The sequence below is a fragment of the Lentilactobacillus sp. SPB1-3 genome (genome assembly GCF_026913205.2).
Lineage (GTDB): Bacteria > Bacillota > Bacilli > Lactobacillales > Lactobacillaceae > Lentilactobacillus > Lentilactobacillus terminaliae.
In genome coordinates, this window is sequence record NZ_CP168151.1 from 115,344 (window position 1) to 576,716 (window position 461,373).

A 461,373-nucleotide genomic window follows, 5' to 3' on the forward strand; every position below is an offset into this window, starting at 1 on the left:
ACGATAGCCGAAAGTATCAATACGTCTCCTAGCTTAATTCGGCGAATGATGAGTAAATTAAAACGGGCAGGACTTTTGAATGCTGTTAAGGGTGCGGCTAGGCCTTCTTTGGCCAAAGTTCCTAAAGAAATTTCTTTGCTAGATATTTATTTAGCAATTTCACCTGATAATAAATTATTGAATGTTGATGAAAAAACGAATGCTAGTTGTCCGGTTGGTTCAGTAATACCGGATGTATTGGATCATTATTATGAAGAAGTTCAAAATACGGCTGAAGCTCGGATGGCCAAGATCAATCTTCAGGAATTATTAGATGATGTTCAAGTAAGCCAGAAAAAGCTTCAAATAGGATGATTATTCAAGCATAAAGATGCTCAGCGAGTAAAATGCTGGCATCTTTTTTTGTATTTTATTGACTTTTTTAGGGAATAGTTATAAATTAAAGATGTGCTAAAAAAAGTAACACCATAAAAATAAATTTTACATAACCTAACTGTTTGTCGGTGACTTTTGAAAGACAAACTCGTGGGGCATATAAAGGAGATAAGCAAAATGACTGTAGTTAATGGATACGAACAAAGTGATCGTGAAGAAAAGTTAAATATCATTGATTTGCCATCTTTGGAAGCAGAAGCAAAGAAGATTATCCCAACTGGTGGTTTTGGTTATATTTCCGGTGGCTCCGAAGATGAATGGACATTAAAGCACAACTCAGAAGCCTTTAACCATGTGCAAATTGTTCCCCGAGCTCTCACGGATATGGAAAAACCATCAACTAAGACCAATGTATTTGGATTAGACTTGAGTACTCCAATTATGATGGCACCTGCTGCAGCACAAGGATTGGCTCATGCTCGTGGTGAAGTTGCCACCGCTGAAGGCGTTGCGGCTGCTGGTGCGTTGATGGCTCAAAGTACTTATTCATCAACTTCTATCGCTGAAACAGCTGCCGCTGCTAATGGCGCTCCGCAATTCTTCCAACTATACATGAGCAAGGATTGGAGCTTTAACGAGAGCCTGTTAGACGAAGCCAAAAAGGCTGGTGCCAAGGCAATTATTCTTACTGTTGATGCAACCGTGGATGGTTATCGTGAAGCTGATATCATTAACAACTTCCAATTCCCAATACCAATGGCTAACCTAATGAAATTCTCTGAGGGTGATGGTCAGGGTAAAGGCATTAAAGAAATTTATGCCTCAGCTGCGCAAAAGATCAGTGCAGATGATGTTAAGAGAATTGCTGACTACACAGATTTACCAGTAATTGTTAAAGGAATCGAATCACCTGAAGATGCTTTGCTTGCGATTGGTGCTGGTGCTAAGGGAATTTATGTATCTAATCACGGTGGTCGTCAATTAAATGGTGGCCCCGCTTCATTCGATGTCTTAGCAGATATTGCCAAAGCCGTTAACCACAAAGTACCAATTATCTTTGATAGTGGTGTTCGTCATGGATCACACGTATTCAAGGCGCTTGCTAGCGGTGCTGACTTGGTGGCTCTCGCTAGACCAGTTATTTATGGTTTGGCTTTGGGTGGCGCTCAAGGTGTTCAATCAGTATTTGAAGAATTGAACCATGAATTAGAGATCGACATGCAATTGGCTGGAACTAAGGATATTGAAGCTGTTAAGCATGCAAAATTAATTAAATTACATTATTAATAATGAAGTTAAAGGGATGGCCAGATTTGGTCGTCCCTTTTAATTTTTATAATTTCACATTTTTTAGTTCTCGCGTTATCGTATTACTAGGAAAGGTGTGATTTTATGGAGAACAAAGTTCCTTTCGTTACTTTAAATGACGGAATTAAAATGCCAGCGATCGGATTAGGTACTTACCAAATTCGCGGAGGTAGCGGGGTTAACCATATCTTGGCTGCAATTAAAGACGGTTATACCGGAATCGATACTGCTACTAACTATGACAATGAAGGAGTAGTTGGTCGGGCAATTCAACGTTCTGGAGTTAATCGGGCTGATTTATTTGTCACTTCAAAGCTCCCAGGTAAATATCATCGTTACGATGATGCAACCAAGGCAATTCAAGAATCGATTTATAGATTAGGATTAGATTATTTAGATTTATTTGTAATCCACTGGCCATTGCCTAAACGAGACCACTATGTGGAAGCTTTCCAAGCAATGATCGATGCTAAAGAACGCGGATTGATTCGCTCAATCGGAGTTTCTAACTTTGAGCCAGAGCATCTTGACCGATTAAAAGCGGAAACTGGCATCGTACCATCAGTTAACCAAGTTGAAATACACCCATATTGGAATAATCAACGAATAATTGATGCAGACAATGAACGCGGTATTGTTACAGAAGCTTGGAGTCCCTTAGGCCGTGGCAGTTCCGCATTACAAGAACCAATTATTCAAGAACTCGCCAAGAAATATGACAAGAATGTTGGCCAAATCATCCTCAGATGGCATGAGCAAAAGGGCATCATTCCAATTCCAAAATCAGTTAATTTGAAACATCAACGGTTGAACTTAGAAACTTTTGATTTTAATTTAACTGATGATGAAATGTCTGCCATTGATAGCTTAACCAAAGACGATGGTCGAATTGATAATCAAGATCCAAATGAATACGAAGAATTCGAATGATTGTTAGTGAAAATACCACTTCTGATTTATACTGAAGTGGTATTTTTTATTTGGAGGAGTTTATATGAATTTCTATTCTTATGAATATCTAATGTCTAATCAAGATAATTCAAGATTAATAAAGATCATTGTCTTTGGTTTTCTGGTTGCTGTTATTGGGGCATTGTTTTTTATGTACCTAAGAAATCGGTTTGAAATCAAGTACAAAGATTTGGGAATTATCTTTGTGACGACGTTATTGTTACTATTGGCGATGCAATACAATGATTATAGTAATCTCTTAACTACCCGGAAACAAACGGGGCAAATAACGGGAACTATAAAGGAAACCGCAAACCGATTAGGAGTTAAACCTAATCAGGTATCGGTTAATTCAACCACGCAAACTGATGGGCTTTTAGTCGACACACCTAAAGGATTTTTCAGAATTGATTTTAACTCTGATGGATCTAGTTTCGTTCTAGAAAAAGTCCAGTTGCAAAATCCCAAAATCAAGATAGTTAGGAGACAGTCTTAATGTTTACTTATTCAGATATTGCCATTAAGTTAGTCGTTGGTTTTATATTTATCTCAGTGTTAATTAACTTGACCGGTAAAGGTAATTTGGCTCCAACATCTGCGATGGACCAACTCCAAAACTATGTACTTGGTGGAATTGTTGGTGGGGTGTTGTACAATCCGGCAATCACTTTAGCTGAGTTTATTACGGTATTGTTGTTGTGGTCATTATTGATTTTAGGAACTAGGTACCTAAAAACCCATATTCATGCTATCGGAAAGTTCCTTGAAGGTGAACCAATCACCATTGTGAAAAATGGGCAGATTTTGGTTGAGAATTGTTTGAAGGCCAACCTTTCAGCTAAAGATGTAGATTTCAAGCTGAGAACTGCAGGAGTTTACGATGTTAAAGATGTGAAGCGAGCAATTTTGGAACAAAATGGTAGTTTGACGGTTCTGAGAAAGGGAGACGGTAGTATTCGTTATCCTGTTGTTGTCGATGGCCAGTTAGATTATGATGTTTTGGACTTAATGGAAGAAGACGAAGAATGGCTATACGACAAGTTGGGTATCAATGGTCCTGAAGAGATAAAGACAATTTTTATGGCAACTTATCGACATGGTGAGATGACGGTAGTTAAGTACCAATAAGTACCTGAAATGAAAACTAATCATGCATAGATTATTATTATCTAAATATTCCTCTAATAAACTTTACTTTAACTGACGTTATGTTAAATTTAAACCAATATTGATAGGAGGAATTGCTATGTTAATTGCAATAATTGTAATCGTAGTGCTACTAGTAATAGCAGTGATTATGATGTACAACGGATTGGTTCGCCAAAGAAATTTAGTTGATGAAGCTGAAAGTCAAATCGACGTCCAATTACAACGAAGGGCTGACTTATTACCTAACTTACTCGAAACTGTTAAGGGCTATGCTGCTCACGAAAAGGAAACTCTCGCCAACGTGACTGCAATGAGAACGCAAATCACTGACCCTAATGCTAGTTTGGGCGATAAGGTTAAAGCTGATAATCAACTAACGGAAACTTTGAATCACTTGTTTGCAGTTTCTGAAAGTTATCCTGATTTAAAAGCTAATCAGAACTTTATGAGTCTTCAAGAAGAATTGGCTAACACTGAAAATAAAATTTCATTTTCTCGGCAAAACTACAATGCTAATGTTATGGAATTAAACAACAAGCTACAATCATTCCCAAGCAATTTAGTCGCTAAAATGGGTAACTTCAAGCAAAAAGAATTCTTACAAGTTCCAGAAGCTGCTAAAGAAGTTCCTCAAATGAAATTTTAATCAAGGAGATTAGCAGATAAATGGAAACGATTAACAAGCAAGTTACACAAAATCGCAGGCGGACATGGTTTGTCTTGGCTGCTTTTCTTGTGATAGTGGCCATTATCGGATTCCTAATTGGTAGTATTTTTGCTTCGCGTGAAGAGACTTTTGATTGGCAAATTGCGATCTATACAATGATCGGTTTCTTAATTGCAGCATTGATATACTCATTTTTCACTTACATGAGTGTTACTAATATTTTAATGCGGGGTAGCAATGCAGTTAAGTTGCAAGAATCAGATGATCCGCAGCTGTTTAATATTGTCACCGATTTATCGATGGCTGCTAATATTCCGGTTCCAGATATCTATTTAAGCAACGAGGAAGCCCCTAACGCATTCGCCACAGGTCGAGATCCAAAGCATGCTGCAGTGGCTGTCACCAAGGGTTTAAGGACAATGATGAATCGTGAAGAATTAGAGGGAGTCATTGCCCACGAACTTTCTCATATTAAAAATTATGATATTCGAGTTTCTTCAATTACTGTTGCTTTAACCACCTTTATTGCTGGTGCTGGTACTGTATTGATCATCGCTGGTGCCGGACTGATGAGGAATGCTAGTTGGTTAAGCTTTGGAGAACGTGACAGTGATGATAATAAGAGTGGATTAGCAATTGCCATGGGAATGATTGCCTTTGGTGCGATTATTTGGATCGGTGGCTGGGTTGTCAGAGTGATTGGAGTGCCAATTGCGCAAATTTTGCAACTCGCTGTTTCTAGAGAACGTGAATCACTGGCAGATGTTTCTGGTGTTAACTTAACCAGAGATCCCCAAGGATTGATCAATGCTTTAGAAGTATTGAAAAATGATTCGACACCGATGAAGAATGCCGATGCTTCAAGCGCAGCGCTCTACATTAATGAGCCTAAACGCAAAGATGGCAAGACACCATTCATCAATAAAATGTTTGATACTCATCCACCGTTGGATGACAGAATCAATCGCCTCAAGCGATTACTTGGTGAACATTAATTATGTATAGTTAGTAAGAGGAATCAATTTATCTAAATTGGTTCTTTTTTTATTTTTGAATGACTTAATTATTCACGATCACTTTTTTACTTTGGCTATGTGTTATATGCTAAAAGTATCACCACTTGGGAGGTGTTTGTTTTCATGTCAACAACTGCAATTAAAATAATTGTCGATACCATATTGGCTACCTTAGCATTCATGGATTTATGGTTCGTTAAGACAGTGTATGTTCAATTCTTGCTACTGATGGTTCTTGTTCTCGCTCAGTGGCTTATATTTAGTAATCTAGATAAAAGAAAGTCTTAGAGTGATTTTTAGTTGATACATAAAGAATGACAGGATGTCTGTCTTGTTAGTTAAAGCAATCTATAATACTTTCGTGGTGGGGTGTGAAATGACTGTAAATGACATATCAATTGCTTTGAAACAAAAAAGAAATGAAGCAGGTCTGACACAAGAAATGGTGGCGGATAAATTACATGTCTCTCGTCAGGCAGTTTCTAACTGGGAAACAGGCAGACATTTACCAGACATAACATTGATTAATCAGCTGGCAAAGTTGTATGACGTTTCTATGGATGAATTAGTGAACCAAAAAAAACATGATAAAGTTAACCAAATAGGACCGCTTCAAAATAAACTCTATTCGATTTTGATATTTGTTATGTTGATCGTTAGCCGATTGGAAATTGCCTCCACATCAAGAGACCTAATAACAATTGATTGTTTAATTCTATTAAGTGTTGGATTATATGTATTCACTTACATTGAAAATGTTCATATTCATCTAGGAATTATTTTTATCAGTTTGGCGGTGTTTATCATCTGTACATTTGATGCTAGCATTTTGAATGCTTTTGAGTTTCAAACAACTACATTTATGGCAGGAATGGTCTTGCTATGGCAATTGGTCAGTACGCACCACTACCAAATAAAGGAGTATTCATAAAAATATGAAGTTACGCGTATGGTGGTTGATCAACGTTTTTTGGTTGATAATATTTAGTGTATTATCCATAATCATTTTTACTAGAAAAGTTGATGGTGCTGGGATGGTCCAGACATTTTCAACAAGAATGATTTCTTTTGTTGTATTGGTAATTATATTCGTTGTGATGGTAGTTATTCAATTAGGGTTACGTTTCTTCGTTAAAAAAATCAAATGACATCTTCTTTTCCTATTTTGAGGCATTAGATACAAAAAATCACAAAAAGGAAACCATAACAAATCGTTATGGTTTCCTTTTTTTAAATCTATTTAGCGGGATTAACAATGTAATCAGGAGCTTGTCCCGAAGCTACTTTAACTGTATTAGATGCGACAATTTCCGCCATGGCATTCCGTGCTTCAGTTGTGGCGTTACCAATGTGAGGTGTAAGGATAACGTTTTTAAGTTCTTTAAAAACATCGTCTACTTCTGGTTCATGTTCATATACATCCAAAGCAGCTCCGGCAATCTCGTGGTCTTTTAATGCTTGCAATAGTGCCTTTTCATTGATGAGTGGGCCACGAGCGGCATTAATAAACATTGCTGAAGATTTCATCTGTTTGAATTGTTCCTCATCAATCATGTGAACTGAGTCTGGAGTGGCTGGTCTATGAATCGAAATTACATCGGCTCGTTTAATCAGTTCATCTTGGGAAACAAATTCTGCTCCCAATTCTTTTTCAGTTGCAGGGTCTAATTGATGACGTTGCGTATAAATAATTTTCATATCAAAAGCGTGCATTCGTTTGGCCACGGCCTGACCAATTTGTCCTAAACCAATGATTCCCAAAGTCTTATCCTTAAGTTCAGTCCCTAGGAAGAATAATGGTGCCCAACCAGTAAATCCAGTGCTTCGCATGAGTTGGTCGCCTTCAACGATTCTGTGAGCTAAACTGATAATCAATCCACAGGTTACTTCCGCGGTTGAGACTGTTGATACTTTGGGTGTATTTGTAACGGGAATCCCTTTCTTTCGGGCGTATTCTATATCAATGTTATTAAATCCAGCACCATAGTTCGCAATTAATTTGAGATTTGGCGCAGCATCAATGACTTCTGCATCTACTTGAGTAGAAAGTGGCGTAATCAAGAAGTCCTTATCAGAGATTAAATCAATTAGGTCTGATTTAGTGATTAGACTTTGTCGATCATCAAAAACAGTTACTGTTAAATTAGCATCTTTCAAAATGTTTAAAGCGGGTTCTGGAATTCTACCGGCAATTAATACTTTTGACATAAAATGCACTTCCCTTATTTTATTTTGTATCCGCTTTAATTATAGCCCCTAAGCGAGTCAAACCGAAATATTAAAAATAAATGTGAATTTAATGTTGACAATTCTTATTAATGCATTTAACATGAATGACAATCATTAAGCAAACGCGATGAGAAAGTTTAGTACGACGAATCAACACTGTAAAGCGAGCTTCGATAGGTGAGAGGAAGCGCAGTGAGTTTGTTGGAATATCTCTTTCGAGCGATGCACCGAAACAAAAAGTAACGTGCATTGGTGGCACCCATTATAGTGCTGGCGTATCGCCCAAAGTGGCCGTACGCGAGAGGTGGCACTAGTGATAGTGTCATGAAGATAAGGTGGTACCGTGCAGGTAAAAGCACCCTTAGTCCAAGTGGATTAAGGGTGCTTTTTTTGTTTCAAATACATATGAAATTGGAGATGGTGATATGGAATCCCAGATCGACATTAGTCAGATTAGAAATGATTGGTCGAAAGTTAGTTTTTATAAAGGAGTATGGAAATGGAAAATACACAGGACTTAAACAATAAACCGCTAACTAAGCAACAATATTTTGTCATCAGTTCAATGTTATTTGGATTATTCTTTGGAGCAGGTAATTTAATCTTCCCAATTCATTTGGGCCAATTAGCAGGTGCTCACTGGATGACTGCTACAGCAGGATTTTTGATCACTGCAGTTTTACTGCCATTATTATCGGTATTAGCAATCAGTGTAACCCGTTCTCAAGGAGTCTATGACATTGGTAAGCCACTTGGACCAGTGTTTGCGTTGACATTCATGATTTTGATTCACGCCACTATTGGACCACTTTTTGGAACACCCAGAACAGCTACAGTTCCATTTAGCGTTGGCATTCAACCACTTTTGCCCCTGTCATTTGATCAAGTAGGTTTGCTTGTCTTTTCAGCACTATTTTTTGGCGCTGCATTTTGGGTGTCATTTAAAGAATCTAACGTGATGGTAAGTGTAGGAAAAATTTTGAATCCAGTATTTTTATTACTATTATTTAGTATTTTCGCACTTGGATTTTTAAGTCCTATGGGCCAAGCAGCCAAACAATCAGTAACAGCAGCTTATCAATATCAGTCATTCTTCAATGGATTTCTTGAAGGTTACAATACGATGGATGCATTGGCTGGATTAGCATTTGGAGTGACCGTCGTCACTGCTGTTAAACAATTAGGGAAAACTAAGCCAAGTGAAAATGCTAAAGTTACTGCGAAAGCTGGCGTTTTCGCAACTGCAGCAATTGGTTTTATTTATGTAGTTTTAGTTTGGTTAGGATCCACTACCTTAGCACACTTCAAAGTTTCGGCTGATGGTGGTGTGGCATTTAATCAAATGGTCTCGTATTATCTTGGTGGATTTGGCCATGCTTTGTTAGCAACCTTACTGACCGTCACATGTTTAACTACAGCGGTTGGATTAGTTGCCGCATTCGCACAAGATTTCCATAAACATTTCCCAAGAGTTAGCTATCGGACTTGGCTAGGAATGATGTGTGCTGCTTCGTTCTTAACTGCCAATTTTGGATTAGACACGATCATTGCCTGGTCAACACCAATGCTAATGTTTTTATACCCATTTGCGATGGTATTGATCTTATTATCGGTCACTTCACCATTATTCGGTAGAGATCCGGTGGTTTATGCACTGGTTGTGGGCTTTACTACCGTTCCTGCGTTATTTGATATGGTGGGTGCCTTTCCGCCAGTAGTTAGTCAGAGTGGTTTCGGCCAAATGCTAACTAATTTCCAACACCATGTGTTACCATTCGCTAATTTGGGGATGGATTGGGTAGTTCCGGCTGTGGTCGGGGCAGTTTTAGGACTAGGTTATCACTGGTTAAGACCCGCATTTGATAAGCAACGAGCAACTTTTACAGAACGCAATTAAATATCCATATAAAAAACCAGAACGCAACTCGCGTTCTGGTTTTGGTTAACTTAAAGATTATTTTTGGTTAGGGTTAACGCCACTGGTTAAGTAGCCTCTCCAAATCCAACCGCCATGAGCATTATCGTTACTTCTTACATGGTAATAAATGGCGTAATTACCAGTGTTCTTCTTGTACAACTTTTCGTGAGCATCAGTGTACCAAGTTACATTTGGCAAGTTCTTGTTGTAATCGTATCGAGTTCCCAGATGTTTTGAATAACGGGCACCTTTTGTAGTATAGAAAGCGTGACGTTTCATAGATGTTCGCCATACTAGTTTAACTGATTGTGATCTAGAACTTGAATATTGATTGGTTGGTTCTGATGGACCAGGAACAATAACAGCTGTGCCATCATTGCCGTTGTTACTGTTACTGTTACTGTTACTGTTACTGTTACTGTTGCTATCGTTATTTGATGAACTAGTTGAGTCACTAACTGATCCAAGATAATAGTCATTAGTTAATTTACTAACATCTAAATCAACTTTTGAGCCTGGAAAGCGATAGTCACTTGCCCATTGCCATGCGTTTGCGTTGGGGTACTTGTTACCAGTTGGACTGTAAGGCCAATTAGCGATCCAACCTTTGTTTTGAGAATTAGTGTCGATCTTAACTCCCAACCAGCTAGACATTGTGTAAAGGTCAGTCTTGCTGTAACCAGCCTGATTCAAAGTTTGGTCAAAAGCAGCTAAATTAGCATCATTTGCTGATTTTGATAATGATCCAAGTTCTGAGGATTCGAAGTCAGCCACCATAACTACGTTTTTACTAGTAGTTACTTTTTGAACCGCATTGATGAAGTTTTGGGCCTCAGCGACCGCTGCCGATTTGGAAGTAAAATGGACAAAGTGGTAGAAGTTGATACTTAATCCCGCTTGTTGGGCATATTTTACTTGTTGACCTAGGTAAGGATTGATGTAGCCAGTTCCTTCAGTAGCTTTAATTGTTACGGCCTTGACACCATTATTGGCCAAATTTTGGTAATCACTGGCAGATAACGCTGATTGATAACTCGAAAGGTCAGCCATGTCAGTAGTTGGTTGAGAGCTTGATGGGGACATTGAAGCTTTAGCTTGGTTTGAGAATAGGGCAAATCCTGCCAATGTGGCAAAGGATACCCCAACTTTAATTAATGATTTATGGTTCACAATTCTGCATCTCCCTATGAAAATAATTTCATCTCACTGAAAGAGTAACATAAACCCCAGTTTAATAGCTAAATGTTGCTGTTAAGTAAATTAGAGATAACGAAATTTTAAAAACTGTAATAGTCTCGTGATTGTTATCAAGATTTGTTTAAGGATTCACAGATTGCTTGATTATTTCGTGGATGATTTTTGAAGGTACAGGTTGGTCAAACTTTATGTTCAACCGTTTTTGTCCTGTTGTATATCCTGCATCGTTGGCTGTATCAATTATTTCATCTGTTAAGTCTAAAGAAGTTTGCAGACTGACATGGTCTTTGTAAGCTGATGTACTGAGCTTTTTGTCAGGTAATATGAAGAATGGTTGGGACCAAGATATCTTTTCTTCTACATTAGTGGTTTCATTAAGAATTTGTTCCCTCAAGGCGACTAGTAAAGGTCGAGCACCTTCTTGGGAGACGGCTAAGTATTCATCAAAATTATCCACTGCTGGTTTGTTAGGCATAGATATTATCTTCTTTCTTATAGTAGAAATTCTCGCTAATAAAAATCGTTAGTTGATTTAATAACTAACGATTTTTTACTAACTATTCAACTTTCTTTCAGCAACAACTTGAGCTCTTCGAACGAAATCTTCAAAGAGGTGCTTTGAATCATCATAGTGTTTATAAATGTTTTCAGGATGCCATTGAACTCCCAATATCTGGTCATTGTTAACTGACTCGATTGCTTCGATCACTTGATCATCTGCCTTAGCAGTTATCTTTAGGTAAGGGGCGACATCTTTAATTGCTTGGTGGTGACGCGAATTAATGTATGGTCGTTCACCAATGATGTCGTGTAATCGAGAATCTTGTTCGACCGTGATGTGGTGAGAAGGCATATTTCCTGGAGCAGCCTGACTATGTTTAAGTGTAGAGTGCAAATCTTGTGATAAATCCTGGAATAGAGTTCCACCAAGACCAACATTGATTAGTTGCATTCCGCGACAAATTCCAAAGATGGCCTTGCCAGCAGTAACAGATTGTTTTAATAGTTCTATTTCAAATAAGTCTCGTTTACGATAGGTCGTTCCCAACTTGTAAAACGGTTCTTCGCCATAAAATGTTGGGTCAACGTCAGATCCACCTAAAAAACACACGCCATCAAATAACGTTAAGTAATCGCGAACGTCTTCAGGATCGACACTTGGAAAAATTACAGGGACGCCACCAGATTTGACGATTGCTTCAATAGCAGGACGGGGTGCAAAGGCGGCGTTTCTCTCATTAATGATGTTAGTAGCTTCAGTAAGAGTATCTGCGGGTAAAGCAATTCTAGGACGCATAGGTAACCTCCGGTAAAAGTAGTGACTTGGATTAATATCTGGTTAAAAAAGTTTAATAATTCTCAGTAATATTAACACCGCCAGATTAAAGATTCAATTAATAAACCGCTTAGTTAGAGCCTACGTTATTACCGTGATTTGAGTTTGAATCAAACTCTTGTGCGTCGACCTGCTTAAGTTCAGTTTTCATTTGTGAAGCTGCTTTTTCTGCGGCAACACGTTGCTGTTGAGCAAGTAATTGTAGCTTTTGTGATTGATCTAAAAGCTTAGTTAGTCTTTCAATTTGTTCTTGCTGACTAGCAATTTCTTCATTTAGTGATTTAAGTACAGATAGGCTGAGTTTCGTGACCTTGCTTTTGTCAGGAGTAATTAAACTTTCAATGGTGGCTTTTGCCGTAGCGTTAAAGCACAACGTTTGGCCTTGTTTGCGGGCGTAGGGGATGTTGTTATTCTTCACAGTCCGATAGACCCGCATTTTGTTAACTCCAAGGCCATCAGCGATTTGTTTCATTGTCCAATATTCCTGCATACTTGAGCTCAAAGTTTCCACCACCTGTTAAATAAATTCGTTGATTAATATTATACAATATTTTGACTAGAAACCTAAGCCGGTTCATTATGATCAGTAATAATCGAATAATAAAAAAGCTTCATAACCGATAGATTGACATCTAAACGATCATGAAGCAGATTGTATTCATCAATATTAAAAAGGTTAATTATAGCAATAATCCAATAGAATAGTGAATAATCATTGTGATGATCCCGACGATTACGTTTCTGATCATGGCGGTCTTTACGAGACCATTACCAAGTTTGGCACTTAAAAATCCGGTAATCGCAACCGACACACAGACTGCTAAGATAGTTGCTGGCCACTGCATAACACCAGGTACCAATGTCATAGCTAAAAGAGGGAATAAACCACCAGCAGCTGCTGAGAATAGTGATGAGAATGCTGCGTCCCAAGGGTTCATGTAATGTCCCAGTTGGATACCGTGCTTGATGTCGACGATGGTTTCAAGAGGCTTTTTTGACATCAAATCTTCGGCGATTTTTTGTGATGTTTCTTGTGAAACACCTTGGCCAACATAATAATCAGTAACGATTTTTAATTCTCCAGCAAAATCTGTCTTGAGTAATTCTGTTTCCATTGCAACCACAGATTTTTCAGTATCTTTTTGAGTACTAACAGAAGCATACTCACCTGAGGCCATTGAAAAGGCACAGGCCAATAAATCTGATAGACCAGCAATAAAAATAGTGAATTGGTTAGTTGTAGCAACCGCCACACTGAATAGGACACCAACGACGGTTAAGATACCATCATTAGAACCCAACACTCCAGCACGTAATGTGTTTAGTCTTTCTTCAAGAGTTTGTTGATGTTCTTTTGGTTTTCTTTTTGAGATTTCCATTTTCTCCTCCTATAAATTACCGATTAATCGTCCAATAGCAAATGTAACGATCATAGTTAAAATTCCTGATACTACATTTCGAATTACACCACGGCTTTTATTAGAATTACCAAGTTTAGCGGCAGAAAATCCGGTGATAGATAAAGCGATGATAACTGAAATACCAGTTGCCAAAATTCTAATATTAGGCGCAAATTGAGTAATTGCAACAAGTGGTAAAATGGAACCTAGAGGAAATGAAATCATAGAAGCTAACGCAGCTGATAAGGGATTAGTAAATTCATTCGCATTAAATCCATATCGTTGGCGAACGGTTGTCTGAAGCGGATCTTTAGCCATCATTTCTTTTGTGGCTTGATTGGCAAGTTCAGGTGCAATACCTGATGACTGAAGTTTATTAGACACGAAATCGAATTCTTCGTTATAATTTTCTTCAATCGCAATCTTTTGATGATTGATGGCATTCTTTTGGGAATCCTTTTGAGTATTAACGGAGACCCATTCTCCCATGGCCATTGATACTGTACCTGCAAGCATTCCTGATATACCAGAAATGAAGATAGCAAAGTTGTTCGTTGTAGCTCCAGCAACACCGATGACGATTCCGGCAACTGATAAAATGCCATCATTGGCGCCCATTACAGCCGCCCGCATGACGTTAATTTTTTGTGCTAAAGTTTTTTTCTGCTTCATAATTACCACCCAGTTTATAATTATTCTTATCTAGTAACTTTTATTATAAACATTTTTCGTGATAATTCAAACAGATTTTTAGCACCGCGATAAAATCCGACTAATAATTATAGCACGAGGTATCTATATGGAAAATTCAATTCTCGACTTAATCAATAATCATAGAAGTATTCGTAACTTTAAGCATCAGTCACTGTCTGACGAAGAAGTGAAGACATTAGTTACGGCGGCAAAAAAGGCTTCCACTTCAACTTTTTCTCAACAGTATTCCATCATTAGTGTGACTGATCAGGAAAAGCTGAAAGAAATTGATAAAATAACGGGTAACACCCACTGGATGTTGAGCAGTGGCCATTATTTTGTCATGGTTGCAGACCAGTATCGTAACCTTAAGATTGCGGAGCGAGCAGGGGCAGACCCTTATATTCTTAAAACTGCCGATAAATTATTAGCTAGTGTTTTTGATGCTGGAATTGCTACTGAGAATTTAGTGTTAGCAGCTGAAAGTATGGGAATGGGTGCCACAATCATGGGGAGTATATTAAATGACTCTAATAAGATGATTGGACTACTTGATCTTCCTAAGTTAACTTTTCCATTATTAGGAATCGCTGTCGGTTATCCAGAGACGATTCCGGAAATTAAGCCACGAATGCCAGAAACTTTACAACACTTTACAAATGGTTACCAACTGGATGATCAAATCGGAAACTGGTTACCGATTTACGACGACCAAATGGCAAAATACTATGCCAGCAGAAGTACTAATAGTCGTCAAGAAAACTTTAGTAATCACATTGTGTCTGAACTTTCAAGGAATCGGAAACTAAGAGCAGATTTGTTAGAAAACATTGTTAGTCAAGGATTCGATGTGGATGGTATTTCAAAATAATTTGATAAAAACATTTGACTTTTTGATTAGTTGCCAGTAAATTAGAAATCAATTGTTAGATAACAATTAGAGTTTTTTGTTGAACGATGAAGAGAAGAGTAAATGAATTTTTGGATATCAGAGACCGTTGCCAGTGAGAATACGGACAAAAATTCATCGAAAGTGCGCTTGGAGTTCGTTAAATTTTAATTTGGTACTTTTTTGAGGCACGCTTTTTGTGCGAAAATGGGTGGAACCGCGATAATATCGTCCCTGCAAACTTTTGCAGGGACTTTTTTATTTGCCATCTAACAAATCTATTTTGAGGGAGATGAACGCTTTATGAGCTGGACAGTTATACAACAGAGTTTGCCAATGTTCGCTAAAGGATTTGAATTAACACTGTGGCTTTCTTTCGTTGGGGTCGTGGGCTCAATCATTGTTGGTGTAGTCGTTAGTTTGATTCAATACTTTAAGGTCCCTGTTTTGCACCAAATCGGTAGTATTTACGTTGAAATTTCAAGAAACACGCCGCTTTTGATTCAACTATTCTTCTTGTACTATGCTTTTCCAGTTATTGGAATCAAATTGGGAGCGGAGTTATCTGGAATTATCGGACTGATTTTTCTAGGAGGAAGTTACATGGCTGAAGGTTTTACCGGGGGATTCGTAGGAGTTCCTAAAAATCAAATTGAATCAGGTAAAGCTATTGGATTAAGTCAGTGGCAACTTGCTAGATTCGTTGTCTTTCCCCAAGGATTTTCATTAAGTGTTCCAGCGATGGCAGCTAACATAATTTTCTTGATTAAAGAAACATCGATTTTTACTGTTATTGCCATCCCGGAATTAACGAATACGGCTTTGGATTTGATTGGAATGTACTATCGTTCAAATGAGTATTTGTTTGTTTTAGTTGTCGCATATGCAATTATTTTAGTTCCTTTATCCTTAGGGTTAACTTATCTGGAAAAGAGGGTGCGTTATGGCTCATTCGGGAATTAATGTGTTATTTGAAGGTGATAACTTCATTAGGTTACTTGGAGGACTTTGGATCACGATTAAAATCGCAGCTGGCGCGTTAGTCGGTGGTGTGATCTTGGGAACGATTCTTGGAGTACTAAGAACCTTAAATAGTAAGATATTACGATTCATATTACGATTATACTTGGAATTTTTCAGAATTATTCCGACAGTGGTATTACTGTTCTTATTCTATTACATCATTCCACGTCAATTTAACCTCAACATGCCGGCTAACGAATTAGCTACGTTAGTGTTTGGTTTGTGGGTTGCAGCTGAAATGAGTGATATCGTTCGTGGCTCTTTGATTTCCGTGCCCAAACACCAACAGGAATCTGGTAAAGCCATTGGGTTAAATCGTTATCAATTGTATAGATACGTATTGATCCCACAGGCTGTTTCATTGGAGATCCCCGCTACTATTAACTTAGCGACACGAGTTATTAAAACGACGTCCTTGTTAATGCTGATTTCAGTAATGGATGTTATCAATGTCGGTCAACAAGTTATCGAAGCGAATAATCAGAGTTATCCAACCGGAGTATTCTGGGTATATGGATTGATTTTCATACTATATTTCCTAATTGATTATCCATTATCTTGGTGGTCAAAACGATTAGAAAAGCAAAGATTGGAGAGAAATAATGGCTGAAACAATTTTAAAAGTTGAAAATTTAAATAAGTCATACGGTAAGAAACACGTTCTCCATGATATTAACTTTCAGGTTGATAAGGGAGAAGTAGTTACTTTGCTGGGGCCATCAGGTTCTGGAAAGAGTACGCTGATCAGAACTATTAACGGTCTAGAAGATTATCAATCAGGGAGTATTTATTTTCAGGGCGAAAAAATTATTCCTAATGAGAAGAACTTACAACAACTTCGTCAAAAAATTGGTATGGTGTTTCAAAGTTATGATTTATTCCCAAACTTAACTGTGCTGGCTAACATAACGTTGGGCCCAGTGAAGGTACAAAAAAGAGATTCTAAAGAAGTGACTGACGAGGCTCATAGACTGTTGAAAGTGGTCGGCCTGGATGAATATGCTGATTCATATCCTAGACAATTATCCGGTGGTCAAAAGCAGCGGGTCGCAATTGTGCGTGCTTTGGCATTACATCCAGAGTTTATGTTGTTTGATGAAGTGACAGCCTCGCTAGATCCAGAGATGGTTCGTGGAGTTCTAGATATCATTGTTGATTTGGCGAAAACTGATCATATGACAATGATTGTGGTTACTCATGAAATGAATTTTGCTAAACAGATTGCTGATCGAGTAGTCTTTTTAGAAAATGGTAAGATTTTGGAACAGACGCCATCTGACCAATTTTTCTCAAATCCAACAACGGATCGGGCAAAACAGTTTCTTGATAGTATGGATTTTTAATTAATAAAGGAGGAGATTTACAATGAAGAATAAGTTATTCAAGCGAATTGCATTACTAGTTGGTTCATTAGCGTTATTAGGTTTGGTGCTAGCAGGTTGCGGTGCAAGTAAAAATTCAAATAGCAATAGTGCTAATCCAAGTTCCGTTCAACAAATTAAGAAAAATGGTACTATTCGAGTCGCTGTCTTTGGTGATTTGCCACCTTATGGTTGGGTCAACAAAAATGGCCAACGCGTTGGATACGACGTTACCTTAGCCCGCAAAGTTGCCAAAGACTTGGGTGTTAAGATTAAATTTGTTCAAGTTAATGCTAACAACCGTGTAGACGCTTTGAATGCCAATAAAGTTGATTTAGTTCTTGCAAACTTTACTGTTACACCAGAACGGAAACAGGTTATCGATTTTGCTAAACCATATATGAAAGTTTCCGTTGGTGTCGTTTCACCAAAGAATAAAAAAATTACTAATGTTAACCAACTTAAGGGTAAGAACTTGATCGTTACTAAGGGAACGACTGCTGAGAACTACTTTACTCAAAGCCAAAAGTCAGTTCAGTTAATGAGATTTGATTCTAAGACTCAACAATTTAATGCTTTGAAGAATAACCGTGCAGCAGCATTAGCTGATGATAATTCATACTTGTATGCTTGGTCAAAAGACAATCCTAAGTACACTGTAGGAATTAAGAGTATTGGTCCTAAGTCATATATTGCTCCTGCAGTTAAGAAGGGTAATAAGTCATTGTTAGATTGGACCAATAAAGAAATCACAAAACTTAACAATGAAAAGTTCTTCTTGAAGGATTACAATTCCCAACTAAAACCATACTTTGGTAAGGAAGTTAAACCTTCAGATGTAATTTTGCCATATAAATAGATAATTAAATCTAAGATAAAAAGACTTGATCCTGGTAAATCCAGGTTCAAGTCTTTTTTTGCGTTTTAGCGAAGATCGTCACTGTGCTTCGGTATTTGGGTTGATTTTATTTAGTATCCAATATAAAAACAAAAGGATTACCAAAAAAATTCCCATGAAACTAATGACGAATGAAATATACCACACGATAATCAGAAAGATATTTAAGTTGATAGGCTCAATTGAGAACATGAGCAATCCGAATCCCAGGATGTCTATAAAAATTGAATTGTTCAGTGAGCGCTGATATGCTCGTGGATTTTTTGAGCGTAATGAATCTTCAATCTGTTTGTGGGAAAAGAAGTAAATTGAAAAGGTTGTGGAAACCATGGCGAATATCCATAACATTACCTTCAAAAACAAGCTGGCCTTTAAAAAGAAAGCAAAATAGGATGAGCTAATAAATCCTAGAATATAAATAATAAGCAATATCTTCAATCCTCCTTCATTAAATTATCATACAAGATAATAATCCTACTTAAGACAGACATAATAAAGAAGCTATTCATTTACATGGTTGAAAGTAAACGCAGAGGCACGTTTGAAAATAGTTGAGCAATGTAATTTTATTATTCAAACGGACTCATTTGATGGAAAATATTTTATTACTTAAAAAATATCGTTATATGTCTCAAAATAACCCACGAAAAAAATTTTCAAAAAAATATAAAAATCGATCAAAAGCCGTCAATGTAAGCGATTTCGAAGAGGGTGGATAAAGCCTTTTAGTAAATCTTTTTAATAAAACGTTTACACATCAAAAAAATCATTGTATACTACTAATTATTTCAAAGATTACTTTACTTACATTAATGAAAAGGATGATATTTTTATGGCTAAGATAGTTACAGTTTTAGGATCAACAAACATTGATAAAGTAGTATCAGTACCACGTTTTGGTGTTAGTGGTGAAACTCTTCACACTCCTAATCACCAAGTTGAAGCAATGGGTGGTAAAGGTTTAAACCAAGGTGTTGCCGTTGCTCGTTCAGCTGTTAAAACAAACATGATCACTAAAGTTGGTAAGGAATTCGATACTGCCAAAAACATGAATGTTGCTAACCTAAGTACTGAACATGTTATGTATTCAGAAACTGAAGAAACAGGTCAAGCATATATCACAGTTTCAGAAGAAACTGGCGATAACATCATTTATATCTATGGTGGAGCTAACGCTGACATGACTGCTGCTGATGTTCGTGAACATACAGATGCAATCAAAGAATCTGATTTTGTAATTGCTCAATTAGAAACATCAGTTGAAACTGTTATTGAAGCATTTAAAATTGCTCATGAAAATGGCGTAAAAACTATTTTAAATCCTGCACCAATGCCAGAAGATGGTGGACTACCTGCAGAATTATTAAACCTAACTGATGTAATTGCTCCTAATGAACATGAAACATTCATCCTTACAGGAATCGAAGTTACAGATGAACACTCAATGATCGATAACGCTTCTTACTACTTTGAACGCGGAATTGACACTGTTATCATCACTGTTGGTTCTGAAGGTGCCTTCTACATGAGAAAAGATGGTTCAGAAGGAATTGTTCCTTCATTCAAAGTTAAAGCTGTTGATACTACTGCTGCTGGTGATACATTTATCGGTGCGATGTCTACACGTTTGAACCCTGAATTAGATAACTTACCAGAAGCAATGCGTTACGGTGCTGCTGCTTCATCACTTACTGTTCAAAGAGCCGGTGCTCAACCAAGTATTCCTGTTGAAGAAGAAGTATTAAAAGTTTTAGAAGACAACAAATAAAAACATCAAAAAAGAGGACTAATCGTTATGCGTAAAACTAATCTATTAAATACAAAATTATCAAATGCAATTTCTGAAATTGGCCATACTCAATGGTTAACTATTGGTGATTCAGGATTACCTATTAAAGACGATGGACGCAAGATTGATTTATCAGTAGTGCGTGGTCTACCGCTATTTATTGATGTATTAAAAGCAACATTGTCAGAAATGAAAGTTCAAAAAGTATACTTGGCTAAAGAAATTCAAACAGAAAACCCAGATCAATTAGCTGCTATCAAGAGCTTATTAGATGATGACGTTGAAATTGTTTGGACTTCACATGATGAGTTAAAAGCAATGAGTCGTGATGACAATAATATTGCAACTGTTCGTACTGGTGAAATCACACCATTCTCAAATATCGTACTTGAATCAAACGTTGATTTTGTTGGCGAAGCAATTAAATAAGAGGGTATTAGTAAATGAATATTGTAGGCTTACTTTTCGCGATGCTAGCCGTGGTTGGCTGGAGTACTTATCCAACATTAGTTTCTAAATTTGGTGGAAAACCTGTTCAAGGAATTTTTGGTGCCACTTGGGGCACATTGATCGTTGCTATTGTACTTGCATTAATTAATCATTATGAACTTTTAACAGGTTCTAATTTCTGGTTGGCATTCTTCTCAGGTGCCGCTTGGGCATTTGGTAATGTTTTGACCATCGTTGCTTTTGGTATGAAAGATGCTGATGGTAATGCATTAGGTTCAGCCAAAGCTATGCCTATCTCAACTGCTTTTCAAATTACATCTAACGTTGTATGGGGAGTAGTAATGTTAGGTAACTGGGGTTCGACCCGTTCTAAAGTTATCGGTTTTGCTGCAGTTATTATTATCTTGATTGGTGCTTACTTAACCACTTACCAAGAAAAGAAGACTGCTGGTAACAGAGAATTATTAATTAAAGCTGTTGGTGTTTTACTAATTGCTCAAATTGGTTATTCTCTTTATGGAATCTTCCCACAATATACTCACAATACTGATGGATTACACATGTTCTTACCACAAGCAATTGGTATGGCAACATTTGGATTACTACTCGGTATTTACGAAGTAATTAAGAATCATAATAATATTTTCGTTCAACCTATCACTTACAAACAAATTTTCTCTGGTTTCTTCTTTGCAATGGCTGCATTAGGATACTTAGTATCAGCTCAACCAGCTATGCTTGGATTAGCTACAGGATTCGTTCTTTCACAGGTATCGATCGTTGGTGCCACAGTTTCCGGTATTATCGTTATGAAAACTCATAAGACCGGTAAAGAATGGTTAGTTATCTCTATTGGTTTAGTAGCAATTGTTGCCGCTGCAGCAGTTACTGCATTTATCTAATCTAATAACCAAGTTAAAAAAGGCCACATCTTTAATAGATGTGGCCTTTTTTGTTTGAAATTTTCAATTTAAAATCTTATAAATTTCGATAATCATTTCTGCCAAAATACTGATAGTTTGAAAGTAATGGTTTTTGCATTAATTGTTCTAGCGTAACAAATTTATAACCACGCTTTTTAAGGACATGAATGATCGATGGAACAGCCGCTACTGATGTTGGATGGATATCATGCATCAATATTACCGAGCCGTTATGAGTTGTGGTTAACACATGTTTTATTGTCTTTGGTGTATTCAAGTAAGACCAATCTAGTGAATCGACATCCCATTGGATCGTTGGACGATCAAAAGATGCACCGATTGATTCATTAATTGCGCCATACGGAGGTCTTACAAAGGCTGGCAGTGTTCCAGTTGCCTTATAAATTGCAGCGTCTGTGGTGGAGATTTGATGCATTGCGCGTGCCTTACCAATCTTAGTGAATTGTGGATGATTCCAAGAATGGTTACCGATTTGATTTCCTGATTGAATGACCATTCTCGAAATTTGCGGATATTTGATGACACTACTACCGACTTCGAAGAAGGTCGCTGGTACATTATTCTTTTTGAGGACCTTCAACAATTTGGGCGTTAATAGGGGATCAGGACCATCATCAAATGTCAAAGCGACTACTTTTTGCTTAGTGGCGGTTGGCTTCTTGTATCGTAAGTTACTAGGCATGTAGCGGTTTAAAATGATTCCAGTTAACTTAGATAAAGGAATTTTTGCTATGCTGACATGTAATTTATTTTTGGTTAAATGCATGGTTAGTGACTGTGAGTCTAAAGTAAAATTCTTAGCAGTCAGCCGATGTGGTAGTGGCAATTGCATAAGATATTGAACTTGCTTACCAGTTAGTTTGTGATCAGTCGCGATTTGGCTTCTGGTCAGTTGTCGAATCGTTCCTAGTCGATGCAGATTATTGCCAGTAATCTGTTTAAACGTTAAAGTCTGTGAGTTGGAATTAGCAATGGTTCTTTTGGCTGCATGTACTTCGGTTGCTGCGGTACCAACTGAAATAGCCACGGTGGCTAACATAATTAATTTAGAAAATTTCATTTTTGCATCTCCCCAGAGTATGTAATAGTTGCATAATGTGTTTCAGTACCAAGAAGTATACAGGGGTTTATGGATAATTTCTAAGTCTTGTTTGATTATTTGTACTATCTTAATTAATTTTCCAATTAAGGGGATACACAATGCGCTTCTAATTGTTACGAAAGAGCTAATTTATAAATTAGCTCTTTTTTATATACCCTAATCTGTTGTACCATTATAATAATACGATTATTTTAAGAAAGAAGTGGCGTTATGACAAAGCGACAAGTTATTATCGTGACTTGTGCCTTGTTGCTGTCAAATGCAATGAGTGGATTGGATAATACGATAATCAATACTGCTTTGCCAGCAATTGTTTCAGATTTACATGGAATTGAATTGATTGGTTGGGTAGTTTCTGTTTTCCTTTTAGGAACGGCAATTAGCACTCCATTATGGAGTAAACTTGGAGAATATATAGGTAATAAGCGTTGTTATCAACTGTCAGTAACGATATTTGCGCTTGGATCTTTTTTCTCTGGTTTTTCAAGTAATATGTGGATGTTGATTATTGCTAGAACTTTCATGGGGATTGGAAATGGTGGGATGGTTTCCGTTCCATACATTATCTATTCCAGATTATATGAGAACCCTAGAAAGAGAATGCAGGTATTAGGATTTGTGTCTGCCAGTTACAGTATGGCGACCATTTTAGGACCACTGGTTGGTGGTTATATTGTTGATGTATTTAACTGGCATTGGATTTTTTATATAAGTGTTCCAATTGCAATTATTTCGATAGTGATTATTCAGTACTATTATCATGCCAGTCAATTAGCTGAGAAAAATACCAAGGTGGATTATCTGGGAGCAGTATTAATGACTGCCGGGTTATTTTGCTTATTACTAGCCATTGAGTTGATCGGTGACGTCAATTATCTAATGATTGGCGGATTGATTGTTCTATCTATTGGGTTGCTGGCAATCATGCTCCGAGTAGAAAACCGAGTTGAAGATCCCATAATCCCAAATCGATTATTTAAGAATCGATCATTAGTAATCGACTTTATAACATTTGCACTAGTTTGGGGTTCATTTATTGGTTTTCTAATTTATAGTCCAATGTGGGCTCAAGGGTTATTAGGAACTTCAGCCCTTATTGGAGGGATGACCCAGATTCCAGGATCGGTAACTGATTTTATTGGATCAGGTGCTGTTGCACCATTGAGAAGGTATATCACTCCTCAACAGGTGGTTGGTCTAGGATTAATCACATTGATCATTTGTTTTATGCTGATGGTCTTTTGTGGCATCCATGCTCCATATTGGTTATTGTTACTGGCTGGTGCTTTTGAAGGATTTGGTAATGGCGCTTGCTTTAACGAACTTCAAGTTAAGGTTCAGCAGGATGCTATTGCTAAAGACGTGCCTGCAGCAACGTCATTTAGTTTCTTAGTCCGAATGTTGAGTCAGTCGTTTACGGCATCAATTTTTGGAATTATCCTAAATAACGCTTTGCGAGCGGGTGTTAAAAATTCAGGTGGAACGATTACTATGAAGATGATGAACCAATTATCTAACGTTTCGACTGCTAAGAAATTGCCTAGGTATTTGATACCTCAAATGCAGACGATTTTACACACTGGTTTGCATAATATTATGTTGGTCGCACTGATTATCATGTTATGTGCAGGAGCTCTTAACATCTGGGCTCAAGGATTAGAACGGACTAAAATTAAACTTAAGGGTTCACTATATGCTGACCCGCAACCAAAATAAAAAACGGAAACCATTTGTTTAATGGTTTCCGTTTTTTATAATACTAACTTATTTTTGTTTGAGCGCAGAATCTTTAAATGTCGTTAAATTAACTTTGGCAGTTGACAATTCATTGCTACCACTGATTGAAGTGGCCTTGAAAGTAACTTTGTCGCCGGTTGAAATAAATGAGAATAATGGGTTAAAGTCACTATCTTTTGGATCAATTTTATAGACTTGTGGGTCGCCCTTTAGGATAAATAAGGTTTGGTTATCATTAGTTCTGATAATGCGATAAATATTTCCTGTGACTGTCTTTGCTGAAGACTTACCTTGCGTTGCAGGGCTAACTTTAGCACCCACTCGTTGGTTAAATAAATCAAGAGTACTTTGAGCGTCATCACCAACTGCGTAAGTTCCAGACTGGTTATTGCCGTCAGCCAGTAGGTAGACGAATTTCATAAATGAATTATTTTCGCGGTCTAACATGGAAACAACCCAAGTTGGTTTGCCACCGATTTTGTATAGCAGTGGTAAAGTACCCTTGTAATTTTGTGGATTGATATCTTGTTCAGCGTATGAAATGGCCCGTTCAGGAGTCATGACGTTACCATGTTCCTTGTAGTAATGCAGGGTATTGGTTCGCGCATCAACGAAAGTATATCCAAGGATAGAACTTTGATGAGAGTTGATACTAGTCATTCCTGTGAAGTAGTATACGCGTCCTTTATATGCATAAGGGGTAAGTGTCTTACCGCCTTCAGTACCAGCTTTAGTTGGTTTCATAACATCACTGTGGCCACCAAAACTAGTTGCGTTCCAGAAACCTTTACGATACTTACCAAACATTGAAACTTCTTTGGCGACCCAATCAGGAGAGACAGAGATGTCGATGAACTTTGGCACCTTGTTTGGTGAGTAAACGTCCACTTTACCAGTAATTGTGTTTAAAACAGCAACTTTAAAGTGTTTGTAATCATAATTGCGGTTAATGTATGAGATTGGTTTTGCTAATGTTCGCACGTAATATGGTGTTCCCTTATCATCAACCTCTAATTGAGAAGTGCTACCAACCATTGAGTATCCTAATGAATGGGCGCTGATTCTGCGATCTGCGTCACTATTGAAGTAGGCACTAGGAGTATACTTCATTGGCTTTTTGACGAACTTTGGATCAGCGTTTTTATCAGTAGCGTTGGTCATGAAATAACCAGGAACTTGTTGGTAGTGGATATAACGCCAGAAACCACCAGAGAATTCAACAGGTGCAACATATACCATCTTGTTGCGATACATTTGTACTCGCATGTGATTTAAATCATATACGTTTGAGTTCTTAAAACTATTTAGTGAGTTATTCATGTCGGTAGAAATGGTTTGCGGTGCGTTAACGACTGGTGTGTCATCACCACCCTTAATTACTGGCATGGGTGCGTTACTGGCATCGTTGTTTAAATCTGTTTTGATGGAGCTTACAGATGGTGAAGGGTTCATTTGAGTGACTAAGCTAGAGATTCCTGTTAGAACAATAAAAATCAGAATGGCACTAGCGATTGCAAGGACGATTCGACCGGCCCATCCAAATGATTCGGTTGTTCGATTAACGATTTGAGCAAAGAATCCGTCACCGTTGCTTTCTCTGCTTGGCTTATCGGAGTAAAACATCCTTTTAAGAACCATTACTAGAATAAGTCCACCAATTAACCAGCTTAACCAACCATCTATTAAGGAAGGATAGGCGAGGTCCGGTAAATTGAAGTAGGTATTAATGAAACTAACGATAAATAGAAGAATCACTAACGTTAAACTAATTGTCCGACCACGACGATCGGCAATAATTAAAAACCAGATTAATGGAATTAATAAACCTGATAATTTAACCAGTGTAATCATTGCAAAGTAACTAAGCATTTATATCTCCCTCATGTAGAAAATAATTAGATTCATGTATGATTATACCTTAATAAAGAAGTGACAAGGGTTAAAGAGAACTTTCGTGTATCCATAATATTCATATCCAACAAAAAAGAACCAATGATTTTACAAAATATCTGTAAACTCATTGGTTCTCGCTATATATAAATCATTAAAAAAACGGAAACTTAATTTAAAATTGCTTTAACCATAGAATAACGAAAGCATCAGAACCAATATGGGTTCCAACTACTGGGCCGATTTGTCCACTTTCAAATGTCGCATTTGGATATTTTGATACCATTTCATCTTTCCATTCATCAATTGCTTCTTGGTTATTGGTACCTGTGAGCAGAACATGTAGCGGAAATTTTGATTGTTCGTAAGCGGTTCTGAACTTATCTTCGATATACGAACGAGCCTTTTTCAACGTCCTGATCTTGTCGATGGCTTCGATACTATACTTGTCATTAAGTGTCAGGACTGGTTTGATTTTTAATAGACTACCAGCGAACGCAGCGGCATTAGTTAACCTACCACCGACTACCAAGTTTTTAAGATCGTTCACGACAAAATATTCATCAAGTGAGTCCCGCATCTTGTTCAAATTATCTAGAATTTCAGACCCAGAAAGACCGTCATTAGCCATTTTTGACGCATATTTAACCATGTATCCTAATGCCTGAACAGTTACGTGGGAGTCGTAGACGTGGATGGTAGCTTTCTGATAATCCTTGGTGATTATTTTTAAGTTGTTAACAAAACCGGTGATACCACTGGTTAGATGAATGCTAAAAATCTCATCATAGCCATCAGCCCCTAATTTGTCATACTGATCGATCATTTCTTGTGGAGTTGGTGGAGCGGTTGTTGGTAGCTTTTTTAAGGTCGCAAGAGTGGAGTAGAATTCGTCGTTAGTAATATCAATACCTTCGCGATAGCTTTGGCCATTAATATTAACGGTAATAGGAACAACAAAAACATTGCCTAAATTTGCAGCTTCTGTTTGGCTAATAGCTGATGTACTATCAGTCACGATTGCAATTTTTCCCATAGGATGATTCCTCTTTATATTAAGTTTATAAGTAGATATGATTATATCATAATACTTAAAAAGTCATTAACAAATGTGAGTTGTTTAGTGATAATGAAAACAAATGAAAGAAAAATGTAAATAGTCATGAAAACGTGTATTAGAAATTTTGAAAGCTTGCTGTTACAAATAGTATCTGTGAAATGTTTTTCATTTCTCACTAAGGTGAAGTTGATTTTGTGAAGACAAGTGTGCCAACAATTACTAATAAGAGTCTGTATGTTAATAATATTTATGATATGATAATAAATTATATACGCATAACAAATTAAGTATATTACATTTGGGGGATTCGTTTTGATTTTAATTTTTTTACTCGCAGCAATAGTTAGTGCACTGGTAGGCAATCTAGTTGCAGTAGGTTATAACTGGAAGGCGCTGAGCTGGAGAAGTTTTTTTAAACGTTTTGTTTTTTCAGGAATTATCTGTGCGATTTTATATATCATATTTCTCTACGAATTATACAATTCATTAAACTACTAAAATATTCATTGTCATTTGCAGAATTAAATAAAAAATAAGCATGGCAGGTATCTATCCTGCCATGCTTATTTTTTATGAAAAGCGTGTGACATATTACTATTCAAAATAGTGATGAACGATGCCAACTGCTTCAATTGGAAGTTGGTGAACCACTGGTGAAATAAAGCCATTTATCAAAGTTTGCTTTGCTTTGTCCCGCGAAACTCCACTGGCAAGTAAGTCAGCAATCTGATCATCATCAAGAGATGACACAGAAGCCGTTTGAGTGGTCGTAGCGTTAGTTTTGTCATTTTTTAATAGTGGGTTAACTGATCCGACCGCATCTTCTCCTACGGTTAATAAACGTCCATCTAACTTGGAGTCTGAGTTGGTGCCAACAGCATCGATTTGACTCACACCTGTGAAGTTAAACTTAGCTTGGTTAAGAAGGACACCGCGCATTGAGATGCTGGAGTTAGTATTGGGAGCGTGGTGATTACCACTGACTTGTAGATTGATTTCGTCGCTTGCATGTGCGATTTGAAGGCCATAAAATTTTGAGATGGCCCTTGGTTCAACTAAGTGGGTGATTAAATCACCTGATACATTGCCTCTGGAAGAAGAGAAGTATGTCCATGTAAGTTTGGCATCCTGACGGACAGTCTGGTCACTGAAAACATTAAGTTTAGTTTCTGATAGTGACGTAAGGATCGTGGATAGGTTAACCGTACTGTTGCGTAAAATTGAACCAGTCAAATCAATGCTAGCTTGCTGAATGTTTCCGGAAATATTGATGCGCTCATTGATCGATACCTGGCTATTATTACCCACATTTAAAATCAATGTTAAGGCTACTGAATCATTAGCGGCGGCATCAATCGTTAAATTTAAAGGTTCATCAATAACCGTATCGTCAGGAACGAATATCATAATTCCGTCGATATTATGCTTAAAATGATTTAATAATATCTGGTTATTATTATTTGTCTCCATTTGAGTGGTCAGTGATTTTAATTCATCAGGGGTGAGAGATTTACTTGAAAATGATTGAATGTTGCCGCCCTTTGAAGTTAATTCAGCAAGTGCATCCTGACTAGCATTCCATTGCCATTCAGAATTATTAACGGCTTGCCAATCAAATAGAGAAGTCGAGTAATCAATTTCCATATTCTTATGCGATTTGTCATTATTCCAAGCGTTATTTGCTTGAGATGAAAGTTCTTGCATTATCAATCACCCGTGTCCTTCCTGTCTGATATTATTATTCGTTTCGTTAATTGTTATAAATTATTCTAGCGGTTTATTTCAAAAAATTCAACAATATCTTGTAGCCAAAAATGGATAATATACAATATATTGTGGCAAAAACGCAGAAGGCAACGGATAGTTATGTTTCAATTTGACCACGAAAAAAGAAGTCATGTGAATCATGACTTCTTTTTAAAATTATTTTTCAATTACTCTGGTTCGATAAACCGAACCAATGTTATTTAATTCATTGACTACTTCATCGACTTGTTTAGCCTGTAAATGATCAGTATCAATAATCGTGTACGCAACTTGATCTCTGGCTGCATTCGACATACTTTCGATATTGATATTTTCATTTGCTAATGCAGTAGTGATTTGGCCAACCATGTTAGGAATGTTTTCATGAATAACTGTGATTCTGTAGGCTGTGTTAAATGGAACCGAGAGGCTTGGTAAGTTCACAGAATTATGAACATTTCCAGTTTCTAAATAATCCATAATTGTCGTGGCACCCTTGGTTGCACCATTCACCTCAGCTTCAGCTGTTGAGCCACCAATGTGGGGAGTGATCACGACATCATCGCGATTTAAAAGGATATCGTCTCCAAAGTCAGTCATATATGAAGTCAATTGACCAGTGTTTAATGCATCAATGGCTGCTTCGTTATCGACGATTCCACCTCGGGCAAAGTTTAGTAGTGTGGCACCGGGCTTCATAGCTGCGATAGCCTGAGTGTTGATCATACCAGTGGTTTCTGAATTCTTTGGCACGTGTATCGAAACGAAATCTGCGTTTTTGATGGCATCATTGAAGGTATCGGCACGATTGATTGCAGTAGATATCTGCCACGCAGCGTCAGCAGATAGATATGGATCATATCCAATGACATTCATACCAAGTGCGTTAGCTGCATTAGCCACCATTGAACCGACGTGACCAACTCCAATCACAACAAGTGTTTTGCCGGTTAATTCTTCACCGTTGAATTTAGTTTTATCTTTTTCGGCTCGCAGTGAAATATCGGCACCACTGTTTTTAGCTGAGTATGCGGCGGCTGCAAATAAATTACGGGAAGCTGCAATTAGCATCGCAATGACCACTTCTTTGACTGCGTTGGCATTGCTTCCGGGAGTGGTGAAGACAGCGATACCGTCTTTGGTAGCTGTTTCAATGGGGATGTTATTAAAACCAGCTCCGGCACGAGCGATTACTTTTAGATTCTTAGGGAACTCATGCTCGTGTAAATCAACAGACCTAATTAAGTAAGCATCGGCATTATCAGTTTTGTTGATTTCATATTGGTTGTTAAATAAGGCTAGTCCTTCTGGTGCAATGGCGTTAAAAGTTTTAATTTGATACATATTAATGTCCCCCTTGATAGTGTTTTTCAAAGTCTTCTAGAAAATCAACCAGAACTTGGGCTCCTTCAATTGGCATAGCGTTGTATAAACTTGCTCTAAGTCCACCAACACTTCGATGTCCTTTTAAGCTCATCAAACCATGTTCTGTTGCGGCATTGATGACCTGATTGTCCAATTGTTCATCACCGGTTGTGAAAGGAATATTAGTTAGTGAGCGGTCACTAGGAGTAATATGGTTAGTGAACAGTTTTGATTGGTCAAGGAAATCATAAAGCATCTGCGATTTTTGCTCGTTAATTTTTTGCATTTCATCAATTCCGCCGATTTCCTTAAGCCATTTAAGCACTAGCCCAGCAGTGTAGATTGGAAATACGGGCGGAGTATTGTAGAGCGAATTTTTCTTAACAAACAGATCGTAATCTAAGATACTAGGAACATTCTCAACCTTATGAACCAAGTCATCACGAACGATGACAACGGTCACTCCGGCTGGCCCGAGGTTTTTTTGAGCGCCTGCAAAAATTAAGCCAAAGTCCGTTACATTGTAAGTTTCTGCGAGAAAATTTGATGACATGTCAGCGACTAACTCTGTGTTGATTGGTCGCACAGGTTGATGGTACGCTGTGCCCTCTATTGTGTTGTTCATAGTGAGGTGCAGGTAGTCATATTGATCAAGATTTTGATTTTCTGGTAAGTGAGGTAGAGATTGATACTGAATATTCTTAGTTGAAGCGAGGGTGTCCATATCAAATCCGAGTCTGGTTGCCTCATCACCGGCACGGACTGCCCAGTGACCACTGTCTAATAAGGCGATCTTTCTGTGATTCGTTGCCAAATTTAGTGGAGCGGCTGCAAACTGGCCAGTTCCACCACCTTGGAAGAAAAGAATATGATAATTGTCTGGTATCTTCATCAAATCTCTAAGGTCTTGTTGAGCATCGGCTAAGATATTTTCAAAAAGGGCGGAACGATGAGAGATTTCTAGGATACTCATTCCGGATCCTTGTACAGAAGGGAGTTCCTCCTGGATTTGGCTAATAACTTGGTCAGGTAATTTTGCTGGTCCTGCAGCATAATTGTAAATCTTCATCATTTCCACTCCTTAAGTAAAATAAAAAGGCCTCACAGATTTTCTGTGAGACCCCACTTGTCATATTAGTGGCCTCACAAAAGTTAATTGATAACCTATGCGAGACCGTTAGTTTTGTGTTTTGCAACCAAAATTAAGCCCACAAAGGTTATTGAGTGGACCAGGAGGATGAGATTAAGTTTTGTAATGGATTGATTAGCATGTGACGTCCTCCTCATTTAGTATACGTAAAACTTACCAAATTTTAATTTAAAAAGCAACTGTTTTAATATTTCTATTTTTGTTAATTGGATAAAAATTAGATAAAATGAATAGACATCAGGTTTTGGAGGAATATTAATTGGAAAGTAACGAAGTAAACTTTAGTCGAAAATCATTTTTAGCAATTGCTGCAATCGCGACATTAACATTTATCGGTGTATTGACCGAAACATCAATGAATGTTACTTTTCCAGCGTTGATGAAGACATATGACGTTGATATGAACACGGTTCAGTGGGTTACGACCGGCTACTTATTAACGGTGGCATTGATCATGATCACGTCTGCATTTCTTAAACGCAGATTTAAAAACTCCCAACTGTTTATCGCAGCAGCATGGTTGTACATAATTGGAGATTTGATGTGTATTTTCGCTCCTAATTTCTGGTTATTATTGTTGGGAAGGATAATTCAGTCAGGTTGTGTAGGAATTTCTGGACCATTAATGACTAACATAATGTTGGAAGTCGTCCCTAGAAAAAAATTAGGAGTCTATCTGGGAACTGGAAGCTTAATTATTTTAATCGCCCCCGCAATTGGACCTTCATTTGGTGGTCTGATGGTTTATCTGTCAGACTGGCGCCTGATTTTTTGGTCAACACTACCAATTGCATTGATTGCTCTTGTATTAGGAAAAAAAGTTATTGAACAGTATTCTGCTGTTAACAGCGAGATAGAATTTGACTGGACTAGATTTGCGGTTCTTGCGGTCGGTATAGTATCACTTATACTCGGGCTTAACCTTGCCACTGGTCCTAATGGGGTCATTAAGTTTGCAATTTTGTTTGCAGTTTCGATTGTGTTGTTTATTGTATTTTATTACCTTTCTAAAAATAGTACGAAAGCGTTGTTCAATTTAAATATTTTCAAGGATTCCATTTTTACACTTAGCTTTTTTCCATATGTATTCTTACAAATGAGTAATATCGGAATTAATTTTTTATTGCCAAATTATGCCCAATTGGTAAATCATTCCAGTTCATTGATTGGTGGTCTGATTTTACTACCAGGTAGTTTACTAAATGGTTTCGGACAACCATTTTACGGATATCTGCTTGATCGATTTGGTGGGAAGTTACCGTTGTACCTTGGAAATGCATTGGTTGCCATTTCGATGTTGGTTATGATGCTTTTGGGCGTGAAAATGAGTATTGTGACTATTGTGATTCTCTACCTGATTTTCAGTATTGGCCGTTCAATGGCATTCGGAAATACCATGACTTATGGACTAAAAATCATGGATTCACATTTAAGAAATGATGCTAATGCGATTTATAATACGGGTCAGCAATTAGCTGGATCGATCGGAACGACTGTGATGGCTGCATTGATGACCGGAATCCATCTACCAACGAATACTTCTGTGGAAAATATCGGCCTAGGAAGTCAGGTTGCGTTTGGTTTGGTTTTAGTTTTGACTTTGGTTAATTTTGTCGTGTACGCCAGATTATTCAAAGTTCCTAGTGAAGTATAAAATTAACAATGCTTGACCAATAGTTAAATATCCAGCAGAATTAAGCTAAAAATTTGGAGGTGCCCAATGACTAATTTTTACTTTGTTCGTCATGGCCAAACTGCTGCTAACAAAGCGGGTTTAAAACAAGGAATCATTAATACTGAGATTACCAATTTAACGGATGTTGGTCGACAGCAAGCAAGCCAACTGCACGAACATTTTGCAATTGATTTCGCAGATTTGATGATTGCTAGCCCGCTCCAACGGACTATGGATACCGCAAACATATTAAATCAAACCGCAAACTTAGATGTGATAACTGATGAACGAATCTTAGAGATTTCTTACGGCGATTGGGATGGTCAAAGTAATGCAACCCTCCAATCTGAATTTCCGGATGTTTTTGAACCTGTTTTGCATGACGTGTTACCTGCGTATGCAGCAATTGCTAATGGTGAGACATTTCAACAAATTATCTATCGTGTAAAACAGTTCATGATGGATTACGCCAAACAATATCCAAACGGTAATTTAATTGTTGTTACTCATGGATTTACTATTAAAGCTGCTGTATTAGCTGCCACGGATAATAACGATGATCTCATGGCAATTGAAGAACCGGATAATTGTAGTGTGACAAAGATCACTTACGACAAGGATCAAGAAAATTATTATGTTAGGTATTTCAACCGCGTCGTGAGGGATGCATTTGTCTAGATCGAGCGGTAATTTATAAAATATAAATTGACATTTAAATTTCTTTTGGTTATTCTTATCTCAAATAAGTAGACGAAAGGAGAAATCACGAATGTGCAAAACTGTTACTAACGCTATCTGTTGTTCAAAGTGTTTGGTATTAGTGCGCGCTGATCGTGGTTTTTCTGAAGATTAATCGGGTAGTTTCCAGCTTTTTTGTGGGGAAGTCTAACTAATTTAATCGATAACAGAAGTGCCTAGTATCAGTGTATCTGATACTAGGCACTTTTTTTCTGCTTAATTTTAAATTGAAAGGATGAATGATCATATGTGTAGTCTGATGCGTATTTCTAGACATTGAAGAATATAAATCGGAGGAATTATGAATGAATAAAAAATTAGTATTTGGAGTCGCTGCTGCTGTTGTCGCAATTGGAATTATTGGTGAGGTTGCTAATCGAAAACCTGCTTCTAATGCTCAAAGTGTTAAATCACAAACACTTAATTTAAGTGCGACCGCTCCATTGGATACCATTGATATCTCTAAATCGACTGGTTATGGCCAAACGGGCAATGTGTTTGAAAGTTTCTTTAGACTTGGGAAAAATGGAAAAGCCACTGCTGGACTGGCTGATAAATATTCAGTATCTAAGAACGGTAAAACTTGGAAGTTTCACATTAGATCAGCAAAGTGGAGTAATGGTGATCCCATAACAGCACAAGATTTTGTTTATTCATGGCGCAGAACGATCAATCCTAAAACTAAATCAGAGTACGCATATCTGTTTGATAATATTAAAAATGCCACTGCAATTAGTAATGGCAAAAAGAATGCTGATCAACTTGGAATTCACTCTAGTGGTAAGCATACTGTTGTGGTTGAGCTAACTAAACCTGTTTCTTATTTTAAGGTTTTAATGGCTTACCCATTATTTGGACCCCAAAACGAAAAATTTATTAAATCAGTTGGTAGTAAATATGCAACTAGATCTAAGTATATGGTTTATTCAGGACCATTTAAGATGGTCGACTGGACAGGAACTGGTAACAAGTGGTCATTTGTTAAAAACAATCAGTATTGGGATAAGAAACAAGTCAAATTACATCGTATCAATTATACGGTTGTCCAGAATCCAGCAACTGGTCTGGATCTCTATCAGCAAGGTAAGCTTGATCTGACGCCACTTTCAACTGAACAGGTAAAAAACTTCAAGAACAATAAGGAATATCGCCAATACCCATATTCGTATAATACATTCTTGAAATATAATTTTGCTGACGAGAATACAAGCCGTCGTAAAGTGATTAATAATCAAAATGCCAGATTAGCAATGTCATTGGCGATTGATCGCAATCAGTTAACCAAGAAGGTCTTAGGTGATGGTTCATCAACTCCAACCGGTTTAGTTCCTGAAAAGGTTGCTTCTGATCCTAAAAACGGAACTGATTTTGCTAAGGAACAAGTGGTGAAAAATACTGTCGATTACAATCCCGAACTGGCTAAGCAGTATTGGCAGAAGGCTTTGAAACAATCAGGCATGAAAAAAGTCAGCTTTGAATTGTTAGCTTCAAATGATGATCCGGAATCCAATGTGGTTACGCAGTACCTTAAAGCTCAATTGCAAAAAGAACTGCCTGGATTAACCATTAATATCCGCTCAATACCTGGAAATGCTGCCAATTCACTAACGCAGAAAGGTGATTTTGACATCAGCCTGTCAGGATGGGGTGCGGACTTTAATGATCCAATTTCTCATTTACAAATTCCGGTAGCTGGCACGCCATATAATTACGGCAAGTATAATAATTCTACTTATAACAAATTAATCTATAAAGCCAATAATCAAGACGCAAATGAGCCAGAAAAACGTTGGGATGATTTAGTTCAAGCAAGTCATGTTCTTAATGAAGATCAGGGACTAACACCACTTTATCAACAAGTTACGGCATATCTACAAAAACCAACGATTCATGGAATAATCCATAATACTGCTGGAACACAGTGGAATTATAAATATGCATATTTGAAATAGGACTATTATTAAAAGTAAATTAGAAAAATTAAAATTTACTGTTGAAAATTAATTATCTAAGTAATAGACTATTAATAAGTTTACGACTTTGAGGTGATTTAATGACAAGAAAAATCGGAGTAATCGGTATGGGTAATGTTGGCTCTACAGTTGCTCATTACTTGGTATCATCGGGATCAACAGATGATTTAGTTTTAATTGATACAAATGACAAGAAGGTTCAAGCTGATGCAATTGATTTTGAAGATGCACTAGCGAACCTGCCTGCCCACACGAATATTACGATAAATGATTATTCCGCATTAAGTGATGCAGATATAGTAATTTCTGCGTTAGGACAAATTAGACTTCAGGATAATGCAGGCGATGATCGTTTTGCTGAACTACCATTCACCAGTGGTCAGGTCAAAGATGTAGCTCAAAAAATTAAAGCATCTGGGTTCCATGGAGTGATTATCGCGATTACTAATCCGGTGGATGTCATTACTTCAATTTACCAAGAAGTTACCGGACTACCAAAGAATCAGGTGATTGGTACGGGGACGTTACTTGATTCTGCTAGAATGAAACGGGCCGTCGCTAAGGGATTAGACATTGATCCACGGTCTGTTACGGGTTATAACCTAGGGGAACATGGAAATTCTCAGTTTACAGCATGGTCAACGGTCCGTGCGTTGGGTAGACCTGTTACTGACATTGCGAACGAACGTGGTTTAGATCTTGATGAAATTGACCATGAAGCTCGCATTGGTGGTTATGTTGTCTTTCGTGGCAAAGGATATACTAATTATGGTGTAGCTACTGCCGCGGTCCGGTTAGCAAACGTAGTTTTGAATGACGCTCATGAGGAATTACCAGTTTCCAATTATCGTGAGGAGTTAGGAACCTATTTATCATATCCGGCAATTGTTGGCCGCAACGGGATTGTGGAACAATTACAGCTTAAGTTAACTGATGAAGAATTAGCGAAGTTGCAAACTTCTGCTGACTTTATCAAAACTAAGTTTGCCGAATCAATGCAGTAAGATGCAGTTAATTTATTCTAAGGAGTTTTGAATTATGAACGAACAAAAACAAACTCAATTGAATAATTATTTATACTTTTGGTTTTTCAGAAATGATCTGTTAGCCAGAAGTATTTCTTGATGGAATCGATGGCCACGCAGATCACGGGATGACTGCGTGGGATATATTTAAGCCAAGATAAAGCTTATCAAGCCCTAGCAGTCAATTAAGATTGCTAGGGCTTTTTTGGAAGGAGAAATTGATATGAGTAAAGAATTAGTAGCAAAAATGAATCGTCAGGTAACGCAACTAAAACCATCTTCAATTCTGGAATTCAACAAACAAATTTCAAAAATTGAAGGTATTATCAAATTAACTTTGGGAGAACCAGACTTTAATACGCCTGAACACATTAAACAAGCAGCGATTAACGCCATAACTGACAATGACAGTCACTACACTGATTCACATGGAATAATTGAGCTCCGAGAGGCGGCCGCAAATTACATGAACGAAAAGTACGACTTGAATTACGATCCTGCCTCTGAGGTATTAATTACCGCTGGGGCTACTGGTTCAATTTACTCATCGCTCACAGCCATTCTAAATCCTGGGGATTCAGTAATTATTCCAACGCCAATATTCCCATTTTACATTCCAATTACCCAGTTAAACGGCGCTAAACCAATATTTATTGATACTTCTGATGATGGCTTCATATTATCTCCTGAAAAATTAGCCGAAACAATTGAAGCTAATCGAGACACCGTTAAAGCGGTGATTTTGAATTACCCAACTAATCCAACCGGAGTAACTTATGAGCGAGAGGATCTCGAGAAAATCGCTGATGTGCTGAAGCGTTACGATATTTTTGTGATTAGTGATGAGATATACAGTGAACTGACATACGAAAAACAGCATGTTTCAATGGGGACAATATTGCCAGAACAGGCTTTGGTAATTAATGGTGTTTCAAAATCTCATGCAATGACCGGTTGGCGGATTGGAGTTGTTTGTGGTCCAGCTGACATCCTTGCAGAAGTTGGTAAAGTAAGTGAATTTACTGTAACTTCTGAAACCACTAACGCTCAACGGGCAGCTGTTGAAGCATTCACGAATGGTATGAATGATGCGATTCCAATGAAAGAAGAATATGCTAAACGTCAACAAATTTTGGTCAAGGGCCTAACTGAAGCTGGTTTTGAATGTCCTAATCCTAAGGGAGCTTTTTACATTTTTGCTAAAATTCCTGCGGGTATGAATCAAAATAGTGTCGATTTTTGCTATGAACTAGCCGAAAATGCCAAAGTTGCTGTAATTCCTGGAGCAACTTTTGGCCCCGGTGGGGAAGGTTACGTTCGAATTAGTTATGCAGCTAGTGAGGCGGACTTGCGCGAAGCGGTCAACCGAATTAAAGCATATGCATTAGTAAAATAGGGAGATTTTCAAAATGAAAATTCTAATGTATAACGTTAGGCAAGATGAAGAACAAGATATTAAAAATTATCAAGCAAAACATGATGTTGAAATCTCAACAAATAATGTTCCTCTCAGCGATAAGACAGTTGCGCTGGCGGCAGGTTACGATGGTATTATCACCCAGCAACATGGCTCGCTCGGATCAGAAAAGGTTTATGAAAAGCTTCATTCATTTGGAATTAAACAGATTGGTTTAAGAATTACAGGATATGAAATTGTTGATTTAGATGCAGCAAGAAAAAATGATCTTGTAGTTACTAATGTTCCTGCATACTCTCCCCGTTCAGTTAGTGAGTTGGTATTGGCCCATACGATGTGGTTGGTTCGGCATATGGGAATCTTGACCGCTCGAGAAAGTCATGGCAACTTTAGTTGGAATGGCATTGAATCTGGTGAAATTCATGATATGACAATTGGCATTATTGGTGCAGGTAAGATTGGCAGTGCGGTTGCCCGAATTTTCAGAGCGCTTGGAGCAACTGTGATTGCTGCTGATCCAGTTAAAAGACCGGAGTTAAATGACACACTCACATATGTTGATCACGAAACGGTCTTTAAGACATCAGATATTATTACGATGCACACGCCATTGACTAGTGAAACCCATCATATGATTGATGAAACTTTTTTTAGACAAATGAAATCAAGTGCATTTTTTATCAATGCATCGAGAGGACCAGTCGTAAAAACTGAAGACTTAGTTTCTGCTTTAGAAAATCGTGAGATTGCCGGTGCGGCCATCGATACTTATGAAGGAGAAAGCGCCACAGTTGGCAAAAATTTAGATAGTAAAGTTCTGGACAAAAATCTTCAAAAATTGTTGGCAATGCCAAATGTGAATGTCAGTCCTCACGTTGGTTTTTATACTGATGTTGCAGTTAAGAATATGATTGAGATAGCGTTGAACGATACAATTGATATTTTAAATGACGCTGGAAGCCTGCATATCGTTAGCTGATTCTAACTGTGTTTTTAAATAATAGAACCACCCTAAATATGTTATATTGGAAGCAATAATAATGTTTAAGGGGTGGTTTTTTATGGTCAAATTTAAGAAGCAGTTGCTTGGACTAGCCACTGCAATTTTTGCTTTCGGTTCGGTGTTTACAGCAGGCATTGGAAATGAATCTCAATCCGCAGAAGCCAATACTAAATCCGCTAAAGTCGTTAAAGTACAGAATTTTAGTACTAGACAGTACCGAGCTACTAAGGGGTATATTTATCGGACAACAACATTAAATAAAAAAATTCATAATGCTAAAAATTATCCTAAGACGGTATTTTACACTAGTCGCCAAGTAACAGTTAAGAAGACCAATGGTAAAAAGGCCGTTTATTTCTATGTCCAAAATAAGACCAAGAAGGTCAAAGGATATATTTGGCGTGGTTACCTAGTTCAAATAAGGAAAATATCTTCTGATAAGACGCCTACCGAGAACAACAATGATCTAAGTTCTACTTCATCAACAGCTGAACCAATTATCTCTGCCAGTGCCCTTGATGAGTTAATTAATAAAGCTCCGGACTTAGATCCCTCAAGTGCAATTTTGAATTTAAATGCTCGGGAATATGGTACGTACAGGAATATCTTGGACAAGGCTTACAATATCATTCAAACATCCCCGGCATCGATGTTTGAAAATAATACTGCAAGTATATACGTCACAAATAATAGATTGGTACCATACGTTCAACAAGCAATCAGCAAGTGGAATAATGTGCTGAACGAAACGGTTTTTACCATGGGAACTAAGGGTAATCACACACTTACTGTTAATTTGGTTTCTGATGATGATTCTGGCTGGGATGGCATGTACGACGGTAAAGCAGTTTATGTTGAGGCAACGCGCTTTTTAAACTCGCATTACCCCAACGCTTATTTAGATCCTCAAGCAGCTTCGCTAGTGAACCCTAATACTTATTGGGTTGGTGTAATTACTCATGAATTGGGTCATACTCTTGGATTGGATCACACCGGTTATCAAAGTGACTTGATGTTTGCAAGCAGTAGTAAAGGTAGTGCGATTGCCAAATATGATTGGCAATCACCAGTTGAATTGTCAAGCACAGGGCTTGATGGTGCTGAGAGCGGCGGTAACTTTACAAGTCGCGACATTGATCGTGCAAAATTAGCTAAAAACCTTGGTTACTGGTAATTTAGTTGAATGGAGAAGTTTATTAAAATGTCTTTGAGTGTATATTTGTATTTTAATGGTAATTGCAAAGAAGCAATTGAGTTTTATAGTGATGTATTTGGAGTCGCTGATGATGACAGACAAATCACAACTTATAAAAACGCATCAGATTTTGGTGGTAATCCAGAGGATGCGGATAGAATCATTCGGTCATCAATCAAGGTTGGCGATATGAAAATATTGATGGCCGATGTTGCTAAGGGAAGCAACTTACGTCAAGGTAATAACTTTGCGTTACAGTTTGAGACGCGGGACGAAAATGAACTTAGAACGGTCTATGATAGATTGTCTGAAGGTGGAAAGGTTCATTTACCATTGCAGGACTCGTTCTTCACATCATTATTTGCCAATTTGACTGATAAATTCGGTATCAGTTGGCAATTAAGATTAGAAAAATAGAAAAATGGTCACTTTTTGATAAAAGTGACCATTTTTAATTTAATCAATAGTTTCTTGCTCGTAATGCCCAGAGAATTGTCACCGTATCAACAACTTCTTGGAATAGAGCACCGATGATAGCAGGGATGACTCCGGTACTAGCAATCAACATTAAAATGATACAGACGATTATTCCGATTAAAACCGCATTTCTTGCGACTTGCATAGTGTGTTCAGCGATTCTTCTGGCAGTTACAACTAATGATAAATCATCTTTCAAAATAACTGCATCGGCTGACTCAGATGCTGCTGTTGCTCCGTGCACACCCATTGCAATTCCAACATCCGCAGTGGCCAATGAAGGTGCGTCATTAACACCATCTCCGACCATGACAACTGGCTTTTTTTCTGAAGGCAATTGTTGAACAATTTGAATCTTTTCTTCGGGGAGTTTTTCAGCATATACGTGATCAATACCGACTTCAGTTGCGATTTGGTTTGCGATTGCAAGCTTGTCACCTGAAATCATCAGCAGGTTGTGAATTCCAGATTGATGAAGACCGTTCATGACCGCTTTTGCTTCTGGTCTAAGAGTATCCTTGAAGGCCACGTAGCCAATATATTCGTTATTAATGGAAACATAGACCGCAGTTTGGTCAATAGTTGAAATTCTGACGTCGGTAACAAAACTAGCTTTACCTGCTTTTATCAAATCGCCGTTTATCTTAGCTTCGATTCCTTGTGCAGTCACTTCTTTAACGTCTTCAACTGGCATAATAACACTGGCAGACTTCACCAATGAACGTGCCAAAATATGACTTGATTGCTGTTCCGCACTTGCAGCTAGTGTCAATACTTTTTCCGTTGTATATCCAGGAACAGCATAGGTTGTTTCAACTGTTAATTGACCTTGAGTGATGGTTCCTGTTTTATCAAATGCCATTGACTTAGCCTTAGCAAGTTGTTCGATAGTCGTTCCACTTTTGACAATAATTCCATTTCGAGAAGAAAGACTCATTCCAGATACTAAAGCAATCGGGGCAGCTAAAATCAGGGGACAAGGGGATGCGACAACTAGTACTTCCGCAAATCTCACTGGGTCTTTAGATAGGTACCAAGCAATTCCAGCAATCAGATAAGCGACGATAGTAAAAGGCACTGCATAACGGTCCGCCATTCTAACAAATGGTGCTGGATGTTCCTCAGCTTCTTTAACTAATTGGATAATATTTTGGTACTGGCTATCTTTGGCCGTTTTACGGGCAATCATTTTGAATGAAGAATCTTGGTTTAGTGATCCTGACATAATTGTATCATTGACTTGTTTATGGACGGGTAGGGATTCACCAGTTAGCGAAGATTCATCTATCGTGACTGATGAAGATAAGACAACGCCATCCACGGGAACGATTTCGCCAGGCTTAACTAGCAATTCATCGTTGACAGCTACCGCATCAACTTCGATGTCTTCAAGCGACTCATCTTTTATCAGGTGTGCGGTTTGCGGTGAGTTATCGAGTAAGGTTTGCAGTTCGGAATTAGCCTTATTAGCCGCATAATCTTCTAATGCATCGCCACCTGTGAGCATAAGAAGAACAATTAAGGCAGCCCAATATTCTGACACAGCTAAAGTTGCAATTACGGCTGTTATGGCTAACAAATCAACGCCGAATTTTCCTGACCGTAATGTCTTGATCATATCGATGAACATGGTCAAAGCAATAATGGTCCCAGCTATTGTGATGATCGATTGGGAAATGTGTGGTAAATGGAATAGAAATTCTACCGTTGCCGCGACAATCGTCACTGTTACAACGCTGATTAGACTGGCGTAGTTTTTGATTTTCATTTATCATCCCACCTTTTCTAAGTAGTGAAGCCCTCACCTAGATTGTAACAATTCTAAAATACCAAATCTAATTTTAAAATCGCAAAAAAGAGTGCCCATATGAGACACTCTTTTTATACAGTTAACATTTTTTGCGTTAACAATTCTAAGTTTCGCTTTCGCACACTACGTGGGAGAAAGGCCCTGATATCTTCCTCGCTGAAGCCGACTTGCATCATATAATCATTCTTTATGATAGGTCGCTTAATTAACTCTTGATGCTTTACCAAGATATTAACTAATTCCGAGAAAGTTAAATCGTTGATCCGTGACTTAATTTCTTGATACTTCTTAGCACGAGTTGATACAAGATCTTCGCTACCATTTTCAGATAGAGAGAAAAGCTGTTTAATTTCATCTCGTGTCAGTGGTTCTCGAATCATGTTTCTAACTTCAAATTGAAGATCATGTTCTTCCAACCATTCTCTAGCTTTTCGACTAGACGAATTGCTTGATGATACGTATAGGGTAATCATGATAAAAACCTCCGTCCTATTAGTGACTTATGGCCTAAACAGCTTACCCCTCTACATAATTATCTTAACATCTGAGGTATTATTAACAACTTTGAAAACTGGAATTTTCAAGCAATTATTTAATGGTAGGTCGTGTCATAGTATAATTATTATTAATACTTTTTAACTGACTGGAAGTGATGATGAAGTGAATCAAGAACTTAGTGCTAGGGCGGGGTTAAAGGACGTTGTTCCGACTTTGGTTGGCTATATTGGCGTGGGATTAGCTTTCGGAATTGTAGCTAAGGCTGCCAATCTTTCAGTATTGGTTGTGTTTATCATGTCGCTGCTTGTGTATGCCGGCGCAGGCCAATTTTTAATCGTGTCAATGTTGACTGCGGGTGCACCAGTAGTTACGATTGCGATTTCCGTACTGCTTATCAATGCCCGTATGAGCTTAATGAGTATGACAGTTGCTCCTTATCTAAAGAAAGAATCGTTGCTTAAATATATCGGTTTAGGAAGTTTACTAACCGATGAAACATTCGCACTGTCGATGAATAAGCTTAATTATACGGATCGGCAATTAAATGGAGCCTGGTTGAATACTGCTAATATAGTTGCGTACTTAGTTTGGGCGCTCTCAACTGTGGTTGGAGCGGTGCTTGGTAGTGCAATATCGGATCCGAAAGTTTTAGGCCTTGATTTTGCGGTGGTTGCCATGTTCATTGGTTTACTTTACTTACAGATGATTGCCGATCACAGTAAACCACTGATCATGCATCTAGAAGTCGCCGGGTTTGTCATGGTGAGTATTTTCGTTCTGATGCGTTTTATGCCCGGAAATACCGCGATTCTTGTTGGTACGATATTAGGTTGCTTATTTGGAATGGCGGTGGAAAAGAAATGAATAATTATATCTATGGTTCAATTATCATCAGTGGCATTGTAACTTGGTTACTGCGAGTGGTGCCATTTGGCATCGTTAAAAATGTAAAGATTTCAAAGGGCGTTATGAGTTTTCTAAGTTTTGTGCCAGTTGCCATCTTGTCCGCAATTTTTATGGAAAGCTTACTAGTTTACAATTCAGGAACTTGGCCCGCAATTAATATTGAGAATTTGATTGCTTCAGTTCCTACTATTATTAGTGGCGTTATTTCAAAAAGTTTGATGGTGGTAGTGATAGTAGGGGTTATTTCAATGGCGTGTGTTAGATTTTTGATGTAGTAGGTTAATAATTACATTATCCAAAACCACGGGAACAACATGAAACGCCAAATAGTTGCTGAGAAGCTATCATCGTATTTGTCATCAGCTGTTCCTAGTCTTTTTTCTAAGTATACTAAGATAAAACCGGTCGCCAAGAATATTAATGGTGATATTTTTAAATAGCCGCCATAATTCCATACTACATAGATGGTCCTAAAGAATGATATAAGATAAATCATTCTAAATATGTACGTAATGATTTTCAGCTTATTCTTTGAATTTATTTTAATGTTTGATCACCTCGGTTAATTCATTGACTCGATAATAGTAAAGATTAAAGCAATTATCAAACTATGATTGGTATTATCATGATAATTTTATTCATTTACACACGTTAAGAAAAAGATGTCCCACCCAATTAGGGGAGACATCTTTTTAAATTAATGTACTTCAGTTGCTTTAAAAACAGACTTTGTTTCATTATAAATTCGCGCAGCTGTATCAGCTTGATTCATGGTATATAAATGGATCCCATCAACCCCGCGAGAAACAAGGTCGATGATTTGATCAACTGCAAAGGCAATCCCAGCATCTCGCATAGCTTCCTTATTGTCAGCATACCGATCAAGAATCGCCTGAAACTTCTTAGGAACAGGAACGCCAGTGATAGAAGTAATTCTTTCAATCTGCCGTTTGTTGGTGCAGGGCATGATGCCAGCTTCAATTGGCACATTGATACCAGCAATGCGGGCTTTTTCGTAAAATTCATAAAAAGCATCATCATCAAAGAATAGTTGCGTGATTAGATGGTCGGCACCACTATCTACTTTTACCTTGAGGTTTGCGATATCGTCAATGAAACTATCAGCGTCGGTATGACAATTAGGATAGCAAGCGCCAAGAATATTGAATTCTGGCCGATTATTTTTGATGAATTCGACTAGTTCATTGGCATGATTGAATTCGCCAACAGGTTTGCGATTGGCAATTCGATCTCCTCTCAGAGCTAAAATGTTATGCACGTTAATTTCATCTAATTTATCTAAGAGTTGTAACACTTCAGACTTTGTTTGATAAAGACCAGGAACGTGGGCCACAGCATCAATACCTAATTGATTTTGAATAATGTCTGCGACTTCGATATTGCCACCAAGCGGATTAGTTCCGCCAGCACCTAAAGTCACTGATATAAAATCTGGGTCAACAGCTTTGAACTGTGAAATGGTATCTAAAATTGCGGAATCAGGAGTCGATTTCTTAGGTGGAAAAACCTCTAGAGAAAATATAGTTTTTTGATTAGATAACGCCGTTAGGTTCATGAATTTCGCTCCTAACCTTTTTGGTTGCGTCAACGATATTTTTCAAGCTTTCAAATGATTCAGTTTCTGATCGTGTTTTCAAACCACAGTCAGGATTAATCCAGATTTTTTCCAGAGGTAATTTAGTGATCAACTGATTAATTAAGTCAGTGATTTCTTGAACTGATGGAATTCTTGGAGAATGAATATCGTATACTCCAGGACCAACTTCAGTTTGGAAATTGGCGTCCACTAATTGGTCAATTAAAGTGAAATCAGCACGGGATGCTTCAAATGAAATAACATCAGCATCTAAAGCATCGATTGCTTCAATGATGTCGCCAAATTCGCTGTAGCACATATGGGTGTGAATTTGCGTTGTTGCAGCAACTTTACTATGAACTAGTCGGAATGCTGGAACGGCCCAGTCTAGATAATCTGAGAACCAGTTAGACTTTCTTAAAGGCAAGTTTTCACGCAATGCAGGTTCATCGATTTGAATAATCTTAATATCATGCTTTTCAAGATCCAGAACTTCTTCTTGAAGAGCTAAAGCTATCTGAGTGACAGATTCTTTAGGCGAGATATCTTCACGTGGAAATGACCAGTTGAAGATGGTCACAGGACCAGTGAGCATACCCTTTACTAACTTGTTGGTGAGGTTATTGGCGAAGACAGTATCCTTAACAGTAATTGGGGCTGTTCGGGAAATATCTCCCCAAATAATTGGTGGTTTAACTCCTCGAGTACCATATGATTGAACCCAACCGTTTTGAGTAAAGACAAAACCGGCGAGTTTTTCACCGAAGTATTCTACCATGTCATTTCGTTCGTATTCCCCATGAACAAGCACGTCTAAACCGATATCTTCTTGGAATTTAATGATGCGTTTGATTTTGTCATTATTAAATTGATCATATTCCTCGCGACTAATTTCGCCCTTGCGGAATTTAGAACGGTTTTGACGAACATCCTTAGTTTGAGGGAATGAGCCAATCGTGGTGGTTGGCAAGATGGGTAACTTAAATTCATCTTTTTGAATTTGTTCTCTTTCATTTCTAACTGGCAATCTTATGTAATCGTCATGAGTTAAAGAAGCGATTTGAGTTCGGACAGTTTCGTTGACTGGATGCTTTACAGAACTGAACAATTCAGTGTTTTTATTCAAAATCGTATTACCATCGGCTTGATGTGAGTAAATCTTATCGAGGTCTGTAATTTCGCCTAATTTTTGAATGGCGAAGGCTAAGTGTTGTTGTACGTCACTTGGCAATTTAGTTTCGTCCTCAGCGGAATATGGAACGTGTAGTAGGGAGCAAGATGTGCTTAGGACAATGTTTGAATCGATATTTAGCCCTTCAAGTTCTGCAATTGTGTTAGCATAGTGGTTTCGCCAGATGTTTTTTCCGTTTAAAATACCAGCGAATAAGGTTTTGTCGGCGGGAAATCCGGTCTTGGCTAATAGTTCGCGGTTGTAGGGTCCTTCTACAAGATCTAGTCCAATACCATCAAAGTCCTTGCTGATCACATCGTTATAGATGTCTCTAATATCACCAAAGTAAGTTTGGAGATTGACTTTAGTTTCAGGTTTATTAGTCAAAATCCCATCGTATAGTTGGTCAAAAATTTGTTTATCACTGACAGTTACATCTAAACATAGTGCGGGTTCATCAATTTGGACCCATTGAACATGTTGTTCTGCCAATTTAGTTAAAACAGATTGATAAGCGCTGATTAAATCAGTGACAAATTCTTTAGGTGTTGCTTCATCAATAAATCGACTTAATTTCAAGAGGGTATAAGGACCAGTAATGACAGCTTTAACTGGAACTTTCAATTCCTGAGCTTCAGCAACTTGATCAAATAATTGGGTACCCACTAATTTAACTTGAGTAGTTTTAGAGAATTCAGGAACAATGTAGTGATAGTTGGTGTTGAACCATTTCTTCATAGACAGGGCTTTAACTGAACCTGATTCATCTTGTCGTCCCCGAGTTTGCGCGAAGTATTCGTCAAGAGGCGACAGATTTAATTGACGATAACGTTCAGGCACGATGTTCAAAAGGTTGGCGGTATCTAATAAACTATCAAAGAAAGAAAAGTCACCAACTGGAATTAAATCAATGCCAGCGTCAACTTGGGCTTGCCAGTGAGCTTGACGAATATTTTTAGCAATGGTGAATAACTCATCTTGAGAAATTTGCTTCTTCCAATAGTGTTCGGTCGCAAACTTTAATTCACGATGGTGACCAATTCTAGGGAATCCAATAATGGTTGTTGTCATAGTGGTGCCTCCTCTAAATTAAATTTCGTGTCTTTCGAATGGTTGATCTGAAATTCCTTCAGCAAGAATTTTCTTGCTCCATTCTTTGGCTGAAAATAGTGAATGGTCACGGTAGTTACCACAACTGGTAATGTCTGTGCCGGGGATGTCTTCCCATTTAGTTACATTGGCGATTTCTTCTAGAGAACTCTTTAAAGCCTTAGCGACTTCGGTAGTGGAATGTTTTCCCCAAGTGATTAAATGAAATCCAGTTCGGCATCCAAATGGAGAACAATCAATTACTCCACTAAGCCGATCACGAAGCAAACCAGCAAGTAAATGTTCGATTGTGTGTAATCCTGCAGTAGGAATAGCATTTTCATTGGGCTGAACTAATCGTAAGTCATAGTTTGAAATAACGTCGCCTTTATCACCGTGTTCCTCAGTAATCAAACGAACGTATGGTGCTTTAACCTTTGTGTGATCTAATGTAAAACTTTCAACTTTTGCCATAATAAAAATCTCCTTTGTTTTTTAATCTGATTAACTAATTTAGTTTTAATGATTGATAAATAAAAAAGCACTCGCCCCCACACCATTTCTGATGAAGGGGCGAGTGCTTTCGCGTTACCACCCTTATTTGTAATGACTTCGCAGCCATCACCTCAAAAAGTACCTGTTGATACTTCGGCAAGGTAACGGTTGCTCCCGATTCCACAGCGTTAACTGTGAAATGGCTATTTCGAGTTCATGTTCGCTACCGTTAATCTCACCCTTTCACACCAACCGGGTTCTCTTTGCAAATCACATAGTAGTTACTCTTCTCGTCAGAGCCTTAAATAAAGAATCATTAAAATTTAATGATAATACTAATCATATTCCAATCACTTGTCAAGAGATTTTAAAAATAAAATTTTATTAGATTATTCGCCCTAGCAATTGCAGTTATCTTAGGCAACTTACAAGATAGATAGCACATTCTGAATTCTTTTATCAATAGGGTGAGCTGAAAAAAATTTACAATATTTTCTGAAAAGGCTTTCATTTATTATTTCATTGTGATATATTTTACATGCAAGATACTTATCGGGGAGGCACATATATGACTGATAGATTAAAGAATAAAGTTGCAATCGTTACTGGAGGAACTTTAGGAATTGGTTATGCAATTGCCCAAAAGTTCGTTGAAGAAGGGGCTAAGGTAGTTATCACTGGTCGCCGGGAAGAAATCGGCGAAAAGGCTGCTAAGGAAATTGGTACTCCAGATCAAATTCGGTTCTTTAAACACGATGCTGCCGATGAACAAGGTTGGAATGACTTGTTTGAACAAACTGAACAAGCTTTTGGCCAAGTAACAACTTTGGTAAACAATGCGGGGATTGCAATTGCCAAAAATATTGAAGAGACCACTGCTGAGGATTGGCGCAAGTTAATGTCAGTTAACTTAGATGGTGTCTTCTACGGAACCAAGCTAGGAATTATCAAGATGAAGAATAAGCATTTGGGTGCATCGATTATTAACATGTCTTCAATCGAAGGATTTGTTGGTGACCCTAATCTTGCTGCTTACAACGCTTCAAAGGGTGGAGTAAGACTATTGACTAAATCAGCTGCCTTACACTGTTCTTTAAATGACTATGATGTTCGTGTTAACACTGTTCATCCAGGTTACATTAAGACACCATTAGTTGACGATATTCCTGGTGCTGAAGAAGCACAATCACAAAGAACTCAAACTCCAATGGGACACATTGGTGAACCAAATGATATTGCATATATCTGTGTTTACTTGGCTTCAGACGAATCTAAGTTTGCTACTGGTTCTGAGTTCACCGTTGATGGTGGTTACTTAGCTCAATAATTTTAGTTGCGTTGTTCCATATTTGTCCGTATACTAATAGAAAAATATCCTTTAATTAGTCCCGTGAGGCTATAAGGAACGACTAAGTAATGAATCAGTTTGTGTGGATTTCCATACTACTGAGAGGTCCCCTTATGCCTTCGGGTATAAGGGGATTTCTTAGTTAGGAGCTAATTATGGAAAACAATCGATTTGGTCAGATAGAAGTTGTTAACAAAGAGCATCGACACCAATCATTTTGGGATATGTTTGCCACGTGGGTGGGGGCAAATGCCAATAACGGAACCTGGTTTGTCGGTGGTGTGATTGCTGCGTGTGGATTCGCTACGGCTTCAGTAACCATGGTAGTTGTCGGAATCATATCGTATATTCTCTTAGCGTTAGCTGCGAAAATGGGTTATGATACCGGAATTTCTTCGATGGCTCTCACAAGAGCGTCTTTTGGATTACGAGGTAGTTTTTTGCCATCGATAATCAATCTGGTTCAGTTCATCGGATGGGCCGCTGTTAATACATTTATCGCGGCCACTTCAATTAGCTATATCTTGCATGATTTATTGGCTTGGCCAGTATATGGTCAACCTGGTGGGATGAAAGGCTTGATTCTCGGTATCGTCATCATGAGTATTTTACATATTTTAAGCACATCTATGGGGGAAGTTTCCGTCAGAATTATTGAACGTGTCGGCATTGTGTTGGTATTTATTCTGGTAATTTGGGAAAGTTACGTGGTGTTTAAGCATGTTTCGTTCAGCGAAATCATTGCCTATCGGCCGGCAGCCAATGTCAAAATGTCTTCTGGTCAAGCCGTCGATGTCTTAGCCGCATTTAACTTAGCTTGGGTAACTGCGGGAAGCGACTTTACTCGTTTTTCAAAGAAGGAAAGTAGCGCCACTTGGGCACCATTTTTAGGGGCCAATTTAGGTTTCTTCTGGTTCACTGCGGTTGGTACCATATCTACGATTGCGACAGCTATTACCTTAGGTCACTTTGATGCTAATAATTCAGATCCATCAACCATTGCTAGTAAATTAGGATTAGGAATTTTAGCCATGCTGGTCATCATTATTACCAGTACGACAGCCAATGCGGTTAATCTAATGGCAGCGGGTTCAGCCTTAACTAATATGACCAAGCGATTGAAGCTAACACCTAGTATTATCCTGGTGACGATCATAGCAACGTTTGTGACGTTTATTCCTGCATTTTACTCGACTTTTCTGGGAGTGTTCACCGCATTTCTTGATGGAATCGGAATGTTTTTAGGACCAGAAATTGCCATTTTCTTAGCTGATTATTATCTGATTGCCAACCAAAATTATGTTGCTGAGGAATTCACAAAAATCAGAGGAAAGTACTGGTATCGTTTTGGCATTAACTGGTTAGCTATCATTGTCTGGATGATTTCGGTAATTAGTTACATTATTTTTAAATCTATTCCGATGATTGCCAATACTATTGGTGCAACGTTTGTTTCCATGATTTTGGCCGTGGTTTTGTATGTCGGATTGGCAAAACTCCGTAAAAAATAATAAAAAACCGTAACGATTTCATTCGTTACGGTTTTTTTATTAATTAAATATTATTAATCTGCAGACAACGCATCGATAGGATTTAATCTTGATGCTCTTCTAGCAGGTAGTAATGCAGCGATAAATGAAATTACGATTGCAATAATGATTGTCGTAACAACATCTGTTGGCGTGATTTGCACCATGTTGAATTTAACGATTCCGTACAGCATCTTGTTCAACCCAACTTGAGCTCCCCAGGCAATAACTAATGAAATTGCAGCTGAGAATAAACCAATTAGAACGGATTCTGCTGTGAATAGGCGACGTATGTCTTTTCTTCTAGCACCTAAGGCTCTAAGAATACCGATTTCCTTAGTTCTTTCAGATACTGACATGTACATCGTTACAATAATCATTAAGGCAGATACGATTAATGAAATACCGGCGATTGCAGACAAAATAATTGTCGCAATTTGAACGTATTGGTTAACCGTATCTAAGATATCACCGACAGTGATAGCCCCGAAGGTGTACTTGCCGTCGGTTTTGATATTCTTAATGTCAGAAGCGGCTTGTTTAACTTGAGTACTCTTTTTGATATTAACTGAAACATAGTTAGCCTTTGTTTCGGCTCCGGACTTTTTAAGAATGGCTTTCATAGTCGAGTAGTTTGTGGCTGCTGCCACAGCTGTTTGACCACTACCTTTGGTAAGACCGACCACCTTAACAGTTCCTTTGACTTGAACTGGGCGGTTATTACCATTGATCCATGGGAAGGAAATAACCACTTTTTTACCAATTATTTTTTTGTAATTTTTGCTATTACTTAGTGATACTGCTTGAGTTTTACCGATGACAATTTCATTTTTACCTGGTTTGTGACCAGTTGCTACAGTATTATCGGTAATGGCCTTTGACCAAGTGTTCATATTAGAACCATTGGCATTCTTGCGACCACGAGACAGAGTGAAGTTAGATAATTGATAACCAGGTTCCACTTTATCAACGTTTTTCACATCATTTAATTTTTTAATTTCTGAATCCTTGAGCATTAATTTTTGCGGTTGGCTAGCCGTTTTGCTCAACGAAGCCTGAAATGCAGCAGAACTTAACTTCTTTCCAGAAGGGTTCTTCATGACTGTAATGGAATTTGGGTTAATCATAGAGTTGATTTGATCTTGGATGAAGGCGTTGACCCCATTTCCCAAACCACTGAACAGAAGTACTGCAAACAATCCAATTGCGGTACCAATCATAATCAGTGAGTTGCGCCAGAAATTATATTTCAAGTGTTTGAAAGCATCATTATAACTTGCACCAGCAGAGAGTGGCTTTGATTCAAGCTTTTCTTCGTTATCTGGTACTGGATAAGCAGGCTTTAATCGAGTATCACCATCTAGTTGACCATCTGCCAAATGAACGATTCTAGTTCCATAGTCTGCCACTGCTTGAGAGTGGGTAACAGTGATTACTAAACGACCTTCGGAGGCAATTTTATCTAAAATTTCCAAAACTTCTTTGGTATTTTGAGAATCCAAGGCTCCAGTTGGTTCATCAGCGATAATAATATCAGGATCACTTGCTAAGGCTCTGGCAATAGCAACTCTTTGCTTTTGTCCACCAGATAGTTGATTAGGATACTTCTTTATTTGATCGCTCAAGCCAACTTGAGAAAGTAGGTCAATGGCTCGTTGACGTTTTTCTGAACTGGATAACTTAGTCATATTCAAAGATACGAGAATATTGTCTACGATATCTAAGTGGCTAATTAAATTATATGATTGGTAGATGTAGCCAACCGTACTTCTTCGGTAATTATCTAATTGTTTTTCTTTACTATGATCAAGTTTTTTACCATTGATAATTACGGAACCAGAGAAATTACGGTCAAGCCCACCAATAATATTCATTAATGTGGATTTTCCACCACCGGATTCACCTAAAATTGAGATGAATTCGCCACGTTCAAGGTTTAAATCGATACCTTTAAGAACAGGGAACTCTTCTTTTCCTAAATAATAGGATTTGTGAATGTCATGCAATTCAAGAAATGCCATAATGGAGCCTCCTAGTATATTTAACACGCCGTAAAATATAAACATTATATGGAACAAAGTCAATCTAAATATTGGTATTTTTTTGTGAGGTTAAACAATGAATTTTTTTGAACGTTTGTAGTTTAGTTTTGCATATTATGAATTTAATTACTAATATTAAGTCGGAAAAATTAAATGGCATGAATTTGTTTGTTATAGTAACCGGTTCCTTTAGTGAAATCACGACAATCAATAGTGAACAAATGCCTATATATGGGCAGTTGTCGCCTGTACATTTTTTTGTTTTATGCTAATATTATGGTTGGTGAGAGTCTAGTTCACCCAGGAGGAGGAAATCCATAATGGATAACAATAAGTCACCAAAGAAGGAAAGATTAATTCATCACGCAGATGGACCTTCGTTGGAAGAGATTAATGGAACAGTTAAAGTTCCAAAAGGAAAAGGATTTGCTAGAACGTTATTGGCATATTCAGGCCCTGGTGCTCTAGTTGCAGTGGGGTACATGGATCCAGGTAACTGGTCAACTTCAATTACCGGTGGTCAGAACTTCCAGTATCTATTAATGTCTGTAATCTTAATGTCGAGTTTAATTGCAATGCTGTTACAATACATGGCGGCTAAACTGGGCATTGTGAAACAGATGGATTTGGCACAAATGATTAGGTCTAGAACTAGCAAGACCTTAGGAATCGTTTTATGGATCATGACCGAATTAGCTATTATGGCAACGGATATCGCGGAAGTATTGGGAGCGGCAATTGCCCTGTATCTATTATTTGATATCCCGTTGATAATTGCTGTGTTCATCACGGTATTAGACGTATTATTACTATTATTGCTTACCAAAGTTGGATTTAGAAAAATTGAAGCAATTGTCGTTTGTTTGATTTTAGTAATTTTATTAGTTTTCATCTACCAAGTAGTTCTATCTGATCCTAACTGGGGTGCTGCCTTAGCTGGATTAGTTCCAACTACTAAGACATTTGCTACCTCGCCAGAAATTGGTGGTATTACACCACTTACTGGTGCTTTGGGTATTATTGGAGCTACTGTTATGCCACATAACTTGTACCTTCATTCAGCAATTTCACAAACTCGTCAGGTCGATCACAATGACGAAGAAGAAGTTGCTCAAACAGTTAGATTTACTGCATGGGATTCAAATATTCAACTAACAGTAGCTTTCTTGGTTAACGCTTTGCTGTTAGTTATGGGAGTGGCTGTGTTTAAGAATGGCGCCGTTAAAGACCCATCATTCTTCGGTTTATACGCTGCCCTGTCTGATCCATCAACTTTGAGTAATGGAATTTTGATTCAAGTTGCCAAGTCAGGTGCCTTATCAACATTATTTGCGGTTGCCTTATTAGCATCTGGACAAAACTCAACTATTACTGGTACGTTAACTGGTCAAGTTATTATGGAAGGTTTCATCCATATGAGAATGCCATTGTGGATGAGAAGATTAGTAACCCGGTTAATTGCGATTGTTCCAGTTGTGATTTGTGTGTTGATGACTAATGGTCAAACTGATATTCAACAACACGAAGCTCTCAACACATTGATGAATAATTCGCAGGTATTCTTGGCGTTCGCATTACCATTTTCAATGTTGCCACTATTAATGTTTACTGATAGTAAATTAGAAATGGGTGATCGCTTTAAGAACACCTTGATTATTAAGATTCTAGGGTGGATTTCAGTTATTTCCTTAACTGGACTTAACTTATACGGATTACCAGATCAAATTAAAGCTTTATTAGGCTCAGCATTTAATTCAGCCACTGTTGATATCGTGACTTACGGAGCAATGATTTTCGTAGTCCTATTATTGATTTGGATGACAGTCGACTTGAGAAGATCAAATGCTAAGTTCAAAGATGGCAAATTCATCGAATAATTAAATATACTGGGGGTATTTTTGTGGCAAACGAAGATTATAACAAAAACTTTAAACGTATTTTAGTAGGAGTTGATGATTCAGAGGATGCGCAACTAGCATTTAGATACGCAATCCGTGAGGCTCGTAGTGAAGACGCAACTTTGATTATTACTTCAATCTTGGAACACGAAGATATGAATGTTTATGAAGCTTTGAATAAGGACTTTATTCACGGCAAGCGTGATGAGTTAAGTGAACATATTGCTAAGTATCGCGATTTAGCATTGAGAGCAGGGGTTAAGAACGTTGAAATGGTAATTGATGAAGGCGAAGCCGGTGAAACTATCGTGAAAAACGTTATTCCAGCGACAGATGCCGATTTGTTGATTATTGGTTCACTTTCTAAGACAGGAATCAGAAAGTATTTTGGTTCTCAAGCTGCTTATATGGCAAAATATTCACCAATTTCAGTGATGGTTGTAAGAGAGTAATAATTGTTTAGAACATGAATTGGAAAATATAAACGGAAAGTAGAAGCAAACCAGGTTTCTAGTTTCCGTTTTATTTTGTAAAGTTATTTTTGGAGGGGATTATTGTGGAGCTTACAGATAAAGCCAGAAAATGGTTCGTTGCCACTTTACTGGTGGGAACATTTACGATGTCAATTAGTCAGTCATCACTATCGACTGCATACCCAACTTTTATGAAGTACTTTAATTTACCTGCTAGTACGATTGCCTGGTTAACAACGGGATTCATGCTAGTTATGTCGGTAGTTATGCCATTATCGCCATGGTTAATGGATAATTTTAAGTTCAAGCCATTATATTTAACATTATTAGGAATTTTTGCTGTTGGTACAATAATCATTATCTTCGCACCCAACTTTCAGATTATGATGGTTGGAAGATTAATGGAAGCAATTAGTGTCGGAATCCTCTTTCCTTCGTACCAGTCCATCATTCTTGAAATCACACCTCAAAAACACCGAGGAGCTATTATGGGAACTGTGGGCTTGGTAATGGGATCTGCTTTGGCAGTTGGTCCGATTATTTCAGGTGTATTGTTACAGATTTTAAACTGGCAAGCAATTTTTGGCTTGTTCCTAGTCGTCTTACTGGTAGTGTTTATCTTGGCCTTACGAACAATCGTGAGCCCTCGAGAGATCAAGTCTAGCAACTTTGATTTTATTTCAGTGATTTATTCTTTGGGAATCATTGGTTTGCTTTACTTCATCAATGAAATTAAGTCGATGACGGTAACTAATTATACTAATTGGATTATTTTGGTGGTTTCAATCGTCTTATTATGGCTCTTTGTTCAACGTCAGCTATCATCAAAAACCCCATTACTTAGATTAGATATTTTGAAAATTACTAACTTTGATTTAGGGGTGGCTTTAACATCACTTTCTTACATGTCATTGATTACCGTGACTATCGTAATGCCACTGTATTATCAACAGGTATTAGGAATGTCACCATTGTGGTCAGGATTGTCATTGGTTCCAGCGGCAGCACTACTTTCATGGCTTAATCGTCGTAGTGGTAAAATGGCTGACCGAGTGGGATTCAAACCAACAATTATGATCGGTTTTGGGTTATTTATCGTTGGATGGTTACTGTTGTTCGCAATTAGTGACATGCACAGTATCTGGTTAGCTATTATTGGCTCAATGGTAGTGGAGGCTGGTAATGCTTTCGCTATGATGCCAGCAACGACCTTAGGAGCTAATTCATTATCCGATGACCTTATTCCTCATGGATCATCAATTATTGCCACCATCAGACAAATTATGGGTTCAACGGCCATCGTGGTTGCCACAGTTATCTTAGGTAATGGTAATTTCAAAGGAGTCTTCTTGACTTTCCTTATTTTGGAAATTATTGCGATGTTATTAGTTTTCGTGATTAAAGATTCAACGAAGAAAAAAGTTTCATAAATATTAGCTTTAAGAACGACGCTTTCGAGATATTTTGAAAACGTCGTTTTTTTATGTTGATGCCATTTTCAAAAGATGGTATAGTTAATTTAAGCCAAAATGTAAACGCTTTAAGTTTATTAATCCAATCTTGCAACCACTAGTTGGTTGCTTTTCTATTTTTTAGTAGTTAATTAACTTTTCACAAACTAGGAGGGATTTTATAGAATGGCATATAAAACAGTTAATCCATACACAAATGAAATCGTTAAGGAATATGAAGATACGACCGACGCTGAGTTAGAAAGCGCGATTGATACAAGTTATCGTTTATTCAAACAGTTTAAGGATCAACCAATTTCTGAACGGGCCAAGATTCTTCATCAAATTGCTGCAAATATTCTCAAGCATTCTGATGAACTTGCTAAAGCAGCTACGGTTGATATGGGTAAGCTTTATAGAGAATCCAAAGGAGAAGTCGAACTGTGTGCAATGATTGCCGATTGGTTCGCTGATCACGCTGAGGATTTGCTGAAACCTGATAAAATCGATACTATCGCTAACGGTGAAGCTGAAGTTCAAAAGCACGCTACTGGAGTTATCATGATGGTAGAACCTTGGAACTTCCCTTATTATCAAATCATGCGGGTCTTTGCACCTAACTTTATGGTTGGAAACACTATGATTTTAAAACATGCTTCCAATACCCCAACTTCTGCAAAAATGTTTGCTGATATCGTTGAATCAGCAGGGGCACCTAAGGGATCATTGACCAATCTGTTTTTAAACTATGGTCAAGTTACTAGAGCAATTGCAGATCCTAGAATTCAAGGTGTGGCCCTCACTGGATCAGAGCGTGGTGGTCGTTCAGTTGCTGAAGCAGCTGGTAAGAATTTGAAGAAGAATACCATGGAACTTGGTGGTATGGATGCATTCATCGTCTTAGCTGATGCGAATGTTGATGATGTTAATAACATCGCTTGGCGGGCAAGATTGTATAACGCTGGTCAAGTATGTACTTCATCCAAGCGATTCATTGTTATGGACAACTTATATGATGAATTCGTTGCCAAATTAAAAGATAACTTCTCCAAAGTAAAACCAGGCGATCCGATGGATGATGACACAACTTTAGCTCCAATGAACTCAGAAAAAGCTAAGAATAAGCTTCAAGAGCAAGTTGATCGGGCAGTTGCTGCCGGAGCTACTGTTGAGTATGGTAATGAACCAATTGATTTACCTGGTCAATTCTTTAAACCAACGATTTTAACTAATATTACTAAGGACAATCCTGCATATAGCGAGGAAATGTTTGGACCAGTCGCTCATGTTTATAAGGTTCACAGTGAAGAAGAAGCGATTGAACTGGCAAATGATTCTATGTTTGGTCTAGGTGGAATTGTCTTCGGCGGTGATAGTGATCATGCTGCTGAGGTAGCTTCTAAGGTTGAGACTGGGATGGTGTTCGTAAATAACTTTATGGCATCCTTGCCCGAATTACCTTTTGGTGGAGTCAAAAATTCTGGCTATGGTCGAGAAATGAGTCAAATTGGTCAAATGGCATTTGTAAATGAACAGTTGATCGTTAAGGCTGATCATCCAGATTTAAGTAATCTAGCTGGTGGTTTGGTAGCTGTAGATAAAGATAATAAATAATAAAATAATCTAAACTTCGTGAAGCTATTGGCCTCACGAAGTTTTTTTGTGCAATACTTTTGGAAGTAGATTGACAAGTTAGCGGGGATTCTGCATACTGTTAAAGAGTATTCATTACTATTTACATAAGGAGATTATTACTGTGCTGAAAAAGAACCGAGGAATTACACTAATCGTAGCGTTGTTTTCATTAATGTTACTAATTGCCGGATGTTCATCTACAAGTGGGAATAATCCGAAGACAGGTAAAATTAACGTTGTTACCACCACCGATTTTTATGGTGAAGTTGCTAAGGCTGTTGCTGGTAATAAGGGAAATGTCACCGAAATCATCAATAAACCTGATGTTGATCCCCATGATTACACTCCAACCACGAATGATGGGAAAGCTGTGGCCACGGCAAATGTCGTGATTGCCAATGGAATTGGCTATGATAACTGGATGGATAATTTAGTAAAAAATAATTCCAATGCGAAATACATCCAAGTTGGCGAAAACTTACTTAATAAGAAAAACGGTGATAATCCACATGTCTGGTACAAGCCTGAAACAATGCCCAAGCTAGCTAACGAGTTGGCCAAACGCTTTGGAAAACTTCAACCTAAGAACAAGGATTATTTCACTAAGAATGCTAAAAAATATATTGAATCGTTAAAACCGATCGATAAAAAAATTGCTAACCTAAACAAATTAGCAGAGAAATCCAAAACTAAACAAGTATATGTCAGTGAACCGGTATTTGATTATGCTTTAGAATCTGCTGGATTTAAGGTGGGAAATAAGACGTTTGAAGACGACACTGAAAATGGTGTGGATCAGTCGCCTAGCACGATTGATGCAATGCAAAAGGGAATCAAGAACCACCGTATCGCCTTTTTCGTATTAAACAAACAAGCTGATTCTAAGACAGTCAATAATATGGTGGCTTTGGCTAAGAAGAGTGATGTTCCAGTATTGTCGATCACTGAAACCCTTCCTGCTGGCAAAGACTATCAGACATGGATGATCAGTCAGTATAATCAATTAGAAAAAATTCTGAAAAAAGAAAATAAATAGTCAAAAAACGGCAACTTACCAAATGGTAGGTTACCGTTTTTCTTAGTTTTTAAATTAATGATGTAATGATGAATTATTTAACTTCTCTAATTGCCCTCGAAATTCTTTGCTATATAAATTGAGGTCGCTTTGGTAGCTATCAATACTTTGAGCCATTTCAATCGTGTAGTCAACTTCTTCGCCATGCTCACCTTGATCAAGTCCGAGCTCTTCTTCCTGTCGGTTGACCCGCATTGGCATTAGCGTTGAAAGACCCTTGATAATGATGGAACAAGCGATAGTTACGAATACGATTGTGGCAATTGTGGCAGCCAGCTGAATTCCAAGCAATCGCCAGCCACCGCCATAGAATAATCCATTAGTAGTCACAACTGGGTTAATAGTTTTAGTAGCAAATAGACCAGTTGAAATACTGCCGACGATGCCGCTAATGCCGTGACAGCCAAAGGCATCTAATGCATCATCAATCCCAATGCGATCTTTTAATTGGGAAACGAAGAAATAACTTGCACAGGTAGCCAGAATACCGATGAAGAAGGCGCCGACGATAGTCACATATCCAGCAGCGGGCGTTATGCCAACCAAACCACAAAGTGTTCCTGTACAGACACCAACTAGCGTAGGTTTACCGGAAATAATCATATCTAAACACATCCAAGTGATCATTGATGCTCCAGTGGCGACTGTGGTGGTAATCACTGCAGAAACTGCAACTGAGTTAACTGCAAGTGCCGAGCCAGCGTTAAAACCATACCAGCCGATCCAAAGAATCGATGTTCCTAGCAGAACCCATGGTAAGTTGTAATGGGTGTGAGGAATATCACCATAGTGAATTCTTTTCCCTAAAAATGCTGACAATACAAAGGCGGTAATGCCTGCATTGATGTGTACGACTGTTCCACCAGCAAAATCTAGAGTTCCCAGCCTAGCAAGTATGCCAGCAGGGCTCCAAATCATATGAGCCATTGGATAATATACCAAGATGGACCAAAAGACTATGAATGCGAGTAGAAAGTTGAATCTAATCCGACCAACAACCGCGCCAACGAATAAGGCCGGAGTGATAATGGCAAACATCATTTGAAAGAGTGAAAATATACTTTCAGGAATTTTGGTTGCTGTGAGGGATGTTGAATTGAATTTGTGCATGAAAAAATTATGTAGGTTGCCAATGATTCCCCAATGATTACCGCTAAATGCTAAGGAATAGCCAAGAATTATCCAGAGCAAAATGGCAACACCAGTCATGATAAAGACCGACAACATTGTGTTAACAACGTTTCTTTTCGACACCAGTCCCCCATAGAAAAATGCTAAACCCGGAGTCATGAATAGAACTAGAATGCTAGCAATGATTACAAATGATGTGTTTGCTAAGCTCATATAATCGCCCTCTTTTACTTAATGTTATGAATTCTAACATTAAAATTTGCTAAGTAAAGTTTAATTTGAGTGATGTTATGTGAGAATATTTGGGTAGAAGTTGAAAATAACCCATGGCACAAAAAAAGACCTCACCAAATTTATTTTTGGTGAGGTCTATCGTTATGTTATAAAAAGTAACATTAAATTGGTTAAAATGTTTATAGCTCGGATACTGCTTCTTCAATCGGAGTGTCACCATTACTCATAGCGATTACTTTCCGGATTGTTCGATCATTTTTAAGAATGGCCACGATAGTTGTCGCAACATCATCGATGGTATTTGAATCGGATGCGTATTGACCAAGAGTGATCTTGCCGGTTGCGGGTTCTTCAGTTAAAGCTGTTGGTTGTAAGATAGTGAAATCTAAATCGGTATTATTCATCAACCACTTATCTGCATAGTGCTTAGCAATCAAATAGTCGGCGATAGGCGAGATATCTGGTTCACTAAAAGCATCTAAGTTTAATGAATTTCGTGAACTCAACATGATAAATCTCTTGATACCTTTATGTTCAGCTGCTCGCATTACCTTAACAGCTCCGTTTAAATCGACTTGTAATAGGTCTTTGCCCCCAGAACCTGCAGTGAAAATAATCGTGTCGCTATCTGGCAATTCTTCAGTCAGTAATTCTGGTGACACGTGAAGATCAATTTTGAATGGGGTAACGTTGACCCCAGTTGGAATTTTTTCGACTTGCCGAGCACCGGCAAATACTTCAACGTCGGGCTTGTTGATCAGTTCTCTAACAACTGATGAACCAACTCTCCCGGTTGCTCCAATAACAGTAACTTTCATGACTTCTCCATCTCCCTACTTCAATGTTAATAGTATAAGATTATCTGAATCAAATTAAAACAAAAAATTAGTAATGACCAAGTAGATTACCAGAGATATTCTACTGGATTTTTAATGTATTTGTTGTAAACATCTTGAACAACTGCCATTTGATCAGGTGTTAATTCATCAAGATCTGAAGCCACTGTATTTCTTTCGATTTGGCTTGGCTTGCTGGCACCAGGAATAACCGTTGAGATGGCGTCGTGCATCAAGATAAATTTCAAGGCAGTTGCTGCTAGATTATCTGTTCCTAAGCGTTGCTTAAGCTCGTTAGCTGCCATAACTCCAGTTTTGTAATCAACTCCGGAGAATGTTTCTCCTTTATCGAACAATTCACCATTTCGGTTGGTTGTCCGGTGATCGTCTGCTGGAAATTTAGTATCTAAATCATATTTACCCGTCAATAATCCACTTGCCAAAGGAACACGGGCTAAAATGCCAACGTTATTCTTCTTAGCTTGATCAAAGAATAAATCGCGTGGACGTAAGCGGAACATGTTGAAAATAATTTCGACAGCCGAAATGTCATAGCTTAAAGCCTTTAGAGCTTCTTCAACTCGTTCAACACTCACACCATAATTTTGAATTTTTCCTGCTTTTTTAAGCTCATCTAGGGCAAAGAATGTTTCGGGCATGTAGTAAACACTCATTGGTGGACAATGAAGAAGAACCATATCTAGTGAGTCAACGCCAAGGTTGCTTAATGATTCATTTACATATTGTTCAAGGTGTTCTTTATTAAAACTAGTAACTGATAATGGATCTTTTCGACCAATTTTAGTTGTGTAGTGAACGTCTGGATGTTGTTTTAAAAATTGACCGACTGTATGCTCACTGGCACCATCTTGGTAAATATCTGCAGTATCAAAGAAGTTAACACCTTTATCGTAAGCTTCAGCTAATGTTTCAGTAGCGTCACTTTCGTTAAATTGTGTGCCCCATTGGCCGCCAAGTTGCCAAGTACCTAGTGAAACTTCACTGACTTTGAATCCGGTTTTTCCTAATGTACGAAATTTCATATTTAATAAACTCCTTTTATAATTACTAAACTAAATTTTACACTTGTTTACGGAATACTTCTAAAAGTAATGGCAAATAATTGAGCATGCAAGTGAAAACTTCAAAATTTTGGTTTGCAAATACTGCAACGATATGCTTTCTGGATCACGTCGCTGATCCCCTATTATATAGGAATGCCACGCTTAAATAGTTTCCGTTACTTGTGTAATGGTTATCAAAAATGGCGGTAAATTAAAATATTTTTCGGGTTGTCATCAATTTTATTTTGTAGTACGCTTGTTTGCGAAAACTGAATAGATTTCTTCGGGGCAGGGTGAAATTCCCGACCGACGGTGACAATTTACGAATTGAAGTCCGTGACCCGCATATATTTGCGGTTGACCCAGTGTGATTCTGGGACCGACAGTACAGTCTGGATGGGAGAAGAAAATGCTAATATTTCGTACCGTCAACAGCTGATTAGCTGTGCTCGGTTGAAGTCTTTTTTAGCTTGATAAAATTCCTGGCCCTGCAATTTTTTGCAGGGCCTTTTTTACGAGGTGAATGGACTTGAATCATATGTTTTACATGCAAATGGCTTTGAAAGAAGCCGTTAAAGATCACCCGCGAACTTGGAAAAATCCCAAGGTCGGGGCAGTAATCGTTAAAGATGATCAAATTCTAGCCAGAGGCCATCATGAGATATTTGGTGGACCACATGCTGAAGTCAATGCGATCAATCATTTAGCTGATGAAGAAAGTGCACAAGGAGCGACAATGTACGTGACGTTGGAACCGTGTTCCCATACTGGCAAAACGCCTCCTTGCGCGAAAATGATCGTCGAAACTGGAATCACAACGGTTGTAATCGGCGAAGTTGATCCGAATCCGCTGGTATCGGGTAAAGGTATCGAGTATTTAGAATCCCACCATGTGAAAGTTATCGTGTTGAATACACCTTTAGCAGCGAACGATGCTTATCGATTTTATTTTCGAAATCATCGGCCATTAATTACGCTTAAATATGCGATGACTGCGGATGGGCGTATCAATTTTTCAAATGGCCAGCGGTCTCGGCTAACTGGCCAGGAGGCTTTTAATGACAACCAAGATCTGCGTCAAAATACTCAAGCAATTTTGGTGGGAATGAATACTTTAAAGATTGATGATCCTGAATTAACAGTTCGGAATGGCGCCATTTTTTCACTAATTCGCATCGTTGTTACTCATAACGTGGACGAAATTAAGTTTAGTAATAAACTATTTCAAACGGCAACGAAGGAAAGCCCAGTATGGGTAATGGCCAACCAGGATCCTCAAAAAACAGTTCCTGAAAATGTCAAAATTATCGTAAAAAGTGGTTGGACGGCAGCAAATATCTCAGAATATTTAGCGGATGTTGGCATTCAATCTTTGCTGGTTGAGGGTGGTAGCCAAGTGCTCAATCAGTTTGTGGCAGAAAAACAATTTAACAGAATAGTTACCTACGTCACGCCGTTATTATTTGGTAATCAAGCCTTGCCAGTGTTAACCGGAATTGGTCTGCAAGAGCCGCTGAAACTTAGTTTAGCTTCAGTCGAAACATTAGCGAATGACGTCAAACTAGTTTTTGAAAGGAGCAATTAATCATGTTTACTGGAATTATTCAGAGCAGAAGTCGGGTATTAGACGTGGCAACTATTGATGAATCATTAAAGTTAACGATTCGCCGTCCGGAAAGCTTCGAAATTCAAGAAGGTAGTAGTTTAGCAATCAATGGCGTTTGTTTGACAGTGACTGATTTAACGAGCGAAAGTCTGATGTTGACTGTTATGCCGGAGACTTATAGAAAGACGACATTGAAATTTTTACGGGTCAATGATGTCGTGAATATTGAACCGGCTCTAACTTTGAGAGAACCACTCGATGGTCATTTTGTGTTAGGTCATGTTGATCAAACAGTTAAATTGGTAAAGAAGACCCAGGATGGTAATTCTGTAAAACTTACTTTTGAATTGCCCGATTCATTAGCAACGTTTGTGGCCTATAAAGGGTCAGTTGCGTTAGACGGAACCAGTTTAACTGTGACACAGGTAACTGATAAGACTTTTACAGTTAATTTGATTCCCTATACCGCGGATAATACTGGCCTCCTCAATGTCCATCAGGATGATCAATATAATTTGGAAGTCGATGTTCTTGCTCGTTATATTCAGCGGGCACAAGTGGAGGCGGACGTATGGTGACTAATAATTCTTTGCAGGCGCGCGCCCAAGCAGATTTACCGACTGAATACGGAAACTTCAAGGTTATCGCCTATGCAGTAGATCAGGAACCACCGACACTTTTGATTTATAAGGGAGATTTAAAGAGTGTTAAGGCACCTATGGTTAGAGTTCATTCTGAGTGCTTTACTGGCGATGTCTTAAGCTCATTAAGATGTGATTGTGGTCCGCAACTTCACGCTGCTCTTCAAAAAATTGAGGCGGCTGGTTGTGGCGCAGTTATTTACTTAAGACAAGAAGGTCGTGGCATTGGACTGGTTAATAAGTTAAAGGCGTACCGCCTTCAAGAACAAGGATTTGATACTGTGGAAGCTAATCAACAATTACATTTGCCAGTAGATAGCCGTAGTTATGAGGTTGCAGCAAACATCCTGCAGGATCAAGGTGTTAGTCATATTGATCTGCTAACTAATAATCCAGACAAAATTAAACAACTCAGTTTAGAAGGAATCACAATAGATCATCGAATTCCTCTTGAAATTCCTGCTAACCAGTTCGATCAAAAATATCTACAAACTAAAAAACGCAAACTTCATCATTTATTATCGGAGGTCGACTAAATGAAAAATATGAATGAATCGAAAAAAATCGCAATCGTTGTTTCCCAATTTAATAATATTGTTACCGACCGATTGCTAAGCGGAGCAGTACAAACCCTAAGCCAGTCTGAAATTGACGATGGCAACATAGTCGTTTACCAAGTTCCCGGAGCTTTTGAAATCCCTAGAATTGTCAATTTGGTTTCTCAAAAGGATGAGTATTCTGGAGTTATCGCTTTAGGTGCCGTTGTGAAGGGACAAACCGATCATTATCAATTTATCAGTGAAGCAGTGACACATCAGTTAGTCGAATTGGCTACCACTGCACCAGTTCCAGTGTTATTCGGCGTTCTAACTACGGATAATTTGGAACAGGCTTTGAATCGAGCAGGAGGAAAAGCTGGTAACAAGGGTAGTGAGTGCGCTAATGCTCTTTTACGACTGCTGGAAGTTGAACTGCAACTAAATTAATCATATAGATGGGTTTAATAAGGAGGATGAGCATGAGTAATATGGAGCAAGCATTAGCCGATTTAAAGGCGGGCAAATTGGTAGTCGTCACAGATGATCCTGACCGAGAAGGTGAAGGAGATCTGTTGGGAATTGCTGAATTTGCGACTCCCGCTACAGTTAATACGATGATTACACTAGCTCGCGGATTGTTGTGTGTACCAATGGCACCGGAATGGGCAGCACAGCAAGGACTTAATGCGATGACTAACACTAGTAATGATGCTTTTAATACAGCATTTTTGGTTAGTGCTGACGCCAGAAGTACAAGCACCGGAATATCTGCTTTTGATCGGGCAACCACTATCAAAAAGATGGCTGACCCACAGGCGACATTTGCAGACTTTTATCACCCAGGGCATGCCTTTCCATTGAGAGCAGTGACTGTTGGCCTGCAAGAACGCCAAGGGCATACCGAAGCTGGAGTTAGTTTGGCTAAATTAACTAGTAAAAGTCCAGTTGCTTATATTTGTGAAATAATTAAACCAGATGGTCATATGGCAAAGGGGCGAGATTTGGTGGAGTTTGCGCACCAACACAATTTTAATCTGATTTCTATCGCCAAAATCAGTGAGTATTTAGCTAATCACTAATTCAAATGTTTGAATAATCTAGTTCGCAAAAACACCGAAAAATCGGAATTTATGATTTTACGGTGTTTTTTATTGGATTTAGATATTTGAATATTGTTTAAAAAACTTTGGGTTCGATTGCTTCTATTAAAGCAGTCATACCTGAATCGATAGTTCTGTCATCAAGTGGTTGATTGAAGAACAGATACCCTAGCACCAAGCCACCCATGATGGACCAAAGAGTCCGAATAATGTCGCTATTAGGCAGTGAATTTAAGATATGATCGGCCTTTAATTCATCAATCAATGTGTTTAATTTTTGCCAATAAATATTGGGGAAAATGTTGATCAAGTTTTGTCTGACTTGATGATCATAAAAAAGCTCGGTAAAAAATATTTTAAATACTTTATCATTGTCTTTAACCATGTCCATTCGATCAATCAATAGGGCGTGGACGAACTCTGTGGTACTAGAATAATTTTGGGAAAGTTTGTCCTGGATGAATGAATCGATAGTGGATGGAAAGACACGATTTAAAACGGGTTCGATGATAGCATTTAGTAATCCCCGTTTGTTTTTAAACTTGGCAAAGATATTTCCTTCAGCTACGCCGGCAGCTTCAGCGATTTCTTTGGTACTAGTATTTTCATAACCTTTTTCAGAAAATATTTGGATCGCAGCCGTTAAGATCTTTAGCTGTTTTTCGGTGAAGTTATCTAATGTACCAGCTTGATAATATAGTTCTAACTCAGGTTTATACACAGTTTGACTCCTCAATTATTTAGTCGATGACATACGATTTGATTATATCGACCAGCTGAGGAATGTCAAATTTTCAAATATTTTCATACTAATGGTTGACACTTTTTCGGCAGGGTCTATAATAAGCTTTGGAAATTAATTGAGTGCTCACTCAAAGTGAAACCTCAAGATAGTTACCCAAATTTCAAGCCAATGGAAAGAGGGCATTCTTCTATGAAAGAAAGTGTTTGGACTGAGTCACCAGAAAACGACTCAAAAGCAGTAGTTGAAAAGGTAGAGAGCAAGAAGAGTCAAAAGAGTTTGGATGAAGTTAATGGAAGCATCAAGGTTCCAGATAATGCTGGATTCTGGCGAACATTAGCAGCTTACACCGGACCCGGAGTTCTAATCGCGGTTGGGTATATGGATCCAGGTAATTGGATTACTTCAATCGCTGGTGGAGCACAGTTTAAGTACAAGTTACTATCAGTGGTAATGATTTCTAGTTTGATCGCCATGTTACTACAATCCATGGCAGCTAAACTAGGTATTGTAACCGGAAAAGATTTAGCTCAGTTAACTCGCGAACACACTTCAAAATGGGGTGGCTTCGCACTCTGGGTTATTACAGAACTTGCAATTGTGGCAACGGATGTTGCTGAAATTATTGGATCAGCGATTGCAATCGAGTTGCTGTTCCACATTCCGTTAATTGTCGGAATTATCATCACAGCGGCTGATGTTTTGATTTTGTTATTATTGATGCGTTTAGGATTCAGAAAGATTGAAGCTATTGTGGCAACTTTAGTAGTTGTTATCTTAGCAGTCTTCCTCTACGAAGTTGCTTTGGCACAACCAAATATGCAGCAAATGTTTGCTGGATACGTTCCTACTAAGGATATTATTACTAACAAGTCCATGCTTTACTTAACACTCGGAATTGTCGGTGCCACAGTTATGCCTCATGATTTGTTCCTTGGATCATCAATTTCACAAACTCGCGAAGTTGATAGAAATAACGAAAAGGCTCTTGCAAAAGCAATCAAGTTCACAACGATCGATTCAAATATTCAATTAACCGTTGCCTTCATCGTTAACAGTTTACTATTAGTATTAGGTGCAGCATTGTTCTTCGGTACTAACAGTACACTTGGTCGATTCGTTGACTTGTTCAACTCATTGAACAATCCGCAAATCGTTGGTGCAATTGCTAGTCCAATGCTAAGTATGTTGTTCGCTGTAGCATTACTGTCATCTGGACAAAGTTCAACGATCACTGGAACATTAGCCGGTCAAATCATCATGGAAGGTTTCATTAACCTGAAGATGCCAATGTGGGCACAAAGATTATTGACTAGATTGATTTCAGTAACACCAGTTCTAGCTTTCGCTATTTACTATCATGGAAACGAAGCTAAGATTGAAGATCTCTTGACATTTTCACAAGTATTCTTGAGTGTGGCATTGCCATTCGCGGTTATCCCACTGGTCATCTTCACTAGTGATAAGAAGTTGATGGGTCGATTCGCTAACCATACTTGGGTCAAGTGGGCTGCTTGGACAGCCAGTGTCGTTCTAATTGCTTTGAATGTTTACTTGATTTGCCAAACAGTTGGAATAATTAAATAGTCGATTAATCAGCAGGGACTCTAATAGGGTTCCTGCTGTTTTTTGTTGTTTAAAATGTGGTTTAATATATAGTAGTTAAACGAAATGGGATGATGAATTATTCGTGTTGATATGTTACAAGCGATAATGATTTTATTTCCAGCAGGTATTGTTGCGGGAATTATGAGTGCAACTACGGGGATGGCTTCACTAGTTTCTTATCCGGCTTTACTCGCCGTGGGAGTGCCACCTGTGTTTGCTAATATGACTAACACAGTTTCGCTAGTATTGGCTGGAGCGGGAGCCACAATCTCTTCAAGAAGAGAACTAAGGCACCACATGAGTGATTTGTGGAAAGTATTACCACTAACACTGGTAGGTAGTGTAATCGGTGCGGTTTTATTGCTCGAACAACCGGCTGACATGTTTGAAAAGGTGGTACCATTTTTCGTTCTAACTGCTGGATTATTACTAGCATTTCCACCATCTGCAAAGACTTTAGAGGTCAGACGGGTCAGCAGAATCCGTTCAATTGGATTTGATGCCATGATTATCGTGGTCGGTGCGTATACTGGATACTTTGGTGCTGCAGGTGGAGTTATGCTGTTAGCCTTATTATCTAGAAGTGGCAAGTATGAATTCACTACATATAACGCTTTAAAGAATGTCTCACTAGGAGCATCCAACTTATTAGCAGCCATTATTTATTCTTTTAGATCACGAATTTATTGGCTATTAGTTATTCCACTGGCGCTAGGATTTTTCATCGGTGGATTGATTGGTCCGCAAATTGTCAGACTGATTCCAGACAGAATAATGAGTGGAATAGTTGTCGTGGGCGCTATTGGCTTATCGATATGGTTGTTTGTGGATGCGTATGGGCTGATATAATTAATGTTTTTAGATAATAATATTTGATAATTAACCTCAAAACAGCTACTAATTTATTTTTAAAATAAATTAGTAGCCTTTTTCGTAATAAGATAGGCACAGAAACACCGTGTTAAAATTAATTTCAAAAAATAAATGGAATTTTTTTCATTAAGGTGCTATACTTATTTTCAATGAAAACGTTTTCTTTGTTTTTTGTAGAATATTTGACTAGAAGGAGTGTTATATATGCAAGCTCAAAAGAAACATGGTTTTGGTTTTATTAAGTTTGAAGGCCAGGAACTTGATAATGGCTATACTAGTAAAATGCCAGTTTTTCAATTCGTATTGGTATCTTTATTGTTCCCTATGTGGGGAGCAGCGGCCAGTTTAAATGATATTTTGATTACTCAATTTAAGTCGATTTTTCAGTTGAGTAATTTGGCATCTGCCTATGTACAAAGTGCTTTTTCTTTAGGATATTTTTTAATGGATATTCCAGCATCTTGGTTAATTAAGCGTACATCTTACAAACTAACTATTATTATTGGTCTGCTATTATATTTGATTGGATGTGTTTTATTCTTCCCTGCTTCTGCTGCAGCAACTTATGGATTCTTTTTAGCTGCCTTGTTTGTTTTAGCCACAGGATTGACTGTTATTGAAACAGCTGCGGATACAGACTCAGCACTTTTAGGACCCGAGAAACAAAGAACACTACGTTTGAATATTTCTCAAACTTTTCTTCCTTTTGGATCTATTGCAGGAATTTTGCTTGGTAAGTATCTCATTTTTTCTGGTGGTACTAACTTAGATACGCAACTTAGCAAATTATCTGGTAGTGCAAGAATTCGATTAGGCGAAGAGGCTTTACAAAAAACATTACAACCATATAAATATATTGTTATAGTGATCGCCGTTATGATTATTTTATTTTTGATAACTGAATTTCCAAGTGGTAAACCAAAACAAAAAGTTGATGTTCCAAAGGAAAATCTTGGTAGAACTGTACTTAATCTGTTAAAAAACCATAATTTTACTTATGGTATGTTCACATTATTCATGTATGTTGGTTTGCAAGTTTCAGTTTGGTCATTTACTATTCGACTGGCTTTAGACTTGGATCATTCTATTAATGAAAGAACATCTTCAAACTTTGTTATTGGTAGTTATGTTGCTTTCTTCATCGGTCGTATATTAGCTGATTATCTTATGAGAAAGATTCCTCATTTGAAAGTATTACTTTGGTATTCAGTTCTTGGATTCATTGCTATTGGTTACATGATGATTGACCGAAGTTTTAATGGTGTGTATGTTGCTATCTTGGTATCAGGTTTGATGGGACCCGGCTACGCAACTATATACACTGAAACCCTTGGGTTTATAAAAGATCCTCATCAAACAGAAACAGCTGGCGCAATGTTAGTTATGATGGTTGTTGGTGGAGGAGTTTGGCCAGCAATTCAAGGATATGTTGCTGATGTTACTGGCTCAATGACCATATCATTTGCTGTTCACTTCTTAACATTTGGGGCAATGATTGTTTATGCTTACCATTACATTAAACATCCGTTTGACGGTCTCAAAGAAGGTGCAAAGAATGACAACATTTAAATTGTACAAAGATTATTTTGAAGATAGTGAACGAATTTTGATTAAAAATGATGAATTTATTGTTTCTAGCTTTAAATATTCATCCGGAGTTGAAGCTATTAAGATAAAGAATTCTCGTGGTTACTTAGTAATATTGCCATTTGAAGGCTTGATGATTTGGGAAGCCATGTTTGATAATTTTGATTTAAAGATGAAAAATACATTTAAGCAACCTTATTCAGGAAAACAAATTACTGATTCATATGGTCCGTTTTTGTTTCATTCGGGATTATTGTCTAGTGGAAATCCTGGACCTGAAGATGATCATTACGCGCATGGTGAATTTCCTTTGACACCAATGGATTCGTCAGTTATCGATATTAAAGATGACGAGATAAAAATAAGTAGTCAAGTTGAATATGTTAAAGGTTTTGGTGATCATTATTTCGCAGAACCATCAGTTACCCTGAAAAAAGGGAGCGCATTATTTGATGTTCGGATGTTCGTTAAAAATCTTTCAGAGTATCAAGACATGCCACTTCAGTATTTAACACACATCAATTACAAGTTTGTTGAAGGCGCCGAAATTATGCAAAATATTCCTGATAGAGCATTTGAATTGCGCACATCTATTCCTGATCATATTCATCCAACTAAAGAATGGCTTGATTTTACAGGTGAGGTATCTAAGTCGGGTAAGCTTATTAATAAGCTAGACGATATTACTCATTTCGATCCTGAAATTGTGTTCTTCGGTGATGAGCTTAATAAATTTGCTGAGCAAGCTGAATTTAGAATGAAAATGGATGATATCCATACGGTTAAAGTTTCATTTGATACTAAGCAATATCCATATGTTACACGTTGGCTTATGTATAATCCTGATTTGCAGGTTGCTGCATTTGCACTTCCTGCAACTAGTCGAACCGAAGGTAGAACAGCGGCAAAAGAAGCTGGGACATTAATTATGTTAAAGCCTCAAGAAAGTAGAGATTTTGAAGTTACTACAGGTTTAGAGGATGAAAGTGTGGAAGGGAAGTAAGTAATTTATGGCAAAGTATATATTAGGAATTGATATAGGAACTTCAGGAACTAAAGCTATTTTGATGACTACTACGGGTGAAATTGTTGCTCAGAAAAAGGACAACTATTCTTTTGCCACTCCACATCCTGGATGGGCTGAAGCGAATGCAGAAGACTGGCTTAATGCAGTAACAGCGGTAATTAGAAAACTATCTTCACATGTTGATGATGAAGATATCGTGGCTATTGGCATTGATGGATTATATGGAGGTTCCGGAATTCCTGTAGATAAGGATGGGAATGTTTTAGGACCAGCTTTAATTTGGATGGACCGTCGTGCAACAAAAGAAACCGATCAAGTTAAGGAGTTAGTTAGTGATGGTGAATTAATGGATACGACTGCTAATTTATCTGATCCATACTATGGTTATACGAAGTTGATGTGGTTAAAAGAAAATAAACCAGATTTGTATAATAAAACTGATAAGTTTTTGCCTCCTGAATCCTATGTAATATTGCAACTTACCGGACAAACTAGTATTAATTATTCTGCTGCCGGCAATTTGGCTGGAATTTTTGATATTAATGAAGATAAGTGGTCTCAAAAAATCGCTGATAAATTAGGTTTGGATACAGAAAAATTGCCTCAGAAGTTTGTTACAAGCACGGAATCAGCAGGATCGATTACTGAGGCATGGGCACAGAGATTAGGAATTAAAGCGGGAACACCGGTATTCAATACGGGTGTTGATGTGGGGCCAGCCACAGTAGGTACCGGTGTTGTTAAACCAGGAGAGGTAACGGTTGCTTTAGGAACATCAATGAATGCAGCACTGGTAACAGAAAAACCATTAAGGGATAATGGCTTGATTATATGGCCATATGCCTACCGTCCTAAAAATTTGTACTACAATTTTGCGGGAGCGAACACCGCAGGAGCAATAATAGCATGGTTCGTTAAAGAATTTGAAAAAGAGTTAGATGAAAATGATGGGCCAAAGGAACTAGATTTTCAAAGTATGGATGTTCCAGCTGGAAGTAACGGCTTACTAGTTCTGCCATATTTCATGGGAGAGAGAAGCCCATTATGGGATTCTACTGTCCGAGGAACTATTTTAGGATTATCATTAAAAACTACAAAGTATGAGTTGTATAATGCATTTCAAGAAGCAATTTCATACTCTGTTCGACAAAGTATTGAGACATTTGGAACCGAAATTGGTGATGAAATAACTCTGGTCGGTGGCGTTAGCAATTCTAAAAAGATGGTGCAAATGATTGCAGACGTTACAGGGAAGACAGTTTTAACAACCAAATCAGGAGGAGAAGCAAACTTAGGTAGTGCAATTTTAGCCGGTATTGGTATCAATGCAGTTAATCCAGAAGATGTATCAAAATGGATTAAAATTGATCAACGAGTCCTACCAAACAAGGAAAAGCACGAAATTTATAATCAATACTTTAAGATGTATAAACATGCGTATAATAGAGTTAAGGATTTTTACAAGGACTTTTCTGCAATAGATAATGATTAATTAAATTGGTCGGAGGTGGATACAATAGGTACCATTGACAAACGTGAACAAATGTTGAGGCTGGCCAGACTTTATTACGTTGAGGGTGTTGGACAAAGTCAGTTAGCGAAACAAGAGGGAATATCAAAAGCTACTGTTTCAAGAATGCTCTCACTTGCCCGTGAAAATGGATTTGTTACTATCACTGTTAACGACAATCTTAGAGATGCAAAGGTACTATCCAGACGACTTCATGAATTTTTTCCAACCGCTGATTTCACTGTCGTTTCCACATCTCAAAATGATCGAAACGAGATTCTTGATAAAGTTGCATCTTCAGTTGCAAAATACTTAGATGGATTAGTCAAGAGCGGGGATATTATTGGTTTTGGTGGTGGAGAATCTTTAAGCAAAGTTGCGGCCTATCTTGACGATAAGAAAGTTAGGGACGTTGTTGTACTATCCTTAATGGGAATGGTTACGTCACCTAAGTATGAAATATTCACTTATGAAACAGGATTTAAACTGGCGAATGCTTATCAGTCAACTGCCAACTTCTTACCATTGCCAGTTATTTTTGACAACTCATCAACGAAGGAATTAGTTGAAAAAGAGTCTTTAGTTAGATATCTTGAGAAATTGGGTAGGCTTGCTAATATTGCGCTGATTTCCCTAGATGCGATTGAAGATAGTCCCATTTTGAACGAAATGAATTACTTTGATGATGAAGAAAAACAAGAAATAAGAGATAATTCAGTTGGAGATATACTGGGACATTTCATTGATGACAAAGGAAACATTGTTAATTCCAAGCTAGAAGAAAGATTGGTTACGACGCCTCTTAGTAATCTTAAACATAAAGAACATTCAATTGTTGCTGTGAATAAAGTGGAAACCGTTCCAGCCTTAATTGCAACTTTGAAAGCACAGTATTGTAATCGAGTTTTTATTGATCAGTATAGTGCACAAGTATTAATTGACTCGCAAAATACAATTGAATAGTAAAATAACAAACCACCCACAGTTCATCGTGGGTGGTTTGTTTTGTCATAGACGAATATATGAACATCATCAACCAATTAGTGAATAAAAACAGGCACGATAGTAGTAAAAAGCAAAACGAGTGCAACAATTAATATCTGTGATTTTAACGGCATAACGTGTAATTTGACTAGTACCTTACATAATATTTAGTATGCGAATTTATGTTTTTATCCCATACCAGTACTGTGTTGATATAATATTTTATAAATGTTATTTTTACCGTTAAAATAATATTTATTGTTAATTGTGAACTTATTATAAGGAGGAATATTACGAATAATTTAGCGTTTCATATTAAAGAAGCACGAATAAATAATGGACTTTCTCAAAATGATGTTGCAACTATTTTACATATTTCTAGACAGGCAGTTTCTAAGTGGGAACGAGGAGTTGTATATCCTGATTTAGACAATTTAATTAAGTTGAGTGATATTTACAAAATTTCAGTTGATGATTTATTACGAGAGAACAACGAGGGATTAAAATCCAGAATTGAAGAAAACAATACAGAAATAAAAGACAGTCTAGAAAAATCAAAAAGGGTGAACACTCAGTTTTATCAAAATAATATTGAGGGATTAATGTTGATTGCTATTTCTATTTTATCAACGCTCATTCCTCCATTGGGATTAGTTATTCCAGCATATGTTATTTGGAGAAATACAAAATATAACAGTTTATATAAAACTATTATGTTCGTTTCGGTCATTGCAATATTAGTAAGTGCCTTAAGTTGTTATGCAATCATAAGTGATAATTGGATTCATCCTGCCAACACAACCGTTTATCGTATTAAATAGGAGTGTCGGTATGGTGTTGCTTCTTAATGTTGGAGCTAAGCGAATATGATATTTCAAACTTTCAATTGTGTGGAAACCTTTGGTTGCATTTGGTCATGAAACCATTGGTTTCTTTTTATTTCATTGATTTAATGAGATTATTATATTGTTCGATAAATCAATAGTAAGCTCAAATTGTGATTGGAGTGATATTAATGAAAGCTAATTACTTAATAATTTTAGGATTTGCGCTACCTTTTCTTATTGCGAATATACTAATGTACATAATAAATAGTAGAATTCATGATGCCGAAAGAAGGAAAACATATTTTAAATACATTTCGTTTACTTGGCCTTTCGTGATAATGGTTTATGCGTTGCTGCTAATTAATATTTTTAATTGAACTAAGATACGTATGAAACCATTCAACGTGCTTGAGTGTAGAAGATACATAGATAATCGGATTAATGATAAGGGGAGACAATTAATTTGAATTTTAAATCGTACGCTATTGGCATGATTACATATCTTTTTGTTGTAATTCTATTGGGTGTCTATTCTGGACATTTTGATATATATCAAAATGTAATAGTCCTATCAGTGTCATTTATTTTATTCATAATTTTAAAATTTACTATCTACAGAAAAAAATAAATTAAAAAGGAAAGAGGCATAGTTGTTTAAGATTACGCTTCTTTCCTTTTTAAGTGTTATAAATAATGCGATTAATAATATTGTGGAAGCACAGAATAACATAAGAATATTCAGTTATTCTGACTGAATTTTGTTTTCTGCAATGATGTGACAAAAACTGATTACTTTAAAAAAAGAGAGTTAAAAAATTCGTTCATGCGACTAGACTATTTTATCAACCAATTAGTGAATAAAAACAGGCACAATAGTAGTAAAAAGCAAAACGAGTGCGACAACTAATATCATGACACGCGTGATGTTAAACCACAGTATTTGTCTCTTCGTAAGTGATAGATTTTTAAGGCTTATAACTAGGCCAATGACACTGAGGTACAACAAAAAATAAGTGAGATTTTTTATTAGTTCTGACATAATGGAATGCCTCCAATTTGATTTTATTTATTAAGATGTTGAGAAAAAATGTGGGATTATTTTGATTAACTTAGGTTTTTTTTCGACATGCAATACCCTATGGTATTATTAGGATGATGATTTTTGTGAACTATATTGGTCTTTCAGGAGGATATATGAACGTTGCTGAAAAATTAAAACTTTGTCGTAAAAATAAGGGGATGACCCAAGAACAATTGGCAAAACAGTTATATGTTTCACGAAAAACAATTTCTAGCTGGGAAAACGGTCGTAATTATCCAGATATTAACAGCTTGATCAAAATGAGCTCTATATTTAATGTTTCGATGGATGACTTACTGCGAGATGACCGTATGCTGGAATATTACGCCGAGCGAGATAAACAGGCTACTAAGAGTCATAGAATTGAGAGATATTCATACTATCTGGGAATTATCTTGTTGTTTTTAAGCTATATTGAGCTTTTTAGAGTCGAAGGTTTTCATACGGTAATCGTGCCAATTTTGTTGGTCGTTAGTATGGTTATTTTGACCATTCATTATTCTGATTGGCAGAGATTCAATGTGAAGAAAACGGCGATGATGATTGCGACTTTTGCAATAGCGATTATCATAAATGGAATAGCAATGGGGCTTAGTCCGACTTTTAGACTGACGATTACACCTGCTAACTTGGCTAAAATGTTGGGTGGATTTGCTGGAGATTTGTTAATGACGATTGTGTTGTCGGTTAGTTTGACGTTGCTAATATTTTTACAACCAAAGCGACATCTGGATTAGTTCGTTGATGGGTTCCTGATGTTCATAAGCATTCCTCCTTTACCTACATAGTAGAAACAGGCAAGATGGCATTCAAGCTATGTCTGGTAGACACGATGGTTTTATATATAAAAAGCGCAAACTTAAAAGGATAAGTTTGCGTTTAAAAAATTAAAAAGAAGGCGAATATGATTAACTCTTTATCAGTAAAGCTTAAAGAAGCACGATTGAACCATGGATATTCACAAAATGAAGTTTCTACTATTTTACATATTTCGCGACAATCTATTTCTAAATGGGAGAATGGCCGCACTTATCCCGACATAGATAATTTATTAATGTTAAGTGATCTTTATGAAATATCGCTGGATGATTTGATGAAAAGTGATGAGAGTATTAAAGCTAATTATGCGAATAACAATCAAGAAATTATTGATAAGCGAAGAACCCAGACTAGAGTTAATGATGAATTGTATCAAAATAGTAATGAGGGCTTGATGTTAGTGGTTTTATCTCTGGTTTCTGCTATCGTCCCGCCAATTGGAGTTATCTTACCAATTTACGTAATGTGGCGTAACACTAAATATAATTCGTTATACAAAATGATTTATTTGATAAGTATCGTAGTTATGCTTGTAAGTCTATGGGGAACATGGATCATTATTTCTGATAATTTGCTACCATCACACACTGAAGTTTATAGAATTAATTGATTAGTTCTAATGACTAAGGTCTCGGTTCAACTTGCAAATTTGTGCGTAAATGTAAAATTACATTTTTTTAATGCGTCATAAGTGGTCATATAAATCTGGGAGATAAATTTAAAGATGTTATTATTAATAGTTGTTTTGTTTTGTATGTTATCTTATAAATTGCTGACTAAGTGGATATGGGTAATTTTGCCGTTTGCCATCATTTATGATCTGGGACTTTGGATAGTTTCACATTTGCTGGTCACTAGTGTAATTATTTTAATTGGTTTGGAATTATATGATCAGTTGGTTTACCGACGACATCATAATCACAGCTTGTTTGGGCCAACAGATCAAAATTGACAGTGGCAAATTACTAATCCATCTTGGTACATTCGAATTAAGCGAGGAATAAGCAAATGGCATTTAATGTTAAGAGTGTTGAGTTTATGAACAGTGATAACAAGATTCCGTTCACTGGATTAAGTGATTCGGAAGTAAGTACGCTTCAAGCTGGTGAAGATGTTTATCCAATTAAATGGACAGCGGTCATTAACCTTGCTTCCAAAGAAAAGTTAAATGAATTTGCTGAAAACTTGAAAAATAGCTATTCGGTCAGAATCACTCTCTATAATAGCGATACTTATGAGATGCTGACAGGTTCGAGCAGTGAGATGTTTACCAAAATTAATATCAATAACCAAAATTCTTCGGTTGTAATTGAGTCCGCTTTGACTAAGAAAACTGAAGATAAATAGTGTATAGGGTCGTCTTCCTTTGGGAGGCGACTTTTTTGTTAAATTTAATTAAACTATTCACTAAAACTTATTTTATAAGACTGCTAATGGTACGCTATTAATAGATAAGGAGGCATTTATGACTACTATTTTGCAAGTTACAGGATTAACTAAGCGCATTCACAAAAAAATAGTTTTAAAAGATATAACTTTCTCGATTGGTAAAGGAGAAATTGTTGGACTGGTCGGCCCTAATGGAGCTGGGAAAACTACAATTATGAAGTCAATTTTAAATTTAACTCCGTCAAATAAAGGAGATATATTTATTGAAGGAGAAAGAACATCATATCATCACCATTCTAACTTTAATGAGATTGGTGCATTAATAGAGAATCCATCACTTTATCCGTATTTAACAGGACTAGATCATTTAAAGATGTATTCCTTTGAGAATAAAATAGACACCAATACTCAAAAAATATTAGACAGTTTAGAAATGAATTCCTTTATCACAAAAAAGGTGAAAAATTATTCCCTAGGTATGAAACAAAAGCTAGGTATATGCATTGCATTGATTAATAATCCTAAGTTAGTCATTTTGGATGAACCTATGAATGGTTTAGATCCTAAATCTAACGTTAATTTAAGAAATTTGATAATAGAACTGTCAAAAACGGGGATATCATTTTTAATTTCAAGCCACATATTAAGTGAATTAGAAAAATTGATTACTCAAGTGATTGTTATAAATCAAGGAGAGATAGTGACCAAGACCTCATTAAAAGAGTTACGGGAAGTTGGAAACAACTATTTAACTTTGAAAACAAGTGATAACTTCTTGTGTAGCAAACTTCTTTCAAATGCTGGATTGAAAAATAATGTTCTAAACAATGGGGAACGGATTCAGGCGTTGATAGATTCCCCTAATTCAATTAATGATATTTGCAAAATTATCTTTAAAAATAATATAGATATTATTGATATGGATAGGTTGAGCAATGATTTAGAAACGTCGCTATTGAGACTTATAGACTAGTATATGGAGGTTAAGATGATAAATTTATTAAGACAAGAAATATATAAAATAATTAAAAAGACTTCGTCCAAAATAGTTCCGATAATTCTATTTATATTGATGTTAGTTGTTGCAATGATGGCTAAGAATCAAGATTCTAAATTTTATATTTCATCAGCGTTCGCAGGATTTCAGTGGAGTGCAATAATCCTAATCATAGTCAGCGCATCTTTGATATCCGAAGAATTTCAGTACGGAACGATAAAAAAACTTATTTACAGTGTAAATAGCAGGTCGATTATTTACATAACTAAGCTAATAATTGTTATAGGATATGACATTTATTTACATATATTATCGGTATTGTTTACGGTCATTTTGAAGATTGTTATTATTGGGAAAAGTCCTAGTTTTTCGAGTGAGTATTTATATAATTTACCCATTTGGCAGAATTTGTTGATTAATACACTTATTGATTTAATGGGCACGTTAATTATTATTACTGCAGTGTTTTTAATCGCTAGTATAACCAATACAGGTTCAGCCGCGATTGCATTTGGAATTGGGCTTTGCTTTTTAGGCTAAGGAATTTCGTCATTTATAAATAGAGTAGCAACTTCTAGTTCTGGTTGGTCTAAATGGAATCCGTTTAACATGCTTAATATTACTAATCAGCTAGCTAATCCGAGCTATAAAGACATAACGCATTTAACAGTTAAACAATTAGTTACAGGTAATTTATTGTACTCATTAATATTTATTTTGTTTGGTATTTTGATATTTTCAAAACGACGTGTATAGGAAATCAAATCTATCTCAATTTATAAGAAATCATCTTTATTATGCGGATGATTTCTTAATTTTTTTACGCAAGTTAATAAATTTGAAGATAAACAGAGGCGTCCGAAGAGCATGTAACAGGATGGTTGCTCGTTGCCACAAATATTTACCAGTAATCTTAAGTTATATGAAACAAGTTGTTGGTAGTAAATATTTCAAATATAATCACAAAGTGTTTGGTCCCAAATCAACTGCCAATTTTTATTAACTACTTAAAGTTAAATGTATCGGGATCTGGACCAACTCTTAAGTTTTGATTCAATTCATTCAATTGAGTCATTTCTTCGTCTGATAGTTCAAAATCGAATACATCAGCGTTACTGTTCAATCTGTCCACGTGAGTTGATTTGACGTTTATCAAGATGTCCTGTTGGATATCCCAGCGTAGAATCACTTGGGCAGTAGACTTGTTATGGTTATTAGCAATTGCTTCAATTGTTGGATCAGACAACAATTTTCCTTGCATAAGTGGTGACCAAGCTTGCACTTTGATACCTTTAGATTCACTATATTGTCTTAATTCGACCTGTGATAATCTGGGGTGCAATTCGATTTGGTTAATTACGGGAATAACCTTAGCAAAAGTGAATAATTGATCCAAGTGATGGATCTCGAAATTGCTGACACCAATAGCTTTGATTTTGCCATCTCTATATAAATCTTCTAAGGCTTTCCATGATTCTTCAAATGCGCTATCGCCAGGCCAATGAATTAGATATAAGTCTAAGTAGTCCAAATTCAAACGGTCCAGACTAGCATTAAACGCATCAATAGTTTCTTGATAAGAAAGATGATCATTCCACACTTTTGAGGTAACAAATATGTCCTCTCGAGATAGATTGGCCGCTTTTAAGCCGGCTTTGATACCTTCACCAGTTCCAGTTTCGTTTTCGTAGATAGCTGCAGTATCGATTAAACGATAACCATTTACAATGGCGTTCTTAACTACTTCAGGAGTATCTTTTTCTGAAATTTGAAATACGCCTAATCCTAATCCAGGAATTCTTGTTCCGTTGTTCAATTCAACTGTGTCTGATAATGAATTAATCATTGCATATCTCCTTATGTATTTTAATTCATCATATCTACAAGCTGATTAGCTGTATAGTACGCACTTTTAAGTGCCTTAAGTACAAAAAAGTAACTTAAAATGGATGGGAACAATAAAAAACGCCTACCAAAAAATTCCTGAGGTGACGTTTAAACTGGCTATTCGCAATGAAATGTTCACTGAATTTATTTTCTATATGATTCACTACTAGTTATGGCCATCAGTAAAGTAATCAGACTAAGCAAGGCAATCAATCCGACACTTATTAGTTTTGTCTTTATGTCAGATGAAGAGACAATTACGAAATATAACCCAATAACCAGGATTAAAACTGGGAGAATTGCCTTGATCCAAGGCAATTTCATTCTAGGAATGAGTATTTTTTGTGCAAATAATATGGCGATAATAATTATGATAATGCTAATGTTAGTACTCACTGTGTGTTCTCCATTCTTGAAAAAGTTTAATCTGCTTACTTTTTTATTACATCATGGTTATATATGTGATGCAACTACTGCGATGATAAAACATAAGATTGCTTGCCTCCTTCAATTATCTTTTGTGTTAACATGTCTGACAAACAGTTGCTGATATTCTCGAACTAATGTGAGCACAGGATGTTTTTGTGCTGGAAAAGCTTGCTGGAAAGACAGAGGTTTTAACTAATTCTATTATGAACAACATATAGGTATAAGTGGAGTACCTATTAGTTGCGTTAACTTATTAATACTAGTGACATAGGTATCAAAATCAAAAAAACGCAAACCATCTTATAGAAGATGGTTTGCGTTCTCAGTTATGCTTTAATCAAATCGTTTATTTTTTCAGTATATTAAGCTTGTTCTTTTTCCAAATCGATTAAGATTTTTGCTTGGGATTTGTCGGAAGTTAATGCCTCAAATCCGTCTTCAACAATATCATCTAAATCAATGTGTTTAGTAATTACAGGTTTAACATTAATTTGACCGCTTGTAACCAAATCAACGGTTTGTTGGAAGGTCTTCATTGAGTAAGCGATGGTAGTGGTGATTTGAACACCAGAATTCATTAGTTGCATTGGGTCGAATTGAATAGGGTGTGCGAAAATCGAAACAATTACCATTTTCCCCCGAGCTTTAGTTGCATCGATTGCTTGTTCAAATGTAGGCTGAACTCCAGCAACTTCGAAGGAAACATCAACACCATTTGGAACGATTTCATGTATCTTTTGGATGGCATCTTCATTTGCGGGATTGATAACATCTGTTGCACCCATTTCTTTTGCTTTATCTAGTCGAACTTCAGATAGATCAATGGAAATGATTTTAGTAGCACCAGCAGCTTTTGCAGCGGCAGCAACTAAAACGCCGATAGGGCCCGCACCGAAGATTGCAACAGTCTCACCGAATTTTAAATTACCTTCTTTAACGGCTTGAACAGCCACGGCAGTTGGTTCAATTGTAGCAGCTAGCTCTAGCGGAAAGTCTTTTGGCAAACTGTATAAGTTTTCTTCTGGGACATTAACGAGGGCGGTAAAACCACCATCATTGCTTAATCCAATAAAGCTGTAGCCATCGTAAACATCGATATCATCAGGTGTATCATGATGCGTAATAGTTGGATTAACAGATACGTGATCGCCAACCTTGAACTTGGTTACATCAGGACCTACTTCTTGAATTACTCCAGAAAATTCATGTCCCATAGTTAGTGGAGCATGTCCTCCGGTCAGTTCATCGGTATGATCAACTGGAATAAAGACCGGACCCTCTAAGTATTCGTGCAGATCACTTCCACAAATTCCTGCCCAAGCGACTTTAATAACAACCTCATTGTCTTTGTGAGGCTTTAATTCAACATCTTCAACGCGAATATCTTTAACACCGTGCCATACAGCTGCCTTCATAATTAATCGTCTCCTTAAAAGAGTAGTTTTGAAAATGACCGACGAATGTGGTGTAACCGTTTTCATCTACCTAAGATTTTACGCTTGTTTAGCCATTTAAGCTATCTATTTTTTGAAAATGGATGAATAATAATGTGGCTTCTGCCATTTTATAATTAATAATATGCTGCGCCTCTATTATTATATTTAGACTCTATGAATAATCGAGGAAATCTTTAATTTATAGTATAATTGCCACGATTTGGGATGATGCCAATTTAGAAATGCTAGAGCCAGTAATATGTATAATCCCGAATGGATGATGGCGCCAACAATCGATCCATGTATTGAAGAATCTGATATTCCTTCTCGAACTGTAACCCAATAATCAAGAGAAAAGTGGGCAATGATTGGAATTAACAAACCACCTTTACGTACATATAAAACTCCTAATAGAATGCCCAGACCGAAAACCTCAATCATCTGTTCGATAGTGGCCATTAGTGATTGATTAGTTATGTTTCCAAAGTGATACAAGCTAAACAACAATGCTGATATGATAATTGATTTAATAAGATTATTTCTAGCTGAACTGCCCGAATTTGCCTTTAATAGTGCGCCTAAAATTACTCCTCGAAATAGATATTCTTCTGGAAAAGCAGCGATTATCCCAACTGTCAGACTTGTTAGAATATGATTTGGAGAGTGTATCGAATTTATAATTAATATGAATAAAAGTAGACCAGTAAGTATAACTGTATTTTTAGTTATCTTGAACTTCCAAAACACGGGTTGCTTTAGCAAACAGTAGTTTAGTAAAATACCCAAACTTATCTCTAAAAGTTTGAATATAACATCCATTATTAAACTAGAACTTTTGCTAGGCGATAGGTAATTTAATAGCGGATTGAATACAAATGAATCAAAAAAATTAATTAAGATCCAAAAGACAAAGATTTTTATTATTAGACTATTCTTTGATAACGAAGTAATTTTTCTCACGCTCCTTTGGGTGTTAATGATTCATTCCATTGATAAAACCAGAAACAAAATCGGTGATTTGTGGAATAGCCAATGATGCAAACCAAATGATTGCGTTAATGATTCCTTTTGTTGATAAACTATCGTTAATTTTTCGCCAGTTGACATTCAATGCCATATAGAGAAAGGCAATAGCCTGAATTAAACTCATGACATTGATAAGATTTTCTTCTTTAAAGCCGATGATGGCTGATAAGATTATCGCGATAACTGCGATTAAAATTCCAAAACCAATGATTTTAGCTATGTTGGTGTTTACTTTTCTGTGTTCTAAACTTTCCATAAATTGTTCATCTCCTCTTATCATTTCATCTAACGAAACATCGAATTTATCACTTATCGCGACTACGTTTGCAAAACTTGGCCAGACAAGATTCTTTTCCCATTTTGAGATTGATTGCCTGGATATGTGTAGACTGTCTGCTAGTTCTTGCTGAGTTATACCGTTTATAGTTCTTAATTCTTTAATACGTTCTCCGATAGTCATAATTGCAGGACTCCTTTACGAATTCTATTATGAGCAATTGAGTATGATTTATGAAGCACCTGTTGGTTGCAAGGATTAAATTATTAAAATGTTTTGAATATATAAAACCAAAAAAACGCAAACCACCTACAAAAATGGTTTGCGTTTTTTAAATTTTATTTACTTAGTTTGAGTGCTCAACTTTTTAATTCCTGGTAAAGTCATCATGGTGATAAAGCTAATGATATAGAGCACTGATAGGAATGTCATCACAACCGTTAGAGAGTAGTGATCCATTAAAATCCCGATAACGACTGATGAAAATCCACCGATGGCTCGACCAACGTTGACGATAATATTATTAGCGGTCGAACGAATTTCAGTTGGATAGAGGCGTGAAATCACAGCTCCGTAACCGCCGAACATACCGTTTGAAAAGAATCCGACAATCGCGCCGATAATTAGTAATGTTACTGTACTATGCGCCAGAGTAATGGTATAAACCATCATTGCTGAAGCAATTAGGAAAATTCCGAAGGCTCGGCGTGGCCCGAAGAAGTCTAGGATTGAACCAAATGTCATCATGCCTAAGCTCATCCCCACAATTGTCGCAATCATCCAAAGAGATGATCCTGAGACATTTAAGCCAAGTTGTTTTTGAACAATAATTGGCAACCAGTTCATTAATCCAAAGTAGCCGGCAATTTGTACTGTAGTCATAATCATTAGAGCGACACTTTGATAAGCCAATTTTGGTGAGCTGAACATATATTTAAAAACAGCAGTACTTGTTGAAAGACGACTACTTTGTTTGGCAGTGACAAACTCATTGGTTTCCGTTAAATGCCGACGAACAAAGTAAGTCAGGATAACTGGTATGATTCCTAAGAGAAATAATCCGTGCCAACCCAGAGTTGGAATGATGAATGCGGCGGCAATCGCAGCTAAGATGGCACCAATTTGACCGCCAATTGCTGCTATGGAAGTCATTTTACCGATTTGATTTTTTGCAAACGATTCTGCAATAATTGCGATGCCGACGCCATATTCTCCTCCAGCTCCAATTCCTGCTAGGAACCTTAGGATGTATATCAAAGTGATGTTGTTTGCTAATGCCATCATTGCAGTTGCAAATGCAAAAATAAAAATTGTATAAGTGAAGGTTTTGACACGGCCAAACTTATCGCCAACTAAGCCAAACAAGATTCCCCCGAATAGCATTCCTAAATTGGTAATTGATCCAATCATACCAGCTGCTCCACCACTTAGGTTGAGGTCAGTAATCATAGAACTCATCGCAAACGATAAAAAAAGCACATCCATGTTTTCCAAAGCAAATCCTGAACTGGTCGAAGCAATCGTCCATTTTTGCCTAGTAGTTAAGCCATGAGTGTGCGAGTTTACAGTAGTATTTTCCATGTGTTGTTCCTCCAAATGAATGCTCACAGGCATTCGTTATTTTTGTTGTGATTGATTATTCCACGAACAAAAAGATAATGCAAGAGGAAATTGGTCAGATAATTTTGACTTGACATAAATTTTCGTAATGATAAAGTTATTAGAAATAACAAGCTTTAATTTGGTTCAGAGAAGCCAAAAGCGGACGAATAGATAATGTCCGTGAACTTGCGGGACAAATGGATAGAATTCAGGGTGAATACTATCTTCCGCAGTTATCTCGGGCTTTTTTTGTGCCAAAAATTTGGAGGTAGCTTATGCGAAAAGATGGTCCATTAATCATTTCTTTAGATGTTTCTTCTAAAGAAGAATTGGTTTCTTTTATTCAGCGGTTCAATCCTGATGAGAAGCTAACTATCAAAATTGGCATGGAATTATTCTATGGTGAAGGCCCTAGTATTGTTCGGAATTTGCTGAACTTGGGATATGATGTTTTTTTGGATTTGAAGCTTCATGATATTCCGAATACGGTGAGAAAAGGTATGAAACAGATTGGTAAAATGGGAGTTTCGTTCACTACGGTTCATGCCTTAGGCGGTTCAGAAATGATCAAACAAGCTAAGCAGGGGTTGCTTGAAGGCGCCAGTGAAGCAGGAGTTCAGCCGCCTAAGTTATTGGCGGTCACCGAATTGACTTCGATTACACCCAAAGGATTAGCTGAAGAGCAAAACAGTAGGCTACCAATGGTAGATCAGGTTGTTGCACTTGCAAAACTGGCACGAAATTCTGGTGCTGATGGAGTTATCACTTCGCCACTTGAACTTTCTGCCTTAAAAAAAGAGGTTGGTGATGACTTCTGGTACGTTACACCAGGTATTCGACCGAATGATTTTCCAAAGGATGATCAATCACGAACATCCACTCCAACAGAGGCTGCTAACGCGGGAAGTAGTGCGTTGGTAGTCGGTAGACCAATTATCAACGCTACGGATCCAGTAACTGCATATCAAAACATGATGGAGGAATGGTTAAATGCAAACCGATAAGATTGTTCAGCAACTGATTGATGATAATATTGTTAGTATTTCACTAGATAAGCCGTTTAGATATGCAAGTGGCATGTTAGCGCCTATCTATACTGATTTTAGATTAACCATAGCAATTCCAGAGTTACGGGAGTTGATCGTGGATGGGTTGGCAAAAATTATTAAAGACCAATATCCTGAAGTCACTGTCATTGGTGGTGTGGCAACTGCAGGAATTCCACACGCAGCTTGGGTAGCTCAGAAACTAGGTTTGCCGATGATTTATGTTAGGTCAAAGCCTAAGGACCACGGTGCCAATAAACAAATTGAAGGAAGAATTTCAAAGAACGATAAAGTTGTCTTGATTGATGACCTAATTTCCACAGGAGGCAGTGTTTTAAAAGCCGTTGAAGCTGTCAGAAAGGCAGGATATATCGTCAGCGGAGTTGCTGCAATTTATACTTATGAATTTCCAGATGCAGATAATAACTTTGCCCATGCGAATACGCAACTTGCACCATTGATCACGTATTCTGATGTGATTAAACAGGGGTTTGAAGAGGGCCGATTCACTGAAAAACAGTTCAAGTTCTTATCTTCTTGGCACCAAGCACCATGGAAGTGGACAGAGCAGGAGGAAGCCCATGCAAACTAAAGTGTCGATGCAAGCTGAAATTGCAGGGATTTCATTTGATAATTTACTGCTAAATGCCGCGGGAATTCGGTGCTCAACAGTCCAAGATTTGAATAGCATCTTAACTTCAGAGGCCGGCGGGGTAGTTACTAAAAGTGCAACAGTCGAGGAGCGAGCAGGAAATGAAAGTCCTCGCATGCGGGCGTTGCCATTAGGAAGTATTAATTCCATGGGATTACCCAATCACGGATTTGATTACTATATGGCCTATGTGCTGAAAGCTCAATCTGCTGGCTACAATAACGTGATATTGTCAGTTGCTGGATTGTCACCGGCTGATGACTTGCTAATGTTAAGAGAAATTCAGCAGAGCGGTTTTGACGGTTTGGTAGAACTTAATCTATCTTGTCCAAATGTTAAGGGAAAACCTCAAGTTGGCTATGATTTTGCCGCCGTTGAGCAACTTTTGGGAGAGATATTTAAGTTTTTTGATAAACGTTTAGGATTGAAATTGCCACCATACTTTGATTTAACACAGTTTGATGAGATGGCCGCTATCATTAATCAATATCCAGTAACGTATGTTAATTCAATTAATTCCATTGGTAACGGATTGGTGATTGATCCGGTCACAGAAACTGCCGTGATCAAGCCTAAGGGTGGCTTTGGTGGACTCGGAGGGGAATATGCTAAACCAACGGCGTTGGCTAACGTTAGGGGATTTAGACAGCGTTTGAAACCAGAAATTCAGATGATTGGTACTGGTGGTATTAAATCGGGGATGGATGTTTTTGAACACGTACTTTGCGGGGCGGACCTAGTTCAGATTGGTACGGCATTTGGTTCTGAGGGGACCCCAATTTTTGATAGAATTTCCCAAGAACTTCAAGATATCATGATTGAAAAAGGCTATCGCAGGTTAGCTGACTTTAGGGGAAAGCTAAAAACATTATGATTGTTATTTCTGAAGATTAATTTTAGGCTGTTATTATAGATGTTTTATAATAGCAGTTTTTATTTGCATAAAATTAATGGGAGGATACTTAATGAAATCAACTGAACAAATCGAAGTTATTGGCGGTAACGTCAATAACTTAAAGAATATTGACATTAACATCCCGTTACATAAATTTGTGGCCATTTCAGGACTCTCAGGTTCTGGAAAATCTTCTCTAGCTATGGGCATTTTATATTCAGAAGGTGCTCGGCGATACTTGGATGCGTTAGCAACATATACTCGTCGGCGAATCAGCCAGGTCGGTCGTAGTGACGTTAGATCCGTCAAACATATTCCATCTGCGCTAGCTTTAAGGCAGCGGCCAACCGTTCCAGGAGCACGTTCAACTGTTGGTACGATGACAGAGATCTTTAACGTGATTCGACTGATTTATTCACGGCTAGGATCACCTAAATGTCCGAATGGTCATCAAGTTCCACCAACCATTAAGATTGCGGAAGCGATGGATAAAGTCGGCGATGGTATGGGTGTGATAACTTGTCCTACTTGTGGCGTAAAATTCAATGCCTTTAGTGCCGAAGATTTCGCGTTTAATTCAGTTGGCGCTTGTCCTCAATGTGAGGGGTAAGGAGTCACCAAACAAATTGATCCAGATACATTGATCGGTGACCGAACCAAAACGATTCGTGAGGGTGCAGTTAACGCTTGGCACATTCCAGGACGAAACTTCATGCCCATCGTTGCAGAAGCGGCTGGAGTGCGAATCGATGTCCCATTTAATGAACTAACTGATGAAGAAGTGGAGACAGTTCTTCATGGTGAACAAAGAAAATTCAGTATTAATATTCCGTCCAAAAATGGTCGGGTGTTTCATATGGACAATGCGCTTTATGAAAATGCATATAATGCCATTGCTGATAGTATGCAGACCACCAAGAGTGAGATTGCACTGAAACGGCTGAACAAATTTTATAAATTCACTACTTGTCCAGTTTGTCATGGTAGTCGAATCAATCCTGATCGATTAACTCAACTGATCGATGGTAAGAACATTGCTGAGGCCAGTGAATTGGCTTTAGGTCAATTACCAGAATTTATTGATAATTTGAAGCAATGGTTGCCAGACGATATGCAAAAAATCGCTAATAATCTATCAAGTGAATTATTAAATCAGCTGCAACCATTACTTGATCTCGGATTAGATTATTTAACTATGGCGCGAGCTGGTGCGACACTTTCTACCGGTGAGTTGCAACGAATCCAGTTGGGTAGAACATTGAGAACTCAGACAACTGGAGTACTTTACGTATTGGATGAACCTTCTGTTGGGCTTCATCCGGATAATGTTGCAGGGATGATCAATATCTTCAAACAAATTGTCGAGCAAGGTAATTCATTAGTTGTGGTTGATCACGAAACATCGATTATTGACGCGGCTGATTGGATTGTTGAAATTGGACCGGGTTCTGGAGAAAAAGGTGGTCAAGTGATTACCCAAGGAACCCCTACTGAAATCAAGCAAAATCCGCATTCATTGATTGGTCCATTTTTAACTGGAAAAGAACAGTTAGTGACCCGAGAAGTTGCTCAAGAACCGTTTGAAAATGGTTCTATTGATCTGACGATTAATCAAAGATTTAATTTAAATAATGTGACTGCTGAATTACCTATCAATCGGCTGACTGCGGTTACTGGATTTTCCGGTGCCGGTAAAACTACCTTGATTCTAGATGGATTACTCAAGGCCTTTGATACTCAACGACAACATCAACAGTTACCAGACTACATCGCAAACTTTGATTCCGCGCATGTGAAGCATGTGGTGAGTGTCGATGCTGCTCCAGTTGGTAAAAATGCGCGGTCTACAGTGGCAACTTATACCAATATCATGGACAACTTGCGGAAGCTATTTGCTGGTCAACCACAAGCAAAAGAGAAGAAGTTTTCAGCAAGTCACTTCTCATATAACAACAAGCAAGGAGCTTGTCCAACTTGTGGCGGTACCGGTGAAATTTCACTTGATATCCAGTATTTGCCAGACATGGTGGAGGTCTGTCCTATTTGTCATGGAAAACGTTTCAGACCTGAAGTCTTGGATGTTAAGTGGAATGGGATGTCGATCGCCGAGGTGTTGGATTTAGATGTGACTGAGGCACTTGAGGTCTTTAAGGACAACGAAACAATCACACAGACTTTGACTACGTTAAAAGAAATGGGATTGGAGTATCTCCACTTGGGAGAAAGCACCCCGAGTCTTTCAGGTGGTGAAGCACAACGGTTGAAATTAACATCGCATATGAAACGTTCGCAAAAAAATACGCTGTTTATTTTTGATGAACCATCTGTTGGACTACATCCTATTGATGTTCACGTATTATTAAAGGTGTTTGACGGACTGATCAGACAAGGTGCAACAGTTATCATGATTACGCATGACCTTGATTTGATGGCCAATGCTTATTATATGATTGATATGGGTCCAAAGGGCGGTAGCCTAGGTGGTAAGATTGTTGCTGCCGGTAAACCTCAGGATTTAATTAAGGATAATGATAGTTTAACGGTCAAATATTTAAGAGAACAATTCGCTAAGAATCAAAATTAATAGTAATCAAAAAACGCCATTCATTATTATGAATGGCGTTTTAATTTGAAAAATTACCAAGCTTATATGTGTTGATTACTAAATGGTAAATAACCTATATAAACCCATTAATTAAAGACGATTTCGAACTGCTGAGGCCCATCGATTGACCGAACATTGAAGACTTCGTGATTGGTCAATAATGAGTCAGTTCGAAACTCTGGATGGAGATGACCTGGGAATGCAAACCTGATTTGATTGTTGACCTTGCTAACATACCCGTTGCTACCATCAGATAACTTTACTGTTTGATCAGTCTTGTGGGGATTAACGTGAATCTTAACCATAATTAGCTCGCCTCCTAATTCAAGTTTACCACCATGGATGGCAATAACAACTAAATGAAAGGTTGTTATTGCTCTGCATTTATTCTTTATTTAGAAGGCTAAAACTGTATCTGGAATATTTTCTATTTCAATCTCAACGGGACTATCTTTAGATATAAGAATTTGATTTTGTGTAGGATCATCAATATAAGATAAAGAATATTTCACACCGATATTTCCAATTATACTTACGATATCTAACGTTGCCTTGAGACTATAGATGAAAAAATGCATCCGTTGATCATTTTTGTTAGTCGTGGTATATAAATTAGATTCATTTGGGATACTAAGAGATATGATTCTTAATAATGATTCATTATGGGATTCCATCACTAATTCGCCTTATCTTTATAATTGATTTGATAGTTAAATTTACTAAAATTAAACTTTGGAATTTCTATTTTGTGCGAGCTTTCTTTTTTCTAGCATTAAGCCAAATCATGGATACATAACCAATATTAGTTAAACCGAATATTATTCCTGCAAAAACACTCAACCAAAATGAGTGAAAAAGAAAATAGCAAGCAGCAAAACTAATTCAATGGCATCAGCAAATGTGAATGCTCGATTCCAAGAATCATATGGTTTGATGAATACTCTTGATGACTTCATTTACACACCTCATTAATTTTTGAATTTTGATTTACTATTCCTTCATCAATATATTAAATACGTTACCATATTTCTGAAGTGTTTTAAAAATTACTCAATATTGATGGTGATTTAAGAGTACTAATTTATGTTAAAAATAAAAAGAACGTACATATTTACATGCACGATGTAAACATATTCGTTCTGAAGAAAATTTTATGTTGTACCTATTTAACTCTATATATTTTAGTACTTGTTGGTTCAAAAAAATTATCATTAAGTAACACGAACGTGTTGAACAAATTTATTAACATTACCGTTAAAGATACCAAAATAATGGTTTTATATAAGCTATTGAATTTATTGTTTCTCCACAGAATATATAACGGTAATAAGATACCAACTATAGGAATCAACACTGATACAATACAAAGAATGAGTAATATCAAACCTTCATCTTTATTTTGATACAGGTCTTTGTTTGGAGTAGCCAAGTTAGCTTTTCTATCTAAAATTGTTTTTTTGTCCTCAGCAATTGTTTTAGGAAAATCATGGTTTTCTTTGACTAATTCATCGATGGAAACTTGATATATGTCGCTGAGATAAATAAGATTATCCAAATCTGGGTATCCTCTTCCATTTTCCCATTTAGAAATTGATTGCCTAGAAATATGTAAGATTGTAGCTACCTCATTTTGTGTTAGATTCGATTCTATTCTTGCTTGTTTTAATGTATTTGATAGTTTTCTAATGAGTATCATCCTTTTATTTTTAAATTTGAATGGTAACTTTGAAGCGATTATTTTCTTTCTGAAGTCGCACTTTTGTAACGTCGATATGTACTAAATATGTTAACACACTTCGAAAGTGATTAAAAAAGGTGCAATATTGATAGTTATTTAATAATACTAATTGATGCTAAAAATAAAAAAAGCATATGGGTTACATCAATCAAGTAAACCTATACGTTCTTCACAATTTATATTTAATGAATTACGCTAAATATACAATTAATAATATATAAAGGATGATGTTTTTATGATCGATAGAGTGACGCGACAATCCTTTAGTGGGGTATTAATATGATGAAAAAAGATATGCTTGCCGCATTAACAGGATGTATATTTGGCGTTTTCTTATTTCCAATTTATGACCTTCTAGAACAATTTGTTAGAAAATATCCACATTGGCCTGCCGCAACGTTAGCTATAGCCATGATTCTGATAATATTTTTTGCCTTTTTATTCATACTATACGTTGTTTTAGGAAAGAATAAGCGCTCGAACGAAGTGAATCACGTATGGGGAATATTGTTAATCTTCTTTCTGATATCTGGTTTGGCATCCTATTACTTATCAAATGGTTTTTAGGATTCAGTGTCTTCAAATAATACTCTAAATTTCTGATTTTAATGTGTGTTTCTCCCGTTACATAGAAATAAAGAGTAATGATATAGTACATATAAAAAAGGACTACTTACCTTAGCAAGTAGTCCTTTTTCACATGCTTAAGATAGCCACGAGTCTGACGCTCCCGTTGATGCATCTTTAGCAGGTTCTCGATTTGAAGTTTGCGTTTTTTTATCTTGTTCAGGCCCTTTGTCATACTTTGGTGCGACAAATTTATCTGGATCGTACGTGGATTGTGATGTGCTAGTTGATACATCCGTTCCTAGAATACCATCGAAGGTTGGATTCTCATCAATCAAATTAGTGAAGTAATCAAGCTGACCAGTAAAGACTAAAATCCCTAAATAAGTACCATCATCATCTCGTACAGCGAAGTAACCGTTATACGTGTGATGTTTTCCCGAAATGATTTCGAATTTATCTCTAGAACCGGACTTTAAAGCATCCACCATTTGATATACGCGCGGCAAGACGTTGGCGGGGTGAAGTGCCTCCATGCTTTCATTAAGTTGATCGGCAGTTCGTGGGTTAATTCGCGATTCTTGATTAGAGAAGTAAATAAAATTATCATTTTCGTCGATAAAGTCAATTTCAAACGGCATGACGCTAAAAATGGCCTCAATTTGTTTGAGATCTAATTTACCAGTCTTAAATTGTACTACTGCATCTTTAATATAAGGATTAATGTCAGTCATAAGATTACCTTCTCATCATAAAATTTGATAATCAGAATCAGTTAAAATAAATTTATCTTTGATATCATCGGACACTTCAATGGTGTGATCACTGTAAATAACTATAAAACTAACTTGATATCCCAGTTCAGAAGCCATTTTACTTGCTCTGTCGATGCCATTGAAAAAACCAATGCTGGTCCAAATTTCTGCTTCAGTGGAAGTTGGGGTAATCGCGGTAATACCAGTAATGTTGGTTTCAAATGGGTATCCGGTTAATGAATCAATAATGTGGTGATACATATGATGATTAGTTTTTAAAAACCGTTCATAGACTCCAGAAGTAACTATGGATGATTCAGGAATAGTTACCACAGCTAAATCATTTCCGCGGGACAATTCGGGATTTTGAATGCCAATATTCCACATCCCGTTTTCATGATTGCTTCTGCCAACTAATAAAATATTGCCACCTAAGTTAATAATACCGTTAGTAACGCCTTTACTTAACCAGAACTCTTTAATTTTATCCGCAATGTATCCCTTGGCAATCCCACCTAAATCAAGTTCCATGTCTGGATTGGTCAGAAATACAGTTTGCTTCACATCGTCTAAAATGATGTTATCAGAATTGGTTAGATGTAAGGCGTTGTTTATTTGTGGCTTAGATGGAACGTTTGCACCATCAAAGCCTATTTTCCATAATTTAACAAGTGGCCCAATTGCGACGTTGAATCCAGCGTGCCAATTGCTAACGATCACGGCTTGTTTAACGATGTCATAAGCTTCAGTGGAAATTTGAATTGGTTTGATACCAGCATTATGGTTGATATCCATAATTTCTGATTGCTCACGATTGACAGTCAAAATATCTTCGTATTTTTGAATCAGTTCATTTGTTTGGGGTAGAATTTCTGGATCCGATTGCTCATCAATTGATAAGGTGATTTTGGTTCCTAAACCCGAGTAGATTTTTTGAATAATAATTCGAACCTCCTTCAAATGTCTAGTACATTGCTAGTGGCTTTGCTTTGATTGCTCTAATAAGTAATAGGACGATGACTAAGCTTATCAAAGCGTAGACTGCACCACTTAGACTGATATTGCTAACGCCAACCTTAGCAACCATGATTGAGGCGGTGGCGGACCCTAATGAAATTCCAAAGTTGAAGAAAATGGAGTTTAGGGATGATGCCAAAACTAGGGACTGTGGATATTCAGATTCTGCAAGATTCAAGAAGTGAATTTGAATTGGAGCATTTAATATCGTTACGATTAAAGTTAAGGCCAAAATTACTATTAAAGCAAGGTACTTGAATGGTATAAGTAACGGTAATGCAATTAATAAGATGATGTCACAAATATAGAAGATAGGCATTTTATTCAGACTATTAGGTAATTCTGCAAGTTTACCAGACATCCGGTTGCTGATAATACTGAAAATTCCGATGATAAACAGTAACCAATTTAGACTGCCAAGACTGAAGTGCATGCTAGTCGTTAGTAGTGGTCGAATGTAAGTATAGTAAGAATACATAGTAGCTGCGGTGAACAGAACTAAGCCGATACCGTAATAGATTCGTGGATCTAGTAGTAATGTTAACTGGCTTTTAATAGTGCTGGTAGTTTGACTAACGTTTTTCGGTAACAGAATTCCTAATGGGATGATGGTCAAAATGCTGACGATTGAAATCATCCAGAACGCATATCGCCAGCCAATACTGGTACTAATAGCTACACCGATCGGAACTCCGAACACTGAAGCAATACTGAATCCAGCAAAGATCCATGATACTAAGGCAGCACGTTTGTCTTGTGGTGCGATTTGGCTGGCAAATGCCATGATCAGAGAAATAATTGAGCCAGCAGTGAGGGCAGTTAGTACTCGAGAAATCAGCATAAACCAAAAGCTGGTTGCCAATGCACTTAGTGAGTTACCAATTAAAAAGATAACCATTAATGTCATTAGCGTATTATAGCGACGATACTTACTAGTTAAAATAGTAATGAATGGGGTGCTGATGGCATAAACTGTCGCAAAGATGGTCACTAAGTAACCGACTAATGAGATAGGGACACCAAAGGTTTTTGATAGGTCGGATAGCACACCAACCACCATGAACTCGTTACATCCAAGCATAAATGCTACTAGAACGAAAACGAGTGATTGTAGTCTGAATTTGTTCAAGACGGATTCCTTCTTTCAAAATTATTGTTAAGTTAAGAGTACAGTATTTTAGGACAATTCAGAAGGCTTTACTAAATAGAATCATAAATGGGTACCCCTAAGATTATTAGGGGTACCCATGGCTTGTTAAATGTTAACTTAAAATAATACGTAATGTGTTATAAATTTTTTAGCTTTCGCGGCTTCTTAGTTCTTCTTCAATGTCTTCCAAAGAACGGTTTCTAGTTTCAAATACTTTACTGTGAACGAACCAGATAGATGCGAAACAAAGAACACCATAACCGATGAATAAACTACCAGTACCGAAGAAATCAAGTAATGGTGGGAAAGTTAACGAAACAATCATGTTAGCTGTCCAGTTGATAACACTTGAGAAAGAGTTACCTAATCCACGGATATTCAATGGGAAAACTTCACCAATCATAACCCACATAACAGGGCCCCAGGTTGCAGAGAAGAATGCAATGTAAATGGTTAATGCGATTACACAGATAATTGCTGCTAAATGACTTTGACCAGAGAATTTCATTGCAAAACTCATAATAAATAATGAAATACCCATTCCAATGGCACCGCCGATAAGCATCTTTCTACGATCGATTTTATCCATGATCATAACGGCAATGGCAGTAACGATAACATTAAAAATACCAATTCCGATATGAGCAATCAAAGCAGCTGAAACACCGAAACCAACATCAGTAAAAATTGTTGGTGCGTAGTATAAAACAGTGTTACATCCCATAACTTGTTGGAAAATTGCTAAACCAACACCAATAACTAATGCTGGGCGAACTAACTTACCGAATAACTCTGACCAACCACCACTCTTGATGGCAGCTTGCTCTTTAATATCGCTTAGTTCTTTATTAACAACTGTTTCGTCATGCTTATTCATGATACTTAAAATCTGTTTAGCTTCTTCGACCTTCTGTTCCTTAACTAAGAAACGCGGACTTTCAGGCAAGAATAAGGCTCCGAAGAATAATAGGGCAGCAGGAATAGCAGCGAAACCTAACATCCAACGCCATCCAGTGTAAAATCCTGAAAGACCATAGTTAGTTACATAAGCAAGGAAGATTCCAGTCATGACCATTAATTGGAATAAACTAGACATAGCTCCACGCTTATCAGCTGGTGATAATTCAGCAAGGTAAGTTGGGATTAACGCTGAAGCGGCACCAACGGCCATACCTAAAATAATTCTGGAAATAATGAGTGTCCAGAATTCAGGAGAAAAAGCTGATCCTAATGCACCAATAAAGAAGATGACACCTGATAGTAATACTAATTTTCGACGACCATATTTATCAGACATTGGTCCAATAATTGCAGAACCTAAAATTGCACCTAATAGAACGGCGCTAACGACCCATCCTTGTTGCCAAGAATCTAGATGTAATTGCTTTTCAATAAATAAAATAGCTCCAGAAATAACACCAGTGTCATATCCGAACAGTAAACCACCAAGAGCTCCGAAAAAATAAACGAAGCCGGCCGAAATATGATGAACTTTAACATTATTTTGTTGCATGATAAGCACCCCAATCGTATTTTATTTGTAAGTTAGTTGGTTTAGTAAACTTATCAACATGTATACTATCATTTGTGTTTTACGTTTGCAAGCGCTTTCTAAACTAAAAAGTTCGAACTTTTTTATCCACAAAATAAAAACCACGTTAAATGCATACAATTAGCACTTAGCGTGGTCTTTTACTTAAAGATCGATAGTTGTTTCTGAAGAATCAGCAGTTACAGTTTTAACTTTACCGTCATGGTGGACAATAATGTTTGAGTTGCCACTAATTCCATTTGTTTTGACAGTTAGTTGATCGTTTTTCCGAGTTACTGATACTGAGCCGACTGAATCGCCTTTTTGATTGACAACTCTAGTAGTTACAGAAGCACCTTCTAAAATTTCGTAACAGTTAATATCTGGACTGTCTGAGTAATCGTACTCAGCATGAACAGCACCTGGTTTTCTTAGAATGATGCTATTTTCTGGTGCTAGAACGGGGAGGTTCAAGTTATCATATTGTTCGTTTAACCATTCTCCACCTTTAGAAATCGAGTAGCTTTGCTCATTCAGGATATTGGTCCATTTTCCTTCAGGTAAGTAATATTTAACGTTACCCTCATCATTGAAGATAGGTGCAACTAATAATTTACTACCCAGCATATACTCATGTTCTAGGTAATAAGTATTGCGATCATTTGTGTACTCTAAGAACAAAGGTCTCATCAATGGAGTACCGGTTTCATGGGTATTTACAGCTTCATCAAACAGATAAGGCATTAATGACAATTTTAAATCAACGAATTTCTTTGTATTGGCAACGGCTTCTTCATCAAACAACCATGGAACCTTGTATTGAACACTACCGTGGTATCTAGAATGAGATGAGAGAAGGCCAAATTGAGACCAACGCTTGTATAACGATGGAGAAGCTTGTTCTTCAAATCCACTAATATCGTGACTCCAGAATCCGAAACCAGACAATAGGAATGATAAACCACCTCTAAGTGAATCAGCCATTGATTTGAAACGAGAAAGGTTATCGCCACCCCAGTGAACTGGGAATTTTTGTGATCCAACAGTTGCAGAACGAGCGAAGACAACGGCTTGGTCTTCTCCTTTTTCTTGTTTAACTAAATCATAAACTGCTTCATTGTACTGATAAGTGTAGTAATTATGCTCACGATTTGGATTTGAACCATCATAAAATACTGCATCTTCAACAGGAATTCGTTCACCAAAATCAGTTTTGAAACAGTCGACACCCATATCCAACAGAGCTTTTAACTTGCTTGTGTACCAAGCGACAGCTTCGGGATTGGTGAAGTCCACAAATCCATTTCCGGCTTGCCAGAGGTCCCATTGCCAAACATTTCCATCCTTGCGTTTGATAAAGTAACCATTCTTTTTACCTTCTTCGAATAATGGAGATTTTTGGGCAATATATGGATTGATCCAAACACAAACTTTAATTCCGCGATCATGAATTCGTTTGATTAATCCTTCAGGATCAGGGAATTGTTCAGTGTCCCATAGTAGGTTGCACCATTCAAAGCCTTTTTGCCAGAAACAATCAAAGTGAAAAACATCTAGAGGAATTTTACGGTCTTTCATACCGTCGATAAATTTCATAACCGTTTCTTCGCGGTAATCTGTGGTAAATGAGGTCGAAAGCCATAGGCCAAATGACCATGCAGGCGGAAGAGCAACTTGACCTGTAAGACGAGTATATTTATTTAAAACTTCCTTAGGGGTTGGTCCATCAATGACGAAGTACTGTAATGATTCACCTTCGACACTAAATTGAGTTCTGTCTACGTTTTCAGAAGCGATTTCAAATGATACTTTTTCAGGTTGGTTAACAAACACACCATATCCATTACTGCTGAGGTAGAATGGAATGTTTTTATATGCTTGTTCACTACCAGTACCACCATCACGATTCCAAATATCAACAGATTGGCCATTCTTCACAAATGAAGTGAAACGTTCTCCAAGACCGTAAATCAGTTCATCAATATCCATTGATAGTTGTTCTCTCATATAATGTTTGTTAGTGTTTTTATCTAAAATTACACCTTGGGCTTTGTCCATTGATTTTGTGATCACTTTATCGTCATGAAGAAAATCAATTTCAAAATCTGATTTGTAAGGCATTTTCGCTGTTAATGAACCAGATTTGAATGAAAGTTCATCCTCACTGGTGTTGATAGTAACATTAGGATGTTCGTCAGCGAGTTCAAATGATGGACCAACTTGATTTTGATCAAAATGAATCAACTGAACACCAATAACTCCTTCAATAGGTGATGTTAACTTAATTGTTGTCATTCCTAAGTTTAATTCATCACCGCGATCGGCGATTTGTTTAAATGGCGCATACAAAGTTAATTCATTGTCACTTTTGTTGAAATCAAAAATTTCTCTTGGAGATTGAATCTCGTATTGTGGGCGAGTTAACCAATAACCGTCTGTAAATTTCATAATCTGTCACCTCAAAAGTTGTATTAGAAAGTTGAACTTACTAAATGCTGACCAAAGTGTAAAACGTCACGCGATAAATGTCAACGCTTACATTTTAGAATAAATATTTATATACCTGTAATCACCGGCAATGCTGGGTTTGCTGATAAAACAAAAAATCAATGCGTTGACTTAATAATTCTGGTTAAATATAATCTGTTTTGAAAGTTGAGTTTACTAATATGCTAAATCTAATTAAAGAGGTGCGTATTATGAGTCAAAATGTTAATGCTAGTAGCGGTCAACAACCTGAAAACAAACCAGTTGAACCACATGCAAAGAATATGGTGCCGTGGGGAGAAAGATTTTCATATGGTTTAAGTGATTTTGCATGTAACTTATCCTTCCAAATGGTTGGAACATATTTAATGATTTTTTATACTGATACTTTCGGAATTAGCGCTGCAGCCGTTGGAACATTATTTTTAGTCGCCAGAATCGTTGACGCATTTGATGGTCCTTTCTGGGGAATTATGATTGATCATACCCATACCAAATGGGGAAAGAGTCGGCCATATTGGTTATGGTTCACAATTCCATTTGCTGTTTTTTGTGTGCTAGTTTTTACTACTCCAAATCTCAGTTTACCTGGTAAATTGGCGTGGGCCTATGTGACTTATCTAGGAGTTGATATTTTATATTCTGCTGTAAACATTCCAATTACATCTATTTTGCCATCATTAACTAGTAGCCCTCAAGAACGGGTCACATTGTCAACTATTCGTCAATTTATGGGAACAGCTGGAGCTGCAATCGTTACTGGAATTACATTGACAATGGTTGCTTACTTTGGTGGCGGATCAACTACAAGTGCTCGAGGATGGTTTATTTGGGCATTGATAGTCGGCGTTATCGTAGTAGGCATCTTTGCAATTGTATTTAAGAATACTAAGGAAAGAGTCCAGACAAAGAGCTCACGCGAATCTATTCCAATTAAGCAATCATTGAAAGCTTTAAAGAATAACTGGCCGTGGGCAATTATTATTTTCATCAACTTTATTTATTGGATGGGAATGCAAACTAGATCTCAAGTAACTGTATATTTCTTTAAGTACAATATGAACAATGCTGGATTAGCTTCATTCGTATTAAGTTTGCAATTTGTTTCATTGTTAGCAGTTGTTTTGACCCCACTAACATCGAGATTGATTGGTAAAAGGAATACAATGTTAGTAGGAATGATCATGGCAGTAGCCGGTCAGCTATTATTAAGTGTTGGTGCAACTCATTTAAGTGTATCTATCATCATTGTAGCTACAATTATCGGTTATCTAGGTACTGGATATGTTTCAGGTTTGATCGCCGTTATGTTAGCTGACGCGGTTGATTATGGAGAATGGAAAAACGGTGTTCGTGCTGAAGGTATCGTTACTTCATTCTCAAGCTTCAGTGCTAAATTAGGAATGGGTATTGGTGGTGTGATTACTGGATGGATTCTATCTATGACAGGTTATGCTGCAAACCAAGCTCAAAATGCTGGTGCATTGCACGGTATTGAACTTAACTATATCTGGGTACCATTAATTGGATTTGCTCTTTCAGGAATTGCACTGATGTTCTATCATGTTGATGGAATAGAAAAGAAGATGCAGTCCGATTTGGCTATTAAGCATGCCAAGGAGAATGCCGAACAATAAAGAAGAAAAGTGAGAATTTGAAAATTGATTATCAATAAAGATGTTATGCGCAGCCGAAATGAACAGTCGGTGCTTCAAACAATTATAAATAATGGGCCGATTTCCAGAAATGAAATTTCTAAGTTGTTAGGTCTTAATAAAATGTCTGTTTCTGAAATTGTTGGAGCATTTATTGATAAGAAAATTGTTACTAGTTTGGGAGAGGACCAAACAACTTCTACTAGCGGTCGTAAGCCGGAAATCGTTGCGTTTAATTCTTCATATGGATATGTAATTAACTTTAGTATTTCAGGCAATAGTTTAGAGATGTTAGTTACTAAGCTGGATGGTAGAACGCTAGAACATAGTCTTCAAAAAATAACCGGGTTTTCTATCTCAGACATTGTTGAACTGATGAAAAATCAAATAGATCAATTACCAAAGTTAAACACTGAGAATGGTTTACTAGCAATTTCAATTGCAATTTTTGGTGTGGTATACAACGAAAAAATAATTTCATCACCGTTTATTAATTTTGAAGGATTTGATATTGCAGGATACTTTAAAAATGAGTATGATGTTCCGGTTATTTTGGAAAATGAAGCCAATCTATCCGCGATTTTTGAGCAGGATTTTAGTAAGCAAGAGTTACAAAATATTATTTCCATCAGTATTCATGAGGGTATTGGTGCTGGAATCATTTTGAATACTCAGCTATACACTGGTAATTATGGTCAGGCTGGAGAAATTGGCCGAATAATCGTTAGAAATTCGGACAAGAATGATTCTAATTTATCTTCTTTACCAACGTTTGATCAGGAATGGTCTCACGATGCCATTATTTCTAAGGCACAGCAATTAAAGAATGATTTCAATTATGATTTAGATGACCTAGTTACTGATTTTAATAATCATGATTCACAAATTTCTAAATTAATTGATGATTTTTGTTATCAATTAACGATTGTCACGATTGATTTAATTGCCTCTTTTGATCCACAAATGATATTTTTTAATTCTCAACTAGTTGAAAGAATTCCAGAAATTTTAAAAATTGTGCAAATGAAGTTGTCATTTGTTCCATTGGTTCCACCGCTGGTTATGTCAAAAAATGTTAGTTTAGCTACTCTTTTAGGTGGAGCCTCAATGGCAATTCATCGAGCATTGGATATGGAAAAAGTCAGATTGATTTTTCATCATTAATGTTTGAAGTGAGGAGCTTTGTATGGAATTAGATAATAGTTTGATTGATAAATTAACGCTTAAAGAGAAAGCTGCGTTGGTTTCGGGAAAAGATTTTTGGTACACTGCAAAAATTGACCATTCGGATTTACCAGTGATCATGATGACTGACGGACCGTCAGGACTACGGAAACAAGTTGATAATCCTGAAGGGCTGAGTCTAAATGACAGTGTTCAAGCGGTTTGTTTTCCAGCTTCAGCTTTAACGGCTTGCTCATTTAACCGTCAAAAGTTGAACATGCTTGGTCATCAACTCGGATTAGCCGCCAAAGCAGAGGGGATATCGGTACTTTTAGGGCCGGGTATTAACCTAAAGCGCAGTCCATTGGCAGGACGTAATTTTGAATATTTTTCAGAGGATCCATATCTTGCCGGCGAGTTAGCCGCAGCCTACGTTAAAGGAGTTCAAAAAGAACATGTTGGGGTAAGTGTGAAGCATTTCGCTGCTAATAATCGAGAGAATCAAAGATTTACTGTATCTTCCAACATTGATGAACGAACTTTAAGAGAAATATACCTTTCAGCATTTGAAAAGGTTGTTAAGAAAGCGGAACCCGCTACGCTTATGTCTTCGTATAACTCAATCAACGGCACTCCGAGTTCGCAAAACAAATGGCTTTTGACAGACATTTTACGTAATGAATGGAATTTTAAAGGTTTGGTAATGTCTGATTGGGGTGCGGTCTCTGATCATGCAACTGCTATCAAAGCTGGCTTAGATTTAGAGATGCCTGGTAAAGGCGAAGAGTCTGTGCAAGAAATTATTGATGCAGTTCAGAATGGCAACTTGTCAGAACAAGACTTGAATAAGTCAGTTAGTCGTGTCATAAAAATGGTTGAAGATTGGCACCTTAGTGGTAATGAAACAAAGTTTTATGACATGGATAAGCAGCATGAATTTGCTAGAGAATTAGCAGCTGACAGTTTTGTTCTATTGAAAAATAATCAGTCAGTTTTGCCAATTAAACCAAATGATAAGATTGCAATTGTCGGGCAATTAGCCGCTAACCCTAGATATCAAGGTAGTGGCAGTTCACATGTAAATCCATATCATTTGGTTACTCCATTGGATAGAATCAATCAGGTCAGGACTGATGCTGTTTTTGAACCAGGATATTCTTTGGATGATGATAATATTGATTCTGAAGAGATTGGTAAAGCCGTTGGAATTAGTAAAAATGTTGATAAAGTGATTGTGTTTGCTGGGTATCCAGAAAGAATGGAATCTGAGGGATTTGATAAAGATAACATTGATTTACCAGCCAATCAGAACAAATTGATTCAAGAAATTAGTAAAGTTAACAAGAATGTCATCGTCGTTCTGCAGAATGGTTCTGTAGTTAACATGCCATGGGCAGATAACGTCGCCGCCATTTTGGAAACATATTTGGCTGGAGAAGCTGTTGGAGAAGCTACGTGGGATGTGCTTAGTGGTTCAGTTAATCCATCGGGTCGATTAGCTGAAACATTTCCTGTTAAGCTGGAAGATAATCCAAGCTTCTTATCCTTTGGAAGTGATTTGGAGAACGAAAATTACCGAGAAGGATTATTTATTGGATATCGGTACTACGACAAAAAGAAAATGCCCGTACGATTCCCATTTGGTTTTGGGTTAAGCTATACTACATTCGATTATGAACAATTACGAACTGGTGTTAGAGAAGATGATGTTCAAGTTGAATTGTTAGTGAAAAATACGGGTAAGTATGCAGGAAGTCAAAGTATACAAGTATATGTTGGCAATTTGACCAGTATGGTTGAAAAGCCAGTAAAAACCTTAGCTGGTTTTGACAAAATACATCTCGAACCTGGAGAAGAAAAGTCAGTCACCATTACACTTGATAAGCGAGCTTTTAGTTGGTACGACACCAGTCATAAAAGATGGCAAAGTGACAATGGCCACTATAAAATTTTTATTGGTGAAAGTTCCCTAGATATTAAACAACAAACTACAGTAAATATTCGTTGGAACGATGAAGACTTTGAACCAGTTAATAGTGGTACGTACATTAGTGAACTGATGAAGAGACCTAATTTTGATTCATCGATGAATAGTCTGGGACTACAAAAAATTCTTGCAGGAATTTCAGACGATGGTCCAACAGCAAAGATGTTTAAAAATATGCCACTTAGAGCTGCTACTACAATGGGAGTAACTCCAGAGCAAATTAAAGAATTGATCAATAAGCTAAATGAATAGGGTTGTTGATTGTATCAAAAAGAGAGAATTTCAAATGATAGTTTTGATTAATTATCAATTGAATACTCTCTTTTTTTATCCCTAAGGGCGTGTACTATGGTAAATTGTTATTATCGTTTAAGTATAATTATTACTTTATTCATTAAATAATAAGGTGTTATATTTATTAAAATCTTTAACGCAGCGAGGAAAAGGAAAATGATCGATTTAAAAGAGTTAGACGTGTTGAATCGTGACACACCCAAACGAATTTTACGACAATTAATTAATGATAAGGTGACTACAAGAGCGCAAATTGCCAGAGATTTAAAACTAAATAAGTCAACGGTTTCAAGCGTCTATGATGATTTAAAAGATCTTGGAATCATTACCGAAGTTGGTGAAGGTGAGGCTTCAAAAGTAGGGGGTCGAAAGCCCACTAACATCAAATTGAACAGTCAATTTGGCTATACAATTAGTATCGATTTGGCATACCATCGAGTTCATTTTATGGTGAACTATTTGGATACATCGATAATTGCACAAGAGGATTTGGATGTTAAAGATCCAAAAATTGAAGGAATTATTGATATGGTATCCGAACGAATTGAACACTACCAACGTGTTACTTCGTCAATTAATGGTCTTTTAGGAATTGGTATTTCCATCCACGGAATCGTCAGAGACAATTCCGTAAATTATTCGCCATTCCTAGATATGGATAATGTGAATATTCAACAAGTATTTGCACAGAAGTATAACGTGCCAGTTTATTTAGAAAATGAATCTAACTTGACTGGTCTATATGTTAGGGACTTTTTAAACTCAGATAGAGCAAAAAATATGATTGCTATTAGTATTCATAAAGGAATTGGTTCTGGCATTATCATCGATAACAAGTTGTTTCGAGGATATAACGGTGAGGCTGGTGAAATCGGACGTACTCTGACAAAATTACCAACAGGTGGATACACCACGATTGAAAAAATTTGTTCAGAAGATGCAATTATTAATTATGCGCGGGAGAGAATCGGACAAGATGAGGTTAATAATCGACAACAATTGCTTGCTTTATTGGACAAAGAAAATCCAATCGTAATGGAAGCAATCGACCAATTTATTAGTGAAATTTCAATGCTAATTTATAATGCCTCCATGAATTTCGATACCAAGTTTATCTACATTGGATCGCCCCTAATGGAAGAACGACCACAGATATTCCAGTTGATTGTGGAGAAAATTAAGAGTCTTGGAAAAGCTGACATCAAATTGATCCTATTGGATGATGCGGACAAGGCTTGTCTTTTAGGAAGCTGTTCAATGATTACCCATCAAGTGTTAGGATTGGAATCAGCAGACTTAACGTTCAAGAATAAATAGTTTAATTGCAACCGGTAGTTATCTCATGATGAACTTGGGAGGGAGATTACTTTGACACAATTTATTTCTATTCCAGTAATTGAATCTAATATATACATGTTTGGTGGGCATCAACACACTGTTCAAGGCGGGTGGAGTTTCTTTGAACAGAAGCACCAAGCTTTTGAACTAATGTGTGTTATAAGCGGCCATCAAACCACTGAATTTAAGAATGCCAACTCCATAACTTATGGACCTGGGGACGTGGTAATTATTTCTCCTGGCACAGTTCATCTTAATCGTAACGCCAGTGCAACGGATGAAATGACCTATATTTGTTTCCACTTTGATTTCGATAGTCTTAGATTAAAATCCAGATTGATCGGTTATCTAGCTAACCGTGTTCTTACAAGTGACACACTAACTGCTCAAAAGTCGGAACAAGTTGCGAAAAAAATTGTTAGTCTAAGTGTTTCTGAAACATTGAGTGCAGAAGCAATTAAATTAGAGATTCAAATTGCTGTTTTACAATTTATGGCGTATTTAGAAGAAAGCCTAGATAATGACAATGGACATATAGAATCTCATTTTACTGATCAAGAAGCGAAAACTAGTCAGGAAATTGCGACCATCATTCAAAAAATGGTTGAGCAGATTGGTGATAGAACCTTTACTTTTCACGATGTTTGTAATGAAATCGGAATCAGTAAGGGATATGGTTATCGAACATTTAAAAAAGTATACGGTGTTACGCCACTGCACTATATTGAAGATCAAAAGTATCAGAAGGCTAAAATGCTATTGGGTTATTATAATTATTCAATTGAAGATGTGGCAGATAAGTTAGGGGCAGCTGACCTATCTGTTTTTAGCAAGCAATTTAAAAAATGGGCAGGAATTACACCGTCACAATATCGTAAGCAAATCACTAAGAAAAGAACGGTTAAGTCCAGTAAAGAAACTGGTTATTTCGAGTAGAAAATTAATCAAAAATTTCACTAAGGTCACAAATTGACAAAAAATGGGTACAAAGGTGTATATTAATGCCAATTGAAAGCGTATACAATAATTAATCGTAGGAACCCTTTGGAAGCCAATAGGGAATCTTATCATCTTTCTGCAGGAGATGTTTTACTTTTGTTAGTTGGTTAAATTCACCAACTAAATTGTCGGAAGCTATAGGATTATTGGAAAGGGGTCATCAGTATGGATGACAAAGTAAATGCTACTACGGATAACCATGTAGCGAAAAATGAATTTGCTAAATTATCAATGAAAGAAAAAATCAGTTATGGAGCAGGGGATTTAGCCCAAAACTTGATTTTCGGTACCGTTGGTTCGATGCTGTTGTTTTATTTAACTACAGTGTTTGGAATCTCGGCAGCTGTTGGAGCAACGATTTTCTTAGTTGTTAGATGGATTAATGTCTTCTGGGATCCATGGGTTGGTGCAGTGGTTGATCGTAGCCATTTCAAGAGAGGTAAATATCGCCCATTTATTTTATACTTCGGAATACCTCTGACAGTTTGTGCCGCATTACTATTCTTCCCAATCGGTGCAGTTCGGGGAAGCGTGGTTTATGCATTTATTTCATATTTGGCAACTGCTCTTATCTACTCATTCGTTAACATTCCTTATGGGGCACTTAACGCTTCACTTACGCGGGACAACGATGAGGTTTCAAAACTAACCACAATCAGAATGACTGAAGCAAACATTGGTAACTTAATGGTATATACCTTCTTACCATTATTTGTTCAACTTGCTTCACCTGACAAACAGTTAAAAGACATCGGTTTGTTTGGAGTTAAGTTAAATCTAGGCAATTATGCTTCACCACACGCTGGCGGCGCATATTTCTTAGTAATGTCAATTTACATGTTGATTGGTTTCTTATTACTTTTGGTTACTTACTTTGGAGTAAAGGAACGAGTTTTGCCAACTAAAGAAGAAACTGAGTCAGTTAAGTATTCAGATTTATTTGGTGAAATTAAACGTAACAAGGCTTTACAAGTATTAGGAATGTTTTTCTTGATTGGCTTTACCTTTATGTTCTTTGGTAACACTGTTTGGCCTTTCTATATGCAATACAATGTTGGTCACCCAGAATGGATGGCATCAATTAACTTGATTGGATCAATTCCAGGAATTTTCTTAGTATTCTTATGGCCAATCGTTCGTAAAAAAATTGGTAAAAAACAATTCTTCTATTTATTCTTAGCACTATTTATTGTTGGTCAAATTATTCTATGGGTTTGGCAAATGACAGCATTTAAGAATTCACCATTCCTAGGATACGTTGGTAGATTCTTGCAACAATGGGGAATTACCGCAGCTACTGGATACATGTGGTCACTAGTACCAGAAGTTGTCTCATACGGTGAATACAAATCTAAGAAGCGGGTTGCAGGAATTATTAACGCTATCATGGGTTTGTTCTTTAAGATTGGACTTGCTCTTGGTGGAATTATTCCAGGATACATCAACGCATTCTTTAAATTCGATGGAACTAAAGCAACACAAAGTGGTTCTGCAATGATGGGAATTCAATGGTCCATGATTTGGATTCCAATTGTTTTAGCACTAGTTGCAATGTGGATCATGAGTCGTTATCCATTGAGCGATAAAGATGTTACTGAAATTAACTTAGAAATTGATCAACGTAAGGCCGAAGGCAAAATATAAAATTTAAAAGTGAGGAATATAAAATGAAAATTGTAAATCCCGTTCTTCCAGGATTCAATGCTGATCCAAGCATAATTCGAGTTGATGATACCTACTATATTGCGAATTCAACTTTTGAATGGTTCCCAGGTGTGCGTCTTCATGAATCAAAAGACTTAGTTCATTGGAATCTATTACCATCACCACTGTCAACGACTGAGCTATTAGATATGAAGGGAAACCCTGCTTCAGGTGGTATCTGGGCACCAGACTTGTCATATGCTGACGGTAAATTTTGGTTAGTCTACACAGACGTTAAGGTAACTGAAGGCGCATTTAAGGATATGACCAACTATTTAACCACTGCTGAAAACATTAAGGGACCTTGGAGTAAACCAATCAAGCTAAATGGTGTCGGTTTTGATGCTTCATTATTCCATGACCAAAATGATAAGAAATACTTGATTCAACAAACATGGGATCATCGAGAATATCACCACCCATTTGATGGAATTACTTTAACTGAGTTGAATACAGATACGATGAAGCTAATGCCAGAGACTGCAAGAACAATCTATACTGGGACTAAAGTCAAATTGGTTGAAGGCCCACATCTATATCAAAAAGATGGTCATTACTTCTTGTTCGCCGCACAGGGTGGAACAGTATTCACCCACCAAGAAGTCGTTGCTAGATCAGAGAGCTTAGATGCCAATTCATTTGTTACCGAGCCTGGCGATGTGTTCTTAACTAATTTTGATACTCCAGATCTAGGAATTCAGAAACAAGGACATGGTGCACTGGTAAGCACACCTGGTGGTGAATGGTATTATGCATCATTAAGTGCTCGTCCATGGAATCATGAAAACGAATCTGCATATGATCCACGGGGCTGGAGTACTCTTGGAAGAGAGACATCCATTCAAAAAGTTGAATGGGATGAAGAAGACTGGCCAAGAATTGTTGGTGGCCATGGTGGTCGAGTTGAAGTTGAGGCACCTAAAGATGCCATTGAGACTAAAGCACCAGCAGACCACTCACGTCATGATGAGTTTGACAATGCCGATTTGGATTTAGATTGGAACACCTTGAGAGTTCCATTCTCTGAAAGCATGGGTTCATATGGTGATGGAAAATTAAAATTAATTGGTAAAGGATCACTCGCAAGCAACTTTGACGTATCGATGATTGCAAGTAGATGGCAAGCATTTAACTTTGATGCCGAGACTAAAGTTAAATTCAATCCATTCTCATATCAACAAATGGCCGGATTGACTAACTTTTATAATGATAAGCATTGGTCATGGGTATTCATTACATTTGATGAAAACAAGGGACGAGTTATTGAAGTGGGCGAGAATAATCGGGGAAATTACACATCATACTTAAAAGATGATGCGATTAAGATTCCGGATGGTACTGAGTATGTTTACTTCAGAACGAAAGTTAGAAAGCAGTCATATAGTTATGAATATTCATTTGATGGCAACAACTGGACTGAAATTCCTGTTACGTTAGATGCCGTTGTGTTGTCAGATGATTATGTATTACAAACTTACGGTGGCTTCTTTACTGGCGCATTTGTAGGCTTGGCAGCTGTTGATTACTCCGGATATGAAGAACCAGCAGAATTTGATTATTTCGATTACAAAGAATTAGATTAGTATTTTTAAAAGTCCATGGATGTGGGCTTTTAATTAATTCAAAAAAAGATTATGAAAAGGCTTGCAAAAAATATTGAAAGACATTATAATTTATTTTGTAAGTTGGTTGGATGAACAAACTAATTAAAGCTAAAACAATTTGGAGGCATTTCTTATGAGTTTATGGGATATTAATAAGATTAAATATGAAGGCACAAAAGATTTGAAGTCAGGTGACTTTTTCCAATACTACAACCCTGATGAAATGATTGGTGGTAAAAAAATGCGTGACTGGCTACGTTTCTCTGTAGCATACTGGCACACATTTGACCAAAGATTAGTTGACCCATTCGGTGACGGAACAGCAATTCGTCCTTATGACAAGTACTCTGATCCTATGGATCAAGCCTTAGCTAAGGTAGATTACGCCTTTGAATTTTACGACAAATTAGGTGTTGATTACTTAGCATTCCATGATCGTGACCTTGCTCCTGAAGGCGACACATTACGTGAAACTAACAAAAACTTGGATAAAGTTGTGGATAAGATTGTTGAAAACCAAAAGACAAGTGGTATGAAAGTACTTTGGAACACATCAAACATGTTTACCAATCCTCGATTTGTTGCTGGTGCCGGTACTTCACCATACGCTGACATCTTTGCTTACTCAGCAGCCCAATTAAAGCACAGTCTTGAAATTGGTAAGCGAGTAGGTTCTGAAAACTATGTATTCTGGGGTGGTCGTGAAGGATACGAATCACTATGGAACACTGACATGAAGCTTGAACAAGAACATGCTGCTAAATTATTCCACATGGCTAAAGATTACGCTGATGAAATTGGCTTCGATGCTCAAATGCTTCTTGAACCAAAGCCAAAGGAACCAATGACTCATCAATACGACTTTGATGCAGCTACTACCATTGCCTTCATGAAGGAATATGGCTTGGACAAAGACTTCAAGTTAAACCTTGAAGGTAACCATGCTAACCTTGCTGGACACACTTACCAACACGAAATTCGCGTTGCAAGAGATGCTGGCATGCTAGGATCATTGGATGCTAACCAAGGTGACAAGTTAATTGGTTGGGATATCGATGAATTCCCTTCAGACTTGTATGAAGCCGTTGGTGCAATGTACGAGGTCGTTGAAGCCGGTGGAATTGGACCTCATGGTGGATTGAACTTTGATTCAAAACCACGTCGTTCATCATTCGATGCAAACGATTTGTTCTACAGCCACATTGTTGGTATGGATACTTTCGCTGCCGGATTGAGAGTTGCTAACAAGATGAAAGAAGACGGCGTCTTAGAAAATCTTGTTGCCGACCGTTACAGCTCATACAAGAGTGGTATTGGTGCCGATATCGAAAGTGGTAAAGCTGATATCAAGACACTTGAAGATTACTCATTAGATAAGACTCAAAAGGACTTGCGTGATGCAACTTCTTCTGATCACCTTGAAAGAGTTAAGGACACAATTAACCATTACATCATTGATACACTTTAATTTTAAGTGATTGAAGTAAGTTATAATTTAAAGGGATGGAATTAACCTTCCATTCCTTTTTTTGATAAAGGGAGGCAATCATTATGACACAATGTGTTCTTGGAGTGGACCTGGGTACCAGTTCCGTTAAAGTTTCTGCAGTAACGGCTGATGGTACGATTATCGCTCAAGAAGGGATGGATTTTCCATTACAACAACCAAAACCAGGCTATGCTGAACAAGACCCTGAAGATTGGGTTAGCGCCACAACCGTTTCAATTGTTAAATTAATTCTTGATGATCAAATTAAAGCGGCTGATATTGCTGGAATCAGTTACTCAGGCCAAATGCATGGGTTAGTGCTACTGGACGAAAACAACGAAGTACTTAGACCAGCAATGCTATGGAATGATACTCGATCAACGAAACAATGTGAGGAAATCATGGCTAAGATGGGTGATAGATTCATTGACATTACTCATAACAAACCTCTGGAAGGATTTACTTTGCCTAAATTATTGTGGGTCAAGGAAAACCAGCCAGATATTTTTGCCAAGGCTAAGACAATGTTGTTGCCAAAAGACTATTTACGATTCAGAATGACTGGCAACTTAGCGATGGATTATTCCGATGCTACTGGAACGGTTATGTTGGACGTTGATACACAGAAATGGAGTCAAGAAATTCTTGATGCGTTTGAAATTCCGGCGACACTTTGTCCACCACTAGTTCGCTCGATTGATGAAACAGGGGATATTATGCCGGCTTACGCCGAATATTCTGGCCTCTCAACGGACACGAAAACATTTGGTGGTGGTGCTGATAATGCCTGTGGCGCTGTTGGTGCAGGTATTGACTCACCAGCGAAGGTCCTTTCAAGTATTGGAACTTCTGGTGTGATTTTGAAATACGAACCACAAAAAGAAACTAATTATCGTGGAGTGCTTCAATACGAAGATCATGCCATTCCTGATGCTTTTTATTCAATGGGAGTAACCCTAGCTGCTGGTTTTTCACTAAGTTGGTTCAAGAAAACCTTTGCTAAGGACGAAGCTTTCAATGATGTTGTAGAAAGTGCAGGCGATTCTACCGTTGGTGCTAATGGATTATTATTTGCACCATATATCGTTGGTGAACGTGCACCTTATGCTGATGCGTATATTCGGGGCAGCTTTATCGGGATTGATGGAATTCATCAACGCCACGATTTTGTTCGGGCAGTTCTTGAAGGGATCATTTTCTCATTCAGAGATATTTTAGATATTTACGAAGAGAATGGTGCGAAGTTTGATACTGTTGTTTCAATTGGTGGTGGCGCCAAGAGTCCACTTTGGCAACAGATTCAGGCAGATATTTTTAACGTTAAAGTGGTCTCGTTGAAAAATGAACAGGGACCTGGATTAGGGGCTGCTATGTTAGCTGCTGTTGGTTTAGGATGGTTTGATAATATTCAAGAATGTACTAAAGTGTTTGTTTCATTCAAGGATGTCTTTTTACCCAAACCAGAAAATGTTAGAAAATATCGTCGACTTCATGATATTTATAAGCAAATGTATCCAAGTACCAAACAAATTACGAGTGACTTAATTAAGTATCGAGAAGAAGAATTATAAGCATATATAAAAACCGCAAACCATAACAGTTTGCGGTTTTTGCTTACTTTAGGCTAAATGTCTTTCTAATACTGTTTGGGCAATGGTCAATAACCAACAGAAGAACCAATAGATAACAGCAATCGTGAGATAAATTGTCATGTAGTCTTGATGGGCACCAGCAATGATTTGAGCATCCATGAACATTTCACTGACAGTAATCATCGCTGCCAGAGACGTGCCTTTGAATAGATCAAGTAAAATATTGCCTAATGCGGGAATCGCAATTTTAAAAGCTTGCGGAAAGACGATTTTCGCGATAACTACTCGGTAAGGAAGTCCCAGAGAATAAGCAGCTTCCCATTGACCAGGATCGATTGCCATAAAAGATGATCGAAAAACTTCGGATACAAAGGCACTACTAACGATGCTAAATGAAATAATAGCAGCAGGTAAAGCCGCTGTGTTAAAACCGAAGTAAATCACGAATAGGACAACGATCATTGGCACCCCTCGCATAAAGGAAATGAATCCACGAGCAAGTTGATGTAACAATTTATGCTTACTTAGTTGAGCCAGTGTTAGCATTAAACCTAGCGCCAACGCGAGTGCGAAACTAATGACGGTTAAAACCAATGATATTGGAAGACCAGCTAATATTTTGGGAATCGAATTAAACGCAAGTGGTGCATCAAAAAAATTAGGAATTGAAAAGTACTTTAACATTATGAAGTCACCCGACTATTTGATTACAAAATGTTTGGAAATTTTTGCAGTTGGTTTCTTAGTTACGTCAGCTTTGTAGTACTTCATAGCGATCTTTTTGAGGGTCCCATCTTTTTTCAATTCTTTGAGTGCCTTGTTAACCTGTTTTGCTAATTTGGTGTCACTTTTTTTCATGACGATTCCTGTTCCGGCACCGTCATCACTGGTCGTAAAGAACATGTTGGTCATAATCTTAAGACCATTGTTTGGAACTGCCGAGAGGGCTAATTTTTGAAGATAGTAGTCATTCATAATAAAGTCAGTCCGGCCATTTTTGACGTCCTTTAAGTAAACTGAATTGGCAACGTTGTTGTAATTCACAGTTTTGGCGCCAAGTTGTTTAGCAAGTTTTTGGTAACCAGTTCCGGCTTCGCCAGCGGCTCGCTTACCTTTGATATCCGCCCATGAATGAATTCCTGAATTATCTTTTTTACGAACAACGATACTGTTCCATGAGTGTTTATATGGTGTAGATAGGATAAATTGTTTTTTTCTGGCAGGAGATACTGAAAAGTCATTAGCCGCCATATCGACTTTACCAGTCTTAACTGCAGTTAATTGACCAGCAACGTTCATTTCCTTGAATTCAACCTTACGATTGAGTTTCTTGGCAACGGCTCTGACTATTTCAACATCGAAACCAGTTAGTTTGTTTGTTTTTTCATCGTGAAATGAAGTTGGATACAAAGTTCCAGATGTGGCAACTGTAATTGGTCCCTGACTGGAATTTGATTTTCCACACCCAGTTATCAGAACTAAAAGAATTGCTAATGCGCCGAATAAACCAATAAATGATAATGTGTGTTTGCGTTTCATGAATGGAGCCTCCTTTATTTATTGATTTTAGTATATGCTGATGAAAGCGTTTTAACAAGCGGAGCCTTTATTTTTTAAAAACGCTGATTTGCTGGGCTTCAGAAAACGTCAGAGTTTGTGAAATTTTTAAAGATTACAGTTTGGTTAATTCAGCGCTCTTTCGCCAAATTTAGTTTCCTTTAGCTAGTGATTTTGCTATTATATTATCTTGTGAGCAAAAAGAAGTTTGTAGGAGATTTTAATAAATCATGAAAATCAAGATGATTAGTCGGTGGTTAGTAGTTTTAGCAGTTTCATTAATAGGAGTTATCTATCCAACTGCCAATCTTTCTCAAGGATTCAAAGACCAATATCATAGTGCCGAGGCTGAGAGTAGCCAAGGAAGAAGTAGTAAAGTTCAAACACCTCAGCCACGAAATTTAAAAAAGCATACTTTCGTAAATAAGCATTTTCAAGTCACGAGTAAAATCGATGGAGTAATGTTTAGACAAGTTAACGCGATTCCCGTATATGTGAATGATCAAAAGATTATGAAGTCATATCCAAATACGATTTGGTATAAAGTTGGTGAATCAATTGACGGTAGCTTAAGCCAAGTTAAGGGTTCTAATCGGAATAACGTAATTGTAGTTCCTCAAGGGGCAATTAAAAATATTGCGACCCAACGTTATAACGTTGCTTTACCGAATACAAATAAATTACGAAAGAAAACAGTATTGTTTTTAGGAGATTCAATTACTAAAGGATATAACGGTAGCTATACATATAAACATGCTAGTTTTCCATTGTGGGTGCATAAATATCTTCAAGTTAGAGTGCATAAAGAAGGACATATTCGATCTTCCATCACAGGGGATTCTTTTAATGATTTATTTACGATTTTGCCACACGTTAATTTCAAAAATACCGATGATGTCGTGATTGAATATGGCACAAATGATTATCGACACAGTAATAAGTCACTTGACCAAGTTACAAATGGGCTTGCGACAGCGATTAAATATATAAGAAAACAAAATCCGAATGTCAAAATTTATGGAATCATACCCTTACCAAGATTCGATTTCTATAATATGTCTACGGCATTAGGCTCGGGCGGTTATACTTTCCCAGATCTTCAAAAAGGCTTGGCACAAACCTACCATGATCTCGGAGTTAATACGTATAACGTTGCTAAAGTTCATCCTGATTTTGTTAATACCAGTAATTTCTATCAAAAATATTATGACCATCGTGTTCATCCAACTTGTCAGACTTACCAACAATTCGGTTTATATCTGAGCCAGTGGTTGCAACAACAATTAAATAAATAAACGCTTGTTAAGCAAACGCTCTGATGCTATTAGATTAAATAGTACCAGGGCGTTATTTTAATTTGCGGTGGGACATTTGGATCTAACCAAAAGGTAGAAGGGTAGAATTGCCAGAGATTTCGTATATACTTAATAGTTGATGATTTTCATTTTTGTACAATAGAAAGGTTTAATTATTATGAGTAACATTAATACGCCACAGTGGCAGAAAAACATGCGGGCCCTGTGGTTGGGTAATTTTGCAACTGGTGCTGGTGCCAGTATGTCATTGCCCTTCTTACCATTATTTATTTCTCAGATGGGTAATTTTCCAAAGTGGCAATTGACCTTGTATGCTGGAGCTGCGTTTGCTATTACTTTTTTGTCTCAAGCAATTGTTTCACCAATGTGGGGAAACTTAGCTGATCGAACTGGTCGGAAGCCCATGCTGTTAAGAGCTGCTTTTGGGATGACAATTAGTGCGACTTTGACTGGCTTTTCACCAAACGTGTGGGTCCTGATTTTAATCAGAGGGGTTCAAGGAACGTTTTCTGGCTATATCAATAATGCTTATGCGTTAGTGGCTAGCGAAGTTCCCACAGATAAAAGTGGATCAGCTATGGGGAAAATGACTACTGGAACCGTTGGCGGTCAATTGATTGGTCCAATTATCGGTGGATATTTAGCCGGCATATTTGGATATCGAATTCCTTTTTTCATTTTTGGAGCTATGATGCTCTGTGCGTCGTTAATTACCTTATTCTTTGTTAAGGAAGACTTCACACCAATAGTTAAAAAAGCCAAAAGTGGTATTAAGGACGCTTTTCGTGGCATTGCTCATAAAAGAGTTGTGTGGGCAATGTTTGCATCGTCATTGTTGATTCAAGCGGCAACTAATTCGATTAACCCGATCATTAGTTTGTTTGTAAAACAGTTGATGCACAATCACGGCAATGTTGCTTTAATTAGTGGAATTATTGCGGCTTTACCAGGAATTGCCACATTGTTCGCTGCACCTAAACTTGGTGCGTTAGGGGATCGGGTTGGCCCGCAAAAATTGTTGTTGTGGGGATTAGCATTTTCAGGAATCGTGTTCTTCCCAATGTTCTTTGTTACGTCTGTTGGCTTCTTAGGGGTACTGCGTTTCTTAATTGGTATCGCGGATGCTGCCTTGCTGCCCGTCGTTCAAACAGTATTGACGTTGGAGTCACCAACTGACTCTGTTAGTCGAATCTTTAGTTATTATCAATCTGCTCAAGCGTTTGGATGTGTGGTTGGTCCAATGCTTGCCGCAGGAGTTGCCGGAATTTTTGATTATCGGCACGTGTTCTTGATGACCACAATATTAGTTATTATTAACCTTATTATGGTAAGTCTTGCTTATAAAAAAGATTATCGAAAAGTATAGAAAAAGTTGGGAATTTCTTCCCAACTTTTTTTAATTTGTATAGATTGGTTGTCCCAATCGTAAGAGTAATCCGTTGATTTCATCTTGCAGATAAAATTGAATTTGTTTGGCTTCTAATACTAAATTACTTGAATCGTCCTTTAAAAATCTTTTTAATCTCATGACTAACGATGTACTTAGCATTTCTTGGACAAATTGAAAATAATCATCATCAACATTGATATGTTTTTGGCGAGCCATGTCTGCTAAAATACTACCAATCATATTCTGAATGTGTTCTTGAATAATCTCTTCTGGAGCATTTTGATCATCGATTTGAATAACGCGTTGGTAGAATTGACGATTATCATTGAAGTAGGTTAGCAGCTTGACCATGGTCTCTGGCCACGTTTTGTATTCAGTACAACGGGAAACAGCTTCTTTAACCTCTGATTGATAAACCCATTGTAGGACATCGTACTTGTCATGGAAGAAGTCATAGAATGTCTGCCGACGTAAGTTTGCGGTTTGCATTATGTTGGTTACTGATATTTGGTTAAATGGTTTAGTTAGTACTAGTTGCTTTGTCGCATTAGCAATCCGTTGTTTAGTCAACATATCTATGTCACTCCTCTTTTATCATCTAATTTCATTTTAAGTAAAATCTTGCTGGCTGTCGATGATTGCGACGTAAAACATTTCGGACAAATGCTGAGGATTGTCCGTTAAATTCATTAGCCATCGACCCTATAATGAACTTGTAAACTAGAAAGGGGAATGATTATTTATGGCAAAAGTATTAATCTTAGGCGCTAACGGTAAAATTGCTCGTCTAGCTGAAGAAGAATTATTATCTGATACAGATATTTCAATGAAATTATTTTTAAGAAATGCTAGTCGTCTGACGGCGACTGACAGTGCCCGTCAAGAAGTCATTGAAGGAGATTCCACTGATAAAGAATCTCTCAAGAGCGCAATTAACGGGGTGGACGTTGTTTACGCTAACTTATCAGGATCTAACATTGAAGATCAGGCTAAAAACGTTGTCGCAGCAATGGATGAAAGTGGTGTTAAACGTCTAGTCTGGATTTCAACTCTTGGAATTTATGATGAAGTTCCCGGTAACTTCGGTAAGTGGAATCATGAAATGTTGGATGGTGGCTATTTAGAGACCTATGCCGCAGCAGCTAAAGTCATTGAAGGTTCAGATTTGGACTACACAATTATTCGTCCAGCTTGGTTATCAAATAAAGATATTGTCAGTTATGAATTTACTGAAAAAGGTGAACCATTCAAGGGCACCGAAGTATCTCGAAAGAGTATCGCTGACGTCGTTGTTAAGTTAATCCAAGACCCAAGCAAGGAAGTTCGTCATTCTATTGGTGTTAACCAACCTAATACTGATGGTGACAAGCCTAGCTTTTACTGATAAATGACAATATATTAAAAAAACCGACCTCGTTGAGGTCGGCTTTTTATATTCTACGAGTACTTTCGCCCTCATTTATGTTGAAAGTGAGTAATTGTGACTGGTGAGGACGTTCATCTGTGTTTAGTAACTGTTGCATTCCGCGTTTGCCGATTTCTTTGAAAGGTTGAATTGCAGAAGTGATGATTGGTCTATAAATGTTAGTAATATTTGTACCATCTAAACTCATTACAGAAACATCTTCAGGTACGGAAAAGCCTAATTCTTTGGCTTGGTTGATTATCCCAATTGCCACCATATCGCTACCACCAATTAGTCCAGTGACTCTTAGTTTAGGCTGGAAAAGTTTCTTCGCCGCGGTTATTCCATCCTCGTAGCTAAAATCACCCATTAAAGCTAAACCTGGGTTGAATGAAATGTGGTTATTTTTTAGAGCGTCTTTATAACCTCGAAGACGCTCAGTTCCAGTGTCAGACAAGTCGTTTCCAACTAAAGAGATTTTTCGATGGCCACGTTCAATTAAAAATTCGGTGGCACGATAGCCCAATTGATAATTATCAGTAGTTATGAATGCTGAACCTTTAGGGCCATGAGCTGTTGATAAGAGAATATAAGGTATTCGCGATTGCTGTAAATAATCTAAATTAGAACCATTCAGCTCTACTGCCACCATTATAATTCCCATCACGGATCTTTCAATCGCAGTTACTAATGATTTATATTGAATTTCCTCATCATTTTCTCCAGCGTAGAGAAAAATAACGTTTAAATTATTTTCGAAGGCAACTTCCTGAATACCATCAATGATCTGGTCAGCAAAGTTAGTTTTTGTTGATGAAATAATCACTGCAACAACTTTACTGGTTTGAGTTACTAATTCAACTGCGGTTGTGTTTTTTTGATATCCTAATTCTTCGGCAGCCTTGTGCACTTTAGTTGCCGACTTTTCAGAAAAGTACCCGGTTTTATTATTAAGGATACGAGAAACTGTGGCGACCGATAAATTAGTTTTTTTGGCAATATCTTTGATTGTAGCTTTCATGATAAATACCTCGAATTCTTTAATAACCTTATTCTATCACACTTAAAACGGTTTGATACATTGTAAACGTTTGTGGTGTTGTCAAATAACTATTGTAAACGTTTACAAAAGATGTTAAATTATGTGTGTAAACAAAAAGAGGTTATCCTTAGGAGGGAAGATCATGATTAACAATAAGGTGTCAGATGGTAAAGTCGGTAGTTCTACGGTTCAAGTTGAACCGGCTGCTCATAAATTACCTCAGTTGAGATTATCGACTATTTTTGCATTAACATTTGGATTTTTTGGCGTTAACATGGCGTTTTCATTACAGTCATCACAAATGGGACGAATTTTTCAAACGTTGGGTGCTAATCCTAATAATTTAGGCTGGTTTTTTATTATGCCGCCATTGGCAGGAATGATTATTCAGCCATTGATTGGTAAGTATTCGGATAAAACTTGGACAAAGTTTGGACGACGAATGCCTTACTTATTAATATCTGGGCCAATTGGAGCCATCGTATTGATTCTACTTCCAAATGCAGGTTCATTTGGATTTGGATACGGTTCATTAGCCGCGTTGATGTTTGGAGCTGTTGCCACATTATTTATGGATTTGACATCTAATGCATGTATGCAACCATATAAAATGATAATCGGTGACATGGTCAATGAGGACCAAAAAGATATGGCTTGGTCTTGGCAACAGTCTTTCTCAAACCTTGGTGGTGTTGTGGCAACGATTGCGCCATTCTTGTTAACATTATTTGGTGTTGCTAACACCGCTCCTAAAGGTGAAGTACCTTTGACAGTTAAGATTTCTTACTATGCAGCTGCAATTATTTTATTATTGTCATCTATGTATACAGTATTCTCAGTTCATGAATACGATCCCGTTAAGTATGCAGAATATCATGGACTGGACCCAGAAGAAGAAAAAACAAAAACTCCTGGATTTATTGAGTTATTAAAGACCGCTCCTAAATCATTTTGGGAAATCGCTGTGGTACAATTTTTCGAATGGTTCGCAATTATGTACTTATGGACATACTCAACTGGTGCAATTGCTAAAAACGTTTGGAATACTGTCGATGCATCATCAGCTGGTTATCAAGCAGCCGGAAACTGGTACGGAGTTCTGTTCTGTATCCAATCAGTTTCATCAGTATTCTTTGGTATCTTACTGGCTAAATCTCGTCCTGATCAACGAAAACTTTGGTACAAAGTTGGTGCGCTGGTTGGTGCCGTGGGATTTATTTCAATATTCTTTATCCATAGCCAATGGTTACTAATCATTTCGTTCATCTTGATTGGAGTTAACAATTTGACCATGAATACTCAGCCTTTCTCATTACTTACTGAATCACTTGACGGTAAAAATGAGGGAGCATACCTGGGATTATTTAACTGCAGTATTTGTCTACCACAAATCGTTGCATCTCTCGCAAGTTTTGCGATTTTCCCACTAGTTGGTCACAATATGCCTGCAATGCTATTAGTTGCTGGAATTTCATTGATATTTGCAGCATTGTCAGTTAATTTAATTCATTCATCATTCGATAAAAAATCTGTGGAGGAAGACTAATATGAAATCAACATGGTTTAAAGATTCTGTAATTTATCAAATTTATCCAATGAGCTTTCAAGACAGTAATCATGACGGAATCGGTGATTTAAATGGAATCCGCCAAAGGTTACCATATCTAAAGGATTTAGGAGTTGATGTTTTATGGTTGAATCCAATTTATAAATCACCAAACATTGATAATGGTTATGACATCGCTGATTATGAAAGTATCAATCCAGATTATGGAACGATGGAAGACTTCGATAATTTATTAGCAGATGTTCACGAGCATGGAATGAAATTATTGATGGACTTGGTGGTTAACCATACATCTGATCAACATGAGTGGTTCCAAGAAAGTAAAAAATCAAAAGATAATCCATATTCTGATTACTATATTTGGCGTGATCCTGTTGACGGTCACGAACCAAATAACTGGGGTTCATATTTCAGTGGATCAGCTTGGACATTTGTGCCTGAAAGAGGACAGTACTACTTACACTTGTTCGCTAAGGAACAACCTGACTTGAACTGGGAGAATCCTGAAGTTCGTCAACAAGTATATAAGTTAATGAAATTTTGGCTCGACAAGGGTGTTAATGGATTTAGAATGGATGTTATTAATTTAATTTCTAAGCCAGCAGGATTGCCAGATGCTGAAGTACCAGTTGGTGGTATCTATGGAAATGTAGAGCCATTAGTGGCTGATGGACCACGGTTGAATGAATTTCTTAAAGAGATGAATCAAGAAGTTTTATCTAATTACGACATGATGACGGTGGGTGAAATGCCAGGATCCACTCCAGAGGATGCCATGCAGTACACAAATCTTGAGGGTACTGAGTTGAATATGGTTTTCCAATTTCAACACGTTAACTTGTCACCAAATAAAGACTCACGTTTTGGTAAATTTAGCGATGACAAAATCAAGCTACCAGAGTTAAAACAAGCTTTATCAGTATGGCAAGAAGAATTAGATGGCAAAGGTTGGAACAGTCTTTACTGGAATAACCATGACCAACCACGAGCAGTTTCGAGATTCGCCACTGATGACCCAGAATATCGAGTCAGAGCAGCTAAAATGCTTGGAACTACGCTTCACTTTATGCAAGGGACACCATTTGTGTATGAAGGTGAAGAAATTGGGATGACGAATAATCATTTCAATAAGCTTGAAGAGTACGAAGATCTGGAAGTTTTGAACATGTATCACGATGTGGTTGATACACAGCACATTGTCGTTCCGGAACAGTTGATGAGATGGATAGCCGATCGTTCAAGAGATAATGCCAGAACGCCGATGCAATGGGATGACAGCCAAAATGCTGGATTTACAGATGCTACCCCTTGGTATCGATTGAACCCTAATTATCATGACATCAATGTCAAAAATGCACTTGAAGATAAAGACTCGGTTTACTATTATTATCAAAAATTAATTCAACTTCGCCATGACAGTGAACTGATTCGGTATGGAACATATGAATCACTTGATCCTGATGACGATGAAGTCTTTGCATATAAACGACAATATAATGGCCAAACTTTATTGGTCATTAGTAACTTTACTAATAAGAAAGTTAGTCGCGATTATGGTCAAGAAAATGCTGATGAGTTGCTGATCAGTAATTACGCAGATCAAAGTAACGATTTTAGGCCTTATGAAACAAAAGCATATTTGTTTAAATAAGTTATGAAGATTACCTCAATATCTGAAATCAGTCGGATGTTGGGGTTTTTATTGACTATAAATGTAAAAGATGTTTTACTTTATATGTAAAACGATTTTTACATTTGTGGAGGAGACATAATGCGAAATACAATTAAAATTCGACGAAAAGCCGTCAAAATGTCTCAAGCAGATCTTGCTGAATTAACGTCAGTCACAAGACAGACAATTATTGCAATTGAAAACGATAAGTATGATCCTTCGTTGCAATTGGCGTTTAAACTTGCTGAGGCATTAGAGACTAATGTAGACGAATTATTTATTTTTAGGGAGGATAAGAATGAATAAATCAGAAAGAATTGTTAAGTTTACTTTTTGGACTAATAACTTGATGTCCATATTAATTGGTATGATTATGTTCTTAACGTTCACAATGAACGGTTGGTTTCCAATTAGACAAATAACTATTGATGCTTTAGCTATTATTGCTGTCTTTGTTTTAGTAGTACAGATTTATTATTTAAGAGTAAAAATGAATATTCCATTTTCTAAGTGGAATAATATATATTATTTCACAGAAGATGAGCGTGATGAGAATAATGCGAATAGGGTGAATTCAATTTTGGCGGGCCAAGACTATCAATTTTGGATGTACATTATTGGAATAATTCCAGTATTAATGTATGGGTTTTATGGGTCTGCTCTGCTGATGATGCGATCGCTCATCATATTGTTTTCTGTTGGAACAATTAGTATTAACATTAGATATAAATCCTTATGGAACAAAATGAATAGTTGATTTTATTGGTAATCATCGTTTGATGGTTGCTTTTTATTTATTTTTTTCAAGCATCGTAAACGTTTCCATTGTTTATATTTGAATAACCAAAAGTGTATCATTAGTCAGAAATGCCCGTCCACGGGCATTTTGGGGGTTATATTATAACTCGAAGGATGATATCCTAGTTAAGGATGTTCAGGCGGACCATTTCGTCCAACGAAGGAGGACTCCATTTATGGATAAACAAACTACTCCGAAGAAACATCATTTAATTAAATACGCAAATGGTCGCTCTTTGGAAGAAATTAACGGTACAGTTGAGGTACCAAAGGGAAAAGGATTCTGGAAAACATTATTTATGTATTCTGGGCCGGGTGCATTAGTAGCTGTTGGATACATGGATCCAGGTAATTGGTCAACTTCAATTACCGGGGGACAAAATTTTCAATACTTACTGATGTCTGTGATCTTAATGTCGAGTTTAATTGCAATGCTGTTACAATACATGGCGGCTAAACTGGGCATTGTGACTCAAATGGATCTAGCACAGGCAATTCGTGCTAGAACAAGTAAGGCTTTAGGAATCGTGTTATGGATCTTGACCGAGTTAGCTATTATGGCAACAGATATCGCTGAAGTTATTGGTGCAGCGATTGCTTTATATCTTTTATTCCACATTCCATTAGTTTACGCAGTTTTTATTACCGTACTTGATGTATTGTTATTGCTATTATTGACTAAAATTGGATTTAGAAAAATCGAAGCAATCGTCGTATGTTTGATCTTAGTGATTTTGTTTGTGTTCGTTTACCAAGTGGCACTTTCCAACCCAGACTGGTTAGGCGTGTTCACTGGTTTAGCTCCTACCAGCCAAACATTTGCAGGTAGTCCTGACATTGGCGGTATGAACCCATTAAGTGGAGCTTTAGGAATTATTGGGGCCACGGTTATGCCTCATAATCTATACCTGCACTCTGCCATTTCACAAACTAGAAAAGTTGACCATTCTGATGAAGAAGACGTCGCTCGTACAGTTCGTTTTACAACTTGGGATTCTAACATTCAGTTATCATTTGCGTTTGTTGTTAATTCACTACTCTTAATCATGGGAGTGGCTGTATTTAAGAGTGGGGCAGTTAAAGACCCGTCATTCTTTGGCTTGTTTGAAGCTTTATCAGATACTTCAGTCTTGAGTAACGGAATTTTGATTCAAGTTGCTAAATCTGGAATTTTATCAGTCTTATTTGCGGTTGCATTATTGGCTTCTGGTCAAAACTCAACCATTACTGGAACCTTAACTGGTCAAGTAATCATGGAAGGGTTCATTCACATGAAGATGCCATTGTGGTTACGTAGATTGATCACTCGATTGATCTCAGTTATCCCTGTGTTGATTTGTGTCATGATGACCGGTGGTAGAACACCAATTCAACAACATGAGGCGATTAATAATTTGATGAATAACTCACAAGTCTTTCTAGCATTTGCGTTACCATTTTCTATGTTGCCATTGTTGATGATGACTAATTCAGCAGAGGAAATGGGAGAACGCTTCAAGAATTCAAGATTGATTAATATTTTAGGATGGTTCTCAGTTATCGCATTAACTGCGTTGAACATGAAGGGACTTCCTGATGCAATTAAGGCATTCTTCGGTGCAAATCCAACTGCTGCTGAAGTTAGCATGGCCAATATTATTGCTTATGTATTAATCGCTTTGATTCTTGCATTATTAGCATGGACTATTTATGACATGCATAAGAGTAACAAGAAATTCAATCTTGAATTTGAAGCTCAAGGTTCTGAATTTTAAGTAGTACAAGTAGTTATTGTCGTTCATTTCGCTATGAACAGAGTTTAAAAAAATATATGTCCGCCTGACATAGAAAAAAAGCCGTCTCGAATCGAATGTGATTTGGGGCGGTTTTTTTGTTTATCATGAGAAATTTCCTAAGAGAATGTTAGCGCAAAAAATTCAGGCGGTCTATATTTTCATGAGGGATTTAAATATTGTGAACGCACGTTAATGACTGACGATTCATACATGACAGTGAATAATTTTAATTTATTTTGAAATAGTCTATTGACATATCAAATGATTAGCAGTTTAATATTAGAAAATGATTAGATAAGCGAAGATTGAATGAGTAGATTCTAATTGTGTGCTAAAGAGAGTCAGGTTAGGTGAGAGCTGATCACAACAATTACGTCGAATATGGTTCATGAGCTTTTCTTTGTGAATGTAAAGTGAGCAAAGACGGTAGCCCCGTTACTGGCAAAGCAGTTCGTATTCTGGACTGTGGAGATACTGGCTCAATGTTTGTCAGTAAAGACAGGTGGTACCGCGCAAAAGCGCCCTCGATTTTTTCGAGGGCGCTTTTTTTGTTTATCTAATACAAAATGGAGGAATGAATATGATTGTAAAGGAAAATCGTGAATCAGTATTTAGCAAATTAGTTGGAAAGTGGAGTACTCAATCCGTAGTTACAGTTGCTGTTGGAGCCGCCTTATTTGGAGTGTTGTTAGACTTTGTTGGTATTCCAATCTACACAAACACTAAGTTATCTGTGGCGTATCTATTGCCAGTTTTCATTGGCGCAACATATGGTCCACTTCCAGCAGGCTTGATTGGATTATTTGGAAACTTTTTTGCGGACCTAATTGCTGGATCAGGGTTTTGGCCAGAATGGTGGATCGGTAATTTTATCGCAGCATTCATCATTGGGTTATTGCCACTTTATGGTGCTCGGATTGAGGATGGTATCTTTACTAAGAAACATGCCGTCATCTTTACTGTTGCTTCGTTACTAGGATTGTTGGTTGCTTTTGGATTTGTTGCACCATTCCTAAACACATTGTTTTATGGTGGTGAAAAATTAATTAACTTTGCTCAAGGATATATCGCTGTTGTTTCCGACGGTGTAGTTACGATCCTGGCGGGTATTCCGCTACTATTTTCTCTTGCTAAACGAAATCGGAAAAATTCACATCTAACTAAGGAATAAATTGGAGGCTCATTATGGCAGAAGTACAACCAATTATCAGTTTTGAAGACTTCACTTTTAGATATAAAAGCCAGGATGAACCGACTTTAAAGCATATCAACTTAGATGTTTTTCCTGGTGAAAAGGTTCTGATTCTTGGCCCTAGCGGTAGCGGTAAATCAACTTTGGCTAAAGCTATTAATGGATTGATTCTAGATAAAGACAATGGTGGATTCACTGGTGACGTTGTGGTTAACGGGGAATCATTAAATGATGCAACAGTTTTCTCTAGGTCATCAACCATCGGTACAGTGCTTCAAGATTCTAATTCACAATTTGTTGGTCTTAGTGTGGGTGAGGATATTGCGTTTTATCTGGAAAATCTAAACACACCTTTACCTGAGATGAAAGAAAAAGTGGCAAGTTCAGCAAAGATAATCGGGATGCATAATCTCTTGAAACGGCTGCCTTTTTCTTTGTCAGGTGGCCAAAAACAACGAGTGACCGTGGGCGGTGTTTTAAATGGAGATGCTCCAGTGATCTTATTGGATGAACCATTAGCGGCATTAAATCCTAAGATGAGCAACCAGATGATTGAGCTGTTGGATAATCTAAACAAAAAGAATAATAAAACGATTGTGATTGTAGAGCATCGTCTTGAAGAAGTACTGCATCGCAATATTGATAAGATTGTGCTTGTTGCTGATGGCGAAATAGTGACCGTAGCCACTTCAGATGAGCTATTAAAAACTGATTTATTAGAAAAATATGGAATTCGCAGACCACTATATTTAGAATGCCTCGAACGATTGGGTAAAGTTGAAACTAATAGTAGAAATATTTGGAATGTCGATCGAATTGATTTAACGGGTTATCAAGATAAGCTTAGGCAGTTAGTTGCCAAGCCATCCACAGAACAATCGAATGCTGATTATTCAAATAAGGAAAATTTGATTGAAATCAATAACTTGAGATTTAGCTATGATAACCAACCGTTTGTTCATATTGATAATCTTCAGATTAACAGAGGTGAAAAGATAAGTTTAATTGGCAAAAATGGTGCGGGAAAGTCAACATTTGCTCAATTGCTTTGTGGTGTTTTAAAGCCACAACTGGGAACTATCAATGAACTTGGAAATGACATTGAAAAGCAATCCATTCAAGAAGTGGGTCAGCAAGTTGGATACATTATTCAGGATCCCGACAAGATGATTGTGGAAGATACAGTGATAGATGAAGTTGCTTTAGCATTAAAACTTCACGGATTTGCAAGCGAGGAAATTAAACTTCGAGTCGATAAAGCATTGAAAGTTACTGACTTATATTCTATGAGAAATTGGCCAGTTGATGCACTGAGTTTTGGCCAGAAAAAACGGCTGACGATTGCATCAATGTTAGTTATTAAACCTGCCGTTCTGATTTTGGATGAACCAACTGCGGGTCAAGACTTTAGACACTATAAACAAATGATGGACTTTGTAAATCAGCTTGTTAGTCAGAATGATATGGCAATGATCGTCATCACCCATGATATGCAGTTAGCACTTGATTATACAGACCGAACTATCGTGATTGATAATGGTGGCGTAATTTCCGATAAAGATCCATATGCCACATTAGCAGATAAAGAATTATTAACACGTACAGGATTAGTACAAACGTCAATTTATAAGTTAGCTGATCGGGTTGGAGTATCTGGTGAGAAATTAGCAAGAACAGTTTCGATTTAGGAGGATAGCTATGGAAGATACATTTATAATCAATTATTTGCCCGGAGAACATGCAATTCAAAAATTAAATGGAACAACCAAAATAGTGTTGTTAATCGCAAACTTATTGCTAATTATGCTTACCTTCGATGTTCGAATTCTGACCACTGCATTCTTGATAAATTTTTGTCTATTACTTTCCGAAAAGCCAAAATGGCAGACAGTCAAAGCAGTTACTTGGTTTGTTATCTGGATGAATGTGGTGAATGTTGCGATGATGTTTTTAGTCTCACCAAATATAGGAAGTACTACTATTGGGCAATCTACAGTTCTATTTAGTTTGACTAATAATTTTCCTGTTACAGCTGAAACGGTATTTTATCTAAGTGTTCGTTTGTTAAAGGTTTTCAGTATGTTCGTAGCAAGTTTGTGGTTTATTCTAGCAATTACTCCAAGTCAATTGGCTGAAGGGTTATATCGATTGCATGTTCCGTACAAGGTATGCACAGTGATGTCTCTTGGATTAAGATCTATTCCGGACATTATGCGAGACTACAAGACAATTAAGAATTCTCTACAAATGCGTGGATTAGAGTTAGACAAGAAAAAATCTAGCATGATTCAAAGAGTCAGACTTTCAGTAAAGATTTTAATGCCATTATTAATGGCGACATTTAATAAGGTCGGCACGATTTCAACAGCGATGGAGTTACGCTTGTATGGCATAAAGAAGCAACGCTCTTACTATACTTACCAAAAGCCACTTAAGCTTGATTGGACTTTTCGGGTCTTAGCTATTATCGAAATTGTTTTTGCAATCACATATTTATTTATTGAAGTGTTTGTTATTCGAGGAGGATTATCATACGTTTGGTATCCTGGAAAATAGGCGAGGTGAAACTCATGGTAAAAAGTAAATTAAAGAAACGATTAGATGAATCACCACGTAATGCTTTGGTGCTAGATGGTGCAATGGGCACCTTGCTTGAAACAGAGGGGTTGATTGACAGCCAGAGATTATGGTCGAGTCAACCACTCGTTAATAATCCAGATGCGATTTATGATGCTCACTTGAAGTATCTTGAGGCAGGGGCAGATGTGCTCATTACGTCAACATATCAAGCAAATCCAAGGGTATTTACTGCTAATGGTTTTAATGAGAATCAGGCCAATATGTACATTGCTGAGTCAGTGAAGTTAGCGCAACGAGCGCGCGACTCATATGCATCTGAGAATCATTCGAAACCCGCAATCATTGCAGGAAGTATCGCTCCTTATGGTGCTTTTCTCAGTGATGGTAGTGAATACACTGGAGAATATCAGCTCTCTAAAGATGAATTTCAAGCGTTTCATCGACCTCTTTTGAAGCAGCTGAATAAATCCGGAGTTGATTTGTTGGCGCTAGAAACATTTCCAAGATTTGATGAAATCAAGGCCTTAGTCGAATTGATTCAAAATGAATTTGATGATCAAAAAGCTTGGGTAGCTTTAAGCACAATGGATGAAGCTACGATATGTGACGGCACTTCAATCGCTGAGGTCGTTAAATATCTAGATGAACAACCTAATGTTGAATTTATTGGAGCAAATTGCACCTCTATCTTCCGAATAGATGGAATTATTAAACACATTCGTCGATATACTAATAAACCAATCATTGTTTATCCAAACAATGGGGATGAATATGACGGGACTATTGGTGAGTGGATCACTCAAGATTTATCAGCTGACTTTGGAAAGTTTGCGCAAACTTGGTTGGCAAGCGGTGCCAACATAATTGGTGGCTGTTGCCGATCAACTCCTGAAGACATCAGTAAAGTTGCAGAAGTAATTCATGGCTTGAAGGTTGAATAATAAAAAATATAAATTGAAACAAGTGCACTCTCGTCAAAATTTGACGAGAGTGTTTTCATGATGTACGTAATTTCCTGAAATTCTCTTTTTTCATCTTCCAATTCATGTATAATTAATTGTTACGAACTTTCGATGGTTCTAATAAATACATAACTTGGGAGATGGAATTATGCACCACTTGAATAGAGTGATGTTGGTAATTGCATTGGTTTTTGGATTAACTATTAGTTCAGAAGCTGCGATGACACCAACTAATGTTAGTGCTACCACAGCCGTTTACATAACGAGAACAGGGAAGCACTACTTTTATCACCGACATAACCGCGGCTTGAATAGAGCTAAAAAGGTATATCGAGTCAGTTTGGTCACGGCACGAAGAAAAGGACTTACGTTAGCTAAAACTGACTATAGTACTGGACGGACTACAGTCCGACGTGCTCCAAGGCGAACTGTAAGAAGAGCAGTTAAACGGAATCCAACTGTTTCAAAGACGAGCTACCACGATAAATTAATTACGGTCGTTAATGGCAATCGACCAACATTTACTCACAACGAATTGTCATTAGCTAGAGGGCCTTGGCAATATTACGGCCGTTTGGATGACTTTAATCGACCAACAATTGCTAAAGCAATGTTGAATGAGAGATTGATGCCATTGGCCCAACGCGAATCGTTATATGTTGATCCGACTGGTTGGCACAATAAGCGAACTAATTCAGGTTGGTTATACAATCGTTGTCATTTGATTGGCTACCAACTTACAGGACAGAATAATAATCCTAGAAACTTAATCACGGGAACCCGTGAACTTAATGATCCTGGGATGCTGAAGTATGAAAATCAAATAGCAAGTTATCTGAGACTCAGCTCTCACCACTATGTTCGTTATTCAGTGGCTCCGAACTTTAAAGGCAATAATTTATTGGCATCTGGGGTACACATGCAGGCTAAATCTGTTGGTAGTGACGCGGTTAGCTTCAATATCTACGTTCATAACATTGAACCTGGGTATGCGTTGAATTATGCAACAGGTACGAGTGTGAAAAATTAATAAGTCTATTTAAATATAAAAAAAGATTAAGAGGTCTATAAAAATGAACAAATTCAAAAAAGCAGCAATTATCACAGGATTAGTATTTACAGTACAAACAGCTGGTAGTGCAGTTGTATTACCACCGGTTGTTAGTAATGCAAGGACTACTTATGTTTGGATTGCTCCTTATCAAGGAAGAAAGTATCATTATAGTAGAGGTTGTCGTGGATTGAACAGAGCACGTTCTACGCGACACGTAACATTGCATTGGGCTAAATCACATCGATACAAGTTATGTGGATGGGAATAGTAATCTTAACCCGGATTAGTTTATAAGGAGTCATTACCGTGAAAAATATTATATCTCCAGTAATCAAAAAGGTTGATTATAGCAGTGAGTCTTTTGAGGAACTAACTAATAGCATTGCTGGTGACGAACGAGAATTTAGACTACTAGTTAAATTTCCGACCGTTTATATCGTGTTTTCAAAGATTAAGAACAGAGAATATGAAGTATATGTCGGGGAAACCAACAATATTGAGCGGAGAACCTTTCAGCACTTACATGAGTCAAGAGAAGATTGGCAAGAATTATCCAAAATTGATAGTGCCAAGATGTTTGTTATAGGTCATGATCATTTCAATAAGTCTTTAACATTAGACATAGAAAATAAGATGATGCTGTACATGACAAGCGTCCCTCAAGTTAAGAAAATTAATAATCGTCGCGAAAATCAACAAGATGATTATTACACAGCTGATGAAATGGATGATATTTTTTCAAAGGTGTGGTTGCAATTACAGGAATATGATAAAGACTTATTTCCAGTACAATCAATTATCGAAGACTCCGCGATATTTAAGGCCTCACCGTTTCATCAATTAACTAGTCAACAAGAGTCTGCTAGAGAGGATATAATTGATCACGTTATTGATGCTTTAAATGAGAACAAAACAGGTCAACTGATTTTGGTAGAAGGTGAAGCAGGTTCTGGGAAAACGGTATTACTTAGCACACTCTTTTACCAGTTAAATCAATTGAAATCTAATATTGTTAGTCCTAATATTGACAATTTAAATAGCTATTTAATCATTAATCATGATGAACAGCTTAAGGTCTATGAAGATATTGCAAAAAAGCTTGGCATTATGCAAAAAAATAATGAAACAGTTTTAAAACCAACTCGATTTATTAATAAGCACGGTGTTGATAAAAAGGCTGATGTAGTACTGATTGATGAGGCACATTTATTATGGACGCAAGGTAAACAATCGTATCGAGGTAAAAATCAACTTGAGGATATAATGGATAGGGCAAAAATCGTTATTGCTGTTTTTGATCCCAAGCAAATCCTTAAGACTGAAGGATATATGAATACTAGCTCAATTCAGCGGTTAAGAAACAAAGCTTCTAATCAAGGGAACCTAATTGAACTGACTAATCAAATGCGAATAAATGCCAGTGATGAAACCATTCAATGGATTAGAGACATTATTGATAATCGAATGGTTAACAAAATTCCGAAGGATCCTAAGTATGATTTAAAGATATTTGATGATGCTAGGAAAATGTATGATCAGATTAAACTTAAGTCTAAAGATAGCTCAAACGGATTATCTAGAATGGTTGCCACTTTTGATTGGAAATATAACGGGAACCGAGGGCCAGAAGATGGTGGCTATTGGATGGTTAGCACGGGGAATATTACCTTGCCATGGAATTTACAACTTCCGGTACCAAAATTAACTGGTAGGAAGAATTCAGAGTTGCCGTGGGCCGAACAACCACAAACTATTAATGAAATTGGCTCTACTTACACTATCCAAGGATTTGACTTGAATTATTGTGGCTTAATCATTGGTCCGTCAGTTAAGTACAGAAATGGTAAAATTATTTTTGATCCAGAGGAAAGTTGCAATGAACATGCAACTCGCAATCGAACTATGGACGACGGTACGAAGACGACGGTTTACGATAAATTACTTCCCAATGAATTAAATGTTTTGATGACTCGTGGAGTTAATGGACTTTATATTTATGCGGTTGATGACCAATTGAGAGAAGCACTAAAGAATGCCGACAGATAATAGATAAACAAAAAACCGACCTTAACGCTTATACGCGATTAGGTCGATTTTATATTTATTATTCCGTCGCACTCTTCGCCAACTCATCAATTTTATCAAAGAATTCATCTGCATGAACGCTTATGACAAAGGTCACTTCTCTGCCATTTTCGGTAATGTAAGTTTTACCAGCCGAAGGACCGTCAACAATGACGTCAGTAGTGATTTGCTTGGATTCAACTAATTCTGGGTACTTGCTAACTAGGGTGGTTAAGACATCCCACAGATAGTAAGTTGAGTTAGCCTCAAATGAATGAACCAGTGAGTAACCCATGCCAATCAAATCAATTGCTGGGTATTGACGTTGTTTAGCCCACCGGCTTCGAAGTTCTGGAGTTAGTGGTACCTGATTGGTGCTATCTAGACTAACCACGGTAATCTTAATATCAGAATCCCAGACGGTTTTCACCGCTTCTGGATCCCAAAAGGCATTCCATTCAGCTGAACCGTCATGGCCAGGTTCAGATACGTTACCATCAGTTGTCATTGAGCCACCCATCCAGTAAAGTTCGGCAATGTTATCGGTGACAGTTGCGTCAACTTCGATTGCGCGAGCTAAGTCTGTTAGCGGACCAGTCATCACAACCGTGACCTTTTCATCACTGGCCTTAATTTTCTCAAGCATATCTAAATGGGCTGGCTTATCAGCTTGTGGAGTGATAACTTTGCCAGATTCATTGAGAATTGGGAAATCATCGAATGAGAATGTGCTTAACCGCCACTCTTTTGGGAACTGATTAACAGGCCGCGAGTTAGACATTGCCACTTCAAGATTGTCCTGATGGCCGAATAGGTCAATGATCTTGCGGGATGCTGATACGGATGGCTCAACATAGGAGTCTGCCCCCACTGCACTAACTCCAATGATGTTAGTGTCTGGGAATTGAAGTAGGAGTAGTAATGAAACTAGGTCGTCAACGTTACCGTCGTGGTTAAAGTAGATAGTTTGCAAAATGATACCTCCAGTTCTTTTGTTAGAAGAATTATATCGCTTTTTATCTTTAAAAGCGAACTATTTTTGATAAAGCGTTTAAATCGTACGCTTTAGCTCTCCGACATTCATCCATGTAACAAAACTCACAAGCGCTTCCAAAAGCTCGACTAAAAATAGTCGAGTTTTTTTAATAATTTCTCAACTCATCATGTAATGCATCAGGGAAGTGGAACATGTTCCGCTAAATGAAACAAAATACCACGTGCATTCCAAAACGTCAAAACCGTTGATATAACTGGAGTTTAGCGCTTACATGATTTATATTTAAGCCATAAAGAAATACTCGAGAATTTCTGATGAGACAAAAATATAAATCACAGGAGAGTGCAATTATGAAACGCGATTACATTGATACTAACGAATATACTAAAGAAGAAATCCAATACATCATCAAATTAGGTATCCAAATCAAGAAGGATATCAAGGATGGCAATTACCCAGACTTACTATCACACAGAACTCTAGGAATGATCTTCGAAGAATCATCAACTAGAACCCGTGTATCATTTGAAACTGCAATGACTCAATTAGGTGGACATGCACAATACTTAGCACCAGGTCAAATCCACTTAGGTAGTGCCGAAAGTGAATCACTAGGTGACACTGCAATCGTTCTCTCACGTTTAACTGATATTTTAATGGCTCGTGTTGCTAAGCATGAAACTGTTGAAAAGCTTGCTCAAACATCAACTGTTCCAGTTCTTAATGGTATGAGTGACTACAATCACCCAACTCAAGAAATGGGTGATATTATCACCATGGCAGAACACTTACCTTCGGGTAAACGCTTGAGTGATTGTAAAGTTGTTTTCGTTGGTGACGCTACTCAAGTTTGTGTCTCAATGATGTTCATGGCAACTAAGATGGGAATGGACTTCGTTCAATTTGGGCCTAAGGGTTACCAAGTACCAGAAGCTCAATTAGCAGTTGCTAAGAAGAACGCTGAAAAATCAGGTTCAAAGATTCTTATCACTGAAGATGCTGACGAAGCAATGAAAGATGCTGACTTTGTTTACACCGACGTATGGTATGGATTATATGAATCACCACTTTCATACGATGAAAGAATGAAGATCTTCTTCCCTAAGTACCAAGTTAATGATGAATTAATGGCAAAGGCTGCTCCACACGCAATGTTCATGCACTGTCTTCCAGCTAACCGTGGTGAAGAAGTTACTGATAGTGTTATTGACTCACCAGCATCAATCGCTTGGGACGAAGCTGAAAACCGTTTGACTTCAATCAGAGCCCTACTAGTTTACTTGATGATTCCAAGCATGAACTATACTGAAGCTCAATTAGATAGCTTCAACGATCCAACATTGAAACAAATGATTTTGGATAGAGTAGATAACTCCACATTCTAATGTGAGGCGAATCGATTTCTCAACTAGGGGTGGAAAATAATGGAAAAGAAAAAATTTAGACTGTTTGACGCAGTCTTAATGGCTGTCGTAGTCGTACTGGTTGTTGAATCGGTCGCCCCTGCAGCAGCGATTGGGCCATCACAATTCTTCTGGTGGATATTACTATTGTTACTATTCTTCTTGCCATACGGACTTATTTCTGCGGAGTTAGGAACTACGTATGATGGCGATGGAGGAATATATGATTGGGTAAGAAAAGCGTTTGGTAAAAAGTGGGGCGGGCGTGCAGCCTGGCTTTACTGGATCAACTTCCCAATTTGGATGGCCAGTTTAGCTGTCTTATTCACGGGAGTGATTGAACAAGCGTTTCAGATTAAAATTGGAACGTGGACCAGCGTTATAATTCAATTAATCTTTATTGTGGTAATCTCTATAATTTGTTGTTACCCAGTTGCTGATAGTAAGTGGATTTTGAACTTAGCAGCCATTGCTAAGATCGTCATCATCATGAGTTTAGGAATTCTGGGAATTTACGTAGCTGTGACCAAAGGTGTTGCAAGTAAATTTACAGTTTCAACTATGCTACCTAGTTTCAATTTAAAGAGTTTAAGCTACATTTCAGTTATTTTGTTCAACTTCCTTGGATTTGAAGTTGTTACCACTATGGCTAGTGATATGCCAAATCCTAAGAAACAAATTCCTCAAGCAATTATTTGGGGTGGTATCTTGATTGCCTTCTTCTATGTCTTTGCAGCATTTGGTATGGGAGTGGCTATTCCAGCAAGTAAATTATCCGCTTCAGGTGGATTGATGGATTCAATTCTACTTCTTGTTGGTCAACACAATTGGTTTGTGATTTTGATTGCAGTGCTATTCATGTACACCTTGGCTGCTAACTTGATTTCTTGGTCAGCCGGAGTTAACTATGTTGCTTCATACGCTGCTAAGAACCATGATTTACCAGCAGTTTTCGCTAAGGAAAATGCTAAGACGGGAATGCCTACGGGTGCCACTGTCTTAAACGGAATCATTGCTGCAGTGCTCGTGATAGCTGCACCATTAATTCCAAATCCAGATTTGTTCTGGGCATTCTTCTCACTTAACGTGGTAGCATTGTTAGGATCATACATCTTGATGTTCCCATCATTTTGGAAGCTTAGAAAAGACGATCCTAGTACAGAACGTCCATTTAAAGTTCCTGGTAACAAGTTAATGATTAACTTAATGACATGGATTCCAGTAACTCTATTGGTAATCGCCTTGATCTTTACAGCAGTTCCTTTAAATGGTTCTGCAGCTGAAGTAGGTGGTAAGACACCTATCTTAGTTGGAACGATCATTACAATTTTAATTGGTGAGGTATGTATTCACTACGCTGAACGCCATGATACTAGAACAGAAGAACAAAAGAAGAATACTAAATACTAATTCATAGAAATTAAAAAGGAGTGTCTGAATATGAAAACTTTACAATCATCTCCTAAAAAAGATGGCTTTAGAATGCCTGGTGAATTCGAACCTCATAAGGGTGTTTACATCCTTTGGCCAGAACGTCCAGATAACTGGCGTAACGGTGGAAAACCAGCTCAACACACTTTCGTAAATGTTGCTAAAGCAATTTCTAAATTTGAACATGTTACTGTCGGTGTTTCAGATGATCAGTATGAAAATGCTCGTCATTTACTACCTGACGAAGTTGAAGTTGTTGAAATTTCTAACGATGATTCTTGGGTTCGTGATTGTGGTCCATCGTTTGTTGTGAACGATGCTGGCGATATTCGCGGAGTCGATTGGACATTTAATGCCTGGGGTGGATTAGTCGATGGACTTTACTTCCCATGGGATAAAGATGATCGTGTTGCTCAAAAGATTACTGAATTGGAACATGCAGATCGTTACCGTTTGGATGACTTCATTCTTGAAGGTGGATCAATTCACGTTGATGGTGAAGGTACATTAATCACCACCGAAGAATGTCTATTATCAAAGGGTCGTAACTCACAACTTTCTAAAGACCAAATCGAAAGCGTTCTTAAAGAATACTTGAACCTTGATAAGGTAATTTGGTTGAAGAACGGAATTTACAATGATGAGACCAACGGCCACGTTGACAACATTGCTAACTTCGTACGTCCAGGTGTAGTTGCACTTGCTTGGACCGATGATGAAAATGATCCACAATACGCAATTTCAAAAGAAAATTACGATATCTTGTCAAACGCAACTGATGCCAAGGGTCGTAAGATTCAAGTAGAAAAGATCTACGTTCCAAAGCCTGTTAAGATTACTAAAGAAGAAAGTGAAGGCGTTGACGCTGTTGACGGAACTTTACCACGTCAAGAAGGCGACCGTTTAGCAGCTAGTTATGTTAATTACTACACTGCCAACAATGCCATCATCTTCCCAATGTTCAATGATCCAATGGATGAGAAAGCTAAAGAAACATTGCAAAGATTATACCCTGATCGTGAAATTGTTGGGGTTTATGCAAGAGAAATCTTACTTGGTGGTGGAAATATCCACTGCATTACTCAACAAGTACCATTAGGTAAATAGGGGTGTAGTAGATATGGCAAAGATAGTTGTTGCTTTAGGTGGAAATGCTATCCTTTCTAAGGATGCTTCCGCTGAGGCTCAAAGAAAAGCGGTCGAATCAACTGTTGAACAATTAGTTAGTTTCATTGAGAACGGTGATCAACTGATCATCACCCATGGTAATGGACCTCAGGTTGGTAACTTATTATTGCAGCAAATTGCTGCTGATACGCCAGCCAATCCGGCAATGCCTTTAGATACTTGTGGTGCAATGACTCAAGGAAGCATTGGCTATTGGTTCCAAAACGCGATGAAGGAAGAGCTATCAAAGCGCGGAATTAATAAGGATGTTATGACGATTATTACTCAAACAATTGTTGATGGTAATGATCCAGCATTTTCAAATCCTTCTAAACCAATTGGACCATTCTATGATGAAGCTGAGGTTGTTGATATCAAAGCTGATCATCCTGACTGGATTATGATGGAAGACGCCGGTCGTGGTTACCGCCGGGTAGTTCCTTCACCAAAGCCAGTTGAAATTAATGAATACTCAGCAATCAAGACCGTGGTTGATGCTGGAATTGTTCCGATTGTATCAGGGGGCGGTGGCATACCCGTCGTTCGCGAAAATGGTAAATTAGTTGGTAAAGAAGCAGTTATTGATAAAGATTTTAGTGCTGCTAAAATTGCTGAGTTAATTGGAGCAGACAAGTTGATTATCTTAACATCTGCTGGTGGAGTATTTTATAACTTTGGTAAGCCTGATGCAGTTCAACTTCATGATGTTGCTGCTAGTGAACTTGAAGAGCATATCGCTCAAAATGAGTTTGCAAAGGGTAGTATGTTACCAAAAGTTCAGGCTGCTGTTAACTTCGTTAACCAAACTGGTAATCCAGCAGTTATTGGGGACCTTAAGGATGTCAAAGAGATCATTAAGGGAACTGAAGGAACAGTAATTAGAGCAAAATAACAAAACCAAAAGAACCTTTTGACAAAGAATCGGATTTTTTAATAAATTCGGTTCTTTTTGTATAAATATTCGTTTAATGTGCATTATTGATGTTACTATATTAATGATAATGAGGTGGATAATGTGAAGATTGAAGAGACAATTCCAAGCCAAGATAATTACAAGTTGTTACCTGAATGGTCTGCACACCATGAATCATATATGTTATGGCCAATGCGGCCAGATAATTGGCGCGAAGGTGGCAAGCCTGCTCAAAAAACATATGCAGAAATTGCAAAACAAATCAGTCGATTTGAACCAGTCACGATGTTGGTCAATCAATCCCAATATCTACATACAAAAAATGTCTTCGAGAATACGGATGTTAGAGTATTAGAAATGAGCTACAATGACGCCTTTTATAGAGATATTGCCCCAACTTTTTTGAAAAATGGTGATAGTGTTCGAGCTGTTGATTGGGAATTCAATGCCTGGGGTGGATTATTTGATGGACTTTATTTTCCTTGGGATCAAGACAATTTGGTTGCTAGAAAGATTTGTGATCTTAATCGCATCGATTATTATCACAACGACTTTGTTCTTGAGGGATGTGGCTTTGTCACGGATGGTCAAGGAACATTGATTTTGACTGAAGAGTCTGCTTTATCTGAAGGAAGAAATGGAATCGTTGATAAAAGTTCTGTTGAAAAATTATTGATGGACTACCTTGGAGTTAAAAAAATAATTTGGGTAGAACAGGGATATTACATGGATGAAACTAATGGGGACATCGATAACATGGTCCGGTTTATCAAACCAGGAGAGGTTGTATTGACCTGGACTGATGACCAAAAAGATCCACAATATTATATTTCTCATCGTGCCCTAGAGACTTTGGAAAAAGAAACAGATGCTAATGGAAACAAATTCGTGATTCATAAAATTCAGATTCCTGCGCCAATGTACGCTACTGACGAAGAAAGCAATGGTGTTGATCCGGTTAATGGATTGCTTCCTAGATATGCTGGTGATCGTTTAGTTGCTTCGTACGTCAATTTCTATTTGGTTAATGGAGCGGTCATTCTGCCGATTTTTAATGATGCGCAGGACGACATTGCCATCAAGAAATTTGGCGAATTATTTCCAGATCGAAAAATCATTCCGATTTATTGTCGAGAATTATTGCTTGGTGGAGGTAACATTCACTCGATTGTTGCTAGCATTCCAAGATAAGGGGATCAGTATGAACTTTTTTGAAATAATTAATCCAAATATCGAAAAATTAACTAAAAACGAATATGAAATTTTAGATTATGTGATTAAGCATATGAATGAAATTCATAACCAAAATATTCGTGAAGTGGCTGCAGCATGCTTTGTATCAACTACCACATTCTTACGTTTTGTTCGGAAAGTTGGTTTTTCTGGGTACAGTGAATTTACTACAGTTATTAAATATACTGTGTTAAATGACCAGTCAAAACCCACTGAAACTGCTACATTTGATATGCAACAATCAGATTATCGTTCAGAATACTTAAAAAATATTGATGAAACAGTTCGAGTTTTAGATGATCATAAGCTAGATTCGTTGTGCCAATTGATGCTGAATAAGCCCAAAATATACATTTACGCCAAAGGTTTTAGTAAATACGCCGCAGAATACGTGGAATATCTGTATACTCTAGAAGGATTTTTGGTTATATTCCCCAAAAATTCTGATCAAAGAAAGCTTGCTTATCGGAATATTTCTAAGAATGACATTGTGTTTGTATTTAATTATTCCGGTAATGATCAAGAGTTAATTGGAATTATCCAAGTGATCAAGAGCCAATGTGATTTTGCATCTCTAGTATCAGTAACCGGCGCTAATAATAACAGTATTCAGAATCTGAGTGATTATAATTTGTATGTATTTTCCGATGAAATCAGTGATCGGAATGTCGATATTACTTCTCACGTCTCAATGATCGTCATTATGGAATTGTTATTATATCAATTTAGGGATTATCGAAAGAAGCAGGTATAGCTTAGTGAAGCATATTATTCTAAATTAGATGAATATGCTTTTTTATTTTCGAGATTTTCTATGAACGCAGATAGTGTTAATGCTATAGTTAAAGCAATTATTTGATTGTTTTTACATAATATTGATTGGAGGTTTCCACATGACAACGAAACCAATTAAAATTAAAAACATCATTTTAGGCGAAGGTAGGCCTAAGATAGCAGTGCCAATTACTGGCAAAACGGAAACTGATATCATAAATCAAGCGCAAACCATAGTTACTAAGAAACCCGATATGGTTGAATGGCGCATTGATTTTTTTGAGGAAGTGACTAATGCTAGCAGGCTTCACGACGTTGGCGAGAAGTTAGCCCAGTACTTAAATGGGATTGCACTATTGGTTACTTTTAGAACGCAAACCGAGGGTGGCGAAATGTCGCTATCTGATGAACGGTACTTTGATGTCTGCCTAGAGTTGGCTAAGAGTAGGTTTGCGGATGCAGTTGATGTGGAAATGTTTCATGACCCAGAGCCTGTGATGGCAGTGGTGGAAGAGGTACATCAAAATAATAAGGTGGTTGTGATGAGTAACCATAATTTTGATCAGACTCCAAGCGAAGCGGAAATTATTACTCGTTTGTCGGAAATGCAGGATTTAGGCGCAGATGTGTTAAAAATGGCGGTGATGCCTAGCAACGTTGATGATGTACTAACGTTATTATCGGCGACGACTCATGCGCAAGCAGCACTTGTTCAACCAATCGTTACTATGGCAATGGGAGAATTGGGTAAGTTAACCAGAATCAGTGGTGAATTATTCGGTTCTGCACTTAGCTTTGCGACTGTTGATGAGGCTTCTGCTCCAGGTCAGATGAAGTTGGAGCGGGTGAAAAATGCATTAGATGATCTAAAGATAGAGTAGTCGCTTGAGGAGATTCATGACTTTTTTACGGCATTATAGTGATTAATCAACCCTAAATTGCAGATTGTGCCATCATTCTGTATGATGGAATATGGAAAACTTCAAGTCGTGGATTTAAAAGCTAGCCAAATATTTGGTGCGTAAGGAATGTTAATATGATTAAAAACAAAGAGAATTTTGCCTTAGCCTTTTCAACTTTAATACTTGGCGGGGTAGTTGGAATAGGTTCAGTTATTTTGGGCTTATTTTATGAACTGGTTGAAGGGATTTTTTTGCATTTTCACGAGACAACCTGGCAGCCAGTTTCTTGGTCATCAGGGCCAGTAACTAGAGCTACCTCATTGATAGTTGGCAGTATCATTGCCGCAGTCGTTTGGTGGATTGTCAGAACTAAGATGAAGCCTACTGTGTCGATCGGTAAAGAAATTGCCGGTGAAGAAATGCCATTCACGACAACATTGGTTCATGTTTTTACTCAAATTTTCTTCGTCGCAACTGGTGGCTCAGTTGGTCGTGAATTAGCACCTCGTGAACTGGGTGCTTTAGTTTCTCAGACATGGCAAAAGGGATTTGGTCGTTTGACTAATATCAAATTATCTGATGATGATCGCAGATTGCTTATCGCTGCGGCAGCCGGAGCTGGGTTCGCAGGAGTCTACATAGCACCAATTACAGGAACGATGTTTAGTTTGGAATTGTTGTTGAAACGAGTTGATCAACGGGCCATCATTGTCAGTCTGACTATGTCGGTTGAAGCAATGTTAGTCGGCTCGCTTCTTAAGGGGTTCCATCCATATTACGGCGTTGGCCATAATAATTTTTCTTTGATCAGTACTGTAGTTGTGATTGTATTAGGCCCTGTGTGTGGAATACTTGGGTCATTGTTTAGAAAAATGTTCCAATATGCTAATGCTCATCAAGTTAAAGATAGTCGGATACTTTGGCAATTACCTTTGGTTGGCCTTTTGACCGGATTAATTGCGATTTATTTCCCCGAAGTTATGGGAAACGGTCGTCCGTTAGCTCAAACTGCTTTTGCAGCGACTAATACCACGTTCATTCTACAGGTATTGCTGATTGGCGCTGTTATTAAGGCGGTTATGACTGTCCTATCACTAAGAGCCGGTGCATCTGGTGGAACTTTGACACCTTCGATTGCAATTGGTGCCGTGGTAGGAGTTGCTTTTGGAATCTTAGTTCATTATTTTGTACCAGGTATTCCAATCTGGGAAATCGGCTTGTTAGGGGCAGCATCCTTGCTTGCAGCCTCACAGCAAGCACCATTGATGGCGATGTTTATGATATTCGAAGTTAGTCATTTGAATTATTCAGCGATTCTTCCGTTGGCTCTAGGTGTTTGTCTGTCAGTATATACGTCCAGATTCATTTTAAAAAAATAGCAGTATACGAAGAGAACTCCAATCAATCTTTGATTGGAGTTCTTTTTTTTTCATGGTAAATTTCAAAGTGATTTATGTGAATACATGATCAAAAAATATTTGTTATTATCCCGTGCTGATTGAGTATATTTCATGAATGTGAGTCAAGTATATCAGTGTACCAAGAAGCACTATAATATTTATTTATAGATTGGCAAAAAATTGACTATAACGATTTGTGAAATGTATCATTTGTCCATAATAAAGAAATCGCTCGAAAATGGAGGAGTCATCATGACAGAATATCGTACTGAAGAAGATACATTAGGTCCAGTTCAAATCCCCGTAGACGCACTTTGGGGTGCCCAAACAGAACGTAGCCGCAACAACTTTCAAGCTGGTTCAAAGATGCCACTTGAATTAATCAAAGCGTTGTTACAAATCAAAAAGGCTGCTGCTCAAGCCAATAAAGAAGAAAATACAATCGCTCCTGAAAAGGCTGACTTAATTATTGAAGCTATCGATAAGTTATTAGCTCTTGATGATGAAGATATCCGCAAAGATTTTCCATTGGTAATTTACCAAACTGGTTCAGGAACTCAAACTAATATGAATACTAACGAAGTGGTTGCTCATATGGCTGCTAAGATCAATCCTGAGATCGAAATTTTGCCTAATGATGACGTTAACCATGGTCAAAGTTCTAATGATATCTTCCCAACGGCTATGAATATTACTGCAGCTGTTGCGGTTGAAAAATTAAAGGATGCAACCCAACATTTAATTGATGAATTAGATAAAAAACAAAAAGCATACTGGGACGTTGTTAAAATTGGCCGTACCCATCTTCAAGATGCTGTTCCATTGACATTCGGCCAAGAAGTTAGTGGTTGGAAGAGTGCCTTAGAACATGATTTAGAATACTTGAATGAATTAGCTCCAACCCTTCGTGAACTTGCAATGGGTGGAACTGCCGTTGGTACTGGTTTGAATGCTGCTCCTCATTTCTCAAAAATCATTGCTGAAAAGATGAGCGCTATTTACGGAATTGAATTCACTTCTGATTCAAACAAGTTCTACGGCCTTTCACATCACTCAGGTCTTAACGTTGTTCACGGTGCCTTTAAGACATTGGCCAGTGATTTGATGAAAATCGCTAACGATGTCCGTTTCTTAGGTAGTGGTCCTCGTGCCGGTTATGGTGAATTAAACTTGCCTGCAAACGAACCTGGTTCATCAATCATGCCTGGTAAAGTTAACCCAACTCAAGCCGAAGCAATTACTATGGCTGCCGCTCGAGTAATGGGTAACGATGTGACAGTTGATGTTGCATCAAGCCAAGGTAACTTTGAAATGAACGTTTATAAACCAGTATTGATCAGTGCCTTCTTAGAATCAGCTGAATTACTAGCTGGCACAGAAATCGGCTTTGCTGATCGGATGATCGCTGGGATGACTGTTAATGCAGAAAGAATGGCAGAATTAGTTGATAACTCATTGATGACTGTTACTGCATTGTCACCACACATTGGTTACCACGAAAGTGCTGTAATTGCTCAACAAGCCCAAAAAGATGGTACTACTTTGAAAGAAGCAGCATTGAAGTCAGGCAAACTTACTGAAGAACAATTTGATGAGTGGGTTGTGCCAATCAACATGACTAATTACGATAAGTAATCTTTAGGTTTATTAATTAGGAGACAAAATATGGCTGAAAAATTTAGATTTAAACTAACTGATGTTAGTGAATTGCAAGAAAGCTATGATCTAGTAGTGATTGGTTCCGGTGCTGCTGGAATGACTAGTGCGATTCAAGCAAAAGAATTGGGATTAAACCCAATCATCTTAGAAAAGATGGACAAGCTGGGTGGAAATTCTACCAGAGCTTCTTCAGGAATGAACGCTGCTGAAACGTTGGTTCAACTAAAACACCATGTCGTTGATAGTTTCCAAGAATTTTATGATGAAACATTCATCGGTGGCGGTAAGATGAACAACACTGAGTTGTTACGCTACTTTGCTGACCACGCAGCATTATCGATTGATTGGTTAGCTGATCATGATATTCATTTAGATGATATTACGATTACTGGTGGGATGAGTAAAATGAGAACTCATCGTCCAGCCACATTGGCCCCAATCGGTGCATTCTTAGTTACCGAATTGTTAAAGCAAGTCCAAAAGCTAGGTATTCCACTATTTGCCGGTACTAAAGTTACTGAGTTAGAAAAAGACGCTGATGGCAAAGTTTCTGGAATGAAGGTTATGGCAAACGGTGAACCTAAACACATTGCTACTAAAGCGATTGTATTGGCCGCTGGAGGATTCGGTGCAAATCAAGAAATGTTAGCTCAATATCGTCCAGACCTTAAGGGTTACAAGACTACTAACCAAGATGGTGCTACTGGTGATGGTATTCGTTTGGCTGAAAAGCTGGGAGCTAAAGTTGTGGACATGGATCAAATTCAAGTTCACCCAACTGTCCAACAAGATAATCCACACACTTACTTAATTGGTGAGGCTGTTCGTGGTGAAGGTGCAATTCTGGTCAACAAAGCTGGTAAGCGATTCGTTAATGAGTTAAACACACGAAAGGTAGTATCTAATGCCATCGATGATCTTAATGAAGGCGGAGCTTACCTGGTGTTTGGCCAAGAAGTTCGTGATCGTGCAAAAGCGATTGATTTTTATGATTCAGTTGGATTAGTTAAAAGTGGTAACACAATTGAAGAAGTGGCAAAAACAACTGGTTTGGATGCCGCACAATTAGTTAAGACAGTTGCTAGCTGGAACAAGGCAGTCGCCGACCATAACGATACTGAATTTGGCAGAACAACAGGAATGGACCGACCAATGGAACAAGGACCATTCTCTACTATTCATATCGCACCAGCCGTTCATTACACAATGGGTGGTGTGGGGATTAATAAAGAAACTGAAGTATTAACTGATGATGATCAAATCATCCCAGGTTTGTATGCCTGTGGCGAAATCGTCGGTGGACTTCATGGTAATAACCGAATTGGTGGTAACTCGATTGCTGAAACAGTTATCTTTGGCCGCCAAGCAGGACAACAAGTATTTAATTACTTGAAGTAATAAGAAGGAAGTAAAACATGAAAAAAATCGTTGCGATTGTGGGGTCAAATGCTGACCGGTCAACGAATCGACAATTACTTGAATATATTAAAAATCGCTATGCTAGTCAGGCAAACATTGAATTAATGGAAGTCAGGGGACTACCAATTTTTCAAAAGACTCGGGATATGGTTATTCCTGATCAAGCAAAAGAGATGGCAAAGAAAATCAAAGAAGCAGATGGGGTAATCATTGCCACACCTGAATGGGATCATAGTATTCCCGCAATTCTGTCTAGTGCATTAGCTTGGTTGTCATATGGGGTTCATCCATTTATGGATAAACCTGTAATGATCACTGGTGCATCTTTTGGAGCTCTTGGTACATCCAGAGCTCAAGCACAGTTACGACAAATACTTGATTCACCTGAACTTCAAGCTCGTATCATGCCAAGTTCAGAATTCTTATTAAGTCACTCACTTAACGCCTTTGATAAGGAAGGCCAATTATTAGATGATGACCAAAACAAACGATTAGATTCAATTTTTAATGACTTTTTGATCTTCATTGATGCTGAAGCCAAGCTCAGTCATACTTATGCTGATGACTTAAGAAGACGTAATGAGATTGATGTTGACTACGGTACTGCTGAAGTCGGAAAGTAGGTGGGTGGAATTATGATTAAACTAGTAGCGATTGCCGGATCGATCGGCGAACAATCTTATAACAGAGAATTGTTGCAATTCATTTCTAAACATTATAGTAATTTGGTAAATATTGAATTGGTCAGCATTAATGACTTACCCGTATTTAATCCAGATAAAGATGTTAGTGACAGTGAAGCAGTTCAAAGTGTGTACCAAAAACTCAAGGGTGCTCAAGGAGTTATCTTAGCAACCCCCGAGCATAATCATTCGGTTCCAGCCGCATTGAAGAACTTGGTGGAATGGATGTCATTTAATTTACATCCGCTAGAGGGGAAACCAGTTTGGATAGTTGGTGCTTCATACCATAACCAAGGATCTTCAAGAGCTCAACTTCATTTGAAGCAAATCTTGGAAGCTCCAGGTGTCGACGCATTAGTCATGCCTGGTGATGAATTCTTGTTATCAAATGCCAAGGAAGCATTTGATGATGAAGGTAATTTAAAGGATGCCAGAACAATTGGTTTCTTAGATAAACTAATTCATAAATTTTTGAAATACGTTAAGGTGATTGATTTGTTTGATGCTCCAGATCCACTAACAGTTGATGATGAAGATTTAGACGCAACTGGTAGAGTTAACACCACGATTGATGGTGTTGATATGAATGATGACCAGTGGGTTGAAAAGGCTGCTGCCAAAGTACACGCCGTTGATGGTAGTACTTACGTTAAATTAGATCGCGGAATTTTAACAGTCGATCAATTAAACTACTTTTTGAAGACTATGCCAGCTGAGCTCACGTTTGCTGATGATAATAATCAATTTATCTATTACAACCAAAGCTTACCAACTCGTAAAATGTTAGCTCCTCGTCGTCCTGAACAGGTTGGTGATCCATTGTCATCTGTTCACCCTGACAGAGCAGTTGAACATGTTAAACAAGTGATTCATGCACTAAGAACTGGAGAATCAGATTTGGTTGGTATGCCAGTTCCTGGTAATGGACCAGACAAGCACATCATGCATTACTATAAAGCCATGCGTGATGAAAACGGTAGATATCGTGGAATTAATGAATGGGTTCTAGATATCATGCCAATTGTTAAATATTACCTTGAAACTACCGGTCAAAAGTTGGTTGTCGATGAGAATCAACAACCTGTACCGCCTATCTTTGGATTAGATTTAGATGCATCGACAGGCGCCTCTGTTCATGAAACAGTGGCAACACCTAAGGCTGATGCCTCAACAGGTGCTTCTGAAGATGCAGCGCCTGCAGCATCAACTGAGAATGAAACTCCAGTTGATGACGAAGTTGGAATTGAAATTAGTGCATTGTTAAACTCTGGTAGTAATGTTGCTACTGAAGGTGTGCAACCAAAAGAAGTGACTGTAAATGTTGCAAAAGATGCTAAACCAAATGAATCAAACAATAACCCTTTTACTGATGCATCAACAGGAGCATCAGAAAGTTAGTTAAGTAAAAACCGATTAGAGATAATTTCTAATCGGTTTTTTGTAACTAAAAAATCCTCAAACCGTTAAGTAAGGTTTGAGGATAGAGAGGGATATATGTTGTACGCAGTGCACGATAAATCAATAAAATTACTATGAGTAGCTGATACCACCGTCGACAATGATCGATTGACCAGTGATGTAGCTAGATTTTTCATCAGATAGGAATGAAACTAAGTTGGCAACATCGGCAGGGGTTTCACCGCGACCTAATGCGATTGAGTCGATGTTCTTTTGAAGACTTGCGCCAATTGGCACATTGTAGATTTTAGCCATTTCAGCATCGATTTGATCCCACATTGGAGTCAAAACGATTCCTGGACAATAAGCATTCACAGTAATTTTATCTTTGGCAAGTTCTTTGGCAGCAACTTGAGTTAATCCACGAACCGCAAACTTGGTTGCAGAGTATGCCCCGAGGAGTTCAAAGCCTTCATGTCCGGCGATTGAACAGGCATTAACAATCTTACCACCATGTCCTTGCTTCTTCATTTGTTCAGCAGCAGCTTGGATTCCAAAGAATGCACCTTTGATATTAACATCTAAGATTTGGGAAAGGTCAGCTTCACTAGTTTCAGTAATTTGACCAATCTTAGCAATACCGGCGTTATTGATCATAACGTCTAAGTCACCTAAATCACTTACTACTTGAGATACAAGATCGATTAGGCCTTGCTTCTTTGAGACATCTACGAAGTAACCCTTTGAACCGTTGCCAACACTTTCAGCAACTTTCTTAGCATTGTCTTCGTTTAAATCAGCAACACCGACAGTGAAACCATCTTTAACTAATTGACGGACGATACCTTCGCCAATTCCTTGACCACCACCGGTGACGATTGCAACTTTTGCCATTAAATTTGCCCCCTTAGTTAATATTGAATCCTTGAAACACCTTAAGTATATCGGGGTGGTATGTTGATGTAAACTAAATGCTCTTTTGAATTAAGCGTTTTCATAATCGACCATAAAAGTTGATTTAAAGCCATTACTTGAAATTCAAACAACTACTTAGTTTCTTAAGTAAAGAGTTATAATGTAAGTAACATTTAAGAAATAAATTTATGGGGATGATTAATATTGGATAAGTCACGAGTTGCTGCATTTACTGATGCAGTGGTAGCAATTATTATGACAATAATGGTACTGGAATTTAAGACACCAGAAACTTACAATTGGTCTGGAATTTTAGATGAAGGCACGTATTTTTTTGCATACGCGATAAGTTTTCTATTCATTTTGGTCGCTTGGTATAATCACCATTACATGTTTGCGTTGGCGCCGCGCATTACGAAGCGCATATTTTGGATTAACAATGCTTGGCTCTTTTCGATGTCAATAATACCAGTCTCTACCGCTTGGGTTGGAAAGTTTATGATGAATAAGGCTCCTGAATATTTTTATCTGATTATTTTCCTGTTTTGGAGTCTTGCTTACGAATCACTGACCAAGGAGATTATCAAAGCATCTAAGGCCAGTGGTCATAAAGAAATAGCCAAAAAAATAGCATCTATGCCACCATATCGGCTACTAAACAGTTGGCGATCATTGATTTTGTACGCGGTAGTATTGGTGATGATCCAGTATTTTCCACCAATGGGTCTATTAGTAACATTAGCTGAATTACTGTACATGGCTTTTCATACTACGGATGATAGTGATCAAATTGCGTAAACTAAAACCCAGAAATCCTACTGGTTTCTGGGTTTTAGACTCTAAAGTGGTCGTTTAAATACACTTTTACTAGTTAAAATAAATGTGAGATAATTAGAGATGCTTTTTTGTACAGTTTGTAAATTTGGAGGATATAAAATTGTTACGAATGATAAAAGGATTATTGGGATGGATAATTCCAATTGCTGTTGGAGTTTTAATTGCGTTGGCACTAAAGACATATCTAGTATCATTCGCAAAGGTTGATGGTTCATCAATGTATCCTAATTTACATAATAATGAGAGATTGGTTCTATTGAAGAACAAACCGATTAAGAGACTTTCTGTGGTAGTTTTTGATGCCCATAATGTGGCTCCAGGAGCCAAAGCAAAGACTTATTATGTTAAGCGTGTGATTGCATTGCCTGGAGATAAACTAGTTTACACAAAAACTGGTAAGCTTTACGTAAATGGTAAGTATGTTAAACAATCATTTATTAGCAAACAGCAACAAAAGTCAGGGACACTAAGTAACGTGAGTCAGAATGGTTTTACTCTGAATTCAATTTCTAAAAAATGGCCCAGATATAAAAGCCAAAAAATTGTCAAAGTACCAAAGGGTGATTACTTTGTGATGGGTGATAACCGAGCTATTTCTTATGACAGCCGCTATTGGGGATTTGTACCTAAAAGCAAAATGGCTGGCGTAGTGTACGTACCATGGGGAAATCATAAGGCAGAAGTTAATAAAGCAAGCTAGATAAAGCTAATTGAAAAAATCATTTTACAACCACCACAATCCTAGATTGATGGTGGTTTTTATATATAAATCGTAAAGCAAGTAGAACTAGCTTTGTTTTTGCCGCTGTTAATAATATGATTATTTCTAAACTTGAAGGGGAGAAATAGATGAAATTTAGTGAGCAAATTACCCAGATACGTAAGCGAAATCATTTAACTCAGCAGGAATTCGCTGATAAGTTAAATGTAACTAGGCAGGCTGTGTCTAATTGGGAGAATGATCGCAATTTACCAGATTTAGAGATTCTGATTGCAATAACTCACCTGTTCAATGTTTCTCTTGATTACCTTGTTTTGGAAGAGGGAACTAAGACCAAGATGGCTACAAAATTAATTAAGAACACTAGCGATAATCGCAAGGCTAAGCTGAATTTGTATACGATACTGATTGGAACATTCATAGTGATTCTAGGTTTAACTTGCATATTCATTAAGGCAAATTCAGTTGAATATATTGATCACGCAGGCTTTTTGCACGAAAACTTTTATTTATTACCTGTTGGCTTTTTACTGATATTTGTTGGTGTGATCGTGATCATAGTGGCTGGACTTGTATATCTATGGACGATTCGGCACGATAAGCGTAAATAAATTAGAAAGAAACGGAAACCATGAATGTGGTTTCCGTTTCTTTTTGAATGGTTTGTGAGTTCTGATAACAATAACGAATAGTTTGGGTAATGCGTTTCCTTAAATCATGTTGTCCATAAAACACTTTATAATCAAGGATATATGGCGATGCATGTTTTTATTGACAACTATCAGGAAAACGTTTACCATAAAAATTGTAAAAATGATCAAATACTTAATAGTTTTATTTAGCTAAGGGGGATTCTTAACTTTACAGAATTTATCAGTTGAATACTTCAGAGGAATATTTTTTTACGCCGTCTATGTAAGCGCTCACATGAATTTATTTTAATTTGAATAGGGGAATGATCATGACATTAATTTTAAATACTTGGATTTTCGAAAAAGACGTTAAAAACGGTGCACTACAAACTGATTTGATTGATAGAGTTGCAAAGCTTGGAGCAGATGGTATTGAAGTTCGCCGGGAATATTTTAAAAATATCGGTGATGAATCGGTTGTTATTGGTAATAAAGCTAAAGAAAATAATTTAATAGTTAACTACAGTGTTCCGGATGTTGTCTTTCTTGAAGATGGTAAGTTGAATCCTAAGTTGCCTCAATATTTCGAAGAGGGAAAAACAATGGGAATCAGTAAAATCAAGTTTAATACTGGTAATTTTGATGAATTTAAAGGTGATTTAGTTGCTGAATTTAATAAGTTACCAATCAATGAGATTGAAATGAATGTAGAAAATGACCAAACGAGAGTGTCGGGTACTATTGATACCATCGACACATTTTTGGGGGCAGCATACCAAGCTGGACTTACTCAACTAGGATATGTGTATGATCTTGGAAATTGGGCGTTCACCCATGGTGACGCTAATGAGGCAGCTGCAAGATTGTCTAAGTACACGCACTATATTCACTTGAAAAACACAATCGATGATGGAAATAAGCTCGTTACGTCCGATGATTTAGATGAGGGAGTGTTTGATTGGGTGGATATCGTTAAACGATTACCTAAGAATGTTCAATATGCTCTTGAATACCCGATGGATAGTGATGAACAAATCGCACAACAAATTAAGCTGTTTAATACGAAGGCCGGTGATTAGATGTTATCAACAATTAGTTCGATTTTATTATTGATTACTTTTATTGCATTTATTTACTACATCATCAAGGGTGGTAACTTGATGATTGGATTTTTCGTGATGGCCATTTTGTGGTCAATTATCGGAATGGTTCCTGCTGATCAAGTTATTCAAAAAGTTTTTGCTGAGCCTGCTCTTAATTATGGACCAACCATTATATATATTGTTTTTGGATCTTGGTTTGGCCGAGTTCTTGTTGATAGTGGTATCGCACCTGCAATATCTTTAGCGACGAATCGCGTGGGTAAAAAACGGCCATTATTAGCAGCCATATTAGTTGTCTTAGTAACAGCTCTTATTTTTATTAGTGCATATGGAGTTGGTTCTGTTATTGCAATCGGAGTTATTCTACTTCCAATCATGTTATCAGTTGGGGTTCCAAGAGAAATTGCGTTATCTGCATTTTCTTTAGCCATTGGTGCACCAATGTATTTAAACGTTGTTCTTTACAACCAAATCAAAGCATTCTTTCCACATGCTGTTTATGGTGGTAAGTATTTAGTATTTGGAGCATTAGCGATGGCAGTTCAGTTGCTGGCAGTATTGATCTTTTTATTAATAAATCGTAAAAAAATTGATCCATCCAAAGCTGAAGAGAATTTAAGAATTATTGGTGCAGAAAATAATGATCTTGCAGAAGTTAGTTCTGTTCCTAAGATTGCATTTATTGTACCGATTATTCCGGTCTTGATGAATATGATATTTAAATGGGATGCTATTCCGGCATTAACATTGGCAACATTAATTGCAATAGTTATAACTGGTAAAGCAAATCACTACAAAGACTTTGTTAAATTCCTCAATAGCACTATTTCAACTGCTATTAGCGATATTGCGGGCCTGATTATGTTCTTGATGGCTTTGATTATGTTTAGTGGTGCTGCCCAATTGGACGCAGTTCGTTTCAAGCCATTATTTGAAATGATTTTGCCACATAATAATTTGATATTGGCTGTAGCTCTTGGTGTCTTAGCTCCACTGGCATTATTTAGAGGACCATTACATGTTTGGGGTGCCGGTGCTGCGACCGCAGCAGTTCTTTCTGGAACTGGATTATTCAATGACGCATTTCTTTTACCACTTCTATACGTTCCGAGTATCCTAGCCGTTTCGACTGATATTACTCAGTCTTGGAATGTTTGGGGACTTGATTATATGAAGGTTGAATCTAAAGAATTTTTGAAACTAGGGGTCCCGATTATGTGGGGAGTTTCCTTAATTAATGAAGTATTAGTTTACTATTTCTTTGGTAGATAAAATGGAGGTTTAATAAGATGAGTGAAGTTATTACAATTGGTGAACCAGTGGTTACATTTGCTTCAACCGAGCCCGACGTAAGTATGGCGGATGCTTTAAACTGGAAAAAGATTCTTGGCGGTGCCGAATTGAATGTTGCTATTGGAATTAGTCGACTTGGACATTCTGTTGACTATATTTCACAAGTAGGTACAGACCCATTTGGTGAATATGCAATTAACACAATCAAATCGCATAATGTTGGCACAAAATATATTTCCGAAGATTCTCAAAATTGGACTGGACATCAACTTAAAGAATTAGTTACTAAAGGAGATCCCAAGACTTTTAATTATCGAACTGGTTCTGCTGCTGCACATTTGACTAGTGATACTATCGATAAAGTGAATCTAGACGGAGTGAAGTTTGCACACATGTCAGGAATTTTTCCTGCCATTTCAGATACCGCTAGAGAAACATTTAAAAAACTGTACGCCAGAATAAATGAAGCGGGCATCCCAACCACTTTTGATCCAAATCTAAGACCATCTCTTTGGGGAGATGACGAAAAGATGATCAGTACAATTAATGATCTTGCACGTAATGCAGACATTGTTTTACCTGGTGTCGAAGAGGGAAAAATTCTCATGGGTTCATCGGATCCTGAAGAGATTGCTGATTTTTACCTTAAAGGTGAGAAAACTCATACGGTTATTGTTAAAATAGGCTCAAAGGGTGCTTTTGTGAAAACGTCCGATGGCGATAAATATGAGGTCGGTGGATTTAAAGTTGATAATGTAGTGGATACTGTCGGAGCGGGTGATGGATTTGCTCTAGGAGTAATCACGGCATTGTTAGAAGGAAAAACAATGAAATCAGCTGTGCTTCGTGGAAATGCAGTTGGAGCAATGCAGGTTCAAACACCCGGTGACAATGACGGATACCCAGACCAAACTAAATTAGCAGACTTTTACAACTCGAAGGGAGTTTCTGAAGAATAATGAAATTGCAAGCAGCTATTGACAGAGTTAGCCTAGACCGTGCAAATGAAATTGCAAAAGGCTTAGATGGAATTGTGGACATCATTGAATTAGGAACCTCACTGGTTAAAGACTACGGTTTTGAAACTCTAAAAAGAGAATTTGTGGGTTTGAACGAATCAACCCTATTATTTGATGGAAAAACAATCGACGAAGGCGAATATGAGTTTGAAAAGGGGTTTGAAGCTAACGCTGATATTTTAACTGTTATGGCAGGATCTTCAATTGACACTCTTAGTAAGACATACGAAGTTACTGAAAAGTTGAATAAGCAAATGTTTATTGATTTACTGGAAGTTGAAGACGATAAGATTAAGCAGATTGCGAACTTTAAGAATGCTATCTATGGCTTGCATCATTCTAAGGATAATAAAAATGCATTTGATGCAGTTTCGTCTGTCGCAGCATTTCATAAGCAATTCCCGGATATATCGAACATCGCTGTTGCTGGTGGAATTGATGTTGATCAAGCTAAAAAACTAAGTGAACAAGGAATAGCGAATATCGTTATTGTTGGTGGAAAAATATCCGGAGCTGATGATCCAGTGGCAGCTGCTAAACAATTTATGGAGGTAATTAAGTAATGGCATTAGTTGATGAAGTACTATCAGAAATCAATGAAGTGATGAAGTTAGTTGATGAATCACAAATTGACGACGTGGAGAAATTAGTTCAAAAAGATAAAAGAATTTTTGTATTGGGATCCGGTAGATCTGGATTAATGGCCAAAGGATTCGCCATGAGGTTGATGCATATCGGCTATACTGTATTTGTGATTGGAGAAACAATTACACCATCAGTACAAGCTGGAGATGTCTTGATTTCAGTTTCCGGCTCAGGAAAAACCTCAAGTATTGTCGAATTATCCGAGAAGGCTAAAAAGAATGGAGTTGAAGTTATTGGCGTTACCAGTTCTAATAACTCTCCATTAGCACAAATTGCTGATCAAGTTTTGATTGTCCCAGGTGCAACTAAAACTGGTGATGGTGTTAAATCTATTCAGCTATTGAGTACATTGTTTGACCAAAGCGTTCATATTACTTTAGATATTTTGGCATTGAAGCTCAGTCGTAGAGACAATGTATCTAATGAATCTGCCGCTAATACTCATAGCAACATGGAATAATTCCTGATTTTGAGATTGACAATTAAAAATATTAAAAAGATACTACTTTTGATATTATGGAAGTAGTATCTTTTTAATAATTAGGACGGTGTAATTGTATGGCAACCAAAAAATCAAAATCGGCGAATATTAAAGATGTTGCAGCTCTTGCTAACGTGTCAGTGGCTACAGTATCTCGATATTTAAATGGTAATTTAAATAGAATGTCAGCAAGTACTGCGGATATAATCAAAGATGCCATTGAGAAACTGAATTACGTTCCGAATTCCACGGCAAGACAGATGAAAACTAAGACCAGTAAGATGATTGCGGTTGTTGTGTCTAACATTGATGATTTCTTTTCTACTGAATTATTTAAAGGAATTAGTTCGATGCTTGAAAGTAAAGGTTATATTGGAGTGCTGTTTGATTCTGACTCTGACCCAGATAGAGAAAAAGCCGTGCTAAAGTCAATTGGCAGTCAAATGTTTGATGGAGTAATAATTCAGCCAATTAACAACCCGAGTGATATTCAAAAGGCGCTCGTTCGTACAATACCAATTATCATTGTAGATAGGGAGTTGGATGGTAGCCCGTGGCCACAAGTGGTTACTGATAACTATGAGATTTCACAAAGAGCAACAAAATATTTCATGGGACAAGGCTTTAAGCGCGTGATCGTCCTAACTTCTGATGTAAAAAATGCTAGAACCAGAATGGAGCGATACCGTGGAATTGAGTCCGCAACTGACTCGGTTGAGTTGATAAATGTTCCAGAAAAATCTTTAAATCATGCCGCAATTAATAAACAACTTGAAGAAGCTCTACGAGATCATTCGACTAAAACGCTGTTATTCTGCTTGAAGGAGAGATGGATGCTAGAGTTTGTTCCTAATTTAATTTTCAGGGGATTCATTGATAACGAACATGTCACGACAACTGGGTTTGCCGATACAGATATTACCCACATGTTGGAACCTAAATTTAAATTAATTTCTCAAAATCCTTTCTTAATGGGTGCTGATTCTGCTGAAATGATTATTAACGTAATTTCAGGGGATGACGTTCTAGTTGATAATAGAATGGTAGTTCCAGCGAAATTTGAATAGTAATATTAAAAAATAGTCTTCTCAAAGCTTTTAGTGCTTTAAGGGGACTATTTTGATTTTAAGTATCACACTTGTTTCGTTCTAACCAACGTATCAACTGCTGCCAACACTGCTTCTTCCTTTGAGTACGTGGCTTGCCAATCGAGAAGCCTCTTAGCTTTATCAACACTAACGTTTCTGTTCATTTCCAGCATCAGCTTGCCTTCATTGGCTGTTCGGTTGAATCTTGCTAGTGATTTGATTATCCAGTTGGGCATGGTATGCTTAGCAATTTTACCGGCCAAGTCTGGGCGCTGTTGCTTCACAAGAGTTGCGATTTCAGGCATTGAAATCGAACCTTCAGATGATGCTATGAATCTCTGACCATATGCGTTTTGATTGCCTAATACTGCCACGTGAATTGATGCTACATCTCTGACATCGACAACATTTAGATTGATGTTGGGAATATAATTTGTCGAACCGTCCATTATATTTTTGATGATACCAAAACTTCCTGAGGTGTGATCATTCATGGATGGACCAAGAATTGCTACCGGGTTAATGGTCGTGAATTGCAGGTCTGTATCTTGGCCTTGCATATAATCCCAAGCAGCTTTTTCAGCGATTAACTTGGATTTTTCATATAGTGAAAGTCCAGACTGTTTAGGATCAGTCCAATCAGCTTCGGTAGTGATGGAATGTTTATCCAGATTACTAAATCCAACGGCACCAAAATTGGCAGTCATGACCACTTGTTTGACATTAGCGGCAATAGCAACTTTAAGGATTTTGAGAATGCCATCAGTTGCTGCTTGACCCATTTCATCAGGGTTGTCCGGAATGGTCATGAATACAGGTGAGGCGACGCTGATTACACGATCGATGTCACTCATCGCCTCAGACCAGCCGTCATCAGCTGATAAATCTGCTTTGGCAAAACTTAGCTGTGTAATATTTGGAACTTGATTATTTTTTAAGGTGGCAATTACTTCATTGGATTTGGCCAGATCTCTAAGAGTAGCTCGGACGTTGTACCCTTTAGTTAGTAATTCGGCGATTACGTGGATTCCTAAAAATCCGTTAGCACCAGTAACGAGAATGTTTTCTGTCATAATTATTTGCTCCAATCATGGGTTAAAACTACTTGAGTTTTTGTATTGATGAGGTTACTCTAAACCCTAGACATAACTCTATGGCAAATAAAAATGAAAAATGTGAGGATAATTTTTTGACCTACACAATCAAAGAAGTTTCAGAGATAACTGGTTTGTCGATTTATACATTGAGATTTTATGATAAGAAAGGGTTACTTCCCTTTGTTGCTCGTAACGATTCAGGGTATCGTGAGTTCACCGAAGGGGATTTAAATCTGATTCATACAATCTGCTGTTTGAAAGATACCGGGATGAAAATTGATAAAATTCGGGAATACATTGATGATGTTATGCAAGGTACCAGTTCAATTAATCATCGAGTTTTCTTACTAAATGAACATAAAAAGGCAGTACTCGATGAGATGGACAGAATTCAACAAAATTTAGCTGAGATCGACTATAAATTAAACATGTATGAGTCACCGGATGCTACCAAAAAAGTGAGTGAAGAACTGGCTTATGCGATTAATGAAAAACAGGTCAATCAATTGGCTAATCCATACCCAGCAAATAAATGAGGTGACTAGTGTGGCAACGCAGACAATATTGACGCCCAAGTGGATAGAGTGGGGCAAACAACAGGCAGCAAAATTTAATAATTTGGAAGGATTTGTCGCTGGTGAAGGTGGTCCTGATCCGAAAATATTGTTACTAGGAGAAGCTCCTGGAGCAAAAGAAATTGAGCTAGGACACCCGTTTCAGGGCCCTTCAGGCAAAGAACTGGATCGTTGGTTAACCACACTTTCATTAACTCGCGAAGATGTTTATATTTTCGGAGTTGTTAGTTCACGCCCTTTTAGTATTGGTAAGTCCGGTTTAAAAAGTGATCGGCGACCAAATAATACTGAAGTTAAAGCATTTGCTCCGTTGTTTGATTATGAGTTATCCCATTTTAAAAATAAGTTATTGGTAACCATGGGTAATGCCAGCCTACAACGATTACTAGGTAAGGATGCTAAGGTCGGTGATTTGCATGGCCAGTTACTTCATCAACCAGTGCAAAGATACAATGAGTCTACGGGTGAATTTGAGTGGAGTGATTCAAAGTATGATATTTTTCCGCTCTATCATCCTTCATATTCTAAAAGATTTAAGTCCATGGCACCGATTGTCGATGAAGATTCTGCCAAATTGAAGAAATTATTGGCTACCTTAAAATAAAAAAGTCTCTTTTAAGGTTAATTTAAGTTAAGGGATGTATATTAGTGACAATTAAATATGAGTCGAGGCTTCAGTTATTTAAAAGTATTTCTGGCTTCATTTCTCCCAAGTGTGTTAGCGTAAGTGATATTTTAGCTGGGCCTTGATTTGTATTTAATTTCAAGTAGAAGATTACTTTAATAAACGACTAGTTACTTTGTTTTCATGATTGTTCATCTCCCCCAGAGTGTATATAATTTAATGAAATATAACTTAGTCGATGTCATTTAGTTAAAGTGACAAACAACAGCGGTGGTAGAATTTATTTCTATCATCGCTTTTGTTTTGCAAAAAAAGAATTTGAAATTAGCTGATATTTTTAAACTTGTTTTAAGGTACCGTTGGTATGATGCTGATAATCAATAAAAGGAAGGGGTGAATCGACTCGTTTCAGAGATAAACTCAGGTATAGCTGAATTCAATCAATGAAAGGAAGTTTGATATGACGATTAAACAAATAATTCCATTGGCTCGATTTACCACTTGCTTTTAAGATTCATAGTATATTGCATGAATTAAGTGTGGTGCAATTCCTCGAAGATTTGAATGCTCATCTCCTCCAATAATAAAAAAGCCGACCAAAATGGCCGGCTTTTTTATTGAGTTAACTTAAAATTAAAACAGTTGTATTTTTAAGTATTAGGTATATACTTACCTTTCACATGGAGGTAATTCAATGGAAAAGCAAATCACTATTTCGTCATTGCTATACCGAATTTCGGTCTTGCAACAGACCATTTTAACTAAGAAGCTTAAACAAATCGGTGTCAGTCAAGATCAGGCTCGTACACTGAATTTAATTGAAAGTGTGCCACTAATAAAGCAAACAGAGATTGCAAGATATGTTGGTAGAAGTGACGCTAGTACGTCAAACTTACTTAAAGGTCTAGAAAAGAATCACTTGATTGAACGGAAAGTCAGTGAATTTAGCGATCGCGAAAAGCAGCTCCAATTAACAGAAGATGGGGTCAAAATGGTTCAAAAAATTCAGGTGGCCTTTGATGAATTAAATCAACTAGTGGATCAGTCTGTAGTTAAACAGGATGAACTTTCTGAGCAATTAACGAAAATCGTTGATGGATTAAAAGGAGAATAAACATTGTCACTTACACCAGAAGAAACAATTGCAACTAGAGAAGAACTTTTGGCTAATTTTAAGATAGCCGATGTGTCAATTGAGCAAATTGCTTTGGACTTAAATACAAGCTCAAGTCATGTCCAACGAGTTTTAGATTTAGATCCTGATCGAATTGAAGAACCTTGGATTTTGCGCAACTACCTTAATAGCATGATTGAGAAGAATGGTGATAAACCATTACCATATTCAAGATTAAAGGGGTCACCTTTGAAGCATTGGTTCTTAGATCAAAGATTTATTAGAGAAAACAAATTAGTTAAGGAGCGGGATTAAATGGTTAAGACATTAGTTACTGGAGCAAACAGAGGAATCGGGTACCAAATTGCGCTACAACTGGCTCTGACAGGAAATGAAGTTATCATCTCAGCTAGGACTGATAACTCATTACTCGATGCACTGGGTTCTTTGGAAAAGGATGGTGCAGATCCTAGTAAGATTGATGGTGTAGTGATGAATTTGAACGACAGCGTAACGATTGAGCAGGCTGGCCAATACATTACTACGAATCATCCTGATTTACAGCAATTGATCAATAATGCAGGAATTGCTGGTGATATGGATAAATTGCCGTTGGACACCACAGTAGAGGAAATGAAAGCCACGATGGACGTCAATGTCTATGGCACTTATCAAGTAATTCAGGCGATGCTGCCAGTAATTGAGAAAAATAGTGGGAAAATCGCTAATATCACTGGAGGCAATCAGCCAGTTGCTTGGTACAATCCGACGGCATACCGAGTTTCAAAGGTGGCATTAAACGCAGTGATGCAATCAATTGCTATCCAGTTCTTCAATGAAAAACGTTCAGTTGAAATCTTTGGTATTTTTCCGGGTGGTGTTTCAACAGGTATCAATGGATTCCGCCAAGGTTCATATATGAAATCCGCAGAAGAAGCAGGTAAATTGATTATTGGTATTATGAATGATGGTCAGAATCACAATGGTGATATTGTGGGTCCCGACAAAACTATCTTGAATAAAATTGATTTTGAATAATTTTTCTGGATTTAACTTTGTTTTAAGGTCCACCATTTATGATGTAGCTATCCTAAAAAAAGGAAGGCAACATACCAATCTCTATCGGATTAAAAGTTGAGACACCCCCAAGTGTATTCAGAATAATACTCTCGTTTCAACTAATTTAAGGATGTTAGATTAATACCTTGTTTTATAGTTAATAACCAGTTTAGGTTGCCAAACCGTTCTTATTCATTCCCCCAATGTAATAAATCATGTAAATGGCAATGCAGTAAATAAGGTTATGTAACTGAAAGAACCGCGTAGATATCATTATCTACGCGGTTCTTTTATTTAATGTGGTTAGCAAATTCAGTCACATTTTGGCTAATGAACTGTTCTTCACTTAATTCTAGTGACCCAGAAAGTCTAACTGAGATTCTGCCAAAATTCATAAACATAAAATTGGTAGCTTCAACCTTGACGTTAACGGAAGAGTTAACTTCACCGTTTTCTTGCATTTGGGTTAACACAGTAATTAGGCCATCTCTGTATTTTTGAGGAAGCCGTTTAACTTGATCACTAATATTATCAGAAATGTCGGCGTTACGTTCCATAAGAATGGTGAATATCGCTCGATGATTAGCTACGAATTCGGCATAGGTTTTAGCAATCCAAGTTAAGTCAGCGACAATGTCACCAGAAATTTTGAATTGATCTTCTAATTCACCAACTGTTTCCATATATTGAGAAATCAGTGCATCAAGCAAGTGGGCCTTGTCTTTAAAATGTCGAAAGATGGTGATCTCATTGACACCAGCAGCTTCGGCAATTTTTTTAGTTGTTGTGGATTTGTAACCGTAGTGGGTGATTAGGTCAGCAAAGGCATCTAAGATTAATGTGTCGGTATCTCTTTTTGTTGTCATAAATGTATCCTTAGATAATGTATTTATCTATAACTATACTAGATTATTCGGCTGCTTTAAAGTTAGTCGCAAATGGTTTGCTCTTTTTGAGGCTGACAATGATCAGGTTAATAACAATTAATGCGATGATTATCAAGCTCAACTTCATCCAAAGAGTTGTAGTTCCAGAACCACCGTACATGATATTGAAATCAGCGGTGACACTATAATACATTGGCGAAACAGTATGAATTGCTTGATAGAAGCCATTCATAGCAACCACTGGAATCATACCACCCGATGCCACGACTTGAAGCATTGTTAGGAAGACGTTGACTGACGTTCCAAGAATTCCAAATAGCATTAGCATAATGCTGTTTAAATTAAACGATGCGAAAGTTTCAAGAGCGTGGTTTAACCAAAGCTGAGTAAAAACGTCACTTCCAAGATGCATAGAAGGTGAGATGATAGCCACGGTAACACCACTAGAAATGATGGCGATTAAAACCATGGCGATTTCTAGCATTACGAATGCCTTCAAGCGGCCAACTTTCATGGTTTCTTTTGAGTAGGCAGTAAATAGTACTACTGTTCCTAGCATTGAGCCAATGTAAATTGCTAAGTTAACAATGAAGGGAGCTAAGCTGTAATTCAAACCAGTTCGAACAGGGTTAACTTTATGGATCTTAGTTTTTACAGACTTACCTACTGGAGCATAAACTTTGGCAACACCTTGTTTGATTTTTGTTTCTTGGGCTTTGGCAGTTTGATTGATTTTTTTGCTTCCAGCGGCTGTTTGTTGCTTAAGACGAGCTTCGAGTTGTGGCTGGGCTGCGGTAGGTGCAGCAGCGATAGCTTGTTTTTGAGTGGCCACTTGTGCCGTCATCTTTTTTTGTTGGGTGGCAAGGGATTGCTTAAGGACTTTCATTTGGCTTTCAGCAAGAATAGCTTGGCCCTTCTTTAAAATCACTTGTTGATTAACAGAATTACCAACGCCAGTGGCGACAGCGTTCATTTGCGTTGTCACAGATGATTGATTTGATTGATTAATGTAAAAGTTGAGATCAACCGATTTGTTTTTGCCAATATCTTTTGAAAAATTTTTAGGGATAGCAATAATCAAGTACGTTTTGCGATCTTTTAATTTCTGCTGAGTGTCGCTTAAGTTACTTGAATGATGAATATACTTGAATGGAAGGCTGTCATCCAACTGATTGGTAAGTTTTTTGCTCTTACTATCTTGGTTCACGATGGTAACTGGCATTTCGTCGACCTTCTTAGGAACACCGCTATAACCGTTAAAGTAAATTGCAAAAATTAAGCAACCGTAGATAATCAATAAAAATAGCGTTACTAACACTTCTTTGCTAGTTAAAAATTTCTTGAGTTCTTTCATGTTCAAGACTCCTTAAAGTTGATGTTTGGATAATAGCACCTTTTTAAAAACTGTGCAAGTACTTGCTTACATTTCTTTGCTAAACAGGCAAATTTAATAACAAAAACCACCACATCAGCAAAGTTTGCTAGCGTGGTGGTTCAGATGTTTTATCCACATATAGGCTGTGAATATAATTGTTTTAAATTATTGATATCGTTTCTTGCGAGTTTAGCTTTCGAATTCCATTTAGTTACTGGGTACATGATTGATTTCGGATCGTTACTATTATGAGATAGTCCCAGTGCGTGGCCTAATTCATGCTCAATCACATGAAGTTTTGCTTGTCTTGTGTACCCATACTGATTTAGATCTCGATTATTGATTTGAATTTGACAGCTGGTTAGTTGAGTTCCATCACTTTCCCAATGAGTGTTGCCTAAAATTGTATCTCCTAATAACTTTGCATTATCTGTAGCAGCAGGTGATTTGGGTAAAATGTGCTTTAAAGAGAAAGTAATTTGACCAGCAGAGGTGGTTTTAACCAATGTAATAGTGTTAGTTTGGTTGTATTTTCTAATCGCTTGATCGAATAGTTTGTTATAACCTTTGGAAGAGGTTTTTGATTGCACGTAGACAGATGGTGTATGCCAATGAAAATTACAATTATCATTGGTAGTATCTGCATGGATTGGAATAACAACGCCAAAATTAGCCAGTATGAGTACAATGACTGTTAGCAAAAGTTTCTTGATAGAATGAGATTTGTGCATGCTTGGACCTTTCTATAATGAATTTCTAATTTCTAGAACAATAAAAGTTTATCATAGGAATACAAAATAAAAAAGGTCTTTCGTTTGACAAAAAATAAAAAATATGATAAATGGGGTAGATTATCAAACCGGTATATTATTTACCACTTTAAAGAATATCGAGAGGCGCGTGTGTTGTTGGAGCAGGAAAATTATCGTCGATAATTGATAATTCTTTAGCGCTTAATTCAATATCGCCAGAATTGATATTTTCGGTAGCATGTTGTGGATTGCTTGATTGAGGAATTGCCAGAACATTGCCATTACGAATGGACCAAGCAAGGAGGATTTGGTAAGGAGTGACATCGTGGCGGTTAGCAATTTCTAGAATGGTTGAATTAGTGGTTAAATCTTGACCAAAACGATCCCCTTGAGCGACCGGAGTATAAGCGATGAAGGGAATATGATGATCAACTTGCCAAGATTGTAAGTCATATTCTGTTCCGCGACTGCCTAAGTTATAGAGATCTTCGTTGGCAGCAACATTGTTACCACCTGATATTGCTAATAATTCTTCCATATCCATTAGATCAAAGTTTGAAACACCCCAACGTTTAATTTTTCCAGTTGTTTGAGCTGCCTGCAATGCTTCTACAGTTTCTGACAAAGGAATGCTACCACGCCAGTGATAGAGGTATAGGTCGAAATAATCAGTATCCACACGTCTTAAGCTAGCTTCTAAATGTTTGGGAAGTTGAGCGAGCGAAGCATTTTCGGGCAGCACTTTATCAATAATGAACAAATCTTGGCGATTGAATTTCTTAATTGCCTTGCCAACCAATCGTTCACTATTACCATTGCCATACATTTCTGCAGTATCTATGACCTGAGCTCCGGCCTCGATACCTGCTTGAATTGCGGCAATTTCATCACCTTGGCGGTTAGACTTATCACCCATGTGCCATGTTCCAATACCAATTGCTGGGACTGATTGATCTCCAAACATAACTGTTTTCATTATGAATTCCTCCTTAAATATTGATTTAAGATAGCCAATTAAATAGGTTGTCCGCTTCTGCTTTAGGTATATATCTTAAGCGTAGTTCTTTATCACTATTTTTAGAACGAATATGAATCACAAAGTGGGCTAGTCCGGTTCTGTGCATCCAAATTGATTGTCTAACTTCGAATGACTGAATGTTTTTAGTTTCCACAACTGTTATTGACTTAGTTAATAGGTGGCCGTTTGAAATAATCAATTGATGATTGCCAATGTAATAACCGTTGTTCTTAGCAGCGTACCAACCGATCCATATTGCAAAAGGCAATAAAATCAAAGTAGTTAATCCCCATATTCTGAATGTGCTAACAAATATAGCTACCATCAATATGCTGATCAAACTGGCATTGCGAATATAATACCAGTAGCTTCTGTGTGGTAAATGGGCCAATGAAGGTAACTTTTCTGGGACCCAATCCACGAAGCGATGGGTCATCGAATCAGCCAAGTGATTGTTAATTACAGGAACCAATGTAATATCGTCTTCCTCTTCTTGCTTGCCTGCATTAGAGGCAACGACCGTCTGTACCGTTGTTAGTTTAAAAAGCTGACGGATGATATTTTGTTTGAAAACGACGGCTTGGATTCGTTGTTGTTTAACGCTAAAAGAGCGTTTTGTAATTAATCCTTGAGTGGTTTGCAGTTGACCGTTATCTTCACTGATCGTGAAGCGATAGTATTTAAAAATGGTCATTAAATATGAAATGATCATGCCAATAATCAGCAAGATAACTATCACTGAGACGATAATTAGAATCGATTCGTTAGCCATTAGTGCGAACAGACTATTGAGATATCGTTCAGGAATGGCATCTTGAATTCGACCATAGACCGCACCAAGAACCGCCAGAATTGGTAGTATTCCCAATGAGGTTAATGCGAAGATATTTAAACTGTGCGAGTCAATATGATAGACATTGTCATCTGGTTTGATATCGGCATCAGTTACTGCAGAAGTTGGATGGCGATGAGACTCGATTATAGAGCGAGTTGATTCAGGCACCATGGGCAGAATTGCTTCTGCCTTGTCACTTTCTTGACCTGCAGTTTCAATGTTGAGGGTTTCTAAATGAAAGGGAATTAAAAAGAACTGTTGGTCTTGAGTGATAGTCTGAATTCGTTGGTAGGGGATGTGCAGATGCTTTTTGACAAAAATACCACTATTGATGGTCAGCATTTCTTCGCCAATTTCATAAGTAAAAACACCATAGCGAATAATGGATGAAATGACGATTAAAATCACAAAGGCAGTTACGACCATTGGTAAGCTGATACCAACTTTTTGAAAAACACTTAAAAGTGACGCAAATACAATGAAAATTATCCAGAGCCAGTCAGCCAATGTTTTATAGATAAAATAGATGAGAGCAACAGGATTGAGGTGCTTCTTAGAGGTCATTTTCGGCCTCCTTCATCGCCCGCTGCATGATTTGAGTCCGCAACTGTTCGGCAATAGCTGGTTCTAAACCATCAATATCATGGTTTGTTGAGGCAGTAGTGATAGTAACTAACTGTAGTTTTTGTGATCTTAAAACGGGTCCTTGAGCAATTCGGACATCTTGTACTCTAGCGATGGGAACGGACACTAACTTGCGGAAGATAAATCCCTTTTGGATCTGGATAGCGTCTTCAGTTAATTGATATTTGAAAAAGTTATATCGGTAAGGAATTAATGCCAGTCCGACGAGGAGAACAATTATTCCGTAGGCCATGATTGCATATGATAGGTATATCAGCCACTGCCAATCACTGTATGATCCGATAAAGAAGGCAGCGATGAAAATGCCAGTGGTTACGATGAATGTTAGGAATGTCGAGATTCTCCAAACGGTCTTGATTTTATGAGGTAAATAGGATGCTTGTTCCATGTTTTGCTCCTTTTAATGCTGTATTTAAATCAATCATAACAAATTATTTAAATAAAATATGGTGAGATAATCAATTTTTAATTTGCTGATTTTTTAAAGATACGCAGATGTTTTTTACTGCCAAGTGAATTGATTAGTTGACTAGTTAATGAAATTTACCGTACAATAGACGGAATTGACTTTAAGGAAAAAAGAGGGGGATGACAATGTCAAAAAAGGTTAGAAACGCGATTATCGCGCTTATCTTTGGTAACTTTTTAGTTTGTATTGGGATGAGTTTGATTTTCCCAGTTATGCCGTTTATTAAAAATGAACTGCATTTGTCTGCGACAGATATGGGAATTATGAATTCATTATTCGCATTGGCTCAATTAATTGCTTCGCCAATCGTTGGTCAAATATCTGACCGCATGGGTCGCAAGAAGATTTTAGTAGCCGGATTAGCTTTATACGCTGTATCTGAAGTCATGTTTGCTGCGACTAACTTTTTATGGATGTTTGACATCTCTCGAATAATCGGTGGATTGTCAGCTGCCATGGTCGTGCCAACTACCAATGCTTTAGCAGCCGATATCACTACCCCTAAGCAACGGGCACGGGTGATCGGTCTGTTATCAGCAGCTTTTAGCGGGGGCCTGATTCTGGGACCTGGTCTTGGTGGGGTATTAGCCAAAATCGATTATAAAACGCCTTTTTGGTGTGCTGCAGCTTTAGGACTACTATCTATGTTGTCATTTATATTTATGCTGCCAAACGACGAGGAAATTAAATCAATGGCTACTGCTACAGGTGGTAAGATTGAAGATCCTAGGTCAGTGACTGGTAAAGCCAGTTGGGCACAAACTAAGCAATTATTATTTGGTCCTATGGGACTACTATTCTTGATGATTTTGATATCATCTTTTGGCCTAGTTGGTTTTGAAAGTATCTATAGTCTGTATGTAAATGAAGTTCATCATTTCACTTTGGAAAATATCGCTTTAGTATTAACGTTGAATGGAGTAATTTCTTTATTCTTCCAAGTAGTATTGTTCAACAGAATGGTAACGTGGTTAACGGAAAAGCGCCTGATTCGCTACTGTTTCTTCTTAGCATTTGCTGGAACGATTTGGATTATTTTAGCTCATTCCAAGATTGAAGTGATTATTGCTACTTTGATCGTATTTACTATGTATGACTTGTTAAGGCCAGCCATTACCACATTGTTGACAAAGGCTAGTACAACTAATCAGGGATTCGTAAATGGGGTCAATATGTCCCTTACGAGTGTGGGTAATATTATCGGACCAATCGTTTCTGGATCATTATTAGATGTTAACTATCATTATCCTTACTTGGTAGTAATCGTGTTCTTGTTTGCGTCATATTTATTGACTTACAAAATTAAAGATAATTTCACACACGTTGAAGTTAACTAAAAAAGGAGCTGAAATAAATTCAGTTCCTTTTTTTATTTGGAATCCAGTTCTTATTTTGTAATATAGACGATATCGTCGACATTGCTTTCTTTGATTTTATGCGAGCGATTAAAGAGGCTCGTTAAGGTAATTAAATGATCCTTAACGCCGGTTACATTACCGATTAAATCTTGGCGACTTATCTCCCTGTCACCGTTAAAAAGCTTGATTTCTACGATTGCTCCGTTGCGCATCGCATCTTCTGCGAGGGCCCCGATTGGTAAAATTTGTTCCATGTAATCAACCTCCGTTCGATTCTTTAATTATACGAACACAGGTTTGGATATTCAATATTGATTTTTGATTTTCAATGTTGTATCTACCAGAAAAAAAGTTTAGTGCAAGGAATCAATTGTTAAATTTATTTACGAATTTTATTCAAAATAGTTAGAAATTGTAACCTAGAAAAATTGGGTTTCATGATAAAATTATTGTACAAGACAAAGGAGAAACAAATTGGTAAAACAGGGTAAGTTCGCAAAATCTAGTAAGCAAAAACAAATCAAACAAATCTTAAAAGCTAAGCGTAAGCCTCAAGGCAGAATCATCAATGATTCAGAATTCGAGAACTTTTTGTTGGTTCGTTATGGATTAACGTTGAAGAAAAAATTGAATTCGGAAGTTAAAGAATCAGTTCAGCGTTTTCTACAACAGTGGATCTTAGTGGGGGGTAACCAATCGACTTGGTCAGTAGAAGCCATGTTACCACAAGTTCTGCAGCAACTAAATGTTAGTTTGCCATGGCAATTCTATAAACAAATCGCTGACAATTTTTCTGAATTTCAATCTTTCTTACAACGAGAACTTAAGGCTGTTCCTCTAAAAGAAAGAAAAGCACTGACAGATGAACTGTCTGATGGAGATGTGAATGACGTCATCGCTGGTCAGTTAGCTGCTAATACATTTATCGCCACTATGGGTGGAAATCAAGAAATGCTTCAAAAGGTGACACAAAGCCAACTTGAGGATGTATTGAACAGCTTTAGCCATGAGGAAGCAATTGATTGGGATAAAGTCAGAAATATTTTTGATCCAATGGGTTTTGAAATTCCAAGTGGTTTGGATATGCCAACTAAAAAATGGCTAGAAACTATGAGCGAAAGTTAATTTTAAATTGATAATAAACAAAGGCCATTCATATTAATGAATGGCCTTTGTTTTACTATTTATTTTGCGCGATAACTTTCAATTTTGTTTAGAAGCTTTTCATTAACATGTTCACTCCAGAATTCAATAAGTGGACCAGTAAAGAAGGCGATGATGATGGTTACAAAACCAATTGGGCCACCAACTAAGTATGCTGCTACCATGAATGCAACATCTTGAATAACTCTGATTACTCGGTAACGAATCTTAGTCCAGTTAGTGATGATAGGAGCAATCCCGTCATATGGGGCCATTCCTAAGTTAGCCGACATGTACATTGAAGCACCGAATGAGAAAATCAATAAGCCGACGATGGCATTGATAAGTTGTAATGGTAATGAAGTTATTGTGCCGAACAATGAAGTGTAGATTCCTGAGAAGAACTGAATCTCGTAACCAACTAACACCATGTTAAGCACGGTTCCGATTCCAATCATCCGGTAGTTAGCAAACACTACGAAGACGAACAACACTAGATTGATTATTAATTGGAAGTTCCCTAGACCCATTCCCAATAGTTTGCTGGCACCTAGGTTTAGTCCGGTAAATGGATCCATTCCCAAGTTGGCTGCCTTTAAGAAAGCTTCGCCAATTGAAATGATGAGAATTCCCACAAATGACATGAGTGTTTTGTTAGATAAAATAACCGTTTTCTCTTTACGTGTAACCGTTTGCATTTTTGCCTCTACTCTTTCATCCATTATTTCCACCATCCTGTATTATTTAATCTTGATCGTCATTTCAGTAGCGTCCTCTAATGTTTTATGAACTGTGCATCGGTGGATTACTTCTTCGACAAAATTTTGTTGATCAGTGTAACTTAAATTTGTTTTACAATCAATTATAATGTTAATCGAAGATATCTTTGATGACTTATCTGGAAATACAGTAACGTCTCCAGATACATCAACGGCAAACTTTTCAATCTCCAGATTTTCCATTTTTCGAGCTAAGATACTTGCTGTTGCTCCTAAGCACGCACCAATCGAACCCAGTAAATATTCGATTGGTGTTGGACCCTTATCGGTTCCATGAACTTTCAGTGGTCGATCGGAAATGAATTCGTGATTACCAGCAGTTGTAGTAGTTTTAGCTCCAACCTTTTGGTAGTCTGTGTGTACGGAATAACTTGCCATTAGATAACCTCCGTTCGTAGCTTATGAAAGTATTTTACAACAAATCTAGACCAATGAAAACCCATTCATTTTAGTGAGGCAATTAATATGAAGACACAAATATTGGTTTCACACCCGCAAATAAAGGGTTCTGGAACCCAAAAATTTCTTGAAACGACTGGAAAATATTTTTCAAATAATTTTTTTGAATCGATTGATCTAACATATCCTGATGGTGATATAGATATTGACACTGAACAGGACCGATTGAGAGAAGCTGACCGAATCATTTTTCAATTTCCGATGTATTGGTATCAGGCTCCTGATAGCCTAAGCCGGTATATGCAAGACGTATTTACTAGAAAATATGTTGAAAGTCAACGAGCTTTAAGAGATAAGGAATTAGGCATCGTGGTGTCTATTGGTGATGCTCTAAGTCAATTCCAACTTGGCGGTAGTGAGCATTTCACACTTTCAGAATTAATGGCACCGTACGCTGCTTTTGCGAATAAAGCAGGGATGAAATTTTTGCCAATTTTTCCAGTGGAACAGTTCAGTTATATGGATGAATCACAGAGGCTGAAACTCGCCAGTGATTATGCTGCTTACATCGGTGCAGAGCAACCGTTCTCTTTAGTAGGCCGAACTGAATGGCTAACTAGTCAGTTAGAATCAATAATGACTAAGCGTGAAAATAAAACAGCCATCAAATTGATCATTGATTCTATCAACGATAGAAAAGATCGCATTGATGACTTACAGGAAAATATTAAATTGATTCGTGATGAGGAGGAATAATTATGAACGATGAACAAGACTGGTTAGTCCAACAACTCAATCAACAAGCATCAGACTCATCATCGTTTGTGGAACGGGCTTTATTTACCGCTGCTGAGAATTTAGTAATCGAGCAGGGTAATCGAATCGACCAACATGAAGGCGAATTAGATGGCCGGATTTGGAACCCAGATAAATGGTAGTGTTAATCTTTGGGAGCCCAGTGATTGATGGGACCAAATTTATGGCCAACCATAATTTCTGATTCAATTGCTTCATTAACAAAACGTTTGGCAATTTCGATGGCTTCCTTGATACTGGTTCCCTTGGCAATCTCAGCTGCAATACATGCTGAAAGACTATCACCAGTACCATTAACGCGATTAGTTGCATGATATTTATCAAGTAAGAAGAAATCTTCACCAGACTCTAAGAGGACATAATCAGCAACTTCTGTCTGATGATTATCATCGTGACGACCCTTTAAGACTACGTTTTTTGCACCAAGTTGTTGCAATTTTTTGGCGGCTAATTTGGTATCAGCTTCATCATTGATTTGCATTTCGGCTAGTTTTTGCGCTTCAAAGAAATTAGGGGTAATCACAGTTGCTAATGGAATGAGCTTGTCTCTTAAAGTTTGGTAGGCACTTTCTTCTAACAAAACGTTACCATGTTTAGTTGTAATTACTGGGTCGACTACTAATGGTCCGAAATCGTATTGAGTATAATTTTTGACGACAGTCATAATCAATTCAGAATCTGAAAGCATGCCGGTTTTACTAGCTTTGATTTGATAATCATCTGCGAGGGCTTTAAATTCATTATCAATGAAGCTGGTGGGCAAATTAACGGCATCGTGAATGCCATAACTGTTTCCAGCAACACAGGCAGTCATAACCGAAGCGCCGTAAACGTGTCTTCTAAAAAAAGTGTGCAGATCTGCCTGCATACCGGCACTACCATCACTGTCAGATCCAGCAATGGTCAGTGCTTGGGGATATTGTTCTATCATATTAGCCACCTCAATTAGCTTATTTGGTTGTAAATATTACCATATATTGACATTTGAATGTTGGTTTGATTTTCTGATATAGATTGTAGTACAATATAAAAGTCTATTGAAGTGTAAAGAATTATTAAAGCTTATAAGGAGAATTCTACAATGCGTAAATGTCATCCAAATGGCGTTCAAGGACGTCGTCCAATCAACAAGAAGAATGATGCAAAACGTAACCAACAAATTGCTGATCTTCAAAAGTTTTTGAAGTCAAAACCAGCTAAGTAATTACGTGCTTGTGTTATAAAGCCTCCACCATTTAATTGGTGGAGGCTTTTTTATTTATCAGCTGTCGCAATGACTTCAAATTTTTCAACATCTTCTTGATTACCAATGATAGTTATCAAATCATTGCCATGTAAGGTGGTCGTTGGTTCGGCAATGAATGTTTCACTTTGATCTGCTCGTGAGACAGCGATTATCGTAATTTTAAAACGATTAGTTAAGTTTAGTTGATCAAGGGATTGGTTAGCAAAATTAGGATTAGTCATTTGTAGTTCTGCAACGGATAGGGTCCCGGAAAGCTTCAAATCACCGATTATTTTCGGATCCATGGTATGAATGGCCGTTCGTTTCCCCATATCACGTTCAGGCTGAATCACTTCGTCAGCACCTAAACGTTGAAGCACCCGAGCGTGGCGCTGATTCTCAGCTTTACATACGAGATGTTTTACGCCCAGATCTTTACAGATCATGGTGGCCATTACACTGGCTTCAACATCGGTGGCAATTGAAATAAACACATTGTCAAAGTTACCAATGTCTAATTGCTGCATGGCTGTTTCATTTTGCGCATCTGCGACGACAGCGGAGGTCACAATATCACGGTATTGATTAACCAGCTCCTCTTTTTTGTCGATTACTAACACTTCCTGGCCGTGAGCTACTAGTGTGTCAACGATGCTACCTCCAAATAAGCCTAAGCCGATTACTGCAAAATTCTGTTGCATTTTTTTAAACCTCCATTAACCGATCATGATGTTTTCTTCTGGATATCTGAACTCATCATCTGGATGATTAGTCGTGAGAATCGAATACATAACTGTAAATATACCGACACGACCCATAAACATTAGTACACAGAAAATTAATTTACCAATAATTGTTAGATGAGGCGTAAGCCCTAAAGTTAATCCAGTAGTTCCAAACGCAGAAACCACATCAAAAATTATATATTCAAATCCCATGTATTTGGGAATGGTTTCTGTGGTCAACAAGACTAACGCCGCAATTGATAAGGTGATTACCACTAAGAAGCCTAATGTTAACGAGCGATTGACGTTATCATCTGAAAAGCGCCGTCCCATGAACGTTGAATCTCGTTTGCCCCGTAGAATCGACCAAACCTTAATTAACAAAATTCCAACAGTTGTGGTTTTGATTCCTCCGGCAGTTGAACCAGGAGTTCCACCAATGAACATCAAAATAATCGTAAACAAAATTCCGGCATCTGAAAATTGATTGTAATTGAAAATTGAAAACCCGGCCGTTCGTGGAGAAACTGAGATGAAGAAGGTGTCGATCAGACGTTGTCCGGCACTCAACTGAGTATGCTGACTAAAGTTTTGTTCGGTCGTTAAATATACGATAAAACTAATGACGATTAAACCTAAATAGGTCACTAACGCCAATTTTGTGTGGAGCGATAAGTGATGATTTTGTCGAAATAGTAGTAAATCTTCCCAGACCAAAAATCCCAGTGATCCGGCAATAATCAATCCTGATAAGACTAATAACAGATATGAGTCCCCGGCAAATTTGGTTAAAGAATTGGCATACAGATCAAAACCAGCATTACAAAAAGCGCTGATCGAATGGAATATGCTATAACCTAGACCTTTCCAAAAACCGTATCGGGAGCCAAAATCAATGAATAATAATGCGGTTCCTAGTCCTTGAATAAGTAAGGAAAAACAAATCACTAGTTGGACAACTCGATAAACTTTATCAGTGGATTGAATACTTAATGATTCTTGGGTCAGTAACGAAGTCGTCAGATCAACTTTTCTTTTTAGAAACGAAAATAATAGCACAGCAAATGTCATGAAACCCAAGCCACCAACTTCGACTAAAATTAAGATGACAATTTTACCAAAGATACTCCAGTGTAGGGCAGTGTTAACGACTGTCATTCCAGTAATACAGGTAGCTGAAGTAGCTGTAAACAAGGCATTTAGATAGCCAGTTGAATGGCCAGAATTAGTTGAAATAGGCAAAGATAATAAAATGGTGCCAACTATAATGATGACAATAAAGCCTAAAGTTAGGATTCTAGGCAATGGTAACTGCTTGTTAGCGTGTATCATTTTTAATTACCTCTTATAGTATGTTTTATAAACATTATCACACTGAATTGTAAATATCTCCAACACTGAACCTATTTTGGGATATAATTTACTGAGACTATTAGTTCGGGGGATATATAAATGCTAATTAAAAATGTTCATATTCAAAATTCTGAAGCTCTTCAAGATGTGCGAATCGTTCATGGCAAATTTGCCGAAATCGCACCTAACCTTGAAAGACAGGATGACGAGCGATTGATTGATGCAACTGACAAATTGTTGTTGCCACCATTTGTTGATCCACATGTCCATCTAGATGCCACTATGACTGCTGGTGATCCTGAATGGAATCAAACAGGCACATTGTTTGATGGGATCCGCATCTGGAGCGAACGCAAGAAAACTTTAACCAAGGAAGACGTTAAGACACGAGCAAAGCAGGCCATTAAGATTCAAGTTCAAAATGGTATTCAATTTGTACGTAGTCACGTTGATGTCACAGATCCTAATTTAACTGCATTAAAGGCTTTGATTGAAGTCCGAGAAGAGGTTAAGGATCAGGTTGAACTGCAACTAGTTGCCTTTCCGCAAGAAGGAATCTTATCATTTCCAAATGGTAAGGAATTAATGACAGAAGCAGCTGATTTAGGAGCTGATGCGATGGGGGGTATTCCTCATTTTGAGTTTACCCGTGAATACGGGGTTGAATCGTTGAAGTTCTTAATGAAACTTGCTGAACAAAAGAACAAATTAGTAGATGTGCATTGTGATGAAATCGATGATCCTCAATCACGAAGTTTGGAAACTTTAGCTACCCTTGCCCTTGAAAGTGGCATGGGCGATAAGGTAACCGCTAGCCACACCACTGCAATGGGTTCATATAATGATGCCTATGCTTACAAATTATTCAGATTGTTGAAGATGTCAAATATCAACTTTATTGCCAATCCACTTGTTAACACTAATCTGGGTGGTCGTTTTGATACTTATCCAAAGCGTCGTGGCATGACAAGAGTTAAGGAACTTCACGCTGATGGTATTAACGTGGCTTTTGGTGAGGATGATATCAAAGATCCATGGTACCCAATGGGAAATGGTAACATGCTTGATGCTCTTCATATGGGATTACATGTTGGTCATTTGATGGGATACAACGATATCTTAGATTCATATCAATTCGTAACGTTAAATGGTGCAAAAGCCATGCATGTTAGTGATCATTACGGAATTGAAGTTGGTAAACCAGCTAACTGTATCATTATGAACAACGATAATTTCTACAATGCTTTAAATGAACGTTCAGAAATTCTTTACTCAATTCATAATGGGGAAGTTTTGGTTAAGACAGAACCTAAACAAGTTAAAAATAATTTCAGAGCATAATTAAGTTTGATATTTTATGTAGACGAGCAGAGCCGTGAATTAAGGCTTTGCTCGTTTTTGCTTGGATAAAATTTTAGAGATGGAATTGGCCATGTCTAAAAATAAGGTTTCTTTTGGCGTCCCCGGTAGATAAACCATGTTAAGTTCATGGCTGATTTCAAAATTATTCAAGTTAAATGTACTCAAATGAAATGAATCTGGCAATGAACGCGCCGCAGAACGATACATGAAACTAACACCGAGATTTTTGTTTAATAATTGCTGAATAGTGAAGATATCACCAACTGAAATCATGTGATTAAAATCGTTTAAATCATAATTCATGCCAGCTAACCAGTTCTCAAAAATGAATCGACTACCTGATCCTGGTTCTCGAATCAACAACTGACTGGTTAGCAACTCATCGATAGAAATGGTGCGGTTGCTGAAGGGATGTTCTTCATTACAGACACCGACAAATTCATCTTGGCCAATCAAAATATTAGCAAAACTTTGGCGGTCAAAGTTTCCTTCAATTAAGCCAAACTCGATGTCACCACTGATCAATTGATTGATAATGACGGTGGTGTTTTGAATCTCACAGTGGATTTTAGGATAGTCGGTAGCCAGTTGCTGAATAAAGTCTGGCTCAATCATTTCATTGAATGAGAGGGTGGTACCAAAAGAAATACTTTGCCGCTTTTCGGGATTAGTAATATTGGATAGTCCCTGCTGGGTTTGCGTATTGATTTGTTCTATAAGTTTAGCTAATTTAAGTCCCTCAGTAGTAAATGTTAATTGGGAATGGTGATAATCCACTAGCTTAACATTTAATTCCTGTTGAAGAGCTTGAATTTGTTGAGATACTGCCGGTTGAGTAACGAACAGTTGCTGAGCAGTTTTAGTAAATGATTTGGTTTGATACAACACAAGAAACATGATGAATTTATTATCTAACATAACGCACCTCATAAGTTATTCTTATAGAGTTATCATACTTAATAATTTTCCTTTATACAATGTCTTTGATAAGCTATTAATTGTGATGGAGGAGAGAAATGAAAAATTATAGTGCAACAGAAGTTAGAAGTTTTGGCTTAGCAGCCGTTTTGACGCTAATTTGTGCCTTGATTGGAACATTTTTAGCGGGATTACCATACTTGAATTTAATTGGAGCTTTAGTGATCTCTTTATTAATGGGAATGGTATTTCAAGTATTTAAAGGACCGGTTCAGACAGCTAAGTTTGGAATTGGATTTATTTCAAATAAATTTTTACGATTAGGAATTATTTTATTAGGATTCAAACTTAACTTGTTAGATCTTGCTCGAGCAGGAGTGAAGACAATCCTGTTAGCAATGATCGTAGTTACTGGAACCATTTTATTAACTTATACAATCGCGCGGAAACTAAATGTTGAAAAAGAATTAGCTATTCTTGCCGCTGGCGGAACTGGAATCTGTGGAGCTGCGGCCGTTATGGGAATTTCCCCACAAATCAAAGTTCCTGAAGAACAGGCTGAGCATCAACGGGAAAACGAAGTGTTGGCCGTCGCAGTGGTAGCTATTTTAGGTACCATCTTTACGTTGGTCGACATTAGTTTGAAGCCATTACTACACTTAACTGCTACTCAATTTGGTGTGATGGCTGGTGCGTCCTTGCATGAAATTGCCCATGCTGTTGCTGCCGGAAGTGCAGGCGGTCCAGTGAGTTTGGACGCTGCTATCATTACCAAGCTATCCAGAGTTTTGATGCTAGCTCCAGCTGCATTGATTATCGGTGCTTGGTATCAAAGAAGTACTAATAAAGAACGTGGGGATGCTGCTCAAAAAGCCAAATTACCAATTCCTTGGTTCATGGCCGGATTCATTCTCGCAAGTATTATTGGTACGTTCGTTCCTTTAGGAGCTAACATTATTCAATTACTTGTAAAAGCTGCATACCTATTCTTAGGAATGGCCATGGCTGCCTTAGGAATCAGCGTTAACTTCCGAGTAATCTGGCAACGAGGCCGCAATGTCTTCTTAGCCGCATTTATTTCATCAATTATCTTGTTAATATTTGCAATTATTGTTGTTAAATTATTCTTCTAAATAAAAAGCAAATCGCGGTGTAACCAAAACTAGGTTTCATCGCGATTTTTTATTATCCAAGTTGATTAACGATTTGCGTCATTTCTGATTGAACACTGCTGGCATACATTTCACCGAATTTTACTAAGTGGACCATTAGGTAATAGAGTCGGTAAAATTTCATTCTTTGATTAGCGCCTTCAGATAGCGGGTATGCTTCACCATAAGCTTGATAAAACTCACTATCAAAGCCACCAAATACGGTGGTCACACCGAGGTCGAATTCTCGATCACCATACATGGCTGCGGGATCTATCAAAGCGGGTTGACCGATGTCGGTGAATAAGTAATTACCGCCCCATAGGTCACCGTGCAATAGAGAAGGCTCGCTTTGATGGTTGGCAAGTTGATTGATAATGATTTGGCGAACATGATTGAACTCGGCAAGTTCAGTGGATGACCATAGGTGCTGTCTAACGATTTCGTCTCGTAGTTTATCGAGGCGCCGGTCAACGAATAGTTCGCTCCAAGACGTTGTCCAGCTATTATCAAATTCAATTGCAGTTCCTTTATAATCGGTGTCAAACCCAAATGATCCATTCGGATTGTGATGATGATGTAATTTAGCGACCAGTCTACCAAGGTCTGCCTGACTACCAGTACCGCTTGATAGATATGTAATTAATAAGTAGGCATCGCCTTGAATCTCACCATTGGCAATTACTCTGGGTGCTAAAATATTGGCGGTCTCAAATTCCTGTAAGCCGGCAATTTCACCGTCATAAAAATCTGCATCGTGATGTGGTTGCACTAATAAGAAGTATGTGTCATCAGGTGTCGTTAGTTTAAATGCCTGATTCACGTCACCGCCACCAACTGGAGTTACAGAATCGATTTCTGCAATGGGCAGCTGTTGAAGCCAATGTTCGTCCATAAAAAATCACCTCACACTCATTGTAAATCAGAAAGCGAATCAATGATAACTATAAGGTAGCTCAATTAAGTTGAAATAAAAAAACCACAGTGAATAGGAAAATAATTCCTCACTGTGGTAAAAATAGCTACTTTTTAGCGGTGTTAGTAGCCAATGACTTTTTCTTTTTAGACTTACTTTTTAAAACGTCTTTTAACTCTGAAATATCGTCTTCATGTTTAACCTTCCATTGTTTATAGGAAGAACTAGAATCTGTATCACCAGGCTTAAGACCTGTATCGAGCCAGAACAGTGCTTCGGTTAAACTAGAAAAGTTGTGCATCCAGAGAGTTTGTCCGTTTTCCGAGTCAAATGCAACGTATGAACGGGCGTGTCTGGCCAAAAATGTGTGCTTACGAATCTTAAAGGCCTCACGTTTTCTGGTCAAGCGATAATCAGGTAGTATATACTTACCTTGACGTTTTAATTGTGGAAATCGTTCGTTGATTTGGTCTGAACGATCTTTAAGTAGTGCCTTGGCTTCTTCAACACTAATAAGTGTCGCGTTTAATTGGGTCATTGCGATAGCCCCCTTTACTAATATTTTCGCATAGATTTATCTAATTGAAAAGAATATTGGAAAAATATAATTGATTGTTAATAAATTGAAATCTAATGTAGCTAATTTGGAGGTAATAATTATTAAATTTTATGCAGTTAAGAAAGGCCGTAAACCAGGAATCTATAGCACTTGGCCGGACGCTCAGAAACAAATTTCTAAATTTCCAGGAGCAGTTTTCAAAAGTTTTCCCACTAGAAAAGCTGCGGAAGATTTTTTGAACGGCCAAGGGGACTACGGTAATTTAACCGAGTCGGCACCCAAGACTGATGAGATTATCGTCTATACAGATGGTGGCTCTAGAAATCATGGGAACGTAGCCGGTGGCCACGTTAAGCAAAGTGATCCGGCAGCTTGGGCTTATCTAATTATTAACCACGGTAAGAAAACTTCAGATACTGGTGGTGAGTTTGGCGCCACTAATAACCGAATGGAAATCATGGGGCTTCGAAATGCTCTGCAATATTTGCTGGATAATGGTTTAAACCAGGAGCACGTTCACATCATTGCCGATTCTAAATATGTGCTTGATGCTATCACCAAGGGCTGGCTTGCGGGCTGGAAAGCACGCGGATTTCAACGTAGCCAAGGTGAATTGAAGAATCGTGAATTGTGGCAAGACATTGATCGTTTGTTACCAAAGTTCACTAATATCGTTTATTCATGGACCAAGGGCCATGCTGATAATAGTGGCAATGTTTTCGTGGATGAATTATTGAACCAGACGATGGACGAAATGATGGCTGGTAAAAAATCATCTTCACATGTTTCAGCTAAAACTAAAGCAACGACTACTAAATCTAGTCCCGCAAATTCCAAACCAGTGACCCAGCAAAAGTCACAAGGGAAACGGGATGATAATCCAAAAATAAAGGCCTCAGTTGACGCTATTAAAGAGAATTTACGTCAATTAGGTTTATTTGATGATCAATGATGGCCATTGGCCTTGTGATACCTACGATCGACTTCTTTGCTCCAGAATCCTCCAGATAATTGAACTGGTTCCTGAACCATGATAAATGCATCTGGAGAAATTTCCCTAATTTGCTCCATCAAACGCCGATCCGCTTTTCTGGGTGCTAATATGCTTAACACTAAGCGAGGGCCAAAGCGACCTTCTGCGTGAGAAACAGTAACACCGTATCCAAGATTACGAAGCATTTCTGGTAAGTCTTCGTTTTTATCATGAAGGGGATTTTCAGGGTCAATCTGAACTGTCACTTCGAAATTGACGTAACCCAAAGCGATTTTATCTTCAATGACGATGCCGATATAGATACCGACCCCAAATCCAATCGCATAAGCCGCAATGTTTAATGGGCTATCAATATGCTGCAGGGCGATTGCCAAAGCCATAACGTAGATTGATTCTTCCACAACGGCCACTAATGGTGCTAAGAAGCGGTGACCTTTAACCACTAACATGGTTCTAAACGTGTTAATGGCTATGTACAGTGCGTTTAAAATGAAAATTGTGATAGCTAATTGCAAATTGTTTTCCTCCTTAAAAAGCTTAATATACCGCCGTTTAATACGCCTGAAATTGACGCTTTCTTAGTTTTAGGGTATTCTTATGGCTGTACTAAAACAAACGTAAGGGCTGTTGACCAGATGAATCAAGAACTAATTCCATATCTTACATTCGAGAACACTAAAGATGCTCTTGAATACTATAAGCTAGTATTTGGCGCAACCGATGTTTTTCGGGAGTCACCAACTGCTAAGCAAGCAGCCGAAATGGCGTTTAATGATGATGTAGACCTTGATAGTATGACAATGAGTGCACATTTTAAAATTTTCGGAAAAGAAATTTGGTGCGCCGATAGTTTTCTTGGCAAACCAGTTGTCTCTTCCTTAATTTCATTAATGTTCAAAGTTGATCTCGATGATTCTGATGCAGTGACGGAGATGGAAAATCTCTATAAACGAACGGTGGAATCAGAAGAGGTCAAGGTAATTGTTACACTTGAAAAAAAATCTAGTGGGAACCGCTATGGACAAATTGTTGATAAGTACGGAATCACTTGGATTTTTAATGCTATACGTAACGACTAAATTTTAGTTTAATAGGCCAATCAAAACAAATGTTTTGATTGGCCTATTTTTTAAATCATGCAATTAATAAGATATGTACCTTGTGGTGTATGATAAAGACAAAAGTACTTTAGGGGGTACTAGCATGCGTGATTTTAAGAATATTCGGGGCTGGTGTTTTGATTTGCACGGTGTGATCACAGATTCTTGGATCTACCATGCCATGGCATGGGAAGAGACGGCTGAATTGCTCGGAGTAAAGTGGACGCCTGATATTCAAGAACAACTGAAGGGTCGAGACCGCCTTGATTCGTTGGAATTTATTTTAGAAGCAGGTGGCTTACAGGATAAGTATTCTGATGAAGAAAAACAGGCTATTGCCGAGCGAAAGAATCAACGGTATTTAAAATATCTTCAAAAAATGAATCCAAATGATATTTTGCCAGGCATCCAAGAGCTCCTTGATGATTTAACAGCTAATGGCTACAAAATGATTATTGCTTCCGCATCACAAAATGCACCATTAGAAATTGAAAAATTAGGTCTAACCAAATACTTCTCTCAAGTTGTTGATGTTACTAAACTGGCCCATAACAAGCCAGCTCCAGATGTCTTTTTAAAAGCCGCTGAAATGCTAGACTTGAGTGTTGATCAATGTGTTGGAATCGATGATGGTGCAATTGGCGTTGAATCAATAAATGCGGCTAAGATGGTTTCAATTGGTGTGGGAGATAAACAAATTCTGCACGAAGCAGATATTATTGTGCCAACAAGTAATGAACTAACGATTCAAAATGTTCGTCAGGCGTTTAACTGATCTTCAACAAATTTTTTTAAAACGACAGCCTGATTGTTTATAGTGTCCTTTGTACCATATAAAAATATGACATCTTGGGTTTGCAGATGTGTAGAAACTAGTGAAATAAACTCACCGGTTTTTTCATTTCTAGTTAATTCTGATAGATACCGGTCCTGAAATTCGGTAAATTTCTCTGGATCATGACCAAACCAAGTTCGTAACTCTTTGGACGGAGCAATTTCTTTAGCCCAGGTATCTAGATTGGCATTTACTTTAGATACGCCACGAGGCCATAGACGGTCAACTAGGACGCGGTAACCGCTACTTTGATTGTGAGAATAAATTCGTTCAAGTTTAATTTTCATGAAAGACGTCTCCAAGTTTAAGAAAGGAGTAACTATTATGAGTAGCCACAATTTTTATGATAGCGACACAACTGATCAACTTGCTCAACAAATGCTGGGAATGTTATTAACGTATGAATCACCGAATGGATTAGTAGGTGGTCGCATTGTGGAAACTGAAGCTTACATGGGTGAGCAAGATTCTGCTGCCCATGCTTTTCAAGGTAAGCGTACTGCATCAAATGAGCCCTTATATGGCCCAGCAGGGACAGTTTACATATATTCGATCCACGGCAAGTATTTACTTGATGTCGCCACGCAAGGCCCAGATGTGCCTCAAGGAATCCTCATTCGAGCCATTGAACCCACGATCGGCCAAGAAATCATGTACCGAAATCGGCCAAGGCCTGGAGCAGAACTTACCAATGGACCTGGAAAATTAATGGCTGCACTAGGGATAGCTGAAAAGACCATGAATTTTGAAATCATTGGTGAGGGTAAATTGAATATTGATGTTCATGACCGTTGGCAGCCACGGCGCGTTCAGAAATCTGGTAGAATCGGTGTTTCAATTGGTGAATGGACTGATAGACCACTGAGATACTATGTCAGGCACAATCCATACGTTTCTGGTATCAAGCGCAATGAAGTAAATATTGCTAATTTTGGCTGGATCTAGTTATGCTCATGAGCTGTTTTGGCTGAAACGGCACTAACGATCGCACCGACGATATCGTCAATGAATGTATTTGAGATATCATCTTTTCCTTCGTCGAGGGCTTTGATCTTGCCAGTCTTATCACGGTCGATAAAACCATAGTTAGTCACACCGATGGTGCCGTAAATATTCGCGATATTTAAAGCAATACCTTCATCCACACCGAAGACACCCGAATCATTCATGACAATACTTTCAAGCGGTTCTTTTAGAAGCCCTTGTGAAGCAAGCCGGTCTAATTCTAGGCCAACCATGGCATTGTTTAAAACCTCACGTTTATGCATTACGTTGATCGTGTTTTTCATCATTTCTTCTTTAGTTAGATTATCAAAGAAAACTGACTGCAAATCATAAGCCATGTCAGCTATGTCTTCTAAAGAGATGCCTTTTTCCTTTAATCCACTAATGACGAAGTTATAAGCAGCTGTATCTGGAAATTTGAAGTTTTTATTATTCATATTGATTCCCCCTAAAATAATGATATGTATGTGATACGCCCTAATAAGGGTTATCACTGTCTATAAAACTAATGGTAATGCCTAATTGCTTGATTTGCAAAAAACGGACACGAATGAAAATTCGTGTCCGTTTTGTTTATACTAAAGTTGGTATTTTTTGTCGATGTCTAATCCTTGAGATGTAAGAATCTTAGGACCGTCTTTAGTGATGGCAATGGTATGCTCATATTGAGATGATGGGGTACCATCAGCAGATACATAGTATGTCCAGTCATCTTTTTCATCTAGACGATCTTTGATTTCCCATGTTCCAGTGTTAACCATAGGTTCGATAGTAATGGTCATTCCTTCTTTAAGACGGAGACCATGACCTTCTTTACCATATGCAGGAACATTTGGTTCTTCATGCATGGTTGGTTGGATTCCGTGACCAATTAAATCACGAACGTCACCAAAACCATTTTCGTCTTCAACGTAAGTTTGAATGGCAGCACCGATGTCACCAAGACGGTTACCGATAACGGCTTTATCAATTCCCTTGTACAATGACTTTTGGGTGACGTCCATTAATTTTTTAACTTCATCGCTAACTTCGCCAACGGCATATGACCAGCAAGAGTCACTTTCAAAACCATCAAGGTTAACAGTCAAATCAACCTTAACGATGTCACCACTCTTTAATTTGAGTCCCTTACGAGGAATTCCGTGAGCAACTTCATCATTAATTGAGATACATGTAGCATATTTGTATCCTTCAAAGCCCATTTCAGAAGGGGTAGCACCATGATCTGCAATATATTTTCTGGCAAAATCTTCAATTTCCCAAGTATCTAAACCGGGCTTGATCATTTCACGAACGCCTTTGTGGACGCCAGCAAGTACTGCGCCAGAGGCAGCCATTTTTTCGATTTCTCGTGGTGATTTTAATGTAATCAATTAATATACTTCCTTTTATCTGTATTCAATTCCTGAAGCAACTAAATTAACGCATCTAAGCATATTCGATACAAAAAATATGTCAAGCAAAGTAATCTAGTTTACTTCATCAATAATTCCCTTTTGCAAGGCCTCTAAGATCAACTTAACTTCAGACATCTTTGAGTCAACTAAATACTGCATGGGCTCATTTTTGGATTGTCTGGCATCATCTAATTGTTCATTTAAAAAAGTTAGTTGGTTGTGGAGATATTCACTTAGTTTCACGTCGCTCACCTCACATAGTAGCTTACTTGTTTCATTATAGCTTAAACTATAAATTTTTACATTAGTTTAGAATCGTTTTTAGGTAGTAATGGTTAACGGTGGCATCTTAATTAAGTTTTTAGTAGCTTTTGCGATGATATCAGTTAATCCATACAAAATTAGTTCGGTGTCTAAAAAATATTCGTAAAAATTACGAGAAAAATGAAAATTTGCTTAAAAAATTCTTTAAAATAGTCTACAATATTAATAATTCAAATTTACGCAAGAGGGAGACTTTAAATTTATGGTACAAGAAAAGATTGATACAGCGCCGTTGTATGTCAACCCGGACCGTGGGGTTGCAGTTTTGAATTACAGCTCTAAATACATTAAGGACTTATTCCAGTTAGTTAATAGTGAAGAACTTGCCGGAATCGTCAAGGTTTACTTGAATGATAATAGCTATAAAAAGACACCTTCAGCGCTAAACGATGTTTCTGTTGAAGAATATGTCGGTGTCATCAAAGATATTTTGATGAACCACATGGATAGTCTCAAGTTTGCTTCAACCGACATCTTGAATAGTATCGAAGATCTGTACACATACTATCGTTCGCTCCTTCGAATTTCGACAATTAATAAACATCAAAATGCGATTATTGGTACTTCATTCATGAATATTGATAATCGATTCAATGAACTAGTTTTAAATTTGTATCGGAGTGTTGAAGAAAAGCTTCAAGGCCACGTTAACCATATTTATCGCCAGGTTGATGCCGGTACAAACGCCTGTATTTTAACTCAAACAATTAAATGGGATGTTCCTGAAAAGTATGCTTCACTTGCTAGCATTCGTTTTATTGATACATTAATGGTTCGACCTCCAGTTATGGTTCATACCAAGAGTAACAAGCGTGAAGGGGTCTTTTCTGAGACTAAACAAAACCCAATTGAAAACTTCAAAGGCGATCGTGAAAGCTGGTATTGTTATCCAGCTTGGGTCGGCGAAAGTTTAGCATACATTTACTTTGATCGCGATTACTTCGCTAATGGCCTAGCATTAGGTAACTTATTTGAATTAGCCGATGAAGAAGCTGTTAAAGATCGCAAACCAGATATCATTTTATTATTTGGTAGTGAAGGGGCCACTTCAGATACTGATGACAATTGTCATTACTTCTTAGATGCAGAAAATGACATTTACGTTGGCCAAGTTCCTTATAACGATAAAACAACTTACTTTGGTTATATGAAGAAGATGGTTTTGACGCTTCATAACCTAAGCATGATTAGCAAACATAAATTGCCAATTCATGGTTCAATGGTTAAGATTACTTTCTCAAATGGTAAGACTAAGTCAGTCGTCTTCTTTGGTGATAGCGGTGCCGGAAAGTCTGAATCTATTGAAGCATTGCAAGAAATTGCTGATGATAAAATTGAAAATATTGAAACTATTTTCGATGACATGGGTAGCTTCACGCTTACAGGAGATGAACAAGCCATCTACGCGCAAGGAACTGAAACGGGTGCTTTTGTTCGACTAGATGATTTGAGTTCTGAAGTAGCATTTAGCAATATGGATCGGGGTATCTACATGAATCCTGAATTATCTAATGCCCGTTGTATAATTCCTGCTAACACTTACCAAAATATTGTTAAACACCACAACGTTGATATGTGGCTGTACGCTAACAACTATGATAAAGAAATCGGTGTTCATCAATTTGATGATGAGCAAGAAGCTAAGAGTGTTTTTGTAGCTGGTAAACGTAAAGCGTTAGGAACTACTGATGAAGTTGGAATGAGCATAACTTTCTTTGCCAACCCATTTGGACCAGTTCAAAAACAGGCGGAAACTCAAGAGATCATTGATGAAGTCTTCCCAGCCTTATTTAAAAAAGGCACATTTATTGGTGAAATCTATACTCACCTTGGATATGATAAGAAGAAATCAAGTCTTAACGCGTCAGCTCAAGCTTTGCTTGATATTTTAATGAACAGCTAGTTAACATAAAGCCTGGAAAGATAATTAATTATTGTTCCAGGCTTTATTTATTGCATAAAGTAATTGATAAGTATTTAGCATATCGCTTGCTATCTTTAGTGAGTGCTTGTACTATAAAGCTAAAATTCAGTACTTGTAGGGGGAAAATAATGATAAAAAGAATGCATGTTAAACGGATTCTAGCTGCTGGTATGGTTGGAGTGTTTGGCTTAGTTCCATTGGCTAACGTGACGGCTTCTGCTGCAACGATGACTAGTGTTACACCAACCAAAACTTTGTTGAACGCAAGTAATAAATACTATCGTACTCACCAAAGGGCCATCATTAAGAAATATAAGCTAGATCTTAGTTCACAAACCGCATTGACCTCTAAAAAGACCGCAAGTATTTATGTTAAGACAAATAATAAATATTTGAAACAAAGCTTGAATTTAGCAATGAATTATTGGAATCAAAAACTTGGCCGGAAGGCTTTAAAGTATGGTACTAAAAATAAGCACACAATGACCTTCTCAGTTTCAAAAGAAAGAGCCACACCAGCTGACGAGAGTGATGCCTGGTGGTCACCAAGTGATAAAAAAATGCAGGTTCGTTACTCATTCTTCGTGAAGGCACCAGCAACATTGGCCAATGAGATTATGGCAACTAGCATGAAGACGCTGGTTAACCAAGCAAATGCCAGAATCAATAGTTATGAAAGTACTTTGGACAAAACCGACCCTAATTACGCCCAAAAGCTGTCGACTTATCGTACTCAACAAGTTACTGATGTTCAAAACCAATTAACGGCTGAAAAAAATGACATTAGCTCCAGTCAATTAGGCTATAAGGCTCGAACATTAGACTACGCAAGTACCTTAGCTCATGAATTTGGTCATGCCTTAGGATTGGATCATTCTCCTAACAAGAACGATGCAATGTATTATGCTAGTGAGAGCCCACAAATCTTTGACTACTCTAAGTTAAAGGCAAACACAAATGGATTTAACCCATTAACTTACACCGATGTTACTAGAGCTAAGTTAGCACTTAAGATGTTTACTGCTTTAAGATAAACAATAAAAAATACCTCCTGATCTCAATGATTGAAATCAGGAAGTATTTTTTTGTGCATCCATTATTTATTTAAATTTTTGGGTTTGTAAACTAAGTGAACGATTATGGCACCTAATAACCAGATTATACCAATGATAGAAATTATTTTACCTAGTTTTAATCCAGGAGTCTTGTAGGTCAAGGTGATTTGATGCTTACCTTTTGGAATCGTTGCACCGACAAACCCCTTGTTAACTAAATAAGTCGGTGTGACTTTGCCGTCGACTTTTAGTTGCCAACCACTGGTGTATGGAATTGAAGTGGTTAGAATAGATTTGTGTTGTGGACTAACCGCCATTCCAGTAATGCGGTCATTTTTGACAGATAAATGTTGTAGACCTTGTCTTTGTAATTTCTTGATTTGTTGTTGATATTTCGCTGGATTAAATGTGACTGCCATTAGCCTAACACTCTTAAAGTGTAGCGACTTAGCCACGGTAAATTGTAACTTCACTTGTTTTCTTGGAGTTTTAGAATATCCCAGATTAAGAACGGTATTGTGGCGAATATCAAAATCCGAAAGATTATTTGTAGGCAATTGGTGATAGTAGTTAAAACTGTCGGAAGTGTTGGCGCTCAATGTGTAAGCACCTAAATCTGGAAAACGCAAGGCTGTGCGTGTGCGCTCAGCTTTTTTAACTTTAGATATTGGGAGACCATTGACTGCTTCTTGAGCGACAAAATGATCGATAAAATCACCAGTTGTGTTTTTGGTACCTTTAGCACCATTAATAACCAAGTATAATTCGCTATTCTTTAATTGTTGTGGATACTTGACCTTGAGTCGATAGGATAAGTGGCGACCCTCAGCGTCAGTTGACATTAAGTGCAATGAACTTCGGTTTGCCAATTTGTTTTCTTTAATGACCTGTTGATTAGTTCGAATGACTTTTTTTAGGTCTGGTCGTTGAACTTGAATTGTTCTAGATTTAATTTCGTCGACCCGCTTGTTGATTACTTGTTGGCTATGCTGACTACTTGTTTTGTAAACCCGATGCAATGCGACTTTCTTTCCACTATTGAGAATCGACTTGGTTTTTAAGACAGGTGTGTAAGCAACGTTTTTCACATTCGTTGTGGGTTTGATTGAAGGAATACCTGCGACATTTTGATTAACTTGGGCGCCCTGAAGAAGGGATTGCTCGCGTTGAATGGGATTTAGTTGTTCGTATCTCTGTTTAGAAATAGTTTGATTTTGTAGATAAACTAATGGAAGTGCCAAATCAGACTTCAGAATCACCGTGCCAGAGTGGTTAGATAGTCCTGAGATTTGTTTATCACGGTACTCGATGATTTTTCCTTGACGAGTTTTCATTAATTTAAATCCATAAGGAATGGCGCTAGGCTGTTTTAGGATATCGCTTTTAGCAAATAAGTACCTTACACCTAACAAATTCAAGAGGGTCGTCCGATTGTCACCCTCACTAGTAGGGGCATTAGCAACGGATTGCGCATTATCGATTGATTGATTAAAGCGGAATAGATAACCGTTTTGAATTGAATAGTACGAATTCAGGTCATGGGTTCCTAAAAATCCTGGAATATCATTTCCGGCAGCACGGTATGGATAATAATTACGCATCGTATCGGTTCTATAGAATGAATTATCAGATCTAAGGGCATTGTTAGCACCATCATAATAGTTATGAAGCCATTTTGTTGCAGAACCAGCATTAAGTTCTCGTGAGGTATTTGCACTCAGCAAGGGATTCATCCAACCTTGACCACCATTAATCAAGCTAATAAACACTATTAAGCTGGTTGCGAGTGTGAACGTCGTGGATTTCAAATGAGTTGCCCGTGCAGTAACTAATAGCAACAGAATGAGTAGCAAGATACCATAGTTCATTAAATCATTCTTGTTGAGGTGCAAGGTAAAACCTTGTGTGAGCCAGACAACAAAGATTAATCCAATACTAGCACCAACTAGCCATAGTAAGTCTTTAGTCGTTAGGTCGGTTAAATGATCGATAAACACCATTGTTGCAAATGAGAGTGGTAACACAGCTAAAAATAACCAACGATTAGATGGTGTGGACATCGCATTAAAGAACGCCGCAGCTTGAGGTAACAGTATAGCTACACCAATTAAACAAAAGATGCTTGCCAAGTATTTATATGTTTTGAAGTGGACTATGATGTACACTGCCGCTAAAAATGCGAAGGCACTCACATTAATGATTAGCCAAAAGCCTTTGAAGGTAGACGTAGTAATGAGTTGATTAGGGATACTGAGATAGTAACTCAAGGGGTAAAGCAGCATTCCATTAGCGAAAGGTATGTGATGCATAGCTCTAGATGATTGTAAAACTGCTATTACAGTGGGAATTAGCACAATACTTGAAAGAAGTAGTCCGCTGATTGCTGCCATGATAAATTGGCGTAAGTGACCCCAGCTGAACTTAAACCCACTGTTTTGATTTTTTAAGTGCAAAGTTCGTACAATTAAGTAAACCAAAGTTCCGATTGCTAAAATATACGCGAAATAGAAATTACTAATTAATGCAAATCCAATTGCAAATGCAAGGACAATCCAGTTATGTTTTTCCAGCAATAGATCAACCCCAATTGCGAGAAGTGGGAAAATGATCATTGGTAACAAGAAGAAGGGATGGTGCATAGAAACGTAAAAATTGTATCCAGAAAATGTATAGATTAAAGTGCCAATTAATTTACTATGATTGCTAAATGAAAAGCGGTTAGCCCAAGCGAGAAAGGCTAGACCAACACAATATAAACGAAGTAAGATTAAAAATTGAAAGCCTAGTTCAAGATGAGTGGCTGGAAATAGTGCAATCAAGTAACTAAAAGGATCACCGACAACATAATAGGCAAATGTGGTAAGTTGATCTCCACCTGCACCAATATTCCAAGACCAACCAGTTAGTGATTGATGCACTGTTCCTTGCAAAATTCCTTGAAATTGGGCTAGAATCGGGAAATGTTGTGCAATGCCGTCGACTCCCCAAATTAGAGATTTTGATGACAACCAAGGCATTGAATAAGTTAAAGCGCAGATAATTAAGAATGCTATTGTATAGATAAGATAATTAATTGACTTATGATTTGAATTGCGACTATTTAAAAAATCCATGACATTTCCTCCCATAACTCTTAGCATCATTGTTAGGCGAAAATGAGAATAAAACAAGTTAATTAACCAATCCTTAACTAACGATAAAGAAATCTAAGAAACTAAAAACAGGTTACTAGTTACACGCAAATGCAATGTAATTAATAACCTGTTTTTAGTTGATTGAACTACCAAATTTTTACCCGTTTATCTTCTGGCAAATACATTTTGTCGTTGCTTGAAACGTTAAAAGTGGTATAAAAATCATCAAGATTCTTAACTTGAACGTTTGCTCGTAATTCATGCGGAGCGTGAACATCGATGTTTAATAGTAGTTGCATGTATTCTTTAGTAGCTTTCATGCGCCAAACCCGTGCCCAATTAATAAAGAAGTCCTTTAAGTCATAGTCTCCTTCGTTTTTGGCCGCTTCATTGGCACAACTCAAGCCACCGGCATCAGCAATGTTTTCAGAAACGGTCAACTTACCGTTTACCTTACCGCCAGCAAATGGAATACCATCAAATTCAGCAATCATTTTATCTGCTAACTTATCAAATGATTTTCGATCTTCATCAGTCCACCAGTTGTTTAAGTTACCGAATTCATCAAATTGTGAGCCATTATTATCAAATGCATGAGAGATTTCGTGAGCAATAACAGCACCAATACCACCGTAGTTGGCACTAGCAGATTGTTCTAAGCTGTAGAAAGGTGCTTGTAAGATAGCTGCTGGAAATACAATCATGTTTTTTGATGGATCGTAGTAAGCATTCACAGTATTGGCACTCATATCCCAACGAGTTCTATCAACTGGTTTACCTAATTCAGCGTAACGATATTCTTTAGTGATTCTAATGAATTGATTTACGTTTGCGAATAATGTTCCGCCTTCGCCATGAGGCGTAACTTGGTACTTGTATTCAATAGGATCGATTTTCTCGGGATAACCAACATGTAACTCGAGCTTGCTAAGTTTGAGCACTGCTTTTTCGCGAGTAGCTTTACCTAACCAATCGTTATTCTCTAATCGTTGTTGATATACTTTGATCATATTGCGAACCATTTGTTCAACATCGGCCTTAGCTTTGGGGCCAAAGTACTTGTGAGCATAGTAGTCACCGACAGTTTGACCAAAGACACCTGACGCAAGGTAGAATGCGGATTTCTTTTGTGATGAAGCGGCTTTTCTTCCAGAAAGTGCCCGACTATAAGTTGAACCAGTCTGACGGAATTCTTCTGAAAGATAACCAGTAGTTGAAATTAAGAATTTCACTAACATCCAGTTCTTCAAGTCACTGAAGGTATCAGGATTAACGATGTTATTAATGGCTTCAAAGTATTTAGGATCAGTAACAATGATTTGTTCTGGAGCTTTGCCAAATAAGTCATTAGCAAATTTTGTTAAATCAATGCTTGAGCTGTATTTAGCAAACTCGGTGAAGTCCATTGGATTATACATCTTAGTATAATCCGCAGATTCTTCCGCTGATTTCACATTGGGTGCGATTGCAGCATCGAACTTCTTAGCAGATTCAATAATTTCGTCTGCTTCACTACCACTATAATCTGCTAGCACTAATAATGAAGTCACCATATTGGTGAAGATTGGCATTAATTGATCGTAAGCGGGGTTGTTGTTTTCGTAATAGGTTCTGTCAGGTAAGAACAGGCCAGGTGTGCCAGCATACAAGGCGTTGATTTGTGTGTTTTTCATGTCAGCATCAACGGAGTAATTGAATGGGAGTGGTAGGCCACTGAGATTCCATTCTTTTATTTGGCTGTTTAATTCCGAGAAATCTTTTAGATTTTCGATTTTATTAAGAAATGATTTGATAGGATCAGCGCCATCTGTGTCACGTTGATCGAAGTTTTGAGCTAATTGATATAGTTTGGCAAATTCTTGAAATGGTTCATTGAAAGATGATAAATCTTTTGGAAGATTATCAAAATCGTTCATCAAATTCTTTTCAATATTGTCATTTAAATCCATAAAACCACCAGTTGATGCGTGGTCATCAGGAATCGTGGCATCCTTTAACCAGTTACCATTAACGGCTTGATAGAGATCATCCTTGAATAAGGACTCGTCAATTACTTCTTTTGGGGTATTCACCATTTTGATTCCTCCTAAATATAACGTTAGAAACTAGTATAGTGCATTAAAAACTGATAGCAAAGCTTTTAACACTCATTTTGATAAAATGTCAGGTATGATAAAAGTGTAAAAGAATTATTTTGGGGGCGAAATAATGAAACAAGTTCATTGTGAAGACACTAAGGCAGTTTGCGAGGGATACGTATTTCCTGGAAATCTCAATAATAACAACATGCAATTTGGTGGCCGAACATTATCGATCCTAGATGCGAATGCCGGAATTTCAGTGGTGAAATATTTGCCTGGTGTTTCATTCGTGACAGCTTCGTATGACCGAGTTCACTTTATAAAACCAATTAGTGAGCAAAGCATTTACAAATGTGTTTCATATGTGACTGGGGCCAGTCCTAAGGCTGTTGAGGTCTTTACTAAATTCGTCACTCAGGATAAAAAGACCGGCGCGCAACAAGTAGCTTTCACAGCATTTTGTAGTTTAGTGATTACTGAACGAATTGATGAAGTTCCTGAAATCGTTCCTGATAGTGCTGAGTCGAAGTATCTCTGTTCCGGGTATGATGGAAGATTAACTGAACGCCTGCGAGAATTTAAGCAGAATAAAGAATTTTTAAACCACATAGATAATGATTAAAAGGGTAATCTTTTTGTTATCGACGTTGAGGTAGTAATGATAAAATAAATGGTAAATAATAGTTTGGAGGGATTTGTATGTATGATAAAATTTTAGTTCCACTTGATGGTAGTGAGAATGCCAATGCGGCATTGCGTGAGGCCGTGACATTAGCTAAGAAACTGGGATCGACGCTAGAAATAGTTTCTGTGGCCACTGATCAAAGATATGTTCAATATGGAGTTACGCTAGGACAAGACGTCATGGAATCCTTCCAAAAACGTGCAGAAGAAATCTTATCAAAGGCTAAGCAACTTGCTGATGATGAAGGAGTCAAAGCAGATACTCACTTTGTAATTGGAGTTCCTAAGCAAGCCATCTCCAAGGAATTACCTGAACGATACAATACAGAATTGACCGTTGTTGGTAAGTCTGGGGTCAATGGTATTTCTAGAGCTCTATTGGGTTCAACGACTGAATATGTAGTTCGGCACTCAACGACAAGAGTGTTAGTAATTGAATAATTTATTATTAAAGTCCGGCGAAATTTCATTTGCGGGCTTTTTTTATTGCTCATTATTACGTTGAGATTTTATTAATAGTCCTGGCCAAATCAAAAAAATCACGTTGACGATGATACAATACGAGTAAACTAAACCGGAAAAGAAGACGTGATATGCAGTTAATAAAGTCGGTAAAGTGGTCACAGATTTTGGCTATTATCATTGTATGTATTGGGGTTGTGGTGCTTGTTGATCATAATGATCAGTTTTATTCCACACCGATTATGAAGGTGACGTCAGTCAAAAATTATGGCAGTAATAAAGTCACTGACGAATTTCAAAATCGGGATTATGAGCATCAGCAAAAGGTCACAGGCACGATTACTAATGGCCAACATGCGGGACAGAAACTCACAATTGGCAATGAATATTCTGACTCTGGGGCAATGGATCAAAAATTACACCCTGGACAAAAAGTGTTTCTCACGATTCATAATCACAAAAAGTTACAAGCCAATGTTAAAGATATTAAGCGAGATACGACGATTGCGTTTTTGATCACGTTAGCGGTTTGTCTGCTGTTTGTATTCCTAAAAAAGCAGGGGACCACCGTGGTTTCAAGTATCGTTATCAACACGATTTTATTTATTTTAGCGATTCGATTAAATAGTGGTAATAATGGTGCCAATGTTATTTGGATTTTTAGTGTACTGGCAGTGATTTTCTGTACCCTAACTTTGTTGCTAGTCGTAGGTTGGAACCAGCGAATGTGGGTGTCCTTGGCGGCAGTAATTAGTGCCACTGTAGTCACCCTAGTTTTATTAATGGCTGTGTTTGGCATCACTCAAGAACGAGGAGTCTATTATGAGTCGATGCAGTATGTGACTCAGCTTCCAAGACCGTTATTTGTTGCCGAGGTCTTGATAGGTGTTTTAGGTGCGGTTATGGATGAGTCAGTGGATATCGTTGCAGCGTTAGCCACTTTAAAAAACGAACAGCCAACTTTATCAAAACGGCAGATTTTTAACTCTGGCCGGCAAATTGGCCGTTCAATTATGGGTCCCTTGATTAATGTGCTATTTTTTGTATTCATGGCTGAAACGTTGCCAATGACCCTCGTCTATTTAAGAAACGGCAATTCATGGAGTTATTCGTTTTCGATGAATATGTCACTTGGGATGCTATCTAGTTTGGTCAGTGCAATTGGAATCGTTCTGACAGTTATATTTGCCAGTTTCTTATCAAGTATGTGGTTAAAAGCAGGTGAACGCTAATGGGAACAATTACATTATTATTTATAATTTTATTGGGACTGATGTTGTTTGTCGGAGGCAGTATGGGAATCGGTGCCTTTTTAAGCTTGGTAGTTAACTTTGGTATTATGTTTTTTACGATTGTGCTAATTGCCTTTCAGTTTCCACCAATTATTGTGACTTTAGTTGCCAGTATTGTTGTTTTGGCAATCACGATTTATTGGAGTAACGCCAGTGACAATGCCTCCAATGCAGCTTTTGTGGGTGCTTTGATCATTCTTGCAATCTTAGTGGTATCAATCGTGCCGATTGAATATTGGGCTAAGGTTGGTGGTTTTGGACTAGAAGATAGCGAAGAATTGGAAGGTTTATCGGTTCTGATAGGTATCAACTTCACTAAAATTGCTATCTGCACGGCAATATTAACTTCCTTAGGTGCGATTGCGGAAGCTGCTATCGCAATTGCTTCAGGACTGGATGAAATATTAACGGTTCATACAGAAATTACTAGCGCCAGATTGTTTGAAGATGGTATTGAAATCGGTAAGGAAATCATTGGAACCGCAGTAAACACATTGTTCTTTGGCTTTTTTGGTAGTTCATTAGCTCTATTTATCTGGTTAAATGGATTGGGCTATAGTTTTGGTACGATTATGAACGATAAAGTATTTGCCAATGAATTAATTGCGATTGTGCTGTCATTGATCGGTGTGGTTTTGACGATTCCAATTACTACTTGGATCATGGCATTTAAACGTAAACAAACTGAAACTATCAGTAAATAAAAAATGGGAAGATTGAAGTGATAATTCAATCTTCCCATATTTTATTTCCCATTATTATTGGCGAATCTGGCCATTGCCAGAAATAACATACTTAGTGGTTGTGATTTCATTTAAGCCCATTGGTCCACGAGCGTGGAGCTTTTGAGTACTGATACCAATCTCAGCACCAAAACCGAATTCAAAACCATCAGTAAATCTAGTGGAAGCATTAACGTACACACATGCAGAATCAATTAATTGTTGAAATTTCTTTGCGTGAGCATAATCATTCGTGATGATTGCTTCTGAGTGTCCAGTACTGTACTTATTAATATGGTTAATGGCTTCATCCAGTGAATCGACAACCTTTACTGCCATGATCAAATCGTTATATTCGGTTGACCAGTCTTCATCAGTGGCGGGAATGATATTTTTGACAATTTGTCGACTGCGCTCGTCTCCGCGTAGTTCAACTCCGTTAGCTATTAATGCACTAGCAATTTCAGGTAATAATTCTTCAGCGACATCAGCATTGATGAGCAACTTTTCAGCAGAATTACAGACGCTTGGACGTTGAACTTTGGCATTAACAGTGATGTCAGTGGCCATTTTTGCGTCAGCAGTTTTATCAACATAAACATGACAGTTACCTGCACCGGTTTCAATAACCGGTACCGTGGAATTTTGTACCACGGTTTTAATTAAGCCAGCTCCACCTCGAGGAATCAATACATCAACAAACTCATTCAGGTGCATTAGAGCAGTAGCTGTTTCATGACTGGTATCATGGAGAATTTGAATCGCATGTTCGTCTAAATTATTTTCACGTAAGACGGCCTGCAAAATTTCCACGAGGGTAGTATTTGAATTGATTGCTTCTTTACCACCACGGAGAATTACAGCATTACCGCTTTTAAACGTCAAAGCAGAAGCGTCGACACTGACATTTGGGCGAGCCTCAAAAATCATGGCAATGACACCAATTGGAACACGGCGTTGTTCGATCATTAAGCCAGCGCTGTTAGTGAATCCAGTCTCAACATTGCCGATTGGATCAGCTAAGCTGGCAACTTGGCGTAATCCTTCTGCCATGTCGTGAATACGGTCGCTGTTGAGTGTTAAGCGGTCGACGAATTTTTCTGGCAAATCAGTCGCATTTTGAAGGTCGACTTGGTTAGCAGCCACGATTGTATCAATATTTTGAATTAAGGCCTCTGAAAATTGATTGAGGACAGAATTTTTAGTTGTGGTGTCTAAGTTAGCTAACTGAAAGGCAGCTCTTTTAGCGTTAGCACCGATTTGATTTAAATCATCCATAGTTATACCCCCTGAGTTAATTTACCGTTACTCGTGAATAGTGTGCCAATTGGTTGACCTTCCAAAATATCAAAAATAATTCTAGGATCGTTACCATTTGCAAGAATCATTTGCCGATTTTCACTGATCATTCGTTTAGCAGCGGCTAGCTTGGTTTTCATTCCACCAGTGCCAAAGCGACTACCAGTTCCACCGGCAATAGTAAAGGTATTGTCATTGATGACACTTAGTTCGCTGATTAAATGAGCATTAGGATTTTGATTGGGATTATCATCATAGAAACCGTCCACGTCAGATAAGACAATTAAAAGGTCCGCGTCAACGTGGCTGGCTACGATGGCAGATAACTGATCGTTATCACCGAAAGTGGTGCGATGATCTAATTCATCGGTAGCCACAGTATCGTTTTCGTTGACGATGGGGATGATGTTGTCTTTTAACAAGCAATTGAATGTGTCCATAACTGATTCATCACTTTTAGGGAAATCAAAGACATCATGAGTTAACAAAATTTGGGCGATGTTAGTCAGATAGTGATTAAAACGTTGTGTAAACAGCGTCATTAATTCAGATTGGCCAATAGCTGCTAGCGCTTGTTGAGCACCGATTTCAGTCGGTCTTTGTTTTAGATTAAGCTTATTCAGACCCACACCAATGGCCCCAGAAGACACTAGAATCAATTCTTTTCCTTGATTATTTAATTCACTTAATACATACGCTAATTGATCAAACGTCTGTAGATTAACCGTTCCATTAGTATGAATCAAACTGCTAGTACCGATTTTGACCACAATTCTTTGCGCATTAATTTCTCTGTTAGTTGACACACAATCACCCGATTTCTTAAAAAAAGCTCCACTTTGAAATTGAGACACCCATCGGGCGGTACCATTCTCATTCAAAGCAGAGCTTCACACTTTTAAAGTATTTTATTAAATTATTAGAAGAAAGGTAGGATTCGCGACTTGAGAATTCTTACAGCAAATGAATTCCTCTCTGGATTGCGCTACTTGGTCTTTCAGTAAAGTAATAACTTGGTCTTTCAGTAAAGTAATAATAGGCAATTTTTATATGCCTGTCAACTGATTAATTATTAGATGTTGCGCTAGTTGAACTAACGTTAGTGTCAGCATTATCATCGTTTGAACTTGAAGCGACTTTGGCAGATGATTGGTTTGGTACCGTTACTTCGTCAGTAATATCATTGTCATCTTCACTTGGAGTTACATCAAGGGCTTTTTCATAAACCCAGTATTTCTTAGCATTACTGCTCTTTGAGAAGCGGATACGGTACCAAGAATACTTGCCTGAATCTTTACGACCAATATTATCGATATATACTTTTTTACCAACTTTTGGTTTAACAGATGACCAAGAATAACTCTTCACGTTAGCTCTAGAGTTTTTCACATGATTGTAAAGGCGATATGATTTGTAGTCCTTTCCAAGTGAAGAAGTGTCGTTAACGGATTTGTAGCTGACCTTGTCATAATTGGTGGCTGCTGTATGAGCATCATCGGTCAAATTGTTATAGTTAGTTTTTACTAATTGATAGAATTGAGCAAAAGTGTATGAAGCACCAAAATAAGTCTTACCTGCTGAAGCAAAGTATGCCTTAGGATCAGTATGATCAGTACCACCAAGGTAGCGAGAAACAGCGTCATGTGACCAAACAGTTCCTTTGCCATCGTAAGCAGCATCGTTTGGTTTTAAACCGTACTGGTGTAATAGGTAAGCAGTGTAATAGGCAGAGTTAGCCATCTCCTTGGCAAATGCTGACTTGCTGTGCACACGAACTTGTTCAAACTGCACGAAGCGAGCATTGGCAACAGGACCTGCTCCCCAAGCTAAGTAATTGGTGTTAGCAATGTTGATAATTCGACTTGAGTCAACAAATGAATGAACGAAAGCGGAATTATAATTACGTTTCATATAAGCGATTTCGTTATAAATTGTTGAACTAGGGTTGGCGGTTTCATGAACCACAACACCTTCAGGCTTACCACTGTGGCGATAGTTATTTTTTGGAAATCCACCCCAAATGGCTGAGGTAATCTTTGCGTGCCCAATGTTGTTATTAGCAATATAACTGTTAACGCTTTGAGCGTGGGCTGATTGCGCGCCGGTTGCAATTAATCCTAAGGCCGCAAATGATAGTGTACAAATGGTTTTTATAATATTCTTTTTCAAGTTTGAACGCTCCTTGTTCACTATGAATTGTGATGTTTTTAAGTTGTATTTTTTTATAATTTATAATTCGTTTTAACAGCCAATACTATATATGATTCAGTGACTACTAGCAAGAATAACGAAAGCCCATAAAACGCGCGGAAGGGCGTTGTTATGGGCTTAGCTAAGCTAGTTGTCAATCATATTAAGAGTTGTTGACAAACATTATCAAATAATGACAAAGTCATACGATTATTTCTTTATTAGATTAAAGATTACTTTCAGAAGCAGCTTGCAGTTTTTGCTGACAATCTGTACATAATCCAGTAACTTCTAGTTGTGTTCCTGTGACCTTAAAACCTGTCTTTTCAGTTGTTTCTGCACTGACTTTTTTAACGATATCTGCATACTGGTTAGAATAAACATCGACAATTTTTCCACAATTTTCACAAATAGCGTGGTAGTGAGGCGTGCCAAAAAAGTCGTATCGAACACCGCCATCATCATTAGGTAATTCAATTACTAAACCCTTGTCTACCAATAATTTTAAGGTGTTATAGATGGTTGCTACGCTGAGGTTTGGTAGTTTAGTATCGATCCCATCGTGAATCATCTCAACAGTAGGGTGGGTATCCACCTTGATTAGATAATCTAAGATGAATTCTCGTTGGGGGGTAATTCTGACACCAGATTGTTTTAAACTACTTAGTGCTGCCCCCAAAGTTTTGCTTGTCAATTAACCACCTCCTAAAAATTATTTATATTATCTAATAATCATTCTAAAATATTTTTTTAAAAACTGCAATTAGTTACATATTTAGTTCGAAATTAGCACGTAATTCAGGAGTTAATTCTAATGAATAATCACCATTGCCGAGTGAAACAAATCCTAATGTCTCAATTGTTTTGACAACCTGTTGATTATCTTTAGCAAGATTTATTTTAACCCGTGTAGAATCAAAATGATCGATAATGAACTTTACTGTTCGCTGGACAACTTGAAGAAGCAAGGTTTCAGGCTGATGAATTTTGGTAATGAAAGAAATCTGAGCACCTTCATTGGGTTCTTTCAAATGAAAAGCTTTAATGATACCTAGAAAATCTCCGGAATTAGAGTCCGTAATGCCCCAAGTCAATTCTTGCTCGCTCATGACTTTTTGCATGGTTTGATTAACGTTTTTAACCGTGTCAATTATTGCTTTAGGGCGTTGTACTGTCAGACTAGTTTCAAAGGTGGCTCCCTGATATAAATCAAATATCTGTTTGACAGGAGTTTGAGTTAACCAATCGAGAGTGTAATTAGCAGTTAAGACGGGATGATATTTTTCGAATTTTGACATATTTTTACCTTCATTTTCAATATAAAATTTTATATGCAGTGCTTGTTATGGCATAATGAAAGCGTAGACAATTTAGGAGGCCATGACTAATGATTGAACAATTTTACATTGGAACATATACGCACAAAACAAGCAAGGGAGTTTATCAATTAGATTTAAATACAACGGATAAGCAAATTGAAAACTTACAATTTGTGGGACCAGCTGGTAATCCAACTTATGTTGCCCCAGCTAAGAATGGTAAGTTGTATATGGTTGATAAAGAATCTAATGGTGGTGGTGTTCAAATTTTTGATGCTGCTAGCATGTCGTTACCACTTAGTCCAATCGACCAAGTGATCGATCAAGATACTAATCCAGCTTACATTACCGTTGATGAGAATCGCAATTTAGTATATACCGCCAATTATCATACGGCAGAGATTAGCACTTATGCAATTCAACCTGATGGATTACTTAAATTAGCTGATCGTGTTACCCATACTGGTCAAGTTGGTCCAAAGGAAGAACAGGCTGATGGACCACATCCTCATTTTATGGACTTGACTCCAGATAATCGGGTCGTAGTTTGTGATCTAGGATTAGATCGTGTGTTTGTATATGATGTTGATGGCCAAGGAACCTTGTCAAAAGTTAGTGAGTTAGCACTTGAACCTGGATTTGGTCCTCGCCATATTGTCTTTGCCCACGATACTGATACTGCATACTTAGTGGGTGAGCTTAGCAGCAAGCTAGCTGTGTTGCATTATAATCGTGATGCCGGTGAATTTACAATTAGTAAAATCGTGAAGACCATCCCTGATGACTGGACCGCTCATAACGGAGCTGCCGCAATCAGAATTTCTGATGATGACAAATACGTCTATGTTTCAAACCGTGGCCACAATTCTTTGGCAGTGTTTGAAGTTAGTGAAAATGATGCTAAATTAATTCAGTTGATCAGTTCTGAAGGTGATTTTCCTCGTGATTTCAACTTAAATCAAGACCAATCATTCTTAATCTTAGTTAACCAAAATACTGATAACGCCACTCTGTATTCTCGCGATGCTGATACTGGTAAATTAACGATGATTCAAAAGGACTTCCAAGTACCAGAAGGGGTTTGTGTTCGTCCCGAGTAATCATTAAACAAAAAAGCATTCTGATAAGCGTAATTAAACTTATCGGAATGCTTTTAATTTACCTTCGTGGTAATCGAACCTAAGGTTTCAATACTACTTTCAACAACATCACCAGGATGTAGGAATATCTGTGGATCTCTACCAACACCAGTTCCACTTGGGGTACCAGTGAAGATTAGATCTCCAGGATACAATTCGATTGTTGAAGATATATAAGAAACTAATGTTTGAAAGTCAAAAATCATTTGCCCAATCGGTGCATCTTGCATGACCCTATCGTTAACTTTCGTTGTGATTCGTTGCGACTCTAAGTCGCTGATCGAACCAATTGTCGTAATATATGGTCCGACTGGTGAATAATTTTCCCCAGACTTAGCAAGTGTGAACTGGGTGTTAGCACCATTTATCTTTTGTAGTTCGCGATCAGATAAATCTTGGCCAACCATGAAGCCAGCAATGGCATCTTCGACGTTTTCACGGGGAATGTTTCGTCCACCGCTACCGATAACCACGACTAGCTCTGATTCCCAATCAACAGTATCACTATTTATCGTAATCTGATTGTTTGGACCAGCTAATGAACTGACAAATTTATTAAAAACATTCGGCTGCTTTGGTAGACTTGTGTCCATTTCTTTGAGATGATCACGATAATTAAAACCAATTGCCGGTAACTGGCGAGAATTTTTAATCGGTTGTTCCAGTTTTTCAGGTGCTAATAACCGAGCATTATCATTGTTTAGCACATCTGCATCAGTGAGATTTACTAAAAATGTTTCTTGAAAATCTACCCAATTTGCAAGTATTTCATCAAGATCTTTATAAGTTTCCAGGTTCGTTCCCCAGAGCTGGTCATTATGCACAGTGATTAGGACTGGTTTACCTTCGTACATTCCAATTCTCATAAAACTCCCCCTTAATAATTCACGGTTAAACCAGTGTGAATATTTATATTATACAATCAAAAGGACACTGTATATCATTTATTAGCCCAGAAATTTTGAATCGTGTTTTTCAGCTGATCAGTATCATTCACTATTTTAGGTTGTGACCAGTGGTTAGGAAAAATTTGCCGGTACCGGTTCTGACTAAATCGTTGATCCATTAAGACAATGATACCTTCATCAGTTTGAGTACGAATCAAGCGACCAGCAGCTTGCGTGACGTTATTAAATCCGGGCAGTTGATAAGCATACATAAATCCGCGATGATGGTCACTATCATAGTATTCTTTGACCAAATCTGATTCTTCGTTGATCATTGGTAGGCCAACACCGATAATGGCGACGCCGATTAATTGCTCATGCTTTAAGTCGATACCTTCTGAAAAGATTCCGCCAAGGACAGCGAATCCCAACGTGGTTTGATGGTCCACTGTCCGAAAGTGATCTAGAAAAGCAGTTCGCTGATCGTGATCCATGTTTGAACTTTGAATCTTTACAGTTACGTCGGGATTAGCGGCTATGAAGGCTTCGGCGACTTGATTCATAAATGTCATTGAAGGGAAAAAAGCCATATAATGGCCAGGTTTGCCAGCAATCATGGCACTTAGTCCTTCGCAAATGTTAGGGATGTTATTTAATCGTTGATTGTAAGTCGTATTGATACCATTATGAATAATTAAATTAAAATTCTCTCGTGGAAATGATGATCCGGCTGCGTATTGAATGCTATCAGATTCATCACCTAAAACCCGGCGATAATATGTTAAAGGACTTAAGGTCGCGGAAAATAGGATGGCTGCGCGACCGAGACTAAGACTTTCGGCGATTTGTTGAGCGGGATCAATACAAAACTGTCGGAATAGTACGTCATCGTCAACCAAGATAATTCTGGTCCGATAGGTATCGTCGTAGTACTGCGATATTAGATTGTATGTACGACAACTTAAATAGTAGGCGACTACTTCATCAACGGTATCGCTTGGTTGTTGTTTGGCTAGCCAGTCATGAATCGTGTCGATTAACTTACTGACTTTGCTATTAAAGTTGATCAAGGGTTCGACCTGAGAATAATTATCCTGATTTTGTTCGCGTGATTCCTTGCTGTAACGCATGAATGCCCGCTTTAAAGACTGAAATTTTTTGATGAGATTATCGTTGGCTTCTGCATCGCTCTTTAAGTGCTCAATTATTTGAGCAATCGGACTCATACTTAATGTTGCAGAATACATTTCTCGCGCTCGTGATACTAGATTATGAGCTTCGTCGACCAAGAAACAGTTGGTGTCATCTGGCACCGAGAAGAATCTTTGCAAGTGGACTTGGGGATCGAACAGATAGTTGTAATCGCAGATGATCACGTCGCAAAATAAGCTGACGTCTAGAGAAAATTCAAATGGATCAACTTGGTGTTTGTTAGCATATTTTTGAATAACGTGTTTAGTAATTTGATCTTCATTATTAATGATATCCAAGATTGCTGGTTTAATACGATCATAATAACCAATCATATAAGGGTTCTGGTCGGCCGGAATGTCTTGTTCTTCTGGAAAAATAATTTGGTCACGGGCAGTCAGTGTGATACTTTTGACCGTCAAACCTTTACTGGTTAATAAATCAATTGCTTCTTCACACACTTTGCGGGTACTTTGTTTAGCAGTTAAGTAAAAAATGCGGTTGATTAACTTTTCACCCATGGATTTGATAGCCGGGAAAAGAGTTGAGATGGTTTTTCCGGTACCAGTTGGGGCCTCAAGAAATAAATGTTTTTTATTTACAATGGTTTTATAAACTACTTTTGAAATATCGTATTGGCCGGGTCGATAGTCTGGAAATGGAAATTGTAAAGATTTAGCCGAAGCAATCCGGCTCTTGTCTAGATCATGCCGTAATTTAAGCCATTTTTTATATTCAGTAATTAGATTATTGAAAAATTCTGTGGCTTCAGCGATACTATAATCGATTTTACTAGCAGTAATTTTTTCATCTGGAGTTTGGACATAAGTAAGTTGAAGCGTCACATGTTTTAAATTTTCTGAAGTCATTAAAATATAGCCATAGACTTTGGCTTGTGCCCAGTAAAGGTCTAAAGTGTTATCGTTTAGTTCAGAGAATATAACGTCGGATGTTTTAATTTCCTCGATGAGAACTTCATTAGATAATCGGTTGATTCCATCCGCTCTACCAGAAACCTCAAAGTTAGTGCCTAAGTATTCGAAATCAGTTTTGAGAGAGACCTCTGATTCATAAGTCACTGGTCGGGACTTTTGGATTTTTCGGTGGATTCGGCTACCGGCAGCCATTGAATTATCACTGGAACTGGTCGGCACTAGGTCGCCACGCTTTAAGATGAATTCAATTAACGTTCGAATGCCGATTTGAATGCTGTTCATATTATCCTCCCAAAAATTAGTCAATATTCATTATACTGTAGAGAGGTAATACTAAACATATTTTTTAATTGTTTTGAAATGCTTCGACATTTTCCATTACCAATTAGTTATCAAAGATGAATAGGACGTGTTAACGATTATTAATGAATCAAAATTAGCAGCCGTCGTGGATGTTTATGCCCGATATAACGTTGCTATTGAAACAGAGGGTATGAAAATTACCAGCATTAATCATCATGAGGTGGATTTTGATGCTGCCACATATATGCAGGATCAGTTGATTGAATTGATTGCTAAAGTACTTGCGCATCAGTTGATCAAAGAGGTTTTTGATCAAGAATATGGTAACTAAAAAAACTGCTACTCCCCATTTTATGAGGAATAGCAGTTTTTATTATTCAATAATAGTTTAGATGGTGGCAACAAAAGCCTCATAGGCTGACTGTTCACCAGTTTCTGCTGGTTGAGCGCTAGTTAATTGATTATTGTGAAGGTCATTTTCGTCAATTGTAACGGTGTGCGTTACTGTCGCATTGCCTATCAAATCGATAGAGTAATTACTATCCGAAAGTTGATGAACACGGGTTTTGACCATCCCACCAGGATTTGTAACCGTGATTTCTTGTTCAAAGTTCGCCATATCTGGGTGATTCAAACAGAATGCCAAACTAGTTGCGGACATTCCAGTTCCACAGGCATTTGTGAACCCAACACCCCGTTCAAATGTTCTAACGAACAACGAATTGTGATCAATAATCCTAGCATAACTGACGTTGACTCCGTCATAAAAATATTGATTTTCAGAATTCAACTCCGAGCCAATCTTGCTTAGCGAATCAGAATCCATGACATCTTCAGAAACGAAACTGATTAAGTGTGGATTTGGCACTGCAATGGCAGTGAATTTTAGAGTATCGTCAAATTCCGGCACGGTTTGATCAATCAAAGTATCGGTATTTAGATTACTAAAAGGTAATGATTCTCTGTTGAATGAGACCGGAGAAATTTCCACACTAAAAGTTGGAACGCCATCGGCAAAATTGTTTTCTTGGCTGACATGTAGATCAGCGTCTTGAGTCTCAACTTTAAATTTAGTCTGGCCGAACTTTTCGGATAAGTATCGACTGACAGTTCGCAAACCGTTACCACACATTGATGCAATACTTCCGTCAGTATTGATAACTTGCATACTTCCGAGGCATTCTTCGTGATTGCTTCGGTCAACCACAAGTAATCCATCAGCACCGCCTAATAATCCTTGCTGATCATCGGTAATGTGGCGTGCAAAATCAATTAATTCAGTTTGTCTTAATGGCTGGTTTAATTCAGTCTGGTCCAATAAGAAAAACGTATTCATTGAGCCATGTACTTTTTGTAATTGAGTCATTGGAGCACCTCCGATTTGGTCAGAAAAAAATTATTGTAAATTTCTTTGATTGCTTCGTTTGCATCATGTTCGCGAACACCAATCATGATTGAGATTCGTGACGCTCCTTGGTTGATCATATGGACAGCGATATTATTCTCCGCTAAAGGTCTGATGATGTTGTCAATCGTACCAATTCTGGCTCGCATTCCTTCGCCAACGACCATGATAATTGCGTAGTCATCGATCCATTCCATAACATCAGGAGAAACTTCGTCACGAATATCCGCACACATTTTTTTTATGGTCTGGTTATCAAGTTGGCTGTTGTCAAAAATGATTGTTAAATCATCAATTCCGGAAGGCATGTGTTCATACGACACGTTATATTTGAACAGAATATTTAATATTTTTCTGGTGAAACCTGCTTCTTTATTAAGCAAGTAACGGTGAAGATACAAGGCTGCAAAACGATTTGACGCCGTAATTCCAGTGACTGGCAATTTCACTTCCAGTTCATCTTCAGGAACAATCAAAGTCCCGTCGGCTTCTGGATTATTGGTGTTTTTTACGTTGATGGGAACTTGGCCTTGAATGGCTGGAATAATGGCTTCGTCATTAAATACTGAAAAGCCGGCATATGATAATTCTCGCATCTCTCTGAAAGTCATCTTGCTAATGGGGGCGGGATTTTTAATGACATGTGGGTTGGCAGCAAAAATCGCATCAACATCCGTAAAGTTTTCATACAGGTCTGCATGTAATCCTCTGGCCAAAATAGAGCCAGTGATATCTGAACCACCGCGGGCAAAAGTCACAATATCACCATGTTTAGTAAAGCCAAAGAAACCAGGAAATACTAACCGTTCATTGCCGACGTTGATCTTACCTAGATTTTGGTAGGTGGATTCATCTACGGAAGCACAGTTAGGATCATCTGTCAGAATTATGCCTGCTTCACTAGGATCGATGAATTTGGCAGGGATGCCACTTTGAGTTAAGCAAGCGGCGAATAATTCAGCATTCAATCGTTCACCATGGGCTTTGAAAGCCGCCATTAAATAGTCATTATTGGGATAAGATTTGTTTGGCAGCCCAGTGATCTTAGCTCTGATTTTTGTTAATACAGATTCAGGGACACTAAACTCGTTTCCGATGGCTAAGTACCGATTAAAAATTTGGTTCTGAATATCTGTGTAAGGTGCTTTAACCATTACTTTTTTGGCATATGTAATTAATAAATCAGTTACTTTGATATCATCCGAGAATCTCTTACCAGGTGCAGAGGTAACTACAATTTGACGATTTTCGTCACTGGAAATGATATCAATAACTTTTCGGACATGAGCTGCATCTGCCAGCGAACTGCCCCCAAACTTAACGACTTTCATATGGCTTTATTCTCCTTTTTGAATATTTAAGATAAATATTTGAAATTATTAAGGAGAATTCTAGCATTTCTAATTTAATTATCAACTCAAATATATCAAAGAATGCTGCTGTATTTGGCCTATTAAGTAGATAAAAGAAAATTTTCAGGAATTAATAAAAATTCATGGTTGACGAATTATGAGTTTTATTATAGAATTTTAATAATTTAAAAAGTATAGAGGTTGCAACCAACAACAGTAATTAGTGGAGCTACTACTTTAGCTACGAAGCTAGTGAAAGGGGCGGTTGCCGAAGCTCTAAGTCAAGTGGGACTTAGTAGGCTGGGTCATAGTCTAATAGACTATGGACTGTCGTAGCAGATACGTCGGCTACGGGGCGCTATCAACATAATGATAAAAGAATGCATAATTTCTTAGGTCTTTTTGTTTTGTAGCGTAAACAAAAAGATCTTTTTTTGTACCCTGAAGCCATAAAAATACACATTTGGAGGTTAATCATGGCAGAACAAACGCAAGCATTTCAAATTAATAATCAGGGTCATTTAGAAATTGGTGGTGTCGATTCGTTAGAATTAGCCCATCAATTTGGCACACCTTTAGTAGCTTATGATGTTTCAGCAATTCGTAATCAGATTCGTCATTTTCAATCTGTATTTGAACAAAATCACGTGGATTACGCAGTAAGTTATGCCAGCAAAGCATTTGCCTCCATCGCAATGTTTCAGTTAGTCAATCAAGAGGGCGGGCATATCGATGTTGTCTCAGGGGGTGAACTTTATACCGCTATTAAGGCAGGATTCCCAATGGACCATGTTAGTTTTCACGGTAATAACAAATCTTTTGCAGAATTAACGATGGCAGTTGAGCAACAAGTTGGCGTGATAATCTTAGATAATTTTCATGAGATCGAACTGTTGCAAGAGGTTTTGCAACAACAGCACCAACATATCAATGTCATGTTGAGAGTGACGCCGGGCGTTTCGGCTCATACTCATGAATATGATCAAACTGGTCAAGTAGACAGTAAGTTTGGCTTTGATATCCAAAGCGGACAGGCCTTTGAAGCATTGGAAAAGGTGTTAACAATTGATTCGATGAACATGCTGGGTATCCACGCTCACATCGGTTCACAAATCTTTGAAGTGAACGGTTTTGAGATGGCTGCTAATAAATTAATCGATACGTTGGCAGAATGGAATGAAAGAATTGGCTATCAAGCTAAGGTATTGAATGTTGGTGGTGGATTTGGAATTCGTTACACACAAGAAGATGACCCAATTGCCCCAGAAGAATTCGTTGATGCGATTGTTAAGACAGTCAAATCTGAAACGAGTGAAAAAGGTATCGCCACTCCAGCAATTTGGATTGAACCTGGCAGATCGATCGTTGGGCCGGCTGGTTACAATCTCTACACTGTTGGTTCAAGAAAAGACGTTCCTGGAATTCGTTCATATGTCACCGTTGACGGTGGGATGGGGGACAATATTAGACCAGCACTTTATCAGGCTGACTATGAAGCGGTTTTAGCAAGTAATCCAACCTCACCAATCAGTGAGACAGTTCGGATCGCAGGTAAATATTGTGAATCAGGCGACATCTTGATTAAAGAGCAAGCACTACCAGCGACTAAGCCCGGCGATGTGTTAGCGATGTTAGCAACTGGAGCTTACGGATATTCGATGGCTTCAAATTATAATCGTAATCCGAGACTAGCCGTCGTCTTTTGTGAAGATGGAGAGGCAAAATTAGTAATTCGCCGTGAGACATATGATGACTTAATTAGTCATGACCTAAGTATTGAATAAGGAGCTTTATATATTATGGAAGAAATGAGTGCACAAGAAATCATTGAATACATCGGTAATGCTGATAAACAAACGCCGGTAAAGGTTTTTATCAAAGGAAATATGTCTAATTTAACTAACACAAATGCGATTAAGACATTTTTGGATGCTCATACAGGAATTTTATTTGGTAACTGGCAGGACGTTGAACCATTTCTTAAAGAAAATGCTTCGGTAATTGAAGATTATGTAATTGAAAATGATGCCCGCAATTCTGCAGTCCCACTACTTGATTTGAAACAAATTAATGCTCGCATCGAACCGGGGGCAATCATCCGCGATAAAGTAACGATCGGAGATAATGCAGTTATCATGATGGGTGCCATTATCAATATTGGCGCCGAAATCGGTGCAGACTCCATGATTGATATGGGCGTGGTATTAGGTGGCCGAGCAATTGTTGGTAAACATTCTCATATTGGAGCCGGTGCTGTGTTGGCCGGAGTTATCGAACCAGCATCTGCTAAGCCAGTTCAAGTTGATGACAATGTCTTGATTGGTGCAAATGCCGTCGTTATCGAAGGCGTTCACGTTGGTGAAGGAGCTGTTGTAGCGGCCGGATCTATCGTTACTTCAGATGTCGCACCACATACAATGGTTGCTGGTGTGCCAGCAAGAAAAATTAAAGATGTTGATGACAAAACAGTTAGCAAAACGAGTCTTGAAGATGATTTAAGAAAGCTGTGATCAAATGAGTCAGTTAACAAATGATGAACTAATTCAAATTAGAAGGCATCTTCATCAGATTCCAGAGTTAGCGATGCACGAGGTGCAAACTCGCGACTATTTAATAGAAGTAATTAGTCAGATGAATCTCGAATATGCTGAAATTAGAGATCAAATAGCCACTTTACCCACAGCTATTTTAGTCAGGGTCAATGGCAGTGATCCGCTTCGAACGATTGGGTATCGAACGGACATCGATGCGTTACCTGTTGATGAACAGACAGGACTTGCATACGCTTCACAGCATCCCCACGTAATGCACGCCTGTGGCCATGATGTACATATGACGGTGGCGTTAGGAGTTTTGAACCACTTTCTGGAACACCGTCCAAAAGACAATTTAGTTTTCTTCTTTCAACCGGCTGAAGAAAGTCAAAACGGTGGCAAAGTTGCCTTTGAACAAGGATTATTTGAAGGTAAATGGCGACCTGATGAGTTTTATGGATTGCATGACAATCCGGACTTACCAGCTGGTTCGATTGGATGTCGAATGGGAACTTTATTTGCTGGCACCACCGAAGTGAATGTTGATTTTCGAGGAAAAAGTGGTCACGCTGCCTTTCCTCAAGATGCTAACGATATGGTAGTAGCGGCATCTCAATTCATTAATCAAGTGCAGACTATTATTTCTCGAAGTATTAATCCAATTGAGAGCGGAGTCATCACTTTCGGATTGATGCAAGCTGGAACAATCAGAAATGTAATTTCGGGAAGCGCTCGACTAGAAGGGACGATTCGCGGATTAACTCAGGTTATGATCGAACGAATTATTGAAAGACTTAAGCAGGTAGCTGCAGGTATAGCTAGCAGTTATGACTGTGATGTTGATATCCAGTTTAATCAGGGCGGTTATCTTCCGGTAGAAAACAATCCGGAATTGACTAAAAGATTAATTGATTTTTTCACTCAAGATGACGGAACTCAGTTCATTGAAACAGAACCAGCGATGACCGGAGAAGACTTTGGCTACTTACTAGCAAAATTTCCTGGAACAATGTTTTGGTTAGGAGTGAATGATGATTCACAACTGCATTCCGCAACGTTTAAACCGGATGAAGCCGCAATTAGTAAGGGAATTAGTTCAATCAACAGCTTTTTAGAATACCGAATGACAAATTAGAAAGTAGGTAATTAAATATGATAGATGCAGATATTATGACCGCAATCGTAACGCCTTTTGGAAGAGATGGCTCAATCGATTATGAAGCACTAGAGAGATTAACTAACCATTTGATACACACCGGAAGTAAGGGGTTTGTTATTGGTGGAACAACTGGTGAAACTCCAACTTTGAGTCATGATGAAAAGATCAGACTCTACACTAGATTCACTCAAATCGTTAACGGTCGGGCAATTATTATTGCCGGAACAGGTAGCAATAGTACTCAAGAAACTATTGACTTCACTCATGAAGTTAGTGAGATTGCGGGCATTGATTACGCATTGGTAGTGGTTCCTTACTACAACAAACCAAACCAACGAGGTATGATGGCTCATTTTGAAGCAGTTGCTGAAGAATCCGATGTGCCAATTATTATCTACAACATCCCTGGCCGAACCGGTGTCGAGATGTCAGTGGATACGGTCGTCACATTAGCTGATAATCCTAATATTGCAGGTGTTAAGCAATGTACTTCAATTGAAGATTTAGAGTACTTGGTTGAAAACACGCGAAACTTTAATGTTTATACCGGTGAAGATGTTCAAGCACTATCGGCAAAAGTAATTGGTGCCAATGGTGTGATCTCAGTTGCTAGTCACATCTACGGTAATGAAATGCGAGAAATGTATGATGACCTTGAGAACGGTGATTTTGTCGCTGCTGGAAATATCATGCGTCAGTTGGCACCAAAGATGCAGGCATTATTTATGTATCCTTCACCATCACCAGTCAAAGCAGTTTTAAATGCGACAGGTTATGGAGTCGGTGGATGTCGCTTACCAATTTTGCCATTAAATGATGAGGAGAAGCAGGTATTAGCTCGTCATTTAGCCATGGCTGAAACGGCACTGATCAATTAGAAATAAGGAGTAATTTAATGATTAAGGTAATAGTTGCTGGATTTATGGGGTCAATGGGTCAAAAGACTGTTGAAATGATCAAACAAACGGATGATTTTCAACTAGTTGCTGGTTTAGGCCCACACGCTCAAGAAATTGATAAAAGTGAATATCATTTAGCAGATGATGTGCAGGTGTTTGATCAACTTAATAAAGTCGAGACTGATGCGGATGTGTGGGTCGATTTTACTCTGCCAAATTCAGCATTTGAAAACGTTAAGTTTGCGATTGAACACGGAATTCATCCAGTAGTCGGCACTTCAGGAATGTCCGATGCTCACTTGACCGAATTGACTCAATTGGCGGCAGAAAAACATGTCGGTGGATTAATCGCACCTAACTTCGGCTTATCTGCAGTTTTATTGATGAAATTTGCTCAAGAAGCGGCAAAATACTTTCCTGACGCTGAAGTTATTGAAATGCACCATGAAGATAAGTTGGATGCTCCATCAGGAACAGCAATCAGCACCGCTAAAATGATTGCCGAAGCTAGAGAGCAAAATCCCAGTGCTTCAAAAACCGAAGCAACAATTGATGGTGCACGAGGCGGGGATGTTGAAGGGGTTCCAGTACATTCGGTCAGACTCCCAGGCTACGTTGCACACGAACAAGTTTTATTTGGGGGTTCTGGAGAGGCACTTACTATTAGACAGGATTCGTTCGACCGTTCTTCATTCATGAGTGGTGTGAAAATAGCCATACCAGCAGTAATTAAGGAAACATCGTTGATGATTGGATTAGAAAATATATTGTAAATGCGGGGTAATAAAATGCCAGTATTAGATGAGAAATTAAGCAATGTTGTGAACCGAAGAGTGGCTGCAGTAGCGCCATCCGGAATTCGGGAATTTGATCAAAAGATTTCAGCAATTCCTGGAATAGTTAAATTAACTATTGGTGAACCAGATTTTGATGTTCCTGAACACGTTAAGAATGCTGCAGTTAAAAGTATTCAGGAAAATGAGTCCCACTACTCTGCTCAAAAAGGCATTGTGGAGCTTCGAAATGCAATCAGTCAGTATCTTAAAAAAGTAACGAGCATTACATATGATCCAGAAACAGAAGTGATTACTACGATTGGTGCTACTGAAGCCATCTATACTGCACTAACGACAGTTTTAAATCCTGGTGATAAGGTAATTGTACCGACACCAGCATTTGCATTGTATTTTCCAATTATTAGTCTAGCTGGTGCCGAGATTATCACTATCGACACATCAGACGATGATTTTGTGTTAACACCGGAAAAATTACAGGCAGCCTTAGACGAAAACGGTGACCAAGTTAAGGCTATCATTTTGAATTATCCAACGAACCCAACTGGAGTTGAGTATTCAAGAAATCAGCTTCAAGCATTAGCTGATATCATTTCACAACATCCAATGTATGTAATTGCGGATGAAATCTACAATGAATTAACTTATGGTGTTGAGCATACTTCAATTGCTTCAATGATTCCTGGTCAGACGATCGTGATTAACGGGCTGTCAAAGTCACACGCAATGACGGGTTATCGAATCGGCTACATTGCCGCACCTGAACAAATCGTTAAGCAGGCGACTAAAACCCACGCTTTTGTAGTCACATCACCATCTAACCCAGCACAGTATGCAGCCGCCGAAGCCTTAACGAATGGATTAGCTGATCCGAGTGAAATGAAACAAACTTATGAACGTCGATTAAGATATGTTTCTGGAAGATTAAGCGAGATGGGATTTGAAGTGGTTAATCCACAAGGTGCATTTTATATATTCGTGAAGATACCGGCGACTGCTAATCCAAATTCAGTTTTATTTGCCACAGAATTGGCTGAACAAGCTGGTGTTGGTGTCACTCCAGGCGCCGCTTTTGGCCCCGGTGGAGAAGGTTATATTCGGTTATCGTACGTAGCGTCAGATGAAAAACTTCAATTAGCTATGGACCGCATGGCGCAATATTTACAAGTTCTACAATAGATAAGGGGGATAATACAATGACAACAGGATTTAACGTAGCAATTTTAGGAGCAACTGGAGCAGTCGGAACTCGATTAATTTCACAGCTTGAACAATCAACGATTCCAATCAAGCACGTAAAGTTATTGGCTTCCGCTCGTTCAGCCGGTAAGAGGCTTAAGTTTAAAGGCCAAGATGTAATCATCGAAGAGGCTAAGCCGGAAAGCTTTGAAAACGTTGACCTAGTGCTAGCTTCTGCGGGAGGTTCTGTTTCTAAGCAATTATTACCCGAAGCTGTTAAACGTGGGGCTGTGTGCGTAGATAACACGAGTGCTTTTAGAATGGATCCACAGGTTCCTTTGGTAGTTCCAGAGGTTAATGCTGATGAGTTAGCTAATCATAAAGGAATTATTGCTAACCCTAATTGTTCAACTATTCAAATGGTTGTGGCCCTTGAACCCATTAGACAGCGATTCGGTTTAAAACAAGTCATCGTTTCGACCTACCAAGCAGTTTCAGGTGCTGGACAATCAGCCTTAAATGAATTAATGGATGAAAGCCAACAAGTTATTGATGGTCAACCAACAGACCCAGAAATTTTGCCAACCAAGGGTGATAAAAAACATTATCAAATGGCATTTAACCTTCTTCCCCAAATCGATGTTTTTGAAGATGATGGTTACACTCACGAAGAATGGAAGATGATTCATGAGACCAAGAAAATTATGCTAAATGATATGAATGCTAAAGGCATCAAGGTTACCGCAACCTGTGTTAGAGTGCCAATCAGAATTGGTCATGGAGAATCAGTTTATTTTGAGGTAGTAGATAAACACGCGACCGCTGATCAGATTCGACAAATATTAGCTAATTCGGCAGGCATCGTGGTTCAAGATGATCCTAGCCAACAATTATATCCACAATCAATCGTAGCCGAAGGCAGCCGCGAGACGTATGTTGGTCGACTTAGACCAGATTTGGAAAATGAAGGTAACTTTAATATGTGGGTGGTTTCCGATAACTTATTGAAAGGTGCAGCTTGGAACACTGTTCAAATCGCTGAAGAATTAGTTAAACGTGATTTAGTTCATGTTCCTGAATTAGCATATCAACAGAATAATTAAAATTATGGGCACCCATTTATAAGTGGGTGCCTATTTATTATGCAAATTATTAGTAATAAAGATAAATAAGTTTACCGGTTACGTCGGATTCTTTATAATTAGTGTTAACAAATAATGATTGGACAGGTGATTGATTTAATGGAAGATAGGCAAAACCCTCCTGGGGAAAATTTATGGCAATTAACCAATGAACAGTTAGCGACTAAGTTTAATTCAAACTTAGAATCAGGGTTAACTGATCAAGATGCCGAAGAACGTTTAGCTAAAAATGGGCACAATGAATTGGAGGCTAAGAAGAAAAGTAAATTCATCCAATTCTTATCACAGTTTAACAACAGTATTATTTACATTTTGATTGCTGCAGCGATCATCACATTGTTGATGCATCATTACTCAGACTCAGCGGTTATTACTGTGGTAATCATTGCCAACGCATTTATTGGCTTTTTCCAGGAAGTGCAGGCTGATAACGCCTTGACTAAGATTCGTGAATTGTTAGTTAGTCAAAATATTGTCGTTCGAGACGGTCATAAAATAGAAGTTGCCGCTCGTGACTTAGTTGTCGGTGATGTAGTTATTGTCGAGGCAGGTGACGCGATTCCTGCCGACTTAAGATTGTTTGAAGCTGACAATTTAAACATTCAAGAATCAACATTAACTGGTGAAAGTAATTCCGTTGATAAAACTGAGGATCCACTTCCATCAGATAACATTCCGTTGGCGGAACGTTCAAACATGGCGTTCGCTTCGACTGCAGTTACTCAGGGATCTGGCCGAGGAATCGTGGTGGCTACTGCCAATGACACTGAAATTGGTGGAATTCGATCAAGTGTTTCTGAAGTTAAGACCCAAGTAACGCCATTGATGACCAACCTAAACAAGTTAGGATTAGGTTTATCGATTTTCATCGTGGTTGTGGCTATATTGTTGTTTATCGTAGGTCTATTCACCAAAATTTATAGTTTACCAACATTAACTATCGCAATTATTACGATGGTCGTTGGCTCAATTCCAGAAGGATTACCAGCGTCAACCTCAGTTGTTTTAGCTGGTGGTGTGCAAACCATGACTAAACGTGGTGCAATTGTTAAAACATTGCCTGCTGTTGAGACACTGGGTGCTGTGGATATTGTTAACACTGATAAAACTGGAACATTAACCAAGAATGAAATGACAGTTACTGACGTTATTACCGATTCAGAACATTATCAAGTGACTGGAATCGGCTTTGTCGATGGGGACCAAGGGGTTCAAGGAGACGTGTTATTAAATGGTAAGCAAGTTGATTATCAAAATGATTCACAATTTGACCAATTAGTAACGATTGCCGGAACCACCACTGATGCCGAGTTGGTTAAGGATGATGGTCAATGGATTTTGACCGGTGAACCGACTGATGGAGCTTTAACCACTTTATTCCATAAGTTAAAGGGTCGTGAGCCGAAAGTCGATGAAGTCGATACTTTGCCATTTGATTCGGCTTATCGATACAGTGCGAGATTAGTAAATTATGACAATAAGCGCATCTTGATGATCAAGGGTGCACCCGGAACTATTTTTGACATGGTTGAGAAGAGCGACCCTAATTTTAATGAAACTGCTTGGAACGCTAAAGTTAATGAATTGACTAAAGATGGTTTACGAGTGGTCGCATTAGCTCAAGTAGAGAACATCGTCGGTGATGAAATCAACGATGCAATGTTTAATAATGGAGTTAAATTGGCCGGAGTCGTGGGAATTATTGACCCACCCCGTGAAGAAGTCATTCCGGCCATTCGTAATCTTCGTCAAGCTGGTGTCCGCGTTAATATGATTACAGGTGACCATCCAGACACAGCGAGTGCGATTGCTAGTCGTTTGGACCTTGATGAGAGTATTTCTGCAATCACCGGACCAGAATTAGATGATATGTCAGATGAAGAGTTACAAAGAAACATTGGTAAATACAACGTCTTTGCAAGAACGACTCCGCAAAACAAATTACGAATCGTGAAGGCTCAACAGGCTAACAAAAAAATCGTTGCGATGACTGGTGACGGAGTTAACGATGCGGCGGCCTTAAAGCAAGCCAACATTGGTATTGCGATGGGTGTTAAAGGAACTGAAGTTGCTAAGGAAGCTGCTGATATGGTTCTTGTTAGAGACGACTTTACCACCATTGTCGATGCTGTATTTGAAGGCCGGCATGTGTTTGATAACATTCGTAAAACTATTCGTTTCTTATTGCCAACTAGTTTTGCTGAAGGTCTAGTTGTTTTAATAAGTATGATCATGGGACAAGAATTACCACTTTACCCAACTCAATTACTTTGGATCAATACGGTCTCAGCATTAACGATTCAGTTTGCCTTTATCTTTGAACCTGCCGAAGATTCCATCATGAGGCGAGGTCCCCGGGATGTGAAACGAGGGATACTAAATTGGTTTGATGATATCGAAATTACCTATGTTTCGGTGTTGATCGCCATACTAGGAATTCTACTGTTTGATCACTATGTAGATGCTGGTACATTGACGCCTATCCTGGGTTCAACAATGGCAGTTAACATCATCATCTTTGGTAAAATTTTCTACTTGTTTAACATTCGTAACTCGTATCCGATCTTTTCAAAACACTTCTTTGAAAATAAGGCTGCGTTTGTGATTATTGGGATTTTAATTGTTATGCAGTTAGTATTAATATATGTCCCATTCATGCAAAAGATTTTCCATACCGCAAATATTAACTTGTTCTACGGTTGGTTAGTGCCAATCTTTGCTGGACTAGTAGTTCTAGTAGTAACGGAAATCGTAAAACTATTAAGAATGGCTTACTCTCGCAAAACAGGCCAAGTAACTGGAATTAAATAGTTTAAAAAAATAAAAAGCAGTGATAACTAATTAAAGTTATCATTGCTTTTTTTACGTAATTTGAAGATAAGGGTGCTGTTGTCTGTGAACGTTTAGCGCTGAAGCTATCATCAATGGCACGATGATAGCTATAACAACCTTAATGATCAAATTATCAACATTGGCCAAGTTGCATAAGTCTAGTACGACTTTATGCAAGTACATAATGATCATGGTATGTTGTCCAATAAATGGCATGATAATCGTTTGCGGTATTTTAGTAATCATGACTGCTATGGCAATCACAGAAAATGATAAGATCAGTGGCACAAATATTATTAGTAAGCCATTGAATTTTGGAAACGATGATTCAATGAGGTGTGATTTCATTGAGAATTTGAAACGCAGATCAGTCGTTAACCTCAAAGTAATTAGGGCCACACTCATACCTATAAGTCCTGCACTAGCAAAGGGATTTTGAATCCAGCGCCAGTTTGTGTGAAAGAATAGGTAACCGATATAAGTATAAAAGGTTGCTATTAACACACCGTCTAAGTTCCAAGGAAGCATCGTGAATCCCTGAATCTGTACTGGAATTTGGCCATAAGATGCGCCTAAAAGAATTCCCGCTGTGACAATTGTCAACTGTAATAGCCGAGGTTTCACTACAGTTATTAAAACGGTAACGACTGTAATAGAAAGCAAATAGACATTAATGAACCAAAAAGTGGTGGTGTAATTATTTAAAGTTCGGCCACCAATTAATAAATTAGGCAGTGTATCAATTAAGTATTGCAGATTTTTTTCATGAATCAGGCCATACAACAAAATCATGATGATTCCAGTCATGAAGTAAATGATTAAATCGAGTTTTATTTTTTTATTGAAGAAAGATTTCCATTTAGTTGAATCGATTGGTTTTAAAAAGAAACCAGCGAGGATAAAGAAGAAGGGCATGTGCCACCAATAGATAATCTGGCTAGTGGTTCCACTAACTAAAGCGTGGCCCCATACAACGGCAATGATTCCAAATGCTTTTGCGATATCGATCCATTCAATGCGTTTTTTAGTCATATTTTAGTGATCACCCCTGTTTAATAAATTTGTTGTTAAATTTTTATTTCTGAATCTAGATTAACAACCTGAGCTTAATCAAAGCTTAAAGCGAGTTGCCAGTGTCTATGCTATTGGTTCAGATGGGTGGTGGTCAAAAAATACGCCTAAAGGACGGTTTTGGTTGCATAATAAAAACCCAGCTAGGATAAAACTAGCTGGGTCTATTAAGTAAATTAAATTAGTCAGTTCGCCATTTTTCGAAGAAGGCGATGTGACCGCCTAAATAATGAATTGCATCTTTGGTAAGAGTGTTGGCTTGCCGTTTAAGTTCTTCATCAGTAATATCCAAATTAGTATCGCGAATGTGGCCCATGCCAATGTCGTAAAATTTATTGACGCGGCCGTAACCATCGTCTTTGAACAATGTATCAAGTTGGTTGAGATCGTCCTTTGCGGCATCATAAACAATCTGTGAAACATTGTCATCGGGATTTAGGATAGTTGCTGCATAAGTAATCAAAAATTCATCCATATCGAGAATAATTTCCTGGTCAGTTTTTGCCATAATCTTCACCTCATATATAGTGTAACGCTGAATAATCGACTTGACCAATTAGTGATGCATTTTAAATTCAAGATATAGGTCATTGTATTGTTCAACCTTTTGTGGACTTAAGTTTTTATAAACTTGCAGTCGTTTCAGCACCGAATCTTTAGGGTAGAACTGCTGATCAGCTTGAGTTGCTTTGGGTAATAAATGATAAGCAGCCGTATTAGGAGTTGAATAACCAATGTATTCAGCGTTTTGAGCTGCATTTTGTGGTTGTGACATGAAGTTCAAGAATTTGTAGATGGCCTTGAAGTGTTTAGCCGTCTTCGGAATAACTAAGTTATCGAACCACATGTTACTGCCCTCAGTTGGCACAACATAGTGTAGATGAGAGTTTTGACTCATCATTTCTGCAGCTTCACCCGACCAGTCTACTGCTAAAGGCGCTTCGCCATCTGCCATATACATTTTAATTTCATCAGCGACAATGGCTTTTACATTTGGCGATAGGCGAACCAAACGGTTTTTGGCGCTGAGTAATTGCTGGGTATTGGTTATGTTAACTGAATTACCGTCAGCAATCAATGACATCCCCATAATATCCCTTGCAGAGTCGATCAACATTATCTGATCACGATATTTTCGATTCCATAATTGGTTCCAATGCTTGATAGAACCAGGTTTAATATATTGATCATTGTAGATAATTCCTAAAGTTCCCCAAAAATATGGTAGGGAATACTTATTACCAGGATCAAAGCTCTTATTGAGGTAAGCTGATCCATAGTTGTTCATTCCAGTTAATTTGGACTTGTCGATTGGCAATAATAGGTGACTTTGCTTCATTTTAGCTACCATATAATCACTAGGCACGGTGATGTCATAACTAGTCCCACCTTGTTGGACTTTTGTGTACATAGCTTCATTGCTATCGAATGTTTCGACGTTCACGTGATAGCCAGTTTCTTTTTGAAATTTAGCAATCAGTGCTGGATCGATATAATCTCCCCAATTATATAAGTTGAGGACTTTGTCACCAGTATCGCCGGAAGACTTCTGCAGAGCATCACTACCCGTTGCCAAGCCCAGACAAATCAATAAAATTCCTGCTGCAACAATTAAAAGTCTTTTCATTAGTGTCTTTCCTCCAATCGACGTTTCTTTTTAGAGGACCCACTTTGATTTTGGTGTTCAATGAAATAGTAAGCGACTACGAGAATCAATGAGAAGATAAACATGATCCCTGACAATGCATTGATCTCTAAGTCGATACCTTGACGAGCCCGAGAATAGATCTCCACAGATAAGGTAGTAAAGCCATTTCCAGTAACAAAGAAAGTTACCGCAAAGTCATCCAGTGAATATGTAATCGCCATAAAGAATCCAGAGATAATTCCCGGTTGGATAAAGGGAATAACGATATCTGATAAGATTTGGCTTTGGCTGGCACCAAGGTCTTTAGCTGCATTAATTAATGAGGGGCTCATTTCATTTAGTCTTGGTAACACCATTAATAAGACGATTGGAATTTCAAAAGCAATATGACTTAGGAGGACGGACCAGAATCCAAGAGGGATGCTGAGTGCTGTAAAAAAGATCAAGAAACTAGCACCGATAATTACATCTGGAGATACCAGTAAGATGCTGTTTAGTGATAGCAAAACCTGCTTAGTTCGCCGCCGTTTAGCATTGCTAATGTTGAATGCCCCAATGGTTCCGATAACCGTGGAAATTAGTGAGGATAGTAGCGCGATTAAAATAGTGTTTAAAAATATTGCCAGCATCCGTTTGTCAGCAAATAAGTCCTGGTAATGTCTTAGAGTAAAACCATGGAAGTTATCCATAGTAGTTCCAGTGGAAAAGGAATAGACAATCAAATAAATAATTGGAATATATAGCAATAAGAAAATGACGATTAAATAGAGTCTACCAAACTTAGAGGATTTAGAATTCACTTGATTGGCCCCCTTCGTTTGCGCCGATTACTGGTGAAGAACATGACGATGGCCATTGAGATAATCAATACCACACCAATGGTTGAACCCATTCCCCAATTCATCGTGGTTAAAAAGTGCTCTTCGACAGCAGTTCCCAACGTAATGATTTTGTTACCACCAATCAATCTTGAAAGCATGAATAGTGATAGTGAAGGAATAAATACAATTTGAATCCCTGATTGGATTCCTGGTTTAGTTAAGGGCAAGATTACTTTCATAAAGGTTTGCGCCGATGTTGCTCCTAAATCTCTACTTGCTCGAATATATGAATCATTAATATCTAGCAGGGAGTTATAGATCGGTAAGATCATAAATGGAATCTGAATATAAGCTGCCACGAGAATAAAGCTAGTATTGGTAAATAACATGTGGTGAACGCCTAGGCCTAAAAATTGTGACAGATTATTGACCAAACCATCATGACTTAGCAAGCCAATGAACGCATAGGCCTTTAATAACAAGTTGATCCAAGTAGGCAAGATGACTAGTAGTATCCACAAGTCACGATGCTTCAACTTACTAATATAGTAGGCCATTGGATAACTGATGATTAGAGTGAACAGCGTAATTAAGAAGGCATAAAAAACTGAGTTGGCGGTCATAGTCAAATAAGTGCCAGATTCAAAGAATGTCTTGTAGTTATCTAAAGTAAAATGGTGCGCGATATTAAAGAAAGAGTAGTAAAAAATCAAAGCCACCGGAGCGATTACAAATAACAATAGCCACAATGCATAGGGAGCATATAACAAACATCTTAACTTGTTATTCATCAAATCACCTCTCGTCTTCGTAGGTGTCGAGTCGTTTATCAAAGTTGGCTTCTGTTTCGTTGTATCTCATGACATGCATATCGTGAGGGCCAAAGCTAAGTCCGACTACCTTGTCATCTTCAGTCGCGTTAGTAGAGTGAATCAACCATTCGTTATCATCCTTGTCGTAAGCGATAATTTCGTAGTAGTCACCGCGGAAAAGTTGGGTGCTAACTTTAACTTGAAGTTTGCCATTTTCAGGGGATGTAATCACTAAATCTTCAGGTCGGATCACGACTTCAACGGGTTCATTTGGTCGCATCCCAGCATCGGCACATTCAAAAGTATGGCCTAAGAATTCCACTAAGTAGTCTTCAATCATTTTTCCTGGAATAATGTTACTTTCACCGATGAAATTGGCGACAAAGTGGTTGATTGGCTCATCGTAAATATCTACGGGTGAACCAGTTTGAAGAATTTCTCCTTTGTTCATCACAAAAATTTCATCGGACATGGCTAAGGCTTCTTCTTGATCATGAGTAACAAATAAGAAGGTGATTCCTAGTCGTTGTTGAAGATCACGTAATTCATACTGCATGTCCTTTCTTAACTTGGCATCTAAGGCCGACAATGGCTCATCTAATAACAATACCTTGGGTTGATTAATGATTGCCCTAGCAATGGCAATTCTTTGCTGTTGGCCTCCAGACAACTCATTGATTTCACGATCTGCATAATCTTCTAGCTGAACTAACTTAAGAGCAGCGATTACCCGATCTTTGATTTCATCTTTTGGAACTTTGGCTACAACCAGTCCAAATGCAACGTTGTCATAGACGTTCATATTTGGAAAGAGAGCGTAGTCTTGAAAAACGGTATTTAACTGACGTTTATTGGCAGGAATGTCGTTTATTCTCTTACCATCGAATAATACTTCACCGGCAGTTACTTCTGTGAACCCTGCAATAGACCTTAAAATAGTAGTTTTGCCACATCCAGATGGTCCAAGCAGGGTATAGAACTCGCCTTGTTTTAATTTGAAATTGATATTTTTAAGGGCGACAAAGCCATCATCGTACTGTTTTTGAACGCCTCTTAATTCAACGATTGCTTTTTCCAATCAAAATTCCTCCATTAATAGTATTAGTGTCGTGATGCGCGGTGACCAGAAGAACCCTTCATTTTATGAATTCGACGTTTGAATTTAGCCCGTGAGTTATTAGCAACGTAGGCAAAATGTTCCATCTTACCATTATATGCTTTACCGGATAGACGGATTGATTGCCATTTTTGCATCGCATCAACCATTGATTCAACTGAGCGCATTCGTTCAGGAATGCCTTCTTGCTCGGCGGCCTTGCGGATATCAGTGTTTAGTTGGTTTATTAGGTTAAGATGGTAATCCATTAATTCTTGGGTCAAAGGAGCATCTTTGTATTGGTTAAATAATTTCTCGATTTGACGCATTGCATCTTTAGAATTTTGGGGTTGATAATAGCGATTTGATTCAGTCATATTAATTCCTCTTTAAAATTAAAGTATCTTGTTATATTTTACGGTACAATGAGATAGATTAACAGCATGAGAGGTCTTTAAAAATGAAAACTATATTAGCGATTCACACAGGGGGCACAATTTCGATGTCCCAAAACGAAAATGGTGAGGTTGTTCAAAACAGTGCCAACCCCATCGCAGATCAACAGGTAATTTTAAACGGCAAAATTAATTTGATTACCGACGAAATGTTCAATCTTCCATCACCTCACGTTACACCCGAAGTTATGATGAAAATCAACCGACGCATCAAGCAAGCCATGGATGACGGCATTGATGGGGTGGTTATTACTCACGGAACTGACACTCTGGAAGAAACAGCTTACTTCCTAGACTTAACACTGCCTAACACGATTCCCGTTGTGTTAACTGGTGCTATGCGCTCTTCTAATGAAATTGGTTCAGATGGTTTATATAATTTTCAAAGTGCCATTAAAGTTGCAGCAGCTGATGAATCATACGGTAAGGGTGTCTTAGTCGTAATGAATGACGAAATTCATACGGCTAGATATGTTACTAAGACTCACACAACCAACGTTGCCACTTTCCGGACACCAACGTTTGGACCAATTGGTATCGTTGCTCATAGTGGCGCCAATTACTTCCAAGAACTAATCGAAACTGAGGCTGTCGAACTCGATAACGTGTTAGATAACGTCTTTTTGTTGAAGGCTTATGCTGGTATGGATGGAACATTGTTTGATGCAATTAACCAACCAACTACTAGAGGGTTAGTAATCGAAGGTTTAGGAGCCGGTAATCTACCTCCACAAACTTTACCAGCCGTTCAAAGATTGATTGCCAACGACATTCCTATCGTTTTGGTATCTAGATGTTATAATGGCGTTGCTCAAGATATCTATGACTACGAAGGTGGCGGAATCCAACTTAAACGAATGGGGCTAATTTTGTGTAAGGGTCTAAATGGCCAAAAAGCCCGTATCAAATTGTTGGTTGGATTAAGTGCTGGTAAACGAGATCAAGAATTGATCGATTTTGTTAATAATGCAGTTTCTTAATTAATTAGGTTAGAGGGATACTTTGATAAAAATATATGACACACTCCGATCAGCTCAAATCGATGAAATGCTGATCAATGTATACCAAAAACACACAGATATTGTTTATACGGGAATCATTCAGTATTTAAGCTCGAATGATTTAATTATGAACACTTACAATGACTTTGGAATCCAAGACGGTTCCGTTTATTTGAAATTATCCATAGTTTCTCAAGTAGAAACAGATAGTTACGATTTGGCAAATATGAAAGAACGAATTGCCTTTGATGAGGATAATCAAGTTGATTTGGATGAATCTGTTGATATGCCCATTAACTTATCAGACAATTTATTTGAACGAGTAATTTTGAACTTACAAAACACTAATTCTATGGGCTTGATTATCACTTTAGAGGATAATCAACTTAAATACTCAGAAGGATTGATTGAGAAATACTCTGCTGGAACAATTAGCTTCCGGGTAATCAATAAGTTCAATTTTGATAAATCAGAATTAAAATTGATCGATCTTAGTGATGTTGTCGGCATTGAATTTGCAGGTAGCGAACTGGTACTACTAGGTGATGCACTACCAATCATTCGTGGTGAAGAACACATTGAGGATCAAGTCATTAAGAATCCCGATGAATTCGTTGCAACAATCGACCATTTGCGAAAGAGTGGCGATTACTCAATCGTCACTACAGATGATGACCGAAAATATTTCTACGTAGGGGCTATCATTGCCGCTAATGCTGCCGAATTTATTATGCAAGTAGTTGATATGAGTGGCCGCTTTGGTGGATATGTATGGATGCGCTATGACGACATTGAAAAAATAGTTCTGGCATCTGATTATTTGAAGGTTATGAATAACTTTGTGACTAACAATCGAGTTAGTGGCAAGTTTGTTTTGCCGGGATTAAATGATCAACGGGCATTCGATGATAATGATAATCTGCTGGTTTATTTATTAGACCAGTCAATCAAACGACACAAGTTGATCCGGTTCCAAGTCGTTGATGGCGATGACATTATCGGTTTTCCAACCGCCATTGACAGAAGAACTGGTAAACTTGTAATTCGCTTGCTTGATTTTGATGAAGTTACTGATAGCGTCAATCAAACGATTGGGATAGAAGAAATTAAGGAAATGGCTTTCGACTATTACAAAGCTTTCCTATTAGAGAATAATATTGACTAGGGGATGATGGCATGGCTAAAAAAAGCCGATTTGCTTTACCACAATGGATTAAGAATACACTCCAAGTAGTTATATTAATGGGAGTATTAATGGCGGCATATAACTTTTTTGGACCAACCATTAATCCTAACGGTACGTATTTTGCGTGGTGGACATTTCCATATTCTATTCTAGCGGCGTTGTTGATAGTGGGTGCTTGGAACTTCTTGAAGCACCGAATGAACTTGCTTAAGTTGGAAATCAAACGAGAAGATGAACAGCGAAAACGCGAGCAGCAACTGCGTCAACAACAAGCAGCGGCTAGTGATGCTGTGGAGTCTCAGAAGAGGCGTTCCAGAAACAGTGCCAAGCAACAGCAAAGTAGGTAAGCAATATGGAAAATGAGAAAAAAGAGTTTTGTCCTTACTGTGGTTTTAAGTTAGATAAAGACTATGAGTTCTGTCCCAAATGTGGCAAACGACTTAGAAGTAAGACAGCGGGTATGAATCGTTTGATGATGAATCCATACGCTGAAGGGATGAAACGCTATAAGCATGGTGAAACTGAACCAAGTTTGTGGGAACGATTTTTAGCGATTTTTAAACGATGATCTAATTAGGAGCGAAGATAAATATGATTAAGAAGGCGGCTCAAGATGGACTAAATTGGCTAATTATTGTGTTAGTTGCCAATATTATTGGGATTCCTTTCTCTATGTTGGTTCATAAACCACTCTTGAATGGATTGCTGGAAATGTTTATGGCAATTGGTAATAAATGGTTAGCAATCTTAGCTTTGATCGGCTCAATCTTGTTCTGTTGGTTGGTTATCTTTTTAATTAGTTTGTCCGTTCGTAAACTCATTCAGTTGTTTGATCACCGAGTTGCAAATAATAAGTAAATTTTGATGGCATCAAGTCGCTTAATTAAAGCGTTTCTTGATGCCGTTTTTTTAGAGAATATGGTTAGGTACCAAACTTTTTTCAAAAAACCGTTAAAATGACTTTTAATTTTAGCTAAAAAGAGTAAAATAACCGGTTGTGTTTACAAAAAAGATAGCAGCCTAATTAATTATGTTGTTAAGTCGAAGGGAGTTTGAACATGTTAAAAATTGCCAAAGGTAGAATTTCCTATTGGGCAGTTCTGGGAGCAGTCTTATTCATGATTGTTCAGGTGGTTTCAAATTTGAATTTACCAAATTTAACGTCTGATATTGTTAATAACGGAGTTGCTAAAGGAGATATTAACTACATTTGGAAAATCGGCTTTGAAATGGTCGGGTTTTCATTGCTCAGTATTGTCGCAGCTATTGGTAACGTGTTTTTAGCTGCACGAACCTCACAAAAATGGGGCCAAAATTTACGAAGTGATATCTATAAAAAAGTCATTGGTTTTTCTAATGACGAATTTGAACAGATCGAAACTTCTTCATTAATTACTAGAACTACGAATGATGTCGTTCAAATTCAAAACGTTGCAATTATTATGCTTCGTATGATGTTGATGGCTCCAATCATGTTGATTGGAGCAAGCTTCTTAGCTTATTCAAAGGATCACCAATTAACAATGATCTTTATTGTGGTGGTTCCAGTTATGTTGATTTTTATTGGTACATTATTGTACTTTGCAACGCCGCTATTCCGGGCTATGCAATCTAAGACAGATAAAATTAACCAAGTCTTCCGTGAAGGACTAACTGGAGTTCGAGTAATCAGAGCTTTCAGACAAGACCAACGCGAACAAGATCGTTTTGAAGATGCTAACAAGGATTACACTAACAATTCTATTAAGGCCAACACAATTATGGCCTTAGCATTTCCAATCATGACATTGATTATGAGTGCCACTAACATTGCAATTATTTGGTTTGGTTCAAACTTAATCGGTAGCCAAGCTATGCAAGTTGGTAACTTAATTGCCTTTATGACATATGCTATGCAAATCCTAATGAGCTTTATGATGCTCTCGATGGTATTTATTTTCATTCCTCGTGCTCAAGCATCAGCTAAGCGAATTCAAGCTGTATTTGCATTGAACTCAACTATCAAAGAAGCGGATAATCCAACTGCTTTGCCTGATACTAAACAACATGAATTAAGCTTTGACCATGTTGATTATCGATATCGGGATGCTGAAATGCTAGCATTGTCCGACATTGATTTTAAAGCAACGAGTGGTCAAACGGTTGCTATCATCGGTGGAACTGGTTCTGGTAAGAGTACGTTGATCAACTTGATTCCTAGATTCTATGACATTGAATCTGGAGAAATCAGTCTTGATGGAATTAACATCAACCAACTTTCACTTAAGGACTTGAGAAGAGCTGTTTCTATGGTTCCTCAAAAGGCTAACTTGTTCACCGGAACTTTGAGATCTAACTTGCTTTACGGAAATCCTGATGCTAGTGATGATGAACTCTGGCATGCTTTGGATATTGCTAAGGCCAGTGATTTCGTTAAGGAAGATCCAGATGGCTTGGACATGCACGTTGAACAAGGTGGAGGCAACTTCTCAGGTGGTCAACGTCAACGTTTAGCAATTGCTAGAGCGTTAGTTAAACGTGCTTCTGTCTATGTATTTGATGACTCATTCTCAGCCCTAGACTTTAAGACTGATGCTGAATTGAGAGCTGCATTGAAACAAGACGAACATATCCAACAAAGTATTACGGTGATTGTTGCTCAACGAATCGCAACGGTTGCGGATGCAGACGTTATTTTAGTACTTGATAATGGAAAACTTGTTGGTAAGGGTACTCATGAAGAACTTAAGAACAACAATAAGATTTATCAAGAAATTATCAATTCACAATTAAGAGAGGGGGCTCTTCCAAATGAGTGATAGAAAACCAGCCTCACAACCAACTCCACGCCGTGGACCTGGTTCCGGTGGTGGTGTTGTTGAAAAACCCAAGAACTTTTGGAAGACAACTAAGCGATTATTAGGTTATATGTCCGATCGAATTGTTGGATTGATCTTAGTGTTAATTTTCGCCATTGTCAGTGTTATTTTCCAAATTCGAACTCCTAAGATTTTAGGTGAAGCTACTACTGAAATCTTTAAGGGTGTTATGAAGGGAACTGCACAACAACAAGCCGGATTCAATATTGCCGGATTACCAATTAATTACGATAAAATTATCAGAATTATTGTTATCGTGGCCATTATGTACTTAGCTTCTGCTTTATTTAGTTTCTTGCAACAGTACATTATGACTAGAATTTCGCAGAACACTGTTTATCATTTGCGGAAAAACATGAAGAATAAATTACGATTAGTGCCAATTAGTTACTATGATACTCATGGTAATGGTGACATTATGAGTCGTGCCGTTAACGATATGGATAACATTGCTGGTACTTTACAACAAAGTTTGACCCAAGCCGTTACCAGTACAGTGACCTTTATCGGAACTATTTGGATGATGTTGACTATCAGTTGGAAATTAACTCTGATTGCTTTAGTAACGATTCCAATTAGTTTGATTATTGTGGGAGTCGTTGCTCCTAGATCACAGAAATTCTTCGCTTCTCAACAAAAGAGCCTTGGACTAATTAACGACCAAGTTGAAGAAAATTATGCTGGTCACACTGTTTTGAAGAGTTTTAACAAGGAACAAGATGTTATCGACAAGTTCGAAACTCAAAACGAAAACTATTACAAGGCAGCTTGGAAAGCTCAATTTATCTCAGGAATTATCATGCCTTTGATGATGTTCTTAAATAACATCGGCTATGTCTTTGTTGCTATCGTCGGAGGAATTGGCGTATCTAACGGTACTATTACTTTAGGTAACGTTCAGGCGTTTCTTCAATACACCAACCAATTCTCACAACCAATTCAACAACTTGCTAACTTGATGAATACTATTCAGTCAACGATCGCATCTGCTGAACGTGTGTTTGAAGTGATTGATGAAGAAGAAATGAAAGACACCAACGAGAACAGACCAGTTAAAGAAAACACTGATAACTTAATCGAATTGGACCACGTTCAATTTGGTTATGACAACAACGATTTGTTGATGACTGACTACAACCTTGAAGTTAAGCGTGGTCAACAAGTTGCCATCGTTGGACCAACTGGAGCTGGTAAGACAACTATCATTAACTTGTTGGAACGTTTCTATGATGTTAAGGGTGGTGCGATCCTGTTAAATGGTAAAGATACTCGTGATCTTGACCGTGAGGATCTTCGTTCGCACTTTGCTATGGTTCTTCAAGATACTTGGCTATTTACCGGTACGATTTACGATAATATCAAGTATGGTCGTGAAGATGCTACCCATGACGAGATCATGGCTGCTGCTGAAGCTGCCCACGTTGATGAATTTGTTCGAAAACTTCCAGATGGTTATGACACTGTCTTGAACGAAGATGCATCAAACATCTCTCAAGGTCAACGTCAATTAATTACGATCGCCAGAGCTTTCGTTGCTAATCCTGAAATCTTAATTCTAGATGAAGCTACTAGTTCAGTTGATACTCGTACCGAAGTTCAAATTCAACATGCTATGAGCAGGTTGCTTGAGAACCGGACTAGTTTCGTTGTTGCTCACAGATTGTCGACTATTCAAAACGCCGATAACATTATTGTGATGAACCATGGTTCAGTTATTGAAACAGGAACTCATGATGAGTTGATGGCTCAAAATGGTTTCTATGCTGACCTGTATAACTCACAATTTTCTGGTAACGTTCAGTTAGGATAAGGAGGACAGTAATGAAACGAAAATTATTACCGATTGCCATAGTGGTATTAGGAATTATCTTAACTGGATGTGGCAAGGCAAACTTAAGTGTTAATGATAGCCATATTCAACCTAAGGGCTTAGCTGCTGTGGTTCAGGGTAAAACCAACCAAAAACAGGTAACTTATCAGATTGATAACTCCAAGAAGAAGACTGTCAAGACTAAGAATGGTGCCTTTGCGATGGTTGTTCCTGCTAAGGACCGTCAACAAACAGTTAAGATCAAGACTAGCAACCTTTGCAAAAAGGTAACTGTTGCTAAGACAGTTTCACTTGGCAGTTATGCAAAAATCAGTGGCAAGTACAACCAAGCATTGATTGGTAGTGCTATGCCAAAGGCTGATCAAAAGATGGCTCAAGAATTAGCTGTTAAGTCAGCTGCTTTGAAGAAGGAACAAGTTAGTTTAAAACAAGCTACTCCTCAAGAACAAGCTGTCAAAGGTGCTGCGATGATGAAACAAGCAGCCGCTTTGAAACAAGAGGGTGCTCAAGTTCAAGGCGCAATGAAACAAGCTAAGTCAAAAGTTAGCGACTTAATGTTACCTACTAAAGTCGATAATGGGGTTAGTGATTTATTAAAAACTAAGCACATGACTGTTCGTGGTAACATTCAAAATGGCAAAACGATTGGTTTAGCATTGATGGTGCCAGTTAAGGACTTAAAAACTGCTAAACATGCTAAGAGTTTTGGAACAAGCTTTGCACTTCTAACGAATTCAGTTGGTGCCAACGCTAAGAAAATCTTAAATGATTTCAAGAAGCAAGCAAATAGTAAAAATAAGAACCAAACTACAACTAATGTAATGAAATCTAATGGGGTTAAGTTTAGCCTTGGATATTCAACCACTACGTTGTATGTATACATCACTAAGTAAGATAATTAAAGCCGGTACAATGATTCTGATTCAAGAATCGTTGTATCGGCTTTTTTTATGATTAATTGAATTATCTCCAAACATAGCAATCTGTTATCATTGATGCAAGAGCACTCTAGGAGGATGAAACGTATGAACGAAGCTGAAAGAAAAGCGCAGCACTTAGTATATCGAGCAACGGATCCAACGGTAATGGCCAAGCAAGCAGAGTATCTAGATGAGGTATTTGCTTACAATCAGGTTAAACCATCTGATCATAAAACCAAGTCCGCTATGCTCAAGAAGATGTTTGCTGAAGTAGGTCACGATTGTTATATTGAAACGCCATTCTATGCGAATTTTGGTGGTCACAATGTTCATCTTGGCAATGGAGTGTATGCTAACTTTAATCTGACGTTAACCGATGACACAGACATTTATATTGATGATCGCACAATGATCGGCCCAAATGTCACGTTGGCTACGGCTGGTCATCCGATTAAACCAGTACTTCGTGAGGAAGGTTATCAATATGACTTCCCGATTCATATCGGTAAGAATGTTTGGCTAGGTGCCAACGTTGTGGTGTGTCCAGGAGTTACGATTGGTGATAACACTGTGATTGGGGCTGGAAGCGTGGTTACTAAAGATATCCCTGCTAACGTCGTAGCAGTCGGCTCACCATGCAAAGTCCAACGAGAGATTGGCGAGCATGATAATGAGTATTACTTTAAGAATCATAAATTAGATATTTAGGCATAACAAAAGGGACCTTCATAAACTGAAGCGTCCCTATAATTAACGGATAAACTTTTCAATGATTGAGCGTTCTTCGTCACTAGGACCAGATTCCATTGACTTGATGTCATGGAGGCGTTCAACCGTGATATGCAAATTAAATGCTAGCTGGGTGTCAGGCATTTCATGCTTCTTTTGGTAATTGATAATTTCTTCAGCTAAGTTACTAAATTCATCTGCCATTGTAAATCCTCCGTTGAATTTTATTTCTTAATTTAATTATACCAATAAAATGAAATCTTGCTGAAAATGATGCTTAACGATAGCGTAGAGCGAATTCAATTAAGGCAATGGTGACTCCAATAACTAAGATGCTGGCTATGTAATTGTAATTGGTCTGGATCAAGAAATAATAGAAAAGTCCCAGTCCGATGACTGCTAGAGCAGTGTAGCGAATGTAGTTTTGTTTGATCGATAGAAATGCGATACCAACTGTGATGATAATGCTGCCCCACAGAATACCAGTCGCACTGGCCTTTGAACCGAATTCTTGGAATAGGGAAACCAAATCGAAGATAATGCCAATCAAGACTGCAAATATGCCAAAACTAAAAGCAAATCGGTTTGTTTTCATAATCTTCACCTTCTTTAATATCATGGGTTAACCAAAGTATAATGCAGTTTAGAATAAAAAAATAGGATGAGCAATTGTGCGCTCATCCTATTTTGATTATCTAATAAAAATTAATAGTCCATTAACAATTAAAATACTGCCGATAAAGTACGTCCAGTCCCAAGCAGTAATGTGGATTACTTTGTAATGGGTTCGCGGTTCATCTTCAATAAAACCGTGAGATGTCATGGCTTCAGCCAAGTTTTGTGACCACTGAATTGACGATAAGATGGCCTTGAAATATAACTGTGGCGACCAAAAATGTAACACAGTTCCGCGCATTAATGCTGCAGTGCGAATGACCGTAACTTCTTGGCGAATTTTAGGAATTAGGTTAAAAGCAGCTAATACTCCGTAGGCAAATTTAGAAGGGAGTCTGAAATCCTGCTCTAAGGTCAGAGCCAAATCAACAAACTCTGTGGTAATCGTAAAAGTTGCACCTAAGAACACGTATGCGTATATCCGCGTGAATAAGATGATACCAAATACTAAGCCACCACCGTACAGCCATTGGGAAACAAATAATCCTAACGCTGGGAATAGTGGCCAGAGAATCAAACCCATAAATTGCTTAAAACTAATATGTTTGAGCAGTAAGTAAATCACACTAAAGCTGATCAATGCTAGATTGACAATTAGATTAGTAGTGAACGATATTTCAAGGGCAATGATAATGACTAGAAGTAGTTTTAATCCAGGATTCATTTGAGTACCTCCTGGTATTGTAAGTTGTGGTTCATGAAGCTGACGTGATAGTCGATTAGATCAGTAATACCAGTAAACTGATGAGAAATCATGATTTGAGTTTGGCCAAATTGTTGTTTGGCGGTTAATAAAAAGCCCACGATTATTTGCAAAGATTTGTAATCTAATCCTTTAAATGGTTCATCCAAAAGCAGGACGGGTGGATTCATAATCAGCATTTCTAGGATTTGCAGCTTCTTTTTTTGACCTTCACTTAAAGAATAAACAACTTGATCCATTCGATCGGTAAAGCCTAACTTGTCGATCATGTCGGTAATCATATCGTCAGAATAATTCTTAGTGATCCGATGCTGCTTAGATAATTCGATCTCTTCTTGAACAGTAATCGCTAAAAATTGATTTTCAGCATCTTGAAACAACAAACTCACCTGTTTTGCGTAGCTTAGTGGGCGGATTGTGCGAATGTTTTTATCTTTAAAGAACACGTTACCGCTGTATGGTAAAAGCTTGGTTAACGCAGAGAAAAGCGTTGATTTACCAATACCATTGTCGCCTGTAATCAGGGTCGTTTTTTGCTCATAAAAACTAAACTCAGATAGATTCAATAGGGTAGTGTGATGTGGTCCCAAAGAAAAATCATGCAGATTCAAAATGATACGGTCAGTTGAGTTGGGTTGGGTAACTGGAATCGATTCGATCCGGTTATCGGCAAATTGTTTGAATAATTTTTGAGCCTCAACTGCAGCTAACTTGCTGATCTGGTATTGCTCAGGGTCTAAGTAGAAAAAATTATCGATTAATGACTCATAACTACTTAAATCATGATCGGCAATGATAATTGTCTTGTGATAGTTGGTTTGCAGTTGCTTTAATTTGTGGAGTAAGTCAATCCGAGTTGGAAAATCGATGCTCGCAAATGGTTCATCTAGCACAATCACTTCCGCATCCATTGCGATGATACTAGCCAGCGCTAATCGTTGTTTCTGACCTCCAGAAAGTGAGTTGATTTCGCGATCAACTAACTCACTGATACCAGTAAATTCAAGTGCATGGTCAATAATAGCGTCCATTTTTGATGGGTCAGTCTGCAAATTTTCTAACACGAAAATCAGTTCATCTCTGACAACACTCATGGCAAATTGCTGATTAGGATTTTGAAACATCATTGCTACCAGATGGTTTTTGACTTGAGGATCCACAGTGGTTATATCAGTTCCATTAAATGAAATGGTGCCAGAGGCCTCACCATTCGTGAAGTTAGGGTAGAGGCTGGCAATGAATTTTAGCAACGTTGTCTTACCACTCCCTGAAGGACCAGATAATAGTGAAAACTCACCATCTGGAAACGTCAGATTGAGGTCATTTAAGACATTCGCACTGGTTTCTGGATATTTAAAATTAAAGTTTGTGATCGTAACGTCAGCCATGAATGATCCCTCTAATTGTTGTTAGTCGATACTGAAATATGACTTCTATCAAGCATGTTAGTGATTGCCTTGGTTAGGAGGCCACCAAAGATAAAGGTGGAAATATATCTAGTGATAAAGAGGCCAATAATCATTAATGGTGCGTAATGACCATAACCATTTTTGATAATGTCCCAAGCAAAAGTAATTACTACAGTCGTCAAAATGGAAAGATTAAGTCCGAGCCAACCATATTTTTTATAACCGGTTAAGGCAAAACCTAGCTCGGAACCAACTCCTTGAACGATTCCGGAAATAAAGGCACCGGCACCCCATTGGCCACCAAGAAATACTTCTACTGCTGATCCTAAGAATTCACCTAAGAAAGCTGAACCAAAGGTTTTAATCAAATAACCAGTTAATGGACCTGCCATGGTCCACAATCCCATTAGGATGTCATTGGCAAATGGAGCTATGCCGATTGGAGTCAGTGCCACAGTTAGGGCAGTGTATAAGAACCCAGCTCCCCAAAAAATAATTCCGCTAAAAATAGCGATCAATGCTACTAAAATGATGTTGTGCAAAGTCCAAGGACTTTTTTTCTTGTTTGTCATAAAACAAGACCTCCAAAATGTATTTCATACAGACTATGGAGATTATCGATCATGAACAATAAAAAACCGGCCCACCCAAGTAAAACAGGGTGAACCGGTAAGTTAAAATTCATCGTAAGTGCAGCGGTATCTAGTATCAGATACAACTGAATTATGCTCCCTTCGCTGGTACTAACCAGATCAGGTTCGATGGGTTTTATCTCAGCCTTTTGGCACCCCAGATAGTTGTATGATCTTTTTCAGTATACAAGTTTACTAAAAGTTTCGCAATCGATTAATCAGGATGAATGCGTTAGAATAATAGGTGACTTTTATCAATTCAATAGTAGGGAGAGTTTTAAATGATTAAAGTAATTGCTTCTGACATGGACGGCACGTTTTTAAACGATGCTGGTGAATTTGATAACCAAAAGTTTCAAAAACAGCTTGACCAAATGCAAGATAAAAATATGCACTTCATCTGTGCAACTAGTAATACATATGCCCATTCATTACGACAATTTCATGATGTGAAAGGGCCTATTTCATATGTTTGTGACAATGGTGCTCACGTCATTGATGAACGAGGTGTTTCGGTGGTTGAATCACCGATGGAACCTATGTTAGTTCAAAAGATTGTGGAATATCTCCAAACTGAGCCTGAATTTAATGGCGCTGAAATCATTTTGGCTGGTCGGAATGGCGATTACTGTAATTTACCAGCAGATTCAGACGGCTTTAAGGCATCACAACGTTTTTATGAAGACTTGCAGTCAGTTAGTGATCTGAACTTAATTTTTGATACGATTTATAAAATCGATGTGATGGTGGCAGGAGAAAGTGCTTTGAGAATGGCCCATGACATCAATGTAAAATTTGTGAATCGAGTAACCGCTGTTTCAAGTGGCATGAACGGTGTGGACATCATGAGTGATGACACTTCTAAAGCTACAGGCATCCAAGCATTGCTTGATGAGTGGAACTTAACGTTTGATGATGTTGCCGCCTTCGGTGATAACGCCAACGATTATGCGATGTTGAGCGAATCAGCAGAGGGCTTCGCCATGAAAAATGCCGCTGATGATTTGTTAGCTATAGTAAGTAACGTAACTGAATTGACTAACAATGAAGCTGGAGTGCAAACCAAAATTGATGAATATCTAAAGTAAAAAATGAGTTGTATGAGGTTCTTGGTCCAGCACATCAGCTAAGGAATGAATCATGGGTGTTTGACTTTGACAGTCCGTGAACTGATACGTCAGACTTGTGCAATCCCATTCGGAGATGTAATGAGTAAAATTAAAGTTGGGATGGTCATTCATCGTTGGTTTAAACGGAATTGCGACCTCTGAAAGAATCTGATTCAAAAAGATAGTTGCTAGTTCAGAATCGGCTGGTTTAGCCGTCCCCAATTTATTAATTGCCGCATACACGAATCGAGTGGTTGGTGTATTGGTTGGCTGGGGAACGTGATTATTAACCACATACTTTCTAGCCACAGCTTGCCATTCAGTTGAATCGTTAGTTGAAACGTCCAGCTGATTTTTCAGGTTTTTAATATGTTCTGGGTATGTTGGTGAATTAGTTAAAACACCAATGTTGTCGGTTGTTACAACTAATTGATGGTCTAATGGTTCAATGATAACCGTTCTACCAGTTTTGTCCGCTAATAACCAATGAAATGAATAGATTTCATTGCCTGATAACCATTTTTGACCAATAATTGCAATGTCAGGTAAATTTGTTAATACTTCAGAAATGGATTGATGCTCGGCTAATACCCAACTAAGAAAGTCCTGTGGAGTCAGATTGAGCTGGTTATCTACTGGTGCTTGGTGATAGCTAGCTTTTAATGGAAACATTAATTCAGCGCAACTCAGGCCTTGGGTATTGACCCCATCTGCGACTAATAAATCATGATTATCGATTAACTGACCGCCACCGATGAACGGATATTTAATGGTTCGTTTGCCTGCAAGTGGAGTGTTGTAAAACCTATCGGCGACTAGGACTGGATGCCAGTTTCCCTTGACAGGAAAGTCCATCGTGCGACCGGCGAGAAGATGTTCGTCTAATGTTGTCATGGTTAAACTAGTGCACATATTTTTACCTTCTTTGGGGTTGAATCATTTTCCAATTTACTTACAAATAGTGTAAACTAATCATATTAACAATAAAAGGAGATACACCATGAAATCAGCATGGAACTTAGTTGGGATGGCCTTATGGTTGATTCTAATTATTTATCTAATATGGATGATCCACGACATGCGGTCACGAAGATTGCGATTACTTGTGACTGAAAAGAAGTCGTTTACTTGGAATAATTTTACTAAATCAGCAATCGAGTTAGTAATCTTTGTGTTAGCTTTTTGGGGAATGACTTACGCAACATTCTTTCAAGATGTTAATAAATTGGATAAAAGTGCCGTGACAACGTCGTATACATATAAGCCATTAGTATTACGATATGCGCAACGCTCACATTACGTAACTGTTTCTAATACTGATGGTCGTAAACCTGTTCAAGTGTATACGTTTTACCTTCAAGGTGGTAAGTATGAAGTAACTAGTAATGATGCAACGATTTCTTATGGTGCCAACCCATTGAATGTTTCCGCAAGTGCCTATAAGTGGAATAAAGAATGGTTGAAACATCTTGATGTTCGTAATCAAAAGGCATGGGTCGGAATCATAACTACGACGTATAAGAAGAACTTTATCAATGGAATTGGGTTGCATGCTGGTCGCCAGGCCAATCGATATAGCCTAATCAGAATTCCTGATAAATCATTTATGAAAACTACAGATTAAAAAAAGAGCCGCAAGATCATTAGATATTTCATCTAATGATCTTGCGGCTCTTTTTAGTGCTTGTTACTTGATTAAATTACATCATTAAGACATCATCAGCAGGCTTTAGGCCAAGGACCATGGCTGCAATTTTGTCTGCAGTTTGCAAGTTAGGATCGTTAGTTCCTGGACGAGGACTGGCAGTAGTTGCTAAGCGCAAACCATCAAGAGGAACTCCCCATAAGAAGATGTCCGCTTCTTGACTGCCGTTTGCTGCTAATAACTGATCAGAGTTAGGATTTACATCAATAGCGGCTAATCCAGCGGCTTCATCACGCACCATAACGGAATATTCGCGAAGCATACCATTAGATTTTAAGTCCTCTAAAAGAGGGTTCGCAGTAATCTTAATATCTGCTTTTGGTACCCGAGCTTCAATCAATACTGATGATTTGAAGATATCGTTATTGCGTTTAGGTGATGCGGTAACAAACCAACCATCTGCAGCTTTAACTTCCATACCTGGTGCCATGATGGTAACGATTCCGGCTCGAATCAATGCTGATAATTGGGCTGAACGGAATGCAGGACCACCAACGGCCAAGAAGTTACGATTTCTAATGAATGTGCCACGGAAATCATTAGCGTATTCATCACTAGAAAAGATATTTTCTGCAACTAATTTTCTTAAAGTAGGGGCAAAATCTCTGAACAATTCTAAGGTTGAAGTTAAAGGCCCTGTTTTTGAACCCTTCTTGGCATCTTTGACAATGCCGTTTAACCAATTAACAACGACGTTTTGATAATCAGTCGTACTGATGACTTTGATATCCTTGAATGGATCAAGAATGTAGTCCCAGTCAAATTGATCTTCTTCTGGAAAGTCATAACTGTCAATGACGGCTTGCTTGTCATCAGCTGCAATAAATTCCTCTTTGAACTGAGTTGCGCTCTTGAATGGGTAAGAATCATTGATTAACAACATGTAGTAGTGAAGTTGAAAATCTGAACGAATCAAATCAATGAATGTTTCAAATGGTAATTTGCCATTTTCCAAGTGCTTGTCCACGTTTTCTTGAGTTAAGAAGACTGGTTGAACCATTTCGCCATAACGTTTTTCGCTGACTGGTTTTGGATAGTAAGGCACACCATGAACTGAACCAGCAATTATTTTTGGCTCTCTACCAGATGGTTGATAGAATAAGGTGCCATCATCGTTCTTGAAGTATTGGCCACCTCTGCCAAGTGTTAATTCAGAAGTGTAATCTAGAAATGAAAGACTCAATCCACGAATAATTACGGGTTCGCCTGCCGGAAGGTCATCAACATTAACGTCACCAGGGTGAGTAGGTTGGAAGTATTTTAATTCATTTTCTTCAGCATACGAGGCTAACTCTTGTTCGTCTGTATTTAAGTAGTTATCTTGTTGACCGAGGGCCATGACGATTTTATCGAAAATTTCTTCTTTGTCAGAAGTAACTACGTTAACTTTGGCATCTTGGGTAGTATTCAGACTGATAATTTGAGATTTGATCACTTCGAGTGACACATTATGAGCAAGTTGACGGAGAAGTTCGCTATAGAACCACTGGATATACGCACCATACAAAGTCCGAGGAGCATAGTCGTTTGGTGCAATGTTACTTGCTGCATCAATCATTTCTTGATCAAAATTATGTTCAGTTAAGAATTTCTTTGCAACATCACTTTTGAGCCAGCCGAATAGAGCAGGGCCATCGTATACTTTGCTCGAGAGATTAACTGTTTCGTCGGTAAATAATGAAACTTGATCAGCAGGTGAGTTCATTACTAAACCATTCCATTGATCAGTTCGCCAAACTCTACCACCGATTCCATAAGGGTCAAAAATCTTAATTTCTAGTGGTTCAGTTTGGTCGGTCCGTTGTTTGTATTGGTTCAAAAGAGCAGATGTTACTAGAACACCTCGAGGGCCTGCTCCAATAATTGCAATTTTCATGATTCTGTCTCCTAGTAATTAATAATTTTTTGGATCAACTTCCAGTGGGCCGAATTCATCAGTATCCGTGTCGCGATAATCCCACCATTCATTCTCATAGCCAACGAAACCAGCAGCAACCATCGCATCATTTAAAATTTGGTAGTTAGTAGTGGCGGTTGGTGTCCAAGTGGCATTACGTTTGGCACCACCATTGAAATCATCAAAGGCAGTGGGCATTTCGATATCTTGTCCGTCAGCGGTAACTAATGTTAGGTCAAATGTGATACCTTTTTGATGACTAAAATTAGGATTGGGCTCCGCTACCCACATCGGATCAGGATACACTTCAAATAATTTTCGTTGTGCATATGTAGGGCGATAAGCGTCCCAAACCTTTAGCCGGTAACCCTGTTGTTTGACTAACTCACTGGCAACTGCCAACTTCTTGACTGTATCGATGCGAGCAATAGCTTGGTCAAAATCATAAACTATTTTACCCGTGAAGTTATCTGGTGTGGCATATTTTAAATCAATAATAATATCTGGATCAGCGTCTTTGACATTCATGTAGCCTTGAGATAGTTTATCCATTGGAAATCCTCCTAGATTAGTGGTTAATTTTCAATGTGGTTATTGCGGTAAATGCCAATATCGTCGACAAAAATCTTGCCAGTGAACTCCCATGATTCTGGTTCCACCATGCCAATCTTTTCGTAGGCAATCGTAGATGTGGATGTAGCTTTGATTGCGGTGCCCATCGGTTTGCCAGTGTCACCGTTTAATCCAGATGGGATATCGATGGCGTGAATACTGGCTGACGATGCGTTGGCCTTGTCTATTAATTCTTTATAGGCGCCTTCAACGTCGCGAGTTAAGCCACTTCCGAATAGACCGTCAACGATTGTTGAGTAACCATTCATGTCAGTGGCTGTAGGCACTTCGTTGATTTGATAATAACGACAGATATCTAACTGGCGCTTAGACTCAGAACTGAGTTTGTCTGGTTCACCAGTGAGTAAAATATCGACTGGATAATTATGTGTAAACAATAAACGGGCGACAACTAATGCGTCACCGCCGTTATTCCCATTGCCAACTAACACTAATGTTTTAGTTAAGCTAAGGTCTGGGTTGTTAATCATATCGTGGTAAATCCCCAGTGCAGCGCGTTCCATAAGTACTGCAGAGGGGATACCAATTTCTTCAATGGTCTTTTTGTCTAAATCACGAGACTCTGCAACTGATATTGCTGGTCGCATGGATTAAACGCCCCCTTTTAAAATTATCATATATATATGTTCATTCATAACTGCTATAAATGCAAGCAGGATGGATATTTTGTTTGCTAATCATGGTAGAATATTAGCAGAAAATAAAAGTGGAGGAAAGAATATGGAAGTCGATGTACCTTTAACAATGGCAGAAGTTGCCCAAAGAGTTCAAGAACTAAATGATCAAGGCCAATCTGTGACAGAAGATGATGTGATTAAAGACACGATTTTGCAATCATTCCAAGGATACTTGGATGAAGCCGAAGAAGGCCACTACGATTCAGCTCGGTATGATGACGAACTAGAAGTTGCTACGGTCACTGGCCGGGTGACTCATACAATCAAACCCATGGCTGGTAATTCACTAATTGAGGATTTTAAACAAAATCCTGACATGTTATTCATGTACTTATCTAACCAAGCAGAAGATATCGCCAAGGAATAAAGCGGTTGAGTTTTAATCTGACTGCTACTATACTTAAGGATGTAAGGCGTCCTTAGTGTAATGGATAGCACATGAGATTTCGGTCCTCATGATCCGAGTTCGATTCTCGGGGGACGCATAAAAATTCCTTTAAACGTTGTGCAAGCAACGTTTTTTATTTTGTAAAAAATATTATAGAATTCAATTCGTTTAGATCATAAATAGAAAAAAGACAATCAACCACTCGTTGTGCTATAGTAAAACAGGTTCTAATTTTATTAAGATATAATGTATTTAAAATTTATTTTTACGAGGGTAGTTATGAAAGATATTAAGAGCACGCCTCAGTTATCACGCTCTATGACGGCTGGGCAAATGGAAATGATCTCACTTGGTGGGGCCATTGGAGTTGGATTATTTATGGGTTCCACCTCAACGATTAAGTGGACTGGCCCATCAGTTATTTTAGCTTATGCGTTTGTTGGTTTGATTTTATACATAGTTATGCGTGCCTTAGGAGAAATGATATATGTTAATCCTGGTACTGGTTCATTCGCTGATTACGCGACGGAATATGTTCATCCTTTAGCAGGTTACCTAGCTAAATGGGCTAATGTTTTTGAATATATTGTGGTGGGGATGTCAGAAGTGGTTGCCGCTACAGAATATTTGAAATATTGGTGGCCGAATATCAGCTCCTTTACGGTGGGAATTATCATCATTTTATTCTTGGTCCTAGCTAACTTGGCGAGTGCTAAGGCATATGGCTCCCTAGAATTTTGGTTTGCCATGATCAAAGTTATCACCATTATCATGATGATTATTCTTGGATTCACAGTTATCTTCTTTGGAGTTGGTAATGGTGGCCATCCAACTGGCTTTAGTAATTTATGGTCTCATGGTGGTTTCTTTACTGGTGGTGTGACTGGATTCTTCTTCTCAATGTCTATCATTGTCGGTTCTTACCAAGGTATTGAACTACTTGGAATTTCCGCCGGTGAAGTTGCTAATCCACAACAAGCCATCGTTAAGTCAGTTAAGTCCGTTTTATTCAGAATTTTAATTTTCTATGTTGGAGCAATCTTTGTGATTGTGACAATTTATCCTTGGAATGAGCTAAGTTCAATTGGTTCACCATTCGTTTCAACATTCGCTAAGGTTGGGATTTCAGCCGCTGCGGGAATTATTAACTTTGTTGTGTTGACCGCTGCTTTATCAGGAGCCAACTCAGGAATCTATTCTTCAAGTAGAATGTTGTTCAAGTTAGCTCATGAAGGCGACGCTCCTAAGGTATTTGGTCGAGTTTCTAAACGAGTGGTTCCTGATGCAGCCATCATGGGAATCTCTGGTGGTATCTTAATCGGTTTTGTAATCGATATGTTGTTCTCGTTCTACAATAAATCAACCGCAAACCTATTCGTGGTTGTCTTTAGTTCATCAGTCTTACCAGGTATGGTGCCATGGTTTGTGATTCTGCTAGCTGAGTTACGCTTCAGACAGAACAATCCTAAAGTTATGGATACTCATCCATTCAAGTTGCCACTATATCCCTTATCAAACTATTTTGCGATATTAATGTTGCTAGTGATTGTGGCCTTTATGTTCATTAATCCAGATACTAGAGTTTCAGTTGTCGTCGGAGCTTTGGTACTGGTTGTGGCTACGGTATTTTACTTAGCACGGCACAGAAGTAATGCATAAATAATATTAGTTAGAACCTAACGTTGATGAAATTCTGCGTTAGGTTTTTTATTGTTTATTCATATAAAGCTATCCGCGGCGGTGTTAAATAATTTAGAATTTTCTGATGAAGAATTGAAAGAAATTGACCAAATTTTGGGACAACAGTCGAATATTGATTGGGATAAACGATAAATAACGAATAAAAAAGTTTATAATAAGTTTGAGTCAGATATCATTCCTAACTCGTACTTATAATCATTAATAATGCGTTTGTATCAATAGGAGGAAATCGTTCATGAAAGAATCAATTTTAGTTAAACCAGGCGAAATGAAGCTGGTTGATAAAGACATTCCTACAGTTCAACAACCCGGAGATGTCATCTTAAAAGTTGTTAGAACCTGTGTTTGTGGTTCAGACTTATGGGATTATCGTGGTATTAACGATGTTAAACCAGATCAAATCAACTCTGGTCACGAAGCTTTAGGGATTGTTGAAAGTGTCGGAGATGACGTTACCACTGTTAAACCTGGTGACTTTGTTATTGCACCATTTACTCATGGTTGTGGTCATTGTGCTGCTTGTTTAGCAGGTTTCGATGGTTCATGTCAAAATCATACTGACAATTTCAGTCAAGGTGTTCAATCAGAATACGTTCGCTTCCAATATGGCCAATGGTCATTAGTTAAAGTTCCTGGTCAACCAAGTGATTACAGCGAAGGTATGCTTAAATCATTGTTAACATTGGCTGATGTTATGGCTACTGGTTACCATGCAGCTCAAGTTGCTAACGTTCATGATGGCGATAATGTTGTTGTCATGGGTGACGGTGCTGTTGGTCTTTGTGCAATTATTGCAGCCAAGATGAAGGGCGCTAAGAAGATCATCTCAACTAGTCGTCACGATGATCGTTTGCAATTAGCCAAGGAATTCGGTGCAACTGATAACGTTGCTAGTCGTGGTGATGAAGCAGTTAAAGAAATTATGGCATTAACAAATGGTCAAGGTGCCGATGCTGTTTTGGAATGTGTTGGAACTGAACAATCAACTGAAACCGCAATGACTGTTGGTCGTCCCGGTGCTATTGTTGGTCGTGTAGGCTTACCACATACTGCCAGCCAAGATTTGACAGGTGCTTTTTACAGTAACCTCCAAATTGCTGGTGGACCAGCTTCAGTAACTACTTATGACAAGGCAGAATTATTAAAGGCTGTCTTGGATGGTGTGATTAATCCAGGTAAGGTATTTACTCAGACTTATTCATTATCTGATATTGATCAAGCGTACAAAGACATGGATGCTCGTAAAACAATCAAGTCATATGTGATTGTTGACTAAAAATATGTAATCAAAAAAGGATTATTCCAATCGGAATAATCCTTTTTTGTTTTAGCTAAACATCTTCTTAGTGGCTCTTGCCAATACCTTTGGATCTTTATCAAATCGTGGGTTTTTAACTAGCTTATCCATTGGTACGCCAGCAAAGTGGAATGCGGCGATTTCACCAGAACGAACGGCACTTTGTTCAGTGAAGACCATTTGATAAGGTTGTTCCACAAATTCACCAGTGAAGGCTAAGTTAGTGGAGTGAGCAGGAATAATTTCTGGCCGATCAACTTTGGCCCGATTGTTGAAGAGGGCAGAAGCGTATGGCATGTAAACAGGGATGTTGTTGATCACACTATCCATGATTGCCGCTTCTTTTTCTTTGATGTTAACTGGTCCGGGATCGACTTTTGATAATTGACCAATTAATTCTTGAACCATTTCCTTACCGGTCATTTTAATATATTGTTTGTTGACGAACTCACCGGTTCGACGTGGGTAGAGGAAGTAGCCCCAGATTACTGATTCATTAGCCTTTTGGTCGGTGAAATGTGGTTGATGATGAACCACGATCGACATGTTGATGTCTTCTTGACCAAGCGGTGTAATTGGGCTGGTTGAAAGAAATGAGTTGAGGGCATTTCCAGGAACTTGAGTGGTGATGCGAGCAATTTCGTTGAGAAGAATATGGTTTTTGGTAGTCAAAGTGAAACTGACCCATTCGCTAGCATTTCGATCATTGAAGAATTTGTCAGGATTACCTAAGTTATAGAAGTGTTCAGTGGCTTTCTTCCATAGGCTAGCTGCGGCACCATAATCCGGATTTTCAGCTGCGGGAGTGTTGAGGTCACCAAGGCTAGCTGAGTCTGTAATTGAACCATTAGTGAAGAAAACTGCAGTTTGATCATCTACTGGGACTGTTTCTTCTTCGTCGGTTTCAGTGTTGACCATCTTTAATCCGGTAACAGTAATATCATCTTGCATTGGTGTATCTTTGAATTCCCAATCAGTAACTCGACGATTCAAAATGATGTTGACACCTTGATCCTTTAAATAGTTGATCAAAGGTAACATGATGCTTTCATATTGGTTATAGCGAGTTCTGTTAACACCAACTAAATGTTCGATTTGAGTGAATTCATAAATCATTTGGTGCATGTAACGACGTAATTCTTGTACGGAACTTTGAATTCTAAACGCAAAGGTTGTTTCCCACATGTACCAGAAATGACTTTGGAAGAAATGAGGACTTGATTTGAAATAGTCCGCAATTGATATGTTGTCTAGTTCTTCTTCTTTTGAATCAGGCATGAGAACAAGTTTTGATAATAACACTCGGTCCTTATTATTTAAGCCTAACTTACCACCATCGATGATGCCTTTACCGCCTTGAAGTAAGCGGGCCTTATCAAAAGTGGGGTGCTTAGCATCAAAGTCACGAGTGTCCTCAGCGGCGGTCATGCCGCTTTCGGTTGCAGATGGGACCCGTGACAATAGGTCCATTAGATCGACATATGTGCGGTAGTTTAACATCCGTCCACCACGAGCGACGAAACCTTGCGTCTTGTTCAGGGGATGGTTTTCGTTCCAATATTCACCAGCGGCTGTAGATACTGGTGAGCCATCGTTTGAACCGTGATCATCGATTGAGTAAAAGGTGATCTGATTGCCTTGCCAATGTCCTTCTTGAATTAAATACACTGCTCCGGCTAAGTTAGCCAATCCAGCACCAATCATGATTGCTTTGTTTTTTGTCATAGCGGGTCCCTCCAAATTTTAAAATAGTTAATGCGGTAACACTGTTAATAGTTGCCTATATCCTTACATCTTCATTGTAAAACATTATCGGATAAATGAAAGCGGTTTAATGGAAAATGAAGAAATTTATACAAAAAACTGCTAAAGACTATTTGTCCTTAGCAGGCCTTTGGTGCTTTAAAAAAATTGGTTTAATTATGAAGTTTACCAAATGTTTTTGTTCTATTCTTCAACAGTGTTAACGGGTTTGCCATCAAGATATGCTTGAAAGTTATCAATTGCAATATCGAGTAGACGGGCACGTGTTGATAGTGGGGCCCAAGCAATGTGTGGAGTAATGAATGTGTTCTTGGAGCTGAGTAGCGGATTATCTTGATTGATTGGTTCATGACTCGCAACATCTGTTCCTAATGCGGCGATTTTACCACTGTTCAATGCATCAGCTGTGGATTCTTCTTCAATCAACCCACCACGAGCAGTGTTGATGATGATGACACCATCCTTCATTTTGGTGATGTTATCGCAGTCGATAATTTGGTTTGTTTCCGGTGTTAGTGGAGTGTGCATGCTAATGATATCTGATTGGGCAAATAAAGCATCCATATCAACTTGAGTAGCCCAATCTTCATCAAATGGTTTTGGACGATGATTGTAGTAAATTACCTTCATTGAAAATGCATGGGCTAATCGGGCTACTTGTTGAGCAATCTTACCAAACCCAAACAGGCCGACGGTCTTATCTCGTAGTTCTACTAATGGGGCGTCCCAAAATGTATAATCAGGGCTCTTTGCCCAAACACCATCGTGAACTAACTGGTTGTGTAAGCCAACTCTGTTAGTGATTTCCAGCAACAGGGCAAATGTATGCTGGGCAACTGCATCAGTTCCGTATGCCGGAATATTCGTAACTACAATGTCATTTTGTTTGGCAGCGGCTAGGTCAATAATGTCATAGCCGGTACTAAGAATGCCAATGTATTTTAAGTTTGGTGTGCGATTAAGAATTTCAGCATCTAGCGGTGTTTTGTTATCAAACACGATTTCAGCATCGCCAATACGTTTTAAAATTTCAGTTTGGTCATGTGGGGTTCGATCATAAATCGTCACATCACCCATGTTTTTGAGTGGTTTCCAACTTAGATCACCCGGATTTAAGGCATAGCCATCTAATACAACAATTTTCATCTTTAGCCACCACTTTCTTTTAACATTATTTTTAACTACAGCTTACCACAGGTCAATTATGATGTAATATTAAAGGGACTAATTTTATTTGGGAGTCTAAAAATTGAAATTAACTTATATAAGAGAAGCTAACAGAGACGATGTTTCAGCAATTATGGATATTATTAACAGTGCTAAAGCCTTCTTGAAAGGATATGGCAGTCCTCAGTGGCAAGATGGTCATCCTAATGAACAGATGATCAACGATGACATAGACAGTGGTAATGGTCAGGTATTGATTGTTGACGATAAGGTTGCTGGATATGCAGCGGTATCTTTCACACCGGATAATAACTATAAGGTCATTACAGACGGTGCTTGGCAAAAGCCTGACGATAAGTATGCAGTGATTCATCGCATGGCGATTAGTGCAGATTATCGAGGTCAACATTTATCCAACTACATGTTGTCTAATTTGATTTCCATGATCGTTAGTCAACAGGTGAGAAATGTTCGAATTGACACTCATCGAGTAAACAAACCTTTGCAAGGACTGGTAACTTCTTTTGGATTTATTAGAAGAGGTCAGATTAATGTTGTCGATAAGATTGATCCTGTGCGAGAGGCATTCGAATTGAATTTGTAAGCTAACAAAATCCATTAAAGGGGGGACATGGATTTGAGTTCGTCAAAATTTATAGATTCATGGCGGCAAATCAAGCTAAAAGGTCAGCAAGCTCTGGGCCTGATTATTAAATATTGCTCGCCAGCAACTTTAACAGCCATTATTTGTGGGGTAATGGGAATTTATCTATTATTAATTGCACCAATTCATGGTTACGCTGATAATGGAGATTTTAATAGAGTTTTAAATGGTAACAATTTGTATGCGCTGAAGGGCTCAAATTCTCAGTATGTGGTCACTCAATATGGTATTAAGCAGTATTATAACGATTTGGGTAGCGGGGTTTGGAAAACTCAGAGCTTCTTTATTCAGTTAGCCATATTGATTAATAAGATGTTTTTCAGTACGCATATATTCGATATTAGATTTTTAGGACTGGTTTATTTGATAGCCTACATTGCTAGTATCTATATGTTTACAAAGTCTCTAGTACCAGGCAGGCGCTCGATGGGAGCTTATGTCTTTGCGATATTAGTGGGAATTGTTGCTGGTGACTCAGCTTTTCTAATGTACTTTAATTCATTCTATCCTCAAGCTACGACATTGATTTTCTTAGTGTTGGCTGTAGCACTGCTAATTTATATTCCACAGTTACATGGCAGAAAATTGTTTGCGGCAGTCATTGGTTATTTTATTGCAGTATTCCTATTGATAATGGGCGACTATTCTGTTGCTCCTTTAGGTGTGGTGTTTGCGATTGCTTCGGCTGGTTTGTTCTTCTTGCCACGAATTAGATATCAAAGGTGGTATCTGGGTGCTGGAGTGGCCATGATTTTAATAACCAGTGGTATTTCGACAACGATGTTGACTCCGGAAGAACAGATGGTTAACAAATTCCAATCGTTCACTAAGGGAGTTTTAGCAAATAATGATGATCCAATTTCTAGCTTGAGTAATGCAAGCTTGAACAAACAATTTATTTTAATGAAGGATCAGGATTATTTTCCGACGGATTACACAGCATTAAAACCTGATTCTAAGTATGTTCAGCATAACTTGATTGATAAATATAATACTTTTTGGTTGGTCGATTATTACGGTAATCATCTGAAGCAATTAGGAACCTCTTTGAATGATGTGGCTAAGAATATGATGGTGGTGCAAGTTTCTGCATTGGGAAATTACACAAAGGGACACGGTCGAGCATTGCAACAGTTCAGTTTCTTCACTCTTTATAGTCAATTGTCTAGTACCTTTTATCCTAAAAAATATGCATTTAATGTCATGATTGGTTTGACATTAGGCATTATTTATTTGGTTGGTATGTATAACAACTTTAAAAGTCGTAAAGAAATTGCCGGCATAATGAAGTTTTTCTTGATAGTCGGATTAATGATCGGTACGATGATTTTACCTCTGACGACCCTGTTAACGTTTGGTGAAACCAATTTGTCACAACATATGTTGCCAGTTTCATTTAGTTTAGATTTAGTTTATCTGATCTTAATTGCTGATGTGATTAGAAAGAAACTTTGGAAAGGAACGAGTCAATGAAGAATAAATTAAATACGATATTAATTATATTTGGTTTATTTTTTGGCCTGACCTGGTTTTCTCAGTCCGCCAAAGCGGCGACCAATCCCAAAGTCCTGCTAGCATATGATTCGCAAAATGTCGTAAAAAAGGGTAATCGTAGAATTGATGCACTACAAAGGTTGTTGACTAGCTTGAACATTAAAGTCGATACGGTTAGGATGAATGACTACCATAAGGGAATGCTGAGTAAAGAAAAGTACACCGGCGTTATCACAATGGTCAATTGGGCTGGTAGTCACCAATCTAATACACAGTTTGATTCCGACCGAAATAAATATTCCGGAATTAAGCTCCACGTCGGTGAAGGAATATCTAATGCCGAGGCTCGGCAACTGAAACTGAAAACTGTAACGGTGTATCATCAACAGTTTGCGATTCAAAATGATCGAGGATCTAGCCAACCTATTCCTTTCAGCAGCTCAATTAAGCTGGCACGGAAGCTGCCAAAATCAGCGAAAGTTTTCGGAAACCTAGTAACGCAAACTAGTAATCATACTCGTTATCCTTACGGTATTATTAATGGGAGGCGAGGCTATTTACCACGTTTTGATAGTAGCGGGTTAAGCTTTTTGATTGCCGGTGAACTAATTGCGAAGCTGTTTGATCGGTCATTAAGTCAACCGCCAGTGTTAACAATTATCGGAATCACTCCTTATAGTGACCTGACTAAACTTAATCAGTTGAGTAATCAGCTATATCAAGCCGGAATTCCATTTGTTGTCAGCACCACCAGCGTGAACGATATAACTAACTATCAGGCATTTGCTAAATTCACTAACAGCCTGAGATTAGTCGAACAGCGCGGAGGGGTTGTGTTTTTAAAAACTCCCACGACGATACAACCTGGCTCCGGTAGTGGCGCGGAACTTAGCAGCATTATTCAAAATAATTTGGTTTCATTGGGGCAACAGAACGTATTTCCAGTGGGCGTAACCGCTGAAAATTACTGGAATCAAGATGTAGTGTATCGAAATAATGCGTTGAATATTGCCAATACGCGAATTCTCTTGGCTGACCCCAATGAATTCAGTTACGCGGATCAGGATAATCGAGCTGGAATTAGTCAAACAAGTTTTTATGGAGTTCCTATAAATCAGTTCACTGATGTGCACCAGTTAACTAAGGCTTCATGGCCGATGCCAGTTGCAATCACCACCTCATTGCCTAACAAGGCACTTGGCATTAAAAGACTAATTAGTAAGATCAATCAACTAAATATTAATTTATTTGATCCTTTGACTAGTGCTAAGGCAATGAAAATTTCCGGTGGTGCGGTTCAATTTAGTCAACAGGGCGGTAACTATTATTTAAATAACAGTCCGGTCGAGATCACTAAACCACAAAATGATGTTTATCAAAATATCCCAACTCAAAAGATTTCACCTATCAATAAGTTTTTTAAAACCCAATCAAATGTAATGCTGGTTTTGTTCAGTGTTATTCTGATTATTTTTATTGTCTTCATCTGGATAGGTCGACGAATCTATCGGCGGATGTTTACCGAAGAATAAGCGAAGGAGTTATCAATGTCGGTTTTAGATTTTTTTCTATTAATTGCAGTGCTGTCGATTTGGTTGATTTTAATTGTTAACCTGATTTTGACGATTGCTGGATATACGTACTATTTAAAATGGAGTAAAACTCCTACACCACAATTACCAGAAAATCCTGAGGATGTGCCCTTTGTTTCGATTCTGGTTCCTGCTCATAACGAAGGAATAGTTATTGTTAAAACAGTTCAGGCTTTACTTAACTTTGATTATCCTCATGATCGGTATGAAGTAATTGTGATAAATGATAATTCAAGCGACAATTCAGCTGAACTGTTGGCTGGGTTACAGGATTTGTACAAAGGCCGAAATTTAGAAGTTATTAACACTGATAAGACCAATGGCGGTAAGGGCAAATCCAATGCACTTAATATTGCACTGAATACCAGGGCCCGCGGTTCACTAATCTCGATTTATGATGCTGATAATACTCCTGAATCAGGAGCGTTACGCATACTGGTTGCCCAGTTACTACAAAATGATAAGACTGGAGCGGTAATCGGAAAGTTTCGGACTAGAAATAAGAATGCATCATTACTTACTAGATTTATTAATGTCGAAACGTTATCGTTTCAATGGATGGCGCAGGCAGGTAGACAACAGTTGTTTGGCTTGTGTACGATTCCAGGAACCAATTACGTTATTCGTCGAGATCTCTTGGAAGCCATCGGTGGCTGGGATGAGAAGGCTTTGGCCGAGGATACCGAAATTAGTTTTCAGGTGTATCGTCGGGGTTATCACATTCGCTTTCAACCACGAGCAGTTACGTGGGAACAAGAACCGCAAACACTGGACGTTTGGTTCCATCAACGAACACGATGGGTTAAGGGAAATATCTACGTAATTTTGAAGAATGCTAAATTGCTATTTGATCCTAAATCAGTGCGAATTCGATTTGATCTATTTTATTTTATGGCTGTGTATTTCTTATTGATGACATCATTGATTTTGTCAGATACAGTCTTTGTTCTCTCGGTTTCTGGAGTGGTTCATTCCAATCTGCAAGGTTTTAGCAATTCAGTTTGGGCATTTGCGATTCTGTTATTTGTTTTAAGTACGTTTGTAACGGTCCTAACCGAGAAGGGGGAAATGACCTTCTCAAATTTATTAATAATATTACTTATGTACGCCGTTTATAGCCAAATGTGGCTTGCTGTGGCCGTACATGGAATGGTGGGGTATATTCGTGAACAAGTCTTTCATCAACAAGCCAAATGGTATAAAACAAAACGATATAAGTAAGTTACTTGCGTTGTTTATTGCAGTGGTCATGATTTTGTTAGGGGGCCTGACAGCACAATCTGCCAAAGGAGCCACTTCAACATACACTGAACCATTTCAAAATACGACGACTAGTTTGTCAGGAAGTTCAGTTCAGACAAATATGTATTTCGTTAAGATGGGTTATTGGGATGTCAAAAAGGCGACATTTAACCTTAGTTTTCAAATTTCTCAGCTTAATGATCAAAAATCATCCGATATTACTGTAATGATCAATGGTACTAAATTTTATTCATTCAAGCCTAAGAACAATAGTGGCATTCAAAATCGTCAAATTGAAATTCCTAAAAAATTGATTTCTGGTACGAATAATCTGCAAATTATGGGCCAAATTACTAATAAAAATAGTAACCAAGCTGTTTCAACACCAGCAAATTGGCTCACGATTTACAGTGGTGCCAACGTGAACTTTGAATATGGTTTGGCGCCTGCCAAGAATTCAATCAAGTCATTCTACGATTATTTTACTGGTGCCGATACTATCAGTAACCAATCAGCTGTGGTGGCTACAGCAAATAAACCAGATAATAATGAATTAACATCAAGTGCAACGGCTTTGTCTGGTCAAGCTCGAACCATCACCACTGCTGATGAAGAGTTACCGATTGTGACTTTGAATGATAAAAAGTATGACCAGGCCAGATATCGGATGATCGTGGCTAAGTATGATCACTTGCCTGATAATTTAAAGAAGGCAGTTAGGCGACAAGGACTTGATCAAAAAGCCGTGCTACAACGAGTAAATGACGGTGATCATAATGATCTGGTAGTCACATCTAACAATAATGAGTTATTGACTCGGGCTGCTAAATTTGTGGCAAACTCAGAATTAATGAGTGAAACTGCTTCAGATGAAAAAACGGTCACTGATCAAACCAACACCAATACATCTGTGTTGCAATATCAGGGACGCTATCAGCTGACGAATCAAGATGTGCAATTAACGGGTGCTAATCATCATGAACAGGCATTTTTCGTTAACTTGCCAGTCGATAGAACTAATGCCAATGGTTCTAAGATAAAGATTAATTATAAGTATGCTAAAAATTTGGATTTCAATAATTCGTTGATTACTGTGTACGTTAATAATCAAGCAATTGGTAGTAAGAAACTTACTATGCAACGAGCCAATGGTGATTCAGTAACTGTTTCTTTGCCAAAAGACAAGCCCTTAGGGAACAGTTTTACTATTCGCGTGGCTTTTGATTTACAGTTGAAGAAAAATGCTGATAGTAACGCAGAGACACCTTGGGCAACTGTCGATAGCGATTCCGAAGCAGATATTAAGTCAGAACCGCAAAACGATTTATTATTCAAAAATTACCCAAGCATGTTTCTTAAGAACGGGGCCTTTAATAATTTGGCGATTGTCCGCCCTAAAGACATGACTGCCAATGATTTTAAAACTTTTACTAACATTGTTAATTTGATTGGTAACTATACACAATCCAACATGGGTGATTTAAAAGTTTATGATAACAAGCCTAGTTCATCCACTTTGGAAAATGCCAATGTGGTGGCCTTTGGTACTCCAGATCAAAATAATTTAATTAAACGATTAAATTCCAAATTGTATTTTAAATTCGATAACGGGTTCGACCACTTTTTATCTAACGAAAAGTTAAGCATCGAAAGTGGTTATGGTCACAATATTGGAACTGATCAATTGATCCGATCACCATATAATAAGCAACGGGGGATGTTGATTATTACTGCTGCTAAGCCAGAAGATGTCTTTATAGCATCTACTCAAATCAGTGACCAAAAAAATATTCAACAGTATCAAAACACTGATGGAATATTGGTAGATCAAGATAACAATCACTATAGTTATCGCTTTAAAAAGGTTGCAGCAATTAACTCACAACAAAATATTAGTCACACGATCAGCAAGAATTCACAGCTATTAATATACTTAGGACTTGCTGTATTCGTTGCCACCATTATTGCTGTGGTTGGATTTATGTTGCTCCGAAAGAATGGACTATTGAAGATAGGAGATAATAAACATGAATGATGATGCGCGAAACAATCTTTTATCTGACATATATTTATTAGCCTTTCTAGCTTTGATGGGATTAACCGCATTACTAATGAGCTTTACCGGTAATGTTATATTGAATACCATTTATATGGCACTAACGATCCTATCAATTATAATTACGTATTTTTACGGAATTTACGCTGGCTTTGTTGAAAATCTTGTGTTTATTTTTCTTCAGGTAATTGCGATGTTTTATATTCATGGAGTTAACCCTGAACATTTACCAATAAGTTTAGTATTCTGGTTGATCATGCCAATGTTGTTATCAGGCTGTGTTTACCAGATGACTACTAAGCAACGAGAAATTCAATCCTCTAATAATAACTTGCGAAAAGCAATTGCGGAGCAAGGAGCTTTTGATACTGAAACAAACTTAAGAACCACAATTGCCTACGTCCAAGATGCTAACGTATTTATTGAAACTAACCGCAGATTTAATTTACCAGTCTCAACAATTATTATTCGAATTCGTTACTACGAAGAATTAAAGAGAATGATGAGTGTGGAGCAGCAACGATTCTTACTAGAAATTACTTCAAATGTCATTACTCGTTCAACTCGTGAAAATGATGTCACATATTATTTGAATAATGAGTTGCCTACTTGGGGAATTTTGGTTTACACAGATTCTGATGGTGCCAAGATTGCTGCTGAGCGAATCAAAGAGAATTTCCAGAAGAACTTGGCCACCAATGAACAATTGAATGGATTAAATATTTCCTTGGCTATCGGAATCTCAATGTGGAATGCTGATGAAATGAACAGTCCATATGACTTGATCGATGGCGGAGTGAAGGAAATCGAATATGATGTGCCAGCATCATAAGGTGAGTAAAGATGAAAAAGATAATTAAGCTATTATTACTTTGTTGTGGCTGCTTATTTATCACTGCCTGTGGCTCCAACAAGCAAGTTCAAGTTAACGTGCCTGACCAACAAACTAATAAGAATGTTTTACCGAAATATCAGCTGAGGGTTACTAAGACAGATGTAAAACGTTCCAATCAGTTAAGGGATTTTATTCAAAATAACTTGTTGGTCAAAAAAGGAATCTACACAAATCTAAATAATCATAAACAATCGACTGAATACGCGACCGGTCATGAAATGTTGAGTGAGTCTTCAGGTATGTGGTTGACCTATTTAGCGCTATCCAAGCAGAATGAATCGTTCCATCAATTCTTAAGTCAAACCAATAAGACCTTTGGTCAGGGAAGTCAGTACAGTTATCGATACGATCCTGATGCAGATAAACAGGCGGATGTTAATGCGACTTTGGATGATTTGAGAATCCTGCGTTCTATGGTTATTTATGATGCAGTAAGCAAGACCACTCATTACCAAAAAGTTGCTGCCAGAAAGTTTGCCGAACTGAGTCAAAATGTTATTAAAAATGGCCAGTTAACTAACTTCTATGATTTAAAGTTACAAAAAGGAACGGATAATGGGTCACTGGCTTACTTTGATTTAAAGACTTTAAAGTACTTTGAATCAGCGACAAAAAAAGGCCGAAAAGAATATCAACATCAGCTGCGAGTGCTGGAACATGGCTATCTTGGGGATGTTTTCCCACTTTATGCAGCAAGTTATGATTGGAAAACTAAGCAGTACTCACAAAAGGCGTTGAACGGTTCTGAAGCATTGGAAGTTTTATTGCATTTGGCTGAAGTTGGTAAACTCAAAAAGACGAGTTTGAATTGGTTAAGGTTACAAGTCGATCAACATCAGCTCGCCAATACTTATACTGTTACCGGCCAAATCGTTGATAAGAATCAGTCACCAGCCAATTATGGGTTAGCAGCGATGGTTTTTGCTAATGTTCATGACCAGGAATACTACCAAAAGGCAATGAAGATTGTTTGGCAATCTCAAGTCAATGAACCGTCTTCTAAGTTAAATGGTGGTATCGGTATTGTTAAAACAAATGAATTTTATTCGTATAATAATTTAGTTTCTTTATTAGCTTCACAAATGGGAAATCATTGATAATGCACGCTATTTAGTATTGTTAAAGGCCTTAAGTGTTAATATAATAGTGTGTGAGTTAATTAAGTTAAACGTTTTAAAATAAGGCCTTTTAAAGGAGTATTAACATGTACCGTTATTTTATTCAACCGCAGCTAAATAAGTTCACGAACTCGCTAATTGGCTACGAGTTGTTAATGAAAAAATTCGTAGGTGACCATTGGGAGCCGCCGGTTAGATTTGCTGATATTCCTGCAGATGTTATCGCAGACGTTTTATTAGCTACTTCCAAAAAATTGGCATTGAAAATTGGATCAGTTTCATTGAATTTAAATCGTACTCAGATGATGGACCCAGCAATTAATCGGGCAGTTAGTGAAGCTCAGGATATTCTGCGACCAATGAGGGTGAATATTGAATTAACTGAGGAGCCCTCAGACAAAGGCATTACAGTTGCAGATATGGAACCACATTTTAAAGTGTTTGAAGAACGGGGAATGGAATTATGTATTGATGATGTTGGAACAGGGGAAAACCAACTTGATCGAATTGCAGAATTAATTCCATATTCATCAGAAGTCAAATTTGCGTTACAAAATTTTGATAAACCATTTAGTGATCCTCAAATCCAAGAAAAAGTTAAGTTTTGGCATCAAATAGCAATTGATAATAAGTTGAGATTCATCCTTGAAGGAATTGAAAATAAAGAAGATGATGAAATCGCAACGTCACTTGAAATTGACTTAAGACAAGGATATTACTACGGCGCACCACATTTGCTACGTATTGAAAGTGATGATCCAAGGTGATTATGGGAGTGGAAAGATGAAAGTTGTTATAGTTGGCTGTACTCATACGGGGATTGCAGCAATTAATGAAATTACTAAACGTTACCCGGATGTAGAAGTTGTGGTATATGAGCGCCATAACAATGTGTCATTCCTTTCTAGTGGAGTGCCACTTTATTTAAGCGGCATGGTTGATAAGCTAGAAACAATGTGTTATTCCAGCCCTGAAGAATTGGCTAAGACTGGCGCTAAAATAAACATTAATCATGATGTTTTAAAGGTTGATTCAGAAACAAAGACAATTACAGTTGAAAACTTAGAGACAAGAAAGATTTTTACAGATGCATACGATAAGCTGATCATGGCAACTGGGTCATATGTACCATTGCCACCAATTTATGGTGTAGATGATTCCCGAGTTTTGTTGTGTAAAGATTATAACCAAGCCAGAGCAATCCATGAGACCGCTAAAAACAATCACAGAATTGCAATCATTGGTGGTGGGTATGTTGGAGTTGAACTCGCCGAAGGTTACACTTCAACTGGACATGAGGTTACTATCATCCAGTCTAATGAACAATTGCTAAATAATTACGTTGACCCAGATACATCAGATTATGTCGTAAATTTATTGAGAGAGAATGGGGCTGACGTTCGATTAGGTGAACGTTGTCAATCTTTTGAAAATAGTGAAGATACTAATGAAGTAGTTGTCGAGACAGACAAGAGGGCTTATAATGTGGACTTGGCAATCGTTTGCACAGGCTTCTTAGCAAATACTGATTTGTTGCAAGGCCAAGTTGATATGACTCGTGAAGGAGCCATTATAGTTGACGATTATATGCGAAGCTCTAATCCTGATATCTACGCTGCTGGCGACGCTAGTGTCCAGCATTTTAATCCGGATGATGACAATGAATCATATATTCCATTGGCTACTAATGCTATCCGTCAAGGAGCTCTTGCGGGCATTAACATTTTAGGTAATGTTCAAAAATCAATGGGGACTCAAGCCACATCGGCTCTTATGATTTATGGTTATACGATCGCTTCTACTGGATTAACATTGAGAAATGCCTTACGTAAGGGATTGAACGCAACTTCGGTTACTTGGGAAGACGATTATCGTCCTGATTATATGCCTTCGACTGAAAAACTGACTATCAAATTGGTTTATGATCGTGATTCACGACGAGTATTAGGAGCACAGCTGATTAGTAAGTATGAGGTGGCGCAATCAGCAAATGCGATTTCGATAGTTATTCAAAATCGTAACACAATTGACGAACTAGCGTACATTGACATGTTGTATAATCCCCACTATGATCAGCCATTTAATTATTTGAATTTAGTTGCTCAACAAGCGGTGGATAAAGAATTAAGTTAGGACGAATTTAGATTGAGGTATTTGTATGACGAATCATTCATGGTTATTGTCCCCACTGATGACAAGCGTGTTTTTTGTATTAGGAGTAGCACTTTTTTTTCAAGTAATCATGCAAATGCTGGCCTTGAATTATGCAAAAACTGAGTGGTCCGTTACCACTTTTGAGCGAATTCAAAGAATAATTAGTATTTTGTATTTTGGCATTATTGCCGTAATCTTAGAGGTGAACAGCTTTCACAATGTAGGCAGTGGAGGATTTGTTAATTTTCGTATTCTGTTAGTTATTTATATCATGGCGTATTTAGGACAGGTTGAAGGATTGTCGGTACTGATGATTAGTTTGATTTCCTATATTACCCTTAGGGGAATTAGTGCTAATACACCAGTATTTATTGCAATTTTTCTTGGAGGATACGTAATTTTTGCATATTTTGTTAAGTTATTACAATTGAAAAAAATTAAGATGTTAACTTGGTTGATAAGCGTTAACGTTGTGGTAATTGCATATTGGTTTTGGCTCAGTGGTGGTACGTTTACAAATACGAATATGTGGTATCAAATTTTTGCTTTTATGATAACGAGTGGTTGCCTTAGCTTTGAACTGACTCAAATTATGACAGACAATAATGAAATTATTATGATTTCTCGACAGGCAAGGACGGACTATTTAACAGGGTTAAAGAATGATGGGGCATTCACTAAGGATCTTTCCTATGCTATAGAAAATGCCGGTAATGATGGTAATTCTTTGCATTTGATGGCTTTAGATATTGACCATTTTAAAATGATTAATGATCAGCATGGTCACTTGGCAGGTAACAAAATTTTGTCTTTTGTTGGGTGGTCATTCAAACAAATCACCAATGGTATTCCTGGGGTGGAATGCTATAGAGTTGGTGGTGAAGAATTTGACATTATTTTTAGGAATGTCCATATTCATGATGTTGAAGAGATAGCCCGTGAAATTAATCAGCAAATACAAATTGCAGAAATTGAATATAAAGGGGTATCTATTCCAATTACAGTTTCAATTGGGATCGCGAAAAAGCATGCGAATGATAATAGCGATGACCTGTATGAGCGTGCGGATAAGATGTTGTATGAGTCTAAACGCAATGGTCGTAACCGAATTACTTCTGATAACGATTAGAGAGATACAAGAAAGCTGTTAAATAACAAAGTTTGCGAGTAAAAAAATAAATTTCAAAATTTGTTTGTAATTATTAGAATTTAATGATAAACTTACTAACTAAGAAATAAGGAGGTCATAATTATGAAAATTAAGATTAATGACGTACATAAATTTAATGGAACAGTGACCTCCACCTCAACCACCATTATGCCTGGTTGAGTATTTTAAAGTGCCTGTAAATTATCATTAAAAACACAAGCCACTCAATCAGATTGCATTACGATTTCCGTAGTACTAAATCTGGTTGGGTGGTTTTTATTATGCGAGGAGAGATTGACATATGGATAAGAAGGAATCAGAACCACAGTTAAAAAGATCGTTGTCGTCAAATCAAATGCAAATGATTGCTCTTGGAGGAACCATTGGAGTTGGATTATTCATGGGTTCGACTGCAACGATTAAGTGGACTGGCCCATCAGTCCTGTTGGCGTACGGCTTTGCAGGATTTATTTTATACTTAGTAATGCGTGCCCTGGGGGAAATGATTTACATTAATCCTGGCACTGGTTCATTTGCTGATTACGCTACAAATTATATTCATCCGTTAGCAGGGTACTTAACTATGTGGAGTAATATTTTCCAATTCATAGTTGTTGGAATTAGTGAAGTTATCGCAGTTAGTCAGTATTTGAATTATTGGTGGCCTAATTTGCCTGGGTGGATATCCGGGTTAGTGGTAATCATCACTTTGACGTTGGCTAACCTAGTGTCAGCTAAGGCTTACGGAACTATCGAATTCTATTTTGCTTTAATCAAGGTAGTCACGATTATCTTGATGATTGTTGTCGGAATGATGGTAATCTTCTTGGGCTTTGGTAACAACTGGCATCCAATGGGATTAGCTAACTTGTGGCAAAATGGCGGTTTTTTCACTGGTGGCTTTAAAGGATTCTTCTTTGCACTTTCAATTGTTGTTGGTTCATATCAAGGAATAGAATTACTTGGAATCACTGCTGGAGAGGCTTCTAACCCACGTGAGGCTATCGTTACTTCAGTTAAGTCAATTGTTTGGCGGATATTGATTTTCTATATTGGAGCAATTTTTGTAATTGTAACTATTTATCCTTGGAACCAATTAGCCACTGTCGGTTCACCATTCGTTGAGACTTTCTCTAAGGTCGGAATTGCTGGAGCAGCTGGAATTATCAACTTTGTTGTTTTAACTGCTGCAATGTCAGGTACTAATTCAGGAATTTACAGTGCTAGTCGGATGTTGTACAAATTGTCTAAAGAAGGCCGAGTAGCTAAAATTTATAGCAAGCTCTCTCCACATAAGGTGCCATCCGTTGCGATTTTAGCAATTTCAGGAGGAATCTTAATCGGGATCATCTTAAACATCGTATTATCAGCATTTGGTGCCGCTCAAAACATCTTCGTGTTGGTTTACAGTTCAAGTGTGTTACCAGGAATGGTGCCATGGTTCGTAATCTTGATTTCCGAGTTAAGATTTAGACGTTCTAATCCCGAAGTCATCAAGATGCATCCATTTACGATGCCATTTTATCCAATTAGTAACTATATCGGTATCGCTTCGTTACTGATTATCGTTCTCTTCATGTTCATTAATCCCGATACTCGGGCATCAGTTAGTGTGGGTGCATTATTCTTAATTATTTTATCGATTCACTTCTGGTGGAAACACAGTAGAAGTAAACAAGCCCAACCAAAAGCACAACCAGATAATGATTAACAATCGTTATTACAATTAATAAGAGTTTAAAAAATGCCTCATAATGTTAGTCATCAAGATAACACTACGAGGCATTTTATTGTTGAAACATTTATAAGAACTATTAATTCAATTTCTTAATTATCGAAACGAATAGTTAACCATACGCTCAACAAAATCAATAATGACCCAATCAGAAATCCCCATGTTAAGGATTCGTTCAGGAATAGCCAACCTAGGATCGTGCCAACAATTGGTTGCCACAAAAAGAACAATCCCGAATTACTGGCACTAACTAAGGTTAGGCCATAATTCCAGAGGATAAAGGCGAATGCTGTCGAGACGATTCCCAAGTATAGTAGGGATAACAGAATAATTGGATTAGTTAAGTTAATCGTGGCCATACTATTTGGGTTTGCTATCACGAATGGGGTCAGACAGATAATTGCGACCAAGGTAGCGATTATCGTAATCTGTAGGGAACTATAGGTTTTAACTTTCTTGATCAATACCGACATTAGGGCCCACGTGAGTGCTGCCACGACCAGTAGCAGAATACCTTTGAAGATATGTTTACCGCTGATGTGAACACCCACGATTGCGATTACTCCGGCTGTTGCCATTAAGACCGCGATGATTTTAAATTTGTTTAAGCGTTCTTTTAAAAGTACCCAAGCAAAAATCAACATAAAAGTTGGTGTGGCTGACGTTATCACTGCGCCGGTTTGGGCATTCGATAACCATGTGCCAGTTTCTTGAGCGACGATGGAAATCGTATTGCCAATTAACCCAATCAGAACCACTAGAACTAAATCACGTTTGTTAATATGCCATTTTTCGCGTCTAATTAGTGAAAATAAAATCAACACAATGATGGCAATCAGGTACCGTGACCACACTAATTCGATTGGTGGGATGTACTTGACGACGATTTTGACAACTACGAACATGCCTCCCCAGATACTGGCAGCGACACTTAGAGCAATAGGACCGATAATGTTTTTAATTTTCATTTGTAATTTTTCCTCCGCATAGATTCTAAAGTTTAGAAATCATCAGCGGATGCAATCCGCTGATTAGCGAATTGCTGGAACATCACATTCATTTAATGGTGAATAGATCATATTAATTACCTCCTTGAATGAAGAATCATAGGTAATACGATAACGTATATTTAAAACAAAAACAACCACGTTCAGATGCGATTGCACTTGGCGTGATTGTTTTTTTCTTATCAATTAAGTCTTATCTAGTTTTCATGACGGATGCTAAACGAACGGTTAGCAGAATCGCAATTACTACCATGATAACTCCGAAAATAGGTGTCATGGCAACAGATAGGGTGGCAGTTACTTCACCACCAATGAAAGAGCCAAGTGTGATACCAATGTTAAAAGCGGAGATGTTTAAAGCAGAGGCTAGACCAATATCATTTGGTGTGAATTTTTCAGCTAATTGCACAATATATAGTTGAAGTCCGGGGACGTTCATAAAGGCAAACAAACCTAATAACATAACGGCAACTAAACCTAATACTGGTTGGTTAATAAAGATGAATAATAGTCCTAGCGTAATTGCTAAGCCAATGAACATTCTGATCAAAGCACTAAGTGGATTAGAATTTGCCAGACGACCACCAATAGTATTTCCGACGGCTACCATTAATCCATAAACGATTAAGATGATTACGACTGCGTTAGCACTAAAGTGCATGTATTTTTCTAGAATGGGAGTTAAGTACGTGTATGAAGTAAATGTACCACCATAACCAAGTGCAGTAATCAACAAAGCGAGGACGATTGGTTGATTTGTTAATACTCGTTTGAAACCTTTTAAATCCGGGCGGGTTTCTGGGTGAGGTAAATTATTAGGGATTAAGAAGAAGTTAGCAATTAAACCAATTAATCCGACAATTGCAATGAAAATGAATGACCAGTGCCATGAAAGATGTTGGCCAATAAAGGTTCCGAGCGGAACACCGGTAACAGTTGCGACAGTCAAGCCGGTAAACATAATGGCAATTGCGCTGGCTCGTTTATCCATCGGTACAACATCTGCAGCGATTAGAGATGAAACAGACATAAAGATACCATGAGCGAGGGCAGCAACGATTCTACCAAGTAGTAGGATCGCAAATGTTGGTGCGGTTGCAGCCAGCAAGTTACCAATAATAAATATTAGCATGATAGCCAACATTAGTTTCCGCCGATCCCAATTGGCAGTTAGCACAGTCAGGATGGGAGCACCAATAGTAATTCCTAGTGCATAGATAGAAACTGTTAAACCTGCTTGAGCAAGTGAGATATTGAAACTTTTGACGATAAGGGGCATAAGACCAACACTGATAAATTCAGTTGATCCAATCGCAAAAGCATTAATGGCTAATGCGGTCAATGTTAGTGCTGGTGAAATTCTTCGATTTTCCATTTGATTCCTCCATTAGGGTTGTGTTTTTAGCAAGTAATATGTATTATACGGGTACGGAGTTCTATAACAAGTACGTACTTTTTAGTGCTATAGGTACTTTTAGGTAATAAATTGATATATCAAGGGAGAAAAGCATGGACACAGTTGAAAAAACTTATAATATCGGTGTCGAAGCTACCATGGAGGTCATTGGTGGTAAGTGGAAACCAATCATCTTATGTCACTTACGTCATGGTGCCAAGCGAACCAGTGAATTAAAACGGGCAATTCCTAACATTACGCAGAAAATGTTGACACAACAGCTGCGTGAACTGGAACATGATCACATTGTTGATCGCCAGGTTTATAACCAAATTCCACCCAAGGTTGAGTATTCGTTGTCAGAGTATGGTGAATCATTAAGCTATATTTTGAATCAATTATGTACTTGGGGCGAACATCATATTGACCGACAAGTCGCAGATGGCGAGGAGATTCGTCTATTAAATCGTGATGACGTTATTAAATAAAACCATCCACTGATCAAGAATAAATTGGTCAGTGGATTTTTTTGATTATTTAGTTAGTTTGCGTTGACAATGCCTAACTAACGATTTAATATATTATCTTGTTAGTTAGGCAATGTTTTATCAACCTAAATAAATTTTAAAATAAGGAAGCAATGTTATGGCAGACAAAAATTTTATGGATGAATTAGGAGAGATGGTTACTAATCGCAGCTTTATGGGAACGGTGTTATTACATCTCCGTCAACAACAGCAAGACAACGCGCGTGGGAAATCCCGCATGTTACAAGCAATTAGCGAAAATGACGGTGTGACTAACTCACAACTATCAGAAATTCTAGATATTCGTCCTAGTTCAGTTAGTTTACAAGTTAAAGGACTAGAATTTGATGGTTTCATTGAACGTCGAGAAAGCCAAGAAGATAAACGAGTTTCGCTGATTTATATAACTAGCAAGGGTCGCCAAGCTCTTGAACAACAATCCGCAATCGTGGATGAATCAACGGAAAAGTTGATGAACTTGTTAACTGAGGATGAACAAGTGGAGTTGACGAGAATCCTGAAAAAATTAAATGATCAGTTATCTGACTTAGATGAAGATGATGAGATGTTTAATGGTCCGTTTGGTAACCAGCGTGGTTTCGGATTTCCACACGGTAGGTTTCCTGGCGGCAATCCATTTCGAAAATAACAATTAATTTTAGGAGATAAGTAATCATGCAACGTGGACCAATGACTGAACAAAGACCACGAGGTGGCCAATTTAATTTCAGATCTTTTATGCAGTTAATTCGCAAAACTAAGCCAATATATTGGCAACTATGGGTTGGATTGGTATTGAGTTTAATTGCAACGGGGATGCAACTTGCAGTTCCTAAGGCCGCTGAAAGTATGATCAACGGCTTTAAAAATGGAATTAGTGAACCGTTAATTATTGGAGTGATCGTTTTATTTTTGGTAAGTGCTCTGGTAAGTAGTTTATCTGGCTCACTTTTAGGATTCTTTGGTGAGAGTATCGTCAGTGAATTAAGAAAGTTGATCTGGAGTAAGTTGCTGAAGCTTAAAGTATCTTATTTTGATGAAACTAAGTCAGGTGAGATGACTTCCAGATTGATCAACGATTCTTCTCAAGTTAAGGAATTAGTCGCTAACTCCTTTCCCAATCTAGTTAGCGCATTGATCACTATTGTGGGTGCACTAGTGTTGATGGTAATGATGGACTGGAAAATGACGTTGATCATGGCATTGGCGATTCCATTAGTGATGGTGATTATGTTACCGATTGCTCAAAGAACTCGCCAAATCGGTCGCAGTCGCCAAGACGAGATGGCTAAGTTCAATGGTCAAGCAGACGAAACATTAAGCGAAATTCGCTTAGTTAAGTCTTCTGACGCTGAACCATATGAATCAAAATTAGGCTTTAAATCTATCAAATCTTTATATCAAATCGGCTTGAAAGAGGCCATCTATGATGCTATTTCTGGTCCTTTGATGACCACGGTCATGCTGGCATTGTTTGTTGGTGTGTTAGGATACGGAGCTGTTCGAGTATCCCAAGGCACTATGTCTTTGGGGAAGATGTTCTCGTTTTTTATGTATTTATTCCAATTAATGAGCCCAGCCATGATCCTTGGTCAATTTGTTTCCACACTTGGTAAAGCGAGTGGCTCAACTGAGCGAATTCAAGATTTATTAGCAGCACCTGAAGAAAAATTTGGTATTGGTGATGACGTTGATGTTGAAGGTAAGACCTTATCAATGGAACATGTTGATTTCGGCTATGATAATTCAACCCCAATTTTAAAAGACGTCAGTTTCACTGCTAAACCAAGTACTGTCGTGGCATTTGCTGGCCCTTCAGGAGGCGGGAAATCAACGATTTTTAGTCTGTTAGAGCGATTCTATCAACCAGATTTCGGTAAGATTAATATTGGTGACACAGATATTAATAATATCGATTTGAACTCTTGGCGAAAACAGATTGGATTTGTTAGTCAGGATTCAGCGATCAAAGCCGGCACGATTCGTGATAATTTAACATATGGGTTAACTGGAGAATATTCAGATGAACAATTGTGGAATGTTTTACAGTTAGCTTATGCAGATAAGTTTGTTCATGAAATGCCGGATGGCTTAGATACGCAAGTTGGTGAACGAGGAGTGAAGGTTTCTGGTGGCCAACGACAAAGAATCGCAATTGCCCGGGCCTTTCTCCGCGATCCTAAAATCCTAATGTTAGATGAGGCTACAGCTAGTCTTGATTCAGAATCAGAAGCGATGGTCCAAAAGGCTTTAGATCAGTTAATGAAGGGACGAACTACTTTAGTTATCGCCCATAGGCTTAGCACGATTGTGGGGGCCGATAATATTTACTTTATTGAACATGGTCAAGTTAGTGGTTCAGGAACACATTCTGAATTAGTTAAGAGCCATGAGTTATATAGAGAATATGTCGCAACACAGTTTGATGCTGCCACTAAATAAAAAGTACCGGTCACTAGTGAAGTTCATTAGTGGTCGGTATTTTTTGTGTTGGGCTATAATAAAATTAGGATTTAATTTTGGGGGCAGATATTCATGAATTTCAAAAAGATAATACCGTTAATTTTGATTGGTATTCTGGCTGGATGTGCGGCTAATAAGCCGGCTCAAGCACCAACCAAGAAAGTTGCTAAGGCACCAGTTATCTTAACGACTAAGCAAAAAATCGCTAAACAAGTTGGTAAGATGTCACTGGATGAAAAAATTGGTCAATTGTTTGTGACTGAGGTGTCAAATGATTCCCAACGGGTTAAAAAAGATATTCAACGATATCATTTTGGTGGCATCTTATTGATGGGAAATAACTTTGTGGGTAATCGACAGACATTTAAACATAGATTATCAAGTTATCAAAAATCAGCATCATTGCCATTGCTGATTGCGACTGATCAAGAAGGTGGTACGGTTTCAAGGTTAAGTGATAATCCTCATATCTCTGGCCATAGTAATTATCTGTCACCGCAAGCAGCATTCAACCGTGGAGGCATGAAGGCCGTTTTGAGTAATTATCGTCATCAGGCAGATAACTTAAAGAATTTAGGAATTAATTGGAATTTGGCTCCGGTGGCTGATGTTTCTAAACAACCGGATAACTTTATTTATGACCGAACATTGGGTAAGGGTTACCAAGCCACTGCTAAGTATATCAGTGCATCAGTTAAAGCAATTCAGGATAGGAAAATCGCGACATCAGTTAAACATTTTCCTGGTTACGGAGCTGCCGCAGATACTCATACCGGAACAGCCACAGTCAACAAGTCGTTGGCAGAATTTAAGCGAACGGATTTTGTTCCGTTTGAAGCGGCGATTAAAGCTGGTGCTGATTCAATCATGGTTACCCATATTATTTTGAATAAGGTTGATCCAAGACGACCGGCTTCTTTATCTAAAAAAGATATTTCCATTTTGCGGAATGATTTGAAATATTCCGGAGTCATTGCCTCTGACAGTTTACAAATGGGTGCAGTCAGTGATTACGCTAATAAGTATCATATTTCCAGAGATGTGGTGGCGTTTGAGGCTGGCAATGATATCTTGTTATCCAATGATTATCAGAACGGAATTTCAGAAATTAAGCGGGCTGTAAAGCAGAATAAAATTTCTATGAACCAACTTGACCGATCAGTTGAGAGAATTCTTTATATGAAACACAAAATTGGCTTGAAAATTAGTTAAATATGTACAAAAAAAGGTTCGGGGAAATTCCCGAACCTTTTTAATAGTAATAATTAAATTACATTGACCAAGCAGCAAGACCTTGTTGCTTGTAAAGACTTACAGCGGCGTTAACTTGTTCTTGAACAGAACCGCCACTAATGTGCATGTTTTGGAATAAACCGTAGGCACCAGATGAACTGTTACGAACTGATGGTTGCCAGTTTGATTCACGGTTGATGATGTAGTTCCAAGTTGATGCAGAAACACCAGTTCTTGAAGCCATTTCGCTTAACACTGCGCTCTTTGAGCTACCGTAGTTAGTAGTTGATTGAGTAGCAGTTGCTGATTGTGCATTAGTTTGTGCAGGTTGTTGAGCAACTGTTGTGTTGTTAGTTGCTGCAGGTTGAGCAGCTGCTGTAGTTGTTCCATCAGGAATGATTAGAGTTTGTCCTGGAAGGATCAAGTGGTTTTGAATGTGGTTAGCATTTTCAACAGCATCAATAGTTGAGCCAAATTGTTGAGAGATAGCCCAAACTGAGTCACCAGATTTAACGGTGTAGTTAGTTGATGCATCGGCATTAGCTGAACCAGCTAAGAATAAACCAAGGGCAGCAGCAGTAGTTGCAAGTAATGTAGTAACTAATTTCTTCAAATGAGTACACTCCTATAATTAATTAAGTTTAGTTTTTAAATCTATATTTGATTGCTTTGTCTCAATCAATAAACCATAGTTTACACGGTAAGTGTTACTAACAAATAGCGCCGAAGTTAAGAGATAAAGTCACAAAACGGGGTTATTTTACAGTCGAGTAATAAATGTAACGGTTAATCATGGTTGAAATAGCATAATATTCGCGTGGTGACGGGACTTACAATTTATATTCAAATATGCATTTCAATACAATGTTACATAATGGTTTCCATAAGCGTAACATTAAGTGATTTGTTGAAATGATTAGGTTACAAAAAAGGATTCCTACTGAAATCGTAGGAATCCTTTTTAATTTAATGATTAATGCAAATAACCTAAAAGGTTAGATTACATTGACCAAGCAGCTAAACCTTGTTGCTTGTAAAGACTTACGGCAGCATTAACTTGGTCCTGAACAGAACCGCCACTAATGTGCATGTTTTGGAATAAACCGTAGGCACCAGATGAACTGTTACGAACGGATGGTTGCCAATTTGATTCACGGTTAATGATGTAGTTCCAAGTTGATGCAGAAACACCAGTTCTTGAAGCCATTTGACTCAATACGGCACTCTTAGAACTACCGTAGTTAGTAGTTGATTGACTTGCAGCTGGTTGGCTGTAAGTTTGAGTTTGTTGAGTATTAGTAGTTTGTGCAGGTTGTTGAGCAACAGCGGTATTGTTAGTTGCTGCAGGTTGAGCAGCTGCTGTAGTTGTGCTTGTTCCATCAGGAATGATTAAAGTTTGTCCTGGGAGGATCAAGTCGTTTTGGATGTTGTTAGCATTTTCGATAGCGTTGATAGTTGAATCGAATTTTTGTGAGATGGCCCAAACTGAGTCACCTGACTTAACAGTATAGTTTGTTGATGCGTCAGCGTTAGCTGATCCAGCAAAGAACAAACCAAGAGCAGCAGCAGTAGTTGCGAGTAATGTAGTAACTAATTTCTTCAAATGAGTACACTCCTATAAAAATAAATTCTGGACAAGTAATTTATTAACTTGCCTCTTCATATACAACAGTCGCCATACTACTATGGATTTATTACTGCCAAATATCTGTAAAGTTAAGAGATGAAGTCATAAACCGAAGTTTTTTTACAGGCGAGTAACACTTGTAATATAAAATACACAATTAATGTTTATAATTACGATTAGAAAAGTTAGCTCTGCGGAATTCTGAGAATAACTTTTGGTAAGTTTTCATATTACATAATTTACTAGATTTTCCCAGATGTCATATAAAAATACTTGCCAAACTAAGTTTACAGTTGTAGACTTTAGTAAATCGAACGAATATTTTAAATATGAGAGGTGAATTTGAATGATTGATGCTAAAAATGTCACTATTTCTGATTCTGAGTGGACAGTAATGCGGGTAATCTGGACTTTACATCAAGTTACCAGTCGACAACTGATCGATATGATGCACGAAACTCAAGGATGGTCCGATTCAACTACCAAAACTCTATTAGCCAGATTGATCAAAAAAGAGGCGGTTAAACAAATTGGTGAACACCGACCATTCGTATTCGAACCAGCAGTTACAGAAAAAGAGTCAATGGCAACTGCTGCAATTGATCTATTTGATCGCATGTGTGCTATGCGTGCCGGTGAGACTATTGAACAAGTAATTAATAGTAGGGAATTATCAAAAGATGATATTAAACAACTGCAAGAACTGTTGGCTGCTAAGGCAGCAACGGCTCCTGAGATGGTTGAATGTAATTGTCTTCCAGATGGAAATAGTGATTGTTGTGAGGTGAATGACAATGAAGAATAATCAACATAATGAAATGGAACACGAGATGAATCATGAACAAATGAAAATGGATCATACAGATATGGATGGGATGCACGACCATATGAATATGGATTCAGATGACATGATGATGCACGGTGGGCATATGATGCACATGGGGAATTTAAAGCAAAAATTTTGGATTTCAGTGATTTTAGCGATTCCGGTTTTGTTTTTAGCCCCTATCATGGGACTTGAAAGACCAATTATTAATGCTGGTAATCCATTGCTAGTCGGTATCATTGTGTTAATGTTTGATGCTGCACTTTATTTTTATGGTGGAGAACCATTTCTAAAGGGTGCCAAATCCGAGCTACAAAGCAAAGAACCGGCGATGATGACTCTGATTGCTTTGGGAATTTCGGTATCTTTCTTCTATAGTATTTACTCATTTATTGCGAATAACTTTACGCATGCAGATCACGTTATGGACTTTTCGTTTGAATTGGCCACATTGATTTTGATTATGTTATTAGGTCACTGGATTGAAATGAATGCAGTCATGGGTGCTGGGAATGCTTTGGAAAAAATGGCTGCTCTTTTACCTAAGACTGCTCATCTAGTTGCTGATGATGGTCAAACTACTGAAGTTGCGGTTAGTGAACTTAAAGTCGGCCAATCTGTAAAGGTGAATGCTGGCGAAAGCATTCCGGCTGATGGTGAAATTACTGAGGGAACAACCACGGTCAATGAATCATTAATTACTGGTGAGTCTGAGGCGGTTGAAAAGAATAATGGTGATAAAGTCATTGGTGGTGCGACAAACAACGATGGCACGATTGTTGTTAAAGTTACTGGAACCGGTGATTCTAGTTATTTATCACAAGTTATGGATATGGTTAAAAACGCGCAACAATCAAAATCAAGCGCTGAAAGTAAGGCCGACATGGTTGCCAGATACTTATTTTATGCAGCTACTGGTGTCGGTCTGATTGCCTTCTTTGCCTGGTTGCCTCAAGGATTACCAGTTGCGTTGAATCGACTAGTGACCGTGTTGGTAATTGCATGTCCCCATGCATTAGGTGTCGCAATTCCATTAGTTGTTGCTAGATCAACTTCAATTGGTGCTCAAAATGGTTTGTTGATTAGAAATCGTCAAGCTATTGAAGCTAGTCAAAAAATTACTCATGTCTTATTGGATAAAACCGGAACATTAACTGAGGGTCAATTCAAAGTTAACGCCTTGGTACCAACTACTGACGTTACTAAAGACGAATTGTTGAGGGATTTATCTGCATTGGAAAGTAATTCAAACCATCCATTGGCTCAAGCAATTGTCAGTTACGCTAATGATGTATTGGGCAAAGTTGATTCGGCCAGCGATGCTAAGAATATCCCTGGAGTTGGTATCACTGGAAAAATCAATGGTGAAGAATTTACGATAGTCAATGCCAAGTATTTAGTCGAACACCAAATTCAATTTGATGAATCTGCTGCAGACGAATGGGCTACTAAAGGAAATTCCGTTAGTTTCCTGATCAAGCAAGATAAGGTTCTTGGCATGGTTGCCGAGGGCGACACTATTAAACCAGGAGCTCAAAAATTGATTGATGGCTTAAAGAAACGCGGAATCACTCCAGTTATGTTAACGGGTGATAATCCGAAATCAGCAGCTCATGTTGCAGAAATTTTGGGAATTACTGAATTTGTTGGCGGGTTGTTACCTGAGGACAAACAATCCAAAGTCGCTGAATATCAAGCTAATGGTAATCACGTTATCATGGTGGGTGACGGTGTTAACGATGCACCAAGTTTAGCTGCTGCAGAAATTGGTATCGCAATTGGCGCTGGAACAGACGTCGCCATTGATTCGGCGGATGTTATTTTAGTCAAATCAGAACCAAGTGATATCTTACGATTCTTAGATTTAGCCAAAATTACCAATCGCAAAATGGTTCAAAACCTGTGGTGGGGAGCTGGCTACAATATCGTTGCCATCCCATTAGCTGCCGGTGTGTTAGCCTTTGCTGGCATTATCTTGGATCCAGCAGTTGGAGCTATCTTGATGGCATTGTCGACAGTTGTTGTTGCCATTAATGCCATGGGTTTAACTGCAAATAAAATTAATAATTAGTATTACTGTGATAATAGTAAATGGCGCTACTGAAACCTTATCGTTTCAATAGCGCCATTTCTTTGATTAGATTTATTATGTGAAAAAGTTTGTGTTACCAAGGAACGATACCATCTGTATCGGAGAAAGTGCCATTAATAGAATTGGTTGCTTGCGAAGCTAATTCAACAGTGCGGGCAACTCCTTCTTGAAGTGTCTTTGGTCCACCGCCGACAGGTGAATCGGTTGCTACCCATCCAGGATTGACGGAGTTAACTGTAATATGACTATTTTTTAGCTCATTAGCAAGATCAATCGTAAACATGTTAACGGCAGCTTTAGAAGCTTGGTAACCAAAAGAAAAGTGCTGATAAACACTACTAGTTGGATCTGATGCGATGTTAAGCGAGCCAACTGCACTCGAGATATTAATGATTTTGGCGCTGGATGAATTTTTTAGTAAAGGCAACATGTGTTGCGTGACTGAAACTAGACCGAAAAAGTTGACGTCAAAATCTCCCCGAATTTTATCGATGCTAAGAGTCGATGGCTTCTCCCAATTATCTAGGGTGATACCGGTATTGTTAATTAAAATATCTAAATGACCGAAACTTTCAGTAATGTTATGTTGTGCGGCGATAATGCTATCTTCGTCCGCCACATCTAATAGCACAATGTCAGCATCAATATCCTGTTTACGAAGTTCATCAACGGCTAACATGCCTCGTTCGTAGTTGCGGGCACCAATTAAAACATGTTGTCCAACTTGACCTAATTCTTTAGCTATCTCAAAACCCATACCGCGGTCAGCACCAGTAATTAATGTTAATATTTCGTTCATTTCTTTAACCTCCTAGGTTAATTTTCAAATTGTGATATTGTATGTTTAAATAATAGTCGCCTTACGTAACTGGAGGTCAACTAAAAAGGAGCAAAAAAATGATTTTAATTGGAGAATTGGCACATAAAACGGGGTTGTCAGTTAGAACAATCAGATTTTATGAAGAAAAAGGCGTGATTGAGTCCGTTGAGCGAGACGCTAATAATAAACGCCTTTTTGATGACGATGAGACAGTTCACTGGTTGATTTTTGTTAGATATTTGCGTAAAACTGGTATGTCAATCACAGATATTCAAGAATATCGCAAACTGATTGATCAAGGCGATGATACTATTCCTGAGCGAATTCGAATTTTAGAAAAGCAAAAAACAAAAGTGCTGGCTGATATTCAGGAAAAATATACCGAAATTGAGCAAATTGACCACAAACTCAATAACTATCGGAATGGTGTAGATGGTTTTCTATAAACCGCACAGATATACAAAAAAGGATTGGAATTATTATTCCAATCCTTTTTTGTGTAATTAATGATATTCAACATTTGGAGTATTCTTATTGGCTGCCAAATCAGCATATGCTTTGGCAATTTCATTAGGGTCCATGTGACCTGGTTTGCCTTCACGAATATAAGTGTTAATTGTAACCATTCCGGCAAAAGTACCTGATTTAGCTAGTTCCTTGTTCAAAGCGAGCACGTAGTTGTGTAGTCCAACCTTACCAATTGATTGCTCAACGTCGGTAGTTCCAGGCTTGGCAGCCACAACTGATCCTGTATAAAGTAGGACGCCATCCCCAGTGGCCTTTAATAATGGTAATGCCAGGTTAGTCACAGTAACTGCACCAAGAAGGTTGCTAGTTAAACTATCAACTAATAAATCACTGGTGAGTTGAGAAGGCTTGTTCTTAGTTCTCATAGTGGCATTATATACGACCACTTGTAAATCACCATTTTCGCTAATGGTCTTGAGTCCTTCAGCAACACTAGCAGGATCGCCAAGATCAACTGGTACAGTGAATGAATCGATATTATCTGTCTTTAATTCGGCTACTAAATCATTTAAAGGATCAACGTTTTTCCCCATTAACGCAATTTGATATCCTTGTTTGCCAAAGTTTGTAGCTAGTGCCTTACCAAGGCCAGCATGTCCTGGACCAACGATCAATGCAATTTTAGATGCCATAATTAAATCCCCCTATAAATATTGTTAATTAAGATTATATTTTTATGCGTCAATAGTAGCACAGATTCCATAAAGTGGTTAAATAAAGCCCTTACTTAAAAATGCATTTTATAAATTATGCATTTGGCTAGTTCTGTTATATTATGTAGTTAGCATAATTACTACTATATTATATGGGTTTAATTCCCAGAGAGGTTTTACATGGAAACGAATAGTCATCCGGAGGGTAATCCTAACGGAATTGGATTTATGTCACTTACTGCGATGGTAGTAACTTCTTCAATCGGAGCAGGGGTTTTCGCCTTAACATCTGATCTTGCAAAGTCGGCTTCTCCTGGGCCTGCGTTATTAGCTTGGCTAATTGTCGGCGTTGGAATAATGGCTTTGGCCCTTAGTCTAATGAATTTAGTTGATAAACGGCCAGATATTGAAGGTGTGTTTGCGTATGCTGAGGAAGGCTTCGGTGAATACGCTGGATTTATCAGTGGTTGGGGCTATTGGTTGTCTTCATGGATGGGTAACGTCGCGTTTGCCACAGTTATGATGAGTGCAATTGGTTATTTCATTCCCATCTTTAAATCTGGTCATAATGTTCCATCCATTATTATGGCCAGTTGTGTGTCATGGATTCTGATGTACATTGTTAATCGTGGTGTGGAGAGCGCAGCGATTTTGAATGCAGTCATTACTATATGTAAGTTGATTCCATTATTTACCTTCATTGTTTTTGCAATTATTATGTTTAAAGGAAATGTTTTTACAGCTCATTTTTGGAATAATATGAGTGGTAATTTTAATGGTGGCAGTGGTGTCGGTACTCAAATCAAAAACTGTTTAATGGTCTTGATGTGGGTGTTCGTTGGTATTGAAGGAGCCACCATGATGTCTTCACGTGCCAAGCGGAAGAGCGATGTTGGTAAAGCAACTGTTCTTGGTCTGTGTTGCTTGCTGGTAATCTACATATTGGCTTCGATTTTGCCTTACGGTTATCTTTCAAGAGCTGAGTTGGCAAATATCAGTCAACCAGCGATGGTTTATATTTTTAAGATGATGGTTGGTACCTGGGGTGGCGCTTTGATCAGCGTGGGATTATTTATCTCTACTCTTGGATCATGGTTGTCATGGACGATGCTACCGGCTGAAACAGTTAGATTGATGTCTGATCATGATTTGTTGCCGAAAGCATTTGGTAAAGAAAACCGTCATGGAGCACCAACATTTTCATTAGTGATTAGTGGATTACTGATTCAGGCATTCTTGTGCACACTTATATTTACTTCCAGAGCGTATGACTTTGCTTACTCACTATGTACAGCAGCAATCGTTGTAAGTTACATCTTCGTAGCTGCTTATCAAGTTAAATACTCTTGGCAAAATATTCATACTAAGGGCAGTGCAGCGCAACTGATCATTGGTTTGGTGGCGTTGATATTTGAGACCGTGGCAATATACCTAGCTGGTCTCCAATATTTGTTATTATGTTGTATCGCTTATATTCCAGGATTCTTCTTATTTATGAAGGGTCGCCACAACAAACATAACCGCCGTTGGCTATCTAAACGAGAGATTTTGACGACCTTGGTTATTCTTGCGGGAGCGATTGCTGGATTAGTACTGATTTTTACTAAAAACATTTCATTTTAATTCATGAGAAGTTGGCATTTTGCCAGCTTTTTTATTTAAGTCAGATTTAAGTTGACTATGGCATGATATATAAAAGTAGAGGAGGTCGCAATTCGATGAAATTATCTCATGTGGTTACAGGGTTGAGTTTAGGCATATTAATCGTTGGTACGATCTTTTTAAACGAAGTCAATTTTATTCATGTATAGATTAAGTTTAGTCTGGATCACTAGCATCTATACATAATAAAAACAGGTTTTCCGAAAGGAAATCCTGTTTTTTCTTATTATTTATTCTGTTACCGAATCGTTTAATTTTTCAGCTTGATAGAAGTCAGCAAATACATGGTGACTTCGAATCCCCCAAGCATAGAAGATGAGCGCTGCGACGATAATAATTATGAAATCATATGGATAATGAACCCAGTTCATTCCATTGAATTCTTTACTACCACCATATGATGCGAGTGATAGAAATGCCAAGTATACGATCATCCATAGAGATGACCAGAAGGCTTTTCTGGTGTTAACAAATCCTGCTCTGTACTCGTAATAGAAGTAAAGTGGTAGGCCAATGGCGATTACCAAAATAACTTCAACTGTCGTTGGCCACATGGCCCAATAAATGGCTAATGAAGCTAAGACGAATGATAGTGGAGCCATAAAGTTCAGATGTTTTAATCTAATTGGTCGTTTGAAGTTAGGCGCCATTTTTCTAAACGAAATGGCTGTAACCGGACCAGTTAGGTAAGCAATTAATGTCGAAGTACAGATAACAGTTGCTAGCGTTGCCCATGATCTAAAAATGGAAACCATTAACATACTCAAAACTGCATTGACTACCAAGGCAACTCTAGGAATACCATACTTCTGGTTGATCTTACCAATGAAGCTAGGGATGTGTTGATTAGATTCCATGGCATATAAGGCTCGAGCAGTTGAAGCTGCAAAAGATACCCCAGTACCAAATGGTGAAACAAACGCATCCATATAAAGAAGGACTGATAACCAGTGAATTCCTAATAGAATTGCTAAATCAGCAAAAGGCGAATTAAAGTTAATTCCATTCCAACCATATTCGTGAAGGAATGCTGGTTGCATTGAAGTGATGAACACACTCTGCAACACAATGTAAATGGCACCACTGATCAAGAGAGCAATCATAATTCCACGCATAACATTATGCTTAGAATCTTTGATTTCGCTTCCCATATTAATTACTGTTTGAAAAGCATTGAATGAAAAGATGATCCCGGCGGTTGCAGTCGCTGAGAAAATCGGTGCAGAACCATATGGCATAAACTCATGAAGTGAATGACCATAGTTTTCTGGGTGAAATCCTGAGACGGTCAACATGATGATCGTCAAGATTGGGATACCAATTTTAAAAATTGAAATAAAACTAGTAAACCTTGCCAGCACACTGACTGACCAGTAATTTAGCAGAGTAAAAACGGCAATAAATACAAAAACCATTAATAACCCTGGTGTCGTAATTTTTCCGTTAGCCAAGAATCCATGAGTCCACTTAGCGAATGACCATGGCCAAGAACTCATATATTGAACCGCTGCAACAGCTTCAATAGGGATTAAAGTAATTAGTGAGATCCAGTTAGCCCACGAAGCAATAAAGCCAAGCATAGGACCGTGTGAATATTGAGCATACTTGCTCATCCCACCGGCCTCCGGAAACATTGTTCCTAATTCGATATAATTGTACGCGATCGTCGCAATCACGAGACCACCAACAATCCAGGAAATAATAGCCGCGGGCCCAGCCACCTTCGAAGCTTCCCACGAACCAAATAACCATCCTGAACCGATTAATGATCCTAAGGTTAACATTACAAGTTGAAATAAACCAATTTTCGTTGTATTTGACGAATCCATACATACCTCCTAAAACAAAGTACTTCCTAGTTTAACAAATATAGGAATGATGTCAAAAAAACGCCGTCAAATATAGGTTTTCAATATACTTTCAATCCTTGTAACGAAGGCCATTTGCGACGATTTTATTTTTTTCATTAAATTTCGACAAAATCTTATTCTTCAATAATAATCGCATTAATTCCGTTACCTGCTAAAATTCGGCTAGCGTTGTAAGCTCCTAGTCCCGGTCTAAATGTGATATAGACTTGTTTGTCCGCGGGAATTTCTTTTATACGAGCTCTTAATTCTGAAAGTGGGATATGAATAGTTGGGTTGATGGTACCAGTCATTTTTTTATCTTTTTCTCGGATGTCTAAAAATACGGCGTTTTGGTAATCTTCCATAGGAATGTCGGATAACTTAATTGTCTTTAATCTATCAGACAGTTGATTGATAGCAACGTATCCAGCAATATTCAAAATATCTCGAGTAGATGAGTATGGTGGTGAATATGGAATTTCAAGCGCTGGTAAATCGTATACGGAAAGATTACCAGTGATAGCTACAGAAAGTTGTGAAATTCTTTTATCAACTCCATGACGCCCCACAGCTTGACCACCTAATATTTTGCCAGTACCATTTTCAAAAATTAGTTTCAGATTAACCCGATCAGCATCAGGATAAAAGTAGGCATGGTCATATGGGGTGATGAAGACAGTTTTGTAATTCGTAGCCCCGCGTTGAATCAATTCCTGTTCAGTGTAACCAACAAAACTGGCGGTTAGGTTAAATATTTTGGTTGCTCCAGTGCCAATGAAGCCCTTGTATTTGAAAGGTTCACCATTAAGAATGTCGGCCAATAAATGTCCTTGGCGATTAGCCGCACTAGACAAGAGACTATTGATGGGGTGGTGGTCGATCAAACTAGTAGTTTGAATTACGTCTCCAATTGCGTAAATATCTTCAACATTGGTCTTGAAATGATCATCGACTGGAATGTGACCATCTTCTGTCACCTTGATTCCTGCTTCTTGGGCTAGTTTTGAATTAGGTTGAATGCCAGTGCCTAAAAAGATCATGTCAGGATTATGAGTTGAGCCGCCTGAATAGACTACTTTATGGCCATTATCTTCGATACTAGTAATAGTTTGGTTTAACAACAAACGGACTCCTTGATCACTTAATTCTTGTTTAATGACATCTGTGATTTCCGAGTCAAATGGGGCAGCGATTTGCTCGCTTTGTTCGACGATGGTTATATCCATTCCGACTTCTTTGAACGATTCAGCCAATTCTAAACCAATCGTGCCCGCGCCAACGATGATGACTGATTTTGGTTCATGATTATCAAGATACTCTTTGATTTGGTCAGCTTGAGTCAGACTGCGCAGGACAAAGGCGTTGTCGGCAGAATCGATTCCAGGTATCTTAGGCAAAGTTGGACGTGCCCCAGTGGCTAAAATCAATCGGTCATATGATTCAGCGTATTTTTCTCCGGTTAATTGATTTAAGACCATGACTTGTTTATCATCTGGATTAATTGCGGTAACTTGGTTATTTAGGCGTACGTCAATATTATTCTTTTCTTTTAAAATTTCGGGTGTCCGCTCAATTAATTGATCACGTTGTTTAATGACGCCGCTTAAGTAATAGGGGATGGCACAACTGGCAACAGAAATCGCTGAATTCTGCTCTAATAAAACTATTTCTGCTTGGGCGTCAATTCTAGATAGTCTAGTCGCAAAAGACGGACCACCGGCAATGCCGCCGACAACTACATATTTCATAAGTATTAACCTCCTAACGTGTGACGTAAAATACAGTGAATTGATTTTACCTAAATTCTACTCACGAATTTAAAACAGGGCAATTAAAGAGAATTAGATGTTTACAAAATAAAAAGCACTGATAGATCTAATACTATCAGTGCTTTGATGATTTTTATGATTATTATAATTAGTCTGTAGCGATTGGCTTATTGTCCATGGTAGTTCTGACAACCATGACATCATGGTCAGAGTTTCGGTTTACAAATGATGAAACCGAACCTTCAAGGACTCGTTGTAAACGACTCATACCAGTAGCACCAATCACAGTTAAATCAATGTTGTGATCCTTTGGAAATTCAAATGAGATAACTGTCTTAGGATTACCAAATCGAATATGGACATCAATATCATCAAACCCAGTTTTTTGTTTAATTTCAGCAACGAGTTTGTTTAAATATTGGGTAGTATCTTCAACTAAATTGTTAATGACATCACCGTCAACCATTCCTCCGTAATTGTACCCATATTGAGTAGTACTGAGGACGTGTAAGACGTCAAGATGAGCTCCATTTAACTTAGCAATGGTAGCTCCTTTGAGAAGTGCACCTTCTGCTTGTTTAGATCCGTCCACTGGCACTAGTACTTTCTTGTAGCTAGTTTCCATGATTCTTCCCTCCAATAAGCTAATCTTTTAATCAATTCAATTATATCACTAATAAAAGATTGGCATAACTAATTTCGAGATGGAATAGACACCTTTGATTCTTCGAGAATGTGGTCATCCATTTTGCTTTGTAATTCATTTAACCAGAAACCATCGGATAAATCCAGAATGGAGTCTAGAGCATAAATGTGTAACTGGTAATTATGAATTGCATCAGGTGGTTGGGGGCCATTATATCGCCAAGCTGAATCAGGATTCTGGTTGCCAACAAGGCCACCAGCGGTGCTGTTTCGGCCTTGAACCATGGGGACAGCAACAGTCTGACTGTTATTTTCAGGAATTTCTGTTACTTTGCCGTCGATGTTAGCTGCAACCCAATGAATCCAAGCGAAGCCACTGACAGGAACAGCGTCCCAATCAATTAGTAAAAGTGCAAATGTCTTAGTATTCTTGGGTGCGTCTTGAATCGTGATCGGAAATGAAACGATTGGTGTATCATCTAACATTTCGGAAGCGTACTTGCCGTATTTATCGGGTAATAATCCATTTTCTAAGGGAACTGAAATTTTCATAGTTATTCACCTCAATTAAATTATTTAACAAACTCTAAGTTATAATACCCTTGGCCATTAGTTGTAATTTTATAGTTAGTGTAGCCATCAGCCAACCACTGATTCTTTGTTGCGTTGGCCCAATCTTTCGCATCGTCGATTGAAGAGAAAGTGTGCTCGGTTGAAAATGTCTCGTCATCAGAATGCGGTTTATCTTTAGGAGCTTTCGGCTGCTTTTGAGGCGTAGCGGTTGGCTTGGTTTGAGCATTGTTCAAAATGTTTTGCTCACGCTTCTTAACGGACTGATTATCAGTATCATTAATAACCGTCTGTAATTTTTTGCGTTGAGTAGTAGTAATGCCATTATCATCTTCTTGATTAAGTCTATCTTGGAATTTAGCGACCTGTTGATCTTGAATTTCAGTGGATAGCTTACCTTTCACGCTCTTGGTAATTGGATCATTGTTAATCTTATCTTGGGCGTTTTTCTTCGGATTTTGTAAGAAGCTAACGCCTATTCCAATTAATAGGGCAATTACCAACACGATGATGGCAAGCCACCATCCGCTAAACTTCGAACGTTCATGAACTCCATTTGGATTCTCGATATTAAAATCGTACCGTTTATAATTTGATGGTTCCTTTTTGTTATTCAAAAAAATCCCTCGTTTAGTTTTGCTTGCCAAGAAATGCTAACGACTATATTATAACAGAAAGGTTAAAATTATGAATTTAGGGAGGGATGGATCATCAAAGTTACGTTTGATAAATTGGCAGATCTAACACCAAAAGCTTTATTTGATATCTACCAATTGCGGGTCGCGGTCTTTGTTGTAGAACAAAAATGTCCGTACCAGGAAGTAGATGAAGATGACTTGACGGCATGGCATTTAAGCATGAGAAATGATGCTGGTGAACTGGTTGCTTATTGTCGAGTAATCCCTGAAAATAACGACACGGTTGCCCACATTGGTAGGGTAATTGTTAGAAAAGATCAGAGAAAATTTGGATTAGGCAGAAAGTTGATGCAAGATGCGCTAGAGATTTCAAAAGAAACCATGCCTAATCTTGAAAAGTATATTCTTGCTGGGCAAGAATATATCAAAGGCTTTTACCATTCATTTGGCTTCAAAGATGTTAGTGATGTCTATCTGGAAGATGATATTCCACACATTGATATGGAGTTGCCAGTTGGAAAAGTTATTGACAAGTAAATGACAACAGGTATAATCGAAAATTAAAGAAATGAATCTTTAACTCTAGTCCAGAGAGACTAGCAAGACAGCGAATATAAACGGGTGGAGTGGACCTTGGTTCACACTGTCTAAAAACGCTCACTGCTTGCTAGCAGTGGGCGTTTTGTTTTGGATTCAAATAAATTAAGACGGGGTGTAATTAATGCAACACAACCAAGATGAGTTTCATGATGACCGCGCGATTTTAGATATCCATGATATGCCAAAGTTTTGGCCATGGGTTGGCTTATCTTTGCAGCATATGTTTTCGATGTTTGGTTCGACAGTCATCGTGCCATTACTGGTAGGTTTAAGCCCAAGTATCGCGTTATTTTCTTCTGGTGTTGGTACTCTGTTACATATAATGATTACAAAACGAAAGATTCCAGCTTACATGGGTTCTAGTTTTGCCTTCATCCTTCCAATGACCGCATTGATGAAGACGACGGGATATCCCGGAATTGCTCAAGGAGTGATTGGTGTTGGTCTGGTGTACTTATTAGTAGCCTTAATTATTTGGCTGGTTGGCTCGGATTGGGTGGATAAGATTCTGCCACCCATTGTTGTGGGACCAATCGTGATGGTAATTGGTTTGTCGCTAGCTGGAAGTGCCGCGACTGACGCAATGATGAAAAATGGCAAATATGATCTTGAATATTTTATGGTGGCATTGTTTACCTTGTTTTTAGCGATTTTCTTCAATATGGTTTTTAAAGGCTTTATTGGCCTAATTTCCATTCTGTTAGCAATCGTTTGTGGATACATCTTATCAGTTTGCTTAGGAATGGTTGATATCCATGCGATTGCCAGTGCAGCATGGTTTCAAATGCCAGCATTTGAGATTCCTGGTATTTCATATCAATTTAAATTGAATTGGCAGGCAATCGTTTCTATTACGCCTATTGCCTTTGTGACTATGACTGAACATATGGGCCATATTATGGTGTTGAACGAAATTACTGGTCGGAACTTTTTTAAAGACCCAGGACTGAATCGAACGTTAGCTGGTGACGGAACTGCTTCACTATTTGCAGGATTAGTTGGTGGTCCAGCAGTCACAAGTTATGGTGAGAATATTGGCGTCATGGCCATAACTAAGATTCATAGTGTCTACGTGCTAATGGGGGCCGCCATGTTTGCGATTCTTTTCTCATTTGTCCATAAGTTAAATGTGTTGATCATGCAAATGCCATTACCTGTGATTGGTGGGATTAGTTTCTTACTATTTGGTACTATCGCCACTTCAGGTATTCAGGTCATGATTGAAAATCAAGTAGATTTAGGATTGAAACGTAATCTGATGATAGCATCTGCTGTGATGGTGATTGGAGTGGGAAATGCATATTTGCAAATTGGTTCGAGTTTTCAATTCACAGGATTAGCCTTGGCAACGATTATTGGCATCGTGTTGAATCTAGTCCTACCACAAAAATCTGCCAGTGAGATTGAGCAGGAAAAGAAAGCAGCAACTAGAAATTAGTTTGAATTAAGTGTCTCCCAAATAAAAATTGAGTGAAATCCAAATTATCGCTATAATATTAACGTTAAGATCAAAAAAGATTAGTATTCAGTATATGCTTGGAACTGAAGAGGGGACTGTACACATATCCAGATTTTATATTGTGGTGATGATCGAATGTTTAATGGCGTAGTCTTATCAACATTATCATTGCTTAAAAACCAAACTGAGCCGCTTGATATCTATGTTATGACTGCTGAGTTCACTAATAAAAGAGACAAGTTTACAGGTTTCACTGATTATCATATTAATAAATTGCGATGGTTACTTAGAGAGCATGATTCTAAAAGTTCGGTGACTAAACTTGATATTACAGGGTTAGTGATGAATAATCCGCTGACGGCCAATGCTAATACGTTCTTCACGCCATATAGTATGCTGCGATTATATGCTGACCTTGTACCAGAGTTAAGTGGTCGAATTTTATATTTAGATGCAGACGTGCTGTGTAGAAAATCATTTGCTGATTTTTATCATCAGGATTTAAGCGACGTTGAAGTGGTTGGGACTCTGGATTATTACGGTAAGTGGTTTTTCCATCATCAATTGAAGAAATTTGACTACATTAATTCTGGTGTTTTGTTAATGAATTTAGATTTGATCAGAAAGACTAAATTATTACGCAAGTGTCGTCGTTTGTGCAAAATCAGACCAATGTTGATGCCTGACCAGTCAGCTTTGAATCGTTATTCGCATAAGAAACGTTTGGCGCCTAATCGTTTCAATGAACAACATGGAGTAAAGCCAAATACTGTATTTCATCATTTCAGCGCGAATTGGGTGATGTGGCCAGTGCCACATACAGTAGCGGTAAAACCTTGGGAACAAAAAAAGGTCCAAACAAAGTTGGGCCTTCACGATTATGATGACATTTATGATGAAGCGAATCGGATTATTCAAGATTTTGAATAGGCGATTCGCTTTTTTTGATTTGATTCTCGAAATATTGTCGGTAGAGTGGATGGTGTTCTAGCAAGTATTCGTGAGTCCCGTAGCCACTGATTTGACCATTCTCGATAAAATAAATCTTATCCGCATCAATGATAGTATTGATACGATGAGCAATGACCAGAGTGGTACGTTTATGCATCAATTTTTTAAGAGCAGATTGGACCATTGCTTCTGATTCTGGATCCAAGCTAGCAGTGGCTTCATCTAACATCAATATTTTTGGATCTCGAATGAATGCTCTGGCAATGGTTAAACGCTGCCGTTGACCACCAGAAATGTTTGCTCCATTTTCGTCAATATGAGTTTCTAATTTATCTGGCAGTGCTTCAACAAATTTTTTAGCCGAAGCTAATTCCAATGCATTCCAAAGCTCATTATCGTTCACGGTTTTATTCAGCCCATATGTCAGATTATATCTAATGCTACCGGACATAATGTCAGCACCTTGCCCCACCAGTCCCAACTGGTTTCTCCAGTTAATAATATTAATATCTTCTAGTTTGGTGGTGCCACCTAAAGTTATTTCACCACTATTCGGTTGATAGAATCGCTCAAGTAGACTAAATATAGTTGATTTACCGCTACCTGAAGGCCCAACAAAAGCAACAACTTCATTCGGTTCCGCAGTAAATGAGATGCCATGGAGGACTTCTTGACTGTCATCATAACTGAATGAAACATTTTGCATGTTCAGAGATTTTCCCGTGAGATCAATCTGTTGACCAGCCACAGTGTTTTCTTCTGGAACGGCTAGTAATTCTTGGATTTTCATGGTTGATCCGCTGGCCTTGGCGACCTCTGTTACAAATTGTCCCACAGTCGTGAAGGGGACTATTAATTGAATCATGTACATTAAAAAGGCCATTAAGGTTCCCATAGTCATGGTTCCCAAACTTATTCGATAGATTCCATAAGCCAGTATGGCAACGATTAAAGCAAGCATCATTACTCCGGTTGTCGGACCAATAATCGAATCATAGATTGCTTCTTTTATTCCAAGTTGGTAAAGAGTTTTCATGTGATTGGAGCCGTTGTTTTTTTCAAGTTCACTAGCAGTTGATGACTTAACTAATCGGGCATTATTCAGAACTTCGCTAATTCTGCCATTTAAAGTGGCTAAGGAATCCTGACGTTTACGGGCAATCGAAGAAGATAGACGAAAAATTGGTAACAGGATTAATAGCATTAGTGGAATGGTAATAAACATAATTAGTGTCATCTTCCAGTCCATCAACAACATTAAAATTAAGGCGCCAACTAATTGAAGTATAGAGGTGGCCATCCTTGGAAGTGAGTCTGCAAGTAAGTTTTTTACTTGAGTGGAGTCGTTGGTTATACGAGAAGCGATTTGCCCCGACTGATTAATATCTAAATATGGAATAGGAAGCGATAAGGACTTTTGCCACAGCCGTTCCCGCAATAAATAAACAACATCTTCCCCGAAGATTCCTAATAAACTTCCTGAAATGGCACCTAAAAAAATACTAAAAGCAAATAAAATACCAACAATTAGTAATAAATGGAAGTTAACTCCATTAGGAATATGATTTAGAAGGTCTTTAGCTAATAGCGGAACTAACAGTTGTAAACTGACTGCAATCGCGCCAAATAAAGTCCCAAGAACTAAATAGAGATATTGAGGCTTAATTAATTTTATAAGAGCAAAAAAATCGGATACATTCAATTTAGAATGTGATTTAGACATATTGAAATCTCCTAATTATGATTGGTCGTGCCAACCAGCAATATCATCGGGCTCGAAGTCGTAGCTCAAAGGTTTGTTATAGGCTGACTCATAAGCTAGTTTCTTTTGGTCGTAATCTTTCTGCATCATCGCATAGCTATTTTCTTTTACGTTTAATTCTGGGTCTGGAAAAATTGGATCTAAAACATGAACTCGATAACAAACTTTATTCAGATGGCCATCTGATGAGTCTGGAATGCCCAAATCAATTATTTCAGTGAAACAAGAAATTATTGGGACGTTAAACTTAGCTGCATAGTAGTAAGCACCACGTTGTGGCGGCCTTGGTTTACGATAATTAAACCACATTTCTTGCTCTGGATAAATCAAGACTGGATTGCCTTCATCCAGTTGATGCTTAACTAATTCCAAAAAATCGCTTCCCATGTATTCATGTACAGCAGCAATGGGAATCACATTGGCATAATTCATGAAGAAACCAAGCACACCACTCATGCGATTATTAGTAGCCTGACTAACGATAGCCATATTATGATAACCACCCTTGTGAAGTGCTTTTCGGATGGCTGTGTTTTCTAATGGGTTGAAATGGTTACTAGTAACAATTCCGGGCTGGTTGAGTTTCTTAATTTTTTCGGCGCCGATAATTTTAGTTTTTCGGTTAACCACAATTGTTATGACGTTTGCGAGAGTAGTGGCTAAGTGTAACTTGAATTTGTAAGATATTGTTGGTTGCTCTTTGACATACTCATCAAGAACAGTCCTAATTTCTTCTCGGGAAACTATGGGATCATTTACTTCAACCTTGTTATGAAATTCCTCAGCATTGACGGATTTCTTGATATTTTGAATAACTGCTTCTTGTGAATTAGTCATATGAATACCTATTTGCTTTCGTTTTCACCCAACACACTTTTAAGCGTGATCGGATCCTTTACGAGGTCCTTTGCTAGTCGCATAATCGTACCAGCCTTTGAGTCATTGGCCGCTCTGATTTCATCGGTAGTGGATGCAAGTTCAGTTGCTAGTTGCTCATAGTAAGGGGTTCTTTTAGCAGCCTGCCAAAATTCGTCTGCAAAGGGAACATCGTTGTATTGCCAAGGCTTTTCGAACAAATTGTAATGTACTAGTCTCGCAGGCTTAAAATCTTCAGGCATGACGGCAGTTTCTAAGTTCCACTCCATGGGTAATTGATAAATATCATCTTTGGCAATTGCGTTTAGGTAATCTTGATCAGGAGCAATTAGTTTGAAATGATAGGTCGTCAATAATTCTAAAAATTTATCAGTAAAATTGGTGTCACGGAACTTTTTAAGGTTCATTAAGAGAACGCCAGAATTGACATATAATTGATTACTAATTCCCACCGCATCGTTAGCATATCCAGCAACTACTGGATCAGTGGCTATAAAGCGATCGTTTGCAGCACCAACGATGCTTCCCATTAAGTCGATATCGTATAACTTAGCAATATCATCGCGAATGAGAATGTCGGCATCAACATAAATTGCTTTATCGAACTCTGGGAACATGTCACCGATGAATAGTCGATAGTAAATGGTTAAAGTTATGTAATCAGCTCGAAGAGTATTTTGATCATTATCAAAACGATTACCAAATTTTTCATCAAGTGCGATGAAACGAATGTTGACGTTATTTGTTGTTAGGGAGCTGATTTTGTCTTGATTTTCTTGAGATAACTCTTGATATAAGACAATTAAATCATAATTATTTTCATCGCTAGCGTGGTCAATAAGTGAAGCAATTGCAGTGGCTAACGGAGCTGCGTAACGATCATTGACTGAAAAAAATACCGGGATACTTTTAGATGACATTATAAATTCCTCTTAACTATAAATTATTAAATTAATGTTTTACATACTTTACGTACTCATAAGTATTAAGTTTACTACGTTGATTCATTTGATTGAAAATTATATTTCTCAACTGTTCCTGCTGTTGTTTGGAATTGAGATTGGGTTCCGGCTGAAACGGGCCGTCAAGATACACAGTTGCTTTGGGCTTTTTGTGCCAGCGAGATTTTTGATACGTGGTGGTCATGCAAAAAATGGGTGCAGGATTTTTGATGGGATAGCGAAATGCCGTGCCATCAAATGGGCGAATGATAGTTGCGTAAGGCCAAACATGTGCTTCGGGATATATAAATAAGGATTTATTCTGGTGGATCGAATCATCGACGGAACTTAAAAATTCTCTGTATTGGTGGATCGTGTTTGGAACAGGGATGGCTCCGCCCATCGGTAATAGTGGACCTATAACAGGCAACTTTAAATTTTCCGGAGCCACAATGACGTTTAATCTGTGGGAAATTCTAAATGGCATGAATGCATCACCCAATGGGGCTGTATGGTTACCATAGATATAAACTGCTTTATTACGATATGGCATTAAAATCTTACGATTTTTGATGTGAATGTGTAGTATCCATAAACATATTGGCGAGATAACCATTCGAACTATATTTTGTAGTAAACGCCCCATGATATTAAATAATCTTGAATGATGATAGCGATATTTCGATGGTAGTTGATAATCTTGATGGGCTAAGGTTACTATGTCATCAGTATAATTATGATAAAAAATGGTGCGTCGCTGTTTATGTGTCAATCAATCCCACCTCAGTTCAGTACTTGTAATAAATCACGTTTAAAAGTATATCATTACTATCTGGTATCTTCACGAATAACTTCGGATAATTAAAGCGGTAGATCAGAGAAACTTTTCCTCTAATCTACCGCTTTTTTTGTTAGTTGATATGTTTAATATTGTTATTACTAATGAACGACCGCGTTAATAATTAGAACCATTACCAAACCAACAACAGAGATGGCAGTTTCAAGCACCGTCCAAATTTGAAGAGTTTGCTTAACGTTTAATTCAAAGTATTCTTTAACCATCCAGAAACCAGCATCGTTAACGTGTGATGCGGCGATTGAACCAGCACCAATGGCTAGGGTGATCATTACTGGATCAGCGTGTGTTGCAGTAACCAAAGGCATAACCAAACCGGCAGCAGTTAATGAAGCAACGGCAGCAGATCCAAGAGATACACGTAAGATAACCGCAATTAACCAAGCTAAGATAATTGGTGAAAGAGATACGTTAGCCATAGCATGTTGAATGGCAGTACCAACACCACCATCAAGAAGAACTTGCTTGAAGGCAGCACCACCAGAGATAATCATCAAAAGAACGGCAACTGATTTAATTGCTTCGTTGAGCGTATCAGTAATTTGCTTAGCAGTTTTCTTTTGGTGAACACCCATTGACCACATAGCAAATAGTAATGAAACCAGCATTGCAGTGGTTGGGGTACCAATCATGTTCATGATAGCAGCAAGTCCGTGACGTTCAGCAGCTTTGTCACCATTATTGGCAATCAATGAGTAGATAGTTGAAATACCCATGAAGATAACTGGTGAAAGTGAAGTTAAGATTGAAATACCGAATCCTGGAGTGTCCTTTAAATCGAATTGTTTCATTTCGCCAAGGGCAGGGAGCTCGCGCTTAACTTTGAATGCGTTAGGCGCATAACGCTGAGCGAGTTTTGTGAAGACAGGACCAGCAATGATAACTGTTGGAATAGCAGCAATAAGACCAAAGATCAATACTTTACCAATACTTGCGCCCATTGCCATGGCAACAGCAGTTGGTGCTGGTTGTGGTGGCAAGAAGGCTTGTGTAGTTGATAAGGCAGCCAACATAGGAATTCCTAAGTAGAGCAATGGAATTTCGGCTTCAAGAGCAACGGCAAAGATGATTGGAGTTAAAAGAACTAATCCAACTTCAAAGAACATTGAGATTCCGATAATGAATGAAGCAATTACGACAGCTAGTTGTAATCGTTTCTTACCGAAAAAGTTAATTAAAGTTTGAGAAATTCTGTATGAACCACCTGCATCAGAAACTAACCGACCAATCATGGCTCCAAAACTGAAGACCACGGCCAGTTGTCCCATGGCACTACCAATACCTTTTGTGATGGTATTAGGAACATCGGCAGGATTCATACCTAGACCAAGAGCGACAACAAATGCGGTTAAGATTAATGCTACGAAGGTATTCATTTTTACTTTAATAATTAATAGTAAAAGTAAAGCAATACCCAAGAACAGTACTAAAAATTGCAAGACTCTTCCTCATTTCTATTAATAAAAAATCCATTGTGAAACAAGATACAATTATATGAGCTGTAAGATAGAAGGTCAACCTTTTTCGGTAAGTTGTGAAAACGCATTTATTAGTTTTTTCAAATAATCGTTGAAACCGTTACCAGCAATGATGTAAACGGATTTACTGGAAATAATTTATTTTTCAAACTAATGGTAAAATAATAAAAAAAAGCGCCTACAAATGCCGAAATTGAGGCATTTGAGGCGCTAAATGTTGCTAACAATCATAGCAAACTTAATACTTTCTTAATATTTAGGCTGAAAAATGGGACTGATTTCAGTCTGTACATAACTCTTTGATAGCTTCTGCGTAAATGTCCATTGCTTTATACATACTCTTTAATGGCCAATTTTCATTTACCTGATGCATGAAGTCGGGAACATCTGGCAACATTGCACCAAATGCGACACAGTTATTCATGGTTCTTGCAAAAGTAGCACCACCAGAAACTTGTGGCTGAGTATCATCGCCAGTCATTTCCTTATAAACACTCATTAAGGTTTTAACCAATGTTGAGTCGGTTGGCACATACAATGGTGCTAAGTAATCAAAAGCTTCATATTTTAAGCCAAATTCTTTAACTCGTTCATTGAGGCGATTGATCAAATCATCGCGCTTAACAGTTACTGGAATTCGCATATCGATTTGCATGCGAGTTTCCTTTTCATTAATGGTTAAGCTAGAAATGTTAAAGGTTAAGTGACCGGATTGCTCATCAGAAATGTCTCCTAAAACGTTAGTTCCAGTAGCATCTTCCTTAAATAATTTACCAATAAAGTCTAGGGTTGGACTTGGGAAAACATCGTCTAACGCAATGGCTAATCTTAATACCGCATTAGTTCCAGTAGGAGCGAGCATTGCATGGACTGATTTACCAGTAACTACAATGCCTTCACCATTGTCTTCGAATTCAAATCCGTGGTCCTCCAATGACTGTTTAACTTCGTCAAGTTTAGGACCATTGTATTCTGCCTTAGCAGGGACTGCGTTAAAAGCACCTTTAAGATCGATATTTAAGTTATCCATTCCTGGACCAACCAAATATGCTTGATCCAATCCCTTTTCAGCGTAGATTAGTGGAAATTCAGCATCTGGGGCAATTCCCATGTCAATTGGATCTTCTTTTTCGTTGTAAACAGCAATTCCTCGCCAGAGGGTCTCTTCATCAGTCCCAAAAATGAAGCGGATCTTTTTATTGAAATGGTAGCCAGCATCCATTAATGCTTTGACCGCGAACATGGTGGCAACTGATGGGCCTTTATCATCTTGAGAACCACGACCAAAAATTTTGTCGTTTTCCACGTAGCCATCAAAAGGATCATGATCCCAGTCGTTCACGTCACCAGCAGGAACCACATCAACGTGACCGATTATTCCAAATGTCTCTTTGCCTTCGCCAATTTCAGCGTAGCCATAGTGACCAGTAGGGGATTTAAATGTTTTAAAGCCTAAATCAGCAGCAATTTTGAGGACTTCAGTTAATGCTTCATCAATGCCAGCACCAAATGGAGTTGTGTCAGATACAGTGGCTTCGTCGTAGACTGACTTTTTACTAATCAAGCCCTTTAAAGCTTCAACAGCAGCGGTATGATGAGCTTCAGTAACAATTTGTTCCATTTTCAGTTCCTCCTAAATAATTAAATAACGGCCATGACTCCTAAGAAGATAGCAGTCGCAACGAGCAATAGGGCCATTAGTTTAAACGTGAATTTCCACCAAACAGTAATGTCAACATGAGCAATGGCTAAGGCACCCATAACCACACCAGAAGTTGGTGTAATCAAGTTAACCCAACCAGAAGCACTTTGGTAAGCAGTAACAACTAAACTTGGATCAACACCAGCGAATTTACCCATAGGACCGATAATTCCCATAGTAGCTGCAGCAAGTCCAGATGTTGATGGGATTAAGAAAGACATTGGGATGTAGAAAATGTATGTCAGGATAATAAAGATTACTGAACTTAGTCCTGAAAGTCCGCTTTCACCCCAGTGAAGTACAGTTGCAGTAATGTTACCGTCATTCATAATAACTTGAATACCTCTGGCAACAGCAACCACGATTGCAACCCCCATGAAGTCATTCATTCCGTTCATGAAGGCAGTGATGAATGTTGATTCCTTCATCTTGAAAACGAACATAATGATTACGGCCATCAAGAAGAATAGAGTCGTAATTTCAGTGAAGTACCAAGAACCAAATGGCGTTAAGTTACTTCCGATTAAGTTTCCAAGAACAGGGATGCCAGTTAACCACTTAGTGAAATCGTTGAAGAATGTCCAGCTTGGATTAATTGAGTCCCATGGAATCAATCCCATGATCATAATCAAGAAAGTTAAACCAAATAACCATAAGACAGCTTTTTGTCTGCCAGTCATTTCGTTGTTAGGGTCAGTGTTTTGATCATTGATAGCAAATCGTTTGAGGTCAGCTTCACGTTGGTCAAAAATCAATGATTCTTTTGGGTTCTTTTCGACTTTTGAAGCATAACGATAAACGAATAGGATACTGATTGCTAAGACAATGACCCATAAAATGATTCTTGAAAAAATTCCGTCACCAGGAGAGATGTTTAATGCTTGAGAAGCAACTCCAGTGGCGAATGGGTTAACAGTTGATGCTAAACAACCAACTTGTGACCCAACTAGTACGATAGCTACGGCAACCAATGAATCAAAACCAACTCCGATCATTACTGGAATCAGTAATGGATAAAAGGCAATGGTTTCTTCGGCCATTCCGTATGTTGAACCACCAAGGGCAAATAAAATCATTAGGATAGGAATAAGTAATTTTTCTTTACCTTTGTTTTTCTTAACAACTGATGCGATTCCGTCATCAAGGGCTTTAGTCTGGTTAACAACCCCTAAGAATCCACCGATTACTAAAATAAATAACGAAACTGAAATAGCACCTTCAGTTTTATCGTTACCAATCATTCCGTAAATTGGTGCCGCAAAAATGTCCCAAATACCTTGGGGATTTGAGGCAACCGATCTATAAGTATGCGCAATAATGTTACCAGCCTTGTCAGTAGAATACTGTCCGGCAGGAATTATCCAAGTAAGAATAGCAACTAAAATGATAATCAAGAATAATATGGTATACGCCGAAGGCATCTTAAATCTTCGTTTTGGCTTTGTTTCGTTATTTTGCATGTGAATCACTTCCTTTTCTTTGTCTATGGACATTGTATGTTAAACATCACTCGAGTTCAATATTCATGATTAGTTATAAGAAAGCGAAAACAAAATAGCCATTATGGATAAAAATAAAAAGTTCTCAGAATTATTCATTCCAAGAACTTTAAAACTCATTGTTTTGTAATGTTGCCGTCCATAATCTGGTAAATATTATCCGCAAATTGTTCAAGTCTTTGATCATGTGTCACCACAATAACTGTCTTGCCGTTTTGGTGAGCTAGATCATGTAATAACCTGCCAACCTCGACTACCTTGGCGCTATCCAATGCAGCGGTTGGTTCATCTGCCAAGACGATTTCTGGATTAGGGTAGATTGCCCTGGCAATCGCTACTCTTTGACTCTGACCACCGGACAATTCACTTGGATATTTGCTCATTAAGTTAGCGATGCCCAGCGAAGATAATAATTTTTCTAATTCACTTTCTGATAAGTTACCATTCTTATTAACTCTGTCCACTAAGGTAAATTGTTCCTTGACAGTTAAATAAGGAAGTAAATTATACGCTTGCAATACGAAACCGATTTTAGTCAATCGAGTTTGTTCTCTTTGTTTGGCACTTTGCTGACTAATGACTTGGTCATCGATTATGACTTCACCACTGGTAGGTGTTTGCAGGCCACCAGCAATAGTTAAAAATGTACTCTTACCGGATCCGGAAGGACCCACTATCAAGCTTAGTTCACCTGGGGTTGCCGTAAAGTTGATGTTATTGAGAACTTGAACGTGATTGGTTCCGGTACCGAATTCTTTATTTACGTTTTTTAAGCTTAAAGATGTCATTTTTTATCCTCCAATTACTGTAACGGGATCGACTTTGACAATTGTTCTAATTGGGATCAGTGCTGCAACAATCGAGATGACGATCATCCCGACAGTAACGGCCGAAAGAATTGGGATATCAAAGTACATTGGCACACCGATTGGTAGTGATTGTGCAGTCAGCAAGGTCAGAATACCGCTAAGAACTAAGCCACTGATAACAATGATCAGTGATTGAGCAATCGTGGCATTCACTAATACTTTAGATGGAATTCCTTGCGCCCGAAGAACTGCGTAATTGGCAATTTTTTGCATAGTCAAAATGTATAAGAATACCGCAATGACAACTAAAGAAATCACCATTAAGAAGCCGATCATGAAACCAAAAGTAGTATTTTGAGCAGAGTATCCAGGTAGTTCGTTAATAAAGGTGCTCATTGAATAACTCTTGAGGTATTTACTATCAAACTTAGGATTACCGCGTTTAACAATAATTCCGCTACCGATGATGTTAGAACTAACACTCTTTAATTTTTGCCAAGTACTAATACTGCCGTAAATTACTGGAGAAATACTATATTTTTGGTCGTGCATGAAACCGACTATTTCATACTCGTCTGAGTTAGAATTCATCGTGAGCTTGTCACCGAGTTTGTAACCATCAGTTTTAAATTGATCATCGACAACGATTTGATTGGCATTCTGTGGGCGATGGCCTTGAGTAAGCTTAAGTTGCTTGTAAATGAACTGGTTGGAGTTGATACCTAAGAATCGTGCCGATTCGTTCTTGCGATTGGATGCCTTAGTGACAACCGGTGCTTGTCCGATTAAAGCCTGGTTGGAATTAAGCTTACCGACCTGATTTTTAGTAATCATCGACTGATCAAGACTGATGTTTGAATCTTTATTCATGACAACAGTTCTGGCGTTCCATGAGTCGACAGTCAGAGTATTTTGTCTTGCTAAACCAATGGCTAGGCTGGTCAAAATAAATATCAAATAGCCAATCAAGACGACCATGGAAATGATTAAACCATAACGTAATTTTTCATGTCGCATTTCTTTGAGTGCTAAGAACATAGTTGGTTCCTCCTAAATGAGTTTGCTAATACTAGTTGTAAGTTTTTGGATAATCTGTTGCTTCTGTTCAGGAAAAGTTAATAATTCTCTAATTGCTTCGTGGCTTAGTGTTGCAATCGACCAAATCACAGGGGGTAATTGGGCCATTCTCGATAAACCACTTTGATCATTCTTCTGATAGCTGCTTTCGTTATACAAATAATGTTGTTTAAGTAACTGATAGAAGCGGCTATTAAGGACCTGATCGATGAAAGTTGTGAGTGAGTCGATAAATTCTTCTAAATTAAAATTACTCTCTGAGATCTTATTAAATTCCATATGAAAGTCTGCCATTGCAAGGTGAAATACGTAGTTGTAAGCATCATTAGTATCTACAAAATATCTATAAAATGCTCCTCTAGCAATGCCAGCCGCTTCAATGATGCGAGATACTTGGGCATCCTTAAGCGGATAATTGCTGAATTCACTTATCAAAGCATTGGTTACCAGAGTTTTCTTGGGTTTCTTTAAATGTTCAAATGTCTGAGTTGGCATGCCACATTTCCTTTCTCAAATCTAAAAGTGACACGTCGTCACTTTTTAAGTATAAGGTAACAAGTTTATTGTTAAGAGTCAAATAATTGAATAAAAAAGAGGGTCCCAGTTACAGGGACCCTCTAAATTGATGATTAACCATCAATATCGTTGAAGAATGTTAATAATTTTTCTTTGGTTAATGTATCTTTGTCGCCGTCTTTGACATCATAAGAAATCTTGCCATGGTCTAAGACGATCAATCGATTACCGTAGCTCAATGCATCTTCTAAGTGATGTGTGATCATTAGGCAAGTTAGCTGATCTTTGTTGATTCGCATGTTAGTGGCATGCATTAATTCAGCTGAAGTCTGTGGATCAAGGGCAGCAGTATGTTCATCAAGCAGTAAAATTTCTGGTCGTTTGATGGTTGCCATCAAGAAGCTAAGAGCTTGGCGTTGACCACCAGATAAGTCGCCAGTAGGAGTGTTAAGTCGTTGATCAAGCCCGTTAGGCATGGTCTTGGTGATTTCTTCAAACTCTGCCATGTTTTGCTTAAGGCGACGGGCGCCAAGTCCGCGTACTTGACCACGCTTTTTAGATAGAAGCAAATTTTCTGCAACTGTCATTCTTGGGGCAGTGCCCATTTTAGGGTCCTGGAATACTCGGCTTAAGAATCTGGTCCGGTGTTCAACGGACATGTTAGTGATGTCTTTGCCATGCAAGAGAATTTCACCACTGGTGACTTTTAAATCGCCACCAATAATATTGAATAATGTGGACTTACCAGCTCCGTTTGATCCTAAAACAGTGATGAAATCACCAGCATAAATCTTCAGGTTAACGTGATCCATAATGTTGATTTCTTCGGGGGTTCCCTGATTGACGGTTACCACAACATCTTTTAATTCAAAAATAGGTTCACTCATGTTTACTAATCCCCCTTGATAATGATCGTTTTAATTGGAATCGTTTTTCAAAAGCTGGGAACATCATGCAGATTGCAAGGATGATAGCTGAAATTAAGTTCAAGTCGTTAGCGTTGAAGCCAAGTTGAAGAACAATCAAGATAACGAAACGGTACAAAATACTACCGATAGTTACAGCGATTAGTCGTTCATTCATAGTTAGTTCACCGAAGACTACTTCACCGATAATAATAGAAGCAAGTGCGACAACGATGATACCGATTCCCATGTTGACATCAGCGAAACCATTTTCTTGAGCTACTAGTGCGCCACCTAAAGCAATCATACCGTTGGAAACACTTAATCCCATAATTTGCATGGTATCAGTACTGATTCCAAGTGATTTAGCCATATTAGAGTTATCACCAGTTGCGATGAATGCTTGACCCAAGTTGGTTTGTAAGAAGTAAATGATTAGGGCAGTCACGATAATAATGACGATCATTCCTAAGAAGACACTGTTGAAGTATGGTGGAAGGCCTTTAAAGAGATCTAATAAGCTGCTCTTACCATAAAGTGAAAGGTTAGCTCGGCCCATAATTCTAAGATTGATAGAATATGCAGCGGTCATGGTTAGGATTCCTGCTAGTAGTACCGGAATCTTTCCCTTGGTGTAGAGAAGACCAGTTACTAATCCAGCAAGCATACCAACACAGAAAGCAAGTAATGTTGCAGCGAGAGGTGAGAAACCGTGATAGATTGCGGCGACAGCTGTGGCGGCCCCCATTGGGAAGGTTCCTTCTACAGTCATATCAGGGAAGTCTAAAATTCTAAAGGTTAGGAAAAGTCCGATACCAACTATTCCCCAAGTCAATCCTTGACCGATTGCGGATACTAGAATACTCATTTGACGATCTCTCCTTTCGTTTGTGCTTCTTTCATAAGTGAAGCAGGGATGTGAATATTTAATTTCTTAGCGGCACGTTCATTGATAATTAACTTACTTTTTGTGAAGTATTTGATTGGTGTTGTGGCGGGTTTCTTTTTGCCTTCAAGAATTTCGGCACTCATCTTACCAGTAGCCACTCCTAATTGGAATTGGTCAATGGCATATGTGGCAACCCCACCAGCTTTAACCATCGTGTCAACGCCTGGAAAGATTGGCACACCTGCTTGATTAGCAGCACCAACTAATGTTGAAATTGCACCGGCGATTGTGTTATCAGTTGGGACATAAATAGCATCGACTGAATTAACAGCCTGTTGGGCAACTTGATTTAAATCGTTGGTATTAGTGATTGAATAAGCCTTTAACTTAACGTGTTCTTGTTTACATAAAGCCTTGAACATCTTGTATTGAGCCACAGCAGAATCATCGCTGGAAGTATAGATAATTCCTAATGTTTTCATGTTGGGCATCAGACGTTTGATCAATCCTAATTGGAGTTTAAATGGAGCTTTGTCAGAAACACCAGTGATATTGCCACCTGGGCGGTCGTTACTTTTAACTAAACCAGCTCCATTAGGATCAGTGATGTCGCCTAAAATAATTGGACGATCTGAAATGCTATTTGCTAGTGCTTGAGCAGCCGGAGTGGCAATTCCGATTGAAAGATCGGCATTTTCGTTAGCAAACTTAGAACTCATTGTTTTTAGATTGCTTTGATCGTTTTGGGCGTTTTGAAAATCAATGTTAATGTTCTTGCCAGGAATATACCCTTCTTCTTTTAATCCAGCAATGATTCCTTGGTGAATTGCATCGAGAGCGGGGTGGGACATTAGTTGTAAGATTCCGACGGTCGGCGTCTTAGGTTCTGCTGAATTCTGGTCGCTTTTCTCAGCGAAGAATGCGTAGCCTAAAAAGGCAAACAATATAATTATGGCGGTAATCAGTGGGTAACTTCTTTTTGTCATGATGGTTCTCCTTTAATATAAATTTTTTAAATTTAATTTTAAAAATGAAAAAAAGCAACTCGGCATAGGAAAACCGAGTTGCTTTTTTCCGGTCTGCCAAGGTTAACACCTGTACAGACCATTGCATTGTTAGAAACACTGCCGGCACAGATGCGCTTTAATCATCGCAAAGAGATCAAGCGCCATCTGTGTGAGATGAGGCTTGATTACCGGAGTTGCCAAAGACGGAGAGTAATCTTATTCATAGGACAGTCTTTCCTTTCGTTTTTTGATATTTCTAATCATAATGTAATGCTTAAAATCCGTCAAGAGAATATTTCAAGCAAATATTGGCTGATTGTCGCCCCGGTGGTAATAAATGCGAATGTTTGGCAATTGATAACTTGCGATAATTCTGTGTATTCGTCAAAACACGAACATTAAATGAAGTTTAATTTAAATTAGCCTTGAAAAACTGAATTTTATAAACTATACTTATGAACAATCATTTCACGAATGCTAATTTTTTAAACAAAATCAATGTTCGTGTTTTACTACAAAGGAGAGATAGATATCGATGACAAATAAAGAAAATGGTTTGCTATATGGTCCTGAAGATAAGGTGTCTTACTTTCAATCTGGTTTATTAGGTTTACAACATGTCCTAGCAATGGATGTATATGTACCGCCTTTGATCATGGCCGGATTGCTCTCAATGACCCTGACTCAAAAAACTGGGTTTCTACAAGCCGCGTTTCTTGCGTGTGGAGTTGGAACCATTATTCAAACCAAATTCTTTTTAAAAATGCCGATATCTCAAGGACCTTCTTTTGTTCCAATTGGTGCGGTAGCTGGAATCTATGCTGCATATGGAGCTGCTAATGGTGGCATGGGGACCGTTTTAGGATCCATTGCCATTGGTGCTTTGTTACTGATTGGTTTAGGAGTTTCTGGAATCTATCAAAAAATAATTAATAAACTAGTTCCAGCTTTAGTCGGTGGAACAATTATCACCTGTGTCGGATTATCTTTGCTTCCTTCTGCCTTGAATGACAATATCTTTAAAGCGGGGGGAAATGTTGACCAGAATATCGAAGTCGCTGCAGTCACTGGCGGTACAATGTTACTAGCAATTATTATTGGATTAAGAATGCCACAGTTTCAAAAGCTATTTCGGGTTAGTTCGATTGTCATCGCGTTAACAGTGGGAACGATTTTTGCATCTTCACGTGGGATGGTCGACTGGTCAGTAGTTGCCAATGCTGATTGGGTTAGTTTACCTAAGTTCACTGCACTTCATTACGGATTTCACTTTTCATTACCAGCAATTTTTACCTTTGTCATTATTTATATGGTACTAACAACGGAAACCACTGGAACTTGGTTTGCGATGAGCGCGATTATTGGTGAACCACTGTCAAAGAAACAGTGGAATCGAGGCATCATTGGTGAAGGGATCAGTTGTTTGATTGCTGCATTTTTAGGAACTACACCAATGACGGGGTATTCAACAAATGCTGGAATTGTTTCGATCACTGGAGTTGCCAGCAAACGAGTGTTTATTTCCGCTAGTATTTGGTTTATTATTTTAGGATTTTTCGGCAAACTGTCCGCATTCTTATCAGCTGTGCCTGCTCCAGTGATCGGTGGCATTTTTGCAATAATTTGTGTCATTATTATGCTTAACGGCTTGAATGTTATCAGAAGACTCAATGTCACTGAAAGTACGACATATATATTAGGTATTCCAATTGTTTTGACGATGGGAGTAATTTTGTTACCAACTAAAGTAATGGATTCAGCTCCTCAAATGATTCAATATCTACTCGGTTCACCAATCACAGTCGGTGCAGTCAGTGCCATCATTTTGAACCTGCTGATGGGTGACAAACGAAGTTCAGAAATCGCTACTACTTCTCAATCACATGAAGGTGTGGTTGAAGCTAAGTAGTGACGAACAATAATTTTAGGATGGTTCTTTGGACTAACAACCAGAACTTGGCTAGAATGAAGGTAAATACTGAATGGGGATGTTACTAATGGCTGATGATGATTTAAAGACATTTACTAGCGATGAGTTGGCACAATTCGATGGTAATGGTCGACGAGCATACGTTGCAATCGATGGAGTGGTTTATGATGTCACTCATGAAGAATCATGGGAATATGGTAAACACTATGGACTGACAGCAGGTAAGGACCTTAGTAAAGAAATTGAGGGAACTCCTCATGGAAAGTCGATTCTGGGAAAATTAAAAGTTGTTGGCAAGTTAGTCGATTAAAAAGAGGTTCTACACATTTTGTGTAGAACCTTTTTCATATGGAAAAATAATCTTTGAATTAGTAGTTGTTTATATCTATGTAGCCCTTCATAATAAAATAGAATAATTTTTGGAGGAGTACATAATGACAGAACCATACACTTTGGGATTAGATATCGGAACCAATTCGGTAGGTTTTGCTGCTATTGATAGTCATTATCAACTAATCAGAGCAAAAGGTAAAAACGTGATTGGTGTAAGACTATTTGAAGAAGGTAAAACCGCAGAAGAAAGAAGGGGCTTTAGAACTACTAGAAGGAGACTTAATCGACGTAAGTGGCGGTTAAATTTCTTAAATGAAATCTTTGCACCACATTTGGCCGAAATTGATGAAACCTTTTTGAGAAGATTAAAGTATTCGAATTTATCTAATCAAGATACTAATAAAGCATTTTCGGGATCATTATTATTTCCCGATAAAACTGATGCAGAATATTATAAAAATTACAAAACTATCTATCATTTACGTCACAAGTTAATGACTGAGGATAGACAGTTCGATTTAAGAGAAGTCTATCTTGCAATCCATCATATTGTTAAGTATCGAGGCAATTTTTTAAATAACACCCCAGTTAATCAATTTTCTGTTGGTAAAATGGAGTTGGATGACCAATTTGACCAATTAAACGAAGCTTTTAAGAATTTAGAAATTGATTTTGAAATTAATACTGAAGATACCAATTCCTTTAAAGATGAGCTGATTGATAATGAAATTAGAAAGCTTGATCGACAAAAATCTTTAAAAGATAAATTGGCAATCGCGGTTTCTGATAAACAGATTCAAAAAAATAATAAAAAAATTGCTTCTGAAATTGTCAAAGCTTTCTTGGGATACAAATTCAAATTAGATGTGATTTTGCAGCACGACACTGAAGAAGCAAAAGACTGGCAACTAAACTTTGATGATGAAGAAATCAATGATAACCTGGCTAATCTGTCTGGAATGATGAATAATGATGAACTTACAATTGTTGAAATCATTCAAAATGTTTGCTCCCAAGTCACTTTAGCTACAATTGTTCCGGAAGGAATGAGCCTATCAGAATCAATGATCGATAAGTATTATCGTCATGGTAAAGACTTGGATAAGCTTAAGAAACTAATGGGTTACTTACCAGAACAACAAGCAACAGAATTAAGAAGCGCATATGCCAAATATGTTGGCTCAATTGATAACGTAAAAGTTATTAGTCGCGATAAATTCTATAGTGAAGTCCAGAATATCGTTGATGATTCAGCTTTGGCCAAAGAAATTTTGGAAGAAATTGAATTAGACAAATTTATGCCTAAGCAACGAACATCGGCTAACGGATCAATTCCTCATCAAATGCATCAGATTGAATTAGACAAAATTATCGAAATGCAAGGAAAGTACTATCCATTTTTATTAGAACTTAATCCAAACGAGCAACGGCAAAAAGTGGCTAAATACAAGTTAGATGAATTAGTTACGTTTAGAGTTCCCTACTACGTTGGACCAATGATCACAGCCGAAGACCAAGAAAAATCTTCCGGCAAAAGTTTCGCATGGATGAAGCGAAAAGCTGGTGGCGATATCACCCCATGGAACTTCGATGAAAAAGTTGATCGAATGGAGTCGGCCAACCAATTTATTCGTCGAATGACAACAAATGACACCTATTTATTTGCTGAAGACGTGTTACCAGATGAAAGTATCCTATACCAAAAGTTTAAAGTGCTAAATGAATTGAATATGGTCAGAGTCGATGGCCATCGATTAAGCATTTCAGAAAAACAAGCGATTTTTGACAATCTCTTTAAGCAACAAAAAGGAGTGTCAGTAAAGCAATTACAAAACTTCTTAATTAGTTATAAGCAGTATTTGAAGGCACCAAAGATTGAAGGTCTATCCGATCCAATTAAGTTTAATAATTCATTAGGAACTTATAATGAACTCAGAAAAACATTCCCAGATAACATTGATAATCCTGATTACCAACATGATTTTGAGAATATTATTGAATGGTCAACTGTGTTTGAAGACCGAAAAATATATGAAGCAAAATTGGCTGAAATCACTTGGTTAACGAGTAGTCAAGTTAAGTCGCTGGTTTCACTAAGACATCGTGGTTGGGGAAGGCTATCAGCCAAATTATTGACGGGTGTTAGAAACGCTAATGGTGAATCTATTATGGATTTACTTTGGAATACCAATAATAATTTTATGCAAATTATGGCCGATTCAGAGATTGCTGAACAAGTTCATCAGATGAACTTGAACTTTGTTAGGCCGGATAATTTAGAAACTATTTTAGATGATGCGTACACCTCACCACAAAACAAAAAAGCGATTCGCCAAGTAGTACGAATCGTGGAAGATATTGTCAAAGCAGTCGGCCAAGAACCTGCAAAAATTGCGATTGAGTTTACTCGTTCTGATGATGAACGCCCAGTCCGGACGAAATCAAGATATAGTCAAATGCTTGATACATTTGAATCTACGGCGAAAGACATTGTTGATGAAGGCCTAAAAGATGAATTGATTAATTTTGCAGATCAAAAGAAAATGAGTGATAAGTATGTTCTGTACTTTTCACAATTAGGTAGGGATATGTACACAGGGGTACCTATCAATATTGATGATTTAAATAATTATGATATTGACCATGTGCTGCCTCAAGCGTTCATTAAGGACGATTCACTAAATAACCGAGTATTAGTAAAAAAAGCGGTTAATAACGCTAAGTCTGATAGCGTTCCTTATGTTAGATTTAGCCAAAAAATGGGTGTCTTTTGGCGTCAGCTAGCCGATGCCGGTTTGATTTCTAAAAGGAAGCTTAAGAATTTATTTACTGATCCCGATTCAATTGATAAATACACGGCCCATGGATTTATCAATCGTCAATTAGTTGAAACTAGCCAAGTCATTAAATTATCTGCCAACATTTTAGGCAACATGTATCAAGAAAAAGGTACTGAGATAATTGAAATTCGGGCAAAGCAAAACACAGAGTTTAGAAAACAATTTAATCTTATAAAAGTCCGAGAAGTTAATGATTATCACCATGCTATGGATGGATATCTAACTGCCTTACTAGGATCATATATGTATGAAAGATATCCTAAATTAAGGCCAGCCTTTGTATATGGTGACTTTAATAAACTTCCTGAAACAAATGGAAAATGGTCGTTTGATTTTATAGGTCCATTAGCTGATACGGATAAAATTACTAATTCTGAAGGTGAAATTCTTTGGGATAAAGAACAGAATTTGAAGATATTAAATGATATCTATAACTACAAATTCATGCTGGTTTCCAAGGAAGTTCATGCGAATAAAGGAGCTTTATTTAATCAAACCGTTTATTCTAAATCAACAGTGGAGAATAAACGATTAATTCCAATTAAGCAAAGTAAACCAATTGAGCTGTACGGTGGATATAGTGGTAATAACGATGCATACATGGCATTGGTTAAGTCCAAGGGTAAATTCAAGATAGTTGGTGTACCAGTAAGAGCGGTTAGTCTGTTAAATGAGGCTAAAAAAGTTAGTGAACAAAAATATATTGAAACACTGACAGAAGTATTAGTCCCTCAGTTCAATAAAAATAAGAAGAATCGTAAAACTGGTGAAATTACTATTGTCACTGATAAATTTGAAATAATAATTCCAAGAATTTTATATGGACAGTTAGTTGTCGATGGCTCTGATAAGTATACGTTGGGTAGCTCAGAGTACAAGCATAACGCTAAGCAATTAGTACTAAGTAAAAAATCAATGGAAATATTAGATAAACATCGGGATACTCCAGCAAATGATGATCAGTTGATCAGAGTTTTTGATGAAATTATTGGTATAGTTAATCGTCACTTTACACTTTATGATACTAGTAGATCTAGGCAGCTTTTAAGCGATGGTAGAGATAGATTTGTTGGATTACCAAACTTTAATGAGTATATTGGTAACAAATTAACCTCAATTGGTAAACGGGAAACTCTAGATAATATTCTAAATGGATTGCATGCTAATGCGGTTAGAAAGGATCTCAAATTATTAGGATTAAAAACTCCATTCGGAATGATGCAATCGAAAGGAGGAATAGTTCTATCAGAAAATGCAAAAATTATTTACCAATCGGTGTCAGGCTTGTTTGAGCGAGAAGTAAAAATAAAGGATTTGTAACATAAAAGCGGAGCCGCCAACCTGGCGACTCCGCTTTTATGAACTATGTATGCCCCATTAAGAGGTCAAAAGGAAAAACTAAGCGCAAAGCGCTTTGCTTGATTTTAACTAAAGGATGTTAAATCAATAAGGTCAAGAATTGGGAGCTACCCAACAAAATAAATATAATCCAATATTTAATGAAAGGCAAGTGTTAATTACAGTGGGATGGAGATCAGTAATTATTTCGCAGCATGCAAAAATGTCGTATTCAGCGAGGGCGTTAGTTGTTCAAACGAGGGATGGAATCAGTCAGATACCGATTGATGATATTGATATAGTTCTCATTGAAACCACTCAAGCAGTCTTAACAGCGGCTTTAATTAGTAAGCTAGCTGATCATCAAGTGAAGGTAATCTTCACAGACTCATCTAGTGAACCGGTGTGTGAGACAGTGGGTTATTATCCTACTAATCGAACTAGACAAAAGATTATCTCACAATGTAACTGGTCTGAAGAAAAAATGGCGACTTTATGGACTAAAATTGTCGTACATAAAATTAATAATCAAATTAAGGTATTAGAGGCTATGAACTTATCGACGACACCGCTGAATAATTCATTGGATAAGCTAGAATTTAATGATATTACTAACCAAGAAGCTGTCGTTGCTAGAAAATATTTTCCGATACTATTTGACAAAGGATTTTCAAGAAGAAGTGGCTCAACAATTAATGCAGCCCTTAACTACGGTTATTCAATAATATTAGCATGCATTAATCAAGAAATTGTTTCGAATGGATACTTGACAAACTTGGGAATTCATCATTGTAGTGATGAAAATCAGTTTAACTTAGGCTCGGATCTGATGGAACCATTTAGACCAATCGTTGATTACTGGGTGGCTAATCAGAAATTTAACGAGCTAACTCCTGATGTAAAGTATGGGTTAGTTCGATTGCTTAATTTGGAGATTAATTTTAACAACAGGAATATGCTGTTACGAAATGTGCTTACAGAGTATGTTCGAGGATGTTTAGAATATTTAGTGAGTGAGAAGAAGATGATTAAGATGGAGATGGAATTCATAAATGAGGTACCGAATAATGCGATTAATGATAATGTTTGATCTACCAGTGGAAACATCAGACCAAAGAAGAGAATATCGTAAATTCAGAAAAGAATTAATTAATGAAGGTTTTCTGATGATTCAGTATTCTGTTTACGTAAAAGTCTGCGTAAATAGGAAGTCAGCTAAGTTTGCGGAAGGAAGAGTAATGTCATATTTACCTAAGCATGGATTAGTACAGTCACTGATGTTGACTGAAAAACAGTATAACGATATGCACTTTTTGATTGGAAAGCCAGTGGATGATGTTAGAAACTCTTCTGAAAGGCTGGTGATACTATGAAATTAAGTTATGCGACTCATCAAGAAGTAGATGTGAAAGTCGGAAAGATTAGTGTCATCGCAACGGATAATCCAGTTGTTTATCGAGACATGGTTTTTGGATTTCGAGGAAAAAATGATTTATTAAGGGTCTATGATGATCAATTCGAAGAACAGAAAATTGAATCGACAATTGATTGGCTTGGTGACGTGGCTGATGCTGAGTTCGATGTAAAAAAATATGTGACCGAAATTTCAAAAACAACAATGGCAGGACTTACTGAAAACAATCGTAATAAAACTATAGAAGCAATTCAAAATTTATATAATGTAATTCAATCTGATTTATTTATGGTTGATTTACCGTTACAAGTTGCAGTTGATTTAGATTTAAAAAGAGCCCTGACCTTTTGCAAAGTACACTTTGATGAAGGAGTAATGAACAATCCCTATGGTATAATTGAGTCTGTAATTAAAGTGCATGAGGAATGCTCAATTGGTAATTGCGTCGCTTTAACTAATGTAGCTCATTACTTAGATGCGGAACAATTTAAAGATTTATGTGCATTAATTAAAGATTCGGGTCTTTCAATGATTATTATTGAATTCACAGAATTAGAATTTCAGGAGTTCTATAAAGAATGTGATTTTACGTTCATTGATCAAGACTTTGTTGACTGGCATGGATAAAACTAATATTTTAATGTGAAAACAACGTTTTTAGAAGGATGTTAAATCAATAAGGTTAAGAACGAGCATGGTTATCGAAGCAATGAATGCTTCTGTTTTAGAAGGATGTTAAATCAATAAGGTTAAGAACGCAATAATTTTTCAGTGGCTAACATCGGACGTTTTAGAAGGATGTTAAATCAATAAGGTTAAGAACCAGACAGTTGTTTGGCGAACAAGTCGGCGTGTTTTAGAAGGATGTTAAATCAATATACTCAAGCCAAATTAAGATACCATTAAATCAGTTTTTAGAGGAGCTGACTTGATGGTATTTTTATTTATTTAATTTAAATGCCATGTAGGAATTCAGTTACAAAAGCTGTATTGTAAGATGTAGATTTTCTAATAGGTTAATTCGAAATAAAATGTCATAAAATCAGTTATTGAAGTTGATTTTATGGCATTTTTATTTGGGCAATGCAACAGATATACAGGAATCTTTTTTCAGGCACTATGGCGCAGAAGTAGACGTTTCTAACGGGTTAATCTTATGATACTAGCTGTGAGTTCATTGTTTGTTAGGTCAAGTTTATGATACGCTTGAACTAATTGATACAGATTGAGGGGATAATAAATGCTCACAAACAACTCACCCAAATTAGCGATTATGATCATTTTTCAAATCGCATGTTTAAAATTAATATTTACATATTCAGATAGCTTGTTGAATTTTTCTACACTGAATTATAGATTGTTAAAATTAGTGATTGGAATAGGTGCGTTTGCGTTCTTCGCATATCAAGAAGTTCAATTAGCTAACAACCATGACTAACTTTATTAAGGAGTGACATTATGAAAATCGAAACGGTTGCCTTAGATGATCAAAAAATTAGTTCATTAGATATTTATCAAAGCAATACTGATCAAAAACTACCGGGGTTAGTGATTATTGCTGGTGGTAGTTATAACCCAATTCGTGAACGTGATTCGGAGCGAGTAGCGATTACATTTGCCACGCAGGCCTTTCAGACATTTGCTGTGAAATATCCCGTAGCTGAAAATCGGAGTTATGAGGGTGCTAAGCAAGTTATTAGCGACGCATTTAAATACATAGTCGCTAATGCTGACGAGCTGCAGGTAGATGTTAATAAGTTGGGAATCATTGGCTTTTCTGCTGGTGGTCAACTGGCCGCAGCCTATGCTGACAGCGATGATACATTGGCTAAATTTGCTATTTTAGGTTATCCAGTCATTAAACCAACGTTGGATGAACAAATGGGAGTTACCACTGAAGATATTGTGCCACTAGTCTCTTCAACTACTCCACCAACTTTCATCTTTGGCGCAATTCAGGATGAATTAACGCCGTTCACCGAGCATATTTTGCCATATACCCAAGCACTTGCTGATAACCATGTTCCTTTTGAATTACATGAATTTGCCACTGGTAATCACGGAATGGGAATCGGTAACAAGTACACAGGAATCGTGAATGGTGATCGGATCGATGATCATTTTTCTAAGTGGTTAGGATTATCATTGGACTGGTTAAAACAAATTATTTAGATATCTTGGCGGAAGGGACGACTGATATTGGATTCACATACTTTAAATGCTTTTTCTGCCAACATTGATTTAACTAAGCATCAAGCTGATGTGTTAAATAAAATTACTCAATTCGTCTATCAATATCAACAATCTGATGAACACGCAGTCTTTGTTTTAATGGGTGATGCTGGAACTGGTAAGAGTGTGATTTTGAATCAGCTGTTTACCAAATTAGCACAAGAATTACCTGCTAGTTATTTCTTGGTTAATCACCCAGAATTGTTGAAGGTCTACCGGGAATTAGCTGGGCAGACACCGGGAATGTTGAAAAAATATTACCAACGCCCGACATCATTTATTAATCAAATGCACAAACAAGGGCAGCAGGTTGATTTAACTGTCATTGATGAGGCCCATTTATTATTAAGTAAAGCAGATCACTACAATAACTATTATGGTGATAATCAACTAGAAGATATCATTCAGTTGAGTCGAGTAACTGTGGTGGTTTTTGATCCAACACAAGTGTTAAAAACTAAGAGTTATTGGGATGAACAGCGCCTGTTATCATTGATCGATTCATATCCTCATGATGTGGTACATCTAACTGAGCAATTTCGGATGCAAGCTAGCTCGGAAATGATGGCTTGGTTAGACAATCTTATATCTGGAAAACCAATCGATAAGATGCCAGAACCTGGCAATTATGATTTACGGGTCTTTTCAGATGCACAAGAGATGTATCAGATGATCATTCAACAAAATCAGCGAGTGGGATTGTCTCGCATGACCGCCACCAGTGGTTATCCATCTACGTTGGATGGTGGTAAACACTTAGTTAATGAAGGAAACTTTCATTTACCATGGGACCAATACAATTTTTCGGCCACACCATGGGCTGAACAACCCCAAACAATCAACGAAGTTGGTAGTATTTATACAGTTCAGGGGTTTGATTTGAATTATATTGGGATAATTATTGGTCCACCATTTTATTTAACGGACCAAAACAGTCTGGGAGTTGATCCAAGTAAAGCTACAGATTTAGAGGTTTTTAAACGGCGTCCAGATATGAGTACTGAAGAAATTAACGAAAGTAAGCAACTATTAATGAGAAACGCCTTAAATGTCTTGCTAAGACGAGGCATTAAGGGAATGTATTTACATGCTCATGACGAAAGGTTAGAGTCGTTTCTTGAAAAGGTCACGATGATATAGGACAATTTAGAGTGACTAAAGCATAGGGGGAGAATGATATGGGCAGATATTCAAGTTGGTTAATCGGAATCTTGATAGTGGCAATTCTAGGCTTTGGAACTTTGTATTATCAAAATATGGCCAGAGACTATTACTATGGTCAAGTTGGCGAATTAGCTAATGTTGACGCACGTAAAGGCAATCATAATCCGGATGTCTATTGGTACAACATCAAAGGATACGATCGCCAAGGAAACTTCCGTGAGTTACATGTCGGTTCATATCAGGGCCACAAGTTTACTAAGGGTCGTTACCTAAAAATTGGCTGGTCACAACACAAGGGCGTTATCGATTATAAACGAGTTGACCGTGACCAAATTCCAGATAAAGCACTTAAGAAAATAGATCAACATAAATAGATATAAAGAAGGCCTCCACAAATGTGTGGAGGCCTTCTTTATAAGAGATGACGTCAAGCAAATTTTCGTTTACGTTCTTTTAATATTAATGGGATAAAAATCACTTCTGCTAATAAGAATATACTGATTCTGGTTGGTGAATATAGGTTTAATATATCGCCAGGATTGATAAATGAAAAATAATCTAAAAGAAAATGAATGATAATCGTCAAGACTAATGACTCAGTTTTTAGGTATATCAGTGCAAGTAGTATTCCAACTGACATGGCTGATAACGCATTCCAAGCCACCTTCATTAAATCATTGTTTCCTATTAACAAAGTGAAGTGATTCATGCCGAAGAAGAAGCTACTTAGAAAGATTGCAAATAACTGTTTTGTATAAGTATTACCACGAAAGCTATTCATCAGGCTTGCTAAGATTACTCCTCGAAATTGATATTCTTCAAATATTGCAGCGCCCAATGACATTAAAATATAAGGATATGCATTGGATGGAAGGATGTTAGAAGGAAATGATTGAATGATTATATACATGACTAAGACAGAAAAAGTAATCCAGAATGAACTCTTTTTCCAACTTGATTTTCCTAATTGGACTGATTGTTTCATCCAGATTTTGTTTAAAACGAATATCAGCAGAACCGATAGAAGGAATCTAACCAAAATTGATGTGATGATTCTTTGATGTAATTTCGTCGTTAGTACAATTGATCCAAGAGCTATTGCTATGGCGAGGGTGCTGGATACAAGCCAGAAGGAAATGATTATTGAAAGTCTTTTGTAGTTCATACAGTCTCCTTAAATTATGTATTGTTTTGTGATTTAATACCGGTCATACATTTTTATCAACAGGATGATTTAATTTTATGTGTTCTGATTTTGATAATTTAACTATGCAAGTTCCAATAATTGGCATTCCAGTGATTCTTGCGTATCGCGAGTTTTTATAAACTGTAATTTTGATGGTTACGTTATGAATGCGTTTATGAATTATGTATACGTAACTTTTTTTAACATACTTAGGGATTTTCACTGTTGATATTGGTTTATAACGACTGTTTAAATGTTCAAGCTCATTGAAATGTTCTTTATTTCCTTGAGTCCTAGACACTATTTGATTCTTTGAGTTAAGAATTTTTATGGAATTTGTACCTTTATCAGATATGCTTAAATTGTGGCATCCGGTCAACGGGAGAGCTAATGAAAACATTAAGCATACTAGTAATACATTTTTTCTCATCTTTAATCCTTTCCCAACTTGAAGCGCGAATTGTAGCATAAGCGAATATTTATAGTGTGAACTAAACATATGTATAACGTCAAGAAGATTAAGATTAAATATTATGATTACATTAAATGACCGAAGATAAGCATTTCTTGATTTAACAAAGTTTTTTAAGTACGGTATCATAAATTATAAGAGATATTTAATTTAACGATTAATTAAATGTCTGAATTTATTGATGGAGGTATTTTTATGTCAAGAGTTGTGCTGAAAGTAACCAAGCTTAGTAAGTCTTTTGGAAAAACAAAAACACTTCATGATGTTTCATTTACTTGCAATGAAGGAGAAGTTGTTGGTTTGGTTGGGGCAAATGGTGCTGGGAAGACAACAATTATGAAATCCATATTAGGATTAATATCTTGTGATGGCGAAATTTTAGTAAACGATACAGAAAGCACTTTTGAACATCACAACGTATTAAAGGACGTGGGAGCATTAATTGAGTACCCTAGCTTGTACCCTTTCATGACGGGTAGAGAACAGCTACAACTGTTTGCCAGAGGCGAGAATAGGGAAGAGTTAGTTAATAATGTGGTCGAAGAATTAAACATGTCTAAATTTATCGATAAGTTAACAAAAGGCTATTCCTTAGGTATGAAGCAAAAGGTTGGTGTGGCTCTTGCCCTTTTAAATAATCCTAAATTAGTAATACTAGATGAACCGATGAATGGATTAGATCCAAAAGCAAACAAGGAATTAAGAACAATTGTTGAGAATAGAAAAGCCAAAGGAACGACATTTTTAATTTCAAGCCATATATTAGGAGATCTACAAAAAATTGCTGATAGATTAGTAATTGTCGATGATGGCCACATAGTTAAAAAAACTACAATGGCTGACATGTTGAATTCTGGAAAACATTCTATTGTTCTTAAAACTTCTGACAATGTTCGAGCCAAAGATATCTTGAGTGAAAATGGATATAAAGTTCTTGAATCAAATAATGATTATGTAAGAATTGCAGTCGGATCTGAATATAACTTGTCAGTCATAACTAAAACTCTCGGAAATTATGACATTGATATAATTCAACTTAACCATGAAGATAGTGATTTGGAAGACTCGATTTTAGAGCTGTTGACATCGAGTGAAAAATAGTAGGAGGATTAATTAATGTTAACTTTAATTCATCAAGAAATTTTTAAATTATTAAAAAAGAAAAGTACATATTGGGCTTCAATAATTTTAATATTAGTTGTAATCGGAATTAGTTTTATTTGTAAGATTTACCCCAAGACCTTTCCGGGACAAATGTTTTTCACTTCTAGTTTTGGATCTGATTCTTGGGTAATGTTTGTTATGATAGCGGCCTGTGCGTCAATTATTTCAATGGAATTTCAGTACGGAACTATAAAAGAAGTTATATATCAACAGTATTCTAGAGAAACAGTACTAATTAGCAAATGGATCACCATGTTTTTATACTCTGTATATTTGTATTTGTTAACAGGTCTTGCCGCTTTGGTCGGGAAAGTTCTCTTTTTAAACAATACATTCTCTATTACTCAAATTGATAAGGTTAGCAACGGACATATAACATATCTTATGCAGTGGTTTGTGTCTCTTGGAAGTAGTTTTGTAAGCCTATGGCTAGTGTTAAGTGTCGTTTTCTTGTTTGCTACATTATTTAAAACTTCTACAATGGCTGTAAGCGTAGGAATAATTGCATTTTTTGCTTTTAGCGCTGTAAGTACATTAATGTTCAGCGTGATTGCAAAACACAACTGGGTTAAGTGGAATCCATTTAATTTTCTAAACTTTGCTAATCAAATTGGAGATCCGGCTAGAAGTACTTTAACTAAGCTTTCTGATGCTCAGTTGTTTGTAGGTAGTATTTTATACACTGTATTATTTCTCTTAATTGGTTTACTCTCATTCAGAAGGAAAAATGTTTAAAAATTTAAAGTATATAATTTAGTGATAATAAAAATATCTCGAAAAATCAGTTTATAGAAGAACTGATTTTTCGAGATATTTTTATAAAATGAATGATATTGGTTGGAAGTATATGGCCGTCTTATAAATTGCGAATTTGATTAATTCTTTTTTTAAACAGATGAAACTAAATTATTAATCATATGCAACGCAATGTTAAATCGAATATCACGGTAATGCATGTACGAGTACGACAAGAAGAGTCCAAGCCCTGAATACATCAACCAATTAAGGTCGAATTGCATTTCGTGGGCGAATCCAAAGATCAACGCACTGGTAACCATTGCCAAGATGTTATTCAGGCGATTATCTTTATTGAAAAAGTAGTTCATAAAGATACCTCTGAATATAATTTCTTCAAAAATTGGTGCTAAGAAAACCGAATAGATATCGTTCCAAATCGGCATTTTAATGGATTGCTCCACAACGGCAGTTTGATTTTCCGGCATATGAATGATGCCACTGGTAATTAGCCAGCTCCAAATGTACTGAAAAGACATCATGCCGATAAACAACGCCAACAAAAGCCAAAGCTTCTTAGTGGTAGCTGGTTTATGACCGAAGTTTCGTGGGTTAAAGTTGCTCAATTGGCGGTAATATCGCCAACCAATAATGCTTAAGGCAATCGCCGTGGCAATCAATCCAATTCCTAAGGCATATTGGGCCTTCACCGGATCATTCAAGAAAAAAGTGGTTGATTGAAAGATTGATGATGAAATTAGGTAAATTGCTACAAACCCGATCCACTTTAAGATTTGTAATATCTTAGTTGATAAGTAGTTTGCAGTGTTAACCATTAGTCAAATACGGTAATTTCAATTTGGTTCTTATCGGGATCAAGAATGGTGATTGAAGTTGCCTTTCTCCTTAGTTCATTAGTTTCTCGAGGGCCATCGACGATATCGACAAAGTAGTTGATTAGATGCGAATGGATATTGTCCATAGTATCTTTGTCAACAAAGCCAAATTCGACTGGATATTCCACGTGGTCGACTGATTTAAATTTGATAAAATGTTTATTTAATTGGGCACCTTTGGAACCGTCTGCTAGATCGATAATGGGTAGATCGAATACCTCATGATAAAATCGAAGACTAGCATCCAGATTAGTGACAGGGATAGTGATATATTCAACTTCTCTTACGTTCATATTTAGACATCCTTTTTCAAAAAGTACTTCAATTATATACCATTTTAAAGGTTTGCAAAGGTTGACTAGAAATTGAAATTAGAGTAGCGTATTGATTTGTATGATTATTTCGAATTTATTAAGGAGTTACAATAAATGCCACTGTTAGAAGTATCAGATCTTTCAATGAGTTTTGCTGAAAAGGATCTGTACCAAGATGCCGAGTTTCAATTGGAAAAGGGCGATCATATGGGAATCGTTGGTCAAAATGGAGTTGGTAAATCAACTTTGATCAAGATTATTACCGGAAGTATCCTCCCTTTGTCTGGAAACGTTAAATGGCAAAAAAATATTAAAATTGGATACTTGGATCAGTATGCAGACGTTGAAGAAGATTTAACATTAACTGATTTTTTGAGAACTGCATTCGCTGATTTATATGAAAAGAATGCTCAATTAACTAAGATTTATGAAGATTATGCCGAAACTGGCGATGACAAATTGATGGAACGTGCCGGTCAACTTCAAGATGATCTTGATGCGGGTAACTTCTATGAATTAGATACTGAGATCGAACAAACTATTGTTGGTCTTGGATTAGATAGTATCGGTAGAGATCATTTAGTTGGTAAGATGTCTGGTGGGCAACGTTCAAAAGCCATTTTGGCTAAGATGTTGCTAGCAAATCCTGACGTGATCTTGCTTGATGAACCAACCAACTACCTTGATACGGCACAAATTGATTGGTTGATCGAATACATTAATAGTTTTAAGGGTGCCGTGTTAGTTGTATCCCATGATTATGACTTTTTGGAACAAATCACCAACTGTATTATTAATGTAGCGTTTGGCAAAATTACTAAGTATCGTGGTAGTTTCAAAAAGGCTATGCGTCAACGTGAAGAGCGAGAAGAGTTTCAGCAAAAGCAATTCGACAAACAGCAAGTTGAAATTGAAAAAGCTGAACGATTTATTCGTAAGAATAAGGCTGGTTCTAAGTCAACGATGGCCAAGTCCCGTGAGAAGAAATTAGCTCGCATGGAAAAGGTTGATCCACCTTCGACAAATATCCAAGCTAGCTTTAACTTCCCATATGCTGATACTGGTTCACACGAGGCACTGGTGGTTGATAAATTATCAGTTGGATATAACAAACCATTGCTTGAACCAGTAACGTTCTCCGTTACAATGGGTGAAAAGGTTGGCTTTAGCGGATTTAACGGTGTTGGTAAATCAACACTGATTAAGACGATTCTCCAACAGATTCCTGCTAAGGGCGGGGATGTTAGTTTTTCACCTTCTGCTAAGATCAATTACTTTAGTCAGGAATTGATTTGGGACAATAACCAAATGACGCCAATGCAAATCATCTCTGATGAATATCCAAAGATGAATCAAAAGGCCATCAGAACTAAGTTAGCTAAGTGTGGTTTAGATGCTCAAAATGCAATTAAACCAATTGGCCAACTTTCTGGTGGGGAACAGACCAAAGTTAAGCTGGCTTTGATGGAATTTAAAGACAGTAATTTCTTGATTATGGATGAGCCCACTAACCATTTGGACGAAGAAACCAAGGAAGCTTTGAAGCGTTCAATTGACCGATTCCCAGGAAATGTTATTATTGTTAGTCATGAGAATAGTTTTTATGATGGATTAGTCGATAAAATTCTCAATGTTGAAAAACTTAGTCTTCGTAATCGCGAAGAAGATGAGATTTAATAGGAGCGTGACAATATGTATCCACAATTAGATTTAGCAAATGCAACTGGAACTAAAGTTACTATGGCAACCAACCATGGTGACATCAAAATTCAATTATTTGATGACTTAACCCCTAAAACGGTTAAAAACTTCGTTGAATTAGCCAAAACGGGCTATTACCAAGATGTGATTTTTCACCGGGTAATACCTGATTTCATGATTCAAGGTGGAGATCCTACTGGTACTGGTATGGGTGGCGAAAGTATTTATGGTGCTAAGTTTGAAGATGAATTCTCAAATGAATTGTTCAACTTCAATGGCGCTTTATCAATGGCTAACGCTGGTCCTAATACCAATGGTAGCCAATTTTTCATCGTGTCTAGCGACAATATGCCAGCTAACATGATCTCAGAAATGGAAAGTGCTGGTTATCCAGCCGAAGTTGTTGAAAAATACAAGAACGGTGGTACACCATGGTTAGATCACAGACATACTGTTTTTGGTCAAGTAATCAGCGGTATGGATGTTGTTAAAGAAATTAGCAAGGTCGACCGTGATGCATCTGACAAACCATTGGAAGATGTAGTAATTAAAGACATTACTGTTGAATAGTCAAAAGCGAATCCGATTGTGGATTCGCTTTTTTATTTATCATTGCCCACGTTGATTCTCATAATCGTTACTGGTAAGATAATTTAGTTGGTTAAATGCCTATAATTAAGGTAATTACGAATTTACAGAACAAGAGGAAATTATGAAATCTTTTAACTTTCGCTTCTTTATTCTGGTATTAATATCTTTTACGCTGGGATGCGGTGAGTTTTTAGTATCAGGAATCTTAAATGATTTAGCAAGTTCTTTCAATCATTCTTTGGCAAGTGTAGGATTGCTCGTGACAATTTTTGCCTTAGTGTACGCAATTTGTACGCCACTAATTACATTATTCGTTGGTCGATTTAGATATTATCAGACGTTTAAAATTTTAATGGTTGTCTATATTATTGGCCTAGTTTTAAGCGCTTTGGCCAGCACATATTGGATGATGGTCTTGGCTAGAATCGTGACAGCCGCGGTATCTGGTTCACTACTATCTGTGGCATTAACGTTCGGGAATGCCATTGCACCACCTGAAAAGCGAGGCTTTACGATTGCTTGGATCTTTTCTGGTTTTAGTATAGCTAGTGTTGTGGGTCTGCCAGTAGGGACATACGTCGCTCATATTGCCGGTTGGCAAAGTTCCTTTTGGGTAGTAGCAATATTGTCTATCATCACTTTTGGACTAAGTTTATTGTCACTTCCTAGTGATTTAAAAGCTGATTATGACGAACAACAAGATAGTCCATTAGTTTTATTGAAGGATCCTTTAATCTGGCTAGGGGTGCTCGTACCGTTATTCTGGTCAGCAGGAATCAACACTTTCCACACGTACATTGCACCAATCATCACTGATGTGCTACATTTTGGCCCAGTAATGTTGAGTACGATATTAGCAGTGATTGGAATTATTTCTATCTTCAGTAGTCAAATGTCTGGTATCTTGGCTAACCACCATGGTTTACGGAAGATGCCAATCATCTTTGTGGTGGAGATAGTGCTATTCTTGGTCATTGGTTTTGCCTATCAGAATGTTGCACTGGCCTTGACCTTAATCTTTTTGATGGAATCGATGTTTAATTTTTTGGGTTCATCGATCACAATTCATTTTCTGGATGTCGCTGAGAAATTTTACCCTCAATCAGTTGTGTTTGCTTCATCTTTAAATCCAGTGTTCTTTAATTTAGGAATTTCATTGGGTTCTGCTAGCGGAAGTGCCATTATCAGTGGCCCAGGGCTAAGATATATTAATTACGGTAGTATTGGTTTTATTATCATATCTCTAGGAATTTTACTGCTATTAAATCGGCAAATCGTCGTCAGAAAATTGGATAAATAAACCGCGATTTAAAAATAGAAGTGGTACTAGGTTGAATGATTCATTAAGGTTCCTCATAATTAAGTTTATGGGGAATTTTTTTATGGCCTGAATTCTATGATGCCATTAAAGAGACATTGTGAAGATCAGAAGAACATCGCGATAATTAATGATTGATGAATACTTAAAGCAATTAAAAAAACGCCTACTGAAAAATCAGTAGGCGTTTTTTGATTTTAAATTAACCTTTGAATGTACCAGCTTCAACTTCGCGGATAAAGGTTGCCAAATGATCGTAGTAAACATTTGGATTATCAACCATGTGGTGGTGACCACCTTCTGGAGTTGAGACGAATTGGGCATGAGGGATCATTTCTGCCATTCGTTTACCAGTAGCAACTGGCATTGATTCGTGTTCACCAAAAGTAACTAAGGTTGGCACTTTGATGTTTTTAAGCTTGTCAGTAAAGTTCCATTCACCTAACTTACCAGTGATAACAAATTCATTATCTCCTTGGAAGGCACCATAAATATCAGTGTTCATGGTACTGATCAAGTGATCAAGGGTTGAAGGTTGTTTCCGGTCGATAAAGTTCTTGTTTAAAATATCGACAAGAGCTTGGTATTCTTCATTGTCGTAATCGTTCTTAGCTTCGCATTCCTTCATAAATGCAAGTTGCTCAGGAGTAAATGTCTTTTCACGAATTTCAGCTAAGTGATCAGTGTAATCAGTAATGTTATCAACCATTGAAGAAACGATTGCACCCTTCAAATGTTCGCCATATTTTTCAGCATACATTTGAACTAGAGCTCCACCCCATGATTGGCCGATCAGATAAAACTTGTCGATGCCAAGCTTTTGACGAACTTCTTCAACTTCGTCCAAGAAGTAGTCGTAGTTCAAGATTGCGTCACTGACTTTAGGATCTGAGAAGTCAGGACTGTCAGAATACCATGAACCTAATTGATCGTACATATGAACTTGGACGTTAAGACCTTGCTTTCTAAGTTGTTTAGCAGCATCTTCCCAGTATTCATGATTTCCACCAGGTCCACCATGAAGAGCTAGTAAATGAATGTCGCCTTCACCTTGAGTGTTAGTCCACAGATGGTAGCCGTTATCTAATGTGATGATTTTTGTTCCTTGACGCATGTTATCACCTATCCTTTGTAATTTATGTTAAATGATACCACTTTTCGACCTCAAAATTTAGCTTCTATTGAATTGGTAAGCTAATTTCTGACTTAGCGAGGTCGATTTGGTAGTTGATTTCTTGATTAGTGCGGATGGTGTAATCAAGGTCAGCGGAGAAGAGAATGATACCAATGCGGTGGCCCTTAATAACGCGAAATACTTCGGGTTCCAAGTCAAATTCGACTTGATAAGCCTTACCAGGTTCAACTTCGTCGACTTGGTAACTATTATGCCGATTTTGTAAATTGATGTGACCATCAGTGATTTTTTTGAATTGAGAAAGTTTTTTCTCGTAGGTGAATTCCCGGAGATTATCTTTGCGCCAGTTGTATCCTAGACTAATTTGCAGTGGCTCTAAAACAGTTGGGGTTGGTGTTAGTCGGTGAGCTTCACCAAAGTCCACGATTTTGGCACTTAACATCCCAATGTTTTGATCACTAGTAACATTTAAAGAAAGGTGGACAGAACCATTGATAGTCATATCTTCTTCAAGAGGTTGACTAAGTAATTTGATAGTATTTTTGTCGACAGCTGAGCTACTGGTTTTGTATAATTCTGCTCGCCATTTGGCCGTATCGGCAACATAGGACTTAAACTGGTCATCAGCCATATGATTACTGAATTCCTGATTATCATTAACATTAGTGAACCAATCGTCGGCTAATGAAACTTGTTTTGAGTTATCAGTTCCCCAATCTTCAACGGTGTGCCAAGTCTGTTCCTTAACGTTATCTTGAACTAAAACATCAGGGATGACCTTGTCTGCATTGTTATCGATTTCATACAATTTATTGACTAACCAGAGGTTGACCATGTCTGTGAAATCAACGGACCTAAAATTATTTAGGTATTCATGTTGACCCTGATGAAGAACCGTTTTGAGCGTTAAGTTATCCTTTTTCAATAGGTTTCTGAGGTGATAGGCATGAGATGGCTTAACGTTCCAGTCATTAAGTCCGTGAACGAGGAGAACATCGGCTTGGGCTTTATCAGAAGTTAGATAATTTCTAGCGTCCCAGAACTGGTTGTAGTTACCTGTCTCACGGTCTTCAGCCTTTTCAATAGCGGCTAATTGATGTTGCCAAGATTGCTTAGTTTTTAGATATTCATTAGCTCGTTGTTTTCTAGAATAGGTTAGTTCAGCTAGGATATCGGCATCTTCACCTTGGAACCCACCTGGGGCGACAACCAAACCATTTTCGCGATAGTAGTCATACCAGTTGGAGATACCAGCTTCTACGACAGCCGTCTTTAATCCGGCAACACCAGAAAGTACAGCAGCATTAGCCAGGGTTCCTAAATAAGATCTACCTGTCATACCAACATTACCAGTGCTCCACCAGGCGTTGATGCCCACACGGTCAGTTCGGTTTGTGAATGCCACACGCTGATGGTTCAACCATTCAATAACGGCAGTCGTTGAAATAGTTTCATCAATTGATCCTGTCGTCCGATAGCCATCAGAATCTTTAGTTCCAATTCCCGCTGAATAAACAACAGCAAAACCATGGGCCAACAAATAGTCATTTAATGAATACGTCCAAGTTTTGGTGAAGGTTTCTTCAACTGTATCTGTCATTTGAACAGGGACGGTTTCAGGTGGCAATGAAGTATTAGGCTCATCTGCAGTGACATCAGCTAAGGTGTCATCATTGGGAGTCTTGTGAGTTAACTGGTCTTTGCTAACATCATGGGTTAACTTATCGGCCGTTTCGTCATTCGTTCCTTGGTCGTAGGGACTCGCTGTAAAGACAACGGGGATTTTGATGCCCTTGTTAGTTTCGTTTGGTCTGATCACTTCAACTTTGACTAGGTCTCGATTACCATCATGGTCAGAATCAATGGGCGCCTCAACATAGACGATTTCACGGATTAATTTCGAAGTGTTAAATACAGCTTGAGATTTACCGTTGAAAAACAATGGCTTTTTAAGACCTGAATCTCTACCGAATTGAGCATAGTATCCTTGGCCAGCAAGGTAATCAATTAAGGTTTGGCCATACTTAGTCCGGGTGTTTAACAACAGGTACCAAGCATCGATCAATGTATCACGATTCAGTGGGTCCTCTACATCAGCAACCGGTAATCCTAAATCGTGCATAGTTTTGATGGGGTCGCTCAAATCATAATCTAAGCCGACCTCGAATTGTAGTAGTTGTAAGGCGACATTATAAAATGCTTGCTTACTAACAGTGGCGCTAGTTTTGGTGTATTCATCAACACTTTGATCAGGAGAAGCCATGATTGTCGATAAAATTCGTTCACGAGTAGCATGACCCTGTTTTTCTAAGAGAAATTTCATTAAAAATTGGCGGTACAACATTACTGGATCGGAAACTTTTTTAGTTTTAGGAGTGATAAAGCGAATATCAGCTAGCTCTTTGAGGATTTGTTCGTGACTAGTCGGTACATAAGCGAATTGATTGATTTTCAAATTAAGGTCCTCCATAACATATTAGTTAACGTTATTATACCTTATCTTAGATATCCTGTTGTTATGGCAGATACTTTTGGTAAATGATATCATTTAAATAAATAAACGACGATTGGAGAAAATATGGAATACGTTGGACAAATTGCATTAATTTTAATTACCACACTACTTGCATCAGCGGTTAGTCAACGAGTTGGTCTGCCTGCTGTCATTGGACAATTGCTAGTGGGAGTTTTGTTAGGGCCGGGAGTTTTTGGCCTGTTAGCAAACAACCATTTGATGCACGTGGGATCAGAACTAGGGGTCATTATTTTAATGTTTATAGCCGGTATTGAAAGTGATCTAGACTTACTAAAGAAATACTTTCGACCAGCTATCCTAGTCGCCATGTGTGGAGTGATTGCGCCAATGATTCTCTTTTATGCCTATGGTATGTTTATGGGGCAAGGTTTTGAACGAGCGGTCTTTTGGGGTGTTATTTTCGCAGCGACCTCAGTGTCTATCAGTGTGGAAGTACTGCGTGAATTAAAACGATTGGATACGCCGGAAGGAGCGACGATTTTAGGTGCTGCTGTGGTCGATGATATTATCGCAGTGGTTCTACTGAGCGTCTTCGTCAGCATCTTTGGTGTGGGTGGAGATTCTAATCTTAATTTAGCCACGGCAACAATCTTACAGATTGGATATTTTGTGGTGGTTTTCTTGTTAGTCAAATGGGTCGTGTCATTTATTTTGCGCTTGGCAGAAAGATTACCTATTTACCGTTCAGTAGCCATTGTTTCGTTAACGATTTGTTTCTTGATGGCTTACACAGCTGATGCCATTGGCTTGAGTGCTGTGGTCGGAGCCTTTTTCGCCGGTGTAGCAGTATCGCAAACTAAGTATCAAGAAGTTATCGCTAATTCTGTGAGTTCCGTTGGATATACGTTCTTCATTCCGATTTTCTTTGTAAGTATCGGTCTTGATATGAAGTTCGATGGCGTGCTCAACAACTTAGTGTTCTTAATCGTTATGTCCATTTTGGCAGTGGTAACCAAGCTTTATGGTGGTGCACTGGGAGCTAGGATGGCAGGAATGAATGGTAAAAGTGCGATGGCTATTGGTTCTGGAATGGTTTCCCGTGGTGAAATGGCCTTGATCATTGCTCAAATCGGAATTTCCGCAAAGTTAATTGCACCAGAATTGTACTCAGAAATTATTATTGTTATTATTATCTCAACGATTGTTGCACCAGTATTTTTGAAACGAACTATTGCAAAATTAGACAATGTCAGTGAAGGGGAGTAAGTAATTATGCCTACAGAAAATGATAGTGGCGCTATTGTTTATCAAATTCGGAATAATATGGTGTGTTATTTGTTGTTGCAAAGTGCAGTTGATGACTTTTGGGGATTTCCTAAAGGTCACATTGAGGCGGGAGAAGATTTAATTGATACAGCGGTTAGAGAAATCTTTGAAGAAACTTCATTGACGACTACGATCGATACAGGCTTTCAGCAGTCAATCGAATATGATATGAAGAATGGCAATCACAAAGTTGTTAACTTCTTCGTCAGTCGGGTACCAGCTAATGTTGAGGTATCTGAACAAGAGGAAGAGATTAATTCATTTGGCTGGTTTACATTTGATCGAGCATACGAAACAGTGACGTATGACAATTTACGCGAATTGTTGACCGCTGCTGATAAATACATTAAAGCTAAAGAAAAAGTTGGCGATAAAAATGAGTGATCAACGGGTATTTGTCATTACTGGAGCTGCTGGTAGTGGTAAAACCACGGTTAGAAATTATTTAACTAGTCAATTTCATATGACTAAAGTTATTACTCACACAACTCGCCAGCCCCGGATCCATGAGAAAAATGGAGTGGATTACTACTTTGAAACAGAAGATTCATTTGGTAAGAACCATTATCTGGAATCAGTTTCTTACGCCGGTAATCGTTACGGATCTTCGTTTGAAGGACTAGAGAATGCTTGGAAACAATCTGATTTGATTACGATCGTTCTCGATACTGCGGGAGCCATTACTTATCAACGAGAACTGGGTGATAAGGCGGTAATCATCTTCTTAAAGGTGGATGATTCAGGGACTTTATTGCAACGGATGAAGAGCCGTGGCGATGATACGACGATCTTAACAGAACGCATCAAGTCCAATGAGTATCTTCGTGACTTGAGCCTGCCTGATGAGCTAAAGGGCAAGGCTCACGTTATTAACAATAACAATTGGGAATTAACTAAGCAGCGCGTTGACGAAATCGTCAATGAATATAAATAGTAGTAAACGCAAAGGTCTAACAATGAGAAACGGTTAGGCTTTTTATTTTGGGTTAATCAAGTTGATGTGTCATCGGTTTGTAAGCTTAGTTTTTTTGTGGTACATTATTGAAATAGTAATCGTTACATTTAACGGAGGTATTACAAATGATAGCAGTTGAAGAAGCCACTAAGGCATTAAAAAATAATAATTATAAAATCACTAAACAAAGAATGGCTATGATTGAATATTTGGCAGAAATTGCTAATCACAAATACGTTGAAGTAACGGCCGTTGATGAATTCATGCGTCGCTCATTTCCTAAGATGAGCCATAATACTATTTATCGAAACATCTCTGAATTTGAAGAGATCGGAATCGTGGAAAAGCAAGTTCAAGGACAGTGTCAAAGCGTTAAATTCCAGTGTGATTTCAAAAATGAACATCACCATCACTTTATTTGTAACCAATGTGGCAAGGTGACTGAATTAAAAGAATGCCCATTAAGTGATGAAGTATTAGCTCAATTACCAGGAACTGAGATTACGGGACACTACTTCCAAATTTATGGATTATGCCAAGATTGTGCTAACTTAAAGAATAATTAATGAAAACTTTATCTGAATAACATATATTTATGTCATAATCTGGTTTAATAAATTTGAGTAAGGAAGTGTATCCATGGAAAATCGTATTCCGCCGTTACTTACGCCGTTTGCAATCTTATCGATATCGTTGGCGCTTGGTGCGACAAACGTGGTGGTAAACAAAGTTACTGCTACTAATGAAGGGACGCCATCCCAAGCTCAAACTGCAACCCAGTCAAGTTTATCGAATAAAATTTACGGTACATCTAAAACTAATAAAGATAGTTCCAGTGATGATAGTAATTCGTCATCTGACAAGAAAGATTCTTCAAGTGATAAAAAAGATGAATCAAGTCAGAAGGATGATAGTAGTGATAAGGAAACAGCTAATAAGAATTCTGATTCCCAAACCACTGAAGACAGTAGCGAAACTACTACTGGTACTTCTAAAAAATCAAATACTACTAATTCAAACACTGGTAGTAAGACTAAGAAGAGTACTAACAAAACTGGATCAACAACCAGTGGTACTAAGAAGTCTAATTCTAATAATGAAGGAACTACCACGACGCCGTCAGAAAATAATGGTCAAAATGATGACAATACTGGTACTACCGGTAATACTGGAACAACCGGAACTGAACGTTCAGGTGCCACAAGTACTCAGCAAGGAACAAATACTGGTAATACCGGCACCCAAACGACTAATGATAAAGTAACTACCCAAGGGGGTGGCAACTAATGTTTAGCTTTTTAGATATGGTCAACCACTACTTAGGTTATTTCAATATCAACGTTACTTTGAAAAGCCGAATTTACACAATTCTTGGAATCCTCGGCGATCTTTATTTGTTTTACGTTGCCGTTAGGTTCTTAGCCAATGGTTATCTATCAAGGGGACTCTTGTTCTTATTAGTGGCTTTGGTATTGTTGTACTTTGCGGTTTGCAATTTGTTTTATTACTTTACCAATCGGCAACCGAGATTCGATATTACTCCCAAAATCGTTAAGGCTTTGCATATCTCGCCTAGACCCAGCCAAACTCAAGGCAACTCAGGAATGGGTGGCACAGTGATCACCAACAATATTCCTGCTAACGGAATGTTTGATGATCGCCATGTTATGCCAGCGAAAGTAACATCGACTCCAGAGCAACAGGCCAATATCAAAGAGATAGTCGCGATTTTAAAGGCTCAGGGGTTACTAAGAGAAGATTATAATGGTAATTCAGACCGTCAAATCACTGATATCTTAAAGGCTGCTAATGGTAAGCCAGCTTTTGCAATCGGTGATGGAGTTTTACTTCCATACTTTGATATGGAACGAATTGATGATCGCTATGTAGTCTATGCTGGTTTAAATAAGGCTGAACGTCTACCAGTGGGTGAAGTTTCTAGGGTTGGTTTGCAATCGATAAAGTCAATTGATAGAGAACAAATCAAATTCTTCTTAGCTTCGGTGACTATCGTTGGTGGACCATACAAGGAGTTTGGTCGTTCATCACTGATGGAGCACCAAAAAGATTACGAAATTGCTATCAAGGTTGCGTATAGTAAACGATAGAAAATTAAAATAAATTACGATAATTAATGGGATGATTCTTGATGTATTTCAGGGTCATCCTTTTTGTTTTGCCAAACTATTTGTAAAAAAAGTAGACATTTTTTACAAATTTCGGGTAAAATGTTAATTACTACTAAATTAGTCGAATAATCATTCGGTATTACCAAAATAACCCTCTGGGGTGGAATACTATGTAATCGTTATTTTTTAAGTTAGGTTATTTTACATCAAAACATTTTTAACCTATGATTGATTTAGTAACAATTATGAGACGATTTTAAGAATTGTCTTTAATTTGGAGGAATGGGTATGGCAATGATCGAGTTTGACGATGTACAAAAATACTATGGTGATTTTCATGCATTGAAAGATATCAATCTTAAGATTGAAGATGGTGAAACGGTAGTTTTGATTGGACCTTCAGGTTCCGGAAAATCTACATTGATTCGAACCGTAAATGGTTTGGAACCAGTTCAAGACGGTCGATTGATTGTTAATGGCCAAGACTTGGCAAACAATAAAACTGATATCAACCGTATTCGTAAGAATGTCGGGATGGTATTTCAACATTTTAATTTATATGCAAACAAGACGATTTTGGAAAACATCATGTTGGCACCAAGAATCGTGTTGAAACGTGATGAAGCAGAAAACAAGAAATTCGCAATGGAATTACTTGATCGAGTTGGTTTAGCTGACCAAGCTGCGAAATATCCGGCTCAACTTTCTGGTGGTCAACAACAACGTATTGCGATTGCTCGTTCATTAGCAATGAAACCAAAATGTTTGCTTTTTGATGAACCAACCTCAGCTCTTGATCCTGAAATGATCGATGATGTTTTGAACGTTATGAAAGACATCGCTCGTGATTCAAAGATGACTATGTTAGTGGTTACTCATGAAATGGGCTTCGCTCGTGAAGTTGCTGACCGGGTTATCTTCATGGCAGATGGTCAAATTCTTGAAGACGACAGTAGTGACACCTTCTTTAATGGCGAACCTTCAAATGAAAGAGCTCGTCAGTTCTTAGGTAAAATCATTACGCATTAAAATTGGGTTCGTTGGAGGGATGATGCAATATGAAGAAAGTCTACAGAAAACTTGGACTTTTATTTGCACTTTTGGTAACCGTGGTTAGTTTAAGTGCATGTGGTTCAAGTGCTAAAAAAGATGTCCTTGCTCAAGACAAGGCTTCTAACACCATTACCTGGGGTGTTAAAGCTGATACCAAATTATTTGGTTTGATGGATGTTAAGGATAACCAAATCAAGGGTTTTGAAATTGACCTTGCCAAAGCAATGACTAAACAAATTTTAGGTAAAAACGGTAAGGCTAGATTTTTACAAGTTACTAGTCAAACCCGTATGCCTCTATTGAGAAACGGTAATATCGATGCCATCATGGCAACAATGACCATTACACCTGAACGTGCTAAGCAAGTTGATTTCAGCCGTTCATATTTTGATGCCGGACAAGCTATCTTAGTTAAAGATGGTAGCCCAATTAAAAACGTGCATGACCTTAATAAAAAGGGTGATGTAGTGTTAGGGGTAGTTGGTTCTAATTCTGTTCAAAACATTGGTAAGTACGCACCAAAAGCCAAAGTTTTGCAATTAACTGATTATTCTCAAGCATTGACCGCCTTAAAATCAGGACAAGGTCAAGCATTGACCACTGATAACGGAATTCTTTATGGTATGTCTGTTGAAAACCCTGGCTATTCAGTTGTGGGTGGAACCTTTACTAACGAACCTTACGGAATTGCCGTTGATAAGGGCCAAACTAAATTTAGAGATGCTACAAACAATGCCTTAACCAAGATTGAAAAATCTGGTGAATACAATCGTTTGATCAACAAGTGGTTTGGCAATGTTAAAGGATTTAACTTGAAGGGGGCATACAGACGATGATAAGTATCTTTCAAAATTATGGAGGAGAACTCTTTCAAGGATTCTGGCAAACAATTTTGTGTAGTATCATCGCACTATTCTTTGCATTAATTATTGGTTCTGGTTTTGCCATCCTAGAAGTGATCCCTAATAAAATCGTTCATGTGATCGCTAAGGTATATATCGAAATTTTCAGAAATATTCCATTGTTGGTTATCACAATGTTCTTCTACGTGGTTATTCCAATGTATATTACGAAAATTAGCGGTTTTGCTGCCGGAACAATTGGTTTGACTTTATACTCTTCAGCATTTATCGCTGAAACCGTTCGTTCAGGAATTCAATCAGTTGATCCTGGACAAATGGAAGGTGCTCGTTCAAATGGGTTAACCTTCTGGCAAGCCATGCGTTACATAGTATTGCCACAAGCATTTAGAGTTGTTATTCCACCATTAGGTAACCAATTCATTAACTTAATCAAGAACTCATCAGTTCTAGCCTTCGTTGCTGGTTTTGATTTGATGTATCAAGGAAATGTAATTGCCTCAGATTCACTTCAAAGTATGAATGCATACTTGTGTGTCGGAATATTATATTTGGTAATTACATTGCCATTAAGTTACTACATGCGTCACTTGGAAAAGAAATTGGCTGCTTAAAGGAGGAATCTAAATGTTAAATGTGTTAGGTGCATACTCATGGGTTAACATCAGGTTCCTTTTAGAGGGAGCTTGGATTACGATCTTTGTATCAGTTGTTTCAATTGTCTTTAGTTCAATTTTAGGAATCATCTTAGGGATTATCCGTTACGTAAATATCAAATGGTTATCTGCAATCGTTGGTTTTGTGATCGATATTATTCGTAACTTGCCACTGATTTTGATCATTTTCTTCACGTACTTTGGATTACCTAACTTAGGCTTTAAGCCAGCGCCAGTTTGGGCATCTATCATTGCTTTATCGATTTTTGAAGCTGCGATGGTTGCTGAAATTGTTCGTGCCGGAATCGTTTCGATTCCAAGTGGTCAAATGGAAGGTGCCAGAGCGAATGGATTAACATACTGGCAAGGTTTGTGGCACATTGTCTTGCCACAAGCGATTAAGAACATGATTCCAGCTATCGTTAGTCAATTTATTTCGTTAGTTAAGGATACTTCTTTAGCTACGATTATCGTGTTACCTGATTTGATGAATCATGCGCAAATCATTTATGGTCAAAATACTAACTATACGATTCCAATGTTCGTGGCACTTGCCGTCATGTACTTCATCGTATGTTATGCATTATCACTATTTGCTTCATATCTTGAACGTCGTCAGAACAGATCAAAGACGATTGCTAAGGATCCAGAGGCAGAAGAAATTACTAATGGCGACATGCCTTTGTAATCGATTAAGAATATGTAATTAAAAAGGATTCGAGTTTATAAACTCGAATCCTTTTTTTGTTTAAATTAATCTATTTCTTCATCAATGTTAAGCTCATCTTCAGGTAATCCAGTGCGCTTCTTTCTAGCATAGTAGAATACCGGAATTCCCAGAACAACGAAGATAAAGGAAATTAAAACGCCAACTATATCTGATTGAATTTCACTGACGATAACAAATATCGATCCTAGAATCGCAATAATCGGTGTTAATGGGAATAGCGGGGTTGAGAAAACTCTTGCTTGACCAGCATTGCGTTTTCTGAGAATGAAGACTCCCACGAAGGCCATTAAGTAAAAACAATAAACAGTGAAGATGCAAAGCTCAGATAGTCTGTCAGGATTGGCAAACATAATTAAGCCAGAAACAATTACCATTTCAACCACGATGGAAACGATTGGGGCATGGCTCTTAGGATGAAGATATCCAAGGGCCTTAGAAAATGGTAGTTGGTGTTTCTTTGCCATGGCATACATGATGCGAGGGAAAGTCATGATCTTACCGTTCATACAACCCACGATAGAAATGATAATTCCAATACTAAGAATTTTACCGCCCATTTCACCAAAAGCGTGTGTGGCGATGTAAGGAATGGCACTGGTTCCCAGTGAGTGAATTTGATCAACTGGAATGGCTCTGTAAACACCAAATGATACAAGAACGTAGATTGCTAACACGGCCAAGATTCCGTAAGTGATTGCTTGTGGCAATAGCTTACGTGGATTCTTAATTTCTCCACCAAGGTTAGCAACCAAGATCCAGCCATCAAAAGCGAATAATGTAGCCAAAATAGCGACACCAAAGCTTCCTGCAGAAGCATGAACAGTAGAAATGCTTTGACCCAACGCATTTTGATTACCGAAGAATAATCCAAAAACTATCAAGGCTACGATTGGAATCAACTTACAAATCGTTGTAATGATGGCAAAGATTGAACCATAACGATTCGAAAGCAGGTTCAATAACCCAACTGCAACCACGGCGGTAATTGCGATAGGAACGTTCCAGCTGGCTGAAAAGCCAAAGAAGTCAGAGAGAAGAATGGCCAGATAGGCGCCCAGAGAAGCAATCATGGCAGGACCATAGATAATGATCTGCATCCAGCCAGAAAGAAATCCCCATATCTCACCATAAATCTTTTCCATATATACATAAAGTCCGCCAGTTTGCGGTAGCTGAGAAGCAATCTCAGCAATAGTGAGTCCAGCTGTTAGCGTCAGAATACCACCAGCTAACCAGGCGAGTAGTCCCATAGTAGTGGAACCTGCCTCGTCTAATACGGCTGATTGCCTGACGAAAACGCCGGCGCCAATGATGGTGCCAATTACTAACGATAAAGCTGACCAAAGACCAATATTCCGGTCGAGCTTAACGTCAGTCTGCTTATTTTGCTGCATAAGCATAACTCCTCCTTAAAATATCTTGGGGTTAATCTGCATCAGGGAGAATATAGCCATTGTAACGTTGGAAGTCAACATCATTGAGTTCGACTTTCATAATAGTACCGTTGGCATCATAATCTGTGGAAATCACATTCGTATTATCATTTAAATAGGAAACAATGTCTCCCTTATCAAATGGAATTACTAACGTGACAGTGTGATAGTTATCGAAAACCTTTTCTCGAATGATATCAACGAGGGCTTCCAAAGATGAATCCTCTAAAGCTGACATAATCAAGTTATCGCCCTCACGGGTTGGAATCGACAATTCAAGTTTGTCGGCCTTGTTGAAAGCAATCACAGTTGGAATGCCGGAGACACCGATGTCAGTCAAAGTATCTTCGGTAGTCTTCATCATTAAGTCACGATTATCATCAGAGTAGTCAACAACTTGAATTAACAAATCTGCGTTGGCGGCTTCGGCCAAAGTTGATTTAAATGCTTCGACTAATTGGTGAGGTAGTTGGCTAACAAATCCGACTGTATCACTAAGAAGGAAAGTTTTTGAATCAGGAAGTGTTAATTTTCTAACTGAAGTATCCAAAGTAGCAAACAACATGTTTTTGACCATTACTTGCTTATCCAAGCTTTCACCGAATAAGTTGATCAAACCGTTCATTACTGTAGACTTACCAGCATTGGTATAACCAACTAAGGCAACTGTTGGTAGTTCACTGCGATCACGTTGTTTTCGTTTAACATCAGAAGCTTTTGCAAGTTCCTTTAGTTCATGACGAACGTGGGTAATACGATCCTGTAAAGTACGGCGGTTTAATTCCAATTGTGATTCACCAGAACCACGGTTGGTAAAGCCACCGCCACCACCAGTACCAGTCTGTTGATCAAGTCGCTGACTAGCAGATGTGTGTAATCTTGGCATTTGATATTGAAGTTTAGCTAATTCAACTTGAAGCTTAGCTTCTCTAGATTGAGCTCGGTTGGCAAAAATCTCTAGAATCAAGCCAGTTCGATCGATAATCTTCGCGTTGGTTTGTTTTTCAATATTTCTGATTTGGCTGGGGGATAATTCATCATTTGCAATCACCGTGTCAGCACCAGTATCTTGAACTACCGTAGCTAATTCTTCAACTTTACCTTTACCAAAGTAGGTTGAAGCATCCGGTCGGTCCAATTTTTGAATTAAAGTTTCGGTCACCACCATGTTATTCGCAGTAACTAAATTATTTAATTCTTCCATTGAATATGAAAAGTTTTTTGAGCCGCGATTTAAACCAATGGTAATCACGGGAGTTTGTTCATTAATATTAATATCTGTCATTAATTGCCTCCTAATATACGTCGTCATAGTATAGCACATAAGTGTCACATACTTATAGCTATATCACTCCACTAATGTAACTCATTATGATGATTGAATTAGAAACTAAAATTCAATCAAATTTGTTTTGAAATTAAGGATATTATTCAAATTAAAATGGCAATTATGCTAAAAATCCAATTTATATACAAAAAGATGCCATATTTTTCGTGATTTTAGTAAAACGAATAAACCAAAAACAATCGACCAAATGACGGGGTTTCTGAGGATGACTGATTTTTGTTTGAGACAAAAATGTGATTTAAAATAGGATTTTGGCATTGATTTTAATTTAATTTTAATCTAGAATGAATCTATTCTGAATACAGAAAAACAAAAAGGGGTGCAAGTTTATGAAATTAAGCTCTGTAGCAAAATTGAGTGGAGTCGCTGCATTCGCTGCTTTAATTTTAGCAGGTTGTGGTAGCAATTCTTCTTCTCAAGGTGGAAGCGCCAAGACTTTGAATTGGACAGAAAGTGCTGATTTACCAACAATGGATTTGTCAAAGGCAACTGATATCGTTTCAGGCCGTATGACTAACTCAACTGGTGAAGGTTTACTTCGTTTAGCTGCTGATAACAAAGTAATTCCTGGTGTCGCTAAGAATTATGAGATTTCTAAAGATGGTAAAACTTGGACATTCAATTTACGTAAGTCAAACTGGAGTAATGGTAAACCAGTTACTGCTAAGGATTTTGTTTATTCATGGCAGCGAACTGTAAATCCTAAGACAGCTTCACAATATGCATACATATTTGACAACATTGTGAATGCTACTAAAGTTAACTCCGGCAAACTACCTCTTTCTAAGTTAGGTGTAGAGGCTAAGGGGGATTATAAATTAGTCGTCCACTTGATCAAGCCACAGAGTTTCTTCAAATTCATGGTTGCCCAAGCTTATTACTTCCCAGAATCAAAGGAAGCAGTTCAAAAGTACGGTGCTAAGTACGGTACAACCAGTGGTTCACTTGTATATAACGGGCCATTTAAGTTAACTGGCTGGAACGGTACTAATGATTCTTGGCAATTAGTTAAGAACAATCAATACTGGGACAAGAGTAAAGTCAAACTTAATAAAGTTAACGTTCAAGTAATTAAGGATCCATCAACTGCTCTGAACAGTTACCAAAGTGGTAAGCTCGATTTCACTACATTAAACGGAACTCAAGTTAGTCAGTTTAAGAATAGTAAGGAATACCGTGTTAACAAGGAAGCTTCAACTTTCTACCTTGAAATGAACCGTCAAAAAGACCCAATTTTCAAGAATGCTAACATCCGTAAAGCATTGTCATTGGCAATTGATCGTGACCAAATGGCTAATAAAGTAATGGCTGATGGTTCGGTTGCTCCAAAAGGTTATGTACCAGCTGACATGGCCAAACATAACGGCAAAGACTTCGCTGATACTGCTTATACCAAGACCGACGTTTCTTACAACCTTGCTCAAGCTAAGAAGTACTGGGCTAAAGGATTAAAAGAAACTGGCAAGAAGTCAGCTAACTTGAGCTTATTATCAGATGATACTGATAAGGCTAAGAAAGCTACTGAATTTGTTCAAAGTCAACTTGAGAAGCTTCCTGGTTTGAACATTACTAACCAAAACTTACCATTTAAGACTCGTTTACAACGTTCACAACAAGGTAACTTTGACTTAGTAATCACTGCCTGGATTGCTGATTACCCGGATCCAAGTAACTTCCTTGATTTGATGACTTCAACTAATTCACAAAACAATGGTAAGTTTAAGAACGCTGAGTATGACCAATTAGTTAAAGATTACTCTGGTAAAGATGCAAATAATGAAAACGCTCGTTGGAATGACATGGTCAAAGCTGAGAAGTTATTGATGAACCAAACAGCAATCATTCCACTATATCAAACTGGTGTCTCAACATTAACTAAATCAAAAGTTAGTGGTCTTGAATTCTTCCCAACTGCACCAGAGTTTGGATTCGAATTCGCTTCAGTTAAATAATTGAACATAAGTTTACCTAATTGAGACTGGCTATCTTTCCAGTCTCTTTTACGGTATTAGACCCCAAAGAAATGAGAGGAATTTCTTATGGTAAAGTATCTTGGAAAAAGAATTTTTTATATCCTTGTTACATTATTCTTAGTAACAACGATTACCTTTTTCCTGATGAAGTTTATGCCAGGAACACCATTTACTAATCAAGCGAAGATGTCTCCTGCACAGATTGAACAGGTTAAAGAACAGTATGGATTAACTAAACCACTATGGTACCAATACTTTGCATACCTTGGTGGTGTTGTTCAAGGAAACTTTGGTACATCATTCCAATTTAGTGATCAACCAGTTTCTTACCTGATTGGAACTAGAGTTGGCCCATCATTACAACTTGGTGCTCAAGCCATGGTGGTTGGGGTGCTTGCCGGAATTATTCTTGGTGCCTTTAGTGCAGTTAAGAAAGATACTTGGGCAGATACAGCCTCTACTATTGTTGCCATCTTAGGAATTTCGATTCCATCATTCGTGTTGGCTATCTTACTTCAGTATTACTTGGGACTAAAATTACAATTATTCCCAATTGCTGATTGGCAAGGATTCTCATACACAATTTTACCAACACTAGCATTAGCGGCTGCACCACTGGCGGAGTCAGCTAGGTTTATGCGAACGGAAATGGTGGATGTGCTGAACTCTGATTACATTGAGTTAGCAAAAGCCAAGGGACTCAGCAAGTTTGGTATTATTTATCACCATGCTTTGCGTAACAGTTTGATTCCATTGGTAACGATCGTAGGACCATTAGCAGTTAACATCATGACTGGATCAATGGTTGTGGAAAACATCTTCTCAATTCCAGGTATTGGTGAACAATTCGTTAAGTCAGTATTGACCAACGATTATCCAACCATTATGGGACTGACGATCATGTATAGTTTCTTGTTGTGTGTTGTCTTGTTGATTACTGATATCTTGTACGGTGTCATTGATCCACGAATTAGACTTAATAAGTAGGAGGAACAGATAATGGCAGATAATGCTAAGAAATTATCCCCAGATGATTTTAAATTAATTTCTGACACTGGTCAGGGTTTCTTAGATCGCGAAAAAATTTCAGCGCCATCACTGACCTTCTTGCAAGATTCGTGGCGTCGTCTAAGAAAAAACAAAGCAGCAATGACAGCTTTAGTTGTATTAATCATTATTATTGTGTTGGCATTTACTTCAGGCCTTTGGCAACCACATAACCCTAATGCAACTAATCCCAACTTTGCTAACTTACCACCTAAAATTCCAGGTGTAGATATCAATGGATTCAACGGAACGTTGACTCAATCAGGTGCTCGGGTTGATGCTTATGCTCAAGCTGGTGCCGGCAAGGGTGTCCATTATTTAATGGGAACTGACTACTTAGGTAGAGACTTGTTTTCACGTGTCCTTTACGGAACAAGAATCTCATTATGGATCGCACTTGCAGCTAGTTTCTTTGATCTAACTATTGGGGTTATCTATGGTATCGTTTCAGGCTGGAAGGGTGGCCGAGTTGATAACTTCATGCAACGATTTATTGAAATTATGCTTTCAATTCCATACATCGTTATCATGGTGCTCTTGATTTTAGTATTGAAACCCGGAATGACAGCAATCATCCTGGCAATTGCAATTACTAGTTGGATAAATATGGCCCGACTGGTCAGAGCACAAACTTTGGAACTTAAAAACCAAGAATTTATTTTAGCAGCACGAACTTTAGGTGAAAGTCCATTAAAGATTGCCTTTAAGCATTTATTGCCTAATTTGAGCAGTGTCATCATTATTAATATGATGTTCACTATTCCAACAGCAATCTTTAACGAAGCCTTTCTTTCATATATTGGTATCGGAATTAGTGCTCCGCAAGCCTCACTTGGTACTTTAATTAGTGATGGCCAAAAGAACTTCCAATTCCTACCTTATCAAATGTGGTATCCAGCAATCGTGTTATCCATATTAATGATTGCATTTAATATTCTCGGTGATGGTTTGCGTGATGCATTCGATCCAAAGAGTAGGGAGTAGGTGATTTTGGGATGGAAAATGAAAAAGACGTATTAGAGGTTAGAAATCTCGAAATCAACTTTAAAACATATGCTGGTGAAGTAAATGCAATCAGAAATGTTAGTTTCGATTTGCGTAAAGGGGAAACATTAGCAATTGTTGGTGAGTCAGGTTCTGGTAAGTCAGTTACCACTCGTTCAATTATGGGATTGTTAGCCAACAATGCCGAAGTTGCTGGTGGAACCATTATGTATAAGGATCAGGATTTGCTGAAAAAGACTTCTAAGGAAATGGACGGTATTCGGGGAAAAGATATTGCTGAAATTTTCCAAGATCCAATGACTTCTTTGGACCCAACCATGAAGATTGGAAAGCAGATTGCTGAACCATTAATGATTCATAAGGGTATGAAAAAAGAAAAAGCATATGCTCAAGCGTTAGAAATGATGAAGCTTGTTGGAATCACAGATGCCGAAAAGCGAATCAACAACTATCCTCACCAATTCTCTGGTGGGATGCGTCAACGGATCGTTATTGCGATTGCTTTAGTCAACTATCCAGAAGTGTTGATTGCTGATGAACCAACGACTGCCTTGGACGTAACGATTCAAGCCCAAATTTTGGACTTGATGAAAGAATTGCAAGAGAAAATCAATACATCAATCATCTTTATTACTCATGATTTAGGAGTAGTTGCGGGGATGGCTGATCGAGTAGCGGTTATGTATGCTGGTAAAATCGTGGAATATGGAACAGTAGACGAAATCTTCTATAATCCTAAACATCCTTATACTTGGGGGTTATTGAACTCGATGCCAACTTTGGATACCGCAGGTTCTGAATTGCCATCGATTCCAGGAACGCCACCAGACTTACTAGATCCACCGGTTGGGGATGCTTTTGCTCCAAGAAATCCATATGCCTTAGCAGTTGATACAGAATTAGAGCCACCATTCTTTAAGGTTTCTGATACGCATTACGCTGCCACTTGGCTATTAGATGAACGGGCACCAAAAGTTACACCACCAGCACCAATCGTTGAACGTCAAAAGCACTTCGCAGAATTAGCAGCTAAGGAACGTGACCGCCACTTAGCAAGCCATGTTAGTGAACAGGAGGAAGAACTTTAATGGATTATTCAAAAGCCAGAAAAATACTGGAAGTTAGCTATTTAAAGCAATACTTCAATGTTGGAAAACCCAATGAAGTTCATGCGGTGGATGACATTAGTTTCGACGTATATGAGGGAGAAACTTTTGGTCTAGTTGGTGAATCAGGATCAGGTAAAACTACTACTGGTAGAGCCATTATCCATCTTTATGAACCAACTGCAGGTGAGATCACCTTTGATGGCCAGGATGTTTCTAAGTTGAATACTAAGGAAAAACAGCAGCATTTTCGAAGAGAAATGCAGATGATTTTCCAAGATCCATACGCTTCTTTGAATCCACGAATGAAGGTTAAGGATATTGTTGCTGAGGGTATTGATATTAACCACCTAGCTACTAGCAAAGAAGATCGTGACAAACAAGTTGAAGATTTGCTGGAAACCGTAGGTTTGAATAAGGACCATTCAAGTCGTTATCCTCACGAATTTTCTGGTGGTCAACGTCAACGAATTGGAATTGCTCGGGCTTTAGCAGTTCAACCACAATTCATTATCGCTGATGAACCAATTTCAGCACTGGATGTTTCCATCCAGGCTCAGGTGGTTAACTTGTTGAAAAAACTTCAACGTGAAAAGAACCTAACATATTTGTTTATTGCCCATGATTTGTCGATGGTTAAATATATCAGTGATAGAATTGGGGTCATGCATTATGGTCGGATGCTAGAAATTGCATCATCAGATGAAATTTATGCTCACCCATTGCATGATTACACTGCCAGTTTATTATCAGCTGTTCCAGTACCAGACCCAGATTATGAACGTACTCGGGTTCAAAAACCATACGATGCTAGTCAAGAGTTTGACGGTAAGGAAAGAAAGCTAGTTGAAATCGTTCCTCATCACTGGATTCGTGCTAGTGAAGACGAAATTCCAATGTACAAAGAGCGGGCATTGGCTGCTCCTCAAAATACTAATAAATAATAAAAAGACGTTACGAATTTAATTCGTAACGTCTTTTTTCATTATTGAACATTAATTAGATATCAGTAGATACGTTATTAAAGTATTCAATACTATATTGATTTCCGTCCCAGTTGACCTTAGTCACGCTACCATTTTTGGTTGAGACATCAACGGGAATCTCACTCCAATGACTCACAAGGTTACGAATCAACGTACCATGAGTGGCAACTAATATATGGTCACCATCTTTAGCGTTGGCAATAATTTTTTCCACTCCAGGAACGAATCTATTCCAGAATTCACTTCCTGATTCGGCATCGCCATAGGGATCGGCTGCCGCAATCTTATCTTCAGCGGCTTCAATACCGTAGCGACTGATCATTTCGTGAAATGAGTTATCGCCAGTGGGTCCGCCAATTGTGTGCCAAGTTTTCACATCGTCTTCACCCTCAAAGTAACCAAAGTTTAGTTCTCTAAGCTCAGTCAATTCGGTTGGCGAGTCAATATCTACAGAATTTTCTGCTAAGATCAGCTTGCCAGTTTGGACTGCTCGACGAGCATCACTAGAATATGCGGCGGCAAACGGTACGTTGCTTAGCCGACGACCGGCATCAATTGCGTCGTTTACTCCCTTATCAGTTAGTGGAGAATCGGCGTATCCTTGGATGCGGTGATATTTATTTAGAAATGTCTGACCATGGCGAACAAAATATAGTGAGATTGTCATGATAATTCCTCCAATGTATACATTTGGTTGAAAGCACTATCATTTTACCATATGTATAGTCATTATGTGGCGTATACCAATTTATAATTTGCTCAAAGAAAATGTTAAAAAACCGCGACATCATCGCATTTCTTTGAATTATACGTCTAACTATGATAAACTATTTAGTCAAGTTATTAGGGGGAAAGAAAATGGCAGATAGTATAAAAGACCAAGAACAGCAACATCTTAATTACGTTACTGATCAAATTAAAGTAGCTGAAAATAATTTTTCTAGTAAGGTTAAATCTACTAAGAGAGATATCAAAGGAATTAACGACAATTTTGGCAATGATGTCAGAATAAAAACTGATACATACAGTGGCATGATGGAGACAGCGATGTCGATTCGCCAACAGCAACAAATGCTTGCTGAACGTGAAAATCGGCAAGAATATGCTGCTAAGCAATTAGTAACATTAACTAAGTTGGAAAAAAATCCATACTTTGCCAGGATTGATTTTCAAGAAAATGGTGAAGCCAAACCAGAAACGATTTATATTGGGATGGCTTCATTTACCGACCGACCAGATCATTATTTGATTTATGATTGGCGGGCACCAATTTCTAGTATTTATTACAATGGTGGAATTGGGGATGTTTCGTATGACACTCCAGATGGTGTCCAGACAGTTGACGTGCAGTTAAAACGTCAATTTCAAATTGAAGATGGCAGCATCAAGACGGTCTTTGATACTGAAGAGGTAGTTGGAGACCAAATGCTACTAGATGCTCTGGGTGGCCACTCAGATACCAAGATGAAGAGTATCGTGACTACTATTCAAAAAGAGCAAAACAAGATCATTCGGGACACCAGTTCAGAGCTTTTGTTTGTACAAGGAGCCGCTGGTTCTGGAAAGACGGCCGCGGTATTACAACGAGTTGCTTATTTGCTTTACCAATATTCAGGAAAATTACATTCAGGACAAATTGTATTGTTCTCGCCAAACCAATTGTTTAATGATTATATTAATCAAGTGTTACCTGAACTTGGTGAGCAAAACATGGTTCAAATGACTTTCTATCAATACAGTTCGCACCGATTACCTAGTATTGAAGTAGAAACTTTATCACAAAGATTTGATGAACAGTTCACTGGAAATGCGCGCAAGGTTAATGAAATCAAGGGTAGCTTAGATTACTTTAAGGCTGTTACTGCATATGCTAACCATTTAAATAAAGAGGATATGAGGTTTAAAAACTTAGTATTCCAAGGCAAAGTATTGATTCCTAAGGAAAAGATCGCCGAAATTTACTATGGCTTTAATGAGAATTACAACCTTCGTAATAGACTTTCGGCAACTAAGGAATCATTACTCAAAATTTTAAACCGCAAAGTGCGAGTTGAAATGAAGAAGGATTGGGTAGAAGAAGCAGTTCAAAATCTAACTAAAGAAGATATTCAACGAATGCATGCAGATGCAGAAGAAGAAATTGAAAATGCTGATAAGGAATTTAATTTCTTAGCCAGACAAATCGTTATCCAATCATTTAGAAAAGTGCAAAGACAAATCAACCGTAACCATTTCTTGAGTATGAACAACCAGTTTGTTCACATGATGCGCAGCCTTTCTCAAATCATTGATTTGCCTGCATACGGTTTGACAGAAGACGACTGGAAACAAGTTGTTGAAAATACCATCGACCGTTTGAAGAATGGTAAACTGTCTATTGATGATGCAACAACTTACTTATATCTATATGATTTAATGACTGGTAAACGTGGCGAACGAGACATCAGATATTTATTTATTGATGAAGTTCAAGATTACTCAGCCTTTCAATTAGCATTCTTGAAGTTTAATTTCCCTAGAGCTAGATTTACTGTTTTAGGTGATTTGAACCAAGCAATTTTCACCCATGAAAACAGCCACAAGTTATTAGACGAACTCAGTGACATGTTTGATAGCGAGAAGACTAGTGTTGTTCAACTTACTAAGTCATATCGTTCAACTGCCCAGATCACTGATTTCACTAAAGAAATCTTGGATGACGGTGCTGCAATTGAGTCATTCAATCGTGAGGGTGAAAAGCCAGTGATTTCAGTTGCTGCTAATGAAGCCACAGCTATTGAAACATTGAAACAACAGGCTGCCGAGAACTTAGAAGAGCATGAAACCACCGCGATCATTGGTAAAACTCTAGAAGAGTGTGAACAATTGTCTAAGAAGTTAAAGGCTGCTGGTGTCCGGGCAACATTTGTCAGAACTGAAAATCAACGATTAGTGAATGGAATTATCATCGTGCCATCATTCTTAGCTAAAGGTTTGGAATTTGATAGTATTATTATGTGGAATGCATCAAAGGAAAATTACGCTGATGAAGATGATCGCCAATTGGTTTACACTATTTGTACTAGAGCGATGCATCGATTAACTATTATCTCTGTTGGTGAGTTATCACCATTATTTGATAAGGTTGATCCATCACTTTACCAGCTACAGGACTGAGGCGAGGATTGTGATTAGGTTTGATAATTTATCAGATAATTGTGAATTAGTTGATGTAGTCGATCCAAATGACGATGAAAAACAACATTTGAAGGCCTCTTATGGAGTTACCGACGAGCATTTGGGATACGCATACGATTATGACGAACGGGCCCGGATGGAATATGATGAAGACAGTAATTTGATGACAATCATTTATGACACTGTTATGGATTCCACTGATCAAAATCTAGAGTTGGATCCAACGGCGCCAGTGATGTTTTTGTTTAATAGATCTAACTTGATTATTTTCACTACTAGTAATACTCATTTCATTACTGAACGAATCAAGACCATTAAGCGAATTCAGCCTGAAGATGAGCCATTAGATATTGTTTTAAAGGCCATGTATATGTTGTCTGGAAGTTACTTTAATGTCATTCATAAGATTGATACCTCTAGGCAACGATTACAAAAGAGTTTGAAGAATCGTGTGACTAAATCGTCGATTACACAATTGACCGGCTTACAGACTCAGTTGGTTTATTACCTAACTTCACTGAGATCTAATACCAGTTTGTTAACTGACTTGCAGCATTCAAAGGAAATAAAGGCTTCTGATGAGCAACAAGAGCAGATCGAAGATGACATCATTGAACTACAACAGGGCTTAGAGATGGCCAACATGGCTAGCGATGTAATCTCTCACGTTGCCGATGCCTACAAGAGTGTTTTGGATACTGACTTGAATAATACGATGAAGTTATTGACAATGTATTCAATTTTATTAGCCTTACCTCAACTGGTGTTTGGCTTTTATGGACAAAACGTTAAGCTACCATTTGGCACCGGCGGCTGGGTAATGACTATCGGTTGGTCTATTCTGCTAATGATAATTGGGGCAATAGTTTTAAATATTCATCAACGAAAATAATTATGGATGGTGGTTAATGATTTCTGAATGGAAGTCGCTAACCACCATTTTATTTATTAAGAAAGAACGTGCTAACTACGAATCATCGTAGTTAATAATGGTATAATTTACTGGACTAAAACTTCGGAGATATATTATGGCTGAATTGATTAATTATTACTCATTTACAAAAGATGAGTGGAAAAATTTTTATTCGGATCCTGAATTACCCTTAACTGAAAATGAATTAAAACACATTAAGGCATTTAATGATCAGATTTCTTTGCAAGATGTGTCTGATATTTATATTCCATTAATTCGCATGCTTAAATTGCAAAAGGACAATTTTTCAAAATGGCAGACTGAAAAGGCTCGCTTTTTACATAAACCAGTGAGAAACGTTCCTTTTATTATTGGAATTTCTGGTAGTGTGGCGGTGGGTAAGTCGACGACTGCCAGAGTACTAGAGGAGCTATTAACCAGCTACTTTACTGGTGAGCATGTTCAATTGATTACCACAGATGGTTTCTTGTACTCAACAGATGAATTGAAGAAGCGGGGGATTTTAAATCGAAAAGGATTCCCTGAAAGCTATGATATGGAATCTCTGATCGACTTTTTGAATCGGGTTAAATCGGGAGTTCCTGTCATTAAAACACCAGTATATTCGCATCAGGTGTACGACATCGTCCCTGATCAATTTGAAGTTATTAACCGACCAGATGTGCTGATCGTTGAAGGAATCAATACATTGCAGTTACCACAAAACCAGCAAATTTATATCTCCGATTTTACCGACTTTTCTATATATATGGATGCCGACCCTGACCTGATCAAAAAGTGGTATTTGGAAAGATTTGGCAAACTAATTGATACTGCTTTTCGTGATCCAGACAACTATTATCATGAATATGCAATTGGTGATCGGGATAAAGCTTTTGATATGGCTAAGCGAGTCTGGCAAGACATTGATATGCCAAACTTAGAGGAAAATATTTTGCCAACCCGGTCCAGAGCTGATATGATTATGCACAAATCGCTCGGCCATCGAATCGATCGATTGTACTTACGTAAGTACTAATTGTTTGTGTTTTAATTGATGGTTGACCTGGAAGCGTTTAATCATTTATGATGGATATAATAATTTTGAAAGGGTGGAAAACTTGGCAAACATTGATTTATCAACTTTTGATAAGATTCTGGTGCTAGATTTTGGTAGCCAGTACAACCAATTGATCACTAGGCGAATTAGAGATTTAGGCGTATATTCCGAACTTAAGTCTCATAAATTGTCCGCCCAAGAGATCAAAGACATGAACCCTAAGGGAATTATTTTCTCTGGAGGTCCCAACAGTGTTTACGCAGATGGCGCATTCAAAGTCGACCCAGATATTTTCAAACTGGGAATTCCGATTCTTGGAATTTGTTACGGAATGCAGATTATGGCTTACACCCTTAATGGTGGCGTTGAGAAGGCCGAAAATAGTGAATATGGTCATGCAGATATTGAAGTAACTGCTGACGATGCTACTTTATTCCAAGGCCTTCCTAAGAAGCAACCTGTATGGATGAGTCATGGTGACTTAGTTACCAAAGTCCCTGAGGGATTTGAATCAGTTGCCACTAGTAAAGATTGTCCAATCTCAGCTATGCAAGATTTAGACCGTAAATTCTACGGAATTCAATTCCATGCTGAAGTTCGTAACACTAAGTACGGAAATGACATTCTTAAGAGCTTTGCTTTTGATGTTTGTCAGGCTGAAGCTAACTGGTCAATGAATGACTTCATTGATTTGCAAATCAACCACATTCGCGAAGTTGTTGGCGATAAGAAGGTGCTATTGGGCCTTTCTGGTGGTGTTGATTCATCTGTTGTTGGTGTGCTTTTGCACAAGGCAATTGGTGATCAATTAACTAGTATTTTCGTCGATCATGGTTTGCTCAGAAAGTATGAAGCTGACCAAGTAATGGATAGTTTAGCCGGTAAATTCGGTTTGAATATCATTAAAGTGGATGCTCAAGAACGATTCTTATCAAAACTTGCCGGGGTTTCTGATCCTGAAAAGAAACGTAAAATCATTGGTAATGAATTCATTCAAGTATTTAACGATGAAGCCCAAAAATTGGATGGTATTGATTTCTTAGCACAGGGTACTTTGTATACTGATGTGATTGAATCAGGAACAGATACTGCTCAAACTATTAAGTCTCACCATAATGTTGGTGGCCTTCCAGAAGACATGCACTTCCAATTGATCGAACCTTTGAACTCATTGTTTAAAGATGAAGCTCGAGCAATCGGTGAAGAATTAGGCATGCCAGAAGAACTTGTTTGGCGTCAACCATTCCCAGGACCTGGTTTGGGAATCCGAGTAATCGGTGAAGTTACCGAAGATAAACTAAAAATCGTCCGTGATAGTGACTTTGTCTTAAGAGATGAAATTGCTAAGGCCGGTTTGGATCGTGATATCTGGCAATACTTCACTGTTCTCCCTGGATTCAAATCAGTTGGGGTAATGGGTGATGGTCGAACTTATGACTATACAATTGCTATTCGTGGAGTTAACTCAGTTGACGGGATGACCGCTGACTTTGCTAGAATTCCATGGGATGTCTTGCAAAAGATTTCTGTCAGAATGGTAAACGAAGTAGATGGGATTAACCGCGTAGTGTATGACATTACGAGTAAGCCACCTTCGACAATTGAATGGGAATAATTCCCAAATAAAAAGGAGTTCTCCGTGGGGAGAGCTCCTTTTTATTTGGTTAGATAATGTATAAACAATTATTTATCCAAGAGTATCATCAAGTATGTACGACTTTTTTTGTTTATTATTTGTTTTAACTAAAAATTCATTGTGTTTATTATCTTATCCATGGATAATATTATATTGAAATATAGTTAGTCTGGAGTTAATTAAATGTTAGTAACCGAAATTGAAGACCGTATCACAGATATTATTAATGAGGATAATCCAAATCAGTTTATTTATGATTTTATGAGTGTTTACGATTTTCCTAAGGCAACAATAACCAAGTTAAAAAAGGGTATTAACAATCTATCTAAGGAGTCGGGTGAGGTTTATTTAAAAAATCGATTATTTTTTAAACAAGTAAGCGGCGACTTAATGCAGAGCTTCGTTGATGCAAAACAAAAGGTAGATAATATTGGATCAAAGCCACGTTATATTATGGTAACTGATTTTAACAGAATATTAGCTGAAGATACAAAGACAGCGGATACTTTGGATATTGAATTTAAGCGATTGCCACAAAAGTTTGAATTTTTCTTGGCTTGGAATGGAATTGAGAAGGCAGATTTTGATAAGGAAAACCCTGCTGATGTTCGGGCTGCTGAAAGATTTGCTAAGTTATATGATGTGGTTATTAAGGATAATCCTAATGCATCTCGTAAAGGATTAAACTTATTCTTAATTAGAATTTTATTCTGTTTGTTTGCTGAAGATACCAACATTTTTGAACATGATTTATTTACAAATCGAGTTAAGCAAATGACAGCAGATGATGGCCATGATTTTAATGACTTTGTAAGGGAATTATTTGGAGTTTTAGATATTGAAAAAAATCAAAGGCCTACTGATACACCTAGCTGGGTCAATGATTTTCCCTATGTGGATGGTGATTTGTTTAGAGACCAACATGAATCTCTAAAGTTTAGTGTTAAATCACGAAAGTTAATTATTGATGCGGGAGAACTGCTTAATTGGGATCAGATTAATCCCGATATTTTAGGGTCAATGATTCAAGCAGTTGCTAGCGAGGATAGCCGGAGTCATCTTGGTATGCACTACACATCGGTTCCAAATATTATGAAGGTTATCAAGCCATTATTCTTGGATGGGTTACGTGAAGAGTTTGAATCTGCAAGAGGAAATGAGGATAAACTACAGAAACTTTATAATCGGATAGGAAAAATCAAATTTATGGATCCTGCCTGTGGCTCAGGAAATTTTCTAATCATCACATATAAAGAATTACGACAACTTGAAATTGATATTTTGATTGAACTGAATAACATTGGAGTTTCCACGATGTATGTACCGTCAGTGACGTTGAGTCAATTTTATGGTATTGAAATTGATGATTTCGCATGTGATGTTACACGATTATCATTATGGATTGCAGAACATCAAATGAATATGCAATTACATGAACAAATTAGTGACGCAGTCAGACCAACATTACCTTTACAGCATGCAGGTGCGGTTTTATGTGAAAATGCATTACAGGTAGATTGGAACAATATTATGCCATCAAGTAAAGTTGATGAATCATATATATTTGGTAATCCTCCATACGTAGGTGCCAATAATCAATCTGATGAACAAAAAAAAGATTTGAATTTTGTTTTTGGAGATAAAATTTCGACCGGAGAGTTAGATTACATTTGTGGATGGTTTTATAGTGGTGCTCGTTATATACAAAGTAAAAATTCATCTTTTTCGTTCGTTACCACCAATTCATTAACGGAAGGCAAATTGGTTGGTAATTTTTGGCCAATAGTACTTTCCATGAATTTAGAAATAACGTCTGCGTATCAAGGATTTAAGTGGAATAATAACGCGAAAAACAATGCAAATGTAACGGTTGAAATCATTCAAATGTCAAATTTGCAAAAAAATAGTAATAAGTACCTTTTTAATAATTTAGGAAAAAAAGTGGTTAGGAATATTAACATGTACCTAAATGAGGGTGAAACGACAATTGTTTATAAAAAAAATGGTTCCCCCTTATTTGATATACCAATTATGTATTCTGGTAATAGAGCAACTGATGGAAAAGGTAATCTTCGATTTTCTCGGGATGAATATAGTAATCTTATAAGTCACGCAAGTCATCTCACCTCTTATTTTAGAAAATTAATTGGTGGAAAAGAGGTTATTAATAACACATATAATTATGCACTATGGATCAATAAAGAACAGTTTGAGTCAATGGAAAATGAAGTAATTCTTAATAGAATTGATAATGTAAGGAGTGCAAGAAAAAACAATCCATCATTAAGAAGTACTCCTTGGAGATTCAGAGATACACGAGTACCACAAAAATTGATGTTAGTTATACCAGCAACGTCATCAGAAAATAGATATTATGTTCCAATGGCATTTTACGATAATAATTATGTGGCAAATAATTCTACGATGGTGATATACGATAGTCCCTTATGGTTATTTGGAATATTGCAATCGCATATGCATATGCTTTGGTTAAGAAAAATTAGAAACGCGGTTGAGATATTCTAAAGAGTTAGTTTATAACACTTTTCCTATTCCCGAATTAACTTCTAGAAGGAAAAAAGAAATGGAAAAACTTATCTGGAATATCATTGATATTCGTGATGAAGAAGGTGGAACTCTAGCTGAATTATACGGATCACCATTGGCTAGTAAAAGTCCTAAACCAATGAATTCGAGATTAGAGGAAGCGCATAAAGAATTGGATAAGTTGGTCGATTATGCTTATAAATCATCAGGATTTAAAGATGATAATGAGCGCCTATCATTGCTACTTGATATGTATAGAAAAAAAGTTGAAGAGGTTAAGAGATGATTAGTAATCGTGAAAGAGTCTTTAATAATACGATTGACTTATTATTAAGTGTTAGTTGGACTCAAAAGATTACCGCTGAACATTATGACCTATTATCAAAGTATTCAACTTGGATAAAATGGATAAGAATATTTTCTACCTTGCTCACATCTACAACAGTGGCGACATTATTTGCAAGCAATAATTTTAAAACTAAGCTTGCAGCAATCGTCGGATCAATATTATTAACTTTGTTAGAAATTATAACGAATCAATTTAATATAGAAAAATCGATGGCTAAACTGTCTATTTTAAAGGAAGAATTATGGAATATTAAAATTGATATTACTGGATTAGCTCGACGACTTAAATGTGTTTCAGATGATGTCAAAATTGATGAATTAGAGGTTGGGTACAATGATTTGTTGAATAAAGTAAAAAGTATTCAGGCGGAAATTCCTTCAGCACCTAAGATATCAATAGTTAATGCCTCAAGAGATATACACGAAAGAAATGATAATGATATTTGGAATGATAGAGAAAAATTACTTCCACGAGATATCTTGCATTTTAAGGAGAATGATTAAATGCTTATAGCCAGTGCATTTCAAGATTTTTGTCAGTCTATAAAATTTGTGGAAAATGAAAATTGGCTCAAAAGAATGCAACAAATTACTAAAAAAATAAATTACAAATACTATGGAAATGAAAATAATATTTCTGATCATAGATTGCGCGTTGGTTCTACGGGTAGGCATACAGCAACAAATGATGTAAGTGATTATGATATTTTGTTTAACCTTCCTTGGTCTACCTATAAGAAATTTAATTCTCATAAGCATGGTCAAAGCGATCTGTTGCAGGAAATAAAAAATTGCGTAAAGGAGAGTTACTATAATACTGAAATCAGGGGAGATGGTCAGGTTGTTGATGTAAAATTTAACGATGGCCTTATTGAAATTATTCCAGGATTTAAAAATGATGATGGATCATTTCAGTATCCCGATACACACCAGGGGGGATCATGGAGAAAAACTAACCCGCTGCCTGAGAAGAAATTCTGTAAGTTGGATGACCACGCAAGTAATGGGACTTTTAGAGATTTGACTAGGATGATTAGGGTATGGAAAAATCATAAAGGATTCATTTTTAAAGGATTACTGATCGATACATTAGTCCATAATTTTTATATAGAAAACAAAGATTGGATTAATGATTGCACATATGCAAATTATCCGCTACTTATGAAAAAATTATATATGTATTTGAGTAAACAGAGTACTACTCAAGGATGTTGGTTTGCTCTTGGGAGCCAGCAGAGAGTTGATAATCAGGAAGACACACATTTTATTTCTAAAGCTAAGAGTGCTTCTGATAAGTTAAGTAGTATAAATCTAAACAACGATAATGATGTATTCAAGATTTTTAGGGAATTATTTGGAAATAAGTTTAACGTTGTCATAAAAAAATCTAGGTCTGAAGTTGATGAACAATTCGCAACTTCATACTTTAAAGCTGTTGATATTCAGGGCACATTTGATATCAGTTGTACGGTTTCTAAGAGTGGATTTCGGGGTCATAGTATTGAGTTCTTCAAAAAAAAGTACCATCACTTGTTAAAATTAAGCAAACTAATATTTGAAGTAGAAAATATTAATTTACCACCAAAATATGCAGTTGAAAATGTTAATTATTACTGGAAGATAAGAAATTATGGGGACGAAGCTAGGAATTCGAATTGTTTAAGAGGCGAAATAAGAAAGGGAAGTAAGCAACATAAAGAGACTACAAAATACGCTAATTTGGGGCATTATGTTGAATGTTTTATGGTAGTAAATAATGTTGTCATAGCGCGAAGTAAGATAAATGTACCTATTGGGAGGGATTCACATGCAAAATAAGAATATTGTAGATGTTAATTATCATCAAACTGGTAAAAGCACTAATACCAATACTTTAGGTATGCGGGAAATGCAGGCCCGTGTATATCAACATCGTAATTCGCAATATACTTTAGTTAAGGCCCCACCAGCCTCAGGTAAATCAAGAGCGTTAATGTTCGTTGCCCTAGATAAATTGGCGAATCAAGGTATCAGAAAAATTATTGTTGCCGTTCCTGAAAGATCAATAGGTAAATCATTTCAGAATACTGAATTATCAAAATTTGGTTTTTATGATGATTGGTTTGTGGATACCAAGTATGATCTTACATTGAATGGTGGGGAATCTAGTAAAGTTAACAAATTTATTGATTTTATGAATGATGATGAAGCCGCTATACTAATCTGTACTCATGCTACTTTACGTTTTGCTTACGAAAAGGTGGATGATGATCGAAAATTTAACAATGTGATGATTGCAATTGATGAATTTCACCACGTATCCTCTGAGGACAGTTCAGTTCTTGGCAATGCTTTAAAGAGTATAATGCATAATTCATCGGCTCATATTCTAGCTATGACGGGTTCTTATTTCCGAGGAGATTCGGCTCCGATTTTATCTCCCGAGGATGAGCAATTATTTGATAAGGTTAACTATACTTATTATGAGCAGCTGGATGGGTATAAGTATCTTAAGTCATTTGGAATTGATTATAAGTTTTACCAAGGCTCTTATCTATCGGCTTTGAATGGTGCTTTTGATATTTCAAAAAAGACAATCATTCATATTCCTAGTGTTAATTCAAGTGAATCAACTAAGGATAAGTATACAGAGGTAGACGCTATATCCGACAATATTGGTGAGATGGTAGCTCGTGACGAGAAAACCGGAATATACACATATAAAAGTCATGCTGATGGTAGATTGCTAAAGGTTGCCGATTTGGTGAATGAAGATGGACGTGATAAAGTTCAGGAATATTTGCGCGATATGACAAGTGCAGACCAATTAGATATTTTAATTGCTCTGGGAATGGCTAAAGAAGGATTTGATTGGCCATGGGCTGAGCAAGCATTAACGATTGGTTATCGACGTTCTTTAACTGAAATTGTTCAGATTATAGGGAGAGTTACTCGGGATAGTTCAAATAAGTCACATGCACAATTTACAAACATGATTGAACAACCTGATGCTAAAGATGACGATGTTGAATATGCTGTTAATCAGGTACTGAAAGCAATCACTGCATCACTATTAATGGAACAAGTATTAGCTCCTGAAATAAGACTAAGAGCTAGAAAGCATAATGTTGATGGTTTATCTACAAATAGTGGTGATATTCTTGTTCGTGGTTTGAGTGAGCCGTCTACTAAAGAGGTTCGAAGTATTATAGAGAATGACATGCCAGATTTAAAAGCAGCGATTTTGCAGGATGATTCCGTGAAAAATGGAATTGCAGCTAATGTCGACGCAGAAACTATGAATAAAGTTTTAATACCCAAAGTTATTATGACAAGGTATCCGGGACTTAGTGATAATGAAATAGAAGAAGTTAGACAGTATGCTGTCGCTGACACAGTGCTACGTCATTCAGTGGTGGATACAGCCACAGATGAAAAGGGAAATACTAATGAGTTTCTAAGAATGGCTGATAAATTCGTCAATGTTGATGAATTGGATATTAATCTAATCGATTCAATTAATCCATTTCAACGCGCATATGATGTTCTATCTCAAAATATTGATAGTGATGTTTTACGTACTATTCAACGATCGATTGATGCAAAGAAGTTTGATTTTGACGAACAGACATTGGTTTATTTGTATAATCAGTCTAAGATTTTTATGGAACAAAATGGTAGATTACCAGATAAGGAAAGCCATGATGAATTAGAAGTGAAAATGGCATATGCTTTATCTACACTTGCTGATATGCGGGCAAGGAGACATCAAAATGAACAATAAAAATTCAATTCGAAGCATAGATGATATATTCAATGATCCTGATGTAAATGATTTTCTCAAAGTAAAACCCAAGCATAGCTCTGACAGTTATGATCCATTGATTGAAGGCTTTCAAGAGATTAATAAATGGGTTAGTGAACACGACGGACATGAACCACAAAAGTTATCAGATTATTCGCAGATAAAACAGCGTAAACTCGCAAGCCGTTTAAAAGGTATCCGTTCGGATCCAGAACGACGGGCACGTTTGTTACCGTACGATGTAAATGGTCTTTTGAAAAATAGCGAAAATATACAAGATATAATAAAAAAAGAAAAGAAAGATTTTTCTTCTGTGGATGATATTATTGCTGATGATTCTGTCATTTTTAGTGAAAATACAATAACTTCATCGGTAAATAAGCTGTTTGATACAAAAAAGCTTAAAGAAGTCCAACGAGAACGTGAGAACCGTCCTGAAGTTGTTTCGCAACGACGAGTTATGAAAGATTTTGATAAGTATAGAGGAATGTTCAAGAAAGTGCAGGCAGAAATTTCTTCCGGTCAACGAAAGCTCATACCATTTAAGAATTATGAGCTTTTATCAAAACATTTCTATGTTCTTAAAGGACAACTTTTGTACATTGATGAAATTAGTGAAGAAGTTGAGCTCAGCGATAAGAGTGGTCGTAAAACCGACGCTCGGATGCATGTGATTTATGAAAATGGAACTGAAAATAGTCCAACCAGAAATGGATTAGCTGCTTCTTTATACGGTAGTGAACGGCAGGGAAGGATTGTCACGGAGATTGAAAACGGAATAGAACTTAGAAGTGAAGATCACGTCACAGGTTCTATTTATATTTTGAAATCGTTGAGTGATAATCCACAAATTAAGAAAATTAAATCGGAAGGTCCTCTCTATAAAGTAGGTTTTACCAAAGGTTCTGTTCAAAAACGAATTGCAAATGCTGAAAATGAACCGACATATTTATATGGACCAGTTCAGATTGTTGGAGAATTGAAAGTAATTAACATTAATGCTGAGTCATTGGAAACTGCACTTCATCATGCATTAAAGCAATATAGATTAAACGTTGATATTACTGTCGGTAATGGTCGAATCGTTCAACCACGAGAATGGTTTGTTGTTGATTTTGATAAAATACAGAATATTGCTCAGGATATAGTGATGAGATTACAAGCAGAGCAGGAATGATTGTTGAAATATAGAAATTTGTAATTTCAGATTTTTTATTTGAGGTGCGTATTGAGTAAAATTAAAAAGATAGTTAATTCTGGTAAAGTAAAGCATCCTAAGAAGCGTGATATTCAGCAAATTCTGGATGAAATTAGGAATTATAAAGAATCTATAAGGCCGGATTTAACTGAGGCACAAATTATTGACTTAGTCGGCGAAATGGAACCGTATTTTCCGTTAGGTGCAGTCAATTGGCCTAACGAAAGTGTTTTTTATAGAGCAAGACAACTTTCTGATACTAATTATCAGGAACTAGAAAATTGGGATGAAAGTGACTTTTGGGAAGTTCCCGAAAGGTTTGTAAATGGATATGGGAGGTTAAACAGACCGCAGGAATCAGTTTTTTATTTAAGTACTGATTTTAATCAGACTTTAAAGGAAATTCGATACAATCAAAAATTTCCAGTAGTTGTGTCAAGGTTTGAAACTAAGAGGCCATTCACAGGAATTCGCATTGGACAACCATCATATAATGGTATAACAAATGAACTAACTAAAGAGGAACAAAGCGGAGGAATATTATTTTCTGATTTTTTCAAAGACGAATTTTCAAAACCAGTTGGTAAAGGAACTGAATTCTTATATAGGGAGTCAGTAGCTATTGCGGACACTTATTATTCAGTCCCCTTTAAATATGCTCAAGCATATACATATCCAGCAGTTGATAATACTCCTGACGTTATGAATGTTGCCTTTAAAAATAAAAATGCACATGAGTTTCTAGAATATACAGGCTCTGTTGCTTTTCAAGGCTATGAAAATAATGAGATGGACTTATTTTGTATTTTTGATGATGATTATATAGCGCATAAACCATCTAATTATGCTGGGTGGCTTAATGAAAAGTTTGATTTAAGTATTTGATAAGTGTGTAATATTTTCATAAACAAGGGCCCTCCATGTGAAGGGCCCTTGTTTATGAAAATATTACCAAGTTTTGGTTATAGAAAAATTAAAAGGTTTAGTCACCTCATATTCAGCATCTATATATTTTCTTTTGATGCTAATTTTTGATAATAACCAATCTCTGATAATTATTTTTAACAATGTTTGTAGTCGCATTCTTTCTTCAAGAGGTATGTTATTTACCATTGAAGAGCTATGCGAGAGCGTATTACGAGTTTTCTTAATTTTTTTCGAAAAGTCATTGACGGTAATATTGTTGTTATACTTCAGCAAAGACTCTTTTAGAATGTTTTGATTTATCTTAGTTGTTAGAATATATTTGATTTTGTTAACATAGTATATGTCATCATCTTTTGAAAGCCCTTCTTTTTTTCGATATTCAACATCACAGAATGTGTCAAAGATCATTTCTAAAGAAACACATTCAGCTTGTAGCTGTTGATCGGTATCACCAAGAAAATCAGGCCTAATTGAATTGTTTATAGGCATAAGCTGATCGTATGATTCTTTCCACGTATATAGTGAATTGATACAATTTTGGTACCAATCAGAAGTGCGTTGACTCCATGTTGTTATAAAAGAAAAGTCATTTAGATTTGTCTTAGGAGAATTGGATTTAAAAAGTTGTACCTCAATCCGTGAACTATTATCTGAAGAATCGGTAATCGTAACGGTTCCAGTGATTTTATATATACTTTCGGATGTCCCTGTTAGCAGGTTATACCAATTTTTTACCTGTTGATTCAATAGAAGAAAGTTTGGTAAGGAGGATTTTACATCTTTGAGTTCAATATTATTAGTGACTCCAATACTGGAGGTAACTGCAGTTACACTATTTTGGGAGTTATAGTAAAAGTTATGTCGTATTAATCGCAATTTTTCATTTTTATTAGAACTTGCAAGTATATCATTTGTTTCTGGGGTATTGATGGTTGCGAAATCTTTATTTATATCTGGAATCAAATATTCTGGATTGTTTAAACTACCGCTTAACCAATTGGAAAGGTTAGTCAAGTTTATAAGGATATCTTCAAATTCAGTGTGTTCATTTACAAAAAAATCGCCTATGAAGCAAGAGATAACTTCGTCTTTTTCGTAGAATGATCCACCTATGTGGGTTAGCGCATTATTATTAATTACTGATGCAAAACCATCCAATGTGAGATATACCGGTGTAATGAATTCCTGATTATTCTTATCGTGACTGATAAGCGTTCCAATACCATAAATTAATTTACCAGTTTCGATAATCTGTCTTAAGTCTTTACTATTGCTAGAAATGTATAGGTTGGTTGAATCGAATTCCAGAGTTCCTGGAACAAATAGTTTGTCTTCGTCTATACCAAATGATGCGTTTACGATAAATGAAGATTGCTGTGATATGTTAGAGTTCATAATTATGCTTCCTTTCTTAATTTAAGCATTACCTCGTTCGAATCGTTACCGTTTTGAGAATATCGAACAGTTTCAGAAATCACTCTGCAACTGTTTATGGCTTTATATAAATGATAATTTATATATCCAAGCGTTTTTTTATTTTGTATCGCTAATTTCCTACTGGATAGCTCTGTCTTGTATTTTTCTATTAATATAATTCGATCAACTTTCCTTATTGAAGCTAATAAGTAGCGGAGGTACCGATACTGATATGCGGTTAGCCTAGTGGGACTGGTGCCTAATATAATTTTGTTTTTGAAAAATAGATAATCCATCATGGCTTCATCAAAAAAGTATGTAGCGTGTGTATGAATTGTCTGATTTGTTAATAAGTGCAATGAGAAAGTAGTTGAGCTTAATATTGCACGCAGGTTTTGCAGTTTTTTTGGATTGTTTTGGCATAAGCGCATCTTATTTCTAATATCTTCAATTTCGGATTCATATTGTTTAATGATTTCAATTTCATCATTCATAATGAAGCTCCTTAAAAGATTGATTGATGTAATTTGATAAATAAAATTCCATTTTTTATATAATGTAACCGCCATCATCGTATCATCAAATCGAACATTTTACTTATAAATTCATAAAATAAATATTTTTACTAATCGCTATCGCCTTTTCCCGCCTCAGGGGATACAATGTACCCGTACTCTGATATAGGAGAAGTGATAATAAATGCAAAAACGAAAAAAGGGTTCATGTACCACAATTTTAGTTGGTAAAGATGCTTCAATCGATGGCTCAACCATGATTGCCAGAAACGAAGATGGGGCTGGTCCACTAAATCCTCAACGATTTGTTGTTATTAATCCAGAGGATCAGCCTAGACACTATAAGTCCAAGTTAAGCACGGCGGAGATGGATTTGCCTAATGATCCAATGCGTTACACCAGTACTCCTGACGTTATTACAAAAGATGGAGTTTGGGCAGGAGCCGGAATTAACAGTGACAATGTTGCAATGACAGCCACTGAAACCATAACTACTAATGCGCGGATTTTAGGAATCGATCCATTAGTCGACAGTGGATTGGGTGAAGAAGACTTTACGACCTTAGTTTTGCCTTACATCCATTCCGCACGTGAAGGAGTTAAACGTTTAGGTTCATTACTTGAACAATACGGAACCTATGAAACCAACGCCATGGCTTTTTCTGATAAAGATGAAGTTTGGTACTTTGAATCAATTGCCGGACACCATTGGGCTGCAGTTAAGATTCCTGATGATGCATATGTTATCGCACCCAATCGTTTTAACATTGATGATTACGATTTTGATTCAGATGATACGATTTTTGCTGCTGATTTGCCTGAATTAATTGAAAAATTCCACTTAAATACTGACTCTGAAGGAGTTAACTTGCGCCACATTTTTGGTAGTGCAACAATTAAGGATACCAGATACAACAATCCACGGGCTTGGTATGGTCAGTTGTACTTTAATCCTGAAATTGACAATGAACCAATTGATCAAGACCTACCTTTCATTTGCAGAACTGATAAAAAGATCAGTGTTGAAGATCTCAAATTCGTGTTGAGTTCTCATTATCAAAACACTCCATTTGATCCTTATGGTACCGGCACTGAAGACGAGAAAAAAATGTTCAGACCAATCGGTATTAATAGAAACCAAGAATTACACATCTTGCAAATCCGTAACGATGTGCCAGATGAAATTGCTGGCATTCATTGGTTAGCATTTGGACCTAATACATTTAATGCGGTCGTGCCATTTTATGCTAACGTTAAGGACACTCCAACATCTTATCGTGATACTAAGCCAGATACTGATCCAACTAAGGTTTATTGGATAAGTAATGTCTTGGCTTTACTTGGCGATGACAATTTTGGTTTGTATGAAGACGAAGAGAACATCTTCGAACAAAATACTGTTGCAGAATGTCGTCATATCCAAATAGACGCTGATTCTAAGTACGCTTCTGAATCTGATGTCCAGGCATATCTAGAAAGTGTTAACCAACAAATGGCTGACTTGTATGTTAAGAATGCCAACCAGTTGCTTGGTCAAATGCTTGCCTTAGGTGAGCCAAAAATGAAATTACAATTCACTTTGAATGATTAGAAATTAATCTTTTTATTCATAGTAAAAAATATGGAATCCACAGGAATTGGTTTGCTTAATTTCTGTGGATTTTTTGTGGCTTCAGTTTTATTCATAAAATTCTAGAAATTTTCGTTGAAAATAAAATTGAAAAATGGTTATTTCATATGTTTTTTCGCTGGGATTGGGTTTAATTAAAAAGTTATTGTATTTTAGTAAAACCAAAAATCCGCCATATAGAAGAGTCTTTTATTATTCTAAAAATTTGAATATATCTATTAAATAACTGTGATACAATTATAACGATATTTTACACACATGAAACGAGGGGAGAATTGAATAATTGTTTACGATTAAGAAGTTAAAGTCATTACAAGTATTTATGGTGCTTTTCTTTGCCATGGCAGGAACACTAACCAGTTTGCTGACAAGAAGTGCTCATGCCAGTACTGCTCCTTATTCACAAGTAACACAGTTGGCAAAAGTGAATTATTACACTGTCATTGGGCCTAATAATCCACATAACTATGGGGTGTATCCAAGCGGCGGATATAATACTTCACCAGCTAATCGAACTAAAATCACTACAGGGAGAGAATATGCTGGCAAAACAGTTCATATCACTGGTGAAGAATCAGTTGCCGGAGCAACTTGGCTGAAATTTACATATAATCATAAGTTCGTTGGGTGGATTCATCAAAACGGTACTGTGCAAACGACTTATCGTTTATACGCACCATTAATTGCCCAACGACCGGAGTTACCAACTGGTTGTGAGATCACTGCCACAACTATGATGCTTCAGTTTGCAGGAGACAACGTTACGAAGATGCAATTAGCCAAAGAAATGCCTAGAAGTACTGATCCAAATAAGGGGTTTGTGGGAAGCCCTTATTCACCATCAGGATGGTACATTTATCCCAAAGGACTACTACCACTTGTTAAAAAGCATCTTGGTTCGGCCAAAGATTTAACTGGAGCGAGTTTAAACACTATCAAGAACTACATTCGGAATAATCATTTAGTTGTTATGTATGTTGGTGGTGTAGATGGTTTTAGCAATCACGCTTTGACCGTAACCGGATATTCTAAAGATCGAATCTACTATAATGACCCGTGGACAGATAAAAGAACAAGTATGATTAACAACGCGTTGACAAAGCATCGTAAGGCCGACGCATATCGAGCATTAAGTTATTAATGTTGGGGAGAGAACAATGAAAGTCAAAATTGTATTAGCATTAGGGATGAGCTTGATGTTTGGCTTGCCAACAACAGTGGCACAAGCTAGTGATTATTACACAACAAATCCTGGAATTATCAGAGTTAATAAAACTGTTGCCACTTATCAAACGGCTGATAAAGGTCTTAAAACATCAGCTTTGAAAAAGGGCAGCTATGCCAAGGTCAGCGCAGTTACCAATGAAAAGGGTCATGCCCCAATGCTTCAATTAAGTAATGGCAATTATGTCACTAGCAATAAAGCATTTGTCACTAAGACTGCTGGATATCAAAATCCTAAAAAGTATTATCAGGTTCAATACAACCAAATTAAACCTTACGGAAAAGTTGGTTACACGGTTAAGCCTGGTTATGAAGGTATTAAAACTTGGTTGATTATGAAGAAGATGCATACAGTTAATGGTTACAATAAATATAACCAGGCCACTGCCAATGCTGTCAGGGCATTTCAACGACGTCATCATTTAAAGGCGACCGGAAATGTTGATGAAGCAACTTGGGTAAAGATGGGTTATTCAAAGAATAGTTGGACTTCAATTGATAGCTATATTGCACCACTAGGTGCAAAAGCTTGGCAAGGTCGATCAGCACATATTGAAGCCATGATTAAACAAGCTTATAAATATATGGGTAAACCATACTTAGTTGGTTCATCAACTAGTCCTGCATATGGAACTGATTGTTCCGGATTAGTGATGCAAGCATTGTATGCTGGTGGAATTAATCCTATTCCAACTAGTTCGATTCACCATGCCTTTCCTGGTAATGAATGGAATTCACGTAATTTATGGGCCGCAAAAAAATTGAAGCGGGTAGCATATAAACATAAACAACGTGGTGACCTCGTGTTTTATTACCAACCAGGAACTCATACAATTTGGCACGTTGCCATTTATCTTGGTAAGGGTAAAGTAATCGAATCTTGGCCACCAAGAATTATGGTCCAACCAATTAAAAATGGTCAACGTTCGTATGTTGCAGGAATCAAACGCCCATTTATTTAATAATATTACCAAGTGTGATTACCAAAGGACTCGTTATTAAACGAGTCCTTTTTTATTGTATTGAAATATGACCATTTAATAATTAAGCGGAGATTAGAAGAAAGGCTTATTTTCACTAAAACATTGAGAGATTTACTTATTCATCTTAGCAAGTGAAAACTCTTCAAAATTACTACAAATGAACATTTGAGCAAAAAATGAATTAAAAAAAACGTTAAATAGCTCTCGTTTTTACAAAAAATATCCATATTTTGCAAAAAAACATAGGATATTTTTTAAAAAATAGAAAAAACATTTTGTTTTTTAAAAAAATTCCAATTTTAAATAAAATGCTGTATACTGAATGTGACTTAAATAACAAAGTTGGTAAATCATTTTAAATTGAAAAATAAATTGATGCTATTGAAGGAGTACGGTATGAAAAATAATAGAAAAGTAGTTCTTGTTGGTGATGGGGCAGTTGGATCTTCATTTGCATTTACACTGCTACAAACAACGACTGTTGATGAAATGGTAGTGGTTGATCTTAATGAAGAGCATGCACAAGGTGATGTGATTGATTTGCAAGACACTTTACCAAGTCCTGCACCAACCGATTTCAGAACTGGTACTTATGCTGATGCAACTGATGCAGATATCGTTGTTATTACTGCAGGAGTACCAAGAAAGCCAGGCGAGACGCGCTTAGACTTAGTTAATAAAAATGTGAAAATTCTTGAAAGCATTGTTAACCCTGTTGTTGAAAGTGGCTTTAAAGGGACTTTTGTTGTCTCAAGTAACCCAGTTGATATTTTAACCACGATTACTCAAAGACTTTCTGGTTTTCCAAAGAATAGAGTTATTGGAACAGGAACATCTCTTGATACTGCCCGTTTGCGCGTAATTATTGCTAAAGAATTAGGTATGAGTACAAAGGGTATTAATGCAATGGTTATGGGTGAACACGGAGATTCTTCGTTTGTGAACTTTGACGAAGCAACTATTAATGGTAAACCACTTCGTGAATTTCCCAACATGGATAACGCCGGTCATTTGAATGAAATTGAAAAAGAAGTTAAGGGCCGCGGAGGCGAAATTATTTCTAAGAAGGGTGCGACATTTTATGGTGTTGCAGTAAACCTGACTAAAATTTGTCAAGCTATTTTAAATGACGCCGACGTTGTATTACCTATTTCTGCTCCAATGAATGGACAATATGGCTTGTCAGATATTTACATTGGTTCTCCAGCAGTTATCAATGCCAGTGGAGTTCAAGAAGTTATCGAATATCCTTTATCTGATAGAGAACTTGAAAAAATGCACACATCTGCAGATAAATTAAATGAAGTTTTAGTTAACGCTAAATAGTTTTTTATGTATAATGATGAAAGTGCATTATTACACAATCTAGGTTGCTGATAAAAAATACATTTTGTGAATTTGTTATTATTAATATCGATTTCGTATAAAGTGAGTGTCTGATGTACTAATAAATTTTCTATTTTGATAGAAGGAATTTTCTGGGAGGAAATTATGGAACTTAACAAGATCAATTATAAAAAGTTCATATTGCCACTAGCAGTGGGACTTATCATTTGGTTCTGTTCACCATTTAAGCCAGCATCTGTTTCTATGGCAGCATGGCATATTTTTGCAATTTTTGTAGCAACAATTATTGGATGTATTACCCAACCATTGCCAATTACTGGGGTAGCTTTAATTGGAATGACTTTGACGGTTCTTTTGGGTGTTGTACCAATGGATACGGCCGCTGAAGGATTTGGTAACACTACCGTATGGATGATTGCAATGGCATACTTCATGTCACGAGGATTTATCAATACTGGATTAGGACGTCGAGTAGCTCTGGTTTTCGTTAGATTATTTGGTAAGCGGACGCTTGGTTTAGCTTACTCACTAATCGGAGTTGATCTGTTAACATCTCCAGCAACTCCAAGTAACACTGCTCGTTCTGGTGGTATCGTTTATCCGATTATCCAGTCACTTGCAGAAACGTTTGGTTCAGATGCTAAGGATGAATCAAGAAGTAAAATCGGTTCATTCTTAGTTTTCGCTGAATTCCATGGTGATATTATCACTAGTGCAATGTTTATGACTGCCATGGCACCTAACTTGGTTGCTATGACTTTGGCTAAATCATTACACGTTGAAATTTCTTGGTTCACTTGGTTCTTAGCAGCAATTGTTCCAGGACTAATTTGTTTGATTGTTGTTCCTTACTTGATTTACAAGATGTACCCACCTGAAATTAAAGATACGCCTAATGCTAAAGAATGGGCTGACAGCGAACTTGAAGAAATGGGTAAGATGAGTCTTCCTGAAAAAATCATGGGAGTAGTCTTCGTTTTGGCATTAGTATTATGGATGCTTTCAAGTTTTATTGGATTAGATGCTGCCACAGTTGCTTTCTTGGCCGTAGCTTTGTTACTTGTATGTGGTGTGTTATCAGTTAATGATATCTTGCATGAAACTGGTGCATGGAACACATTAGTATGGTTCTCGATTCTTATCTTCATGGCTAACGAATTAAATACTCTTGGATTTATTCCTTGGTTGTCAGGTGCAATTGGAACCGCCTTACATGGTGTTAGTTGGGGAATCGTATTGATTGTATTAGTAATCTTCTACTTCTACAGTCACTACATGTTTGCCAGCGGTACTGCCCATGTTTCAGCGATGTATGGTGCTTTGCTTGGTGTAGCCATTTCAGCTGGTGCTCCCGCAACGCTTTCTGCATTACTACTTGGATTTACCGGATCAATCTTTGCTTCAACAACTCATTTTGCTAACGGACCTGCCAGTGTGTTATTCGGTTCAGGATATGTTCGTCAAAACGATTGGTGGAGATTGAACTTTGTTCTAGGTATCTTCTACCTATTGGTATTTGGAGTTATCGGAACACTTTGGATGAAAGTTATTGGAATTTGGTAATCAAAAAACAGTCGAGGATTCTACTCGGCTGTTTTTTAGAAAGAATAACTATTTGTGGAGGAACGTTCATTGAAGTTTATGACAAATGACAGGGTTCAGATTGATTACACAGATACTGGTGAAGGACGAGCGGTCGTACTACTCAGTGGTTTGGGTGGATTCAAAGAAATTTGGACTGCGCAGATTCCATTCTTAGTTGAGAATGGATTTCGTGTAATCAATATTGATGCTCGAAATCAAGGAAGATCGGGTAAAACTATCAAGGGTCGCAGAATAAGTAAACACGCACAAGATATTCATGATTTATTAGACGCGTTGAACATTCATAAATTTATTGCCGTAGGAAATTCAATGGGGGCCTCAACGTGGTTTGCATATATTTCATTGTATGATTGCGATGAGATTGAAAAAGTTGTGGATGTTGATCAAAGCCCTAAGATGGTCACTGATGAAACATGGCCATTTGGTTTTAAAGATTTAAGTTGGAACAACTTTCCCGAATATTTGCGACTCCCGTTTGGTCCAGCGTCCTTTCATAAATTAGATGATCAAGTCTTTGCACAAGTTGGTACAGCTCAAGAACAAACTAATTATGATGAACAACAGAATGAGCCTTTTTTAAGAGATCATGCCTTTCAAGATTGGCGTGACGTAATTGCATTAATGAAAGTACCGTTGCTCATTGTTGCAGGAAAAAATTCGCCATACTTTAATCCAGAGTTTGCAAAAGCTACAGCAAATCTGGCCAAGTATGGCGAATATAAAGTTGTTTCAGAAGCTGGTCATTTGGTTATGGCAGAACAGCCTAGAGAATTTAATCAAATCATTTTGAAGTTTTTAAAAAAGTAAATTAAGATTTATGATTCCATTTCCATCAACACTCGATTAGCAATTGATTCGTTGCTGACGAAATCAGTGATGAGATGTCCGCGTAATGCTCCAAGAAGTGGTCTGGCTTTAAACTTGCTTTTAACAATTACTAATCTTGAAGGAACAGCAAGTAATGTATCAATTGAAGCGCCAAATAATTTATCCGTCGTTGTGTTTAAGATATTTCCATCAATATCGAATGGTCGGCCATATAGCATACCAACGATTTTGGTCGGATCGACGCCTTGAAAAATTTCAGCTTTATGTTGTTTCCAGACTGGAATCGTATCGATCGATGCTAAGGTACCAATTCCTGCAAAAATCATATCCATTTTTGACATAGTGGAGAACGCCGGAATAAAAGCTGGTTCCTTAGCAAGATTTTCTCGTACACTGTCGTTGAAAATATACAGTGGAGCAGGAACGGTTTGATAATGGGCACCGTATTTTGCGGCCGCCTTTTGTACTAGTGGCGTTGATCCTGAAGGAGACGAGTATTTTAAATTATCTCCCATAATTTGATTGAATATCAAATCGTCACGAACATCCGCTTGAAAATGATTGATGGTGTTCATCACAGTCCCGCCCCAAGAAACACCAACAGTTCGACAACGTTTGATTTTGTCTTGAAGTGTTTGAGCTGCGAAGTTAACTATGTTTTCGTTGTCTTCATTTGATGTATCAGCATCTTTAACAATATAAGCATTTTCTATGTTGAATAATCGTTTAAAACGGGCCTCCATCTCTAAGTTTCTTTCGATGGGAGTGTTGATACTGATTTTTACTAAACCTGATGATAGGGCCTCATCTAGTGATTTGCTGATTAGATAACGGCTAATGTTATATTTTTCTGATATCTGGGCAATGGTGAGGTTAGAAAGATAATAATCTCTAGCAATGTTTGCTAATTGCTCTTTATACGTTACGTCTTCCAAATGGAGAACCTCCTATTGAGTCTTTTACAATATCATAACAATGTTTTTTTAAAAATGCTGTATTTTTTTGAATTATGTTGGAATAAAGTAAAAAGTGTTTTTAAATTTGTAAAAAGTACCCATAAAAATTTGAAAAAGATAAAAAATGCGGTAAAATGTTATTGTAAGCAAATTTAATGAGTAACTATGTACTTTATGGTTGCTTAGGTCAAGGAGCGTAACGTATGACAGAAGCAGAAGATATATTAAAACTTCACGCAGCGCATACTGGAGTTCTAGACATTAAGTCTGACTTGAGTGTGAATACAAAAGCAGATCTTAGCAAAGCTTATACTCCAGGGGTTGCTATTCTTTCTAAGAAAATAGCAGCCGATCCCGAATTGAAAAATAAGTATACGATTAGCGGTAAGCTGGTTGCACTTGTTACAGATGGATCAGCTGTATTAGGTCTAGGAAATATTGGCCCTGCTGGTGGATTACCAGTGATTGAAGGAAAAGCTCTTTTGTACAAGGACTTAGCTGGAATTAGCGCAATTCCAGTTGCCGTTGATCAAGTTTCAGTTGATGAAGTGGTTAATACAATTAAGAATATTTCTCTTTCATTTGCTGGTATTCATCTTGAGGATATTGCGGCACCTAGATGTTTTGAAATTGAAGATAAGTTAAAGCAGGTGTTAGACATTCCTGTCTATCATGATGATCAAGAAGGTACTGCAATTGTTGTGTTGGCTGGATTGATAAATGCTTGTCGATTGACATCCCGAGATCTTAAATATACCAAGATCGTGATAAATGGTGTTGGTGCTTCAGGATTGGCTACTGCTCGTTTATTGTTTAACTTAGGATTTAAAAACCTTACTTTAGTTGATGTTTATGGAGTGGTTACCCCTGAAGATGATCGCTACAATCACTATCAACGAGACTTAGCTCGTCAATTAGGCACACCGGCTGATTTGAAGAACAAGAAGCTCAGTGACGTAATTAAGAATCAAGATGTCTTCATTGGACTATCTGATCAAAATGTCATGTCTGCTTCTGATGTTGAGGCAATGAATGATGATCCAATCATATTTGCTTTAGCCAATCCAGTTCCAGAAATTGATCCAGATATTGCTTCCAAGGCTGGTGCTAAGGTAATTGCAACTGGTTCAAGCCAGTATCCTAACCAGGTGAATAATATTCTCGCCTTCCCAGGACTGTTTAAGGGACTATTAGCTAATGGGATTAAGAAAGTTGATTTTGATTTACAATTTGTGATTGCTAAAGCGTTGGCCAATACGGTTGAAAAAGTTTCTGCTGAAGAAATTGTCCCTAGCGTTTTCGATGAACGAGTTGTTAAAAATGTTAGTCAGGCTGTTACAGATTTTAGTAAGACTAAGTAGAAATACTGGAGGTAATTCATGGATAGTGACGTTAAAGAGTTGCATCTTAATAACTCGGCTGATTACAAGAAATGGCGCACTTTTCTTGAATCTTTGGACATTACCAACTTCGAAGAATCTGAAGTTTTTCAGATTGATCTAACCTTGGGTATCTATTCAGGTGATGATTTAGTCGCAACTGGATCTTTAGCCGGTGATACTTTAAAGTACATTGGAGTTTGTAACAAAGATGTTGTGTCCGGATCGCGATTTAATACGATTGTTAGCGAGTTAGTTAATCGAGAATTCCAACGAGGAATCTTTCATATGTTTGTATTTACAAAAGAAAAGTATTCTGAAAGTTTTCAACACGTTGGATTCAAAGAGCTCGCCCATACAGATGCGGCGGCAGTTCTCGAGAACGGAAGACCCGGCATCAAAGAGTACTTACAATCTATTCCAAGAGTAGCAGACCAAGAAAAAAAGCATGTGGGTGCAATCGTTATGAATGCTAATCCATTTACCAATGGTCATCGCGAGCTGGTAAAACAGGCGTCGGGCACATGTGATTTGGTATATGTATTCGTGGTTAAAACTGACGCATCATTATTTAGTTCCTCAGAGAGATTCGAACTGGTTAAAGCTGGCACTAAAGATTTGGACAATGTGATTGTTGTCAGTGGTGGTGACTATATGGTTAGTTACTTAACTTTCCCAGCTTACTTTTTGAAGTCATCTGAAGAAACAATCAATTATCAAACTACAATTGATGCCAGGATTTTTAGAAATGAAATTGCTGAACCATTGAATATCTCTCAGCGATTTGTTGGAACAGAACCATTTTCAAGAACCACAGGAATGTACAATCAAGTTTTAGCTAGGGAATTACCCCCTAAAGTTGAATTAAAGATCATGGATCGATTTGAAGAAGATAACACACCAGTTTCGGCTACTAAAGTTCGTAAACTAATCAGTGATGATGATATTGACTCGATTGCTGATACGGTGCCACAAACGACCTTTGATTTTATTCAGCAGAATAAAACTGAATTACAAAGCAGGATTAAGAGAGGAATGAATATTAATGGAAATTAATGAAACTGCAATCGCAGGAACTTTGGAATCATCAGATATTCAAATCATGATTTCAAACGGTGCAAAGGGAATTGAAATTGACTTAACGTCAGATGTTGAAAAGCAATTTGGTACACAAATTAAGAATGTGATTACCACTACATTGAACAACTTGGGTATTGAAAATGCCGCTGTTAAAGCAGTAGATAAAGGTGCCTTAGATTGTGTTATTAAAGCAAGAACAATTGCTGCTGCTCAACGTGCAACTAAAACTACTGATGAACCAGCATGGGAGGTACTATAAAGATGGCTAACAATGACGATCGTTTACGTCGGACAATGATGTTTGTCCCTGGTAATAACCCAGCAATGGTGAAAGATGCTGGAATCTATGGTGCCGATTCAATCATGTTTGATTTGGAAGACGCTGTTTCAATGAGTGAAAAAGATGCTGCTAGAGACTTAGTATATGAAGCATTACAATCACAAGATTATGGCAACGCGGAATTAGTTGTCCGAGTAAATGGACTGGACACTCCTTATTACGCTAACGATGTTAAAGCAATGGTTAAAGCTGGTATCGATGTTATTCGTTTACCTAAAGCTGAATCTGCTGACATGATCAAAACATTGGTTGCTGATGTTGCAGCTGCTGAAAAGCAATTTGGTCGTGAAGAAGGTTCAACTCATGTTATGGCTGCTATTGAAAGTGCCAAGGGAGTTCTTAATGCACCTGAGATTGCTGCTGCTTCTGACCGTATGATCGGTGTTGCTCTTTCTGCTGAAGATTATACGACTGATATGAAGACTCACCGTTATCCTGATGGTGCTGAACTACAATTTGCAAGAAACATGGTATTGCATGCTGCTCGTGCTGCAGGTATTGCTGCATTTGATACTGTCTTTACTAATATGGATGACACTGAAGGATTCTTCCGTGAAACACAATACATTCACCAACTTGGTTTTGACGGTAAATCATTAGTTAACCCTCGCCAAATTGCAATGGTTAACAGTGTTTATGAACCAACCCAAAAAGAAATTGAAAATGCTAAGAATGTTATTAATGCGATTGAAGAAGCAAGAATCAAGGGCTCAGGAGTTATTTCTATGAATGGTCAAATGGTTGACCGCCCTGTTGTATTGCGTGCTGAACGTGTAATGAGACTTGCAAAGGCTTCAAACCTAGTTGACGAGGAGGGCAATTACATTGAAAAATAGTGTAAATCGAGAATTACCAGACGATATTATGAATGACTTAAACTACAAGGGATTTGAATCTACTGAGATTGGCAATCCTGATATTCAACGAGTAGCACCCAAAGTTCATGTAACTACTGGAAATGATAAGGTTGTTAACTCTATTGAAGATGTTGTTAAGAAGACAGTTAAAGATGGAATGACAATCTCATTTCATCACCACTTTAGAAATGGTGACTTTGTATTTAACATGGTTATGCGTGCAATCATTGACGCTGGTATTCAAGATTTAACTTTAGCACCATCATCATTAACTGGTGTTATGAATGATATTGTTATCGAAGCAATTAAAGCTGGTACAATTACCAACATCACTAGTTCAGGGATGCGTGGTTCTTTGGGAGACTTCGTTTCTCACGGTGGTTTAAAGAATCCAGTGATTTTCCGTTCACATGGTAACCGTGCCCGTGCCATTGAACATGGTGATATCAAAATTGACGTGGCTTTCTTAGGTGTTCCTAATGCTGATAAATTAGGAAATGCTAACGGAATGAATGGTAACGCAGTCTTTGGTTCACTTGGATATGCATTAATGGATGCTCAATACGCTGACTCAGTTGTCCTATTGACTGATAACATTGCTGAATATCCCAACACACCAGCATCAATTAAACAAACCCAAGTTGACTACGTTGTTAAGGTTGATCAAGTTGGTGATCCAGAAAAGATTGGTTCCGGTGCTACTAGATTCACCAAGGATCCTAAAGAATTAAAGATTGCTGAAACAGTTAATAATGTTATTGTTAATTCACCTTACTTTAAGGATGGATTCTCATTCCAAACTGGTTCTGGTGGTGCTGCATTAGCTGTTACCCGTTATCTTCGTCAGGCAATGATCGATAACCAAATCAAGGCATCTTTTGCTTTAGGTGGGATTACTAAGCCAACCGTTGATTTATTAAATGAAGGCTTAGTAGAAAAAGTTATGGATGTTCAAGACTTTGATAAGGGTGCCGCTGATTCAATGCACACAAATCCTAATCAACAAGAAATCGACGCATCATGGTATGCAGATCCAGACAACAAGGGAGCAATGGTTGATCAATTAGACGTTGTTATCTTAAGTGCTTTGGAAATTGATACCAAATTTAACGTTAACGTTATGTCTGGTTCTGATGGAGTTATCCGTGGAGCTATTGGTGGTCACCAAGATGCTGCGACCGCTAAATTAACTATTATTTCAGCTCCATTAGTTCGTGGCCGTATTGCAACCATCGTACCTGACGTTACTACTGTAGTAACTCCGGGTGATTCAGTTGACGTACTTGTAACTGAATATGGTATTGCTATTAATCCTAAGAGAACTGATTTGAAGGAAGCCTTAGCTAATATTCCAGGTGTGCCAGTATTTGACATTGAAGAACTTCAAGCAATGGCTGAAAAACGTGTTGGTAAGCCAGAACCATTACAATTTACTGATCGTACTGTTGCAATGATTGAATACCGTGATGGATCAATTATTGATACAATTAAAGAAGTTAAAGATTAATAATAAAAAGCATCGTAATTAATTACGATGCTTTTTATTCAATAGGAGTAAGCATGCAAAATATCTTTATTGATGGCAATCAACAAGAAATAGAAGACGTGTTGGCCAATCGGGATGCTCGGGTTGAAAAACAGCATCAGCTACTTGCCGATAATCCTGAGATGACCGTGGTAGCAATTAAATTAAATATTCCAGGACCAATTAAAAATAATTCAAAAATAAAGCAACTGTTTGATGCTGGTATGGCAACATTTCTGCAATTGCTTAAAGATAATGACATTCAATATACATTGAATGAAGAGTGGAATAAGGATACTGGTAATGAAGCATTTTTATTAGTTTCAGATACTCAACTAGTCGTGAAGCGGTTAGCAGTGCAGTTTGAAGATAAAGATAAATTTGGCCGAATATTTGATGTGGATGTGTTAGGTCATCACAAAGACGCATCTATTTCGAGAACGGCTTTAGAACTGCCAGTTCGTAAGTGCTTTATTTGTGATCGTCCAGCCAAAGAATGTGCTAGATCAAGACGGCATAGCGTAGAAGAGCTCCAGTTAGCTATTTCAACCTTAGTAGAAAGTGAGTTTTAAATTAATGATTAATAACCAGGTCGACAAGCAGCGTTTGGTCGAAGACGCAATGCGGGCACTATTATATGAGGTTAGCATTCATCCTAAACCAGGATTAGTTGATCCGGTAACTAATGGTTCTCACTTAGATATGGATATGTTCACTTTCATAGATAGCTCAATCAGCTTGATGACATACTTCCAAGAATGTGTGGAGGTGGGGTGGACATTTGACAAACCATCACTAATTGAGTTGTTTCAGCAAATCAGGCCAATCGGAATCAAGGCAGAAAAATCAATGTTCGCGGCCACAAAGGGCATTAATACTCATAAGGGCGCTGTGTTCTCACTTGGAATTTTAGTCACGGCGACGGCATACGTGCAAAATCATGAAGAAACCGATCCATTTACAGTAGTCAAAAAAATGTTGAAGGGTCTTACTAAACATGATTTTGATGGCATTGACTCAAAGCCAGAGTCCGAATTAACCGCTGGTGAACGAGAATACTTAAAGTATGGTATTACGGGTATTCGAGGTGAAGCAGAAGCCGGATATCCAACGGTTACAGACATTGCTTTGCCAAGATTAGCAATGTCTAAGGGAAATAAAAATGTTCGTTTGCTTGATACCTTGATGGCAATTGTAGGTCAAACTACTGATACCAATTTGGTAAAACGTGCTGGGACAACAGATATTATCCCATGGGCACACGAACAAGTTACGCATTACTTTGAGCTGGGTGGTGCAAATACCGTTGAAGGAATGGCATTTTTAGAATCTTTGGATGACGAATTTGCCAAGCAAAACCTTAGTTTAGGAGGGTCAGCAGATTTGTTGATCGTCACAATTTTTGCAGGTTTGGTACAAGGATTGATATAAAAAATAAGGAACATCCATTTACTGGATGTTCCTTATTTTTTTGACTCAATATTTTCGTATAGAATCTTACGCGAATCGACCCAAAATAAGATAGATTCAACCGCTGCATACTCCATTTGAATAATTGGGGTGGCAGCTTCGATATCAATGTTAGTTAGCGCCTTTGAACTGAGTGATTCTCGGCTGGCTTGCTCATTAAAAATATCAACAAATGTATCATAAGCAACTTGAGGAGAAGTATCCGCCAGCATAATCTTTAGGCCAGCCTTAATTTCAGTTAAAGTAAAAATCTTCTTTAACAAGTCCACGATTATGGCTCCAGCTAACTGCATTTGAGTATGAAGCTTACCCTGTGGAGACTCTAAAACTCCTGATTTGAAGTAGTTATGCATCATCGTTTTGGTAAGCTTTTCACCAATAATCGGTTCCACGTATGTGTTGGTAATGCTAATGACTTGGTCTAAGTGCAGACTGAAATTAGGCAATTCGTGCCATTTTGGTAAGTTGGGTGTCTGTGAATTATTATTTGACACCAAGCATCGCCCCTTTAAAAGTTAATCAATTTGAACAGCAATTCCCACTAGTCCGGGGCCGGTATGAACACCAAGGGCAGGAGAAACATCACCATTATAAACAAATTGGGTCGGTAGCTTAGAATGAATCGTGTCGGTGACTTGTTGCATTAGATCGAGATCGTTTCCTTGAGCCACTGCCATCCTGACGTGGTCATGACCCTGAACATCTGCTAATGCCAAGTTGATCAACTTATCAATTGCTTTTTTCTCTGAGCGAACTTTCGCAACTGGATAATAGATTCCTTCTGGGTTACAAGAAATGATCGGCTTAATGCTTAATGCTGTTCCAACCATTCCTGCTACTCGTCCAATTCTACCACCAAGTCGTAAATATTTTAATGATGGAATGTAAAAATATACCCGACTTCGTTCTACAGAATGTGTCACAGAATCAACGATTTCTTCGAACGGAGTTAACGAAACGATTAAATCTTCGGCATAAGTGGCGATTAAACCGCCACCAGCACCAATGTTTTTTGAGTCGATGACGTCAGTCTTGACATCGGGATATAGTTTAGCAGCTTGTTTAAAAACATTATTAGTAACGGAAAGACCACCGGAAATTGTGATGGCGATAATTTCTTGAAAACCTTTGGCAATTAACTTATCAATTGATTTGGCGACTAGCTCAATTGTCGGACTTGCTGTCTTGGGGATTACATCTTGATTCATCCAATTGTAAATTTCGTCAGGGGTGATAGTTTCGCGGTCATAATATTCTGAATCCTTAACAGTTACAATCAATGGTACGATTTCAACATTGTCTTGAATCGATACTTCTTCGGGAATATCTAAGGCTGAGTCTACTAATAATCCAATTTTAGGTTGCATAAGGCATCTCCTGAATCTCATTTTAATTATTATGTAGTATTCTAAACCGCATTTTGTAGTTGTCAATACTAATTAATTGGTTTCTGAAATAAAGTCAGAAACGATTTAAATTATTTGATGTTTATCTTGCCTCTTGAAAAGAACAGTGTTATATTTAGTTAGCCGGCTAATTAAAATGTGAGGTGCATATATGGAACCGTATGATTTTTCGGATGTCCCTAGTATCCAGAGAATAAGAGAAATGAACCAACAGGTCGCAAATAGTGAACCTGACAATGTATTATCGTTTATTACCTTTCAACAAGTATATAGTGAAATAGATAAAGCATACTCTGATTTGTTGCAGTCTCATCATTTATCAGAATCACGTTTTTTGATTTTGATGTTTTTACGACGAGCAGGTGATCACGGCTTAAGTCCATCGATGATCGCTCAAAAGTTGTCGTCGACTAAGGCCACGGCCAGCAAGTTGATTAGGGGAATGGCTGGCGACAATATGATTGAAAAGTTGGCTTCACCAATCGACCAAAGAAGCTCAGTTGTTAGAATCACTCAGTATGGTAACGAATTGTTAGATGATTTTTTGCCTGCGAATTTCAATTTTGTAAACGAATTGTTTAGCCGACTAACTAATGATGAACAAATTATGTTTAGTCAACTCTTACAGAAGCTACTGGTGAATAAGGAGAATGAAAACCATGGAAACTAAAAAAATCGAACTATTAGAAACATACTTAATCCTATATATCGATCATTTTAAGGTACTAGAAAGTCTTAAGAATCCTGATGATTCAGATATTGTGGTTTTGGATGTTAGGAATGCTCCTAAGCAAGTTAAAGGTGACCAAATAAAAGGTGCTGTACCTATGGCGGCAAAGGACATTGCTGACCATCTTGATGAACTGAATCCTGAGAAGACTTATGTAGTATACGATTGGACTGGTGGGACCACATTAGGAAAAAATGCGTTACTGATTTTACTTACCCACAATTTTAAAGCGTTTGAACTAGCTGGTGCCTTGGAAGGCTGGAAAGGAATGAACTTACCAGTTGAACCCGCCAAATAATTAGATAATCAATATAAAAAGGAGCCCGCATTTTGCGGAGCTCCTTGCTTGTTTTTATACTGGATCAGCCGTTGCTTCCCAGCCATTATCTAATATTTGGTGGTAATGTTTGCCGATGGGAATCCAAACTTTAGATTCTGCAATTCGTTGCATAACATCCCAAAACAGTGAGTCACTTTTTTCTTTATTGGATAGGTTAATTTTTAACATCTTGCCGTTCTCTGTTTTGACGATTACAAATGGATAAAATACTTTAACTGGTTGTCCAGCCACAATGTTTTTCGAGATTTTCTTATCATCTAGTAGAACTGACATCTCAAACACCCGCTTTCCTTTTTGTATTGTAATTAGAATAGCGGACGTGGGTTAAGGGAACCTTAAAACAGGCGATGTTTAGCGTTTCTTAATTTTTTGACGGCTCGTGGCAACATATTGCGAATGCCACCAGCAGGGTCCTTCACATCACCTGGGTATCTCGGAATCAGATGAAAATGACAATGCATGACAGTTTGTCCAGCATCTTCGCCCACGTTGATGCCAATGTTGTAACCTGTAGGTGAATACTTTTGATCGATCAATTGTTTACCTTGTCGAATTAAGTCATCCATGGCAATTAATTCTGATTGCTCAAGTTCAAAATAATCTTGTTTATGGTCTTTGACCACGACTAAAAGATGTCCCGTTCTGACAGGATGAATATCCCAGAATGCGACCGCCAAGTCATTTTCTAACACAATGGGAATGTTGGTGCGTTGACAAAAAACACAGTCGGCTTTTTTCACGTTATTTCCTCCATTTACTGGTCTTCACTAATATCATAGCAGACTAGCAAGATATATTAATAATGAGGAGTATTTTAATGAAAGATTAGCGATGAAATTGGCCTAAAGTTTAGCACTGTGATGAAATGTTGGTATAATGAGGGTAATTCTAATAAAGCTAAGGAGATACTCATGACTGCAATAACCCATTTTTATGAGACATTCCAACCAGAACATTACGACATTTATTTAGACATTAACCGGGGACAAAAACAATTTAGTGGTAAAACTACAATTGCCGGGGAAGCTAAATCAGAAAAAATTTCGATTCACCAAAAATTTCTAAACATCGAAGAAGTCCAAGTCGATGGCAAGAGCGTTCAATTCACCAAGGATGATGACAACGATGCATTTTACGTTGAAGCTGGTAAAACCGGTGATATTAAGGTTACAATTTCTTATAGTGCCAAATTGACTGACAGTATGATGGGGATTTATCCTTCATACTATGAAGTTGATGGTCAAAAGAAACAAATTATCGGTACTCAGTTTGAAACTACATTTGCTCGTCAAGCCTTTCCTTCAGTTGATGAACCAGAAGCCAAGGCCACTTTTGACCTAGCAATTAGGTTTGATGAACAACCTGGGGAAACAATTTTGGCTAATATGCCTGAAGTCAAAGAAGAAAATGGTGTTCATTACTTTGATACCACAGTTAGAATGTCAACTTATCTAATTGCATTTGCTTTTGGTGATTTACAAAGTAAAACAACGACTACTAAGAGCGGAGTTAAGGTTGGCGTATTTGGTACAAAAGCACATAAAGCAAATGAACTAGACTTTGCCTTAGATATCGCCAAACGGTCAATTGAATTTTATGAAGACTTCTATCAAACACCATATCCACTACCACATTCATGGCAATTAGCATTACCTGACTTCTCAGCTGGCGCCATGGAAAACTGGGGCTTAGTAACTTACCGAGAAGCTTACCTATTACTAGACCCTGACAACACATCTCTAGAGACTAAACAAGTGGTTGCAACTGTGATTGCTCACGAACTTGCTCACCAATGGTTCGGTGATTTAGTAACTATGAAGTGGTGGGATGATCTATGGTTGAATGAAAGTTTTGCTAACATGATGGAATATGTTTCAATTGATGCAATTGAACCTGATTGGCACATTTGGGAATTATTCCAAACTTCAGATGCCCCAATGGCATTGCAACGTGACGCTACTGATGGTGTTCAACCAGTTCACGTGGAAGTTAATAATCCAGCAGAAATTGATGCTTTGTTTGATTCAGCAATTGTTTATGCTAAGGGTGCCAGAATGTTGGTTATGGTCCGCGCATTATTAGGCGATGATAACCTAAGAAAAGGTTTGAAGAACTACTTTGCTGCTCATAAATTCGATAACGCTAAGGGGGCTGATCTATGGTCAGCACTTGGGGATGCTTCTGGATTAGACGTTGGTAGTATTATGAACTCATGGCTTGAACAACCTGGATACCCAGTTGTTGAAGCAAAAGTCGAAAACGGCGATTTAATTATTTCTCAACAACAATTCTTTATTGGTGAAGGTAAAGAAGCAGACCGACAATGGCAAATTCCACTTAATAGTAATTACGAAGTTGCTCCTGAAATTTTTGCCGATAAGACAATTAATCTTGGCAATTATGAAGAACTTCGTCAACAAAATGGTAAACCATTCAGAGTTAACGTTGGCAACAATTCTCACTTTATCGTGAAGTACGATGAAACATTGTTAAATGATATTTTGGCTAGTGTTACCGAGTTGGCCCCAATTGACCAACTCCAAGTATTACAAGACTTACGTTTATTAGCTGAAGGTCGCCAAATTTCATATGCAAGCATCGTGCCATTGCTAGGTAATTTTGCTGATAGCAAGTCTAATATCGTTAATGCAATCTTGTACTCAATTGCCGGCGATTTACGTAAGTTCGTGACTCCGGGTTCTGCCGAAGAGGATACTTTGCGTAAGTTATACGATAAATTAAGCAACAAGCAAGTTGCTCGCCTAGGTTGGCAATTAAAAGCTGGGGAGTCTAATGATGATCAATTGACTCGACCATATGTTTTGAGTGCGTCATTGTACGCTAAGAATGCCGATTCAATTGAAACTGCGCACAAGCTGTTTGCAGATAATCGTAGTCAGTTAGATACTTTGCCAGCTGATGTTCGGGCCTTTGTATTGAGAAATGAAGTTAAAAACTATGGCAGTGAATCATTATTTGATGAGTTACTAAACACATATGTGCAAACTTCAGATGCAAGCTACAAGGCAGATATCAGAGCTGCATTGACTAGTACTTCAGATCAAAAGTTAATTGCTAAGTTAATTAGTAAGTTTGAAGACGCAGAAACTATTAAGCCTCAAGATCTTCGTGGTTGGTATGCTGGCGTCTTATCAAACGATGACGGCCAACAAGCCGCTTGGGATTGGATCAGAAGCGACTGGCAGTGGTTGGAAGATACTGTTGGTGGTGACATGGAATTTGCCACTTACATTACAGTAACTTCACGGGTGTTCAGAACTCCTGAAAGACTTGCCGAATTTAAAGAATTTTTTGAACCAAAATTAAATACTCCAGGTTTAACTCGTGAAATCGAAATGGATATCCGTATCATTGAGACCAGAGTCAACTTAGTGGAAGCTGAAAAATCAGCCGTTAATACAGCAGTTACCAATTCAGTTAAGTAAAATTATGCAATACAAAAACTCCAAGTAGATTGTCTACTTGGAGTTTTTATTTACCTATGAATTATGAATCTTGACGAGTAGCGGCGATATCTACTTCACGAATGTTAACTTCTTGAGGCATATCGTAAATGAATTTAACTGATTCTGCAACGTGAACAGGATCAAGGGTAATTCCACCCATAGTGTCCTTCCAAGCCTCATAATCAGTCAAGGCTTTGTCATCAGTCACATGAGTTAATAATTCAGTTTCTGCAGCACCAGGAGCTACTAAAGAAATTCGGACATTGTTACCAGAGACTTCTTCTCGAATAGTTTCACTCAAACCATGCACGCCAAACTTAGAAGCAACGTAAGCAGCGTGGTTAACAAAGGTTTTCTTACCTGCCAATGATGACATGTTGATGATAGTTCCGTGTTCACGTGCTACCATGCCAGGAAGAACGATCTGGGTACCATTTAAAACACCCATTACATTAGTATCAAGCATTTGTTGCCATTCCTTAGGTGATTGCTTTTGAACGTTGCCTAACAACATTACGCCGGCATTGTTAACTAGTAGATCAACTGGTCCAAATTTTTCTTCTGCCTTAGCAATGGCATCTTTAAACTGATCTTGTTCGGTAACGTCGACTGATGCGACCATTACTTGATCAAAATTTAATGGTAGAGCAGAAATTTTTTCTGTTCGGCGGCCTAATAATAATTCAGGATAACCAGCAGCGTTGAAAATTTTAGCGATTTCGGCGCCAAATCCTGAGCTGGCACCGGTAATTACGATTAATGGTTTTGTCATAATAATTTCTCCTTTGATATGATATAATGCATTCTATCAGTTGGAGTTAACTCCAAGTCAAGGAGCAATCATGAAAAAATATTCAGTAGGCGATATTGCTAAGCAAATGAATGTATCTGCTGATGCAATTCGTTATTATGATAAAGAAGGATTATTACCGTTTGCCAAGCGTGATGACGCTGGTAGACGGCAGTTTACCGATGATGATTTAGGCTACATTGAAGTCATTAATTGTTTAAAGATGTCGGGAATTAAGATTAAAGAGATTGGCAAATTTATTGACTGGTGCATGGAAGGCGATTCAACACTTGATAAACGGTTGGCTTTTATGGAAGATCAAGAGTCCCAACTTGAACAACAAATCAAGGTTCTGGAAACTAACTTGGCTTTCTTGCGATGGAAGAAGTGGTACTACCAATCAGCTGCTGAAGCTGGAACTGAATCTATTCACTTTATGCCAGGAACAACCCAAGTGGATGCCAAAGTTCATGAGCGTTACCAAGAAGAGTTGGCCAAACAAACCTCAAATATTGATCAATAAAAAAGACCTGCCATTCGGCGGGCCTTTATTTATTTCTTCTAGATTGGATGGCTTCAACGACTCCAGATGCGAAGAGTGTTGTACCACCAGTTGCTAGTAAGACGCCACTGATAATATGTAGAACGGCAGTGGCGGTAGTAAGTTTATTTTTCATAATTTACCTCCTAATTTATTGATTGCCTAAATTTTACCACACAAAAAAACGTCGATTGTTATGATTAACAATCGACGTTTGATTATGGATTTAAACGGTTCAACATTCTTGGGAATGGGATGACTTCTCGCAAATGATCTTGGAGGGTAATCCATGTTAGGAATCTCTCAAGTCCCATACCAAATCCAGAATGAGGAACTGCGCCATACCTGAGTAAATCAAGGTACCATTCATAGTTACTGAGGTCTTGGCCAGTTTCTTTTAACCGACCAAGGATGTAATCATAGTCGGCGGAACGTTCAGAACCACCAATGATTTCACCGTATCCTTCGGGTGCTAGTAGGTCTGCACAAACTACTAAATCGTCTCTAGTAGGGTGTGGTTGCATATAAAATGCCTTGATAGCTTTTGGATAATTCATTACGAATACTGGTTTGTCGAAATGGTTGGCCAAGAAAGTTTCTTCGGGTGAACCAAAATCAATACCCCATTTGACATCAAAGCCGTTAGTTTGTAGTAGTTCGATCGCATCGTCATAAGAAATACGTGGGTATGGTAGTTGAGTGTATTTCTTGAGGACTTCAACGTCTCGATCCAAAATTTTTAATTCAGACTGACAATTATCAATTACGGCCTGAACCAGATAAGCAATCATTTGTTCTTGCAGTTCCAAACTTTGGTCTTGATGCCACCAAGCCATTTCCGGTTCCAACTGCCAAAACTCAGTTAAATGACGACGAGTTTTTGATTTTTCGGCTCTAAAAGTTGGTCCGAGTGTATAAATCTTACCAAGTGCCATGGCACCAGCCTCACCATAAAGCTGACCGGTTTGAGAAAGATAGGCATTTTTACCGAAATAATCTGTTTCGAATAATTCGGTGGTTCCTTCAGGAGCAGAACCAGTTAGAATAGGGGCATCAAACTTGGTGAATCCTTGTTGGTAAAAGAATTCGTTTGCTGCATGCAAAACTTCATTTCTAATCTTCATAATGGCGTTCGGCTTACTTGATCTTAACCATAGGTGGCGATGATCTAGTAGAAAGTCGATTCCATGTTCTTTTGGAGTGATGGGATAGTCTTCACTTTCACCAACGACTTCAAAATCAGTGATTTTAATTTCATATCCGAAGTGTGAACGACTATCTTCATGAATTTCACCAGTTACATATAGACTGGTTTCTTGGCGAAGTTCTTTTGCTTCAGTGAACTTTTCTTCGTCGATGCTGTTTTTTAAAACAACTCCTTGGAAAAATCCGCTTCCGTCACGGAGCTGAAGGAAGGCAATCTTTCCGCTACTGCGCTTGTTAGTTACCCAAACACCGATTCTAACGGTTTCGTTAACGTGTTTGGGTGAATCGATGATTCTGATGGTTTCCAAAAAAATTCCTCCTATAGAATATGAATTCCGGCAGCTTCACATTTTTCGATCATTTCATCGGGCCAAACACTAGCTTGAACTTCACCGACGTGAGCCTTACCAAGTAGTAACATACATAAACGAGATTGGCCGATACCACCACCGATGGTGTAAGGGAGTTCTTTGTTCATCAATGCTTTGTGATATGGAAATTCTAAGCGATCTTCAGCGCCGGCCATTTTAAGCTGTTTAGCCATTGATTCTGGACTGACACGAATTCCCATACTTGAAACTTCAAGTGAACGTTGTAATGGTTCGTACCAGAACAAGATGTCACCGTTTAATTCCCAGTCATCATAGTCAGGTGCGCGACCATCATGCTTCTTACCACTCTTCATAGGTCCACCAATCTTCATTAAGAAGACACAGCCAAGTTCTTTACAGATAGCATCTTCTCGTGATTGACGATCTAAATCAGGATAGCGATCTTCTAGTTCTTGAGTTGTTACGAAGTGAATTTCATCTGGTAAGTGATGAACTGCTTCGGGGTATTTATACCAAACTTCGTGTTCCATATGTTTGATGACTTTGAAGATTTGTCGAACAGTACTCTTTAAAGTTTCTTCGTTACGTTCTTCTTTTTTAATGATTTTTTCCCAATCCCATTGATCAACGTAGATTGAGTGGACGTTATCTAAATCCTCATCCTTACGAATGGCGTTCATGTTAGTGTAAAGTCCAGTATGCATATCAAAGTTGAAACGTTTCAAAGCCCAGCGTTTCCACTTAGCAAGTGAGTGGACGATTTCAATAGTTTCGCCAGGAATTTCTTTCATGGTGAATGAAACAGGAGTTTCAACACCGTTTAAGTTGTCGTTCAATCCTGATGATTTTTTGACCATCATTGGGGCAGATACTCTAGAAAGGTTCATTTGTTTTCCAAATTCATCTTGGAAAGTTTCTCGAATGTAGCGGATAGCTTCTTGAGTAGTCTTAACTGATAATTTAGGATCGTAATCTGTAGGAATAATTAATTGCATAACGTGGTGCTCCTTTATTTTTTATTTTTTGGGAACAAAAAAAGCCTTTCATCCCCAGCCAAGGGACGAAAGACTTTTCGCGGTACCACCCAAGTTGCTTATCTAAAATAAGCCACCTCAATAAGAGTACTAACATACTCCACCGAGGGTAACGTTCCGGTTTTACGTCTGCTCCTACTTGAAGCCATTCCTGACTGGTTCAGAGAGAAACTAGAAAGTGTTTTTCAGATATTTCAAGAACTTATCAGGTTTCCACTAATCCCGACTCACTGGAAGGTTGAAATAACTTACTCGTCTTTCTTTGCGTTTTTTAATGTTTTCAAATTTACAAGTTAAAATTTAGCATAGTAATTTTGACTTGTAAAGCGAGAAAAATAAAAAAGGTGATTTTTTGAAATGATTTTAATAATAAAACCAGCAGGAAAGCCTTGATTCTAAAGGGAATTAAGAGTGATAAATAAATTTTTCTTTTTTTATCTAAATTAAGTTGAGTTTCAGAGGTTTATATTAATATTTTTGAACAAATTATCAATTTTTAATCAAATAAATGAATACGTGAAGATCATTAAGTCACTAAAAACCAGGCTACTTAGCTTACATATCAGTATCCATTAATTTTTCTGGACCAATATATAGTAGACTTTTTTATTAATGATTAGATTCTAAAAGCCTTTTATTAAAAGTATTGACATTTAATTAGAACATCCATATACTTGGCCTATCCAATTAAATCTTAGACGAGAAGGTTACCAACATGACTATTAATAATCAACGCAATTCATATTCATATAAGTATCAACCTGTGGTAATCTCTGCAGTCCAAGATTTAGCCTTATTATTAAAGATGAAGGACCCGACTTTGATTAGGGAATTGTAACATTCCTAAATTAATCAAACAGTTGAGCCCTTATTTTGCATCTTTAATGATGAGGGCTCGCTGGAAAATATCCAAACCTCATTCGTTAAAGAATGAGGTTTTTTTCTTGCCCAAAATTCAAAGGAGGGAAGATATTGGGCTTCCAAATTAAAAAATGAAAGTAGGAAGATCACATGAAAAAGGCCGTTAAAAAAATTACTTACTTCGCTTCAGTAGCAGCAATCGCAGTTATTTTTGCAGGGTGTAGTACTGCAACAACAAGTAGCAAAGGTAACCCAGTCACAGACAATACCATCAAAATCGGTGAAAATATGGAATTATCTGGTGCAGCTGGTGGCTACGGTAATCAAATGAATCAAGGAATCAAGATGGCAGTTAACGAAATCAATCAAGTAGGCGGGGTTAACGTCAATGGCAAAAAGCAAAAGTTCAAGCTAATCGTTAGAGATAACAAGACATCAACTAACACATCTGCTTCAGTTGCAACTCAGTTGGTCAACAACGATAAAGTCAACGCAATCGTGGGTACCGCAACGACCAATGCTGGTACTGCACAAATTCCTAATATCACAAAAGCTGCGGTTCCGGCGGTAAGCCCATCAGCAACCGATCCCAATTTCACACTTCAAAAAAATGGCAAGGTTCAACCATATGTATTTAGAGCCTGTTATCAAAATAATTTCCAAGGTGGGATTGGCGCCAAGTTTACTTACAACAACTTGAAAGCTAGAAGAGTAGCTATCTTATACGATAATTCCACCGACTATGGAACTGGTTTGGAGAAGGCGTTTAAAGATACTTTTAAAGGCAAGGTCGTGGATACGCAAGGATTCACTGAAGGCGACAAGGACTTTAATGCCATTCTAACTTCGTTCAAAAACAAAAAGGTGGATGCAATCTATGTTCCTGGTTATTACACTGAAGTTGGTTTGATTATTAAACAAGCTCGTCAGGCAGGAATCAATGTCCCAATTATCGGTACCGATGGAATGGCTGATCCTAAACTGGCACAAATTGCTGGTAATCAGAATTCAAATAAGATCTATTACACAACACCATTTTCAACAAAGGCTTCTGAAAGTAATCCCGTGGCCAAGAAGTTCATGGCCGATTACCAGAAAAAGTACCATACAGAAGCACCAACTTTCTCAGCGCTTGCTTATGATTCAGTTAACATGATCAAACAAGCAATTGAAGATGAAAAATCGGCTGATTCAACCAAGATTGCTGAAGGGCTAAGCAAAATCAAGAATTTCGATGGAGTTACTGGAAAGATTACGATCAACAAACAACATGATCCCGAAAAGCCAATCGCAATTGAACAATTGACGAATGGCAAAGTTTCTAATACTTATGAAATCAAATAAGCCGCTTAAATTTATCGGCATTCAAGGAGGAGAGAATATTGCAGACATTTTTTCAGCAGGTTATTAATGGCTTATCACTCGGAAGCATCTATGCCTTGCTTGCCCTAGGCTACACGATGGTTTATGGCATCATCAAACTGATTAATTTTGCTCACGGTGACATCTATATGTTGGGAGCCTTTTGGGGATACTACTCTATCAATACTTGGCATTTTAGCTTTATTGAAGCTTTGTTAAGTTCAATGATCGTGGGTGCAATCAGTGGTGTCGTGATTGAATATTTCGCTTATCGACCTTTACGACATGCTCCTCGAATCACTGCGTTGATTACTGCAATTGGAGTTTCATTTTTGTTAGAGAACGGAATGTCTTACTTCTTTACTTCTGATACGCGGGACTTTCCCCAAATTATCACCCAGCATAATTACAACATCGGTGGTGTTTTGATCTCGAATATTCAAATCCTGATTTTGGTCACCGCATGTGTTTTGATGATTCTTCTCCAATTAATTATTAAACGCACCAAGATGGGCAAAGCGATGCGAGCTGTTTCAGTTGATTCTGATGCTGCTGAAATGGTGGGAATTAACATTAATCGGACTATTTCATTCACATTTGCCTTGGGCTCCTCACTCGCTGGAGCAGCTGGAGTATTGATTGGACTTTACTACAATTCGATCGATCCATTGATGGGGATGACACCAGGAATCAAAGCATTCGTAGCTGCGGTGCTAGGAGGAATCGGTTCGGTTCCAGGAGCATCAGTCGGTGGCTTCTTGATTGGAATCCTTGAAACACTCTTTCAATCAATTGGATTATCCGCATATAAAGATGCGGTTGTGTACGGAGTTTTAATTATTATTCTCTTGGTATTACCAGCAGGAATTTTTGGTAAAAACATGAAGGAAAAAGTGTAGGTGAAACTGATGAAAATAAATTGGAAAACCAATCTGGCATGGTTAGTAATCATGGTTGCTGGCTTTTACTTGATGAATACGCTGATTTTAGTGGGCGTCATCAATGCCTTTATTGAAAATATGCTGGTGATGATTGGTATCAACATTATTTTGGCGACAGGTTTGAACTTGATCATTGGTTTTGCTGGTCAATTCTCATTAGGTCATGCTGGGTTTATGGCTATCGGCGCATATGCGACGGCGATTATTACTAGTAGTGTTGAAACACCAGTTGGCTTTTACATTGCCTTAATCGTGGGCATTGTTTTGACGATCATAGTGGCACTGATCGTTGGTATCCCGACTTTGCGTTTGCGAGGCGATTACTTAGCAATTGCTACTATGGGTGCTGCTGAAATTATTCGCATCATCATTAACAACTTAAAAATCACAGGAGGGGCGGCAGGAATTTTCAATATTCCCGCACTAGCCAATTGGCCAACCGTTTATGTGATGGTTTGTCTCACAACAATCGTAATTTTGAACTTTATTCGAAGCCAAGGTGGCCGAGCAGTTAAGTCTGTTCGAGAAGATGAAATTGCCGCCGAATCTGTTGGTATCAATGTTTTTAAATGGAAACTATCTGCTTTTGTACTTGGAGCATCCACAGCCGCAATTGCCGGCTCACTTCGAGCATCTTATCTTCAGACGATCAGTCCGAATGATTTTAATATCATGGCATCTATTTCTGTACTGATTATTGTTGTCCTTGGTGGTGTTGGCAGTATTACAGGAACGTTTGTAGCTGCAGTTGTTCTGGGAGTTATTGACACAGTTTTACAAAATTTTGGCGCTTTGCGAATGGTCATTTACGCACTGGCCCTGATTTTGATTATGGTTTTCAAACCATCAGGATTACTAGGGACATGGGAATTATCACTCGCCAAAATATTTAACCGAAAACCAAAGGAGGTGTCTGAATGACAAACTTGCTGAAAGTTGATCACTTAATTAAAAATTTTGGTGGTTTAACGGCCGTTTCAGATGTCTCGATGTATTTAGATAGTGATGAGTTAGTTGCCTTGATTGGACCTAATGGGGCCGGTAAAACCACACTGTTTACCTTACTGACAGGTGTGATTTCACCTTCGTCAGGTTCAATAGTTCTTACAGGAAAAAACGGCACCCAGTCTTTGAATAAGGTACCAGCATATAAAGTAGCGCAAATGGGAATGTCTCGAACATTTCAAAATATTCGGCTGTTCAAAGATTTATCAGTTTTAGACAATGTGATGATTGCAATGACTAGTCGATATAATGAAGGATTCATTCATTCAATCTTTAGAACACTGCATTTTTATAAGACTGAAGATGAAATGAAGCGAGAGGCGATTGAATTATTGGCGATCTTTGATTTGACTGATCAATTAGATACTAAAGCCAAGAACTTACCATACGGAGTTCAACGGCGATTAGAAATCGTTCGTGCCTTAGCTACTAAACCAGAGATTTTATTTTTAGATGAACCAGCTGCAGGGATGAACCCTGAAGAAACTGCTGAATTAACTCGTTTAATCTTAAAGATTCAAAAAACATTTCATATTACGATTCTATTGATCGAGCATGACATGTCATTAGTCATGAATGTGGCTCAGAGAATATATGTACTGAACCATGGCTCGTTGCTTGCTTCAGGTAGCCCGGAATATATTAAACACAATCAAGATGTTATTACCGCATACTTGGGAGAGGAAGGTTAATCATGCTGAAAGTAGATAATTTAAGCGTCAATTATGGCGTGATTAACGCTGTTAAAGATGTTTCGTTTGAAGTCAATCAAGGAGAAATCGTTTCTTTGATTGGTGCTAATGGAGCTGGAAAAACCACCATTTTAAAAACTATTTCGGGTTTACTTAAAGCCAAGAGTGGCTCAATTACCTATCTCGGTAAGAATATTCAAAAGATAAGTGCTCCTAAAATTGTCGGTGCCGGAATTTCTCAAGTTCCAGAGGGACGGCACGTGTTTGCTGGATTATCAGTGATGGAAAACTTGCAAATGGGGGCTTTCTTAACTAAAGGTAAACAACAGGTTCAAAAGAATTATGCTCAGGTATTTGAGCGGTTCCCTATATTGAAGGAACGGATAAATCAAGATGCCGCGACGTTATCAGGTGGCGAACAACAAATGTTAGTTATGGGGCGTGCTCTGATGGCCAATCCGAAATTAATTTTGTTAGATGAGCCTTCAATGGGGTTAGCACCGATTTTTATTAATGAAATTTTCGATATTATCAAAGAGATTAATCAAGCTGGTACTACGGTGCTTCTGATTGAACAGAACGCTAAGAAAGCATTATCGATCTCTGATCGAGCTTACGTTGTAGCGACTGGTGAAATTCAATTGACCGGAACCGGTGACGAACTATTAGCTAATAGCGACGTTCAAAAAGCATACTTAGGAGGCTAACAAGATGAGTGTAGCGGATTTCATGACCAAAAAAGTTAGTACAGTGACACCAGATACAAAAATCAACGTAGCAATTAGTATAATGAAGGAGCAAAACATTCATCGGTTACCAGTATTAAGTAGTGGCAAATTAGTGGGAATTATTACTCAAAGAGACATTGAGAGGGCAACACCTTCAGAGGCTACGAGTTTGTCCATCTATGAAATAACGTATCTATTGAATAAGATGACAGTAGTGGATGTGATGTCTAAAAATGTCAAAACAGTTAATCAAGACGCATTTTTAGAAGATGCAATTTACGTGATGAGACAATCTCAAATTGGGGTTCTGCCAGTTATGAATGATGATGAATTGGTTGGCATCATTACTAATAATGATATTTTAGATGCCTTTTTGGATGTCACTGACTATGCGGAGAACGCCACAGCCGTCCAAGTTTTTGTGGCTCAGGATCATCCCGGCATTATTTTTGAAATTGGCGAGATAATGAAAAACAATGACTTAAATATTCAAACTTTAATGGTTACCCATCAAGATGCTTTAAAAATCGTGGAAATTCATGTTGATCAAGTTGATGGTCAACAGGTAGTTAATAAGTTAAGCGAAGCGGGTTTCAAGGCTCAAGAAGCCAAGCATTATAAAGAACAGGTATCAGATCTTTAATAACAGTCCAAAAGGCGTTCAGAAAAAATCTGGACGTTTTTTATATCCTAGATTCTTTCTGAACTTGTCACATTAATATGTGTGATGTTAAGCTTAGTCGTTAAGAGCAAAATCGATTAAGTTAATCAACAGAAAATGATTTAGGAGGTTCGTTTAGTTTATGAGTAATTCACGTAAAGGCATCAATTTTACATTTATGATTTTCATGCTAGCCGCCAACTTAAGGCTAGCTATTACCGGCCTGCCACCATTGGTCAGTACGATTCAATCGTCCTTAAAATTAAGTAATGGTCAAATGGGAATATTAACCACCATTCCACTACTTTGTTTTGCAGGACTATCAATTCTAGTTTCTAAAATGATCGATCGAATTGGCACTAGTATGACACTAAAAATTGCCTTGTTATTATTAGCAGTGGCAAACATTTTAAGAGTTTATACAACATGGAGTTTGTTTGCAGGGACCATTCTGGTTGGTGCGGCAATTTCAATGTTGAACGTGCTAATGCCAACCCTAATTGTTGAGTGGCATCCGGAACAATCGGCCAAGCTTAACGGAATTTACACTTCATCTTTAAGCTTATTATCGGCAGTTGCTGGAGCGATTGCTGTGCCAATTGCTAATTCACTGGGGTGGCAATTCACGATTCAATTATTTTCTATTCCTGCAATTATTGCTTTTGTTTGTTGGCTATTCGTGGGACAAAATCCCAATCAACAATCTAATGAATCAAAACGTGCTGAGTTCGGACAACAGCGTCCGAAGCATTGGAAAAAGCCAGAAATTTGGATGTTAGCTGGATTTATGGGGATGCAGTCATTTGTGTTTTATACATTAGTTGCCTGGGTACCTAGTGTGTTGACCGCAAACGGAATTTCGACTTCTACCGCTGGTATCTTGTTTGGTGTCTTTCAGTTAACCGGAGTACCATTTGCTTACTTTGTACCTCGAGCAGCTGAAAGTCGCGGTAAGCTGGTAATGGTAATGACATTATTGCTTGCGGGATATCTATCCGGAATTGGTATTTTGACATTTGGTGGTAGCAATGTGATTTTACAAATAATCGCATGTGCCATCATTGGAATTACCACATCCGCATCTTTTTCACTTTCATTAACCATGATTTCTGTGATTTCGGATACGCCACAAGACGCTGGTGCTATCGGAGGATTAGTTCAAGCAATCGGCTATTTATTGGCTAGTGTTGGCCCAACCTTAATTGGTATTCTTGAAGGAGTCTTCAATGGTTGGACAGTGACAATGTTGATTTTAATGGCAACAGCGGTAGTGACCGTGATGCTTGGGTTTGCAATGATCAGATCGGTTAGACACCGAATCTCATAAACAAAAAAGACCCATTACAAAAAGTAATGGGTCTTTTAAATTGATTTGTAATGGGGAGATAGATGATGAAGAAGATAATTAAATTGATCCTTGCTGTCGTGGTGGTTTTGTTACTGATTATTGGTGGTTATGTGGGGTATGTGTTTGGGAGTTATCATCGAGTTCCAGATAATCAGAAGTTGGCCGTTGTTAATCGAAGTAACCAAGAGTTGCGGGTGGGTAAATCATATAAGGCGATGACCTTTAATATTGGCTATGGTTCGTATCCACACAATTACACCTTTTTTATGGACGGTGGGTATTATTCGCGCGCATTTAGTAAACGCAGTGTAGAGCAAGGCATGAACGCATTTGTGAGCGCCGTGAAATCAGAAAATCCTGATTTAATGCTCTTTCAAGAAGTTGATACTGACGGAGACCGTTCCCACCATGTGAACGAATATCGGTGGTTGTCCCAAAACTTGCCAGCCTATTCACATGTTTTCGTCCAAAACTATGATTCGGCTTACTTATTCTATCCGATTACGCGACCGATTGGCCGAGCCAAATCTGGTATTGTGACGTTAACCAAAACCAAAATGACTAACAGTACGCGGTATCAATTACCAATTGATACGAACCTCAGTAAAATTGTTGATTTAGACCGGGCAATTTCGGTGACAAGAATACCAGTAAGTAATGGCAAAACATTATCATTGATCAATGTGCACTTGTCTGCCTTTACAAAGAATCAAAAAGTCATGAATGCTCAATTAACCAAGGTTTTCAATCGTATGAAAACCGAAGCCAGAAATGGTAATTACGTTATTGTCGGCGGTGACTACAATCATGACATGCTGCAAAATAGTCCCAGTGTATTTCATACCACGGCCAAACGTTTAAGCTGGACGCATCCGTTTCCGGTGGCCAAAATTCCTCATGAATTTAAGTTAGTAACTAAGGGTTTGCGACAGGCTGAAATTCCGTCAGTCAGAAATAACAACATGGTATACAGGCAGGGGAAAACATACGTTTCATTTGCTGATGGATTTATCGTTTCTAAAAATGTGATTCCTGAAAAAGTTCACGTCAAAAATTTGCATTTTGCACATTCTGACCATAATCCTGTTGTTTTGAACTTTAAACTCGCTAATAATAGATGACATTTTGCCACGAATCTGGCATTATGGTTCATAACATTCAGAAAAAGGGAGGACTATATGAGTCTTAAGTTAATTACCATTAATCGGCAATCAACTGATTTTGCGAAGGTAAAGTATCTGTTTAAACATTCATTTCCTAAGGACGAGCAAATTCCACTATGGTACTTATTGAGAAAAGCTAAGCGGGAAAATTTAGATTTTTGGGGAATTTATGACGATAATCGTTGGGTCGGACTGACTTACTGCATTACGTATCAGCGTCTGACTTATGTATTTTTCTTAGCAATTGACCCTAATAATCGTTCTAAAGGTTATGGTAGCCAAGCGTTAACAGCCATTAAGCAAAAATATGCTGGTAATAAACTGGCTTTAATAATTGAAGAAGTAAAAAAAGCCGCTCCCAATTACGAGCAACGGCTTAAACGAAAGCAATTTTATTTGAAAAATGAATTTATCCCGGCAGTCTTTACTCTTACAGAAGGTAAAACTGACTATGAATTACTAATGTACAACGGAAATGTTGATTCAAAGGAATATGTTGAATTGATGGCCAATTATGGTGGGGTGATATTCCGTTGGTATATCAAAACTCGAATTCATCCTAAATAGCAAGACCGATTGCTGCAAGGCTTACTCCGCCGACTATTGTGAGTGCTAAATACCAGCCTAATGATCGATACGAGTGTTGTTGCAACAACGTTAGACACTCATTGGCCATTGTAGAAAAAGTCGTGAAGCCACCACAAAATCCGGTTCCTAATAATGTTAACCAGTTGGGATTATTTATCAGCATGGTGGTCAAAACGCCGATAATAAATGAGCCCAGAAGATTGATGGTAAGAGTGGCAGTTGGAAATTCTGTTTCAAATTTTCGGTTGATAGCTTTGGTAACGTCGTAACGGGTAACTGCACCAATAGCAGCTCCCAATCCAATCAATAGATACAGATTCATTACTGATCACCTCGCATTTTTTGTGAGGTGATTTTTTTACCGATAAAATCACCCAACCAAGCCATTATAATTCCGAGGACGATGCTGACGATTAGGTACACAGCTGCAACGAATAAATGATGGTTAATGATTAGTTTGACAATTTCTAAGCTGAAGGTTGAAAAAGTAGTAAAGGCACCAATCATTCCCGTTCCCATAGCCAAAGATAACTGGGCGGGAAACTTCTGGGAAATTGCAATGGTGGCGTTAATGAAGGCAAGTAAAAAACAGCCAATTAAATTGATGAGCATTGTGGGTACTGGAAAAACTGCGATTGGCAGTAAAGTATCAATACCCAGTCTTGCCATCCCACCGAAGATGGCAAACAATGCAATTAATAATTCGTCCATAGTAAAACTCCTTGTAAATATGCTATCTTTAACCATACTATAGATTAATCTCAGATACATCCCGAATTGCTAGTTAAAACAAAAAACGTCTCCCATATTTATGGGGGACGTTTTAATAACTGATTGTTTATTTGAATTTAACTGCGGTACCATATGCAGCCACTGACTGCATATCTGTGCCGATTGAGCCGGAATCAAAGCGCATCATGACCACTGCATCGGCCCCCATATTTTTAGCATTATCCTTTAATCTATCCACGGCGACATTTCGGGCATCATCCAACATTTCGGTGTAAGCTTTGATTTCCCCACCAACAATGTTTTTAAGATTAGCACCCAAGTTACGAACGACGTTTTTAGATTGAGTGGTGAGACCAAATACTTCGCCGATGATCTCGTAATTTTTGCCAGGGATGTTTTCAGTTGTAGTTACGATAAAATTGTCTGCCATATGAATTCTCCTTAGAATTTAGTTTTAAATAAAACCCCATCAACCTAAACAAATAGAATGATTGATGGGGCCCAAAGCTTTTCAATAAGATGATCAACTTTGGCTGAAATTCAATTGAATTATATCATTTTCTGTTGTGACTTACTCATTGAAAGCCTGATTATTTGTCAGCTTGAGTTTGAGCAGCCTGTGCCAAGATGTTGAGATAGTTGAATGGTCGGTCAAATTGTGGCTGGAAGAGCATGTCGACCATGGCTAATTCATCAATGGTGTCACCATCTTGGATACATACAGACAAGGTGTTAGCTGATTGAGAAATATCGTAGGTACTCATTAATGAACCACCGAGAATTTTACGACTGTCTTTATCATAAACTAATGACATTAAGACTTCTGCAGTTGTAGGCATAAATTCTGGACGATAATTATCTTTAACGATAACTCGGTCGGCATTGATGCCAGCTTTCTTGGCAGAATCAAGTGTCAATCCAGTTGAAACCATGATGTTATCGTAAAGCTTCAAACCTGATGATGATTGAGTACCAATGTATTTAACTGTTGGTGTTTCAATGTTTTTACCAACTAGGATACCTTGACGAACCGCATTAGTAGCTAGTGGAATGTAAGCTAAACCATGAGTAGGGTTGTAATGAACAGCAACACTATCACCGGCAGCGTAAATATCAGGATTTGATGTCTGCATGTAATCATTAGTGATCAATGCGCCATTGTCAGTGGTATCTAATTTGCCTTTCACTAAATCATTATTTGGTCTGAAGCCGACACAAAGAACTACTAAGTCAGCTTCATAAGTGTTTTTATCAGTTTTAACTGTGGCAACGTCATCACCGGAAATTTCTTGAACTTTTTCGCCTAGACCTAAGGTTACTCCGTGGTCTCTGAAATCTTTTTCAATGACGTCAGTGAATTCACTGTCAAAGTATTTTGGCATTACACGATCGGCACCATCAAGCAAGGTAACTTCGTGGTCAGTCTTACTGTATGCTTCAGCCAGCTCTGCACCAATGTAACCAGCACCGATGACAATGATTCTTTTAGCATCTTTAGCTCTTTCGAAGAGTGCTTTAGCATGACCGTAGTTTTTGCAAAGGTAAACATTTTTATTATCTACTCCAGGAATTGGAGGAATAACTGGCCATGAACCGCTGGTAACAACTAATTTATCGTAGGTATCAGTAAATTCAGTGTTATCTTCAAGATTTTTAACAGTTAATTCCTTTTTGTCAGGATCAACATTTTCAACGGAGTGTTGCATCTTAACGGTTGCACCTAATTTACTAAGTTCTTCAGGACTTGAATAGAACAATCCTTGTGGATCCTTAACCTCTCCCCCGAGATAAAGGGCGATACCACATGAAAGAAATGAAATGTTATCATTTTTTTCATAAACTGTGACTTCAGCATCAGGATGCTCTGCCAATACCGTTTTTATTGCGAATGTTCCAGCGTGAGTACATCCGATTACAGCGATTTTCATATTAAATTCCTCCCCAAAATAAGTAAATAACTAGTTCACAAGGTGAACTTGTAATTTCATTATATCCCAGAATGTAAGCGCATTAAAGGGTTAATATTGGGAATTTTTACTTTGTGAATATATTTACACTACTAAACCCTAAGCTCATCAACGAAAAGGGCATTAAAAAAAGAATTGTGCACAATAATATTTTTTGCTTTGATTCCTGACAAAATTTAAAAATCATGAATATGATATAATTACGCACGCAATTAAATAATTGAAAATAAATTTAAATCAAAGCCAGTGAGCGAGGAAAAATAATCGATGAAGATTGATTTTGAATATAATGAAGGACCGACAGAACCATTAAAGAAATTTTTAAACAGCGTCGGAGTCAGTCACAGGATGTATAAAGATCTGCGAGATGGGGAAGGTAGCTTCTACCTTAATCATCAATTGGTTACTGATGTGAGAGTTAGCGAGGGGGATGTTGTTACTGTGGAGTTTCCACCAGAACAAAGTGATCCTAATATTGCAGCCAGTGACGGTGAATTGACGATTATGTATGAAGATCAGAATTGGTTACTGGTTAATAAACCCGCCGGATTAACAGTCGTTCCCGGACCTGCCAATCGAGATGATACTTTAGTTAATAGAATTAAAGGTCACTGGTTGTCTAATAATGAAGAAAATTTAGTTCCCCATATTATTACTAGATTAGATCGATTCACTAGTGGAGTCGTTTTGATTGCTAAACACCGACTAGCTAATAGTCTTGCCAATCAGTTGATGGAGGATAACCAGCTTTTCAAGGAGTATGTCGCTGTTGCTTCCGGTACCGGACTAGCTGATCACGCGGAAATTAATAAGCCAATTGGTAAGCGAGAAACTGGTTTTGGACAAACCATTTCACCTGATGGTAAGTTTGCTCGTACTGAATATTGGAAGATTCAGGATCACGAAAGTTACACGACAGTGAGAGTTGTGATACATACCGGAAGGACGCATCAAATTAGAGTGCATTTTGCATCGATTGATCATCCATTATTAGGCGATGAATTATATTCAGGACCGATGGATCTTGGAATTCAGCGTCAGGCACTGCATGCTGGTAGATTGTCTTTTGACAATCCGTTTTCTGGTGAGAAATTGGCAGTTGAGGCGGACGTTCCAGCTGACATGAAACAATATTTTGATTAGTAAGTTTCTCATTTAAGACTTGATAGGTAAGGGACTTTATTGCCGACTTTGTGAAAAAATTATAAATAGATGAAAAGACGGTTCGTTCTGTTGAGATTAACTGTTATTTCGGTTATGATAACGTTATCAAATATTAGGAGGACACTAGATATGTCTACCAATGGAGAATCTGAACAGGCCATTCAAAAAATTATTGCTGAAATGGAAACTAACTTAAGCGTGTTAACTTGGATGAATTCATCCAAGCAAAACGAGGAAACTGCAGAACACATTCGAGCTTTAAAGACCGCTCTTCTAGATGCCAAAAGAGATTTTGTCAAAGCATAGTTAACGGTTAAGCTGTTGGAGATTACCCAGTTTTTAAAATTTAAATTAATAATGAAGTCTTACTGATATAATGTTGGTAAGACTTTTTTTATTGAATTTTTAGGAGGAAATTTGATGGCACAAGAACAACAAGTTACATGTATCGTTGATCACCGTGCTCATCTAATCACAGATGGGCGATTGCTTAGGGAACTAGACCCAGCTGTTAGAAATTTAATTAAGGGTGAGTATCCTGAAGCAAAGGTTACTGATTTTATTTGTGATCACCATTTGCTTAAGTATCAGTTAATGCGGGTGGATGGATTGATCAATGCAGATGTTAAGCAAACTAATAAAATTAATCGTCGTTTGACAAAGGCGATGCAAAGTGACGACTATGACATCATTGATGTGAATGATACTTTGAATAAAAGTTTGACTGTTGGGCAAAGGGTTTCTGATGCTGTGGCGCGATTCGGTGGTAGCTGGGGATTTATTTTGATATTCTCACTTGTCCTGATTGTCTGGATGCTGATTAATGGCCTAAGTTTATTTGGCGTTCACTTTGATCCGTTTCCTTTTATCTTACTTAATTTGGCACTGAGCTGTATTGCAGCGATTCAAGCTCCTATCATTATGATGAGTCAGAATCGAGCTGCAGATCGTGATCGAATGAATTCAGAAAATGATTATCACGTAAACTTGAAATCAGAGCATGAGCTAAGAATTTTGCACGCTAAGTTAGATAATCTGGCTCAGAACCAAATCCCACATACTTTGGAGATTCAAAAGCTTGAAATTGAGATTCTCGGGCAGATCAGAAACGAAGTAGATAGTTTGCAAAAGGATAAAGAAATATAATAATCGACCGAAGGCTTTGACAAATTCTGTGATTATAGGTATCCTTTTGCTTATGAATATGATGAATGATTTAATTTTAGGAGGATTTTTTTGATAACCATTAGAGAAGCACAGCAAGATGACGCAGGCCAGATAGCGCCGCTGATAGATATTATTTTTGATGAGATGGAATTAAGCGAACTTGAAGACGTTCCCGAACCTGGATTAGAGAAGGTCATCACGGGGGCTTATCAAACAGATGAATATCTGGGAGATAAAGCAACTACTGTGGTGGCCGAGGCCGATGGTCAAGTTGTGGGAGTGGCATTTGGTTATCCAAGCGATAACGAAGATGCGGTTAATCAAGTTTTGTACGACTTATCTAAAAGCTGTGCTGAATTTGACCAACCATTGATTTCTGACTCAGAAACTAATTCTAATGAATGGTATTTGGATTCGATCGCGGTCGATCCAGAGTATCAAGGAATGGGAATTGGTTCGAAATTATTGAATGCTGTTCCAGAGATGGCACAAAATGATGGTGAATCAGTGATTGGTTTAAATGTTGATTTTGAAAATCCCAATGCAAAGAAATTGTACGAACGAAAAGGATTTAAGGATGTTGGTGTTCAAATGATCGGTGATCATCAATATTATCATATGCAGAAACCTGCTGTGGTACCGGACCTTTCGTTTGCTTAAACTAATAGATATGAGAGTGAAAAGATTAAGTAATTGAATCTTTTCACCCTTTTTAATTTGAAAGGATGAATCAATTATGCAAGATGATATTAAAATGGGTGATCCAGCGTTTGCCAAAATGATGTTCGTACTTGATAAAAAAATCACTAAGAAAAACCATCGTGATTATCGATATGAAAATGAAGAATTAGTTGAAATTGCTGATGGTATTTGGGCAATGCCAGCTTATATGAAGGAAGACGATGATTTTAGTCTCTTCTTTATTATTACTGAAATTGAGGATGGCAATACTGTTATGGCCTTCTCAACAGGTAACCAATCCAATGATGGCTTTTCACTCAGTGAGCCAATGATAACTGGTGAAGGATTGAATATTTTAAATGAACATAACGAAACTAGGGCCAAGAGTGTTCTACATTTTTTGAATCAAATTTCTAAGGCTGCTGAAGGAAATTGGAGAATGATTGAATAAGGGATTGATTTTTGTTCCAAATTTGTTAAGATATTCTGGTATTTTAAAATTTGGAGAAGAAGACATGGAACTATCAATTAGTGAATTTGCACATCGTTATAATGTTGAACTGGCTGCTGTTGAGGCGTATGCCAAGAATGGTTTGATCGGTCATTTAACAGCTGAAACTCAAGCTGTTGTCCTTGATGATACTGATCGCTTTTGGCTTAATACAATTGATAGCTTTCTAGAGACTGGGACTTCAATGTCTGAATTAAAAACAGTTCTCAAACGTTGTCATCCTTAAGAGCATTTCAATTGTTAATTTAGATTGGTAATGCTAATCTAGCAGTAGGGGGAACCTTACACCATCATTGTTGAATTAATTGGATTGTCGTTTGTAGACTGATGTTAGATTGTAACTTTTTAAGAACATGATAATGTGTAGCGTGCGAGCAAGGCACTTTGAGTACTCAGCTAAAGCTGAGTCAGGATTCGATTATAAACGAAGTGTAATTTGATTAAAAAGCAAGGTGTAAGATTCCCTCCAAGGAAGGCAAGGACGAATGTCCTTGCCTTTTTTGTTTGTTGTAATTATTAATACTGAGTGTGGAATTGTCTGGTCATCAATGAGATAATGATGACTAGATTGGAGTGATTAATATGAATGAACATAGTCACAATCACGAAGATATGTCCAGAAGCAGGTTTTTTGTTGTCACAGTTTTAAATGTGTTGATAACGATCGCCGAGTTTATTGGTGGAGTTTTCTCTGGAAGTTTATCGTTGATTTCTGATGCCTTTCATAATTTAGGAGATAGTTTGTCCATTGTCATAAGCTACGTGGCTAGTCGAATTAGTTTGAGAAATCAGGATGAAAGTAATACATATGGTTATAAACGAGCGCAGATCATTACGGCGTTTTTAAACTCGATTGCCTTGGTAATCATCTGTGTTATTTTGATTGTTGAGGCGGTAAGACGTTTTTCACATCCTGAACCAATTGACGGACCATTGATGTTGACCGTTGCCGTTATTGGTTTACTGGCAAACGCTGTGTCAGCTTTATTACTGAACGCTGGAGCTAAGCATAATCTGAACATGAAGGCGACGTATCTACATATCATGAGCGATGCCTTATCGTCAGTTGCCATTATTGTTGGTGGAATTTTGATTCAAATTTTTCATTGGAACTGGGTTGATCCGTTAGTTACGATTTTAGTAGCTGGGTATATTGCATATGAATCCTGGCCAATTATTCGTCAGACCAACCGAATTTTGATGGAAGGGGCGCCAAAACTTGATTACGAACAGATTAAGTCTGATTTGTTAGAAATCGATGGGGTCTACAACGTCCACCATGTTCACGCTTGGTTGATCGATGAGCATAATATAGTTTTCTCGGCCCATGTAAATTTACATGATATGAAGATCAGTGAGGCTGAGCCAATTTATCGAGAAATTGAAGCTTTATTGCACCAGAACTATGGGATTTGCCACGTAACTATACAAGCGGAAGCAAATCGTGGTAAGGATGAAGATATTATTTATGATCAGGGTGAAGATATTTAAACCCGAATAATGGAGAATATAATTTGGCAGAATTTGATGAATTTGAACAACGAGTAATTGATACCTGCGTTCTAGCTGGGACTATCATGATTGAAAGTGGCTCTGAGATGAACCGGGTCAATGACACCATCAATCGTATCGCTACCAATGCTGGTTTACCCGATGTGGCAGCCTACGTAACCCTAACTGGGATTATTATGTCCGGAAGTAATGGTGCAGGGGCTAAGGTTGGTCAAATTGAAAAACGTGAATTTGATATGGAAAAAGTAGCGAAAGTTAATGAGTTATCGCGTGATTTTGCACAGCAAAAAATTGATATCGATGATTTTAATTTCCAATTGAAACATATCGATGAAATAATTAATCGGTTTCCTATCTGGTTGCAAATGCTCGGAGCGGCCTTAATTTCAGGACCATTAGTTGTGGTTTTTAGAAATGATCCCCAGGATCTGATAACCACCGGAGTTATTGGCATGATTGGCTGGTCGATCTATTACTTTTTGAGTATCTATATTCGTATTCGTTTTCTTAGTGAATTTTTAGCGGCTGTTGTCATTGCTGGAACCGCCATTATGTCCGTTAAATTGGGATTGGGATTTCATTCAGATGATATTATCATTGGTGCCATGATGCCATTAGTGCCTGGGATTCCGATTACTAATGCTGTTAGGGATGCGTTGTCTGGTAATTTGATTAGTGGCCCTGCCCGTGGTATTGAAGCGCTGATTAGTGCTTGTGCCTTGGGATTTGGGGTGGCAATTGGCCTACATTTTTTCTGAGGAGTAGCAAATGACATATTTTATCATTAAAGTAATATGCGTTTATCTAGCCTCGGTGGGCTTTGGGATTATTGTCAACTTACCTCATCGGGCCCTAAACGTGGCTGGAATCGATGGCGTTATTGGCTGGCTGATCTACTATATGATGATGCAGGCCAATGGTGGTATCGGATCGGCTAATTTTCTCGGTGGATTAGGAATTGGAATTTGTTCCATTATTTTTGCCAGGTTTAAGAAAATGCCAGCGATTTTGTTTGATGTTCCAGGATTAGTACCGTTGGTTCCAGGTGGTCAGGCATATAATGCAATCAAGAGTTTTGCGACTGGCCATTATCAAGCTGCATTTTCATATTTGTCTGAAGTTATTTGGATAGCGGGAGCAATTGCACTAGGGTTCATCGTTGCTGAATTGTGTTTGAAAATTGATAATAAGATTCGAAGAAGCATTCGCTTAAAGCGAGTTAGTCGTAAATAATTTATTAGCAAAAGGGTGAGACATTCGTCTCACTCTTTTTTTGTGTTGACGGTTTGAAAATTAGTATGTATGATATATGAGAAATCATGTTATATGGCATATAGTATTGTAGAGGTGATAGTATGGCTATTCAAATAACGTCTGAATTACTGGATGGGAGCGTGCTGGCTTTGCTCAGCAAAGCCGATTATTATGGTTATTCATTGACTCAAAAAGTGCAGGAGTACCTGCCAGTTTCTGAATCGACAATGTATCCGGTGCTCCGAAGATTAACTAAGAACAATTTTTTAGAGACCTATGATGAGCCATATCAAGGAAGAAATCGACGGTATTACAGAATTACTGATCAAGGTAGAGACCAATTTAAAAAAATAAAGGATGAATGGACAACTTTTAAAACCCAAGTTGATCTGTTAATTGGGGGGAATGATTAAGCATGGACAGATATATTGACGAGTTAACAGTATATTTACGTGATTTGAACGATGAAGAACGACAAGACGCCGTTGATTTTTATTCTGAGTATTTACAGGATGGTAATTTGACTGGTTATGATGAAGCGGTTAACGAGTTAGGACAGCCGAAACAACTGGCCAGAAAGATTTTAGCCGATTATTCAATTAAGGAAAACGATGCTGTTGCCGATAGCAAACAGGCGAACAAAAAACCTAAGTCAGATGCAAAAACTATCTGGCTAATTACCGGTGCGCTGCTATCAACGCCAGTTACGATTCCAATCGCCATTGCACTGGTAGCAACCGGAATCGGTCTTTTGATTGCAGTTCTCGGAATTGCACTTGGTTTGGCACTATTATTAATTGGTTTGTTAATCGCTGCTGCTGCATCCGTTTTTGCTGGAATTACTTTGATTCCAACTAACGGATGGATTGGAATGTACTATCTAGGAATCGGATTGGTAATCTTTGGAATCTTTACGATTGCGATTCCATTAGGGAAATGGATCGTTGATTGGATAGTGCACTTAATGTCCAAACTTTCAAAATGGGTGTACAGCAAAGTTGTTTCAAAGCGTCGAGCATAAAATGGGAGGATTTTCGATGAAAAAGACACTAATTACTGGGGTGATTCTGTTAGCTGCAGGAGCCTTGTTATTTGGAATTGGAATCGCCAAAGGGGGCAATAAGAATGTCTACTGGAAAGACGGCGGTTTTAAAATTGATGATGGCAAAAATGTGACGAAGAATTTTGCCGATGTTAATTCGATCAAACTTAGATCAGAAGACCCTGTCATTATTAAAAGGGGTTCTGTGAGGCACGTGCGAGTTAATTATTATACAAGCACACAGGTTCATAAAAATGTCGCCCAAAAAACTTTGGAAATTAACGACAACGATAACGAAAAATATTCCACTGGATTTGAAATACGGCCTGGAGTGGATAACCATAAAACTTTGGTCCAAATTACAGTCCCAGAGAAGATGGTCCTAAAATCTGTATCAGGAGTTTCGACTGATTCGATTTCGTTAAAAGATTTAAATATTAACCGAGTTAATATTGGCGGTGACGCTAAAATTACTTTGAATAAGGTGAATGTTAAACAAAAGTTGTCTTTTGCTAACGGCAGTGACTTGAACTTGATTCGGACAACTGCACCGATGCTTACAACGAATATGACGTACGGTAATATTTACGCGGAAAATAGCAAGTTTACTAGCAAAAATAGTTCATTGACCTCTAAGAGCGGGAATGTTGATATCAAACAATCGACATTCAGAAGCCTTCGAGTATCAAGTACCGACGGTGATATCACGATCAATAAGGTTAATCCTGGTAGAAAAATATCTGCTAGTTCTAATGAAGGTGATATTTTAGTTGTCGGCGCAAGCCCTAAACAAATTAATGTTAATGCAGCCAGTTCCACAGGCCATTTGTTTATTTTTGGTAAACAGAATGGCCATCACCAGAGTGAATACGCAAAAAGCTCATACAATTTAACTTCTGATAATGGTGATGTCACAGTTAAAAAATAATTTAAGCTGATTTAGTTTATGTGGTTTAAGATGCCTGTTTATTTTTAGTTGATTTAATTATAAAGTGATAAAGTTCATTTTGAATTTGACTAAAACTCGTGCTAACTGTGATATACTCAATTTTAGTATTAAGTTAAGAGAGGATTGTTTTTAAATGTATGACGAAGATTATATGTTTATCGAACCTGATCATAATCGATGGGCTAAGTTAATTGTTAGCTTTTTGTTAACAGCATTTATCACAGTTTCAGTATCAATGAATTTTGATTATCTTCAATTTATTGACTCAATGATCACCACGGCAATTCAAGGCAAAGCAGTTAGTCAACCCTTGGAAGGCTTTTATACACTGATTTCGTTTATTGCCAGTCCGAAGTTGGATATTTTTTGGATTTTAGTAATCGCATTCTTCTTATGGGGCTTCAAATACAAGATTCCAGCACTGTTTTCTATCATCACTCTACTTGGTGCTGATGTAATTGGATTCTTGATCAAGAACGTTGTCAAACGTGATCGACCACCGTTACATATGGCTTCTGATGATGGATACAGTTTCCCAAGTGGGCATGTGCTAGGTGCGTTTATTGTAATTGCGATTATCTGGATTTTCGTGGTGCCAATTATTGGTAATGCGACACTGAGAATCGTAGTGAGAACCTTGTTGATTATTGGATTAGCATTGGTCATGTTTTCACGAGTGTATTTAAATGCCCATTACCCAACAGATACTATTGGAGCTGCTTTTGTGGCATATACTTGGTTACAGTTAGCTGAGATATTGTACGCAATGTATGCTCCTAGACTAAAACAAATTAATTTTCTTTCGAATTCAATTATCTAAAAGAGGCGGATACCGTCTCTTTTTTTATAGGAGTGAGATCATCAATGGTTGCTGAATTTCAATTTAATAATCTTTTAGTCAGACCGATGCATGACAAGGATCAAGAGGCAGTGATAGCTTTGCGCAGTGAGAAAGAAATTATGGCAGGATTAGGTGAGTCCAGTGGACAGTACTCCCAAGCAGAATTTTTATTGGAGCTGGCTAATTCAGATGAGTATGTGATCACGTCATCAGCGCATGTGATTGGTGGAGTGATGTTAAATGAAATGGCTGCTAGTGATGGAGAAATTGACTTAACAGGTCGAGAATTCAGTTATTACTTGTCGCCTTTATATTGGGGACAAGGAATTATGACTAACGTCTTGAAGAAATTGATCGATTGGATTTTAGATGATGGGATCGACCATTTACAAGCTGAAGTATTTGTGAATAATCAGCGTTCGATGAACTTATTGAAACGGATTGGATTTACTAAAGATATAGAATTGTTTGATCCGATATCTCAAAAAAATAAGGCCATTTGGTCATTTTCAGCATTAAATGAGTAGATTCATTACTGAAAGCTTGATTAAATTTGTCAAAACTTGATTTAAGTAGTAGACTCATCCTTGTAATAAAATTTAATAATAAATATTCGAAGTAGAGGCGCGAACATTAAGAGTAACTTTCAGGAGCTGGAATAGAAGCGATGACTGAAAGTGAAAGGGATGTTCGCCGAAATTGATAATTGTCTTTCCATTTATCAATTGGGGCTTAACTCAATAAGTTAAGAACTGTCGTAGTTTTGATACTACGGGGTGCTATCAAGATGTTGAAATTAAGGGACCTTCTTCAATATTCTTGAGGAAGGTCTTTTTTGTACTTGAAACTCTATGATACTTTGAAGGATTGGGAGAGAGTTTTTATGAGTGATAATGCTAATGATCAGGTTCAACGGGGGTTAAAGTCACGACATGTGTCGATGATCGCTCTAGGAGGATGTATTGGAACTGGATTGTTTGTTGCCAGTGGTTCGGCAATTAGTGTTGCGGGGCCTGGAGGCGCATTGGTAGCCTACGGTTTGATGGGGATGATGGTTTATTTCCTAATGACTAGTCTGGGTGAAATGGCCACCAACATGCCGATTTCAGGTTCTTTTGCCGCTTATTCTGCCAAGTATGTTGATCCAGCATTGGGATTTGCCATGGGCTGGAATTATTGGTTTAACTGGGCAATTACTGTTGCAGTCGATGTTAGTACCGTAGCGTTAGTTATGAAGTTTTGGTTGCCAAATGTGCCTTCCTGGATTTGGAGTGGGGTAGCATTAGCGCTGATTTTCTTGATCAACGCAATGTCGGTTAAAACGTTTGGTGAAACTGAATTTTGGATGTCATTGATCAAAGTGGTCACGATTATTATCTTTTTGGTAATTGGATTATTAACTATTTTTGGTATTATGGGTGGCCATTTTATCGGCCTTAGAAACTTTTCAATTAAAGATGCCCCATTTGTTGGCGGAATTCCACCAATCATTTCCGTTTTCGTAGTTGCTGGTTTTTCATTTCAAGGAACTGAATTAGTTGGTATTACTGCTGGTGAATCACAAGATCCGTCACACAGTGTTCCTAAGGCCATCAATGAAGTTTTCTGGAGAATCATTTTGTTCTATATTTTAGCCATTGCTGTGATCGCTGCTATCTTGCCATACACTAGCCACTCACTATTAGGTTCTAGTGCTAGTGATATTGCCATCAGTCCATTTACGTTAGTATTTCAACGGGCTGGTTTAGCAGCAGCGGCCAGTGTCATGAATGCAGTTATCTTAACTTCCGTTATTTCTTCCGCTAATTCCGGAATGTATGCCTCAACTAGAATGCTCTACTCACTTTCAAATAGTGGTTATGCACCAAAAACTCTTGGTAAGACTGGTTCAAATGGTATTCCTTACAACGCTTTGTTGGTGACAACATTCGTTTCACTATTGACATTTGTTTCTAGTATTGCCGGACCACAAATTTACATGTGGTTAGTTGCCGCATCAGGATTAACTGGATTTATTGCTTGGTTTGGAATCGCGATTTCACATTATCGATTTAGACGAGCATTCATCAAGCAAGGACATGATTTATCTGAATTGAAGTATCATGCTAAGTGGTTCCCATTTGGTCCAGTACTATGTTTGATTTTGTGTTTATTAGTTATTATTGGTCAAAATCCACAAGCATTTGCTAACTTTGATTGGACGCAGATTTTGGTCACATATATGAGTGTTCCATTAGTGGTCATTCTATATTTGGTATACAAAATCAAGCATCACACGAAGCTTATTCCACTAGATAAGGTTGATGTTAGTCCATCACATGAAGAACAAAACCTTTCAGAATTAAACAATGAAAATTAATTAATTGTTAAAACTGGTCTATTCCATATTGGAATAGGCCTTTTTTAATTTATAGGTTGTTGTGATTGACGTTTGGAATCTCATTATGTATTATTAGTAACAATTGGTATATATAATAATGAAAGCGGGGATGTATATGAAAAAGTATATTTCAAAAGGTAAGTACGATCGCATGTTGAAACTTACCAACGATAATGGGGTAATTGATGCTCTGGCAATTGATCAACGAGGATCACTAGTTAAGGCAACACAAAAGGCCGCTGAAGAAGCAGGCAAAACATGGTCCATGGACATGGTCTATGATTTTAAGGAGATAGTTTCGAAATATCTAAGTCCTTTGAGTTCGGCAATTCTCTTGGATGAACAGATGGGCTTTAAGGGTATTCAAACCAAGTCAGCTGATACTGGTTTAATCATGTCTTATGAAAAAACTGGCTATGATGCAGACACTCCAGGTCGCCAACCAGCTTTGATACCAGAACAATCGGCTCAGATTATGATTGAAAAAGGTGCCGATGCTCTTAAGGTGTTGGTATATTACAATCCTAATGATCCTGATGAAGTCAATGACGCTAAGCGAGCATTTGCTGAACGGTATGGCACTGAAGCTATGGCTGCCGAAGTACCAACGTTCTTTGAAGTGGTTACTTATGATGACAGATTTGCACCAGACTCACTAGAATTCGCTAAGATCAAGCCTGAGTTGGTTATCAAATCTATCAAAGAATTTACACAAGATAAGTACCACATTGACGTTTTAAAAATGGAAGTTCCGTTCAATCCGAAGTACGTTAAGGAATGGAATTCAGACCTAACTGAAGCAGCTTATGCTGAAACTGAAGCCCAAGAATATTTAAAAACTATGGGTGAGGCTGCCACCAGACCATTTATTTTCTTGAGTGCTGGTGTCCCAATGGCAACATTCCAAAGAGAGCTCAAGCTTGCTGGCAAAGCTAACGTACCGTTCTCTGGTGTTTTAAGTGGTCGGGCAACTTGGATCGACGGAATTGAGATCTTTGTTAAAGAGGGTTCAGATGCCTTGATTGAATGGCTTAAGGATCAAGGAACTAAAAACATTACGGGATTAACTTCGATTCTTAACGAAACAGCTATCCCTTGGTATGAAGTATATGGTGGCAAAGACAATCTTGAGATAGTTGAATCTGAGGGCTTAAAATAAGTTACTACTAGATATTGATAACCACATTTGAAGATAGTACAATATATAGTGTTAATTAATAATATCAAATGAGGGGTACTAATAATGCTAGTATTAGCTGGAACCATCGGAGCAGGGAAGACATCTCTGACACAAATGTTGTCAGATCATCTCAGCACACCTGCTTATTACGAGTCTGTTGATAATAATAAAATCTTGCCACTGTTTTATGAGAATCCTAAGAAGTATGCATTCCTACTTCAAATCGATTTCTTAAATCGTCGTATGGATGACATTAAACAGGCTTGGAAGGTCGGTCAAAGTGTAATGGATCGTTCGATTTTCGAAGATTCATTACTATTTCATTTGAATGCAGACTTGGGTCGTTCAACTGATACTGAAGTACAAATTTATGATTCGTTGCTTCAAAATATGATGCAAGAAATGCCTAGTTCAGAGCATTCTAAAAATCCTGATTTATTGATTCATATCAACATTTCGTTTGACACCATGCTTGAAAGAATCAAGAAACGTGGCCGTCCATACGAACAAATCGATACTGATCCTAGCTTGTTTGAATACTATAAAGATTTGAATTCTAGATATTCTAGTTGGTATGATAGCTATGATAAATCACCAAAAATTCAAATTGATGGTGATCGTTACGACTTTGTCGAAAGTGAAAGCGATCGTAAACAAGTTATTAGTTTGATCGATGATAAAATCAATGAATTAGCCATTTAATGATTGCAGTCTAGTCTTTGATTGGTTATACTTTAGTCAATAAAAACGTTTCGTACCTTTAAGTAGATTTCAGAGAGACAATGGTTGGTGAGAATTGTCATCGAAAATTCCAGTACGAGTAAACGGGCAGGTAATGCTGCACGGTTGTATACCGTTACCATACTTAGAGTGTTTAGTCTTAATATGGACTAAAAACATGGGTGGCACCGCGAAAAGGATCCTTCGTCCCAATGACGAGGGGTCCTTTTTTATACTTTCGGAGGGATGGATATAATATGTTAGATATTAAGTTGATTAGAAAAGATCCACAATTTTTTAAAGATAAGTTGGCAACCAGAAACATCAAACCAGAAAAGATTGATGAGTTATTAACTTATGATGCCAAACGTAGAGAGTTGATCGTTCAGTCAGAATCACTCAAAGCTAAACGAAATGAAGTATCAGAACAAATTTCTCAACTTAAGAGAAATAAAGAAGATGCTTCATCTGCTATTAATGACATGAAAGAAGTTGGGGCTGAAATCAAGGGCCTCGATGAACAACTTCGTCAAATCGAAGCTGATCAAAATGATTTGATTGCGCACTTACCTAACGTGCCTGCTGATGATGTTCCAGTTAGTTTGACTGAAGAAGGTTCTGTGGAACTTAGAAAAGTTGGCGAAATTCCTAGCTATGATTTTGTGCCAAAAGAACATTTTGAAATTGGTGAAGATCTCGGCATTTTAGATTTCGAACGCGCAGCTAAGGTTTCTGGTAGTCGATTTGTATACTATGTTGGTGATGGTGCTTTACTTGAACGTGCCGTTTATAATTTCTTCCTTGATGAAAATACCAAGGCTGGATACCAAGAAATGCTAACACCATACATGGTTGGTGAAGATGCAATGTTTGGTACAGGTCAATTTCCAAAGTTTAAGGAAAATAAATCTGGTTACGAAACTATGGATGGTGATCGTGAGTACACACTTATTCCAACCGCTGAAGTTCCATTGGTTAATTACCATCGAGAAGAAGTTTTACCTGCTGATAAACTTCCTATGTCATTAACTGCATTGTCACCAGCATTCCGTTCTGAAGCTGGTAGTGCTGGTAAAGACACTAGAGGATTGATCAGACTTCATCAATTCAATAAGGTAGAAATGGTCAAGTTCACGAAACCAGAACAATCATGGGATGCTCTTGAAGATTTAACTCATCAAGCAGAATCGTTACTTCAAAAATTAGGCTTGGCATATCACGTAATCACGCTCACAACTAGTGATATGAGTTTCACTGCTGCCAAAACTAATGATTTGGAAGTTTGGTTCCCAGCCCAAAATCGTTACCGTGAAATCTCTAGTTGTTCAAATACAACGGATTTCCAAGCTCGTCGTGCACACATCCAATATCGAGATGAAGACGGCAAACTTCAATTTATTCACACTTTGAATGGATCTGGACTTGCAGTAGGACGCGCAGTTGCCGCTATTTTGGAAAACTATCAAAATGCTGACGGAACTGTCACAGTACCAGATGTCTTAGTTCCTTACATGCATGGAAAAACAAAAATTGAAAAGCAAAATTAAAGTATGCTAAAGCGTTGATCAATAAGGGGTTATCCGTTGTTGATCGGCGCTTTTTGTATGTCTAGGGAGGTTTTTAAACGGTGCCGAAGCATCAAAGAGTGAATAAAAAATCAAAAAAATTAAAAAAAGGCTTTCCTTAACTAGCAGGATACGCTATAATAATTCTTGTCGAAAAATTGGAATCGCGACTTGATAAATTGTTTTAAATTAGTTATTGACGCTGTTTACAAGCGATGATATAATTTAATAGTTGCGTTGATGAGATGTCTCTATCATCCATTTTTAAAACGTATCATGGAGGATTAGCTCAGCTGGGAGAGCATCTGCCTTACAAGCAGGAGGTCACAGGTTCGATCCCTGTATCCTCCATATGAGCCGTTAGCTCAGTTGGTAGAGCATCTGACTTTTAATCAGAGGGTCGGCAGTTCGAGACTGCCACGGCTCATTGCCGGTTTTTCGAAGTATGCGGGCGTGGCGGAACTGGCAGACGCGCTAGATTTAGGTTCTAGTGTCTATTGACGTGGGGGTTCGAATCCCTTCGCCCGCAGTTGTTCCATTTTTTATGCCGACTTAGCTCAGTTGGTTAGAGCGCTTCACTAGTAATGAAGAGGTCGGGCGTTCGAATCGTCTAGTCGGCATTTTGCGGAAGTAGTTCAGTGGTAGAACATCACCTTGCCATGGTGGGGGTCGCGGGTTCGAATCCCGTCTTCCGCTTCCGTCCTTCGACGGTAGCAACTTACATTTATATATTTATTTTGCACCCATAGCGCAACTGGATAGAGTGTCTGACTACGAATCAGAAGGTTGTAGGTTCGACTCCTACTGGGTGCATTTTTTATACCGTTTTTTAGGTATATTTCGGGAAGTAGCTCAGCTTGGTAGAGCACCTGGTTTGGGACCAGGGGGTCGCAGGTTCGAATCCTGTCTTCCCGATAGTGCATAAGTCAACCTGAACAGATTGAATTGATCTTGATGGTTGTTAATACGAACAGGACATGAGGCTTTAAGCCTTGTGTCCTGTTTCCTTTTTTGCTTAAATTAGAGATATATGATTGTGCTACTACAATAGGTAGTGATTAAATATTTTTAGTTTACGGGAAGTAGCTCAGCTTGGTAGAGCACTACGTTCGGGACGTAGGGGTCGCAAGTTCAAATCTTGTTTTCCCGATTTTTTAGTTTGAGAGATATTAATTGCAATTTGAATCTGAGTTTGTATAATAATAGTCAGTATTAGTCAAAGATTGGGTGATTATATGGCTGACGAAAACATTTCAGATTTGATTGAGAAGTATTTGAAAAAGATTCTAGCGGAAAATGAGACTGTAAAGATTCGTCGCTCGGAAATCGCCGGTTTATTTGACGTTGTACCTTCACAAATAAACTATGTGATTAATACACGATTTACTATTCAAAATGGTTATATCGTTGAGAGTAAACGTGGCGGTGGGGGTTACATTCGAATCGAAAAGGTTAATCTGCTAGATGACATTGATATTTTAGATTCATTAATTAACGCAATTGGCAACGGAATCTCTAAAAGAGATAGTGAAACGATCGTTTCCACGTTATATAATAATGAATTAATCAATCGTAAAGAGGCAACTATAATCCTCTCTGCGATCGATAAGAGTGCAATTGACTTGAACAATAGTGAATTAACGGATATACTTCGAGCCAATATAATGATTTCTATTTTAAATCGGCTCAAGTATGACCGCTAGAAAGCGAGGGTATTTATGGATAATTTATTCACACCAAGCGCAAAGAACGTTCTTTCTATAGCTCAACAGCAGGCAAAGCGTTTCAAACACCAAGCAATTGGAACGGAACACTTGCTATTAGGATTGTTAATGGAAACAAATGGGATTGCTTACAAGGCACTTTCTCAGTTTTCAGTGACATCTGAAGATATTGCTGAAGAAGTAGAACGATTTGCTGGATATGGTACTTTAAAGAATCTTGATTCGAATGATTATTTACCGTACTCTCCGAAGGCCAAAGAGGTTCTGGCTCAGGCCGGTGATTTTGCAAAAAGAAATGGCGTTCCGAAGGTTGGAACTGAACATATCTTACTAGCATTGTTGACAGATGAAGAAGCACTTTCTTCAAGAATTCTGACTAATCTGGGATTAGATTTAGCGCAAATTAGAAAAGTAACTTTACGTAAAATGGGAGTAAGTGGTAATTCGATGTCTCCTAACAATAAAAATAATCGTCGTCAAAATGGGCAATCTTCTAATAAACAAGATGGTTCTGCGACACCTACCATTGATTCATTAGCACGTGATTTAACTGAATTAGCACGTGAAGACAAGCTAGATCCTACAATTGGTAGAGATTTAGAAGTTAAGCGAGTTATTCAAATTCTTGCCCGTAGAACCAAAAATAATCCAGTGTTGATCGGTGAACCAGGAGTTGGTAAAACTGCGATTGCTGAAGGACTTGCTCAAAAAATTGTCAATGGTGAAGTGCCGTCTGATATGACAGACAAACGATTGATGATGTTAGACATGGGTTCTTTAGTGGCTGGAACTAAGTACCGTGGTGAGTTTGAAGATCGTTTAAAGAAAGTTATTGAAGAAATTTATCAAGATGGACAAATTATTTTATTCATCGATGAATTGCACACATTGATTGGTGCTGGTGGTGCTGAAGGTGCTATCGATGCATCTAATATTTTGAAACCTGCCTTGGCGCGTGGTGAACTACAATTGATCGGTGCCACGACGCTTGATGAGTATCAAAAGTATATTGAATCAGATTCAGCATTGGAACGTCGTTTCGCTAAAGTTAACGTCAACGAACCAACTGCTGATGAAACTTTGGAAATTATCAAGGGATTACGTCCTAAATACGAAGCTCACCACCAAGTTGAAATCACTGATGGTGCCTTGGAAGCAGCTGTATCACTTTCTAATCGGTACATCTCTGATCGATTCTTACCTGACAAAGCTATTGATTTAATGGATGAAGCAGCAGCCAAGGTTAGAATTGACAAGCTGGAGACTGGCAAGGTCAAAACTGATCATCAAAAAGTTTCAGAACTATATAGTGAATTAAATGAAGCTTTGTTGTCTCAGGACTATGAAGCAGCCGCTAAACTTAGAAAACAAGTTAACGACTTGGAAACTAAGTTAGCTCAAAGTTCAGATGCCAATGAAGACCATAATTACAAGGCTAAGGAAACTGCAGATGATGTCGCTGATGTTGTTTCTGAATGGACTGGAATTCCAGTCACTCAAATGACCCAAACTGAAGCGGATCGATTAGTTAACTTGGAAAGTGTATTGCATAAACGAGTTATTGGCCAAGAAGAAGCAGTTTCAGCGGTGTCACGTTCAATCAGACGTGCCCGCAGTGGCTTGAAGGATCCTAATCGTCCAATCGGCTCATTTATGTTCCTTGGACCTACTGGTGTCGGTAAAACGGAATTGGCTAAGGCGGTTGCTGAAGCTGTCTTTGGCTCCGAAGACGATATCATCCGGGTGGATATGAGTGAATTCATGGAGAAGTATTCAACTAGTCGTTTGATCGGTTCTGCACCAGGATATGTTGGCTATGACGAGGGTGGTCAATTGACTGAAAAGGTTCGTCAAAAACCATATTCCGTTGTCCTATTTGATGAAGTTGAAAAGGCGCATCCAGATGTATTTAACTTGTTATTACAAGTGCTCGATGATGGCTATTTATCAGATTCAAAGGGTCGTAAGATCGACTTTAGAAATACAGTTATCATTATGACTTCTAACCTAGGTGCAACAACTCTTCGCGACAAGAAGACTGTTGGTTTCGGTGCTGATGAAGCAACCGAAGATTACGAGGCAATGAAGTCAACTATCCAAGAAGCCCTTAAGCAAAACTTCAGACCTGAGTTTTTGAATCGAATTGACGAAACAGTTATCTTCCATTCATTAACTAAGGATGAACTTGCTAAGATTGTTACATTAATGACTAAGCCAGTTGTTAATCGGATTCATGAGCAGGGAATCGATATTAAGGTCACAAAGACTGCTATTAATATCATTGCCAAAAATGGTTATGATCCTGAGTATGGTGCTCGACCAATTAGAAGAGCTATCCAAACTCAACTCGAGGATAGTTTGAGTGCTAAATTATTAGCTAAAGAAATTGTTCCTGGAGATTCAGTTACTGTTGGTGGTCGAAATGATCAAATTACAATTTCAGTAAAGAAACCAGAACGAAAAGATTTAGTTAAAGGTAAAAAGTAGAATATTTTTCGAGGCAGGCAAATTATTGACATTGATTAAATAAGTTGTTATATTAATTGTTGTATTTGTTGTGAATCGAAATGGTCAGCGCGATCTATTGTCCGGGTTGACCTGCATAAAAACCAAAAGCAAGTCGTAGCTTGTTTTTGGATTTTTTTTGCTTAAAATCCGGAGATTTTGCTCAAAACAGCAAAATGTAATCAAACTGTAACATTTCGATTCGGGAATTTTTGTGAGAGGTGAAAAACTTGGCAGGACATTTAGTTAAATATGGAAAACACCGCACCCGTCGAAGTTATGCACGAATTAAAGAAGTGCTTGATTTACCTAATCTGATTGAAATCCAAAGCGATTCATATAATTGGTTTTTGGATGACGGATTAAGGGAAACATTTGACGGCATTATGCCAATTGACGATTTCCAAGGAAAGTTATCCTTAGAGTTTGTTGATTATCAACTTTTGGAACCAAAATATACCGTTGATGAGGCTCGCGAACATGAGGCCAACTATTCAGCTCCATTACACATTACTTTGAAATTGACTAACCACGAAACTGGCGAAATCAAGACTCAGGATGTGTTCTTTGGAGACTTCCCATTAATGACTAATCAAGGTACTTTTATCATTAATGGTGCAGAACGAGTTATTGTTTCACAATTAGTTCGTTCTCCTGGAGTTTACTACCACGAAGAAAACGATAAGAACGGTAAGGTTTCCTTCGGTACAACTATCATCCCTAACCGTGGTGCATGGTTGGAATTTGAAACTGATGCAAAGGGCGTTTCTTATGTACGAATCGACCGGACTCGTAAGATTCCGTTAACAGAATTAGTACGTGCCTTAGGTTTCGGAGCAGATTCAGAAATCAATGAGATCTTTGGTGATAACGATAGCCTGGAACTTACTCTTGAAAAAGATGTTCATAAAGATACTGACGATTCACGTGTTGAAGAGTCATTAAAGGACATATACGAGCGTTTACGGCCAGGTGAACCTAAGACTGCTGACTCATCAAGAAGTTTGTTAACTGCCCGTTTCTTTGATCCAAAGCGTTACGACATGGCACCAGTAGGTCGTTACAAAACTAATAAGAAACTAAGTTTGAAGACTCGTTTATTAGGTCTTACTCTTGCTGAAACATTAGCTGACCCAGATACTGGTGAAGTTATTGCACAAAAGGGAACTTTAATTACTAAAGATGTAATGAAGGACTTAACTCCTTACCTTGATAATAAAGATTTCAAGGCTTACACATTCAACCCTTCTGAAGAAGCTGTAGTTACTGAACCAATGACTGTTCAAATCATTAAGGTTCAATCTGAAAACGATCCTGAAAGAGTTGTTCCAGTTATTGGTAATGACAATATCAGCCTCGACTTCAAACACATTACTCCTGCTGACATTATCGCCTCAATGAACTACTTCTTTAACTTACAAGAAGGTATTGGTTCAACAGACGATATCGATCACTTGGGTAATCGTAGAATTCGTTCAGTTGGTGAATTATTACAAAACCAATTTAGAATTGGTCTTTCAAGAATGGAACGTGTTGTTCGTGAAAGAATGTCAATTCAAGATTCTGCAACTGTTACTCCACAACAATTGATCAACATTCGACCAGTTGTGGCTTCAATTAAAGAATTCTTTGGTTCATCACAACTTTCTCAATTCATGGATCAAACTAACCCACTGGGTGAATTGACTCATAAACGTCGTTTATCAGCCCTTGGACCTGGTGGTTTGACCCGTGATCGTGCCGGATATGAAGTTCGTGACGTTCACTATACCCACTATGGCCGTATGTGTCCTATCGAAACACCTGAAGGACCTAACATCGGTTTGATTAACAGTTTATCTAGTTATGCTCGAATCAACCGCTATGGTTTTATTGAAACTCCATACCGACGTGTTGACTGGACTACTCATAAGGTTACTGACCGAATTGACTATTTAACTGCTGATGAAGAAGATAACTTTGTAATCGCTCAGGCTAACTCACCATTGAATGACGATGGTTCATTCGTAAATGATGTTGTTATGGCTCGTTCACAATCAAACAATATCGAAACCAACATCGATAACATTGACTACATGGATGTTTCACCAAAGCAAGTAGTTGCCGTTGCCACTGCATGTATTCCTTTCTTGGAAAACGATGATTCTAACCGTGCCTTGATGGGTGCTAACATGCAACGACAGGCCGTTCCTTTGGTTGATCCTCATGCACCATTGATCGGTACTGGTATCGAATATAAAGCTGCCCATGATTCTGGGGTTGCATTGATCTGTAAGTATGATGGAACTGTTGAATACGTTGATTCTCGTGAAATCCGAGTTCGTCGCGAAGACGGTACCTTAGATAATTACAAATTAATGAAATTCCATCGTTCAAACGGTGGTAAGAACTACAACCAACGTCCAATCGTTAAGGTTGGCGACAAAGTTGATGCTGACGAAATCTTAGCTGATGGTCCATCAATGGAAGGCGGAGAGCTTGCTCTTGGCCAAAACCCAGTTGTTGCCTTCATGACTTGGCAAGGATATAACTTCGAAGATGCCATCGCTATTAACGAGCGATTGGTTAAGGACGATGTTTATACTTCTATTCATATTGAAGAATACGAATCAGAAACTCGGGATACTAAATTAGGACCTGAAGAAATGACTCGCGAATTGCCAAACGTTGGTGAAGATGCTCTTAAGAACCTTGATGAAAACGGTACTGTTATGATTGGTGCCGAAGTTCATGATGGTGACATCTTGGTTGGTAAGGTAACACCTAAGGGAGTTACAGAATTATCAGCTGAAGAAAGATTGCTACATGCCATCTTTGGTGAAAAATCACGTGAAGTTCGTGACACATCATTGAGAGTTCCTCATGGTGGTGGCGGTACAGTTCAAGACGTTAAAGTGTTTACTAGAGAAAATGGTGATGAATTGTCACCTGGTGTTAACAAGATGATTCGTGTTTACATCGCTCAAAAACGTAAACTTCAAGTTGGTGACAAGATGGCCGGTCGTCATGGTAACAAGGGTACTGTTTCAGTAGTTATCCCTGAAGAGGATATGCCTTACTTACCAGATGGAACACCAATTGACATCATGCTTAGTCCCATGGGTGTGCCTTCACGTATGAACATTGGTCAAGTGTTGGAAATCCATTTAGGAATGGCTGCTAAGAAATTAGGCATCCACATTGCTACACCTGTTTTTGATGGTGCCCGTGATAGTGATATTTGGGACGCTGTTAAAGAAGCTGGTATGGCTAGCGATGGTAAGACAATTGTTTATGATGGTCGAACTGGTGAACCATTCGACAAACGAATCGCCGTAGGGGTTATGCATTACATGAAACTTGCCCACATGGTTGATGATAAAATTCATGCACGTTCAATTGGACCTTACTCATTAGTTACTCAACAACCACTTGGTGGTAAAGCACAATTTGGTGGACAGCGTTTCGGTGAAATGGAAGTTTGGGCACTTGAAGCTTATGGTGCTGCTTACACATTGCAAGAAATCTTAACTTACAAGTCTGATGATGTTACTGGACGTGTAAAGACTTACGAAGCAATCGTTAAAGGCGAACCAATTCCTAAGCCAGGTGTTCCTGAATCATTCCGAGTTCTTGTTAAAGAACTTCAATCACTTGGACTTGATATGAAAGTGCTTGATAGTAGCAAGAAAGAAATTGAACTTCGTGACTTAGACGAAGAAGACGACGTTTTAAATGTTGACGCAATTAGCAAGATGGCTGAGCAAAAAGCTCAACAAGAAGCTGCTGCCAAGCCAGCATCACAAACTGAATCTACGCAAACGAACAACGAACAGTAATGGGAGGTTGAACTAGTGGTCGATGTTAACAAATTCGAAAGTATGCAGATTGGTCTAGCATCTCCTGATAAGATCCGTAGTTGGTCATATGGTGAAGTTAAGAAGCCAGAAACAATCAACTATCGGACTTTAAAGCCTGAAAAAGATGGGCTTTTTGATGAAAGAATTTTTGGACCTACCAAGGACTGGGAATGTGCTTGTGGTAAGTACAAGCGTATTCGTTACAAGGGAATTGTCTGTGACCGATGTGGTGTTGAAGTGACTCGTTCAAAAGTTCGTCGTGAACGAATGGGTCATATCGAATTAGCTGCACCAGTAACTCACATTTGGTACTTCAAAGGAATTCCTAGCCGAATGGGACTTGTACTTGATATGAGCCCTCGTGCCCTTGAAGAAATTATTTACTTTGCTTCATACGTTGTTACTGACTCAGGTAACACACCAATGGAAAACAAACAATTGCTTTCAGAACGTGAATACCGCGATAAGAAGCAAGAGTATGGTCCTCGTTTCGAGGCTCAAATTGGTGCCGAAGCAATTAAGACATTATTGAAGAATGTTGATGTTAAAAAAGAAGTTGAAGAACTTAAAGAAGAACTTAAAGATGCAACCGGTCAGAAACGAACTCGTGCTGTAAGACGTTTGGACATCTTGGAAGCTTTCGTTAATTCAAATAACGATCTTTCATGGATGGTAATGGATACAGTACCAGTTATTCCGCCTGACTTACGTCCAATGGTTCAACTTGAAGGTGGTCGGTTTGCTACTTCTGACTTGAACGATTTATATCGTCGAGTTATTAACCGTAACAACCGTCTTAAGAGATTACTTGATCTTAATGCTCCTGGAATTATCGTTCAAAACGAAAAGCGGATGTTACAAGAAGCCGTTGATGCTTTGATTGATAATGGTCGTCGTGGCCGTCCAGTTGCTGGTCCTGGTAACCGTCCACTTAAGTCACTTTCACACATGCTTAAAGGTAAGCAAGGACGTTTCCGTCAAAACTTACTTGGTAAGCGTGTTGACTATTCAGGTCGTTCAGTTATTGATGTTGGACCTAACTTGAAGATGAACCAAATGGGTCTTCCAGTGCCTATGGCTATGGAATTATTCAAACCTTTCATTATGAAAGAGTTGGTTGGTCGTAATTTAGCTTCTAACATTAAAAATGCCAAGCGAAAGATCGAACGTCAAGATGACGATGTATTTAGTGTCTTAGAGGACGTTATTAAAGAACATCCAGTTCTATTAAACCGGGCCCCTACACTTCACCGTTTAGGTATTCAAGCATTCGAACCAGTTCTAGTATCTGGTAAAGCAATGCGTTTGCATCCACTTGTGTGTGAAGCTTATAATGCCGATTTTGATGGTGACCAAATGGCCATTCACGTTCCTTTATCTGATGAAGCTCAAGCTGAATCTCGCTTGTTAATGCTTGCTGCTGGCCACATCCTTGCTCCTAATGATGGAAAACCAGTGGTTGTTCCTTCACAAGATATGGTTATCGGTAACTACTATCTTACGATGGAAGAAGTTAACAAGATTGGTGAGGGAATGATCTTTAATTCTCCTGCTGAAGCTGATTTAGCATTCAGAAATGGATTAGTTCATTGGCATACTAGAGTTGGTATCAAAGTTGCTGCTTACCCTAACAAGCCATTTACTGATGATCAAAAAGATAAGATTATGGTTACATCTGTTGGTAAGATTTTATTTAACCAAATCTTGCCAGAAGGTTTCCCATACTTGAATGAACCAACTGATACTAATATCAGTGGTTACATTGATGACAAGTATTTCTTGGAACCAGGCGAAGATATTCATGAGCATCTTAAGGATGCTGAAATAGTTCTTCCATTTAAGAAGGGCTTCCTAAGTGATGTTATCGCTGAAGTTTACAAGCAATACAAAGTTACCGAAACTTCACTTCTTCTTGATAGAATGAAGGACTTAGGTTACGATGACTCTACTAAATCAGGTCTTACTGTCGGAATCGTGGATGTTACTGAACTTCCCGACAAGCAAGAAATCATTGATGACGCACATAAGAAGGTTGGCATGGTTACTAAACAATTCCGTCGTGGATTGATTACTGACCAAGAACGTTATGAACGAGTAATTGGTATCTGGAATGATGCTAAGGATGACATTCAAGACCGTCTTATGAAGAACTTCGATCCACAAAACCCTATCTATATGATGAGTGATTCTGGAGCTCGTGGTAACGTTTCTAACTTTACTCAGCTTGCCGGAATGCGTGGATTGATGGCTGCTCCTAATGGTGAAATCATGGAATTACCTATCACTGCGAACTTCCGTGAGGGACTTTCTGTTTTGGAAATGTTCATTTCTACCCATGGTGCTCGTAAAGGTATGACTGATACGGCCCTTAAGACTGCCAACTCTGGTTACTTGACTCGTCGTCTAGTTGATGTGGCTCAAGACGTTATTGTTCGTGAAAAAGACTGTGGTACCGATCGTGGTCTTACTATCAGTGAAATTACTGATGGTAACGAATTAATTGAATCATTGTATGACCGAATCGTTGGTCGTTATGCATTGAAGTCTGTTAAGAACCCTAAGACAGGCGATGTAATCGTTCCTGCTGGTGTGATGATTGATGAAGCAATGGGACAAGCAATTGTCGATGCTGGAATCAAAGAAGTTACTATTCGTTCTGCATTTACTTGTAACACTGTTCATGGTGTCTGTGAGAAATGTTATGGTCGTAACATGGCTACTGGTGACGAGGTTGAAGTTGGTGAAGCAGTTGGTACTGTTGCTGCTCAATCAATCGGTGAACCTGGTACTCAATTAACCATGCGTAACTTCCATACCGGTGGTGTTGCTGGTAACGCTGATATTACCCAAGGACTTCCTCGAGTTCAAGAAATTGTTGAAGCTCGTAACCCTAAAGGTAAAGCAGAGATTACTGAAGTTACTGGTACAGTTGAGTCAATTGAAGAAAATCCTGCCGAAAGAACTAAAGAGATTACTATTAAGGGTGAATCTGATACCAGAACTTACACTGTTCCTATGACTGCTCGAATGAGAGTGGCCGAAGGTGATTACATTCACCGTGGTGCAGCACTTAATGAAGGTTCAATTGATCCTAAGGAACTTCTTAAAGTTCGGGACGTTCTTTCTACTGAAAACTACTTGCTCCATGAAGTTCAAAATGTCTACCGTAAACAAGGTGTGGAAGTTTCTGATAAGCATGTGGAAATCATGGTTAGACAGATGCTTCGTAAGGTTAGAATCATGGATCCTGGTGATACTGACGTTCTTCCTGGTACTTTGATGGACATTAATGACTTTAAGGAAAGCAACGCAGATGCAGTTATTTCTGGTGCAGTTCCAGCTACTGCTAGACCTGTTCTTCTTGGTATTACTAAGGCCGCTCTTGAAACTAATAGTTTCTTGTCAGCTGCTTCATTCCAGGAAACAACTAGAGTTCTTACTGATGCTGCTATTCGTGGTAAGAATGATCCACTTGTTGGACTTAAAGAAAATGTTATCATTGGTAAGCTAATTCCTGCCGGAACTGGTATGGGAGATTACCGTGGTATTAAACCTGAAGAAACTGGTGATTCATCAACTGATGGTGTTTATTCAATCAGTGAACTTGAAGAAAAAATGAAAGCCGAAGAACAAGGTAAGTAATTTATAAAGTGCTTCTTAAAAAAGGTATCGAGTTAATCTCGATACCTTTTTTGTTTGGTTTTTATTTTATGAAACAATGGAATAGATGACTGATCCAGTAAGCGAATGCTAGAAAAGGTATGAAAGCCAGCTTCATTTGATAATTGTTATGGATTAGAAGGTAAAATAAAGCCATGACGCATGCTATAAAAACCACGATAATGGTGGAATTGACTCCAATTAATATAACTAAGGCACCACAAAATTCTATATCGGCATTGCCGATGGACTTTTCTTGATGATTTATTAGCAGTAAAACAAGTGTTAGTACAATGGTTATTACGAGATATAGAAGCCTAGGGTGTCCAAGGATGATGCAAATCACACTAAAAAATATTAAGAAACAACGACTGACCTGCGTATCCTCTAAATCATCTAAACTGAGATATAACATGTTTATGCCTATTACTATTTCATCGAGCGGGGAGGGCTGAAATGCTGCAATCACAAATAAACAACCTAGAAAAATCTCTGAAATAAAACTTGTCCGATCTATCAATTCATGACAATGTTTACATTTACCTTTTAAAAAGATGTAACTGAATATCGGAATCAACTCTATAAATTCCAAGTAGTTTTTACAGTTGTCACAGTGAGATTTGGGATAAATTATTGATTCACTACGATGACTCCGAACGGTAACTACAGATAAAAAAGATGCTGATGAACTGCCCAGCATAAATAAAATTATTAAGTAAAAAACATTCATGTAAAGTCCCTCCGTTAGTTAATTACGGAAGAAAACAAAAATGTATTCTATATTGACATAAATCAATCCACATGATAAATTATACAAGGTGCTTTTTGTAACAGGTTTCTGAATTGATCAGACATGCTGACTGTTCTGGCAAAAAGTGTTGGGCGGTACACATTCTTTTTTACATAAAAAAGAACCGCCTGGATGTGTGGACTATACTATAAATGATATTTGTGAAAGGAGACTTTTTAGATGCCTACAATTAACCAATTGGTTCGTAAAGGACGTAAATCTAGAAGTTCTAAATCAGATGCACCAGCTTTAAACTATGCTTATAACTCTTACAAGAAGAAGCAAGTTAACGTACCTGCTCCTCAAAAGCGTGGGGTTGCTACCCGTGTCGGTACTATGACACCAAAGAAGCCTAACTCTGCTTTACGTAAGTATGCTCGTGTTCGTCTATCAAACTTGATCGAAGTTACTGCTTATATTCCAGGTATTGGACACAACTTGCAAGAACATAGTGTTGTTCTTATTCGTGGAGGCCGTGTTAAAGATTTACCTGGTGTTCGTTATCACGTTATTCGTGGTGCCCTCGATACTGCCGGTGTTACAGATCGTCGTAAGAGTCGTTCTAAATACGGTACAAAGAAGCCTAAAGAATAATATCTATTCGATTAATTCAAATTAAGTTCTATCTATTAATAGGAGGATAACGAAATGCCTAGAAAAGGAAATGTTCAAAAGAGAGAAGTACTTCCAGATCCAATGTACAACTCTAAATTGGTTACTCGCTTGATTAACCGTATGATGTTAGACGGTAAGCGAGGAACTTCTGCAAAGATTCTATATGCAGCGTTCGATATGATTAAAGAAGAAACTGGTAACGAACCAGTTGAAGTGTTTGAAGAAGCTATGAAGAACGTTATGCCTGTACTTGAAGTTAAGGCACGTCGTGTTGGTGGATCAAACTACCAAGTTCCAATCGAAGTTCGTCCAGATCGTCGTACTACACTTGGTCTTCGTTGGATCGTTAACTATGCTCGTCTTCGTGGCGAACATACTATGACTGAACGTCTTGCACGTGAAATCATGGATGCTGCTAACAATACTGGTGCAGCTGTTAAGAAACGTGAAGATACTCATAAGATGGCTGAAGCCAACCGTGCATTCGCACATTACCGTTGGTAATAATCACATACCATTGCTAATATTTTTTAGGACGGCGGTCGCTAGGCCGTTTTTCCTGTAAATACGCACGATTTTCGAAAGGAGTTACACAATGGCAAACAAACGAGAGTTTCCGCTAGAAAGAACTCGTAACATCGGTATCATGGCGCATATCGATGCTGGTAAAACAACAACTACTGAACGCATCTTGTACTATACCGGTAAAATTCACAAAATTGGTGAAACCCATGACGGTGCTTCACAAATGGACTGGATGGACCAAGAACAAGAACGTGGTATCACTATTACATCTGCCGCAACAACTGCTGCATGGAAAGACCACCGTATCAACATTATTGATACCCCAGGACACGTGGACTTCACTATTGAAGTTGAACGTTCACTTCGTGTTCTTGATGGTGCCGTAGCTGTTCTTGATGCACAAGCTGGTGTCGAACCTCAAACTGAAACTGTTTGGCGTCAAGCATCAGATTACAGTGTTCCAAGAATTGTTTTTGCAAACAAGATGGACAAGATGGGTGCTGACTTTGACTTTTCTGTTCAATCACTTCGTGACCGTTTACAAGCTAACGCTTTGGCAATTCAAATGCCTATCGGTGCTGAAGATGACTTTGAAGGAGTTATTGACCTTGTTGAAATGAAGGCTGATATCTACGACGAAGACGAACTTGGTTCAGAATGGGATACTGTTGATATTCCTGATGAATACAAAGAAGAAGCTGAAAAGCGTCGTGCACAAATGTTAGAACAATTAGCTGACATTGACGATGACATTATGGAAAAGTACTTGGATGGTAAGGAAATTTCAGAAGATGAAATTAAAGCTGCTATCCGTAAGGGTACTTTAAGCTTGGAATTGTTCCCAGTTCTTGCTGGTTCAGCATTTAAGAACAAGGGTGTTCAAATGATGCTTGATGCAGTTGTTGATTACTTGCCATCACCATTAGATGTTAAGCCATACAACGCTACTGATCCTACAACTGATGAAACAGTTGAATTGGTTGCCGGTGACGACAAACCATTCGCTGCCTTAGCATTTAAGGTTGCTACTGATCCTTTCGTTGGTCGTTTAACATTTATCCGTGTATATCAAGGTACTCTTGAATCAGGATCATATGTTCTTAACTCAACTAAGGACAAACGTGAACGTGTTGGTCGTTTGCTACAAATGCATTCAAACCAACGTCAAGAAATTCCTGAAGTATTCTCAGGTGATATTGCCGCTGCCATTGGTTTGAAGAATACCACTACTGGTGATTCTTTAACTGATCCAGATCATCCACTTCACTTGGAATCAATGGAATTCCCTGACCCAGTTATCCAGGTAGCCGTTGAACCTAAGTCAAAGGCTGACCAAGATAAGATGGATGTTGCTCTTCAAAAGCTTGCTGAAGAAGATCCTTCATTCCATGCTGAAACTAACCCTGAAACTGGTGAAACTATTATCGCCGGAATGGGTGAACTTCATTTGGATATCATCGTTGACCGTATGAAACGTGAATTTAACGTTGAAGCTACTATCGGTGCTCCACAAGTTTCTTATCGTGAAGCCTTCACTAAGGATGTTCAAGCTCAAGGTAAGTTTGTTCGTCAATCTGGTGGTAAAGGTCAATATGGTGATGTTTGGGTTGAATTCTCACCTAACGAAGAAGGAAAAGGATTCGAGTTCGAAGATGCCATCGTTGGTGGTGTTGTTCCTCGTGAATACATTCCTTCAGTTGAACAAGGTTTGAGAGAAGCTATGAACAATGGTGTTCTTGCCGGATATCCATTGGTAGACTTGAAAGCCAAATTGTATGATGGTAGTTACCATGATGTCGATTCTAGTGAAGCTGCCTTTAAGGTTGCTGCTTCAATCGCATTGCGTGAAGCTGCTAAGAAAGCTGCTCCAGTTATTCTTGAACCAATCATGAAGGTTGAAGTTCGTGTACCAGAAGAGTACATGGGTGATATCATGGGTCAAATTACTGCACGTCGTGGTCGTGTTGAAGGTATGGAAGCTGTTGCTGGTTCAGAAGAAATTCATGCTTTTGTTCCTCTTTCAGAAATGTTTGGTTATGCAACTACTTTACGTTCTGCATCACAAGGTCGTGGTACATTTACTATGACATTTGATCATTACGAAGCAGTTCCTAAGAGCATTCAAGAAGAAATCATCAAGAAGAATGGCGGAAACGCATCTTCAGAAGATTAATTTTTCTAAAACGATGGGCTTTGTGCCCATCGTTTTTTATTTGCGATGACAAAAATATTACAAATTGTATTTTATCAATAATAAGCCTTGTCAGAAGGCAGGTTTTCTTGTACACTATTCAAGTAATTGTTTTTAACGGGTTACTATGCTCAAAAAATGATACATGATAGCTTTGATGTGAAAGGTTGCGACACACCCGGATGCTTTGCCATGGATGCGGCGGTAATTTTCACGGAGTTAGTCATATTTTTAAAATAGACGAAGGAGGGAACACAATGGCAAAACAAAAGATTCGTATTCGCTTAAAGGCATATGAACATCGTATTTTAGATCAATCAGCAGAAAAGATCGTTGCTACGGCAGAAAGAACTGGAGCTACAATTTCAGGTCCAATTCCATTGCCAACAGAACGTACTATCTATACTGTTTTAAGTTCACCACATAAGTTTAAAGATGCTCGTGAACAATTTGAAATCTTGACGCATAAGCGTTTAATCGATATTACAAATCCAACACCAAAGACAGTTGACTCATTAATGAAGCTTGACTTACCTAGTGGTGTGGATATTGAAATTAAGCTATAAAAATTATATTTAAATTGGAGGTGTACTCATGACCAAAAAAGGAATCTTAGGAAAGAAAGTTGGAATGACCCAAGTATTCACAGACAATGGTGAATTAGTTCCCGTTACAGTTGTTGAAGTTAGTCCTAACGTTGTTATGCAAGTTAAGACTGCCGAAACTGACGGTTACGATGCTATTCAATTGGGTTATGCAGACAAACGCGCTGTGCTTGCAAACAATCCAGCAGAAGGTCATGCAAAGAAGGCAAAAACTACTCCTAAGCGCTTCATGAAAGAAATCAGAGATGTTGAGCTAGGAGATTACGAATTATCAGGTGAAGTTAAGGCTGACATCTTTGAACCAGGAGACATCGTTGATGTAACTGGTATTACTAAGGGTCATGGATACCAAGGTAACGTTCATAAAGATGGTCAACGTCGTGGACCTGAAACTCATGGTTCTCGTTATCACCGTCGTCCAGGTTCATTAGGACCAATCATTAACCGTGTTGCACCAGGTATGAAACTTCCAGGTAGAATGGGTAACAAGACTGTTACTATTCAAAACCTTGAAGTTGTTCGCACTGATGTAGACAACAATGTGATCTTGATCAAAGGTAACGTACCTGGAGCAAACAAGTCATACATTACAATTAAGACCGCTGCCCGCGGTACAAAATAATTGAAGGGAGGCAACCATAAATGACTGATGTAGCATTATATAAACAAGATGGAAGTAAGAACGGTAATGTTTCATTAAACGACGCTATCTTTGGTATTGAACCAAACGAAAACGTAGTTTTTGATACAATCTTAATGCAACGTGCTTCAATGCGCCAAGGAACTCACGCTGTTAAGAACCGTTCAGCCGTTCGCGGTGGTGGTAAGAAGCCATGGCGTCAAAAAGGTACTGGTAGAGCTCGTCAAGGATCAATTCGTTCACCACAATGGCGTGGCGGTGGAATTGTCTTTGGACCTACTCCACGTTCATACGCATACCATTTACCACGTAAAGTAACTCGTTTGGCATTGAAGTCAGTATTATCTGCAAAAGTTGCAGATGACAAATTCTTAGTTCTTGATGCTCTTGCATTTGATGCACCAAAGACAAAGGAATTCGCTGAAATGTTAAACAAGTTGGAAGTTGCAACTAAGACATTGGTAGTTTTGGAAGACGACAACGAAAAAGCATTGTTATCTGCTCGCAATCTTAAAAACGTTAAAGTCGTTCCTGCAAAGGGAGTTAACGTACTTGATGTTGCTAACAGCGACAAAGTCGTTATTACAAAAGCTGCCCTTTCTCAAGTAGAGGAGGTGCTCGCATAATGGAATCACGTGATATTATTTTACGTCCCGTTATTACCGAAGAATCAACAAGTAAGATGGATGACAAAAAGTACACTTTCGACGTTGATGTACGAGCAACTAAGACCCAAGTGAAAAAAGCTATCGAAGATATTTTTGATGTTAAGGTTACTAAAGTTAACATTATGAATGTTAAAGGTAAGGAAAAACGCCAAGGTAGATACGTTGGATTCACTAAAAAGCGTCGTAAAGCAATCGTTAAGTTAACTGACGATTCAAAAGAAATTCAATTATTCGGTGAAGAATAAAAAATACTTAATATAGGAGGGAAACATCTTGGGTATTAAGACATACAAGCCAACCAGTAATGGTAGACGTAACATGACTAGTCTTGACTACAGTGATATCACTAAGTCAAAACCTGAAAAGTCATTGCTTGAATCAAAGAGCAAGACTGCTGGCCGTAACAACTATGGTCATATGACTGTTCGTCACCGTGGTGGCGGAAATAAGAATCAATATCGTATTATTGATTTCAAACGTAATAAAGATGATATTACAGCTACTGTAAAAGCTATTGAATATGATCCAAACAGAACTGCTAACATTGCCCTTATCGTGTATGAAGATGGTATCAAAGCATACATCATCGCACCTAAAGGCTTGAAGGTAGGAGACAAAGTTGAATCAGGTCCTAATGCAGATATTAAGACTGGTAACACATTGCCACTTACTAACATTCCAGTTGGTTCAATTATTCATAACATCGAGCTTAAGCCTGGTAAGGGTGGACAACTTGTTCGTTCTGCTGGTACATCAGCTCAATTATTAGGTCGTGACGGTAAATACGTTCTTGTTAGATTATCATCAGGTGAAGTTCGTATGATTCTTTCTGTTAACCGTGCCACAATTGGTGCAGTTGGTAATGAAGAACATGAACTTGTTAATGTTGGTAAAGCTGGACGTACTCGTTACAAGGGCCAACGTCCACACGTTCGTGGATCTGTAATGAACCCTAACGATCACCCTCATGGTGGTGGTGAAGGTAAAGCTCCAGTTGGTCTTCCATCACCATTATCACCATGGGGTAAGAAGACAGTTGGTAAGAAGACTCGTTCTAAGAAGGCACGTTCAGATAAATTTATCGTTCGTCGTCGTAAAGGATCGAAGATGTAATAATTAGCATTTAATGCATGTCAACAGAGGAGGTCACAAAATGAGTCGTAGCTTAAAAAAGGGACCATTCGCTGACGAGCACCTACTTAAGAAGGTTGATGCTCAGAAGGACCAAGAAAAGAAGTCTGTAATTAAGACTTGGTCTCGTCGTTCAACGATTTTCCCAAGTTTTATTGGATATACATTCGCAGTTTATGATGGACGTAAACATGTCCCAGTGTATGTTCAAGAAGACATGGTTGGTCATAAACTCGGTGAGTTTGTTCCAACACGTACTTTCCATGGTCACAGTGGTGACGATAAGAAAACTAAGTAAAGCAAGGAGGATAACTAATGGCTGAACAAGTTACATCAGCACAAGCAACTGCTAAAACTGTTCGTATTGCCGCTCGTAAGGTCCGCCTTGTAGTTGATCTTATTAGAGGCAAGAATGTTGCTGAAGCAGCAGCTATCTTGGACTTCACACCTCGTGGAGCTTCACCAGTAGTAGCAAAAGTTTTAAAGTCTGCCGTTGCTAATGCAGAAAACAATTTTGATTTAGACAGTGACAACTTGTATGTAAGTGAAGTCTTTGTCAACGAAGGACCTACGCTTAAGCGTTTCCGTCCTCGTGCCAAAGGATCTGCTTCACCAATCAACAAACGTACTAGTCACATTACGATCGTAGTTTCAGAAAAAGAGGAGGGATAACACGTGGGACAAAAAATTAATCCTAATGGATTCCGAGTAGGTGTTATTCGCGACTGGGAAGCTAAATGGTACGCTGATAAAGAATATGCAGCATACTTGCGTGAAGACCTACAAATCCGTAAATTTATTGAAAAGCGTCTTGCTAGTGCATCAGTTTCAACTGTTGAAATTGAACGTGCTGCAAACCGGGTTAACGTTTCTATCCATACTGCCAAACCAGGAATGGTTATTGGTAAGGGTGGTTCAGAAGTTGAAAACCTTCGTAAAGAACTTAACAGCCTAACAGGCAAGAGAGTTCACATCAACATCATCGAAATCAAGAAACCTGATTTAGATGCTAAATTAGTTGGTGAAAACATTGCTCGTCAACTTGAAGGTCGTGTGGCTTTCCGTCGTGCAATGCGTCAAGCAATGCAAAGAACAATGCGTTCTGGTGCAAAAGGTATTAAGACTCAATCAGCTGGTCGTTTGAACGGTGCCGACATGGCTCGTATCGAAACTTACTCAGATGGTACAGTTCCTTTGCATACACTTAGAGCTGACATTGACTATGCATGGGTAGAAGCTCACACAACATACGGTTCAATCGGAGTTAAAACTTGGATCTACCGTGGTGAAATTCTTCCTGCAAAAAAGAACAACGAGAATGATGACAAAGGAGGGAAATAAACATGTTAGTACCAAAACGTGTTAAGCATCGTCGTGAACATCGTGGTAAGCTCCGTGGGCAAGCCAAAGGTGGTAAGCAAGTAAGCTTCGGCGATTACGGTTTGCAAGCTTTGGATTCAAAATGGATCACAAACAGACAAATCGAAGCCGCTCGTATAGCAATGACTCGTTATATGAAGCGTGGTGGAAAAGTTTGGATTAAGATTTTCCCTCACAAGTCATATACCGAAAAGGGTGTCGGAGTTCGAATGGGTAATGGTAAAGGTACACCTGCTGGATGGGTTGCACCTGTAAAGCGGGGCAAGGTACTTTTTGAAGTCGGTGGCGTTACTGAAGAAGTCGCTAACGAAGCATTAAGACTTGCATCAATGAAACTTCCCGTTAGAACTAAGATTTTAAAACGTGAGGAAGTAGGTGGCGAATCCAATGAAGGCTAAAGAAATTAATGAATTAACCACTGCTCAAATGATCGAAAAAGAACAAGATTACAAAGACGAATTATTCAATCTTCGTTTCCAATTGGCCACTGGTCAACTTGAAAACACTGCTCGTCTAAAGCAAGTTCGTAAGAACATTGCTCGTATCAAGACAGCACTTCGTCAACAAGAACTTAACAAGTAGAATACGATAAAGGAGGTAACTGTTTAATGGCTGAAGAACGCAACCAACGTAAGGTATACCAAGGACGAGTAGTTTCTGCTAAGAGTGATAAGACTATTACTGTCGTTGTTGAAACATACAAGACTCACCCTGTATACGGTAAGCGCGTTAAGTATTCTAAGAAATACACTGCTCATGATGAAAACAATGAAGCAAAGGTTAATGATGTTGTACGTATTATGGAAACTCGTCCATTATCTAAGACAAAGCGTTTCCGTCTACTAGACATTGTTGAAAAAGCGGTTATTATTTAATACAAATTTTTATCATTTTTTATCGTGTTCTGATCTTAAAAAATGAAGGGAGGATATACCTTTGATTCAACAAGAAAGCCGTTTAAAAGTTGCTGACAACTCAGGCGCAAGAGAAATTTTAACAATCAAGGTCTTAGGTGGCTCAACTAGAAGATATGCCGGAATCGGTGATACTATCGTTGCTACTGTTAAACAAGCAACGCCAGGTGGCGTTGTCAAAAAAGGTGACGTTGTTAAAGCAGTTGTTGTCCGTACAAAGGCAGTTACACGTCGTACCGACGGTTCATACATCCGTTTCGACGAAAATGCTGCTGTATTGATTCGTGATGATAAAAGCCCTCAAGGTACTCGTATCTTTGGCCCGGTTGCTCGTGAATTGCGTGATCACAACTTCATGAAGATCGTTTCATTGGCCCCAGAAGTACTTTAATTTCAACCCAAGGATATAAGGAGGTGCCGTTATGTTCATTAAAACTGGTGACAAAGTTCGAGTTATTAGTGGTAAGGACAAAGGTAAAGAAGGAACAGTTAAAAAGACTATTGCTTCAAAAGACCGTGTTATCGTCGAAGGCGTTAACATGATTAAGAAACATGCCAAAGCTTCAACTACCAACCCACAAGGTGGAATCGTTGATACTGAAGCCGCTATTCATGTTTCAAACGTAATGCTTATTGATCCATCTACCAATGAACCAACTCGTGTTGGTTTCAAAATTGAAGATGGTAAAAAGGTTCGTTTTTCTAAGAAATCACAAAAAGCAATCGATTAATTTATAAGCGAAAGGAGGATACCTTTTAAATGTCAAGTCGTTTACGAGAAAAATTTGATAGTGAAATCAAATCACACATGATGGAAAAATTCAATTACAGCTCAACTATGCAAGCTCCAAAGATTGAGAAGATTGTGTTGAACATGGGTGTTGGTGATGCAGTTACTAACGCCAAGAACTTGGATGAAGCAGTTGCAGAACTTGCTTTGATCTCAGGTCAAAAGCCATTAGTTACAAAAGCTAAGAAATCTATTGCCGGTTTCAGACTCCGTGAAGGAATGTCAATCGGTGCCAAAGTTACCCTTCGTGGTGACAGAATGTACGATTTCTTGGACAAGTTGATCAATGTATCATTGCCACGTGTTCGTGACTTCCATGGTGTTAGTAACCGTGCCTTTGATGGCCGTGGTAACTATACCTTAGGTGTTAGAGAACAATTGATTTTCCCTGAAATTGATTACGATGATGTTAACCGTGTTAGAGGTTTAGACATTGTAGTCGTAACTACAGCAAATACTGATGAAGAATCACGTGAATTGTTGACTCAATTCGGTATGCCATTTGCCAAATAATGAGGAGGTTTCACATTGGCTAAAAAATCATTAATTGTAAAAAGTGAACGCCCTGCTAAATTCTCAACTCAAAACTACACACGTTGCGAACGATGCGGACGACCTCATTCAGTTTACAAAAAATTCCATTTATGCCGTTTGTGTGTCCGTGAACTTGCCCATGCGGGTCAAATTCCAGGCATGAAAAAAGCTAGCTGGTAATATTTTAAAAAAGGAGGTTGTACGTTAATGTCTATGACTGACCCAATTGCAGACTTTTTAACTCGCATTCGTAATGCAAACATGGTTTACCATGAAACAGTTGAAGTTCCTGCATCAAAGATTAAACGTGATATCGCAGAAATCCTTAAACGAGAAGGTTTCATTCGCGATGTTGAATATATTGAAGATGATAAACAAGGCGTGATCCGCGTATTTCTTAAATACGGTAAGGACAAGCAACGTGTTATCACAGGTTTAAAGAGAATTTCAAAGCCCGGTTTACGTTCATACGTCAAGGCTGATTCAGTTCCTAAGGTCCTTAACGGTCTTGGAATCGCAATCATTTCTACTTCAAATGGAGTTGTAACTGACAAAGAAGCTCGCGCTCAAAAAGTCGGTGGAGAAGTATTAGCTTACATTTGGTAAAAATTTCAAAAAATTGGAGGTGTAATTTCAATGAGTCGTATTGGTTATAAAACTGTTACTATTCCTGAAGGTGTAGAAATTAAATCTGAAGGGAATGTCGTAACTGTTAAAGGTTCTAAAGGATCTTTGACCCGTGAACTTTCATCTGATATTAAGATGAACGTTAACGGAAACGAAGTTACCTTTGAACCAATTGGTGCATACAACAACCGTGTTCGTGCCCTTCATGGTACAACACGTGCAAACTTCAACAACATGGTTGAAGGTGTTACAAACGGATTTGCAAAGACCCTTAAGCTTGTCGGTGTTGGATACCGTGCTCAATTGAAAGGAAAGACATTAACTCTTAATGTTGGTTATTCTAACCCGGTTGACATGACCGTTCCTGAAGATTTGACTGTTGAAGTTCCTGACAACACTACTATTAAGATTAGTGGTATCAACAAGCAACACGTTGGTGACTTAGCTGCCGATATTCGTGCCGTTCGTTCACCAGAACCATACAAGGGTAAAGGTATTCGTTATGAAAATGAACACATTATCCGTAAAGAAGGAAAGACTGGTAAGTAATACTTACTAGTTCAAATTAAATTTGAGGTGACTATTTTGATTTCTAAACCAGATAAGAACAAGAACCGGAAACGTCGTCATAGTCGTGTCCGTAGTAAAATTTCTGGTACTGCCGAGCGCCCACGCTTAAATGTTTTCCGTTCAAACAAAAACATCTACGCTCAAGTAATTGATGACGTAGAGGGTGTAACGCTTGTTAGTGCCTCAACACTTGATACTGCAGACAGTGGAAACAAGACTGAACAAGCAGCTAGTGTTGGTAAGTTAGTAGCAGAACGTGCTAACGAAAAGAACATTAAGAATGTTGTTTTTGATCGTGGAGGATACATCTACCATGGTCGTGTTCAAGCTCTTGCAGATGCTGCTCGTGAAAATGGACTAGAATTTTAAAAAAAGGAGGAATAACCGCACATGAAGAAGTTTATTGATCCAGATAAGTTAGAGCTTGAAGATACTGTCGTTTCAATCAACCGGATCACAAAGGTTGTTAAAGGTGGACGTCGTCTTCGTTTCGCAGCTTTGGTTGTTGTTGGCGACAAACAAGGTCATGTTGGATTTGGTACTGGTAAAGCTCAAGAAGTTCCTGAAGCTATTCGTAAAGCTGTCGAAGCCGCTCGCAAGAACTTGATTGAGGTTCCGATTGTTGGTACAACAATTCCTCATGAAATTATTGGAACTTTCGGTGGTGGTAGAATTTTACTTAAGCCTGCTGCTGAAGGTTCTGGAGTTGCTGCTGGTGGTGCCGTACGTAATGTTATGGAACTTGCTGGTATCGACGATGTTACAAGTAAGCGTTTGGGATCAAACACTCCGGTCAATGTTATTAGAGCCACTTTTGAAGGCTTGAAAGCTTTGAGAAATGCTGATGAAGTTTCAGCTTTACGTGGTGTTTCAGCCCAACATTTAGCTGAATAAGGAGGTTATTGTAATGGCTCAATTAAAGGTTACATTAATTCGTAGTGCTGCACATCGCCTCCCAAAGCAACGTAAAATTGTGAAGGCTCTTGGATTAAACAGAGTTAACAGCTCAGTTGTAAAGCCCGACAATGAAGCAACTCGGGGTGCACTTTTCCAAATTGCACACTTAATTGATGTAGAAGAAGTTAAAGATTAATTATTATTTTGTAAGGAGGTGCTAATTTCATGGAAATGAACGAATTGAAAGCCGCTGAAGGTTCTCGTTCACTACGTACTCGTAAGGGACGTGGTCGTTCAGCTGGTAAGGGTAAGACTGCTGGTCGTGGCCAAAAAGGTCAAAAGGCTCGTAGTAAGACACGTATCGGTTTTGAAGGTGGCCAAATGCCACTTTACCGTCGTATTCCAAAACGTGGTTTTAATAACATTAACCGCAAGGAATATGCAGTAGTCAACGTTGCCAAGTTAGATGCATTTGATAACGACACTGAGGTAACTCCTGAATTGCTAGTTGAATCAGGAATTGTTAAGAGTGTTAAGTCAGGTATCAAGATTCTTGGTGAAGGTGAGTTATCAAAGAAGTTAACTGTTAAAGCTAACAAATTCTCTAAGACAGCTCAATCAACTATTGAAAATGCGGGCGGTAAAATCGAGGTGATCTAATGCTCTCAACATTAAAGAGTGCATTTCAAGTTAAGGAAATAAGAAACAAACTCCTATTTACGTTAGGTGTACTGATTATCTTCCGCTTAGGTGCCTATATTACGGTTCCTGGAATTAATGCGAAAGCACTTCAATCTGTTGCATCATCTGGACTAGTTAGTATCTTAAACACATTTAGTGGTGGTGGATTAACTAACTACTCGATATTTGCGATGGGAGTATCACCATACATCACTGCTCAAATCATCGTTCAATTGTTACAAATGGATATCGTTCCCAGATTCGTCGAATGGGGTAAACAAGGTGAAGTCGGTAGACGTAAACTTAATCAATGGACACGGTATTTAACCGTGATTCTTGGTTTTCTTCAATCTATTGGTATCACTGCTGGTTTTAACCAATTAAGTAGTTTGAATCTAGTTTCGCATCCTAATGCACAAACTTTCATTATGATCGGAGTTATCCTTACTGGTGGTACAATGCTTACCACTTGGATGGGTGACATGATCACTGAAAGAGGTATTGGGAACGGAATTTCAATGATTATCTTTGCCGGAATTATTGCTAGACTTCCTGTTGGTCTTCAAAAACTTTACCAAGAAAATTTTGTTGGTGTAAGTGGGACTGACTTCTGGTTAGCAATTGGATTCGGTATTGTATTGTTAATTGTTGTGTTAGCTATTGTTACTTTCGTAACTTGGGTTCAACAAGCAGAACGAAGAGTTCCTATTCAATATACTCGTCGTGTTGCGGGAGCTTCTGAGAGTAGTTATCTGCCATTAAAAGTTAACGTTGCTGGAGTTATTCCAGTAATCTTTGCCAGTTCGTTTATTGCGACTCCGCAAACAATTTTGATGGCATTTACTGCTAATCACTCACAAGATACTTGGTATCAAGTACTTTCTGATATATTTAACATGCAGACACCAACTGGTGCAACTTTGTACACTGTGCTGATTGTTCTTTTCACTTTCTTCTATGCTTTTGTTCAGGTTAATCCAGAGAAGCTTTCTGAGAACTTACAAAAACAAGGAAGTTACATTCCAGGTGTTTGGCCTGGTCATGAAACTCAATCATATGTGTCAAGTTTACTAATGAAGCTAAGTACAGTTGGATCGGTTTTCTTGGGTATTGTTGCTTTAATTCCATTAATTGCTCAGAACGTGTGGAATTTAGATGAATCAATCGGTTTAGGTGGAACTAGTTTGTTAATTGTTGTTGGTGTTGCTATTGAAACAATTCGTCAAATCAGAGGTTTGATGATGAAGAGACAATACGTTGGGTTCATTAAAGACCCAGAATCAACCACAGATTAATAAAAACCTATACTCGAGGAGGAATTCTAATAATGTCATTAAATCTAATTTTAATGGGACTACCAGGAGCAGGAAAAGGTACACAAGCTCAGTTCATCGTTGATAAGTATCAAATCCCTCATATTTCCACTGGAGATATGTTCAGAGAAGCTATCTCGAACGAAACTCCAATGGGATTGAAGGCCAAGGAATACACTGACAAAGGGAACTTGGTTCCTGATGAAGTAACTAATGGAATCGTTAAGGATCGTCTTGCAAAAGGTGATACCAAAGATGGTTTCCTTCTGGATGGTTATCCAAGAACTTTAGAACAAGCTGACGCTTTGTCAGATATGTCTGAAGAATTAGCTAAACCATTGGATGCAGTTATTAATATCGATGTTGATCCTAAGATACTTACTGATCGGTTAACTGGTCGGTTCATTTGTAAGAACTGTGGTGCTACTTATCATAAGATTTATCACATGCCAAAGGTTGAGAACACTTGCGACGTGTGTGGCCATCACGAGTTCTATCAACGTGAGGATGACAAGCCTGAAGCTGTTAAAAATCGTCTCGATGTAAACATCAAAATGAATACGCCATTAATTTCTTACTACAAAGATAGAGACTTGCTATTTAATGTTGATGGTAACAAGGATATCAATGAAGTTTGGGCTGATTTAGACAAAATTCTTGCTTCTCTATAATTCGTAAGAATGCGTTAGATTGAAGATTTTGGTTTATTGTGGTAGACTATCGTTTGGCTATTACATCATATTTGAACAAATAATCTAACATTAATGGTTGGAGGTGTTTTTTATTGGCAAAAGATAATGTCATTGAAGTTGAAGGAAAAGTCATCGAAACGTTGCCTAATGCGATGTTTAGAGTCGAATTAGAGAACGGACATGAAATTTTGGCACACGTTTCTGGTAAGATCAGAATGCATTATATTCGAATTCTTCCAGGTGATAAAGTTACTGTTGAAATGTCGCCTTACGATTTAAGTAAGGGTAGAATTACTTATCGTTTTAAGTAATAATGTCTTCATTTCTGTCAAGGAGGGTTAATGATGAAGGTAAGACCATCTGTAAAACCAATGTGTGAACATTGTAAAGTTATTAAGCGTAAGGGTCGAGTAATGATTATTTGCTCTGCAAACCCTAAGCATAAACAACGTCAAGGTAAATAATTTATTAAATAGGAGGTGCTGTTAAATGGCTCGTATTGCCGGAATTGATTTGCCACGTGACAAGCGTATTGTCATTGGCTTAACATACATTTTTGGTATTGGTAATACCACTGCACAAAAGATCTTAGCTGATGCAGGCGTATCAGAAGATATTCGTGTTCGTGATTTAACACCAGATCAAGAAGATAAAATTCGTGCAGTTGTCGGCGATTTAAAAATCGAAGGTGACTTACGTCGTGAAGTAAGCATGAACATCAAGCGTCTTCAAGAAATTGGCTCATACCGTGGTATGCGTCACCGTCGTGGTTTGCCCGTTCGTGGACAACACACAAAGAACAATGCCCGTACTCGTAAGGGTAAAAAAGCTGCTATTGCAGGTAAGAAAAAATAATTAAAAAGGGAGGTCGTATGCTTTTATGGTAAACAAGAAGACAAGTCGTAAGCGTCGTGTCAAGAAGAATATTGAATCAGGTGTTGCACATATTCACTCAACTTTCAATAACACTCTTGTGATGATTACTGACGTACAAGGTAATGCTGTTTCATGGTCATCTGCTGGTGCATTAGGTTTCCGTGGTAGTCGTAAGTCAACACCTTTTGCTGCTCAAATGGCTGCTGAAGCTGCTGCTAAAGCATCAATGGAACATGGCATGAAGTCTGTTGAAGTTGCTGTTAAGGGACCAGGTTCTGGTCGTGAAGCTGCAATTCGTGCACTTCAAGCAACTGGTTTGGAAGTTACAGCTATTAGAGATGTTACTCCAGTGCCTCACAACGGATCTCGTCCTCCAAAGCGTCGTCGAGTTTAGTATTTTGCGCACTCAATTCATTAAGTGGAATATGTACCCGCATATTTACAAATTGTACGAACAAGACTCACGCGTTTTGAAAGGGGTTAATGATAAGAATGATTGAATTTGAAAAGCCTAACATTCACAAGATAGAAGAAAACGATAACTATGGTGAAGTTGTTGTTGAACCACTAGAAAGAGGATATGGGACTACTCTTGGTAACTCACTAAGAAGAACCCTATTGTCTTCTCTACCTGGCGCAGCAGTTACTAGTATCCAAATTGATAATGTCCTTCATGAGTTCTCAACCATTAAGGGTGTTGTCGAAGATGTCACTCAGATTATCTTAAATGTTAAGAAAATTTCATTAAAATTAGATGGACCTGAAGACGAAGAAGAGAACTTAGAGATTGATGTTATTGGACCTGCTGATGTTACAGCTGGTGATATTGTTGGGGATAGCGACGTAACTGTTTTAAATCCTGATCTTCATATCGCTACGGTTGCTGAGGGAACTAATTTCCATATGCGACTAACTGCTAACAGAGGCCGTGGGTATGTTTCTGCCGTTGAAAACAAACAACGTAGCTCAGAGATGCCTATTGGTGTACTTCCCGTCGATTCTATTTATACCCCAATTGAACGTGTCAACTATCAAGTTGAGAGTACCCGGGTTGGTCAACGTGATGACTTTGATAAGCTTACTTTAGATGTTTGGACTAATGGTTCAATCACTCCAAGTGAGGCTGTTAGTTTAGCTGCTAAGATTCTAACTGAACATCTTGAGATGTTTGTTGATCTTACTGATGAAGCTAAGAATACAGAGATCATGGTCGAAAAAGAAGAAACACACAAAGAAAAGATGCTCGAAATGACTATTGAAGAACTTGATTTATCAGTTCGTTCATATAATTGTCTTAAGCGTGCAGGCATTAATACTGTTCAAGAGTTAACTGAAAAATCTGAACCTGACATGATGAAAGTTCGTAACTTAGGACGTAAGTCATTGGAAGAGGTTAAAGAGAAACTCGGTGCTTTAGGTTTATCACTTCGTAAAGAAGACTAAATAAAGGAGGATATCTAAACTTATGCGTAATCGTAAATTACAACGTACTAGTGAACATCGTCGTTCAATGCTTCGTAACTTGACTACTGAATTGATTATTCATGGTCAAATCATTACTACTGAAGCTAGAGCTAAGGAAGTTCGCTCAACTACCGACAAAATGATTTCACTTGGTAAGCGCGGTGACCTACATGCTCGTCGTCAAGCTGCTGCATACATTCGTGATGTTGTTGCTGATGTTAAAGAAGATGGTGATGATATTACTGTTACCACTGCTTTACAAAAATTGTTCGGTGACTTAGCTACTCAATACGCTGACCGTAATGGTGGATATACCCGAATCTACAAGACTATGCCACGTCGTGGTGATGGTGCTGAGATGGTTATCCTACAATTGGTTGACTAATTATCATAGATAATTAACATAGTTTTACGAGAATCACTCAAGTTTTCGGTATAGAACGTTATGATGGTGGATTATTCCTAGTCTAGTTTGAATGTGGGCTTTTGCTCAAGCACTGATTACTTGTAAGTGATTTTTTTGTACATAAATTTAATTTAGGACTGTTAATATGGAAAATATAATTGAGATCAATAATCTTTCATTTAAATACCCAGAACAAGACAGCTTGTTTAGTTCGCTCGATTTGTCAATTGCAGCTAATCAATGGATCGCGATTGTTGGTCAAAATGGTAGCGGTAAGAGTACATTAGCTAGATTGATAGATAGATTGTTAGTACCTGACAGTGGAGATATTCATGTTGCAGGTGTTGCTTTGAATGATGAAAACCTATTAACAGTTCGTGGAAAAATTGGCATGGTATTTCAAAATCCTGATGATCAGTTCGTTGGTGCTACGGTTGAGGACGATGTTGCGTTTGGTCTAGAAAATCGTCAAATTGACCGTGAGGATATGAAAACGATTGTTGAAAATAGTTTGAGAGCTGTGGGAATGTGGGATTATCGTGACAGAATTCCTGCCAGTCTATCGGGTGGTCAAAAGCAACGTGTCGCCATTGCTGGTATATTAGCAATCAAGCCACAAATTTTGATTTTAGATGAGTCTACTAGTATGTTAGATCCTCAAGGTAGACGGGAAATAATTCAGCTAGTTAAAGAAATTAAAAGTCGTGAGAACTTAACAATTATTTCTATAACTCATGATATCGAAGAGGCAGCATTAGCTGATAGAATTGTTTTAATCAATAAAGGCATCGTCGTGACTGATGAGTCACCTGAGCAATTGCTTAATCGAACAGATTTTCTTAATAACTTTGAATTAGAGACACCATTTACTACTCAATTGGTAACTGAATTAAGACATTTAGGGATTAATGTCCCTAACAAATATATGAATGATGAGGAGTTGATTTCGTGGATAAAGAAATCTCTTTTTCAAATGTAAATCATGTTTATGAACCTAATTCACCACTTGCGAAATTGGCTTTAAATGGTGTTAATCTAGATATAGATAAAGGGAGTTTTGTGGCAATTATTGGACATACCGGTAGTGGTAAGTCGACTTTGATTCAACATATTAATGCTTTACTTAAGCCAACTTCTGGATCAGTTCAAGTTGGTAATTACACGATTACTTCAAAGACAACTAACAAGAATTTAAAACAACTGAGACAACATGTCGGAATGGTGTTTCAATTTCCAGAAAAGCAACTCTTCGCTGAATCGGTCTTGAAAGACGTAATGTTTGGACCACAAAACTATGGCAAATCATCACATGACGCTGAAGATGCTGCTAAAGATGCTTTGCAATTAGTAAATATTGATGAGGAATTATTTGATAAATCTCCATTTGACCTTTCTGGAGGGCAAATGCGTCGAGTAGCTATTGCAGGAGTTTTAGCTATGCAGCCTGATGTATTGATTTTAGATGAACCAACGGCAGGATTAGATCCCGAAGGTCACTATGAAATAATGCAATTAGTAAATAAATTGAACGTTGAACGACATGTAACTATTATTTTGGTTACTCATCAGATGGAAGACGTCGTTGAGTATGCAAGTCAGGTTATAGTAATGGAAGATGGCAAAATCGTCAGTGATGGGAAGGTAGTAGATGTTTTTAGTGATCCCAATTGGTTAGCTACAAAACAGTTAACACTGCCCAAAGCAGCGCAGTTTGCGTTGGATTTAGGTATTGGACAGAATTCATTACCTTTGACAATTGATGATTTAGCTAAAACAATTGTTCAGAATACCAGGGAGGACAATTCTGATGAGTAATTTTATCTTTGGCCGGTATTTACCTGGTAATTCTTGGATTCATAAGATGAGTCCGCAATCAAAACTATTGCTATGCTTCTTCTTCGTATTCATTGTTTTTTTTGCTAACAACTATGCAACATATGGACTTTTGGTTGTTGCAATTCTAGGTATCATATTATTGTCTGGTGTTTCAATTGGATATTTCATCAAAGGAATTCGGCCGTTGATTTGGTTGATTATCTTTACCGTCTTGCTTCAAATCTTGTTTAGTAGTGGCGGCAATGTACTTTGGTCATGGGGACCATTTTCAATCAGTGATACGAGTTTGATTAACGGTGGTTTTATCTTCGTTAGATTCATTCTAATTATTATGATCTCCACCGTGCTAACATTGACCACCACGCCGCTAGCAATTGCTGATGGAGTGCAAACTATACTCAGACCATTAAAAGTTGTTCATTTTCCTGTAGATACATTAGCGTTAATGTTGTCTATTGCACTTAGATTTGTGCCAACGTTGATGGATGAATTAGAGTCAATTATGAATGCGCAACGTTCAAGGGGAGTGGATTTCGGGTCTGGTAGTATTACTAGCCGAGTTAAGTCAGCGGTGCCTCTATTGGTGCCTTTATTTAGTGGGGCAATCACGCATGCTGAAAATCTTTCAACTGCAATGGAAGCTCGCGGGTTTTCGGACAGCGAGCATCGTTCGAAGTATCGGATCTATCGATGGCAGTTGCAAGATACTGTGAGTTGGGTTGCAGAGTTAATAATATTTGGAATAATTGTTTATTTAAGAAATTAGTTGAGGTGAACGTCATTCGTTATAAAATCACTTTTGCATACGATGGAACAAAGTTTAGCGGGTTTCAGAGGCAACCTAAACAGAGGACTGTTGAGGGAATTTTAACTGCTAAGATTAATCTGATGGCAAAAAATCCAAAACAAGCTATCGAAGTATTTGGCTCCGGTAGAACTGATTCAGGTGTCCATGCCCTAGCCCAAGTGGCTCATTTCGATTTTCCGTTCGATATTCCAACTGATGCAATGTATCGAGGATTAAACAGCATGCTTCCGCTGGATGTCGAAATTTTAAAAGTTGAAAAAGTTAGTGACAATTTTCATGCTAGATTCGACGTATCTGGTAAAAGATATATGTATCGGGCATATTTAGGGGAGTTTACTAACCCATTTAAGCGAAATTATACTGGTCACTGGAAGTTTCCAGTGGATATTAATAAGGTTGATACGGCAATCCATGAGTTAGTTGGTCAACATGATTTTTCAAGCTTTGTGGCTGCTGGTTCGACAGCTAAAAGTAACGTTCGAACTATTTATGATGCTCGGTGTTTTTTAAATGAAGAAGAAAATGAAATAAACATTGAGTTTTACGGCAATGGTTTTTTGTATAACATGGTTCGAATAATGGTCGGTGTGGCCATGGAAATTGGATCTGGTAGCAGGCCTGAACATGACGTTCTGAGACTCTTTGATGTTAAGGATAGGGATCAGGCCAGATTAACCATGCCAGCATCGGGGCTTTACTTGAAAAAAGTTTATTATGAAGGTGATGACCCGCTGCATCCAACTAAGCTGCCAAAGTTCTAATGATAGTTTTTAAAAGTAATTGACTTTGACCCTATTTATTTGTATTATTGTAACTGGTATTGTTTGCCCCACGATAAGCCCCGGAAACTTATTTTTGGTGTCGAACAAACACAGAAACATGGAGGAAATTAACGTGCGTACAACATATATGGCAAAACCTGGTGAAGTAGAACGTAAATGGTACGTGGTTGACGCCACAGATGTTCCATTGGGACGTCTCTCAACTGTTGTTGCTTCTATCTTAAGAGGTAAGAACAAGCCAACTTTCACCCCTAACGTTGATACTGGGGATAATGTAATCGTAATTAATGCTGAAAAAGTTGCCTTGACAGGTAAGAAAGCTAAAAACAAGATTTATTACCGTCACAGTCGCTTTATCGGTGGCTTGAAACAAAGAACTGCTGGTGATTTTCGTGAAAAGGATCCTGAAAAATTGATTGAAACATCAGTTAAAGGAATGCTTCCTCACAACTCATTAGGTCACAAGATTGGTTTGAAGTTACATGTCTACACTGGTGCAGAACATGGACAACAAGCTCAAAAACCTGAAGTTTTAGACATTACTAACCTAATTTAAGGAGGAAATTGCATTGGCTCAAGTACAATATCGCGGCACTGGCCGTCGTAAAGATTCAGTTGCTCGTGTACGTTTAGTACCAGGAACTGGTAAAATTACTATGAATGATCGTTCAATCGAAGACTACATTCCAGCAGCTGACTTACGTGAAGTTGTTGTTCAACCATTCAATGTTACTGAAACTCTAGGAAACTATGATGTTTTAGTTAACGTTAATGGTGGTGGTTACTCTGGACAAGCTGGCGCAACTCGTCACGGAATTGCCCGTGCGCTTCTAGAAGTTGACCCAGACTTCCGTGGACCATTAAAACGTGCCGGTCTTTTGACTCGTGATGCACGTATGAAAGAACGTAAGAAGCCAGGTCTTAAGAAAGCCCGTAAAGCTTCACAATTCTCAAAACGTTAATATACAATTTATATTATTGTTCAAGACATCTTCCTCTGGAAGGTGTTTTTTTTATACATAATTAAGATGATGACGATTAGCTAACGTGATGATAGATAAATTAATTTTTGAAATCTTCCGTACTTTTTAAATAAGATATTTCATAAATATACCAAGGCGCTTTTGTGTAATTTAAAATGTATTAGTAATAAACTAATGAAGACCGATCATCATAAACCATAAAGATTTCTCGAAGATGATAAACATTTCTTCAAGATTATTCGCAAGTCATTTCAAATGATAATCTGGTAGTATATAATTACCTAAACCTATTGGAGGCATAACAACGATGAGTCAAATGAATAAAACATTCAGATTAACCGTTTTGGCAATGTTTATTGCAATTATTATTTTACAAACTTCAATTCCAATTATTGGATACATTCCAGTTGGTCCCTTGGAAATCACTATTATTCAAGTAACCGTCATTATTGCAACTATTTTAATGGGGACGGCTAACGGGGCGGTAATTGGCGGTGTGTGGGGCCTAATCACGTTTGTACGAGCTTTTGCGTGGCCAACCAGCCCGTTAGCAGCCATTGTATTTGTTAACCCAGTAGTCTCCGTTATCCCAAGAATATTGATTGCTGTCGTAGCTGGTGCTATGTATAACTACTTATCTAAGCGAATGAAAAGCAAGTCACTTACTATTTCAATCTCAGCCGTCTTAGGCAGTCTAACTAACACAGTGTTAGTATTAGGATTGATCTATGTGTTTTACAAGGCAAAAGCACCTCAGCTATATAACTTAAACATTAAGGATCTATTGCCATACTTGTTGGGTGTTGTAGGAACTAATGGTATTCCTGAAGCGATTTTCAGCGGAATAGTTACTCCACTGATAGCTATCCCATTGCAAAGAGCATTTGGTAAAAGATTACAAAAATAACAGAAGAAATAAAAAAAGCCCCGGGATTACCAGGACTTAATAACGTGCTTATTCTTCTTCGTTTGTATTATCTTCAGTTTCTACTCGGGGTGCTGCCTTGATAATTTTAAGTTCTTCGTTATTAACGATGACCTTATTGTGGTATTTATCAATGATTTCAGGATCCTTTGATTCAAAGGTAACTAAAAACGAATTTGTGTAACCCTTGTCGATAAAGCCAGTAAATTTTTGCTTTTCAATGGTGAATTCGACTTCGTCACCAACGTGAAATTTTGCTTGTTGTTCTGAAAGTTCAGTATTTTTTGCCAATGTTCACATCTCCAAGTTTTTTAAGTATCAGATGTTAAAATAACTGAAATTGGCAGTGATGTCAAACAAAATTACTTAAATGTTAATTACTAATTGTCTTTATTTGAGTTTACCGTTAGAATTAATTTATTGTAGAAAGATTGGAATTTAATTGTCAACATATAATAAAAACCGCAAAAGCCGAAAAAATAAATCTAATAGAATAGTTATGTTCGTATTTGTGGCGTTTGGATTGATCGTGATTTTTGGATTTCACGCTTTATACGAAAGTAGTCAACCGACGCAACAAGTAGCAGTGCCCACCCAAAGCATGAGTGCTCATCAGCGAGAATTCATTCATAAAATTGCTCCAGAGGCTCAGAGACTACAAGGTCAATATAATATCTTACCTAGTGTTACTATTGCTCAGGCAATTCTGGAGTCTCAATGGGGCGATAGTAAGTTAGCTAGCGAGTACTATAACCTATTTGGTGTCAAGGCTCAGGGTAACACGCAAAAATCGGCATATCTTAACACTCAAGAATTTGTTAACGGCCAGTACGTCACTATTAAGGCGAAGTTCCAAGTATATTCTTCATATAACGAATCGCTTAGAGATCATGCTCAACTCTTGGCACTTGGAACTAAGTGGAATCCAAATCAATATGCTGATGTGACCAACGCGGCGAACTATGTTGACGCTGCTAAAGGGCTGCAAACAGATGGCTACGCCACCGATCCAGCCTATACGCAGAAGTTAATTCAAATCATTCGGACCTATAAATTATATCGATATGACAACTAGAGAGGATATTAATTATGAAGCTACTAGAGGACAAAATTAGAGAAGACGGTACCGTATTACCAGGAAACGTGCTCAAAGTTGATAACTTCCTTAATCATCAGGTTGATACAAAATTAATGGATGAGATGGGTAAAGAGTTTGCCCGACTTTTCAAAGATGAAGGGGTAACTAAAGTTGTTACCGTTGAATCTTCAGGAATTGCACCTGCTTTAATGGCTGCATTACACTTAGGTGTCCCAATGATTTTTGCTCGCAAACATAAGAGTTTAACTCTAACCGATAATTTGTATACTGCTAGCGTATATTCTTATACAAAACGTGTTAGTAATGACATTAGTGTCGACAAGCGGTTTTTGAATCCAAATGACAAGATATTGATCATCGATGATTTTTTGGCTAACGGTCAAGCTGTGTCTGGCTTATTGGAAATTGCAAAAGTTGCCAACGTTGAAGTAGCTGGTATTGGTATCGTTATCGAGAAGAGTTTCCAAAAGGGCAGATCCATGATTGAAGAAGCAGGCGTTCGTTTAGAATCACTTGCCAGAATTGCTTCTTTAGATAATGAGACTGTTGAATTCGTAAAAGACTAGTTTATAAATAGTGGAAGAGGTAGTGAACATATTGGCAAATGAGAATGTTGTTTATCCAGGACAAATTATTGGAGTAATCGGTGAAAGTAATAGTAATCTCTCGTTGATTACTACTGCCAAGAGAATGGGCTTTAAAGTAGCCATTTTTAGTAATAATGAAGATCCAACAATGATTCATGTATCTGATTATCAATACATGGGTGATTTCAATGATAAAGCAGCACTTAAGATGTTTGCTGAACGGTGTGACGTTGTTATATATAACAACGATCAAATTGGTTCTGATATTATCAACTACCTTGCTGACTATACTAGAATTCCGCAAAACACTGAATTACTTGATATTAATCAAGATCGATTGATTGAAAGAAGTTTTTTTGAAACATTAAATATGAACATGGTGCCATATTCTACCATTATTGAATTAGAGGACCTTTATCAAGCAATCAATTCAATTGGCTATCCTGCGATTTTAAAGCCGATTCAGCGTGGATTGATGGGTGGACAGGAACTATATATAGAAAAGCAAAGTGACATTGTCAAGGCGTCAGGAATGCTCGATACGGGTACATACATCTTAGAGTCTTACGTTAAACATGATATTGACTATACTGTTGTGGTTACCAGAAGCGCTGATAGTGATAGAGTAGTTTTTCCGGTTATTGAAGATATTTATCATCAAAACCGATTGATTACCTCATTTACTCCTGCACAACTTGAATCAGGCTTGGAAGACGAAATGAATCGAATTGCTAACGAAATCGCCAATAACCTTGATTATGTTGGTACATTTGAAGTGTCATTCTTCGTCTCGGACAATGGTTCGATTTATGTCAATAAGATCGCGCCCAACGTTGGAATTGCGGGATTTGTTTTTGAATATTCATTGAGTATCGATCAAATTGAGCAACACTTAAGAGCAATTGCCGGATTACCATTGATGAAGCCAATTAAAGGTATTCCAACTGTCTTGCAAACTATAAGTGAAAATGATTATAGTCGCATTCAAACTCAGTGGGTCATCAAGGATAATTGGCACTTTAACTTCTATGGACTAAGCAATGGAGCTCACAAAATTGTTGGTCATATATTAATACCAACGGAATCAATTCCCAAAACATTGATGCAACTTGAAGGAACTAATATCTGGCGGGATGTTGATTTTGAAACAAAATATAAGAAAATGTCATAAGTCGGCGTCTTGTCGGCTTTTTTGCTTGCTTTCAGTAAAGCAGTAATTATGCTTTTCTGGTATAATTGATTGGATAATTGTGCGAGAGGATGGACAATAAATTTGGCTGATTCAGATCTAATAAAAGGACTTAATACAGAACAACGAGACGCGGTATTACATACAGAAGGACCAGTCCTCATAATGGCTGGTGCTGGTAGTGGTAAGACTAGAGTCTTAACTCATCGGATTGCATACATCATCGAGAGTCGTAATGTAAAGCCATGGAATATTTTAGCGATTACATTTACGAATAAAGCTGCACGAGAAATGCGTGAACGGGTTTCAGCATTACTTGATGAAAGCGGAAATGACGTATGGGTTTCTACGTTCCATGCTCTATGTGTCAGAATTTTACGAAGAAATATTGATGCACTTGGCTATAACCGTGCATTTACAATCGCTGATCCTAGTGAACAAAGAACATTGGTCAAACGAATTTTGAATGATAAGAATGTTGATATTAAAAAATTTGATCCTAGATCAATTTTGTCAGCAATTTCGAATGCCAAAAATGATATGCTCGATCCCATCAGTTTCCGACAGTCTGCTAAGGGACCATTCGAGAAATTAGTAGCCGACGTTTACGATAGCTATCAAGCTGAACTAAAACAAAACCAGTCACTTGATTTTGATGATTTGATAATGATGACGATTCAGTTGTTTGATCAACACAAGGACGTGTTGGAATATTATCAAGATAAATTCCAGTACATTCATGTCGATGAATATCAGGATACTAACGAAGCTCAGTACCAATTGGTTACTTTATTAGCTCAAAAGCATAGAAATATTTGTGTGGTTGGGGATGCCGATCAGAGTATTTATGGTTGGCGAGGAGCCAATATGCAAAACATTTTAAACTTCAAAGATGATTACAAAGATGCTCACGTTACTATGTTGGAGCAAAACTATCGGTCAACAAAAACGATTTTGGATGCTGCTAATGCGGTCATTGCAAATAATGATAATCGTGAAGATAAGAACCTTTGGACTGAAAATAATCAAGGAGAGAAAATCTCTTATTATCGCGGTCAAACTGAAAATGATGAGGCCCGATATGTTGTTTCAAATATTCAAAAAGAAGTTAACGGGAACAATCAAAGTTATGGCGACATTGCTATTTTGTACCGGACTAACGCTCAGTCACGTGTGATGGAAGAAACATTACTGAAGTCCAATATTCCATATACCATGGTTGGCGGCCATAAGTTTTATGATCGAAAAGAAATTCGTGACGTTTTAGCTTATTTAACACTGATTGCTAATCCAAATGATTCAATGAGTTTTGAAAGAATCGTCAATGAACCAAAACGTGGAATTGGTGCAACAAGTGTTGAAAAGCTAAGAAGATTTGCTAATGATCATTCATGGAGCTTACTAGAAGCAGCTTTAAATGTTGACTTAGCTAACGAAATTGCTGCCCGTACCAAGAACTCGCTATTCCAATTTGCAGATACTATGGACAAAATAGCTAAAGACGCTAAGGAATCATCTGTATCAGATATTACCCAAGCAATTCTTGATAAGACTGGTTACATGGACGTCCTCAAGAGTTCTAAAACCTTAGAGGCTCAATCACGGGTTGAAAACTTGGAAGAATTCATGTCTGTTACTAAAAGATATGACGATGAAAATCAAGAAGCGGCCGGTATTGATAACTTGGTTGATTTCTTGAGTGACTTGGCATTGGTTTCTGATCAGGATAGTGTTGAGGAAGAATCTTCTGAAGTTACATTGATGACGTTGCATGCCGCAAAAGGACTTGAGTTCCCAGTGGTCTTTATCATGGGGATGGAAGAAGGATTATTCCCATTAGGTCGAGCTGCAGCAGATGAAGATGATCTTCAAGAAGAACGTCGATTAGCTTACGTTGGTATTACGCGAGCTAAAAGAAAGTTATACATTACCAATGCTTATTCACGAACTCTTTATGGACGTCGTCAAAATAATCCACAGTCTCGATTTATTGAAGAAATCACACCAGAATTGTTGAGACCAGAAAATGTCGGCAATGATAACCAAGCACTAAAGACACCATTTGATAGACGAACGGATAGAGCATTTGCTACACCGTACCATCGACCAGATCAAACAGTTGAGAAACCCAAGGGTTCAGGAGCTGATAAGAAGTCCTGGAATGTTGGCGACAAAGTGTCTCATAAAGCATGGGGCATTGGAACGGTTGTTAAAGTTTCTGGAACTGGTGAAGACATGGAATTAGATATTGCCTTTGACTCACAAGGAATCAAGCGATTACTTGCTGCATTTGCGCCAATTCAAAAACAAGATTAAAGGAAGTAAGGATATGACGGCTGAAAAAATCGATGAAAATTCAGCTAGAAGTCAAGCTGCTGAATTAAGAGCTAAGTTAAATAAATGGGCGGATGAGTATTATACCTATGACGCTCCCAGTGTCGAAGATGCAGAGTATGATTCAACCTATCAAAGATTAGTTGAACTTGAAACTGCATTTCCTAATATTGTCGAGCCTGATTCGCCAACTCAAAAGGTTGGAGATCATACGTTACCTGGATTTAGTAAAGTTACGCATGACATTCCAATGTTGTCATTGGGAGACGTATTTTCAGAATCCGAATTAGCTGAGTTTGTTGCTCGATTAACTGACAATGAGGCCGTTGGATTTGAATATAACTGTGAATTAAAAATTGATGGTTTAGCTATTTCGTTGCGATATGAACAAGGAAAATTGGTTCAAGGTTCAACCAGGGGAAACGGTCAAATCGGTGAGGATATCACTGAAAATTTAAAGACCATTAAGTCGATTCCTCAAACCTTGACTCGACCAATTGACATTGAAGTTCGTGGTGAATGTTACATGCCTAAAGAATCTTTTGTGAATTTGAATGAGCAACGTCAAAGAGATGGTAAGCCACCATTTGCCAACCCACGAAATGCTGCCGCTGGAAGTTTACGGCAGTTAGATTCCAAAGAAACTGCCAAACGAAAATTAAGCACGTTTATGTATAATGTTGCTAATTATGATGATTTAGAAACTAATACTCAAAGCGGGCTGTTGGCGGAATTAAGTGATCTAGGTTTCACAACTAATCCGGATTCGCGAGTTGCGACATCCATGGATGAAATAGATGACTATATTAAAGAATTTAACGAAAAACGAGATAGTTTGGCTTATGGCATCGATGGTATCGTGATAAAAGTTAATGATTTAACCATGCATGCTAAGTTGGGAGCTACGGTTAAGGTACCTCGTTGGGCAATTGCTTATAAGTTCCCACCAGAAGAAGCTCAAACCGTAGTCAGAGATATTGAATGGACAGTTGGTAGAACGGGTGTTGTCACACCAACCGCTGTCATGGATCCAGTAGAATTGGCAGGGACTACGGTTGCCAGAGCATCACTTCATAATCCTGATTATTTGAATGAAAAGGGTATTCGCATTGGGGATACCGTGGAACTTCATAAGGCTGGGGATATTATTCCAGAAATTTCAAAGTACTTACCTGATAAACGTCCGGATGATAGTGTAGTTTATGAAATCCCAACACATTGTCCATCTTGTGGTTCAGAACTAGTTCATTTAGATGATGAGGTTGCTTTGAGATGTATTAATCCACAATGTCCAGCTCAATTGGCTGAAGGCTTAACTCACTTTGCTTCAAGAAATGCCATGAATATCGATGGTTTGGGTCCAAAGATTATTGCTCAACTATTTGCGAAGCACTTGGTTGATGATGTTAGTGGGTTATACAAGTTAACTATGCCTGAACTACTAACTCTAGATAAATTCGGTGATAAGTCAGCCACTAACCTGTTAAATTCAATTGATACCAGTCGAAATAATTCATTAGAAAGACTGCTTTTTGGATTAGGAATTAGGCATGTGGGTGCCAAAGCTGCTAGATTAATTGCTCAAAAGTTTAAAGATATTGATGAGATTATCGATGCTGATGCCTCAGACATTTCAGAAATTGATACAATGGGTATGATTATTGCTGATAGCGTGGCCACATACTTTTCTCAACCAGAGTCAGTTGAGCTGATTGAACGCCTTAAACAAGTTGGTGTGAATATGCAGTATCTTGGAGACAGTCCAGAAGATATCGCCGCCACCGATTCTTTCTTTAATGGTAAAAAAGTCGTCTTAACTGGTAAGCTACAGGCTACCTCTCGTGGTGCAGCTAGCGAATGGTTGGAAAATCATGGAGCTAAAGTTGTGGGATCAGTATCTAAAAACACGGATTTGGTTGTTGTTGGGGCAGATCCTGGTAGTAAGTATGAAAAGGCTGTTCAGCTAGGAATCGATATTTGGAATGAGGAACAATTTGTTTCTGAAATGAATAAAGAGAATCAATAATGGAGGAAATTTCAGTGAAAAAAGTATGGATGGCAATTTCAGTCGCACTGATGGGGATGTTATTGGCGGCTTGTGGAAGTGCTGATAGTTTAAATGATAACGGTAAATCATCCAATTCAAACAAAACTGAATTAACAGGTCAAACCGACAGTGGCTACTATCAAGGTGTGATTAAAAACGGTCGTTACCAAACTAGTAAATCACGTGGCGTTAGTGTTTCTCAGGTTTCTAACCAGTTAAATATTAAGAGTTTTGAAAATGGTTTGTTGAATATTTCAAAAAAAGAATTTTCAACTAAGAAGTATGTCTTTCAAGAAGGTCAATACTTATCTACTAATACCGTAGAAAATTGGCTTGGAAGAAAATCAAAAGCCAATCCTACTGGATTAAATCCTACCAAGGCCAAGAAATCAGCAGCATACGTTCCTAACTACTTATCACAAATTAGTGAACAAGATTTTATGACTGCTAACGGTCAAAAATTGTCACTTTCAGGAATTACGATTGGTTTAGCAATTAACTCAGTTGATTACTACACTAAAACTGCGAATGGACCAACTTTAGAAGATAATATTTCGGATGCCCAAGTTAAGCAACAGGGTAAAGCTATTGCTAATCAGGTGCTACAACGTTTACGAGCAAAGAGTGCACTTAAGAATGTTCCAATTGTGATTGCTTTGTATAAACAAGCATCTGATGATAGTTTAGTCGGTGGTAATTTCTTCGCTTACTCAGTTAATAACAGCGGTTCAACTAAAGTTTCTAACTGGAGTAACGTTAATGAAAAGAATTACGTGTTCCCAATTCAATCCGGTAAATCATCTCCAAACAAGAATGATGAAGATGCATTTGATAACTTTAAGTCACAAGTTCAAAATTTCTTTCCTAATTTGAGTGGAGTAACCGCACAGGCACAATATAGTGGTAATACACTAAACGGAATGAACGTCAGCATCACCACACAATTCTATAGCCAAACAGAAATTATTAGTTTTACACAGTACTTGCAACAAGCAGCACAAAAGTATCTACCTGGAAATGCCCCAATTGACATCACAGTTCAGTCAACTGATGGAATCCAAAGCTTCTTAAGTAGAAAAACTGGTGAAAAGAACTTTACGTCGCATATTTTTAACAGTTACTGATATGGTAAAATGTCACTTGTGATTAATTGAAAGGAAGGGTCGAAATGAGCGAAAGAATTTCAGAAAACCAAGTAAACCACGTTGCTCAATTAGCAAAATTAAAATTGGAAGCTGATCAGCTTCCATATTTTACTGAGCAATTAGACAAAATTATTGGAATGTTCGAAACCTTAAGTAAAGTTGATACTGAAGGTGTTGAACCAACCACTAGTGTTAGTGACCAATTAAACACTATGAGAGAAGATATTGCTGATAACTGGAATCAACGAGCTGAGTTACTAGATAACGCTCCTGACGCTGAAAATGGCTACATCAAGGTTCCTGCAATTATCGACGAAAGTGGGGATAACGAATAATGAATTATTTTGACCAATCATTAAGCTCAATTCATGAAAAATTAGTTAACAAAGAAATTACTTCTGAAGAATTAACTAAACAAACCCTCGCTAACATTGCTGATGTTGATAAGGATATCAATGCTTTTATCAATGTTGATGAAGAGGGTGCTGTAAAGCATGCTCAAGCAGTTGATGAGGCTGGTATCGATGCTGATAATTTGTTGTCAGGGATGCCAATTGCATTAAAGGATAATTTGGTTACCAAGGGATTTACAACTACAGCTGCATCAAAAATGTTAGCTGACTTCAAGCCAATTTATAATGCCACTGTTGTCGACAAATTGGCTAACCTAAATGCAATCAATGTTGGTAAAACCAACATGGATGAATTTGCAATGGGTGGCTCAACTGAAAATTCTGCCTTTAAAATTACTCATAACCCATGGGATACTACTAAAGTTCCAGGTGGTTCATCAGGTGGTTCTGCTGCTGCAGTTGCTGCTGGTGAAGTTATCGCTGCTTTGGGATCAGATACTGGTGGTTCAATTCGTCAACCTGCATCATTTAATGGTGTCGTTGGGATGAAGCCAACATATGGCCGTGTTTCTCGTTGGGGACTGATTGCCTTTGGTTCATCATTGGATCAAATCGGACCAATTACTAGAAATGTTGAAGATAACGCAACGTTATTAAATGCCATTGCTGGCCATGACGAACATGATATGACTAGTTCTGATAAGGAAGTTCCTGATTTCACAGCTAATTTAAATGCTGGTGTTAAGGGAATGAAGATTGGAATTCCAAGTGAATTCATGGCTGCTGGAATTGATGATGCTGTTAAGCAAACAGTTCTAGATGCTGCTGAAACCTACAAAAAATTAGGTGCTACTGTAGAAGAGGTATCATTACCAAATACCGAATATGGAGTGGCAGCTTATTACATCATCTCATCATCAGAAGCTTCATCTAACTTACAACGTTTTGACGGTATCCGTTATGGTTATCGTGCTGAAGGTGTTAAGAATCTTGAAGATTTGTATGTTAAGTCTCGTTCAGAAGGATTTGGTGATGAAGTTAAGAGAAGAATTATGCTGGGAACATTTTCACTTTCAGCTGGTTTTTATGATGCATACTTCAAGAAGGCTGCTCAAGTTAGAACGTTAATGATCAACGACTTTACCAATGTCTTTAAAGATTACGACCTAATTTTGGCACCAACTGCTCCAACACCTGCATACGGAATTGGTGAAGACGTGAGTGACCCAATGACTATGTACATGAACGATGTATTGACATTACCAGTTAACCTTGCCGGCCTTCCAGGAATGTCAATTCCCGCTGGCTTTGCTGATGGTCTTCCTGTTGGTGTGCAATTGATTGGTAAACCTTTTGATGAAGCAACCATTTATCAAGCTGGTAACGCTTTTGAACAAGCTACTGATTTTCATAAACAAACACCAAAGATGGGAGGAAATAACTAATGAATTTTGAAACAACAATTGGACTTGAAGTCCACGTGGAGTTAAAAACTAACTCGAAAATTTTTAGTCCATCTCCCGTTGAATTCGGTGATGATCCTAACTCAAATACCAACGTTATTGATTGGGGTTATCCTGGTGTCTTACCTTCAACTAACAAAGGAGTCGTTGAATCAGGAATTAAAGCTGCTTTAGCTTTACATGCTGATATCGAACGCCACCCACATTTTGACCGAAAAAACTATTTCTATCCTGATAACCCAAAAGCTTATCAAATCACTGAATCTGAAACCCCTCTAGGACATGATGGTTATGTTGAAATCGAGGTAGATGGTAAGAAGAAGCGTATTGGTATTCAAGAACTTCATATTGAAGAAGATGCTGGTAAGAATACCCACAGCAATCAATATTCTTATGTTGACTTAAACCGTCAAGGAACACCATTGGTCGAAATTGTTTCTAAACCAGATATCGCCTCACCAGATGAAGCATATGCTTACTTAGAAGAACTTCGTCAGGTTATCCAATTTACTGGTGTTTCTGATGTTAAGATGGAAGAAGGATCAATGCGTGTGGACGTTAATATTTCAATTCGTCCAGTTGGTCAAAAGGAATACGGAACCAAGACTGAGCTTAAGAACTTAAACTCATTCAATTATGTTCGTAAAGGTTTAGCTTATGAGGAGCAACGCCAACAACGATTGTTGATGTCTGGGGAAGTAATTCAACCAGAAACTCGTCGTTTTGATGAAACTACTGGTCAAACAATCTTAATGCGGGTCAAGGAAGGCGCCGATGATTATCGTTACTTCCCAGAACCTGATCTACCAGCATTGGATATTTCTCAGTCATGGATTGATTCTATCGAAAAGGATCTTCCAGAAGCACCTAAAAAACGTCGTGATCGCTATGTAAATGAATTAGGAATCACTGATTATGATGCAATGGTGCTGACTCAGACTAAGGAAATGTCTGATTTCTTTGACGAAATGGTATCTCGTGGAGCTGATCCTAAATTATCAGCTAACTACCTACAAGGTGACGTTAATGCGTTCTTGAATGATAACCACGTTGATTTACAAAAAACAGACATTACTGCTGAAAACTTAGCAACAATGGTTAAATTAATCACTGATGGAACTATTTCATCTAAGATGGCTAAAAAAGTCTTCAAAGCCGTTTCTGAAGGTAAAGAACCTAAGGCGTTTGTTGAAGAAAAGGGTATGGTGCAACTTTCTGACCCTGCTCAAATTCAACCGATCGTGGATGAAGTTCTTGCAGATAATCCTCAATCAGTTGAAGATTTCCATAATGGTAAGGATCGAGCAATCGGTTTCTTAGTTGGCCAAATTATGAAGAAGACACAAGGAAAAGCAAATCCATCAGTAGTTAACAAGTTATTAATTGCATCAATGAATAAATAGAAGGACAGGTAAGGGTATGCGTAAACGTGCCAGAGTAATTTATAACCCAACATCTGGAAGGGAATTATTAAAGCAAAAGCTAGTTGATATTCTGAATGTTTTTGAGCAAGCAGGATACG

General features: G+C 37.9%; 448 protein-coding genes, 9 tRNA genes, 3 pseudogenes, 4 riboswitches and 3 other annotated features (2 of these 467 running past the window's edge). Of the genes and pseudogenes, 319 read left to right on the forward strand and 141 right to left on the reverse strand.

All coding sequences use genetic code 11. The annotated features are described in order from the left end of the window. The 10 genes from O0236_RS00545 to O0236_RS00590 all read left to right on the forward strand — a co-directional run. Nucleotides 1-354: the 3' portion of an Rrf2 family transcriptional regulator gene (locus O0236_RS00545; protein WP_268912235.1), read on the forward strand. The gene continues 84 nt to the left of window position 1, outside the view; only the last 354 of its 438 coding nucleotides appear in the window; its start codon lies beyond the left edge, outside the window; the stop codon is at nucleotides 352-354. Nucleotides 355-552: 198 nt separating this feature from the next. After that, nucleotides 553-1,662: a lactate oxidase gene (locus tag O0236_RS00550; protein ID WP_268912236.1), complete on the forward strand. Its 1,110-nt coding sequence runs from the start codon at nucleotides 553-555 to the stop codon at nucleotides 1,660-1,662. Between the two features lie 105 nt (nucleotides 1,663-1,767). After that, nucleotides 1,768-2,613 (forward strand): aldo/keto reductase, encoded by an 846-nt coding sequence (locus O0236_RS00555; protein ID WP_268912237.1) that lies wholly within the window; start codon nucleotides 1,768-1,770, stop codon nucleotides 2,611-2,613. Between the two features lie 64 nt (nucleotides 2,614-2,677). Then, on the forward strand, nucleotides 2,678-3,130 hold the full coding sequence (locus O0236_RS00560; RefSeq protein WP_268912238.1) for a DUF3290 domain-containing protein: 453 nt from the start codon (nucleotides 2,678-2,680) through the stop codon (nucleotides 3,128-3,130). Further along, nucleotides 3,130-3,762, forward strand: a complete 633-nt coding sequence (locus O0236_RS00565; protein WP_268912239.1) for a DUF421 domain-containing protein — start codon at nucleotides 3,130-3,132, stop codon at nucleotides 3,760-3,762. The genes O0236_RS00560 and O0236_RS00565 overlap by 1 nt, the downstream gene beginning before the upstream one ends. 118 nt (nucleotides 3,763-3,880) lie before the next feature. Beyond that, nucleotides 3,881-4,429: a LemA family protein gene (locus tag O0236_RS00570; RefSeq protein ID WP_268912240.1), complete on the forward strand. Its 549-nt coding sequence runs from the start codon at nucleotides 3,881-3,883 to the stop codon at nucleotides 4,427-4,429. Between the two features lie 20 nt (nucleotides 4,430-4,449). Then, entirely contained in the window at nucleotides 4,450-5,445 is a 996-nt protein-coding gene (locus tag O0236_RS00575) for a M48 family metalloprotease (RefSeq protein ID WP_268912241.1), read from the forward strand. Between the two features lie 144 nt (nucleotides 5,446-5,589). Next, entirely contained in the window at nucleotides 5,590-5,754 is a 165-nt protein-coding gene (locus O0236_RS00580; RefSeq protein ID WP_268912242.1) for a hypothetical protein, read from the forward strand. An 88-nt stretch (nucleotides 5,755-5,842) separates the two neighbouring features. Continuing rightward, entirely contained in the window at nucleotides 5,843-6,397 is a 555-nt protein-coding gene (locus O0236_RS00585) for a helix-turn-helix domain-containing protein (RefSeq protein ID WP_268912243.1), read from the forward strand. Between the two features lie 4 nt (nucleotides 6,398-6,401). Continuing rightward, nucleotides 6,402-6,614, forward strand: a complete 213-nt coding sequence (locus O0236_RS00590) for a DUF3923 family protein (RefSeq protein WP_268912244.1) — start codon at nucleotides 6,402-6,404, stop codon at nucleotides 6,612-6,614. 88 nt (nucleotides 6,615-6,702) lie between these two features. On the opposite strand, the gene O0236_RS00595 is transcribed toward O0236_RS00590, so the two are convergent. Next, a complete protein-coding gene (locus O0236_RS00595) occupies nucleotides 6,703-7,674 on the reverse strand; it encodes a 2-hydroxyacid dehydrogenase family protein (RefSeq protein ID WP_268912245.1) in 972 nt (323 codons plus the stop codon). A 139-nt stretch (nucleotides 7,675-7,813) separates the two neighbouring features. Continuing rightward, nucleotides 7,814-8,061 (forward strand) — a binding site (T-box leader). 133 nt (nucleotides 8,062-8,194) lie between these two features. Here O0236_RS00595 and brnQ point away from each other — a divergent pair. Beyond that, nucleotides 8,195-9,592: a branched-chain amino acid transport system II carrier protein gene (gene brnQ / locus O0236_RS00600; protein ID WP_268912246.1), complete on the forward strand. Its 1,398-nt coding sequence runs from the start codon at nucleotides 8,195-8,197 to the stop codon at nucleotides 9,590-9,592. Between the two features lie 57 nt (nucleotides 9,593-9,649). On the opposite strand, the gene O0236_RS00605 is transcribed toward brnQ, so the two are convergent. The 6 genes from O0236_RS00605 to O0236_RS00630 all read right to left on the reverse strand — a co-directional run bounded on the left by O0236_RS00605 (nucleotide 9,650) and on the right by O0236_RS00630 (nucleotide 14,218). Beyond that, a complete protein-coding gene (locus tag O0236_RS00605; protein WP_372791442.1) occupies nucleotides 9,650-10,783 on the reverse strand; it encodes a GH25 family lysozyme in 1,134 nt (377 codons plus the stop codon). A 148-nt stretch (nucleotides 10,784-10,931) separates the two neighbouring features. Continuing rightward, nucleotides 10,932-11,285 carry a DUF1801 domain-containing protein gene (locus O0236_RS00610; RefSeq protein ID WP_268912247.1) on the reverse strand — a complete coding sequence of 118 codons (354 nt, stop codon included), beginning with the start codon at nucleotides 11,283-11,285 and terminating at the stop codon, nucleotides 10,932-10,934. Nucleotides 11,286-11,363: 78 nt separating this feature from the next. Then, nucleotides 11,364-12,107: a gamma-glutamyl-gamma-aminobutyrate hydrolase family protein gene (locus O0236_RS00615; protein WP_268912248.1), complete on the reverse strand. Its 744-nt coding sequence runs from the start codon at nucleotides 12,105-12,107 to the stop codon at nucleotides 11,364-11,366. A gap of 109 nt (nucleotides 12,108-12,216) precedes the next feature. After that, nucleotides 12,217-12,648: a helix-turn-helix transcriptional regulator gene (locus O0236_RS00620; RefSeq protein ID WP_268912249.1), complete on the reverse strand. Its 432-nt coding sequence runs from the start codon at nucleotides 12,646-12,648 to the stop codon at nucleotides 12,217-12,219. A gap of 178 nt (nucleotides 12,649-12,826) precedes the next feature. Further along, nucleotides 12,827-13,525, reverse strand: a complete 699-nt coding sequence (locus tag O0236_RS00625) for a VIT family protein (RefSeq protein ID WP_268912250.1) — start codon at nucleotides 13,523-13,525, stop codon at nucleotides 12,827-12,829. A 9-nt stretch (nucleotides 13,526-13,534) separates the two neighbouring features. Beyond that, nucleotides 13,535-14,218, reverse strand: coding sequence for a VIT family protein (locus O0236_RS00630; RefSeq protein WP_268912251.1), 684 nt, complete (start codon nucleotides 14,216-14,218; stop codon nucleotides 13,535-13,537). 127 nt (nucleotides 14,219-14,345) lie between these two features. Between O0236_RS00630 and O0236_RS00635 the strand changes: the two genes are divergently transcribed. The 8 genes from O0236_RS00635 to O0236_RS00670 all read left to right on the forward strand — a co-directional run bounded on the left by O0236_RS00635 (nucleotide 14,346) and on the right by O0236_RS00670 (nucleotide 21,551). After that, nucleotides 14,346-15,110: an NADPH-dependent oxidoreductase gene (locus tag O0236_RS00635; RefSeq protein WP_268912252.1), complete on the forward strand. Its 765-nt coding sequence runs from the start codon at nucleotides 14,346-14,348 to the stop codon at nucleotides 15,108-15,110. Between the two features lie 321 nt (nucleotides 15,111-15,431). Next, on the forward strand, nucleotides 15,432-16,091 hold the full coding sequence (locus tag O0236_RS00640; protein ID WP_268912253.1) for an amino acid ABC transporter permease: 660 nt from the start codon (nucleotides 15,432-15,434) through the stop codon (nucleotides 16,089-16,091). After that, on the forward strand, nucleotides 16,072-16,761 hold the full coding sequence (locus O0236_RS00645) for an amino acid ABC transporter permease (protein WP_268912254.1): 690 nt from the start codon (nucleotides 16,072-16,074) through the stop codon (nucleotides 16,759-16,761). Before O0236_RS00640 ends, O0236_RS00645 begins: the two co-directional genes overlap by 20 nt. Beyond that, entirely contained in the window at nucleotides 16,754-17,494 is a 741-nt protein-coding gene (locus O0236_RS00650; RefSeq protein WP_329608894.1) for an amino acid ABC transporter ATP-binding protein, read from the forward strand. The genes O0236_RS00645 and O0236_RS00650 overlap by 8 nt, the downstream gene beginning before the upstream one ends. Before the next feature lie 22 nt (nucleotides 17,495-17,516). Beyond that, entirely contained in the window at nucleotides 17,517-18,371 is an 855-nt protein-coding gene (locus tag O0236_RS00655; protein ID WP_268912255.1) for a transporter substrate-binding domain-containing protein, read from the forward strand. A gap of 871 nt (nucleotides 18,372-19,242) precedes the next feature. Beyond that, nucleotides 19,243-20,178, forward strand: a complete 936-nt coding sequence (gene rbsK / locus O0236_RS00660; RefSeq protein WP_268912256.1) for a ribokinase — start codon at nucleotides 19,243-19,245, stop codon at nucleotides 20,176-20,178. A 27-nt stretch (nucleotides 20,179-20,205) separates the two neighbouring features. After that, a complete protein-coding gene (rbsD, locus tag O0236_RS00665) occupies nucleotides 20,206-20,628 on the forward strand; it encodes a D-ribose pyranase (RefSeq protein ID WP_268912257.1) in 423 nt (140 codons plus the stop codon). A gap of 14 nt (nucleotides 20,629-20,642) precedes the next feature. Continuing rightward, complete coding sequence (locus tag O0236_RS00670) at nucleotides 20,643-21,551, forward strand: GRP family sugar transporter (RefSeq protein WP_268912258.1); 909 nt, start codon at nucleotides 20,643-20,645, stop codon at nucleotides 21,549-21,551. 76 nt (nucleotides 21,552-21,627) lie between these two features. Here the strand turns inward: O0236_RS00670 and O0236_RS00675 are convergent, their stop codons facing one another. Continuing rightward, nucleotides 21,628-22,653 carry a polysaccharide deacetylase family protein gene (locus O0236_RS00675; RefSeq protein WP_268912259.1) on the reverse strand — a complete coding sequence of 342 codons (1,026 nt, stop codon included), beginning with the start codon at nucleotides 22,651-22,653 and terminating at the stop codon, nucleotides 21,628-21,630. 252 nt (nucleotides 22,654-22,905) lie between these two features. On the opposite strand from O0236_RS00675, the gene O0236_RS00680 reads away from it, so the two are divergent. Continuing rightward, on the forward strand, nucleotides 22,906-24,411 hold the full coding sequence (locus O0236_RS00680) for an MFS transporter (RefSeq protein WP_268912260.1): 1,506 nt from the start codon (nucleotides 22,906-22,908) through the stop codon (nucleotides 24,409-24,411). A gap of 48 nt (nucleotides 24,412-24,459) precedes the next feature. Here O0236_RS00680 and O0236_RS00685 read toward each other — a convergent pair whose 3' ends face one another. From O0236_RS00685 to serC, 5 genes are all read right to left on the reverse strand, one after another. Then, nucleotides 24,460-26,301 (reverse strand): hypothetical protein, encoded by a 1,842-nt coding sequence (locus tag O0236_RS00685; protein ID WP_268912261.1) that lies wholly within the window; start codon nucleotides 26,299-26,301, stop codon nucleotides 24,460-24,462. Nucleotides 26,302-26,497: 196 nt separating this feature from the next. Continuing rightward, on the reverse strand, nucleotides 26,498-27,358 hold the full coding sequence (locus tag O0236_RS00690; RefSeq protein WP_268912262.1) for a DegV family protein: 861 nt from the start codon (nucleotides 27,356-27,358) through the stop codon (nucleotides 26,498-26,500). A 618-nt stretch (nucleotides 27,359-27,976) separates the two neighbouring features. Next, entirely contained in the window at nucleotides 27,977-29,086 is a 1,110-nt protein-coding gene (locus O0236_RS00695; protein WP_268912263.1) for a SufD family Fe-S cluster assembly protein, read from the reverse strand. 219 nt (nucleotides 29,087-29,305) lie between these two features. Next, the gene (locus O0236_RS00700) at nucleotides 29,306-30,472 is read right to left on the reverse strand and encodes a phosphoglycerate dehydrogenase (protein WP_268912264.1); all 1,167 of its coding nucleotides are present in this window, start codon (nucleotides 30,470-30,472) and stop codon (nucleotides 29,306-29,308) included. A gap of 1 nt (nucleotide 30,473) precedes the next feature. After that, nucleotides 30,474-31,562: a 3-phosphoserine/phosphohydroxythreonine transaminase gene (gene serC, locus O0236_RS00705; protein ID WP_268912265.1), complete on the reverse strand. Its 1,089-nt coding sequence runs from the start codon at nucleotides 31,560-31,562 to the stop codon at nucleotides 30,474-30,476. A gap of 340 nt (nucleotides 31,563-31,902) precedes the next feature. Here serC and O0236_RS00710 point away from each other — a divergent pair, with 340 nt between their 5' ends. The 8 genes from O0236_RS00710 (at nucleotide 31,903) to O0236_RS00745 (ending at nucleotide 41,086) form a co-directional block, all read left to right on the forward strand. Further along, on the forward strand, nucleotides 31,903-33,297 hold the full coding sequence (locus O0236_RS00710) for an MFS transporter (RefSeq protein ID WP_268912266.1): 1,395 nt from the start codon (nucleotides 31,903-31,905) through the stop codon (nucleotides 33,295-33,297). A gap of 66 nt (nucleotides 33,298-33,363) precedes the next feature. Further along, complete coding sequence (locus tag O0236_RS00715; RefSeq protein ID WP_268912267.1) at nucleotides 33,364-33,996, forward strand: histidine phosphatase family protein; 633 nt, start codon at nucleotides 33,364-33,366, stop codon at nucleotides 33,994-33,996. Nucleotides 33,997-34,361: 365 nt separating this feature from the next. Next, on the forward strand, nucleotides 34,362-36,008 hold the full coding sequence (locus O0236_RS00720) for a peptide ABC transporter substrate-binding protein (protein ID WP_268912268.1): 1,647 nt from the start codon (nucleotides 34,362-34,364) through the stop codon (nucleotides 36,006-36,008). A 101-nt stretch (nucleotides 36,009-36,109) separates the two neighbouring features. Then, nucleotides 36,110-37,033 carry an L-lactate dehydrogenase gene (locus O0236_RS00725; protein ID WP_268912269.1) on the forward strand — a complete coding sequence of 308 codons (924 nt, stop codon included), beginning with the start codon at nucleotides 36,110-36,112 and terminating at the stop codon, nucleotides 37,031-37,033. Between the two features lie 244 nt (nucleotides 37,034-37,277). Beyond that, nucleotides 37,278-38,450, forward strand: a complete 1,173-nt coding sequence (locus tag O0236_RS00730) for an aminotransferase class I/II-fold pyridoxal phosphate-dependent enzyme (RefSeq protein WP_268912270.1) — start codon at nucleotides 37,278-37,280, stop codon at nucleotides 38,448-38,450. Nucleotides 38,451-38,463: 13 nt separating this feature from the next. Continuing rightward, nucleotides 38,464-39,450: a D-2-hydroxyacid dehydrogenase gene (locus O0236_RS00735; RefSeq protein WP_268912271.1), complete on the forward strand. Its 987-nt coding sequence runs from the start codon at nucleotides 38,464-38,466 to the stop codon at nucleotides 39,448-39,450. An 82-nt stretch (nucleotides 39,451-39,532) separates the two neighbouring features. Beyond that, nucleotides 39,533-40,648 (forward strand): matrixin family metalloprotease, encoded by a 1,116-nt coding sequence (locus O0236_RS00740; protein WP_268912272.1) that lies wholly within the window; start codon nucleotides 39,533-39,535, stop codon nucleotides 40,646-40,648. Between the two features lie 27 nt (nucleotides 40,649-40,675). Next, on the forward strand, nucleotides 40,676-41,086 hold the full coding sequence (locus tag O0236_RS00745; RefSeq protein ID WP_268912273.1) for a VOC family protein: 411 nt from the start codon (nucleotides 40,676-40,678) through the stop codon (nucleotides 41,084-41,086). A 43-nt stretch (nucleotides 41,087-41,129) separates the two neighbouring features. Here the strand turns inward: O0236_RS00745 and O0236_RS00750 are convergent, their stop codons facing one another. Both O0236_RS00750 and O0236_RS00755 read right to left on the reverse strand, forming a co-directional pair. Beyond that, entirely contained in the window at nucleotides 41,130-42,914 is a 1,785-nt protein-coding gene (locus O0236_RS00750; RefSeq protein WP_268912274.1) for a heavy metal translocating P-type ATPase, read from the reverse strand. 113 nt (nucleotides 42,915-43,027) lie between these two features. Beyond that, a complete protein-coding gene (locus O0236_RS00755; RefSeq protein WP_268912275.1) occupies nucleotides 43,028-43,429 on the reverse strand; it encodes a Spx/MgsR family RNA polymerase-binding regulatory protein in 402 nt (133 codons plus the stop codon). 187 nt (nucleotides 43,430-43,616) lie between these two features. On the opposite strand from O0236_RS00755, the gene O0236_RS00760 reads away from it, so the two are divergent. The 3 genes from O0236_RS00760 to O0236_RS00770 are packed head-to-tail and all read left to right on the forward strand — an operon-like array spanning nucleotide 43,617 to nucleotide 44,800. Next, the gene (locus O0236_RS00760; RefSeq protein ID WP_268912276.1) at nucleotides 43,617-44,318 is read left to right on the forward strand and encodes an AzlC family ABC transporter permease; all 702 of its coding nucleotides are present in this window, start codon (nucleotides 43,617-43,619) and stop codon (nucleotides 44,316-44,318) included. Beyond that, on the forward strand, nucleotides 44,315-44,635 hold the full coding sequence (locus tag O0236_RS00765; RefSeq protein ID WP_268912277.1) for an AzlD domain-containing protein: 321 nt from the start codon (nucleotides 44,315-44,317) through the stop codon (nucleotides 44,633-44,635). Before O0236_RS00760 ends, O0236_RS00765 begins: the two co-directional genes overlap by 4 nt. A 39-nt stretch (nucleotides 44,636-44,674) precedes the next feature. Then, nucleotides 44,675-44,800, forward strand: a complete 126-nt coding sequence (locus tag O0236_RS00770; protein WP_268912278.1) for a hypothetical protein — start codon at nucleotides 44,675-44,677, stop codon at nucleotides 44,798-44,800. Nucleotides 44,801-45,057: 257 nt separating this feature from the next. On the opposite strand, the gene metF is transcribed toward O0236_RS00770, so the two are convergent. From metF to O0236_RS00785, 3 genes are read right to left on the reverse strand one after another with little or no spacing between them, the layout of a single operon-like run. Continuing rightward, complete coding sequence (gene metF, locus O0236_RS00775; protein ID WP_268912279.1) at nucleotides 45,058-45,936, reverse strand: methylenetetrahydrofolate reductase [NAD(P)H]; 879 nt, start codon at nucleotides 45,934-45,936, stop codon at nucleotides 45,058-45,060. Further along, a complete protein-coding gene (metE, locus tag O0236_RS00780) occupies nucleotides 45,914-48,199 on the reverse strand; it encodes a 5-methyltetrahydropteroyltriglutamate--homocysteine S-methyltransferase (protein ID WP_268912280.1) in 2,286 nt (761 codons plus the stop codon). Before metE ends, metF begins: the two co-directional genes overlap by 23 nt. Nucleotides 48,200-48,217: 18 nt before the next feature. After that, nucleotides 48,218-48,691 (reverse strand): S-ribosylhomocysteine lyase, encoded by a 474-nt coding sequence (locus O0236_RS00785; protein ID WP_268912281.1) that lies wholly within the window; start codon nucleotides 48,689-48,691, stop codon nucleotides 48,218-48,220. Between the two features lie 589 nt (nucleotides 48,692-49,280). Here O0236_RS00785 and O0236_RS00790 point away from each other — a divergent pair. After that, nucleotides 49,281-50,039 (forward strand): SDR family oxidoreductase, encoded by a 759-nt coding sequence (locus O0236_RS00790; RefSeq protein WP_268912282.1) that lies wholly within the window; start codon nucleotides 49,281-49,283, stop codon nucleotides 50,037-50,039. 176 nt (nucleotides 50,040-50,215) lie between these two features. Continuing rightward, nucleotides 50,216-51,571 (forward strand): cytosine permease, encoded by a 1,356-nt coding sequence (locus O0236_RS00795; RefSeq protein ID WP_268912283.1) that lies wholly within the window; start codon nucleotides 50,216-50,218, stop codon nucleotides 51,569-51,571. 53 nt (nucleotides 51,572-51,624) lie between these two features. On the opposite strand, the gene O0236_RS00800 is transcribed toward O0236_RS00795, so the two are convergent. Beyond that, nucleotides 51,625-53,610, reverse strand: coding sequence for an ABC transporter ATP-binding protein/permease (locus O0236_RS00800; protein WP_268912284.1), 1,986 nt, complete (start codon nucleotides 53,608-53,610; stop codon nucleotides 51,625-51,627). A 341-nt stretch (nucleotides 53,611-53,951) separates the two neighbouring features. Between O0236_RS00800 and O0236_RS00805 the strand changes: the two genes are divergently transcribed. The 5 genes from O0236_RS00805 (at nucleotide 53,952) to O0236_RS00825 (ending at nucleotide 60,124) form a co-directional block, all read left to right on the forward strand. Beyond that, the gene (locus O0236_RS00805; RefSeq protein WP_268912285.1) at nucleotides 53,952-55,508 is read left to right on the forward strand and encodes an Nramp family divalent metal transporter; all 1,557 of its coding nucleotides are present in this window, start codon (nucleotides 53,952-53,954) and stop codon (nucleotides 55,506-55,508) included. 23 nt (nucleotides 55,509-55,531) lie between these two features. After that, nucleotides 55,532-55,981: a universal stress protein gene (locus tag O0236_RS00810; protein ID WP_268912286.1), complete on the forward strand. Its 450-nt coding sequence runs from the start codon at nucleotides 55,532-55,534 to the stop codon at nucleotides 55,979-55,981. A gap of 104 nt (nucleotides 55,982-56,085) precedes the next feature. Continuing rightward, nucleotides 56,086-57,432, forward strand: a complete 1,347-nt coding sequence (locus O0236_RS00815) for an MFS transporter (protein WP_268912287.1) — start codon at nucleotides 56,086-56,088, stop codon at nucleotides 57,430-57,432. A gap of 207 nt (nucleotides 57,433-57,639) precedes the next feature. Then, nucleotides 57,640-59,067, forward strand: coding sequence for an NAD-dependent succinate-semialdehyde dehydrogenase (locus O0236_RS00820; RefSeq protein WP_268912288.1), 1,428 nt, complete (start codon nucleotides 57,640-57,642; stop codon nucleotides 59,065-59,067). Nucleotides 59,068-59,209: 142 nt separating this feature from the next. Continuing rightward, complete coding sequence (locus O0236_RS00825) at nucleotides 59,210-60,124, forward strand: metal ABC transporter solute-binding protein (RefSeq protein WP_372791461.1); 915 nt, start codon at nucleotides 59,210-59,212, stop codon at nucleotides 60,122-60,124. A 54-nt stretch (nucleotides 60,125-60,178) separates the two neighbouring features. Here O0236_RS00825 and O0236_RS00830 read toward each other — a convergent pair whose 3' ends face one another. The 3 genes from O0236_RS00830 to O0236_RS00840 form a co-directional block, all read right to left on the reverse strand. Then, nucleotides 60,179-61,507 (reverse strand): ammonium transporter, encoded by a 1,329-nt coding sequence (locus O0236_RS00830; protein ID WP_268912289.1) that lies wholly within the window; start codon nucleotides 61,505-61,507, stop codon nucleotides 60,179-60,181. A 200-nt stretch (nucleotides 61,508-61,707) separates the two neighbouring features. After that, nucleotides 61,708-62,346, reverse strand: a complete 639-nt coding sequence (locus O0236_RS00835) for an NAD(P)H-binding protein (protein ID WP_268912290.1) — start codon at nucleotides 62,344-62,346, stop codon at nucleotides 61,708-61,710. An 86-nt stretch (nucleotides 62,347-62,432) separates the two neighbouring features. Continuing rightward, complete coding sequence (locus O0236_RS00840) at nucleotides 62,433-63,407, reverse strand: aldo/keto reductase (RefSeq protein WP_268912291.1); 975 nt, start codon at nucleotides 63,405-63,407, stop codon at nucleotides 62,433-62,435. A 296-nt stretch (nucleotides 63,408-63,703) separates the two neighbouring features. Continuing rightward, nucleotides 63,704-63,840, forward strand: a riboswitch (FMN riboswitch). 126 nt (nucleotides 63,841-63,966) lie between these two features. Between O0236_RS00840 and ribD the strand changes: the two genes are divergently transcribed. From ribD to ribB, 5 genes are read left to right on the forward strand one after another with little or no spacing between them, the layout of a single operon-like run. Then, nucleotides 63,967-65,013, forward strand: a complete 1,047-nt coding sequence (gene ribD, locus O0236_RS00845) for a bifunctional diaminohydroxyphosphoribosylaminopyrimidine deaminase/5-amino-6-(5-phosphoribosylamino)uracil reductase RibD (RefSeq protein ID WP_268912728.1) — start codon at nucleotides 63,967-63,969, stop codon at nucleotides 65,011-65,013. A 2-nt stretch (nucleotides 65,014-65,015) separates the two neighbouring features. Beyond that, on the forward strand, nucleotides 65,016-65,612 hold the full coding sequence (locus O0236_RS00850; protein ID WP_268912292.1) for a riboflavin synthase: 597 nt from the start codon (nucleotides 65,016-65,018) through the stop codon (nucleotides 65,610-65,612). Beyond that, nucleotides 65,606-66,211: a GTP cyclohydrolase II gene (gene ribA, locus O0236_RS00855; RefSeq protein ID WP_268912293.1), complete on the forward strand. Its 606-nt coding sequence runs from the start codon at nucleotides 65,606-65,608 to the stop codon at nucleotides 66,209-66,211. Before O0236_RS00850 ends, ribA begins: the two co-directional genes overlap by 7 nt. Beyond that, complete coding sequence (gene ribH / locus O0236_RS00860; RefSeq protein WP_268912294.1) at nucleotides 66,212-66,661, forward strand: 6,7-dimethyl-8-ribityllumazine synthase; 450 nt, start codon at nucleotides 66,212-66,214, stop codon at nucleotides 66,659-66,661. A gap of 32 nt (nucleotides 66,662-66,693) precedes the next feature. Further along, nucleotides 66,694-67,293 (forward strand): 3,4-dihydroxy-2-butanone-4-phosphate synthase, encoded by a 600-nt coding sequence (ribB, locus tag O0236_RS00865; protein WP_268912295.1) that lies wholly within the window; start codon nucleotides 66,694-66,696, stop codon nucleotides 67,291-67,293. Nucleotides 67,294-67,390: 97 nt separating this feature from the next. Here the strand turns inward: ribB and O0236_RS00870 are convergent, their stop codons facing one another. After that, on the reverse strand, nucleotides 67,391-68,035 hold the full coding sequence (locus O0236_RS00870; protein WP_268912296.1) for a TetR/AcrR family transcriptional regulator: 645 nt from the start codon (nucleotides 68,033-68,035) through the stop codon (nucleotides 67,391-67,393). Nucleotides 68,036-68,248: 213 nt separating this feature from the next. Here O0236_RS00870 and O0236_RS00875 point away from each other — a divergent pair, with 213 nt between their 5' ends. The 13 genes from O0236_RS00875 (at nucleotide 68,249) to O0236_RS00935 (ending at nucleotide 81,298) form a co-directional block, all read left to right on the forward strand. Beyond that, nucleotides 68,249-69,643 (forward strand): Nramp family divalent metal transporter, encoded by a 1,395-nt coding sequence (locus O0236_RS00875; protein WP_268912297.1) that lies wholly within the window; start codon nucleotides 68,249-68,251, stop codon nucleotides 69,641-69,643. A gap of 111 nt (nucleotides 69,644-69,754) precedes the next feature. Continuing rightward, entirely contained in the window at nucleotides 69,755-70,513 is a 759-nt protein-coding gene (locus O0236_RS00880; RefSeq protein ID WP_268912298.1) for a sulfite exporter TauE/SafE family protein, read from the forward strand. A gap of 228 nt (nucleotides 70,514-70,741) precedes the next feature. After that, on the forward strand, nucleotides 70,742-72,106 hold the full coding sequence (locus O0236_RS00885) for a sugar MFS transporter (RefSeq protein ID WP_268912299.1): 1,365 nt from the start codon (nucleotides 70,742-70,744) through the stop codon (nucleotides 72,104-72,106). Continuing rightward, nucleotides 72,093-73,127, forward strand: coding sequence for a DUF4432 family protein (locus O0236_RS00890; protein WP_268912300.1), 1,035 nt, complete (start codon nucleotides 72,093-72,095; stop codon nucleotides 73,125-73,127). Before O0236_RS00885 ends, O0236_RS00890 begins: the two co-directional genes overlap by 14 nt. 7 nt (nucleotides 73,128-73,134) lie before the next feature. Beyond that, on the forward strand, nucleotides 73,135-74,643 hold the full coding sequence (locus O0236_RS00895) for a xylulokinase (protein ID WP_268912301.1): 1,509 nt from the start codon (nucleotides 73,135-73,137) through the stop codon (nucleotides 74,641-74,643). Nucleotides 74,644-74,658: 15 nt separating this feature from the next. Beyond that, the gene (locus tag O0236_RS00900) at nucleotides 74,659-75,624 is read left to right on the forward strand and encodes a sugar-binding transcriptional regulator (RefSeq protein ID WP_268912302.1); all 966 of its coding nucleotides are present in this window, start codon (nucleotides 74,659-74,661) and stop codon (nucleotides 75,622-75,624) included. Nucleotides 75,625-75,959: 335 nt separating this feature from the next. Next, the gene (locus O0236_RS00905; protein WP_268912729.1) at nucleotides 75,960-76,466 is read left to right on the forward strand and encodes a helix-turn-helix domain-containing protein; all 507 of its coding nucleotides are present in this window, start codon (nucleotides 75,960-75,962) and stop codon (nucleotides 76,464-76,466) included. A 1,170-nt stretch (nucleotides 76,467-77,636) separates the two neighbouring features. Next, on the forward strand, nucleotides 77,637-78,290 hold the full coding sequence (locus O0236_RS00910; protein ID WP_372791468.1) for a helix-turn-helix domain-containing protein: 654 nt from the start codon (nucleotides 77,637-77,639) through the stop codon (nucleotides 78,288-78,290). Between the two features lie 167 nt (nucleotides 78,291-78,457). Further along, nucleotides 78,458-78,982 carry a helix-turn-helix transcriptional regulator gene (locus O0236_RS00915; RefSeq protein ID WP_268912304.1) on the forward strand — a complete coding sequence of 175 codons (525 nt, stop codon included), beginning with the start codon at nucleotides 78,458-78,460 and terminating at the stop codon, nucleotides 78,980-78,982. Between the two features lie 114 nt (nucleotides 78,983-79,096). After that, complete coding sequence (locus O0236_RS00920) at nucleotides 79,097-79,324, forward strand: hypothetical protein (protein ID WP_268912305.1); 228 nt, start codon at nucleotides 79,097-79,099, stop codon at nucleotides 79,322-79,324. A 56-nt stretch (nucleotides 79,325-79,380) separates the two neighbouring features. Next, nucleotides 79,381-79,719, forward strand: coding sequence for a hypothetical protein (locus tag O0236_RS00925; protein ID WP_268912306.1), 339 nt, complete (start codon nucleotides 79,381-79,383; stop codon nucleotides 79,717-79,719). Nucleotides 79,720-79,837: 118 nt separating this feature from the next. Beyond that, a complete protein-coding gene (locus tag O0236_RS00930) occupies nucleotides 79,838-80,734 on the forward strand; it encodes an ABC transporter ATP-binding protein (protein ID WP_268912307.1) in 897 nt (298 codons plus the stop codon). A 15-nt stretch (nucleotides 80,735-80,749) separates the two neighbouring features. Then, on the forward strand, nucleotides 80,750-81,298 hold the full coding sequence (locus O0236_RS00935) for an ABC transporter permease (protein ID WP_268912308.1): 549 nt from the start codon (nucleotides 80,750-80,752) through the stop codon (nucleotides 81,296-81,298). Between the two features lie 463 nt (nucleotides 81,299-81,761). On the opposite strand, the gene O0236_RS00940 is transcribed toward O0236_RS00935, so the two are convergent. From O0236_RS00940 to O0236_RS00960, 5 genes are all read right to left on the reverse strand, one after another. After that, complete coding sequence (locus O0236_RS00940; RefSeq protein WP_268912309.1) at nucleotides 81,762-82,604, reverse strand: aldo/keto reductase; 843 nt, start codon at nucleotides 82,602-82,604, stop codon at nucleotides 81,762-81,764. An 832-nt stretch (nucleotides 82,605-83,436) separates the two neighbouring features. Further along, nucleotides 83,437-84,489, reverse strand: coding sequence for a 2,3-butanediol dehydrogenase (locus O0236_RS00945; protein ID WP_268912310.1), 1,053 nt, complete (start codon nucleotides 84,487-84,489; stop codon nucleotides 83,437-83,439). Nucleotides 84,490-84,675: 186 nt separating this feature from the next. Next, a complete protein-coding gene (locus O0236_RS00950) occupies nucleotides 84,676-85,329 on the reverse strand; it encodes a CPBP family intramembrane glutamic endopeptidase (RefSeq protein WP_372791774.1) in 654 nt (217 codons plus the stop codon). 154 nt (nucleotides 85,330-85,483) lie between these two features. After that, entirely contained in the window at nucleotides 85,484-85,996 is a 513-nt protein-coding gene (locus tag O0236_RS00955; RefSeq protein WP_268912311.1) for a helix-turn-helix domain-containing protein, read from the reverse strand. A 159-nt stretch (nucleotides 85,997-86,155) separates the two neighbouring features. Next, nucleotides 86,156-87,394 (reverse strand): MFS transporter, encoded by a 1,239-nt coding sequence (locus O0236_RS00960; protein ID WP_268912312.1) that lies wholly within the window; start codon nucleotides 87,392-87,394, stop codon nucleotides 86,156-86,158. Nucleotides 87,395-87,690: 296 nt separating this feature from the next. On the opposite strand from O0236_RS00960, the gene pyrF reads away from it, so the two are divergent. The 4 genes and pseudogenes from pyrF to O0236_RS00980 all read left to right on the forward strand — a co-directional run bounded on the left by pyrF (nucleotide 87,691) and on the right by O0236_RS00980 (nucleotide 92,592). Continuing rightward, nucleotides 87,691-88,419 (forward strand): orotidine-5'-phosphate decarboxylase, encoded by a 729-nt coding sequence (gene pyrF / locus O0236_RS00965; protein ID WP_268912313.1) that lies wholly within the window; start codon nucleotides 87,691-87,693, stop codon nucleotides 88,417-88,419. Beyond that, nucleotides 88,406-89,053: an orotate phosphoribosyltransferase gene (pyrE, locus tag O0236_RS00970; RefSeq protein WP_268912314.1), complete on the forward strand. Its 648-nt coding sequence runs from the start codon at nucleotides 88,406-88,408 to the stop codon at nucleotides 89,051-89,053. Before pyrF ends, pyrE begins: the two co-directional genes overlap by 14 nt. Then, nucleotides 89,043-89,987: a dihydroorotate oxidase gene (locus tag O0236_RS00975; protein WP_268912315.1), complete on the forward strand. Its 945-nt coding sequence runs from the start codon at nucleotides 89,043-89,045 to the stop codon at nucleotides 89,985-89,987. Before pyrE ends, O0236_RS00975 begins: the two co-directional genes overlap by 11 nt. Before the next feature lie 91 nt (nucleotides 89,988-90,078). Further along, nucleotides 90,079-92,592 (forward strand): annotated as a pseudogene (locus tag O0236_RS00980) (excinuclease ABC subunit UvrA). Between the two features lie 107 nt (nucleotides 92,593-92,699). Here the strand turns inward: O0236_RS00980 and O0236_RS00985 are convergent. From O0236_RS00985 to O0236_RS00995, 3 genes and pseudogenes are all read right to left on the reverse strand, one after another. Continuing rightward, nucleotides 92,700-92,918 carry a hypothetical protein gene (locus O0236_RS00985; RefSeq protein ID WP_268912316.1) on the reverse strand — a complete coding sequence of 73 codons (219 nt, stop codon included), beginning with the start codon at nucleotides 92,916-92,918 and terminating at the stop codon, nucleotides 92,700-92,702. An 857-nt stretch (nucleotides 92,919-93,775) separates the two neighbouring features. Continuing rightward, entirely contained in the window at nucleotides 93,776-94,168 is a 393-nt protein-coding gene (locus O0236_RS00990; RefSeq protein WP_372791821.1) for a hypothetical protein, read from the reverse strand. Continuing rightward, nucleotides 94,169-94,309: pseudogene (locus tag O0236_RS00995) on the reverse strand (helix-turn-helix transcriptional regulator); the annotation flags it as partial. It lies immediately after the preceding gene. Nucleotides 94,310-94,630: 321 nt separating this feature from the next. Here O0236_RS00995 and O0236_RS01000 point away from each other — a divergent pair. Continuing rightward, nucleotides 94,631-94,918, forward strand: a complete 288-nt coding sequence (locus O0236_RS01000) for a hypothetical protein (protein ID WP_268912318.1) — start codon at nucleotides 94,631-94,633, stop codon at nucleotides 94,916-94,918. A 137-nt stretch (nucleotides 94,919-95,055) separates the two neighbouring features. Here the strand turns inward: O0236_RS01000 and O0236_RS01005 are convergent, their stop codons facing one another. The 5 genes from O0236_RS01005 to yicI form a co-directional block, all read right to left on the reverse strand. Beyond that, nucleotides 95,056-95,652, reverse strand: a complete 597-nt coding sequence (locus tag O0236_RS01005; protein WP_268912319.1) for a PAS domain-containing protein — start codon at nucleotides 95,650-95,652, stop codon at nucleotides 95,056-95,058. Between the two features lie 15 nt (nucleotides 95,653-95,667). Further along, entirely contained in the window at nucleotides 95,668-96,633 is a 966-nt protein-coding gene (locus tag O0236_RS01010; RefSeq protein WP_268912320.1) for an FAD:protein FMN transferase, read from the reverse strand. Nucleotides 96,634-96,637: 4 nt separating this feature from the next. Continuing rightward, on the reverse strand, nucleotides 96,638-97,819 hold the full coding sequence (locus O0236_RS01015; protein WP_268912321.1) for an MFS transporter: 1,182 nt from the start codon (nucleotides 97,817-97,819) through the stop codon (nucleotides 96,638-96,640). 169 nt (nucleotides 97,820-97,988) lie between these two features. Further along, nucleotides 97,989-99,353, reverse strand: coding sequence for a sugar porter family MFS transporter (locus O0236_RS01020; protein ID WP_268912322.1), 1,365 nt, complete (start codon nucleotides 99,351-99,353; stop codon nucleotides 97,989-97,991). A 183-nt stretch (nucleotides 99,354-99,536) separates the two neighbouring features. After that, nucleotides 99,537-101,819, reverse strand: coding sequence for an alpha-xylosidase (gene yicI, locus O0236_RS01025; RefSeq protein WP_268912323.1), 2,283 nt, complete (start codon nucleotides 101,817-101,819; stop codon nucleotides 99,537-99,539). Between the two features lie 251 nt (nucleotides 101,820-102,070). Between yicI and O0236_RS01030 the strand changes: the two genes are divergently transcribed. The 9 genes from O0236_RS01030 to xylB all read left to right on the forward strand — a co-directional run bounded on the left by O0236_RS01030 (nucleotide 102,071) and on the right by xylB (nucleotide 115,663). After that, on the forward strand, nucleotides 102,071-103,495 hold the full coding sequence (locus O0236_RS01030) for a glycoside-pentoside-hexuronide (GPH):cation symporter (RefSeq protein ID WP_268912324.1): 1,425 nt from the start codon (nucleotides 102,071-102,073) through the stop codon (nucleotides 103,493-103,495). Between the two features lie 24 nt (nucleotides 103,496-103,519). Next, entirely contained in the window at nucleotides 103,520-104,677 is a 1,158-nt protein-coding gene (locus tag O0236_RS01035; protein WP_268912325.1) for an ROK family transcriptional regulator, read from the forward strand. 22 nt (nucleotides 104,678-104,699) lie between these two features. Continuing rightward, on the forward strand, nucleotides 104,700-106,916 hold the full coding sequence (locus tag O0236_RS01040) for a beta-glucosidase (protein WP_268912326.1): 2,217 nt from the start codon (nucleotides 104,700-104,702) through the stop codon (nucleotides 106,914-106,916). A gap of 198 nt (nucleotides 106,917-107,114) precedes the next feature. After that, the gene (locus tag O0236_RS01045) at nucleotides 107,115-108,275 is read left to right on the forward strand and encodes an ROK family transcriptional regulator (RefSeq protein ID WP_268912327.1); all 1,161 of its coding nucleotides are present in this window, start codon (nucleotides 107,115-107,117) and stop codon (nucleotides 108,273-108,275) included. Between the two features lie 51 nt (nucleotides 108,276-108,326). Continuing rightward, nucleotides 108,327-109,232 carry a helix-turn-helix domain-containing protein gene (locus tag O0236_RS01050; protein ID WP_268912328.1) on the forward strand — a complete coding sequence of 302 codons (906 nt, stop codon included), beginning with the start codon at nucleotides 108,327-108,329 and terminating at the stop codon, nucleotides 109,230-109,232. A gap of 228 nt (nucleotides 109,233-109,460) precedes the next feature. Continuing rightward, the gene (locus O0236_RS01055; protein WP_268912329.1) at nucleotides 109,461-110,939 is read left to right on the forward strand and encodes an MFS transporter; all 1,479 of its coding nucleotides are present in this window, start codon (nucleotides 109,461-109,463) and stop codon (nucleotides 110,937-110,939) included. 23 nt (nucleotides 110,940-110,962) lie between these two features. Beyond that, entirely contained in the window at nucleotides 110,963-112,582 is a 1,620-nt protein-coding gene (locus O0236_RS01060) for a glycoside hydrolase family 43 protein (protein WP_268912330.1), read from the forward strand. A 154-nt stretch (nucleotides 112,583-112,736) separates the two neighbouring features. Next, nucleotides 112,737-114,071: a xylose isomerase gene (xylA, locus tag O0236_RS01065; RefSeq protein ID WP_268912331.1), complete on the forward strand. Its 1,335-nt coding sequence runs from the start codon at nucleotides 112,737-112,739 to the stop codon at nucleotides 114,069-114,071. A gap of 83 nt (nucleotides 114,072-114,154) precedes the next feature. Then, nucleotides 114,155-115,663 carry a xylulokinase gene (gene xylB, locus O0236_RS01070; protein ID WP_268912332.1) on the forward strand — a complete coding sequence of 503 codons (1,509 nt, stop codon included), beginning with the start codon at nucleotides 114,155-114,157 and terminating at the stop codon, nucleotides 115,661-115,663. 48 nt (nucleotides 115,664-115,711) lie between these two features. Here the strand turns inward: xylB and O0236_RS01075 are convergent, their stop codons facing one another. Beyond that, nucleotides 115,712-116,368 carry an amino acid ABC transporter permease gene (locus tag O0236_RS01075; protein WP_268912333.1) on the reverse strand — a complete coding sequence of 219 codons (657 nt, stop codon included), beginning with the start codon at nucleotides 116,366-116,368 and terminating at the stop codon, nucleotides 115,712-115,714. A 15-nt stretch (nucleotides 116,369-116,383) separates the two neighbouring features. Beyond that, nucleotides 116,384-117,223, reverse strand: coding sequence for a transporter substrate-binding domain-containing protein (locus O0236_RS01080; RefSeq protein ID WP_268912334.1), 840 nt, complete (start codon nucleotides 117,221-117,223; stop codon nucleotides 116,384-116,386). 248 nt (nucleotides 117,224-117,471) lie between these two features. Between O0236_RS01080 and O0236_RS01085 the strand changes: the two genes are divergently transcribed. Together O0236_RS01085 and O0236_RS01090 are read left to right on the forward strand one after the other, a co-directional pair. Beyond that, nucleotides 117,472-118,536: an SGNH/GDSL hydrolase family protein gene (locus O0236_RS01085; RefSeq protein WP_268912335.1), complete on the forward strand. Its 1,065-nt coding sequence runs from the start codon at nucleotides 117,472-117,474 to the stop codon at nucleotides 118,534-118,536. Between the two features lie 178 nt (nucleotides 118,537-118,714). Beyond that, nucleotides 118,715-119,923 (forward strand): MFS transporter, encoded by a 1,209-nt coding sequence (locus O0236_RS01090; RefSeq protein ID WP_268912336.1) that lies wholly within the window; start codon nucleotides 118,715-118,717, stop codon nucleotides 119,921-119,923. A 30-nt stretch (nucleotides 119,924-119,953) separates the two neighbouring features. Here the strand turns inward: O0236_RS01090 and dhaS are convergent, their stop codons facing one another. Continuing rightward, nucleotides 119,954-120,520 (reverse strand): dihydroxyacetone kinase transcriptional activator DhaS, encoded by a 567-nt coding sequence (gene dhaS, locus O0236_RS01095; protein WP_268912337.1) that lies wholly within the window; start codon nucleotides 120,518-120,520, stop codon nucleotides 119,954-119,956. Between the two features lie 169 nt (nucleotides 120,521-120,689). On the opposite strand from dhaS, the gene O0236_RS01100 reads away from it, so the two are divergent. Beyond that, on the forward strand, nucleotides 120,690-121,331 hold the full coding sequence (locus tag O0236_RS01100; RefSeq protein WP_268912338.1) for an SDR family oxidoreductase: 642 nt from the start codon (nucleotides 120,690-120,692) through the stop codon (nucleotides 121,329-121,331). A 46-nt stretch (nucleotides 121,332-121,377) separates the two neighbouring features. Here O0236_RS01100 and O0236_RS01105 read toward each other — a convergent pair whose 3' ends face one another. Further along, nucleotides 121,378-122,373, reverse strand: a complete 996-nt coding sequence (locus O0236_RS01105) for a LacI family DNA-binding transcriptional regulator (RefSeq protein ID WP_268912339.1) — start codon at nucleotides 122,371-122,373, stop codon at nucleotides 121,378-121,380. 163 nt (nucleotides 122,374-122,536) lie between these two features. Between O0236_RS01105 and O0236_RS01110 the strand changes: the two genes are divergently transcribed. The 11 genes from O0236_RS01110 (at nucleotide 122,537) to O0236_RS01160 (ending at nucleotide 136,040) form a co-directional block, all read left to right on the forward strand. Continuing rightward, a complete protein-coding gene (locus O0236_RS01110) occupies nucleotides 122,537-123,940 on the forward strand; it encodes an SLC45 family MFS transporter (protein ID WP_268912340.1) in 1,404 nt (467 codons plus the stop codon). Between the two features lies 1 nt (nucleotide 123,941). Further along, complete coding sequence (locus O0236_RS01115; protein WP_268912341.1) at nucleotides 123,942-125,612, forward strand: glycoside hydrolase family 13 protein; 1,671 nt, start codon at nucleotides 123,942-123,944, stop codon at nucleotides 125,610-125,612. Nucleotides 125,613-125,732: 120 nt separating this feature from the next. Beyond that, nucleotides 125,733-125,939 (forward strand): helix-turn-helix transcriptional regulator, encoded by a 207-nt coding sequence (locus tag O0236_RS01120; RefSeq protein ID WP_268912342.1) that lies wholly within the window; start codon nucleotides 125,733-125,735, stop codon nucleotides 125,937-125,939. After that, nucleotides 125,932-126,390 carry a hypothetical protein gene (locus tag O0236_RS01125; protein ID WP_268912343.1) on the forward strand — a complete coding sequence of 153 codons (459 nt, stop codon included), beginning with the start codon at nucleotides 125,932-125,934 and terminating at the stop codon, nucleotides 126,388-126,390. Before O0236_RS01120 ends, O0236_RS01125 begins: the two co-directional genes overlap by 8 nt. Before the next feature lie 217 nt (nucleotides 126,391-126,607). Further along, nucleotides 126,608-128,185 carry an Nramp family divalent metal transporter gene (locus tag O0236_RS01130; protein ID WP_268912344.1) on the forward strand — a complete coding sequence of 526 codons (1,578 nt, stop codon included), beginning with the start codon at nucleotides 126,608-126,610 and terminating at the stop codon, nucleotides 128,183-128,185. A gap of 601 nt (nucleotides 128,186-128,786) precedes the next feature. After that, the gene (locus tag O0236_RS01135; protein ID WP_268912345.1) at nucleotides 128,787-129,377 is read left to right on the forward strand and encodes an ECF-type riboflavin transporter substrate-binding protein; all 591 of its coding nucleotides are present in this window, start codon (nucleotides 128,787-128,789) and stop codon (nucleotides 129,375-129,377) included. Nucleotides 129,378-129,391: 14 nt separating this feature from the next. Further along, the gene (locus O0236_RS01140; RefSeq protein WP_268912346.1) at nucleotides 129,392-131,086 is read left to right on the forward strand and encodes an ABC transporter ATP-binding protein; all 1,695 of its coding nucleotides are present in this window, start codon (nucleotides 129,392-129,394) and stop codon (nucleotides 131,084-131,086) included. Nucleotides 131,087-131,096: 10 nt separating this feature from the next. Beyond that, a complete protein-coding gene (locus O0236_RS01145; RefSeq protein ID WP_268912347.1) occupies nucleotides 131,097-131,954 on the forward strand; it encodes an energy-coupling factor transporter transmembrane component T family protein in 858 nt (285 codons plus the stop codon). A 14-nt stretch (nucleotides 131,955-131,968) separates the two neighbouring features. Further along, on the forward strand, nucleotides 131,969-132,919 hold the full coding sequence (gene mmuM, locus O0236_RS01150) for a homocysteine S-methyltransferase (protein ID WP_268912348.1): 951 nt from the start codon (nucleotides 131,969-131,971) through the stop codon (nucleotides 132,917-132,919). Nucleotides 132,920-133,109: 190 nt separating this feature from the next. Beyond that, nucleotides 133,110-133,970: a DNA/RNA non-specific endonuclease gene (locus tag O0236_RS01155; RefSeq protein ID WP_372791776.1), complete on the forward strand. Its 861-nt coding sequence runs from the start codon at nucleotides 133,110-133,112 to the stop codon at nucleotides 133,968-133,970. A gap of 330 nt (nucleotides 133,971-134,300) precedes the next feature. Continuing rightward, nucleotides 134,301-136,040, forward strand: coding sequence for a DUF2075 domain-containing protein (locus tag O0236_RS01160; protein WP_268912350.1), 1,740 nt, complete (start codon nucleotides 134,301-134,303; stop codon nucleotides 136,038-136,040). Nucleotides 136,041-136,098: 58 nt separating this feature from the next. On the opposite strand, the gene O0236_RS01165 is transcribed toward O0236_RS01160, so the two are convergent. Continuing rightward, nucleotides 136,099-137,031, reverse strand: coding sequence for a nucleoside hydrolase (locus O0236_RS01165; RefSeq protein WP_268912351.1), 933 nt, complete (start codon nucleotides 137,029-137,031; stop codon nucleotides 136,099-136,101). A gap of 374 nt (nucleotides 137,032-137,405) precedes the next feature. Between O0236_RS01165 and ptcA the strand changes: the two genes are divergently transcribed. From ptcA to O0236_RS01225, 12 genes are all read left to right on the forward strand, one after another. Beyond that, complete coding sequence (ptcA, locus tag O0236_RS01170) at nucleotides 137,406-138,440, forward strand: putrescine carbamoyltransferase (protein ID WP_268912352.1); 1,035 nt, start codon at nucleotides 137,406-137,408, stop codon at nucleotides 138,438-138,440. Between the two features lie 36 nt (nucleotides 138,441-138,476). Then, a complete protein-coding gene (locus tag O0236_RS01175; RefSeq protein ID WP_268912731.1) occupies nucleotides 138,477-139,868 on the forward strand; it encodes an APC family permease in 1,392 nt (463 codons plus the stop codon). A gap of 30 nt (nucleotides 139,869-139,898) precedes the next feature. Beyond that, on the forward strand, nucleotides 139,899-140,996 hold the full coding sequence (gene aguA / locus O0236_RS01180) for an agmatine deiminase (protein WP_268912353.1): 1,098 nt from the start codon (nucleotides 139,899-139,901) through the stop codon (nucleotides 140,994-140,996). Between the two features lie 13 nt (nucleotides 140,997-141,009). Then, on the forward strand, nucleotides 141,010-141,948 hold the full coding sequence (gene arcC / locus O0236_RS01185) for a carbamate kinase (RefSeq protein WP_268912354.1): 939 nt from the start codon (nucleotides 141,010-141,012) through the stop codon (nucleotides 141,946-141,948). Nucleotides 141,949-142,071: 123 nt separating this feature from the next. Beyond that, nucleotides 142,072-143,160, forward strand: coding sequence for an agmatine deiminase (gene aguA / locus O0236_RS01190; protein ID WP_268912355.1), 1,089 nt, complete (start codon nucleotides 142,072-142,074; stop codon nucleotides 143,158-143,160). A 10-nt stretch (nucleotides 143,161-143,170) separates the two neighbouring features. Next, nucleotides 143,171-143,956: a MurR/RpiR family transcriptional regulator gene (locus O0236_RS01195; protein ID WP_268912356.1), complete on the forward strand. Its 786-nt coding sequence runs from the start codon at nucleotides 143,171-143,173 to the stop codon at nucleotides 143,954-143,956. Nucleotides 143,957-144,095: 139 nt separating this feature from the next. After that, the gene (aroD, locus tag O0236_RS01200; protein ID WP_268912357.1) at nucleotides 144,096-144,857 is read left to right on the forward strand and encodes a type I 3-dehydroquinate dehydratase; all 762 of its coding nucleotides are present in this window, start codon (nucleotides 144,096-144,098) and stop codon (nucleotides 144,855-144,857) included. 155 nt (nucleotides 144,858-145,012) lie between these two features. Then, nucleotides 145,013-146,257, forward strand: coding sequence for a chloride channel protein (locus O0236_RS01205; RefSeq protein ID WP_268912358.1), 1,245 nt, complete (start codon nucleotides 145,013-145,015; stop codon nucleotides 146,255-146,257). Nucleotides 146,258-146,530: 273 nt separating this feature from the next. Next, nucleotides 146,531-147,913, forward strand: a complete 1,383-nt coding sequence (locus O0236_RS01210; protein ID WP_268912359.1) for a class II fumarate hydratase — start codon at nucleotides 146,531-146,533, stop codon at nucleotides 147,911-147,913. Nucleotides 147,914-147,943: 30 nt separating this feature from the next. After that, a complete protein-coding gene (locus O0236_RS01215) occupies nucleotides 147,944-149,335 on the forward strand; it encodes a flavocytochrome c (protein ID WP_268912360.1) in 1,392 nt (463 codons plus the stop codon). A 17-nt stretch (nucleotides 149,336-149,352) separates the two neighbouring features. Beyond that, nucleotides 149,353-149,979, forward strand: a complete 627-nt coding sequence (locus O0236_RS01220; RefSeq protein WP_268912361.1) for an NADPH-dependent FMN reductase — start codon at nucleotides 149,353-149,355, stop codon at nucleotides 149,977-149,979. 15 nt (nucleotides 149,980-149,994) lie between these two features. Beyond that, nucleotides 149,995-151,437 carry an NADPH-dependent oxidoreductase gene (locus tag O0236_RS01225; protein WP_268912732.1) on the forward strand — a complete coding sequence of 481 codons (1,443 nt, stop codon included), beginning with the start codon at nucleotides 149,995-149,997 and terminating at the stop codon, nucleotides 151,435-151,437. Nucleotides 151,438-151,569: 132 nt separating this feature from the next. Here O0236_RS01225 and O0236_RS01230 read toward each other — a convergent pair whose 3' ends face one another. Continuing rightward, entirely contained in the window at nucleotides 151,570-152,331 is a 762-nt protein-coding gene (locus O0236_RS01230) for an acetoin reductase (RefSeq protein ID WP_268912362.1), read from the reverse strand. Nucleotides 152,332-152,556: 225 nt separating this feature from the next. Here O0236_RS01230 and O0236_RS01235 point away from each other — a divergent pair, with 225 nt between their 5' ends. From O0236_RS01235 to O0236_RS01275, 9 genes are all read left to right on the forward strand, one after another. Beyond that, nucleotides 152,557-153,150, forward strand: a complete 594-nt coding sequence (locus O0236_RS01235; protein ID WP_268912363.1) for a TMEM175 family protein — start codon at nucleotides 152,557-152,559, stop codon at nucleotides 153,148-153,150. A gap of 148 nt (nucleotides 153,151-153,298) precedes the next feature. After that, the gene (gene lepB, locus O0236_RS01240) at nucleotides 153,299-153,889 is read left to right on the forward strand and encodes a signal peptidase I (protein ID WP_268912733.1); all 591 of its coding nucleotides are present in this window, start codon (nucleotides 153,299-153,301) and stop codon (nucleotides 153,887-153,889) included. Between the two features lie 149 nt (nucleotides 153,890-154,038). Further along, on the forward strand, nucleotides 154,039-154,521 hold the full coding sequence (locus O0236_RS01245; RefSeq protein WP_268912364.1) for a helix-turn-helix domain-containing protein: 483 nt from the start codon (nucleotides 154,039-154,041) through the stop codon (nucleotides 154,519-154,521). A 350-nt stretch (nucleotides 154,522-154,871) separates the two neighbouring features. Continuing rightward, entirely contained in the window at nucleotides 154,872-155,621 is a 750-nt protein-coding gene (locus tag O0236_RS01250) for a sugar phosphate isomerase/epimerase family protein (protein WP_268912365.1), read from the forward strand. Then, nucleotides 155,622-156,917, forward strand: coding sequence for a gluconate:proton symporter (locus tag O0236_RS01255; RefSeq protein WP_268912366.1), 1,296 nt, complete (start codon nucleotides 155,622-155,624; stop codon nucleotides 156,915-156,917). 17 nt (nucleotides 156,918-156,934) lie between these two features. Continuing rightward, on the forward strand, nucleotides 156,935-157,897 hold the full coding sequence (locus O0236_RS01260; protein WP_268912367.1) for a sugar kinase: 963 nt from the start codon (nucleotides 156,935-156,937) through the stop codon (nucleotides 157,895-157,897). After that, on the forward strand, nucleotides 157,897-158,520 hold the full coding sequence (locus O0236_RS01265; protein WP_268912368.1) for an orotidine 5'-phosphate decarboxylase / HUMPS family protein: 624 nt from the start codon (nucleotides 157,897-157,899) through the stop codon (nucleotides 158,518-158,520). The genes O0236_RS01260 and O0236_RS01265 overlap by 1 nt, the downstream gene beginning before the upstream one ends. Next, nucleotides 158,520-159,062: a 6-phospho-3-hexuloisomerase gene (hxlB, locus tag O0236_RS01270; RefSeq protein ID WP_268912369.1), complete on the forward strand. Its 543-nt coding sequence runs from the start codon at nucleotides 158,520-158,522 to the stop codon at nucleotides 159,060-159,062. The genes O0236_RS01265 and hxlB overlap by 1 nt, the downstream gene beginning before the upstream one ends. Nucleotides 159,063-159,160: 98 nt before the next feature. Continuing rightward, the gene (locus O0236_RS01275; protein WP_268912370.1) at nucleotides 159,161-160,150 is read left to right on the forward strand and encodes a LacI family DNA-binding transcriptional regulator; all 990 of its coding nucleotides are present in this window, start codon (nucleotides 159,161-159,163) and stop codon (nucleotides 160,148-160,150) included. 65 nt (nucleotides 160,151-160,215) lie between these two features. Here O0236_RS01275 and O0236_RS01280 read toward each other — a convergent pair whose 3' ends face one another. Beyond that, complete coding sequence (locus O0236_RS01280; protein WP_268912371.1) at nucleotides 160,216-161,244, reverse strand: NAD-dependent epimerase/dehydratase family protein; 1,029 nt, start codon at nucleotides 161,242-161,244, stop codon at nucleotides 160,216-160,218. Nucleotides 161,245-161,360: 116 nt separating this feature from the next. Here O0236_RS01280 and O0236_RS01285 point away from each other — a divergent pair, with 116 nt between their 5' ends. The 5 genes from O0236_RS01285 to O0236_RS01305 all read left to right on the forward strand — a co-directional run bounded on the left by O0236_RS01285 (nucleotide 161,361) and on the right by O0236_RS01305 (nucleotide 164,620). Further along, complete coding sequence (locus O0236_RS01285; protein WP_268912372.1) at nucleotides 161,361-161,804, forward strand: MerR family transcriptional regulator; 444 nt, start codon at nucleotides 161,361-161,363, stop codon at nucleotides 161,802-161,804. A gap of 10 nt (nucleotides 161,805-161,814) precedes the next feature. After that, a complete protein-coding gene (locus tag O0236_RS01290) occupies nucleotides 161,815-162,447 on the forward strand; it encodes a uracil-DNA glycosylase (RefSeq protein WP_268912373.1) in 633 nt (210 codons plus the stop codon). A 715-nt stretch (nucleotides 162,448-163,162) separates the two neighbouring features. Then, nucleotides 163,163-163,582, forward strand: coding sequence for a MarR family winged helix-turn-helix transcriptional regulator (locus O0236_RS01295; protein ID WP_268912374.1), 420 nt, complete (start codon nucleotides 163,163-163,165; stop codon nucleotides 163,580-163,582). A gap of 3 nt (nucleotides 163,583-163,585) precedes the next feature. Then, nucleotides 163,586-163,897, forward strand: coding sequence for a DUF2316 family protein (locus tag O0236_RS01300; protein WP_268912375.1), 312 nt, complete (start codon nucleotides 163,586-163,588; stop codon nucleotides 163,895-163,897). Beyond that, the gene (locus O0236_RS01305) at nucleotides 163,898-164,620 is read left to right on the forward strand and encodes an SDR family NAD(P)-dependent oxidoreductase (protein WP_268912376.1); all 723 of its coding nucleotides are present in this window, start codon (nucleotides 163,898-163,900) and stop codon (nucleotides 164,618-164,620) included. A gap of 311 nt (nucleotides 164,621-164,931) precedes the next feature. Here O0236_RS01305 and O0236_RS01310 read toward each other — a convergent pair whose 3' ends face one another. From O0236_RS01310 to O0236_RS01335, 6 genes are all read right to left on the reverse strand, one after another. Next, nucleotides 164,932-165,507, reverse strand: coding sequence for a TetR/AcrR family transcriptional regulator (locus O0236_RS01310; protein ID WP_268912377.1), 576 nt, complete (start codon nucleotides 165,505-165,507; stop codon nucleotides 164,932-164,934). 43 nt (nucleotides 165,508-165,550) lie between these two features. After that, entirely contained in the window at nucleotides 165,551-166,882 is a 1,332-nt protein-coding gene (locus O0236_RS01315; RefSeq protein ID WP_268912378.1) for a YhgE/Pip domain-containing protein, read from the reverse strand. Between the two features lie 149 nt (nucleotides 166,883-167,031). Then, entirely contained in the window at nucleotides 167,032-167,634 is a 603-nt protein-coding gene (locus O0236_RS01320; protein WP_268912379.1) for a matrixin family metalloprotease, read from the reverse strand. A gap of 148 nt (nucleotides 167,635-167,782) precedes the next feature. Then, nucleotides 167,783-168,631 (reverse strand): aldo/keto reductase, encoded by an 849-nt coding sequence (locus tag O0236_RS01325; protein WP_268912380.1) that lies wholly within the window; start codon nucleotides 168,629-168,631, stop codon nucleotides 167,783-167,785. 25 nt (nucleotides 168,632-168,656) lie between these two features. Beyond that, complete coding sequence (locus O0236_RS01330; RefSeq protein ID WP_268912381.1) at nucleotides 168,657-170,072, reverse strand: PH domain-containing protein; 1,416 nt, start codon at nucleotides 170,070-170,072, stop codon at nucleotides 168,657-168,659. Then, entirely contained in the window at nucleotides 170,062-170,541 is a 480-nt protein-coding gene (locus tag O0236_RS01335) for a PH domain-containing protein (protein WP_268912382.1), read from the reverse strand. Before O0236_RS01335 ends, O0236_RS01330 begins: the two co-directional genes overlap by 11 nt. A 206-nt stretch (nucleotides 170,542-170,747) precedes the next feature. Between O0236_RS01335 and O0236_RS01340 the strand changes: the two genes are divergently transcribed. After that, nucleotides 170,748-171,959, forward strand: a complete 1,212-nt coding sequence (locus O0236_RS01340; protein WP_268912383.1) for an MFS transporter — start codon at nucleotides 170,748-170,750, stop codon at nucleotides 171,957-171,959. A gap of 50 nt (nucleotides 171,960-172,009) precedes the next feature. Here the strand turns inward: O0236_RS01340 and O0236_RS01345 are convergent, their stop codons facing one another. Continuing rightward, on the reverse strand, nucleotides 172,010-172,234 hold the full coding sequence (locus tag O0236_RS01345) for a hypothetical protein (protein WP_268912384.1): 225 nt from the start codon (nucleotides 172,232-172,234) through the stop codon (nucleotides 172,010-172,012). 220 nt (nucleotides 172,235-172,454) lie between these two features. On the opposite strand from O0236_RS01345, the gene O0236_RS01350 reads away from it, so the two are divergent. Next, the gene (locus O0236_RS01350; protein ID WP_268912385.1) at nucleotides 172,455-173,105 is read left to right on the forward strand and encodes a hypothetical protein; all 651 of its coding nucleotides are present in this window, start codon (nucleotides 172,455-172,457) and stop codon (nucleotides 173,103-173,105) included. A gap of 59 nt (nucleotides 173,106-173,164) precedes the next feature. Here O0236_RS01350 and O0236_RS01355 read toward each other — a convergent pair whose 3' ends face one another. Both O0236_RS01355 and O0236_RS01360 read right to left on the reverse strand, forming a co-directional pair. Then, nucleotides 173,165-173,845, reverse strand: a complete 681-nt coding sequence (locus tag O0236_RS01355) for a YczE/YyaS/YitT family protein (protein WP_268912386.1) — start codon at nucleotides 173,843-173,845, stop codon at nucleotides 173,165-173,167. Nucleotides 173,846-173,863: 18 nt separating this feature from the next. Beyond that, entirely contained in the window at nucleotides 173,864-174,280 is a 417-nt protein-coding gene (locus tag O0236_RS01360) for an OsmC family protein (protein WP_268912387.1), read from the reverse strand. A gap of 87 nt (nucleotides 174,281-174,367) precedes the next feature. Here O0236_RS01360 and O0236_RS01365 point away from each other — a divergent pair, with 87 nt between their 5' ends. Beyond that, complete coding sequence (locus O0236_RS01365) at nucleotides 174,368-175,057, forward strand: NAD(P)H-dependent oxidoreductase (RefSeq protein ID WP_268912388.1); 690 nt, start codon at nucleotides 174,368-174,370, stop codon at nucleotides 175,055-175,057. A gap of 2 nt (nucleotides 175,058-175,059) precedes the next feature. Beyond that, nucleotides 175,060-175,239, forward strand: a complete 180-nt coding sequence (locus O0236_RS01370; RefSeq protein ID WP_268912389.1) for a hypothetical protein — start codon at nucleotides 175,060-175,062, stop codon at nucleotides 175,237-175,239. 2 nt (nucleotides 175,240-175,241) lie between these two features. Here the strand turns inward: O0236_RS01370 and thiD are convergent, their stop codons facing one another. Beyond that, the gene (gene thiD, locus O0236_RS01375; protein ID WP_268912390.1) at nucleotides 175,242-176,048 is read right to left on the reverse strand and encodes a bifunctional hydroxymethylpyrimidine kinase/phosphomethylpyrimidine kinase; all 807 of its coding nucleotides are present in this window, start codon (nucleotides 176,046-176,048) and stop codon (nucleotides 175,242-175,244) included. A 150-nt stretch (nucleotides 176,049-176,198) separates the two neighbouring features. Between thiD and O0236_RS01380 the strand changes: the two genes are divergently transcribed. Next, nucleotides 176,199-176,321 (forward strand): hypothetical protein, encoded by a 123-nt coding sequence (locus O0236_RS01380; protein ID WP_261341432.1) that lies wholly within the window; start codon nucleotides 176,199-176,201, stop codon nucleotides 176,319-176,321. A 50-nt stretch (nucleotides 176,322-176,371) separates the two neighbouring features. Here O0236_RS01380 and O0236_RS01385 read toward each other — a convergent pair whose 3' ends face one another. Together O0236_RS01385 and O0236_RS01390 are read right to left on the reverse strand one after the other, a co-directional pair. After that, the gene (locus O0236_RS01385) at nucleotides 176,372-177,043 is read right to left on the reverse strand and encodes a potassium channel family protein (protein ID WP_268912391.1); all 672 of its coding nucleotides are present in this window, start codon (nucleotides 177,041-177,043) and stop codon (nucleotides 176,372-176,374) included. Between the two features lie 15 nt (nucleotides 177,044-177,058). Then, nucleotides 177,059-178,399, reverse strand: a complete 1,341-nt coding sequence (locus O0236_RS01390) for a TrkH family potassium uptake protein (protein ID WP_268912392.1) — start codon at nucleotides 178,397-178,399, stop codon at nucleotides 177,059-177,061. Nucleotides 178,400-178,519: 120 nt separating this feature from the next. On the opposite strand from O0236_RS01390, the gene codA reads away from it, so the two are divergent. Beyond that, on the forward strand, nucleotides 178,520-179,761 hold the full coding sequence (gene codA / locus O0236_RS01395) for a cytosine deaminase (RefSeq protein ID WP_268912393.1): 1,242 nt from the start codon (nucleotides 178,520-178,522) through the stop codon (nucleotides 179,759-179,761). A gap of 39 nt (nucleotides 179,762-179,800) precedes the next feature. Here the strand turns inward: codA and O0236_RS01400 are convergent, their stop codons facing one another. Further along, on the reverse strand, nucleotides 179,801-180,700 hold the full coding sequence (locus tag O0236_RS01400) for a LysR family transcriptional regulator (RefSeq protein ID WP_268912394.1): 900 nt from the start codon (nucleotides 180,698-180,700) through the stop codon (nucleotides 179,801-179,803). A 98-nt stretch (nucleotides 180,701-180,798) separates the two neighbouring features. On the opposite strand from O0236_RS01400, the gene O0236_RS01405 reads away from it, so the two are divergent. Further along, complete coding sequence (locus tag O0236_RS01405; protein ID WP_268912395.1) at nucleotides 180,799-181,833, forward strand: YeiH family protein; 1,035 nt, start codon at nucleotides 180,799-180,801, stop codon at nucleotides 181,831-181,833. Nucleotides 181,834-181,885: 52 nt separating this feature from the next. On the opposite strand, the gene O0236_RS01410 is transcribed toward O0236_RS01405, so the two are convergent. Both O0236_RS01410 and O0236_RS01415 read right to left on the reverse strand, forming a co-directional pair. Then, nucleotides 181,886-182,746, reverse strand: coding sequence for a fructosamine kinase family protein (locus O0236_RS01410; protein ID WP_268912396.1), 861 nt, complete (start codon nucleotides 182,744-182,746; stop codon nucleotides 181,886-181,888). A 127-nt stretch (nucleotides 182,747-182,873) separates the two neighbouring features. Further along, entirely contained in the window at nucleotides 182,874-183,305 is a 432-nt protein-coding gene (locus tag O0236_RS01415; RefSeq protein ID WP_268912397.1) for a hypothetical protein, read from the reverse strand. A gap of 70 nt (nucleotides 183,306-183,375) precedes the next feature. Between O0236_RS01415 and O0236_RS01420 the strand changes: the two genes are divergently transcribed. Continuing rightward, on the forward strand, nucleotides 183,376-184,278 hold the full coding sequence (locus O0236_RS01420) for a ribonuclease H family protein (protein ID WP_372791508.1): 903 nt from the start codon (nucleotides 183,376-183,378) through the stop codon (nucleotides 184,276-184,278). On the opposite strand, the gene O0236_RS01425 is transcribed toward O0236_RS01420, so the two are convergent. After that, nucleotides 184,272-184,835 (reverse strand): DUF2179 domain-containing protein, encoded by a 564-nt coding sequence (locus O0236_RS01425; RefSeq protein ID WP_268912398.1) that lies wholly within the window; start codon nucleotides 184,833-184,835, stop codon nucleotides 184,272-184,274. The genes O0236_RS01420 and O0236_RS01425 overlap by 7 nt on opposite strands. 120 nt (nucleotides 184,836-184,955) lie before the next feature. Between O0236_RS01425 and O0236_RS01430 the strand changes: the two genes are divergently transcribed. Both O0236_RS01430 and pgmB read left to right on the forward strand, forming a co-directional pair. Next, entirely contained in the window at nucleotides 184,956-185,399 is a 444-nt protein-coding gene (locus tag O0236_RS01430; protein WP_268912399.1) for a VOC family protein, read from the forward strand. Nucleotides 185,400-185,523: 124 nt separating this feature from the next. Next, the gene (gene pgmB, locus O0236_RS01435; RefSeq protein WP_268912400.1) at nucleotides 185,524-186,195 is read left to right on the forward strand and encodes a beta-phosphoglucomutase; all 672 of its coding nucleotides are present in this window, start codon (nucleotides 185,524-185,526) and stop codon (nucleotides 186,193-186,195) included. On the opposite strand, the gene O0236_RS01440 is transcribed toward pgmB, so the two are convergent. Next, complete coding sequence (locus O0236_RS01440) at nucleotides 186,180-186,542, reverse strand: DUF488 domain-containing protein (protein WP_268912401.1); 363 nt, start codon at nucleotides 186,540-186,542, stop codon at nucleotides 186,180-186,182. The genes pgmB and O0236_RS01440 overlap by 16 nt on opposite strands. Before the next feature lie 37 nt (nucleotides 186,543-186,579). On the opposite strand from O0236_RS01440, the gene O0236_RS01445 reads away from it, so the two are divergent. Beyond that, the gene (locus O0236_RS01445; RefSeq protein ID WP_268912402.1) at nucleotides 186,580-187,200 is read left to right on the forward strand and encodes a DNA-3-methyladenine glycosylase; all 621 of its coding nucleotides are present in this window, start codon (nucleotides 186,580-186,582) and stop codon (nucleotides 187,198-187,200) included. On the opposite strand, the gene O0236_RS01450 is transcribed toward O0236_RS01445, so the two are convergent. The 3 genes from O0236_RS01450 to O0236_RS01460 form a co-directional block, all read right to left on the reverse strand. Beyond that, on the reverse strand, nucleotides 187,197-187,697 hold the full coding sequence (locus O0236_RS01450; protein WP_268912403.1) for a phosphatidylglycerophosphatase A: 501 nt from the start codon (nucleotides 187,695-187,697) through the stop codon (nucleotides 187,197-187,199). The two genes, O0236_RS01445 and O0236_RS01450, sit on opposite strands and share 4 nt — an antisense overlap. Nucleotides 187,698-187,838: 141 nt before the next feature. After that, nucleotides 187,839-188,633 (reverse strand): type I methionyl aminopeptidase, encoded by a 795-nt coding sequence (gene map, locus O0236_RS01455; protein WP_268912404.1) that lies wholly within the window; start codon nucleotides 188,631-188,633, stop codon nucleotides 187,839-187,841. A 96-nt stretch (nucleotides 188,634-188,729) separates the two neighbouring features. Further along, nucleotides 188,730-188,900: a hypothetical protein gene (locus O0236_RS01460; RefSeq protein ID WP_268912405.1), complete on the reverse strand. Its 171-nt coding sequence runs from the start codon at nucleotides 188,898-188,900 to the stop codon at nucleotides 188,730-188,732. 283 nt (nucleotides 188,901-189,183) lie between these two features. Between O0236_RS01460 and O0236_RS01465 the strand changes: the two genes are divergently transcribed. Both O0236_RS01465 and O0236_RS01470 read left to right on the forward strand, forming a co-directional pair. Continuing rightward, nucleotides 189,184-190,884 carry a phosphoenolpyruvate carboxykinase gene (locus O0236_RS01465; protein ID WP_268912406.1) on the forward strand — a complete coding sequence of 567 codons (1,701 nt, stop codon included), beginning with the start codon at nucleotides 189,184-189,186 and terminating at the stop codon, nucleotides 190,882-190,884. Between the two features lie 149 nt (nucleotides 190,885-191,033). After that, complete coding sequence (locus tag O0236_RS01470) at nucleotides 191,034-191,939, forward strand: matrixin family metalloprotease (protein ID WP_268912407.1); 906 nt, start codon at nucleotides 191,034-191,036, stop codon at nucleotides 191,937-191,939. 62 nt (nucleotides 191,940-192,001) lie between these two features. Here the strand turns inward: O0236_RS01470 and O0236_RS01475 are convergent, their stop codons facing one another. After that, a complete protein-coding gene (locus O0236_RS01475) occupies nucleotides 192,002-195,073 on the reverse strand; it encodes a YfhO family protein (protein WP_268912408.1) in 3,072 nt (1,023 codons plus the stop codon). 167 nt (nucleotides 195,074-195,240) lie between these two features. Continuing rightward, nucleotides 195,241-197,169, reverse strand: coding sequence for a M13 family metallopeptidase (locus O0236_RS01480; RefSeq protein WP_268912409.1), 1,929 nt, complete (start codon nucleotides 197,167-197,169; stop codon nucleotides 195,241-195,243). 133 nt (nucleotides 197,170-197,302) lie between these two features. Here O0236_RS01480 and O0236_RS01485 point away from each other — a divergent pair, with 133 nt between their 5' ends. The 4 genes from O0236_RS01485 to O0236_RS01500 all read left to right on the forward strand — a co-directional run bounded on the left by O0236_RS01485 (nucleotide 197,303) and on the right by O0236_RS01500 (nucleotide 200,317). Further along, on the forward strand, nucleotides 197,303-197,797 hold the full coding sequence (locus O0236_RS01485) for an acyl-CoA thioester hydrolase (protein WP_268912410.1): 495 nt from the start codon (nucleotides 197,303-197,305) through the stop codon (nucleotides 197,795-197,797). A gap of 77 nt (nucleotides 197,798-197,874) precedes the next feature. Continuing rightward, a complete protein-coding gene (locus O0236_RS01490) occupies nucleotides 197,875-198,300 on the forward strand; it encodes a universal stress protein (RefSeq protein ID WP_268912411.1) in 426 nt (141 codons plus the stop codon). A 152-nt stretch (nucleotides 198,301-198,452) separates the two neighbouring features. Then, on the forward strand, nucleotides 198,453-199,553 hold the full coding sequence (locus O0236_RS01495; protein ID WP_268912412.1) for a YibE/F family protein: 1,101 nt from the start codon (nucleotides 198,453-198,455) through the stop codon (nucleotides 199,551-199,553). Beyond that, the gene (locus O0236_RS01500; RefSeq protein WP_268912414.1) at nucleotides 199,553-200,317 is read left to right on the forward strand and encodes a YibE/F family protein; all 765 of its coding nucleotides are present in this window, start codon (nucleotides 199,553-199,555) and stop codon (nucleotides 200,315-200,317) included. Before O0236_RS01495 ends, O0236_RS01500 begins: the two co-directional genes overlap by 1 nt. A gap of 54 nt (nucleotides 200,318-200,371) precedes the next feature. Here O0236_RS01500 and O0236_RS01505 read toward each other — a convergent pair whose 3' ends face one another. The 5 genes from O0236_RS01505 to O0236_RS01525 form a co-directional block, all read right to left on the reverse strand. Beyond that, nucleotides 200,372-201,613 (reverse strand): glutamate-5-semialdehyde dehydrogenase, encoded by a 1,242-nt coding sequence (locus tag O0236_RS01505; protein WP_268912415.1) that lies wholly within the window; start codon nucleotides 201,611-201,613, stop codon nucleotides 200,372-200,374. A 2-nt stretch (nucleotides 201,614-201,615) separates the two neighbouring features. Beyond that, complete coding sequence (gene proB, locus O0236_RS01510; protein ID WP_268912416.1) at nucleotides 201,616-202,440, reverse strand: glutamate 5-kinase; 825 nt, start codon at nucleotides 202,438-202,440, stop codon at nucleotides 201,616-201,618. 259 nt (nucleotides 202,441-202,699) lie between these two features. Then, entirely contained in the window at nucleotides 202,700-203,803 is a 1,104-nt protein-coding gene (locus O0236_RS01515; protein ID WP_268912417.1) for an N-acetylmuramoyl-L-alanine amidase family protein, read from the reverse strand. 247 nt (nucleotides 203,804-204,050) lie between these two features. Beyond that, on the reverse strand, nucleotides 204,051-204,518 hold the full coding sequence (locus O0236_RS01520) for a Fur family transcriptional regulator (RefSeq protein ID WP_268912418.1): 468 nt from the start codon (nucleotides 204,516-204,518) through the stop codon (nucleotides 204,051-204,053). A 73-nt stretch (nucleotides 204,519-204,591) separates the two neighbouring features. Then, complete coding sequence (locus O0236_RS01525) at nucleotides 204,592-205,122, reverse strand: GNAT family N-acetyltransferase (RefSeq protein ID WP_268912419.1); 531 nt, start codon at nucleotides 205,120-205,122, stop codon at nucleotides 204,592-204,594. Between the two features lie 89 nt (nucleotides 205,123-205,211). Between O0236_RS01525 and O0236_RS01530 the strand changes: the two genes are divergently transcribed. Continuing rightward, nucleotides 205,212-206,243, forward strand: coding sequence for a lactonase family protein (locus O0236_RS01530; RefSeq protein ID WP_268912420.1), 1,032 nt, complete (start codon nucleotides 205,212-205,214; stop codon nucleotides 206,241-206,243). Nucleotides 206,244-206,296: 53 nt separating this feature from the next. Here the strand turns inward: O0236_RS01530 and O0236_RS01535 are convergent, their stop codons facing one another. Both O0236_RS01535 and O0236_RS01540 read right to left on the reverse strand, forming a co-directional pair. Continuing rightward, a complete protein-coding gene (locus tag O0236_RS01535) occupies nucleotides 206,297-207,148 on the reverse strand; it encodes a fumarylacetoacetate hydrolase family protein (RefSeq protein ID WP_268912421.1) in 852 nt (283 codons plus the stop codon). 74 nt (nucleotides 207,149-207,222) lie between these two features. After that, nucleotides 207,223-209,577, reverse strand: a complete 2,355-nt coding sequence (locus O0236_RS01540) for an ATP-dependent DNA helicase (RefSeq protein ID WP_268912422.1) — start codon at nucleotides 209,575-209,577, stop codon at nucleotides 207,223-207,225. A 127-nt stretch (nucleotides 209,578-209,704) separates the two neighbouring features. Between O0236_RS01540 and O0236_RS01545 the strand changes: the two genes are divergently transcribed. Further along, nucleotides 209,705-209,929: a hypothetical protein gene (locus O0236_RS01545; RefSeq protein WP_329608895.1), complete on the forward strand. Its 225-nt coding sequence runs from the start codon at nucleotides 209,705-209,707 to the stop codon at nucleotides 209,927-209,929. 57 nt (nucleotides 209,930-209,986) lie between these two features. Here the strand turns inward: O0236_RS01545 and dapF are convergent, their stop codons facing one another. Both dapF and O0236_RS01555 read right to left on the reverse strand, forming a co-directional pair. After that, the gene (gene dapF, locus O0236_RS01550; protein ID WP_268912423.1) at nucleotides 209,987-210,964 is read right to left on the reverse strand and encodes a diaminopimelate epimerase; all 978 of its coding nucleotides are present in this window, start codon (nucleotides 210,962-210,964) and stop codon (nucleotides 209,987-209,989) included. Beyond that, a complete protein-coding gene (locus tag O0236_RS01555) occupies nucleotides 210,961-212,334 on the reverse strand; it encodes an aspartate kinase (protein WP_268912424.1) in 1,374 nt (457 codons plus the stop codon). The genes dapF and O0236_RS01555 overlap by 4 nt, the downstream gene beginning before the upstream one ends. Before the next feature lie 208 nt (nucleotides 212,335-212,542). Next, nucleotides 212,543-212,724, forward strand: a riboswitch (Lysine riboswitch). A 107-nt stretch (nucleotides 212,725-212,831) separates the two neighbouring features. Here O0236_RS01555 and lysA point away from each other — a divergent pair. From lysA to O0236_RS01595, 8 genes are all read left to right on the forward strand, one after another. Next, a complete protein-coding gene (lysA, locus tag O0236_RS01560) occupies nucleotides 212,832-214,139 on the forward strand; it encodes a diaminopimelate decarboxylase (protein ID WP_268912425.1) in 1,308 nt (435 codons plus the stop codon). Between the two features lie 15 nt (nucleotides 214,140-214,154). After that, nucleotides 214,155-214,865, forward strand: coding sequence for a 2,3,4,5-tetrahydropyridine-2,6-dicarboxylate N-acetyltransferase (gene dapD, locus O0236_RS01565; protein WP_268912426.1), 711 nt, complete (start codon nucleotides 214,155-214,157; stop codon nucleotides 214,863-214,865). A gap of 4 nt (nucleotides 214,866-214,869) precedes the next feature. Continuing rightward, nucleotides 214,870-216,024, forward strand: coding sequence for an N-acetyldiaminopimelate deacetylase (locus tag O0236_RS01570; protein WP_268912427.1), 1,155 nt, complete (start codon nucleotides 214,870-214,872; stop codon nucleotides 216,022-216,024). Nucleotides 216,025-216,041: 17 nt separating this feature from the next. Continuing rightward, nucleotides 216,042-216,926 carry a 4-hydroxy-tetrahydrodipicolinate synthase gene (gene dapA, locus O0236_RS01575; RefSeq protein WP_268912428.1) on the forward strand — a complete coding sequence of 295 codons (885 nt, stop codon included), beginning with the start codon at nucleotides 216,042-216,044 and terminating at the stop codon, nucleotides 216,924-216,926. A 17-nt stretch (nucleotides 216,927-216,943) separates the two neighbouring features. After that, nucleotides 216,944-217,720, forward strand: coding sequence for a 4-hydroxy-tetrahydrodipicolinate reductase (gene dapB / locus O0236_RS01580; protein ID WP_268912429.1), 777 nt, complete (start codon nucleotides 216,944-216,946; stop codon nucleotides 217,718-217,720). Between the two features lie 15 nt (nucleotides 217,721-217,735). Continuing rightward, complete coding sequence (locus O0236_RS01585) at nucleotides 217,736-218,920, forward strand: aminotransferase class I/II-fold pyridoxal phosphate-dependent enzyme (protein ID WP_268912430.1); 1,185 nt, start codon at nucleotides 217,736-217,738, stop codon at nucleotides 218,918-218,920. A 17-nt stretch (nucleotides 218,921-218,937) separates the two neighbouring features. Beyond that, nucleotides 218,938-220,023, forward strand: a complete 1,086-nt coding sequence (locus tag O0236_RS01590) for an aspartate-semialdehyde dehydrogenase (RefSeq protein ID WP_268912431.1) — start codon at nucleotides 218,938-218,940, stop codon at nucleotides 220,021-220,023. A 138-nt stretch (nucleotides 220,024-220,161) separates the two neighbouring features. Next, nucleotides 220,162-222,873, forward strand: coding sequence for an HAD-IC family P-type ATPase (locus O0236_RS01595; protein WP_268912432.1), 2,712 nt, complete (start codon nucleotides 220,162-220,164; stop codon nucleotides 222,871-222,873). 51 nt (nucleotides 222,874-222,924) lie between these two features. Here O0236_RS01595 and O0236_RS01600 read toward each other — a convergent pair whose 3' ends face one another. The 7 genes from O0236_RS01600 to O0236_RS01630 all read right to left on the reverse strand — a co-directional run bounded on the left by O0236_RS01600 (nucleotide 222,925) and on the right by O0236_RS01630 (nucleotide 228,719). After that, the gene (locus tag O0236_RS01600) at nucleotides 222,925-223,926 is read right to left on the reverse strand and encodes an acyltransferase family protein (protein ID WP_268912433.1); all 1,002 of its coding nucleotides are present in this window, start codon (nucleotides 223,924-223,926) and stop codon (nucleotides 222,925-222,927) included. Between the two features lie 220 nt (nucleotides 223,927-224,146). Beyond that, the gene (locus O0236_RS01605; RefSeq protein WP_268912434.1) at nucleotides 224,147-224,473 is read right to left on the reverse strand and encodes a hypothetical protein; all 327 of its coding nucleotides are present in this window, start codon (nucleotides 224,471-224,473) and stop codon (nucleotides 224,147-224,149) included. Nucleotides 224,474-224,521: 48 nt separating this feature from the next. Beyond that, nucleotides 224,522-225,592, reverse strand: a complete 1,071-nt coding sequence (locus O0236_RS01610; RefSeq protein ID WP_268912435.1) for an ABC transporter substrate-binding protein — start codon at nucleotides 225,590-225,592, stop codon at nucleotides 224,522-224,524. Then, nucleotides 225,592-226,413 carry an ABC transporter permease gene (locus tag O0236_RS01615; RefSeq protein WP_268912436.1) on the reverse strand — a complete coding sequence of 274 codons (822 nt, stop codon included), beginning with the start codon at nucleotides 226,411-226,413 and terminating at the stop codon, nucleotides 225,592-225,594. Before O0236_RS01615 ends, O0236_RS01610 begins: the two co-directional genes overlap by 1 nt. After that, nucleotides 226,410-227,225, reverse strand: a complete 816-nt coding sequence (locus tag O0236_RS01620; RefSeq protein WP_268912437.1) for an ABC transporter permease — start codon at nucleotides 227,223-227,225, stop codon at nucleotides 226,410-226,412. The genes O0236_RS01615 and O0236_RS01620 overlap by 4 nt, the downstream gene beginning before the upstream one ends. A 4-nt stretch (nucleotides 227,226-227,229) precedes the next feature. Beyond that, on the reverse strand, nucleotides 227,230-228,324 hold the full coding sequence (locus O0236_RS01625; protein WP_268912438.1) for an ABC transporter ATP-binding protein: 1,095 nt from the start codon (nucleotides 228,322-228,324) through the stop codon (nucleotides 227,230-227,232). 23 nt (nucleotides 228,325-228,347) lie between these two features. Beyond that, nucleotides 228,348-228,719, reverse strand: coding sequence for a hypothetical protein (locus tag O0236_RS01630; RefSeq protein ID WP_268912439.1), 372 nt, complete (start codon nucleotides 228,717-228,719; stop codon nucleotides 228,348-228,350). Nucleotides 228,720-228,802: 83 nt separating this feature from the next. Here O0236_RS01630 and O0236_RS01635 point away from each other — a divergent pair, with 83 nt between their 5' ends. The 9 genes from O0236_RS01635 (at nucleotide 228,803) to O0236_RS01675 (ending at nucleotide 237,301) form a co-directional block, all read left to right on the forward strand. After that, nucleotides 228,803-229,777: an asparaginase gene (locus O0236_RS01635; RefSeq protein WP_268912440.1), complete on the forward strand. Its 975-nt coding sequence runs from the start codon at nucleotides 228,803-228,805 to the stop codon at nucleotides 229,775-229,777. Between the two features lie 22 nt (nucleotides 229,778-229,799). After that, nucleotides 229,800-230,963 (forward strand): hypothetical protein, encoded by a 1,164-nt coding sequence (locus tag O0236_RS01640; RefSeq protein ID WP_268912441.1) that lies wholly within the window; start codon nucleotides 229,800-229,802, stop codon nucleotides 230,961-230,963. 11 nt (nucleotides 230,964-230,974) lie between these two features. Beyond that, nucleotides 230,975-231,331 (forward strand): hypothetical protein, encoded by a 357-nt coding sequence (locus tag O0236_RS01645; protein WP_268912442.1) that lies wholly within the window; start codon nucleotides 230,975-230,977, stop codon nucleotides 231,329-231,331. Between the two features lie 5 nt (nucleotides 231,332-231,336). Further along, nucleotides 231,337-231,552, forward strand: a complete 216-nt coding sequence (locus tag O0236_RS01650) for a zinc-ribbon domain-containing protein (protein ID WP_268912443.1) — start codon at nucleotides 231,337-231,339, stop codon at nucleotides 231,550-231,552. Between the two features lie 23 nt (nucleotides 231,553-231,575). Further along, a complete protein-coding gene (locus O0236_RS01655) occupies nucleotides 231,576-231,842 on the forward strand; it encodes a hypothetical protein (protein WP_268912444.1) in 267 nt (88 codons plus the stop codon). Nucleotides 231,843-232,042: 200 nt separating this feature from the next. Further along, the gene (locus O0236_RS01660) at nucleotides 232,043-233,782 is read left to right on the forward strand and encodes an ABC transporter ATP-binding protein (protein WP_268912445.1); all 1,740 of its coding nucleotides are present in this window, start codon (nucleotides 232,043-232,045) and stop codon (nucleotides 233,780-233,782) included. Further along, entirely contained in the window at nucleotides 233,775-235,652 is a 1,878-nt protein-coding gene (locus tag O0236_RS01665) for an ABC transporter ATP-binding protein (protein WP_268912446.1), read from the forward strand. The genes O0236_RS01660 and O0236_RS01665 overlap by 8 nt, the downstream gene beginning before the upstream one ends. 11 nt (nucleotides 235,653-235,663) lie before the next feature. Further along, a complete protein-coding gene (locus O0236_RS01670; protein ID WP_268912447.1) occupies nucleotides 235,664-236,566 on the forward strand; it encodes a hypothetical protein in 903 nt (300 codons plus the stop codon). Nucleotides 236,567-236,698: 132 nt separating this feature from the next. After that, the gene (locus O0236_RS01675; RefSeq protein WP_268912448.1) at nucleotides 236,699-237,301 is read left to right on the forward strand and encodes a sugar O-acetyltransferase; all 603 of its coding nucleotides are present in this window, start codon (nucleotides 236,699-236,701) and stop codon (nucleotides 237,299-237,301) included. 42 nt (nucleotides 237,302-237,343) lie between these two features. Here O0236_RS01675 and O0236_RS01680 read toward each other — a convergent pair whose 3' ends face one another. The 5 genes from O0236_RS01680 to O0236_RS01700 form a co-directional block, all read right to left on the reverse strand. Then, nucleotides 237,344-237,526 (reverse strand): LBP_cg2779 family protein, encoded by a 183-nt coding sequence (locus O0236_RS01680; RefSeq protein WP_268912449.1) that lies wholly within the window; start codon nucleotides 237,524-237,526, stop codon nucleotides 237,344-237,346. A gap of 73 nt (nucleotides 237,527-237,599) precedes the next feature. Further along, a complete protein-coding gene (locus O0236_RS01685; protein WP_268912450.1) occupies nucleotides 237,600-237,917 on the reverse strand; it encodes a hypothetical protein in 318 nt (105 codons plus the stop codon). 96 nt (nucleotides 237,918-238,013) lie between these two features. Continuing rightward, the gene (locus O0236_RS01690; protein WP_268912451.1) at nucleotides 238,014-238,661 is read right to left on the reverse strand and encodes an energy-coupling factor transporter transmembrane component T family protein; all 648 of its coding nucleotides are present in this window, start codon (nucleotides 238,659-238,661) and stop codon (nucleotides 238,014-238,016) included. Further along, nucleotides 238,658-240,088, reverse strand: coding sequence for an ABC transporter ATP-binding protein (locus O0236_RS01695; protein WP_268912452.1), 1,431 nt, complete (start codon nucleotides 240,086-240,088; stop codon nucleotides 238,658-238,660). The genes O0236_RS01690 and O0236_RS01695 overlap by 4 nt, the downstream gene beginning before the upstream one ends. A gap of 11 nt (nucleotides 240,089-240,099) precedes the next feature. After that, nucleotides 240,100-240,681 (reverse strand): ECF transporter S component, encoded by a 582-nt coding sequence (locus O0236_RS01700; RefSeq protein ID WP_268912453.1) that lies wholly within the window; start codon nucleotides 240,679-240,681, stop codon nucleotides 240,100-240,102. 139 nt (nucleotides 240,682-240,820) lie between these two features. After that, nucleotides 240,821-240,911, reverse strand: a riboswitch (TPP riboswitch). Between the two features lie 111 nt (nucleotides 240,912-241,022). Here O0236_RS01700 and O0236_RS01705 point away from each other — a divergent pair. Then, nucleotides 241,023-241,829, forward strand: a complete 807-nt coding sequence (locus tag O0236_RS01705; protein ID WP_268912454.1) for a Cof-type HAD-IIB family hydrolase — start codon at nucleotides 241,023-241,025, stop codon at nucleotides 241,827-241,829. On the opposite strand, the gene O0236_RS01710 is transcribed toward O0236_RS01705, so the two are convergent. After that, on the reverse strand, nucleotides 241,821-242,762 hold the full coding sequence (locus O0236_RS01710; RefSeq protein WP_268912455.1) for a linear amide C-N hydrolase: 942 nt from the start codon (nucleotides 242,760-242,762) through the stop codon (nucleotides 241,821-241,823). The two genes, O0236_RS01705 and O0236_RS01710, sit on opposite strands and share 9 nt — an antisense overlap. 88 nt (nucleotides 242,763-242,850) lie before the next feature. On the opposite strand from O0236_RS01710, the gene O0236_RS01715 reads away from it, so the two are divergent. After that, entirely contained in the window at nucleotides 242,851-243,474 is a 624-nt protein-coding gene (locus O0236_RS01715) for an LVIS_2131 family protein (RefSeq protein ID WP_268912456.1), read from the forward strand. Nucleotides 243,475-243,550: 76 nt separating this feature from the next. Here the strand turns inward: O0236_RS01715 and O0236_RS01720 are convergent, their stop codons facing one another. The 3 genes from O0236_RS01720 to O0236_RS01730 are packed head-to-tail and all read right to left on the reverse strand — an operon-like array spanning nucleotide 243,551 to nucleotide 246,672. Then, nucleotides 243,551-245,431: an FAD/NAD(P)-binding protein gene (locus O0236_RS01720; RefSeq protein WP_268912457.1), complete on the reverse strand. Its 1,881-nt coding sequence runs from the start codon at nucleotides 245,429-245,431 to the stop codon at nucleotides 243,551-243,553. A gap of 18 nt (nucleotides 245,432-245,449) precedes the next feature. After that, complete coding sequence (locus tag O0236_RS01725; protein ID WP_268912458.1) at nucleotides 245,450-246,004, reverse strand: M15 family metallopeptidase; 555 nt, start codon at nucleotides 246,002-246,004, stop codon at nucleotides 245,450-245,452. Nucleotides 246,005-246,027: 23 nt separating this feature from the next. Further along, nucleotides 246,028-246,672 carry an NAD(P)H-hydrate epimerase gene (locus O0236_RS01730; RefSeq protein WP_268912459.1) on the reverse strand — a complete coding sequence of 215 codons (645 nt, stop codon included), beginning with the start codon at nucleotides 246,670-246,672 and terminating at the stop codon, nucleotides 246,028-246,030. 133 nt (nucleotides 246,673-246,805) lie between these two features. Here O0236_RS01730 and O0236_RS01735 point away from each other — a divergent pair, with 133 nt between their 5' ends. The 4 genes from O0236_RS01735 to O0236_RS01750 all read left to right on the forward strand — a co-directional run bounded on the left by O0236_RS01735 (nucleotide 246,806) and on the right by O0236_RS01750 (nucleotide 250,127). Beyond that, nucleotides 246,806-247,129, forward strand: a complete 324-nt coding sequence (locus O0236_RS01735) for a hypothetical protein (protein WP_268912460.1) — start codon at nucleotides 246,806-246,808, stop codon at nucleotides 247,127-247,129. 46 nt (nucleotides 247,130-247,175) lie between these two features. Then, a tRNA-Arg gene (locus O0236_RS01740) sits at nucleotides 247,176-247,247 on the forward strand. A 182-nt stretch (nucleotides 247,248-247,429) separates the two neighbouring features. Further along, the gene (locus tag O0236_RS01745; RefSeq protein ID WP_268912461.1) at nucleotides 247,430-248,809 is read left to right on the forward strand and encodes an amino acid permease; all 1,380 of its coding nucleotides are present in this window, start codon (nucleotides 247,430-247,432) and stop codon (nucleotides 248,807-248,809) included. Nucleotides 248,810-249,086: 277 nt separating this feature from the next. Further along, the gene (locus tag O0236_RS01750) at nucleotides 249,087-250,127 is read left to right on the forward strand and encodes a zinc-binding dehydrogenase (protein WP_268912462.1); all 1,041 of its coding nucleotides are present in this window, start codon (nucleotides 249,087-249,089) and stop codon (nucleotides 250,125-250,127) included. Nucleotides 250,128-250,178: 51 nt separating this feature from the next. Here O0236_RS01750 and O0236_RS01755 read toward each other — a convergent pair whose 3' ends face one another. Continuing rightward, nucleotides 250,179-251,873: an oleate hydratase gene (locus tag O0236_RS01755; RefSeq protein ID WP_268912463.1), complete on the reverse strand. Its 1,695-nt coding sequence runs from the start codon at nucleotides 251,871-251,873 to the stop codon at nucleotides 250,179-250,181. 222 nt (nucleotides 251,874-252,095) lie between these two features. After that, nucleotides 252,096-253,058 carry a D-2-hydroxyacid dehydrogenase gene (locus tag O0236_RS01760; protein ID WP_268912464.1) on the reverse strand — a complete coding sequence of 321 codons (963 nt, stop codon included), beginning with the start codon at nucleotides 253,056-253,058 and terminating at the stop codon, nucleotides 252,096-252,098. A 103-nt stretch (nucleotides 253,059-253,161) separates the two neighbouring features. Here O0236_RS01760 and O0236_RS01765 point away from each other — a divergent pair, with 103 nt between their 5' ends. From O0236_RS01765 to O0236_RS01815, 11 genes are all read left to right on the forward strand, one after another. After that, nucleotides 253,162-253,683, forward strand: a complete 522-nt coding sequence (locus O0236_RS01765; protein WP_268912465.1) for a GNAT family N-acetyltransferase — start codon at nucleotides 253,162-253,164, stop codon at nucleotides 253,681-253,683. Nucleotides 253,684-253,716: 33 nt separating this feature from the next. Continuing rightward, on the forward strand, nucleotides 253,717-255,216 hold the full coding sequence (locus tag O0236_RS01770; protein ID WP_268912466.1) for a hypothetical protein: 1,500 nt from the start codon (nucleotides 253,717-253,719) through the stop codon (nucleotides 255,214-255,216). Continuing rightward, the gene (locus O0236_RS01775; RefSeq protein WP_268912467.1) at nucleotides 255,213-256,769 is read left to right on the forward strand and encodes a hypothetical protein; all 1,557 of its coding nucleotides are present in this window, start codon (nucleotides 255,213-255,215) and stop codon (nucleotides 256,767-256,769) included. Before O0236_RS01770 ends, O0236_RS01775 begins: the two co-directional genes overlap by 4 nt. Before the next feature lie 15 nt (nucleotides 256,770-256,784). After that, on the forward strand, nucleotides 256,785-258,050 hold the full coding sequence (locus O0236_RS01780) for a glycosyltransferase family 2 protein (RefSeq protein ID WP_268912468.1): 1,266 nt from the start codon (nucleotides 256,785-256,787) through the stop codon (nucleotides 258,048-258,050). Continuing rightward, nucleotides 257,995-260,106 carry a cellulose biosynthesis cyclic di-GMP-binding regulatory protein BcsB gene (locus O0236_RS01785; protein ID WP_329608896.1) on the forward strand — a complete coding sequence of 704 codons (2,112 nt, stop codon included), beginning with the start codon at nucleotides 257,995-257,997 and terminating at the stop codon, nucleotides 260,104-260,106. Before O0236_RS01780 ends, O0236_RS01785 begins: the two co-directional genes overlap by 56 nt. Beyond that, nucleotides 260,099-260,959 carry a GGDEF domain-containing protein gene (locus tag O0236_RS01790; protein WP_268912470.1) on the forward strand — a complete coding sequence of 287 codons (861 nt, stop codon included), beginning with the start codon at nucleotides 260,099-260,101 and terminating at the stop codon, nucleotides 260,957-260,959. Before O0236_RS01785 ends, O0236_RS01790 begins: the two co-directional genes overlap by 8 nt. 11 nt (nucleotides 260,960-260,970) lie before the next feature. Beyond that, a complete protein-coding gene (locus O0236_RS01795; RefSeq protein WP_268912471.1) occupies nucleotides 260,971-262,119 on the forward strand; it encodes a glycosyl hydrolase family 8 in 1,149 nt (382 codons plus the stop codon). 107 nt (nucleotides 262,120-262,226) lie between these two features. After that, a complete protein-coding gene (locus O0236_RS01800; RefSeq protein ID WP_268912472.1) occupies nucleotides 262,227-262,907 on the forward strand; it encodes an EAL domain-containing protein in 681 nt (226 codons plus the stop codon). Between the two features lie 16 nt (nucleotides 262,908-262,923). Continuing rightward, nucleotides 262,924-264,273: an FAD-dependent oxidoreductase gene (locus O0236_RS01805; RefSeq protein ID WP_268912473.1), complete on the forward strand. Its 1,350-nt coding sequence runs from the start codon at nucleotides 262,924-262,926 to the stop codon at nucleotides 264,271-264,273. A 25-nt stretch (nucleotides 264,274-264,298) separates the two neighbouring features. Next, complete coding sequence (locus O0236_RS01810) at nucleotides 264,299-265,423, forward strand: GGDEF domain-containing protein (RefSeq protein ID WP_268912474.1); 1,125 nt, start codon at nucleotides 264,299-264,301, stop codon at nucleotides 265,421-265,423. 322 nt (nucleotides 265,424-265,745) lie between these two features. After that, nucleotides 265,746-267,155, forward strand: a complete 1,410-nt coding sequence (locus tag O0236_RS01815) for an amino acid permease (protein WP_268912475.1) — start codon at nucleotides 265,746-265,748, stop codon at nucleotides 267,153-267,155. Nucleotides 267,156-267,271: 116 nt separating this feature from the next. Here the strand turns inward: O0236_RS01815 and O0236_RS01820 are convergent, their stop codons facing one another. Both O0236_RS01820 and O0236_RS01825 read right to left on the reverse strand, forming a co-directional pair. Next, complete coding sequence (locus O0236_RS01820) at nucleotides 267,272-268,147, reverse strand: DMT family transporter (RefSeq protein ID WP_268912476.1); 876 nt, start codon at nucleotides 268,145-268,147, stop codon at nucleotides 267,272-267,274. Nucleotides 268,148-268,379: 232 nt separating this feature from the next. After that, nucleotides 268,380-269,561 (reverse strand): MFS transporter, encoded by a 1,182-nt coding sequence (locus tag O0236_RS01825; RefSeq protein WP_268912477.1) that lies wholly within the window; start codon nucleotides 269,559-269,561, stop codon nucleotides 268,380-268,382. 134 nt (nucleotides 269,562-269,695) lie between these two features. On the opposite strand from O0236_RS01825, the gene O0236_RS01830 reads away from it, so the two are divergent. From O0236_RS01830 to O0236_RS01845, 4 genes are all read left to right on the forward strand, one after another. Further along, on the forward strand, nucleotides 269,696-270,070 hold the full coding sequence (locus O0236_RS01830) for a winged helix-turn-helix transcriptional regulator (RefSeq protein ID WP_268912478.1): 375 nt from the start codon (nucleotides 269,696-269,698) through the stop codon (nucleotides 270,068-270,070). Between the two features lie 157 nt (nucleotides 270,071-270,227). Further along, nucleotides 270,228-270,758 carry a MarR family winged helix-turn-helix transcriptional regulator gene (locus O0236_RS01835; protein ID WP_268912479.1) on the forward strand — a complete coding sequence of 177 codons (531 nt, stop codon included), beginning with the start codon at nucleotides 270,228-270,230 and terminating at the stop codon, nucleotides 270,756-270,758. Between the two features lie 26 nt (nucleotides 270,759-270,784). Next, entirely contained in the window at nucleotides 270,785-272,551 is a 1,767-nt protein-coding gene (locus O0236_RS01840) for an ABC transporter ATP-binding protein (protein ID WP_268912480.1), read from the forward strand. Nucleotides 272,552-272,644: 93 nt separating this feature from the next. Then, nucleotides 272,645-273,784, forward strand: coding sequence for a glycoside hydrolase family 3 N-terminal domain-containing protein (locus O0236_RS01845; RefSeq protein ID WP_268912481.1), 1,140 nt, complete (start codon nucleotides 272,645-272,647; stop codon nucleotides 273,782-273,784). A gap of 58 nt (nucleotides 273,785-273,842) precedes the next feature. Here the strand turns inward: O0236_RS01845 and O0236_RS01850 are convergent, their stop codons facing one another. Both O0236_RS01850 and O0236_RS01855 read right to left on the reverse strand, forming a co-directional pair. Next, a complete protein-coding gene (locus tag O0236_RS01850; protein ID WP_268912482.1) occupies nucleotides 273,843-274,418 on the reverse strand; it encodes a LysM peptidoglycan-binding domain-containing protein in 576 nt (191 codons plus the stop codon). Nucleotides 274,419-274,805: 387 nt separating this feature from the next. Next, a complete protein-coding gene (locus O0236_RS01855) occupies nucleotides 274,806-275,408 on the reverse strand; it encodes a LysM peptidoglycan-binding domain-containing protein (protein ID WP_268912483.1) in 603 nt (200 codons plus the stop codon). A gap of 370 nt (nucleotides 275,409-275,778) precedes the next feature. On the opposite strand from O0236_RS01855, the gene O0236_RS01860 reads away from it, so the two are divergent. Both O0236_RS01860 and O0236_RS01865 read left to right on the forward strand, forming a co-directional pair. Continuing rightward, nucleotides 275,779-276,237, forward strand: coding sequence for a CopY/TcrY family copper transport repressor (locus O0236_RS01860; RefSeq protein WP_268912484.1), 459 nt, complete (start codon nucleotides 275,779-275,781; stop codon nucleotides 276,235-276,237). Beyond that, nucleotides 276,221-278,329 (forward strand): heavy metal translocating P-type ATPase, encoded by a 2,109-nt coding sequence (locus tag O0236_RS01865; protein ID WP_329608897.1) that lies wholly within the window; start codon nucleotides 276,221-276,223, stop codon nucleotides 278,327-278,329. The genes O0236_RS01860 and O0236_RS01865 overlap by 17 nt, the downstream gene beginning before the upstream one ends. Nucleotides 278,330-278,423: 94 nt before the next feature. On the opposite strand, the gene O0236_RS01870 is transcribed toward O0236_RS01865, so the two are convergent. Further along, nucleotides 278,424-279,149 (reverse strand): SDR family NAD(P)-dependent oxidoreductase, encoded by a 726-nt coding sequence (locus O0236_RS01870; RefSeq protein WP_268912486.1) that lies wholly within the window; start codon nucleotides 279,147-279,149, stop codon nucleotides 278,424-278,426. 98 nt (nucleotides 279,150-279,247) lie between these two features. Here O0236_RS01870 and O0236_RS01875 point away from each other — a divergent pair, with 98 nt between their 5' ends. Continuing rightward, a complete protein-coding gene (locus O0236_RS01875) occupies nucleotides 279,248-279,616 on the forward strand; it encodes a MerR family transcriptional regulator (RefSeq protein WP_268912487.1) in 369 nt (122 codons plus the stop codon). A 57-nt stretch (nucleotides 279,617-279,673) separates the two neighbouring features. Here O0236_RS01875 and O0236_RS01880 read toward each other — a convergent pair whose 3' ends face one another. Then, on the reverse strand, nucleotides 279,674-280,330 hold the full coding sequence (locus O0236_RS01880; RefSeq protein ID WP_268912488.1) for an SDR family NAD(P)-dependent oxidoreductase: 657 nt from the start codon (nucleotides 280,328-280,330) through the stop codon (nucleotides 279,674-279,676). Between the two features lie 201 nt (nucleotides 280,331-280,531). On the opposite strand from O0236_RS01880, the gene arcD reads away from it, so the two are divergent. Further along, entirely contained in the window at nucleotides 280,532-281,974 is a 1,443-nt protein-coding gene (arcD, locus tag O0236_RS01885; protein WP_268912489.1) for an arginine-ornithine antiporter, read from the forward strand. A 269-nt stretch (nucleotides 281,975-282,243) separates the two neighbouring features. Here the strand turns inward: arcD and O0236_RS01890 are convergent, their stop codons facing one another. From O0236_RS01890 to O0236_RS01910, 5 genes are all read right to left on the reverse strand, one after another. Further along, nucleotides 282,244-283,842: an APC family permease gene (locus tag O0236_RS01890; RefSeq protein ID WP_268912490.1), complete on the reverse strand. Its 1,599-nt coding sequence runs from the start codon at nucleotides 283,840-283,842 to the stop codon at nucleotides 282,244-282,246. Nucleotides 283,843-283,997: 155 nt separating this feature from the next. Continuing rightward, a complete protein-coding gene (locus tag O0236_RS01895) occupies nucleotides 283,998-285,611 on the reverse strand; it encodes an FAD-dependent oxidoreductase (RefSeq protein ID WP_268912491.1) in 1,614 nt (537 codons plus the stop codon). A gap of 169 nt (nucleotides 285,612-285,780) precedes the next feature. Beyond that, the gene (locus O0236_RS01900; protein WP_268912492.1) at nucleotides 285,781-286,257 is read right to left on the reverse strand and encodes a universal stress protein; all 477 of its coding nucleotides are present in this window, start codon (nucleotides 286,255-286,257) and stop codon (nucleotides 285,781-285,783) included. A 68-nt stretch (nucleotides 286,258-286,325) separates the two neighbouring features. Continuing rightward, nucleotides 286,326-286,829 carry a YbhB/YbcL family Raf kinase inhibitor-like protein gene (locus O0236_RS01905; RefSeq protein ID WP_268912493.1) on the reverse strand — a complete coding sequence of 168 codons (504 nt, stop codon included), beginning with the start codon at nucleotides 286,827-286,829 and terminating at the stop codon, nucleotides 286,326-286,328. Between the two features lie 20 nt (nucleotides 286,830-286,849). After that, nucleotides 286,850-287,464 carry a hypothetical protein gene (locus O0236_RS01910; RefSeq protein WP_268912494.1) on the reverse strand — a complete coding sequence of 205 codons (615 nt, stop codon included), beginning with the start codon at nucleotides 287,462-287,464 and terminating at the stop codon, nucleotides 286,850-286,852. A gap of 114 nt (nucleotides 287,465-287,578) precedes the next feature. Between O0236_RS01910 and O0236_RS01915 the strand changes: the two genes are divergently transcribed. The 3 genes from O0236_RS01915 (at nucleotide 287,579) to O0236_RS01925 (ending at nucleotide 290,474) form a co-directional block, all read left to right on the forward strand. Next, complete coding sequence (locus tag O0236_RS01915; RefSeq protein WP_329608898.1) at nucleotides 287,579-288,022, forward strand: GNAT family N-acetyltransferase; 444 nt, start codon at nucleotides 287,579-287,581, stop codon at nucleotides 288,020-288,022. A 184-nt stretch (nucleotides 288,023-288,206) separates the two neighbouring features. Then, a complete protein-coding gene (locus tag O0236_RS01920) occupies nucleotides 288,207-289,523 on the forward strand; it encodes a uracil-xanthine permease family protein (RefSeq protein ID WP_268912495.1) in 1,317 nt (438 codons plus the stop codon). 132 nt (nucleotides 289,524-289,655) lie between these two features. Continuing rightward, on the forward strand, nucleotides 289,656-290,474 hold the full coding sequence (locus tag O0236_RS01925; protein WP_268912737.1) for a glycosyltransferase: 819 nt from the start codon (nucleotides 289,656-289,658) through the stop codon (nucleotides 290,472-290,474). Here O0236_RS01925 and O0236_RS01930 read toward each other — a convergent pair. The 13 genes from O0236_RS01930 to trpX all read right to left on the reverse strand — a co-directional run bounded on the left by O0236_RS01930 (nucleotide 290,455) and on the right by trpX (nucleotide 304,791). Then, entirely contained in the window at nucleotides 290,455-292,218 is a 1,764-nt protein-coding gene (locus tag O0236_RS01930) for an ABC transporter ATP-binding protein (RefSeq protein WP_268912496.1), read from the reverse strand. The two genes, O0236_RS01925 and O0236_RS01930, sit on opposite strands and share 20 nt — an antisense overlap. 15 nt (nucleotides 292,219-292,233) lie before the next feature. Then, the gene (locus O0236_RS01935) at nucleotides 292,234-293,094 is read right to left on the reverse strand and encodes a lysophospholipid acyltransferase family protein (protein WP_268912497.1); all 861 of its coding nucleotides are present in this window, start codon (nucleotides 293,092-293,094) and stop codon (nucleotides 292,234-292,236) included. 8 nt (nucleotides 293,095-293,102) lie between these two features. After that, nucleotides 293,103-294,053, reverse strand: coding sequence for a glycosyltransferase family 8 protein (locus tag O0236_RS01940; RefSeq protein ID WP_268912498.1), 951 nt, complete (start codon nucleotides 294,051-294,053; stop codon nucleotides 293,103-293,105). Between the two features lie 31 nt (nucleotides 294,054-294,084). Beyond that, nucleotides 294,085-294,846: a lysophospholipid acyltransferase family protein gene (locus tag O0236_RS01945; protein WP_268912499.1), complete on the reverse strand. Its 762-nt coding sequence runs from the start codon at nucleotides 294,844-294,846 to the stop codon at nucleotides 294,085-294,087. A gap of 167 nt (nucleotides 294,847-295,013) precedes the next feature. Then, on the reverse strand, nucleotides 295,014-296,369 hold the full coding sequence (locus tag O0236_RS01950) for a gluconate:H+ symporter (protein ID WP_268912500.1): 1,356 nt from the start codon (nucleotides 296,367-296,369) through the stop codon (nucleotides 295,014-295,016). 319 nt (nucleotides 296,370-296,688) lie between these two features. Further along, nucleotides 296,689-298,029, reverse strand: a complete 1,341-nt coding sequence (locus O0236_RS01955) for a M20 family metallopeptidase (RefSeq protein WP_268912501.1) — start codon at nucleotides 298,027-298,029, stop codon at nucleotides 296,689-296,691. Nucleotides 298,030-298,049: 20 nt separating this feature from the next. Further along, nucleotides 298,050-299,570 carry a YfcC family protein gene (locus O0236_RS01960; RefSeq protein ID WP_268912502.1) on the reverse strand — a complete coding sequence of 507 codons (1,521 nt, stop codon included), beginning with the start codon at nucleotides 299,568-299,570 and terminating at the stop codon, nucleotides 298,050-298,052. A gap of 155 nt (nucleotides 299,571-299,725) precedes the next feature. Then, entirely contained in the window at nucleotides 299,726-300,397 is a 672-nt protein-coding gene (locus O0236_RS01965; protein WP_268912503.1) for an ABC transporter ATP-binding protein, read from the reverse strand. 3 nt (nucleotides 300,398-300,400) lie between these two features. Further along, on the reverse strand, nucleotides 300,401-301,456 hold the full coding sequence (locus O0236_RS01970; RefSeq protein ID WP_268912504.1) for an ABC transporter permease: 1,056 nt from the start codon (nucleotides 301,454-301,456) through the stop codon (nucleotides 300,401-300,403). A 12-nt stretch (nucleotides 301,457-301,468) separates the two neighbouring features. After that, a complete protein-coding gene (locus O0236_RS01975) occupies nucleotides 301,469-301,990 on the reverse strand; it encodes a TetR/AcrR family transcriptional regulator (RefSeq protein ID WP_268912505.1) in 522 nt (173 codons plus the stop codon). Between the two features lie 134 nt (nucleotides 301,991-302,124). After that, on the reverse strand, nucleotides 302,125-302,898 hold the full coding sequence (locus O0236_RS01980; RefSeq protein ID WP_268912506.1) for an ABC transporter ATP-binding protein: 774 nt from the start codon (nucleotides 302,896-302,898) through the stop codon (nucleotides 302,125-302,127). After that, complete coding sequence (locus O0236_RS01985) at nucleotides 302,891-303,784, reverse strand: ABC transporter permease (RefSeq protein WP_268912507.1); 894 nt, start codon at nucleotides 303,782-303,784, stop codon at nucleotides 302,891-302,893. The genes O0236_RS01980 and O0236_RS01985 overlap by 8 nt, the downstream gene beginning before the upstream one ends. Beyond that, nucleotides 303,781-304,791: a tryptophan ABC transporter substrate-binding protein gene (gene trpX / locus O0236_RS01990; protein WP_268912508.1), complete on the reverse strand. Its 1,011-nt coding sequence runs from the start codon at nucleotides 304,789-304,791 to the stop codon at nucleotides 303,781-303,783. The genes O0236_RS01985 and trpX overlap by 4 nt, the downstream gene beginning before the upstream one ends. 556 nt (nucleotides 304,792-305,347) lie before the next feature. On the opposite strand from trpX, the gene O0236_RS01995 reads away from it, so the two are divergent. From O0236_RS01995 to O0236_RS02035, 9 genes are all read left to right on the forward strand, one after another. Then, nucleotides 305,348-306,721: a uracil-xanthine permease family protein gene (locus O0236_RS01995; protein WP_268912509.1), complete on the forward strand. Its 1,374-nt coding sequence runs from the start codon at nucleotides 305,348-305,350 to the stop codon at nucleotides 306,719-306,721. Between the two features lie 88 nt (nucleotides 306,722-306,809). Next, nucleotides 306,810-307,052 carry a cytochrome b5 domain-containing protein gene (locus O0236_RS02000; RefSeq protein ID WP_268912510.1) on the forward strand — a complete coding sequence of 81 codons (243 nt, stop codon included), beginning with the start codon at nucleotides 306,810-306,812 and terminating at the stop codon, nucleotides 307,050-307,052. 124 nt (nucleotides 307,053-307,176) lie between these two features. Next, nucleotides 307,177-311,235: a type II CRISPR RNA-guided endonuclease Cas9 gene (gene cas9 / locus O0236_RS02005; protein WP_268912511.1), complete on the forward strand. Its 4,059-nt coding sequence runs from the start codon at nucleotides 307,177-307,179 to the stop codon at nucleotides 311,233-311,235. A 202-nt stretch (nucleotides 311,236-311,437) separates the two neighbouring features. Then, the gene (cas1, locus tag O0236_RS02010) at nucleotides 311,438-312,343 is read left to right on the forward strand and encodes a type II CRISPR-associated endonuclease Cas1 (protein WP_268912512.1); all 906 of its coding nucleotides are present in this window, start codon (nucleotides 311,438-311,440) and stop codon (nucleotides 312,341-312,343) included. Next, nucleotides 312,321-312,626 carry a CRISPR-associated endonuclease Cas2 gene (gene cas2, locus O0236_RS02015; RefSeq protein WP_268912513.1) on the forward strand — a complete coding sequence of 102 codons (306 nt, stop codon included), beginning with the start codon at nucleotides 312,321-312,323 and terminating at the stop codon, nucleotides 312,624-312,626. The genes cas1 and cas2 overlap by 23 nt, the downstream gene beginning before the upstream one ends. Continuing rightward, the gene (gene csn2 / locus O0236_RS02020; protein WP_268912514.1) at nucleotides 312,623-313,294 is read left to right on the forward strand and encodes a type II-A CRISPR-associated protein Csn2; all 672 of its coding nucleotides are present in this window, start codon (nucleotides 312,623-312,625) and stop codon (nucleotides 313,292-313,294) included. Before cas2 ends, csn2 begins: the two co-directional genes overlap by 4 nt. 831 nt (nucleotides 313,295-314,125) lie before the next feature. Further along, a complete protein-coding gene (locus tag O0236_RS02025; RefSeq protein WP_268912515.1) occupies nucleotides 314,126-314,839 on the forward strand; it encodes an alpha/beta hydrolase in 714 nt (237 codons plus the stop codon). A gap of 27 nt (nucleotides 314,840-314,866) precedes the next feature. Next, the gene (locus O0236_RS02030) at nucleotides 314,867-316,039 is read left to right on the forward strand and encodes a DUF2075 domain-containing protein (protein ID WP_268912516.1); all 1,173 of its coding nucleotides are present in this window, start codon (nucleotides 314,867-314,869) and stop codon (nucleotides 316,037-316,039) included. A 38-nt stretch (nucleotides 316,040-316,077) separates the two neighbouring features. Beyond that, nucleotides 316,078-316,437, forward strand: coding sequence for a YxeA family protein (locus O0236_RS02035; protein ID WP_268912517.1), 360 nt, complete (start codon nucleotides 316,078-316,080; stop codon nucleotides 316,435-316,437). A 53-nt stretch (nucleotides 316,438-316,490) separates the two neighbouring features. On the opposite strand, the gene O0236_RS02040 is transcribed toward O0236_RS02035, so the two are convergent. Beyond that, the gene (locus tag O0236_RS02040; protein WP_268912518.1) at nucleotides 316,491-317,228 is read right to left on the reverse strand and encodes a CPBP family intramembrane glutamic endopeptidase; all 738 of its coding nucleotides are present in this window, start codon (nucleotides 317,226-317,228) and stop codon (nucleotides 316,491-316,493) included. Nucleotides 317,229-317,916: 688 nt separating this feature from the next. Here O0236_RS02040 and O0236_RS02045 point away from each other — a divergent pair. After that, nucleotides 317,917-318,822, forward strand: coding sequence for an ABC transporter ATP-binding protein (locus O0236_RS02045; RefSeq protein WP_268912519.1), 906 nt, complete (start codon nucleotides 317,917-317,919; stop codon nucleotides 318,820-318,822). Nucleotides 318,823-318,837: 15 nt separating this feature from the next. Beyond that, nucleotides 318,838-319,620, forward strand: a complete 783-nt coding sequence (locus O0236_RS02050) for an ABC transporter permease (RefSeq protein ID WP_268912520.1) — start codon at nucleotides 318,838-318,840, stop codon at nucleotides 319,618-319,620. 152 nt (nucleotides 319,621-319,772) lie between these two features. Here O0236_RS02050 and O0236_RS02055 read toward each other — a convergent pair whose 3' ends face one another. Beyond that, nucleotides 319,773-320,456 carry a CPBP family intramembrane glutamic endopeptidase gene (locus O0236_RS02055; protein WP_268912521.1) on the reverse strand — a complete coding sequence of 228 codons (684 nt, stop codon included), beginning with the start codon at nucleotides 320,454-320,456 and terminating at the stop codon, nucleotides 319,773-319,775. After that, a complete protein-coding gene (locus tag O0236_RS02060; protein ID WP_268912522.1) occupies nucleotides 320,456-320,809 on the reverse strand; it encodes a VOC family protein in 354 nt (117 codons plus the stop codon). The genes O0236_RS02055 and O0236_RS02060 overlap by 1 nt, the downstream gene beginning before the upstream one ends. 135 nt (nucleotides 320,810-320,944) lie before the next feature. Between O0236_RS02060 and O0236_RS02065 the strand changes: the two genes are divergently transcribed. The 3 genes from O0236_RS02065 to O0236_RS02075 all read left to right on the forward strand — a co-directional run bounded on the left by O0236_RS02065 (nucleotide 320,945) and on the right by O0236_RS02075 (nucleotide 324,422). Continuing rightward, complete coding sequence (locus tag O0236_RS02065; protein WP_268912523.1) at nucleotides 320,945-322,507, forward strand: ABC-F family ATP-binding cassette domain-containing protein; 1,563 nt, start codon at nucleotides 320,945-320,947, stop codon at nucleotides 322,505-322,507. Between the two features lie 15 nt (nucleotides 322,508-322,522). Further along, nucleotides 322,523-323,101, forward strand: coding sequence for a peptidylprolyl isomerase (locus O0236_RS02070; RefSeq protein WP_268912524.1), 579 nt, complete (start codon nucleotides 322,523-322,525; stop codon nucleotides 323,099-323,101). 142 nt (nucleotides 323,102-323,243) lie between these two features. Next, complete coding sequence (locus O0236_RS02075) at nucleotides 323,244-324,422, forward strand: MFS transporter (protein ID WP_268912525.1); 1,179 nt, start codon at nucleotides 323,244-323,246, stop codon at nucleotides 324,420-324,422. A 220-nt stretch (nucleotides 324,423-324,642) separates the two neighbouring features. Here O0236_RS02075 and O0236_RS02080 read toward each other — a convergent pair whose 3' ends face one another. Beyond that, nucleotides 324,643-325,554, reverse strand: coding sequence for a proline iminopeptidase-family hydrolase (locus O0236_RS02080; RefSeq protein WP_268912526.1), 912 nt, complete (start codon nucleotides 325,552-325,554; stop codon nucleotides 324,643-324,645). Nucleotides 325,555-325,618: 64 nt separating this feature from the next. After that, on the reverse strand, nucleotides 325,619-328,030 hold the full coding sequence (locus O0236_RS02085) for a Xaa-Pro dipeptidyl-peptidase (RefSeq protein ID WP_268912527.1): 2,412 nt from the start codon (nucleotides 328,028-328,030) through the stop codon (nucleotides 325,619-325,621). Between the two features lie 123 nt (nucleotides 328,031-328,153). Between O0236_RS02085 and O0236_RS02090 the strand changes: the two genes are divergently transcribed. The 10 genes from O0236_RS02090 (at nucleotide 328,154) to O0236_RS02135 (ending at nucleotide 335,718) form a co-directional block, all read left to right on the forward strand. Beyond that, nucleotides 328,154-329,317, forward strand: a complete 1,164-nt coding sequence (locus O0236_RS02090) for a cation:proton antiporter (RefSeq protein ID WP_268912528.1) — start codon at nucleotides 328,154-328,156, stop codon at nucleotides 329,315-329,317. A 6-nt stretch (nucleotides 329,318-329,323) separates the two neighbouring features. After that, on the forward strand, nucleotides 329,324-329,761 hold the full coding sequence (locus tag O0236_RS02095; RefSeq protein ID WP_268912529.1) for a bis(5'-nucleosyl)-tetraphosphatase: 438 nt from the start codon (nucleotides 329,324-329,326) through the stop codon (nucleotides 329,759-329,761). Next, nucleotides 329,754-330,311, forward strand: a complete 558-nt coding sequence (locus O0236_RS02100) for a guanylate kinase (protein ID WP_268912530.1) — start codon at nucleotides 329,754-329,756, stop codon at nucleotides 330,309-330,311. Before O0236_RS02095 ends, O0236_RS02100 begins: the two co-directional genes overlap by 8 nt. 146 nt (nucleotides 330,312-330,457) lie before the next feature. Then, nucleotides 330,458-330,898 carry a Fur family transcriptional regulator gene (locus tag O0236_RS02105; protein WP_268912531.1) on the forward strand — a complete coding sequence of 147 codons (441 nt, stop codon included), beginning with the start codon at nucleotides 330,458-330,460 and terminating at the stop codon, nucleotides 330,896-330,898. 73 nt (nucleotides 330,899-330,971) lie between these two features. Continuing rightward, the gene (locus O0236_RS02110; RefSeq protein WP_268912532.1) at nucleotides 330,972-331,619 is read left to right on the forward strand and encodes a hypothetical protein; all 648 of its coding nucleotides are present in this window, start codon (nucleotides 330,972-330,974) and stop codon (nucleotides 331,617-331,619) included. Then, nucleotides 331,619-332,440, forward strand: a complete 822-nt coding sequence (locus O0236_RS02115; protein WP_268912533.1) for a DUF6681 family protein — start codon at nucleotides 331,619-331,621, stop codon at nucleotides 332,438-332,440. Before O0236_RS02110 ends, O0236_RS02115 begins: the two co-directional genes overlap by 1 nt. Before the next feature lie 309 nt (nucleotides 332,441-332,749). After that, on the forward strand, nucleotides 332,750-333,490 hold the full coding sequence (locus tag O0236_RS02120) for an amino acid ABC transporter ATP-binding protein (RefSeq protein WP_329608899.1): 741 nt from the start codon (nucleotides 332,750-332,752) through the stop codon (nucleotides 333,488-333,490). 29 nt (nucleotides 333,491-333,519) lie between these two features. Continuing rightward, entirely contained in the window at nucleotides 333,520-334,350 is an 831-nt protein-coding gene (locus tag O0236_RS02125; RefSeq protein ID WP_268912534.1) for a transporter substrate-binding domain-containing protein, read from the forward strand. Further along, nucleotides 334,347-334,988 (forward strand): amino acid ABC transporter permease, encoded by a 642-nt coding sequence (locus tag O0236_RS02130; protein WP_268912535.1) that lies wholly within the window; start codon nucleotides 334,347-334,349, stop codon nucleotides 334,986-334,988. Before O0236_RS02125 ends, O0236_RS02130 begins: the two co-directional genes overlap by 4 nt. Nucleotides 334,989-335,001: 13 nt before the next feature. Then, entirely contained in the window at nucleotides 335,002-335,718 is a 717-nt protein-coding gene (locus O0236_RS02135; RefSeq protein WP_268912536.1) for an amino acid ABC transporter permease, read from the forward strand. Nucleotides 335,719-335,783: 65 nt separating this feature from the next. On the opposite strand, the gene O0236_RS02140 is transcribed toward O0236_RS02135, so the two are convergent. Both O0236_RS02140 and hflX read right to left on the reverse strand, forming a co-directional pair. Continuing rightward, complete coding sequence (locus O0236_RS02140) at nucleotides 335,784-337,154, reverse strand: APC family permease (RefSeq protein WP_268912537.1); 1,371 nt, start codon at nucleotides 337,152-337,154, stop codon at nucleotides 335,784-335,786. A gap of 31 nt (nucleotides 337,155-337,185) precedes the next feature. Continuing rightward, entirely contained in the window at nucleotides 337,186-338,478 is a 1,293-nt protein-coding gene (gene hflX / locus O0236_RS02145; RefSeq protein WP_268912538.1) for a GTPase HflX, read from the reverse strand. Between the two features lie 392 nt (nucleotides 338,479-338,870). On the opposite strand from hflX, the gene O0236_RS02150 reads away from it, so the two are divergent. The 5 genes from O0236_RS02150 (at nucleotide 338,871) to O0236_RS02170 (ending at nucleotide 344,616) form a co-directional block, all read left to right on the forward strand. Beyond that, entirely contained in the window at nucleotides 338,871-340,493 is a 1,623-nt protein-coding gene (locus tag O0236_RS02150) for a peptide ABC transporter substrate-binding protein (protein WP_268912539.1), read from the forward strand. A gap of 87 nt (nucleotides 340,494-340,580) precedes the next feature. Then, a complete protein-coding gene (opp3b, locus tag O0236_RS02155; protein WP_268912540.1) occupies nucleotides 340,581-341,501 on the forward strand; it encodes an oligopeptide ABC transporter permease in 921 nt (306 codons plus the stop codon). A gap of 12 nt (nucleotides 341,502-341,513) precedes the next feature. Beyond that, the gene (locus O0236_RS02160) at nucleotides 341,514-342,545 is read left to right on the forward strand and encodes an ABC transporter permease (RefSeq protein ID WP_268912541.1); all 1,032 of its coding nucleotides are present in this window, start codon (nucleotides 341,514-341,516) and stop codon (nucleotides 342,543-342,545) included. An 11-nt stretch (nucleotides 342,546-342,556) separates the two neighbouring features. After that, nucleotides 342,557-343,654: an ABC transporter ATP-binding protein gene (locus O0236_RS02165; RefSeq protein WP_268912542.1), complete on the forward strand. Its 1,098-nt coding sequence runs from the start codon at nucleotides 342,557-342,559 to the stop codon at nucleotides 343,652-343,654. After that, nucleotides 343,654-344,616, forward strand: a complete 963-nt coding sequence (locus O0236_RS02170; RefSeq protein ID WP_268912543.1) for an ABC transporter ATP-binding protein — start codon at nucleotides 343,654-343,656, stop codon at nucleotides 344,614-344,616. Before O0236_RS02165 ends, O0236_RS02170 begins: the two co-directional genes overlap by 1 nt. A 55-nt stretch (nucleotides 344,617-344,671) precedes the next feature. Here O0236_RS02170 and O0236_RS02175 read toward each other — a convergent pair whose 3' ends face one another. Further along, nucleotides 344,672-345,325, reverse strand: a complete 654-nt coding sequence (locus O0236_RS02175) for a histidine phosphatase family protein (protein WP_268912544.1) — start codon at nucleotides 345,323-345,325, stop codon at nucleotides 344,672-344,674. A 191-nt stretch (nucleotides 345,326-345,516) separates the two neighbouring features. On the opposite strand from O0236_RS02175, the gene helD reads away from it, so the two are divergent. The 10 genes and pseudogenes from helD (at nucleotide 345,517) to O0236_RS02230 (ending at nucleotide 360,206) form a co-directional block, all read left to right on the forward strand. Further along, nucleotides 345,517-347,814, forward strand: a complete 2,298-nt coding sequence (gene helD / locus O0236_RS02180) for an RNA polymerase recycling motor HelD (RefSeq protein WP_268912545.1) — start codon at nucleotides 345,517-345,519, stop codon at nucleotides 347,812-347,814. A gap of 10 nt (nucleotides 347,815-347,824) precedes the next feature. After that, nucleotides 347,825-348,727: a magnesium transporter CorA family protein gene (locus tag O0236_RS02185; protein ID WP_268912546.1), complete on the forward strand. Its 903-nt coding sequence runs from the start codon at nucleotides 347,825-347,827 to the stop codon at nucleotides 348,725-348,727. Between the two features lie 136 nt (nucleotides 348,728-348,863). Beyond that, the gene (coaA, locus tag O0236_RS02190; RefSeq protein WP_268912547.1) at nucleotides 348,864-349,787 is read left to right on the forward strand and encodes a type I pantothenate kinase; all 924 of its coding nucleotides are present in this window, start codon (nucleotides 348,864-348,866) and stop codon (nucleotides 349,785-349,787) included. Between the two features lie 82 nt (nucleotides 349,788-349,869). Further along, the gene (gene guaA / locus O0236_RS02195) at nucleotides 349,870-351,423 is read left to right on the forward strand and encodes a glutamine-hydrolyzing GMP synthase (RefSeq protein ID WP_268912548.1); all 1,554 of its coding nucleotides are present in this window, start codon (nucleotides 349,870-349,872) and stop codon (nucleotides 351,421-351,423) included. Between the two features lie 204 nt (nucleotides 351,424-351,627). After that, nucleotides 351,628-354,277, forward strand: a pseudogene (locus O0236_RS02200) (class I SAM-dependent DNA methyltransferase). After that, nucleotides 354,274-354,843: an SLATT domain-containing protein gene (locus tag O0236_RS02210; RefSeq protein WP_268912549.1), complete on the forward strand. Its 570-nt coding sequence runs from the start codon at nucleotides 354,274-354,276 to the stop codon at nucleotides 354,841-354,843. The pseudogene O0236_RS02200 and the gene O0236_RS02210 overlap by 4 nt, the downstream one beginning before the upstream one ends. Then, the gene (locus O0236_RS02215; RefSeq protein WP_268912550.1) at nucleotides 354,844-356,157 is read left to right on the forward strand and encodes an SMODS domain-containing nucleotidyltransferase; all 1,314 of its coding nucleotides are present in this window, start codon (nucleotides 354,844-354,846) and stop codon (nucleotides 356,155-356,157) included. Beyond that, nucleotides 356,147-358,102: a DEAD/DEAH box helicase gene (locus O0236_RS02220; RefSeq protein ID WP_268912551.1), complete on the forward strand. Its 1,956-nt coding sequence runs from the start codon at nucleotides 356,147-356,149 to the stop codon at nucleotides 358,100-358,102. The genes O0236_RS02215 and O0236_RS02220 overlap by 11 nt, the downstream gene beginning before the upstream one ends. Further along, on the forward strand, nucleotides 358,092-359,300 hold the full coding sequence (locus O0236_RS02225) for a GIY-YIG nuclease family protein (protein ID WP_268912552.1): 1,209 nt from the start codon (nucleotides 358,092-358,094) through the stop codon (nucleotides 359,298-359,300). Before O0236_RS02220 ends, O0236_RS02225 begins: the two co-directional genes overlap by 11 nt. 51 nt (nucleotides 359,301-359,351) lie before the next feature. Further along, nucleotides 359,352-360,206 carry a hypothetical protein gene (locus O0236_RS02230; protein WP_268912553.1) on the forward strand — a complete coding sequence of 285 codons (855 nt, stop codon included), beginning with the start codon at nucleotides 359,352-359,354 and terminating at the stop codon, nucleotides 360,204-360,206. Between the two features lie 63 nt (nucleotides 360,207-360,269). Here the strand turns inward: O0236_RS02230 and O0236_RS02235 are convergent, their stop codons facing one another. Next, a complete protein-coding gene (locus O0236_RS02235; protein WP_268912554.1) occupies nucleotides 360,270-361,643 on the reverse strand; it encodes a HEPN domain-containing protein in 1,374 nt (457 codons plus the stop codon). A gap of 2 nt (nucleotides 361,644-361,645) precedes the next feature. Then, nucleotides 361,646-362,158 (reverse strand): hypothetical protein, encoded by a 513-nt coding sequence (locus O0236_RS02240; protein ID WP_268912555.1) that lies wholly within the window; start codon nucleotides 362,156-362,158, stop codon nucleotides 361,646-361,648. A 205-nt stretch (nucleotides 362,159-362,363) separates the two neighbouring features. Between O0236_RS02240 and O0236_RS02245 the strand changes: the two genes are divergently transcribed. From O0236_RS02245 to O0236_RS02270, 6 genes are all read left to right on the forward strand, one after another. Beyond that, a complete protein-coding gene (locus O0236_RS02245) occupies nucleotides 362,364-363,770 on the forward strand; it encodes a C69 family dipeptidase (RefSeq protein ID WP_268912556.1) in 1,407 nt (468 codons plus the stop codon). Nucleotides 363,771-364,092: 322 nt separating this feature from the next. Beyond that, a complete protein-coding gene (locus O0236_RS02250; protein ID WP_268912557.1) occupies nucleotides 364,093-364,950 on the forward strand; it encodes a C39 family peptidase in 858 nt (285 codons plus the stop codon). A gap of 46 nt (nucleotides 364,951-364,996) precedes the next feature. Then, complete coding sequence (locus tag O0236_RS02255; RefSeq protein WP_372791779.1) at nucleotides 364,997-365,995, forward strand: DUF5776 domain-containing protein; 999 nt, start codon at nucleotides 364,997-364,999, stop codon at nucleotides 365,993-365,995. Between the two features lie 417 nt (nucleotides 365,996-366,412). Continuing rightward, nucleotides 366,413-367,342, forward strand: coding sequence for an L-lactate dehydrogenase (locus O0236_RS02260; RefSeq protein ID WP_268912559.1), 930 nt, complete (start codon nucleotides 366,413-366,415; stop codon nucleotides 367,340-367,342). Nucleotides 367,343-367,507: 165 nt separating this feature from the next. After that, nucleotides 367,508-368,926 (forward strand): anion permease, encoded by a 1,419-nt coding sequence (locus O0236_RS02265; protein ID WP_268912560.1) that lies wholly within the window; start codon nucleotides 367,508-367,510, stop codon nucleotides 368,924-368,926. A 78-nt stretch (nucleotides 368,927-369,004) separates the two neighbouring features. Next, nucleotides 369,005-369,775 (forward strand): alpha/beta fold hydrolase, encoded by a 771-nt coding sequence (locus O0236_RS02270; RefSeq protein WP_329608905.1) that lies wholly within the window; start codon nucleotides 369,005-369,007, stop codon nucleotides 369,773-369,775. A gap of 8 nt (nucleotides 369,776-369,783) precedes the next feature. Here the strand turns inward: O0236_RS02270 and O0236_RS02275 are convergent, their stop codons facing one another. Then, nucleotides 369,784-370,731, reverse strand: coding sequence for a sugar-binding transcriptional regulator (locus O0236_RS02275; protein WP_268912562.1), 948 nt, complete (start codon nucleotides 370,729-370,731; stop codon nucleotides 369,784-369,786). Nucleotides 370,732-370,955: 224 nt separating this feature from the next. Here O0236_RS02275 and O0236_RS02280 point away from each other — a divergent pair, with 224 nt between their 5' ends. Genes O0236_RS02280 through citG form a run of 7 tightly spaced genes read left to right on the forward strand, consistent with a single transcriptional unit; the run spans nucleotide 370,956 to nucleotide 377,364 of the window. Continuing rightward, nucleotides 370,956-372,113, forward strand: coding sequence for an NADP-dependent malic enzyme (locus O0236_RS02280; protein WP_268912563.1), 1,158 nt, complete (start codon nucleotides 370,956-370,958; stop codon nucleotides 372,111-372,113). 18 nt (nucleotides 372,114-372,131) lie between these two features. Then, complete coding sequence (gene citC, locus O0236_RS02285) at nucleotides 372,132-373,187, forward strand: [citrate (pro-3S)-lyase] ligase (protein ID WP_268912564.1); 1,056 nt, start codon at nucleotides 372,132-372,134, stop codon at nucleotides 373,185-373,187. Then, the gene (citD, locus tag O0236_RS02290; protein WP_268912565.1) at nucleotides 373,177-373,470 is read left to right on the forward strand and encodes a citrate lyase acyl carrier protein; all 294 of its coding nucleotides are present in this window, start codon (nucleotides 373,177-373,179) and stop codon (nucleotides 373,468-373,470) included. Before citC ends, citD begins: the two co-directional genes overlap by 11 nt. A 2-nt stretch (nucleotides 373,471-373,472) precedes the next feature. Beyond that, the gene (gene citE / locus O0236_RS02295; protein WP_268912566.1) at nucleotides 373,473-374,387 is read left to right on the forward strand and encodes a citrate (pro-3S)-lyase subunit beta; all 915 of its coding nucleotides are present in this window, start codon (nucleotides 373,473-373,475) and stop codon (nucleotides 374,385-374,387) included. Beyond that, nucleotides 374,377-375,915, forward strand: coding sequence for a citrate lyase subunit alpha (gene citF / locus O0236_RS02300; RefSeq protein ID WP_268912567.1), 1,539 nt, complete (start codon nucleotides 374,377-374,379; stop codon nucleotides 375,913-375,915). The genes citE and citF overlap by 11 nt, the downstream gene beginning before the upstream one ends. 53 nt (nucleotides 375,916-375,968) lie before the next feature. Continuing rightward, nucleotides 375,969-376,505 carry a citrate lyase holo-[acyl-carrier protein] synthase gene (citX, locus tag O0236_RS02305; RefSeq protein WP_268912568.1) on the forward strand — a complete coding sequence of 179 codons (537 nt, stop codon included), beginning with the start codon at nucleotides 375,969-375,971 and terminating at the stop codon, nucleotides 376,503-376,505. Between the two features lie 4 nt (nucleotides 376,506-376,509). Then, nucleotides 376,510-377,364, forward strand: a complete 855-nt coding sequence (citG, locus tag O0236_RS02310; RefSeq protein WP_268912569.1) for a triphosphoribosyl-dephospho-CoA synthase CitG — start codon at nucleotides 376,510-376,512, stop codon at nucleotides 377,362-377,364. Nucleotides 377,365-377,396: 32 nt separating this feature from the next. Here citG and O0236_RS02315 read toward each other — a convergent pair whose 3' ends face one another. Together O0236_RS02315 and O0236_RS02320 are read right to left on the reverse strand one after the other, a co-directional pair. Continuing rightward, nucleotides 377,397-377,897, reverse strand: coding sequence for a DUF1836 domain-containing protein (locus O0236_RS02315; protein WP_268912570.1), 501 nt, complete (start codon nucleotides 377,895-377,897; stop codon nucleotides 377,397-377,399). 21 nt (nucleotides 377,898-377,918) lie between these two features. Then, a complete protein-coding gene (locus tag O0236_RS02320; protein WP_268912571.1) occupies nucleotides 377,919-378,770 on the reverse strand; it encodes a DegV family protein in 852 nt (283 codons plus the stop codon). A gap of 190 nt (nucleotides 378,771-378,960) precedes the next feature. Between O0236_RS02320 and O0236_RS02325 the strand changes: the two genes are divergently transcribed. Both O0236_RS02325 and O0236_RS02330 read left to right on the forward strand, forming a co-directional pair. Beyond that, nucleotides 378,961-379,479, forward strand: a complete 519-nt coding sequence (locus tag O0236_RS02325; protein ID WP_268912572.1) for a MarR family winged helix-turn-helix transcriptional regulator — start codon at nucleotides 378,961-378,963, stop codon at nucleotides 379,477-379,479. After that, nucleotides 379,469-379,837 (forward strand): rhodanese-like domain-containing protein, encoded by a 369-nt coding sequence (locus O0236_RS02330; RefSeq protein ID WP_268912573.1) that lies wholly within the window; start codon nucleotides 379,469-379,471, stop codon nucleotides 379,835-379,837. The genes O0236_RS02325 and O0236_RS02330 overlap by 11 nt, the downstream gene beginning before the upstream one ends. Nucleotides 379,838-379,891: 54 nt before the next feature. Here the strand turns inward: O0236_RS02330 and O0236_RS02335 are convergent, their stop codons facing one another. Next, on the reverse strand, nucleotides 379,892-380,152 hold the full coding sequence (locus tag O0236_RS02335) for a hypothetical protein (RefSeq protein ID WP_268912574.1): 261 nt from the start codon (nucleotides 380,150-380,152) through the stop codon (nucleotides 379,892-379,894). A 62-nt stretch (nucleotides 380,153-380,214) separates the two neighbouring features. Continuing rightward, nucleotides 380,215-380,619, reverse strand: a complete 405-nt coding sequence (locus tag O0236_RS02340; protein WP_268912575.1) for an HIT family protein — start codon at nucleotides 380,617-380,619, stop codon at nucleotides 380,215-380,217. 171 nt (nucleotides 380,620-380,790) lie between these two features. On the opposite strand from O0236_RS02340, the gene O0236_RS02345 reads away from it, so the two are divergent. After that, complete coding sequence (locus O0236_RS02345; RefSeq protein WP_268912576.1) at nucleotides 380,791-383,325, forward strand: M1 family metallopeptidase; 2,535 nt, start codon at nucleotides 380,791-380,793, stop codon at nucleotides 383,323-383,325. A 61-nt stretch (nucleotides 383,326-383,386) separates the two neighbouring features. Here the strand turns inward: O0236_RS02345 and O0236_RS02350 are convergent, their stop codons facing one another. After that, the gene (locus O0236_RS02350) at nucleotides 383,387-384,118 is read right to left on the reverse strand and encodes an SDR family oxidoreductase (RefSeq protein WP_268912577.1); all 732 of its coding nucleotides are present in this window, start codon (nucleotides 384,116-384,118) and stop codon (nucleotides 383,387-383,389) included. A gap of 70 nt (nucleotides 384,119-384,188) precedes the next feature. On the opposite strand from O0236_RS02350, the gene O0236_RS02355 reads away from it, so the two are divergent. Next, complete coding sequence (locus tag O0236_RS02355) at nucleotides 384,189-384,659, forward strand: MerR family transcriptional regulator (protein WP_268912578.1); 471 nt, start codon at nucleotides 384,189-384,191, stop codon at nucleotides 384,657-384,659. 25 nt (nucleotides 384,660-384,684) lie between these two features. Here O0236_RS02355 and O0236_RS02360 read toward each other — a convergent pair whose 3' ends face one another. The 3 genes from O0236_RS02360 to asnA all read right to left on the reverse strand — a co-directional run bounded on the left by O0236_RS02360 (nucleotide 384,685) and on the right by asnA (nucleotide 387,210). Then, nucleotides 384,685-384,813, reverse strand: coding sequence for a hypothetical protein (locus O0236_RS02360; protein ID WP_268912579.1), 129 nt, complete (start codon nucleotides 384,811-384,813; stop codon nucleotides 384,685-384,687). Between the two features lie 82 nt (nucleotides 384,814-384,895). Next, the gene (asnS, locus tag O0236_RS02365; protein WP_268912580.1) at nucleotides 384,896-386,191 is read right to left on the reverse strand and encodes an asparagine--tRNA ligase; all 1,296 of its coding nucleotides are present in this window, start codon (nucleotides 386,189-386,191) and stop codon (nucleotides 384,896-384,898) included. A gap of 11 nt (nucleotides 386,192-386,202) precedes the next feature. Beyond that, a complete protein-coding gene (gene asnA, locus O0236_RS02370; RefSeq protein ID WP_268912581.1) occupies nucleotides 386,203-387,210 on the reverse strand; it encodes an aspartate--ammonia ligase in 1,008 nt (335 codons plus the stop codon). Nucleotides 387,211-387,268: 58 nt separating this feature from the next. After that, nucleotides 387,269-387,523, reverse strand: a binding site (T-box leader). A gap of 441 nt (nucleotides 387,524-387,964) precedes the next feature. Between asnA and O0236_RS02375 the strand changes: the two genes are divergently transcribed. The 10 genes from O0236_RS02375 to O0236_RS02420 all read left to right on the forward strand — a co-directional run bounded on the left by O0236_RS02375 (nucleotide 387,965) and on the right by O0236_RS02420 (nucleotide 396,577). Next, a complete protein-coding gene (locus O0236_RS02375) occupies nucleotides 387,965-388,087 on the forward strand; it encodes a hypothetical protein (protein ID WP_268912582.1) in 123 nt (40 codons plus the stop codon). A 173-nt stretch (nucleotides 388,088-388,260) separates the two neighbouring features. Beyond that, complete coding sequence (locus O0236_RS02380) at nucleotides 388,261-389,454, forward strand: ABC transporter substrate-binding protein (RefSeq protein ID WP_268912584.1); 1,194 nt, start codon at nucleotides 388,261-388,263, stop codon at nucleotides 389,452-389,454. 38 nt (nucleotides 389,455-389,492) lie between these two features. Continuing rightward, complete coding sequence (locus O0236_RS02385; protein WP_268912585.1) at nucleotides 389,493-390,371, forward strand: branched-chain amino acid ABC transporter permease; 879 nt, start codon at nucleotides 389,493-389,495, stop codon at nucleotides 390,369-390,371. A 9-nt stretch (nucleotides 390,372-390,380) separates the two neighbouring features. Beyond that, nucleotides 390,381-391,334 (forward strand): branched-chain amino acid ABC transporter permease, encoded by a 954-nt coding sequence (locus O0236_RS02390; protein ID WP_268912586.1) that lies wholly within the window; start codon nucleotides 390,381-390,383, stop codon nucleotides 391,332-391,334. Then, a complete protein-coding gene (locus O0236_RS02395) occupies nucleotides 391,331-392,110 on the forward strand; it encodes an ABC transporter ATP-binding protein (RefSeq protein WP_268912587.1) in 780 nt (259 codons plus the stop codon). The genes O0236_RS02390 and O0236_RS02395 overlap by 4 nt, the downstream gene beginning before the upstream one ends. Nucleotides 392,111-392,112: 2 nt before the next feature. Then, nucleotides 392,113-392,817, forward strand: coding sequence for an ABC transporter ATP-binding protein (locus tag O0236_RS02400; RefSeq protein ID WP_268912588.1), 705 nt, complete (start codon nucleotides 392,113-392,115; stop codon nucleotides 392,815-392,817). A 4-nt stretch (nucleotides 392,818-392,821) separates the two neighbouring features. Continuing rightward, nucleotides 392,822-393,481 (forward strand): CBS domain-containing protein, encoded by a 660-nt coding sequence (locus O0236_RS02405; protein ID WP_268912589.1) that lies wholly within the window; start codon nucleotides 392,822-392,824, stop codon nucleotides 393,479-393,481. A gap of 160 nt (nucleotides 393,482-393,641) precedes the next feature. Further along, the gene (locus O0236_RS02410; protein WP_268912590.1) at nucleotides 393,642-394,826 is read left to right on the forward strand and encodes an MFS transporter; all 1,185 of its coding nucleotides are present in this window, start codon (nucleotides 393,642-393,644) and stop codon (nucleotides 394,824-394,826) included. 65 nt (nucleotides 394,827-394,891) lie between these two features. Beyond that, nucleotides 394,892-395,968, forward strand: coding sequence for an endonuclease/exonuclease/phosphatase family protein (locus O0236_RS02415; RefSeq protein ID WP_268912591.1), 1,077 nt, complete (start codon nucleotides 394,892-394,894; stop codon nucleotides 395,966-395,968). Between the two features lie 57 nt (nucleotides 395,969-396,025). Beyond that, nucleotides 396,026-396,577 carry a GNAT family N-acetyltransferase gene (locus O0236_RS02420; protein WP_268912592.1) on the forward strand — a complete coding sequence of 184 codons (552 nt, stop codon included), beginning with the start codon at nucleotides 396,026-396,028 and terminating at the stop codon, nucleotides 396,575-396,577. Here the strand turns inward: O0236_RS02420 and crcB are convergent. The 4 genes from crcB to O0236_RS02440 all read right to left on the reverse strand — a co-directional run bounded on the left by crcB (nucleotide 396,570) and on the right by O0236_RS02440 (nucleotide 399,258). Further along, complete coding sequence (gene crcB / locus O0236_RS02425) at nucleotides 396,570-396,920, reverse strand: fluoride efflux transporter CrcB (protein WP_268912593.1); 351 nt, start codon at nucleotides 396,918-396,920, stop codon at nucleotides 396,570-396,572. The two genes, O0236_RS02420 and crcB, sit on opposite strands and share 8 nt — an antisense overlap. Next, the gene (locus O0236_RS02430; protein ID WP_268912594.1) at nucleotides 396,920-397,309 is read right to left on the reverse strand and encodes a fluoride efflux transporter FluC; all 390 of its coding nucleotides are present in this window, start codon (nucleotides 397,307-397,309) and stop codon (nucleotides 396,920-396,922) included. The genes crcB and O0236_RS02430 overlap by 1 nt, the downstream gene beginning before the upstream one ends. 127 nt (nucleotides 397,310-397,436) lie before the next feature. Next, on the reverse strand, nucleotides 397,437-397,760 hold the full coding sequence (locus O0236_RS02435) for a heavy metal-binding domain-containing protein (RefSeq protein ID WP_268912595.1): 324 nt from the start codon (nucleotides 397,758-397,760) through the stop codon (nucleotides 397,437-397,439). Nucleotides 397,761-397,920: 160 nt separating this feature from the next. Next, nucleotides 397,921-399,258: an FAD-dependent oxidoreductase gene (locus tag O0236_RS02440; RefSeq protein WP_268912596.1), complete on the reverse strand. Its 1,338-nt coding sequence runs from the start codon at nucleotides 399,256-399,258 to the stop codon at nucleotides 397,921-397,923. A gap of 306 nt (nucleotides 399,259-399,564) precedes the next feature. Here O0236_RS02440 and O0236_RS02445 point away from each other — a divergent pair, with 306 nt between their 5' ends. From O0236_RS02445 to rpoC, 30 genes are all read left to right on the forward strand, one after another. Then, a complete protein-coding gene (locus O0236_RS02445) occupies nucleotides 399,565-400,440 on the forward strand; it encodes an RluA family pseudouridine synthase (protein WP_268912597.1) in 876 nt (291 codons plus the stop codon). Between the two features lie 150 nt (nucleotides 400,441-400,590). Further along, a complete protein-coding gene (locus O0236_RS02450; protein WP_268912598.1) occupies nucleotides 400,591-400,767 on the forward strand; it encodes a hypothetical protein in 177 nt (58 codons plus the stop codon). A 114-nt stretch (nucleotides 400,768-400,881) separates the two neighbouring features. Further along, nucleotides 400,882-401,607: a DUF1003 domain-containing protein gene (locus O0236_RS02455; protein ID WP_268912599.1), complete on the forward strand. Its 726-nt coding sequence runs from the start codon at nucleotides 400,882-400,884 to the stop codon at nucleotides 401,605-401,607. A 90-nt stretch (nucleotides 401,608-401,697) separates the two neighbouring features. Then, the gene (locus O0236_RS02460; protein ID WP_268912600.1) at nucleotides 401,698-402,288 is read left to right on the forward strand and encodes a GNAT family N-acetyltransferase; all 591 of its coding nucleotides are present in this window, start codon (nucleotides 401,698-401,700) and stop codon (nucleotides 402,286-402,288) included. A 76-nt stretch (nucleotides 402,289-402,364) separates the two neighbouring features. Continuing rightward, entirely contained in the window at nucleotides 402,365-402,760 is a 396-nt protein-coding gene (locus O0236_RS02465; RefSeq protein ID WP_268912601.1) for a hypothetical protein, read from the forward strand. Between the two features lie 64 nt (nucleotides 402,761-402,824). After that, nucleotides 402,825-403,046, forward strand: a complete 222-nt coding sequence (locus O0236_RS02470; RefSeq protein ID WP_268912602.1) for a MerR family transcriptional regulator — start codon at nucleotides 402,825-402,827, stop codon at nucleotides 403,044-403,046. A 356-nt stretch (nucleotides 403,047-403,402) separates the two neighbouring features. Continuing rightward, on the forward strand, nucleotides 403,403-404,311 hold the full coding sequence (locus O0236_RS02475) for a cation diffusion facilitator family transporter (protein ID WP_268912603.1): 909 nt from the start codon (nucleotides 403,403-403,405) through the stop codon (nucleotides 404,309-404,311). A 23-nt stretch (nucleotides 404,312-404,334) separates the two neighbouring features. Further along, complete coding sequence (locus tag O0236_RS02480; RefSeq protein ID WP_268912604.1) at nucleotides 404,335-405,090, forward strand: threonine/serine exporter family protein; 756 nt, start codon at nucleotides 404,335-404,337, stop codon at nucleotides 405,088-405,090. Between the two features lie 10 nt (nucleotides 405,091-405,100). After that, complete coding sequence (locus O0236_RS02485) at nucleotides 405,101-405,565, forward strand: threonine/serine exporter family protein (protein ID WP_268912605.1); 465 nt, start codon at nucleotides 405,101-405,103, stop codon at nucleotides 405,563-405,565. 122 nt (nucleotides 405,566-405,687) lie between these two features. Beyond that, entirely contained in the window at nucleotides 405,688-405,999 is a 312-nt protein-coding gene (locus O0236_RS02490) for a PadR family transcriptional regulator (protein WP_268912606.1), read from the forward strand. Between the two features lie 2 nt (nucleotides 406,000-406,001). Beyond that, on the forward strand, nucleotides 406,002-406,607 hold the full coding sequence (locus O0236_RS02495; protein ID WP_268912607.1) for a DUF1700 domain-containing protein: 606 nt from the start codon (nucleotides 406,002-406,004) through the stop codon (nucleotides 406,605-406,607). A 16-nt stretch (nucleotides 406,608-406,623) separates the two neighbouring features. Beyond that, entirely contained in the window at nucleotides 406,624-407,556 is a 933-nt protein-coding gene (locus tag O0236_RS02500; protein WP_268912608.1) for a DUF4097 family beta strand repeat-containing protein, read from the forward strand. A gap of 154 nt (nucleotides 407,557-407,710) precedes the next feature. Further along, nucleotides 407,711-408,397, forward strand: coding sequence for a phosphatase PAP2 family protein (locus O0236_RS02505; RefSeq protein ID WP_268912609.1), 687 nt, complete (start codon nucleotides 407,711-407,713; stop codon nucleotides 408,395-408,397). 44 nt (nucleotides 408,398-408,441) lie between these two features. Further along, nucleotides 408,442-408,945 (forward strand): GNAT family N-acetyltransferase, encoded by a 504-nt coding sequence (locus O0236_RS02510; protein WP_268912610.1) that lies wholly within the window; start codon nucleotides 408,442-408,444, stop codon nucleotides 408,943-408,945. Nucleotides 408,946-409,029: 84 nt separating this feature from the next. Next, a riboswitch (Lysine riboswitch) is annotated at nucleotides 409,030-409,208 on the forward strand. Nucleotides 409,209-409,301: 93 nt separating this feature from the next. Beyond that, on the forward strand, nucleotides 409,302-410,777 hold the full coding sequence (locus O0236_RS02515; protein ID WP_268912611.1) for an amino acid permease: 1,476 nt from the start codon (nucleotides 409,302-409,304) through the stop codon (nucleotides 410,775-410,777). A 136-nt stretch (nucleotides 410,778-410,913) separates the two neighbouring features. Then, on the forward strand, nucleotides 410,914-411,957 hold the full coding sequence (locus tag O0236_RS02520; protein WP_268912612.1) for a tagatose 1,6-diphosphate aldolase: 1,044 nt from the start codon (nucleotides 410,914-410,916) through the stop codon (nucleotides 411,955-411,957). Nucleotides 411,958-412,041: 84 nt separating this feature from the next. After that, nucleotides 412,042-412,680 (forward strand): deoxynucleoside kinase, encoded by a 639-nt coding sequence (locus O0236_RS02525; RefSeq protein WP_268912613.1) that lies wholly within the window; start codon nucleotides 412,042-412,044, stop codon nucleotides 412,678-412,680. 39 nt (nucleotides 412,681-412,719) lie between these two features. After that, nucleotides 412,720-412,913, forward strand: a binding site (T-box leader). 42 nt (nucleotides 412,914-412,955) lie between these two features. After that, nucleotides 412,956-414,245: a serine--tRNA ligase gene (gene serS, locus O0236_RS02530; RefSeq protein ID WP_268912614.1), complete on the forward strand. Its 1,290-nt coding sequence runs from the start codon at nucleotides 412,956-412,958 to the stop codon at nucleotides 414,243-414,245. Between the two features lie 296 nt (nucleotides 414,246-414,541). After that, nucleotides 414,542-414,614: transfer RNA gene (locus O0236_RS02535), tRNA-Val, on the forward strand. A gap of 3 nt (nucleotides 414,615-414,617) precedes the next feature. After that, nucleotides 414,618-414,690, forward strand: a tRNA-Lys gene (locus O0236_RS02540). A 20-nt stretch (nucleotides 414,691-414,710) separates the two neighbouring features. Next, a tRNA-Leu gene (locus O0236_RS02545) sits at nucleotides 414,711-414,792 on the forward strand. Between the two features lie 17 nt (nucleotides 414,793-414,809). Continuing rightward, nucleotides 414,810-414,883 (forward strand) — tRNA-Thr (locus tag O0236_RS02550). Nucleotides 414,884-414,887: 4 nt separating this feature from the next. Beyond that, nucleotides 414,888-414,959: transfer RNA gene (locus O0236_RS02555), tRNA-Gly, on the forward strand. A 43-nt stretch (nucleotides 414,960-415,002) separates the two neighbouring features. Continuing rightward, nucleotides 415,003-415,076: transfer RNA gene (locus O0236_RS02560), tRNA-Arg, on the forward strand. A gap of 28 nt (nucleotides 415,077-415,104) precedes the next feature. After that, nucleotides 415,105-415,178: transfer RNA gene (locus O0236_RS02565), tRNA-Pro, on the forward strand. Between the two features lie 161 nt (nucleotides 415,179-415,339). Continuing rightward, nucleotides 415,340-415,413: transfer RNA gene (locus tag O0236_RS02570), tRNA-Pro, on the forward strand. A gap of 85 nt (nucleotides 415,414-415,498) precedes the next feature. Next, a complete protein-coding gene (locus tag O0236_RS02575; protein ID WP_268912615.1) occupies nucleotides 415,499-415,966 on the forward strand; it encodes a CtsR family transcriptional regulator in 468 nt (155 codons plus the stop codon). A gap of 15 nt (nucleotides 415,967-415,981) precedes the next feature. After that, nucleotides 415,982-418,474, forward strand: a complete 2,493-nt coding sequence (locus O0236_RS02580) for an ATP-dependent Clp protease ATP-binding subunit (RefSeq protein ID WP_268912616.1) — start codon at nucleotides 415,982-415,984, stop codon at nucleotides 418,472-418,474. 239 nt (nucleotides 418,475-418,713) lie between these two features. Continuing rightward, on the forward strand, nucleotides 418,714-422,310 hold the full coding sequence (locus O0236_RS02585; RefSeq protein ID WP_268912617.1) for a DNA-directed RNA polymerase subunit beta: 3,597 nt from the start codon (nucleotides 418,714-418,716) through the stop codon (nucleotides 422,308-422,310). Between the two features lie 15 nt (nucleotides 422,311-422,325). Beyond that, nucleotides 422,326-425,973: a DNA-directed RNA polymerase subunit beta' gene (rpoC, locus tag O0236_RS02590; protein ID WP_268912618.1), complete on the forward strand. Its 3,648-nt coding sequence runs from the start codon at nucleotides 422,326-422,328 to the stop codon at nucleotides 425,971-425,973. 61 nt (nucleotides 425,974-426,034) lie between these two features. Here the strand turns inward: rpoC and O0236_RS02595 are convergent, their stop codons facing one another. Then, nucleotides 426,035-426,721: a prepilin peptidase gene (locus O0236_RS02595; RefSeq protein WP_372791597.1), complete on the reverse strand. Its 687-nt coding sequence runs from the start codon at nucleotides 426,719-426,721 to the stop codon at nucleotides 426,035-426,037. 240 nt (nucleotides 426,722-426,961) lie between these two features. Between O0236_RS02595 and rpsL the strand changes: the two genes are divergently transcribed. From rpsL to O0236_RS02790, 39 genes are all read left to right on the forward strand, one after another. Next, complete coding sequence (gene rpsL / locus O0236_RS02600) at nucleotides 426,962-427,375, forward strand: 30S ribosomal protein S12 (RefSeq protein WP_125008333.1); 414 nt, start codon at nucleotides 426,962-426,964, stop codon at nucleotides 427,373-427,375. 54 nt (nucleotides 427,376-427,429) lie between these two features. Then, nucleotides 427,430-427,900 carry a 30S ribosomal protein S7 gene (gene rpsG, locus O0236_RS02605; RefSeq protein ID WP_268912619.1) on the forward strand — a complete coding sequence of 157 codons (471 nt, stop codon included), beginning with the start codon at nucleotides 427,430-427,432 and terminating at the stop codon, nucleotides 427,898-427,900. 91 nt (nucleotides 427,901-427,991) lie between these two features. After that, nucleotides 427,992-430,094, forward strand: a complete 2,103-nt coding sequence (fusA, locus tag O0236_RS02610; protein WP_268912620.1) for an elongation factor G — start codon at nucleotides 427,992-427,994, stop codon at nucleotides 430,092-430,094. A gap of 275 nt (nucleotides 430,095-430,369) precedes the next feature. Beyond that, on the forward strand, nucleotides 430,370-430,678 hold the full coding sequence (rpsJ, locus tag O0236_RS02615; protein ID WP_035168163.1) for a 30S ribosomal protein S10: 309 nt from the start codon (nucleotides 430,370-430,372) through the stop codon (nucleotides 430,676-430,678). A 28-nt stretch (nucleotides 430,679-430,706) separates the two neighbouring features. Then, nucleotides 430,707-431,339, forward strand: coding sequence for a 50S ribosomal protein L3 (gene rplC / locus O0236_RS02620; protein WP_268912621.1), 633 nt, complete (start codon nucleotides 430,707-430,709; stop codon nucleotides 431,337-431,339). A gap of 20 nt (nucleotides 431,340-431,359) precedes the next feature. Further along, nucleotides 431,360-431,983, forward strand: coding sequence for a 50S ribosomal protein L4 (gene rplD / locus O0236_RS02625; protein WP_268912622.1), 624 nt, complete (start codon nucleotides 431,360-431,362; stop codon nucleotides 431,981-431,983). Beyond that, nucleotides 431,983-432,270: a 50S ribosomal protein L23 gene (rplW, locus tag O0236_RS02630; protein WP_125008328.1), complete on the forward strand. Its 288-nt coding sequence runs from the start codon at nucleotides 431,983-431,985 to the stop codon at nucleotides 432,268-432,270. Before rplD ends, rplW begins: the two co-directional genes overlap by 1 nt. 28 nt (nucleotides 432,271-432,298) lie before the next feature. Beyond that, nucleotides 432,299-433,138 (forward strand): 50S ribosomal protein L2, encoded by an 840-nt coding sequence (gene rplB / locus O0236_RS02635; protein ID WP_268912623.1) that lies wholly within the window; start codon nucleotides 432,299-432,301, stop codon nucleotides 433,136-433,138. 40 nt (nucleotides 433,139-433,178) lie between these two features. Next, nucleotides 433,179-433,454 carry a 30S ribosomal protein S19 gene (gene rpsS, locus O0236_RS02640; RefSeq protein WP_268912624.1) on the forward strand — a complete coding sequence of 92 codons (276 nt, stop codon included), beginning with the start codon at nucleotides 433,179-433,181 and terminating at the stop codon, nucleotides 433,452-433,454. Nucleotides 433,455-433,471: 17 nt separating this feature from the next. Beyond that, on the forward strand, nucleotides 433,472-433,828 hold the full coding sequence (gene rplV, locus O0236_RS02645; protein WP_125008326.1) for a 50S ribosomal protein L22: 357 nt from the start codon (nucleotides 433,472-433,474) through the stop codon (nucleotides 433,826-433,828). A gap of 3 nt (nucleotides 433,829-433,831) precedes the next feature. After that, nucleotides 433,832-434,497 carry a 30S ribosomal protein S3 gene (gene rpsC, locus O0236_RS02650; RefSeq protein WP_268912625.1) on the forward strand — a complete coding sequence of 222 codons (666 nt, stop codon included), beginning with the start codon at nucleotides 433,832-433,834 and terminating at the stop codon, nucleotides 434,495-434,497. Between the two features lie 2 nt (nucleotides 434,498-434,499). After that, nucleotides 434,500-434,934 carry a 50S ribosomal protein L16 gene (gene rplP / locus O0236_RS02655; RefSeq protein ID WP_125008325.1) on the forward strand — a complete coding sequence of 145 codons (435 nt, stop codon included), beginning with the start codon at nucleotides 434,500-434,502 and terminating at the stop codon, nucleotides 434,932-434,934. Beyond that, nucleotides 434,924-435,118, forward strand: a complete 195-nt coding sequence (gene rpmC / locus O0236_RS02660; RefSeq protein ID WP_125008324.1) for a 50S ribosomal protein L29 — start codon at nucleotides 434,924-434,926, stop codon at nucleotides 435,116-435,118. The genes rplP and rpmC overlap by 11 nt, the downstream gene beginning before the upstream one ends. Before the next feature lie 26 nt (nucleotides 435,119-435,144). Next, the gene (gene rpsQ, locus O0236_RS02665) at nucleotides 435,145-435,411 is read left to right on the forward strand and encodes a 30S ribosomal protein S17 (RefSeq protein ID WP_268912626.1); all 267 of its coding nucleotides are present in this window, start codon (nucleotides 435,145-435,147) and stop codon (nucleotides 435,409-435,411) included. A 61-nt stretch (nucleotides 435,412-435,472) separates the two neighbouring features. After that, the gene (rplN, locus tag O0236_RS02670) at nucleotides 435,473-435,841 is read left to right on the forward strand and encodes a 50S ribosomal protein L14 (protein ID WP_268912627.1); all 369 of its coding nucleotides are present in this window, start codon (nucleotides 435,473-435,475) and stop codon (nucleotides 435,839-435,841) included. Between the two features lie 31 nt (nucleotides 435,842-435,872). Then, nucleotides 435,873-436,181, forward strand: a complete 309-nt coding sequence (gene rplX, locus O0236_RS02675; protein WP_125008322.1) for a 50S ribosomal protein L24 — start codon at nucleotides 435,873-435,875, stop codon at nucleotides 436,179-436,181. Between the two features lie 29 nt (nucleotides 436,182-436,210). Further along, the gene (gene rplE, locus O0236_RS02680) at nucleotides 436,211-436,753 is read left to right on the forward strand and encodes a 50S ribosomal protein L5 (RefSeq protein ID WP_125008321.1); all 543 of its coding nucleotides are present in this window, start codon (nucleotides 436,211-436,213) and stop codon (nucleotides 436,751-436,753) included. Between the two features lie 15 nt (nucleotides 436,754-436,768). Continuing rightward, on the forward strand, nucleotides 436,769-436,954 hold the full coding sequence (locus O0236_RS02685; protein ID WP_268912628.1) for a type Z 30S ribosomal protein S14: 186 nt from the start codon (nucleotides 436,769-436,771) through the stop codon (nucleotides 436,952-436,954). Nucleotides 436,955-436,981: 27 nt separating this feature from the next. Then, a complete protein-coding gene (gene rpsH, locus O0236_RS02690) occupies nucleotides 436,982-437,380 on the forward strand; it encodes a 30S ribosomal protein S8 (protein ID WP_268912629.1) in 399 nt (132 codons plus the stop codon). A 30-nt stretch (nucleotides 437,381-437,410) separates the two neighbouring features. Beyond that, on the forward strand, nucleotides 437,411-437,950 hold the full coding sequence (gene rplF, locus O0236_RS02695; RefSeq protein WP_268912630.1) for a 50S ribosomal protein L6: 540 nt from the start codon (nucleotides 437,411-437,413) through the stop codon (nucleotides 437,948-437,950). A gap of 27 nt (nucleotides 437,951-437,977) precedes the next feature. Continuing rightward, complete coding sequence (rplR, locus tag O0236_RS02700; protein WP_329608902.1) at nucleotides 437,978-438,340, forward strand: 50S ribosomal protein L18; 363 nt, start codon at nucleotides 437,978-437,980, stop codon at nucleotides 438,338-438,340. A 21-nt stretch (nucleotides 438,341-438,361) separates the two neighbouring features. Beyond that, nucleotides 438,362-438,865, forward strand: coding sequence for a 30S ribosomal protein S5 (gene rpsE, locus O0236_RS02705; RefSeq protein ID WP_268912632.1), 504 nt, complete (start codon nucleotides 438,362-438,364; stop codon nucleotides 438,863-438,865). A 13-nt stretch (nucleotides 438,866-438,878) separates the two neighbouring features. Beyond that, entirely contained in the window at nucleotides 438,879-439,064 is a 186-nt protein-coding gene (gene rpmD, locus O0236_RS02710) for a 50S ribosomal protein L30 (protein ID WP_268912633.1), read from the forward strand. A 29-nt stretch (nucleotides 439,065-439,093) separates the two neighbouring features. Further along, entirely contained in the window at nucleotides 439,094-439,528 is a 435-nt protein-coding gene (rplO, locus tag O0236_RS02715; RefSeq protein ID WP_268912634.1) for a 50S ribosomal protein L15, read from the forward strand. Further along, nucleotides 439,528-440,844 carry a preprotein translocase subunit SecY gene (secY, locus tag O0236_RS02720; protein WP_268912635.1) on the forward strand — a complete coding sequence of 439 codons (1,317 nt, stop codon included), beginning with the start codon at nucleotides 439,528-439,530 and terminating at the stop codon, nucleotides 440,842-440,844. The genes rplO and secY overlap by 1 nt, the downstream gene beginning before the upstream one ends. Before the next feature lie 32 nt (nucleotides 440,845-440,876). Continuing rightward, a complete protein-coding gene (locus O0236_RS02725; RefSeq protein ID WP_268912636.1) occupies nucleotides 440,877-441,533 on the forward strand; it encodes an adenylate kinase in 657 nt (218 codons plus the stop codon). Between the two features lie 113 nt (nucleotides 441,534-441,646). After that, on the forward strand, nucleotides 441,647-441,865 hold the full coding sequence (gene infA, locus O0236_RS02730; RefSeq protein ID WP_125008314.1) for a translation initiation factor IF-1: 219 nt from the start codon (nucleotides 441,647-441,649) through the stop codon (nucleotides 441,863-441,865). A gap of 33 nt (nucleotides 441,866-441,898) precedes the next feature. Beyond that, on the forward strand, nucleotides 441,899-442,018 hold the full coding sequence (rpmJ, locus tag O0236_RS02735) for a 50S ribosomal protein L36 (RefSeq protein WP_008855781.1): 120 nt from the start codon (nucleotides 441,899-441,901) through the stop codon (nucleotides 442,016-442,018). Nucleotides 442,019-442,043: 25 nt separating this feature from the next. After that, nucleotides 442,044-442,409: a 30S ribosomal protein S13 gene (rpsM, locus tag O0236_RS02740; RefSeq protein WP_268912637.1), complete on the forward strand. Its 366-nt coding sequence runs from the start codon at nucleotides 442,044-442,046 to the stop codon at nucleotides 442,407-442,409. Nucleotides 442,410-442,434: 25 nt separating this feature from the next. After that, nucleotides 442,435-442,824, forward strand: a complete 390-nt coding sequence (rpsK, locus tag O0236_RS02745) for a 30S ribosomal protein S11 (RefSeq protein WP_125008312.1) — start codon at nucleotides 442,435-442,437, stop codon at nucleotides 442,822-442,824. A 98-nt stretch (nucleotides 442,825-442,922) separates the two neighbouring features. Next, on the forward strand, nucleotides 442,923-443,873 hold the full coding sequence (locus O0236_RS02750; RefSeq protein WP_268912638.1) for a DNA-directed RNA polymerase subunit alpha: 951 nt from the start codon (nucleotides 442,923-442,925) through the stop codon (nucleotides 443,871-443,873). Between the two features lie 22 nt (nucleotides 443,874-443,895). Then, the gene (gene rplQ / locus O0236_RS02755) at nucleotides 443,896-444,279 is read left to right on the forward strand and encodes a 50S ribosomal protein L17 (protein WP_268912639.1); all 384 of its coding nucleotides are present in this window, start codon (nucleotides 443,896-443,898) and stop codon (nucleotides 444,277-444,279) included. Between the two features lie 166 nt (nucleotides 444,280-444,445). After that, nucleotides 444,446-445,279, forward strand: coding sequence for an energy-coupling factor transporter ATPase (locus O0236_RS02760; protein WP_268912640.1), 834 nt, complete (start codon nucleotides 444,446-444,448; stop codon nucleotides 445,277-445,279). Beyond that, complete coding sequence (locus O0236_RS02765) at nucleotides 445,249-446,115, forward strand: energy-coupling factor transporter ATPase (protein WP_268912641.1); 867 nt, start codon at nucleotides 445,249-445,251, stop codon at nucleotides 446,113-446,115. Before O0236_RS02760 ends, O0236_RS02765 begins: the two co-directional genes overlap by 31 nt. Next, nucleotides 446,108-446,902: an energy-coupling factor transporter transmembrane component T family protein gene (locus O0236_RS02770; RefSeq protein WP_268912642.1), complete on the forward strand. Its 795-nt coding sequence runs from the start codon at nucleotides 446,108-446,110 to the stop codon at nucleotides 446,900-446,902. Before O0236_RS02765 ends, O0236_RS02770 begins: the two co-directional genes overlap by 8 nt. A 14-nt stretch (nucleotides 446,903-446,916) precedes the next feature. After that, on the forward strand, nucleotides 446,917-447,705 hold the full coding sequence (gene truA / locus O0236_RS02775) for a tRNA pseudouridine(38-40) synthase TruA (protein ID WP_372791782.1): 789 nt from the start codon (nucleotides 446,917-446,919) through the stop codon (nucleotides 447,703-447,705). Nucleotides 447,706-447,838: 133 nt separating this feature from the next. Next, nucleotides 447,839-448,282: a 50S ribosomal protein L13 gene (gene rplM / locus O0236_RS02780; RefSeq protein ID WP_268912644.1), complete on the forward strand. Its 444-nt coding sequence runs from the start codon at nucleotides 447,839-447,841 to the stop codon at nucleotides 448,280-448,282. A 13-nt stretch (nucleotides 448,283-448,295) separates the two neighbouring features. After that, nucleotides 448,296-448,688 (forward strand): 30S ribosomal protein S9, encoded by a 393-nt coding sequence (gene rpsI, locus O0236_RS02785; protein WP_268912645.1) that lies wholly within the window; start codon nucleotides 448,296-448,298, stop codon nucleotides 448,686-448,688. 328 nt (nucleotides 448,689-449,016) lie between these two features. After that, a complete protein-coding gene (locus tag O0236_RS02790) occupies nucleotides 449,017-449,616 on the forward strand; it encodes an ECF transporter S component (protein ID WP_268912646.1) in 600 nt (199 codons plus the stop codon). Between the two features lie 48 nt (nucleotides 449,617-449,664). Here the strand turns inward: O0236_RS02790 and O0236_RS02795 are convergent, their stop codons facing one another. Next, nucleotides 449,665-449,925 (reverse strand): DUF2187 domain-containing protein, encoded by a 261-nt coding sequence (locus O0236_RS02795; protein WP_268912647.1) that lies wholly within the window; start codon nucleotides 449,923-449,925, stop codon nucleotides 449,665-449,667. A 208-nt stretch (nucleotides 449,926-450,133) separates the two neighbouring features. On the opposite strand from O0236_RS02795, the gene O0236_RS02800 reads away from it, so the two are divergent. From O0236_RS02800 to O0236_RS02845, 10 genes are all read left to right on the forward strand, one after another. Then, nucleotides 450,134-450,709 (forward strand): glycoside hydrolase family 73 protein, encoded by a 576-nt coding sequence (locus O0236_RS02800; protein ID WP_268912648.1) that lies wholly within the window; start codon nucleotides 450,134-450,136, stop codon nucleotides 450,707-450,709. Nucleotides 450,710-450,723: 14 nt separating this feature from the next. Beyond that, a complete protein-coding gene (locus O0236_RS02805; protein ID WP_268912649.1) occupies nucleotides 450,724-451,299 on the forward strand; it encodes a xanthine phosphoribosyltransferase in 576 nt (191 codons plus the stop codon). A gap of 31 nt (nucleotides 451,300-451,330) precedes the next feature. Then, nucleotides 451,331-452,491: an ATP-grasp domain-containing protein gene (locus O0236_RS02810; protein ID WP_268912650.1), complete on the forward strand. Its 1,161-nt coding sequence runs from the start codon at nucleotides 451,331-451,333 to the stop codon at nucleotides 452,489-452,491. 102 nt (nucleotides 452,492-452,593) lie between these two features. Beyond that, nucleotides 452,594-454,825: a DNA helicase PcrA gene (gene pcrA, locus O0236_RS02815; RefSeq protein WP_268912651.1), complete on the forward strand. Its 2,232-nt coding sequence runs from the start codon at nucleotides 452,594-452,596 to the stop codon at nucleotides 454,823-454,825. Nucleotides 454,826-454,838: 13 nt separating this feature from the next. Further along, the gene (ligA, locus tag O0236_RS02820; RefSeq protein ID WP_268912652.1) at nucleotides 454,839-456,869 is read left to right on the forward strand and encodes an NAD-dependent DNA ligase LigA; all 2,031 of its coding nucleotides are present in this window, start codon (nucleotides 454,839-454,841) and stop codon (nucleotides 456,867-456,869) included. A gap of 8 nt (nucleotides 456,870-456,877) precedes the next feature. After that, nucleotides 456,878-458,014 carry a CamS family sex pheromone protein gene (locus tag O0236_RS02825; RefSeq protein WP_268912739.1) on the forward strand — a complete coding sequence of 379 codons (1,137 nt, stop codon included), beginning with the start codon at nucleotides 456,878-456,880 and terminating at the stop codon, nucleotides 458,012-458,014. Between the two features lie 44 nt (nucleotides 458,015-458,058). Beyond that, a complete protein-coding gene (gene gatC / locus O0236_RS02830; RefSeq protein ID WP_268912653.1) occupies nucleotides 458,059-458,370 on the forward strand; it encodes an Asp-tRNA(Asn)/Glu-tRNA(Gln) amidotransferase subunit GatC in 312 nt (103 codons plus the stop codon). Continuing rightward, nucleotides 458,370-459,833 carry an Asp-tRNA(Asn)/Glu-tRNA(Gln) amidotransferase subunit GatA gene (gatA, locus tag O0236_RS02835; RefSeq protein WP_268912654.1) on the forward strand — a complete coding sequence of 488 codons (1,464 nt, stop codon included), beginning with the start codon at nucleotides 458,370-458,372 and terminating at the stop codon, nucleotides 459,831-459,833. The genes gatC and gatA overlap by 1 nt, the downstream gene beginning before the upstream one ends. Then, nucleotides 459,833-461,254, forward strand: a complete 1,422-nt coding sequence (gene gatB, locus O0236_RS02840) for an Asp-tRNA(Asn)/Glu-tRNA(Gln) amidotransferase subunit GatB (protein WP_268912655.1) — start codon at nucleotides 459,833-459,835, stop codon at nucleotides 461,252-461,254. The genes gatA and gatB overlap by 1 nt, the downstream gene beginning before the upstream one ends. A 16-nt stretch (nucleotides 461,255-461,270) precedes the next feature. Continuing rightward, a protein-coding gene (locus O0236_RS02845; RefSeq protein ID WP_268912656.1) for a diacylglycerol kinase crosses the window boundary here: on the forward strand, nucleotides 461,271-461,373 show its start. The gene runs 911 nt beyond the window's last position; only the first 103 of its 1,014 coding nucleotides appear in the window; the start codon lies at nucleotides 461,271-461,273; its stop codon lies off the right edge, out of view.

Bases quoted from the DNA above. Each gene is read 5' to 3' on its own strand.
- O0236_RS00700 (WP_268912264.1), bottom strand. From the start codon at position 30,472: ATGTATCAAATTAAAACTTTTAACGCCATTGCACCAGAAGGACTAGCC.
- O0236_RS01305 (WP_268912376.1), top strand. From the start codon at position 163,898: ATGGTTAAGACATTAGTTACTGGAGCAAACAGAGGAATCGGGTACCAA.
- O0236_RS01315 (WP_268912378.1), bottom strand. From the start codon at position 166,882: ATGAAAGAACTCAAGAAATTTTTAACTAGCAAAGAAGTGTTAGTAACG.
- O0236_RS01280 (WP_268912371.1), bottom strand. From the start codon at position 161,244: ATGACAGAAAACATTCTCGTTACTGGTGCTAACGGATTTTTAGGAATC.
- O0236_RS01500 (WP_268912414.1), top strand. From the start codon at position 199,553: ATGGGAACAATTACATTATTATTTATAATTTTATTGGGACTGATGTTG.
- O0236_RS02105 (WP_268912531.1), top strand. From the start codon at position 330,458: ATGATAGCAGTTGAAGAAGCCACTAAGGCATTAAAAAATAATAATTAT.
- O0236_RS01385 (WP_268912391.1), bottom strand. From the start codon at position 177,043: ATGCAACAGAATTTTGCAGTAATCGGCTTAGGCTTATTTGGAGGTAGC.
- O0236_RS01880 (WP_268912488.1), bottom strand. From the start codon at position 280,330: ATGGCATCTAAAATTGCATTGATCGTTGGTCCAGGACATGCTGGCCTT.
- O0236_RS00590 (WP_268912244.1), top strand. From the start codon at position 6,402: ATGAAGTTACGCGTATGGTGGTTGATCAACGTTTTTTGGTTGATAATA.
- O0236_RS01325 (WP_268912380.1), bottom strand. From the start codon at position 168,631: ATGAAAACAGTTATGTTTGGAGATCAATCAGTCCCAGCAATTGGTATT.
- O0236_RS01355 (WP_268912386.1), bottom strand. From the start codon at position 173,845: ATGGATGAAAGAGTAGAGGCAAAAATGCAAACGGTTACACGTAAAGAG.
- brnQ (WP_268912246.1), top strand. From the start codon at position 8,195: ATGGAAAATACACAGGACTTAAACAATAAACCGCTAACTAAGCAACAA.
- O0236_RS01665 (WP_268912446.1), top strand. From the start codon at position 233,775: ATGAGTGATAGAAAACCAGCCTCACAACCAACTCCACGCCGTGGACCT.
- O0236_RS02515 (WP_268912611.1), top strand. From the start codon at position 409,302: ATGAGTGATAATGCTAATGATCAGGTTCAACGGGGGTTAAAGTCACGA.
- rpsH (WP_268912629.1), top strand. From the start codon at position 436,982: ATGTCTATGACTGACCCAATTGCAGACTTTTTAACTCGCATTCGTAAT.
- O0236_RS00975 (WP_268912315.1), top strand. From the start codon at position 89,043: ATGCAAACTAAAGTGTCGATGCAAGCTGAAATTGCAGGGATTTCATTT.
- O0236_RS01610 (WP_268912435.1), bottom strand. From the start codon at position 225,592: ATGAAAAGACTTTTAATTGTTGCAGCAGGAATTTTATTGATTTGTCTG.
- O0236_RS01975 (WP_268912505.1), bottom strand. From the start codon at position 301,990: ATGCCAACTCAGACATTTGAACATTTAAAGAAACCCAAGAAAACTCTG.
- citG (WP_268912569.1), top strand. From the start codon at position 376,510: ATGATTAATAACCAGGTCGACAAGCAGCGTTTGGTCGAAGACGCAATG.
- O0236_RS02090 (WP_268912528.1), top strand. From the start codon at position 328,154: ATGGAATACGTTGGACAAATTGCATTAATTTTAATTACCACACTACTT.
- O0236_RS02325 (WP_268912572.1), top strand. From the start codon at position 378,961: ATGGAACCGTATGATTTTTCGGATGTCCCTAGTATCCAGAGAATAAGA.
- O0236_RS01795 (WP_268912471.1), top strand. From the start codon at position 260,971: ATGAAAAAGATAATTAAGCTATTATTACTTTGTTGTGGCTGCTTATTT.
- O0236_RS00635 (WP_268912252.1), top strand. From the start codon at position 14,346: ATGGAAAATTCAATTCTCGACTTAATCAATAATCATAGAAGTATTCGT.
- O0236_RS01485 (WP_268912410.1), top strand. From the start codon at position 197,303: ATGAAACAAGTTCATTGTGAAGACACTAAGGCAGTTTGCGAGGGATAC.
- O0236_RS01955 (WP_268912501.1), bottom strand. From the start codon at position 298,029: ATGGAACAAATTGTTACTGAAGCTCATCATACCGCTGCTGTTGAAGCT.
- O0236_RS01815 (WP_268912475.1), top strand. From the start codon at position 265,746: ATGGATAAGAAGGAATCAGAACCACAGTTAAAAAGATCGTTGTCGTCA.
- O0236_RS01930 (WP_268912496.1), bottom strand. From the start codon at position 292,218: ATGTCTAAATCACATTCTAAATTGAATGTATCCGATTTTTTTGCTCTT.
- O0236_RS00740 (WP_268912272.1), top strand. From the start codon at position 39,533: ATGGTCAAATTTAAGAAGCAGTTGCTTGGACTAGCCACTGCAATTTTT.
- O0236_RS02770 (WP_268912642.1), top strand. From the start codon at position 446,108: ATGAGTAATTTTATCTTTGGCCGGTATTTACCTGGTAATTCTTGGATT.
- O0236_RS01400 (WP_268912394.1), bottom strand. From the start codon at position 180,700: ATGTTAGATAATAAATTCATCATGTTTCTTGTGTTGTATCAAACCAAA.
- rplO (WP_268912634.1), top strand. From the start codon at position 439,094: ATGGAAATGAACGAATTGAAAGCCGCTGAAGGTTCTCGTTCACTACGT.
- O0236_RS00675 (WP_268912259.1), bottom strand. From the start codon at position 22,653: ATGAAATTTTCTAAATTAATTATGTTAGCCACCGTGGCTATTTCAGTT.
- rplP (WP_125008325.1), top strand. From the start codon at position 434,500: ATGTTAGTACCAAAACGTGTTAAGCATCGTCGTGAACATCGTGGTAAG.
- O0236_RS02360 (WP_268912579.1), bottom strand. From the start codon at position 384,813: ATGAAAAATAAACTTACTACCGCCACTGCCGTTCTACATATTATCAGT.
- O0236_RS00615 (WP_268912248.1), bottom strand. From the start codon at position 12,107: ATGCGTCCTAGAATTGCTTTACCCGCAGATACTCTTACTGAAGCTACT.
- O0236_RS02345 (WP_268912576.1), top strand. From the start codon at position 380,791: ATGACTGCAATAACCCATTTTTATGAGACATTCCAACCAGAACATTAC.
- rplQ (WP_268912639.1), top strand. From the start codon at position 443,896: ATGCGTAATCGTAAATTACAACGTACTAGTGAACATCGTCGTTCAATG.
- O0236_RS02575 (WP_268912615.1), top strand. From the start codon at position 415,499: ATGGCTGACGAAAACATTTCAGATTTGATTGAGAAGTATTTGAAAAAG.
- O0236_RS02790 (WP_268912646.1), top strand. From the start codon at position 449,017: ATGAGTCAAATGAATAAAACATTCAGATTAACCGTTTTGGCAATGTTT.
- O0236_RS01340 (WP_268912383.1), top strand. From the start codon at position 170,748: ATGTCAAAAAAGGTTAGAAACGCGATTATCGCGCTTATCTTTGGTAAC.
- O0236_RS01265 (WP_268912368.1), top strand. From the start codon at position 157,897: ATGAAATTGCAAGCAGCTATTGACAGAGTTAGCCTAGACCGTGCAAAT.
- O0236_RS01380 (WP_261341432.1), top strand. From the start codon at position 176,199: ATGCGTAAATGTCATCCAAATGGCGTTCAAGGACGTCGTCCAATCAAC.
- aroD (WP_268912357.1), top strand. From the start codon at position 144,096: ATGACAACGAAACCAATTAAAATTAAAAACATCATTTTAGGCGAAGGT.
- O0236_RS00770 (WP_268912278.1), top strand. From the start codon at position 44,675: ATGAAACGCCAAATAGTTGCTGAGAAGCTATCATCGTATTTGTCATCA.
- dapF (WP_268912423.1), bottom strand. From the start codon at position 210,964: ATGACTCAATTACAAAAAGTACATGGCTCAATGAATACGTTTTTCTTA.
- serC (WP_268912265.1), bottom strand. From the start codon at position 31,562: ATGAAGATTTACAATTATGCTGCAGGACCAGCAAAATTACCTGACCAA.
- O0236_RS02065 (WP_268912523.1), top strand. From the start codon at position 320,945: ATGCCACTGTTAGAAGTATCAGATCTTTCAATGAGTTTTGCTGAAAAG.
- O0236_RS01215 (WP_268912360.1), top strand. From the start codon at position 147,944: ATGGCTGAAAAATTTAGATTTAAACTAACTGATGTTAGTGAATTGCAA.
- O0236_RS02120 (WP_329608899.1), top strand. From the start codon at position 332,750: ATGGCAATGATCGAGTTTGACGATGTACAAAAATACTATGGTGATTTT.
- O0236_RS01960 (WP_268912502.1), bottom strand. From the start codon at position 299,570: ATGCAAAATAACGAAACAAAGCCAAAACGAAGATTTAAGATGCCTTCG.
- gatB (WP_268912655.1), top strand. From the start codon at position 459,833: ATGAATTTTGAAACAACAATTGGACTTGAAGTCCACGTGGAGTTAAAA.
- O0236_RS01805 (WP_268912473.1), top strand. From the start codon at position 262,924: ATGAAAGTTGTTATAGTTGGCTGTACTCATACGGGGATTGCAGCAATT.
- O0236_RS02500 (WP_268912608.1), top strand. From the start codon at position 406,624: ATGAAAAAGACACTAATTACTGGGGTGATTCTGTTAGCTGCAGGAGCC.
- secY (WP_268912635.1), top strand. From the start codon at position 439,528: ATGCTCTCAACATTAAAGAGTGCATTTCAAGTTAAGGAAATAAGAAAC.
- O0236_RS00890 (WP_268912300.1), top strand. From the start codon at position 72,093: ATGACAACATTTAAATTGTACAAAGATTATTTTGAAGATAGTGAACGA.
- O0236_RS00930 (WP_268912307.1), top strand. From the start codon at position 79,838: ATGACTACTATTTTGCAAGTTACAGGATTAACTAAGCGCATTCACAAA.
- rpsJ (WP_035168163.1), top strand. From the start codon at position 430,370: ATGGCAAAACAAAAGATTCGTATTCGCTTAAAGGCATATGAACATCGT.
- O0236_RS00730 (WP_268912270.1), top strand. From the start codon at position 37,278: ATGAGTAAAGAATTAGTAGCAAAAATGAATCGTCAGGTAACGCAACTA.
- O0236_RS01705 (WP_268912454.1), top strand. From the start codon at position 241,023: ATGATTAAAGTAATTGCTTCTGACATGGACGGCACGTTTTTAAACGAT.
- O0236_RS02355 (WP_268912578.1), top strand. From the start codon at position 384,189: ATGAAAAAATATTCAGTAGGCGATATTGCTAAGCAAATGAATGTATCT.
- lepB (WP_268912733.1), top strand. From the start codon at position 153,299: ATGATAAAAGGATTATTGGGATGGATAATTCCAATTGCTGTTGGAGTT.
- ribB (WP_268912295.1), top strand. From the start codon at position 66,694: ATGAGTAATATGGAGCAAGCATTAGCCGATTTAAAGGCGGGCAAATTG.
- rplF (WP_268912630.1), top strand. From the start codon at position 437,411: ATGAGTCGTATTGGTTATAAAACTGTTACTATTCCTGAAGGTGTAGAA.
- O0236_RS01155 (WP_372791776.1), top strand. From the start codon at position 133,110: ATGTTGGTAATTGCATTGGTTTTTGGATTAACTATTAGTTCAGAAGCT.
- O0236_RS00655 (WP_268912255.1), top strand. From the start codon at position 17,517: ATGAAGAATAAGTTATTCAAGCGAATTGCATTACTAGTTGGTTCATTA.
- O0236_RS02160 (WP_268912541.1), top strand. From the start codon at position 341,514: ATGGCAGATAATGCTAAGAAATTATCCCCAGATGATTTTAAATTAATT.
- O0236_RS01495 (WP_268912412.1), top strand. From the start codon at position 198,453: ATGCAGTTAATAAAGTCGGTAAAGTGGTCACAGATTTTGGCTATTATC.
- O0236_RS01440 (WP_268912401.1), bottom strand. From the start codon at position 186,542: ATGAAAATTAAACTTGAACGAATTTATTCTCACAATCAAAGTAGCGGT.
- O0236_RS02375 (WP_268912582.1), top strand. From the start codon at position 387,965: ATGACTATTAATAATCAACGCAATTCATATTCATATAAGTATCAACCT.
- gatC (WP_268912653.1), top strand. From the start codon at position 458,059: ATGAGCGAAAGAATTTCAGAAAACCAAGTAAACCACGTTGCTCAATTA.
- O0236_RS01725 (WP_268912458.1), bottom strand. From the start codon at position 246,004: ATGGATAAACTATCTCAAGGCTACATGAATGTCAAAGACGCTGATCCA.
- O0236_RS00920 (WP_268912305.1), top strand. From the start codon at position 79,097: ATGTTATTATTAATAGTTGTTTTGTTTTGTATGTTATCTTATAAATTG.
- rpsQ (WP_268912626.1), top strand. From the start codon at position 435,145: ATGGCTGAAGAACGCAACCAACGTAAGGTATACCAAGGACGAGTAGTT.
- O0236_RS01920 (WP_268912495.1), top strand. From the start codon at position 288,207: ATGCAACACAACCAAGATGAGTTTCATGATGACCGCGCGATTTTAGAT.
- O0236_RS01505 (WP_268912415.1), bottom strand. From the start codon at position 201,613: ATGGATGATTTAAATCAAATCGGTGCTAACGCTAAAAGAGCTGCCTTT.
- O0236_RS02520 (WP_268912612.1), top strand. From the start codon at position 410,914: ATGAAAAAGTATATTTCAAAAGGTAAGTACGATCGCATGTTGAAACTT.
- rpmJ (WP_008855781.1), top strand. From the start codon at position 441,899: ATGAAGGTAAGACCATCTGTAAAACCAATGTGTGAACATTGTAAAGTT.
- O0236_RS02055 (WP_268912521.1), bottom strand. From the start codon at position 320,456: ATGGTTAACACTGCAAACTACTTATCAACTAAGATATTACAAATCTTA.
- O0236_RS01195 (WP_268912356.1), top strand. From the start codon at position 143,171: ATGAACTTTTTTGAAATAATTAATCCAAATATCGAAAAATTAACTAAA.
- O0236_RS02225 (WP_268912552.1), top strand. From the start codon at position 358,092: ATGAACAATAAAAATTCAATTCGAAGCATAGATGATATATTCAATGAT.
- O0236_RS01670 (WP_268912447.1), top strand. From the start codon at position 235,664: ATGAAACGAAAATTATTACCGATTGCCATAGTGGTATTAGGAATTATC.
- O0236_RS00745 (WP_268912273.1), top strand. From the start codon at position 40,676: ATGTCTTTGAGTGTATATTTGTATTTTAATGGTAATTGCAAAGAAGCA.
- mmuM (WP_268912348.1), top strand. From the start codon at position 131,969: ATGGTAAAAAGTAAATTAAAGAAACGATTAGATGAATCACCACGTAAT.
- O0236_RS02320 (WP_268912571.1), bottom strand. From the start codon at position 378,770: ATGCAACCTAAAATTGGATTATTAGTAGACTCAGCCTTAGATATTCCC.
- O0236_RS01530 (WP_268912420.1), top strand. From the start codon at position 205,212: ATGATTGAACAATTTTACATTGGAACATATACGCACAAAACAAGCAAG.
- O0236_RS01110 (WP_268912340.1), top strand. From the start codon at position 122,537: ATGATTAACAATAAGGTGTCAGATGGTAAAGTCGGTAGTTCTACGGTT.
- O0236_RS01345 (WP_268912384.1), bottom strand. From the start codon at position 172,234: ATGGAACAAATTTTACCAATCGGGGCCCTCGCAGAAGATGCGATGCGC.
- O0236_RS02070 (WP_268912524.1), top strand. From the start codon at position 322,523: ATGTATCCACAATTAGATTTAGCAAATGCAACTGGAACTAAAGTTACT.
- O0236_RS02580 (WP_268912616.1), top strand. From the start codon at position 415,982: ATGGATAATTTATTCACACCAAGCGCAAAGAACGTTCTTTCTATAGCT.
- O0236_RS01130 (WP_268912344.1), top strand. From the start codon at position 126,608: ATGGATAAACAAACTACTCCGAAGAAACATCATTTAATTAAATACGCA.
- fusA (WP_268912620.1), top strand. From the start codon at position 427,992: ATGGCAAACAAACGAGAGTTTCCGCTAGAAAGAACTCGTAACATCGGT.
- ligA (WP_268912652.1), top strand. From the start codon at position 454,839: ATGACGGCTGAAAAAATCGATGAAAATTCAGCTAGAAGTCAAGCTGCT.
- O0236_RS00790 (WP_268912282.1), top strand. From the start codon at position 49,281: ATGACTGATAGATTAAAGAATAAAGTTGCAATCGTTACTGGAGGAACT.
- O0236_RS02510 (WP_268912610.1), top strand. From the start codon at position 408,442: ATGGTTGCTGAATTTCAATTTAATAATCTTTTAGTCAGACCGATGCAT.
- pyrE (WP_268912314.1), top strand. From the start codon at position 88,406: ATGCAAACCGATAAGATTGTTCAGCAACTGATTGATGATAATATTGTT.
- yicI (WP_268912323.1), bottom strand. From the start codon at position 101,819: ATGAAATTTACAGACGGTTATTGGTTAACTCGCCCACAATACGAGATT.
- O0236_RS02395 (WP_268912587.1), top strand. From the start codon at position 391,331: ATGACAAACTTGCTGAAAGTTGATCACTTAATTAAAAATTTTGGTGGT.
- O0236_RS00580 (WP_268912242.1), top strand. From the start codon at position 5,590: ATGTCAACAACTGCAATTAAAATAATTGTCGATACCATATTGGCTACC.
- O0236_RS01335 (WP_268912382.1), bottom strand. From the start codon at position 170,541: ATGGAACAAGCATCCTATTTACCTCATAAAATCAAGACCGTTTGGAGA.
- rplW (WP_125008328.1), top strand. From the start codon at position 431,983: ATGGAATCACGTGATATTATTTTACGTCCCGTTATTACCGAAGAATCA.
- O0236_RS00645 (WP_268912254.1), top strand. From the start codon at position 16,072: ATGGCTCATTCGGGAATTAATGTGTTATTTGAAGGTGATAACTTCATT.
- helD (WP_268912545.1), top strand. From the start codon at position 345,517: ATGGCAGATAGTATAAAAGACCAAGAACAGCAACATCTTAATTACGTT.
- O0236_RS00935 (WP_268912308.1), top strand. From the start codon at position 80,750: ATGATAAATTTATTAAGACAAGAAATATATAAAATAATTAAAAAGACT.
- rplD (WP_268912622.1), top strand. From the start codon at position 431,360: ATGACTGATGTAGCATTATATAAACAAGATGGAAGTAAGAACGGTAAT.
- O0236_RS01595 (WP_268912432.1), top strand. From the start codon at position 220,162: ATGGAAGATAGGCAAAACCCTCCTGGGGAAAATTTATGGCAATTAACC.
- xylA (WP_268912331.1), top strand. From the start codon at position 112,737: ATGAGTTTATGGGATATTAATAAGATTAAATATGAAGGCACAAAAGAT.
- O0236_RS01825 (WP_268912477.1), bottom strand. From the start codon at position 269,561: ATGGAAAATCGAAGAATTTCACCAGCACTAACATTGACCGCATTAGCC.
- O0236_RS01870 (WP_268912486.1), bottom strand. From the start codon at position 279,149: ATGAACGAAATATTAACATTAATTACTGGTGCTGACCGCGGTATGGGT.
- O0236_RS01075 (WP_268912333.1), bottom strand. From the start codon at position 116,368: ATGTTAAAGTACTTTTCAATTCCTAATTTTTTTGATGCACCACTTGCG.
- O0236_RS02725 (WP_268912636.1), top strand. From the start codon at position 440,877: ATGTCATTAAATCTAATTTTAATGGGACTACCAGGAGCAGGAAAAGGT.
- O0236_RS01585 (WP_268912430.1), top strand. From the start codon at position 217,736: ATGCCAGTATTAGATGAGAAATTAAGCAATGTTGTGAACCGAAGAGTG.
- O0236_RS00925 (WP_268912306.1), top strand. From the start codon at position 79,381: ATGGCATTTAATGTTAAGAGTGTTGAGTTTATGAACAGTGATAACAAG.
- O0236_RS01730 (WP_268912459.1), bottom strand. From the start codon at position 246,672: ATGCGACCAGCAATATCAGTTGCAGAGTCTCGTGATTTAGACAAAAAG.
- O0236_RS00835 (WP_268912290.1), bottom strand. From the start codon at position 62,346: ATGAAAGTTACTGTTATTGGAGCAACCGGGAGAGTTGGTTCATCAGTT.
- rplX (WP_125008322.1), top strand. From the start codon at position 435,873: ATGTTCATTAAAACTGGTGACAAAGTTCGAGTTATTAGTGGTAAGGAC.
- O0236_RS01060 (WP_268912330.1), top strand. From the start codon at position 110,963: ATGAAAATTGTAAATCCCGTTCTTCCAGGATTCAATGCTGATCCAAGC.
- O0236_RS01210 (WP_268912359.1), top strand. From the start codon at position 146,531: ATGACAGAATATCGTACTGAAGAAGATACATTAGGTCCAGTTCAAATC.
- xylB (WP_268912332.1), top strand. From the start codon at position 114,155: ATGACACAATGTGTTCTTGGAGTGGACCTGGGTACCAGTTCCGTTAAA.
- cas2 (WP_268912513.1), top strand. From the start codon at position 312,321: ATGCGATTAATGATAATGTTTGATCTACCAGTGGAAACATCAGACCAA.
- O0236_RS02060 (WP_268912522.1), bottom strand. From the start codon at position 320,809: ATGAACGTAAGAGAAGTTGAATATATCACTATCCCTGTCACTAATCTG.
- dhaS (WP_268912337.1), bottom strand. From the start codon at position 120,520: ATGTTGACTAAACAACGGATTGCTAATGCGACAAAGCAACTAGTACTA.
- O0236_RS01100 (WP_268912338.1), top strand. From the start codon at position 120,690: ATGGCAAAAGTATTAATCTTAGGCGCTAACGGTAAAATTGCTCGTCTA.
- O0236_RS02450 (WP_268912598.1), top strand. From the start codon at position 400,591: ATGTCTACCAATGGAGAATCTGAACAGGCCATTCAAAAAATTATTGCT.
- O0236_RS01360 (WP_268912387.1), bottom strand. From the start codon at position 174,280: ATGGCAAGTTATTCCGTACACACAGACTACCAAAAGGTTGGAGCTAAA.
- rplV (WP_125008326.1), top strand. From the start codon at position 433,472: ATGGCTGAACAAGTTACATCAGCACAAGCAACTGCTAAAACTGTTCGT.
- aguA (WP_268912353.1), top strand. From the start codon at position 139,899: ATGAAAACTTTACAATCATCTCCTAAAAAAGATGGCTTTAGAATGCCT.
- O0236_RS01115 (WP_268912341.1), top strand. From the start codon at position 123,942: ATGAAATCAACATGGTTTAAAGATTCTGTAATTTATCAAATTTATCCA.
- serS (WP_268912614.1), top strand. From the start codon at position 412,956: ATGTTAGATATTAAGTTGATTAGAAAAGATCCACAATTTTTTAAAGAT.
- O0236_RS01535 (WP_268912421.1), bottom strand. From the start codon at position 207,148: ATGAGAATTGGAATGTACGAAGGTAAACCAGTCCTAATCACTGTGCAT.
- O0236_RS00820 (WP_268912288.1), top strand. From the start codon at position 57,640: ATGGCATATAAAACAGTTAATCCATACACAAATGAAATCGTTAAGGAA.
- O0236_RS00945 (WP_268912310.1), bottom strand. From the start codon at position 84,489: ATGAAGGCAGCTGTATGGCACGGTGTTAAAGATATTCGCGTTGAAGAT.
- O0236_RS02430 (WP_268912594.1), bottom strand. From the start codon at position 397,309: ATGGACGAATTATTAATTGCATTGTTTGCCATCTTCGGTGGGATGGCA.
- O0236_RS02595 (WP_372791597.1), bottom strand. From the start codon at position 426,721: ATGAATGTTTTTTACTTAATAATTTTATTTATGCTGGGCAGTTCATCA.
- O0236_RS02465 (WP_268912601.1), top strand. From the start codon at position 402,365: ATGCAAGATGATATTAAAATGGGTGATCCAGCGTTTGCCAAAATGATG.
- O0236_RS02045 (WP_268912519.1), top strand. From the start codon at position 317,917: ATGTCAAGAGTTGTGCTGAAAGTAACCAAGCTTAGTAAGTCTTTTGGA.
- O0236_RS02215 (WP_268912550.1), top strand. From the start codon at position 354,844: ATGCTTATAGCCAGTGCATTTCAAGATTTTTGTCAGTCTATAAAATTT.
- O0236_RS01790 (WP_268912470.1), top strand. From the start codon at position 260,099: ATGAATGATGATGCGCGAAACAATCTTTTATCTGACATATATTTATTA.
- trpX (WP_268912508.1), bottom strand. From the start codon at position 304,791: ATGACAAAAAGAAGTTACCCACTGATTACCGCCATAATTATATTGTTT.
- O0236_RS01490 (WP_268912411.1), top strand. From the start codon at position 197,875: ATGTATGATAAAATTTTAGTTCCACTTGATGGTAGTGAGAATGCCAAT.
- rplC (WP_268912621.1), top strand. From the start codon at position 430,707: ATGACCAAAAAAGGAATCTTAGGAAAGAAAGTTGGAATGACCCAAGTA.
- O0236_RS01370 (WP_268912389.1), top strand. From the start codon at position 175,060: ATGAACGATGAACAAGACTGGTTAGTCCAACAACTCAATCAACAAGCA.
- O0236_RS02000 (WP_268912510.1), top strand. From the start codon at position 306,810: ATGGCTGATGATGATTTAAAGACATTTACTAGCGATGAGTTGGCACAA.
- O0236_RS00800 (WP_268912284.1), bottom strand. From the start codon at position 53,610: ATGGCATTTCTTGAATTGCATGACATTCACAAATCCTATTATTTAGGA.
- O0236_RS02040 (WP_268912518.1), bottom strand. From the start codon at position 317,228: ATGAACTACAAAAGACTTTCAATAATCATTTCCTTCTGGCTTGTATCC.
- O0236_RS01875 (WP_268912487.1), top strand. From the start codon at position 279,248: ATGATTTTAATTGGAGAATTGGCACATAAAACGGGGTTGTCAGTTAGA.
- O0236_RS01445 (WP_268912402.1), top strand. From the start codon at position 186,580: ATGAGTAGCCACAATTTTTATGATAGCGACACAACTGATCAACTTGCT.
- O0236_RS00685 (WP_268912261.1), bottom strand. From the start codon at position 26,301: ATGCTTAGTTACTTTGCAATGATTACACTGGTTAAATTATCAGGTTTA.
- O0236_RS02170 (WP_268912543.1), top strand. From the start codon at position 343,654: ATGGATTATTCAAAAGCCAGAAAAATACTGGAAGTTAGCTATTTAAAG.
- hxlB (WP_268912369.1), top strand. From the start codon at position 158,520: ATGGCATTAGTTGATGAAGTACTATCAGAAATCAATGAAGTGATGAAG.
- O0236_RS00630 (WP_268912251.1), bottom strand. From the start codon at position 14,218: ATGAAGCAGAAAAAAACTTTAGCACAAAAAATTAACGTCATGCGGGCG.
- O0236_RS01965 (WP_268912503.1), bottom strand. From the start codon at position 300,397: ATGACATCTTTAAGCTTAAAAAACGTAAATAAAGAATTCGGTACCGGA.
- O0236_RS01695 (WP_268912452.1), bottom strand. From the start codon at position 240,088: ATGGCTGACGTTACGATCACAAACTTTAATTTTAAATATCCAGAAACC.
- O0236_RS02260 (WP_268912559.1), top strand. From the start codon at position 366,413: ATGAAAAATAATAGAAAAGTAGTTCTTGTTGGTGATGGGGCAGTTGGA.
- O0236_RS02485 (WP_268912605.1), top strand. From the start codon at position 405,101: ATGACATATTTTATCATTAAAGTAATATGCGTTTATCTAGCCTCGGTG.
- O0236_RS02050 (WP_268912520.1), top strand. From the start codon at position 318,838: ATGTTAACTTTAATTCATCAAGAAATTTTTAAATTATTAAAAAAGAAA.
- rpsS (WP_268912624.1), top strand. From the start codon at position 433,179: ATGAGTCGTAGCTTAAAAAAGGGACCATTCGCTGACGAGCACCTACTT.
- arcC (WP_268912354.1), top strand. From the start codon at position 141,010: ATGGCAAAGATAGTTGTTGCTTTAGGTGGAAATGCTATCCTTTCTAAG.
- O0236_RS02210 (WP_268912549.1), top strand. From the start codon at position 354,274: ATGATTAGTAATCGTGAAAGAGTCTTTAATAATACGATTGACTTATTA.
- O0236_RS01940 (WP_268912498.1), bottom strand. From the start codon at position 294,053: ATGTCATCTAAAAGTATCCCGGTATTTTTTTCAGTCAATGATCGTTAC.
- rpsE (WP_268912632.1), top strand. From the start codon at position 438,362: ATGAAGAAGTTTATTGATCCAGATAAGTTAGAGCTTGAAGATACTGTC.
- metF (WP_268912279.1), bottom strand. From the start codon at position 45,936: ATGAACCTAACGGCGTTATCTAATCAAAAAACTATATTTTCTCTAGAG.
- O0236_RS02410 (WP_268912590.1), top strand. From the start codon at position 393,642: ATGAGTAATTCACGTAAAGGCATCAATTTTACATTTATGATTTTCATG.
- gatA (WP_268912654.1), top strand. From the start codon at position 458,370: ATGAATTATTTTGACCAATCATTAAGCTCAATTCATGAAAAATTAGTT.
- csn2 (WP_268912514.1), top strand. From the start codon at position 312,623: ATGAAATTAAGTTATGCGACTCATCAAGAAGTAGATGTGAAAGTCGGA.
- O0236_RS01860 (WP_268912484.1), top strand. From the start codon at position 275,779: ATGATTGATGCTAAAAATGTCACTATTTCTGATTCTGAGTGGACAGTA.
- O0236_RS02750 (WP_268912638.1), top strand. From the start codon at position 442,923: ATGATTGAATTTGAAAAGCCTAACATTCACAAGATAGAAGAAAACGAT.
- O0236_RS00795 (WP_268912283.1), top strand. From the start codon at position 50,216: ATGGAAAACAATCGATTTGGTCAGATAGAAGTTGTTAACAAAGAGCAT.
- O0236_RS01600 (WP_268912433.1), bottom strand. From the start codon at position 223,926: ATGACTAAAAAACGCATTGAATGGATCGATATCGCAAAAGCATTTGGA.
- ribH (WP_268912294.1), top strand. From the start codon at position 66,212: ATGAAAAATATGAATGAATCGAAAAAAATCGCAATCGTTGTTTCCCAA.
- O0236_RS01120 (WP_268912342.1), top strand. From the start codon at position 125,733: ATGCGAAATACAATTAAAATTCGACGAAAAGCCGTCAAAATGTCTCAA.
- O0236_RS02455 (WP_268912599.1), top strand. From the start codon at position 400,882: ATGGCACAAGAACAACAAGTTACATGTATCGTTGATCACCGTGCTCAT.
- O0236_RS02400 (WP_268912588.1), top strand. From the start codon at position 392,113: ATGCTGAAAGTAGATAATTTAAGCGTCAATTATGGCGTGATTAACGCT.
- O0236_RS00840 (WP_268912291.1), bottom strand. From the start codon at position 63,407: ATGAAATTTCGTACATTAGGAAAAACCGGATTCAAAGTCAGTGAAGTT.
- O0236_RS01835 (WP_268912479.1), top strand. From the start codon at position 270,228: ATGGCAGACAAAAATTTTATGGATGAATTAGGAGAGATGGTTACTAAT.
- O0236_RS01030 (WP_268912324.1), top strand. From the start codon at position 102,071: ATGAGTCAAAATGTTAATGCTAGTAGCGGTCAACAACCTGAAAACAAA.
- O0236_RS02080 (WP_268912526.1), bottom strand. From the start codon at position 325,554: ATGCGTCAAGGAACAAAAATCATCACATTAGATAACGGCTACCATCTG.
- O0236_RS01055 (WP_268912329.1), top strand. From the start codon at position 109,461: ATGGATGACAAAGTAAATGCTACTACGGATAACCATGTAGCGAAAAAT.
- citD (WP_268912565.1), top strand. From the start codon at position 373,177: ATGGAAATTAATGAAACTGCAATCGCAGGAACTTTGGAATCATCAGAT.
- O0236_RS01720 (WP_268912457.1), bottom strand. From the start codon at position 245,431: ATGAAAATTGCAATTATTGGAGCAGGCCCTCGAGGTGTTCTAGTAACA.
- O0236_RS02125 (WP_268912534.1), top strand. From the start codon at position 333,520: ATGAAGAAAGTCTACAGAAAACTTGGACTTTTATTTGCACTTTTGGTA.
- O0236_RS02505 (WP_268912609.1), top strand. From the start codon at position 407,711: ATGTATGACGAAGATTATATGTTTATCGAACCTGATCATAATCGATGG.
- O0236_RS01830 (WP_268912478.1), top strand. From the start codon at position 269,696: ATGGACACAGTTGAAAAAACTTATAATATCGGTGTCGAAGCTACCATG.
- O0236_RS00595 (WP_268912245.1), bottom strand. From the start codon at position 7,674: ATGTCAAAAGTATTAATTGCCGGTAGAATTCCAGAACCCGCTTTAAAC.
- citE (WP_268912566.1), top strand. From the start codon at position 373,473: ATGGCTAACAATGACGATCGTTTACGTCGGACAATGATGTTTGTCCCT.
- O0236_RS02805 (WP_268912649.1), top strand. From the start codon at position 450,724: ATGAAGCTACTAGAGGACAAAATTAGAGAAGACGGTACCGTATTACCA.
- O0236_RS01780 (WP_268912468.1), top strand. From the start codon at position 256,785: ATGTCGGTTTTAGATTTTTTTCTATTAATTGCAGTGCTGTCGATTTGG.
- O0236_RS01450 (WP_268912403.1), bottom strand. From the start codon at position 187,697: ATGAATAATAAAAACTTCAAATTTCCAGATACAGCTGCTTATAACTTC.
- O0236_RS02420 (WP_268912592.1), top strand. From the start codon at position 396,026: ATGAGTCTTAAGTTAATTACCATTAATCGGCAATCAACTGATTTTGCG.
- O0236_RS01090 (WP_268912336.1), top strand. From the start codon at position 118,715: ATGAGTAACATTAATACGCCACAGTGGCAGAAAAACATGCGGGCCCTG.
- citC (WP_268912564.1), top strand. From the start codon at position 372,132: ATGGATAGTGACGTTAAAGAGTTGCATCTTAATAACTCGGCTGATTAC.
- O0236_RS01845 (WP_268912481.1), top strand. From the start codon at position 272,645: ATGAATTTCAAAAAGATAATACCGTTAATTTTGATTGGTATTCTGGCT.
- O0236_RS01000 (WP_268912318.1), top strand. From the start codon at position 94,631: ATGATGAAAAAAGATATGCTTGCCGCATTAACAGGATGTATATTTGGC.
- O0236_RS02025 (WP_268912515.1), top strand. From the start codon at position 314,126: ATGAAAATCGAAACGGTTGCCTTAGATGATCAAAAAATTAGTTCATTA.
- rbsD (WP_268912257.1), top strand. From the start codon at position 20,206: ATGCGTAAAACTAATCTATTAAATACAAAATTATCAAATGCAATTTCT.
- O0236_RS01645 (WP_268912442.1), top strand. From the start codon at position 230,975: ATGGCTAAAAAAAGCCGATTTGCTTTACCACAATGGATTAAGAATACA.
- O0236_RS00875 (WP_268912297.1), top strand. From the start codon at position 68,249: ATGAAAGAAAGTGTTTGGACTGAGTCACCAGAAAACGACTCAAAAGCA.
- O0236_RS02220 (WP_268912551.1), top strand. From the start codon at position 356,147: ATGCAAAATAAGAATATTGTAGATGTTAATTATCATCAAACTGGTAAA.
- O0236_RS01935 (WP_268912497.1), bottom strand. From the start codon at position 293,094: ATGACTAATTCACAAGAAGCAGTTATTCAAAATATCAAGAAATCCGTC.
- ribA (WP_268912293.1), top strand. From the start codon at position 65,606: ATGGTGACTAATAATTCTTTGCAGGCGCGCGCCCAAGCAGATTTACCG.
- O0236_RS01635 (WP_268912440.1), top strand. From the start codon at position 228,803: ATGAAAACTATATTAGCGATTCACACAGGGGGCACAATTTCGATGTCC.
- O0236_RS00560 (WP_268912238.1), top strand. From the start codon at position 2,678: ATGAATTTCTATTCTTATGAATATCTAATGTCTAATCAAGATAATTCA.
- O0236_RS01620 (WP_268912437.1), bottom strand. From the start codon at position 227,225: ATGAATAACAAGTTAAGATGTTTGTTATATGCTCCCTATGCATTGTGG.
- O0236_RS01220 (WP_268912361.1), top strand. From the start codon at position 149,353: ATGAAAAAAATCGTTGCGATTGTGGGGTCAAATGCTGACCGGTCAACG.
- O0236_RS01245 (WP_268912364.1), top strand. From the start codon at position 154,039: ATGAAATTTAGTGAGCAAATTACCCAGATACGTAAGCGAAATCATTTA.
- O0236_RS02255 (WP_372791779.1), top strand. From the start codon at position 364,997: ATGAGCTTGATGTTTGGCTTGCCAACAACAGTGGCACAAGCTAGTGAT.
- rpmD (WP_268912633.1), top strand. From the start codon at position 438,879: ATGGCTCAATTAAAGGTTACATTAATTCGTAGTGCTGCACATCGCCTC.
- O0236_RS02035 (WP_268912517.1), top strand. From the start codon at position 316,078: ATGGGCAGATATTCAAGTTGGTTAATCGGAATCTTGATAGTGGCAATT.
- O0236_RS01590 (WP_268912431.1), top strand. From the start codon at position 218,938: ATGACAACAGGATTTAACGTAGCAATTTTAGGAGCAACTGGAGCAGTC.
- O0236_RS00785 (WP_268912281.1), bottom strand. From the start codon at position 48,691: ATGGCAAAAGTTGAAAGTTTTACATTAGATCACACAAAGGTTAAAGCA.
- O0236_RS02405 (WP_268912589.1), top strand. From the start codon at position 392,822: ATGAGTGTAGCGGATTTCATGACCAAAAAAGTTAGTACAGTGACACCA.
- hflX (WP_268912538.1), bottom strand. From the start codon at position 338,478: ATGACAGATATTAATATTAATGAACAAACTCCCGTGATTACCATTGGT.
- O0236_RS01415 (WP_268912397.1), bottom strand. From the start codon at position 183,305: ATGACCCAATTAAACGCGACACTTATTAGTGTTGAAGAAGCCAAGGCA.
- O0236_RS00570 (WP_268912240.1), top strand. From the start codon at position 3,881: ATGTTAATTGCAATAATTGTAATCGTAGTGCTACTAGTAATAGCAGTG.
- O0236_RS01775 (WP_268912467.1), top strand. From the start codon at position 255,213: ATGAAGAATAAATTAAATACGATATTAATTATATTTGGTTTATTTTTT.
- O0236_RS00640 (WP_268912253.1), top strand. From the start codon at position 15,432: ATGAGCTGGACAGTTATACAACAGAGTTTGCCAATGTTCGCTAAAGGA.
- O0236_RS00880 (WP_268912298.1), top strand. From the start codon at position 69,755: ATGTTACAAGCGATAATGATTTTATTTCCAGCAGGTATTGTTGCGGGA.
- arcD (WP_268912489.1), top strand. From the start codon at position 280,532: ATGGAAACGAATAGTCATCCGGAGGGTAATCCTAACGGAATTGGATTT.
- O0236_RS01470 (WP_268912407.1), top strand. From the start codon at position 191,034: ATGATAAAAAGAATGCATGTTAAACGGATTCTAGCTGCTGGTATGGTT.
- O0236_RS01540 (WP_268912422.1), bottom strand. From the start codon at position 209,577: ATGAACAGCATTCAAATCGGCATTCGAACGTTAATTGAATTCATCTTA.
- pgmB (WP_268912400.1), top strand. From the start codon at position 185,524: ATGCGTGATTTTAAGAATATTCGGGGCTGGTGTTTTGATTTGCACGGT.
- O0236_RS02115 (WP_268912533.1), top strand. From the start codon at position 331,619: ATGTTTAGCTTTTTAGATATGGTCAACCACTACTTAGGTTATTTCAAT.
- O0236_RS01320 (WP_268912379.1), bottom strand. From the start codon at position 167,634: ATGCACAAATCTCATTCTATCAAGAAACTTTTGCTAACAGTCATTGTA.
- O0236_RS01465 (WP_268912406.1), top strand. From the start codon at position 189,184: ATGGTACAAGAAAAGATTGATACAGCGCCGTTGTATGTCAACCCGGAC.
- O0236_RS01890 (WP_268912490.1), bottom strand. From the start codon at position 283,842: ATGGATTCGTCAAATACAACGAAAATTGGTTTATTTCAACTTGTAATG.
- O0236_RS01125 (WP_268912343.1), top strand. From the start codon at position 125,932: ATGAATAAATCAGAAAGAATTGTTAAGTTTACTTTTTGGACTAATAAC.
- O0236_RS01230 (WP_268912362.1), bottom strand. From the start codon at position 152,331: ATGGCAAAAGTTGCAATCGTCACCGGTGGTGGTCAAGGAATTGGCGAA.
- O0236_RS01710 (WP_268912455.1), bottom strand. From the start codon at position 242,762: ATGTGCACTAGTTTAACCATGACAACATTAGACGAACATCTTCTCGCC.
- O0236_RS02330 (WP_268912573.1), top strand. From the start codon at position 379,469: ATGGAAACTAAAAAAATCGAACTATTAGAAACATACTTAATCCTATAT.
- O0236_RS01970 (WP_268912504.1), bottom strand. From the start codon at position 301,456: ATGTTCTTAGCACTCAAAGAAATGCGACATGAAAAATTACGTTATGGT.
- O0236_RS02495 (WP_268912607.1), top strand. From the start codon at position 406,002: ATGGACAGATATATTGACGAGTTAACAGTATATTTACGTGATTTGAAC.
- O0236_RS01900 (WP_268912492.1), bottom strand. From the start codon at position 286,257: ATGGAAACTAGCTACAAGAAAGTACTAGTGCCAGTGGACGGATCTAAA.
- rbsK (WP_268912256.1), top strand. From the start codon at position 19,243: ATGGCTAAGATAGTTACAGTTTTAGGATCAACAAACATTGATAAAGTA.
- O0236_RS02380 (WP_268912584.1), top strand. From the start codon at position 388,261: ATGAAAAAGGCCGTTAAAAAAATTACTTACTTCGCTTCAGTAGCAGCA.
- O0236_RS01995 (WP_268912509.1), top strand. From the start codon at position 305,348: ATGACAAATAAAGAAAATGGTTTGCTATATGGTCCTGAAGATAAGGTG.
- O0236_RS02140 (WP_268912537.1), bottom strand. From the start codon at position 337,154: ATGCAGCAAAATAAGCAGACTGACGTTAAGCTCGACCGGAATATTGGT.
- O0236_RS00720 (WP_268912268.1), top strand. From the start codon at position 34,362: ATGAATAAAAAATTAGTATTTGGAGTCGCTGCTGCTGTTGTCGCAATT.
- O0236_RS01655 (WP_268912444.1), top strand. From the start codon at position 231,576: ATGATTAAGAAGGCGGCTCAAGATGGACTAAATTGGCTAATTATTGTG.
- crcB (WP_268912593.1), bottom strand. From the start codon at position 396,920: ATGAATCTGTATCTATTGATTGGATTGGGAGCTGCTATTGGTGCAGTT.
- O0236_RS01865 (WP_329608897.1), top strand. From the start codon at position 276,221: ATGACAATGAAGAATAATCAACATAATGAAATGGAACACGAGATGAAT.
- O0236_RS01700 (WP_268912453.1), bottom strand. From the start codon at position 240,681: ATGACAAACAAGAAAAAAAGTCCTTGGACTTTGCACAACATCATTTTA.
- O0236_RS00680 (WP_268912260.1), top strand. From the start codon at position 22,906: ATGACAAAGCGACAAGTTATTATCGTGACTTGTGCCTTGTTGCTGTCA.
- codA (WP_268912393.1), top strand. From the start codon at position 178,520: ATGCTAATTAAAAATGTTCATATTCAAAATTCTGAAGCTCTTCAAGAT.
- rpmC (WP_125008324.1), top strand. From the start codon at position 434,924: ATGAAGGCTAAAGAAATTAATGAATTAACCACTGCTCAAATGATCGAA.
- pyrF (WP_268912313.1), top strand. From the start codon at position 87,691: ATGCGAAAAGATGGTCCATTAATCATTTCTTTAGATGTTTCTTCTAAA.
- O0236_RS00585 (WP_268912243.1), top strand. From the start codon at position 5,843: ATGACTGTAAATGACATATCAATTGCTTTGAAACAAAAAAGAAATGAA.
- O0236_RS00750 (WP_268912274.1), bottom strand. From the start codon at position 42,914: ATGAAAATCAAAAACTACGCCAGTCTAATCAGCGTTGTAACAGTGACG.
- rplE (WP_125008321.1), top strand. From the start codon at position 436,211: ATGTCAAGTCGTTTACGAGAAAAATTTGATAGTGAAATCAAATCACAC.
- O0236_RS01800 (WP_268912472.1), top strand. From the start codon at position 262,227: ATGTACCGTTATTTTATTCAACCGCAGCTAAATAAGTTCACGAACTCG.
- O0236_RS01570 (WP_268912427.1), top strand. From the start codon at position 214,870: ATGAGTCAGTTAACAAATGATGAACTAATTCAAATTAGAAGGCATCTT.
- O0236_RS02245 (WP_268912556.1), top strand. From the start codon at position 362,364: ATGCAAAAACGAAAAAAGGGTTCATGTACCACAATTTTAGTTGGTAAA.
- O0236_RS01005 (WP_268912319.1), bottom strand. From the start codon at position 95,652: ATGACTGACATTAATCCTTATATTAAAGATGCAGTAGTACAATTTAAG.
- O0236_RS02390 (WP_268912586.1), top strand. From the start codon at position 390,381: ATGAAAATAAATTGGAAAACCAATCTGGCATGGTTAGTAATCATGGTT.
- O0236_RS01985 (WP_268912507.1), bottom strand. From the start codon at position 303,784: ATGAGTATTCTAGTATCCGCAATCGGTCAAGGATTGACTTGGGGAATA.
- O0236_RS00565 (WP_268912239.1), top strand. From the start codon at position 3,130: ATGTTTACTTATTCAGATATTGCCATTAAGTTAGTCGTTGGTTTTATA.
- O0236_RS01365 (WP_268912388.1), top strand. From the start codon at position 174,368: ATGAAGACACAAATATTGGTTTCACACCCGCAAATAAAGGGTTCTGGA.
- ptcA (WP_268912352.1), top strand. From the start codon at position 137,406: ATGAAACGCGATTACATTGATACTAACGAATATACTAAAGAAGAAATC.
- O0236_RS01810 (WP_268912474.1), top strand. From the start codon at position 264,299: ATGACGAATCATTCATGGTTATTGTCCCCACTGATGACAAGCGTGTTT.
- rpsK (WP_125008312.1), top strand. From the start codon at position 442,435: ATGGTAAACAAGAAGACAAGTCGTAAGCGTCGTGTCAAGAAGAATATT.
- O0236_RS01750 (WP_268912462.1), top strand. From the start codon at position 249,087: ATGAAAGAATCAATTTTAGTTAAACCAGGCGAAATGAAGCTGGTTGAT.
- O0236_RS02280 (WP_268912563.1), top strand. From the start codon at position 370,956: ATGACAGAAGCAGAAGATATATTAAAACTTCACGCAGCGCATACTGGA.
- O0236_RS00575 (WP_268912241.1), top strand. From the start codon at position 4,450: ATGGAAACGATTAACAAGCAAGTTACACAAAATCGCAGGCGGACATGG.
- O0236_RS02475 (WP_268912603.1), top strand. From the start codon at position 403,403: ATGAATGAACATAGTCACAATCACGAAGATATGTCCAGAAGCAGGTTT.
- coaA (WP_268912547.1), top strand. From the start codon at position 348,864: ATGGCTGAATTGATTAATTATTACTCATTTACAAAAGATGAGTGGAAA.
- O0236_RS00725 (WP_268912269.1), top strand. From the start codon at position 36,110: ATGACAAGAAAAATCGGAGTAATCGGTATGGGTAATGTTGGCTCTACA.
- O0236_RS02175 (WP_268912544.1), bottom strand. From the start codon at position 345,325: ATGACAATCTCACTATATTTTGTTCGCCATGGTCAGACATTTCTAAAT.
- citX (WP_268912568.1), top strand. From the start codon at position 375,969: ATGCAAAATATCTTTATTGATGGCAATCAACAAGAAATAGAAGACGTG.
- O0236_RS02415 (WP_268912591.1), top strand. From the start codon at position 394,892: ATGAAGAAGATAATTAAATTGATCCTTGCTGTCGTGGTGGTTTTGTTA.
- O0236_RS02100 (WP_268912530.1), top strand. From the start codon at position 329,754: ATGAGTGATCAACGGGTATTTGTCATTACTGGAGCTGCTGGTAGTGGT.
- O0236_RS01145 (WP_268912347.1), top strand. From the start codon at position 131,097: ATGGAAGATACATTTATAATCAATTATTTGCCCGGAGAACATGCAATT.
- O0236_RS01630 (WP_268912439.1), bottom strand. From the start codon at position 228,719: ATGACTGAATCAAATCGCTATTATCAACCCCAAAATTCTAAAGATGCA.
- O0236_RS00805 (WP_268912285.1), top strand. From the start codon at position 53,952: ATGGATAACAATAAGTCACCAAAGAAGGAAAGATTAATTCATCACGCA.
- O0236_RS00960 (WP_268912312.1), bottom strand. From the start codon at position 87,394: ATGGAAAATACTACTGTAAACTCGCACACTCATGGCTTAACTACTAGG.
- O0236_RS02130 (WP_268912535.1), top strand. From the start codon at position 334,347: ATGATAAGTATCTTTCAAAATTATGGAGGAGAACTCTTTCAAGGATTC.
- O0236_RS02075 (WP_268912525.1), top strand. From the start codon at position 323,244: ATGAAATCTTTTAACTTTCGCTTCTTTATTCTGGTATTAATATCTTTT.
- O0236_RS01475 (WP_268912408.1), bottom strand. From the start codon at position 195,073: ATGGATTTTTTAAATAGTCGCAATTCAAATCATAAGTCAATTAATTAT.
- O0236_RS01735 (WP_268912460.1), top strand. From the start codon at position 246,806: ATGGAAGTCGATGTACCTTTAACAATGGCAGAAGTTGCCCAAAGAGTT.
- O0236_RS00650 (WP_329608894.1), top strand. From the start codon at position 16,754: ATGGCTGAAACAATTTTAAAAGTTGAAAATTTAAATAAGTCATACGGT.
- O0236_RS01045 (WP_268912327.1), top strand. From the start codon at position 107,115: ATGATCGATTTAAAAGAGTTAGACGTGTTGAATCGTGACACACCCAAA.
- dapD (WP_268912426.1), top strand. From the start codon at position 214,155: ATGGAAGAAATGAGTGCACAAGAAATCATTGAATACATCGGTAATGCT.
- O0236_RS01745 (WP_268912461.1), top strand. From the start codon at position 247,430: ATGAAAGATATTAAGAGCACGCCTCAGTTATCACGCTCTATGACGGCT.
- O0236_RS01555 (WP_268912424.1), bottom strand. From the start codon at position 212,334: ATGAAAGTCGTTAAGTTTGGGGGCAGTTCGCTGGCAGATGCAGCTCAT.
- O0236_RS02235 (WP_268912554.1), bottom strand. From the start codon at position 361,643: ATGAACTCTAACATATCACAGCAATCTTCATTTATCGTAAACGCATCA.
- rpsG (WP_268912619.1), top strand. From the start codon at position 427,430: ATGCCTAGAAAAGGAAATGTTCAAAAGAGAGAAGTACTTCCAGATCCA.
- O0236_RS00885 (WP_268912299.1), top strand. From the start codon at position 70,742: ATGCAAGCTCAAAAGAAACATGGTTTTGGTTTTATTAAGTTTGAAGGC.
- rpsL (WP_125008333.1), top strand. From the start codon at position 426,962: ATGCCTACAATTAACCAATTGGTTCGTAAAGGACGTAAATCTAGAAGT.
- O0236_RS02265 (WP_268912560.1), top strand. From the start codon at position 367,508: ATGGAACTTAACAAGATCAATTATAAAAAGTTCATATTGCCACTAGCA.
- O0236_RS02435 (WP_268912595.1), bottom strand. From the start codon at position 397,760: ATGGCAGACAATTTTATCGTAACTACAACTGAAAACATCCCTGGCAAA.
- O0236_RS00550 (WP_268912236.1), top strand. From the start codon at position 553: ATGACTGTAGTTAATGGATACGAACAAAGTGATCGTGAAGAAAAGTTA.
- O0236_RS02150 (WP_268912539.1), top strand. From the start codon at position 338,871: ATGAAATTAAGCTCTGTAGCAAAATTGAGTGGAGTCGCTGCATTCGCT.
- O0236_RS02110 (WP_268912532.1), top strand. From the start codon at position 330,972: ATGGAAAATCGTATTCCGCCGTTACTTACGCCGTTTGCAATCTTATCG.
- O0236_RS01680 (WP_268912449.1), bottom strand. From the start codon at position 237,526: ATGGCAGATGAATTTAGTAACTTAGCTGAAGAAATTATCAATTACCAA.
- O0236_RS01295 (WP_268912374.1), top strand. From the start codon at position 163,163: ATGGAAAAGCAAATCACTATTTCGTCATTGCTATACCGAATTTCGGTC.
- O0236_RS01250 (WP_268912365.1), top strand. From the start codon at position 154,872: ATGACATTAATTTTAAATACTTGGATTTTCGAAAAAGACGTTAAAAAC.
- O0236_RS01760 (WP_268912464.1), bottom strand. From the start codon at position 253,058: ATGAAAATTGTTGTATTAGATGGCTATGCCTTAAATCCGGGTGATCTA.
- O0236_RS02445 (WP_268912597.1), top strand. From the start codon at position 399,565: ATGAAGATTGATTTTGAATATAATGAAGGACCGACAGAACCATTAAAG.
- metE (WP_268912280.1), bottom strand. From the start codon at position 48,199: ATGACAACAACCATTATTGGATTCCCTAGAATTGGTCACCATCGTGAA.
- O0236_RS01310 (WP_268912377.1), bottom strand. From the start codon at position 165,507: ATGACAACAAAAAGAGATACCGACACATTAATCTTAGATGCCTTTGCT.
- O0236_RS01205 (WP_268912358.1), top strand. From the start codon at position 145,013: ATGATTAAAAACAAAGAGAATTTTGCCTTAGCCTTTTCAACTTTAATA.
- O0236_RS00625 (WP_268912250.1), bottom strand. From the start codon at position 13,525: ATGGAAATCTCAAAAAGAAAACCAAAAGAACATCAACAAACTCTTGAA.
- O0236_RS02270 (WP_329608905.1), top strand. From the start codon at position 369,005: ATGACAAATGACAGGGTTCAGATTGATTACACAGATACTGGTGAAGGA.
- O0236_RS02335 (WP_268912574.1), bottom strand. From the start codon at position 380,152: ATGTCAGTTCTACTAGATGATAAGAAAATCTCGAAAAACATTGTGGCT.
- O0236_RS02095 (WP_268912529.1), top strand. From the start codon at position 329,324: ATGCCTACAGAAAATGATAGTGGCGCTATTGTTTATCAAATTCGGAAT.
- O0236_RS02760 (WP_268912640.1), top strand. From the start codon at position 444,446: ATGGAAAATATAATTGAGATCAATAATCTTTCATTTAAATACCCAGAA.
- O0236_RS01105 (WP_268912339.1), bottom strand. From the start codon at position 122,373: ATGAAAGCTACAATCAAAGATATTGCCAAAAAAACTAATTTATCGGTC.
- ribD (WP_268912728.1), top strand. From the start codon at position 63,967: ATGTTTTACATGCAAATGGCTTTGAAAGAAGCCGTTAAAGATCACCCG.
- O0236_RS02525 (WP_268912613.1), top strand. From the start codon at position 412,042: ATGCTAGTATTAGCTGGAACCATCGGAGCAGGGAAGACATCTCTGACA.
- O0236_RS01650 (WP_268912443.1), top strand. From the start codon at position 231,337: ATGGAAAATGAGAAAAAAGAGTTTTGTCCTTACTGTGGTTTTAAGTTA.
- dapB (WP_268912429.1), top strand. From the start codon at position 216,944: ATGATTAAGGTAATAGTTGCTGGATTTATGGGGTCAATGGGTCAAAAG.
- O0236_RS01715 (WP_268912456.1), top strand. From the start codon at position 242,851: ATGAAATCAGCATGGAACTTAGTTGGGATGGCCTTATGGTTGATTCTA.
- O0236_RS02800 (WP_268912648.1), top strand. From the start codon at position 450,134: ATGTTCGTATTTGTGGCGTTTGGATTGATCGTGATTTTTGGATTTCAC.
- O0236_RS02470 (WP_268912602.1), top strand. From the start codon at position 402,825: ATGGAACTATCAATTAGTGAATTTGCACATCGTTATAATGTTGAACTG.
- O0236_RS01820 (WP_268912476.1), bottom strand. From the start codon at position 268,147: ATGAAAATTAAAAACATTATCGGTCCTATTGCTCTAAGTGTCGCTGCC.
- O0236_RS01685 (WP_268912450.1), bottom strand. From the start codon at position 237,917: ATGAAAACAAACCGATTTGCTTTTAGTTTTGGCATATTTGCAGTCTTG.
- lysA (WP_268912425.1), top strand. From the start codon at position 212,832: ATGGCAGAACAAACGCAAGCATTTCAAATTAATAATCAGGGTCATTTA.
- O0236_RS00755 (WP_268912275.1), bottom strand. From the start codon at position 43,429: ATGATTACCCTATACGTATCATCAAGCAATTCGTCTAGTCGAAAAGCT.
- O0236_RS00670 (WP_268912258.1), top strand. From the start codon at position 20,643: ATGAATATTGTAGGCTTACTTTTCGCGATGCTAGCCGTGGTTGGCTGG.
- O0236_RS00940 (WP_268912309.1), bottom strand. From the start codon at position 82,604: ATGATTAATTCATTATCAGACACAGTTGAATTGAACAACGGAACAAGA.
- O0236_RS01255 (WP_268912366.1), top strand. From the start codon at position 155,622: ATGTTATCAACAATTAGTTCGATTTTATTATTGATTACTTTTATTGCA.
- O0236_RS01755 (WP_268912463.1), bottom strand. From the start codon at position 251,873: ATGACAAAAAACAAAGCAATCATGATTGGTGCTGGATTGGCTAACTTA.
- O0236_RS00735 (WP_268912271.1), top strand. From the start codon at position 38,464: ATGAAAATTCTAATGTATAACGTTAGGCAAGATGAAGAACAAGATATT.
- O0236_RS01605 (WP_268912434.1), bottom strand. From the start codon at position 224,473: ATGGCAAAAACTGACCAGGAAATTATTCTCGATATGGATGAATTTTTG.
- O0236_RS01040 (WP_268912326.1), top strand. From the start codon at position 104,700: ATGGAATTAGATAATAGTTTGATTGATAAATTAACGCTTAAAGAGAAA.
- asnA (WP_268912581.1), bottom strand. From the start codon at position 387,210: ATGCAATTAATTATTCCTACAGATTACGATCCTAAATTATCAGTTAAG.
- O0236_RS00985 (WP_268912316.1), bottom strand. From the start codon at position 92,918: ATGGTTAAGATTCACGTTAATCCCCACAAGACTGATCAAACAGTAAAG.
- O0236_RS01980 (WP_268912506.1), bottom strand. From the start codon at position 302,898: ATGAGTGAACCTATTTTTGAATTAAAAGATGTTGTGGTAACCGTCAAT.
- O0236_RS00830 (WP_268912289.1), bottom strand. From the start codon at position 61,507: ATGAGCTTAGCAAACACATCATTTGTAATCATTGCTAGCATTCTAGTT.
- O0236_RS00690 (WP_268912262.1), bottom strand. From the start codon at position 27,358: ATGGGAAAAATTGCAATCGTGACTGATAGTACATCAGCTATTAGCCAA.
- O0236_RS01410 (WP_268912396.1), bottom strand. From the start codon at position 182,746: ATGGACGAACATTGGCTTCAACAGCTGCCCATTGCAGAAATCGATTCT.
- O0236_RS02440 (WP_268912596.1), bottom strand. From the start codon at position 399,258: ATGAAAATCGCTGTAATCGGATGTACTCACGCTGGAACATTCGCAATA.
- O0236_RS00955 (WP_268912311.1), bottom strand. From the start codon at position 85,996: ATGACTATCGGAGAACGTATTAAAGAATTAAGAACTATAAACGGTATA.
- O0236_RS02240 (WP_268912555.1), bottom strand. From the start codon at position 362,158: ATGAATGATGAAATTGAAATCATTAAACAATATGAATCCGAAATTGAA.
- opp3b (WP_268912540.1), top strand. From the start codon at position 340,581: ATGGTAAAGTATCTTGGAAAAAGAATTTTTTATATCCTTGTTACATTA.
- O0236_RS01840 (WP_268912480.1), top strand. From the start codon at position 270,785: ATGCAACGTGGACCAATGACTGAACAAAGACCACGAGGTGGCCAATTT.
- O0236_RS02490 (WP_268912606.1), top strand. From the start codon at position 405,688: ATGGCTATTCAAATAACGTCTGAATTACTGGATGGGAGCGTGCTGGCT.
- O0236_RS02350 (WP_268912577.1), bottom strand. From the start codon at position 384,118: ATGACAAAACCATTAATCGTAATTACCGGTGCCAGCTCAGGATTTGGC.
- O0236_RS00610 (WP_268912247.1), bottom strand. From the start codon at position 11,285: ATGCCTAACAAACCAGCAGTGGATAATTTTGATGAATACTTAGCCGTC.
- O0236_RS01525 (WP_268912419.1), bottom strand. From the start codon at position 205,122: ATGTCAAAATTCGAAAAATATCATCCCGTCTTAACTGCTAATTACACT.
- O0236_RS01085 (WP_268912335.1), top strand. From the start codon at position 117,472: ATGAAAATCAAGATGATTAGTCGGTGGTTAGTAGTTTTAGCAGTTTCA.
- thiD (WP_268912390.1), bottom strand. From the start codon at position 176,048: ATGATAGAACAATATCCCCAAGCACTGACCATTGCTGGATCTGACAGT.
- O0236_RS00915 (WP_268912304.1), top strand. From the start codon at position 78,458: ATGATTAACTCTTTATCAGTAAAGCTTAAAGAAGCACGATTGAACCAT.
- O0236_RS00895 (WP_268912301.1), top strand. From the start codon at position 73,135: ATGGCAAAGTATATATTAGGAATTGATATAGGAACTTCAGGAACTAAA.
- O0236_RS01390 (WP_268912392.1), bottom strand. From the start codon at position 178,399: ATGATACACGCTAACAAGCAGTTACCATTGCCTAGAATCCTAACTTTA.
- cas9 (WP_268912511.1), top strand. From the start codon at position 307,177: ATGACAGAACCATACACTTTGGGATTAGATATCGGAACCAATTCGGTA.
- O0236_RS00555 (WP_268912237.1), top strand. From the start codon at position 1,768: ATGGAGAACAAAGTTCCTTTCGTTACTTTAAATGACGGAATTAAAATG.
- O0236_RS00950 (WP_372791774.1), bottom strand. From the start codon at position 85,329: ATGGATGTTATATTCAAACTTTTAGAGATAAGTTTGGGTATTTTACTA.
- O0236_RS01020 (WP_268912322.1), bottom strand. From the start codon at position 99,353: ATGCAACAAAATAATGTTAAAGTTCATCATATTTCGGCCGGCTTCGTT.
- O0236_RS01140 (WP_268912346.1), top strand. From the start codon at position 129,392: ATGGCAGAAGTACAACCAATTATCAGTTTTGAAGACTTCACTTTTAGA.
- O0236_RS01260 (WP_268912367.1), top strand. From the start codon at position 156,935: ATGAGTGAAGTTATTACAATTGGTGAACCAGTGGTTACATTTGCTTCA.
- O0236_RS01660 (WP_268912445.1), top strand. From the start codon at position 232,043: ATGTTAAAAATTGCCAAAGGTAGAATTTCCTATTGGGCAGTTCTGGGA.
- O0236_RS01135 (WP_268912345.1), top strand. From the start codon at position 128,787: ATGATTGTAAAGGAAAATCGTGAATCAGTATTTAGCAAATTAGTTGGA.
- dapA (WP_268912428.1), top strand. From the start codon at position 216,042: ATGATAGATGCAGATATTATGACCGCAATCGTAACGCCTTTTGGAAGA.
- O0236_RS02165 (WP_268912542.1), top strand. From the start codon at position 342,557: ATGGAAAATGAAAAAGACGTATTAGAGGTTAGAAATCTCGAAATCAAC.
- O0236_RS01080 (WP_268912334.1), bottom strand. From the start codon at position 117,223: ATGAAACGCAAACACACATTATCATTTATTGGTTTATTCGGCGCATTA.
- O0236_RS01430 (WP_268912399.1), top strand. From the start codon at position 184,956: ATGAATCAAGAACTAATTCCATATCTTACATTCGAGAACACTAAAGAT.
- rpsM (WP_268912637.1), top strand. From the start codon at position 442,044: ATGGCTCGTATTGCCGGAATTGATTTGCCACGTGACAAGCGTATTGTC.
- O0236_RS00850 (WP_268912292.1), top strand. From the start codon at position 65,016: ATGTTTACTGGAATTATTCAGAGCAGAAGTCGGGTATTAGACGTGGCA.
- O0236_RS00765 (WP_268912277.1), top strand. From the start codon at position 44,315: ATGAATAATTATATCTATGGTTCAATTATCATCAGTGGCATTGTAACT.
- O0236_RS01480 (WP_268912409.1), bottom strand. From the start codon at position 197,169: ATGGTGAATACCCCAAAAGAAGTAATTGACGAGTCCTTATTCAAGGAT.
- O0236_RS01690 (WP_268912451.1), bottom strand. From the start codon at position 238,661: ATGAATCCTGGATTAAAACTACTTCTAGTCATTATCATTGCCCTTGAA.
- O0236_RS01330 (WP_268912381.1), bottom strand. From the start codon at position 170,072: ATGACCTCTAAGAAGCACCTCAATCCTGTTGCTCTCATCTATTTTATC.
- O0236_RS01405 (WP_268912395.1), top strand. From the start codon at position 180,799: ATGAAAAATTATAGTGCAACAGAAGTTAGAAGTTTTGGCTTAGCAGCC.
- O0236_RS02135 (WP_268912536.1), top strand. From the start codon at position 335,002: ATGTTAAATGTGTTAGGTGCATACTCATGGGTTAACATCAGGTTCCTT.
- O0236_RS01905 (WP_268912493.1), bottom strand. From the start codon at position 286,829: ATGAAAATTTCAGTTCCCTTAGAAAATGGATTATTACCCGATAAATAC.
- O0236_RS00695 (WP_268912263.1), bottom strand. From the start codon at position 29,086: ATGCAAGAACTTTCATCTCAAGCAAATAACGCTTGGAATAATGACAAA.
- O0236_RS01675 (WP_268912448.1), top strand. From the start codon at position 236,699: ATGAACGAAGCTGAAAGAAAAGCGCAGCACTTAGTATATCGAGCAACG.
- O0236_RS00715 (WP_268912267.1), top strand. From the start codon at position 33,364: ATGACTAATTTTTACTTTGTTCGTCATGGCCAAACTGCTGCTAACAAA.
- O0236_RS01275 (WP_268912370.1), top strand. From the start codon at position 159,161: ATGGCAACCAAAAAATCAAAATCGGCGAATATTAAAGATGTTGCAGCT.
- O0236_RS01895 (WP_268912491.1), bottom strand. From the start codon at position 285,611: ATGAAATATGTAGTTGTCGGCGGCATTGCCGGTGGTCCGTCTTTTGCG.